Source organism: Providencia sp. PROV175, assembly GCF_032707045.1.
Taxonomy (GTDB): Bacteria; Pseudomonadota; Gammaproteobacteria; order Enterobacterales; family Enterobacteriaceae; genus Providencia; species Providencia hangzhouensis.
Genome location: NZ_CP120533.1, coordinates 1325962 through 1787334 on the forward strand (window position 1 = coordinate 1325962; position 461373 = coordinate 1787334).

419 protein-coding genes, 8 tRNA genes, 2 other RNA genes, 5 pseudogenes and 1 riboswitch (2 of these 435 cut by a window edge) are annotated in these 461373 nt (G+C 39.8%); of the genes and pseudogenes, 274 read left to right on the top strand and 160 right to left on the bottom strand.

The features are described from left to right. From cfa to P3L44_RS05695, 4 genes are all read right to left on the bottom strand, one after another. Positions 1 to 513, bottom strand: partial view of a cyclopropane fatty acyl phospholipid synthase gene (gene cfa, locus P3L44_RS05680; RefSeq protein ID WP_272662079.1) — the start only. 651 nt of this gene lie to the left of the window's left edge; 513 of the gene's 1164 nt are visible here — the first part of the coding sequence; the start codon lies at positions 511 to 513; its stop codon lies beyond the left edge, outside the window. A 471-nt stretch (positions 514 to 984) separates the two neighbouring features. Continuing rightward, complete coding sequence (locus P3L44_RS05685; RefSeq protein ID WP_140171125.1) at positions 985 to 2277, bottom strand: cytosine deaminase; 1293 nt, start codon at positions 2275 to 2277, stop codon at positions 985 to 987. Beyond that, the gene (gene codB / locus P3L44_RS05690) at positions 2270 to 3517 is read right to left on the bottom strand and encodes a cytosine permease (RefSeq protein WP_004262339.1); all 1248 of its coding nucleotides are present in this window, start codon (positions 3515 to 3517) and stop codon (positions 2270 to 2272) included. Before codB ends, P3L44_RS05685 begins: the two co-directional genes overlap by 8 nt. Before the next feature lie 161 nt (positions 3518 to 3678). Further along, entirely contained in the window at positions 3679 to 4563 is an 885-nt protein-coding gene (locus P3L44_RS05695) for a LysR family transcriptional regulator (protein ID WP_112307331.1), read from the bottom strand. 101 nt (positions 4564 to 4664) lie between these two features. Between P3L44_RS05695 and P3L44_RS05700 the strand changes: the two genes are divergently transcribed. Beyond that, entirely contained in the window at positions 4665 to 5108 is a 444-nt protein-coding gene (locus P3L44_RS05700; RefSeq protein ID WP_004262335.1) for a PACE efflux transporter, read from the top strand. 69 nt (positions 5109 to 5177) lie between these two features. On the opposite strand, the gene dbpA is transcribed toward P3L44_RS05700, so the two are convergent. From dbpA to P3L44_RS05715, 3 genes are all read right to left on the bottom strand, one after another. Further along, entirely contained in the window at positions 5178 to 6551 is a 1374-nt protein-coding gene (dbpA, locus tag P3L44_RS05705) for an ATP-dependent RNA helicase DbpA (RefSeq protein ID WP_004262330.1), read from the bottom strand. A gap of 216 nt (positions 6552 to 6767) precedes the next feature. After that, entirely contained in the window at positions 6768 to 8207 is a 1440-nt protein-coding gene (locus P3L44_RS05710) for a YfcC family protein (RefSeq protein ID WP_272662080.1), read from the bottom strand. Positions 8208 to 8230: 23 nt separating this feature from the next. Then, positions 8231 to 9361, bottom strand: coding sequence for a M20 family metallopeptidase (locus tag P3L44_RS05715; protein WP_272662081.1), 1131 nt, complete (start codon positions 9359 to 9361; stop codon positions 8231 to 8233). A 1227-nt stretch (positions 9362 to 10588) separates the two neighbouring features. Between P3L44_RS05715 and P3L44_RS05720 the strand changes: the two genes are divergently transcribed. The 3 genes from P3L44_RS05720 to P3L44_RS05730 all read left to right on the top strand — a co-directional run bounded on the left by P3L44_RS05720 (position 10589) and on the right by P3L44_RS05730 (position 14544). Beyond that, complete coding sequence (locus tag P3L44_RS05720; RefSeq protein ID WP_272662082.1) at positions 10589 to 11734, top strand: trans-sulfuration enzyme family protein; 1146 nt, start codon at positions 10589 to 10591, stop codon at positions 11732 to 11734. A gap of 40 nt (positions 11735 to 11774) precedes the next feature. Beyond that, positions 11775 to 13199, top strand: coding sequence for a Na+/H+ antiporter NhaC family protein (locus P3L44_RS05725; protein ID WP_140171116.1), 1425 nt, complete (start codon positions 11775 to 11777; stop codon positions 13197 to 13199). A gap of 202 nt (positions 13200 to 13401) precedes the next feature. Then, entirely contained in the window at positions 13402 to 14544 is a 1143-nt protein-coding gene (locus tag P3L44_RS05730) for a trans-sulfuration enzyme family protein (protein ID WP_140171115.1), read from the top strand. Between the two features lie 144 nt (positions 14545 to 14688). Here the strand turns inward: P3L44_RS05730 and dmsD are convergent, their stop codons facing one another. The 6 genes from dmsD to P3L44_RS05760 all read right to left on the bottom strand — a co-directional run bounded on the left by dmsD (position 14689) and on the right by P3L44_RS05760 (position 21436). Further along, entirely contained in the window at positions 14689 to 15306 is a 618-nt protein-coding gene (gene dmsD / locus P3L44_RS05735; protein ID WP_165879228.1) for a Tat proofreading chaperone DmsD, read from the bottom strand. A gap of 123 nt (positions 15307 to 15429) precedes the next feature. After that, a complete protein-coding gene (locus P3L44_RS05740; RefSeq protein ID WP_272662083.1) occupies positions 15430 to 16287 on the bottom strand; it encodes a DmsC/YnfH family molybdoenzyme membrane anchor subunit in 858 nt (285 codons plus the stop codon). A 1-nt stretch (position 16288) separates the two neighbouring features. Then, positions 16289 to 16906 carry a DMSO/selenate family reductase complex B subunit gene (locus tag P3L44_RS05745; protein ID WP_096863216.1) on the bottom strand — a complete coding sequence of 206 codons (618 nt, stop codon included), beginning with the start codon at positions 16904 to 16906 and terminating at the stop codon, positions 16289 to 16291. 10 nt (positions 16907 to 16916) lie between these two features. Further along, positions 16917 to 19343: a selenate/tellurate reductase subunit YnfF gene (gene ynfF, locus P3L44_RS05750; RefSeq protein WP_231135931.1), complete on the bottom strand. Its 2427-nt coding sequence runs from the start codon at positions 19341 to 19343 to the stop codon at positions 16917 to 16919. A gap of 475 nt (positions 19344 to 19818) precedes the next feature. Next, positions 19819 to 20562, bottom strand: coding sequence for an energy transducer TonB (locus tag P3L44_RS05755; RefSeq protein WP_272524922.1), 744 nt, complete (start codon positions 20560 to 20562; stop codon positions 19819 to 19821). A gap of 403 nt (positions 20563 to 20965) precedes the next feature. Then, positions 20966 to 21436 (bottom strand): multidrug/biocide efflux PACE transporter, encoded by a 471-nt coding sequence (locus tag P3L44_RS05760; RefSeq protein WP_004262274.1) that lies wholly within the window; start codon positions 21434 to 21436, stop codon positions 20966 to 20968. A gap of 109 nt (positions 21437 to 21545) precedes the next feature. Here P3L44_RS05760 and P3L44_RS05765 point away from each other — a divergent pair, with 109 nt between their 5' ends. Continuing rightward, positions 21546 to 22400 (top strand): LysR family transcriptional regulator, encoded by an 855-nt coding sequence (locus tag P3L44_RS05765; protein ID WP_004262273.1) that lies wholly within the window; start codon positions 21546 to 21548, stop codon positions 22398 to 22400. Positions 22401 to 22585: 185 nt separating this feature from the next. After that, complete coding sequence (locus tag P3L44_RS05770) at positions 22586 to 23065, top strand: DUF4822 domain-containing protein (protein ID WP_004262272.1); 480 nt, start codon at positions 22586 to 22588, stop codon at positions 23063 to 23065. Between the two features lie 68 nt (positions 23066 to 23133). Here P3L44_RS05770 and yegD read toward each other — a convergent pair whose 3' ends face one another. The 8 genes from yegD to nrfA all read right to left on the bottom strand — a co-directional run bounded on the left by yegD (position 23134) and on the right by nrfA (position 32146). Beyond that, positions 23134 to 24486, bottom strand: a complete 1353-nt coding sequence (yegD, locus tag P3L44_RS05775) for a molecular chaperone (RefSeq protein WP_140171105.1) — start codon at positions 24484 to 24486, stop codon at positions 23134 to 23136. A gap of 322 nt (positions 24487 to 24808) precedes the next feature. Beyond that, positions 24809 to 25207: a hypothetical protein gene (locus P3L44_RS05780; RefSeq protein WP_004262270.1), complete on the bottom strand. Its 399-nt coding sequence runs from the start codon at positions 25205 to 25207 to the stop codon at positions 24809 to 24811. Positions 25208 to 25536: 329 nt separating this feature from the next. Further along, complete coding sequence (gene nrfF / locus P3L44_RS05785; protein ID WP_272662084.1) at positions 25537 to 26583, bottom strand: heme lyase NrfEFG subunit NrfF; 1047 nt, start codon at positions 26581 to 26583, stop codon at positions 25537 to 25539. Next, positions 26576 to 28450, bottom strand: coding sequence for a heme lyase CcmF/NrfE family subunit (locus P3L44_RS05790; protein ID WP_272662085.1), 1875 nt, complete (start codon positions 28448 to 28450; stop codon positions 26576 to 26578). The genes nrfF and P3L44_RS05790 overlap by 8 nt, the downstream gene beginning before the upstream one ends. Before the next feature lie 24 nt (positions 28451 to 28474). Further along, the gene (nrfD, locus tag P3L44_RS05795) at positions 28475 to 29431 is read right to left on the bottom strand and encodes a cytochrome c nitrite reductase subunit NrfD (RefSeq protein ID WP_004262263.1); all 957 of its coding nucleotides are present in this window, start codon (positions 29429 to 29431) and stop codon (positions 28475 to 28477) included. After that, positions 29428 to 30099 (bottom strand): cytochrome c nitrite reductase Fe-S protein, encoded by a 672-nt coding sequence (gene nrfC, locus P3L44_RS05800; RefSeq protein WP_272662086.1) that lies wholly within the window; start codon positions 30097 to 30099, stop codon positions 29428 to 29430. Before nrfC ends, nrfD begins: the two co-directional genes overlap by 4 nt. Continuing rightward, the gene (gene nrfB / locus P3L44_RS05805; protein WP_272662087.1) at positions 30096 to 30665 is read right to left on the bottom strand and encodes a cytochrome c nitrite reductase pentaheme subunit; all 570 of its coding nucleotides are present in this window, start codon (positions 30663 to 30665) and stop codon (positions 30096 to 30098) included. Before nrfB ends, nrfC begins: the two co-directional genes overlap by 4 nt. Positions 30666 to 30712: 47 nt before the next feature. After that, positions 30713 to 32146, bottom strand: a complete 1434-nt coding sequence (nrfA, locus tag P3L44_RS05810) for an ammonia-forming nitrite reductase cytochrome c552 subunit (protein ID WP_004262239.1) — start codon at positions 32144 to 32146, stop codon at positions 30713 to 30715. Positions 32147 to 32952: 806 nt separating this feature from the next. Here nrfA and napF point away from each other — a divergent pair. From napF to P3L44_RS05890, 16 genes are all read left to right on the top strand, one after another. Then, entirely contained in the window at positions 32953 to 33444 is a 492-nt protein-coding gene (napF, locus tag P3L44_RS05815) for a ferredoxin-type protein NapF (protein ID WP_004262238.1), read from the top strand. Continuing rightward, positions 33434 to 33712 carry a chaperone NapD gene (napD, locus tag P3L44_RS05820; protein ID WP_172974353.1) on the top strand — a complete coding sequence of 93 codons (279 nt, stop codon included), beginning with the start codon at positions 33434 to 33436 and terminating at the stop codon, positions 33710 to 33712. Before napF ends, napD begins: the two co-directional genes overlap by 11 nt. Beyond that, positions 33693 to 36179, top strand: coding sequence for a nitrate reductase catalytic subunit NapA (gene napA / locus P3L44_RS05825; RefSeq protein ID WP_272662088.1), 2487 nt, complete (start codon positions 33693 to 33695; stop codon positions 36177 to 36179). The genes napD and napA overlap by 20 nt, the downstream gene beginning before the upstream one ends. 6 nt (positions 36180 to 36185) lie before the next feature. Next, the gene (gene napG / locus P3L44_RS05830) at positions 36186 to 36896 is read left to right on the top strand and encodes a ferredoxin-type protein NapG (protein ID WP_004262231.1); all 711 of its coding nucleotides are present in this window, start codon (positions 36186 to 36188) and stop codon (positions 36894 to 36896) included. After that, positions 36883 to 37746 (top strand): quinol dehydrogenase ferredoxin subunit NapH, encoded by an 864-nt coding sequence (napH, locus tag P3L44_RS05835; protein WP_004262229.1) that lies wholly within the window; start codon positions 36883 to 36885, stop codon positions 37744 to 37746. The genes napG and napH overlap by 14 nt, the downstream gene beginning before the upstream one ends. Continuing rightward, on the top strand, positions 37743 to 38192 hold the full coding sequence (gene napB, locus P3L44_RS05840) for a nitrate reductase cytochrome c-type subunit (protein ID WP_004913351.1): 450 nt from the start codon (positions 37743 to 37745) through the stop codon (positions 38190 to 38192). Before napH ends, napB begins: the two co-directional genes overlap by 4 nt. 9 nt (positions 38193 to 38201) lie before the next feature. Continuing rightward, on the top strand, positions 38202 to 38840 hold the full coding sequence (gene napC / locus P3L44_RS05845; protein ID WP_004262224.1) for a cytochrome c-type protein NapC: 639 nt from the start codon (positions 38202 to 38204) through the stop codon (positions 38838 to 38840). A gap of 197 nt (positions 38841 to 39037) precedes the next feature. Beyond that, a complete protein-coding gene (locus P3L44_RS05850; RefSeq protein WP_140171094.1) occupies positions 39038 to 39778 on the top strand; it encodes a heme ABC transporter permease in 741 nt (246 codons plus the stop codon). Next, positions 39775 to 39987: a heme exporter protein CcmD gene (ccmD, locus tag P3L44_RS05855; protein WP_004262214.1), complete on the top strand. Its 213-nt coding sequence runs from the start codon at positions 39775 to 39777 to the stop codon at positions 39985 to 39987. The genes P3L44_RS05850 and ccmD overlap by 4 nt, the downstream gene beginning before the upstream one ends. Beyond that, positions 39984 to 40475, top strand: a complete 492-nt coding sequence (ccmE, locus tag P3L44_RS05860) for a cytochrome c maturation protein CcmE (RefSeq protein WP_004913345.1) — start codon at positions 39984 to 39986, stop codon at positions 40473 to 40475. Before ccmD ends, ccmE begins: the two co-directional genes overlap by 4 nt. Continuing rightward, positions 40472 to 42403: a heme lyase CcmF/NrfE family subunit gene (locus tag P3L44_RS05865; protein WP_272662089.1), complete on the top strand. Its 1932-nt coding sequence runs from the start codon at positions 40472 to 40474 to the stop codon at positions 42401 to 42403. The genes ccmE and P3L44_RS05865 overlap by 4 nt, the downstream gene beginning before the upstream one ends. Continuing rightward, positions 42400 to 42957: a thiol:disulfide interchange protein DsbE gene (dsbE, locus tag P3L44_RS05870; protein WP_004262204.1), complete on the top strand. Its 558-nt coding sequence runs from the start codon at positions 42400 to 42402 to the stop codon at positions 42955 to 42957. The genes P3L44_RS05865 and dsbE overlap by 4 nt, the downstream gene beginning before the upstream one ends. Then, a complete protein-coding gene (locus tag P3L44_RS05875) occupies positions 42954 to 44024 on the top strand; it encodes a cytochrome c-type biogenesis protein CcmH (protein ID WP_272662090.1) in 1071 nt (356 codons plus the stop codon). Before dsbE ends, P3L44_RS05875 begins: the two co-directional genes overlap by 4 nt. 155 nt (positions 44025 to 44179) lie before the next feature. Next, entirely contained in the window at positions 44180 to 44923 is a 744-nt protein-coding gene (locus P3L44_RS05880) for a hypothetical protein (protein WP_272662091.1), read from the top strand. 237 nt (positions 44924 to 45160) lie between these two features. Then, positions 45161 to 45607, top strand: coding sequence for a DUF2946 domain-containing protein (locus tag P3L44_RS05885; RefSeq protein ID WP_140171087.1), 447 nt, complete (start codon positions 45161 to 45163; stop codon positions 45605 to 45607). Positions 45608 to 45789: 182 nt separating this feature from the next. Further along, on the top strand, positions 45790 to 47826 hold the full coding sequence (locus P3L44_RS05890; protein WP_272662092.1) for a TonB-dependent copper receptor: 2037 nt from the start codon (positions 45790 to 45792) through the stop codon (positions 47824 to 47826). Positions 47827 to 47875: 49 nt separating this feature from the next. On the opposite strand, the gene P3L44_RS05895 is transcribed toward P3L44_RS05890, so the two are convergent. After that, a complete protein-coding gene (locus P3L44_RS05895) occupies positions 47876 to 48760 on the bottom strand; it encodes a helix-turn-helix domain-containing protein (RefSeq protein WP_004262166.1) in 885 nt (294 codons plus the stop codon). 898 nt (positions 48761 to 49658) lie between these two features. Here P3L44_RS05895 and P3L44_RS05900 point away from each other — a divergent pair. Beyond that, positions 49659 to 49913, top strand: coding sequence for a helix-turn-helix domain-containing protein (locus P3L44_RS05900; protein WP_272662093.1), 255 nt, complete (start codon positions 49659 to 49661; stop codon positions 49911 to 49913). A 110-nt stretch (positions 49914 to 50023) separates the two neighbouring features. On the opposite strand, the gene P3L44_RS05905 is transcribed toward P3L44_RS05900, so the two are convergent. Both P3L44_RS05905 and P3L44_RS05910 read right to left on the bottom strand, forming a co-directional pair. Beyond that, positions 50024 to 51019, bottom strand: coding sequence for a hypothetical protein (locus P3L44_RS05905; RefSeq protein ID WP_272662094.1), 996 nt, complete (start codon positions 51017 to 51019; stop codon positions 50024 to 50026). 234 nt (positions 51020 to 51253) lie between these two features. Continuing rightward, positions 51254 to 52090: a MurR/RpiR family transcriptional regulator gene (locus tag P3L44_RS05910; RefSeq protein ID WP_036958475.1), complete on the bottom strand. Its 837-nt coding sequence runs from the start codon at positions 52088 to 52090 to the stop codon at positions 51254 to 51256. A 393-nt stretch (positions 52091 to 52483) separates the two neighbouring features. Between P3L44_RS05910 and P3L44_RS05915 the strand changes: the two genes are divergently transcribed. The 9 genes from P3L44_RS05915 (at position 52484) to iolB (ending at position 65070) form a co-directional block, all read left to right on the top strand. Beyond that, positions 52484 to 53995, top strand: coding sequence for a CoA-acylating methylmalonate-semialdehyde dehydrogenase (locus P3L44_RS05915; protein ID WP_272662095.1), 1512 nt, complete (start codon positions 52484 to 52486; stop codon positions 53993 to 53995). A gap of 12 nt (positions 53996 to 54007) precedes the next feature. After that, positions 54008 to 55945 (top strand): 3D-(3,5/4)-trihydroxycyclohexane-1,2-dione acylhydrolase (decyclizing), encoded by a 1938-nt coding sequence (gene iolD / locus P3L44_RS05920; RefSeq protein ID WP_140171083.1) that lies wholly within the window; start codon positions 54008 to 54010, stop codon positions 55943 to 55945. Positions 55946 to 56524: 579 nt separating this feature from the next. Further along, on the top strand, positions 56525 to 57511 hold the full coding sequence (gene iolG, locus P3L44_RS05925) for an inositol 2-dehydrogenase (RefSeq protein WP_004262138.1): 987 nt from the start codon (positions 56525 to 56527) through the stop codon (positions 57509 to 57511). 393 nt (positions 57512 to 57904) lie between these two features. Continuing rightward, positions 57905 to 59311 (top strand): sugar porter family MFS transporter, encoded by a 1407-nt coding sequence (locus tag P3L44_RS05930; RefSeq protein ID WP_004913304.1) that lies wholly within the window; start codon positions 57905 to 57907, stop codon positions 59309 to 59311. Between the two features lie 54 nt (positions 59312 to 59365). Next, complete coding sequence (locus tag P3L44_RS05935; protein WP_004262128.1) at positions 59366 to 59794, top strand: PTS sugar transporter subunit IIA; 429 nt, start codon at positions 59366 to 59368, stop codon at positions 59792 to 59794. 314 nt (positions 59795 to 60108) lie between these two features. Beyond that, positions 60109 to 61242, top strand: coding sequence for a Gfo/Idh/MocA family protein (locus tag P3L44_RS05940; RefSeq protein ID WP_004262126.1), 1134 nt, complete (start codon positions 60109 to 60111; stop codon positions 61240 to 61242). A 25-nt stretch (positions 61243 to 61267) separates the two neighbouring features. Continuing rightward, a complete protein-coding gene (locus tag P3L44_RS05945; protein ID WP_140171078.1) occupies positions 61268 to 63172 on the top strand; it encodes a bifunctional 5-dehydro-2-deoxygluconokinase/5-dehydro-2-deoxyphosphogluconate aldolase in 1905 nt (634 codons plus the stop codon). A 30-nt stretch (positions 63173 to 63202) separates the two neighbouring features. Continuing rightward, positions 63203 to 64096 (top strand): myo-inosose-2 dehydratase, encoded by an 894-nt coding sequence (iolE, locus tag P3L44_RS05950; protein WP_004262122.1) that lies wholly within the window; start codon positions 63203 to 63205, stop codon positions 64094 to 64096. Between the two features lie 143 nt (positions 64097 to 64239). Continuing rightward, on the top strand, positions 64240 to 65070 hold the full coding sequence (gene iolB, locus P3L44_RS05955) for a 5-deoxy-glucuronate isomerase (protein ID WP_272662096.1): 831 nt from the start codon (positions 64240 to 64242) through the stop codon (positions 65068 to 65070). Positions 65071 to 65149: 79 nt separating this feature from the next. Here iolB and P3L44_RS05960 read toward each other — a convergent pair whose 3' ends face one another. Together P3L44_RS05960 and P3L44_RS05965 are read right to left on the bottom strand one after the other, a co-directional pair. Further along, the gene (locus P3L44_RS05960; protein WP_110592173.1) at positions 65150 to 65791 is read right to left on the bottom strand and encodes an NAD(P)-dependent oxidoreductase; all 642 of its coding nucleotides are present in this window, start codon (positions 65789 to 65791) and stop codon (positions 65150 to 65152) included. 139 nt (positions 65792 to 65930) lie between these two features. Continuing rightward, entirely contained in the window at positions 65931 to 66899 is a 969-nt protein-coding gene (locus P3L44_RS05965) for an FUSC family protein (protein WP_110592172.1), read from the bottom strand. A 210-nt stretch (positions 66900 to 67109) separates the two neighbouring features. Here P3L44_RS05965 and P3L44_RS05970 point away from each other — a divergent pair, with 210 nt between their 5' ends. Beyond that, positions 67110 to 67730 (top strand): malonate decarboxylase holo-ACP synthase, encoded by a 621-nt coding sequence (locus tag P3L44_RS05970; RefSeq protein ID WP_110592171.1) that lies wholly within the window; start codon positions 67110 to 67112, stop codon positions 67728 to 67730. Positions 67731 to 67872: 142 nt separating this feature from the next. Here P3L44_RS05970 and P3L44_RS05975 read toward each other — a convergent pair whose 3' ends face one another. Continuing rightward, positions 67873 to 68502, bottom strand: a complete 630-nt coding sequence (locus tag P3L44_RS05975) for a glutathione S-transferase family protein (protein ID WP_140171071.1) — start codon at positions 68500 to 68502, stop codon at positions 67873 to 67875. 381 nt (positions 68503 to 68883) lie between these two features. Here P3L44_RS05975 and P3L44_RS05980 point away from each other — a divergent pair, with 381 nt between their 5' ends. From P3L44_RS05980 to tehB, 5 genes are all read left to right on the top strand, one after another. Beyond that, entirely contained in the window at positions 68884 to 69441 is a 558-nt protein-coding gene (locus tag P3L44_RS05980; protein WP_094961347.1) for a cytochrome b, read from the top strand. Between the two features lie 13 nt (positions 69442 to 69454). After that, entirely contained in the window at positions 69455 to 70033 is a 579-nt protein-coding gene (locus tag P3L44_RS05985; RefSeq protein ID WP_004262112.1) for a YceI family protein, read from the top strand. A 318-nt stretch (positions 70034 to 70351) separates the two neighbouring features. Further along, a complete protein-coding gene (locus P3L44_RS05990) occupies positions 70352 to 71125 on the top strand; it encodes a hypothetical protein (RefSeq protein ID WP_036958473.1) in 774 nt (257 codons plus the stop codon). 174 nt (positions 71126 to 71299) lie between these two features. Further along, positions 71300 to 72379 carry a linear amide C-N hydrolase gene (locus tag P3L44_RS05995; RefSeq protein ID WP_004262105.1) on the top strand — a complete coding sequence of 360 codons (1080 nt, stop codon included), beginning with the start codon at positions 71300 to 71302 and terminating at the stop codon, positions 72377 to 72379. Positions 72380 to 72500: 121 nt separating this feature from the next. Beyond that, positions 72501 to 73388 carry an SAM-dependent methyltransferase TehB gene (gene tehB / locus P3L44_RS06000; protein ID WP_004262097.1) on the top strand — a complete coding sequence of 296 codons (888 nt, stop codon included), beginning with the start codon at positions 72501 to 72503 and terminating at the stop codon, positions 73386 to 73388. Positions 73389 to 73619: 231 nt separating this feature from the next. Here the strand turns inward: tehB and clcA are convergent, their stop codons facing one another. After that, the gene (clcA, locus tag P3L44_RS06005) at positions 73620 to 75017 is read right to left on the bottom strand and encodes a H(+)/Cl(-) exchange transporter ClcA (protein ID WP_094961349.1); all 1398 of its coding nucleotides are present in this window, start codon (positions 75015 to 75017) and stop codon (positions 73620 to 73622) included. 303 nt (positions 75018 to 75320) lie between these two features. On the opposite strand from clcA, the gene hcp reads away from it, so the two are divergent. Together hcp and hcr are read left to right on the top strand one after the other, a co-directional pair. Continuing rightward, entirely contained in the window at positions 75321 to 76973 is a 1653-nt protein-coding gene (hcp, locus tag P3L44_RS06010) for a hydroxylamine reductase (protein ID WP_094961350.1), read from the top strand. A 75-nt stretch (positions 76974 to 77048) separates the two neighbouring features. Beyond that, positions 77049 to 78053 carry an NADH oxidoreductase gene (hcr, locus tag P3L44_RS06015; protein WP_272662097.1) on the top strand — a complete coding sequence of 335 codons (1005 nt, stop codon included), beginning with the start codon at positions 77049 to 77051 and terminating at the stop codon, positions 78051 to 78053. A gap of 103 nt (positions 78054 to 78156) precedes the next feature. Here hcr and P3L44_RS06020 read toward each other — a convergent pair whose 3' ends face one another. Next, positions 78157 to 78393 carry a HEAT repeat domain-containing protein gene (locus P3L44_RS06020; protein ID WP_047756882.1) on the bottom strand — a complete coding sequence of 79 codons (237 nt, stop codon included), beginning with the start codon at positions 78391 to 78393 and terminating at the stop codon, positions 78157 to 78159. Between the two features lie 590 nt (positions 78394 to 78983). Beyond that, positions 78984 to 79155, top strand: a riboswitch (M-box (ykoK) riboswitch). A gap of 73 nt (positions 79156 to 79228) precedes the next feature. On the opposite strand from P3L44_RS06020, the gene P3L44_RS06025 reads away from it, so the two are divergent. Next, a complete protein-coding gene (locus P3L44_RS06025; RefSeq protein ID WP_140171063.1) occupies positions 79229 to 80299 on the top strand; it encodes a magnesium transporter in 1071 nt (356 codons plus the stop codon). Between the two features lie 32 nt (positions 80300 to 80331). Here P3L44_RS06025 and P3L44_RS06030 read toward each other — a convergent pair whose 3' ends face one another. After that, entirely contained in the window at positions 80332 to 80865 is a 534-nt protein-coding gene (locus P3L44_RS06030; RefSeq protein ID WP_140171061.1) for a SprT family zinc-dependent metalloprotease, read from the bottom strand. Positions 80866 to 80971: 106 nt separating this feature from the next. Here P3L44_RS06030 and P3L44_RS06035 point away from each other — a divergent pair, with 106 nt between their 5' ends. From P3L44_RS06035 to P3L44_RS06045, 3 genes are read left to right on the top strand one after another with little or no spacing between them, the layout of a single operon-like run. Next, positions 80972 to 81298, top strand: coding sequence for an ArsR/SmtB family transcription factor (locus P3L44_RS06035; protein ID WP_004262083.1), 327 nt, complete (start codon positions 80972 to 80974; stop codon positions 81296 to 81298). Between the two features lies 1 nt (position 81299). Continuing rightward, complete coding sequence (locus P3L44_RS06040) at positions 81300 to 81737, top strand: YeeE/YedE family protein (RefSeq protein ID WP_272662098.1); 438 nt, start codon at positions 81300 to 81302, stop codon at positions 81735 to 81737. Positions 81738 to 81741: 4 nt separating this feature from the next. Next, positions 81742 to 82152: a DUF6691 family protein gene (locus tag P3L44_RS06045; protein ID WP_004262080.1), complete on the top strand. Its 411-nt coding sequence runs from the start codon at positions 81742 to 81744 to the stop codon at positions 82150 to 82152. Positions 82153 to 82222: 70 nt separating this feature from the next. On the opposite strand, the gene metK is transcribed toward P3L44_RS06045, so the two are convergent. After that, entirely contained in the window at positions 82223 to 83374 is a 1152-nt protein-coding gene (metK, locus tag P3L44_RS06050) for a methionine adenosyltransferase (protein WP_272662099.1), read from the bottom strand. A gap of 718 nt (positions 83375 to 84092) precedes the next feature. Between metK and speA the strand changes: the two genes are divergently transcribed. The 3 genes from speA to P3L44_RS06065 all read left to right on the top strand — a co-directional run bounded on the left by speA (position 84093) and on the right by P3L44_RS06065 (position 88310). Further along, entirely contained in the window at positions 84093 to 85997 is a 1905-nt protein-coding gene (speA, locus tag P3L44_RS06055) for a biosynthetic arginine decarboxylase (protein WP_140171059.1), read from the top strand. Positions 85998 to 86273: 276 nt separating this feature from the next. After that, positions 86274 to 87194, top strand: coding sequence for an agmatinase (gene speB / locus P3L44_RS06060; protein WP_094961355.1), 921 nt, complete (start codon positions 86274 to 86276; stop codon positions 87192 to 87194). Positions 87195 to 87530: 336 nt separating this feature from the next. Then, complete coding sequence (locus P3L44_RS06065; protein ID WP_140171057.1) at positions 87531 to 88310, top strand: acetoin reductase; 780 nt, start codon at positions 87531 to 87533, stop codon at positions 88308 to 88310. Between the two features lie 64 nt (positions 88311 to 88374). On the opposite strand, the gene P3L44_RS06070 is transcribed toward P3L44_RS06065, so the two are convergent. Further along, positions 88375 to 89250 (bottom strand): alpha/beta fold hydrolase, encoded by an 876-nt coding sequence (locus P3L44_RS06070; RefSeq protein WP_140171055.1) that lies wholly within the window; start codon positions 89248 to 89250, stop codon positions 88375 to 88377. 163 nt (positions 89251 to 89413) lie between these two features. On the opposite strand from P3L44_RS06070, the gene P3L44_RS06075 reads away from it, so the two are divergent. After that, positions 89414 to 89662, top strand: coding sequence for a helix-hairpin-helix domain-containing protein (locus tag P3L44_RS06075; protein WP_140171053.1), 249 nt, complete (start codon positions 89414 to 89416; stop codon positions 89660 to 89662). On the opposite strand, the gene P3L44_RS06080 is transcribed toward P3L44_RS06075, so the two are convergent. The 7 genes from P3L44_RS06080 to leuA all read right to left on the bottom strand — a co-directional run bounded on the left by P3L44_RS06080 (position 89659) and on the right by leuA (position 98560). Further along, entirely contained in the window at positions 89659 to 90390 is a 732-nt protein-coding gene (locus tag P3L44_RS06080; RefSeq protein WP_140171052.1) for a TerC family protein, read from the bottom strand. The genes P3L44_RS06075 and P3L44_RS06080 overlap by 4 nt on opposite strands. Positions 90391 to 90466: 76 nt before the next feature. After that, complete coding sequence (gene mutH / locus P3L44_RS06085; protein ID WP_036958529.1) at positions 90467 to 91150, bottom strand: DNA mismatch repair endonuclease MutH; 684 nt, start codon at positions 91148 to 91150, stop codon at positions 90467 to 90469. A gap of 566 nt (positions 91151 to 91716) precedes the next feature. Beyond that, complete coding sequence (sgrR, locus tag P3L44_RS06090; protein ID WP_153673180.1) at positions 91717 to 93393, bottom strand: HTH-type transcriptional regulator SgrR; 1677 nt, start codon at positions 93391 to 93393, stop codon at positions 91717 to 91719. A gap of 480 nt (positions 93394 to 93873) precedes the next feature. Continuing rightward, positions 93874 to 94479, bottom strand: a complete 606-nt coding sequence (leuD, locus tag P3L44_RS06095; protein ID WP_094961358.1) for a 3-isopropylmalate dehydratase small subunit — start codon at positions 94477 to 94479, stop codon at positions 93874 to 93876. A gap of 7 nt (positions 94480 to 94486) precedes the next feature. Further along, complete coding sequence (gene leuC, locus P3L44_RS06100; RefSeq protein WP_094961359.1) at positions 94487 to 95890, bottom strand: 3-isopropylmalate dehydratase large subunit; 1404 nt, start codon at positions 95888 to 95890, stop codon at positions 94487 to 94489. A 1-nt stretch (position 95891) separates the two neighbouring features. Further along, positions 95892 to 96980, bottom strand: a complete 1089-nt coding sequence (gene leuB, locus P3L44_RS06105) for a 3-isopropylmalate dehydrogenase (RefSeq protein WP_140171046.1) — start codon at positions 96978 to 96980, stop codon at positions 95892 to 95894. A gap of 2 nt (positions 96981 to 96982) precedes the next feature. Beyond that, positions 96983 to 98560, bottom strand: coding sequence for a 2-isopropylmalate synthase (gene leuA / locus P3L44_RS06110; protein ID WP_004262054.1), 1578 nt, complete (start codon positions 98558 to 98560; stop codon positions 96983 to 96985). A gap of 893 nt (positions 98561 to 99453) precedes the next feature. Between leuA and leuO the strand changes: the two genes are divergently transcribed. The 21 genes from leuO (at position 99454) to lpxC (ending at position 124777) form a co-directional block, all read left to right on the top strand. Continuing rightward, complete coding sequence (gene leuO / locus P3L44_RS06115; protein WP_140171045.1) at positions 99454 to 100422, top strand: transcriptional regulator LeuO; 969 nt, start codon at positions 99454 to 99456, stop codon at positions 100420 to 100422. Between the two features lie 373 nt (positions 100423 to 100795). Next, on the top strand, positions 100796 to 102607 hold the full coding sequence (locus P3L44_RS06120) for an AMP-dependent synthetase/ligase (protein WP_272662100.1): 1812 nt from the start codon (positions 100796 to 100798) through the stop codon (positions 102605 to 102607). A gap of 371 nt (positions 102608 to 102978) precedes the next feature. Continuing rightward, on the top strand, positions 102979 to 104706 hold the full coding sequence (gene ilvI / locus P3L44_RS06125) for an acetolactate synthase 3 large subunit (protein ID WP_036958468.1): 1728 nt from the start codon (positions 102979 to 102981) through the stop codon (positions 104704 to 104706). A gap of 2 nt (positions 104707 to 104708) precedes the next feature. After that, a complete protein-coding gene (gene ilvN / locus P3L44_RS06130; protein WP_004262045.1) occupies positions 104709 to 105200 on the top strand; it encodes an acetolactate synthase small subunit in 492 nt (163 codons plus the stop codon). A gap of 84 nt (positions 105201 to 105284) precedes the next feature. Next, a complete protein-coding gene (gene cra / locus P3L44_RS06135) occupies positions 105285 to 106295 on the top strand; it encodes a catabolite repressor/activator (RefSeq protein WP_094961381.1) in 1011 nt (336 codons plus the stop codon). 712 nt (positions 106296 to 107007) lie between these two features. Continuing rightward, on the top strand, positions 107008 to 107466 hold the full coding sequence (mraZ, locus tag P3L44_RS06140) for a division/cell wall cluster transcriptional repressor MraZ (RefSeq protein ID WP_004262043.1): 459 nt from the start codon (positions 107008 to 107010) through the stop codon (positions 107464 to 107466). 2 nt (positions 107467 to 107468) lie between these two features. Continuing rightward, entirely contained in the window at positions 107469 to 108422 is a 954-nt protein-coding gene (gene rsmH / locus P3L44_RS06145; RefSeq protein WP_272662101.1) for a 16S rRNA (cytosine(1402)-N(4))-methyltransferase RsmH, read from the top strand. Further along, positions 108422 to 108742, top strand: coding sequence for a cell division protein FtsL (gene ftsL, locus P3L44_RS06150; RefSeq protein ID WP_004262041.1), 321 nt, complete (start codon positions 108422 to 108424; stop codon positions 108740 to 108742). Before rsmH ends, ftsL begins: the two co-directional genes overlap by 1 nt. Positions 108743 to 108753: 11 nt before the next feature. Next, positions 108754 to 110520, top strand: coding sequence for a peptidoglycan glycosyltransferase FtsI (gene ftsI / locus P3L44_RS06155; protein WP_004262040.1), 1767 nt, complete (start codon positions 108754 to 108756; stop codon positions 110518 to 110520). Further along, positions 110507 to 111994 (top strand): UDP-N-acetylmuramoyl-L-alanyl-D-glutamate--2,6-diaminopimelate ligase, encoded by a 1488-nt coding sequence (murE, locus tag P3L44_RS06160; protein WP_140171039.1) that lies wholly within the window; start codon positions 110507 to 110509, stop codon positions 111992 to 111994. The genes ftsI and murE overlap by 14 nt, the downstream gene beginning before the upstream one ends. Next, complete coding sequence (gene murF / locus P3L44_RS06165; protein ID WP_136134543.1) at positions 111991 to 113355, top strand: UDP-N-acetylmuramoyl-tripeptide--D-alanyl-D-alanine ligase; 1365 nt, start codon at positions 111991 to 111993, stop codon at positions 113353 to 113355. Before murE ends, murF begins: the two co-directional genes overlap by 4 nt. Beyond that, positions 113349 to 114431 carry a phospho-N-acetylmuramoyl-pentapeptide-transferase gene (gene mraY / locus P3L44_RS06170; protein ID WP_004262035.1) on the top strand — a complete coding sequence of 361 codons (1083 nt, stop codon included), beginning with the start codon at positions 113349 to 113351 and terminating at the stop codon, positions 114429 to 114431. Before murF ends, mraY begins: the two co-directional genes overlap by 7 nt. Before the next feature lies 1 nt (position 114432). Continuing rightward, positions 114433 to 115743 carry a UDP-N-acetylmuramoyl-L-alanine--D-glutamate ligase gene (gene murD, locus P3L44_RS06175; RefSeq protein WP_140171037.1) on the top strand — a complete coding sequence of 437 codons (1311 nt, stop codon included), beginning with the start codon at positions 114433 to 114435 and terminating at the stop codon, positions 115741 to 115743. Beyond that, entirely contained in the window at positions 115743 to 116936 is a 1194-nt protein-coding gene (gene ftsW, locus P3L44_RS06180) for a cell division protein FtsW (RefSeq protein WP_272662102.1), read from the top strand. The genes murD and ftsW overlap by 1 nt, the downstream gene beginning before the upstream one ends. Continuing rightward, positions 116933 to 118006: an undecaprenyldiphospho-muramoylpentapeptide beta-N-acetylglucosaminyltransferase gene (murG, locus tag P3L44_RS06185; RefSeq protein WP_140171033.1), complete on the top strand. Its 1074-nt coding sequence runs from the start codon at positions 116933 to 116935 to the stop codon at positions 118004 to 118006. Before ftsW ends, murG begins: the two co-directional genes overlap by 4 nt. 46 nt (positions 118007 to 118052) lie before the next feature. Next, a complete protein-coding gene (gene murC, locus P3L44_RS06190; RefSeq protein WP_140171031.1) occupies positions 118053 to 119516 on the top strand; it encodes a UDP-N-acetylmuramate--L-alanine ligase in 1464 nt (487 codons plus the stop codon). 2 nt (positions 119517 to 119518) lie between these two features. After that, on the top strand, positions 119519 to 120439 hold the full coding sequence (locus tag P3L44_RS06195) for a D-alanine--D-alanine ligase (RefSeq protein WP_096863184.1): 921 nt from the start codon (positions 119519 to 119521) through the stop codon (positions 120437 to 120439). 1 nt (position 120440) lies between these two features. Continuing rightward, a complete protein-coding gene (gene ftsQ, locus P3L44_RS06200; RefSeq protein ID WP_094961367.1) occupies positions 120441 to 121250 on the top strand; it encodes a cell division protein FtsQ in 810 nt (269 codons plus the stop codon). A gap of 35 nt (positions 121251 to 121285) precedes the next feature. Next, on the top strand, positions 121286 to 122542 hold the full coding sequence (ftsA, locus tag P3L44_RS06205; RefSeq protein WP_004262024.1) for a cell division protein FtsA: 1257 nt from the start codon (positions 121286 to 121288) through the stop codon (positions 122540 to 122542). A gap of 60 nt (positions 122543 to 122602) precedes the next feature. Beyond that, positions 122603 to 123760, top strand: coding sequence for a cell division protein FtsZ (ftsZ, locus tag P3L44_RS06210; protein WP_004262022.1), 1158 nt, complete (start codon positions 122603 to 122605; stop codon positions 123758 to 123760). 99 nt (positions 123761 to 123859) lie between these two features. After that, the gene (gene lpxC / locus P3L44_RS06215) at positions 123860 to 124777 is read left to right on the top strand and encodes a UDP-3-O-acyl-N-acetylglucosamine deacetylase (protein WP_004913165.1); all 918 of its coding nucleotides are present in this window, start codon (positions 123860 to 123862) and stop codon (positions 124775 to 124777) included. 38 nt (positions 124778 to 124815) lie between these two features. Here lpxC and P3L44_RS06220 read toward each other — a convergent pair whose 3' ends face one another. Continuing rightward, positions 124816 to 125337: a DUF721 domain-containing protein gene (locus tag P3L44_RS06220; protein ID WP_272662103.1), complete on the bottom strand. Its 522-nt coding sequence runs from the start codon at positions 125335 to 125337 to the stop codon at positions 124816 to 124818. A 75-nt stretch (positions 125338 to 125412) separates the two neighbouring features. Here P3L44_RS06220 and secM point away from each other — a divergent pair, with 75 nt between their 5' ends. The 3 genes from secM (at position 125413) to mutT (ending at position 129226) form a co-directional block, all read left to right on the top strand. After that, on the top strand, positions 125413 to 125943 hold the full coding sequence (secM, locus tag P3L44_RS06225; protein ID WP_272662104.1) for a secA translation cis-regulator SecM: 531 nt from the start codon (positions 125413 to 125415) through the stop codon (positions 125941 to 125943). A gap of 96 nt (positions 125944 to 126039) precedes the next feature. Then, positions 126040 to 128751, top strand: a complete 2712-nt coding sequence (gene secA, locus P3L44_RS06230) for a preprotein translocase subunit SecA (protein ID WP_272662105.1) — start codon at positions 126040 to 126042, stop codon at positions 128749 to 128751. Between the two features lie 61 nt (positions 128752 to 128812). Next, on the top strand, positions 128813 to 129226 hold the full coding sequence (mutT, locus tag P3L44_RS06235) for an 8-oxo-dGTP diphosphatase MutT (RefSeq protein WP_004262011.1): 414 nt from the start codon (positions 128813 to 128815) through the stop codon (positions 129224 to 129226). 69 nt (positions 129227 to 129295) lie between these two features. Here the strand turns inward: mutT and yacG are convergent, their stop codons facing one another. The 7 genes from yacG to ampD all read right to left on the bottom strand — a co-directional run bounded on the left by yacG (position 129296) and on the right by ampD (position 134874). Then, positions 129296 to 129493: a DNA gyrase inhibitor YacG gene (gene yacG / locus P3L44_RS06240; protein ID WP_004262008.1), complete on the bottom strand. Its 198-nt coding sequence runs from the start codon at positions 129491 to 129493 to the stop codon at positions 129296 to 129298. Positions 129494 to 129509: 16 nt separating this feature from the next. Beyond that, on the bottom strand, positions 129510 to 130268 hold the full coding sequence (zapD, locus tag P3L44_RS06245) for a cell division protein ZapD (protein ID WP_140171022.1): 759 nt from the start codon (positions 130266 to 130268) through the stop codon (positions 129510 to 129512). An 8-nt stretch (positions 130269 to 130276) separates the two neighbouring features. Next, complete coding sequence (coaE, locus tag P3L44_RS06250; protein ID WP_112307199.1) at positions 130277 to 130882, bottom strand: dephospho-CoA kinase; 606 nt, start codon at positions 130880 to 130882, stop codon at positions 130277 to 130279. Positions 130883 to 131032: 150 nt separating this feature from the next. After that, positions 131033 to 132220 carry a type II secretion system F family protein gene (locus P3L44_RS06255; RefSeq protein ID WP_272662106.1) on the bottom strand — a complete coding sequence of 396 codons (1188 nt, stop codon included), beginning with the start codon at positions 132218 to 132220 and terminating at the stop codon, positions 131033 to 131035. A 1-nt stretch (position 132221) separates the two neighbouring features. Then, positions 132222 to 133622, bottom strand: a complete 1401-nt coding sequence (locus P3L44_RS06260; RefSeq protein WP_272662107.1) for an ATPase, T2SS/T4P/T4SS family — start codon at positions 133620 to 133622, stop codon at positions 132222 to 132224. Positions 133623 to 133636: 14 nt separating this feature from the next. Then, the gene (ppdD, locus tag P3L44_RS06265; protein WP_112307201.1) at positions 133637 to 134062 is read right to left on the bottom strand and encodes a prepilin peptidase-dependent pilin; all 426 of its coding nucleotides are present in this window, start codon (positions 134060 to 134062) and stop codon (positions 133637 to 133639) included. A gap of 266 nt (positions 134063 to 134328) precedes the next feature. After that, positions 134329 to 134874 carry a 1,6-anhydro-N-acetylmuramyl-L-alanine amidase AmpD gene (gene ampD / locus P3L44_RS06270; protein WP_140171349.1) on the bottom strand — a complete coding sequence of 182 codons (546 nt, stop codon included), beginning with the start codon at positions 134872 to 134874 and terminating at the stop codon, positions 134329 to 134331. 105 nt (positions 134875 to 134979) lie between these two features. Between ampD and nadC the strand changes: the two genes are divergently transcribed. From nadC to acnB, 23 genes and pseudogenes are all read left to right on the top strand, one after another. Beyond that, positions 134980 to 135882, top strand: coding sequence for a carboxylating nicotinate-nucleotide diphosphorylase (gene nadC / locus P3L44_RS06275; protein ID WP_140171017.1), 903 nt, complete (start codon positions 134980 to 134982; stop codon positions 135880 to 135882). A 739-nt stretch (positions 135883 to 136621) separates the two neighbouring features. Beyond that, positions 136622 to 137392: a pyruvate dehydrogenase complex transcriptional repressor PdhR gene (gene pdhR / locus P3L44_RS06280; RefSeq protein WP_272662108.1), complete on the top strand. Its 771-nt coding sequence runs from the start codon at positions 136622 to 136624 to the stop codon at positions 137390 to 137392. A 171-nt stretch (positions 137393 to 137563) separates the two neighbouring features. Continuing rightward, positions 137564 to 140230, top strand: coding sequence for a pyruvate dehydrogenase (acetyl-transferring), homodimeric type (aceE, locus tag P3L44_RS06285; protein ID WP_004261984.1), 2667 nt, complete (start codon positions 137564 to 137566; stop codon positions 140228 to 140230). A gap of 13 nt (positions 140231 to 140243) precedes the next feature. Beyond that, complete coding sequence (gene aceF, locus P3L44_RS06290) at positions 140244 to 142103, top strand: pyruvate dehydrogenase complex dihydrolipoyllysine-residue acetyltransferase (protein WP_004261981.1); 1860 nt, start codon at positions 140244 to 140246, stop codon at positions 142101 to 142103. A gap of 204 nt (positions 142104 to 142307) precedes the next feature. Then, positions 142308 to 143735, top strand: coding sequence for a dihydrolipoyl dehydrogenase (gene lpdA, locus P3L44_RS06295; RefSeq protein WP_094961375.1), 1428 nt, complete (start codon positions 142308 to 142310; stop codon positions 143733 to 143735). 298 nt (positions 143736 to 144033) lie between these two features. After that, on the top strand, positions 144034 to 144387 hold the full coding sequence (locus P3L44_RS06300) for a hypothetical protein (protein ID WP_140171013.1): 354 nt from the start codon (positions 144034 to 144036) through the stop codon (positions 144385 to 144387). A 45-nt stretch (positions 144388 to 144432) separates the two neighbouring features. Then, positions 144433 to 145383 carry a hypothetical protein gene (locus P3L44_RS06305; protein ID WP_272662109.1) on the top strand — a complete coding sequence of 317 codons (951 nt, stop codon included), beginning with the start codon at positions 144433 to 144435 and terminating at the stop codon, positions 145381 to 145383. A 1-nt stretch (position 145384) separates the two neighbouring features. Then, entirely contained in the window at positions 145385 to 145639 is a 255-nt protein-coding gene (locus P3L44_RS06310) for a hypothetical protein (protein ID WP_004265621.1), read from the top strand. Between the two features lie 124 nt (positions 145640 to 145763). Then, positions 145764 to 146171 (top strand): hypothetical protein, encoded by a 408-nt coding sequence (locus P3L44_RS06315; protein ID WP_272662110.1) that lies wholly within the window; start codon positions 145764 to 145766, stop codon positions 146169 to 146171. Then, a complete protein-coding gene (locus P3L44_RS06320; protein ID WP_004265618.1) occupies positions 146168 to 146404 on the top strand; it encodes a hypothetical protein in 237 nt (78 codons plus the stop codon). Before P3L44_RS06315 ends, P3L44_RS06320 begins: the two co-directional genes overlap by 4 nt. A 134-nt stretch (positions 146405 to 146538) precedes the next feature. Continuing rightward, positions 146539 to 146610 (top strand): annotated as a pseudogene (locus P3L44_RS22105) (dihydrolipoamide dehydrogenase); the annotation flags it as partial. A gap of 290 nt (positions 146611 to 146900) precedes the next feature. Further along, a complete protein-coding gene (locus P3L44_RS06325) occupies positions 146901 to 147152 on the top strand; it encodes a hypothetical protein (RefSeq protein WP_272662111.1) in 252 nt (83 codons plus the stop codon). Positions 147153 to 147472: 320 nt separating this feature from the next. Beyond that, positions 147473 to 148261 (top strand): hypothetical protein, encoded by a 789-nt coding sequence (locus P3L44_RS06330; protein WP_272662112.1) that lies wholly within the window; start codon positions 147473 to 147475, stop codon positions 148259 to 148261. A gap of 5 nt (positions 148262 to 148266) precedes the next feature. Next, positions 148267 to 148632, top strand: a complete 366-nt coding sequence (locus tag P3L44_RS06335) for a DUF596 domain-containing protein (protein WP_094962980.1) — start codon at positions 148267 to 148269, stop codon at positions 148630 to 148632. 24 nt (positions 148633 to 148656) lie between these two features. Next, on the top strand, positions 148657 to 148788 hold the full coding sequence (locus P3L44_RS06340; RefSeq protein ID WP_255254425.1) for a hypothetical protein: 132 nt from the start codon (positions 148657 to 148659) through the stop codon (positions 148786 to 148788). Positions 148789 to 148822: 34 nt separating this feature from the next. Then, complete coding sequence (locus P3L44_RS06345) at positions 148823 to 149185, top strand: hypothetical protein (RefSeq protein ID WP_094962981.1); 363 nt, start codon at positions 148823 to 148825, stop codon at positions 149183 to 149185. Between the two features lie 119 nt (positions 149186 to 149304). Next, a complete protein-coding gene (locus tag P3L44_RS06350; RefSeq protein ID WP_094962982.1) occupies positions 149305 to 149571 on the top strand; it encodes a hypothetical protein in 267 nt (88 codons plus the stop codon). A 513-nt stretch (positions 149572 to 150084) separates the two neighbouring features. Beyond that, positions 150085 to 150267 (top strand): hypothetical protein, encoded by a 183-nt coding sequence (locus P3L44_RS06355; RefSeq protein WP_272662113.1) that lies wholly within the window; start codon positions 150085 to 150087, stop codon positions 150265 to 150267. Positions 150268 to 150296: 29 nt separating this feature from the next. Continuing rightward, positions 150297 to 150521, top strand: coding sequence for a hypothetical protein (locus P3L44_RS06360; RefSeq protein ID WP_004261965.1), 225 nt, complete (start codon positions 150297 to 150299; stop codon positions 150519 to 150521). 96 nt (positions 150522 to 150617) lie between these two features. After that, positions 150618 to 150965: a DUF3969 family protein gene (locus tag P3L44_RS06365; protein ID WP_102137412.1), complete on the top strand. Its 348-nt coding sequence runs from the start codon at positions 150618 to 150620 to the stop codon at positions 150963 to 150965. Between the two features lie 74 nt (positions 150966 to 151039). Further along, positions 151040 to 151324 carry a hypothetical protein gene (locus tag P3L44_RS06370; RefSeq protein WP_094962985.1) on the top strand — a complete coding sequence of 95 codons (285 nt, stop codon included), beginning with the start codon at positions 151040 to 151042 and terminating at the stop codon, positions 151322 to 151324. A gap of 129 nt (positions 151325 to 151453) precedes the next feature. Further along, positions 151454 to 151807 (top strand): VOC family protein, encoded by a 354-nt coding sequence (locus P3L44_RS06375; protein ID WP_140171007.1) that lies wholly within the window; start codon positions 151454 to 151456, stop codon positions 151805 to 151807. 441 nt (positions 151808 to 152248) lie between these two features. Beyond that, entirely contained in the window at positions 152249 to 154846 is a 2598-nt protein-coding gene (gene acnB / locus P3L44_RS06380; RefSeq protein ID WP_140171005.1) for a bifunctional aconitate hydratase 2/2-methylisocitrate dehydratase, read from the top strand. 61 nt (positions 154847 to 154907) lie between these two features. Here acnB and P3L44_RS06385 read toward each other — a convergent pair whose 3' ends face one another. Beyond that, positions 154908 to 155285, bottom strand: coding sequence for a VOC family protein (locus P3L44_RS06385; protein ID WP_140171003.1), 378 nt, complete (start codon positions 155283 to 155285; stop codon positions 154908 to 154910). A gap of 190 nt (positions 155286 to 155475) precedes the next feature. Between P3L44_RS06385 and P3L44_RS06390 the strand changes: the two genes are divergently transcribed. The 4 genes from P3L44_RS06390 (at position 155476) to P3L44_RS06405 (ending at position 158588) form a co-directional block, all read left to right on the top strand. Further along, a complete protein-coding gene (locus tag P3L44_RS06390; RefSeq protein WP_140171001.1) occupies positions 155476 to 155841 on the top strand; it encodes a YacL family protein in 366 nt (121 codons plus the stop codon). A 141-nt stretch (positions 155842 to 155982) separates the two neighbouring features. Beyond that, on the top strand, positions 155983 to 156855 hold the full coding sequence (gene mscS, locus P3L44_RS06395; protein ID WP_140171000.1) for a small-conductance mechanosensitive channel MscS: 873 nt from the start codon (positions 155983 to 155985) through the stop codon (positions 156853 to 156855). A 210-nt stretch (positions 156856 to 157065) separates the two neighbouring features. Next, entirely contained in the window at positions 157066 to 157701 is a 636-nt protein-coding gene (gene argO, locus P3L44_RS06400; RefSeq protein ID WP_140170998.1) for an arginine exporter ArgO, read from the top strand. Positions 157702 to 157853: 152 nt separating this feature from the next. Beyond that, the gene (locus P3L44_RS06405; protein WP_004261938.1) at positions 157854 to 158588 is read left to right on the top strand and encodes an oxidative stress defense protein; all 735 of its coding nucleotides are present in this window, start codon (positions 157854 to 157856) and stop codon (positions 158586 to 158588) included. On the opposite strand, the gene P3L44_RS06410 is transcribed toward P3L44_RS06405, so the two are convergent. After that, positions 158585 to 159496 (bottom strand): LysR family transcriptional regulator ArgP, encoded by a 912-nt coding sequence (locus tag P3L44_RS06410; RefSeq protein ID WP_004261934.1) that lies wholly within the window; start codon positions 159494 to 159496, stop codon positions 158585 to 158587. The genes P3L44_RS06405 and P3L44_RS06410 overlap by 4 nt on opposite strands. A gap of 203 nt (positions 159497 to 159699) precedes the next feature. On the opposite strand from P3L44_RS06410, the gene rpiA reads away from it, so the two are divergent. After that, positions 159700 to 160362, top strand: a complete 663-nt coding sequence (gene rpiA / locus P3L44_RS06415; RefSeq protein ID WP_140170994.1) for a ribose-5-phosphate isomerase RpiA — start codon at positions 159700 to 159702, stop codon at positions 160360 to 160362. Positions 160363 to 160806: 444 nt separating this feature from the next. Beyond that, the gene (gene serA, locus P3L44_RS06420; RefSeq protein WP_136135326.1) at positions 160807 to 162057 is read left to right on the top strand and encodes a phosphoglycerate dehydrogenase; all 1251 of its coding nucleotides are present in this window, start codon (positions 160807 to 160809) and stop codon (positions 162055 to 162057) included. Between the two features lie 38 nt (positions 162058 to 162095). Here serA and P3L44_RS06425 read toward each other — a convergent pair whose 3' ends face one another. From P3L44_RS06425 to zapA, 3 genes are all read right to left on the bottom strand, one after another. Then, entirely contained in the window at positions 162096 to 162689 is a 594-nt protein-coding gene (locus P3L44_RS06425; protein WP_140170992.1) for a 5-formyltetrahydrofolate cyclo-ligase, read from the bottom strand. 120 nt (positions 162690 to 162809) lie between these two features. After that, positions 162810 to 162991: non-coding RNA, 6S RNA (gene ssrS / locus P3L44_RS06430), on the bottom strand. Between the two features lie 111 nt (positions 162992 to 163102). Further along, positions 163103 to 163432 carry a cell division protein ZapA gene (gene zapA, locus P3L44_RS06435; RefSeq protein ID WP_004913067.1) on the bottom strand — a complete coding sequence of 110 codons (330 nt, stop codon included), beginning with the start codon at positions 163430 to 163432 and terminating at the stop codon, positions 163103 to 163105. A 139-nt stretch (positions 163433 to 163571) separates the two neighbouring features. Between zapA and P3L44_RS06440 the strand changes: the two genes are divergently transcribed. The 8 genes from P3L44_RS06440 to gcvP all read left to right on the top strand — a co-directional run bounded on the left by P3L44_RS06440 (position 163572) and on the right by gcvP (position 173613). Next, entirely contained in the window at positions 163572 to 164156 is a 585-nt protein-coding gene (locus tag P3L44_RS06440) for a YecA family protein (RefSeq protein WP_094962992.1), read from the top strand. A gap of 199 nt (positions 164157 to 164355) precedes the next feature. Further along, positions 164356 to 165678, top strand: a complete 1323-nt coding sequence (gene pepP / locus P3L44_RS06445) for a Xaa-Pro aminopeptidase (RefSeq protein ID WP_004261898.1) — start codon at positions 164356 to 164358, stop codon at positions 165676 to 165678. Positions 165679 to 165712: 34 nt separating this feature from the next. Further along, a complete protein-coding gene (gene ubiH, locus P3L44_RS06450) occupies positions 165713 to 166891 on the top strand; it encodes a 2-octaprenyl-6-methoxyphenyl hydroxylase (RefSeq protein ID WP_094962993.1) in 1179 nt (392 codons plus the stop codon). 26 nt (positions 166892 to 166917) lie between these two features. Next, a complete protein-coding gene (gene ubiI / locus P3L44_RS06455) occupies positions 166918 to 168147 on the top strand; it encodes an FAD-dependent 2-octaprenylphenol hydroxylase (RefSeq protein WP_272536474.1) in 1230 nt (409 codons plus the stop codon). Positions 168148 to 168436: 289 nt separating this feature from the next. Further along, on the top strand, positions 168437 to 168616 hold the full coding sequence (locus tag P3L44_RS06460; RefSeq protein ID WP_112307211.1) for a hypothetical protein: 180 nt from the start codon (positions 168437 to 168439) through the stop codon (positions 168614 to 168616). Positions 168617 to 168670: 54 nt separating this feature from the next. Continuing rightward, positions 168671 to 169765 (top strand): glycine cleavage system aminomethyltransferase GcvT, encoded by a 1095-nt coding sequence (gene gcvT / locus P3L44_RS06465; protein ID WP_096863171.1) that lies wholly within the window; start codon positions 168671 to 168673, stop codon positions 169763 to 169765. Positions 169766 to 169810: 45 nt separating this feature from the next. Beyond that, complete coding sequence (gene gcvH, locus P3L44_RS06470; protein WP_036958523.1) at positions 169811 to 170203, top strand: glycine cleavage system protein GcvH; 393 nt, start codon at positions 169811 to 169813, stop codon at positions 170201 to 170203. Between the two features lie 533 nt (positions 170204 to 170736). Continuing rightward, on the top strand, positions 170737 to 173613 hold the full coding sequence (gcvP, locus tag P3L44_RS06475; protein ID WP_272662114.1) for an aminomethyl-transferring glycine dehydrogenase: 2877 nt from the start codon (positions 170737 to 170739) through the stop codon (positions 173611 to 173613). Positions 173614 to 173714: 101 nt separating this feature from the next. Here gcvP and P3L44_RS06480 read toward each other — a convergent pair whose 3' ends face one another. The 3 genes from P3L44_RS06480 to ygfZ form a co-directional block, all read right to left on the bottom strand. After that, on the bottom strand, positions 173715 to 174611 hold the full coding sequence (locus tag P3L44_RS06480) for a YncE family protein (RefSeq protein ID WP_272662115.1): 897 nt from the start codon (positions 174609 to 174611) through the stop codon (positions 173715 to 173717). Between the two features lie 243 nt (positions 174612 to 174854). Next, positions 174855 to 175475, bottom strand: a complete 621-nt coding sequence (locus P3L44_RS06485) for an HD domain-containing protein (protein ID WP_004261871.1) — start codon at positions 175473 to 175475, stop codon at positions 174855 to 174857. 11 nt (positions 175476 to 175486) lie between these two features. Then, positions 175487 to 176470, bottom strand: a complete 984-nt coding sequence (ygfZ, locus tag P3L44_RS06490) for a tRNA-modifying protein YgfZ (RefSeq protein ID WP_140170983.1) — start codon at positions 176468 to 176470, stop codon at positions 175487 to 175489. A 247-nt stretch (positions 176471 to 176717) separates the two neighbouring features. Between ygfZ and sdhE the strand changes: the two genes are divergently transcribed. Both sdhE and P3L44_RS06500 read left to right on the top strand, forming a co-directional pair. Then, positions 176718 to 176984: an FAD assembly factor SdhE gene (gene sdhE, locus P3L44_RS06495; RefSeq protein ID WP_004261864.1), complete on the top strand. Its 267-nt coding sequence runs from the start codon at positions 176718 to 176720 to the stop codon at positions 176982 to 176984. Beyond that, on the top strand, positions 176965 to 177375 hold the full coding sequence (locus P3L44_RS06500; protein WP_036958456.1) for a protein YgfX: 411 nt from the start codon (positions 176965 to 176967) through the stop codon (positions 177373 to 177375). Before sdhE ends, P3L44_RS06500 begins: the two co-directional genes overlap by 20 nt. Positions 177376 to 177483: 108 nt before the next feature. Here the strand turns inward: P3L44_RS06500 and fldB are convergent, their stop codons facing one another. Continuing rightward, positions 177484 to 178002, bottom strand: a complete 519-nt coding sequence (gene fldB, locus P3L44_RS06505) for a flavodoxin FldB (protein ID WP_272662116.1) — start codon at positions 178000 to 178002, stop codon at positions 177484 to 177486. A gap of 117 nt (positions 178003 to 178119) precedes the next feature. On the opposite strand from fldB, the gene xerD reads away from it, so the two are divergent. From xerD to P3L44_RS06550, 9 genes are all read left to right on the top strand, one after another. After that, positions 178120 to 179022, top strand: a complete 903-nt coding sequence (gene xerD, locus P3L44_RS06510; protein ID WP_004261814.1) for a site-specific tyrosine recombinase XerD — start codon at positions 178120 to 178122, stop codon at positions 179020 to 179022. A 21-nt stretch (positions 179023 to 179043) separates the two neighbouring features. Then, positions 179044 to 179748 (top strand): bifunctional protein-disulfide isomerase/oxidoreductase DsbC, encoded by a 705-nt coding sequence (gene dsbC / locus P3L44_RS06515; RefSeq protein WP_096863312.1) that lies wholly within the window; start codon positions 179044 to 179046, stop codon positions 179746 to 179748. Positions 179749 to 179757: 9 nt separating this feature from the next. Beyond that, positions 179758 to 181491, top strand: a complete 1734-nt coding sequence (recJ, locus tag P3L44_RS06520) for a single-stranded-DNA-specific exonuclease RecJ (RefSeq protein ID WP_140170977.1) — start codon at positions 179758 to 179760, stop codon at positions 181489 to 181491. Between the two features lie 128 nt (positions 181492 to 181619). Next, a protein-coding gene (gene prfB, locus P3L44_RS06525) for a peptide chain release factor 2 (protein ID WP_096863166.1) occupies positions 181620 to 182721 on the top strand; the annotation gives its coding sequence in 2 pieces (ribosomal slippage) (positions 181620 to 181697 and positions 181699 to 182721; 1101 coding nt in all). A 7-nt stretch (positions 182722 to 182728) separates the two neighbouring features. Beyond that, entirely contained in the window at positions 182729 to 184246 is a 1518-nt protein-coding gene (gene lysS / locus P3L44_RS06530; RefSeq protein WP_004261800.1) for a lysine--tRNA ligase, read from the top strand. Between the two features lie 847 nt (positions 184247 to 185093). After that, positions 185094 to 185648, top strand: coding sequence for a hypothetical protein (locus P3L44_RS06535; RefSeq protein WP_096863165.1), 555 nt, complete (start codon positions 185094 to 185096; stop codon positions 185646 to 185648). Positions 185649 to 185668: 20 nt separating this feature from the next. After that, entirely contained in the window at positions 185669 to 187813 is a 2145-nt protein-coding gene (locus tag P3L44_RS06540; protein ID WP_316928269.1) for a hypothetical protein, read from the top strand. Between the two features lie 16 nt (positions 187814 to 187829). Then, complete coding sequence (locus P3L44_RS06545; protein WP_316928270.1) at positions 187830 to 188177, top strand: hypothetical protein; 348 nt, start codon at positions 187830 to 187832, stop codon at positions 188175 to 188177. Next, positions 188120 to 191152 (top strand): hypothetical protein, encoded by a 3033-nt coding sequence (locus P3L44_RS06550; protein ID WP_316928271.1) that lies wholly within the window; start codon positions 188120 to 188122, stop codon positions 191150 to 191152. The genes P3L44_RS06545 and P3L44_RS06550 overlap by 58 nt, the downstream gene beginning before the upstream one ends. A gap of 250 nt (positions 191153 to 191402) precedes the next feature. Here P3L44_RS06550 and P3L44_RS06555 read toward each other — a convergent pair whose 3' ends face one another. The 3 genes from P3L44_RS06555 to P3L44_RS06565 form a co-directional block, all read right to left on the bottom strand. Continuing rightward, positions 191403 to 192221, bottom strand: coding sequence for a helix-turn-helix transcriptional regulator (locus P3L44_RS06555; protein WP_140170973.1), 819 nt, complete (start codon positions 192219 to 192221; stop codon positions 191403 to 191405). 732 nt (positions 192222 to 192953) lie between these two features. Beyond that, the gene (locus P3L44_RS06560; protein WP_096863321.1) at positions 192954 to 193316 is read right to left on the bottom strand and encodes a nitrous oxide-stimulated promoter family protein; all 363 of its coding nucleotides are present in this window, start codon (positions 193314 to 193316) and stop codon (positions 192954 to 192956) included. 275 nt (positions 193317 to 193591) lie between these two features. Next, positions 193592 to 193804: a DUF465 domain-containing protein gene (locus P3L44_RS06565; protein WP_004261774.1), complete on the bottom strand. Its 213-nt coding sequence runs from the start codon at positions 193802 to 193804 to the stop codon at positions 193592 to 193594. Positions 193805 to 194071: 267 nt separating this feature from the next. Between P3L44_RS06565 and eco the strand changes: the two genes are divergently transcribed. Continuing rightward, positions 194072 to 194548: a serine protease inhibitor ecotin gene (gene eco, locus P3L44_RS06570; RefSeq protein ID WP_094962081.1), complete on the top strand. Its 477-nt coding sequence runs from the start codon at positions 194072 to 194074 to the stop codon at positions 194546 to 194548. 48 nt (positions 194549 to 194596) lie between these two features. On the opposite strand, the gene P3L44_RS06575 is transcribed toward eco, so the two are convergent. Beyond that, positions 194597 to 195034: a universal stress protein gene (locus P3L44_RS06575; protein WP_004261767.1), complete on the bottom strand. Its 438-nt coding sequence runs from the start codon at positions 195032 to 195034 to the stop codon at positions 194597 to 194599. Between the two features lie 299 nt (positions 195035 to 195333). Here P3L44_RS06575 and P3L44_RS06580 point away from each other — a divergent pair, with 299 nt between their 5' ends. Both P3L44_RS06580 and P3L44_RS06585 read left to right on the top strand, forming a co-directional pair. Continuing rightward, positions 195334 to 196263: a cation diffusion facilitator family transporter gene (locus P3L44_RS06580; protein WP_004261765.1), complete on the top strand. Its 930-nt coding sequence runs from the start codon at positions 195334 to 195336 to the stop codon at positions 196261 to 196263. A 234-nt stretch (positions 196264 to 196497) separates the two neighbouring features. After that, positions 196498 to 197538: a galactose-1-epimerase gene (locus P3L44_RS06585; protein WP_272662621.1), complete on the top strand. Its 1041-nt coding sequence runs from the start codon at positions 196498 to 196500 to the stop codon at positions 197536 to 197538. A gap of 85 nt (positions 197539 to 197623) precedes the next feature. On the opposite strand, the gene P3L44_RS06590 is transcribed toward P3L44_RS06585, so the two are convergent. From P3L44_RS06590 to prpB, 3 genes are all read right to left on the bottom strand, one after another. Next, positions 197624 to 199078 (bottom strand): bifunctional 2-methylcitrate dehydratase/aconitate hydratase, encoded by a 1455-nt coding sequence (locus P3L44_RS06590; RefSeq protein WP_140170970.1) that lies wholly within the window; start codon positions 199076 to 199078, stop codon positions 197624 to 197626. Between the two features lie 11 nt (positions 199079 to 199089). After that, positions 199090 to 200253 carry a 2-methylcitrate synthase gene (gene prpC / locus P3L44_RS06595; protein WP_094962084.1) on the bottom strand — a complete coding sequence of 388 codons (1164 nt, stop codon included), beginning with the start codon at positions 200251 to 200253 and terminating at the stop codon, positions 199090 to 199092. 61 nt (positions 200254 to 200314) lie between these two features. Then, a complete protein-coding gene (gene prpB / locus P3L44_RS06600; RefSeq protein ID WP_140170967.1) occupies positions 200315 to 201202 on the bottom strand; it encodes a methylisocitrate lyase in 888 nt (295 codons plus the stop codon). A 245-nt stretch (positions 201203 to 201447) separates the two neighbouring features. Between prpB and prpR the strand changes: the two are divergent. After that, a pseudogene (gene prpR / locus P3L44_RS06605) lies at positions 201448 to 203064 on the top strand (propionate catabolism operon regulatory protein PrpR). 559 nt (positions 203065 to 203623) lie between these two features. After that, on the top strand, positions 203624 to 204766 hold the full coding sequence (locus P3L44_RS06610; RefSeq protein ID WP_004261743.1) for an MFS transporter: 1143 nt from the start codon (positions 203624 to 203626) through the stop codon (positions 204764 to 204766). A gap of 71 nt (positions 204767 to 204837) precedes the next feature. Here P3L44_RS06610 and P3L44_RS06615 read toward each other — a convergent pair whose 3' ends face one another. Together P3L44_RS06615 and P3L44_RS06620 are read right to left on the bottom strand one after the other, a co-directional pair. Further along, entirely contained in the window at positions 204838 to 205782 is a 945-nt protein-coding gene (locus P3L44_RS06615) for an ATP-grasp fold amidoligase family protein (RefSeq protein ID WP_140170965.1), read from the bottom strand. Positions 205783 to 206155: 373 nt separating this feature from the next. Then, positions 206156 to 207253 carry a fatty acid desaturase family protein gene (locus tag P3L44_RS06620; RefSeq protein WP_004912978.1) on the bottom strand — a complete coding sequence of 366 codons (1098 nt, stop codon included), beginning with the start codon at positions 207251 to 207253 and terminating at the stop codon, positions 206156 to 206158. 554 nt (positions 207254 to 207807) lie between these two features. Here P3L44_RS06620 and P3L44_RS06625 point away from each other — a divergent pair. From P3L44_RS06625 to fghA, 5 genes are all read left to right on the top strand, one after another. Then, positions 207808 to 208134 (top strand): DUF1090 family protein, encoded by a 327-nt coding sequence (locus P3L44_RS06625; protein ID WP_272662624.1) that lies wholly within the window; start codon positions 207808 to 207810, stop codon positions 208132 to 208134. Positions 208135 to 208319: 185 nt separating this feature from the next. After that, complete coding sequence (locus P3L44_RS06630; protein WP_272662626.1) at positions 208320 to 209237, top strand: bestrophin family protein; 918 nt, start codon at positions 208320 to 208322, stop codon at positions 209235 to 209237. A 168-nt stretch (positions 209238 to 209405) separates the two neighbouring features. Further along, entirely contained in the window at positions 209406 to 209678 is a 273-nt protein-coding gene (gene frmR, locus P3L44_RS06635) for a formaldehyde-responsive transcriptional repressor FrmR (protein WP_109913133.1), read from the top strand. A gap of 17 nt (positions 209679 to 209695) precedes the next feature. Continuing rightward, a complete protein-coding gene (locus P3L44_RS06640; protein ID WP_004261726.1) occupies positions 209696 to 210808 on the top strand; it encodes an S-(hydroxymethyl)glutathione dehydrogenase/class III alcohol dehydrogenase in 1113 nt (370 codons plus the stop codon). A 10-nt stretch (positions 210809 to 210818) separates the two neighbouring features. Next, complete coding sequence (gene fghA, locus P3L44_RS06645; protein ID WP_109913134.1) at positions 210819 to 211655, top strand: S-formylglutathione hydrolase; 837 nt, start codon at positions 210819 to 210821, stop codon at positions 211653 to 211655. A gap of 75 nt (positions 211656 to 211730) precedes the next feature. Here fghA and P3L44_RS06650 read toward each other — a convergent pair whose 3' ends face one another. From P3L44_RS06650 to hemP, 9 genes are all read right to left on the bottom strand, one after another. Continuing rightward, positions 211731 to 211949, bottom strand: coding sequence for a HEAT repeat domain-containing protein (locus tag P3L44_RS06650; RefSeq protein WP_004912961.1), 219 nt, complete (start codon positions 211947 to 211949; stop codon positions 211731 to 211733). A gap of 278 nt (positions 211950 to 212227) precedes the next feature. Beyond that, entirely contained in the window at positions 212228 to 212440 is a 213-nt protein-coding gene (locus P3L44_RS06655) for a HEAT repeat domain-containing protein (RefSeq protein WP_004912957.1), read from the bottom strand. Positions 212441 to 212743: 303 nt separating this feature from the next. Next, complete coding sequence (locus tag P3L44_RS06660) at positions 212744 to 213532, bottom strand: heme ABC transporter ATP-binding protein (protein WP_227528917.1); 789 nt, start codon at positions 213530 to 213532, stop codon at positions 212744 to 212746. A 2-nt stretch (positions 213533 to 213534) separates the two neighbouring features. Continuing rightward, complete coding sequence (locus P3L44_RS06665; RefSeq protein WP_272662628.1) at positions 213535 to 214536, bottom strand: FecCD family ABC transporter permease; 1002 nt, start codon at positions 214534 to 214536, stop codon at positions 213535 to 213537. Continuing rightward, the gene (locus P3L44_RS06670; RefSeq protein WP_210836035.1) at positions 214533 to 215354 is read right to left on the bottom strand and encodes a hemin ABC transporter substrate-binding protein; all 822 of its coding nucleotides are present in this window, start codon (positions 215352 to 215354) and stop codon (positions 214533 to 214535) included. The genes P3L44_RS06665 and P3L44_RS06670 overlap by 4 nt, the downstream gene beginning before the upstream one ends. Positions 215355 to 215370: 16 nt before the next feature. Next, positions 215371 to 216420, bottom strand: a complete 1050-nt coding sequence (locus tag P3L44_RS06675; RefSeq protein ID WP_140170952.1) for a hemin-degrading factor — start codon at positions 216418 to 216420, stop codon at positions 215371 to 215373. 25 nt (positions 216421 to 216445) lie between these two features. Next, positions 216446 to 218464: a TonB-dependent hemoglobin/transferrin/lactoferrin family receptor gene (locus P3L44_RS06680; protein WP_140170951.1), complete on the bottom strand. Its 2019-nt coding sequence runs from the start codon at positions 218462 to 218464 to the stop codon at positions 216446 to 216448. Between the two features lie 52 nt (positions 218465 to 218516). Beyond that, entirely contained in the window at positions 218517 to 218795 is a 279-nt protein-coding gene (locus P3L44_RS06685; RefSeq protein WP_140170949.1) for a hypothetical protein, read from the bottom strand. A gap of 100 nt (positions 218796 to 218895) precedes the next feature. After that, a complete protein-coding gene (gene hemP / locus P3L44_RS06690) occupies positions 218896 to 219069 on the bottom strand; it encodes a hemin uptake protein HemP (RefSeq protein WP_004912942.1) in 174 nt (57 codons plus the stop codon). Positions 219070 to 219278: 209 nt separating this feature from the next. Between hemP and P3L44_RS06695 the strand changes: the two genes are divergently transcribed. Continuing rightward, positions 219279 to 219908: an NAD(P)H-binding protein gene (locus P3L44_RS06695; RefSeq protein WP_140170948.1), complete on the top strand. Its 630-nt coding sequence runs from the start codon at positions 219279 to 219281 to the stop codon at positions 219906 to 219908. 303 nt (positions 219909 to 220211) lie between these two features. Here P3L44_RS06695 and P3L44_RS06700 read toward each other — a convergent pair whose 3' ends face one another. The 5 genes from P3L44_RS06700 to P3L44_RS06720 all read right to left on the bottom strand — a co-directional run bounded on the left by P3L44_RS06700 (position 220212) and on the right by P3L44_RS06720 (position 225502). Continuing rightward, on the bottom strand, positions 220212 to 221156 hold the full coding sequence (locus P3L44_RS06700; protein WP_004261693.1) for a DUF1177 domain-containing protein: 945 nt from the start codon (positions 221154 to 221156) through the stop codon (positions 220212 to 220214). After that, complete coding sequence (gene pepE, locus P3L44_RS06705; RefSeq protein WP_272662632.1) at positions 221156 to 221881, bottom strand: dipeptidase PepE; 726 nt, start codon at positions 221879 to 221881, stop codon at positions 221156 to 221158. Before pepE ends, P3L44_RS06700 begins: the two co-directional genes overlap by 1 nt. Continuing rightward, positions 221874 to 223079, bottom strand: coding sequence for an aminotransferase class V-fold PLP-dependent enzyme (locus P3L44_RS06710; protein ID WP_272662633.1), 1206 nt, complete (start codon positions 223077 to 223079; stop codon positions 221874 to 221876). The genes pepE and P3L44_RS06710 overlap by 8 nt, the downstream gene beginning before the upstream one ends. Before the next feature lie 17 nt (positions 223080 to 223096). Beyond that, the gene (locus P3L44_RS06715; protein WP_140170941.1) at positions 223097 to 224725 is read right to left on the bottom strand and encodes an OPT/YSL family transporter; all 1629 of its coding nucleotides are present in this window, start codon (positions 224723 to 224725) and stop codon (positions 223097 to 223099) included. Positions 224726 to 224788: 63 nt separating this feature from the next. Next, positions 224789 to 225502, bottom strand: coding sequence for an IclR family transcriptional regulator (locus P3L44_RS06720; protein ID WP_004261689.1), 714 nt, complete (start codon positions 225500 to 225502; stop codon positions 224789 to 224791). Between the two features lie 493 nt (positions 225503 to 225995). On the opposite strand from P3L44_RS06720, the gene galE reads away from it, so the two are divergent. The 10 genes from galE (at position 225996) to fhuB (ending at position 239516) form a co-directional block, all read left to right on the top strand. After that, positions 225996 to 227021, top strand: a complete 1026-nt coding sequence (gene galE / locus P3L44_RS06725; protein ID WP_272662636.1) for a UDP-glucose 4-epimerase GalE — start codon at positions 225996 to 225998, stop codon at positions 227019 to 227021. Between the two features lie 12 nt (positions 227022 to 227033). After that, positions 227034 to 228098 carry a UDP-glucose--hexose-1-phosphate uridylyltransferase gene (locus P3L44_RS06730; RefSeq protein ID WP_272662638.1) on the top strand — a complete coding sequence of 355 codons (1065 nt, stop codon included), beginning with the start codon at positions 227034 to 227036 and terminating at the stop codon, positions 228096 to 228098. A 68-nt stretch (positions 228099 to 228166) separates the two neighbouring features. Further along, positions 228167 to 229321, top strand: coding sequence for a galactokinase (galK, locus tag P3L44_RS06735; protein WP_140170937.1), 1155 nt, complete (start codon positions 228167 to 228169; stop codon positions 229319 to 229321). Positions 229322 to 229356: 35 nt separating this feature from the next. Continuing rightward, complete coding sequence (gene galM / locus P3L44_RS06740) at positions 229357 to 230388, top strand: galactose-1-epimerase (RefSeq protein ID WP_140170935.1); 1032 nt, start codon at positions 229357 to 229359, stop codon at positions 230386 to 230388. Positions 230389 to 230541: 153 nt separating this feature from the next. Then, positions 230542 to 231546, top strand: coding sequence for a substrate-binding domain-containing protein (locus tag P3L44_RS06745; protein ID WP_004261677.1), 1005 nt, complete (start codon positions 230542 to 230544; stop codon positions 231544 to 231546). Between the two features lie 263 nt (positions 231547 to 231809). Further along, the gene (locus P3L44_RS06750) at positions 231810 to 233441 is read left to right on the top strand and encodes a sodium/sugar symporter (RefSeq protein WP_094962103.1); all 1632 of its coding nucleotides are present in this window, start codon (positions 231810 to 231812) and stop codon (positions 233439 to 233441) included. A gap of 288 nt (positions 233442 to 233729) precedes the next feature. Then, positions 233730 to 235805, top strand: a complete 2076-nt coding sequence (locus P3L44_RS06755; protein WP_094962104.1) for a TonB-dependent siderophore receptor — start codon at positions 233730 to 233732, stop codon at positions 235803 to 235805. 48 nt (positions 235806 to 235853) lie between these two features. After that, positions 235854 to 236636, top strand: coding sequence for an ABC transporter ATP-binding protein (locus P3L44_RS06760; RefSeq protein WP_004261670.1), 783 nt, complete (start codon positions 235854 to 235856; stop codon positions 236634 to 236636). Continuing rightward, positions 236627 to 237553 (top strand): iron-siderophore ABC transporter substrate-binding protein, encoded by a 927-nt coding sequence (locus P3L44_RS06765; protein ID WP_272662639.1) that lies wholly within the window; start codon positions 236627 to 236629, stop codon positions 237551 to 237553. The genes P3L44_RS06760 and P3L44_RS06765 overlap by 10 nt, the downstream gene beginning before the upstream one ends. Beyond that, on the top strand, positions 237543 to 239516 hold the full coding sequence (gene fhuB / locus P3L44_RS06770) for a Fe(3+)-hydroxamate ABC transporter permease FhuB (protein WP_272662641.1): 1974 nt from the start codon (positions 237543 to 237545) through the stop codon (positions 239514 to 239516). Before P3L44_RS06765 ends, fhuB begins: the two co-directional genes overlap by 11 nt. A 234-nt stretch (positions 239517 to 239750) precedes the next feature. Here the strand turns inward: fhuB and P3L44_RS06775 are convergent, their stop codons facing one another. After that, positions 239751 to 240731, bottom strand: coding sequence for a LacI family DNA-binding transcriptional regulator (locus tag P3L44_RS06775; RefSeq protein ID WP_004261663.1), 981 nt, complete (start codon positions 240729 to 240731; stop codon positions 239751 to 239753). A gap of 269 nt (positions 240732 to 241000) precedes the next feature. On the opposite strand from P3L44_RS06775, the gene P3L44_RS06780 reads away from it, so the two are divergent. From P3L44_RS06780 to P3L44_RS06800, 5 genes are read left to right on the top strand one after another with little or no spacing between them, the layout of a single operon-like run. Continuing rightward, the gene (locus P3L44_RS06780) at positions 241001 to 241918 is read left to right on the top strand and encodes a GNAT family N-acetyltransferase (RefSeq protein WP_140170931.1); all 918 of its coding nucleotides are present in this window, start codon (positions 241001 to 241003) and stop codon (positions 241916 to 241918) included. A 27-nt stretch (positions 241919 to 241945) separates the two neighbouring features. Continuing rightward, a complete protein-coding gene (locus tag P3L44_RS06785; protein ID WP_004261658.1) occupies positions 241946 to 243196 on the top strand; it encodes an MFS transporter in 1251 nt (416 codons plus the stop codon). 1 nt (position 243197) lies between these two features. Beyond that, positions 243198 to 244274: a Gfo/Idh/MocA family protein gene (locus tag P3L44_RS06790; RefSeq protein ID WP_272662643.1), complete on the top strand. Its 1077-nt coding sequence runs from the start codon at positions 243198 to 243200 to the stop codon at positions 244272 to 244274. Continuing rightward, on the top strand, positions 244271 to 245335 hold the full coding sequence (locus P3L44_RS06795; RefSeq protein WP_272662646.1) for a sugar phosphate isomerase/epimerase family protein: 1065 nt from the start codon (positions 244271 to 244273) through the stop codon (positions 245333 to 245335). The genes P3L44_RS06790 and P3L44_RS06795 overlap by 4 nt, the downstream gene beginning before the upstream one ends. Before the next feature lie 11 nt (positions 245336 to 245346). Next, entirely contained in the window at positions 245347 to 246486 is a 1140-nt protein-coding gene (locus tag P3L44_RS06800) for a Gfo/Idh/MocA family protein (RefSeq protein ID WP_140170926.1), read from the top strand. Positions 246487 to 246792: 306 nt separating this feature from the next. On the opposite strand, the gene P3L44_RS06805 is transcribed toward P3L44_RS06800, so the two are convergent. From P3L44_RS06805 to P3L44_RS06825, 5 genes and pseudogenes are all read right to left on the bottom strand, one after another. Beyond that, positions 246793 to 247125, bottom strand: coding sequence for a DMT family transporter (locus tag P3L44_RS06805; RefSeq protein WP_371021498.1), 333 nt, complete (start codon positions 247123 to 247125; stop codon positions 246793 to 246795). 90 nt (positions 247126 to 247215) lie between these two features. Next, positions 247216 to 248517 carry an HdeD family acid-resistance protein gene (locus P3L44_RS06810; protein WP_004912893.1) on the bottom strand — a complete coding sequence of 434 codons (1302 nt, stop codon included), beginning with the start codon at positions 248515 to 248517 and terminating at the stop codon, positions 247216 to 247218. Positions 248518 to 248544: 27 nt separating this feature from the next. Further along, positions 248545 to 249819: an MASE1 domain-containing protein gene (locus P3L44_RS06815; protein ID WP_200129322.1), complete on the bottom strand. Its 1275-nt coding sequence runs from the start codon at positions 249817 to 249819 to the stop codon at positions 248545 to 248547. Positions 249820 to 250235: 416 nt separating this feature from the next. Beyond that, on the bottom strand, positions 250236 to 250922 hold the full coding sequence (locus P3L44_RS06820) for an outer membrane protein (RefSeq protein WP_272662648.1): 687 nt from the start codon (positions 250920 to 250922) through the stop codon (positions 250236 to 250238). Positions 250923 to 251388: 466 nt separating this feature from the next. Next, positions 251389 to 251733 (bottom strand): annotated as a pseudogene (locus tag P3L44_RS06825) (integrase arm-type DNA-binding domain-containing protein); the annotation flags it as partial. 485 nt (positions 251734 to 252218) lie between these two features. Here P3L44_RS06825 and P3L44_RS06830 point away from each other — a divergent pair. From P3L44_RS06830 to P3L44_RS06870, 9 genes are all read left to right on the top strand, one after another. Then, on the top strand, positions 252219 to 252698 hold the full coding sequence (locus P3L44_RS06830) for an Hcp family type VI secretion system effector (RefSeq protein WP_213912563.1): 480 nt from the start codon (positions 252219 to 252221) through the stop codon (positions 252696 to 252698). A gap of 17 nt (positions 252699 to 252715) precedes the next feature. Next, on the top strand, positions 252716 to 253774 hold the full coding sequence (locus P3L44_RS06835; protein WP_316928272.1) for a PAAR domain-containing protein: 1059 nt from the start codon (positions 252716 to 252718) through the stop codon (positions 253772 to 253774). 1309 nt (positions 253775 to 255083) lie between these two features. Further along, positions 255084 to 256631, top strand: a complete 1548-nt coding sequence (locus P3L44_RS06840; RefSeq protein WP_163860992.1) for a type I restriction-modification system subunit M — start codon at positions 255084 to 255086, stop codon at positions 256629 to 256631. Next, a complete protein-coding gene (locus P3L44_RS06845) occupies positions 256628 to 257746 on the top strand; it encodes a restriction endonuclease subunit S (protein WP_163860993.1) in 1119 nt (372 codons plus the stop codon). The genes P3L44_RS06840 and P3L44_RS06845 overlap by 4 nt, the downstream gene beginning before the upstream one ends. 65 nt (positions 257747 to 257811) lie before the next feature. After that, positions 257812 to 261054: a type I restriction endonuclease subunit R gene (locus tag P3L44_RS06850; RefSeq protein WP_219246859.1), complete on the top strand. Its 3243-nt coding sequence runs from the start codon at positions 257812 to 257814 to the stop codon at positions 261052 to 261054. Positions 261055 to 261099: 45 nt separating this feature from the next. Continuing rightward, positions 261100 to 262119 (top strand): restriction endonuclease, encoded by a 1020-nt coding sequence (locus P3L44_RS06855; protein ID WP_163860995.1) that lies wholly within the window; start codon positions 261100 to 261102, stop codon positions 262117 to 262119. 167 nt (positions 262120 to 262286) lie between these two features. Then, positions 262287 to 262901 (top strand): dual OB domain-containing protein, encoded by a 615-nt coding sequence (locus P3L44_RS06860; RefSeq protein WP_069367793.1) that lies wholly within the window; start codon positions 262287 to 262289, stop codon positions 262899 to 262901. Positions 262902 to 262909: 8 nt separating this feature from the next. Then, positions 262910 to 263350 carry a DUF488 family protein gene (locus tag P3L44_RS06865; protein ID WP_069367794.1) on the top strand — a complete coding sequence of 147 codons (441 nt, stop codon included), beginning with the start codon at positions 262910 to 262912 and terminating at the stop codon, positions 263348 to 263350. Beyond that, positions 263350 to 263952 carry a DUF4326 domain-containing protein gene (locus tag P3L44_RS06870; RefSeq protein ID WP_069367795.1) on the top strand — a complete coding sequence of 201 codons (603 nt, stop codon included), beginning with the start codon at positions 263350 to 263352 and terminating at the stop codon, positions 263950 to 263952. Before P3L44_RS06865 ends, P3L44_RS06870 begins: the two co-directional genes overlap by 1 nt. A gap of 121 nt (positions 263953 to 264073) precedes the next feature. On the opposite strand, the gene P3L44_RS06875 is transcribed toward P3L44_RS06870, so the two are convergent. From P3L44_RS06875 to P3L44_RS06900, 6 genes are all read right to left on the bottom strand, one after another. Next, positions 264074 to 264460, bottom strand: a complete 387-nt coding sequence (locus P3L44_RS06875) for a hypothetical protein (protein ID WP_316928273.1) — start codon at positions 264458 to 264460, stop codon at positions 264074 to 264076. A gap of 183 nt (positions 264461 to 264643) precedes the next feature. Further along, positions 264644 to 266167, bottom strand: coding sequence for an IS66 family transposase (gene tnpC / locus P3L44_RS06880; RefSeq protein ID WP_163762158.1), 1524 nt, complete (start codon positions 266165 to 266167; stop codon positions 264644 to 264646). Positions 266168 to 266251: 84 nt separating this feature from the next. Further along, entirely contained in the window at positions 266252 to 266596 is a 345-nt protein-coding gene (gene tnpB / locus P3L44_RS06885) for an IS66 family insertion sequence element accessory protein TnpB (RefSeq protein ID WP_034167512.1), read from the bottom strand. After that, positions 266593 to 266889 (bottom strand): IS66 family insertion sequence element accessory protein TnpA, encoded by a 297-nt coding sequence (gene tnpA, locus P3L44_RS06890; protein ID WP_094961085.1) that lies wholly within the window; start codon positions 266887 to 266889, stop codon positions 266593 to 266595. The genes tnpB and tnpA overlap by 4 nt, the downstream gene beginning before the upstream one ends. Before the next feature lie 69 nt (positions 266890 to 266958). Continuing rightward, positions 266959 to 267228 carry a DNA translocase FtsK gene (locus tag P3L44_RS06895; protein WP_272662257.1) on the bottom strand — a complete coding sequence of 90 codons (270 nt, stop codon included), beginning with the start codon at positions 267226 to 267228 and terminating at the stop codon, positions 266959 to 266961. A 61-nt stretch (positions 267229 to 267289) separates the two neighbouring features. Beyond that, positions 267290 to 267706 (bottom strand): hypothetical protein, encoded by a 417-nt coding sequence (locus P3L44_RS06900; RefSeq protein WP_140171336.1) that lies wholly within the window; start codon positions 267704 to 267706, stop codon positions 267290 to 267292. Between the two features lie 137 nt (positions 267707 to 267843). On the opposite strand from P3L44_RS06900, the gene P3L44_RS06905 reads away from it, so the two are divergent. The 13 genes from P3L44_RS06905 to P3L44_RS22110 all read left to right on the top strand — a co-directional run bounded on the left by P3L44_RS06905 (position 267844) and on the right by P3L44_RS22110 (position 275951). Continuing rightward, entirely contained in the window at positions 267844 to 268128 is a 285-nt protein-coding gene (locus tag P3L44_RS06905) for a transcriptional regulator (protein WP_163860997.1), read from the top strand. A gap of 97 nt (positions 268129 to 268225) precedes the next feature. Continuing rightward, the gene (locus P3L44_RS06910; protein ID WP_163860998.1) at positions 268226 to 268567 is read left to right on the top strand and encodes a hypothetical protein; all 342 of its coding nucleotides are present in this window, start codon (positions 268226 to 268228) and stop codon (positions 268565 to 268567) included. A 9-nt stretch (positions 268568 to 268576) separates the two neighbouring features. Continuing rightward, positions 268577 to 268894 (top strand): hypothetical protein, encoded by a 318-nt coding sequence (locus P3L44_RS06915; RefSeq protein WP_048607090.1) that lies wholly within the window; start codon positions 268577 to 268579, stop codon positions 268892 to 268894. Between the two features lie 280 nt (positions 268895 to 269174). Then, positions 269175 to 269609, top strand: a complete 435-nt coding sequence (locus tag P3L44_RS06920; protein ID WP_163860999.1) for a DUF2787 family protein — start codon at positions 269175 to 269177, stop codon at positions 269607 to 269609. Positions 269610 to 269679: 70 nt separating this feature from the next. After that, positions 269680 to 270195, top strand: a complete 516-nt coding sequence (locus P3L44_RS06925; RefSeq protein ID WP_219246863.1) for a hypothetical protein — start codon at positions 269680 to 269682, stop codon at positions 270193 to 270195. A gap of 102 nt (positions 270196 to 270297) precedes the next feature. Then, on the top strand, positions 270298 to 270972 hold the full coding sequence (locus tag P3L44_RS06930) for a hypothetical protein (protein WP_219246866.1): 675 nt from the start codon (positions 270298 to 270300) through the stop codon (positions 270970 to 270972). 99 nt (positions 270973 to 271071) lie between these two features. After that, positions 271072 to 271260 carry an AlpA family phage regulatory protein gene (locus tag P3L44_RS06935; RefSeq protein WP_181468625.1) on the top strand — a complete coding sequence of 63 codons (189 nt, stop codon included), beginning with the start codon at positions 271072 to 271074 and terminating at the stop codon, positions 271258 to 271260. Between the two features lie 74 nt (positions 271261 to 271334). Beyond that, positions 271335 to 272096: a hypothetical protein gene (locus P3L44_RS06940; protein WP_219246868.1), complete on the top strand. Its 762-nt coding sequence runs from the start codon at positions 271335 to 271337 to the stop codon at positions 272094 to 272096. A gap of 176 nt (positions 272097 to 272272) precedes the next feature. Continuing rightward, positions 272273 to 273898, top strand: coding sequence for a DUF927 domain-containing protein (locus P3L44_RS06945; RefSeq protein WP_272662252.1), 1626 nt, complete (start codon positions 272273 to 272275; stop codon positions 273896 to 273898). Between the two features lie 450 nt (positions 273899 to 274348). Then, entirely contained in the window at positions 274349 to 275122 is a 774-nt protein-coding gene (locus P3L44_RS06950; protein WP_219246872.1) for a hypothetical protein, read from the top strand. A gap of 98 nt (positions 275123 to 275220) precedes the next feature. Continuing rightward, positions 275221 to 275448, top strand: a complete 228-nt coding sequence (locus P3L44_RS06955; protein ID WP_219246875.1) for a hypothetical protein — start codon at positions 275221 to 275223, stop codon at positions 275446 to 275448. Positions 275449 to 275572: 124 nt separating this feature from the next. Continuing rightward, complete coding sequence (locus P3L44_RS06960; RefSeq protein WP_164996111.1) at positions 275573 to 275728, top strand: hypothetical protein; 156 nt, start codon at positions 275573 to 275575, stop codon at positions 275726 to 275728. After that, positions 275721 to 275951 carry an HNH endonuclease gene (locus P3L44_RS22110; protein WP_099073630.1) on the top strand — a complete coding sequence of 77 codons (231 nt, stop codon included), beginning with the start codon at positions 275721 to 275723 and terminating at the stop codon, positions 275949 to 275951. The genes P3L44_RS06960 and P3L44_RS22110 overlap by 8 nt, the downstream gene beginning before the upstream one ends. A gap of 324 nt (positions 275952 to 276275) precedes the next feature. Here P3L44_RS22110 and P3L44_RS06970 read toward each other — a convergent pair whose 3' ends face one another. From P3L44_RS06970 to smpB, 3 genes are all read right to left on the bottom strand, one after another. Next, positions 276276 to 277484: an integrase domain-containing protein gene (locus P3L44_RS06970; RefSeq protein ID WP_219246876.1), complete on the bottom strand. Its 1209-nt coding sequence runs from the start codon at positions 277482 to 277484 to the stop codon at positions 276276 to 276278. A gap of 165 nt (positions 277485 to 277649) precedes the next feature. Continuing rightward, positions 277650 to 278013: a transfer-messenger RNA gene (gene ssrA / locus P3L44_RS06975) on the bottom strand. A 48-nt stretch (positions 278014 to 278061) separates the two neighbouring features. After that, a complete protein-coding gene (gene smpB / locus P3L44_RS06980) occupies positions 278062 to 278544 on the bottom strand; it encodes an SsrA-binding protein SmpB (RefSeq protein WP_004265004.1) in 483 nt (160 codons plus the stop codon). Between the two features lie 153 nt (positions 278545 to 278697). Here smpB and P3L44_RS06985 point away from each other — a divergent pair, with 153 nt between their 5' ends. Both P3L44_RS06985 and P3L44_RS06990 read left to right on the top strand, forming a co-directional pair. Further along, the gene (locus P3L44_RS06985; protein ID WP_036959027.1) at positions 278698 to 279132 is read left to right on the top strand and encodes a type II toxin-antitoxin system RatA family toxin; all 435 of its coding nucleotides are present in this window, start codon (positions 278698 to 278700) and stop codon (positions 279130 to 279132) included. Further along, positions 279116 to 279421 (top strand): RnfH family protein, encoded by a 306-nt coding sequence (locus tag P3L44_RS06990; RefSeq protein WP_004265002.1) that lies wholly within the window; start codon positions 279116 to 279118, stop codon positions 279419 to 279421. The genes P3L44_RS06985 and P3L44_RS06990 overlap by 17 nt, the downstream gene beginning before the upstream one ends. A 173-nt stretch (positions 279422 to 279594) precedes the next feature. On the opposite strand, the gene bamE is transcribed toward P3L44_RS06990, so the two are convergent. The 3 genes from bamE to nadK all read right to left on the bottom strand — a co-directional run bounded on the left by bamE (position 279595) and on the right by nadK (position 282747). Continuing rightward, the gene (gene bamE, locus P3L44_RS06995; RefSeq protein WP_004265001.1) at positions 279595 to 279987 is read right to left on the bottom strand and encodes an outer membrane protein assembly factor BamE; all 393 of its coding nucleotides are present in this window, start codon (positions 279985 to 279987) and stop codon (positions 279595 to 279597) included. A 112-nt stretch (positions 279988 to 280099) separates the two neighbouring features. Beyond that, entirely contained in the window at positions 280100 to 281761 is a 1662-nt protein-coding gene (gene recN / locus P3L44_RS07000) for a DNA repair protein RecN (RefSeq protein ID WP_140172282.1), read from the bottom strand. A gap of 86 nt (positions 281762 to 281847) precedes the next feature. Continuing rightward, positions 281848 to 282747: an NAD(+) kinase gene (gene nadK, locus P3L44_RS07005; protein ID WP_140172283.1), complete on the bottom strand. Its 900-nt coding sequence runs from the start codon at positions 282745 to 282747 to the stop codon at positions 281848 to 281850. Positions 282748 to 282848: 101 nt separating this feature from the next. On the opposite strand from nadK, the gene grpE reads away from it, so the two are divergent. After that, a complete protein-coding gene (gene grpE / locus P3L44_RS07010; protein WP_004264998.1) occupies positions 282849 to 283442 on the top strand; it encodes a nucleotide exchange factor GrpE in 594 nt (197 codons plus the stop codon). Between the two features lie 53 nt (positions 283443 to 283495). Here grpE and ung read toward each other — a convergent pair whose 3' ends face one another. Then, the gene (gene ung, locus P3L44_RS07015) at positions 283496 to 284176 is read right to left on the bottom strand and encodes a uracil-DNA glycosylase (protein WP_140172284.1); all 681 of its coding nucleotides are present in this window, start codon (positions 284174 to 284176) and stop codon (positions 283496 to 283498) included. 380 nt (positions 284177 to 284556) lie between these two features. Between ung and grcA the strand changes: the two genes are divergently transcribed. After that, the gene (gene grcA, locus P3L44_RS07020; RefSeq protein WP_036959024.1) at positions 284557 to 284940 is read left to right on the top strand and encodes an autonomous glycyl radical cofactor GrcA; all 384 of its coding nucleotides are present in this window, start codon (positions 284557 to 284559) and stop codon (positions 284938 to 284940) included. A gap of 158 nt (positions 284941 to 285098) precedes the next feature. After that, positions 285099 to 286544: an ankyrin repeat domain-containing protein gene (locus tag P3L44_RS07025; RefSeq protein ID WP_272662250.1), complete on the top strand. Its 1446-nt coding sequence runs from the start codon at positions 285099 to 285101 to the stop codon at positions 286542 to 286544. Between the two features lie 32 nt (positions 286545 to 286576). Here P3L44_RS07025 and srmB read toward each other — a convergent pair whose 3' ends face one another. The 4 genes from srmB to P3L44_RS07045 all read right to left on the bottom strand — a co-directional run bounded on the left by srmB (position 286577) and on the right by P3L44_RS07045 (position 291610). Continuing rightward, positions 286577 to 287914, bottom strand: a complete 1338-nt coding sequence (srmB, locus tag P3L44_RS07030) for an ATP-dependent RNA helicase SrmB (protein ID WP_272662249.1) — start codon at positions 287912 to 287914, stop codon at positions 286577 to 286579. A gap of 193 nt (positions 287915 to 288107) precedes the next feature. Further along, entirely contained in the window at positions 288108 to 289313 is a 1206-nt protein-coding gene (gene gltS / locus P3L44_RS07035) for a sodium/glutamate symporter (protein ID WP_036959023.1), read from the bottom strand. A gap of 645 nt (positions 289314 to 289958) precedes the next feature. Continuing rightward, positions 289959 to 290876: a formimidoylglutamase gene (gene hutG, locus P3L44_RS07040; RefSeq protein ID WP_272662248.1), complete on the bottom strand. Its 918-nt coding sequence runs from the start codon at positions 290874 to 290876 to the stop codon at positions 289959 to 289961. A 2-nt stretch (positions 290877 to 290878) separates the two neighbouring features. Next, on the bottom strand, positions 290879 to 291610 hold the full coding sequence (locus P3L44_RS07045) for an IclR family transcriptional regulator (RefSeq protein WP_004912819.1): 732 nt from the start codon (positions 291608 to 291610) through the stop codon (positions 290879 to 290881). A 158-nt stretch (positions 291611 to 291768) separates the two neighbouring features. Here P3L44_RS07045 and trmN point away from each other — a divergent pair, with 158 nt between their 5' ends. Beyond that, positions 291769 to 292503 carry a tRNA(1)(Val) (adenine(37)-N(6))-methyltransferase TrmN gene (gene trmN, locus P3L44_RS07050; protein ID WP_140172288.1) on the top strand — a complete coding sequence of 245 codons (735 nt, stop codon included), beginning with the start codon at positions 291769 to 291771 and terminating at the stop codon, positions 292501 to 292503. A gap of 30 nt (positions 292504 to 292533) precedes the next feature. Here trmN and nadB read toward each other — a convergent pair whose 3' ends face one another. After that, the gene (nadB, locus tag P3L44_RS07055) at positions 292534 to 294129 is read right to left on the bottom strand and encodes an L-aspartate oxidase (protein WP_180359531.1); all 1596 of its coding nucleotides are present in this window, start codon (positions 294127 to 294129) and stop codon (positions 292534 to 292536) included. A 394-nt stretch (positions 294130 to 294523) separates the two neighbouring features. On the opposite strand from nadB, the gene rpoE reads away from it, so the two are divergent. From rpoE to acpS, 11 genes are all read left to right on the top strand, one after another. Next, positions 294524 to 295102 carry an RNA polymerase sigma factor RpoE gene (gene rpoE, locus P3L44_RS07060; RefSeq protein WP_004912810.1) on the top strand — a complete coding sequence of 193 codons (579 nt, stop codon included), beginning with the start codon at positions 294524 to 294526 and terminating at the stop codon, positions 295100 to 295102. Positions 295103 to 295160: 58 nt separating this feature from the next. Beyond that, complete coding sequence (gene rseA / locus P3L44_RS07065; RefSeq protein WP_004264983.1) at positions 295161 to 295784, top strand: anti-sigma-E factor RseA; 624 nt, start codon at positions 295161 to 295163, stop codon at positions 295782 to 295784. Then, positions 295784 to 296734: a sigma-E factor regulatory protein RseB gene (rseB, locus tag P3L44_RS07070; protein WP_004264982.1), complete on the top strand. Its 951-nt coding sequence runs from the start codon at positions 295784 to 295786 to the stop codon at positions 296732 to 296734. Before rseA ends, rseB begins: the two co-directional genes overlap by 1 nt. 3 nt (positions 296735 to 296737) lie before the next feature. Further along, positions 296738 to 297202: a SoxR-reducing system protein RseC gene (rseC, locus tag P3L44_RS07075; RefSeq protein WP_004264981.1), complete on the top strand. Its 465-nt coding sequence runs from the start codon at positions 296738 to 296740 to the stop codon at positions 297200 to 297202. A 403-nt stretch (positions 297203 to 297605) separates the two neighbouring features. After that, positions 297606 to 299399, top strand: coding sequence for a translation elongation factor 4 (gene lepA, locus P3L44_RS07080; RefSeq protein WP_036959062.1), 1794 nt, complete (start codon positions 297606 to 297608; stop codon positions 299397 to 299399). Positions 299400 to 299416: 17 nt separating this feature from the next. Next, positions 299417 to 300382 (top strand): signal peptidase I, encoded by a 966-nt coding sequence (gene lepB, locus P3L44_RS07085; RefSeq protein WP_140172290.1) that lies wholly within the window; start codon positions 299417 to 299419, stop codon positions 300380 to 300382. Positions 300383 to 300684: 302 nt separating this feature from the next. Then, positions 300685 to 301365 (top strand): ribonuclease III, encoded by a 681-nt coding sequence (gene rnc / locus P3L44_RS07090; RefSeq protein WP_004264978.1) that lies wholly within the window; start codon positions 300685 to 300687, stop codon positions 301363 to 301365. Further along, positions 301362 to 302270, top strand: coding sequence for a GTPase Era (gene era / locus P3L44_RS07095; protein ID WP_004264976.1), 909 nt, complete (start codon positions 301362 to 301364; stop codon positions 302268 to 302270). Before rnc ends, era begins: the two co-directional genes overlap by 4 nt. 11 nt (positions 302271 to 302281) lie before the next feature. Continuing rightward, entirely contained in the window at positions 302282 to 303010 is a 729-nt protein-coding gene (gene recO / locus P3L44_RS07100; RefSeq protein ID WP_140172291.1) for a DNA repair protein RecO, read from the top strand. Between the two features lie 288 nt (positions 303011 to 303298). Continuing rightward, positions 303299 to 304030 (top strand): pyridoxine 5'-phosphate synthase, encoded by a 732-nt coding sequence (gene pdxJ, locus P3L44_RS07105; protein WP_272662247.1) that lies wholly within the window; start codon positions 303299 to 303301, stop codon positions 304028 to 304030. Continuing rightward, the gene (acpS, locus tag P3L44_RS07110) at positions 304030 to 304416 is read left to right on the top strand and encodes a holo-ACP synthase (RefSeq protein WP_140172293.1); all 387 of its coding nucleotides are present in this window, start codon (positions 304030 to 304032) and stop codon (positions 304414 to 304416) included. Before pdxJ ends, acpS begins: the two co-directional genes overlap by 1 nt. A gap of 87 nt (positions 304417 to 304503) precedes the next feature. Here acpS and P3L44_RS07115 read toward each other — a convergent pair whose 3' ends face one another. Both P3L44_RS07115 and P3L44_RS07120 read right to left on the bottom strand, forming a co-directional pair. Next, positions 304504 to 304764 (bottom strand): YfhL family 4Fe-4S dicluster ferredoxin, encoded by a 261-nt coding sequence (locus P3L44_RS07115; protein ID WP_036959019.1) that lies wholly within the window; start codon positions 304762 to 304764, stop codon positions 304504 to 304506. A gap of 542 nt (positions 304765 to 305306) precedes the next feature. Beyond that, positions 305307 to 305756: a hypothetical protein gene (locus tag P3L44_RS07120; RefSeq protein ID WP_004264971.1), complete on the bottom strand. Its 450-nt coding sequence runs from the start codon at positions 305754 to 305756 to the stop codon at positions 305307 to 305309. Between the two features lie 184 nt (positions 305757 to 305940). On the opposite strand from P3L44_RS07120, the gene leuE reads away from it, so the two are divergent. Next, positions 305941 to 306594 carry a leucine efflux protein LeuE gene (gene leuE, locus P3L44_RS07125; RefSeq protein ID WP_140172294.1) on the top strand — a complete coding sequence of 218 codons (654 nt, stop codon included), beginning with the start codon at positions 305941 to 305943 and terminating at the stop codon, positions 306592 to 306594. 95 nt (positions 306595 to 306689) lie between these two features. Beyond that, positions 306690 to 307172, top strand: coding sequence for a tRNA adenosine(34) deaminase TadA (gene tadA, locus P3L44_RS07130; protein WP_004264969.1), 483 nt, complete (start codon positions 306690 to 306692; stop codon positions 307170 to 307172). A 40-nt stretch (positions 307173 to 307212) separates the two neighbouring features. Here the strand turns inward: tadA and mltF are convergent, their stop codons facing one another. Continuing rightward, positions 307213 to 308820: a membrane-bound lytic murein transglycosylase MltF gene (gene mltF, locus P3L44_RS07135; RefSeq protein ID WP_410480054.1), complete on the bottom strand. Its 1608-nt coding sequence runs from the start codon at positions 308818 to 308820 to the stop codon at positions 307213 to 307215. A gap of 327 nt (positions 308821 to 309147) precedes the next feature. Between mltF and purL the strand changes: the two genes are divergently transcribed. Further along, the gene (gene purL, locus P3L44_RS07140) at positions 309148 to 313035 is read left to right on the top strand and encodes a phosphoribosylformylglycinamidine synthase (protein WP_272662246.1); all 3888 of its coding nucleotides are present in this window, start codon (positions 309148 to 309150) and stop codon (positions 313033 to 313035) included. A 115-nt stretch (positions 313036 to 313150) separates the two neighbouring features. Here purL and P3L44_RS07145 read toward each other — a convergent pair whose 3' ends face one another. The 4 genes from P3L44_RS07145 to P3L44_RS07160 form a co-directional block, all read right to left on the bottom strand. Next, positions 313151 to 313798 carry a 3-keto-L-gulonate-6-phosphate decarboxylase UlaD gene (locus tag P3L44_RS07145; protein ID WP_110591972.1) on the bottom strand — a complete coding sequence of 216 codons (648 nt, stop codon included), beginning with the start codon at positions 313796 to 313798 and terminating at the stop codon, positions 313151 to 313153. Then, on the bottom strand, positions 313795 to 314625 hold the full coding sequence (locus P3L44_RS07150) for a Cof-type HAD-IIB family hydrolase (protein WP_272662245.1): 831 nt from the start codon (positions 314623 to 314625) through the stop codon (positions 313795 to 313797). The genes P3L44_RS07145 and P3L44_RS07150 overlap by 4 nt, the downstream gene beginning before the upstream one ends. A 50-nt stretch (positions 314626 to 314675) precedes the next feature. Further along, the gene (locus tag P3L44_RS07155) at positions 314676 to 315143 is read right to left on the bottom strand and encodes a PTS sugar transporter subunit IIA (RefSeq protein WP_272662254.1); all 468 of its coding nucleotides are present in this window, start codon (positions 315141 to 315143) and stop codon (positions 314676 to 314678) included. A gap of 72 nt (positions 315144 to 315215) precedes the next feature. Then, complete coding sequence (locus tag P3L44_RS07160) at positions 315216 to 316970, bottom strand: PTS ascorbate-specific subunit IIBC (protein ID WP_272662244.1); 1755 nt, start codon at positions 316968 to 316970, stop codon at positions 315216 to 315218. A 402-nt stretch (positions 316971 to 317372) separates the two neighbouring features. Between P3L44_RS07160 and ulaR the strand changes: the two genes are divergently transcribed. From ulaR to P3L44_RS07190, 6 genes are all read left to right on the top strand, one after another. Beyond that, complete coding sequence (gene ulaR / locus P3L44_RS07165; RefSeq protein WP_164455448.1) at positions 317373 to 318128, top strand: HTH-type transcriptional regulator UlaR; 756 nt, start codon at positions 317373 to 317375, stop codon at positions 318126 to 318128. Between the two features lie 113 nt (positions 318129 to 318241). Then, positions 318242 to 319309: an L-ascorbate 6-phosphate lactonase gene (gene ulaG / locus P3L44_RS07170; protein WP_140172300.1), complete on the top strand. Its 1068-nt coding sequence runs from the start codon at positions 318242 to 318244 to the stop codon at positions 319307 to 319309. A 232-nt stretch (positions 319310 to 319541) separates the two neighbouring features. Continuing rightward, entirely contained in the window at positions 319542 to 319646 is a 105-nt protein-coding gene (locus tag P3L44_RS07175) for a pantocin A family RiPP (protein ID WP_112308265.1), read from the top strand. A 49-nt stretch (positions 319647 to 319695) separates the two neighbouring features. Continuing rightward, positions 319696 to 320826 carry a ThiF family adenylyltransferase gene (locus P3L44_RS07180; protein ID WP_272662243.1) on the top strand — a complete coding sequence of 377 codons (1131 nt, stop codon included), beginning with the start codon at positions 319696 to 319698 and terminating at the stop codon, positions 320824 to 320826. Beyond that, positions 320813 to 321484: a 2OG-Fe(II) oxygenase family protein gene (locus P3L44_RS07185; protein ID WP_272662242.1), complete on the top strand. Its 672-nt coding sequence runs from the start codon at positions 320813 to 320815 to the stop codon at positions 321482 to 321484. The genes P3L44_RS07180 and P3L44_RS07185 overlap by 14 nt, the downstream gene beginning before the upstream one ends. After that, entirely contained in the window at positions 321471 to 322343 is an 873-nt protein-coding gene (locus P3L44_RS07190; protein ID WP_196731758.1) for a DMT family transporter, read from the top strand. Before P3L44_RS07185 ends, P3L44_RS07190 begins: the two co-directional genes overlap by 14 nt. Before the next feature lie 153 nt (positions 322344 to 322496). Here the strand turns inward: P3L44_RS07190 and fbpC are convergent, their stop codons facing one another. The 6 genes from fbpC to P3L44_RS07220 form a co-directional block, all read right to left on the bottom strand. Continuing rightward, a complete protein-coding gene (gene fbpC, locus P3L44_RS07195) occupies positions 322497 to 323537 on the bottom strand; it encodes a ferric ABC transporter ATP-binding protein (protein ID WP_140172302.1) in 1041 nt (346 codons plus the stop codon). A gap of 16 nt (positions 323538 to 323553) precedes the next feature. Next, positions 323554 to 325632 carry an ABC transporter permease gene (locus P3L44_RS07200; RefSeq protein WP_094961701.1) on the bottom strand — a complete coding sequence of 693 codons (2079 nt, stop codon included), beginning with the start codon at positions 325630 to 325632 and terminating at the stop codon, positions 323554 to 323556. A 202-nt stretch (positions 325633 to 325834) separates the two neighbouring features. Further along, positions 325835 to 326866 (bottom strand): ABC transporter substrate-binding protein, encoded by a 1032-nt coding sequence (locus tag P3L44_RS07205; protein WP_140172303.1) that lies wholly within the window; start codon positions 326864 to 326866, stop codon positions 325835 to 325837. Positions 326867 to 326880: 14 nt separating this feature from the next. Then, positions 326881 to 328206 (bottom strand): MFS transporter family glucose-6-phosphate receptor UhpC, encoded by a 1326-nt coding sequence (gene uhpC / locus P3L44_RS07210; protein WP_036959008.1) that lies wholly within the window; start codon positions 328204 to 328206, stop codon positions 326881 to 326883. Positions 328207 to 328312: 106 nt separating this feature from the next. After that, entirely contained in the window at positions 328313 to 329839 is a 1527-nt protein-coding gene (locus P3L44_RS07215) for an MASE1 domain-containing protein (protein WP_140172304.1), read from the bottom strand. 7 nt (positions 329840 to 329846) lie between these two features. Beyond that, complete coding sequence (locus P3L44_RS07220) at positions 329847 to 330473, bottom strand: response regulator transcription factor (protein ID WP_272662241.1); 627 nt, start codon at positions 330471 to 330473, stop codon at positions 329847 to 329849. A 1114-nt stretch (positions 330474 to 331587) separates the two neighbouring features. Between P3L44_RS07220 and P3L44_RS07225 the strand changes: the two genes are divergently transcribed. From P3L44_RS07225 to glnB, 5 genes are all read left to right on the top strand, one after another. Continuing rightward, positions 331588 to 333027 carry a sensor histidine kinase gene (locus tag P3L44_RS07225; protein ID WP_036959006.1) on the top strand — a complete coding sequence of 480 codons (1440 nt, stop codon included), beginning with the start codon at positions 331588 to 331590 and terminating at the stop codon, positions 333025 to 333027. Further along, positions 333027 to 333857, top strand: coding sequence for a two-component system QseEF-associated lipoprotein QseG (gene qseG, locus P3L44_RS07230; RefSeq protein WP_140172305.1), 831 nt, complete (start codon positions 333027 to 333029; stop codon positions 333855 to 333857). Before P3L44_RS07225 ends, qseG begins: the two co-directional genes overlap by 1 nt. After that, positions 333854 to 335194 (top strand): two-component system response regulator GlrR, encoded by a 1341-nt coding sequence (glrR, locus tag P3L44_RS07235; RefSeq protein WP_004264938.1) that lies wholly within the window; start codon positions 333854 to 333856, stop codon positions 335192 to 335194. Before qseG ends, glrR begins: the two co-directional genes overlap by 4 nt. A gap of 88 nt (positions 335195 to 335282) precedes the next feature. Then, positions 335283 to 336905: an NAD+ synthase gene (locus P3L44_RS07240; RefSeq protein ID WP_004264936.1), complete on the top strand. Its 1623-nt coding sequence runs from the start codon at positions 335283 to 335285 to the stop codon at positions 336903 to 336905. A gap of 12 nt (positions 336906 to 336917) precedes the next feature. Then, on the top strand, positions 336918 to 337256 hold the full coding sequence (gene glnB, locus P3L44_RS07245) for a nitrogen regulatory protein P-II (protein ID WP_004912721.1): 339 nt from the start codon (positions 336918 to 336920) through the stop codon (positions 337254 to 337256). Positions 337257 to 337443: 187 nt separating this feature from the next. On the opposite strand, the gene hmpA is transcribed toward glnB, so the two are convergent. After that, a complete protein-coding gene (hmpA, locus tag P3L44_RS07250) occupies positions 337444 to 338643 on the bottom strand; it encodes an NO-inducible flavohemoprotein (protein ID WP_004264934.1) in 1200 nt (399 codons plus the stop codon). A 461-nt stretch (positions 338644 to 339104) separates the two neighbouring features. On the opposite strand from hmpA, the gene glyA reads away from it, so the two are divergent. Together glyA and P3L44_RS07260 are read left to right on the top strand one after the other, a co-directional pair. Continuing rightward, the gene (glyA, locus tag P3L44_RS07255; protein ID WP_140172309.1) at positions 339105 to 340358 is read left to right on the top strand and encodes a serine hydroxymethyltransferase; all 1254 of its coding nucleotides are present in this window, start codon (positions 339105 to 339107) and stop codon (positions 340356 to 340358) included. An 81-nt stretch (positions 340359 to 340439) separates the two neighbouring features. Then, positions 340440 to 341591, top strand: coding sequence for a 3-phenylpropionate MFS transporter (locus P3L44_RS07260; protein WP_004264932.1), 1152 nt, complete (start codon positions 340440 to 340442; stop codon positions 341589 to 341591). Positions 341592 to 341630: 39 nt separating this feature from the next. Here the strand turns inward: P3L44_RS07260 and P3L44_RS07265 are convergent, their stop codons facing one another. The 11 genes from P3L44_RS07265 to P3L44_RS07315 all read right to left on the bottom strand — a co-directional run bounded on the left by P3L44_RS07265 (position 341631) and on the right by P3L44_RS07315 (position 353305). Then, on the bottom strand, positions 341631 to 342119 hold the full coding sequence (locus P3L44_RS07265; protein WP_410480055.1) for a molecular chaperone: 489 nt from the start codon (positions 342117 to 342119) through the stop codon (positions 341631 to 341633). Then, complete coding sequence (locus tag P3L44_RS07270) at positions 342005 to 342337, bottom strand: molecular chaperone (RefSeq protein ID WP_272662239.1); 333 nt, start codon at positions 342335 to 342337, stop codon at positions 342005 to 342007. The genes P3L44_RS07265 and P3L44_RS07270 overlap by 115 nt, the downstream gene beginning before the upstream one ends. 13 nt (positions 342338 to 342350) lie before the next feature. After that, positions 342351 to 343430, bottom strand: coding sequence for a fimbrial protein (locus P3L44_RS07275; RefSeq protein WP_316928274.1), 1080 nt, complete (start codon positions 343428 to 343430; stop codon positions 342351 to 342353). An 11-nt stretch (positions 343431 to 343441) separates the two neighbouring features. Continuing rightward, positions 343442 to 345946, bottom strand: coding sequence for a fimbria/pilus outer membrane usher protein (locus tag P3L44_RS07280; RefSeq protein ID WP_272662237.1), 2505 nt, complete (start codon positions 345944 to 345946; stop codon positions 343442 to 343444). Between the two features lie 14 nt (positions 345947 to 345960). Next, positions 345961 to 346650, bottom strand: a complete 690-nt coding sequence (locus tag P3L44_RS07285) for a molecular chaperone (RefSeq protein ID WP_272662236.1) — start codon at positions 346648 to 346650, stop codon at positions 345961 to 345963. 49 nt (positions 346651 to 346699) lie between these two features. Further along, the gene (locus P3L44_RS07290) at positions 346700 to 347290 is read right to left on the bottom strand and encodes a fimbrial protein (RefSeq protein ID WP_096863445.1); all 591 of its coding nucleotides are present in this window, start codon (positions 347288 to 347290) and stop codon (positions 346700 to 346702) included. Between the two features lie 418 nt (positions 347291 to 347708). Beyond that, complete coding sequence (locus tag P3L44_RS07295; protein ID WP_004264925.1) at positions 347709 to 348986, bottom strand: TRAP transporter large permease; 1278 nt, start codon at positions 348984 to 348986, stop codon at positions 347709 to 347711. Beyond that, positions 348977 to 349456, bottom strand: a complete 480-nt coding sequence (locus tag P3L44_RS07300; protein WP_140172313.1) for a TRAP transporter small permease — start codon at positions 349454 to 349456, stop codon at positions 348977 to 348979. The genes P3L44_RS07295 and P3L44_RS07300 overlap by 10 nt, the downstream gene beginning before the upstream one ends. 77 nt (positions 349457 to 349533) lie before the next feature. After that, a complete protein-coding gene (locus P3L44_RS07305) occupies positions 349534 to 350538 on the bottom strand; it encodes a C4-dicarboxylate TRAP transporter substrate-binding protein (protein WP_004264923.1) in 1005 nt (334 codons plus the stop codon). A 51-nt stretch (positions 350539 to 350589) separates the two neighbouring features. Further along, positions 350590 to 352035, bottom strand: a complete 1446-nt coding sequence (locus tag P3L44_RS07310; protein ID WP_272662235.1) for a tagaturonate reductase — start codon at positions 352033 to 352035, stop codon at positions 350590 to 350592. 364 nt (positions 352036 to 352399) lie between these two features. After that, positions 352400 to 353305 carry a GntR family transcriptional regulator gene (locus P3L44_RS07315; RefSeq protein ID WP_004264921.1) on the bottom strand — a complete coding sequence of 302 codons (906 nt, stop codon included), beginning with the start codon at positions 353303 to 353305 and terminating at the stop codon, positions 352400 to 352402. 132 nt (positions 353306 to 353437) lie between these two features. On the opposite strand from P3L44_RS07315, the gene P3L44_RS07320 reads away from it, so the two are divergent. Beyond that, positions 353438 to 354466, top strand: coding sequence for a zinc-binding alcohol dehydrogenase family protein (locus P3L44_RS07320; protein ID WP_004264920.1), 1029 nt, complete (start codon positions 353438 to 353440; stop codon positions 354464 to 354466). 102 nt (positions 354467 to 354568) lie between these two features. Here P3L44_RS07320 and suhB read toward each other — a convergent pair whose 3' ends face one another. Continuing rightward, positions 354569 to 355372, bottom strand: a complete 804-nt coding sequence (suhB, locus tag P3L44_RS07325; RefSeq protein WP_004264919.1) for an inositol-1-monophosphatase — start codon at positions 355370 to 355372, stop codon at positions 354569 to 354571. A gap of 123 nt (positions 355373 to 355495) precedes the next feature. Between suhB and trmJ the strand changes: the two genes are divergently transcribed. The 24 genes from trmJ to rluF all read left to right on the top strand — a co-directional run bounded on the left by trmJ (position 355496) and on the right by rluF (position 385190). Then, positions 355496 to 356227 carry a tRNA (cytosine(32)/uridine(32)-2'-O)-methyltransferase TrmJ gene (gene trmJ, locus P3L44_RS07330; RefSeq protein WP_004264918.1) on the top strand — a complete coding sequence of 244 codons (732 nt, stop codon included), beginning with the start codon at positions 355496 to 355498 and terminating at the stop codon, positions 356225 to 356227. A gap of 119 nt (positions 356228 to 356346) precedes the next feature. Continuing rightward, a complete protein-coding gene (iscR, locus tag P3L44_RS07335) occupies positions 356347 to 356787 on the top strand; it encodes a Fe-S cluster assembly transcriptional regulator IscR (RefSeq protein WP_272662234.1) in 441 nt (146 codons plus the stop codon). 178 nt (positions 356788 to 356965) lie between these two features. Next, entirely contained in the window at positions 356966 to 358180 is a 1215-nt protein-coding gene (locus P3L44_RS07340; RefSeq protein WP_004264915.1) for an IscS subfamily cysteine desulfurase, read from the top strand. Positions 358181 to 358204: 24 nt separating this feature from the next. Then, entirely contained in the window at positions 358205 to 358591 is a 387-nt protein-coding gene (gene iscU / locus P3L44_RS07345) for a Fe-S cluster assembly scaffold IscU (protein ID WP_004264914.1), read from the top strand. Positions 358592 to 358792: 201 nt separating this feature from the next. After that, the gene (iscA, locus tag P3L44_RS07350) at positions 358793 to 359116 is read left to right on the top strand and encodes an iron-sulfur cluster assembly protein IscA (protein WP_004264913.1); all 324 of its coding nucleotides are present in this window, start codon (positions 358793 to 358795) and stop codon (positions 359114 to 359116) included. 88 nt (positions 359117 to 359204) lie between these two features. Beyond that, positions 359205 to 359726 carry a co-chaperone HscB gene (hscB, locus tag P3L44_RS07355; protein ID WP_094961711.1) on the top strand — a complete coding sequence of 174 codons (522 nt, stop codon included), beginning with the start codon at positions 359205 to 359207 and terminating at the stop codon, positions 359724 to 359726. A gap of 12 nt (positions 359727 to 359738) precedes the next feature. Beyond that, complete coding sequence (hscA, locus tag P3L44_RS07360) at positions 359739 to 361589, top strand: Fe-S protein assembly chaperone HscA (protein WP_272662233.1); 1851 nt, start codon at positions 359739 to 359741, stop codon at positions 361587 to 361589. 2 nt (positions 361590 to 361591) lie between these two features. Further along, the gene (gene fdx, locus P3L44_RS07365; RefSeq protein WP_004912660.1) at positions 361592 to 361927 is read left to right on the top strand and encodes an ISC system 2Fe-2S type ferredoxin; all 336 of its coding nucleotides are present in this window, start codon (positions 361592 to 361594) and stop codon (positions 361925 to 361927) included. Between the two features lie 719 nt (positions 361928 to 362646). Then, complete coding sequence (locus tag P3L44_RS07370) at positions 362647 to 363852, top strand: MFS transporter (protein ID WP_272662232.1); 1206 nt, start codon at positions 362647 to 362649, stop codon at positions 363850 to 363852. 19 nt (positions 363853 to 363871) lie between these two features. Then, the gene (locus P3L44_RS07375; RefSeq protein ID WP_140172317.1) at positions 363872 to 364675 is read left to right on the top strand and encodes a helix-turn-helix transcriptional regulator; all 804 of its coding nucleotides are present in this window, start codon (positions 363872 to 363874) and stop codon (positions 364673 to 364675) included. A gap of 70 nt (positions 364676 to 364745) precedes the next feature. Continuing rightward, positions 364746 to 364946 carry a Fe-S cluster assembly protein IscX gene (gene iscX / locus P3L44_RS07380; protein ID WP_004912658.1) on the top strand — a complete coding sequence of 67 codons (201 nt, stop codon included), beginning with the start codon at positions 364746 to 364748 and terminating at the stop codon, positions 364944 to 364946. Positions 364947 to 365119: 173 nt separating this feature from the next. Next, positions 365120 to 366415: an aminopeptidase PepB gene (gene pepB / locus P3L44_RS07385; RefSeq protein WP_036959049.1), complete on the top strand. Its 1296-nt coding sequence runs from the start codon at positions 365120 to 365122 to the stop codon at positions 366413 to 366415. Positions 366416 to 366527: 112 nt separating this feature from the next. Further along, positions 366528 to 366980, top strand: coding sequence for an enhanced serine sensitivity protein SseB C-terminal domain-containing protein (locus P3L44_RS07390; protein WP_004264902.1), 453 nt, complete (start codon positions 366528 to 366530; stop codon positions 366978 to 366980). 316 nt (positions 366981 to 367296) lie between these two features. After that, positions 367297 to 372339, top strand: a complete 5043-nt coding sequence (locus tag P3L44_RS07395; protein WP_272662231.1) for an alpha-2-macroglobulin family protein — start codon at positions 367297 to 367299, stop codon at positions 372337 to 372339. Positions 372340 to 372417: 78 nt separating this feature from the next. Beyond that, positions 372418 to 374739: a peptidoglycan glycosyltransferase PbpC gene (gene pbpC, locus P3L44_RS07400; protein WP_140172319.1), complete on the top strand. Its 2322-nt coding sequence runs from the start codon at positions 372418 to 372420 to the stop codon at positions 374737 to 374739. Positions 374740 to 375016: 277 nt separating this feature from the next. Beyond that, positions 375017 to 375442, top strand: coding sequence for a nucleoside-diphosphate kinase (ndk, locus tag P3L44_RS07405; protein ID WP_004264899.1), 426 nt, complete (start codon positions 375017 to 375019; stop codon positions 375440 to 375442). A gap of 161 nt (positions 375443 to 375603) precedes the next feature. After that, complete coding sequence (locus P3L44_RS07410; protein WP_004912645.1) at positions 375604 to 376785, top strand: bifunctional tRNA (adenosine(37)-C2)-methyltransferase TrmG/ribosomal RNA large subunit methyltransferase RlmN; 1182 nt, start codon at positions 375604 to 375606, stop codon at positions 376783 to 376785. A 202-nt stretch (positions 376786 to 376987) separates the two neighbouring features. Next, positions 376988 to 377932: a cytoskeleton protein RodZ gene (gene rodZ, locus P3L44_RS07415; protein ID WP_140172320.1), complete on the top strand. Its 945-nt coding sequence runs from the start codon at positions 376988 to 376990 to the stop codon at positions 377930 to 377932. Positions 377933 to 378088: 156 nt separating this feature from the next. Continuing rightward, entirely contained in the window at positions 378089 to 379207 is a 1119-nt protein-coding gene (ispG, locus tag P3L44_RS07420; RefSeq protein ID WP_140172321.1) for a flavodoxin-dependent (E)-4-hydroxy-3-methylbut-2-enyl-diphosphate synthase, read from the top strand. A gap of 219 nt (positions 379208 to 379426) precedes the next feature. Beyond that, the gene (gene hisS, locus P3L44_RS07425) at positions 379427 to 380704 is read left to right on the top strand and encodes a histidine--tRNA ligase (RefSeq protein ID WP_272662230.1); all 1278 of its coding nucleotides are present in this window, start codon (positions 379427 to 379429) and stop codon (positions 380702 to 380704) included. 10 nt (positions 380705 to 380714) lie between these two features. Continuing rightward, positions 380715 to 381338 (top strand): YfgM family protein, encoded by a 624-nt coding sequence (locus P3L44_RS07430; RefSeq protein ID WP_004264893.1) that lies wholly within the window; start codon positions 380715 to 380717, stop codon positions 381336 to 381338. Positions 381339 to 381358: 20 nt separating this feature from the next. Next, on the top strand, positions 381359 to 382531 hold the full coding sequence (gene bamB / locus P3L44_RS07435; protein WP_272662229.1) for an outer membrane protein assembly factor BamB: 1173 nt from the start codon (positions 381359 to 381361) through the stop codon (positions 382529 to 382531). A gap of 129 nt (positions 382532 to 382660) precedes the next feature. Continuing rightward, a complete protein-coding gene (der, locus tag P3L44_RS07440; protein WP_094961719.1) occupies positions 382661 to 384139 on the top strand; it encodes a ribosome biogenesis GTPase Der in 1479 nt (492 codons plus the stop codon). 181 nt (positions 384140 to 384320) lie between these two features. Continuing rightward, on the top strand, positions 384321 to 385190 hold the full coding sequence (gene rluF / locus P3L44_RS07445) for a 23S rRNA pseudouridine(2604) synthase RluF (RefSeq protein ID WP_140172323.1): 870 nt from the start codon (positions 384321 to 384323) through the stop codon (positions 385188 to 385190). 121 nt (positions 385191 to 385311) lie between these two features. Here rluF and P3L44_RS07450 read toward each other — a convergent pair whose 3' ends face one another. Then, positions 385312 to 386448, bottom strand: a complete 1137-nt coding sequence (locus P3L44_RS07450) for a M4 family metallopeptidase (protein WP_164455470.1) — start codon at positions 386446 to 386448, stop codon at positions 385312 to 385314. A gap of 158 nt (positions 386449 to 386606) precedes the next feature. Beyond that, a complete protein-coding gene (hemF, locus tag P3L44_RS07455) occupies positions 386607 to 387524 on the bottom strand; it encodes an oxygen-dependent coproporphyrinogen oxidase (protein ID WP_140172324.1) in 918 nt (305 codons plus the stop codon). A 136-nt stretch (positions 387525 to 387660) separates the two neighbouring features. Here hemF and P3L44_RS07460 point away from each other — a divergent pair, with 136 nt between their 5' ends. The 3 genes from P3L44_RS07460 to P3L44_RS07470 all read left to right on the top strand — a co-directional run bounded on the left by P3L44_RS07460 (position 387661) and on the right by P3L44_RS07470 (position 389931). After that, entirely contained in the window at positions 387661 to 388092 is a 432-nt protein-coding gene (locus P3L44_RS07460) for a GNAT family acetyltransferase (protein WP_109911483.1), read from the top strand. 91 nt (positions 388093 to 388183) lie between these two features. Continuing rightward, positions 388184 to 388789 (top strand): RpoE-regulated lipoprotein, encoded by a 606-nt coding sequence (locus tag P3L44_RS07465; RefSeq protein ID WP_272662228.1) that lies wholly within the window; start codon positions 388184 to 388186, stop codon positions 388787 to 388789. Between the two features lie 242 nt (positions 388790 to 389031). Then, positions 389032 to 389931, top strand: a complete 900-nt coding sequence (locus P3L44_RS07470; RefSeq protein ID WP_094961722.1) for a Dyp-type peroxidase — start codon at positions 389032 to 389034, stop codon at positions 389929 to 389931. A gap of 65 nt (positions 389932 to 389996) precedes the next feature. Here the strand turns inward: P3L44_RS07470 and P3L44_RS07475 are convergent, their stop codons facing one another. Both P3L44_RS07475 and P3L44_RS07480 read right to left on the bottom strand, forming a co-directional pair. Then, positions 389997 to 390410, bottom strand: a complete 414-nt coding sequence (locus tag P3L44_RS07475; protein ID WP_094961723.1) for a type II toxin-antitoxin system HicB family antitoxin — start codon at positions 390408 to 390410, stop codon at positions 389997 to 389999. 49 nt (positions 390411 to 390459) lie between these two features. Further along, on the bottom strand, positions 390460 to 390645 hold the full coding sequence (locus P3L44_RS07480) for a type II toxin-antitoxin system HicA family toxin (RefSeq protein WP_094961724.1): 186 nt from the start codon (positions 390643 to 390645) through the stop codon (positions 390460 to 390462). Between the two features lie 322 nt (positions 390646 to 390967). On the opposite strand from P3L44_RS07480, the gene P3L44_RS07485 reads away from it, so the two are divergent. From P3L44_RS07485 to cysM, 5 genes are all read left to right on the top strand, one after another. Further along, complete coding sequence (locus tag P3L44_RS07485; protein WP_272662227.1) at positions 390968 to 391990, top strand: sulfate ABC transporter substrate-binding protein; 1023 nt, start codon at positions 390968 to 390970, stop codon at positions 391988 to 391990. Beyond that, entirely contained in the window at positions 391990 to 392820 is an 831-nt protein-coding gene (cysT, locus tag P3L44_RS07490) for a sulfate/thiosulfate ABC transporter permease CysT (protein WP_004264883.1), read from the top strand. Before P3L44_RS07485 ends, cysT begins: the two co-directional genes overlap by 1 nt. Next, on the top strand, positions 392820 to 393680 hold the full coding sequence (gene cysW, locus P3L44_RS07495) for a sulfate/thiosulfate ABC transporter permease CysW (protein ID WP_004264881.1): 861 nt from the start codon (positions 392820 to 392822) through the stop codon (positions 393678 to 393680). Before cysT ends, cysW begins: the two co-directional genes overlap by 1 nt. A 2-nt stretch (positions 393681 to 393682) precedes the next feature. Next, entirely contained in the window at positions 393683 to 394771 is a 1089-nt protein-coding gene (cysA, locus tag P3L44_RS07500; protein ID WP_094961726.1) for a sulfate/thiosulfate ABC transporter ATP-binding protein CysA, read from the top strand. A 373-nt stretch (positions 394772 to 395144) separates the two neighbouring features. Further along, positions 395145 to 396029, top strand: a complete 885-nt coding sequence (cysM, locus tag P3L44_RS07505) for a cysteine synthase CysM (RefSeq protein WP_140172328.1) — start codon at positions 395145 to 395147, stop codon at positions 396027 to 396029. A 98-nt stretch (positions 396030 to 396127) separates the two neighbouring features. Here cysM and crr read toward each other — a convergent pair whose 3' ends face one another. The 5 genes from crr to cysZ all read right to left on the bottom strand — a co-directional run bounded on the left by crr (position 396128) and on the right by cysZ (position 401108). Beyond that, positions 396128 to 396637, bottom strand: a complete 510-nt coding sequence (gene crr / locus P3L44_RS07510) for a PTS glucose transporter subunit IIA (RefSeq protein WP_004264878.1) — start codon at positions 396635 to 396637, stop codon at positions 396128 to 396130. A gap of 48 nt (positions 396638 to 396685) precedes the next feature. Beyond that, on the bottom strand, positions 396686 to 398413 hold the full coding sequence (gene ptsI / locus P3L44_RS07515) for a phosphoenolpyruvate-protein phosphotransferase PtsI (protein ID WP_004264877.1): 1728 nt from the start codon (positions 398411 to 398413) through the stop codon (positions 396686 to 396688). Positions 398414 to 398553: 140 nt separating this feature from the next. Further along, on the bottom strand, positions 398554 to 398811 hold the full coding sequence (gene ptsH, locus P3L44_RS07520; protein WP_004264876.1) for a phosphocarrier protein Hpr: 258 nt from the start codon (positions 398809 to 398811) through the stop codon (positions 398554 to 398556). Between the two features lie 352 nt (positions 398812 to 399163). Continuing rightward, a complete protein-coding gene (cysK, locus tag P3L44_RS07525) occupies positions 399164 to 400117 on the bottom strand; it encodes a cysteine synthase A (RefSeq protein ID WP_004264875.1) in 954 nt (317 codons plus the stop codon). A 226-nt stretch (positions 400118 to 400343) separates the two neighbouring features. Then, positions 400344 to 401108, bottom strand: a complete 765-nt coding sequence (gene cysZ, locus P3L44_RS07530) for a sulfate transporter CysZ (RefSeq protein ID WP_004264874.1) — start codon at positions 401106 to 401108, stop codon at positions 400344 to 400346. A gap of 218 nt (positions 401109 to 401326) precedes the next feature. Between cysZ and zipA the strand changes: the two genes are divergently transcribed. From zipA to P3L44_RS07550, 4 genes are all read left to right on the top strand, one after another. Continuing rightward, complete coding sequence (gene zipA / locus P3L44_RS07535; RefSeq protein WP_272662226.1) at positions 401327 to 402310, top strand: cell division protein ZipA; 984 nt, start codon at positions 401327 to 401329, stop codon at positions 402308 to 402310. 57 nt (positions 402311 to 402367) lie between these two features. Next, positions 402368 to 404383, top strand: a complete 2016-nt coding sequence (gene ligA, locus P3L44_RS07540; protein WP_272662225.1) for an NAD-dependent DNA ligase LigA — start codon at positions 402368 to 402370, stop codon at positions 404381 to 404383. A gap of 278 nt (positions 404384 to 404661) precedes the next feature. Beyond that, entirely contained in the window at positions 404662 to 405846 is a 1185-nt protein-coding gene (locus P3L44_RS07545; RefSeq protein WP_004264869.1) for a NupC/NupG family nucleoside CNT transporter, read from the top strand. Positions 405847 to 405926: 80 nt separating this feature from the next. Then, a complete protein-coding gene (locus P3L44_RS07550) occupies positions 405927 to 406142 on the top strand; it encodes a DUF3820 family protein (protein ID WP_004264868.1) in 216 nt (71 codons plus the stop codon). On the opposite strand, the gene P3L44_RS07555 is transcribed toward P3L44_RS07550, so the two are convergent. After that, positions 406139 to 406558 carry a MarR family winged helix-turn-helix transcriptional regulator gene (locus tag P3L44_RS07555; protein ID WP_227528922.1) on the bottom strand — a complete coding sequence of 140 codons (420 nt, stop codon included), beginning with the start codon at positions 406556 to 406558 and terminating at the stop codon, positions 406139 to 406141. The genes P3L44_RS07550 and P3L44_RS07555 overlap by 4 nt on opposite strands. Before the next feature lie 120 nt (positions 406559 to 406678). Here P3L44_RS07555 and P3L44_RS07560 point away from each other — a divergent pair, with 120 nt between their 5' ends. Beyond that, positions 406679 to 407431, top strand: a complete 753-nt coding sequence (locus tag P3L44_RS07560; protein ID WP_272662224.1) for an SDR family NAD(P)-dependent oxidoreductase — start codon at positions 406679 to 406681, stop codon at positions 407429 to 407431. A gap of 70 nt (positions 407432 to 407501) precedes the next feature. On the opposite strand, the gene P3L44_RS07565 is transcribed toward P3L44_RS07560, so the two are convergent. The 3 genes from P3L44_RS07565 to gltX all read right to left on the bottom strand — a co-directional run bounded on the left by P3L44_RS07565 (position 407502) and on the right by gltX (position 409293). Continuing rightward, positions 407502 to 407577, bottom strand: a tRNA-Ala gene (locus P3L44_RS07565). Between the two features lie 42 nt (positions 407578 to 407619). Continuing rightward, positions 407620 to 407695 (bottom strand) — tRNA-Ala (locus P3L44_RS07570). 176 nt (positions 407696 to 407871) lie between these two features. Next, a complete protein-coding gene (gene gltX / locus P3L44_RS07575) occupies positions 407872 to 409293 on the bottom strand; it encodes a glutamate--tRNA ligase (protein ID WP_140172332.1) in 1422 nt (473 codons plus the stop codon). 423 nt (positions 409294 to 409716) lie between these two features. Between gltX and P3L44_RS07580 the strand changes: the two genes are divergently transcribed. From P3L44_RS07580 to P3L44_RS07605, 6 genes are all read left to right on the top strand, one after another. Beyond that, positions 409717 to 409792 (top strand) — tRNA-Val (locus tag P3L44_RS07580). Positions 409793 to 409818: 26 nt separating this feature from the next. Beyond that, positions 409819 to 409894 (top strand) — tRNA-Val (locus P3L44_RS07585). 34 nt (positions 409895 to 409928) lie between these two features. Further along, a tRNA-Val gene (locus P3L44_RS07590) sits at positions 409929 to 410004 on the top strand. A gap of 36 nt (positions 410005 to 410040) precedes the next feature. Continuing rightward, positions 410041 to 410116, top strand: a tRNA-Lys gene (locus P3L44_RS07595). 32 nt (positions 410117 to 410148) lie between these two features. Further along, positions 410149 to 410224, top strand: a tRNA-Lys gene (locus P3L44_RS07600). A 1290-nt stretch (positions 410225 to 411514) separates the two neighbouring features. Next, positions 411515 to 411808, top strand: coding sequence for a helix-turn-helix domain-containing protein (locus P3L44_RS07605; RefSeq protein WP_036959042.1), 294 nt, complete (start codon positions 411515 to 411517; stop codon positions 411806 to 411808). A gap of 247 nt (positions 411809 to 412055) precedes the next feature. On the opposite strand, the gene P3L44_RS07610 is transcribed toward P3L44_RS07605, so the two are convergent. The 5 genes from P3L44_RS07610 to P3L44_RS07630 all read right to left on the bottom strand — a co-directional run bounded on the left by P3L44_RS07610 (position 412056) and on the right by P3L44_RS07630 (position 418455). Continuing rightward, positions 412056 to 413822, bottom strand: coding sequence for a potassium/proton antiporter (locus tag P3L44_RS07610; protein WP_227528923.1), 1767 nt, complete (start codon positions 413820 to 413822; stop codon positions 412056 to 412058). A gap of 361 nt (positions 413823 to 414183) precedes the next feature. Beyond that, positions 414184 to 414852 carry a methionine ABC transporter permease gene (locus P3L44_RS07615; protein ID WP_004264861.1) on the bottom strand — a complete coding sequence of 223 codons (669 nt, stop codon included), beginning with the start codon at positions 414850 to 414852 and terminating at the stop codon, positions 414184 to 414186. Continuing rightward, the gene (locus tag P3L44_RS07620) at positions 414849 to 415862 is read right to left on the bottom strand and encodes a methionine ABC transporter ATP-binding protein (RefSeq protein WP_272662223.1); all 1014 of its coding nucleotides are present in this window, start codon (positions 415860 to 415862) and stop codon (positions 414849 to 414851) included. Before P3L44_RS07620 ends, P3L44_RS07615 begins: the two co-directional genes overlap by 4 nt. Positions 415863 to 415865: 3 nt before the next feature. Further along, positions 415866 to 417326 (bottom strand): FAD/NAD(P)-binding protein, encoded by a 1461-nt coding sequence (locus P3L44_RS07625; RefSeq protein ID WP_272662222.1) that lies wholly within the window; start codon positions 417324 to 417326, stop codon positions 415866 to 415868. 4 nt (positions 417327 to 417330) lie between these two features. Further along, the gene (locus tag P3L44_RS07630; RefSeq protein ID WP_004264858.1) at positions 417331 to 418455 is read right to left on the bottom strand and encodes a CMD domain-containing protein; all 1125 of its coding nucleotides are present in this window, start codon (positions 418453 to 418455) and stop codon (positions 417331 to 417333) included. Positions 418456 to 418667: 212 nt separating this feature from the next. Between P3L44_RS07630 and P3L44_RS07635 the strand changes: the two genes are divergently transcribed. Together P3L44_RS07635 and P3L44_RS07640 are read left to right on the top strand one after the other, a co-directional pair. Then, complete coding sequence (locus P3L44_RS07635; RefSeq protein ID WP_094963177.1) at positions 418668 to 419510, top strand: MetQ/NlpA family ABC transporter substrate-binding protein; 843 nt, start codon at positions 418668 to 418670, stop codon at positions 419508 to 419510. A 228-nt stretch (positions 419511 to 419738) separates the two neighbouring features. Next, positions 419739 to 420476: a cyclase family protein gene (locus tag P3L44_RS07640; RefSeq protein WP_004264854.1), complete on the top strand. Its 738-nt coding sequence runs from the start codon at positions 419739 to 419741 to the stop codon at positions 420474 to 420476. Between the two features lie 52 nt (positions 420477 to 420528). On the opposite strand, the gene P3L44_RS07645 is transcribed toward P3L44_RS07640, so the two are convergent. Then, entirely contained in the window at positions 420529 to 421764 is a 1236-nt protein-coding gene (locus P3L44_RS07645) for an SLC13 family permease (protein ID WP_272662221.1), read from the bottom strand. Between the two features lie 546 nt (positions 421765 to 422310). Between P3L44_RS07645 and P3L44_RS07650 the strand changes: the two genes are divergently transcribed. The 6 genes from P3L44_RS07650 (at position 422311) to P3L44_RS07675 (ending at position 427586) form a co-directional block, all read left to right on the top strand. After that, positions 422311 to 424260, top strand: coding sequence for a PTS mannitol transporter subunit IICBA (locus P3L44_RS07650; protein ID WP_140172334.1), 1950 nt, complete (start codon positions 422311 to 422313; stop codon positions 424258 to 424260). Between the two features lie 11 nt (positions 424261 to 424271). Continuing rightward, complete coding sequence (locus P3L44_RS07655) at positions 424272 to 425432, top strand: mannitol-1-phosphate 5-dehydrogenase (RefSeq protein ID WP_272662220.1); 1161 nt, start codon at positions 424272 to 424274, stop codon at positions 425430 to 425432. 101 nt (positions 425433 to 425533) lie between these two features. After that, positions 425534 to 426064 carry an MltR family transcriptional regulator gene (locus tag P3L44_RS07660; protein WP_272662219.1) on the top strand — a complete coding sequence of 177 codons (531 nt, stop codon included), beginning with the start codon at positions 425534 to 425536 and terminating at the stop codon, positions 426062 to 426064. 97 nt (positions 426065 to 426161) lie between these two features. Further along, positions 426162 to 426584, top strand: a complete 423-nt coding sequence (locus P3L44_RS07665) for a GNAT family N-acetyltransferase (protein ID WP_004264848.1) — start codon at positions 426162 to 426164, stop codon at positions 426582 to 426584. Between the two features lie 95 nt (positions 426585 to 426679). Further along, positions 426680 to 427186 (top strand): AAA family ATPase, encoded by a 507-nt coding sequence (locus P3L44_RS07670; RefSeq protein WP_140172337.1) that lies wholly within the window; start codon positions 426680 to 426682, stop codon positions 427184 to 427186. A gap of 229 nt (positions 427187 to 427415) precedes the next feature. Further along, positions 427416 to 427586, top strand: coding sequence for a hypothetical protein (locus tag P3L44_RS07675; RefSeq protein WP_164565101.1), 171 nt, complete (start codon positions 427416 to 427418; stop codon positions 427584 to 427586). Between the two features lie 651 nt (positions 427587 to 428237). Here P3L44_RS07675 and P3L44_RS07680 read toward each other — a convergent pair. The 7 genes from P3L44_RS07680 to P3L44_RS07710 all read right to left on the bottom strand — a co-directional run bounded on the left by P3L44_RS07680 (position 428238) and on the right by P3L44_RS07710 (position 432529). Next, positions 428238 to 428453 (bottom strand): hypothetical protein, encoded by a 216-nt coding sequence (locus tag P3L44_RS07680; RefSeq protein WP_272662218.1) that lies wholly within the window; start codon positions 428451 to 428453, stop codon positions 428238 to 428240. A gap of 60 nt (positions 428454 to 428513) precedes the next feature. Beyond that, entirely contained in the window at positions 428514 to 428930 is a 417-nt protein-coding gene (locus tag P3L44_RS07685) for an antirestriction protein (protein ID WP_272537716.1), read from the bottom strand. A gap of 92 nt (positions 428931 to 429022) precedes the next feature. After that, positions 429023 to 429241 carry a hypothetical protein gene (locus tag P3L44_RS07690; RefSeq protein WP_272662217.1) on the bottom strand — a complete coding sequence of 73 codons (219 nt, stop codon included), beginning with the start codon at positions 429239 to 429241 and terminating at the stop codon, positions 429023 to 429025. Between the two features lie 59 nt (positions 429242 to 429300). Next, positions 429301 to 429747 carry a hypothetical protein gene (locus P3L44_RS07695; protein WP_272662216.1) on the bottom strand — a complete coding sequence of 149 codons (447 nt, stop codon included), beginning with the start codon at positions 429745 to 429747 and terminating at the stop codon, positions 429301 to 429303. A gap of 14 nt (positions 429748 to 429761) precedes the next feature. Beyond that, on the bottom strand, positions 429762 to 430436 hold the full coding sequence (locus P3L44_RS07700; protein WP_272662215.1) for a helix-turn-helix transcriptional regulator: 675 nt from the start codon (positions 430434 to 430436) through the stop codon (positions 429762 to 429764). 56 nt (positions 430437 to 430492) lie between these two features. Then, entirely contained in the window at positions 430493 to 431221 is a 729-nt protein-coding gene (locus tag P3L44_RS07705; protein ID WP_272662214.1) for a DUF3944 domain-containing protein, read from the bottom strand. A 228-nt stretch (positions 431222 to 431449) separates the two neighbouring features. Beyond that, on the bottom strand, positions 431450 to 432529 hold the full coding sequence (locus tag P3L44_RS07710; protein ID WP_272662213.1) for a hypothetical protein: 1080 nt from the start codon (positions 432527 to 432529) through the stop codon (positions 431450 to 431452). A gap of 1630 nt (positions 432530 to 434159) precedes the next feature. Here P3L44_RS07710 and P3L44_RS07715 point away from each other — a divergent pair. From P3L44_RS07715 to P3L44_RS07770, 13 genes are all read left to right on the top strand, one after another. Then, on the top strand, positions 434160 to 435191 hold the full coding sequence (locus P3L44_RS07715) for an inovirus-type Gp2 protein (RefSeq protein WP_272662212.1): 1032 nt from the start codon (positions 434160 to 434162) through the stop codon (positions 435189 to 435191). 113 nt (positions 435192 to 435304) lie between these two features. Beyond that, a complete protein-coding gene (locus P3L44_RS07720) occupies positions 435305 to 435541 on the top strand; it encodes a helix-turn-helix transcriptional regulator (protein ID WP_239354105.1) in 237 nt (78 codons plus the stop codon). A gap of 275 nt (positions 435542 to 435816) precedes the next feature. Continuing rightward, positions 435817 to 436206, top strand: coding sequence for a putative zinc ribbon protein (locus P3L44_RS22115; RefSeq protein ID WP_410480056.1), 390 nt, complete (start codon positions 435817 to 435819; stop codon positions 436204 to 436206). Positions 436207 to 436915: 709 nt separating this feature from the next. Continuing rightward, positions 436916 to 437434: an Hcp family type VI secretion system effector gene (locus P3L44_RS07725; protein ID WP_112307573.1), complete on the top strand. Its 519-nt coding sequence runs from the start codon at positions 436916 to 436918 to the stop codon at positions 437432 to 437434. Between the two features lie 69 nt (positions 437435 to 437503). After that, a complete protein-coding gene (locus tag P3L44_RS07730) occupies positions 437504 to 439612 on the top strand; it encodes a type VI secretion system Vgr family protein (protein WP_272662211.1) in 2109 nt (702 codons plus the stop codon). After that, the gene (locus tag P3L44_RS07735; protein WP_316928275.1) at positions 439605 to 440552 is read left to right on the top strand and encodes a DUF4123 domain-containing protein; all 948 of its coding nucleotides are present in this window, start codon (positions 439605 to 439607) and stop codon (positions 440550 to 440552) included. Before P3L44_RS07730 ends, P3L44_RS07735 begins: the two co-directional genes overlap by 8 nt. Positions 440553 to 440563: 11 nt before the next feature. Then, on the top strand, positions 440564 to 442450 hold the full coding sequence (locus P3L44_RS07740) for a hypothetical protein (protein ID WP_316928276.1): 1887 nt from the start codon (positions 440564 to 440566) through the stop codon (positions 442448 to 442450). Positions 442451 to 442520: 70 nt separating this feature from the next. After that, entirely contained in the window at positions 442521 to 443366 is an 846-nt protein-coding gene (locus tag P3L44_RS07745; RefSeq protein WP_272662852.1) for a hypothetical protein, read from the top strand. Between the two features lie 11 nt (positions 443367 to 443377). Next, positions 443378 to 443647, top strand: coding sequence for a PAAR domain-containing protein (locus tag P3L44_RS07750; protein ID WP_272665495.1), 270 nt, complete (start codon positions 443378 to 443380; stop codon positions 443645 to 443647). A gap of 117 nt (positions 443648 to 443764) precedes the next feature. Then, positions 443765 to 444361: a LemA family protein gene (locus P3L44_RS07755; protein WP_004256874.1), complete on the top strand. Its 597-nt coding sequence runs from the start codon at positions 443765 to 443767 to the stop codon at positions 444359 to 444361. Further along, entirely contained in the window at positions 444358 to 445524 is a 1167-nt protein-coding gene (locus tag P3L44_RS07760; protein ID WP_316928277.1) for a TPM domain-containing protein, read from the top strand. Before P3L44_RS07755 ends, P3L44_RS07760 begins: the two co-directional genes overlap by 4 nt. A 385-nt stretch (positions 445525 to 445909) precedes the next feature. Continuing rightward, positions 445910 to 446392 (top strand): hypothetical protein, encoded by a 483-nt coding sequence (locus P3L44_RS07765; protein ID WP_272662615.1) that lies wholly within the window; start codon positions 445910 to 445912, stop codon positions 446390 to 446392. Between the two features lie 99 nt (positions 446393 to 446491). After that, positions 446492 to 446761: a PAAR domain-containing protein gene (locus P3L44_RS07770; protein WP_272662613.1), complete on the top strand. Its 270-nt coding sequence runs from the start codon at positions 446492 to 446494 to the stop codon at positions 446759 to 446761. A 219-nt stretch (positions 446762 to 446980) separates the two neighbouring features. On the opposite strand, the pseudogene P3L44_RS07775 reads toward P3L44_RS07770, so the two are convergent. Further along, positions 446981 to 448132 (bottom strand): annotated as a pseudogene (locus P3L44_RS07775) (IS3 family transposase). Positions 448133 to 448603: 471 nt separating this feature from the next. Here P3L44_RS07775 and P3L44_RS07780 point away from each other — a divergent pair. The 5 genes and pseudogenes from P3L44_RS07780 to P3L44_RS07800 form a co-directional block, all read left to right on the top strand. Beyond that, positions 448604 to 450472, top strand: a complete 1869-nt coding sequence (locus P3L44_RS07780; RefSeq protein ID WP_272662612.1) for a glycoside hydrolase family 3 protein — start codon at positions 448604 to 448606, stop codon at positions 450470 to 450472. A gap of 31 nt (positions 450473 to 450503) precedes the next feature. After that, the gene (locus tag P3L44_RS07785) at positions 450504 to 451592 is read left to right on the top strand and encodes a hypothetical protein (RefSeq protein WP_272662609.1); all 1089 of its coding nucleotides are present in this window, start codon (positions 450504 to 450506) and stop codon (positions 451590 to 451592) included. Positions 451593 to 451634: 42 nt separating this feature from the next. Next, on the top strand, positions 451635 to 452969 hold the full coding sequence (locus P3L44_RS07790; protein ID WP_272662607.1) for a DUF1343 domain-containing protein: 1335 nt from the start codon (positions 451635 to 451637) through the stop codon (positions 452967 to 452969). A gap of 30 nt (positions 452970 to 452999) precedes the next feature. Beyond that, positions 453000 to 453494, top strand: a complete 495-nt coding sequence (locus P3L44_RS07795) for a nucleoside deaminase (protein WP_272662605.1) — start codon at positions 453000 to 453002, stop codon at positions 453492 to 453494. Between the two features lie 135 nt (positions 453495 to 453629). Then, positions 453630 to 453719, top strand: a pseudogene (locus P3L44_RS07800) (hypothetical protein); the annotation flags it as partial. 226 nt (positions 453720 to 453945) lie between these two features. Here P3L44_RS07800 and P3L44_RS07805 read toward each other — a convergent pair. The 3 genes from P3L44_RS07805 to P3L44_RS07815 form a co-directional block, all read right to left on the bottom strand. Then, a complete protein-coding gene (locus P3L44_RS07805; protein ID WP_272662602.1) occupies positions 453946 to 454530 on the bottom strand; it encodes an antirestriction protein ArdA in 585 nt (194 codons plus the stop codon). A 475-nt stretch (positions 454531 to 455005) separates the two neighbouring features. Continuing rightward, entirely contained in the window at positions 455006 to 456271 is a 1266-nt protein-coding gene (locus P3L44_RS07810; protein ID WP_241544534.1) for a tyrosine-type recombinase/integrase, read from the bottom strand. 195 nt (positions 456272 to 456466) lie between these two features. Further along, positions 456467 to 456541: transfer RNA gene (locus P3L44_RS07815), tRNA-Arg, on the bottom strand. A 355-nt stretch (positions 456542 to 456896) separates the two neighbouring features. Between P3L44_RS07815 and mlaA the strand changes: the two genes are divergently transcribed. Beyond that, complete coding sequence (mlaA, locus tag P3L44_RS07820; RefSeq protein ID WP_140172338.1) at positions 456897 to 457649, top strand: phospholipid-binding lipoprotein MlaA; 753 nt, start codon at positions 456897 to 456899, stop codon at positions 457647 to 457649. A gap of 570 nt (positions 457650 to 458219) precedes the next feature. On the opposite strand, the gene fadL is transcribed toward mlaA, so the two are convergent. Next, on the bottom strand, positions 458220 to 459503 hold the full coding sequence (fadL, locus tag P3L44_RS07825; RefSeq protein WP_110591940.1) for a long-chain fatty acid transporter FadL: 1284 nt from the start codon (positions 459501 to 459503) through the stop codon (positions 458220 to 458222). A 353-nt stretch (positions 459504 to 459856) separates the two neighbouring features. On the opposite strand from fadL, the gene P3L44_RS07830 reads away from it, so the two are divergent. Beyond that, positions 459857 to 460153 (top strand): YfcZ/YiiS family protein, encoded by a 297-nt coding sequence (locus tag P3L44_RS07830; RefSeq protein ID WP_004257173.1) that lies wholly within the window; start codon positions 459857 to 459859, stop codon positions 460151 to 460153. Between the two features lie 272 nt (positions 460154 to 460425). Next, positions 460426 to 461373: the 5' portion of an acetyl-CoA C-acyltransferase FadI gene (gene fadI, locus P3L44_RS07835; protein ID WP_272662599.1), read on the top strand. It continues 372 nt past the right edge of the window; the window shows 948 of its 1320 coding nt (coding positions 1-948); the start codon lies at positions 460426 to 460428; the stop codon falls past the right edge of the window.

The following is a 461373-nucleotide window of genomic DNA, read 5'->3' on the forward strand; positions in this document are numbered from 1 at the left end:
TGGTTTTAATTGCAGTTTTTCGCAGATTAAATTTAATTTTTGTTCTTGAGCAAGAGGGAGGTTTTCAGGAACCGTTTCTAAACCTTTCCAGTAGCCGCAAGAATATTGCATATAAGGGTCGAGCATCAGGGAAAATAAGTCATTCCCGAGGTCGTAATGTTCTTCTCCAACAATGCGAGCTCGTTTTAGGGTTTGTAAATTGCGAACGCGTGCGACAGCAATTTTCAATGTATCACTGAAATTATGAGGTATTTTTTTATCGAGCTTATGGCGTAATACATGTTGGAAAAATATGTCTAAACGTTCGCAATCCCACCAACCATCCATATAGCTTTCACCTAATCCTAATGAGCCTTGTTGTAGTACTCGTTTAAAGAATTGGTGGTTGTGAACTTGAATATCGAAAGGGCGGGAGCCATTAATTTTAATACCAGCTTCACTTAATAATTCAGCAGCAATGCGTTGCCAAGAATCGATAGTATTTTTTTGGTTAACGACTTGTTCAGTACTCATCTGATCTCCAATTTTTTTCAAAGTGGGATTCAGAGAACTTTATTTGTGACGTATTCGCGGTACAGCAAAACAGGAATATTGGCCACCGCTGCATGACAGTCAGTGTATTAGCGTTATTGTTGCTATAAATAAAGCTCAAATCCAGTTTCAGATAACTCTCTAAAAAATATAAAACGTTCGCATTGAATTTCAATAGAAATTGCGCTTAATACTTAGAAATGGCACTTATAACCAAAAAAGGAGTTCTTATAAGACGTTTATTTGCTCACCAAAGCTTTCAAGCTCTGCAATAAGTATTGGATTAAGTCTAGTATATAGGAATGAATTTTGTGTAAGAAATACGTCATTAGTTGCTTTTTATCCGATTAAGATTAGTTCTTCGGGCTGGTTTTATTTAAATTAATGATGAGCTATAAGACAATTGGCTCACCTACTGTTGTAGAGAGCCATTTTGGAATTAAAAATTAATGGTTAGATTTTTGGAGTATATCCATAACGGATTGTTTCCGTTTGTTCTAAATGAATTTGGGTTACCGCAGGTTGGGTATTGGCAATCACCTGACCATCACGAACCGAATAACGTACAGGAACTTGACGGCGCACGGCATCGAAGCCATTTTCTGCAGGTAAAATCAATAAACTAGCGCGTTTTCCTTCATTCACACCATAATCTTGCAAGTTCAACGTACGTGCGCTGTACTCACTAATCAGTTTCAGCCCATCATTGATTTGCTGGTAACCCATTAATTGGCAAACATGTAACCCCATATGCAGGACTTGCAGCATATTAGCTGTACCAAGTGGGTACCAAGGGTCAAAAACATCATCGTGGCCGAAGCAGACATTAATATCTGCGGCTAGCATCTCTTTCACACGCGTAATCCCACGGCGTTTGGGATAAGTATCAAAGCGGCCTTGTAAGTGAATATTCACTAGCGGGTTAGCCACAAAGTTAATCCCAGACATTTTTAGCAGACGAAATAAACGGGAAGTATAAGCGCCATTGTATGAATGCATCGCAGTAGTATGGCTTGCCGTGACGCGAGAACCCATCCCCTGTGCATGTGCTAGCGCTGCGACAGTTTCCACAAAGCGGGATTGTTCATCATCGATTTCATCACAGTGGACATCAATCAAACGGTCATATTTTTGTGCTAAAGCGAACGTTTTATGGAGTGATTCTACACCATACTCACGAGTAAATTCGAAATGTGGAATAGCACCAACGACATCGGCTCCAAGGCGTAGTGCTTCTTCTAACAAGGCTTCGCCATTTGGATAAGACAAAATACCTTCTTGTGGAAAAGCAACAATTTGCACATCAACCCAAGGCGCGATTTCTTGTTTTACTTCTAACATCGCTTTCAGTGCGGTTAATGTTGGGTCTGACACATCCACATGGGTGCGAACATGTTGAATACCATTGGCAATTTGCCATTTAAGGGTTTGCCACGCGCGGTTTTTAACATCCTCGTGGGTAAGCATCGCTTTGCGCTCCGCCCAACGTTCAATGCCTTCAAAGAGTGTTCCAGACTGGTTCCAGCTTGGTTGCCCAGCGGTTTGAGTAGTATCCAAGTGAATGTGTGGCTCAACGAAGGGCGCGGTCACCAAACCACCTTCACCGTCTAAGCTGTTTGGCAATATTTCGCCTTCAGGTTGTGGAAGGATAGCTTGAATTTTTTGGTTGTCGATATCAATACGCCACAGCCCATCACGCTCGGGTAAACGGATATTATGGATATGTTTGATAGTTTGATTAAGCACGGGTCATCTCCGAATCAGTAGTATGGCGGCGATTTAATAATGGGTTAAGGATAGCGTAACATAATGCACCACCCAGCACGGCATTGACAGGGACAATACCTGGTAACCAGTTACCTGCGATAACCCCAGCGGCAACAGCGATTAATGCACTGATGTTGACATCACGCATTTTACTGCGGTCAAAGGTTTCGTAGCGGTGACGGTACATGAGGTAGTCTGCGATGATAATTCCACCAATAGGGGGGATAGCCGCTGATAAGAAAGTTAGCCAGCCGACAAAATTATTATATAACCACAGTGCGCATAACGTTCCTACCAGTCCATTGACAATGGATAAGGTTTTGCTGGATAAGCCGGTGATATTGGCAAACCCCAAGCCTGACGCGTATAGGGCGTTATCATTAGTTGTCCAAATATTTAGACCTAAAACGATAATTGCGGGTAATAGCAAACCTTGAGCAATCATCACATCAGAGATATCTGCCATACCTAATGATGCAGCGCCAGCGGCGCCAAAGATAAACATCAATGAGTTACCAAGGAAAAAGGCAATAATAGCGACAAGTACTGCAATTTTAGGTCTTCGCCCGAAACGCACAAAATCGGCCGTTAATGTTCCTGCACTCACAAAAGAGCCTACAACCATGGCTAACGCAAGGTTAAAATCGATGGGTTTTGCGGGTACGACAGCCTGCAATGCACTCATTCCACCCATATCAGTGATAGCAAGGTAAACGGAGTAACTACCAAGTATCGCAATGGCAGGAACAGCAACGATTGACAGAACTGTAAGAGCAGAAATACCAAAAAACACAGTAACGGTCATTAAGACCCCGGAAATACCAATTAACCAGTTGATATCCCAGCCTGTTGCTTTACCAACAGGAATGGCAAACATCGCAACACCGACACCAAACCAGCCAACTTGTGTGCCGCCTAATAGGAAAGAGGGGAGCCATGAGCCTTTAATACCAAAAGAATAACGAGCAAGAAGGTGAGTGGTTAAGCCTGTTTTAGAACCAATAAAACCAAGAAATGCGGTGTAGATACCAAGAAGAAGATTACCGATAAGAACTGCGAGGAAGAAATCATGAAAATCAAGACCGGTACCGAGAGCGCCTCCGGTCCACATACTGGCGGAAAAGAACGTTAAACCTAGCATCACAAAGGTTAATGCTAGTCCGCCTTTCCGCGCTGATATGGGCACGGGGCCATGGCTATAATTTTTATCGTCAGGCACGATTGTCTCCAGTTATTTTTTTCAGGCCAAAAAAATCCGACGCATTTTATAGCCATCAAAACAAAAAGCAAACGTTTTCGTCAATGATTTAAAATAATTAATGTATTCAAGAATAATTTTATTTATGGAATTAAAAGTAGAAATAATAGATAACTTAGGGTTTAAATTGCCTTATTTTTCAGTAATTCAATGCATTCTTGAGCACCACGTTTAAGCACATGACCTTGCAAACATACCGCGTGAATAGGCAGTTTGAAGCCATTTGGGGTATTTTTAAACTCAAGGGGTTTTAGTGAGCCATCGTTCAATTTATCTTTAATTAGTGACAAAGGGAAATTTCCCCATCCCATACCACTCTCGACTAAACCGAGAGCCAAAGAAAAACTGTCTGTTTTCCAATAATTACTGGAAACTAGAATGCGTATATCACTCAATTCACGTTGGCGGCTCGCAATAATAATTTGCCGGCTTTCAACAAGGTCTTCGATATAGAGCGATGTTTTATTTTGTAAAGAGGGATGTTTAGCCGAAATGGTGGCAATAATTGATTCTTCGCCAATATAATGAAATTGCTCTTGAGAATTAACATTTAAACCGCCAAAGACAATCGCAAGGTGAATTTGTTGTTCATGTAATAACGGTAGAAGATCATCTTGAGGTGCGGTAATCAGTTCAATATGCAGTAAAGGATAACGCTGGCTTAAAATATGTAGAGCATCAAAGAGTAAATTGGCATTGATACCTGCTGCAATACCAATGGTCAATTTACTTTCGACACCTTGGGTCAACTCTAAAGAAAAAGTATTGAGTTGTGATAAATTAGCCACAATATGCCGTGCATAGGGCGCTAATGAAAGCGCTTTTTCAGTGGGTTTAGGCTCTCTAGTGTGTCTATCAAATAGTTCAAATCCAAGTTCAGCTTCTAGATTCGCCACGGCCATACTGACTGCGGATGGCACGCGTTTCAATGCTCTAGCCGCCGCAGAAAATGAGCCTTTATCTAACACGGTGAGAAAAATCGTTAGGTTGTCACTATTAAATGGCATTATTCACCTTTCAATAAAACTGATAGAAGCTGACTTTTATTATCATTGAATTATATTTATTTTACCACCTTGTTGATAATGATATTTTTGGAGGTGGGAAAATGCAGGGGATTAAACGTAAAATTGTTTTTGTCACAGCTTATGAGGTTATTGGTTGGTTAATTTCAGCGTTGGCATTGGCTTTTCTTTCCGGTAATTCAGCGGAAACAACAGGCCCATTAGCTTTAGTCATAACGACTATTGCAGTGAGCTGGAACTTTATTTTCAATACCGCATTTGAATATTGGGAATCAAAACAAAAATCACGCATTAGAACCTTTAGGCGCCGGTTTGTACACGCCATATTATTTCAATTAACGTTGGTGATTTTTTTAATTCCTTTAATTGCATGGTGGTTATCAATTAGTCTTTTACAGGCGTTAATACTCGACTTCGCCTTAATTATTTTTATCCCAATTTATACTTTCTTTTTTAATTGGGCATTTGATAAGATTTTTGGATTACCTAAATCTGCCTTGCCGCAAGAGAATAACGCCACATCATAGAAAAGTAAGAAAATTATCGAGTTTCCTTCCGTACTAACATCGTGCAGAAGGAAACTCGAATCACACATATTATTTTAATAACCTAGCCTTAACGGATTTCCCTTTAATTTTTCCTTGCTGTAAATGCTTCCAAGCTTGTACGGCAACCTCACGTTTGAGTGCGACGTAGGCATGGGTAGGGTGGATCACAATCTTGCCAATATCGGCACCATTGAGGCCAACTTCTCCGGTTAAAGCACCTAAAATATCTCCAGGACGTATTTTGGCTTTTTTACCGCCATCAAGGCATAAGGTCATCATTGTCGCTTCTAACGGAGTGACTCGTAAACCTGTCGGTTCGGTTTGCCAATTAAGCTTCATGTTTAACATTTCTTCTAGAGCATTGGCTCGTTGGGCTTCTTCTGGTGCACATAAACTAATTGCTAAACCGCTTTCACCGGCACGTGCAGTTCGGCCGATGCGGTGAACATGCACTTCAGGGTCCCATGATAATTCATAGTTAATCACCATTTCGAGAGCTTTAATATCTAATCCACGGGATGCGACATCCGTAGCCACTAACACACGGCTACTTCCGTTAGCAAAACGCACTAGAGTTTGGTCACGCTCACGTTGTTCCATGTCACCATGAAGCACTAAGACACTTTGTTTGCTGGCTGTTAAGGCATCATAAACGGCTTGGCAATCTTTCTTAGTATTACAGAAAACGACACAAGAAGCGGGTTGTTCACGGCTTAAGAGCTTTTGTAATAATTCAATTTTTTCGTGACGAGCGACTTCATAAAATTGTTGTTCAACTGCCGGGAGTTCATCAACACTATTGATTTCAATGGTTTGTGGGTTATTTTGAATTTGCTGGCTAATTCGTGCAATTTCTTCTGGCCAAGTGGCTGAAAACAATAATGTTTGTCTATTAATTGGTGCGTAATCAATTATGGTCTCAATATCTGGCATAAAGCCCATATCGAGCATTCTGTCTGCTTCGTCTAAAACTAAAGTTTGCAATGCATCAAGTTGTACTGTTTCACGATTTAAATGATCAAGTAAACGCCCCGGTGTGGCAACAATGATATGTGCTGCATGGGCAAGGGAGTCGCGTTGTACGCTGAAAGGCACACCACCGCAGAGTGTCAAAATTTTGATATTAGGGATCGCGCGAGCTAAACGGCGCAATTCATTGGCGACTTGATCTGCCAGTTCACGAGTTGGACATAAAACTAATGACTGAGTTTTAAATAATTTGGCGTCAATATGTTGTAATAAACCCAGACCAAAAGCCGCAGTTTTGCCGCTGCCCGTTTTAGCTTGTGCTCGGACGTCTTTTCCGGCAAGTATAGGGGGAAGAGCGGCAGCTTGGATCTGTGTCATGTTTAGGTAGCCTAACTCTTGTAAGTTAGTGAGTTGTTCCGCAGAAAGCGCATTTAGGTCAGCAAATGAAGTCACAATACAATCTCAAATAGAATAAAAGGCATAATAGCGCTAATAATACTATTCCTACCTTACTCTGTCTGTTTTTAATTCGGATTGTAATTGGCTACTTTATTTTTTGCTTCTAAGGATACAGCTATTGTACTTATTATTTAATTTGTGATGCCATAATTAAAAAAAGCACCACTAAGAAGCGGTGCTGAGAATATTGAATTGTTCAATATTGATGTCTTAGATAGGGCCTAAATTTGTCATTACAGCATATATTAGAGCGACAATAGAAATGGCTATCCATGTGAAGACTAACGGCCAAATAAATCTCACCCATTGTGTATAAGGAATTTTTGCCGTTGCAAGTACAGCCATTAAAATTCCAGAGGTTGGGTTAATACAGTTAACAACCCCTTCTCCAAGCAATACAGTTTGTACAGTCGTTTGGCGAGTGATTTCTAATAAATCGCCCATTGGCGTGAAAATAGGTACAAGCACTGCTGCTTCACCAGAACCTGATGAAATAAAGAAGTGCATAATTGCCGCGGTTGCGAACATGGAAAGGGCAGATAAGGTCTTCGGTAAGCCATCCATCATTGAAATAATGGCATTAACGATGGTATCTAAAATCATCCCATCAGATAATACGATAGCAATAGCACGTGCCATACCAACGATAAACGCGCCACCTACCATTCCCGCACAACCTTTTAAGAAGCCTGTTGCAATGGTATTAGGAGACATGCGGTTTAAAACACCCACGCCAACGCCTAAGATGATAAACATAGCCATCATCTCTTTTTCTCCCCAGCCCCACTCAACAGCACCGAAAATAAATCCGACTAAGCAGAATGCGCTATAGGAAAGAGTAATGACATGCAAAGCTGAAATTTTAGAGGTTTGGTGTTCGTCGGTATTAATTTCAATCTCAGGACGAATCATGCCTTTATTACGGCATTTCTTGGTATAAATCGTTAAAAATAGAATACCCGCGATAACAAATGCAATATAAATAGCCATTCTAAAACCGAGGCCGGATAACAACGGGACGTCGGCTAAACCTTGAGATAAACCCACTGTCATTGGTGCCATGATTGAGGCATTAAAGCCCGAATAAGCCGCAACATAGACTAAAGCAGCACCAAATTTGTCGTCCATTCCCACGGATTTAGCGACTAAAAGACCGATAGGAACAAATGCAATAATTGAGTTAACGACAATCCCTGTTGTCCCTAAAATAGAAAAAACGACAAAGAATATACTGATTAGTAAAAAGTCATTAAGTTTTTTACTGCGCGAGATATTATTGAGTACTTTTTTGATGGCCCCGGTTTCCTCAAGAAGATGTAAAGCACCTCCAGTGAAAATAATCAAAAAGATAATAGGAGCAGCTTTGATTAGACCATCAGCAATTGAGGTGAAAATTTGCCCTGGCAAAATACCGTGTTGTTCTGGTAAGCGCTCATAACTACCGGGAATGGTATAAGAACTAGATACTTTTGTTTCTATACCATCTTTTACCATGGTGATGACTTTTGTTTCTGATGCATATTGCCCCGCAGGAACGATCCACGTTGCAATACCTGCCAATACTAAGATGAAAAACAAAAGAACATAAGGGTTTAGACCTTCAGAACGTTTTTTAGGTGGTGTTGTTGTGTTTGTTGACATCGTTGTCATAGAGTTTCCTATTGGATTATTATTTATTGTGTAATGCGTTGTAATATATTGAAAAATAACTGTGCACGTTCTGTGAGTGACGGTATTTCTAAGTATTCTTTATCACTGTGCTGGTATCCACCAATCGGGCCTAACCCATCTACAGTGGCCGTTCCGACACCTGCAGTAAAAGAGGCATCAGAGCCACCACCCGTCGAAACATCAAGTAAATCAATGTTTAGTTGCGCAGCTTCTTCTTTAATGATGTTGATAAGAACGGTGCTTTCATCCGTTTTAGCCATAGGTGGGCGATTAATTCCGCCTGTTAAGGTGAGTTTGATGCCGTCTAATACTGGTGTACTACATACTTCCCTGACTTTTTTATCGATCTCAATACCCTGTTCTTCAGACGAAATACGGACATCGATTTCTGCTCTGGCATTCGGAGCTACAGTATTCACAGAGGTTCCACCAGAAATTAGGCCAACGTTAACGGATAGGCCTTTATCATGAGCAGAGAGTGCGTGTAACATTTGGATTTTATATGATAATTCCTGAATTGCACTAATGCCTGCTTCGGGGGCAATACCTGAATGAGAGGCTTTTCCTTCAATATTTAATACATAAGTTCCAACACCGCGGCGAGCGCTCACTATAGCGCCATTGGCACGAGCAGGCTCCATCACAAGTGCGTAGCGCTTTCCTAGTGCACATTGTTCGATGACACCGCGAGATGAAATAGAACCAATTTCTTCATCACAATTGAGGAGAATCTCAATATTTTTGTAGCGAATATCTTGATTATCATAAAGTTGCTTCATGACTTGATATACCATGACATGGCTGCCTTTCATATCAATCACGCCAGGGCCATAAGCTCGATCACCTTCAATGCTAAAAGGACGTTCAGCAACGGTGCCTTTAGGAAAAACGGTATCTAAATGCAATAAAATTAATATATCAGCCTTTATTGAAGGGTGATAAATTCGATAATTATTGCCGAGTGATTCATTTTCAATGATTTCGACTTCGAACCCCATTTCGCGATATTTTTCACACCAGACAGCAGCGTGGTTATCTACACCTTCTTTGTCATAAGAGCCTGATTCGATATTGACTACTTTTTCAAGTAGCTTAAGCATACTGTCTTCATGCGCTAAAAAGTTATTATTCATGGTTGTTTCCTTATATTGTATTTACTACAAAATTAAGTTGTTTTTATTGTGGTAAATTTAATTTTAGGTGATATCAAAACAGGGTGTATATTAAGTTAAGTTTATCTGATTCAGATTTTCACTAAATTAAACGCTGCTTTCATTAAAGGTAAAAAAACAAAAGAAAAAGGCAGTGTTAAAATTTGCTAATAATAATTGCGATTTTTTTTGATTCTCACTGTTTGTATTATGGGAAATAAATACCATAAATTTTTATGCTCTAGTGAGTCGTACCACAGTAAAGGATATAAGAAGTACCAATACTTGATAGTTGAATCATAGGTATTTTTTGACTGTATCATAATAAATAATTTGTATACAAGATGATTATTCACTAAAAATACAAACCCATTTAGAGAGTAATTTTATAGGGATATATAATATGGAATACATTGCTGATATTGTTCGAGCAAGTTTGAGTTTCTAATGAAAAATTCTGTATTAGGCTAAATTGAGATTTTTTAAGAGAGTGTGATTAGAATAATTTATAAAATATATAGTGGTTATACGTTTTTCTAATAATTTAAATAACGATAGCAATTTATTTTTCATAGTTTGTAATATTTAACTGTGTTTTTTTTGAACAAAAAAATCAGAGTGATTAAATTAAAAACAACTTAGTCAAATTTAGTCTCTGTGCTTTTCTTATAAATAGCCTTTGAGCATATTATTGCTTGATAGTCACTCTTTGGCGTATTAATTGTATTTTTATTCATCGACTTTTTCTGTCTTCTAAGCGATATAGTTCATTGCAAGAAATAATGTGAAAGAGAATAAGTTTCTCTTATATGGCTGTTATGCAGTATGAAAAGAAGCCAATTAGGCGTAAATACTAAGGTGTATGTTAAATTAACGACAAAATACCTACCAAATAATTACATTACGTGATGAAAAATTTAACTTGCATAGAACATTTATTGTTTTATTTTAGTGGTTTATGTGGTTTTTACTGGGTAATTGATTGTGAAGAATAAACAAAATAATGATATTGTGACGGCTAGCTCATTTATCAAAACTTAACCAACAGCATGAATTTAAAGGCTATTTATTCTTGAATAGAAAAATTTTCTCTTAATTTGAAAAAAGGCACCAATTTTTAGAAAAAATTTTCTATTTCCCTGTGGCATATTTCTTTTAGCAACAAATATAAAGATATCATTTTTACTTTACTATATTGGGTTTTAGATAATGACTAAGAATATTGCTACAATTTTAATTCATGGTGGAAAGCAGCAAGATACTGTTAATCATGCTATTTTTCCTGCTATTACAACAGCCAGTACTTTCGTTCAACAAAGCTTAACAGAGCATGGTGAATATTGTTATTCACGTTGCAGCAACCCAACACGTTATGCATATGAAACCTTATTAGCTGAAATTGAATGTGGAAGCTATGCAACAGCGACTGCATCCGGTGTGGCTGCTTCAAGTTTAGTTTTAAATTTATTACCAAAAGATTCACATATTATTGCAATGAAGGGTGTTTATGGAGGCACTTTTCGGTTATTTGAACGAGTTTCAACCATTAACAGCGGTCACCAAATAGACTATGTTGATTTGAATAATCTTGATGAAGTTAAAACAAAAATAAAAGATAACACACGCTTAATTTGGATTGAAAGCCCAACTAATCCATTATTAGAATTAGTTGATATTAATGCTATTTGTTCACTTGCCAAAGAGCATAATATTTTAACTTGTGTTGATAATACATTTGCAACACCTTGGAACCAAAAACCATTAGAATTAGGTGCCGATTTAGTGATGTTATCGGCAAGTAAATATATTGGCGGCCATTCCGATTTAATTGGTGGTGCGGTGATCACCCAAAGAGAAGACTTAGCCAGCCGCCTTGATTTTCTAAAAACCACCCTCGGAGCAATTGCTTCTCCTTTTGACGCCTACCTTGCTTTACGTGGATTAAAAACATTAGCATTACGTATGGCAGCACAATGCAGTAATGCCGCACAAGTTGCGAAATATTTATCAACACACCCGAAAGTTGAGCAGGTTTATTACCCTGGATTACCTTCGCATCCTCAATATGAATTATGCAAAAAACAAATGCGTACAGGAGGAGCGGTTGTGACGATTAAATTAGCAGGGGATATTGAAGACACCAAAGCCTTTTTATCTAAAGTTAAATATTTTGTTTTAGCGGAATCATTGGGGGGTGTTGAAAGTATGGTGAATCATTCGGCAACCATGTCACATGGGTCGATGACAAAAGAAGAAAGAGAAAGTATCCAAGTATTTGACACCACATTACGTTTATCCGTAGGTATTGAAGATATCACAGACTTATTAAATGATTTAGAAAACGCACTATCTTAATTTATTAAAATCAAAATAAAATATAATAAGAGAGCATCTAATGAATGATTATGGGATTTGGACCATTGTCACGCCAATGGTGACGATACTTTTAGCCATTTTTACACGACAAGTTATATTATCATTATTACTGGGGATATTAGTTGGTTTTACCGTTATATATGATCACAATATATTATTAGGTATAAACGGAACGCTCGATGGCATTATTAATACGTTTGCATCACCGGGAAACACAAAAACAATTCTATTTATGGTAATGATTGGCGGTATTATGCGGCTCGTCGTTGTTACTGGTGGTGTGCGTTCATTGGTTAAATTATTAACAAATAAAACAAAGTTAATTAAAAATAAAAAAGCTGTTCAATTAATGGCGATGATTATTACATCATTAATTTTTATTGAAAGCTCTATTAACCAATTAATTGCTGGAGCATCAACAAAAACATTAGCGAAGAAATACGGAGTTTCGCCAGAAAAAATGTCCTACATTGTGCAGACTTCCTGTGTATCAGTGTGTTCATCAGCCATGATTAACGGCTGGGGAGCGGCAATGATGGGGGTTATTGGCGTACAAATATCTAAAGGTTTAATTACTGGAGAGCCTTTTGAAATTTTAGCTGGCTCTATGGTATTTAATATCATGGCGTGGTTTTCCCTCGCTTCAGTTCTGTTTTATATTTTCTCCAATGTTTCTTGGGGGCCAATGAAAAAGGCGGATTTACGCGCAGAGCAGCAGGCTTTAACTTTATTATCCGCGGAAGAAGCTGAGCAGGATGATGAAGATATTATTGAGCACCCTAATTGCCATACTTCTCTTAATTTCTTTATCCCAATTTTATCAACGGTATTAATGGTACCTGTTGCGCTTTATATCACCGGTAATGGCGATTTTAGTAAAGGTAGCGGTTCAACATCGGTATATTGGGGAGTCATGTTTGGAACTTTAGTCTCTTTTGTGTGGTTCTTAGCACGTCGTGTACTTAATATTGAGACTTTCTTTAAAGAATTATATATCGGCTATGCCAGCATGGTAAAAATTAGCTCGGTGATGATCCTCGCTTTTTTAATGGGAACCGTTTCTTCAGATTTAAATACCGGTGCCTATATAGCAGAAATCACCTCGGGTGTTATTTCGCCAGCTTTCTCAATAGGCTTTATCTTCTTAATTAGTGCGGTGATGTCATTAGCAACAGGAACATCGTGGGGAACATTTGCCATTATGATCCCAATTGGTGTGCAATTAGGACTTTCAGTCGGAATGCCTGTTGAATATATGATTGGTGCAGCCATTGCAGGTTCAATTTACGGAGACATGACATCACCAATTTCCAGTGATGCAATTGTGGCTTCTATGGCAACAGATTGTGACCATATTGAGCATATTCGTACCCAAATGCCTTATGCAACAGTCACGGCCGCGTTTGCGCTGATGGTTTATCTGTATTTAGGTTTCACATATTAATAAAGTGAATAAAGATTAGGCAAAATTAGCTGCAATAAATAAAATAGATTTATTTCAAGGAGTAGCACCACTAGCAAAACTAAATAATCATTCAGAATATTTAGGTCGTGATATTTACACTGATGGTGCTCTTGTTATTTTTGCTTATTCTGAAATCAATATAGCAACAATTAAAATAGACTTCTGATAATGCGATTTTATTATGAAAATTAATACCAAGGTTATTCATGGATATCCCATGACAGATAAATATACCGGAAGTTCTTCTATCCCGTTATATCAATCATCCACATTTTCACAAGCCAATATTGAGGAAAGTTACGACCATATTTATTCTCGTTTTTCCAATCCAACGAGAGATGCATTAAGTGAGGCTATTTGCGCGATTGAAAATGCAAAATTTGCTGAAGTTTTTTCCTCAGGAATGGCAGCAATAAGTGCCGTATTGCTTAATTTTAGTCAGGGCGACCATATTGTTGCCTGCAAAAATATATATGGTGGCTCTTTCCAATTAATGACTGAATTTTTGCCACGCTACGGTATTTCAGTCACATTTGTTGATGCGACTAATCCAATGAATTATCAGCAAGCAATAATGGAAAACACCAAAGCGTTTTATATTGAAACGCCATCTAATCCAACGTTACAAGTGACGGATTTAAAATCTGTTATTGGGATTGCGCAGCAGCATAATATTATTACTATCTGTGACAATACCTTTATGACGCCGTTGTTATCAGATGTTATTTCTCTTGGAATTGATTTTTCTATTAATAGCGCAACTAAATTTATTAATGGCCATAGTGATGTGATCTTGGGGACGGTAGCAACGAATAACCCTGAATATGCGAGGTGGTTACATAAGTCTGCAGTTGCTATTGGCAGTATTGCTGCACCATTTGACAGCTGGCTGACAATGCGAGGTTTAAAATCAATGGCAATGCGGGTTGAACGAGCCAGTGAAAATGCGCAAAAGCTTGCAGAATATCTGAATGAGCATCCAAAAGTACAACACGTTTTTTATCCTGGGTTAGCTTCGCACCCAAATCATATCATTCATATGCAGCAATCTAAAAATGGCGGAATGGTGGTTTCCTTTGATTTGGGTAGCTATGACAATGTAAAACGATTTTTAGACGCGGTTCGTATTCCACTCGTTGCAGTCAGTTTAGGGGGAATTGAATCAATTATTTCCTACCCTAAAATGATGTCCCATGCTTGTATCCCTGAAGAAGAGAGATTACTGCAAGGCGTAACGGATGGGTTATTGCGTTTCTCACTGGGCTGTGAAGATATTGATGATTTACTTGCTGACGTCGGTTCTGCTTTATCGCAAATACAGTAATTAGGCGATTATCAACGTATTTTAATTCCTCAGTGGCACTAATCACATCCCAAGAAAGTACCAATAATATATTCAAGCCCTCTAAATAATGAGATTATTTAGAGGGCTTTTACTTCACGAAACGGTTATTTGAACGATATAAAACTAAAGACAAAGCTCTTTATTCGCTGGATTTAATTTAGCGGCTTGTTGGATATGTCTTAAAGTTTCAGTGGCCAATAGTGCGGAGGCTTCATAAAATGCATTCCCGCTTTGCAATTGCATTTTCTCTAAATAGCGATAGACCCAAGGTAGAAAATGTAATTCTAGCAATTCGCGTAGTAGTTCTGGTTTATTTTCAATCACCCAGGCGGTGAGAAGAAATAATAACCCTACATGATCTTCTGGCTCTTTTTGGTTTAATTCAATATTGATTTGGTTATTACGGAGCCATGCTCTTAACTCAAGTGTCGAAATACCAAAAATAACATTTTCTTTATCAAGATAAACAGAACCCCAAGGTGGTGCTGGTAATGCATAAGGGCCTATAAATAAGCGCTGATAGGCTTCTTGTAATGTTTCTGATTCAGAAAGACTATCTTGAAAGAGTTTATCAATACGTTGGCAATCATAATCCTGAGTAAATGGCCATTCAGCTAACCATTCGCTCGTCGTAAATAAATCAATTAACTTATTTACGCGTGCATCAGAAGGGTCATAATAAAATAATGCCCCTAAAGTTTGCGCGCAAAGCGAAAAATCTGCCAATAATTTTTGTTCCATATTTGTCCACATTGCTATGTTGATGATGACTCTTTGGTGTGATCGTAGCGAAACATGAGATTGTTGTCGATGATAAGAAAGTCATTAACCTTCTTATCATCGTAAAAAACAATGAATTAGTCGTTAGCCTGCAACAGCCATACCCACCGTCATATGCAGCCCGTAGAAAATGCCTCTACCAATCAATTCACCAAAAATCACCAATAATACGGCGACTAGTAGCCCAATAATTGAAGGGTTTTTCATTTTAACATGCGGGTAAATCCAGAAAGCTAGCCCCAATGTTAAGCAAACAGTACGCCATCCCATCAGTGAGGCATAATCTGGAACAAGCTCTGATGCTTTTTGTACTGAACTTTGGATAGAGCCTAATTCAAATCCTTGTGCCGTTACCAAAATACTGCTCGCAATAACCGCAACAATACTGATTAATGTAAAAAAGCGAATGTTATTGATATCATAACTTGCTATACGCAATAAAAATGCGGCAAGAACAGGCCCCGCAATAAAGCTGGTTAGGATAAATTGCAAACTACCATAGTGATTAAACCAAGTTGGGACGGTATCAATTTGGTAAACGCGAGATATGGCATAAATAAATATTGCCGCACAAATGATAGTGACGATTAACCAAATATTGCCGACAGACTTGGGCATCTTCTTTAATAATGACAATAACCAATATATCCCACCTAAGGCAAAGAATATTGAGCCACTGACTATTTCGTTACTGAGCGCTGAATGCCCAACACGTATCATCGAATTAAAGGCACGCATCGGTGAGCCCATATGTAGCATGGAGAGTAAAAAGCCAACTCCCATTAACACCCATAAACCAAACATGCTCATCACTATTTTATGATGCTGTTCTTGCATGGGTTTCATTAACAATACCAGAGCCATGAGAATAAATGCGCCAGCAACACTTTGACCTATAACGGTGAAGAAGATTAACGGATATTCATGTAAGCCTGCGCCCATTTTAAACTTCCTCCGGATTAGCTAAATAACCTGTGGTGTCGCCCACAGGACGGCAATTTGCATTGAGATTTAATACAATATTGGGTTTGGTATAATGTGCTGCTGGTAGCGGTGCTATTTCATTGATTGTTCCGTATTTCTCACGTAACTCTTCAATGGGCCCAAAATCTAATGCACGTAGCGGGCAAGACTCAACACAAATGGGTTTTTTGCCTTCAGCCACACGTTCATAGCAGCCATCACATTTAGTCATATGCCCTTTGACTGCATCAAACTGCGGTGCACTATAAGGACATGCCATATGGCAATAACGGCAACCAATACAGACACTTTCGTCAACAACGACAAAGCCATCTTCACGTTTATGCATTGCGCCACTTGGGCAAACTTTAACGCAAGCAGGGTCTTCACAATGGTTGCATGAAATAGAGAGGTAATAAGAAAATACATTTTGATGCCATGCGCCATCTTGCTCTGTCCAGTCGCCGCCTGCATATTCATAAATACGACGAAAATGAACATCAGCGGATAAGTTTTTAAAATCTTTACAGGCGAGTTCACACGTTTTGCAGCCCGTACAACGTTGTGTATCAATATAAAAACCATATTGTTGTGACATACCGGGCTCCTTATAGTTTTGCAATTTCAACTAAGTTAGTATGCTGAGGGTTTCCCTTAGCAAGCGGTGAAGGGCGTTGAGTTGTGAGGACATTAATACACCCGCCTTGGTCTACTTTTTTGCCAAACATATCGGCATCTAACCAAGCCCCTTGGCCCATAGCCGTCACCCCAGGCATGATCCGCGGAGTCACTTTAGCTGGAATATGAACTTCACCTCGGTCATTGAAAACTTTGACCATATCACCCTGATTAATACCACGCGCTTTGGCATCTATTGGGTTAATCCATATTTCTTGGCGGCAGGCTTGTTTTAAGATATCAATGTTGCCATAACTTGAGTGTGTTCTGGCTTTATAATGAAACCCTGTCATTTGTAATGGGTATTTTTTATTAAGGCTATCGGTATGGCTTTCAAAGCCTTCTGTGTAAATTGGTAACGGATCAATCACATCATCTGGTGCTAATTGCCATGTTTTCGCTATCTCAGCTAGGCTTTCAGAGTAAATTTCTATTTTTCCTGAAGGCGTTTTCAGTGGATTAGCTTGAGGGTTATCTCGGAAGGCTTTAAATCCAATGACATGCTCATCTGGGCATTTGTGCTTGAAAATACCCACGGTTTTCATTTCTTCATAAGTTGGCATATCAGGGTAGCGTTCGCGACTTTTTTCACATAAATATTTAACCCATTCGTGCTGGCTGCGGCCTTCGGTGAATTTCTGTTCGACATCAGGGCCTAAGCGTTTAGCAATTTCCGACAAAATTTCATAGATGGGTTTACGCTCAAATTTAGCGCTAGTCGCTGGTTGGCCTAAGATCATGTAAGACATGTTTCCTGCGGACTCGCTAGGAATAAGGTCTTCTTGCTCGGTAGGCATTAAATCAGGTAATAAAATATCGCAATATTTTGCTGATGCCGTCATGAAATGGTCGATACCAACAATCATTTCGCATTTGCTGTCATCTTGCAAAATTTCATGGGTACGGGCGATATCACTGTGCTGATTTATCAATGTGTTACTGGCATAGCACCATAAGAACTTAATGGGAACATCTAATTTATCTTTCCCTTTGATGCCATCGTGAATGGCGGTCATTTCTGTGCCGCGTTCAATCGCATCAGTCCATGTGAAAACGGAAATTTGTGTTTTGACTGGGTTATCGAGCATTGGGAACCATTCAACACCTGAATCATAGGTGCCTTCACGACAGCCTGAATTTCCGCCACTGATACCAACATTACCTGTGATAATGGCTAACATGGCAATTGCTCGAACGGTTTGTTCACCATTTGAATGACGTTGAGGGCCCCAACCTTGAACAATATAAGCGGGTTTCGCTTGGCCTATTTCACGAGCTAACTTAATGATTTTATCTGCTGGAATACCTGTAATTTTAGCGGCCCACTGTGGTGTTTTAGCCACACCATCAGCACCTTGGCCTAAAATATAGGCCTTATAGTGACCGTTTTGAGGAGCAGAAGCCGGTAAGGTTTTTTCGTCATAGCCAATACAGTATTTATCCACAAACTCTTGGTCTACCATATCCTCAGTGATAATCACATAAGCTAATGCAGCTGCAAGTGCGCCATCAGTACCAGGGCGAATAGGTAACCATTCATCTTCTCTACCAGAAGCTGTGTCATTATAACGAGGGTCAATAACTATCATGCGCGCATTCGAACGCTCACGTGCTTGTTCGACATAATAAGTCACACCTCCACCACTCATACGAGTTTCGGCTGGGTTATTACCAAACATCACAACTAGTTTTGTATTTGCGATATCGTCGGGGCTATTGGCTTCTTGAGAACCATACAGATAATTCATACCCGCACGAATTTGCGCAGTACTATAACTGCCATAGCGGCTCAGGAAACCACCACATGAATTCATTAAACGATAGGGAACATTCGAATTGGTGATATTACCGCCATCAACGCCAGTGCCATAGAGAACATGCACCGCTTCATTGCCGTAATTTTGCAAAATATCGCGCAAACTATTACCAACGGTATCTAGGGCCTCTTCCCATGAAATTCGGACAAATTTGCCTTCACCACGTTTACCCACACGTTTCATTGGGTACTTTAATCTATCTGGGTGGTTCATTCTTCTACGGATTGAGCGGCCACGCAGGCAAGCTCTTACTTGATGATTGCCATATTCATCTTCTCCCGTGGTATCAGATTCAACCCAATATACTTCATCGTCACGAACATGGAGACGTAATAGGCAACGGCTACCACAGTTAACGGTACATGAGCTCCAAACGGCTTTTTCTTCAGCGGATGTTGAGTTTTGAGTGTTATCGATTGCTTTTGCATTGAAAGGAAGTGATAAACCGCCTACTGCAGCAAATAAACCGCCTGCAGCGCCAGATTTCACGACATTGCGCCTTGAGATAGGGCTATTTAATAATTTATTTTTTGTATTCATTGATATTAGCCTTTATGACCATATTAAATATAGTGTTATTCAGGGCTATCTTACTCTGACATATTTAGTTTTTTTTGCGCCATATCAACGAAGTTATATTTGCAAAACTGGTAACTTTTCTATAATAAATAAATTATATTGATAATTAATATCATCTTAATATCATGAATAAAAAGGATTTTTTATTTTCCTTGCTGGAGATTGAAATTTTAGAAATGTTAATATTTGGTTTTGTAGAGAAAATATTTCTCTAGGTGAGGAGTTTTCGAAAAATAGGGAGAATATTTCTAGCAGTATAGTTGGAAAATAATAATAAATTTCTCTAGAGTCATTAATTGTTCTAAAAAATTAATAAAGATTATCATTATTTTTCGGAATAAAAAGCAAATACGGAATAACTATCTATTAGATGAATATCTAATACCTAATTAAGACGTAGCTTCTTAGTGGGAATAATATTTATTTTCAACAGAGGTTAATTAAATTCAATATTAAGTGTTATAGATTGAGCAAAACCTGCAGGTGGTTTACCTACAGAGCGGCTTTTTTGTACTGCAAGCAAAGCAGCTTGATCTAATAAATCATTTCCTGAGCTACTTGCTAAGCGAATTAAGCTAATTTCCCCGTTTTGGCTTAATTGAAATTGTATTGTTGCAATACCACGGTTTTTCATTTTTTTAGCGCGGCGAGGGTATTGTTTATTTCTCTCAACTTCTTGGCGTAGTTTTTCACGGTAAGCATTAATTAATTGGCTATTAGTATCACTAGTCGCATGTTGGTTTTTGGGGCCTTTTATTCCTGCGGATTGAGACGATACAAGGGCTCCAGCCTTTTGTTGTTGTGCGATTGGCAAATCATTTTTAATTTCTGTATTAGCTGGTTTGTGCGCGTTTTCAGTTCTTTTAGTGAGTTCTTTGGGCTTCACAGGTTCTTTTGGGGTTTTGATCACCTTTTTTTGCTTTTTAGGCGCAACAATGACGGCGTGTTCAACTATTGGGCTGGAAGCAATTTTTACCTCACTAGGTGTGTCTATAGGAAGGGGGAGCTCTTCAGGTTCTGCAACGTTGACAGCTTGAGTCAATGCGATCGATATAATAGGCGCATCCTGTTGTGCTTGGTTTTTTAAGGATAATGATTGAGCCGTAACATAGGTTAAGTACCCAATAACAAGAACATGAAGTGTTATGGATAGCATAAAAGTGATTAATTTTCGACTCATCATAAAACCTCAATATTCTTTCTCGTTGAACCTAAAGAGGGGAGACCAATTCAGGTATTAAGTAGTTATGTTTGAGTTATGACTCATAAGGTAAAATAACGATTCGAATTATATGTTAATAATTATCAATTGCAAATGATAGTTATTATCAACTTTGGTGGGTGCATATTATAATTTGTTAATATTTTGATTTTTAATGAAATATTATTTATAACTAAAAAGGCTTGGTGAGTAGCCAAGCCTTAATGAGGTTAATTGTGTGATAAATTAGTTAAATATCATTCTCTATTTTATTTTTTGCAAAAAAAAGAGGATTATTTCGGCGTGTTTATAGGGGTTTTAATATACAAAGAACACCGTGAAGATAAGCAACACGGTGTTCGAATATTTATTAAGAGTAAAATTAAGAGCGTTTAGCTACCGCTTCAGAGATACTTACAGCGTTCTCTCTATTTGCAAACCAACGGACACGTAAAAGGTCATATCCAAGATTAAACGCATAAGTATAAAATAAGAAAAAGACAAAAAAGCCGATTTCAAGTAAGAATGCATCTAAGAATGACATTTGAAGTAAAAACGCCAGCATTGGGACACCCATGATCACAAAGCTTAATTCAAAACCAACAGCATGAAAAACACGCACTTTGGCTGGGCGAGACCCCTTGGATAAAGGCCAATAACGGTCAAAAGCCATGTTATAAAATAAGTTTAATAGCATTGCCAGCGTCGATAAGACAATAGCTACTGTTCCCATTTGGAAAATTGAGCGTCCTAAAAGCCACGCACTGACCGGTGCAGTTATCGCAATTGCGATGACCTCAAATGAAACTGCATGAAAAATTCGCTCAGTTAATGTTTTTGTATACTTGCTCATAACTACCTCAAAGATATAGAAAATTAATTTTTAGGTAAAAATCGGGTGCAATTATTTGCTATTTTTTATATATATACAAAATGGCAGCCATCGAAAAAAGCGATACCTTATGAACTATTCTATAGAAACATTGCGTACCTTTGTGGAAGCGGCATCCTTAAAGTCATTCTCTGCTGCGGCACGTAAATTAAATAAAAGCCAATCAACTGTCAGTACGACAATCAGTGGTTTTGAAGACGATTTGGGGTTTGCGTTATTTGATAGGCAGGGGCGTGAATCAACATTGACTTTTGCAGGTAGAAAAGTTTTGAGCTTAGTTGAGGATATTTTATCAGCAGATGAGCGTCTTCAAGCGCTTAGAGTTGAGTTGCTCCCTGATATTGAGCCTAGGTTAAGTTGTGCTTTTTCAGATACCTATCAGCCACCTCATGCTGAGCATATTGTAACAACATTAGATAGGCAATTTCCACATCTTGAGTTTGAGTTTTTAATTGCAGAAAATAATGCTGTTATCGAAATGATCCAGAACCAACAAGCCCATGTTGGTATGATGGAGTCCCGTACAGAATATCCTGCGGATATTTCTTTTTCTCGTTTACCTATTCAAGGTGAATTAGGTTTATATGTATTAGATAGTCATCCATTAGCTAAAGAGAAAAAAATAACTTATCAACATTTAACGATGACTCGTCAATTACGGCTAAGCAGTAGCAGCCAAATTATTATTAATAGTGAAAAGAACTGGTTTGCACCTAATTATTTATTATTATTAGAAATGGCAGAACAAGGGGCTGGATGGGCAATATTACCAACATGGTTAGTTAAGCAATTTGGACATAACCGTTTAGTGAGTATTAATTATGATTTATGGCCACGTAAAATTGATGTGGATTTAGTTTGGTCTAAGAATAATCCACCCGGAAAAGCGGGGTACTGGTTGATTAATAAATTGCTTGATAGCTAAAATTAAGAGTATTAATTTTAAAATTCATGAATTTTCGATATATTTTTTATTGTAAAATAGTATTTACTAATTGTAATAAGATATTATCTTGTAAATAAACGTAATATAATTTTCAAAATTGGTTTTATATCGCTAATCTTAACTTAATCAAATTGTTGTTTGAGTTAATTTATTAGAGGATAAAAATGAAAAAATTATTAGTACCTACACTCTTTGCTGTTGTATCTACTATGTCATTTGCTGTTCAAGCAGCTACAACTCCAGCAGCAAGCCAATCACAGAATGCGGAACATAAATTAAATGCTTACGAAGAAATTATGGTAGGCAAAGTATGGACAACGACAGAAGCTTTAGATCAAGATAAAAAAGAAGTTAATGCAGATGATAAACAAGTCGCTAACTTTTTTGGTTTAGCTGAGTATTATCCAGACGGTACATTTAATATGACCACGTTTGATGGAAAACCTAAAATGAAAGGTGACTGGTCATTTGATGAAAATGGCAAAACTCGCTCATTAACAGCGAAAGATGACGAGGGTAAAGTCTTGTTTACTCGTGTTGTTGAAAATGTCACAGTAACCCCAGAAGAATACACATATCGTATTTATCCAGAGCAAGATAATAAAGATAAGTACTTTGATATTGTTCATAAAGTTAAGAAATAATATTTTGTACCAATAGCGCAGTCTAAATATGAATCTTATTTATTCTGCGCTATTAGTGTTTCTGTCGCTTATTTAAAACAAGTCTCAGCCCAACGCGTTAACCCTGCAGTAACGGAACCAAAATCATCCCCACGTACTATCGGAATATTAGGTAATTCTTGGCTAATAGCTTGGTGTAATATTGGGGAGCGAGCACTCCCACCTGTAACGTAAATAGCATCAGGTTTGACCCCGCCTTGGTTGACTGCTTCTTTAACCAATTCAATCATTTTACTTTTTGGTGATTCAATTGATTCCACCATTTGTTCATGGGGAATATTCACTTCTAATTTTTCAGAAATTAATTTAATTTGTGCTAAATAGCTTGAGGCGTCTGATAAAGCAATTTTAGCTTCTTCAGCTTTACGTACTAAGCTATAACCTAATGTTTCATTATAAACTTCTAGTAATCGAGATATTATTTGAGGTTCTTTTGCATCTTGTTTTAAGCGTGTTAACGCTGCCAAGTTTTGTCTTGAATAAAACTCTTTTTGTGCTTCAACATTATTGATAGCAATAGGGTTCCAAAATTGCAGGAATGGCATTTTAATGCCTGATAAAGATTGGCTTTCCATCCCAAAAAGCGGCATCAATTGTTTTAATGCAAGGTAAATATCAAGGTCATTTCCACCCACCCGTTGTCCACTATGAGCAAGTAAGGATTGTGTTCTGTCTTGTGCATTTCTATAAGTGGGCCCCATTTGGATTAATGAACAATCCGTTGTTCCACCACCAATATCAACGACTAGGATAATCTGGTCTTTATTTAATGTTGATTCATATTCAAGCCCTGCGGCTACGGGTTCGAATTGAAAAGTAATATGATTAAATCCTGCGCGTTTTGCCGCGCGATAGAGTATTGATTCTGCTTGTTGGTTCGAGAGTTCCCCTCCACGACCATGAAAGTTAATAGGGCGTCCAATCACAGTATCATCAATAATCTGTTGTAAATTATTTTCTGAGGTATTCTTTATATTTTTCATCATGGCGCAGACAAGGTCTTCAAAAAAACTAATTTGAGTCTCATGTAAGCCAGATGCTCCCAAAAATGATTTAGGGGACTTCACATAATATACATCTCTAGGATCACTTAAATATAAATCTAAAGCGGCTTGCCCAAATACGATGTCTTCAGGCATTAAATCGATCCCTTCATCACGGTTAAATGCGATAGATCTTTTTAAAATTTGCTGCCCGATTTCATTCGAGGGGGCGATTTTACAATGGCGAAATAAATGCTCAGAGACTGATTCTCTTGTCGGTGCGCATAAGGTTGATGGGATATAAACGTTATCGCCTTCTAATGGTAATAATGTGGGGATCCCGTTCTTCATGACCGCAATAGCGCAGTTAGATGTACCGTAATCAAAACCGATAAACATTTCGCCTCCAAGAGTAACTATTTTGAAAAAAGGCTGAGACTTTATATCAAGCAGGGATGAATTACTATTGAAAAATAATTCTATATGAGGGATAGCTCAAAAGGAGATAGTCTGAATTGATCGCATTTTGCCTAGATGCTCTGTTAGTACAGAGTCTCCACGATAAAATGTAATCATCATTAAAGGATTGATTTACGGAATGACAGATATCTAAAGAGAATATAGTTTTTTATGTAATATTTAATTTGAGCCCTTTGATATATTAATGAAATTTTAAAGGGCTCGGAAATATCTTATTTAAACAATTGGGTTTTATATTTACTTAATTATTACAATACTTATTCCAAATAACATTAAAGTCATTATCAGGAAATTCTTTATCATCTCTATCGATTAATGGAATGGAAACAACATTACGGCCATCATTATGAAGATAAGTTTTGACCACAAAACGTTTAAATGAATATGAATTTTGGCTAGTAAAAATAAGTACTTCACCGCATACATAGCCTAGCATACCATGGTCTAAGGTTTCTCTTATCTCATGATATTTAACATTTTTATACTCAGCTGTTTTGGGAAATGCTAAAAAATCTTCAACCGCTTTTTGAGATTTTTCTACAATGTCTAAATCAGGTGTATAGTTACTTACAACGCCTCCTATAAAGGACGCGCCTGCAATTAGGCCAATAACTAAAAATGAAAATATTTTATTTTTCATAGTGTTTATTTCTTATGTTATTATTTTTGAACCTCCCAATGAATGCCAAAATATAAAAGTAAATAAAATTTATCACCATAAGCTAAATTTTAATTGATAATCTCACTTACGGAGATATACTTGGATTATATTTGGGATAATTTACTGTTGCCAATCTAACATAAGATTATTTGAAGTAATATAGGGGGGACACAATGGTAATCAATAAGAAACGAAAAATTACACATTTAAATAAATAGACATTCATAAAAGAATATTTTATCACTACTGTGATAATTTAGTATGTATTAATCCCTAGCGTAATAAAATTAATAATAAAGATAAGATTATTATTTTTTATTCTTCATTATTTTTGCCATATGAATAGCTTCAATGAGCTGAGAGCGATTAATACGAGAGCTATTACTATCTAATAACTTTTGCCAAATATCAATCGCTTGCTCATAATTTGCATTCATAAAGGCATCAGAAGCAACTAGCATTAATGCGGTAATTTCTTGATTATCAAGGCTTAATGCTTTGTTAATTACCGCTCTGACATCTTCGGTTTGCTGTTGACCTGCTTGGTAATATAAAACGGTTGCAATAGCAGAGTATATTTGAGCATTTTCCCCGCCATATTTTAGTGCTCTTTGATAAGCAATCAACGCATTATCATAACTGTTTTGATAAAGATAATATTCACCCAGTATAGCCCAAAGCTCACTATTTTTAGGCGATTGACGAATATCATTTTGTAAGCGTAATAAATCCTTTTGTTCTTGCTGCAATGGTGTGAATGAGAGCAGTGGATCGGATATACGTTGATATTCCTGATAAGCTAATTCAAATCGAGGTGAGAAGAAGTAACCAATAACAACCAACACAATTAATATGGCAAGTAATTTATTAAAATGCCATTGCAGGATAGTCGAGGGTGTTGTTATATCTGGGGGTAATAATTGCTCGGATATTTGTCGATGGCTAAAATTGTTCTCTATAAGTTGCTGTTTTTGTGACCGAGTAAATTTGAAAATGAAATAAAAAATGCCAATCAGAGCAATAGCAGGCAATCCCCAAAGCAGGGCAGTTCCAATCGTTAGCGGTGGGTTATACAGCACGAAATCACCATATCGTTCGGTCATATAGTGCATGATTTGCGCTTTATCTTTTCCTTCTGCAACCATTTTAAAAACTTGGTGGCGCATACTTACTGCTGTGGGGGCATTGGATTCGAGTAAATTTTGGTTTTGGCATTGCGGGCAACGTAACTGTGAGGCGATCTGCAAAGAATACTCTTGTTCTTCAATGGAATTAAATTCCCACACATCAACGATTTGAGCATTGGATATAAAAGAGAAAAATAGGAAAAATAGTGCTAATAGGATTCTAAGCATTTTTTATTCTCCCTTTTACCCAGCTTATTAATAGGCCAAAACACATAACAAACGCACCGCCCCAAATCCATTGAATGCCATCTTGCACGTAAAGGCGCATCGCGTAGCTATTTGTTCCTGTTTTCTCACCTAATACCGCATACCAATTGCGTAACCATCCCCAATATATACCAGGTTCAATCATTAATTGCTGGCGAGCGGTATAAAGGCGGCGCTCGGTGATTAACTGGTGTAATGGCTGGCCAGCTTTGCTAATTTGTATAATAGCCTTTTCGGTCGTGTAATTAGATTTAGCTTCAAGTTGCAGTTCGTTGAATTGGAATTGATAACCGGCGAGTGAAATAGATTGCCCAACAGAAAGATTAACACTCGTTTCGTGGTGGCTACCAATTGACAAGGCAATACCAGCAGCAAAAATTACAACTCCTGTATGAGCGATAAGGGAAGGGAAATGTTGCCGAATAGCATCGATAGGACGTAGCCAAAAGATAAGTAAAATTGCAAATAAAAAGCCACAAGAAAGGGCGATAACAAGTCCTTTAGACCAAAGAAAGAAGCTTAATAACACACTGAGAAGTAGAATTAAAAGAATACGCCATTGGGGTTTAATGCGAGTTTTACTAAGAGGATAAATGGCACTCACAGCCATTATGATTAGCATTAAAATACCAAATGGTAATAACGCTTGGTTAAAATAAGGTGCCCCAACCGATATTTTCCCCCAACCAAATAGCGTGTAAATCATTGGGTAAAGCGTGCCCGTCAGAACAATAAATAATACAGTAGAAAATAGGATTAAAGTGAGTAATAAGTAAAGCTGACGGCGATTCATATTAGTTGGTAAATTATCGATATTTTTAGCTTTCCAACCATATATACATAAAGCCCCGAAACTCAGAAAACTGAACAATAAAAAGAGGGGAGCAGCCCTAACGTTATCCAAAGCAAACGCATGGACAGACATTAAAATCCCTGAGCGTACAATTAATGTGCCTAATAAAGATAAAATAAACGTAAGAATTGCCAGCAATATAGACCAGTGGCGATAGTGCCCAGTTTTGCGTGAGACTGTTAAGCTATGAAATAGGGCAGTTGCACTTAGCCATGGCAATAATGACGCATTTTCAACAGGGTCCCAAAACCACCAACCACCCCAACCAAGTTCACTGTATGCCCACCATGACCCAAGAGTGATACCCAAAGTGAGTATGCACCAACTAGGAACGACAAAGCGCCAACAGAGCCCGGCGATAGTTTGGTTAAATTGCCCGCAAAGTGTAGATGCAAGCGCTAAGGCGGTTACGACCATTAACCCGCTATAGCCTAAATAAAGTAGAGGGGGATGTAATATTAATCCCCAATGTTGCAGCATTGGGTTGAGATCTCTCCCTTCAATAGCGGGAGGAAAAATGCGAACAAAGGGGTCAGAATAAAATACGATAAACAGTAATAATGCCGCACTGATAATGGCAAGAAGCGTTAGTGTGAGAGGAAACACGAGATGAGTTTGCTGGCGATAACGCCATGCAAATAGACAACTCCAAGCTGAGATAAACAGCAGCCAAAGAAATATTGACCCTTCATGGCCTCCCCATACTGCCGCAATTTTAATATATAGCGGCGATAGCCGATGGCTATGTTGCGCCACATATACGACCGAAAAGTCACTTTGAATAAAACTGATAGTTAAACAAATATAAGCAACGAGCAAGAAAAGAAACTGTAAGTAGGTCCAAAGAATATTCCGAGGCATTTGCCTCGGAATATAGCGGAAGAAACCAATAACTCCAAACAATGCTTGGAAACAGGCAATACAGAGTGCCAATGCGAGGCAGAGAAAGCCAATTTCTGGGAGTATGAGTTCCAATGATTACCCTTATTATTTAGTGAGTTATGCGACGGTCAACTGCCCTGCGTATAACACAAAGAAGCGTAAGCAGAAGACACCCAGTAAGCTTGCACCACTGATAATTAATACTCTTGCTGCGCCTTGTCCTTTGTCCATCCATTTCTTGAATAGAAGTGGAATAATAAAACCAAACCCGACAACACCAATCCAAAACCACCAAGTCCAGAAACCACCGCCTAATGCAGCAATTAATGAACGGATTTTCCCATCGTCTCCTAAAGCTAACCCGACAAAAAAGGCCGCTAATAGGAATATCTCCAACCAAATAACAAAGCTTTCGATACGGTGCAAAAATGCGGTTTCGCCGTTATGAATATTTTTGCGGTAGCGCAATGCGATTGCTATGAGTGATACCGCAATACCTGAAGATATTCCTGAAAATAGGAATAAAGCTGGTAATAATGGGTTGTTTAAGAATGGATAAGATTTTAATGCTGAAAGTAAAAAACCGGTATAAGCCCCAAGCAAAACGGCCAATATGAGCATCACAATATCCAGAAAACGCATTGCACGGTTTAGCAGGGTTAATACTCTTGGGATGATGGTAAATTTGGGCAGCCATTTTTGCTGTAAAACAATGAGTTCTTTTTCATAGATTTTAGCTAGCCAAATAACAAGCACTGCCATATACACTTGGAATAACATCACACCCATCGACATAACTGAGGTCGGGCTGTAATGAAACATTAATTTCCAGAACGTCCATGGACGCGTCAAGTGGAGAATTAAGATCAATAACCCAAAGATGATCGTCGTCGGAGCTAAAATCAGTGTTGTGCGCATGAGAGTGCTATCACTGTCAGCCGAAGTGGGATAATACTGGCGCATAAGTACCGCAAGTACCACAAGCCCAGCCGAAATACCAATTAAGAATAAGTAAACCGCAATGGGCCAGTCCCACACTAAGGATTCAAAATGGAAAGCAGAAGCTGTTGTCATTGGCTAACCTCCCCATATTTGAACGGAACCCGATACATTTTGGGGTGAGTACCGAGTGCAATTTTGAATCGATAAGTCGGTTTTTCTTTTAGCATCAACGAAATATCGCTCTTAGGGTCATCTAAATTACCAAAGGTTAATGCTTTGGTCGGGCAAGATTCGACGCAAGCCGGCTGCTTGCCCTTTTTTAGATTCGTTTTACGGCAGAAATCACATTTATCCGCGGTTTTATTGATGGGGTGAATAAACCTGACGCGATAAGGGCAGGCAGCAATACAGTATTGGCAGCCGACACATAAGTCAGGGTTGACATCAACAATCCCTGTCGTTTTATCAATAAAAGAGGCACCAGTAGGGCAAACATCGACACAAGGTGCACTTTCACAATGTTGACAGGAGTGGCGAAAAAAACGGTATTTAACATCAGGAAACTGGCCAATAGGCTCACTACGGATGATAGTTAACCGCGAAACACCTTCTGGGACTTGGTTAACCTCTCGGCATGCATCCATACACGCCGTACAGCCGATGCACAGATTTTCATCGTGCACCATGCCGTAGCGAACGCCATCTATTTTCATGGTGTTAGCTAGCGCATGGCTAGCAACTCCTCCTACCGCCGCCAGTGCTCCTGAGTAGATAATGAATTGACGACGAGAACAACTCATGGCTGCTCCTTACGCAATTTCACCGCTGCTGGGTTGAAATCAGGGTTATTGCGTTGATCTGAGTGGCAGTCGACACATATTTTTACTTTGCCCTTATCAGTCAGCACCTTCATCGTATCTTGTTTCGGATGAAGGTCATGGCAACTCGCGCAGGCTACTTTGGTGACGTGAACATCATGAGGCCAGAACGCTTTTTGCAGCTGCTCCGGTAAGTGACATGATAGACAGACACTGTTTTGTTGCTCAACGGTATACATTGGGTTGTTAAAGCGCATGACATCTTTGACACCTTCACGGTGATCAGGCCCTGGGTTACCGTGGCAGTTGGTACAAGTCACGGGTAAATTATTGTTAGGGTTAACCACTTCTGCGTGAGTGCCATGCATGCCTTCTTGGTCAGGTTTATGGCAGTCTAAGCAGGCTTTGTCAGCGCTGCGTTGCTGCGTGACAACCCAACGGCCTTCTGTATTTTCTTGGGCCATTTGTGGGGTTGCGGATGCGGCTGTTGCCCATAATAAGCCTGTTGCCAGCACCCCAGCAGTTAATAACGAACGTAGTACGCTCATATTCACTCCATTGGTTGTATTGCCCCATTATTTGGGGCAAATCATGGTTATTTGGCTAATAGGTCATTTTTACGAGCTTGGTCATCCCATTGCGGAACCACAGTTTTTAAGAACTCTTGTTTTTCCGCATTGATTTTTTGCATATCTAAACCAATGGCTTGTTGCGCTTTTTCCTTGGTTGAAATATCTGGAATGGCAATTTCATGGGTGATGCCTTTTGAGCCTAACAGGCGAGCGAGCTTGGTTCGTGCATCTGCCGCTTTATCCATCGAACCACCTAACATACGCAGGCCTTCATCCGGTGCGTGCATATGAATACCGTGGGAGGCGATAGCTAAATCCCAACGCCATTGTGCATGACGAATATCAGTCAAAATTGGCTTCATTTCATCTTCTGTTGCGCCTGCATCCCATGCAGCTTTTGCTTCAAAGTGAGCGCGAACCAATTGGTCTTCCGCTTTGATTTTCATCTCTTGGATAGCGACTTTACGTTCAGCAACCACATCTTGCAGTTGTTGTTTGCTTTGGGTATGGCAAGTGCTACAGGTTTGTTCGAAATTGTCGAATGGATTACCAATTTTATGGCTGGTATACAGTTCGCCTTTTTCGTTTTGCAGTTTTGGCATATGGCAATCAATACAGGTCACGTTATTTTTGCCATGAATACCCGCACTCCAAGTTTCATATTCTGGGTGTTGGGCTTTTAGCATAGGCGCTTTCGACAATGAGTTGGTCCAGTCAGAGAAACCAATGTTGTCGTAGTAGACTTCCATATCTTCGACTTTGGTACCGTTATCCCATGGGAATTTCACTGATTTTTTATCGCCAGAGAAATAGTATTCCACGTGACATTGTCCACACACCATGGATTGCTGATCGAACCGACTGGCTTTATCAAACGGTTTGCCAATCGCTTCCATTGCACGCTCTGCATAAGGGCGTGAAAGCGTTAGCTCTGGTTTACCTTTTGCAAAATCCGCAGAGTCTGTTTTATGACAATCTGCACAGCCTAAGACATTAACCACTTCGGGGCCACCTTTTGCCCACTTACCTTCGAAATAGCCATCTTCGCCATGTTCTTGGATTAGCCTCGCCACATCGGGGCTTTTACAGCTCCAACATGCCATCGGAAGTGGACCATCTTGGGCATCTTTAGGAGCACCGGTTCGTAAGGTTTCACGGACGTCGATGACCGCATAGGCGTGACCACGAGGTTTGTTGTAGTCGCGTGAGAATGGGTATCCAGCCCAGAGAACGACTAAGCGAGGGTCTTCCGCTAATGCGTCTTCTCGGTTTGATTGCTCGGATGTTGCTCGCCAAGAGTGGTATTGATCAGGGTGAGCAGCTTCGAAAGTTTCATTTCGAGCGTTGATGGTAGATGTACTATCTTTAGTCGGAGTTTGAGCATGAACAGAGGTAAAGAGAAATATTCCTGCAACCAGACTCAATAAGCATAGTGCATTATTTCTTATGTTTGCCATAAAAAGGGCCTCGAGTAATTTTAGCCAGTCATCCCTTCATTTTTCGAGTTGTTGTTGTAATGTGACCTGTGACTCGAACTATTTTGGGTATCTTTTTGTTATTTAGGTTTGATAGCAAGCTTTCATCTGCTACCAAGACATTGCCAATTTATATGTGTAACAAAAAACCACACTAAAAATATTGTTTTTGATCAAAAGATAATTTGTAATAAGGAAATAGAATGTGAGGAAATAATAAAAAATAGGTATTATTGAAATTGATATAGTTATTTTTCTGTAGTTTTAAACTGTTACTTTTAATAATTAATTAGTAATGATTCTTATTTTGATATTTGGCGTTATCTGATTTTATTTTATTGATTTTAAAATAATTTTTTTATTTTAAATATTTGAGTGCTGTTTTTAAAATAAAGTTAGAAATGAAAGTTGTTTAATATCAAAAAAAATACAGATATTTTTTTGCTAAATGACATTGCACATACCACTTTAGTAGTAGTTTTGAGCTGGAATTATAATTTAAAAAATTAAAACTTGAGTTTAAATTAATAATACATATTAAAAAAATGTTAATAAATAATTAAAAAGGCCTACTTGGTTATCATTTTGGTGCTACTTTTAGCTAATGGTGAGTAAATAACGTAAATGTTGTCATTTCTAGTCGTATACGGGTAATTACCTCTTTTACCCACTTGGTAGTATGTATTTTTATAACCTCTATCGTTAATATTTCTCATAAATACACATATAAAAAATGCGGTTTATCAATACGTTTTAGTTTTTTTGTTGGCAATGTAAAGGAAAAAAACATGGTTGATCTCACCCGTCGGGGAGTATTAACTGGTGCGTGGCGTAGTGCAGCCCCAGTGGTTCGGCCGCCATGGAGTGGTAGTGAAACGCAATTTATCGAATTGTGTACCCGTTGCAATGCCTGTGTTGAAAGTTGCGAAACGGCAATTATCCAACCAGGAGCAGGGGGCTACCCTGTTGTTGATTTTAAGCGTGGTGAATGTACATTTTGCTATGCATGTGCAACAGCATGTCCAGAACCTATTTTCCTTCCAAAACATTCCCAACCTTGGGATATCTCAATTTCGATTGGCCAAAATTGTCTTGCTTATCTTTCGATTGAATGTCGACGTTGCCAAGACAGTTGTGAGCCTGAAGTCATCTCTTTTCGTCCGTCAATGGCCGGTATATACCAGCCAAAAGTAGAAACACCAGGTTGTACAGGCTGTGGTGCTTGTGTCGCAGGTTGCCCAGTTTCAGCCATTACCGTGGAGCATGAACATGCACAGTAACTATCAAGTGTGCAGTTTAATAGTACAAGTAAAAAGTGAACGACTGTCTACTGTGGCCGAAGAAATTAATCAACTTTCTAATTGTGAGGTGGCGTTAAGCGCCCCAGACAACGGAAAACTGATTGTGGTTGTTGAAGGGCAAGGTAGTAGAACGTTGTTAGATACTATTGATTTAGTACGCGATATTGACGGCGTACTAGATGTTTCGCTGGTTTACCATCAGCAGGAAGAGCAAGGTGAGGAAGATTATGAAACTCAGTCGTCGTAGCTTTATGAAAGCCAATGCGATAGCGGCCGCTGCTGCGGCGGCCGGTATTGGCGCACCGAGCATTGCGAAAGCAGTGGTTGGTCAACAAGAAAGTATTAAATGGGACAAAGCCCCTTGTCGTTTTTGTGGTACAGGCTGTGGGGTACTGGTGGGCACTCAAAATGGTCGTATTGTGGCCAGCCAAGGTGACCCAGAAGCCCCTGTAAACCGTGGTCTAAACTGTATCAAAGGGTATTTCTTACCAAAAATTATGTACGGAAAAGACCGTTTAACGCAGCCAATGTTGCGTATGAAAGACGGCGAATATGACAAAAATGGGGAGTTCACACCGATTACGTGGGAGCAAGCCTTTGATGTTATGGAAGAAAAAGTCAAAACCACATTAAAAGAAAAAGGTCCTGAAGGGATTGGTATGTTCGGTTCGGGCCAGTGGACAGTTTGGGAGGGCTATGCGGCATCAAAACTGTTCAAAGGTGGTTTCCGTTCTAATAACTTAGACCCTAATGCACGCCACTGTATGGCTTCTGCGGTAGTGGGCTTCATGCGTACTTTCGGTATGGATGAACCAATGGGTTGTTATGATGACATTGAGCATGCTGACGCGTTTGTCCTTTGGGGTTCAAACATGGCAGAAATGCACCCAATCTTGTGGTCTCGTATCACCAACCGTCGTCTGTCTAACCCTGACGTGCGTGTTGCGGTGTTATCGACTTTCAAACACCGTAGCTTTGAATTAGCGGATAACGGCATCGTCTTTACACCACAATCTGACTTGGTGATCCTGAACTATATTGCAAACTATATCATTCAAAATAACGCAGTTAATCAGGAATTCCTCGATAAACACGTGAATTTACGTCGTGGTGCAACAGATATCGGTTATGGATTACGCCCAACTCACCCACTCGAACAAAATGCGAAAAATGCAGGTTCTGATGCGTCTGAGCCAATGACATGGGACGAGTATAAAGCCTTTGTTGCAGAATATACGTTAGACAAAACCGCAGAAATGACCGGGGTTCCAAAAGATCAGTTAGAAGAAATCGCTAAACTTTACGCAGACCCTAAAACGAAAGTGGTTTCTTATTGGACCATGGGCTTTAACCAGCACACTCGCGGTGTTTGGGCGAATAACTTAGCGTATAACTTGCACTTACTGACAGGAAAAATTTCTCAACCGGGTTGTGGGCCGTTCTCATTAACAGGCCAGCCATCAGCGTGTGGTACTGCTCGTGAAGTCGGTACGTTCTCACACCGTTTACCTGCGGACATGGTGGTTACCAATGAAAAACACCGTGAAAAAGTAGAAGGTGTGTGGGGGTTACCTGCTGGGACGATCCCTGAAAAAGTGGGTTTACACGCCGTTGCCCAAGACCGTGCTTTAAAAGACGGTAAATTGAATTTCTACTGGGTAATGTGTAACAACAACATGCAAGCGGGCCCGAATATCAACCAAGAGCGTATGCCAGGGTGGCGCGACCCACGTAACTTTATCGTGGTATCTGACCCATACCCAACGGTCAGCGCATTGGCTGCCGACTTGATTTTACCAACAGCAATGTGGGTAGAAAAAGAAGGCGCTTACGGTAATGCGGAACGTCGTACTCAGTTTTGGCGTCAGCAAGTTAAAGCACCAGGCGAAGCGAAATCTGACTTAATGCAGATGGTGTTGTTCTCTAAACGCTTTACAACGGATGAAGTGTGGCCTGAAGAGTTACTCGCGAAAAAACCTGAATTACGCGGTAAAACGTTGTATGACGTGTTATTCGCTAACCAAGCGGTAACGAAGTTCCCTGTAAGCGAGTTAGCCGAAGACCAACTTAACGATGAATCACGTGAATTAGGCTTCTACTTACAAAAAGGGCTGTTCGAAGAATACGCTGGCTTTGGTCGTGGTCATGGTCATGACTTGGCTGATTTTGATGACTACCACAAAGCGCGCGGTATCCGTTGGCCAGTGGTTGATGGCAAAGAAACGCAGTGGCGTTATAGCGAAGGAAATGACCCTTACGTTAAGGCTGGCGCGGGTTATCAATTCTACGGTAAACCTGATGGTAAAGCGGTCATTTTTGCACTGCCATTTGAGCCTGCTGCTGAATCGCCAGATAAAGAATATGACTTATGGTTATCAACAGGCCGTGTATTAGAACATTGGCATACCGGTAGTATGACACGCCGTGTTCCTGAACTACACCGTGCTTTCCCTGAATCTCTTGTGTTTATACATCCAATCGATGCGAAAGAGAGAGGTTTACGCCGTGGTGATAAAGTCAAAGTAGTTTCACGCCGTGGTGATGTGACCACGATTGTTGAAACTCGTGGCCGTAATAGACCACCAAAAGGCTTAGTTTACATGGCGTTCTTCGATGCTGCGCAGCTAGTGAATAACTTAACACTGGATGCAACCGATCCGCTTTCAAAAGAAACGGATTACAAAAAATGTGCCGTTAAACTGGAAAAGGTGTAATTGCTCATGCCCCAGAAAGCTAAGTCTCAACAGGCTAAGTCCCAGAACAGTCGTCGTCGCTTTTTACGCGATGTCGCCCGCACTGCGGGTGGGTTGGCGGCTGTTGGTGTGGTGCTGGGGCTTCAGCAACAAACTTCCCGTGCGAGTGGAGTTAAGCTTCGCCCGCCGGGAGCTCTTGATGAAAAAGCATTTGCCAGTGCATGTGTCCGTTGTGGGCAATGCGTTCAAGCCTGTCCGTATGACATGTTGAAATTAGCGACATTGGCATCAGGCTTGGCTTCAGGAACGCCGTACTTCATCGCTCGAGAAAACCCGTGTGAAATGTGTGAGGACATTCCTTGCGCCAAAGTTTGCCCAAGTGGTGCATTGGATAAAGACATTGAGTCGATTAACGATGCACGCATGGGGTTAGCCGTTTTACTCGATCAGGAAAACTGCTTGAACTTTCAAGGGCTAAGGTGTGATGTATGTTACCGCGTATGTCCACTGATTGATGAAGCCATCACATTGGAACTTGAACAAAACCACCGAACAGGTAAGCACGCGCGCTTCTTACCCACAGTCAATAGCAATTACTGCACGGGATGCGGTAAATGTGAACAGGCTTGTGTATTGGAAGAGGCGGCTATCAAGGTATTACCAAGGTCGTTAGCAAAAGGTGAGTTAGGACACCATTACCGCTTTGGTTGGCTGGAGGGTAACAATGGCGAATCGTAAACGTGATGCCGGACGTGAAGCTCAGGCAAAAAAAGGTTGGTGGCAGAGCCACAAGTGGTTGGTATTTAGACGCATAAGCCAATTGCTGGTGTTAGCGATGTTCTTGAGTGGGCCATGGTTTGGGGTGTGGATTTTACATGGTAACTACAGCAGTAGCTTATTGTTAGATACCGTACCTTTGACTGACCCATTAATCACCTTAGAGAGCTTAGCAAGTGGTTACTTACCGGGGATCTCAGCATTAGTTGGGGCTGCTATCGTATTCGGGGTTTATGCACTGTTGGGTAAGCGTATTTTCTGCAGTTGGGTTTGTCCTGTAAACCCAGTGACGGATGCCGCGGCGTGGTTAAGACGTAAGTTTGATTTTAACCAGTCCGCAACGATACCACGCAATATTCGTTATGTATTGCTGGTGGTTATCCTGATTGGTTCTGCTATTACAGGAACCTTACTTTGGGAATGGCTTAATCCAGTTTCATTAATGGGACGCAGTTTAATTTTTGGTTTTGGCAGCGGTGCATTGGTTTTAGTTGCACTGTTTTTATTCGATTTATTAGTTGTGGAACATGGTTGGTGCGGTCACCTTTGCCCATTAGGTGCGCTATATGGCGTGGCAGGGTGTAAGGGCGCACTAGTTGTTACAGCGGAAAATAAAGAAAACTGTAGCCGTTGTATGGACTGTTTCCACATTTGTCCGGAGCCGCAAGTTCTGCGTGCACCGGTCCTAGATAAACAAGCTCCAGCACAAATATCAGATAAAGATTGTATCACTTGCGGTCGTTGCATTGATGTTTGTTCTGAGGATGTTTTTAAAATAACACTAAGATGGAGTTCGGGAGCAAAATCATGAAAAATCCTGTCCTGAAAAAGACGATCAGCCGTTGGGTGGCTGGAATGGCCTTTGTTGTAAGCAGTCTTGTTTGGGCTGCTAATGGTGTAGACCTGACCCAATCACCAGAAGTATCCGGTACGTCAGAAGGAAGCATTCATATTCCGAAAGAGCAAGAAAGAATGGCATTAAACTATGTGAATCAACCGCCAATGATCCCACATAGTGTTGAAGGTTATCAAATTACCACTAATACTAATCGTTGTTTGCAATGCCATGGTGTGGAAAATTATCGCACCACAGGGGCACCAAGAGTTAGCCCAACGCACTTTATGGATGCAACAGGCAAAGTTCTTGGCGAAGTCGCACCAAACCGCTACTTCTGTCTACAGTGCCACGTGCCGCAATCAGACACGGCACCGATTGTTGATAACACATTTACCCCATCCAAAGGTTTTGGGAAATAAGGGGGAATTATGTCAAATAACAATGATAAGCAAATAAATGATGACAAGCCGAAGAAAAAGGGCTTGTTTGGATTAATCGGCCGAGTATGGCGGTGGTGGCGTAGGCCAAGCCGTTTAGCATTAGGAACCTTATTGCTGATTGGTTTTGTGAGTGGTGTTATTTTCTGGGGCGGCTTCAATACGGGTATGGAAATGGCCAATACGGAAGAGTTTTGTATTAGCTGCCATGAAATGCGTGAGAATGTTTATGAAGAATATATGGATACTATTCACTATACTAACCGTAGCGGTGTTCGCGCAACTTGCCCAGATTGTCACGTACCGCATGAGTTTGGCCCAAAAATGGTGCGTAAAATTCAAGCGAGTAAGGAGCTATACGGGAAAATTTTTGGCATCATCGACACACCTCAAAAATTTGAAGACCATCGGTTAGCGATGGCGCAAAGTGAGTGGCGACGGATGAAAAATAACGACTCACAAGAGTGTCGTAACTGCCACAATTTTGAGTATATGGATTTCACGGCACAAAAAGGGGTTGCAGCTAAAATGCATGACCAAGCCATCACTGATGGTAAAACTTGCATTGACTGTCACAAAGGAATTGCCCATAAATTGCCGGACATGCGTGAAGTTGAACCTGGCTTTTAATTTAAGGTAATCATTTTATGATGGGTTATACCGATAAATTATAAGTAATGATCAATAAATAGGCTGGTTATGCGTTTGAGTATGATCAGCCTAAGTTATATTTGTGTTAAATCAATATATTTGCTTTTTTAATGTGTATTGTATGATTCTGTCACGCAGCATTTACTAACAATATAATAAATCAGGGTAATTAAACTATGTGGAAAAAGCTTCATCAACTTGCCATCCCAGTTAACCTTTACCGGTTATGTGGGCGTCTAATACCGTGGTTTATTATATTGAGTGTAATTTGTTTAGCGGTGGGGTGGATTTGGGGATTTGGCTTTGCGCCAACCGATAAAGTCCAAAGCCAAAGTTATCGTATTATGTATATCCACGTTCCTGCCGCGATGTGGTCGATGGGCATTTATGCCACAATGGCAATTACTGCTTTTGTTGGTCTTGTCTGGCAACTGAAAGTCTCTGAATTGGCGATAGCGGCAATGGCACCGATAGGGGCGGTATTTACTTTTATTGCCTTGGTGACAGGTGCGACATGGGGTAAACCAATGTGGGGTGCATGGTGGGTATGGGATGCACGTTTAACCTCTGAACTAATTCTATTTTTTCTTTATGTGGGGATTATTGCTTTATGGCATGCTTTTGATGACCGCCGTACAGCAGGAAAGGCCGCTGCGATTTTAGTATTAATTGGTGTGATTAACTTACCTATTATTCATTATTCAGTTGAATGGTGGCAAACTTTGCATCAACCTTCGACGCGTATGCAAGAAAGTATCAACCCAGCTATGCGTACGCCACTACGTTTAGCTATCCTTGGTTACCTATTTCTCTTTATCTCATTAACGTTAATTCGTTTACGTAGTCAATTATTGTTGTTAGAACGTAACCGTCCATGGGTATTAGATATTGTGAATAAAAAAGGACGTCAATCATGACTAGCGCATTTGCATCTTGGAGTGAATTTTGGGCGATGGGCGGCTATGGTTTTTATGTATGGCTGGCGGTTGCGCTGACATTAATACCTATTTTGTTACTCTGTTTGCATACATACATACAAAGAAAAATGATAATAAATGCAATTATTCAACAGCAAGCTCGTGAAGTAAGACAAAAAGCAGCAAGAGCGCGTAGGGAGGGAGTGTGAATATTCGTCGTCGTAACCGACTTTGGTTGATCTGTTCCATATTGGTTGGCGTGGGGTTAACCCTCGCATTGATTCTCTACGCATTGCGCTCAAGTATTGACTTGTTTTATACCCCCGGTGAAATCATCTATGGTAAGCGAGAAACTCAACAAATCCCTGAAGTTGGGCAACGTTTGCGCGTTGGCGGCATGGTCATGCCAGGTAGTGTAGTACGTGATTCTGACCCAGTCTCTAATGCTGTCAATATCACTTTCACTGTTTATGATGCCGAAGGCGAGGTTAACGTAAGTTATCATGGAATTTTGCCTGACTTATTCAAAGAAGGGCAAGGTGTCGTTGTTCAAGGGGAGTTACAGGAGAATAATCATATTTTAGCGAAAGAAGTGCTTGCTAAACATGATGAAAACTATACGCCACCAGAGGTTGAAAAGGCGATGCAAGAAAACCACCGCAGGCCAGCAGCTGCCTATAAGGACAATGCATCATGATCCCTGAAATTGGTAGCGTTTTACTGTGCTTAGCATTAGGTCTTGCCGTTTTGCTGTCTTTTTACCCGCTATGGGGGGTGGCACGCAATGATGCGCGCTTGATGGCATCATCACGTCCATTAGCATGGTTACTTTTTCTCTGTGTAACAGGGGCATTCCTAGTATTAGTGAATGCCTTTGTTGTTAATGATTTCTCAGTCACGTATGTTGCCAATAACTCAAATACGCAATTACCTATTTGGTATCGTGTTGCGGCGACATGGGGAGCTCACGAAGGCTCATTATTACTTTGGGTATTATTAATGAGCGGCTGGACATTTGCGGTGGCAATTTGCAGTTACCGTATGCCTCTCGACATTGTTGCCCGTGTTTTAGCTGTTATGGGGATGGTTAGCGTTGGTTTTTTGCTGTTTATCATCTTTACTTCAAACCCATTTTCGCGCACGCTGCCTGCCTTTCCGATTGAAGGGCGTGACCTCAACCCATTACTACAAGACCCCGGGCTGATTTTCCACCCACCATTGTTATACATGGGCTATGTCGGCTTCTCTGTGGCATTTGCCTTTGCGATTGCGGCATTGTTAAGTGGCCGGTTAGACAGCTCTTTCACACGTTTTGCTCGCCCTTGGACGATGGCAGCCTGGTTCTTTTTAACGTTAGGGATCATGTTAGGTTCCGCATGGGCTTATTATGAATTAGGCTGGGGGGGCTGGTGGTTCTGGGACCCGGTAGAGAATGCCTCCTTTATGCCATGGTTAGTGGGAACGGCATTGATCCACTCACTTTCCGTTACTGAACAGCGAGCCACTTTTAAAGCATGGTCACTATTATTGTCGATTTTTGCTTTCTCATTGTGTTTACTCGGGACTTTCTTAGTTCGCTCAGGGGTACTGGTTTCGGTACACGCCTTTGCCTCAGACCCATCTCGAGGGTTATTTATCTTAGCCTTCATGGTGATAGTGATTGGCGGCTCTTTACTGGTGTTTGCACTGCGTGGGCACAAGGTACGCTCAAGGGTTAACAATGCCTTATGGTCGCGTGAATCCATGTTATTGGGTAATAACGTTATCCTAACAGCAGCGATGCTAGTTGTGTTACTCGGTACATTGCTACCGTTAGTCCATAAACAAATTGGCCTGGGTACGATTTCCATTGGTGAACCGTTCTTTAATACCATGTTTATAGCATTGATGGTGCCATTTGCCTTGTTACTAGGAATTGGGCCACTTGTGCGTTGGGGACGTGACCGCCCTGCGGCTATCAAAAAGTTATTAATCATTGCAACGGTATTAACCGTTATTCTTTCTTTTGCCCTACCATTACTGATGGAAGATAGGGTAGAAGCGTTGACGGTTGTCGGCTTAATGATGGCGTGCTGGATAGCAATTCTTGCCTTCGCAGAAATGCGAGTCCGCATCAGTAAGAAAATCAAGCTCACGCCAAGTTACTGGGGAATGGTACTGGCGCATTTAGGTTTGGCGGTAACCATCGTCGGTATTGCCTTTAGCCAAAATTACAGTATTGAGCGTGATGTGAAAATGAAGCCGGGTGATAGCATTTCAATTCGTGCTTATACCTTTGTATTTAATGGCGTACGAGAGGCTGATGGCCCTAACTACCAAGGTGTCATTGGCAGTATTTCAGTGAAAGAGAAAGACAAAGTCATCGGTGTTTTAATGCCAGAAAAACGTTTTTATAGCGTTAGCCGAGCTGTTATGACCGAAGCGGCGATTGATGGTGGTTTTACTCGCGATTTATATGCTGCATTGGGTGAGGAAGTCGCTAAAGATACGTGGACTATGCGTTTGTATTATAAACCATTTGTTCGTTGGATCTGGTCTGGTGGCGTATTAATGGCTATTGGTGCGTTATTTTGCTTGTTTGACCCACGTTATCGTCGCCGTAAATTACAAGGGGAAACAGTATGAACCGCAAAGTCTTCTTAATTCCTTTTATTATTTTTGCAGGAATCGCTGCGGTCCTGTTATGGCAATTGATGCGTAATGCAGAAGGGGATGATCCTCGTTTATTAGAATCCGCTTTAATTGGTAAGCCAGTGCCCGTTTTTCGCCTTGAATCGCTAGAAAACCCCGGTCAGCATTACGAATCCGATGTATTAACACAAGGGCAACCTATCTTGTTGAATGTTTGGGCAACATGGTGCCCTACATGCCGTGCAGAACATCAATATTTGAATAAGTTGTCTGCACAGGGTGTTCGTGTGGTTGGGTTGAACTATAAAGATAAACGGGATAAAGCCATTGTGTGGTTGCGTGAGTTAGGCAACCCTTATGCCCTAAGCTTATTTGATGGTGAAGGTATGTTAGGCCTTGATTTAGGGGTATATGGTGCACCTGAAACGTTCTTAATTGATGGTAATGGTGTGATTCGTTATCGTCACGCAGGGGCAATGGATGAGCGCGTCTGGGAAAAAGAATTTAAACCTCTTTGGGAGCGCTATAATCAGGAGGCGAACCAATGAGGTATTTATTGGGTTTATTGATGTTAGCGTTAAGTGCAACGGTGACATATGCATCGACAGAAGTCTTTACTTTCGATAATGAACAGCAAGAGCAGCAATTTCGTAAATTAACCGAAGAGCTACGTTGCCCTAAATGTCAGAACAACAGCATTGCGGATTCTAATTCAATGATTGCACTGGACTTGCGCCAAAAAGTGTATGAGTTAATGAAAGAAGGCAAAAACCGTGATGAAATCGTTGATTACATGGTTGCCCGTTATGGTTACTTCGTCACTTATAACCCACCGCTGACACCGCTAACGGTTATGCTGTGGGGATTACCGTTTGTTGCGATAGCGGTAGGCGGTTGGATCATTTTTGCCCGTTCTAAAAAACGCGTTAGATTAAAACAGGTTGAGCAGGGTGATGAAGAATCATTACCTGAGGCCTCTCGCACTAGCAATTGGGTTTATTTACCCGGTTTTATCATTGCATTAGGTGTTGCGGGTGGTGCTTATTATCAGGTAGGTAGCTACGAGAAAGTGGCGGATTGGAATAATGCCTACCAACAAGCTCCGGCCTTGCTAGATAGAGCGCTAGACCCGTCTGAGCCACCACTCAATAATGCGGAAATGGAACACCTCGCTTTAGGTCTACGTACTCGCCTCCAGGAAGACCCGCAAAATGTAGAAGCGTGGGAAATGCTAGGCCGTATTGGTATGGTGTTGGGGAATGCGACTATGGCAACCGATGCCTATGGCCGTGCTTATCGCCTAGCCCCTAAAAATGAAAATGTAGTGATGGGATATGCGGAGGTTTTGACGCGTTCTTCTGACCCAGAAGATAACCGCCAAGGTGCAGAGCTACTTAAAAAGGTCATTGCTGAAGACCGTACCAATGTAAAAGCATTAAGTATTTTTGCATTCAATGCATTTGAGCAAGAGCGTTATGCAGAGGCCATCTCGGCTTGGCAAATGATGTTAAAACTACTGCCTGAGAATGACCAACGTCGTCCTATTATCGAGCGTAGTGTTGAACAGGCACTGATGATGGTACACGAAAAGAAAGGGCTGCCAGCGGATAAGTAATTTTTTTCTCTAATCGCGTTATACAGGTGTTCTCCTGTATAACGCGACTCTTCAAAATATAAATCTACAGTTTGAATTGCTTCGGTTTATTAAAGAATATTGATACTAATTCTTTTAACATAGTTTGAGTTTATAACTAGATAAAAGGAAGCAATATGTCAACTCAACCAATGCGTAATTCTCATCTAACGAATATCCCTCATCCAATCATTTCAAATTTGAATCGACTTATATTAGATAAGGAAGTTAAAGCTAAGCTTGTGAATCAGCAGCAAAAATTAGGTCGATTTGTTGATAATATTAAACAAAAAAAACAGATTGACCTGACAGGGTCAAAAATTCCCATTCGGCTACCCACGTTAAGGCATGCCTATTCAGAACCTTCAAAGATTCATCAAAAAAATATATCAGGGGCATTGGTATTAAATCGTTCGAATTCGGAACCAAGCAATCTAAATCGCGTCCACAGAATGCCAGTTAAAAAGGGTGCGTTAGCTAGAGCTCAACCAAATTACCAAATAAATCAGACACCAAGAAGTCTACAATATATTCAAAAAGCAAAAGACGACAAAATTGCTGCATATCAATCACTATCCGATACGACTAAAAGTTTTCTCAGAGAAAAACTCAGCTATAAAATTTTGGTAACCTTCAAAAAAGGGCTAGATGGTAAGGAAACAAAACAATTCATGGTCGCCTATGAAGAGTTCAGACAAGGCGTCAGCGATAAAGAAAAGGAGGAATATCAACAGAACAAATTGAGCGGTTTTACACCGGATAACCGATTTCAATTTACCAAAACGGTTTGGATTGAATTGGATAAACTCATATTAATTCCAACTAAAGAAGAGATAACTAAAATAGTGGCTAACACAAAATGGTCTCATCTAAATCGTTAGGTCTAGATGGTTTATAGATAAATAATTAGCTTATTATTTGCTTTAATTTCAGTCTATTGTCGTAAGAGTAGAGATTTAATCAATAGATTGATTTTTATTGGTAATTGTTTGTTTTTTAGTTCATTACATGTAGAGGTAGGTCCTACTTAACATTAATGGTGAAAATTAATAACATCCATCCTCCAAATAAGATACAATTTCGCGCTATAAAATTCGTACTCAGATGACGGAAAAACGTTGCACCTGCACACTTCAATCAGACAATTTGCTGCCTACCTTGCATTATTGGCTGTGGCTATGCTGTTTATTGCTCCATTGTTCTCTAAATCGATGAGGCTGATGGAACACTGCGTGAGCCCTAGCTCTAATAGTGTAGTTGAGCATTTATCAATGGCAGACCAATCGAGGCATTCGCATCATAGTATGCCAATGCCTGAAAATTGTGACGTTTCTACACCAATGAATCATATGTTAATGACGGGGATGGGGCAGTCTCCGATGGAAGACATTGCATGTGGTTACTGTCAGTTATTGGTCCACTTTCCATTTCTTATCTTATTTATTGCTGCGGTTATTCGACAACTCGCCACGCTGACTCTATTTGTTCCTTTTGAGCGCTACGTTCACATTTGGTTATTTAGACCATGGTCATTACATCTCGCTAGAGCCCCGCCTATTTACTGATGTCTTAGCATGATAAATCTTACAAATTAATTTAATTGCTATTCTTGCCTTTATTGTCCAAAGCGTTTTCGTTCATCTTGAATTTCTTTGATTTTTAAGAGGTTCACCCATGGGTGCTGAAAATGTATTTGCAAGCTAAGAGGCGAAAGCAGCGTACCTATATTCTAAGAAACAGGTAAAAAATGAACACACACGTTTTTAAAGTGGCTCCTATTGCAACGCTGGTTATTAGTGCGATTTTTACAGCGCCTACAGTCGCTAAAACTGAAATCAACCAAAGTCCAATCTCAAATAACTCAGTGATGATTGTTACTGCGCCAGTCGATTCACCATTGACTATTACGACATCCCCTAAAACACCAAGGCAGCCCGTCCCTGCGAGTGATGGTTCTGATTACCTTAAAACGATCCCAGGCTTTTCACAGATACGTAACGGTGGAAGAACTAACGGAGATCCGGTTTTTCGTGGCATGTTTGGGTCTCGTTTGCGTATTTTAACCAATGATAGTGAAATGTTGGGTGCATGCCCTTCTCGTATGGATGCACCGACTTCTTATATTTCACCGGAAAACTTTGATGTATTAAATATGATTAAAGGGCCACAAACTGTTTTATGGGGGCCTGGGAATTCAGCAGGAACAATCCGGTTTGAGCGCGAAAAACCGCTATTTACTGAAGCAGGTATTAAAGGCAACGCAAGTGCCTTAACGGCATCTAATGAGCGTTGGGATGGTAATGCTGATATTAGCTTAGGTAATGAAACGGGTTATGTTCGTGTTATTGGTAATAAATCACGTTCAAATGATTATAAAGATGGCAATGGTGATAAGGTTCCCTCTAAATGGGATAAGTGGAACGCTGATATTGCTATCGGCTGGACGCCAGATGAATATACATTATTAGAATTAACCGCTGGTAAAGGCGACGGCGAAGCTCGTTATGCAGGGAGGGGAATGGATGGCTCTCAGTTTAAACGTGAAAGCTTAGGCTTACGCTTTGAAAAGAGTAATATCGGTGATGTTTTAGATAAAGTTGAAGCAAATGTTTACTACAATTACGCCGATCATATTATGGATAATTACTCGCTTCGTACTCCATCAGGCGGTGGAATGGGGGGCGGGCATATGGGGCATGGAGGCCACGGTATGATGAATATGCCAATGAAAATGCGAGTTGACCGTGAAACCATGGGCGGCCGTACCATGGGAACATGGTTATGGAAAGACTATGAACTGCGTGCAGGGGCTGACATGCAGACCAATAAACATCGTAAAAACAATAATAATAGCTGGAAAAAAGATGCACAATTCCAAGATTATGGTGTCTTTAGTGAGCTAACTTGGCATGCGACTGAGCAAGGTAAAGTTGTTAGTGGGGCTCGTTTAGATCGTGTGATAGTTGAAAATAATACAGGCGTAGGCTCTTCAGGGCGTAATACGGTGATGCCAGCGGGCTTTGCGCGTTATGAGCATTCTTTATCTGATACACCTGTTATGGTATATGCCGGTGTCGGCTATACCGAACGTTTTCCTGATTATTGGGAGTTGTTTTCGCCTAAACTCGGACCAGATGGTAGCAATAATGTATTTGATAAGTTAAAAACTGAAAAAACGACTCAGTTAGATATTGGTGCTAAATATAGCCATGAAGACACCAATGCATGGGTTTCTGCGTATGTGGGGCGTGTTGATGATTTTATTCTCTTCCGTTATAGCGCGACAAACCCGCGAATGAGCCAAGTTGAAAATGTTAACGCATTAATTATGGGCGGAGAGCTCGGTATCGCACAGAAACTCAGTGATGAATGGAAAGCCGATGCAAGTCTTGCTTACTCTTGGGGAGAAAATCGTACAGATGGCAAAGCGTTACCGCAAATGCCACCATTGGAAAGCCGATTTGGCTTATCATGGGAAAAAGGTGATTGGACTACGGCAGGTTTAGTACGCGTTGTTAGCCGTCAAAATCGTGTTGCGATTAATGATGGTAATGTGGTGGGGAAAGATTTTAGCAAGAGTGCAGGTTTCACAATATTTTCATTAAATACAGCGTATAAAATTAATGAAAATATGAAATTAAGCGCAGGCGTTGATAACCTTTTTGATAAAACCTATAGCGAGCACCTTAATTTAGCTGGAAATAGCGGTTTTGGTTATTCATCCAATGTACCAGTGAATGAACCAGGGAGAAATTTCTGGGCAAAAATTAATGTGAGTTTTTAATTGTTAGGCCAGCATCCCATACAGTATTCGTATGGGGTGCTGCTAGTCGTTAAATAATAACAGGGATATAGTAATTTAGTTCTTGGATGAAATTGCGTGAATCATTAATGAATGCTTCATAAGTGGGTTTGGATTTTAGGACATATTGCTCTATATCAGGCCCTTTACCACGGACGATATCCATTTCAGCAAGTACCTTCCCATAAGCAGTATAAATAATATCATTGTAATCTATACCATGAAGGCTACTGGTGATCTTGATTTCTAAATAATTTCCTGCGGGTAACTGTAAGTTGGTTGTTTGCGGAAGTGCAATATCAACATCTTGTTCATCTAGAGCCGTGGTATATAGGAAATGGCCTTCTGCATTAGTACTTTGATCAACACCGTGAATGGCGTATAAATGCTGAGTGACATAATGGTTTTTATTGAAAAAATCCATCCAATAGTGTCGGCGTAGCTCATCCGTTTTTAGGTTCCACTCATTAATATCTTTAGTGTAACGATGTTTAGTTCCGAGTAAATTGATGGCTGGCAATTGAGTCAATTTAACTTGAACACTGAGCTCTTTATTCTCTCGTAGAGGTAAGCAAAACCCTTCAATTTTCCAACCCTGTCGTTTTCTGTATTCAGAAGGGGTCAGATTAAATTGTTTTTTAAACGCACGGCAAAAAGTTTGTTGTGAGTCAAAACGGTACCTCAGAGAAATATCCATTATGCTGTCATTTGTTAGCCGTAGTGCGACAGCAGAACAAGAAAGGCGCCTTGCTCGGATATAGGAACCAAGTGCGAGCCCTGTTTGGTTCTTAAACAGGCGCTGAAAGTGCCATTTGGTGTATCCTGATTTATCGGCAACAGTATCTAGGGATAGGCGAGATTCTAAATTTTGTTCTATCCAGAGAATGATTTCCCTGATAACACTTTCTTGTAGCATGATTATCCTTTCAGGTCTCTTTTACTTACCAACAAAAAATAGCAAGCCATATAATATAGCAATGTTATGAATTGCAAGTACTCATAGGTGCTCGTAATAGGATACCATGCCAACTGACAATTTTATTAAAAAGATGTGAAGTTAAGTAAGTATTGGGCGGTGGAAACATAGCTAGATTGCTTGGGTACACCTATTTAGCGTTTACATAATTTGTCTAATTTTTACGTATTGTGGTATAGACTGAAGGTAACGAACATGGCATAAATGCAGTGGAGTGAATTTTTTTACCGAAAATAGCCAGGTGTGATAATTAATTTTAGATATTCAGAATAAGAGCAGGTTAATGTAAGGCACTAATATGAAAAGGTGATTTAGCTTTATAGACTAATATGAAAATTTTTATATTTAATACCTAAATTTAATGTTGTTATTCGACTAATAAATAAAAAAAAGCGCCTTTTTTTATGATTGAAAAAAATTTCTTTATTATAATTATGTTCTGGAAACTTATTGATACGAATGAATACAAATTGTCACGAATTTCTTAAGGTTATAACATTAAATCAGTCAAGATAATTTTATTAAATTGAAAATGTAAGTTAGAATTTTGGTTAAATTGAAAATGTAATTTTGAAGTCGTTGGCTTATTACAGTGTAGTTTTCTATACCTATTAGGTTATAAAAATAACGTGATCAAAATCACAGTTAAAAAGAAAGCGATATGGCCATATATATCAGTATCTTATATGGTTGTTGTTTTTTAATTCATTAATAGATTGTCTTTAAATGACTTGTTTAGTTAGGATTTTATTATTATAAGTCAATTTATAAATTTATGGTTGGTGATAGTTTACGCACCGGTTAATAATATTCATTTTAATATTTAATAGAGGTTATTATGAGGAAGGAAAACATTGCTAAAATGCTAGGGATAAAAATCCGAAAACAACGAGAAAATCATAAGATATCGATAGAACGAATGGCGAGTTTAATTGGTGTAACAGAAGAAGAAATGAGTCGATTTGAGACTGGAGAAAGTTGTATTGATGTCGATTCACTATTTCAATTTGCTTATCTTTTTAATGTTGATCCCGCTTCTTTTTTATATGGCGTTGTCAATGTGAATAGTGGTACATGTAGTTCAATACACTGATTATAAGTAATTTTAGAATGTAACATTAAGCGGTATAGTATTGTTATATCATTCGTGAGTATAATAATATTAACTGTTACTATCAGAATTATCTTTATATTTCGTAATAATCAAATATATCCATAAGTATTTAGCTGTTTTATTACTATATCTGTTAGTTTATTGGCGCGACTCCATTGATTAATTTTGGCTAGTTTTGTGTTGCTACCGAGTCTTAAAACAAATTGGTCGAGTTGCTCTACAATAAAATTATTTTGATTAATCTCTTGATATGTTTCATTAAAAGAGAGTTTTTCCTTTATCTCATATCGGTTATTACATTGTTTTAATGACAGTTTGTCTAAAATCTTCCCCGTATTGAAAAAGATTTCAAATGAAACCAATAAACCGTTTTCTTGGCGTAAATTAATCATCAATACATCGCCATCGGTTCTTTTAGTAAAGGGATGTGAGTATTGAATAGCGGGGGATGAAAGGACAAAATCAGGCATCAAGGATAACAATAATTCTATGTTTTTTGTGATGGTGTTTCGTAGTATATTGAATGGTAATTGATTTTCAGTTTCTATTATTCGGTGCGCTGTGATACGCAATAACCCTGTTTCGGTACCACGTTTAGACATTAAAGACGCTTTTATTTGATTGAACTGGTTATCAAAGCTAAGAGGTTGGTTATAATCAATCAATACATCATGGCGCATTGCTTGCTTTAATACCTCCTTCAATTCGTTTTCACTAAAGTTGGGGATATCATTCAATAGGATATCTTTTCCGGCAGATACCGCAGTCTGAATTGCAAATCTTAGTAACTCATCACTGCAAGTGGATGTCATTATAATACAGTCAACGTCATCATTATTGATCAACTCTTCTATCTTTTTCTTTTGACACATAAAGTAAGTCATAGAAGGTAGAGATGGAGACAAATGGCAAATTGACTTTAGCTCACTATGATGAGCGCAGCATTTTATCGCATTTATATAAAGTTGGTTATAAGGTGCAGTGCCGATTAAACCAATACCAGAGCGATTAAGTGACGTGACAGAATGCTGCTCTTCAAGTAAACGAAGGTGGCCGAGTAAATAAAGAAAGTGTGTATTTAACATGCTTAGTCCTTATTCTTGGTTTTATCTAACACGAGATATAATCCCAACATAGCAGGGTGAAATAATAATTTCATTTCATTGTCTTTTTAGAATTTGTATTTTCTGATGAGACTCACAAATTAAAGAAAAAAATGAAACTTAATTAGTTTTTAATAATGACGTCTACGTTAATTAGAGAAAGGGCTGGAAGAGGCTCTGAATCAATGGAGGTGTTTAATTACAGAGCCATATATCTTAGACTAAGCTGCTGCCCTGACGGTAGGCTAATGCAACGGTCAGTGATTGTGCTAAACATAAGGTGGCTGATTGCGAACGAAATGCATCTACTTGGGCTTCTTTGATAACAAAACAAACATCGCTAAAACTTGCCAAAGGGCTGATTTGGCTGTCAGTAATAACGATTTGCTGCGCACCTGCTTGGGCCGCCTTCTCACTTACCATGACAGTTTCCGAGGCGTAAGGCGTGAAACTGATTGAAATAACGACGTCATTTTCACTGATCCTGCTGATCTGTTCCTTGAACATTCCGCCAAGCCCATCAATAAGTACTGGGCGACATTCCAAATGGCTAAGAGCGTAACTTAAATACGTTGCAACGCTGAATGAGCGACGCAAACCGATAATATAGATATTTTGTGCATTTGCTAATAACGATACGGCTTTTTCGATATCTTCAGCAGGGGTTCTGGCTGCCATTTGTTGTAAAGCTTGGGCGTTAGAATGAGCGAACTCCTTCAAAATTTGGGAAGGGTCATCTCCCAGTTCTTGGGAGCCGTCCATTTCACGAAACATGCGGGCTCTATCTGTGTAGCTGGCCGTTTCTTCCACGAGGTTCATACGAAACAATTGTTTCATTTCATTAAACCCACTGAAATTAAACGCATTTGCAAAGCGGATTAGAGTCGAAGGCGGAACCTTAGCCTCTTTCGCAATGACGGCAACTGTATCAAATGCGACACTATTCGTATTATCTAATACATAGCGTGCTACTTGCTGTAGCCGTTTACTTAATTCGTCATACCTTGAGCGAACTTGCTCTTGAAACTCATTTAAATTTGATGCACTTGACATATAACCTCCAGAATTTGGCTCTAATTGTAGTTGTTTTACGGCGTTAGTCGAATCTTTTTGAAACACTTAGTTCATATTTAAAAATTTTCTTTTTTTAGGATCTTAAAATAATTTGAATTTGGGATAATAAATTGAACAGCTTACATCAATTTTTTCTCTTATTTTCTTGATGGAAAGAAAGCCATGTTTAGCCCAATACAAAGGAAAAATAGCCAATAAATAAGTGATGGACATAAGTTTAAAATAGGTGTTTTTTAGCCGCGATTAAAAATTTCATAAAAACTTTGTCTAGATCACATAAATTGAATGTTATTTCAAATTTAGTTGTAAATGAAACAAATATTTCATATACATTGAGTAACAAGGTAACTCTGTCAGCTAAAGAGAGGCAACATGGAACAGATTCATAATTTCATTGGTGGTGAGATAGTATCCAGCAAAAGTGGGCGTTTTGCACCGGTATTCAACCCAGCAACGGGTGAGCAAATTGCTCAGGTTGTACTTAGCAGTGCCGATGAAACAAAAAAAGCAATTGAGATTGCGAATAAAGCATTCCCTAAGTGGTCAAAACTTTCCCCTTTGAAACGTTCCCGGATCTTATTCAAATTTAAAGCATTGCTGGAAGAGAATATGGATGAACTGGCTCGTTTAATTTCAAGAGAACATGGTAAAGTTTTTTCTGATGCGGTAGGTGAATTAACGCGTGGTTTGGAAGTCGTTGAATTTGCATGTGGTATCCCTCACTTACAAAAAGGTGAGCACTCAGCCAATGTTGCTACCGGTGTTGATAGCCACTCATTAATGCAACCTCTGGGGGTATGTGCGGGAATTACACCATTTAATTTCCCAGCAATGGTACCGATGTGGATGTTCCCAGTGGCTATTGCAACAGGCAATACCTTTGTTTTAAAACCATCAGAAAAAGACCCTTCTTTAGCATTAGGATTAGCTAAATTATTAAAAGGAGCAGGTTTACCTGATGGCGTATTTAACGTTGTTCAAGGGGACAAAGAATCTGTCGATGTGCTCTTAACCGCGCCAGAAGTCCAAGCCGTTAGTTTTGTTGGTTCAACACCTATTGCTGAATATATTTACACGACGGCATCTGCTCATGGCAAACGCTGTCAAGCACTCGGTGGTGCAAAAAACCATTGTATTTTAATGCCGGATGCGGACATGGGGCAGGCGGCTAATGCCATTATGGGCGCGGCATTTGGTGCAGCGGGCGAACGTTGTATGGCATTATCTGTAGTCTTAGCCGTCGGTGATGAAACAGCAGATGCGCTCATTGCTAACCTGAAAGGTCAAATTGCTAAAATGTCCGTCGGGCCAGGTATTACGCAAGGCAAAGAAAATGATATGGGTCCCGTCATTTCAGCACAGCACAAAGCTAAAATCTGTGACTATATTACTAGCGGTGAAAAACAAGGTGCGACGTTATTAGTTGATGGCCGTGATTTTAAAGTGAAAGGCTTCGAAAATGGTTATTTTGTAGGACCAACATTATTTGATAATGTCACTCCTGAGATGGACATTTATAAAGAAGAAATTTTTGGACCTGTCTTAGCCGTAGTGCGTGTTCCAGACTTCGAAACGGGTTTGAAACTAATTAACCAACATGAATATGGAAATGGAACGGCTATTTTCACCCGTGATGGTGAAACGGCTCGTGAATTCCAAGAAAATGTCCAAGCTGGAATGGTTGGGATCAACATACCGATTCCAGTACCGATGGCATTCCACAGTTTTGGTGGTTGGAAACGTTCTATTTTTGGTCCATTAAATGTACATGGAAATGATGGTGTTCGCTTCTATACTCGCATGAAAACAGTCACTAGTCGCTGGCCTGCAAGTGTTCGCTTAGAACACCATGAAAGTAGTTTCACAATGCCAACCATGGAATAAACGGAGACCCGTATGAATAAGCAGAAAATGACGACCGCTCAGGCGTTGGTTAAATTTCTAAACCAACAATATGTTGATGTCGATGGTGAGCAGTATCCGTTTATTCAGGGAGTATTTACGATTTTTGGCCATGGTAATGTTGTAGGTTTAGGTCAGGCGCTCGAAGAGGCGCCTGGGCATCTACGTGTTTATCAAGGTTGCAACGAGCAAGGCATGGCACATATTGCGACAGGCTTTGCCAAACAAAAAAAACGTAAACAAATTTTTGCGGTTACGTCCTCTGTTGGCCCAGGTGCTGCGAATATGATCACAGCTGCCGCAACAGCTACGGCGAATCGCATTCCACTGTTATTACTACCTGGCGATACTTTTGCAACACGTCAGCCCGACCCAGTATTGCAGCAAGTCGAACAATACGGTGATGGGACTATCAGTACTAATGATTGTTTTCGCCCAGTTTCACGTTATTGGGATAGGGTTTCACGGCCTGAACAACTGATGGCGGCGATGGTTAATGCCATGCGGGTGTTAACTGACCCTGCGGATACTGGCGCGGTAACCATTTGCCTACCTCAAGATGTTCAAGGCGAGGCGTGGGATTACCCCGATTATTTTTTCCAAAAACGCATCCATCGTATTGAACGTAGACCACCGACAACGGTGAGTATCGAAGAAGCCGTTCATCTGATCCGCAGTAAGAAAAAACCATTGCTCATCTGTGGCGGTGGCGTACGTTATTCCGAAGCTCACGAGGCATTTTTACAGTTTGCTGAAGATTACCAGATTCCATTTGGTGAAACTCAAGCGGGTAAAAGTGCCGTCGTTGCCAGTCATCCCTTGAATATGGGTGGAATTGGCACTACAGGTGGGTTAGCCGCAAACTTGTTAGCTAAAGAGGCTGATTTAGTTATTGGTGTTGGCACCCGCTTTACTGATTTTACCACCGCATCTAAATCTTTATTTAGTCATCCAAATGTAACCTTCTTAAATATCAATGTTGCGGAATTCGATGCAAGTAAGTTAGATGCTTTGAAAGTTGTTGCAGATGCCAAAGAAGCACTTCAAGCACTGGATATAAAGCTGAAAGATTCTCACTATAAAGCTCAGTGGGGGGATGAAATTCAGCAGTCTAAACAACAGTGGAAAAATGAGCTGGAGCGCTTGTTTAGTATACAGTATCGGCCATTAGATTTTGTCCCTGAAATTGCAGGCCATCTTGATGATAAGCTTGAAGAATACCGTAAAACGCTAGGTACAGAACTGGCACAAACACGGGTACTAGGCTTGATGCAGCAATACATGGAAGACGATGCCATTATTGTGGGGGCAGCAGGTTCATTACCGGGAGATTTACAACGTATTTGGCTACCAAAACAGCGAGATACTTATCATCTTGAATATGGTTATTCATGCATGGGGTACGAAATTGCCGCCGCTGTTGGTGCTAAAATTGCAGCGCCGAAACAACCAGTTTATGCGATGGTCGGAGATGGTTCTTATTTAATGCTACACAGTGAATTACAAACCGCGATTCAAGAGAACATTAAGATCACCATCTTATTGTTTGATAACGCGGGATTTGGTTGTATTAATAACCTGCAGATGAGCCAAGGCATGGGAAGTTTTGGTACAGAGAACCGACATCGAAACCCACAGACGGGGTTGATGGATGGGCCGTTAGTGAAGGTCGATTTTGCTAAAAACGCAGAAAGCTATGGCTGTAAAAGTTATCGGGTACATGATGAGGAACAATTGATTGCCGCACTGAAAGACGCGAAGTCCCATTCGGGCTGTGTATTGATTGATATTAAAGTACTTCCGAAAACAATGACCGATGGTTATGAAGCTTGGTGGCGCACAGGCACGGCACAAGTTTCTAAAAAGCCTCAAATAGTTGCTTCCGCTGAAAAAATTAAACAGATGGTTGAAAATAAAGTTCGTCTTTATTAATCAACGTGTTGGGGTAGTGCTTTGTATTATCGTAATAACTCGACGGTGTTTTTACCGTCGAGGAATGTTCTTCGTTTTCTTAATGAGTCAGATGTAATTAAGTAGGGTAGTTACTGGAAATTTAGCAAGGATTGCTTTGGTGTTAATTTACATAGTGGTTACCACTTGTGGCTCTATATTCGTCATACTTCAAGTTGTATGGGGAATGCTCTGCGCTACCCACCCACGCAACTCGAATCATTTGGATTATATACCCAGCTTAGGCTGGGTTTTTTATGGATTTAATAGTTTAAAAATAATTTAATTGAAATATATGTTTTATTTCGAGAGGAAGGAAGAGCAAAAAAAGAAGTTATGGAGAACTAATGTGCCAGCAAACACAGACTTTATTGTTAAATGTTGTTCGCTTACATTGTCAATTTGTGATCTGAATAACACTAAAAATACACTTTAATATAACATTTGTTATCTAGAGCCCAAAAATATAATTTTCAAAAAATTATAAATTGAAATGAATGTTTTATTTGGTATATTTCGTAATATCCAAATAGTGGATTTAAGGTATCAAGGAGCATTTGAATGTTCAATATAGCACTATTCGGCGCAGGACGTATCGGACAGGTTCATGCTGTTAATATTGCCGGCCATAAAGAAACCAAACTTTACTCTGTTATCGACCCTTACCAACCCAATGCGGTTGCCTTGGCTGAAAAATACCAAGCCAAAGTTCAGACAACAGAAGAAGCAATGCAAGACCCTAATATACAGGGTGTTTTAATCGCTTCAGCCACAGATACTCACGCTGATCTAATCGAACTAGCAGCCAAACATAAAAAAGTGATTTTCTGTGAAAAACCTGTTCACCTCGACCTTGAGCGTGTGAAGCAGTGTTTAAAAAGCGTAAAAGAACATAACGTTCCACTGTTTATTGGTTTTAACCGTCGCTATGATCCTCAATTTCGCCACTTGAAAAATTTATTCCAACAAGGCGCTATTGGTAAAGCAGAATCTTTAATTATCACATCTCGTGACCCGTCACCACCACCTGCAGAATATGTTAAAGTCTCCGGTGGTATGTTCAGAGATATGACTATTCATGACTTTGATATGGCGCGCTTTATGATTGGCGAGGAGCCTTGCTCTGTCTACGCACAAGGCAGCAATGTTGTTGATCCTGCGATCGGCCAAGCTGGTGATATTGATACCGCGTTTATTATCTTAAAATTCCCATCAGGCGCAATGGCGACCATCTCTAACAGCCGTCGTTCAGGTTATGGCTATGACCAACGCATTGAATTACATGGTGAAAAAGGATTATTAACGGCTGGAAATATTAAAGAGAATAGTGTTGCGCTGTTAAGTGAAGTTGGGTGCTTATCGGCCAAGCCAGAGTATTTCTTCTTACAACGTTACCACGAAGCATACCAAGCGGAGTGGCAGCATTTTGTTGATATCTTAGCTGGTCGTGCGGAGTCTGAAACGACAGGGACCGATGGTGAATTGGCTTTATATCTTGCAGACAAAGCACTGGAGTCACTCAAAACAGGTAAAGAAGTTAAATTGTAATTAATGCGGTAATAATATTTAACTTGATTATAGACTTGCGGTTAAAAATTAATTTTTGGCCGCAATAGTAAATATATTCATTTATCAATGAGTATATAAAATACTGACCTTACATTTTATTTAATACTCTTTAGGCTTTCAATATTCCGAGATTAATTGAGGCTTTTTATAATCTTACTTTCTTTAATTTAACTGATGTATTTATCGTTTTAAATTTGCGAAAACTATTTTCAAAGAGTTTATCGAACAGGCCTAAAGCTAGCAAAGTAGCGATTCAAACCAGAGTGCCAGAAACTTATTTCATTATTTAATATTTAACATTAAACATTTATTTAAATATTGAAAAATTGTTTTTTTGGTAAGACATAATGATTCAAATAATAAGGTAATAATATGTCATTAATCATGAATCTCAATCAACAACAGAGAAAAAGGTTGCACCAAATAACCTTGGTTGCAACCTTTGGTGGATTACTATTTGGTTATGATACTGGTGTCATTAACGGTGCATTTTCATCACTGAAAGAAAACATGGGATTAACGCCAACCACGGAAGGGCTGGTAATGAGTGTCCTATTAGTGGGCGCAGCATTAGGTAGTGTTTGTGGCGGACGTGTAGCAGACTTTGTCGGGCGCCGTACTTATTTGCTTTACCTCTCATTTCTGTTTTTATTTGGGGCATTTTTATCTGCGGCAGCCCCAAATATTGAAGTTCTTCTTATTGCTCGGTTTATATTGGGCTTTGCGGTGGGTGGAGCCTCTGTGACGGCACCGACATTTATTTCTGAAGTGGCTCCGACTGAAATGCGGGGGAAACTCACTGGGTTAAATGAAGTTGCTATTGTTATCGGGCAGCTAGCAGCATTTGCTATTAATGCGATTATCGGTTCAATTTGGGGCCATCTTCCTGATGTTTGGCGTTATATGCTGTTAGTACAAGCCGTGCCCGCATTGTGTTTGCTATTTGGTATGTGGAAAGCGCCTGAAAGCCCACGTTGGTTAATGAGTAAAAACCGTCGTGAAGAAGCCTTGAAAATACTGAAGCAAATTCGTCCTGAAAAACGTGCAATTCAAGAATATGAAGATATCGTGACGTTATTAGATGTTGAAGCTGCGGAAGCTAAACGTCATCCGAATGCCAATAAACAAAATTTAGCGTTAATTTTTAATACACCTTGGATTTTTAAATTGGTTTTAATTGGGATGGTGTGGGCGGCATTACAGCAAACAACTGGGGTTAACGTTATTATGTATTATGGCACAGAAATTCTCAAAACAGCGGGTTTTTCTGAGCAAACATCTTTAGTTTTCAACGTATTAAATGGTGTTTTTTCTGTTGGTGGTATGGTGATAGGGGTGTTATTCCTTGTTGACCGATTTAAACGTAAGACACTGATTGTTGGTGGTTTTGCGCTAATGGCATCGTTACACTTATTAATTGCAGCTACAGACTACTTTTTAACCGGGGATGTTAAAGCAACATTAATTTGGTTACTTGGCGCGGTGTTTGTTGGGGTTATGCAAGGAACGATGGGCTTTTTAACGTGGGTGGTACTTGCTGAGCTATTCCCACTTAAAATTCGCGGGTTATCCATGGGGATCTCGGTCTTTTTTATGTGGATTATGAATGCGATTGTGAGTTATTTATTCCCTGTATTACAAGCAGAACTTGGTTTAGGTCCGGTATTCTTAATTTTTGCGGTAATAAACTACTTAGCTATCGTTTTTGTCGTGAAGTTATTGCCAGAAACATCAAACAAATCATTAGAGCAATTAGAAGAAGAGCTCTCATCAATGTAATTATTACTTATTGGTGGTGTGAATATACCTAATTAACTTAATCGAGGGTTGGATATGATAGAACAACTAACCACAAGTAATTTGCATTTAGGTTGTCAGGCAAGAAATAAAGCTGAAGTACTCAAAATGGTTGGTACGGAATTTAAAAATAAAGGTTATGTTGATAGGGATTGTGTACATTTCTTAACGGAAAGGGAGCAACAGATATCAACATTCTTGGGGAATGGCATCACGTTGCCACATCTACCTAAGTCCGCCAATGATATTATCTTGCATACCGGTGTTGAAATTTTTCAATTTCCTGACGGTGTTATTTGGGACAGAACCAATGTGATGTTTATTGCCATAGGCGTGATTGCAAAATCAAGGGAACATATTGATGTACTTAGGGAAATTGCGTTGATTTTTAGTGACGAATTTATTGCCAATGCATTGTCTCTGACCTCAAGTAAAGAAGAGTTTTTAAGTATTCTTCATCGTTAATTTTTAGTTCTGAAGAGAGTATGGGATCTTGCCAGATCCTATACTCAATAAATTTCATTTTTAGTTATTCTATTTCATTTTATTTCATCTTATCACGACTCTATTATTTTTCCTTTCTTTAAATTTAATATTTATTTTCTTATAAATTAATTAATTACACTAAAAATTAACGTTAGATCACATAATGAAATTAATGTTTCTAATAATATTGAAAATGAAACGAATGTTCCGTATAACATCATTATTGAAATAAAATCTGGAACGAATATTGGGCCAGCTATTGCACTACAAGAAATGAGCGAGAGGTAGAACAGATGAAAGAGATCCGTATCGGGATGATAGGTACTGGCTATATAGGACGAGCTCATGCCATTGCTTATGCACAAGCACCAACCGTTTTTCCATTGCAGGGGAAATTGGTTCGCGAAATGATTGCAGAAATTACCCCTGAGCTAGCACAAACCCGAGCTCAGGAAATGGGTTTTAATCGTGCAACCGATGACTGGCGCAAATTAGTTGCAGATCCAAATATTGATGTAGTGGATATTTGCTCGCCTAATTTCCTACATAAAGAAATGGCAATGGAGGCAATTAAGCATGGTAAACATGTTTATTGTGAAAAACCATTAGCACTCAATTCTGAAGATGCCAAAGAAATGGTCGAAGCGGCTAAACAAGCCGGCGTCTTAACGTTAGTGGGTTTTAACTATATGAAAAACCCAACTTCGCAGCTAGCCAAAGAAATCATTGCAAATGGCGAAATCGGGGAAGTTATCCATTTTTATGGCACCCATAATGAAGATTATATGGCTGACCCTAGCGCCCCAATTCACTGGCATTGCTTTAAAGAAAAAGCAGGGTTAGGTGCTTTGGGGGACTTGTCTGCACACATTATCAATATGGCGCAATTCCTAGTAGGGGATATTGAAACCGTCTGTGGTGATATGGAAATTGTGATTAAACAGCGCCCTGAAAAAACGGGATCAACCGTTATGGTTACGGTTGAAAATGAAGACCAAGCGCATGCCATGGTACGTTTTGCTGGTGGCGCAATGGGCGTCATTGAAACTTCACGAATCGCAGCTGGCCGTAAAATGGGGCTAACCTATGTGGTGACCGGCACCAAAGGAACGTTGTCTTTCACTCAAGAAAGAATGGCAGAGCTAAAGCTCTATCGCCATGATGAACCTAGCAACCGCCAAGGTTTTAAAACAATTTTTGTTGGGCCAGAACACCCGGATTATGCACCATTTTGTAATGCTGCAGGTCATGGTATTGGCTTCAATGACCAAAAAACAGTTGAAGTGCGTGATTTAATTGATGGCGTTGCAACAGGGCAGCCAATGTGGCCTGATTTTGAAGAAGGCTGGAAAGTATCACGAATATTAGACGCGATAGCACGTTCATATGACGAACAACGTTGGGTTAACGTTAAAGAAATCAATTAATTCTGTTGTAGTTAAGGGGTAATTAATGGATAAGCAGAAGAAGTTAGATGTTATCTGTATGGGCCGTATTGCCGTTGACCTGTACGGACAACAGATAGGTTCTCGTTTAGAAGATGTGAGCTCGTTTGCCAAATATTTAGGCGGCTCTTCAGGAAACGTTGCATTCGGCACTGCAATACAAGGATTGAAATCATCAATGCTTGCCCGTGTGGGGGATGAACACATGGGGCGCTTTTTACGTGAGGAGTTACAGCGTGTAGGCTGTGATACTAGCCATCTTATTACAGACAAAGACAGATTAACGGCATTAGTTATCTTAGGGATTAAAGATCAGGATACTTTCCCATTAATTTTCTATCGTGATAACTGCGCAGATATGGCGATTACGCCAGACGATTTCTCTGAAGAATATATTGCATCTGCACGCTGCTTGGCAATTACAGGAACGCATTTATCTAACCCGAAAACTCGCGCGGCAGTACTAAAAGCGTTGGAATATGCTAAACGTAATAATGTCAAAACAGCCATTGATATTGATTATCGCCCGGTCTTATGGGGACTGACCTCTTTGGGTGATGGTGAAACGCGTTTTATTGCTTCCGAGAGTGTCACGCAACAACTGCAAGACGTATTATCGATGTTCGATTTGATTGTCGGTACAGAAGAAGAATTTCATATTGCAGGCGGGACGACGGATACCGTACAAGCACTTAAGAACATTCGCCAATTAACGGATGCGGAGCTGGTGTGTAAACGCGGCTCTCTTGGCTGCTCGGTATTTAGTGGTGAGATCCCAGAAACGTTGGACGAAGGGATCACCGTTCATGGTGTGAGAGTTGAAGTTCTCAACGTATTAGGTGCCGGTGATGCATTTATGTCTGGCCTACTTCGCGGTTATCTAAACGGCGATGGTTGGGAAAAAGCCTGCGCTTATGCGAATGCTTGTGGGGCTTTAGTGGTTTCGCGCCATGGCTGTGCGCCTGCAATGCCAACAAAAATCGAGTTGGATAATTACCTTGAGCGTGCAGCTGCAGTTCCACGCCCAGATCTTGACCCGATGCTTAACCATTTGCACCGTGTGACTTCACGTAGCACACAATGGAATGAACTTTGTGTGATGGCATTTGACCACCGCATTCAATTTGTTGATATGGCACGCCTCGCAGGGGTTGATATCTCTTGCATTCCAACCCTGAAAAAATTGATTTACCGCGCTAGTAGTGAAGTGGCCGAAGAGGCAGATCTGCAGGGGAAAGCAGGGTTACTCTGTGATAGTACATTTGGCCAAGACGTATTGAATGATGTAACCGGCCGTGGTTGGTGGATAGGCCGCCCAATTGAGCTACCTGCGTCAAGACCATTATGCTTAGAGCATGGGAATATTGGCTCTCAGCTGATTAGCTGGCCAAAAGAGCATATTGTCAAATGTTTGGTATTTTTTCACCCAGAAGACAACCATCCACTGCGCTTAGAGCAAGAAAAAACGGTTCAAGAAGTGTATAGCGCTTGCTGCCAATCAGGGCATGAATTGTTGCTCGAGGTGATATTGCCTGCAGATATGGAACGCAACGATGAGCTGTATTTACGCGCAATCAAACGCTTCTATAACTTAGGTATAAAACCAGATTGGTGGAAATTACCACCACTACAAGCGCAAAACTGGGATGCAGTTGATCAATTAATTCAAGAACGTGACCCTTATTGCCGCGGTGTCGTGCTCTTAGGACTTGACGCACCACAAGCTGAGCTACAAGCAGGCTTCAACGCAGCCGCTGGGAAATCAATCGTCAAAGGATTTGCTGTTGGCCGCACTTTATTTGGTAAGCCTTCGTTGGAGTGGATGAAAGGTGAAATCAATGACGATGAGCTGGTGCAGAAAATCAAAACCAATTACTTAAACCTGATAGCCTTATGGCGTCAGCGTAAATAATATTACTTTTACCTACACAGGAGCTTCATCATGGCAATCCAACTTGGTATCAACCCGTTGACATGGACGAATGATGATTTACCCACTTTAGGGGCAGAAACGTCTCTAGAAACATGTTTAACTGAAGGTCGTCAAGCGGGTTTCGCTGGTTTTGAACTAGGTAATAAATTTCCACGTAAAGCGGAAATCTTAGGGCCGATCTTAAAGCAGCATGACTTACAATTGGTTTCAGGCTGGTATTCGGGAGAATTATTATCTCGCAGTGTGGAAGAAGAAATTGAAGCGGTACAAGAGCACTTAGCATTGCTACGTGATTTAGGCGCTAAAGTGATGGTTTTCGCGGAAGTGACTCACTGTATTCATGGCGATCAAAACAAACCGGTTCATATGCGCCCATTGTTCCCAGCTGATCAATGGGAAGAATACGGTAAAAAATTGACCGAATTCGCAAAATATACTTTATCTCAAGGGGTTAAGATTGCCTATCATCATCATATGGGGACAGTGATCGAGTCCGCAGAAGATGTGGATAATTTAATGAAACATACAGGGGATGAGGTCGGTTTATTACTGGATACAGGGCATTTAACCTTTGCCGGTGCAGACCCAGTTGAAGTGGCAAAACGCTGGGCAAAACGTATCAATCATGTGCATTGCAAAGATGTCCGTGCAGATGTTCTAAAAGATGTTAAAAACCGTAAAACCAGTTTCTTAAATGCAGTATTAGCAGGGGTGTTCACGGTACCTGGTGATGGCTGCGTTAACTATCCAGAAGTGTTTAAAGTATTGAAAAATAGCCAATATGAAAATGGCTGGTTAGTGGTCGAAGCAGAGCAAGACCCTGCGATCGCACATCCATTGACTTATGCCACATTGGGTTACAACAATTTGTCTAAATTTGCTAAGGATGCGGGTTTGATCTAAATCGTCGTCGTCATATTTCAGTCTGTGGCGTTGTTAGCTTTGTTTGCTGACTCTAGCCACAAACTGAACTGTTTAATTGGTGAAACGGTTAGTAACTGAAAAGAATTACATATCTAGAACCTAAAAAGTGTCAGAGGAAAGTTATGTCAAAATTATTGTCGAAATACCATGCTCCAGATGCACATAAGCGAACTCAGCATATCACTCCGAAAATCGCTAACTGGGGATATGTTCACTTTGATGTTTATGAATTAAAACAAGGCGAGTCTATCTCCTTGCCTGCCTCTGAAAATGAAATGTGCTTAGTGCTGGTGGCAGGTAAAGCGACAATTAAAACACCGAATCAAGCGTTTGAAAATGTTGGTGACCGTATGGATCCTTTCGAGCGTAAAAAGCCGTATGCGGTGTATGTTACAGCGCAAGAGTTTGCTGAGGTCATGGCGGATACCGACCTTGAATTGGCAGTTTGCAGGGCAAAAGGAAAAGGAACTTACCCAACTCGTTTAATTGGCCCTGATGATATTGGTGCGGAACAACGTGGCCATGGTTATAACAAACGCTATGTGCATAATATTTTGCCGGATGATAAAGCCGCTGATAGCTTATTAGTCGTGGAGGTCTTTACAGATGAAGGATGCACTAGCTCTTATCCAAGCCATAAACATGATACCGATAATGAACCCAATGAAACTTATCTAGAAGAAACCTATTATCATCGTTTAAATCCTTCCCAAGGTTTCTGTATGCAGCGCGTTTACACGGATGATCGCGAGCTAGATGAATGTATGGCGGTGTATAACAAAGATGTCGTTATGGTACCAAAAGGGTATCACCCAATGGCGACAGTGGCTGGTTATGATAACTATTACCTTAATGTGATGGCAGGGCCAACCCGTAAGTGGTTATTTACATGGGAAAAAGACCATAACTGGGTGAATAGTGAAATCTATGCAGCGAAACATAGTGAAAAGTAAGTTAAAGCAGAAATATGTGAATTAAGTTCTGTTATCTATCTTTGCCGGTAAATATTTACCGGCTTTTTTTCGATTAAACTTAATATGCTGCAGTAAATTGTTGGCGAATGAACTGCCTATTATTTACCTCATCAAGTATAGCTACCGCAAAATCTTCAACTGATATTTTCGCAGGAACGTTGCCATTCATCAGCAATTGTTCGCCTCCAAGACGGAAGGTTTCTGTTCTTTCTCCTTCCTCGAGTATTGCGGCTGGGGAAATGTAGGTCCAATCCAATGAATCAATGGATTGTAATTGGTTCTTAAATTCCCTCATTGCTTGAGCGCCTGGTTTTATTTCGGCAGGAAAATCGGGGGAATCAATTAAATCAATACCTGAAGCAATTTTTAGGCTTCCTGCACCACCGACCACAATAAATCGTTTTACCATCGATTTTTGTACTGCTTGTAAAATGGCCTGGTTTCCTGCCACGGTATCTTGATACAAATTCGGATTTTGCCAGCCACCATTAAACGCGCTGATGATGACATCCTGTCCTTTAAGCCGAGAGGTTAACCATGGGATATCTGTAATATCACCAGCGGCGGTGATTAAAAGAGCGTGCTGAAATAATTGATTACTATGACGAGAAATAGCCGTCACTTGGTGGTGCCGAAGCAACGCTTCAGCGACTAATGCTCTGCCGACAAAACCCGTTGCGCCAATAATCGATATTTTCATCTTCAGTTCCTCTTTGCTTGAGTGCCTCACTCAAGAATAATGATACTGATAGGGCTAGGCTTTAGGACTAAGACTTGTTTTCCCAATGTGTTCTTTTTGAGTATAGAACAAACGTTCTTATTGGGGAATATGCTTAATTTTATTTCGTTTCTCTAAATAACTTTAAAATAATACTCGTCATAATGGCGATGGTTCCTCCTAAGGCGGTTTCAAGAACGCGGTCAAACAATAATTCATAGGTTGGGTGACGCCAATATATAACGAGCTCAAGAATGGACAAAATTAAGCTTGTCACGACAAACGTCATAAACGTATATCCGTAATGAAAGCTCATCGGCATTAAAAAGGCGAACACCACGACTGCAATTAAACCGATATACGGCATAAAGGGTAAATTGAATAAAAAATACAATAATAAGACAGAAATAAGACTGCCTAAGACCCTCTGCAAAGTAATTTTAACGATACTTTGTGATTTTGGATGCAATACAAAAACGAAGGTCAGTAATGTCCAATAAAAGTGCCCTAGATCTATACTGCGAGGAATAGCGAGCGCGAGTAATAGCCCCAAAGCATAAATCATTGAGCGTGGGATAATATTTTTTCTCAACGTAAACAAATTTTGTTCAACTAAAGCGCTCGTTATTACACTATGGCGTGTCATTTTATGGCTAAGGACATAATACGTAATTAACGTTACTCCACTACCAATAATAAACCCTAACGCTAAGCTTTTGGATATATCAGGTAAAATGGTACCAATTGTCGACATGATAATCATAAATTTCATGGTTAAATCCATAGCAGGATCTGTGCCATACAATTGGTAGTAAATGAACGAAAAAATGGCGAGATAAATATAATATGCGGTACCAAGGCGTAACGTATCACCGATAAAAATAGCGACTAAAATCATTAATAAACAACAAGCGGTATAGGCATAATTCTTATATTCTTTTGCTGCATTGAATAAATTAAAGGAATACAGCGTTGAGAATGTTGCCCACATCGCAGCTTGTGCATCTAAGATCACAAAAGCGGTTGCGGCGCTAAAAAACATACAACTGGTAAAAATAATTCCATCGTGGATAGCAGGAAACGTTCTCATAATCCGATGCTCACAAATAGAGGCTTAACCTATTAATTAATAACGTAATTAAATAATATACGGTATAAAATTTCAAGGTGAGATCTCAGTATTTATGACAAGTTACCATTAAATGGCATGTGTTGAATTGTTGGTTGCGATATTCTGTTTTTATGTGACAAAAAAGGCATAATAGGGGAGAGCAGTTGTAGCAATCATAAAGGTAATAAAATGCAAATAATCAATCCTCATGATTTTGTTTGGGTCGGCAGCAATAATGATGTCGCGATAGAATCGCTTCCTGAATGGGTCGGCTCACAGTGGAACAGTAAGTTACCGTTGACGGTATACCGAAATAAAGCGGATGAGAATAAACTGACTGTTGCAATTAGAGGAATTAAGCCACACCAACGCGTTACAACACAAATTGAAAAATCTGCAATTACGCACATTATGAATGTGGAATCCTTGGTGGCGAATTCGGTGGAACTACAACGTTCAATGTTTATCGCTTTACCACCGGTGCAGGTTTTATGGATCATTTCACAGACTAAATGGCCTTGGCAATGGGGAGTAACAGGGAGTTGTGCTTACACTTTAGCGACAGATATCCAAAGTATGTTGTCAGACTGCGACCTTGATGTGGTCATTCGCTGTCCACATCGTCAAGAAAAAGAAGATTTTGCTGAGTTTGCAATTAAGGCGAACACTCCTTATTGCCCAATTGATATTCATATCGAAACCCCTAAAGGTGGGTTTTCATTAGCTGAGTGGTTTAAAAATGAAAAGGTTACATTACACACACCACTTGGCGATATTATGACCGCAGACCCGTGGAATGAAAAATTATAGCCCGCTGTTTGTCTGTTAAATAACCTAATGTAGCTTGAATGACCGACAAATTGGTTAAATATTAATTTTGATGTTCGAGCAGGTGATTTTTTACTAATCAAATAAAGCTGGAGGCATATAATGCCTCCCGATTAGCCTATTTTTAGTGTTCAATATAGGGTTCTTGTAAACCTGCTTCATGCCATTCTTTCATTGCGGGTAAAACTAAAATTCGGTCAACCCATTGTTTGGCAGCTGGGTTTACAGGTAAGTGATAACTGCGAATTCGGAAGGCAACTGGTGCAAAAAAAGCATCTACAGCCGTAAATTCACTACCTGCAAGCCAAGGGCCACCAAATTGGTTTAACCCATCCTGCCATAATTTCTGCAATCGATTTAAGTCGGTTTGTAATTCAATTGAAATATTGTTAAGTGGTGAATTATGAGTACCATCCATTGGACATTGCTGGCGTAATGCACTAAAACCCGAGTGCATTTCTGCGCTTGCACTACGAGCCCATGCTCTGGCTTTTCGCTCTTTTGGCCAGACTTGAGGGTAGTCTTCTGCAACATATTCACAGATGGCTAATGAATCCCATATTGTTTGGTTTTCATCGATTAAACAAGGGACTAAGCCTGTAGGTGAAAAACGACTGAATTTTTCATGGCTACTTTTACCGTTTTCAAATAAACACAAATTTTCTTCAAACGGGATCTGTAATACCTTTAGTAAAATCCAGGGACGTAGTGACCATGAAGAGTAGTTTTTATTTGCTATCCAAAGTTTATACATAGTATTTAACCTATCAGTCAGTTTGCAATGTTAAAAGAAAGAATACCAATGTATGGGGAAAAAGGCAGACCTACAAATGTTATTTTATGAATAACAGCTTATATCTATTAGGAATAAGCTAGATTTAATTGAAATTAATAAATAAATGAACTAAGTATTTAGTTACGGCCATTTACAAAACTGGAAAAATCTTTATTCAACTTTTCTAATTAAAACTAGACAAAATCAAATAGTAATCTATTTTTCATTATGTTGATCGTATTTGAATGTCTTCAACAAAATATTTGTTTAACTTTGGGATAGGAATAAAATTAATTTCACCTTATGATTATTACGGCTTAGTTAATAAAATATTACCTTCTTCTCTAAATGGTTTTTATCATGCAATGGAAAAATAATGCAAGTCGTTATGGGCATATCTCTTTGCTCATACATTGGCTAGTCGCAATTGTCGTATATGGAATGTTCGCTTTAGGTTTATGGATGGTGACACTAGGCTATTATGATAGTTGGTATCATCAAGCTCCTGAGATACATAAAAGTATAGGAATATTATTATTTATTGTTATGGCATTTCGTGTGATTTGGCGATTTATTTCACCGCCACCGAAGCCATTAGCAAGCTACAGTAAATTAACGAAAGCTAGCTCTATTATTGTTCAAATTCTGATTTATATTATTTTGTTCAGTATTTTGATCAGTGGTTATTTAATCTCAACCGCTGATGGACAGCCTATCAGTGTATTTGATTGGTTTGAGGTTCCTGCACTATTTACTGGTGCTGCAACACAAGCAGATACAGCAGGTGAAGTTCATTTATATTTAGCTTGGGCAGTGGTTCTATTATCAGTGTTGCATGCTTTTGCAGCTTTTAAACATCACTTTTTTGATCGTGATATTACATTAAAAAGAATGTTGGGTTTTAATCCCGATAAGTAACGTGGAGATAATTATGTTGAAGAAAACGGTTCTTGGTCTGGCTACTGGCGCACTTTTTTTAACGGCAGGTTCAGCATTAGCAGAAACTTACCAATTTGATAAGCAAGGCCAACACGCGTTTATTGAATTTCGTATTCAGCATTTAGGTTATAGCTGGGTATATGGTAGTTTTAAAGACTTTGATGGGTCTTTCACTTATGATGCAAAAGACCCATCAAAAGATAAAGTCGAAGTAACTATTAAGACAGGCAGCATTGACACTAACCACGCAGAGCGTGATAAACATTTACGCAGTGGTGATTTCTTAAATGCAGCAAAATTCCCTGAAGCAAAATTCGTTTCAACAGAAGTGAAGAAAGACGGTGAAACATACAAAATCACAGGTGATTTCACTTTAAATGGTGTTACTAAGCCGATTACATTAGATGCTAAATTAATGGGTGAAGGTAAAGATCCTTGGGGTGGATACCGTGCAGGTTTTGAAGCTGAAGGTAATATTAAGCTGAAAGAATTTAACATCAAATCTGATTTGGGTCCTAAATCTCAAGAAGCACAACTGTTGATTTCAGTTGAAGGTGTTCAAGTTAAATAAGATTTTTATCATAATAAACCTTCAAGCTTTCAAGTCTTGAAGGTTTTTTTATATCCAGCGTTTTCTAAATTGTTTATTTATGGCAAATTCTCCCGTCTTAGCCTCGCATTTTCCCTTATTCCTATAGCTTGACGACTTTGATACAAGCTAAAATAAACATTATCACTTTTTATAGGTCAATTCGTGGTATTAATAGTCTAGGTCCGTGATGACTATTGTTTTTAGATGCCATGACATTATATGCGATGGGTTCTACAGTATATAAGTAGCTTGAAAGTGTTTGTGGGAACCGTTTTACCAAGAAAAGGCAGGGTAACTTTGAATACAAATAACTCACGTAAAACCGCATTAATTGTTAGCATTATTTTTATTGCATTCGCATTCGGTTTTTATTGGTTAAGTAAAGATAATAATGTGTTATCTACAGAAAATAATAGTGCAATTCATTCAGAGGCACTTGCCCAAGTTGAAAAAGAACTGCCGATTATCGCGACGGTGAAGAAAATAAGCCCTGAAACCTATCAAAGTTTTGAGCATCTAATCACGCAATACGACCCAGCTAATGAAGATTTACGTCGTCAACTGTTTGATCAGGTTGTTGGCAATGTCATGAAGCTGGTGCTAGAACGTATGGAATATGCTTCTGATGATTCCGTAATTAATTTTACTAGCAGAGTGAATGATTACCTGAAAATCTTATTAGAAGAAGACCCAACAGGAAAAACGTGTTTTTATTCATTGTTTCCGCACTTAAGAGAAACAGCGGAAATTATTCCACCACAAAAAAGCCAAGCTGTTTTGTTGAAACAAATCCAAGCGACCAATGAGCTCTTAATTTCAAGTGAAGCTGGTGTAAAACAGGCGTTGATGTCCCCAAAAGAGTATTCTGAGGAATTAACACAGCTTGCTAGTGGGCTTTCGGCAAAGTATGGTGAAGATACCGCAATCCTTGGAAATTTAGAAGCAGGGAAGAAATCACCTGCATTAGCGTGCCGTATTTCTATTAGTTTCTATAATGAAATATTATCTATGCCTGATAATCAGAAAAAAGCTGCATTACTACGTTCTTTATTTTCATCAGTAAATAATTAATTCTTTCCAGCAAAATGGCACTGGTTAATATGGGTGCCATTTTGTGTCATTATTTATTATATTTCATTGTGTTAATCGCACTTTTTTTAATACATTATTCTTTGAGCATAAATAGTTCGTATTTATGTAGTATGCTTATTATGTAAATTTATTTTTAACTATTTTGGAGATGGCATGCAATTTATTAAGAAAAGTATCGTAGCACTTGCCGCAACTGCTGCGATATCAATGCCGATTACAGTTAGCCAAGCTTGTACTCGAGTTGTTTATTTAGGTGAAAATGAACAAATAATGACCGGAAGAACAATGGATTGGAAATACGATATTGGTACCAATCTATGGATCTTTCCTCGAGGGATGGAGCGTGATGGCATTGCAGGGCCTAACTCTTTAAAATGGAAATCAAAATACGGCAGCGTGATAGCCTCGGGTTATGATATTTCAACAACGGACGGAGTGAACGAGGAAGGTCTGGTTGCCAATTTACTGTGGCTCGCGGAATCAAAATATCCTCAAATAGATAATAAGCAACCTGCGTTGTCGATATCTTTATGGGCGCAATATGTTCTAGATAACTATGCGACAGTGGAAGAAGCCGTTGCTGAGCTAGAAAAGAATCCACTCGTAGTCGCAACAGATAATGTGCCAGGACAAGATAGGTTAGCGACTTTACATTTATCATTATCAGATGCGAGTGGTGATAGCGCGATTATTGAATATATCGATGGTAAGCAGGTAATTCATCACAGTCGCAAGTATCAAGTTATGACTAACTCGCCGACTTATGAGAAGCAATTAGCAATGCAGGAATATTGGCAAGGAATTGGCGGCACTGTAATGTTACCGGGGACTAACCGCTCCGCTGATAGATTTGCTCGCGCGCAGTTTTATATTAATGCAATTCCTCAGAAAACAACGCCTAATAAAGCGGTCGCCAGTGTTTTCAGTGTCGTACGTAATGTGTCTGTCCCTTACGGATTGACGTCTGAAAATTCGCCTGAAATATCGTCAACACGTTGGCGGACATTAGTTGACCATAAACGCCAGCTCTACTTTTTCGAGTCAGCATTAACTCCAAATATTTTTTGGACTGATTTGGCAAAAATTGACTTTTCAGCGGAAACTGGAAAAGTGAAAAAGCTGGACCTCGGTGAAGAGCAGAGCCATATCTATTCAGGGGATGCGACCAACAGTTATGTAGTTACAAAACCTTTTGAATTCTTAGGGTTAAGTGCGGAACAGTTAGGTTATTAACTGAGCCCATGAAGCATTTCAGCCCTCTTAGTCTATAGGGGGTTGATATGAATCAAGCCCGCGATAATTAATTTATGAATGTTTTGCAGATAGCAAACGAACGGTATAAGATGTATTTAAAATGCAACTTATTGGTGATGATATGAATGATCTCGTGTGTTACAAAACTATGCCAGTTTGGAATAAAGCTTCTTTGCCGTTAATGTTCCAAGAGCGCCATAATACAAAAGAGGATACATACGCACAGTTGAAAGTGCTAAAAGGCTCTTTAGATTTTATCATTTTTAATGAAGACGGCAGCGAGCAACACTTTACCTTTGATATTCATAACCAGCCGCCTATTATTGAACCTCAAGTTTGGCATCGTATTTCTGCTTGTAGTGATGACATGGAATGCCAACTGGCATTTTTATGCAAACCAGAACTGAAATTTTATAAAGAGCATGGGTTAACGACTCCACATTCAGAAGTGCGCTATTTGTGTGAGAATCACCTGAGTAAGCCATGTAAAACATTAGATTTAGGTTCGGGAAGAGGGCGTAATAGTTTTTATCTTGCCTTGCAGGGGTATGACGTGACCTCGGTAGATATCAACCCTCAGCATATCCAAGCAATTGACTTCGTTAAAAAACAAGCTGGGGTAGAGAATATTCATACGGCTGTTTATGATATTAATAGTCACCAAATACAAGAGAACTACGAACTTATTATTTCCACTGTCGTGCTAATGTTCTTGCAGCGAGAAAAAATCGCCAATGTTATTACTAATATGCAAGAACATACCCTGCCAGGGGGAGTTAACGTTATTGTGTGTGCCGTTGAAACGCCAGATGCACCGCTGGATTTAGTGCCATTTAAATGCTTCTTAAAACCAGGGGAGCTAGAAGGGTATTATAAAGATTGGGATATTTTAAAATATAACGAAAACCCTGGTCATTTACACCGTACTGATTCACAAGGTAATCGTATTAAATTAAATTTTGCAACACTCATTGCAAGGAAGAAGTAAGTAAGAAATTAGCATAGGTTATCTTAATAAAAGAGTTGCCGCTGTCGGCAACTGAGGTTGTTGACAAAGCGGGATAAAAGCGTGGTTTTTCCTGCTTTGTGTTATCAGCCGAAAATCAATAAATTGATTTTCCTAGTTTATTTTCAAAACCTATTCGACTTGCCGCCAAACATAATATGTTTGTCAGCAGTCTGAGTTGCCGCTGTCGGCAACTCTTTTTGCTTCTACTATTTAAGGTTTGTCAGTGACAGGCGGAGCGGTTTCTTTTTCGCTACGGGCTAAAGTTTTTTCCAGCAATACAGAATATAGCGGTTTGCCACCTAAAAATTGGGCCATCATTGTGGCGCCAATGCAGGTAATAATCATCGGTAAGATTAACTGGTAGTTATTTGTCATTTCTAAAACTAAGACTATCCCAGTTAATGGGGCTCTGACGGTTGCGGCAAATAAAGCTCCCATGCCTGCAATAGCGAAAGTCCCCACTTCAATTTGGTAATTAGGGAATATTTCGAGGGCGGCGTAGCCGAAAACACCACCAAATAATGTCCCAAGGGCGAGTAAAGGAGAGAAAATACCACCTGGAGCCCCAGAGCTAAAGCTAATCGTCGAAGTTAAAAACCGCAAAGCAAAGAATATGAATAACAAAGTGATGGTAAATTGGCCTGCTACCATCTGGTGGATCACGGAATATCCACCACCTACAATTTCAGGCAGGTAAACGCCAATTGCACCACAAGCACCACCAATTAACCCGCCCATCAATACAAAGCGAGAAATTTTATTTTGGTAAAATGCTAAAAATTTACTTTGTAGGTACAATAAAAAACCATTAAAACAGATACCGATAACACCAAACATTAATCCTAAAATTAAATAAAGCCATAAAGTATTCATAGGTGCAGAAGAAAATTGGCCGATATTTAATACAATAGCTTCTCCATTGATTAGCCGATAGACAATGGTGGAGGTAACAACACCGATAAATACCGCTTTAATTGAAATTAAACTGTATTTAAATTGCGGACGCATTTCTTCAATAATAAACAAGATGCCAGCTAAAGGGGCATTAAATGCTGTAGATAAACCTGCCGCCGCACCAGAGGCAAGCAAGGTGTGGCGTGACTCATTATCTTTTAAACGAAATAAATCATAAAACATTTGGCTAAGGTTCGCACCAAGTTGCACGGTTGGTCCTTCACGGCCTAATACCATACCTGAGCCCAATGTTCCTAATCCACCAATAAACTTAACTGGGATGACTCTCCACCATCTTACGGGGCGTAAATCCTGTAATGCACCTTCAATTTCTGGGATCCCAGACCCACCAGATTCAGGAGAGAACCGTTTAACAAGGTAATAGCCTAACATGGCAAGAAGTGCCGAGATAAAAAACATCCCAACAACCATCAGCCATTTTGGGGCAACCCATTCACTCACCGATTGCACGCGATAGTTGCTAATCCAAGTTGTTCCTAATTCAAATAGTGAACCGATAAGACCGACCGCCGCACCAATGAGTGCCGCAAGTAGTAAGATTTTTACAGGTGTTTTATCTGATTCTTTTAGCCGTTTAAAAATCCGCAATCGGGTTTTTATCATAGATTTACTAGCTGAATTTACCTGGCTCATCTTTATTGGATTCTCTTTATACGATGGAATAACAAACACTTATAGGTAAGTATAACAAGAGTTATCGTAAGAGCGTTATCAGGATATAAATAAAATGCAAAATAGTGCATTTAAGCAAGAAAAGTGAAAACAAAACCAACAGCACGAATAGCACACTTTCATTACTGTGAATAGTTCTCATTTGCAATGAATATTAATATAGATCAATAAACCATTAGATAATGAATAATTCCACTTTTTTATTCTAATAAAGAGCGTAGTCTTAATGTTGTATTTGAAATGCAACTTTAAGAGGCGAACAACATGTACTGTGTGCAATGTGAACAAACAATTAGAACTCCAGCTGGTAATGGCTGTGCATACGCGCAGGGTATGTGCGGTAAAACAGCAGAAACTTCTGACCTACAAGATTTATTAGTTGCTGTATTGCAAAGCTTATCTGCAAGTGCAGTCACTGCCCGCTCACTGGGTATTATTGACCATGATATTGATAGTTTTGCTCCGCGCGCATTTTTCTCTACTTTAACCAACGTCAATTTTGATTCAGAGCGTATTATCGGTTACGCCCGTGAAGCTATTTATTTACGTGATAAATTAATAAAACATTGCCAATCCGTGAATAGTGTAGTGGCCTTCAATCATCCATTAATTAATTTGCAATTAAATGGTACTGACATTCCAACCTTACAGGCACAAGCGGCTCAATTTTCATTAGATATTGATAAAGCTGAAGTCGGCGAAGACATTCACGGTTTACGTATGTTATGCCTATATGGCTTAAAAGGGGCGGCAGCCTATATGGAACACGCCCATGTTTTAGGTCAGTATGATAATGAGGTTTATGGCCAATATCATGAAATTATGGCTTGGCTTGGAACATTGCCATCGGATATGAATGAACTGCTTGATAATGCCATGGCAATTGGTCTAATGAATTTCAAGATCATGGAAATTTTGGATGCAGGTGAAACGAGCGAATTTGGTCACCCAACGCCAACGGAAGTCAACGTTCGTCCAGTCGCAGGGAAATGTATTTTAATTTCAGGACATGACCTGAAAGACTTAAAAATGTTGTTAGAACAAACTGAAGGTACGGGTATCAATGTTTATACCCACGGCGAAATGCTGCCAGCACATGGTTACCCAGAACTGAAAAAATACCCTCATTTAGTCGGTAACTATGGTAGCGGTTGGCAAAATCAGCAAGTGGAATTTGCAAAATTCCCTGGGTCTATCTTGATGACCTCTAACTGTATTATTGACCCTGATGTCGGTGATTATAAAGACCGTATCTGGACGCGTAGTATTGTGGGTTGGCCGGGTGCAAAACATTTAGTGGGTGATGATTTTTCTGCAATGATTGCTCAAGCTCAGTCACTTGCCGGTTTCCCGTATACCGAAATCGAGCACAAAATTACGGTTGGTTTCGGTCGTCAAACACTGTTAGGCGCGGCAGACGCGGTGATTGATTTAGTTTCACAGAAAAAACTACGTCACGTATTCCTTGTTGGTGGTTGTGATGGTAGCCGTGGCGAACGTAGCTATTATACGGATTTTGCCCGTAGTGTACCTGAAGATTGCTTAATCCTTACACTCGCATGTGGTAAGTATCGTTTTAATAAATTAGATTTTGGCACATTAGAAGGGCTACCACGCTTACTGGATGTGGGCCAATGTAACGATGCATATTCTGCCATTATGCTTGCGGTGAATCTATCAGAGAAACTTGGTTGTGGTATTAATGACTTGCCATTGAGTCTGATTCTGTCTTGGTTTGAGCAAAAAGCGATTGTCATCCTTTTAACATTATTAGCGTTGGGTGTGAAAAATATTTACACCGGCCCAACAGCACCTGGTTTCTTAACTGAAAACTTATTAAATGTGCTAAATGAGAAGTTTGGCATGCGTAGTATTACGACAGTTGAGCAAGATCTGGCAGAAATTTTACCTGCATGATCAATAAACCGATAGAAAAAGCTTAAAAACGATGTGAAAGATGGGGGTTGCGACCCCCTTTAAAGGAGTAGCGCGATGACCATGCCAAGCAGTTTATGTCCAAATAGAATGCAAGTTCATTCTATTATTCAAGAAACATCAGATGTCTGGACAATCAACCTTATCAATCATGATTTTTATACATATTCACCTGGTCAATATGCTTTGGTCAGCATTAAAAATAGTGATGATGTCATGCGTGCTTATACTCTTTCATCATCACCGGGGCAAAGTCGTTTTATTTCCATTACTGTCAGGCGGTTAGACGATGGTGAAGGGTCAAATTGGTTAACACGTTCGGTTAAAGAAGGTGACTACCTTTGGCTTTCAGAAGCACAAGGGGAATTCACCTGTGCTAGTCTACAAAACTCGCAGTATTTGATGTTAGCTGCTGGGTGTGGGGTGACACCGATTATGTCAATGACACGTTGGCTGATGGTGAATCGCCCAAATTCCCATGTAAAAGTGCTATTCAATGTTCGCGATGATAAGCAAGTTATTTTTGCTGAGGAATGGCAAAAGCTCGTCCGGTTATATCCAGAACGGTTGCAATTGTGTGTCATGGCGGAAACACCAGATAATGGCGATATTGCTCAAGGGCGTTTAACCGAAGAGAAATTGAAAGCGTTAGTACCCGATATTAATTCACGAATTGTGATGACGTGTGGGCCTGTGCCTTACATGAAAAATGCACAGCAATTTGCTGCTAATTTAGGCGTCCCTGCTGAACATTTCTTTATGGAGCGTTTTTCAACTGAACCAGAGGTTGTTGATAGTGAAGATATTCTTACATTAAAAATCCGTCAACGATTGGTCGACTTTAAAGTCCCTGTAGGTACTTCTTTATTATCTGCACTGGAGCAAAATAAACAGCCCGTTATTGCAGCTTGCCGAGCAGGGGTTTGTGGAAGCTGTAAAACAAAAGTGTTATCAGGTAAATACACAACAACAAGCACAATGACATTAACTGAAGCAGAAATAGCTGAGGGCTATGTTTTAGCTTGTAGTTGCCAATTACAGGGTGACACTGAAATAGCGTAAAATTATATAACATGTGCAAACTGTCTCATTAGAGTATTAATGGGACAGTATTATTTAAAATAAATCATAGTAATTATTTACAATACTCAAAATGAGAGTGTAATTAATGTTTCGGTAGTGAGCTATTTAAAAAATAAATAGATAATTTACTTAATGTATTAATCGCTGATACAGCAACCTCTTTGTTTGGGTCCTGACATAAGTCTATGATTCGTATGATGGCATCATTATATTCAATCGTTGCTTTGAAATCACCTAAAGCAGAAATGGCAGCAATTTTGATTTCATCGTTTACGCGAAATGTTAGTTTCGTTAACATTCCAACAATTACTTTATCCATAATAAAACTTTCACTGTTATATAAAATAAAAAATATTCTAAGATAATTCTTGTAATATTTAATACTAAATTGATATCTGCAATTAAATATTAACAATTTAAAAGAATGCTTTTTAATGATAATTTCGAATTAAATAATGCCTTAAGTGTATTTTCTTACTTCATTATTTGTTTGCTGGCTTATTTTTAATATAAAAAATCAACTAATGACTGATATTAGTGATTGCTTGTACTCTAATAAAGTGTTTTAATTATATTAAATTGGGCTTACTCCTTTATATTGTTTTTTTTGTATTGTACGGTAAATAGAGAATTAAGTTTTGATTAATTATCGGTAAGGTTTACTAAATAATATTACAAATGATACTTTGATTTCTCAAAGGGTTGGTTATTGATAAGTAAGTAAATAAATATATTTACTTCAATTCTAATATTCATTCTTATTATTAGTTACATTTTGTTACTTTATAAAGATATATTTAATATAAACTTAAACGGAACCTAAACAATAAGTTTTCCATGCGTAAAAAAACGTAGATATAGGGTGGCAATTAATTCACCAATGGGTATAATTCGCGCCGCATCCAAAGTGCAGTATCTCGTTAGGCGAGGCTCCTATACAAACATAGGTTACTGATCTGACGACGTCGAGAGACGCCCAAGATTAGGACAGGATATATCGACCGAAGGTATATCCCCATGTAACTTCCTGCTAAGTCAGGATACGTTGTATAGTGCTAAAACCGAGACGAAGAGATAGCTTTCGCATTCTCTCATCTGGTTTCGCCCCTATGTGAGTACTGTTTGAGTAACCAACAGTAATAGGGACTAAAAAAATGACATTCACTACCCAGAACAAAGCGGGAGCAGTTGCTATTGCTCAATCCGCAATGAAAGGCGCACGCCTCAAAGACAATAACACACAGCCAGCAAAAGTTGATGATGCAACAGTCAGCGCTTATATGAGTCAATCATATTTGCCAGTATCTATCGCAGACTCAATAGCTTGCGTGAAAAAAAATCTTATTGAACACCTTGATGGCGAGCAAATCCCAACCTATTTATTTGTTGTCGACAATGACAATTATTTAAATGGCATTCTTTCAGTTAAATCATTATTAGCTTCACCTGAAAATTTATTAGTGTCTGATATCATGCGACACAATTATTTTTCTGTTGCCCCAGAACAATCACGTCATGATGTTTATGATCTGATTAATCATAGCGGTTTAGATATGATACCTGTGGTGCAATTTGGCAAATTAATGGGTGTTTTGCGTCCGCAAGATATCGCCGAACTGATTGAAGATGAGAATACACTCGATGCGCAGCTACAAGGCGCTACTACCCCATTAGATGAGCCCTACTTAACGACAAGCCCTGTAACTTTATGGCGTAAACGTGTCGTTTGGTTGTTGATGCTATTTGTGGCCGAAGCGTATACAGGAACTGTATTAAAAGCATTTGAAGAACAGCTCGAAGCCGCAATTTCGTTAGCGTTTTTCATTCCGCTATTGATTGGTACAGGCGGTAATAGTGGAACACAAATTACATCAACATTAGTCCGTGCAATGGCACTGGGCGAGGTGAGTTTACGTAACCTGGGTACCGTACTGAAGAAAGAGGTTTCTACCTCATTTTTAGTGGCGGTGACTATTGGTGGTGCGGCATTAATTCGTGCATGGATTTTAGGTGTTGGCCACGAAGTGACTATTGTGGTTAGCTTAACCATCGTTGCCATTACAATGTGGAGTGCGATTGTTTCTTCAATCATTCCAATGGTATTGAAGAAAATGAAAGTGGACCCAGCAGTTGTTTCTGCCCCGTTCATTGCAACTTTCATTGATGGTACAGGCTTAATTATCTACTTTGAAATCGCAAAATTAGTGATGACGGAGTTTGCCTAAGCGCACATCTCAAACTTGATGCGGCAGAAAGTCTAATTTTCTGCCGCAGCGACAGAAATCCCTTCTTGTTTCAATACTTCTCCACATTTTCGACATAAATATTGGTTTTCACCACGTAGTACTTTGTTGTGGCGGCGTATGGTTAATTCATGGGACGCTTCACAGGCACAACGGTAGAGAAATGTTTTACTTTTTACTGTTGTAACCGCAAAGTTGTGCGTACGTTTCGCCGTGACTTCCAGTACGTGTTGCATCATCCACTTCCATTCTTTGCCATGCGGTGCGATACCTTTGCGGCCAAACACATGAAAAACCAACAAATGCGCTAATTCATGAGGCACAACCTCATCAATAAATTGCTCTGTATTTTCGATAAGTAAACTGGGGTTAAGGCGAATTTCCCATTCTTTTAAGTAAGCACTACCCGCAGTTGTCCCCCGTTGTTTGTAATTAACCGTTGGCTCTGAAAATGACTGTTCGAGTTTGTATTCTGCAAGTGCGAGTTTTTCTCGCAATGTGCGCATGACTTGTTGCTGTAAAAAGAGTGGAACACGGATTGTTTTCATGGGGTAAAGGATACGTGAAGGTAATGGACATAAACAAGCAATAATTGACAAATATTATATCAAAACATATATTGTATTTTTATATAATATTAATTAGAAATAACATATGCCCAATAATACCTCTGAACAGCAACTGTTAGCGATGAAGCAGGCCGCATCAGAAACGGCTTCATTATTGAAAACACTAGGGAATCCAGATCGCTTAATTTTATTATGCCAATTAACACAGGGTGAAGCCTGCGTTAGTGAGTTAGAAGAGCAGTTAGGAATATTACAACCGACACTCTCTCAACAATTAACAGTATTGCGTAATGAAGGCTTAGTGATGACGCGTCGAGAAGGAAAGCGCATTTACTATGCGATAGCAGATGAAAAATTATTTACGTTGCTCAATACGTTATATCAGCTTTATTGCCCTGTGAAGGAGAAATGAAATGACAATAGATTGGGCTAATTTTACGCCACTTTCTGCCGCGATTGGCGGTGTACTGATTGGCTTAGCCGCAGCAATTTTATTAGTATTCAATGGTCGTATAGCAGGTATCAGCGGTATTTTAGGGGGGGTATTGAAACCAACTAAGGGGGATACTGCATGGAAATTGGCATTTATTATTGGTTTGATGAGCGCCCCAACGTTGTTTACTTGGTTGGCGTATACACCAGAAGTTAACATTGCGACCAGCACACCTATTTTAGTATTAGCTGGGTTGTTTGTCGGTTTTGGTTCACGACTGGGAAGTGGCTGTACTAGTGGTCATGGGATCTGCGGCATGGCAAGGTTATCCCGTCGTTCAATTGTTGCAGTATTAGTCTTTATGATTGTTGCTTTTGCGACAGTCGCACTAGCCAACCATTATGGGATAGGGAGATAAAGCAATGCCTATTCTTATCGCATTAATTTCAGGGATACTGTTTGGTTTAGGATTGGTCATTGCCGGGATGGGAAATCCAGCAAAAATTTTGGCATTTTTAGATATTACGGGAACGTGGGATCCTTCTTTATTAATTACGATGGCAGTTGGAATGGTAATCAGTGGTATTGCTTTCTTAGGGGTTAAAAAACGTTCTGTTAGTGTACTTAATTGCCCATTGCAAATTCCTACCAATCAAACGATAGATAAAAAACTAGTCACCGGAAGTGTATTATTTGGTGTGGGGTGGGGGTTAGCAGGGATCTGCCCAGGGCCTGCATTATTGTTAACAGGAATGGGATTGACACAAGGGATAATATTTACATTAGCAATGGTTGCGGGAATGGCTATCTTCCAGTTTACGCAAAAAAATTAATCGTTCATTGTGAGCAATAAAAAACCCATCATTTGATGGGTTTTTGTATGTGACTTATTGACTAAAGAGATTACAAGCCTGCAGCGGCACGCAATGCTTCAGCTTTGTCAGTTTTTTCCCAAGGGAACTGAGAACGACCAAAATGGCCATATGAAGCAGTTTGTTGGTAAATAGGGTGTAATAAATCAAGCATCTTGATTAAGCCGTAAGGGCGTAAGTCAAAGAATTCACGAACTAATTGGATTAACAGCGACCCATCAACTTTACCGGTACCGAACGTTTCTACCATAATCGAGGTAGGTTCCGCGACGCCGATAGCGTAAGAAACTTGGATTTCACAACGGTCTGCAAGGCCTGCTGCGACAATATTTTTTGCCACGTAACGTGCTGCATAGGCTGCTGAACGGTCAACTTTTGATGGGTCTTTACCAGAGAATGCCCCACCACCATGACGAGCCATACCACCGTAGGTATCTACAATGATTTTACGGCCAGTTAATCCACAGTCACCCATCGGCCCACCGATAACAAAACGGCCCGTTGGGTTAATAAAATATTTTGTCTCTTTTGATAACCATTCTGCAGGTAGAACTGGCTTGATGATTTCTTCCATCACGGCTTCATGCAGGTCTTTTTGTTGAATATCTTCAGAATGCTGAGTAGATAAAACAACGGCATCAATACCCACAATTTTATTGTTGTCGTATTGGAATGTAACCTGACTTTTCGCGTCTGGGCGTAACCATGGCAGCGTGCCATTTTTACGAACATCTGCTTGGCGCTGCACTAAGCGGTGTGCATAAGTAATAGGAGCAGGCATTAATACATCAGTTTCGTTGGTTGCATAACCAAACATTAGGCCTTGGTCACCCGCGCCTTGTTCTGATGGGTCAACACGGTCAACACCTTGGTTGATATCGGGCGACTGTTTACCGATCGCACTTAAAACGGCACATGAATTGGCATCGAAGCCCATTTCGGAACTGGTATAGCCAATTTCGCGAACAGTTTTGCGCGTGATTTCTTCAATATCAACCCAAGCGCTGGTGGTGATTTCTCCCCCGACCATTACCATACCTGTTTTGACGTAGGTTTCGCAGGCAACGCGAGCTTTCGGGTCTTGTTCCAGAATAGCATCAAGTACTGCGTCAGAGATTTGATCAGCAATTTTATCTGGATGCCCTTCTGATACAGACTCAGAAGTAAAGAGATGTGTAGCCATGAGATTAATACCTTAAGAATTCGCAAATTTATAATTGGATGTTTTAACATCTAGACGGCTATTTTAGTCTCATACAGTAAAAATTTCTACCTGTATTTATACAAAAAACGAATAGAGACATAAAACAGCAATAGGTAAAGTTTTATCGCAATTTAGTCATTTTGGTTTTGCTTTTTGAGCGTAATAGATGTATAAACTGCGACCGTAACGGATGGTTGTTATTTCCCGTTATATACCAGCAGGATAATATAAAATGACTGCTATCTATCAGGAATGTTTATAAGCTTTTGAATTTCAATGAAAAATAAGGTGATATAGCTTAAATCAACAGGTCAACCTGCCAAAATAGTGCTACCACATTGAAATTTTAAAAGGGTAAACAGTTATATTGGGGGTTAATGGGTAATGATCCATAATCTACTGAATAACAGTATCCAACCGTCATATGCGGACCGCCGCGTGACTTTGGCATTTACTTTCCTGTCATTCTTTACTTCATCACGAAGTTACCGTCACATCTTTAATACACCTTCGAGGCTGAGTCATTAATCTGTCAGCTTAAGGTCGTATATTGTCACTGTTTAGAAGTTCTAAGCACTTTTTATTAAAATCTGAGTATTGCCGTTTCCCCAACATAACTGCCTTGCAGTGTTATGTCTTCACTGACATACATCAGGAAGGAGAACGCGTCACTCACCCCTCCATACAGGAGTTTATTATGAATGATAATATCGCTCGCAAAATGCGTCAGACGTACAACATCGCGTATTGGGGTGGTGGTTACTATCAGGTGAATGAGCGCGGAAATGTCTGTGTTTGCCCGAATCCTGAGAACCCTGACACCTTTGTTGATTTAGCTGACCTTGTTAATCAAGTGAAAGAAGAGCAGGAGCATTTACGCTTACCTGCACTGTTTTGTTTCCCGCAAATCTTACAGCATCGTTTACGTTCAATAAATGCAGCATTTAGACGCGCACGTGAGTCTTATGGCTATAAAGGCGATTACTTTCTGGTTTATCCAATAAAAGTTAACCAGCAACGTCGAGTGATTGAATCGCTAGTGAATTCAGGGGAGCCGTTAGGGCTTGAAGCTGGCTCAAAAGCGGAGTTAATGGCAGTTTTAGCGAACGCAGACAAAACACAAACCGTTATTGTTTGTAATGGATATAAAGACCGTGAATATATCCGATTAGCGTTAATTGGGGAAAAGTTAGGCCACAAGGTTTACCTTGTTATCGAAAAAATGTCTGAAATTGAGATGGTGTTAAAAGAAGCGGAAAGCTTGAATGTCACACCACGCTTAGGGGTTCGCGCCCGTTTGGCTTCTCAAGGTTCAGGCAAGTGGCAAGCCAGTGGTGGTGAAAAATCTAAATTTGGTTTGGCTGCAACCCAAGTATTACAATTAGTGGAAATTTTACGCAATGCAAATCGCCTAGATAGTTTGCAGTTGCTTCATTTCCATTTAGGCTCTCAGATGGCCAATATTCGCGATATCGCCACTGGGGTTCGTGAATCAGCCCGCTTTTATGTGGAATTGCATCGCTTAGGTGTCAATATCCAGTGCTTTGATGTGGGCGGTGGCCTTGGTGTTGACTATGAAGGTACACGTTCTCAATCCGATTGCTCCGTTAACTATGGCTTAAATGAATACGCCAATAACGTCATTTGGGCGATTGGGGATGCGTGTGAGGAGTTTAATTTACCGCACCCAACGGTGATCACGGAGTCAGGCCGAGCATTGACCGCACATCATACGGTTTTAGTCTCCAATGTGATTGGGGTTGAACGCAATGAATTTACCAAAACCACACCACCTCATGAGGATGCACCGCGTTCATTAATTTCCTTATGGGAAACCTGGGAGTCAATGCAGCATCAGGGCAGTAGCCGTTCATTACGCGAATGGTTGCATGATAGCCAATTCGACTTACAAGAAGCGCATACTCAGTATGCACACGGCGTGTTAGATTTGACTCAACGTGCATGGGCAGAAGAGCTATACCTGAATATTTGCCGTCGTATCCAGCAAGATCTCGACCCAAGTAACCGTGCTCATCGTCCAATTATCGACGAACTGCAAGAGCGCATGGCTGATAAGTTTTATGTGAACTTTTCTTTATTCCAATCGCTGCCAGACTCTTGGGGAATCGACCAAGTTTTCCCAGTATTACCGATTGAAGGTTTAGATAAACCATTAGACCGTCGTGCGGTATTGTTAGATATCACCTGTGATTCTGATGGTATTATTGACCATTACGTTGATGGTGATGGTGTTGAAACTACTATGCCAATGCCTGCCTACGACCCTGAAAACCCGCCTATGATAGGTTTCTTTATGATTGGGGCGTATCAGGAAATTTTAGGTAATATGCATAATCTGTTTGGTGATACCGCAGCAATAGATGTCTGGGTTGATAGCCAAGGTAATCTGCGTTACTTGCAAAGTGAAGAGGGCGATTCTGTCGCAGATATGCTGCAATACGTCAAATTAGTCCCAGAAGTCCTATTAGAAAGCTTCACAGAGCAAGTAAAAGGGACAGGCTTGAGTGAGCAGTTACAAAAAGACTTTGTCGCTGAGTTCGAGAATGGTTTGTATGGGTATACTTATTTAGAAGACGAATAAATGCTCAATGCGCGTTATATTTCGCACCGTCGCGTTGTTGGCTGCATTTGCCAACCCTAGTCACATACTTGTGTATGCTCCTAGGGATTGGCTCATTTTGCCGCCTAGCGACAGCACGAACTATTTAGCGCATTAATATACTGAACAGATAATAACTTTGTGCAAATAACATGATTTGTTTATTATTTATACTGTGCGAAGTTGATTTAGGTAAAACGATTCGAATCGAATATTAAAAGGGCTTGCTAATGGGTAGGCCTATTTTGAGGAACAGAAATGATTAATAGTACTTTAGGCAATCAAGTTGATAACTCACTGGTTTCTAACGCATTTGGTTTCTTACGTTTCCCGCTGAATTTTCAGCCTTATAGTTCAGATGCAGAGTGGGTGATCACCGGTGTACCCTTCGATATGGCAACTTCAGGTCGCGCAGGTAGCCGTCATGGGCCAGCCGCAATTCGTCAAGTTTCTACAAATCTTGCATGGGAAAGCCACCGCTGGCCTTGGAATTTCAAGTTAACAGACCGTTTGAATGTTGTTGACTGTGGTGATGTGGTATTTGCTTTTGGTGATGCGCAAGACATGAGTGACAAGCTGCAAGCACACACTGAAAAACTACTTGAATCAGGTAAACGTTGCTTGACCTTTGGTGGTGACCATTTCGTTACACTGCCATTGCTGCGAGCTCATGCGAAACACTTTGGTAAAATGGCCTTAGTTCATTTCGATGCACACACGGACACCTATGGCAATGGTAGCAAATTTGACCACGGAACCATGTTCTATCATGCACCAAAAGAAGGTCTGATCGACCCAAATCATTCAGTACAAATTGGTATTCGTACCGAACATGACAGCGACAATGGCTTTACTGTATTGGATGCAGGTCAGGTGAATGATCGCAGTGTGGATGATATGGTTGCGCAAATCAAAGAGATTGTTGGCGATCTACCCGTTTACCTGACTTTCGATATTGACTGCCTTGATCCAGCGTTTGCGCCGGGGACAGGAACGCCTGTTATTGGTGGTTTAACGTCAGATCGTGCATTGAAATTATTGCGTGGAATACAGTCATTAAACATCGTGGGTATGGATTTAGTCGAAGTGGCTCCGGCTTATGACCAATCTGAAATCACGGCACTCGCCGCAGCGTCTATTGCATTAGAAATGCTGTATATCCAAGCTGCTAAAAAATAAGTTATTTATATTTTACTGTATCAAGAAGCCACCGATTGGTGGCTTTTTTATATCCACAATTTATCTATGTGATTATTATTTATACTGAAAATGAAGGAATCGCACTTTTTGTTTATTGAGTTGAGAATGATTTTTATTAACAATAATCTTGTAATTTACGTATATATGCTTTTTTCTACGGTAAAAAAAATATATTCACCATGTTAATAGTGTAATATTTTTTATAAATATTAAATGTTAGAGTAAAATCATTGCTTTGTAACTTATTGTTATTGTTGCTAACTTAATATTAAAGGTAAACTAGTCAATTTGGCTATTACTCAGTAGGAGATAAGTATGGCGTTAAATAATAAAGTTATTTTAGTTACTGGTGCAGCTCAAGGGATTGGCCGTGGTATCGCACTACGTTTAGCGAAAGAAGGGGCTGATATCGCACTGGTAGATTTGAAAAAAGACAAGCTTCAAGATGTTGCCAAAGAAATTGAAGCTTTAGGCCGTAAAGTAACAACATTTGCCGCAGATATCAGTCAACGTGACCAAGTTTTTGCTGCGGTGGCTCATGCAGAAGCTGAGTTAGGTGGTTTTGATGTAATGATTAATAACGCAGGGATTGCACAAGTTAAGCCAATCGCTGATGTTCGCCAAGAAGATATGGATTTAATCTTCAAAATTAACGTGGATGGCACCATGTGGGGTATTCAAGCAGCGAGCGAGAAATTCCAAGAGCGTAAACATAAAGGGAAAATCATCAATGCGTCCTCAATTGCAGGGCATGATGGTTTTGCGATGTTAGGTGTGTATTCTGCCACGAAATTTGCCGTTCGCGCGTTAACCCAAGCCGCAGCCAAAGAATACGCAAGCTCAGGGATCACCGTAAATGCGTATTGCCCTGGTATTGTTGGTACAGATATGTGGGTGGAGATTGATGAGCGCTTTGCTGAAATTACAGGTGCACCAAAAGGCGAGACTTACAAAAAATATGTTGAAGGGATCGCGCTTGGTCGTGCTCAAACCCCTGATGATGTCGCGAGTCTAGTGGCATTCTTAGCAAGCGATGATTCTGACTATATTACTGGTCAATCTATTTTGACTGACGGTGGAATTGTCTATCGTTAATTCACTTATGTGAATTTAGGGTGTAAATAAATAGCCGCGATGAATAACTCATCGCGGTTTTTGTTTATGCGGCGTGCTGCTGAATATCGGTTAAAATAGCTTCCGCTTGTGTCCACAGTAGGGAGCCTCCCTCATGACTTAACAAATGATGTCGGCAATTGGGAAAACGGCTGGCTAATATTTTGCCAAAATCAGGGGAATGAACAGTGCTCATATCGAGTTCGCCATACCATAAAGAGACAGGCACGCGGGTCGTTTCAGGGGTGAATTCCCAGTTCTGTAATGCAATCAATAAGTCTTGAACATAACCTTGGTTGCCTTGAGCGAAAGCACGTCGCATGCAATGGCTATATGCTTCAAGGAAATGTTCTTCATTGTAGAGTTGTTGGTCGATTTCTGCGCTGCAATTAAGAATAAATGCCAACAGCCACTCGCCGGTGACATTTTTTAATAGCCAATCTGACAGCGTTTCAGGGCTGTTAAGGGCTTGCTCTTGCATGTTCACGATATCAGCACTGAGTATTGCGCGAGTTGCAGGGTATTCAAATTGGTCTTGCCCTGACACGATAGACAGTGAAATAGGTTGGCAATAGTGAGCGATAGCCATGGCAAAAACAGCACCTTGAGAAAAACCGACGACAGAATATTGAGTAATAGATTGCTCATCTAACAGCGCTTGAACATCCAGAGCAAAATTTTTTAATGATTTTTCAGGGTGAAATGTTGAGTCACCAAGCCCCGCACGTTCAGGAACAATCAAACGAATGTTTAGTCGTTCGAGTAAATCCAAACCAAATCCTAATGAACCACTCATGCCCGCACCGGTACAAAAAATAACAGGGAAGCCTGTTTTAGGACCTGATTCAAACCAGCAAAATTGTCGGCTATCAGGTAATTGCATCGTGTGTTGATGTGGGTTAGTCAGTGGTGCGTTATACATGGTGAATTCCTAACACAAAGCAGGTACAGATGGGGTGATAAGATAGGTCAGTTAATAATTATTAAAACTGGCATTGTTATAATTGTAATTTTAAAGTATTAAATAGGTAAAATGCAAAATATTAGCTTAATAAATATAAATTCATTCACAAGAGAATCGTCAAATGGCATTTTCCGAATCAGAAAAAGAGATTTTATTGGCCGTCAAGGGTGTCGGGCCCACGGTAATTAGCCGCTTGGAACAAATGGGTTTTAGCTCACTCGCACAATTGAGTGAAGCCTCCTATGATGAAATTTTGAGCTCTGGTGCCGCATTAACAGGCTCAAGTTGCTGGAAAAATAGCCCACAAGCAAAAAAAGCGGTAGAGGGGGCTATTTTAGCAGCTAAACAAGCGGTTAGATTGCCATCTTAATCGGTTTGGTTTCTGGTTTTCCATTTTTTGCTGCGCAAGATATTGAGAACTTGCACTGCCATAGAAAAAAACATAGCAAAATAAATGTAGCCTTTAGAAACATGGACTTGAACACTTTCAAGCAGCAATGTGAAGCCAACTAAAATCAAAAATGATAAGGCCAAGATTTTGACGGAAGGGTAGCGCTCAACAAAGTCGCCAATGGGTTTGGCCGCAAGCATCATAATGAGTACAGCGATGACTACCGCTGCCATCATGATAAATAAGTGGTCTGATAGCCCCACTGCGGTGATCACGGAATCTAAACTGAAGATAATGTCTAATAAAGCAATTTGCACGATAGCGCCCCAAAATGAACTGACTTTTTTATTTGCTAGATTATTTTCACTTTCCCCTTCAATCGTATCAAAAATTTCTTGGCTTGCTTTCCAAATAAGGAAGATCCCACCTGCGCATAATATGAGATCGCGAGCGGATACAACATGGTCTGCGACAGTGAAAAGCGGCGTGGTAAGGCGTGATAACCAAGCAATCGAAGCCAATAACGCAAGGCGCATCACCATTGCCGCAATAAGGCCTGTCCGTCTGGCACTATTTTGCTGGTGGCTTGGAAGCTTGCTCACCACAATACTGAGGAAAATAATATTATCGATGCCTAGGACAATTTCTAATATGGTTAGTGTGGCGAGTGCCATCCAAGCATTGGGGTCCAGTATCCATTCAAACATCTTAGTACCTTCTAATTAACAAATTAAACAGTGATAATAATTTATCGTCTGCTTTGGTACAGGCGATGGTTAGCGACTAACTTAGATTAAAATGCCGCGCTAACAGGGGCGCGGTAAAATCTTTTTTGAGATAAAAACCACGAGGTAGCGTCATAATCGGTTGACCGAACTCACCAATCGCTTCAGTTAGTGCCTTATTGTTTGCGGCCTTAGGGCGGATCTGTAATACCTGCCCATGGCGTGCAGTGATACTTTCCACTTTGCCTAATACAATGAGGTCCATTAGCTCTTCCCAATCTTGTCTTAGTAACTGTTCTTCAAAGGGAGATGGGCTCCAGATTAACGGGTTTGCGACTCTGCGTTGTGAGAGTGGAATTTGCCTTTCCCCTTCGATAGGAAACCATAAAATGCGGGATAGTTTGCGGCGAACATGGCTATTTTCCCATGTTAAGCCACTATTCCCCGTTAATGGCGCTACAGAAACAAAGGTCGTTTCGAGTGGAGCACCATAACGGTCAATAGGAATGGTTTTTAATTCAATCCCAATATGAGCGAAATCTTGCTCTGCCTTGCTTCCCGCACTCGCACCTAAATAATATTCCAATAGCATACCAACCCAGCCTTTATCTCGTTTGAGGTCAGGAGGGATAGGGATAGCAGCATGTTGGGCGAGCTCACCAAGCGTATAGCCAGCAAGGGCTTGCGCTCGACCCATTAAGGTTGCTTCGTTATCAGGTGGCGGTGGCGCAATAAATGGCATCATGGTTTGAATATTAATGTATAAAAAGTAGCCAGTGAAAATACATAGAACTGAAGAAGTATAACACTTTTTCTTTGATGTTTTTAACTATTTGATATATAGGGATATAATGTTATTTATTCATCCAGGTCATAAATTATAACAGAGGTTATTCAAGTTCATCCCAAGATAATCACAGGATCATGCACTAGGTTATCCACAGGATTTCTGGATAACTGTGAAAAATAGAGATTACTGTGTGTATTTACAGCCTTGACTAAACGGTTTTTATGACGAATATCACAAAATATGAGTAAGTTGAGCACATATCTTGTGGATAAATACAACGTTGTTTGATCTTTGCTCAGTTAAAGTCTTAAGTATTTTAGCTAGAAAAATAGCCAGTGGATAAAACGCTTTTTTGTTATTTACTTCTTTGATTTATCAATGATTATTTGACTATTCTTTTTTTTGATAAAAAAGTGGCTTGGGGATATACCCTGATTACCATGAGGTTGTTCACATGGATATCCACAGAAAAAGTGAATAACATCCTTATTATTCATTTTGTCTGTTTATAACTATCATTATTTTGCTAGGTTATCCTCAGAGGGTTTAAACCATGCAGATTTAAAATCAAACCAGCCAAAGGTATTCATCCGTACGCCGCGCATGGTTTTTTGGCCTTGTAGTTCAAGCCAATGATGAAAAATAGGGTGGAAAATTTGCGAGTCAATTAAGCTTTCACACCAGGCTTCTACATCTAATTGGTTATTACGCCATAGATTAAGTTCATCGCGGAGAGTGTTATTAAGGCATTCGCGCAGTAATGGCATTTCGTACAAGGTAGCAAAGATAGAAAATTCAAGAGGTTTAAAAAAGTTAGCTGTTGCTAACCAAATATCACTTTGCCCATTGCCATTAAACCAATCATCATAATCAATGATATTAATCTTGAGCTCCACGCCTTGTGTCTGTAACACGCGTTTCATAATTTGGCTAATCGCATAGAACTCATGGTGGTTGCGATAAAAAGTAACAGTCAGCTCAGTCAAATCTTCAGGCTTAGGGAACAAGGTTAGCATTTTACTATGATGCCAATGGAGTAATAAGCCATAAGCTGGCGCCCAATGGCGCTGATAAAACGGTTCACAATGGGCAAGTAGGTTGACAGGTGTTAAAAAGCTACATAACCATTTACGGACATCTTCACGCTGAGCAACCGGTGAGCGCTGATCCATTAAGAGGAAATAGCAGCCTTCTTCCATGCGGCTTTCAAGTGAATCATTATGGTGCTTGTCACCATCCATTTTTAATGTCGTACAAACCATTTGTTCTGAAAGTTCAGGAACCACCCAAATGGTCACTTCATCTAGCAGTGCACGATAGCCAAAATAGCGGTCGAAAGCCGTGATAGTCAGCTTTTGTGGCAAGTTTTTTTCTACTTGATAGGGACCAGTGCCGATAGGGCAACGGCTAAAGTTTTCGAGGCTCTCCCACTCTTTCGGTAAAATAGCCGCATGATGACTGCCTAATAACCAAGGTAGCTGTTTATCAGGCTCACTTAACGTGATATCAATCACATAAGGTTGCGGTGAGCTGACGGATTGTATATGTGAAAATAGCGGCCAACAGGTTTTTAAGCGTAAAAGGGAATAGATAATATCGTCGGCAACCATTTCTCTCCCATGGTGGAAATAAATAGCAGGGCGTAAATAGAAACGCCATTGGGTATCACTTATGGGTTGCCAATGGTGGGCAAGGCCATCTTCCACTTCCCCTTTTTCCTCATTTATATGGGTAAGACCATTAAAAATTTGGCTCATCAAGTGAATTTCTGAGCGGCGCATGGGGGCGCCAGGAAGAAGTGTCGGGAAATCTCGATAATAAATAATCCGTAATAAATTCTTACCTTGTCGATAGCTGCGTTCCAGTTCAGACAATACCATTTGGCGAATGGTTTCCTTATCACCCACTAGGGCGACAAGTTTTTCAATACTTTCTTCTTTGAGTAGTTGTTCAGCCTGTGCCTGTTGTAGCTCTAAGCCATTAACATGAAAAATAAGGGCCGAGCGTTTTCCTCGACCAGACTCAGCCTGCCAACTGAGCCAACCTTGTGACTGCATATTATTAAGTAGCGTCCGAACATGACGGCGAGAGCAAAACAGCGTATCAGCGATATCTTGCAGAGTTGTTTCACTGTCTTGGCCCTGAAAGTGTTGCCAGAGACGAATGAACTGGGTTTGTAATCGCGAATTAGACATAAAAGAGGAACTCCGGCAAAAAATACATCAATTTTAATTTCCTAAAATCTCACGATAATAGAAGGCAGTAAGTAGCTCGTTTGGTTTGCATGTTGCAGGCCGACTCCCCCATTTAGAGTAATGGTGTTTATCACCGAGCCGGTTTTTACCGGCTTTTTTTTATTTTTTCGTCATATTTCGCACCGTCGCGTTGTTGGTTTCGTTCAGCTACTTGGGTCACATACTTATGTATGCTCCCCAAGATATCTTCTCTCACCGCCTAGCTACAGTGCGAACTATTTAGAAAAAATCGTTCAGTTAAAGGCAAAAATCTTATTTTGTTATTAATTATACAGGAAGATATTAACGGGGAAGTGATTTTGGATTGTAAACTTTTAATGATGGATGAATTCCGCATTTTTGGTGCGAAGTAGGCGGTTTAGTTGGATAATTAGAGCTAAAAGAGGAACTACGCCCACCAAAGTAGGCGTAGAAAAGGATTTACTGCATAAAGGATGGAATCTTGCTTTCAAAATCGGTGATCTGGTCGACATGCTGCAACGTCAAACCAATACTATCCAAGCCATTCATCATGCAGTGGCGGCGGAAGCTATCAATTTCAAAATGATAGGTTTTATCACCAGCAGTCACGGTTTGAGCTTCTAAGTCTACCGTAAACTGGCAACCTTCATGGCTATTAACATAGTTAAACAGCTCATCCACTTCAGTTTCACTTAATTTGATTGGTAATAATTGGTTGTTGAACGAGTTACCATAAAAAATATCAGCAAAGCTTGGGGCGATAACCACTTGAATACCAAAGTCAGTTAATGCCCAAGGTGCGTGCTCACGGGATGAACCGCAACCAAAGTTTTCGCGAGCTAATAAAATACTGGCCCCTTTAAAAACTGGCTTATTTAAGACGAAATCAGGGTTAGGTTGTTGCCCGTTCTCATCTAAAAAGCGCCAGTCATTAAACAAGTGTTGCCCAAAACCTGTGCGAGTCACTTTTTGCAAAAACTGTTTAGGGATAATGGCATCAGTATCCACATTAGCTGCATCTAAAGGAGCGACAATCCCGACGTGTGTAATAAACTTTTCCATCATTTTCTCCTTAGATTTGAATATCACGTACATCAGCAAAATGGCCATTAATCGCTGCGGCAGCTGCCATTGCTGGGCTAACCAAGTGAGTACGACCTGCGCGACCTTGGCGGCCTTCAAAGTTACGGTTACTGGTTGATGCACAGCGTTCGCCAGGGTTTAAGCGGTCATTATTCATCGCTAAACACATAGAGCAACCCGGTAAACGCCATTCAAAACCCGCTTCAATGAAAATTTTATCTAAACCTTCTTGCTCAGCTTGGGCCTTAACAGGGCCAGATCCCGGAACAACAATAGCTTGTACGCCATTAGCCACTTTTTTACCTTTTGCAATTGCAGCAGCGGCACGTAAATCTTCAATACGTGAATTCGTACATGAACCAATAAATACTTTGTCAATTTTGACATCAGATAATTTAATGCCAGACTCTAACCCCATGTAAGCTAATGCTTTTTCAGCGGAAGCTCGTTCAACAGGGTCTGTAAATGACTCAGGAGCAGGGATCGGCTGGTTGATGGCAATCACCTGCCCAGGGTTGGTTCCCCAAGTGACTTGTGGCGCGATGCTACTTGCTTGAATAGTGATGACTTTATCAAATTGTGCATCATCATCCGTTTTTAATGTTTTCCAATAAGCAACCGCATCGTCCCATTGTTGGCCTTTAGGTGCAAATTGGCGACCTTTCATATAGGCAAAAGTGGTTTCATCCGGTGCGATAATTCCCGCTTTCGCGCCTAATTCAATTGCCATGTTGCATACCGTCATGCGGCCTTCCATGCTTAAGTTTTCGATAGCTTCACCACAAAACTCAACAATATAGCCAGTACCGCCTGCGCTGCCCGTTGTACCGATAATCGCTAAAACGATATCTTTTGCGGTAATACCTGCTGGAGCTTTGCCTACGACTTCAATTTTCATTGTTTTAGCGCGTGCTTGTTTCAGCGTTTGAGTCGCCATCACGTGCTCAACCTCAGATGTTCCGATACCAAAGGCTAATGAGCCAAATGCACCGTGTGTTGCGGTGTGGGAGTCTCCACATACAATGGTCATACCGGGTAAAGTAATACCTTGCTCAGGCCCCATCACATGGACAATACCTTGGTATGGGTGATTCAAATCATATAAAGTTACGCCAAAATCTTTACAGTTTTTCATCAACTCTTGCATTTGAATACGAGCCATATCGCCACACGCATTAATATCTTTGGTTTGCGTTGATACGTTGTGATCCATTGTGGCAAAAGTTTTACTTGGTTGATGTAAAGGACGTTTCTTAGTTCTCAAACCATCAAACGCTTGAGGTGATGTCACTTCATGTACCAAATGGCGATCGATATAAATCAAAGGGATTTCATTTTCGACCTCACGGACAACGTGGGCATCATACAATTTTTGATATAAAGTCTTGGCCATGTTAAACCCCTTCTGCAATATAACGAGCAATAATATCGCCCATTTCACTGGTACTTATTGACTGACCTGCACCTGCTAAGTCGGATGTTCTATAACCTTCTTCTAAGGCCTTATTGACCGCACGCTCGATTGCATCTGCTGCATCGGCTTGGTCTAAGCTAAATCTTAGCAACATGGAAGCAGATAAAATTTGTGCAATTGGGTTGGCAATATTTTTTCCAGCAATATCTGGAGCAGAGCCTCCCGCAGGTTCATACAAACCAAATCCAACTTCATTTAAGCTCGCAGAAGGTAACATGCCCATGGAACCGGTGATCATCGCACATTCATCAGAAATGATATCGCCGAACAAGTTAGAACATAACACCACATCAAACTGAGATGGGGCTTTGATCATTTGCATGGCTGCGTTATCGATATACATATGGCTGACTTCAACATCTGGATATTCTTTTGCGATTTGATTAACCACTTCACGCCATAAGACCGAGCTTTGTAACACGTTTGCTTTGTCGATTGATGTGACTTTGTTATTACGTTTGCGGGCTGATTCAAAAGCAATACGTGCGATACGCTCGATTTCATAGCGGTGATAAACTTCAGTATCAAATGCATATTCTTCTTGGTCTTCACCTTTGCGGCCTTTTGGTTGACCGAAGTAAATCCCACCTGTTAATTCACGCACACAAAGAATATCAAAACCTTGAGCTGCGATGTCTGCACGTAATGGGCAGAATGCTTCTAATGCTTGATATAAGCGAGCAGGGCGTAAATTACTGAATAATTTAAAATGCTTACGTAAAGGCAATAATGCACCGCGTTCAGGCTGGCTATCGGGTGGCAAGTGTTCCCATTTCGGCCCACCGACAGAACCAAATAAGACAGCGTCAGCTTCCTCACAACCTTTTACTGTGGCCTGTGGTAATGGCTCACCGTGCTTGTCGATTGCCGCACCGCCAACATCATATTCAGTGGTGTTGATTGTTATTGCAAAACGTTTGCTGATAGCAGCTAAAACCTTGTGAGCTTGCGCCATCACTTCTGGACCGATGCCATCTCCCGGTAATACGGCAATTTTATAACTAGACATTGTTAAACAGCTTCCTTTGTGTTTGATTGTGATTCTTGATTTATTTTTTGTTTTTCTTTTTCAACTTGCTCTGAGCGCCAAATGCTATTCAAGACATGCACCATGGCTTTCGCTGAAGATTCAACGATATCTGTCGCTAACCCCATCCCGTGGAACTTACGGTTATGGCATTCAACCACGATATCCACTTGGCCTAATGCATTTTCACCGTGGCCTTTAGCTGACAACTGATAAGAGACTAACTTCATAGGGAATTGTGTAATGTTGCTGATAGCTTGGTAAATCGCATCAACGGGGCCATTACCGGTTGCAGCTTCAGATTTCACTTCATCACCACACTGCATTTTGACTGTTGCTGTCGCAACAATACTAGAGCCTGATTGCGTACTGAAATAGTCCATTACGAAGTGGTCAGTTTCATCTTGTTGTTTAGTAAAGAAAGCCAAGGCTTCTAAGTCATAGTCAAACACTTGACCTTTTTTATCGGCTAAATTCAAAAATGCAGTATATAATTCATCCAATTTGAAGTCTTTACCTTCGTGATACCCCATTTCCTCCATACGGTGCTTAACAGCGGCGCGGCCTGAGCGTGAGGTTAAATTCAGTTGTTGTTCTTTTAAGCCAATGGACTCAGGCGTCATGATTTCATAGGTTTCGCGGTTTTTCAGTACGCCATCTTGGTGAATTCCTGATGAGTGAGCAAATGCATTGCTGCCGACAACCGCTTTATTCGCTGGAATTGGTGTATTACATAATTGGCTAACTAATTGGCTGGTCCGGTAAATTTCTTTGTGATTAATATTGGTATGCACATTTAACATTTGCTCGCGCAATTTAATTGCCATAATCACTTCTTCTAATGCCGTGTTGCCAGCGCGTTCACCTAAGCCATTAATTGTCCCTTCTACTTGGCGGGCACCGGCTTGCACGGCACTGATTGAGTTAGCAACCGACATCCCTAAATCATCATGGCAATGAACAGAAATAACGGCTTTATCGATATTTGGCACACGGTTATACAAATCAGTGATAATTCCACCAAATTGGTAAGGCGTTGTATAACCTACAGTATCTGGGATATTAATGGTGGTGGCACCCGCATTTATAGCTGTTTCAACAATGCGGCACAAATTGTCAGGGTCAGTACGGCCGGCGTCTTCACAGGAGAATTCAACGTCGTCGGTATAGCGTCTAGCTCGCTTGATGGAATTGATTGCCATATCCATTACGCCATCAAAGGATTTATTTAATTTTTTCTCCATATGCAAGTTGGAGGTGGCTAAGAAAATATGAATACGAAAGGCTTCAGCGACCTTTAATGACTCGGCTGCAACATCAATATCATTTTCAATACAACGTGCTAATGCACAAATTCGGCTATTTTTGATTTCTCTGGCAATGGTTTGAACGGACTCGAAGTCACCTGGTGAAGAGACTGGGAAACCGGCTTCAATGATATCAACGCCTAAACGTTCTAACGCAAAGGCGATTTGTAATTTTTCTTTGACTGATAAACTAGCCTGTAATGCCTGCTCACCGTCGCGTAAGGTGGTATCAAAGATAATGACTTGGTTGCTCATATTGTGTTCCTCATATCGAATTTTGTTTTTACTGAGTGTTATGTTCTTCCAAAGCCGCAGGCATAAAAAAACCCGCGGTTGCGCGGGTTCTTAATGTTTGTGGACAGTTTGTTTCTATTTTTCGTCCATAAGCATACCGCGCAAATTTAATGCGAGTAGTAGTAGGCTTAGTAGGCGAATAGAAAATGTCATTGCAACCGTCTCTCTTGAGTATCTTAATTAAACTGTATTTATTGATACGTTATCTTAAAGTTAATGTCAATCATAGATTTTTAGCATATTTTTACCAATCATGAATTATGGCTTTTAGTTGGTGGTTGTTGCTATTTTTTTTGGTGTAACTCTTCTGTTTTGTCTGGATTTTTATGTAATTATAAGGGTAAAATTCTTCAATCAGGCATTGTCTAAGTATTGATTGGGTTTAATGTGTTGAATTTTATGGTGTTTTTCTATTTTTCTATGAGTTGAAGTTCAACGCAAGGAATGAATCACCTACACCAATGCTTTTTAATTAAGTTAATTATCTAATAAATGAGTATTTAAAAAATAATCTGATAATGAGGATATTTATTGATTCTAAATACGATTTATTATGATTTCTTGCAAAAATTGCTTTATTATTTTTACGGTGAGTGATTGCAAGTCTAATTAGTAGTTATTACTCATTGTTTTGATGAATATTTACGTTTTATGATGATATTTATACTGCAAGTTTAATTAATAGGTTAAGTAATATAAACGTCGTTTTAATAAATGCAGGGAAAGCGAAATAGCTTATTATCTATAAGTTGTTTTAAGAATAATATTTAATGAATTTATATATTCGTCGGTTTCTTTAGATGAATGACTCTTTTCGTTAATGAAAAATGATAAATATATTAGTGGAGTAAAAAATGACTGATTTTGATACAATTTCAACAGCTAAAAAAGATAGTAGCGATATTCATTTACGTAATGTTGATCTTAACCTATTAACGGTTTTTGACGTGGTTATGCAGATGCAAAATGTGACAAAAGCTGCGCAAGTTCTAGGGATGTCTCAGCCTGCAGTAAGTAATGCAGTTTCACGTTTAAAATCAATGTTTAATGACGAGTTATTTGTGCGATATGGGCGTGGTATTCAGCCGACATCGCGTGCTAAACAATTATTTGGGCCTATTAGGCAAGCATTACAATTAGTTCATAATGAATTACCTAGCGCAGGTTTTAACCCACAAAACAGTGATCGGGTATTTAATTTATCTATCTGTTCACCGTTAGATATTCGCCTAGCTGCTATTATTGTCGAAAAATTTAAGGTAGTTTCGCCTAATATTAATATAATCATTCATTCTTTTATGGGTGATAAAATTGCTCATCAATTAAAATACCAAGAAATGGATTTCTTCCTTGGCTATAATCAATTAGAAAAGACGGAATTTCAACATCAGGTTTTATTTGATGACGAATTGGTATTAGTGGTGGCAAATCATCATCCACGTATTGGTAATTCAATTTCTGAAACTGAACTAAATAATGAACGCCACGCTATTATGTCAATGGATAACATGGGGTCATTTAGTAAACCTTATTATAATAATACTGAGTTATCGCATACGGTTAGTTATCAAGGGACTGACTTAAATAGTGTATTGAGTATTGTTGCTCAAACTGATCTCGTGGCTATTGTGCCAAAATGGTTAGTTAATCATCACTTTGGGCAACTTAAATTACGTACGTTAACGTTACCTTGGCTTAAGGATACACTGCCTTGTTACTTAACTTGGCATGAATCAACGGTTAGGGATAAAGGCCATCAATGGATGAAGTCTCAATTCAATCAATTGATTGAGGAACTCTCTGAACAGCCTGTTGCGGCATAACACGCCTATTTAAAATATTAGAGGTTGTAGGCTATCTCGAACTGATGAGAAAGAAATAGCTCATTTTGTTAAGGGAAAATAACAAATGAAATTGTCCCTTAAGGCCAACAACCTCTATATTTCTGCAAACGTGCTTATAACAAAATATACATGCCAACAAGCTGATTAACTCATTATCGTAGGTGCTATGGTGAGTTTTGTAGCAGACATAACATTTGCAAAAAATTTACATATAAATGCTTTTCACGCATCTCTTTAGTCGATACACTGCGAATATTCAGCTAACACTTGTAAGCTGAAATAATAAGAATGGTTAAGTGCTTGTGAATGTGCCGAGTAGCTTATATCGATAATGACTTATAGGGAATAAACTTTGATTACTGAAAATCTATATCCATACCACTTGGTTAATCGCTTACGTAGCAGGGTTACTGCACAAGAATCAGCGAACCGGATAGCTTTCAGTCAATGGGATAACGGGCAACGTAGCTCATTAACGTGGGGGGAGGTTGGCGATCGCACTTCAGCAATTTCTCGACACCTCTTAGCATTAAACGTTATCGCACAAGAAAATATTGGGTTATTTGCCCACAACAGTATGAATTGGTCATTAGTGGATTTTGCCGCGTTACAAATTAGGGCGGTCACGGTGCCACTTTATGCGACTAGCAGTGTCGAGCAAGCTGCGTATATTATTAACGACGCAAATATTAAAGTGCTATTTGTTGGGGAAGAGGCGCAATATCAAGTTGCATGCCAGTTACCCGCTCTTTGCCCTCAATTAACCACGATTGTTGTGATGAATGACAATGTTAAGTTGGCTGATATTTCAATCAATACCATGCATTTATCCACGTTTATGGCGCAATCACAAACTGCATACCAAGCAGAACTGGATGAACGCATCGCTGCGCATAATCTCAGTGATTTATTTACCATCATCTATACATCAGGTACTACCGGAGAACCCAAAGGCGTTATGTTGGATTACTACAACATGGCTGCGCAGCTGTATCTCCATGACGAACGATTACAACTCACCGCTGATGATGTTTCTTTAAGTTTTTTACCACTTTCACATGTTTTTGAACGTGCGTGGAGCTTTTACGTTATGCACGTTGGAGCACTAAACGTTTATTTAACGGACACCAATCAGGTTCGTGAAGCATTAGCTGAGGTAAAACCGACAGTAATGTGTGCGGTTCCGCGTTTTTATGAAAAAGTTTATTCAGCAATACACAGTAAAGTGGCAAAAGCACCTTTAGTTCGTAGGGCACTATTTCGCTGTGCATTATCCCTTGGCAGAAGCCGAGTGAAAGCCTTAGCAAAAGGTCGCAAACCCTCTTTTATTAACCGCGCTATTTTCCCTATGGTCGACAAACTGGTCCTCAATAAAATTCGTGAAGGGTTAGGGGGGCGAATTCGGTTCATGCCAGCTGCAGGTGCCCGTCTTGATGACGATGTGATTGCATTTTTCCTTTCTGCAGGGGTAAACATTAAATACGGCTATGGTATGTCAGAAACCTGTGCCACGGTATCTTGCTGGGAAGAAGGGAAATACCCATTAGGCTCGATTGGTACACCACTATCTTCTGTTTCAGTGCGTATTGGTAAAGACGATGAAATACAAGTAAAAGGGCCGGTGGTTATGAAAGGCTATTACAACCGCCCGATTGAAACCTTAGATACATTTACAGCGGATGGCTGGTTAAAAACAGGTGATGCAGGGAAAATTGACGAACAAGGTAATTTATATATTACAGATAGACTAAAAGATTTAATGAAAACGTCTAATGGAAAATATATTGCACCGCAGATGATTGAAGGCGTATTAGGGCAAGACAAGTTTATTGAACACATCGCAGTCATTGCCGATGCTCGTAAGTTTGTTTCAGCGCTTATTGTGCCTTGCTATGACAGCTTAGAAGAATATGCCCATTCAATAAACCTGAAATATCGAGATCGTTTAGAACTCTTAAAAGACTCGAATATTGTGGCATTATTCGAAAGTCGCTTAAAAGATTTACAAAAGAATATCGAAAATTTCCATCAAGTTAAGCGTTTTACATTGCTACCAACCACATTTTCAATGGAAAAAGGTGAATTAACGCCGACTTTAAAGCTACGTCGTAAAATCATTTCTGAGCGCTATCAATTAGAAATTGAATTGATGTACAAAGAATAATTTACCATTTAATTATCTGGCTTACCTGTATTATGGGTAAGTCAGGTCTTGTTTTTGTTCTGTTTTTATTTATTCATTCAAATAATAGCTCAATATTAAAAATTGTAACGGTTCCAACTAATTAAAGTTGCACTGTTTTTTCATTCATGCCAGTCATTTTTCCTTCTATTATTTTCATACGCAGTCAATTTATCTATCAAATTCCCATGTTCAAGATGATGTGAAAGTTTCGTGATCCTTGCACTGAAATGGTGTTTGCTTCGTTTCAGCCGGAGAGATATGTTAATAGTACGAATTTCACTATTTAAATGATAAAAATAAAGAGGTAGAGCATACCTCTTCACTTGCAAATAATGTCTGGGGGCAAACTCATGGAGATGTTGTCGGGAGCGGAAATGGTCGTCAAATCGTTGATTGACCAAGGAGTAAAGCACGTGTTTGGTTATCCAGGCGGTGCCGTATTGGATATTTATGATGCACTTCATACTGTTGGCGGGGTAGAACACATATTAGTGCGTCATGAACAGGCTGCGGTGCATATGGCTGATGGTTATGCACGTTCAACAGGAGATGTTGGGGTCGTGTTAGTTACATCGGGGCCAGGGGCAACGAATGCGATTACGGGTATTGCGACAGCTTATATGGATTCAGTACCGATGGTGGTGTTATCGGGGCAGGTTGCCAGTTCGCTAATTGGTAATGATGCGTTTCAGGAATGCGACATGGTTGGGATTTCAAGGCCAATAGTAAAGCACAGTTTTTTAATTAAAAGCGCAGAAGAAATTCCTGAAACCATCAAGAAAGCTTTTTATATTGCGGCAAGTGGGCGTCCTGGGCCTGTAGTCATTGATTTCCCTAAAGACACCGTTAACCCAGCCTTGAAGTTTGCTTATCGTTATCCAGAAAATGTTTCTTTGCGTTCTTATAACCCAACGTTGCAAGGCCACAAAGGTCAAATCAAAAAGGCGTTAACTAAATTGGTTTCGGCAAAAAAACCGGTTTTTTATATTGGCGGGGGAGCGATTAACGCGAATTGCTCTGCTGAACTTATTGAGTTGGCAGAAAAACTACAATTACCAGTAGTATCAACCTTAATGGGGTTAGGAGCTTTCCCAGAAACTCACAAGCAGTCTGTCGGGATGCTTGGAATGCATGGAACCTATGAAGCTAATAAGGTTATGCATAACTCAGATGTGATTTTTGCTGTTGGTGTTCGTTTTGATGATAGAACAACGAACAACTTAGAAAAATACTGCCCAAATGCGACTGTTATCCAAATTGATGTTGATCCAACGTCTATCTCAAAAACGGTTAATGCGGACATCCCAATCGTGGGTGATGCGAAACTTACATTAAAGCAAATGTTAGGTCAGTTAGACCAGGCTTCAGCAAAACAAGATAACCAAGCGCTCACTGCATGGTGGAAAGAAATTGAACAGTGGCGTAGTAAACAATGTTTACGTTATGAAACCAGCCCAACAAAAGTTAAGCCACAACAAGCTATTGAAATGATTTACCGTTTAACGAAAGGTGAAGCGTATGTGACATCTGACGTCGGGCAGCACCAAATGTTTGCCGCATTATATTATCCCTTTGATAAACCTCGTCATTGGATAAATTCTGGAGGTCTTGGCACGATGGGCTTTGGTTTACCTGCTGCATTAGGGGTGAAATTAGCGCATCCAAAATCGACAGTTGTTTGTGTGACCGGAGACGGCAGTATCCAAATGAACATTCAGGAGCTTTCAACAGCCCTGCAATATGGTTTACCGGTTTTAGTACTCAACTTAAACAATGGTTTTTTAGGTATGGTAAAACAGTGGCAAGATATGATTTATCAAGGCCGCCATTCGCAATCCTACATGCAATCATTGCCTGATTTCATCAAGTTAGCGCAAGCTTATGGCCACGTTGGTATTTCGATAACAACACCTGATGAGCTGGAAGAAAAACTAAAACAAGCCCTTGTTGAAGTAAATGAAAATCAGCGATTAGTCTTCGTTGACGTAAATATTGATGAAACTGAGCACGTTTATCCAATGCAGATCCGTGGCGGCGCAATGGATGAAATGTGGTTGAGCAAAACAGAGAGGACCTGATCATGCGTCGTATTTTATCCGTTTTATTAGAAAATGAATCAGGTGCTTTGTCCCGTGTCATAGGTCTGTTCTCTCAGCGTGGTTATAATATTGAAAGTTTGACCGTGGCGCCAACGGACGATCCAACATTGTCACGTATGACTATCCAAACTAAAGGGGATGCAAAAGTTCTTGAGCAAATTGAGAAACAATTGCATAAATTGGTTGATGTGCTGCGTGTCAGTGAGCTGACGGCGTCAGCACATATTGAACGTGAAATCATGTTAGTGAAGCTACAGGCCTCTGGATATGGGCGTGATGAAGTGAAGCGCTGTGCGGATATTTTCCGTGGACAAATTGTTGATGTAACTCCAACGCTTTATACCGTTCAGCTAGCGGGAACAAGCGAAAAACTGGATGCTTTTATCGAATCAGTGCGTGGTGTTGCTGAAATTGTTGAAGTTGTACGCTCAGGGATCGTCGGAGTTTCACGCGGTGATAAAATTATGCGATGAAAAATTTATCTTCCGAAGGTAGAATAATCGCGTTTAAGGCCCCGAATGATTCGAGGCTATTCCCAAAATTGTAAAGAGGTTAACGTGAAACTGGATGAGATAGCCCGTCTAGCGGGTGTTTCCCGCACAACGGCTAGTTATGTGATCAACGGCAAGGCCAAGCAGTATCGAGTCAGCGATAAAACTGTAGAAAAAGTGATGGCAGTCGTCAGAGAGCACAATTACCATCCAAATGCAGTTGCTGCGGGGCTACGAGCAGGGCGTACCCGTTCTATAGGGTTAGTGATCCCAGACTTGGAAAATACCAGCTATACCCGTATAGCAAATTACCTTGAAAGGCAGGCGCGTCAACGTGGTTATCAACTACTAATAGCATGCTCAGAAGACCAACCTGACAATGAAATTCGTTGTGTTGAGCACCTTTTGCAACGACAAGTTGACGCCATTATTGTTTCGACAGCTTTACCGCCGGAACACCCGTTTTATCAGCGTTGGGCGAACCGTTCTTTACCGATTATCGCACTTGATAGAGCCCTTGAAAAAGAGCATTTTATTAGTGTCGTTGGTGATGACCAAGAAGATGCTTTCATGATTTCAGCAGAACTACGCAAGTTTAATGCTGAATCCGTATTGTATTTGGGGGCGTTACCTGAACTGTCTGTCAGCTATTTACGCGAGCAAGGTTTCCGTAAAGCATGGCATGAAGACCCGCGCAAGATTGATTATCTGTATGCAAATAGCTATGAACGCGATTCAGCAGCAGAGGTTTTTGCACATTGGCTTGATAGCGGTAACGAGATGCCTGACGCGTTATTTACAACATCATTTTCCTTACTACAAGGTGTATTAGATGTTGCGTTGAAACGTAGTGGTCGTTTACCTGAACACATGGTCATTGCCACATTTGGTGATAATGAGTTATTAGATTTTCTCGAGTGCCCAGTGCTTTCCCTTGCACAACGCCATAGGGATATCGCTGAACGTATTTTAGAATTAGTACTTGCCAGCCTTGATGAAAAGCAAAAACCAGAACCTGGTATTACTCGTATTCGCCGTGATTTATGCCGTCGTGGAAGTTTAGGTCGTAAGCAGTAGTAAATAAGCAGTAGTAAAATAGACTTAACTTTAATCGAACAGTGAATATTTACACGATAATGAGTGATGTTGGTCACAATAATGAGTAATATAACGGCCCCTATCTTGTAGGGGCTTTTTTTTTATAAGCTAAAAGTAGGTAAATATTTAACTTTAGGATTTATCTTAAGATATTTATTGCTGATTTTAAAATGAAAGCTAAATCGGATGATTAAATTAATATAAATTTATTGTAGATGTATTACTGATTTGTGCGATAAATATTTAAAATTAAATACTGTTTATTAAAACAGTTATTTATTGTGTTGATATTTAATGGTTTTATTTTTCTTTCGGGGTATTTTTACCATTGTTAGATATTAATGATTATTTGGGGACTCAATAAAAGTAAATAACCGGTACAAGATATACTGATTAAAAATGAGACTTAAGTTGAATTTATAATGATTTGTATGATTTTGCAGCAATCTAGAGTGATCTCGCTTATTTAAGTTGCACTTTATAAAATATATTAATTATATCAACTTGTTATTTCACATTTTCTTTCCAAGTCATATTTTACCTACCCTTATTTTTTCTGAATTGTTCTGTAAATAAAGCTAAAGCTGAGTGCGACTGGCTTGACAACGTTTTCATACCATTCGTAAACTTTATATGTGGTGAATTGTGGGGTAAAGTGGGTGGCTTGGAAATAAAAGGGGTTTAATCGGGTATGTTTCGTGGGGCAACACTGGTTAATCTCGACAGCAAAGGGCGTCTAACCGTGCCGACTCGTTATCGAGGAATGCTGAACGAGGAATCGAAAGGGCAAATGGTTTGTACCATTGACCTTCACCAGCCATGTCTGCTGCTTTATACCTTACCTGAGTGGGAGATTATCGAAGAAAAGCTTTCTCGGTTATCGACGATGAACCCTGCTGAACGACGCGTGCAACGGCTGTTATTGGGCCATGCAAGTGAATGCCAAATGGACAACGCGGGGCGTCTTTTGTTAGCCAGTACATTGCGTCAACACGCAGGGCTAACCAAAGAGGTCATGTTGGTTGGCCAGATTAATAAATTTGAACTTTGGGATGAACAAACTTGGTATCAGCAAGTGGAAGATGATATTGCCGCTGAGCGCCTTACCAATGAACCACTTTCAGCCCGCTTACAGGATTTGTCACTTTAATAATGACGCAACAGCAATTTAAACACGTAACAGTATTACTGGATGAAGCCGTTAATGGCTTAAACATTAAACCTAACGGTATCTACATTGATGGCACATTTGGTCGTGGTGGTCATTCAAGGTTGATATTAAGTCAGCTTGGCGAAAATGGTCGTTTAATCGCCATAGACCGTGACCCAGAGGCAATAAAAGCGGCTCAAACTATTGATGACCCTCGTTTTAAGATTAAACATGGCCCATTTTCTGCGATTGCAGAGTATGTGGAAGAAGAAGGGGTAGTCGGGCAAATTGATGGCGTACTGCTGGATTTAGGCGTTTCTTCACCCCAGTTAGATGACCCTGAACGCGGTTTTTCCTTTATGCGTGACGGGCCGTTAGATATGAGGATGGACCCAACCAAAGGGCAATCTGCACAGCAATGGTTGATGGACGCAGAAGCGGATGACATAGCTTGGGTTTTAAAAACTTTTGGTGAAGAGCGTTTTGCGAAACGAATTGCGAGAGCGATTGTTGAGCGTAATCATAACCCGGAAGAAGAACCGTTAACACGCACACGGCATCTTGCTGAATTAATTGCAAAAGTTAGTCCAATGAAAGACCGACATAAGCACCCAGCGACGCGTAGCTTCCAAGCCATTCGAATTTATATCAACAGTGAATTGGAAGAAATAGAAAAAGCGTTAGAAGGCGCAATGAACGTTTTAGCACCACAAGGGCGTTTATCAGTTATCAGTTTCCATTCGTTGGAAGACAGGTTAGTAAAACGGTTTATTCGCAAAAATTGTAAAGGTCCATCGGTGCCAGCAGGTATTCCTCTTACTGAAGCGCAGATTAAAGAGTTAGGTGCAGCGCAGTTACGTGACCTAGGTAAGATGAAACCTTCGGAAAACGAAATTGATGAAAATCCACGCGCACGTAGTTCTGTGTTGCGGTTTGCTGAGAAGGCGGCGGAATAATGGTTCCAGAAAGGCACAGCCTAGCTCGCGTCATTGGGCGTGATTTATTTCGTTATGGCATCGTTCCTTTGATTTTATTAGTGGCAATTATTATCAGTGCTGTTTTTGTGGTAACGACGGCACATGAAACTCGTTTACTAACGGCCGCAAAAGATAAGTTGTATGAAGAAAAAGACTTGTTAGATATCGAATGGCGTAATTTGATCCTTGAAGAAAACGCCCTTGCGAGCCATAGCCGAATAGAACGTTTATCGGTTGAAAAATTACAGATGGTGCAAGTTGAACCATCACAAGAAAAAATTATTGTTTCTAAGCAATAAAAAGGTTCCTAATGAAAGCACCAAAAACAGCGAAAAATAAGAAACAAGAAGAAAGTACCAGCTTTGTCCGCTGGCGCTTTATTTTGCTGTGCGGATGCATTGTCTTAGCGTTAGCAGGGTTGCTAACGCGGGTGGCTTATCTGCAAATTATTGCGCCAGAGAAACTGGTGAAAGAAGGCGATATGCGCTCTTTACGAGTGCAAGAAGTTGCGACATCACGAGGAATGATTAGCGACCGAGAAGGGCGGCAACTTGCCGTGAGTGTGCCAGTCAATGCGATCTGGGCAGACCCCAAAGAGGTGTTTGAAAAAGGGGGAATAAGCAATGACGAACACTGGAAAGCACTGGCAGACGCACTTGAAATTCCATTAGAACAAATTACGAGCAAAATATCGGCCAATCCAAGAGGCCGTTTTGTGTATTTAGCGCGCCAAGTTAACCCATCTATTGGTGATTACGTTAAAAAATTAAAAATACCGGGTATTTACTTACGCAAAGAATCTCGTCGTTATTACCCATCAGGCCCAGTTACCGCTCACTTGTTGGGGGTAACAAACATTGATGGTGAAGGGATTGAAGGCGTCGAAAAAAGCTTTGACCGTTGGTTAAAAGGTGCGCCGGGTGAACGTACAGTCCGTAAAGACCGTAATGGGCGAGTGATTGAAACCATTTCGTCTATTGACAGCCAAGCTGCGCATAATCTGACATTAAGCATTGATGAACGTATTCAATCCATTGTTTACCGTGAATTAACACGTGGCGTGCAGGAAAATAAAGCGGAATCGGGTGTGGCAATTTTAGTTGATGTTCATACCGGTGAAATTTTAGCAATGGCGAATAGCCCATCCTATAACCCAAATAATTTAACGGGTACATCAATGGATGCGATGCGTAACCGCGCCATTACGGATATTTTTGAGCCGGGCTCAACAGTAAAACCTATGGTGGTAATGAGTGCGCTACATAACAAAATTATTAAAGAAAACTCAGTAATTAATACTTATCCGTATCGTATTAGTGGTCATGAGATCAAAGACGTAGCACGATACGCTGAGCTAACTATTACTGGGATTTTACAGAAGTCGAGTAACGTAGGTGTTTCAAAACTTGCGTTAGCGATGCCTGCCACTGAGCTGGTGGATGTGTATAGCCGCTTTGGGTTTGGCAAGCCGACTAATCTGGGGTTAGTCGGGGAAAGTAGTGGCATCTTTCCAAGTAAAAAAACACGGTGGTCTGATTTAGAAAGGGCCACCTTTTCTTTTGGCTACGGGCAAATGGTAACACCGTTACAGTTAGCGCGAGCCTATGCAACGATAGGGAGTTTCGGTATTTACCGGCCTCTATCAATCACTAAAGTTGACCCTCCCGTGCCAGGGACGCGTGTTTTTCCTGAGCCAATTATGCGTACTGTGGTGCATATGATGGAGAGTGTAGCTCTACCCGGCGGCGGGGGAGCTCGAGCAGCCATTAAAGGCTATCGCATTGCCATTAAAACCGGTACAGCAAAAAAAGTGGGCCCTGAAGGGCGCTATGTTAATAAATATTTAGCTTATGCCGCAGGTGTTGCGCCTGCGAGTAATCCACGCTATGCGTTAGTTGTGCTTATCAATGAGCCAAGTGCAGGTAAATACTATGGTGGTGCGGTTTCTGCCCCCGTATTTGGCTCAATCATGGGTGGGGTCTTGCGGTTGATGAACGTTGAACCCGACGCATTGCAACCAAACGAACAAAATGAAATCGTAAATAGTCAAAAAGAGGTTAAAAGTGGCAGATCGTAATCTTTGTGATCTACTCTCACCCTTTGGTGTGAGCACAACTCCAATCTCACTGCGTGAGATGACGCTAGACAGTCGAAAGGCTGCCGCGGGCGATCTGTTTATTGCAATAAAAGGTCATCAATCGGATGGGCGACACTATATTCCTCAAGCGATTGCTCAAGGGGTTTCCGCTGTAATAGCAGAGGCGGAAGGTGAAGCCGTTGAAGGCGAAATTCGTTTCGTTCATGGCGTACCTGTTATTTATTTGAATGACCTGAATAACCGTTTATCTGCACTGGCCGGTGAGTTTTACCACCAACCTTCTGCAAGAATGAAACTCGTTGGTGTGACGGGGACTAACGGTAAAACCACCACCACACAATTAATTGCTCAGTGGGCTCAAGGGCTAGGGGAAACTAGTGCAGTAATGGGAACCGTGGGTAATGGCCTATTAGGCCATGTGTCACCAAGCGAAAATACCACGGGCTCTGCGGTAGATATTCAACTTGAATTGACCCAGTTATTGAACCAAAAAGCAACATTAACAGCGATGGAAGTTTCTTCCCATGGATTAGTACAAGGCCGTGTCGCAGACTTACAGTTCGATGCTGCTGTGTTCACTAATTTAAGCCGTGATCACCTTGATTATCACGGCGATATGGAAAGCTATGAAGCCGCGAAATGGCTATTGTTTTCCACACATAATACAAAATCGCAAATTATCAATGCGGATGATGCGATTGGTTTGAAGTGGCTGCAGCGTTTACCACAAGCGTGCGCGGTGACCATGGAAAACAAAATTCCTCAAGATTGGCAAGGTCCATGGTTAAAAGCAACGGAAGTGGAATACCACGACAAAGGCGCTACTATCCATTTTGATTCCTCATGGGGAAATGGTGACTTTGAAAGCCCATTGATGGGAGCATTTAATGTCAGCAACTTATTAGTGGCAATGGCAACTTTGCTGATGATGGATTATCCGTTAAACAAACTGCTGGCTGCTACATCTTCATTGTCACCAGTTTGCGGCCGTATGGAAGTGTTTAGTGCACCGAATAAACCGACAGTTGTTGTTGATTATGCGCATACTCCTGATGCCTTAGAAAAAGCCTTAGCGGCAGCACGCTTACATTGCAAAGGGCAATTATGGTGTGTATTTGGTTGCGGTGGTGACCGTGACAAAGGTAAGCGCCCTCTGATGGGAGCCGCAGCAGAAGAATATGCAGATAAAATCGTGATCACAGATGACAACCCGCGCAGCGAAGACCCTATCGACATTATTAATGACATCATGGCTGGACTATTAGATTCCAGCCGTGCCTTGGCCATTCCAGGTCGTCCAGAAGCAGTGACAAACACCATTTTGCAGGCATCTCCTGATGATGTGATTGTGATTGCCGGCAAAGGTCATGAAGATTATCAAATTATTGGTCAGCGCAAGCTAGATTACTCCGACCGTTTAACGGTGGCACGTTTGTTGGGGGTAATCGCATGATCTCTTTAACACTCGCTCAGCTGGCACAGATTACCCAAGGGCAGATTGAGTCTGCTCCAGATACCAATGTTTTGATTAGCTCTGTTAGTACCGATAGCCGCAAAATTGCTGAAAATTGCCTATTTATTGCCTTAAAAGGTGAACGCTTTGACGCCCATGATTTCGCACAACAAGTGGTGGTTGCGGGAGCTAAAGCGTTACTTGTTGAGCGCAAGCTGAATGTAGATTGCCCTCAAGTTATCGTGAAAGACTCGCGTATTGCGATGGGCCAATTGGCTGCATGGGTTCGTCAGCAGAGCAGAGCTCGAATCGTTGGCTTGACGGGCTCTTCGGGCAAAACATCTGTTAAAGAAATGACCGCATCCATTTTATCTGAGCGCGGTAAAACCTTATATACCGCCGGTAATTTAAACAACGATATTGGTGTGCCTTTGACACTATTTCGTTTAACAAATGATGATGAATTCGCTGTGATAGAAATGGGTGCTAATCACCCAAATGAAATCGCCTACACAACCAATATTGTTAAACCAGAAGCGGCGTTAGTTAACAATTTATTTGCTGCGCACTTAGCGGGCTTTGGTTCACCGGAAGGGGTTGCGACAGCCAAAGGTGAAATTTACCAAGGTGTTCCAGAAGAAGGAACCGCAATTGTTAACCTTGATAGCTACAGTGAAAAATGGCAGTTTCAGCCACGCCAAACTGTTTGGTATTACTCGCTAACTTCACAAGCAAAAGCGGATTTCTATCCTTCTGATATTCAAGTGAAACAGCTAACAACAGATTTTGTGTTACATACCCCTGTTGGTAGTGTCGATATCACCTTGCCATTACCAGGGCGGCATAACATTGCTAATGTGTTAGCGGCAAGTGCATTGGCGATTTCTGTCGGCGCTAGCCTAGAAGATATCAAAAACGGCATAGCAAAAACGCAAGCGGTACCTGGGCGTTTATACCCTGTGCGCTTGAGTGAACACAAAGTGGTATTAGATGACACTTATAACGCCAATGATGGCTCAATGATCGCAGCAATTCAGGTCCTCGAAAAAATGCCGGGTTACCGCATCTTAGTGGTAGGGGATATGGGGGAACTGGGTGATTATGCCGAAGATTGCCACCAACGTGTAGGTGTTGCCGCTAAGCAGGCGGGTTTAGATAAGGTATTCAGTGTTGGTCAGTTAAGTGAGTTGATCAGCCAATTTAGTGAGTGTGGTGAGCACTTCACAGTGAAAGCAGATTTATTAACCCGACTAATTCCGCTAGCGCAGCAGAAGGACGTTGTTTCTATTTTAGTTAAAGGTTCACGCAGCTCCGCGATGGAAGATGTTGTGAATGCATTGAAGGAGTGCTTCGAATGTTAGTCTGGCTTGCCGAAATGTTAGTCCACAAGTTTTCTGTTCTGAACGTCTTTTCTTATTTGACGTTCAGGGCCATTGTCGGTTTGCTGACGGCACTCGCCATTGCTCTGTGGATGGGGCCTCATTTAATTGCTTACCTGCAGAAAATGCAAATTGGTCAAGTCGTTCGTAACGAAGGCCCTGAGTCTCACTTTAGTAAGCGTGGGACCCCAACTATGGGCGGGTTATTGATCTTATTTTCAATTACCGTTTCAACATTGTTATGGGCTCGATTAGACAACCCTTACGTTTGGTGTGTACTACTCGTGCTAGTTGGGTATGGCATTGTCGGTTTTGTTGACGACTACCGGAAAGTGGTTCGTAAAGACACTCGTGGCTTAATCGCGCGTTGGAAATATTTCTGGCAATCCGTGATTGCGTTAATTGTTGCCTTTTCCATGTACGCGATTGGTAAAGATACCCCAGCAACTCAGTTAGTTGTACCATTTTTTAAAGACGTAATGCCACAACTGGGCATGTTGTATATTTTGCTGACCTATTTTGTGATTGTTGGAACCAGTAACGCAGTAAACCTAACCGATGGCTTGGATGGCTTAGCTATCATGCCAACGGTATTTGTTGCCGCAGGTTTTGCATTAGTGGCATGGGCAACAGGTAACGTCAACTTTGCCAGTTACTTACATATTCCATTTTTACCCCATGCAGGTGAACTGGTGATTGTCTGTACTGCCATTGTGGGGGCAGGGTTAGGCTTCTTATGGTTTAACACATACCCAGCGCAAGTATTTATGGGCGATGTCGGCTCATTGGCGCTTGGCGGTGCACTAGGGACTATTGCGGTATTACTGCGCCAAGAGTTTTTATTAGTGATTATGGGCGGTGTGTTCGTCGTTGAGACGCTGTCAGTTATTTTACAAGTCGGTTCATTTAAATTGCGTGGACAACGTATTTTCCGTATGGCACCAATTCACCACCATTATGAATTGAAGGGTTGGCCAGAACCACGTGTTATCGTGCGTTTCTGGATTATCTCGTTAATGCTAGTCCTGATTGGGCTGGCAACCTTGAAGGTGCGTTAAGATGGTTGATTATCAGGGTAAGAACGTCGTTATTATTGGGCTGGGGATCACCGGCCTATCTTGCGTTCACTTTTTCCTTGAGCGCGGCGTGGTGCCTCGCGTTATGGATACCCGTGCAGTACCGCCTGGTGTAGATAAACTCCCAGAAAATGTAGAGTGCCATAGTGGTAGTTTGAATAATAGCTGGTTACAGGCCGCCGATTTAATTGTTGCTAGTCCAGGAATCGCGTTAGCGACCCCTCAATTACAGCAGGCCGCAGAAAATGGCATCGAAATTGTGGGTGATATCGAATTATTTTGCCGTGAAGCAGATGCACCGATTGTCGCGATTACAGGTTCAAATGGTAAAAGCACTGTCACGTCATTGGTTGGAGAAATGGCTAAAGCAGCGGGTATTTCAGTTGGTGTAGGTGGCAACATTGGTACGCCAGCACTTTCATTACTCAATGCAGGGCATAATCTGTACGTTTTAGAACTTTCCAGCTTCCAATTAGAAACCACCTCAAGCCTAGAAGCGACCGCCGCGACAGTCTTAAATATTAGTGAAGATCATATGGATAGATATCCATTAGGTCTAGAACAGTACCGTGAAGCGAAATTAAAAATTTATCACAATGCTCAAAACTGCATTGTTAACGTACAAGATATACTGACCTTACCCGCTAATCATACTTTGGATGAATGCATTAGCTTTGGCTTAAATAGTGGTGATTATTTCTTTGATACCCAAAAACGGGTGTTAGTGGCTCAAGGAAAAGAGCTATTAGATGTCAATGAAATGCACTTAACCGGCCAACACAATTACCTTAATGCGTTAGCCGCGTTAGCATTGGCGGATGCAGTGGATATTCCTCGCCCAGCTTGCCTTCAAGTATTGAAAGAATATAAGGGGTTAGCACATCGTTTCGAATTAGTGTTATTCAATAACGGTGTTCGCTGGATTAATGACTCTAAAGCCACAAATGTTGGAAGTACAGAAGCGGCGTTAAATGGGTTACATGTGGATGGCAATATCTATTTATTATTAGGTGGGGATGGCAAGTCAGCTGATTTTTCACCATTAAAACAATATATTGCTGCTGATAACTACCGCTTATATTGCTTTGGTCGCGATGGGAAAACATTAGCTTATATGGCACCTGAAAAATCAGTATTGACTGAGACTATGGAACAAAGCTTACGCCAAATTGCGCCACAATTAAAAGCGGGGGACATGGTGCTGTTATCCCCTGCATGTGCCAGTTTGGATCAGTTTAAAAGTTTTGAGCAGCGTGGAACTGTCTTTGCTCAATTAGCCCAGGAGTTAGGTTAATGACGATACCGGGTGCGATGCGTTTAAAAAATTGGGTCATTGGTGAAAAAAATGGCGTGATTTCAGGCTCAACGCTTTACGACCGTACATTAGTGTGGTTGGCATTCGGTTTAGCCGCAGTGGGTTTTATCATGGTCACATCCGCTTCCATGCCAGTTGGCCAACGCTTAACAGAAGACCCGTTCTATTTCGCTAAGCGTGATGTGGTGTATATCGTTATCGCATTTATTTTAGCGTTGGGTGTCATGCGTATCCCGATGGCAGTTTGGGAAAAGTACAATTTCATTTTTTTGATGGTTTCACTTGGCATGCTATTGGTGGTGCTGGTTGCAGGAAGTTCAGTTAACGGGGCATCACGCTGGATAGACATCGGTTTGGTAAAAATTCAACCAGCAGAAATTTCGAAATTTACGTTGTTTTGCTATGTGTCCAGTTACTTGGTGCGTAAATCCGATGAAGTCAGAACCCGTTTTCTTGGCTTTATTAAACCGATGTGTATTTTGATTGTTATGGCGTCATTGCTTTTATTACAGCCTGACTTAGGGACCGTTATCGTATTAGTGGTTACCACTCTGGGATTGTTATTTTTAGCGGGCGCAAGGTTAGCGCCGTTTATTATTGGTATTGCCGCTTGCGCAGTGGGGGTATTGGCTTTGATTTGGTTCGAGCCGTACCGCTTACGTCGTGTTACATCGTTTTTGAACCCGTGGGATGACCCGTTTGGCAGTGGTTATCAGCTAACCCAATCTTTAATGGCTTTTGGTCGTGGTGAAGTGTTTGGGCAAGGGCTTGGTAATTCAGTACAAAAATTAGAGTATTTGCCAGAAGCACACACAGACTTTATTTTCTCGGTTTTAGCTGAGGAGCTCGGGTACTTTGGCGTTGTATTGGTTCTGCTGATGGTCTTTATGTTGGCATTTAGAGCAATGATGATTGGCCGTCGCGCATTGATGTCAAACCAATTATTCGGTGGTTATTTAGCTTGTTCAATTGGTATTTGGTTTACCTTCCAAGCCTTAGTTAACGTTGGGGCTGCATCCGGTATGTTACCGACAAAAGGGTTAACATTGCCATTAATTAGTTATGGTGGTTCGAGTTTACTGGTAATGGCTGCTGCCATTGCGATATTACTGAGAATTGATTTTGAAACACGCCTTGAAAAAGCGCAGGCGTTTGTAAGGAGCACTAAATGAGTCAGGCAAAGAAATTACTCGTCATGGCAGGTGGAACTGGAGGACATGTTTTTCCAGGTTTAGCCGTGGCACATTATTTGCAGGCTCAAGGGTGGGAAATCCGTTGGTTAGGCACGGCTGACCGAATGGAAGCAACATTAGTGCCTAAACACGGTATCGATATTGAATTTATTCAAATTTCTGGCCTCAGGGGTAAAGGCATTGCCGCCCAACTGGGGGCGCCATGGCGTATTTATAAAGCAATTCGCCAAGCAAAAACAATTATCAAGCGTTATCAGCCAGATGCTGTATTAGGCATGGGAGGCTATGTTTCGGGGCCCGGTGGTATTGCGGCATGGCAATGTGGTGTACCCGTGGTGCTTCATGAACAAAATGGTATTGCAGGGTTAACGAATAAATGGCTATCTCGAATTGCCAAAAGAGTATTACAAGCCTTTCCGGGGGCATTTCCTGACGCACCAGTTGTAGGGAATCCAGTACGGGAAGATGTTTTGGCTCTACCTGCACCACAGGAACGTTTAGCAGGCCGAGAAGGCGCTATACGCGTATTGGTTGTCGGTGGTAGCCAAGGGGCACGGATTTTAAATCAAGTGATGCCTCTGGTTGCTGAAAAAGTAGGCAAACAGTTAAATATCTGGCATCAAGCGGGAAAAGGCAGTAAGGAATCGACAGAAGCATTGTATAATGAGCACATGCAAGTTTCAGTCAATTCTGAGTATAAAGTTACTGAATTTATTGATGATATGGCGCAAGCTTACGCATGGGCAGATATTGTTGTTTGTCGGTCTGGCGCACTAACCGTAAGTGAAATTGCAGCCGCAGGTTTACCGGCTATTTTTGTGCCTTTTCAACATAAAGATCGTCAACAATATTGGAATGCATTACCGCTAGAAAAAGCGGGAGCGGCTAAAATTTTAGAACAATCACAATTTACCGCAGATGCTGTGGCGAGCTTATTAGAACAATGGGATAGAAACGAATTACTCTCAATGGCCGAAAAAGCGCATAGCTGTGCAATTACAGACGCAACTGAGCGAGTTGCTACCGTGATTTGCGAAGTGGCTAAATAATATTAGCCATAATTGATATCGAATTAATTAGAAGCGAAGAAATATAGTGAATACACAACAATTAGCGAAATTAAGAACATCAGTGCCAGAAATGAGAAGAGTTAGGCACATCCATTTTGTCGGCATCGGCGGTGCTGGCATGGGTGGTATCGCTGAAGTGTTGGCAAATGAAGGCTATGAAATTAGTGGTTCAGATTTAGCACCGAATGCAGTGACTCAACAATTAACCGCATTAGGGGCAACGATTTACTTTAATCACCGCCCAGAGAACGTTGAAGACGCGAGTGTTGTTGTCGTATCAACGGCTATCTCGAGTGAGAACCCTGAAATTCAAGCCGCCAAAGAATTGCGTATTCCTGTTATTCGTCGTGCGGAAATGTTGGCTGAATTAATGCGTTACCGTCATGGTATTGCCGTTGCAGGTACCCACGGGAAAACGACCACTACAGCAATGATTTCTGGGATTTATGCACAAGCAGGTCTTGACCCCACATTTGTGAATGGGGGGTTAGTTAAATCAGCAGGAACACACGCACGTTTAGGTAGTAGCCGTTACTTGATTGCAGAAGCCGATGAAAGCGATGCATCGTTTTTACATTTGCAACCGTTAGTTGCGGTCGTGACAAATATCGAAGCTGACCATATGGATACTTACCAAGGCGACTTCGATAATTTAACGAATACATTTATTAATTTCTTGCATAATCTGCCGTTCTACGGGCGTGCAGTAATGTGTATTGATGATCCTGTCATTCGTTCGTTGCTACCTAAAATTGGTCGCTACATTACTACTTATGGTTTTAGTGAAGATGCTGATGTGCGTATTACGCAATATGAGCAAAAAGGAAATCAAGGCTTTTTCACCATTGCTCGTGAAAATATGCCAGAGCTGACTGTGGTTCTAAATGCACCGGGACGTCACAATGCGCTCAATGCGACAGCCGCAGTAGCTGTTGCCACAGAAGAAGGTATTGACGATTTACATATTTTATCTGCACTAGTTGAGTTTCAAGGTACGGGGCGCCGCTTTGATTTCTTAGGGAATTTCCCTCTGCGTAATGTGAATGGCAAAGAGGGTGAAGTGATGCTAGTCGATGACTATGGCCACCACCCAACAGAAGTGGATGCAACGATTAAAGCTGCGAGAGCGGGTTGGCCAGATAAACGCATTGTTATGGTATTCCAACCGCATCGTTATACCCGTACTCGTGACTTATACGATGATTTTGTGAATGTTTTGGGGCAGGTTGATGTGCTGCTAATGTTAGACGTATATTCAGCGGGCGAAAAGCATGTGCCGGGTGCGGATAGCCGCTCATTGTGCCGCTCAATTCGTGGTCGTGGTCAGATTGATCCTATTTATGTTGCAGATATTGAACAAATTCCACATATTTTAGCTCAAACTCTTGATGAAAATGATTTAATTTTAGTTCAAGGCGCAGGAAATATTGGTAAAATAGCCAAAAGCCTAGCAGAAGCAAAATTACAGCCACCGATGATTGAGGAATAAAAATGACAGAGAAAGTTGCGGTTCTATTAGGAGGCTCATCTGCTGAACGTGAAGTTTCACTTCAGTCAGGAAATGCTGTGCTGGCAGGGCTACGCCAAGCAGGTATTGATGCACATCCTATCGACCCTCAAGATTTCCCTGTAGAAACATTGAAAGATGCAGGTTTCAATAAAGTTTTTATTGCGTTACATGGCCGCGGTGGTGAAGACGGTACATTACAGGGGCTGTTAGAAACACTAAATCTGCCTTATACCGGCAGTGGTGTTATGGCTTCAGCGCTGAGTATGGATAAGTTGAGAACAAAACAATTATGGCAAGGTGCAGGGTTAAGTGTATCGCCGTATGTTTACTTAACAAAGCAGCAGTATAAGCAGGCTTCTTATGAGCAAATTGTCGCTAAAGTGCAATTTCTCGGATTACCTCTTATCGTGAAGCCAAGCCTTGAAGGCTCCAGTGTTGGTATGAGTAAAGTTGATAACTTAGAGGCATTGCCTGCTGCACTGGATCTTGCGTTTCAATTTGATGAAACGTTGTTAATTGAAAAATGGCTGAGTGGTCCTGAGTTCACGGTCGCGGTGTTAGGAGGCAACACTCTACCGTCAATTCGTATTCAACCACCAGGTATTTTTTATGACTACGAAGCGAAATATTTATCTGATGAAACTCAATATTTTTGCCCGAGTGGTTTAGATGAACAGCTTGAGTCAGAACTCGCAGACTTAGCGCTGAAAGCTTACCAAGTTGTTGGTTGTGAAGGCTGGGGGCGAGTTGATGTAATGCAAGGCAGCGATGGCCAATTTTATCTGTTGGAAGTTAATACATCGCCAGGTATGACAAGCCATAGCCTAGTACCGATGGCTGCTCGTCAGGCAGGTATGAGTTTTTCACAGTTAGTTGTGCAAATTTTGAGATTGGCTCGTTGATATGTCACAAGCAGCACTAAATGTTAGGCATCATAATCAAAAGAACGATGAGGATCCTCGTTCAGGAGGACCTAGTAATGGTGCATTTTTAGGTGGGTTATTTTTCTTCCTATTTGTGGTTGGCACTATCATCTGGAGTGGTTGGATGGTAATGACTTGGATGAAAGATGCGGATCGGCTGCCGATGTCCAAGTTAGTGTTAACGGGTGAGCGCCATTACACCAAAAATGATGATGTTAGAAAGGCTATTTTAGCGCTAGGGCAGCCGGGGACGTTTATGACCGTCGATGTCAACGCTATCCAGAAGCAAATAAGCATGATGCCATGGGTACGCCAAGTGACTGTGCGTAAACAATGGCCAGATGAATTGAAAATTCATATTGTTGAATACCGCCCATTCGCTAGGTGGAACGACCAAAACATGGTGGATGAACAAGGTCGGGTATTTAACTTACCGGTTAGTGAAAATGGTAAAGGCGATTATGTGTTGCTTTATGGGCCACAAGGTAGCCAAAAAGAGGTTCTTAAAGAGTTCGCAGTCTTTAAGAACACATTAGCTGCACATAATCTAAAGCTAAAATCGCTATCGATGACAGCCAGAAATGCATGGCAAATTATTTTAGACAACGATGTTAGAATCGAATTGGGTAAGAAAGATGTGTCAGAGCGGTTAAATAGGTTCCTTGAACTGTATCCGCTTTTGCAGCAAACAACGGATAAACGCGTTGACTATGTTGACTTACGTTATTCCAGTGGTGCTGCGGTGGGCTGGGCGCCACTGTTGGTTGATGCTCCACCGGAGTTACAATAAAGACGATGACTAATAACAAAAATTAGGCAGAAAAAATGATTAAAGCAACGGACAGAAAATTAGTGGTAGGCCTTGAAATTGGAACTTCCAAGGTATCAGCCCTTGTTGGCGAAATTCTGCCCGATGGTATGGTTAATATTATTGGGGTGGGAAGTTGTCCATCTCGTGGAATGGACAAAGGTGGCGTAAACGATCTTGAATCAGTGGTAAAATGTGTACAAAGAGCCATTGATCAGGCAGAACTCATGGCTGACTGCCAAATTTCATCGGTTTACCTTGCGCTATCGGGTAAGCACGTCAGTTGCCAAAATGAGATTGGTATGGTGCCAGTTTCAGAAGAAGAAGTGACGCAAGAAGATGTTGACAGTGTTGTGCATACAGCAAAATCGGTACGTGTTCGCGATGAGCACAGAATTTTGCACGTGATACCGCAAGAATTTGCAATAGATTACCAAGAAGGGATTAAAAACCCGGTTGGTTTATCCGGTGTACGTATGCAAGCCAAAGTCCATTTGATCACCTGCCATAACGATATGGCAAAAAATATTGTTAAAGCCGTTGAACGTTGTGGGTTAAAAGTTGACCAGCTTATTTTTGCCGGTCTCGCTGCAAGTTATAGCGTTTTAACGGAAGATGAGCGTGAATTAGGTGTATGTGTCGTTGATATCGGTGGCGGCACTATGGATATGGCGGTTTACACTGGCGGGGCTTTGCGCCATACAAAAGTCATCCCGTATGCAGGCAATGTGGTGACAAGCGACATCGCTTATGCGTTTGGAACACCACCCAGTGATGCAGAAGCCATCAAAGTGCGTCATGGGTGTGCAGTCGGTTCTATCGTGAGTAAAGACGAGACCGTGGAAGTACCAAGTGTTGGTGGGCGACCACCAAGAAGCTTACAGCGTCAAACCTTAGCAGAAGTGATAGAGCCAAGGTATACTGAGCTGTTAAACTTAGTAAATGAAGAAATTTTAAATTTACAGGAACAGTTACGCCAACAAGGTGTCAAACACCATTTGGCAGCTGGTATCGTGTTGACTGGTGGGGCCGCACAAATTGATGGTCTAGTCGAATGTGCGCAAAAAGTGTTCCATACGCAAGTGCGAATTGGTACACCGCTCAACATCACAGGGTTAACGGATTATGCGCAGGAGCCATATTATTCAACAGCAGTAGGGCTTCTGCATTACGGTAAAGAAAGCCATTTAGGCGATGATACCGAAGTAGAAAAACGTGCATCAGTTAGTGGATGGTTTAGTAAAATCACCAGTTGGCTGAGAAAAGAATTTTAATTTTGATAAAGAAGCATATTATTAGCTTCAAAAGTAGTAAGCACAAAACGGAGAGACATTATGTTTGAACCAATGGAGCTAACCAACGATGCGGTGATTAAAGTCATCGGCGTTGGCGGCGGCGGCGGTAACGCCGTTGAACACATGGTGCGTGAACGTATTGAAGGCGTTGAATTCTTCGCTGTCAATACAGATGCACAAGCGCTGCGTAAAACCGCAGTTGGACAAACTATCCAGATCGGTACCGGTATTACCAAAGGTCTGGGTGCAGGTGCAAACCCTGAAGTTGGCCGTAATGCCGCTGAAGAAGACCGTGAGGCGCTGCGTAATGCTTTAGATGGCGCGGATATGGTCTTTATCGCAGCAGGTATGGGTGGCGGTACAGGGACTGGTGCAGCTCCGGTCGTTGCCGAGGTTGCCAAAGAATTGGGTATTCTGACAGTTGCTGTCGTGACTAAACCTTTTAATTTCGAAGGTAAAAAGCGCATGGCATTTGCAGAGGCAGGTATCACTGAGTTGTCAAAACATGTTGACTCACTGATCACTATCCCAAATGATAAATTATTGAAAGTACTTGGTCGTGGTATCTCATTACTGGATGCTTTTGGTGCGGCAAATGACGTACTAAAAGGTGCAGTACAAGGTATCGCTGAACTGATTACACGCCCAGGTTTAATGAACGTAGACTTTGCTGACGTACGTACTGTGATGTCAGAAATGGGCTACGCAATGATGGGGTCAGGTGTTGCTCGTGGTGAAGATAGAGCAGAAGAAGCGGCAGAAATGGCTATTTCTAGTCCACTTCTTGAAGATATCGACCTGTCTGGTGCACGTGGTGTGTTGGTTAACATTACAGCTGGTTTCGACCTGCGCTTGGATGAGTTTGAAACGGTGGGTAACACTATCCGTGCCTTCGCATCTGATAATGCAACTGTGGTAATCGGTACATCTCTTGACCCAGAAATGCACGAAGAACTGCGTGTCACTGTTGTTGCTACAGGTATTGGTATGGACAAACGTCCAGAAATTACTCTAGTTAGCAACAAGATGTCTCAGCAGGCGTCAATGGAACAGCGCTATCAGCAAATGCAAAATAGCATGTCTTCATTAACAGAAGAGAAGCCAGCGGCTAAAGCGGTCAATGACCAAAATACGCAAACAAATAAAGAACCAGATTATCTTGATATTCCTGCGTTCTTGCGTAAGCAGGCCGATTAATTTTATTTATATTGGTTTCTCCGCTTTTTGTGCTAAAATTTCCTACTGATTATCTTGTATGATGATCAGTAGGACTTATAACATTGCGAGAAAAATACGATGATCAAACAACGGACACTAAAACGTATTATTACAGCGACTGGTGTTGGTTTACATACCGGCAAGAAAGTTACGCTTACATTACGTCCAGCGCCGGCCAATACCGGGGTCATCTACCGTCGTACTGACCTTAATCCACCGGTTGATTTTCCGGCAGATGCGAAATCAGTTCGTGACACCATGTTATGTACTTGCTTAGTTAACGAAGATAACGTGCGTATTTCGACTGTTGAGCATTTGAATGCTGCCTTAGCAGGGTTAGGTATCGATAACATTGTTATTGAAGTCAATGCGCCTGAAATTCCTATTATGGATGGCAGTGCCGCACCATTTGTATTCTTACTGCTTGATGGCGGTATTGAAGAATTAAATTGTGCTAAGAAATTTTTACGTATAAAAGAAACAGTACGTGTTGAAGATGGTGATAAATGGGCTGAAATGCGACCTTATAATGGGTTTAGCCTTGATTTCACAATTGATTTTCAGCACCCAGCGATTGATAGTAGCACACAACGCTACTCACTTGATTTCTCAGCGGAATCATTTGTAAATCAAATTAGCCGTGCGCGTACTTTTGGCTTTATGCGTGATATTGAATATCTGCAATCAAAAGGCTTGTGCTTAGGCGGTAGTTTTGACTGCGCCATCGTTGTTGATGACTATAAAGTTCTTAACGAAGATGGTTTACGTTTTGAAGATGAATTCGTTCGTCACAAAATGTTGGATGCAATTGGTGATTTATTCATGTGTGGACATAACATTATTGGCGCTTTCACCGCGTTTAAATCAGGCCACGCACTGAATAACAAGCTGTTACAAGCAGTTTTAGCGAAAGAATCAGCTTGGGATCTCGTCACATTTGAAGACGAAGCTCAATTGCCTGTCGCATTCAAAGCACCTTCAGCGGTGTTTGCATAAGACGTGATTATGCAGCTATCTTCGAAAGCTAATCGAAGTTAGCCCTTTCTGTTGGTTGCACTAGTACTCTCTCCGGCTAGTGCAGCCAGCCGCTCAAATCTTTCTTTTAATCCCTTCGGGCTATTCTCTGCTAATTTCAAAAGTGCTTGTGCGGTTTGTGTGCTTATCTGGCGTTCGTTCATTTTTTGACTTATTGAGACTGTTTGCTTAGTTACTGAGCTATTTTGCCTCGATTTTCGCATAAGATCGGGATTGATTCTGATGTCGATAGAAGATAAAGATGGTAGAATGGACGTTCTTAATGCAGAAAGAAGATTGAGTTTTTCGTAATTAAGTCGGGTCATCCAACTGGCGTTTGCCACTTCAATGACCATAACATTATTACGATAGTTTGCAACACGGCACATGGGTTTGATTTCAGCCGGCAGTAACCCTTTTACAGCACGATTCAGTTTGATAATCGCTTTTGCATTACGTTGAATAGTTTGTAAAGTGTTCGATGATGTTGCCAATGATCCTTCAAGAACATCAAAAAGTGCTTGTGGATGACTATCTCTCATTTTTAGCTCCGGCTGAGAATGAAACAACGAATTACAAATAATAATTTTGTCACTTATTCATTATATAAGAGTTTGATGGGCATTTTAAATTTTTGGCGACAACTCGGAAGAAAATACTTTTGGTCCCACCTGCTATTAGGTGTGGTTGCCACGGGTGTCGGCTTGCCTACAATTTTAAATGCGTTATCAGAATCTCAACACACACAGGTTAACTCTTCCCCAGTTAATCGCCAAAGCCAAGCTGTGAATGCTTTTGACAATTTATTTGCTCAACAGAATTCCCAACGCTCTTCGTCATCATCGTCATCTTATTCAGTAAATTACTGGCAGCAACATGCGGTAAGAAACGTTATTCGGCAGCTAACTTTTGCTTTTTCGGCGACAGAAGACGATGATGTAAACACTGCAACAGAAGAGACTGAACAGCTTATTGCCCCACAACTGATGTTAGACACGCTGTATGCCATGTTAGCACAGCGTTCACTTCAGTGGGATGAAAGTGTTATTCAATTTAGTCATTATAACTATCCCCATATTATTGCCTATCAACCTGCAATTTGGATTGCTCAAGTACACGGCATTCGTGCCGGCCCGTTAACAGTTTAATCTTCATTCATGGTAAAACAGCTCATCGCTGTGCTGTTTTACGCCATAAAATTTATAAAAATTTAAAGTAATTAATTGATTATTAGAGATTAAAATATGTTAACAAAGATTTTGACCAAAGTTTTTGGTAGCCGTAATGACCGTACGTTGCGCCGTTTACGTAAAGAAGTTGAAAAAATTAACCGTCTTGAACCCGATTTCGAAAAGTTATCTGATGATGAGTTAAAAGCAAAAACGGTGGAATTTCGTGAGCGTTTAACGAAAGGTGAAAGTTTAGAAAGTATCATTCCTGAGGCATTTGCAACTGTTCGTGAAGCAAGTAAACGTGTATTTGGTATGCGCCACTTTGATGTACAGCTTATCGGTGGAATGGTACTAAACGAACGCTGTATCGCAGAGATGCGTACAGGGGAAGGTAAAACTTTAACAGCAACATTACCTGCTTATATCAACGCATTAAGTGGTAAAGGGGTTCACGTAGTTACGGTGAATGATTACTTAGCCAAACGTGATGCTGAAAATAACCGTCCATTATTTGAATTCTTAGGCTTAACTGTGGGTATCAACCTGCCAGGTATGGCCCCGCCTGCAAAACGTGAAGCATATGCGGCAGATATTACTTACGGTACTAATAATGAATTTGGTTTCGACTACCTACGTGATAACATGGCGTTTAGCCCTGAAGAGCGTGTTCAGCGTAAATTGCATTATGCTTTGGTGGATGAGGTTGACTCCATTCTTATCGATGAAGCGCGTACACCACTGATTATTTCAGGTCCTGCAGAAGACAGTTCTGAACTGTACCAAAAAGTTGATAAACTTATTCCATATCTTCAACGTCAAGAGAAAGAAGATTCAGATACTTTCCAAGGGGAAGGCCATTTTTCTGTCGATGAAAAATCGCGTCAAGTGACTATAACTGAACGTGGACTGGTGTTAATCGAAGAGCTTCTAGCAAAAGAAGGTTTAATGGATGAAGGAGAGTCTTTATATTCACCTTCTAACATCATGTTAATGCACCATGTGATGGCGGGCTTACGTGCTCATGCGCTATTTACCTTAGACGTTGATTATATTGTAAAAGACGGTCAAATTGTTATTGTTGATGAACACACTGGCCGTACAATGGAAGGGCGTCGTTGGTCTGACGGCTTACACCAAGCAGTAGAAGCGAAAGAAGGCGTTGAAATTCAAAACGAAAACCAAACCTTGGCTTCAATTACTTTCCAGAACTATTTCCGTTTATATGAAAAACTTGCAGGTATGACGGGGACTGCGGATACCGAAGCTTTTGAATTTAGCTCAATTTATAAACTCGATACAATTGTTATCCCAACTAACCGCCCAATGGTGCGTAAAGATTTACCTGACCTCGTTTATATGAACGAAGCTGATAAGTTTGCAGCAATTATTGAAGATATTCGTGAAAGAACTGCCAATGGGCAACCCGTTCTTGTTGGTACAATTTCAATCGAAAAATCCGAATTGATTTCGAATGCGTTGAAAAAAGCTAAAATTGCTCATAATGTTTTGAATGCAAAATTCCATGCAATGGAAGCTGACATCATTGCGAATGCGGGTCAAGCTGGAGCTGTAACGATCGCAACTAATATGGCCGGTCGTGGTACTGACATCATGCTAGGTGGTAGCTGGCAAACTGAGGTTGCTGCATTAGAAGAGCCAACTCAAGAGCAAATTGATGAAATCAAAGCAAACTGGAAAGTTCGTCATGACGCTGTTTTAGCAGCAGGTGGTTTACATATTATTGGTACAGAACGTCATGAGTCACGTCGTATCGATAACCAGTTACGTGGTCGTGCCGGTCGTCAAGGGGATGCGGGTTCATCTCGTTTTTACTTATCAATGGAAGATGCGCTGATGCGTATTTTTGCTTCAGACCGCGTTACTGGCATGATGAAAAAGTTAGGTATGAAGCCGGGTGAAGCGATTGAACACCCATGGGTGACCAAGGCTATTGCTAATGCGCAACGTAAAGTTGAAAGCCGTAACTTTGATATCCGTAAACAATTACTTGAGTATGATGATGTTGCTAGTGACCAACGTCGTGCGATTTATACTCAGCGTAATGAACTACTGGATGGCGGTGATATTAAAGAAACGGTTGATAGCATTCGTGAAGATGTATTAACCACAACGATGGATGCCTATATTCCACCTCAATCACTTGAAGAAATGTGGGATATCGAAGGGCTACATCAGCGTTTAGTCAATGATTTTGACCTCGATTTACCAATCAAAGAGTGGTTAGATAAAGAGCCAGAGTTACACGAAGAAACATTACGTGAACGTATTATGGCAAAAGCGATTGAAGTTTATGATCATAAAGAAGAAATTGTTGGCGCGGAAGCGATGCGTAATTTCGAAAAAGGTGTCATGTTGCAAACATTAGACACGTTATGGAAAGAGCACTTAGCGTCAATGGATTACTTACGTCAAGGTATTCATTTGCGTGGTTATGCGCAAAAAGATCCTAAGCAAGAATACAAACGTGAATCTTTCAGTATGTTTGCTAACATGCTTGAAGCATTGAAATATGAAGTGATTAGTACTTTATCTAAGGTACAAGTTCGTTTACCTGAAGAGGTTGAAGCATTAGAACAACAGCGTCGTGAAGAAGCTGAGCGTTTAGCGAAGAGGCAACAATTAAGCCATGAAGCGGGCGCTGAATCTTTAATGACTGAAACCGAAGCTAAAATTGCAACCCAAGGTCACAAAATTGGCCGTAATGACCCTTGTCCTTGTGGTTCGGGTAAAAAATACAAGCAATGCCATGGCCGTTTAAATTAATTTACTATTAACTCATTAATATAAAAAAGGCGGGGTAACCCGCCTTTTTGACGAAAAAATTATGGAAAAAAAACATTTGCATATCGCGGCTGGGATTATTCGTAACCCCGAGCAAAAAATTTTTATTACTAAACGACCAGAAGGCACGCATATGGCTGGTTTTTGGGAATTTCCCGGTGGGAAACTTGAAGTTAATGAATCACCTGAAGCCGCTTTAATTCGCGAACTTGAAGAAGAAGTTGGAATTGTAGTGACTAAGAACGAGTTATTTCATCGGGTTGACCATGAGTTTGATGACCGTTTCATTACACTCTATTTTTTTATGGTATCTTCATGGGAAAATGAACCGTATGGTAGAGAAGGGCAGGATTCGCGTTGGGTTTCTCAGCATGAGCTTAAAGCTGAAGAATTTCCCCCAGCAAACCGTATCATTGTTGATTTATTAACACAGAGAAGTGATCAACATAATAGCTGATAATGATATTAAGTGGAAAATACACAATAATATATTTTCCACTTAATTTACGATGTCACGACTTATACATTATTTATCTGGTTGTTCACTCCAGTCATCGCTGTCAGAAATATCCCCTTGACTCGCAATTCGTTTTTCTTCACTAGCCCATTCACCAAGGTCAATAAGTTGACAACGCTTACTACAAAATGGCCGGAACGGGCTATTTTCATTCCAAACAACTATTTTTTTACATGTAGGGCAATTAACTTCAATGATTTCACTCATAAAAATATTTCTCTAGCTAGCAACAGGATAACTCAAAATTAATAATATCGGGGAGTATACCATTCTCACTGTCGATATGTAGAAAACGTAGTGCGAATCGTGTTTTGTGGCCAGAGATTTGTGGGTATACCAAGTGTTCTGCAGTTAACTTGATGCGTAGCAGTTCTTTACCTTCTACGTTGTCTTGATAAAAACCATTATGAGACTCTTTTTGTTCAAAGATTCCATTTTGCCGAATTAGTGTTAGAACAGTTTGCAATGCATCATTGAGTGGGTCGAGGCTTTGCAACCAGCCACTAATGACCTTGTCTCGTTCATTTTGTGGAATATTTAACCAAAGTTGTAAAGTCGGTAGGTCGAAACTACAACAGCCACCAGGAATACTCAAACGTTGCCGTACCATACTAATAATTTTATCTGTACGTAGATGGTGGCCAAAGCGTGCTGCGGACATTAAATTGGATGTTGTTTCTGATAATTGTTTTAGTAATGTAGATATTAATTGGTTATCAGCGTTAGGAGCTTCTGCCCAATTAGATAGCCGAGTTCGTTGTTTTTCTAGTTCTTTTATAAGCTCAGAACGAACCTCTCCTCTATCTAGGATTTCAATTAATTCTGAAACTGAGCGAAAAAAAGCAATACCAGTAGAGTAGGAGGTAATATTACTTAACTCATAAATTTGAGATAAAAGTGTTTCAAGGCGCAACCACGAACGAATTTTTTCATTCATTGGGTATTCATAAGTAATTAAATTTGTTGTAATTAATTCGCCCATTTTAATTCCTATTTTTTTATTCTTGCTAGTGTTAAGTACTGGTTATGAAGAATTGCTACCTTGTCAGAGAGATCCGTGCCATGAGTATGGTTTGTTATTATATCGTTGGCATGATTAAGTCGTTTTTCACGACTAACTTGTGCATTAAGTATATTAGTTACTTGTTCTAAACTGGTCTTATCTCTTTTTAGGGTTCGTTGAATTTGTTCTTCGACAGTAACATCAACAACTAATACCCTATCAGCCAAATGATGAATATTATTTTCAATTAATAAAGGGACTACCCATAATACATAAGGGTAATCTATTTGTTGAAATTGTTTTTGCGTTTCTTGTTGAATCAATGGATGAAGTAGAGCATTCAGCCACTTTTTTTCATCGGGCTTAGAAAAAATAATGTCTCGTAAGCGTTGCCTATCTAGGCACCCGTTGGGAAGAATAATATCTTCACCGAAGTGATATCTAATGCTTTCAAGGGCTGGGCTGTTAGGCTCAACAACCTGTCGTGCAATCACATCGGCATCAACTAGGGGGACTCCAAGTCTAGCAAACTCGTTTGCAACTGTTGTTTTACCACTTCCAATACCACCTGTTAAAGCAACTATATAAGGCATATGATTATTCATTTACTTGTTGAAAAAAAATAGATTACACTGAAATAAATCATTTGTCTTCATCCAAAGTAATATACTGTGAATAGTTTAAAAAAATATTATATAAAGTTGTTAGGATAAAATGTAATATTCATATCCACATGAAATTATTTATAGTTCAGTTATAACATTACCTAAATTAAATATCGGTAGATACATTGCTAACATGATCATACCTACTAGGATGGCAATTAAAAGGAGTAAAATAGGTTCAATATTTTTTAGATTTTTTTCAGTAATAAAAATATATTGCTCTGAATAATATTTGAATAAATACTTTGAAAAGTAGTGTATTTTTCCAGATTCTTCTGCAATAGACATTAGCTGTACAGATAAATCAGGAAAGAACTTGGTTTTCTTCATAGCATGGGACAGTAACTCTCCTTTATGTACCGATATATGCACGTGTTCACAGTCTTTTTTATATTGATGGTTATTGATAGTTTGAATTGTGCATTTTAAACATTCGGATAATGATAACCCTACGTTAATTGTTGAGTGCATCGTTAAAAAATACAAGCTTAAGTTATGGAGTTGTAATGATTTTTTGAATATCGGTAGGTGAATTATTGTGTTTTTTAATAAAGATAATGTTTTTTCTTTGAATTTAAATACGATAGGGAGAGAAAGTAAAAGAAAAGAAAATAAGTAAACTAAGTACTCTCTTAGAAAGCTTGAAATAAAGGTTATGATTTTTGTAACGAGTGGTAATTCGTGTCTGGTATTTTGATAGATGTTTTCAAATTGAGGAACTACATAGACCATCATAATGATTAATAACATTATTGAAAATGAAGAAAGAATTATTGGGTATCGTATCGATTTACTGATGATTAAAGACACTTTATTATTATGTTCCAATATTGAATTGATTGTACTAAAACTTTGTTCGTATTGCCCTGTTTTTTCGGCAATGGTAACAATGCTTATTATAGTATCATTAAATATTGTTGGGTGCTTCTTCAAATACTGTGAAAACTTCTCTCCTTTTTCTATATGAACTATCGAGTTTTCAATAATATCAATCCAAAAAGGAAGTTGGCAGTTGGTATGTAATATTTTTAAGCATTGTACGAGATTAATACCTGATGATGATAATAAAGATAACTGGTGGAAGAAATGAATTCGATAATTAATATTCTTTTTGTCTAATGAAAATAATGTTTTTAACTTTATTTGTACAGGAATTAAATTTCTTTCAGATATGTTGATGAATGCATGTTTTTTGCTTTTTGCTATTAATGTGCTGCATGTTAATTGATTGTTAAAATCAATGGCGATATATGAATAAATAAACATGTTAATTTACTCCATTTCCGATGATAGAATAGATTTCTTGGAGAGTTGTCTCACTCATTTCAACAAGCTCTATTCCTGCATTAAAAAGGTTAACAAAATTACTTTGATTTTCTAATGTATTTTTTGTCAGTATTTCGCTAATATTGCTTTGATCTATATATTCATAAACAGCGGTTCTTCCCATAAAACCAGAAAAACATAGCTCACACCCCTTTGAGGACCATTCATTAATTACACATTTATTGTGTAATTTAGTTTTCTTAGGTGTTTTTTCTTTGCAGTGAGGGCAAAGTTTTCTTACTAATCTTTGTGCAATAACCATTTTCAAACATGATTTAAGTTGACTATTTTCTACTCCTAATTGGTTCATTCTCTCTATTGCACTGAATGTACAATTGGTATGCAATGTCGACAAAACTAGATGGCCAGTTTGCGCTGCTCGAGTCGCGATCTTAGCTGTTTCTTCATCACGAATCTCACCGATCATAATGACATCAGGGTCTTGTCGCAGTAGCGCCCTTAAAATAGAAGAAAAATTAAGTTTATATTTTTCATTGACTTGAGTTTGGTTGATTCCTTGTAATGGAATTTCAATTGGGTCTTCAATGGTTGTTATATTTCTTGAGGATTGATTTAAATATTCTAAGTAGCTATAAAGAGTTACTGTTTTACCGCTTCCTGTCGGCCCTGTGACTAAAATTAATCCTTGTGGACGATTTAAATACTCTTTTAATAACTCTAGAAGGGAAGAGCACATCCCTATGTGCTCTAAAGAATATTTTAATTGTGTATTTAAAATACGTAAGACCAATTTTTCCCCATGAATTGTCGGAATACTCGAAAGACGGATGCTATAGTTTTGTCCATCAAAGTACCAACTCATTTGGCCATCTTGTGGAAGTCTTTTCTCCGCGATATTCATTTTTGCCAATATTTTTATACGAGCAATAATTTCACTATTAATTTCGTAAGGTGGAGAAGGAATAAAATATAACTTTCCATCGACACGTAATCGAATTTTTAACCCTTGCTTAGTCGGCTCAAGGTGTATATCTGATGAGCGTTTATGAACCGCTGTTTTTAATAGCTCCTCAACAAAACTAATCGCAGGAGATGAAGTGCTTAATAGTTCGGGTTCTGGAGATTGATAACTATTTTCTTCCTCCTTTATTTCATGTATTGTATTATTAAAATAATGGTCTATTTTTTCTTTTGGCCAAATATCATAGCATACAGGGACACTAGCAATAAATTTTAATGTGGCGATCAAGTTGTCATCTGGTTTTTTAACAACAGCTATAGATAACCGTTTTTGATTATAATCGATGATTATAATGTAATTTCTATCACATATACTCTTAAGTTCTTTATAAATAAATTGCTCGTTTTTAGTCATGTTCATATAAATACTTCCAGTTAAAACACAAAGGTTTTATTACATAATGACTTCAATTTGGCATTATCTTTGTTTTCGCAAACAACTGTCCAATTAAAGGGGGTGCCTATGCTAGGAAGGGTTGGTGTTAATGTGACTTTTAAGCCTGATAATGATTTGTCAGTAGAAAATGTAATAACTCCAGATTTAACTTCTATTTTACTAATGTATTTTCCAGTTATATTGGTAGGGATATCATCATTACCTCCATTACATTGTGATAAACTCCCTCGATTAAAGCTACATATTTCAACACTGTTTTTATATGGGATAACAGTCTGGAGTACATCAGTAATTGCTGCTTTTTGCATATAGCTTTGATAGCCAGGGATAGCAATAGCACTTAGAATTGATATAATTGCAATTACTACCATAATTTCAATGAGTGAAAATCCTTGTTGATTCATAAATAAAACCTCCGTTGTTAAGTGAGGTTTCATCATAATTGTATTTTTAAGTTAAAATTAGAGTTTAAAAAAGGTAGTGCGAAACGATTTGTGATTTTTTATTGAAATGTGCGTGGGGTTTCATTTTTCTTCGAGCAGCTTCGCAAAAAAATAATAAAGAAAAAATAGAGGCTGGAGTTCAGTTATAAATTAAGAGAAGATAAGTTTATATATTTTTCATTAGCGGGTAAATTGAATAAAGATATTATCCGCTAATAATTATGAAGTTAATAATTGTTTAATTTATTCTTATAATATCCCCAATCAAAAAATGGGCCAGGATCCGTTTTACGACCAGGAGCTATATTACTATGACCAGTAATATTATTTTTAATTAGTGGGTATTCAAGTATAAGTAAATTAGTTAAATAAGTAAGGGATTGATATTGTTCTTCTGTAAATGGTTCAAAATCAGTGCCTTCTAGCTCAATACCAATAGAAAAGTCGTTACATTTTTCTTGGCCTTGGTAGGAAGACTGCCCTGCGTGCCAAGCCCGTAAATGAAAGGGGACATATTGAATGATTGCACCATCACGGCGTATTAGGCAATGAGCTGAAACTCGAAGATGTCTGATTTCATTAAAAAATGGGTGTTCATCAGGGTTTAAAGTCCCTGTAAATAATTGGTTTATATAAGGGCCACCAAATTGTCCTGGAGGAAGGCTGATATTATGAATAATTAGAAGAGAAGGTATGGTATTAGAGGGGCGCTCATCATGATGTGGAGAAGGGATATGAGTCACATTATTTAGCCAACCATTATGTATTTTCATATCGTTATCCATAGTATTCTCTTTTCTTTTTTGTTAACACTCGTTATCTGCGAACGAAAAGATTAGCATAGATGAAACAAAGCGAGTGCATATTTTGGAGTTAAAATGACTATACGGCGATATGATGAACAACAAAGACGTAAAATGCTTCTTGAGCGGTTGCAGGTTGACATTCCTTTTATGGTCAGTGTTGCTTTGAAAGAAGATTTAGGTCAATCTGTTGATTATAAAAAAGATATTACTGGTCAGCTATTAAATGTAGGCACACAAGCGAGTGCTCGAATTATTACTCGTGAACATGGCGTTTTCTGTGGGAAACAATGGTTAGATGAAGTTTTTCTTCAACTTGGTGGGCAAGTCAACATTGATTGGAAAGTTCAAGATGGTGAAACCGTTACCCCTAACCAAGTTCTCTGTGAGATGCATGGCCCATCACAAATTTTATTAACAGGTGAACGCACCTCTTTGAATTTCATTCAAACGCTTTCTTCTGTTTCAAGTATAACTGCCGAATATGTAAAACAAATCACAGGTACAAGAGCGAAGTTACTTGATACCCGTAAAACTATCCCTGGTTTAAGAACCGCTTTAAAATATGCGGTATTGATGGGGGGAGGGTTTAATCATCGTCTAGGTTTATCTGATGCTTACTTAATAAAAGAAAACCATATTATATCCGCAGGTTCAGTCGAGCGAGCTGTTGAATTAGCGCGTAGCGCCCATCCGGATGTCCCAATTGAAATTGAAGTAGAAAGCTTAGATGAGCTATTACGAGCTTTAAAAGCGAATGCTGATATCATTATGTTGGATAATTTTACTCCAGTTATGATGAAAGAAGCGGTAGTGTTAACGGCAGAAAAAGCGGCACTTGAAGTTTCTGGCGATGTCACATTAGAAACGATAAAAGAGTTCGCAGAAACAGGGGTTGATTTTATTTCTGTTGGGGCGCTAACCAAACATATTAAAGCCATGGATTTGTCTATGCGTTTTATTGATAAGAATAGGTAAGTGATCCGGTTAATACACTCAGGGTGCCTTAACTGGGCTCATTAATCTTAGTGTTATTGATGAGACCTATACATTAGTCACCTATTTACGTTAATGCGTTAAATAGGTGACTAACATCTGACTCACTCGTTACCAAATTGTATTTTGGCATTGATTTAACTATTTAATGGGTTACAACGAAATATTTTGTAGCTCCTAGCTAATCGAATCTCGAAACCTTATCGCATTTTCCGTGCCACCTATAAATTGAAACATTACAGTGCTATTTTATTTTCGACATCAATTTTATTCTAAAATAATAGATAGGCTTGAGTGTAATTTAATCAATAAAATTTGAGTTAAATTTAAAATCACTTGCAATTTTAACATTTCATTAACGTTGTTGTGTTCCAAACGAGTAAAGACTGCAATTAATGAGTTGATTTGATTTTAAATGCACTTATTTTAAATTTAAATTCATTATATTGCTTGCTTTAACGGTTCATTTTTTGCATTTTAGCATAAAAAATCGTTTTTAATGTTAAAACATGTCATATCAAATTGCATATTAAGTTATCAATTCATGCTAAATTTTAAAAAAAATTGTTAAGATTTGCAGGATTTTATGATTTAGCGCAAGGTCTTTATGGACAGATAGTGAATACTTTGTTACTTTATTAACCCATAAATAAATTGGTATTACCAATTAACACTGGGTAATACGTAATCAATAATTACTCACTCATGAATATGGCAGATTATGGCTTACGGTAAAATTCGCCAACCAAAGTTATCAGATGTAATAGAGCAGCGTCTCGAACATCTTATTTTCGAAGGGATATTACGCCCTGGCGAAAAGCTGCCTCCTGAACGCGAACTTGCAAAACAGTTTGACGTATCTCGACCATCAGTGCGTGAAGCAATTCAAACATTAGAGGCGAAAGGCCTTTTATCTCGCCGCCAAGGTGGCGGAACATTCGTGCAAAAGAAAATGTGGCAAAGCTTTAGTGACCCTTTAGCTCAGCTACTTGAAGGCAATCCAGAATCTCAATTCGATCTTCTTGAAACTCGTCATGCCCTTGAAGGTATTGCTGCGTATTACGCGGCACTCCGTGGTACAGATGAAGATCTCGAACGGATTCGCCAAAGCTATGAATTAATTAAGACAGCGCAAGAAAATGGCGGATTAGAAGCAGAGTCAGATGCAGTATTACAATATCAATTAATTGTCACTGAAGCTGCTCATAACGTCGTTTTGCTACATCTATTGCGTTGTATGATCCCGATGTTAGAACAAAATATTCGTCAGAACTTTGAGTTCTTATATACCCGTAAAGAAATGTATAAAGCAGTTAGTGAACATCGAGCACAAATTTTTGCCGCTATAATGGCAAGAGAACCAGAAAAAGCACGTGAAGCTTCTCATCGCCATTTAGCCTTTATCGAAGATTTACTGTTGGATATTAGTCGAGAGCAAACTCGCAGAGAACGTTCTTTACGTCGGTTACAGCAACATCCTGATTTGAATTGATAATATAGATCCTGACTGCTGCGTCTATATTATTGTGAATACTCTAATTGAGAGTTAAAGCGGCAGCTACATCAGGGCCTATCTTCCCGCTGTTTTATAGCGACTGGGAAAATAGCAGGAAGATAGGCTCCACATAAACATATAAAATAGATAACAGATAAGGAATACACCATGTCAGATATGTTAAAAAATGACGTGGATCCGATTGAAACTCGCGACTGGCTACAGGCGATTGAATCGGTCATCCGTGAAGAAGGTGTTGATCGTGCTCAGTTTATTATCGAACAGGTATTAAGCGAAGCGCGTAAAGGCGGTGTTAATATTGCCGCTGGTGCATCTGGTCATTCTGATTACATCAACACAATTGCTGTTGAAGATGAGCCGGCATACCCTGGTAACATGGATTTAGAGCGCCGTATTCGCTCTGCAATTCGTTGGAACGCAGTGATGACTGTTTTACGCGCTTCCAAAAAAGACTTAGAACTGGGTGGCCATATGGCTTCTTTCCAGTCATCAGCAACTTTATATGAAGTGTGCTTTAACCACTTCTTCCGTGCGCACAATAACAATGACGGCGGGGACTTAGTCTTCTTCCAAGGCCACATCTCTCCAGGTATTTACGCACGTGCGTTCTTGGAAGGCCGCTTAACTGAAGAGCAAATGAACAACTTCCGTCAAGAAATTGGTGGAAATGGTCTGTCTTCTTATCCACACCCTAAATTAATGCCTGATTTCTGGCAGTTCCCTACGGTATCAATGGGTCTGGGTCCAATTAATGCTATTTATCAAGCGAAATTCCTGAAATACCTTGATAACCGCGGACTGAAAGATACATCAGCTCAGCGCGTATATGCATTCCTTGGTGATGGTGAGATGGATGAGCCAGAGTCTAAAGGTGCAATTACTATCGCAACTCGCGATAAATTAGATAACTTAGTATTTGTTATCAACTGTAACCTGCAACGTTTAGATGGACCAGTTACAGGTAATGGTAAAATTGTTAATGAACTAGAAGGTATCTTTAATGGTGCTGGCTGGCAAGTTATCAAAGTTATGTGGGGCGACCGTTGGGATGAATTACTGCGTAAAGATACAAGTGGTAAACTTGTTCAACTAATGAACGAAACCTTAGACGGCGACTACCAAACCTTTAAATCACGTGACGGTGCATACGTTCGTGAACACTTCTTTAATCGTTACCCAGAAACTGCAGCATTAGTTAAAGATATGACTGATGATGAAATTTGGGCACTGAACCGTGGTGGTCACGATCCGAAGAAAGTGTATGCTGCATTCAAAAAAGCACAAGAAACTAAAGGCAAACCAACTGTTATTTTAGCGCAAACCATCAAAGGTTATGGTATGGGCGAAACTGCAGAAGGTAAAAACATTGCTCACCAAGTGAAGAAAATGAACATGGATGGCGTTCGTCATTTCCGTGATCAATTCAATGTACCCGTTGCTGATGAGCAAATTGAAAAACTGCCATACATTACGTTTGAAAAAGATTCCGAAGAGTACAAATATCTGCATGAGCGCCGTCAAGCGTTAGGTGGTTATTTGCCAGCTCGTCGTTCAACCTTTGACGAAAAACTGGATATCCCTGCACTGGCAGATTTCAGCCAATTATTGGAAGAGCAATCTAAAGAAATTTCAACAACTATCGCGTTCGTTCGTGCGTTGAACGTTATGTTGAAAAACAAATCGATCAAAGAGCGTTTAGTACCAATCATCGCTGATGAAGCACGTACATTTGGTATGGAAGGTCTATTCCGTCAAATCGGTATCTATAGCCCTAAAGGCCAGCAATATACTCCGCAAGACCGTGAGCAAGTTGCTTACTATAAAGAAGACTCTAAAGGTCAAATTCTGCAAGAAGGTATCAATGAGCTGGGAGCAGGTTCTTCTTGGTTAGCGGCTGCGACATCATACAGCACTAACAACTTGCCGATGATCCCATTCTATATCTACTACTCAATGTTTGGTTTCCAACGTATTGGTGACTTGATGTGGGCAGCGGGTGACCAACAAGCACGCGGTTTCTTAATTGGTGGTACTTCCGGCCGTACAACCCTGAATGGTGAAGGTCTACAGCATGAAGATGGCCATAGCCATATTCAATCACTGACTATCCCTAACTGTATTTCTTATGACCCAGCTTTCGCTTACGAAGTTGCGGTGATCATGCAAGACGGCTTAGAGCGTATGTACGGTGAGAAACAAGAAAACGTTTACTACTACATCACGACGCTGAATGAAAACTACCACATGCCAGCAATGCCAGAAGGCGTAGAAGAAGGTATCCGTAAAGGTATCTATAAACTGGCTTCTGTTGAAGGTAGCAAAGGTAAAGTTCAGCTGTTAGGTTCAGGTTCAATGATGCGTCACGTGCGTGAAGCCGCTGACATCTTGTCTGCTGAGTATGGAATCGGTTCTGATGTCTATAGCGTGACTTCATTCACTGAATTGGCACGTGATGGCCAAGATTGTGAGCGTTGGAACATGCTGCACCCATCTGAAGCACCACGTGTTCCATACATTGCTCAAGTTATGAATGATGCACCAGCAGTTGCATCAACTGACTATATGAAACTGTTTGCAGAACAAGTTCGTACTTATGTTCCTGCAAGTGATTACCGTGTTCTGGGTACAGATGGTTTCGGTCGTTCAGACAGTCGTGAAAACCTGCGTCACCACTTTGAAGTGGATACATCCTATGTGATCGTTGCAGCGTTAGGTGAATTAGCTAAACGTGGTGAGATTGATGTAAAAGTCGTTGAAGAAGCGATTAAAAAATACAACATCAACCCAGATAAAGTTAACCCACGTTTGGCATAAGAGGTAAAAATCAATGTCTATTGAAATCCAAGTGCCTGATATCGGTGCTGATGAAGTTGAAGTCACCGAAGTGATGGTTAAAGTTGGCGACAAAGTAGAAGCTGAGCAATCGCTTATTACCGTTGAAGGTGATAAGGCTTCTATGGAAGTCCCATCTCCACAAGCGGGTGTGGTAAAAGAAATTAAAATTGCTGTTGGCGATAAAGTGACAACAGGCAAATTAATCATGGTATTCGAAGCGGAGGCGGGTGCAGCAGCGCCTGCTCCTGCAGAAGCCCCTACAGCTCCAGCGGCAGCGCCAAGCGCAGCTGCATCTAAAGATGTTGCTGTTCCAGATATCGGTGGCGATGAAGTTGAAGTTACTGAAATTATGGTTAAAGTCGGTGACAAAGTAGAAGCTGAGCAATCTTTAATTACTGTTGAAGGTGACAAAGCTTCAATGGAAGTTCCTGCACCATTTGCTGGAACGGTTAAAGAAATCAAAATTGCAACCGGTGATAAAGTTAAAACCGGCTCATTGATTATGGTCTTTGAAGTTGCAGGCGCAGCACCTGCGGCGGCTCCAGCTGCACAAGCTGCTGCACCAGCGGCTCCAGCAGCATCAGCAATTAAAGATGTTAACGTTCCAGATATCGGTGGTGATGAAGTTGAAGTCACTGAAGTCATGGTAAAAGTGGGTGATACCGTTTCTGCTGAGCAATCAATCATTACCGTTGAAGGTGACAAAGCGTCAATGGAAGTTCCTGCGCCATTTGCTGGAACAGTTAAAGAAATCAAGATTGCGACTGGCGATAAAGTGAAAACTGGCTCGCTGATCATGACTTTTGAAGTGGCAGGTGCAGCGCCTGCAGCGGCTCCAGCAGCTCAACCGTCTGCTCCGGCTCCAGCGGCAGCTCCTGCACAAGCAGCGCCAGCGAAAGCAACTGACAGCAAAACTGAATTTGTTGAAAACGACGCATATATCCATGCAACACCGGTTATTCGCCGCTTAGCGCGTGAATTTGGTGTTAACTTAGCGAAAGTTAAAGGTACAGGTCGTAAGGGCCGTATCCTGCGTGAAGACGTTCAAGCTTACGTGAAAGATGCCGTAAAACGTGCGGAAGCTCCTGCAGCTGCGGGTGGTGGTTTACCAGGTATGCTGCCATGGCCGAAAGTGGATTACAGTAAATTCGGTGAAGTTGAAGAAGTTGAACTGGGTCGTATCCAAAAAATCTCTGGTGCTAACCTGAGCCGTAACTGGGTAATGATCCCGCACGTTACGCTGATGGAAGAAGTGGATACCACTGAAGTTGAAGAATTCCGTAAGCAACAAAACAAAGAAGCTGAGAAGAAAAAACTGGATGTGAAAATCACACCATTAGTTTTTGTCATGAAAGCTGTTGCTCGTGCTCTGGAAGAAATGCCACGCTTTAATAGCTCCATTTCTGAAGATGCACAGCGTCTGTTCCTGAAAAAATATATTAACATCGGTATTGCCGTAGATACTCCAAATGGCTTAGTTGTTCCTGTCTTCAAAGACGTTAACAAAAAAGGCATTTTAGAGCTATCTCGCGAACTGATGGAAGTTTCTAAGAAAGCGCGTGCAGGTAAACTGACTGCGTCTGATATGCAAGGTGGTTGCTTCACGATTTCAAGCCTTGGTGGTATCGGAACTACCGGTTTTGCACCTATCGTGAATGCACCAGAAGTTGCAATTATGGGACTGTCACGTTCTTCAATGAAACCTGTTTGGAATGGTAGCGAATTTGTTCCTCGCCTAATCCTGCCAATGTCACTGTCCTTTGACCATCGTGTAATCGATGGTGCTGATGGAGCTCGCTTCATCACCCTAGTAGGGCAATTAATGAGCGATATTCGCCGTTTAGTGATGTAAATAATAAGACCGGCGAATAGGCCGGTCTGTTTTATTTAGGCTGAGGCAGAATTTTTTGCTGCTGCTACGAAAGGTTGGGAGTTACATCACGAAATGAGCCTTTTCAGGGTGTTAACAATTCTGTAAACTGCTCTCGGTGTGTACTTTTCCAGTGGAAGATCGTTTATTCAGCAGTACCGCTGGACAAAACAAAAAGAGGTCATGATGAGTACTGAAATTAAAGCCCAAGTCGTTGTGCTTGGTGCAGGCCCTGCAGGCTATTCTGCGGCTTTCCGTTGCGCTGACTTAGGTTTAGAAACTGTTTTAGTAGAACGTTATTCAACCCTTGGTGGTGTTTGTTTAAACGTTGGTTGTATTCCTTCTAAAGCTTTACTCCATGTTGCAAAAGTGATCGAAGAAGCAAAAGCTTTAGCAGAACACGGCATCGTTTTTGGTGAGCCAAAAACTGACATTTCCAAAGTTCGCTTATGGAAAGAAAAAGTGATTAATCAGCTGACGGGTGGTCTGGCTGGTATGGCTAAAGGCCGTAAAGTTAACGTAGTTAACGGCTTCGGTAAATTCACAGGTGCCAACACGCTGGTTGTTGAAGGTGAAAACGGTAGCACAACTATCAATTTCGATAACGCAATTATTGCTGCGGGTTCCCGTCCAATTCAATTACCATTCATTCCACATGAAGACCCACGTATTTGGGACTCAACCGATGCATTAGAACTGAAAGAAGTTCCTGAGCGTCTGCTGGTTATGGGTGGGGGTATCATCGGTTTAGAAATGGGAACTGTGTATCATGCACTGGGTTCTCAAATCGATGTGGTTGAAATGTTTGACCAAGTCATCCCAGCGGCTGACAAAGATGTGGTTAAAGTATTCACCAAACAAATCAGTAAAAAATTCAATCTTCTGTTAGAAACTAAAGTAACAGCCGTTGAAGCGAAAGAAGACGGTATCTACGTTTCTATGGAAGGCAAAAAAGCTTCCGCAGAGCCGCAACGTTACGATGCTGTATTAGTGGCAATCGGCCGTGTTCCTAATGGTAAAAACTTGGATGCAGGCAAAGCTGGCGTTGAAGTTGATGACCGTGGCTTTATCCATGTCGATAAGCAAATGCGCACTAACGTTCCTCATATCTTCGCTATCGGTGATATCGTTGGCCAGCCAATGTTGGCTCACAAAGGTGTTCACGAGGGGCACGTTGCCGCAGAAGTTATCTCTGGTCTGAAACATTACTTTGACCCGAAAGTGATCCCATCAATCGCTTATACTGAGCCAGAAGTTGCATGGGTTGGTTTAACTGAGAAAGAAGCGAAAGAACAAAATATCAGCTACGAAGTTGCGACTTTCCCATGGGCAGCATCAGGCCGTGCAATTGCATCTGATTGCGCCGAAGGTATGACTAAGCTGATTTTCGACAAACAATCTAACCGTGTTATCGGTGGGGCTGTTGTCGGTGTGAACGGTGGTGAATTACTGGGCGAAATCGGCCTAGCAATTGAAATGGGTTGTGATGCTGAAGATTTAGCATTAACTATCCATGCTCACCCAACACTGTATGAATCAATCGGTATGGCTGCTGAAATTTACGAAGGTAGCATTACTGATTTACCAAACGCAAAAGCGAAAAAGAAAAAATAATTTTCTTTAATCGCACAGATAAACAGTATCTCTAGTATGCTGTTTATCACCAAAGCGAATTGAAGCCAATGTGGAAACACGTTGGCTTTTTTATATTTATTTAAAAATAAAGGGAGAACTTTATTTAATCTACTAATTCTTATTTTTAGTCATTAACTAAGTAATTAAATACTTTTTAATATTATTATTTAATTCTGAGTTTTTGTATTATTTGAATGATACCACTTAGTTGACTATAAAAAAATTAAATTTTATTTTCCTTATTGCAATATTTTAATGCTAATAAGGAAATTAGATTATGACAAATATGAGTCATGTGGATTCAATGACTGTAATAGGAACTCGATTACCTGTTGAGGATAATACCGCTTTATATTTTGGTGATGGATATTATGAAGGATATAATAGTTGTCTTGAAAGTTATAGACATGACGTTTCACCTGAATGGTATCACGCTCTAAATGATTTTATGGATTACATGTCATATTGTGAATACATGGCTACTCCTATAGATATTGAGTCTTTATTAGATAAAAATGGAAAGGTTGATTTATCATCAAAAGAAAATATTGAGACTAAAAAGGAAATAATTAAAGAGCATATCGAGAAACAAAAATTATTTTTGGAAAAAGTTGAAGGATTTAATGAATGAAAGTTTTTAAATAATCCAGAGAAATACCCTTTTGTACAAGAGATAATGATATCTGGCAGATTAATCAGCAAAGAGTATAAAACCTCAGCTGAGCTAGATAGCTTTTTAATTGGGTATAATGAGAATACCTATCTAGACAGTTTGAATGACAATTATAAATATGGAGATGGAGATGAAGAGATACTTGATAAGTCGGCAAGAGAAAGTATTACTTCTGTTAAATATTTACATAGCAGATTAATTAATGCCATTGATGTTAATACAGAGAATTTGAATAAACTCAACTTTACTCAAAGTAGTATATTTGCTATTCCGTCTCCGAATGTTCCTACATTACCTCATGGTGTTGGTTCAAACTCACAAGTAACACAAACAGCAGATAGCAGTATTGCAAAAGGTATCGAAAAGGCATTAGGTAATATTCGTGATGGCCTAGCGGAAACGTTTGATTGCTCTTTTGGCATGAGTTGCTCAAATGATATAGATAAAGCAGCAAATAATTCAAATGTTGAGAAATTTCATACTGGTGGCGACCAAATACCTGAGCAAGGCCGGACGGATACAAGCGGAAACCAAATACCCGAACAAGGAAAAATTGATACGGGTGGAAACCAGCTTCCAGAACCGATCGAAAAACTGCCTGGAACATCTATTCCTGATACTCTATCTTTAGATAACCTCACCTATTTAAACAAGATTACACAAGGTGAACATGCGGGAATCAGAAATAAAGAGGGGCGTCCAGTCAGTTCAGTCATTAATGATGTTCAAAAATCGAGGCCTTCAGATATCTTAATACAAGATGATGGTCGTTGGGTTGTAAAAGGTAATGACGGAAGAATACATCTAATTGAGCCTGATGGAGAAGTGGTCTCGTCATTTAAAAATAGTGATAGAAATACGGCTCAACGTACTAGAGATGGGCGATGGAATAGACCTAGTAATGAAAAACTAGATGAATTTAAAGAAAAATTTTCTGATTATGTGAGGTGGTAGGATGGATATACTAAAAATTAATTACATACCAGAAGCGGATGTAACTTTATTTGATATTCGTTTATCTGAATCGGAAGTTGTAATTTATACAGATTGCTTAAATTACGTTTTAACTCATTTATCTGATGAGCAAATATATGAAAAAACGGAATGTTCAAATAAACAAGAGTTATCACATTACTTGACAGATCTAAAAAATTTAATGAAATCAATGGAACATAGAAAATACCTTCCTGATAGGTACAAAGATCTATAAAAAATAATGGCATAGTGGCTATTTAAAGAGCCACTATGCCAACAAATTTTAGTCTCTTACCTCAATCATTTTACTCGCTCTCAGCCAACCGGATGATCAACTGTCCGGCTTGGTGAGTGAGGGTATGTGGTTACTCACCTTAAACCCAAACTCACTCAATCACTTGCCGCTTAACATGAGTTGTGGGCTGGGGTTTGGTTTACCTCGGTTGGGGGGAACCCATTGTATACTTTCTGGTTTTGACCACTGCTTCTTTAGTACACTACAATCGTGCTTATCCTCAGCTGTGAGAGCATGGGACAAGCATGCAGCTAGACCCAGTGGCGTTTTTGAACCCTTAAATGGTAATCCAGCGCAAAAAAATGCTGCTGCCGAAAATTTCATCCGAGAAATCTTTAAAGATCCTAAAGTAGTTCGAAACGATTTAGGTGGTGGTGCGTTTGAATATCGTTTGCCTAGTGGAAAAGGCGTTAGATATAATGCGGATGGCTCATTTAATACTGTGCTAGACCGAAAGAAGGCAATAAAATGAAAGATAATAAATTAGAACTATTTTTTTCAAGTCCAATGGAATATGAGAATCTAACGTTAGAGGTTCAATTAAATTGGGAGCGGGTTGCAGAAATTAATCAAGATAAAGGTGTAGATAATTTAGAAATTGAACTATTTGGTTCAGATTTATCCCACGGTTTTACAGCTAAAATGCCTTTAGATGATCTAATTTCAATATTGATTGAAGCCAGAGATACATTAAAGAAACAATGAATTTTTACTGAATGAGTAAAAATCCTTGCTCTACACAGGGATCTGAATTAACGGTCTTACTCGCTGTCAGCTAACGGGATGATTAGCTGTCTGGTTTGGAACGTGAGGGGTAGTGGCTACCTTAGGGAATATTCGGTATGGCTGCTGAGATTTACGAAGGTAGCATTACTGATTTACCAAACGCAAAAGCGAAAAAGAAAAAATAATTTTCTTTAATCGCATAGATAAACAGTATCTCTAGTATGCTGTTTATCACTAAAGCGAATTGAAGCCAATGTGGAAACTCATTGGCTTTTTTTGTTTTTGTGAATATAAACAATTAGTCACATGTTTCTGTTCTATTATTGATTAAAATAGATATTAATCATTTTATAAGTAATACGCTTTTAATTTTAAATGGTCGAATCTTTATTAATGATAACGGTTAGTTGACTATAAAAATATTAAATTCTAATTTCTTTATTCTGTTTTTTATAACTAATAAGGAAGTTAGTTTATGGATGGTGTGACAGACCTAGGTACAATAACGGTATGGGGAAGTAACCCTAGACCGCATTTCAATGATTGTTTTAATAATTATGATAATGCTCATGAAGATATTGATTTAACTGGGAGGTATGAAAAATTAAAAAGTATTTTACATGAAAATCTTTATGATAATATAAAACTAGCTGATATCCATGATGATGTTAATAATCACAAAATCGATGCTTTTCAAGATTATCTACTACAATTAAAAATGATTTAAAATCTAAACAAATATCAATTGAAAATAATTTAATTACCTTAAGAAAGGATATTGCGGAGATTGAAAAATCGCCTGGCTGGAAATTTATCATTGATCCACAAAAATATCCTTGTACATACAAATGGCATTTTCAATCTTCAGACTCCTCAAATTTAAAAATTTCAGCAATCTTTAAATTTCGCACAATTGAAGATAGGGACAGGCTCCTCGCAGAGGATTTTGACGATAATATATCCGGTATACCGAGATTTCCTTTTGATAATATAGATCTATATATAGATGCGGTTAATAAGCGAGCTGACCGTGATGCTAGAAATCAATTGCTCGAAATTAAGAGACAACATAAAAGTATCACGGATAAAATTCAGTTTAATTTAAATGAATTAAATAAGCTGAAAATAGCCCAAAGTAGTGTATTTGCCGTTCCCACACCGAATGTTCCTACATTATCTCATGGCGTTGGTTTAAATACGCAAGCTACACAAACGGCAAACAGCAACATAGTCAAAGGTGTCGAAAATACCTTAGGTAATATTCGCGATGGCCTAGCTGAAACGTTTGATTGCTCTTTTGGCATGAACTGCTCAAATGATTTAGATAAAGCAGCAAAAAATCCAAATATGGGAATGGAGTTATCTAATTCAGAAAAAGCAAAATTAGGTGGTAGTACTTCTGGTACACCGGATGGTTGGGAGCCAGAGGATGAGGAACATGCTCGCCATAAGGAACAGCAACAAAAGAATTTTGAAGAATTAGCGAGGGTTTATGATAAAGACTCGCCTTCTCAGACTATAACTATTGACGGTCAAACAATTAAACAAGGTGTAGGAGGAAATCGTTATTCAACGAGGATTTATGATAGTCAAAACTTAACAGGCCAACAGATATATAATTATGCTGAACAATTAGCTGCTCAACCCCTAACTAAGGTAAAAGATGGTATTTATACTGCCAAACTAACTGATGGTACAATGATAACCCTTAGGAGCGTATCTAGTTCGGCAGCACAAACAGGTGCTCGCTGGACAGTCCAAATAAGAAATAATCCAACTTTACGCCAAGTAGAGAACGGTCTTGGAAGAAACGCAGAGATCAAGTTTAGGCAATAAATAAGATGATATCAAATATTGAATATAAAACTATTGCTGAATACGCTGAAACCCAAGCCCTTGATGGGTTATGGGCGTATCTCACGCCAGATATGCTTCCTTCGCTCCATGCTATGTATGATAATTTTCCTTTTCAGGAAAGGAAAAAAATATTTTTTTGGTTCTTAGACAAGTTACTACGTGATGGAAAGTTAAAATTAGCTAAGTATGGTAAATTTTTAAGTGGTTCAATAGATGAACAATTACAGTGCTTCTATACTGCATTTCCAGAAACAGAAGAGCAATTAATTGATCAGTTTTGGTTTTTTGATGAAGAATGCCCTGGCGGAGCCGTTTGGATACTTAAAGATGGGACAGTAGAATGGACGTAGAACCATCAAGGGCAGATTCTATCTATGGAATGTTTAATTCCAGAACGGCTCCAAGCGAGCATTGATGAGTTAATACAGAAAAGCATCACCGTAATTTCACAAAGTGAAACCTTTGGGCGGCTGGTTGATAGAGAAATTAAAGTCGTGGAAGGCTAGTTTTGAGGCTGCAATTAACAGGTTATCCTCTAATATGGAAAAAGTTGTGCATTTTGATGAAATTATTAGTGATGCAAAAGGGCTATGGCTATCAGGGTTGTTTGGTTCAATCGTTGGTTGGAATCCAAACAAATCTTTCTATGAACATAGGATTATATTTTTCTCTATGATAAAAGCGTTATTAGATGAGCAAGTAATTAAATTTTGTTCTCCAGATGACCCTTTAGGTAGAGTTGTTCCGTATTGGAATGCTAATAGTCAAGAAATTGTTAATTATCTTGAACAGCACTGGCCTGAAAATGCTAAAGCAAAAGATGATGACGACTTGAACTTCTATTTTTATGAAATGCCAGCGATTTTATGGAAAGATGAATCCGGAAAATATATGGGATCCTAAATTTTCTATCTGAGCTGGTTTAAGTTCGTTCCTCTCATATACAAAGAATTGCTTAATTATCCAGATAATCAACTGCCTGTAAGGCATCTTTAATTTATTTAAACTGAATAGCCACCGACTTGATAGACACCTTTAAGTTAGACGATATAGCTCTTCTTTCAGAAAAACCACAGGTACCTAAACCGGGAATTAGTGGTAAAGAAGGAGCTAAAGATGTACCTAGTTGGGCTAAAGGAGAAAAACTATTAGTGGGTGAAAATGGCAATAAATTTGCCGAAAGGTTACTAGATGCTAAATACGGAAAAGGTAATTCATTGGAATTTATTCAAGTTTTGAACTTGCTCAAAAGGCTCAAGACAAGGTATCTAATCAACCTGGATTCATAGATTACCCTGATGGGTTTAGTATTAGTGAAGAAGTTCTAGATAGAGATGGTTGGGTTGATGGTTTTGTAGTTTAAAGTAATTAAAGAGAGAGTCCAGTTCTGTGCAGGGATCTCCTTAGCCGCTTTACTCCCCCTCAGCTAGCCGTATAATCAACAGTCTGGAGGGGGAGTGGCTACCTTAGGCAATACGTGATGGCCTAGCGGAAACGTTTGATTGCTCTTTTGGCATGAGCTGCTCAAATGATTTAGATAAAGCAGCAAAAAATCCAAATGTTGGAAAAGAGTTATCAAATTCAGACAAAGTAGAGGTAGGGGCTCTAGGGCAGGAGGACCGGAGGGGTGGGAACCTGATGAGTTCTCTATAAAAAATAATGGTCTTCCTTCTAAAGAAGAACTAAAGCAAGCAGCATCAGAAATCAATCGCAATGGTTTAACAAATGCTGGCAGAACGCTCCAAAAGCATGGGGGTAGGGAAGGATCTGCATACTCATATTCCAACCAAAAAGCTTCAGTATTGAATCAGGAAGCTAGAGCATTAATCGATGAAATATTAGATAATCCAAATGTAATAATAAGACCTAGAACTATTTATGAAAATAGGAAAAGAATTGAAGTGATTGATGCTAAATCACCTGATGGTCGGGTATTAAGATTTAGTATAGATGGTAAGAAATTTATTGGTTTTAGAGAGCCATAATGTTTGCAAATGATTGATGGGGGGATTTTATGTTGGAATACAGTGTTGGAAGTTCTTTAAGCCGAGATGATTTATATGCTGAGCTCTCCTTTAATGATGTTCAGTGGGGGGAAATTTCACTGTCTGAAGATAAGAAAGAGGTAAAAATTATTATTTATCCTGACTCGGATTTTTTAGAATTTAATTACAGTGAATTTTTATTATTGATAGAGAAAGCTAAAGATCATCTTTTACGTTTAGAACCTTTAGTTTAATTTCCGCATAAGCAGGTTGGTTCCTCCATTTTTAGCGTGGGGGAACCAAAGTGGCAGAGTCATTAATGTGAAAATTAAATGTGGTTGGAGTAAGAGGTGACTAGGCTTAATTATAGTATTAGTGATAAACAGACGAGCAAATTTATAAGCTTATTAACTTTAGGTGTATTAACTGCATTAGATAAAAATTTGATATCGATTGATGAGGCAGAAGGATTTGTTTTCAAACCTTATTTGGCTAAACTACTCGAACAAATGGGTTCAGATGAAAAATTAATAGGGATAATTAACCTAGGTTGCGAATTGGACGATGTTGAATGTTTAATTCCAGAACAGCTCCAAGCTAGTATTGAGGAATTAATACAGAAAACCATCACAGTAATTTCACAAAGTGAAGATTTTGGTCGGTTAATTGATAAAGAAATTAATATTATTGATGACTAACTAAATGTTTAGAAATATAAATTAAAACATTTGAAAAGAACATAAATGAAATTAAGAATGGTAAAGGTTAAAATATGAAAATAGAACTGAGTCTACTGGAAGAGGCTATAGTAGCCATTTTCAAAGAGATGAAAGTACAGGGAATGGATAATATAGACTTAGATGCAGATTTTTATTGGAATGTGCCTTCTGAATCTATTTATGATATTTACAATGAGCCTACTCAGTTAGATATTGGGCAGTTAGAAGCTGATTATGAGATGCTATGTAAAGCTAAAGAAAATGAATTACTTATAAAGTATAACTTAAAAAATATATCAGCCATTCTTCGTTATTTATCAGAAAAACACGCAATATGATCTGACTTGATGATACTAAAGGTGTAAGCAAACGCTGGTTTGGCTATTGTTTACACCTTATCTACATCTACTAACTTTCAATCATTCGTGTAGATAAAACAAAATAATACATATCAATAAGAAAGCGCTATGGAACTAAAACCTACTGCAATTTTAATTCATGTACCTGATGTTCAAGCGGGATTGGCTTGGTATCAGCAAGCTTTCCCACAAGCAAAGGCAGAATACTTGCCTGAATTTGATTTTACCTTACTGCATGTCGGAGACTTCACGATAGAAGTGGTGCAAGCGGATAAAAAAGTCAGTGAGGGTAAAAAAGGGACTGTATTGTATTGGCAAGTCGATGATTTTGATTTGGCTTTTGAGCATTTCACTCAACTAGGGGCAAAACTGTATCGCGGGCCAATGTTAATAGATGGTAACAATCGAATGTGCCAACTTGAAGACCCATTTGGCAATTTAATTGGTTTAAAAGGGAAGTAAAATCCATTAAAACATTTAAATAAATTAAAACCAATCGCAATGATTTACCTTATCAATTAGTAATATAAATAAAATTGCGATAAAAAATATAATTTGTGATAGCTGATGAAAAAAGGCACTAATTAGGGTGCTTTAAATTTTAAAATGCATTATAAAACGTATGGTTTTTTCGGCGTTTTACGATGATTAATAGTATCTTAAGCTGAAAAATAGCCAGTAATGAAGTGTTAAGGCGTAAAGTTAGTAGTTAAATGTTGCTTTCTTGTGAATGAATTAACATTACGTTTAAATTCTGCTATGCTGATCGCCCGAAGCTGGGCATAATTTTACCGCCATTGAGATTATGCGAGCAAATTCCTCTGACCTGGCACCGGATGATAATTTTGTCAGTATGGTGCAGAGAGCCGGGTATATAAATAACAAAGAAGCGAGGAGAACGTCGTGCTAGAAGAATACCGTAAGCACGTAGCCGAGCGTGCCGCTCAAGGGATTGTCCCTAAGCCATTAGATGCGTCACAAGTAGCTGCACTGGTAGAGTTACTCAAAAACCCACCCAAAGGTGAAGAAGATTTCCTGTTAGACCTGCTGACCAACCGCGTCCCCCCTGGTGTTGATGAAGCAGCGTACGTAAAAGCTGGATTTTTAGCCGCGATAGCTAAAGGCGAAACTTCCTCTTCTCTTATCTCCCCTGAAAAAGCCATTGAACTGTTAGGTACTATGCAGGGTGGATATAACATTCACGCACTAATTGAAGCGTTGGATGACGAAAAACTGGCGCCAATCGCCGCTAAAGCACTTTCCCACACCTTACTGATGTTTGATAACTTCTACGACGTAGAAGAAAAAGCGAAAGCGGGAAATGTTCACGCTAAACAAGTTATTGAATCATGGGCGGATGCCGAGTGGTTCAAAGAGCGTCCTGCGTTAGCTGAAAAAATGACCGTAACTGTGTTCAAAGTTACGGGTGAAACTAACACAGATGACTTATCGCCAGCGCCTGATGCATGGTCACGTCCAGATATCCCATTACACGCGTTAGCAATGCTGAAAAACGCACGCGATGGTATTGAACCAGACGATGCGGGTAATGTTGGTCCAATCAAGCAAATTGATGCATTAAATAAAAAAGGCTTCCCATTAGCTTACGTGGGTGACGTCGTCGGTACCGGTTCTTCTCGTAAATCAGCCACTAACTCCGTGCTGTGGTTTATGGGTGACGATATCCCATTTGTGCCAAATAAACGTGGCGGTGGGGTGGTATTAGGCGGCAAAATTGCACCAATCTTCTTTAATACGATGGAAGATGCGGGCGCATTACCGATTGAAGTGGATGTTTCTAAACTGAATATGGGCGATGTGATTGATATCTATCCATTTAAAGGTGAAGTTCGTAACCACGAAACGGGCGAACTGCTAGAAACATTTGAATTAAAAACAGATGTGTTGATTGACGAAGTGCGTGCAGGTGGTCGTATTCCGCTGATTATCGGCCGTGGCTTAACCAATAAAGCACGTGAATCACTGGGCTTAGAAGCGACAGATGTATTCCGTCACGCGAAATCCGTTGCACAAAGCAATCGTGGTTTCTCATTAGCACAAAAAATGGTTGGTCGTGCTTGCGGTCGCCCAGGTATTCGCCCTGGCGAATATTGTGAGCCAAAAATGACCTCTGTAGGTTCACAAGATACAACCGGGCCGATGACCCGTGATGAACTGAAAGACCTAGCTTGCCTTGGTTTCTCAGCAGATTTAGTCATGCAGTCATTCTGCCATACAGCAGCGTATCCAAAACCTGTTGATGTGACAACACACCATACCTTACCTGATTTTATCATGAACCGTGGCGGTGTTTCTCTTCGTCCGGGAGATGGTATTATCCACTCATGGTTAAACCGTATGTTACTGCCAGATACCGTTGGTACAGGTGGTGACTCACATACGCGTTTCCCAATTGGTATTTCATTCCCTGCGGGTTCAGGTTTAGTCGCATTTGCTGCGGCGACAGGTGTTATGCCACTGGATATGCCTGAGTCAGTATTGGTTCGCTTTAAAGGTGAAATGCAGCCGGGTATCACTTTACGTGACCTCGTTCATGCAATTCCACTATATGCAATCAAAGACGGCCTATTGACCGTAGAGAAAAAAGGTAAGAAAAACATTTTCTCTGGCCGTATCTTAGAAATTGAAGGCTTACCTGAGCTGAAAGTCGAACAAGCGTTTGAATTAGCGGATGCGTCAGCAGAGCGTTCAGCGGCGGGTTGTACTATCAAATTAGATAAAGCGCCAATTATCGAATACCTGCAATCGAATATCGTTCTATTAAAGTGGATGATAGCCGAAGGTTATGGTGATCGCCGTACTATCGAACGCCGTATCAAAGGAATGGAAAGCTGGTTAGCGGACCCACAACTGCTGGAAGGTGATGCAGATGCGGAATACGCGGCAGTGATTGAAATTAACCTCAATGATATCAAAGAGCCAATTCTGTGTGCACCAAATGACCCAGATGATGCACGTTTATTGTCTGATGTGCAAAACGAGAAAATTGATGAGGTCTTCATCGGTTCTTGTATGACAAACATTGGCCACTTCCGTGCAGCAGGTAAGTTATTGGATTCTCATAAAGGCCAATTACCAACACGTTTATGGGTTGCGCCGCCAACTAAGATGGACGCAGCGCAATTAACCGAAGAAGGTTACTACAGCGTGTTTGGTAAGAGTGGTGCACGTATTGAAGTTCCAGGGTGTTCATTGTGTATGGGTAACCAGGCGCGTGTAGCTGACGGAGCGACGGTCGTTTCCACTTCAACGCGTAACTTCCCTAACCGTTTAGGAACAGGTGCGAATGTTTACCTCGCATCAGCAGAACTGGCAGCGGTAGCTTCTTTGTTAGGTCGTTTACCAACGCCAGCAGAATATCTGCAGTTTATGGATAAGGTCGATGAAACAGCGGCGGATACATACCGTTACCTGAACTTTGACCAGTTATCACAATATACCGAAAAAGCGGATGGCGTGATTTTCCAAACAGCGGTGTAATAAGGTAATATTAATAACGGAGGCTCCTAATGTTAGGGGCCTTTTTAATTGGGTGTATTTGCTAAATATATTCAGAAATTTCGATTAAATTTAAATCGACATCACGTAAGTAAATAGATCTAATTGCTCCAGTTGCACCAGTCCGATTAACTGGCCCTTCGATAATTTTTACACCTTGTTGTTCAATATGCTTTTGCACATCACACAGCGGTATATCGCTAATAAAACATAAATCGAGCGCACCTGGTACAGGCAAGTGGGCTTTGGGTTCAAATTCTTTTCCATATTGGTGGATATTGATTTTTTGCTGTCCAAAACATAACGCATAACGCTGTTCACCAAAGGTAATAACTTCCATTTTTAACACCCGTTGGTAAAAGTCAATGCAGGCATCAAGGTTAGTTGTGGTTAGCACTATATGGTCTAAGCGATTGATCATTAGAGCTCCTATTGTTTTAATTATGAATATTTTAATTATTTTCTTATTTAATATTAAGTGAATTACGTAGCTTATGTGTTGAAATCGGTGCTTTACTCAATTTTATTTTTTCTGTTGGTAATACCTCTCAACAAAGCGGTTTGACTCGCGTTATACTAGGTTCAATAACGCAAGAGTAGAGGGACTGCATATGGACTACCAATTTTTCCAAGATATCACCGGAGCTATCTCCGCTAAATTCTCGATGGATCATGAGGCTATTGGATATTGGCTTAATGAAGAGGTTAAAAACGACCTTAGTCTGTTAGATGCTATTGAAGAAAACTACGAAAAAATTAAAGGTAGTGAAAAACAATGGGAGCTTATTGGCCACGAATATACATTGTTGCTTGATGATGAAGAAGTGATGATCCGCGCCAACCAATTATCATTTGAAACTGAAGGGTTGGAAGAGGGAATGAGTTATTATGATAATGAAAGTGTTGCATTTTGCGGCACTGATGACTTTCTGTTAATGTTAAAAGATTATCGTCTTTTTGTTATAGAAAATAGATAAAATAATTTTATTTAGTGATTTGTTTTGTATTTCAATAAATCACCGCTATTATTTGCAGTGTACGGCCAGCCGTTAAACGCTTAGTTAAAGATTAATTGGCTGGGATTAATTTTGATAATTGGATTTTAAAGGGCAATATATATGAATACTGATGATGTTACAGGCGCGTTGAATGAAGCAACGAATTGGTTTGTGGCAAACCAAGATCTGTTAGTTCAGTATGTTGTAAATATCGTGTCTGCTATCGTTATCTTAATTGTCGGGATGATGATTGCAAAATGGGTCGGACGTGGTTTGCATCGCGTGATGACTATGAAAGGCATTGATTCAACAGTGAGTGACTTTTTATCAGCGATAGCGCGCTATACCATTGTTGCATTCACCTTAATTGCTGTATTAGGGAAAGTTGGCGTACAAACAGCCTCTGTGATTGCGGTAATGGGGGCGGCCGGTTTAGCTGTTGGCTTAGCATTACAAAACTCGCTGGGTAACTTTGCCGCAGGTGTGTTGCTGGTGGTATTTAGGCCACTAAAAGCGGGGGAGTATGTTTCAATTGGTGCCGTTGAAGGTACAGTACAAAATGTACAAATATTTTCAACTACGCTAAGAACCGCAGATGACCGTATTATTGTTATTCCTAATGGAAAGATCATTGCCGATAACATTATTAATACCAGTCGTGAGCCTAACCGTCGTCAAGATATTATTGTAGGTGTTGCTTACGATTCTGATATTGATGTGGTGAAAAAAGTATTAGGTGATATCGTCGCCGCAGATAGCCGTATTCAGCATGCTAAAGGCGTTACTATCCGTTTACATGATATGGCACCATCGTCATTAAATTATTTAGTGCGTTTTTGGACCACCAATGGTGATGCATGGCCTGTGTATTGGGACTTGCTAGAAGAGTTTAAGCGAGCATTGGATAAACATAATATTGGTATCCCATTCCCACAAATGGATGTTCATGTTCATAAACAAAATGCGCCTACCAAGCAAGATTCTGCAGAGTAATATTTAGAAAGTCATATTCAGCAGTTTCACTGAAAATAAGAGCCTGTCTTCGATGGGCTCTTATTCATTTCTCACCCCTATATTTTTCTTACCGAGCCGTTTTTAGTTATAAGTGATACTTATGACCTATTAGACTTAATCATTTCAACTAATGATTTTTTCTCGTTAATATCCATGCATATTAATTGAATAAAAAGTTGGAATTAATGCATGTTTTCGATCTATTTACAGGGTGCACTGTTGGGTGCAGCGATGATATTACCTTTAGGGCCGCAGAATGCTTTTGTCTTACAACAAGGAAGCCGGAAGCAGTTTCATTTAATGAGTGCATTATTATGCGCTTTAAGTGATACCGTTTTAATTATCGCAGGTGTTTTTGGTGGGAGCGCTTTATTAAGCCAGTCTGAAATATTAATGCAATTGATTACATGGGCAGGCGTAGCATTTCTTCTATGGTATGGCTATGGTGCGTTTCGGACAGCACTCAGCCCTGATGAGGTCATACTTCAAACAGAAAGCCGTGCTATCACAAGATGGAAAGTGATTGTCACACTATTTGCCGTCACTTGGCTGAATCCTCATGTTTATTTAGACACTTTCGTTGTATTGGGTAGTGTGGGAGGCCAATTAGAAAGCCAGCTGAGACCTTGGTTTACGGCTGGAGCATTAACGGCTTCTTTTGTATGGTTTTTTGCGTTAGCGATACTTGCAGCTTGGTTTTCACCCGTGTTAAATAAACCGCGTTCACAGCGCATTATTAACATTTTTGTCGGTAGCGTGATGTGGTTTATTGCATTTCAACTCGCTATACAGGGGCTTAAAGGACTAGGTTTGCTTTCTCAATAACAATATATCTTCAACAGACAAGCAATAACGTTTAATTTCTCATTATTCTGACTGTACTTTTTGTTTCATGTGTTACTGTTAAATTGAGCTCAGGGATAGTTTATTACCAATTATCCCTTTTTTAGCGATAAATAATTGCCTTGGGAGGTTCTGTGAAATTAAAATCTTTAGTTTTAGCTGCGATGGTAGCAGGTGCTGCGGTTCCTACCATGTCATTGGCTGACCCGTTACCTAATGGTCCACACATTACGACTTCGGGTAATGCAATAGTGAAAGCGACACCTGATATGGCGACGCTGAATATTCAGGTGGAAGTGACTGCTAAAGATGCGGCGGCTGCGAAAGCCGGGGTCGATAAGCGAGTTGCGGAGTATTTTGAGTTTCTTAAGAAAAACGGTATTGAAAAAGAAGATATTAATGCAGCAAATGTGCGAACTCAGCCTAAATATGATTACAGTAGTGTGAAACAAAAATCAACCATCGAAGGCTACACGGCAACACGTTCTGTTGAAGTGAAAGTGAAGAAATTAGACCAACTTAATGTCTTGTTAGATGGTGCTTTAGCCGCAGGTCTCAATGAAATCAACTCAGTACAGTTTGGTGTGGCTAATCCGCAACAGTATCGTGATGAAGCACGGTCTCAAGCGATTAAAAATGCGACAGAACAAGCTAATCTCTTAGCGAAAGGCTTTAATGTTCAGTTAGGCCCAGTGTATAGCATTAACTATAATGCGCCAGCTGCGGTGCCATATCCAATGGCAACAAGAAATTATGGTGGGGCGATGAAAGCCTCTGTTGCTCAAGACCTCAAGATTGATGAGACTTATGAACAACAGAGTATTGATTTTAATGACCAAGTTGATGTGGTATTTGAATTAAAACGCTAGTTTTTTGCGGGTTCATCTTCTTGTTTTAACATCTGGCGCCCAGTTTTTAATAGGGCGTCAGTCACTTTTTTCATTGTACGGCTTTCAGGTGCGAAGCGGTGCCAATAAAGCATGCGTCGCTGACATAGCCCTGGTGTTAAATCAACTAACTCACCATTCGCTAATTCACTTGCTATCTGCAAATGTGGGATCATACAGCAGGTAGAGCCCTGTTTCGCTAACTGTACAAAGGCCTCTGAGGAGTTCACGATATGGCATGGAACACTGCCGGGCGACAACCCAAAGTTTTGTTGCACAAAGGCTTGGTGCATATCGTCTAAATGGTCGAAAGCAACCGCAGGCGCTTTTAATAACGAAGAGCGAGTCACCCCATCGGGGAAATATTTCGCTGCAAAGCCAGGTGACGCGACAAAAATATAGTCTAGTGCGCCAAGTTTATCGACCAAGCAACCCGGTAATGCTTGGGGTTGAATACTGATAGCGCCTACCACTTCACCACGTCTTAAACGTTCTTGGGTTCGGGTTTCATCTTCTACCTGAATATTTAGCCGAATAGGGCTGTTGCCTAATACAGGGTTTAGGGCTGGAAGAAACCAAGTTGCCAAGCTGTCGGCGTTGACGGCAAGTGAGAGCAATAAAGGGGTGGAACCACTATTTTCATCACCTAACCATTGTTCTTCTAACAATTCGACTTGATGAAGCAATGCTAGCAGTTTTTGCCCTTGTTCAGTTGGGTGTGGCGGAACGGTACGCACAAGTAGTGGCTGCCCAAATAGGTTTTCTAACTGCTTTATACGTTGTGACACAGCAGATTGCGTGATGCAGAGCTTTTGAGCTGCGCGCTCAAAGCCGCGTTCACGGATAACGGCATCCAGTGCTTGTAATGCGCGATAGTCAGGGCGCTTCATCAAAAAGATCTCCTTGTTGTTATTCTACCAAGCACTATGCCATATTTTTACAAATAACACTTAAAAATATTATTGTTGTGGCCTAAATCCCAAGAACCGTGACATAAATACAGCGAACAAAGCTGCAACTTATTGGGTGTCCGGTATATACTAGTTATTAATAACCTTAATCACGACTCAATTAAATCTTAAAAGGCATGAGCATGACTCAGGACGAATTAAAAAAAGCGGTAGGTTGGGCAGCACTTGATTACGTAAAACCGGGCACTATTGTTGGTGTTGGAACGGGCTCGACAGCTTCACACTTCATTGATGCATTAGCAACAATGAAAGGTCAAATAGAAGGTGCGGTATCAAGTTCAGAAGCATCAACTCAAAAATTAAAATCATTGGGTATTACGGTATTTGATTGCAATGAAGTGGATTCCTTAGATGTTTATGTTGATGGCGCTGATGAAGTTGACCACCACATGAATATGATCAAAGGCGGTGGTGCGGCTTTAACACGTGAAAAAATTGTTTCTGCAATTGCAAAAACCTTTGTTTGTATCGTTGACGAATCTAAGTTAGTTGATGTGTTAGGTAAATTCCCTCTGCCTATTGAAGTGATCCCAATGGCGCGTAGCTATGTGGCACGTGAATTGGTTAAACTGGGTGGCACGCCAGAGTACCGTCAAAATGTGATTACAGATAACGGTAATGTGATTTTAGATGTCCATAATTTAAATATTATTGACCCAGTGGCATTAGAAAATACCATTAATGGGATTGCAGGTGTTGTGACCGTTGGGTTATTCGCGAATCGTGGTGCAGACGTCGTCTTGATGGGAACTGCAAACGAAGGCGTTAAAACCATCAAGTTATAATCTATATCGTATTCAATTTTTTAATAAGCCAGTGGAGTTATACCCACTGGTTTTTTTGTCTTACTGGTATTTTGTCATTAGTTTATGATTTGATAGAAGCTAAATTAATTAACCAGTTTTATTAATATCACCAATTTGAAATTTATTTTATTTTTTTTAATATCTAGCTATTTTGGTGATATATCTCACACAAATAGGCATTGTGCAGGAAAAATCCTTATTTTGTGTTATCACCCCTGATTTTCTACCATTTAACTTCTTTTTCTTCGCGCTTTTTAGCATCCATTAAGCAAACGGTTGTATTGCTACTGCGCTATTTTTTGCTATGTTGGTATACGCTTCATAGCTCAAGGTAGATGGATGTCATCTCTCTTGAGCTATGTTAGGTAAACACATATGTTCATCTGTTATAAATCTTAAGTACGTTCACGATAGGGTAGGGAAATGGTTAAGGTATCTTTGCAAAAAGACAAAATTAAATTTTTACTGCTAGAAGGTGTGCACCAAAGTGCGGTTGATAACTTAAAAGCTGCGGGCTACACCAATATTGAATATCACAAAAGTGCGTTATCCGACGAAGAATTAAAAGAAGCGATTAAAGATGCACGTTTTGTAGGTATCCGTTCCCGTACTCATCTTACTGAAGAAATTTTTGCAGCAGCAGAAAAACTTGTTGCAGTGGGTTGCTTTTGTATCGGCACCAACCAAGTTGATTTAGATGCTGCGGCAAAACGCGGTATCCCTGTATTTAACGCACCATTTTCGAATACACGTTCCGTTGCAGAAATGGTATTAGGCCAATTATTACTTTTACTGCGTCGTATTCCTGAAGCGAATATGCAAGCACACCGTGGTGTTTGGGAAAAACAAGCGAAAGGCTGTTTTGAAGCACGCGGTAAGCGTCTTGGTATTGTTGGATATGGCCACATTGGTACTCAGTTAGGGATCTTAGCTGAGGGTATCGGTATGAATGTTTTCTTCTATGATATTGAAAACAAACTACCATTAGGTAATGCAACTCAAGTTCGTTCTTTAACTGAACTTCTGAATATGAGCGATGTGGTTAGCTTACATGTCCCTGAGACCCCAAGTACGAAGAATATGTTTGCTAAAGAACAATTCGACCGTATGAAGCCTGGTTCTATTTTCATTAACGCATCACGTGGAACAGTTGTGGATATTCCTTCACTGGCAGCCGCGTTGGAAAGCAAGCATTTATCAGGTGCTGCGGTGGACGTATTCCCAAGTGAGCCAGCTGCAAATAATGACCCTAATGACCCATTTATCTCTGAATTAATTAAGTTCGATAATGTGATTTTAACGCCGCACATTGGGGGCTCTACAGAAGAAGCTCAAGAAAATATTGGGTTAGAAGTGGCTAGTAAGTTGGCGAAATACTCAGATAATGGTTCAACACTATCTGCGGTTAACTTCCCCGAAGTTTCCCTGCCTGTCCATACTGAAGATACCAACCGTTTCTTGCATATTCATGAAAACCGTCCAGGTATTTTGAACAGCATTAACCAAGTATTCACTGAAAATAACATTAACGTTGTTGGCCAGTATTTACGTACATCAGGCAACGTAGGTTATGTGGTTATTGATGTATTAATGCAAACGCCAAACCAAACAGATGAAGCACTCCAGAAATTAAAAGATTTGCCTGGAACCATTCGTGCGCGTTTACTGTTCTAAGCTACGCTAAAAATTGTGTGAAATGATGGCGCGGGTATTTATGACCAGCGCCATACTTTTTGCGGCGTAATAATTTCGGGTAAAGGAACATCCCAGTGTGCGATGGGGAGTTTTTCTACTTGCTGGCAATTATGGGCAAGGCCAATTGGATAAAAACCGGTTTTTTGCCAATTTGCTAGAGTCCTATCATAGAACCCACCTCCCATACCTAACCGTTGCCCTTGAGTATCAAATGCCACTAATGGGATAAGCATGATATCCAGTTTCTCAAGTGGTAGCACATCTCTAACATCAAGCGGTGGTTCATCAATATTAAATCGGTTTTTAACGAGTTGGCTATCGGGGCGATAGTGAAGAAACAGTAAATGGTGACGACTAAAAGGATGTAAAACAGGGAGATAGACTTGTTTGCCTTCAGCCCAGAGTGCATGAATGAGCGGTTTAGTATCAATTTCGCCATCAAAAGAAAGAAACAAAGCAATCGTGTTGGCTTGTGCTATTTTCGGGTGGTTTAATGCATTATGCATGAGTTGTTCCGCAGCGTCATATTGCTGCTGAGCGCTTAATTGACGACGTGCTTGGCGGATTGTTTGACGTACCTGCTGGCGTTGGGTCGAGAGGGAGTCTTGCATGTGATAACCTGTTATATATGCGATAAAAAACAGTTAACCAAGAAAGTAAATTACTTGAAGTATATCGCAAGATGAAAGGTTATGTAGAAAACAAATGAAAAATAAGCAGGAACTTAATTGAGGGTCTCCAAGATGCCGTTGTAGGCTGTAACCCTTGAACCCTTGGTTCAAGGTGAACGCAGTTTAGCAACCTTTAGGCTTCCTGAGCGAATCAGGCATGCTCACCAGCGCCATAACCACATTCTATTTAGTTGAAATATCGGCTCAGGGGACTCGCCCACTCACGCGCATCTCAGAGAAATTTGGTTTGAGAACTTATCGTTACTCAGTGATTTCATTGTACGAAACTAGATTTAAAATGCAACCTTAATTTTGTATATTTTTTTCTACTAGTGTCTGATTAATAAGCAGATTTACTCTAAGGGCAATACCTGCCTCTCAGTAATTTTCACCTGATCGTGCAACGCTTGTTCGATTGTGTGCTGCAACATTTTTATTTTCTCTTCCATATTATAAGCATAATCACGCGTTTTTGTCTTTTCTTGTGCTAATTCGTGACAGACGTTCAATGCTACGATAAAAATAAGTTGTTCCATATTGGTCACACCGCTTCTATCTTTCAGATTTTGCAAGCGTTGTTCTAATTCTTTAGCCGACTCAAGAAGGGCTTCTTTTTGTTCTGATGGGCAGTTAACTCGCATTGAACGCCCGAAAATCTGGATGTCGACAGGTTGTGCGGACATGATACCTCCATACTGAATAATACTCGCCATAAATACATCATATTTGGCGCAATTAATAGATAAGACAAAAGCATACTGGTCTAGCGGCTATCCTTGATGGTAGCATATCACGAATCATAAGCTAACATGACGAATTCAGATGTCTATACAAAAATCTTTACCAAACTATGAATCACTGGACAAACTACTGCAACAGCACTCAATCGCACTTACTGCCGCGGAGATCCATGGTCTAATAACCGGGTTGATCTGTGGTGGGGGACGTGATCAAAGCTGGCAAACGTTAGTCCATGACCTTGCTAACGATGGTTTAGCTTTTCCACAAACCGTTTCACAGCCACTGCGAGAACTTTTTGATACCACGTTTGAAGCACTTGATGATAGCGAGTTTGCATTTACTATGCTATTTCCTGACGAAGATGCTTCTGTTTTTGACCATGCTGATGCGCTAGCTGGCTGGGTAAATCACTTTTTATTAGGTGTTGGTGTTACACAACCGAAACTGGCTGATAAAAAAGAGATAAGCGAGGTTATCACAGATTTACGCAATATTGGTATGCTTGGTTATGATGAAGACGAAGACCAAGAAGAACTCGAGCAAGCGTTAGAAGAAGTGGTGGAGTATGTCAGGGTGGCGGTGCAATTATGTTACATTGCATTGATTGAGCCAACTAAAGGCCAAGGCCCAACCGCAGTAGAAAATGATAAGCCAGTTCTTCATTAGTTTCTTTTAACGTGTAACGTGAGTTTTCAAAGCCACTTAACTTTATCGGACGATATTATATTATTGATAAAATTAAGTGCTTGAAAACGGGGTGTATCCAGTTTTAAGTCATTTCGCCAGTGTATGTTGTTATGTGATTGGTTAAACACAAGCAATATATTCAGCAATCTAATTATTCTGATAATAAGGCAAAAACGGTATGAATAAACAGGAATTTATTTCTCGTCGCAATGCATTATTGGCTCAAATGCAACCAGGCAGTGCAGCAATTATTTTCTCAGCGCCTCCTGCGCAGCGTAATGCGGATTGCGAATACCCGTACCGTCAACACAGTGATTTCCTTTATTTGACGGGGTTTAGCGAACCTGAAGCCGTATTAGTGTTGATTAAGAGCGATGAAAAACATAGCCATTCTGTTCTTTTTAACCGTGTTCGTGATTTAACTGCTGAAATTTGGTTTGGTCGCCGCCTTGGCCAAGACGCCGCACCTGAAAAGTTAGGTATCGACAAAGCGTTACCTTTCAATGAAATAGAAGAACAACTTTATCAATTACTGAACGGCCTCGATGTGGTTTATCATGCACAGGGGGAGTTTGCCTATGCCGATAAATTGGTATTTGATGCCTTAGATATTTTACGTAAAGGCAGCCGCCGTCACTTACGAGCGCCACAAACATTGGTTGATTGGCGGCCGATTGTCCATGAAATGCGCTTATTTAAGTCAGAAGAAGAAATTAATACCTTGCGTATGGCTGGGCGAATTTCTGCTCTCGCACACGTTAGAGCCATGGAAACTTGCCGACCTAACATGTATGAATACCAACTTTGTGGTGAGTTAGAACACGAATTTACTCGCCATGGTGCACGTTTCCCTTCGTACAACTCCATTGTGGGTAGTGGTGAAAATGCCTGTATTTTGCATTACACCGAAAATGAGAGCCTAATGAAGGATGGCGAATTAGTCTTGATTGATGCGGGGGCAGAATTTGAAGGCTATGCAGGGGATATCACGCGTACTTTCCCAGTAAATGGTAAATTTAGCCAAGCGCAACGTGAAATTTACGATATCGTCCTTAAAGCGTTAAATACCGCGTTAGAGCTATACCGCCCGGGAACCAGTATTCATGAGGTGACTCGTGAAATTGTTCGTATCAAAACAGAAGGTCTTGTCGCACTTGGAATTTTACAAGGCGATGTGGATCAATTGATCGAAAACAAAGCATATCAGCCATTCTTTATGCATGGTTTAAGTCATTGGTTAGGGTTAGATGTACATGATGTAGGTTTTTATGGCACAGACCGCGACCGTACACTTGAAGTGGGGATGGTATTAACTGTTGAGCCTGGTTTATATATTGCTCCAGATGCCGATGTGCCACCACAATATCGCGGTATTGGTGTACGTATCGAAGATGATATTGTTATCACCGAAAACGGAAATGAAAACTTAACAGATTTAGTCGTGAAAGACCCTGATGAAATTGAAGCCCTAATGGCGGCAGCAACGCACAATTTAGGGTAGCTGTCAGTCATCATAGAAAGGTAATAAACAACGCATGAATGTGATCATCGTGGGGGGCGGTATGGCGGGTGCAACATTAGCACTGGCGATATCATCCCTTAGCCAAGGAAAATTATCGGTTTCATTAATCGAGGCAGCTTTGCCTGATGGCAAACATCCGGGGTTCGACGCACGTGCGATTGCGCTAGCCCACGGTACTTGTCAGTCGTTAGCAAAAATAGGCATTTGGCCTGCTTTAGCGGATTGTGTGACCCCCATTAATCATGTTCATGTGTCTGATAGGGGCCATGCTGGTTTTGTGAATATCGTAGCCGATGATTATCATATCGATGCTCTAGGCAATGTTATTGAGCTGCACGAAGCTGGCGCCCGCCTGTTTTCATTGTTACGTAAAGCCCCCGGTGTAACCCTTTATTGCCCTGCAAAAGTAGAAAATGTCCATCGTGAACAAGAGATTGTGACGGTCACCTTGAATAATGGAGATAAGGTGACAGGGGAATTACTGATTGCTGCGGATGGCAGCCATTCCGCGATTGGTAAAGCCTGCCATATGCAATGGCAACAGGACGATTATGGGCAAGTGGCTATTATCGCGAATGTGAAAACCGCCATAGACCCACAAGGCCAAGCCTTTGAACGCTTTACGGAATTTGGCCCATTAGCCTTGTTGCCAATGTCACAAGGCCGTAGTTCATTGGTTTGGTGCCATCAGCAAGAACAAGCTGACACAATTAGGTCTTGGGATGATGAGACATTCAAGGATAAATTACAGCAAGCATTCGGCTGGCGGCTAGGCGAAATCGTCATGGCCGGTAAGCGTCATTGTTATCCATTGGTATTACGTAAGGCGCTTAACCCTGTTAGTCATCGAGTCGTGTTAGTGGGGAACGCTGCTCAGACCCTGCATCCTATTGCGGGGCAAGGCTTTAATTTAGGTATCCGTGATGTGATGCAACTGGCTCACATTGTGGTAGATGCAAACGCGAAAGGGCAAGACATTGGCCGTTATTCATTACTCAGCCAATACCAGCAAGCCAGAGCGTTAGATAGAGACAAAACGGTTACGATAACCGACGGTTTGGTTCGTTTATTTGCGAATCGCTGTTTACCGCTTATTGTCGGGCGTAACTTAGGTTTAATGGCAATGGAAATGTTACCGCCAGCTCGTGATGTTTTGGCTCGCCAAACATTGGGTTGGGTTGCACACCAATAACCACGATATAAAGAGGAATAAAAAATATGCAATCATTTGATGTGGTTATCGCCGGTGGTGGTATGGTTGGGTTAGCAGTCGCTTGTGGGCTTGAAGGGAGTGGGCTTCGTGTTGCGGTAATTGAGACTCATCCACCTAAGCTGCCATTTAGTGTAGCAGAGCCGCATGCATTAAGGGTATCTGCTATTAATGCGGCAAGTGAAAAGTTACTGACCCACTTAGGTGTATGGTCAACTATTAAAGGAATGCGAGCTTCTGCATATAATGGCATGGAAGTTTGGGATAACGATAGCTTTGGGCGTATTTCTTTTACCGCTCAAGAACGTAACCTGACGCATTTAGGGCATATTGTTGAGAATAATGTTGTACGTGATGCACTATGGCAAAAGGCGTCTCAGCTTCGCGATGTGACATTATTGGCCCCCGCAACAATTAAAAAAGTGGTGTGGGGAGAAAATGATGTTTTCATTACGTTAGATGATGAAAACATGTTAACGGCACGGTTGATTGTGGGGGCTGATGGGGCAAACTCGTGGTTGCGTAGCCATGCTGATATCCCATTAACCTTTTGGGATTATGAACATACCGCGTTAGTTGCTACGATCCGAACCGAAAAACCTCACGAAGGCGTTGCTCGACAAGCTTTTGATGGTGAAGGTATTTTGGCGTTTTTACCATTAAGTGACCCACATCTTTGCTCGATTGTCTGGTCTCAATCTGCCACTGAAGCAGCTAGGCGTCAATCTTTAGAACCTGCTGATTTTAATAAAGAACTGGCGGTTGCATTTGATGTTCGTCTGGGTCTTTGCCAAGTGGAAAGTGAGCGATTAACCATTCCTCTCACAGGGCGTTATGCAAGGCAATTTGCAGCTCAACGCTTAGCTCTGTTGGGGGATGCGGCACATACCATTCATCCATTAGCAGGCCAAGGGGTTAACCTTGGGTTTATGGATGTGGCTATGTTGATTGGTGAAATTAAACGTTTGCACCGCGAAGGTAAAGACTTTGGTCAATATTTATACTTGCGTGATTACGAGCGCAGCCGTAAGCACAGTGCAGCGTTGATGTTAGCTGGTATGCAAGGCTTCCGTGAATTGTTTGATGGCAATAACCCTGCGAAGAAATTACTTCGTGATATCGGGCTGGTTTTAGCGGACAGCTTACCGGGTGTTAAACCGCAATTATTGAACCATGCGATGGGGCTGTTTGATATGCCGAAGTGGCTGGAACAGTTACAAGTCGAAGACACTCTCTAAATCCCTTTCTGCAAAGGCACAATCTTATAAATTGTGTCTTTTTCTTTTTTAATTTCAATATACAAAGTGTCATCACTGGTTTCTGTATACGAAATAACCCTGCCGATCTTGTTTTAGTATGAATAGCAGACTTTTCTCTTTTTATCATGACTGAAAAAAACTAATTACATTCATTTTTCGCATTAGTTTTATTTATATTGGTGTGATGAGTTTTATTGGCGAAGCTATCATTTAAATTCTTTAATTGATGATATTTTGAGCTCCTAGACGCTAAATGTAAGGGTTTTGAGTGATCATTCTCAATTATTTAACAAAAAGCACTGGCAAAATCAGAGCGCAATCAGTAATACAGATGGATGGTCGCCCTATTTTTTTTTATAGAATAGAACTGCAAACAGTGGTAGGTTTTTTAAAAGTTATCGTTTGCGTTGGGTTAAAATTATCTCGCGACTTTGTTGCAGATGGATAATTTTCACTACGCAATCACCCTGTCATATTAATTAATAATGTAAAGAGGGTATTCATGGTAAAGCAAACAACGCTATATGATGAACATATAGCCTGCGGTGCAAAAATGGTCGATTTTCATGGTTGGATGATGCCGTTGCATTATGGTTCGCAGATCAATGAACATAATTTTGTCAGAACCGAAGCAGGGATGTTTGATGTTTCCCATATGACTATTGTCGATTTACACGGCGAAGGCTGTCGTGATTTTCTTCGTTATCTTCTCGCCAACGATATCAATAAACTTACAGAGCAAGGTAAAGCCTTATATACAGGCATGCTGAATGCTTCAGGTGGTGTTATTGATGACCTGATTGTGTATTACCTCGCTGATGACTTTTATCGTCTCGTCGTCAACTCAGCAACACGCGATAAAGACCTCGCTTGGATTGAACAACATGCTAAAGGTTATGCCGTTGAAATTCGTGTTCGCGATGACTTAGCGTTATTAGCTGTCCAAGGGCCGCAAGCACCAGAAAAGGTTCATTCATTACTGAGTTCGGAACAAAATAGCGCCATTGAAGGAATGAAACCATTTTATGGTATTCAAACTGGAGATTTGTTCATCGCAACCACGGGCTATACCGGCGAAAAAGGTTATGAAATTGCTATGCCTAAAGAGCAGGTCGTTGAATTTTGGCATAAACTGCTTAAGGCAGGGGTACACCCAGCGGGCTTAGGGGCGCGGGATACTTTGCGCCTTGAAGCCGGTATGAACCTATATGGGCAAGATATGGATGAAACGATTTCACCATTAGCCGCGAATATGGGATGGACGATCTCTTGGAAACCAGAAGATCGCCAATTTATTGGCCGTGAAGCATTGGAAAAATTACGCGAACAAGGTACTGAAAAACTTGTCGGTATTGTGATGCGTGAAAAAGGTATACTGCGTGCAGGGCAAGTTGTTCGCTTTACTGATGAACTGGGGAAACTACAAGAAGGGGTAATAACCAGTGGCTCTTTCTCGCCAACCCTTGGCTTCAGTATTGCGTTAGCGCGTGTCCCGAACGGAATTCAAGACAAAGCAATTGTTGAAATCAGACAAAGAGAAATGCCAGTTGAAGTTGTTAAACCGGGCTTTGTCCGTGAAGGTAACTGCTTAGTGTAATTTGGGCGAATCTGATTAATAAATTTAAAAATTGAGAGGCTAATGATGAGCAATACACCTAAAGAATTAATGTACACCCGTGAACATGAGTGGCTGCGCGATGAAGGTAATGGTGAATTTACAGTTGGTATCACCGAACATGCGCAAGAAACGTTGGGTGACATGGTGTTTGTTGATTTACCCGAGGTGGGAACGGCGGTAAGTGCAGGTGATGACGTTGCAGTCGTCGAATCAGTTAAAGCAGCATCTGATATTTACGCACCACTGAGTGGCGAAATTGTGGCGGTTAATAGTGAGTTAAATGACGCGCCAGAACTCGTAAATGAACAGCCGTATCAAGAAGGTTGGATTTTCCGCATTAAAGCATCCGATACCGCAGAGCTGGCGGATTTGATTGATGCGGCGGGGTATACCTCTATGATCGAAGCCGAAGAATAGTTTATTCGTCATATTTTGTGTTGTGGCGGTGTTGGCTTCGCTCTCTCGCCCTAGTCACATACTTATGTATGCTCCTAGGGTTTCATTTGCTTGCCGCCTAGCCACAACGCAAACTATTTAGAATAAACACTTTTGGTTGCTGTGGCGGTGTTGGCTTCGCTCTCTCGCCCTAGTCACATACTTATGTATGTTCCTAGGATCTCATTGGTTTGCCGCCTAGCCACAACGCAAACTATTTAGAATAAACACTTTTGGTTGCTGTGGCGGTGTTGGCTTCGCTCTCTCGCCCTAGTCACATACTTATGTATGCTCCTAGGGTCTCATTTGCTTGCCGCCTAGCCACAACGCAAACTATTTAGAATAAACACTTTTTAGTGATAGCCATAAGATGAGCTATTTAGAGGATTGATAAAATCTAATTAGTTAGAAATAAGAAACAACCGCAATATTATTGATTTTAAGCGTTATCTCGCAAGTTCCGTAATAACCGCCCTACAACTTATGCATAGCAGACAAAGGATGGGAACACAGATATGTCGATGTCACTGAGTCAATTAGAAAACCGTTCAGAATTCATTTCGCGCCATATTGGTTCATCAGAACAACAATTAAAAACCATGTTAGACACCGTGGGTGCAACGTCATTAGATGCTTTGATGGACAAAATTGTCCCTAAAGCCATTTTGCTTGCAGAGCCACCAAGAGTGGGTGGGGGAGCAACTGAGCAAGAAGCCTTAGCTGAATTAAAAGCGATAGCGTCACTCAATAAGCGCTATAAAAGCTACATTGGTATGGGGTATGCGCCTGCAGTGCTTCCGCCGGTTATTTTGCGTAATTTATTAGAAAACCCGGGTTGGTATACCGCTTATACGCCATACCAACCGGAGGTGTCACAAGGTCGTTTAGAATCATTATTGAATTTTCAACAGGTAACTATCGACCTTACGGGGTTAGACCTTGCCTCTGCGTCGTTATTAGATGAAGCCACTGCTGCGGCTGAAGCTATGGCAATGGCAAAACGGATCAGCAAACTGAAAGATGCAGAACGCTTTTTTGTAGCAGATGATGTTCATCCGCAAACGCTAGATGTCGTTCGCACGCGTGCGGGTACTTTTGGTTTTGAAGTGATTGTGGATAGCGCAGAGAAAGCACTGGAACACGAAGGTGTTTTTGGTGTGTTACTTCAACAGGTTGGCACGACAGGTAATGTCCATGACTACAGTTCGCTATTTGCCCAATTAAAAGAGCGTAAAATTGTCAGTTGCGTTGCAGCAGATATGATGGCGCTAGTATTGCTCACTGCACCGGGTAAGCAAGGGGCGGATATTGTCTTCGGTTCAGCACAGCGTTTTGGCGTCCCGATGGGGTATGGTGGGCCACATGCGGCCTTCTTTGCTTGTCGTGACGAATTTAAACGGGCAATGCCGGGACGTATTATCGGTGTGTCACGGGATGCAGCAGGTAATACCGCACTGCGTATGGCGATGCAAACCCGTGAACAACATATTCGCCGTGAAAAAGCGAACTCGAATATTTGTACATCCCAAGTGCTGTTAGCCAATATCGCAGCCATGTATGCGGTTTATCATGGGCCAAAAGGGCTGAAAATAATTGCAGAGCGCATTCATCGCTTTAGCTCTATTTTTGCCAAGGCATTAGCAGATGCAGGTTTCGTATCACGCCATAAAACTTGGTTTGATACACTTTGCATTGAAGTCGCAGACAAAACAGCAGTGCTAGCGCGTGCTGAAAAAGCCAAATTGAATTTACGTACTGATATTCGTGGTGCAGTTGGCGTGACTTTTAGTGAAATCACGACCCGCCAAGATTTAAATGAATTGTTTGCAGTGATCACCGGCGTCGAAACTAAGCTGGATTTTGAAAAACTAGATCAGTCAGTTTCCGCGACAGAACAAGCAATTCCAAACACGATGAGACGTGATGATGAAATTTTAGTACATCCCAACTTTCATCGTTACCACAGTGAAACCGAAATGATGCGCTACATGCATAGCTTAGAGCGCAAAGATTTAGCATTAAACCAAGCTATGATCCCTCTGGGTTCTTGTACCATGAAGCTTAATGCGGCTGCGGAAATGATCCCAATTACCTGGCCTGAATTTGGCGAGCTACATCCGTTTTGTCCACCTGAGCAGGCGCAAGGTTATCATCAAATGATAGAACAGCTTTCTCATTGGTTAGTACAATTGACCGGTTATGATGCGGTTTGTATGCAACCTAACTCAGGGGCTCAAGGTGAATATGCAGGTTTATTAGCTATTCGTCGTTACCATGAGAGTCGCAATGAAGGGGAGCGAAATATTTGTTTGATCCCGGCTTCTGCTCACGGTACCAATCCTGCCTCTGCGCATATGGCAGGTATGGAAGTGGTGGTAGTGCGTTGTGATGATGAAGGTAATATCGATTTAACGGATTTACGTGAAAAAGCTCAGCAACATAGCGAAGCTCTTTCTTGTGTGATGGTAACTTACCCATCAACCCACGGGGTATATGAAGAAAGTATTCGTGAAGTGTGTGAAATTATTCACCAATATGGTGGTCAAGTATATCTTGATGGTGCAAATATGAATGCTCAAGTTGGGTTAACAACACCGGGCTTTATTGGTGCGGATGTTTCTCACCTGAATTTGCATAAAACATTCTGTATCCCTCACGGCGGTGGCGGACCAGGTATGGGGCCTATCGGTGTGAAAAAACACTTGGCACCGTTCGTACCGGGGCATTCTGTGGTTGAGCAAGAAATGTTAACTGACCAAGGTGCGGTATCTGCAGCCCCATTTGGCAGTGCATCAATTTTGCCAATTAGCTGGATGTATATTCGGATGATGGGCTCTTATGGTCTACGTAAAGCTAGCCAAGTTGCTATTTTAAATGCGAATTATATTGCCAAGCGTCTTTCTGGCCGTTATGACATTTTATATACAGGGCAAGAAGGCTATGTTGCCCATGAATGTATTGTCGATTTACGCCCAATTAAAAGAGATACGGGTATCAGTGAGCTCGATATTGCTAAGCGCTTAATTGATTATGGTTTTCATGCGCCAACCATGTCTTTCCCTGTAGCAGGGACATTAATGATTGAACCGACAGAGTCTGAAAGCATAACTGAAATTGATCGGTTTATTGACGCCATGTTAGCGATACGCGATGAAATTGACCAAGTCGTGAAAGGGCAGTGGACACTAGAAGATAACCCTCTCGTGAATTCGCCTCATGTGCAAACGGAGCTAGCCGGGGAGTGGCCTCATAGTTATAGCCGTGAACTCGCAGCATTCCCAACAGCACAAACGAAAGCGAATAAATACTGGCCAGCAGTAAAACGGCTTGATGATGTGTATGGGGATCGTCATTTACACTGCTCATGTGTGCCGATTGAAGATTATATGTAGGAATATATCGCACACTTCCATTATATAATGTGAATTAAATACTCTTTAGGCTTGATTTCGGTGAGTTACTGAATTCAAGCCTTTATTTATTTAGGATTTATTTAACCTAAATATTGTGAGACACCCGTATAATTTTTACCTTGGTGTAGCTTTTCCACGGCACCTGTTTCTATAATGACTCGGTAAACCCCTCCATTAAGGTCAGCCACATACATCAGTTGTGCAGGCTTATCATATGTGAGTCCAATAGCCTCTTTAAAACCACGGCTTATCACCTTGTAATGGCTTAATCCATCAGCAGAAATATTGGCACAATTTAAGCTATTACCATCGGGCTCAGCGCCTCTATCTGTCCAATATAAAATATGGTTTTCTTTATCAAGCAATAAATCAATAGGTTCGGGGAGGTCTTGAAGGAGTAATTGAATATCAGTTCGTTGATTGGCCGATTGTTGGATTTTAGGCGTTAATGGCACCCTAAAAATACGACCTAAATTACCTTTAGGGGTCCCTTTCTGAGTCCAGTAAATCCAATTATTTGTGACATCAACAGTAATGCCAACACATTGGTCTAATATATCTACTTTATTGTGTTTATCTCGGGGTCTTGCTACATGGACGAATAAATCAGAACCATCAATATTACATGATGAAACCATACCACCTTCACGGTCACACCAATATAATCGTTGATTTACTAAATCAAGATGCAATTGTTTTGGCGTTCTTATCTTTCCGTTGCCCAATAGTATTTTTCTGCCAGTACCATCAAAATTCATCACATTAATGGAGCCATCGTCAGCCTCATAATCTTCACCCATATTACTCCAATAAATTAATCGGTTAGCAGGGTCAACGGCAATACCATCAGGGGTTCCACCGAGTCCTTCGATAATTGGGATTGTTTGATGTGTTGATTTATTGAATTGAATTATAGCGGGTGAATGGACATCTAGAAGTAAAAGGTAAGGATTTGAATATTCATTGAATTTTTCCATTTTAAACCTCTTTGGCAAATGTTCAATGATAAAGATAGGAGCGATATTAATAATTGGCAAGTTATTAATATTGGTATTTCTATATAAGTCGAGATTAATAATTATTAAAAAATATAAAGTGGTTTATTATTTAAATCAAAATAATGAATTAGTGAAAAGTATATCTTGCTGTGGGTAATACACATAGATTAGATGAGTGTAACACGTTAAATAAAGCGGCTTTGTAGCCGCTTCTGACATAAATTACAGTAACCAGCCTTTTTGCTGAGCGAGTTCCAATTGTAATTTAAGTTGTTGATAAAATTCAGGTAGGATCTGCTGAATATAATCACATTTACTGAGAACTTGTTCCAGACGAATGTGGTTTTCGACCCAACTTTGGCCTTGATTATGCAGGTTCATCAGCATCGGCATCGCTCGGTCAATGGCATTCGCATACACAGATTCCGGGGTTTCTAATGCATCATATTCATTCCACAGAGCTAATAGCGTTTCATTTTGCGGGCTAGGCAGTAAGTTAAAAATACGCTTAGCCGCTTTAACTTCTTCTTCATGAATAGCATCACGAGCGGCATTATCAAATACCAATACATCGCCTGCATCAATTTCAACAATGTCATGAACAAGGGCAAGTTTTATCGCATGTTCGATATTAATGCCTTGAACATAAGGTGCAAAACTCATTGCTGCAACGGCAAATTGCCAACTGTGTTCTGCTGTGTTTTCTTGGCGTTCACGGTTCAATAACTTATTTTTACGATAAACACTTTTGAGTTTATCTAATTCCATCAAAAATTGGACGACTTCGGTAAAAGCCCCAAAATTAACCACCTCTACGGGCTTGTTACCTAATGCAGATGACATAAAAACTCCAATTAATTCTCTTCTAATGAATAAGGTAATGATGCGATAGTTAGATGACTTTGCTCATCCCCCATAACACGGAAAACGCTATCCGCTTCCATATCGTTATTCATAATGACTTGCACATAGATTTCGCCGCTACCTAAGCGAATAGCAGCTAAAACAGTTCCTGTACGGCGCCATTTATCACCAAGCTGCCATTCCACACCTTCACCAACGACAGGAATAGTGGTACCTGTACCTTTTAAGGTGTACATCGCACGTTTATTTGCACCACGGAATTTTGCACGGGCAACCATTTCTTGACCGGTATAACAGCCTTTTTTAAAGCTAATACCATCAGGTAGGGCTTGTAAGTTGGTTGCTTGAGGTAAATGTTGGGCACTATTTTGCTGATCGATAACCGCAAAACCGGCTTCGATATCAAGGGCTAACCATTGTTCATCGTTGACCTGAATAGCACCTAAGGTTTGGGCCATTTTTTGTGCCGTTTCTTCGTTCGTGATCACTAAAAAACGCTCTGTGGGTAATGCAAAATGTAATATTGTGGAGGCGTCGTCTGTAACCACTTGGTTTTGAGCGTCAGGTAATGCAGTAAATAATGTTGCCAGTGCTTCTCTAGCGCCTTTACCCGCGACTCCGACTAATTTCAGTTCTGGTTTTTTTTCAAAGGTGACTTTCGAAAAAACAGCATATTTTTTCAGTTCGGCGAGTTGTGAGTCGGCAACGCTGGTTCTTAATAAATATGAGTAGCCATCTAAATGATGGAATAGGCGGAGGTCGCTCCACATCTTACCTTTAGGATCACAATGTGCGGTTAATGCATGTGATTGCTTGAGTGTGGCGATATCTGCGGTTACTTGGCCTTGCAGGTATTTTTCTGCATCGGCGCCGTGAAGGTGAATAAGTTCCCAGTTTTCCAGTGAAATCAAAACGAGTGGTAAAGACTGAGATCCGAGAGGGAATTGCTGTGTACTATCAATTTGGTTAGTCATGATTTCACCTGTTGTTCTTTGATAGATAAAGGTGCCTAATGGTAAAATAGCTAGATAACATTGCAAGTAGTTATTATGATGAAGCTGTATTATCTAATAGTTTTTTATCATCTGTTTGTAGAAAAACGGTATTTTACTACTAAAATTACAACAATGTAGTCTATAACATGTTTTCTTAGCGGATAATCTGTTAGAGTATGGAAAATAATCAATCTAATCAGTTAACTGCAAAAAAGGCCGTAGTAGAATGGATATTGAGAATAAAGCGCGAATTCATTGGGCATGCCGCCGTGGTATGCGTGAATTAGATATTTCAATCATGCCGTTTTTTGAGTATGAATATGATGACCTAACAACTCACGATAAGCAGGTATTTGTCCGTTTATTAGAATGTGCGGACCCTGATTTATTCAATTGGCTAATGAATCACGGTCGTCCAGATGATGACGAACTTTTTCGTATGATTAAACTGATTCAGGAAAAAAATAAAAATCGTGGTCCTGTGGAAATCTAATCTCTCCATTTCATGGAAAACCCAACTGTTCTCAACCTGTGTTCATGGGGTCATTGGGATGTTTTTACTATTGGCTCCATGGTCCCCTGGTAACTCAATGATATGGTTGCCGCTATTAGTGGTTGTCGTTGCGAGTTGGGCAAAGAGCCAGAAAAATATCAGTAAAATAAAAGGGGTTGCTGTGCTGGTTAATGGTAATAAGGTTCAGTGGAAGAAAAATGAATGGAGAATACTGAAAGCACCTTGGCTTACCCGCTATGGTATATTACTGACACTAGAAGCGTTACAAGGTAAACCACAAAAACTCCATTTGTGGGTTGCAAAAGACGCATTGTCGGAAGAGAATTGGCGTAATTTAAACCAATTATTGCTGCAATACCCTGATATTTAGGCTACCAAAATCATAGGTGATAAATCAAATTGGTAGCCTAGTGTAGGGTAGGTAACCCTCACTTTGGGGGGGCGATGAGCAAGTACATCAAGTACATATAAACTTGCATCATAATAGCGTTTCAATTTCCTGAAAAATCTGCACACACCACTGCGCAATACGTTCATCGGTCTGTTCAAACTGGTGGACTTCATCTAATGCCAGCCCAACAAACATATCACCAGTTTCATTGAGTGGTTTAGGGCTATCAAAGGTATAGCCTTCAGTTGGCCAGAAACCGACAAATTTAGCGCCAGTTGGTTTTAGTTGATGATAGAGCATGCCAAGGGCATCAAGAAACCACTCGCCATAATCTATTTGGTCACCCAGTCCATACATCGCAATGATTTTATTTGCAAGGTTAAGATTGGGAAGCGCTTCCCAAATTTCAAGCCAATCTTCCTGTATTTCACCAAAATCCCACGTAGGTATTCCCAAAATAAGAACATCATACTGTTCCATTTCTGCTGGCGGTGTATCGTTAACGTTATGCAATGTGACTAAATCATCGCCGAGAATATCACGTATTTTTTCTGCAACCATTTCGGTATAACAGGTACTAGAACCGTAAAAAAGACCTATTTTCATATATATTATTACTATGTCCAGCTATGGTTTTCATCACAAGAGAGATATTGTAACAGAAGCAGCCACATTCAGGCATAATAGAATCGTGTGGTATTATCTAAAGGAAGCTTATCTGTCGTGGAAACAAAACAACTTAATCCATTAATTGAACAATTTCTTGATACAATTTGGCTTGAACAAGATCTAGCCGAAAATACATTGGCTTCTTATCGTAATGACCTTCAACTATTAGATAAATGGCTTGATGCGCATCAGTTGCATTTAGAAAGTGTTCAATCAATTGACTTACAATCTTTTTTTGCGGAACGTATTGATTGTGGATATAAAGCAACCAGTTCAGCACGTTTATTAAGTGCGATGCGTAGGTTATTTCAATATTTGTATCGGGAGAAAATCCGTCTGGATGACCCTTCTGCGGTGATTGCTGCCCCCAAAATTCCGCAGCGTTTACCCAAAGATTTAAGTGAAAAACAAGTTGAAGATTTATTAAATGCCCCTGCTACCGAAGATGCTTTAGAACTACGTGATAAGGCCATGTTGGAAGTGCTATATGCTTGTGGTTTGCGTGTTTCTGAATTAATCGGCTTAACTTTTTCAGATATTAGCTTGCGGCAGGGGGTTATTCGCGTTGTTGGTAAAGGCGATAAAGAAAGATTGATTCCCTTGGGGGAAGAGGCAATATATTGGCTAGAGAAATATATTGATGAAGGTCGCCCAGATTTATTAAATGGCAAAACTAGCGATATTCTATTCCCGAGTAAGCGTGGCACGAAAATGACTCGGCAAACGTTTTGGCATCGAATAAAATATTATGCAGTACTTGCACATATTGATAGCGAGCTACTCTCACCGCATGTTCTTAGACACGCATTTGCAACCCATTTACTCAATCATGGGGCAGATTTACGCGTGGTACAAATGTTGTTAGGTCATAGTGATCTTTCAACCACCCAAATTTATACTCATGTTGCTACTGAACGGTTACGAGTATTGCATGAGCAGCATCATCCAAGGGGGTGATGCATGATTAAAGGACTATCTATGAAACGCAAATTGTTATTATTGGCTGCTGCATGTATTGCGACTGTGACTTCCACGGTCTATGGGGCAACAGAAGAAAAAGTTATCCGTGATACTTTGGAAAAATACAACATGGTTGTTGAGGTAATTAAACCTTCGCCAATCGTTGGGCTGAATGTTGTTGAAACCACAACAGGGGTTGTTTATATCACTGATGATGGCAAATATTTATTGCAAGGGCCAATTTATGATATGAGCGGTAAAAACCCAGTCAATATCAGTAATCAGCCATTAATGAAAAAAGTAGAAGCGCTCAAAGATGAAATGATTATCTTCAAAGCCCCTCAGGAAAAGCATGTTGTGACAGTTTTTACCGATATTAGTTGTGGTTATTGTAAAAAATTACATGAATCTGTTGGTGAATTAAACAGCCAAGGTGTCACGGTGCGTTATCTGGCTTATCCACGCCAAGGTGCAGATAGCGACGTAGGAAAGAAAATGGCATCTATTTGGTGCAATGGCCTACAACAAAAAGCATTAACTCAAGCGTTTAAAGGTGAAGAAGTTGCCATGATTGAAGATTGCAAAATTGACCTAAGTAAACATATGAGTGTGGGTAATTTATTCAAAGTGACGGGAACACCAGCAATCATCCTACCGGATGGGCAATTACTGCCTGGATACATGAAACCGGATGCCCTTGTTCAATTACTCAACGAAAAATAGTTAATTATTGTGAATGTAGAAACACTCTTACAACAAAGACAGCAGCAAAGTTCTGCCGCTCAACTTCCTGGCTTGCCTGAGCTATTACAACGAATTTACCAGCATCGGGGCATCACGGATATCAATCAGTTAGAGCGCAAAGCAGCTAATTTATTGGATTATCGGACATTATCGGGTGTTGATAAGGCATTGCCCCTACTTTATCGTGCGTTAAATGAACATGAAGCTATTACTATTGTTGGGGATTTCGATGCGGATGGAGCAACCAGTACGGCATTAGCTATTAGAGCTCTAAAATCAATGGGATATAGAAATATCAATTATATCGTTCCGAACCGTTTTGAAAATGGTTATGGATTAACGCCATTGGTTGTCGAAGAAGCTTGTAAACGCGGAACGAATCTCATTATTACCGTTGATAATGGCATCTCATCCCATGAAGGAGTTGCAGTAGCTAATCAATATGGAATGAATGTAATTATTACCGATCACCATCTGCCGGGGGAAACTTTGCCTGCTGCGGATGCGATAATCAACCCGAACTTAAATGAATGTTGCTTTGCATCTAAATCATTAGCCGGGGTTGGTGTCACATTTTATTTAATGTCTGCCTTACGTGCATATCTACGTCAGCAAGGGTGGTTTGTGCAGCAAGGGCTAGCAGAGCCTAATTTAGCCGAGTACCTTGATTTGGTTGCATTAGGAACTGTTGCAGATGTGGTTCCTCTTGATACAAATAACCGCATTTTAGTTCACCAAGGGCTAAATCGTGTTAGAGCTGGGCGCTGTTGCGCGGGTATTAAAGCCCTCATTGAGGTTTCCAAACGTGATTTATCAAGACTAGTGGCAAATGATTTTGGGTTTGCGCTTGGCCCTAGGCTAAATGCGGCAGGCAGATTAGATGATATGTCAGTGAGCATTGAATTATTACTGACAGACGATATGGCGTATGCAAGGGAACTGGCAAATGAGTTAGATGGGCTGAATCAAACTCGCCGTGAGATTGAAGCGGGTATGCAGCAAGAAGCGCTCGTGCTTTTTAATCAATTCGAATACGGTGAAAGCCAGTTACCAAATGGCTTAGCCATTTATCATCCTGAATGGCATCAGGGGGTTGTCGGTATACTCGCCTCAAGGATCAAAGAACAATATCATCGTCCTGTTATCGCTTTTGCTCCTGCGGGTGATGGTTTATTAAAAGGTTCTGGGCGTTCCATTCAGGGTGTCCATATGCGGGATGCATTAGAACGGTTAAATACATTACAACCCGGGATTATGCAAAAATTTGGTGGCCATGCAATGGCAGCAGGCTTAACTTTGCATGTTGATCAATTTGACGCTTTTAAACATCACTTTGAATTATTGATGGGTGAATTAGTTCAACCTGAGCAATTGGCTGGGGTAATCTGGAGTGATGGCGAACTTTCACGCAATGAGTTTTGTTTAGAAACTGCAGAACTTATTCGAGAAAGTGGCCCATGGGGACAAGCATTTCCGGAACCTATATTTGATGGTGAATTCCAATTGTTACAGCAAAGGCTTGTTGGTGAGCGCCATTTGAAACTTATGCTGGAACCCGTGAATGGTGGGCCAATGTTAGATGCAATTATGTTTAATATTGATGTTCGTCGATGGCCAGATAACAGCATCAAAAAAGCGAAAATAGCCTTTAAATTAGATGTGAACGAATATCGTGGACAAAAAAACGTCCAGCTAATGATTGAGCATATTTGGCCTGATTAAGCCTATCATAAACGGCGGAATAACCAGCAAATAGCGTTTGATGGCGCTATAAACATGAGATAAATTCCGCTATACTAAGCGGTTTGTGAATAAAAAATTATTTTTGACTAACCATAAGATATTGAAAAATGACGTTTGAAATAAACCCAGTAAAAAATAAGATTCAGGACCTGTCTGAACGGACAGTGGTTCTGAGGGGGTATCTTTGACTATGATGCCAAGAAAGAACGCTTAGAAGAAGTCAATGCTGAGCTTGAACAGCCTGATGTGTGGAATGAACCCGAAAGAGCGCAAGCCCTTGGTAAAGAACGCTCATCTCTTGAAGCAATTGTTGAAACGATTGACCAGATGACGCAAGGCCTTGAAGATGTTGAAGGTTTATTAGAGCTTGCGGTTGAAGCTGATGACGAAGACACATTCAATGAAGCTGAAGCTGAACTAGAGCAATTAGAAGGCAAATTAGAGCAACTTGAATTTCGTCGTATGTTCTCTGGCGAATACGATAGTGCAGATTGCTACATTGATTTACAAGCGGGTTCTGGCGGTACTGAAGCGCAAGATTGGGCAAGTATGTTATTGCGTATGTACTTGCGTTGGGCCGAGTCAAAGGGCTTTAAAACCGAGATTATCGAAGAGTCTGATGGTGATGTTGCTGGGCTAAAATCGGCAACAGTCAAAATTATTGGTGACTATGCCTACGGGTGGTTAAGAACGGAAACTGGTGTTCACCGTTTGGTTCGTAAGAGTCCGTTTGACTCAGGAGGGCGTCGCCATACTTCTTTTAGTTCTGCGTTTATTTATCCTGAAGTTGATGATGATATTGATATCGAAATCAATCCAGCGGATTTGCGTATTGATGTATACCGTGCATCTGGTGCGGGTGGTCAGCACGTAAACAAAACGGAATCAGCGGTACGTATCACACATATTCCAACCAATATTGTGACGCAATGCCAGAATGACCGTTCGCAGCATAAAAATAAAGACCAAGCTATGCGCCAGTTAAAAGCGAAGCTATACGAACTGGAAATGCAAAAGAAAAATGCAGACAAGCAAGCGATGGAAGAGAACAAATCTGATATTGGCTGGGGAAGCCAGATTCGTTCTTATGTCCTTGATGATGCAAGAATTAAAGATTTACGTACTGGTGTGGAAACGCGTAACACGCAAGCCGTACTGGATGGTGATTTGGATAAATTCATTGAAGCTAGTTTAAAAGCTGGCCTGTGAGGAAAAAATGTCTCAGGAACAACAAGGTGTTGAACAAGCACCTGATTTGAATAACGAACTTAAAGCACGTAAAGAAAAATTAGCGGCACTGCGTGAAAAGGGTATTCCATTTCCAAACGATTTTCGTCGTGAAGATATTTCCGATAAAATTCATGCGCAATATGATGATAAAACCTCAGAAGAGCTTGAAGACCTAAATATTGAAGTGTCGATTGCTGGCCGTATGATGACTCGTCGTATTATGGGTAAAGCTTCGTTTGCAACGTTACAGGACGTTGGCGGACGCATTCAAATTTATGTATCGCGTGATGATTTAGCGGAAGGCATCTATAACGAACAGTTTAAAAAATGGGACTTAGGCGATATTTTAGGTGCTAAAGGCCGTTTATTTAAAACCAAAACGGGTGAGTTAACTGTTCATTGTCATGAAGTTCGTTTATTAACCAAAGCGTTGCGTCCATTGCCTGACAAATTCCACGGTTTATCAGACCAAGAAACACGTTATCGTCAGCGTTACCTTGACTTAATTGCGAATGATGAATCTCGTCATACTTTTATTGTTCGTTCTAAGATCCTAGCTGAAGTACGTAACTTTATGGTTAGCTACGGTTTTATGGAAGTGGAAACACCAATGATGCAGGTCATCCCTGGTGGTGCTTCTGCGCGTCCATTTGTGACTCACCATAATGCATTAGATATCGATATGTACTTACGTATCGCACCTGAATTATACCTGAAACGCTTAGTTGTAGGTGGTTTCGAACGCGTATTTGAAATCAACCGTAACTTCCGTAATGAGGGGTTATCCCCACGTCATAATCCAGAGTTCACAATGATGGAACTCTATATGGCTTATGCTGATTACCGTGATCTAATCGCATTGACAGAAGATTTGTTCCGTACACTGACACAAAAAGTGTTAGGTAATACTGTTGTTCAGTATGGTGAACAAGAGTTCGATTTTGGTAAGCCATTTACTAAAATGACGATGAAAGAAGCTATTTGCAAATATCGTCCAGAAACGAATGTTGCTGATTTGGATGATATGGATAAAGCGGTGGCAATTGCTCAGTCTATCGGTATTAAGATTGAAAAGAGCTGGGGCTTAGGCCGCGTACAGTGTGAAATCTTCGAAGAAGTTGCAGAAAGCCACTTGATTCAGCCAACATTTATTACTGAGTATCCAGCTGAAGTTTCGCCGTTAGCGCGTCGTAATGATGACAACCCATTTATTACCGACCGTTTTGAATTCTTCATTGGTGGTCGTGAAATCGGTAACGGTTTCTCGGAATTAAATGACGCAGAAGATCAAGCTGAGCGTTTTGCTGAGCAAGTACGTCAAAAAGATGAAGGTGATGACGAAGCAATGTTCTATGATGAAGACTATGTCACCGCATTAGAACATGGTTTACCGCCAACAGCAGGTTTAGGCATTGGTATTGACCGTATGGTGATGTTATTCACTAACAGCCATACTATTCGCGATGTTATTTTATTCCCCGCTTTACGTCCTAGCAAAGCTTAAATGCCATTATGCCCGGTTAATTCCGGGCATATATTTACATTTATAAGCAATCAATATTACTTTCCTCATGTTTTATTCAAATGCTTCATTTTAGGTTAAAGATAAAACACCATTTACTAGACGTTAAATGAGTAACATAGAATAAAATCACTGAATAGTGTTTTTTGAGTGATTACGGCTATGTGAACGCTATATTTTTATTAAAAATAAATTTGAGTTACGAATCGTATCAATTTAATATAAGTAATTCCGACAGATAACTGCTATGCTTTATTACGTAGTTGGAAATTATGTAGCTGAAATGCCGATAAATTCACTTTTTTATAACTAACTAATTTTGCTTGTAATTTTTAATTGCTGTTAGTTTTTGGAATTGAATTAAGCAGGTTACCTATATTTTGAATGATGGCGGTTATTGCCATGTCACAGGTTTAAAGTGTGTCAGCAGCTTGATAAATGAAAAGTAGGCGTATTTATTGTTAGTTATCATTTTATTTGTTAACAATTGTTACAGGTGGTAGAACTAAAATGAGAATTTACTTGAAAGGTATATAATTGTTAGCAAGGTTTATCGAGCAACCTAATCGTTATCTGACATAAAATAATAAAAAATTCCGGTAAAGGTGTTAATTTGTCTCTTTATAAGGACTGCTAGCGAAAATTAGCTCATAAATTTAATAGAAATGTAGCAATAAAATAATTTTAAAACTAAAGTTAAGTTAATCTAAATTTATGAGATGACTCTATTTCTACATTCGGGCTTATAGAAAATAGCTAATTTTTAGCTTACACTAAGTTTTTTGGACATCATTATAATAGCGAAGAAAAGTGCTGGTAAGGTAACCATATGTTTTTAAAAAATAAATTTCATGTTGCATTTTTGCTTATAGCAGGTACAGCTCTTCTTTCAGGTTGTACATTTGGTTCAGACACATACAATACAGCAACACCTAATACTCCAAGTAAACAAACAGTCAATACAAGTACCGCTCAGCCGGTAACACAATCGACTGTTGATACCAATCCAGGTCAGGTTGATAACTCTTATCCTGAATCTCAAAAAGTTTTAAACAGCGCAATTAACCGTACACCAGTTGCTTCTACAACTTATGGTGAAGCGGGGGCTGACCAGCAAACATTTGCTCATTTGAATACGTGTGTTAAAGAATTAAACGCGCTCAAAACACTATCACCAAAAGATTACAATCGCTTAGTAGGTTCATTTAAAGAAGTTAGCGAAATCAACCGTCTATATCGACAAGTTGAAGGGACTGCTAGCCCTGACACAATTGAACTATTACAAATGGCAATAGAGTCTAAAACTAAAGTGTTGTGTGCAAAAGTTCGTTATAACTCAGTATTGTCTACCGAATCAACATTGAAGAAAATTAGTGGATTATGAGAATAAACCTTAGGCTTTGTGTGTCACTGGCACTTGTTACGACTTTTTTTAGTCATGCTCCAAAAGCAGAGCGCTTTAACAATGTAATTGATGATTTTGATACCTACCTTCAAATGGAAAAAGAAGGCAAAGTACAAGAGCAAAAACAACAATTGCCAGTTAATACACAAAACCAAGGTTATGATATCTTTTCTTCGCTATCTACCGTTCCTGCGCCAAAAGAGAAGCAAAAATCTGCGGCAGCGAATAAAGGAACTAAAGGCAAAACTACAGGGAAAAGTAAATCTGCTGCTACATCAACGAAGAAAGCAGATGTAGCGAAAGCAGACCCTGTAGAGCCAGAAAAAACGACTTTTCCTGAAGTGTGTGCGGTGGCGACAGAGAATGGCGTAGCGCCTATTTTATTGTCGTCTTACCCTTATTTTTTTCAAAGCAACCAATGGGATCCTGCTTATCTAGCAAAAGATTTTGCAAAGTATCAATTGGTTCTTGACCCACTCGGCTTATATTCATCTAAATTTGCTAAGCCTACAGGTATTAATACCTCTGCTTATCTTGAGCAACTGGCGCAATTAATTGAACGCCAGCAATTAACACATCTATATAAGTTTGGTATTGCTCAAGGAGTAGGCCAGCTTATTGCCTATAATCATTTACTCAATGATGATCAACTCGTTTCTGAACTTATTAATCATAATAAGAGTATCGCGCAATTAACGCAGACAATTACCGAAAAACAATTTGAGATTGATAAACTAAACGACGAAGTTCTGAAGAGTAAAGAGCATATAGCCCAGCTACAGGCGGTTGTAAATTCATCAGATGATCAGTCTTTAATTGACACGTTAAAGGCTAAATTGGCGGATGCCCAAAAAACAATTGAGCAAAAGCAAAATAGTCTTGAACAATTAAGTCAAGAAAATCAGCAAACCCAAGAAACGATTGCCCAGCTTGAGAAACAATTAAATGAAAGTGTTGTCGAACAAGCCCAACTTAAACAGCAATTAGCAGAGAAAGAACAACAATTTGCTACCGCAAATTTGAAAATTGAGCAATTAACCGCTGATATTGCAAAATTGGAGTCAGAGGCTAAAAATCAACTGCAACTTGTTGGTAATACTGATGAACAAATGAAGTCAGTGACAGCTGAACTTTTACAGCAAAAAGAGTTGTTAAAACAGAAAGAAAATGAATTAGCTACGGCTAAAAGTGAAAAAGATGATGTCCAATCTTCTTTGGTCGCTCAGCAAGAGAAAAGTAAATCATTAGAGTCACAAAACCAGCAACTACAAGCCCAGTTAGTCGAAAAAGAACAATTAACGAAAAGCATTCAAGCTTCTTTGGCGGAAAAAACTGAACAAGCTGAGCAAAAAGTTGTATTAGAAAATGCCTTAAAAGTTGCCCAGGAACAGCTGAATTCATATCAAAGTACGCAAAATACGTTAGAAAAACAGTTAGCTCAAAGTGAAAAACAGCAAGCTGAGTTGCAGGCGAAACTCAACCAGCAAGAGCACGATTACGTTACGGCACAGGCGCAACTGAAACAAGCGAACGCAGATCTACAAAAGCTCCAAGGGGAGATGGAAAAACAGACCGCCTTGATGAGCCAAGCCAGCGACCAACAGATTAAAGCGCTGACGGCAGATTTAAACAAACAACTCGCTTTGTTGAAGCAAAAAGAAGACGGGTTGAAGAAAGCTGAAACGGAGAGCCAAACCACCCGTGAGGCGCTCGCCAAACAGCAAGCGGACGCAAAAGCGCTAGCGGAGAAAAACCAGCAGCTTGCTGCCGAATTGCAACAAAAAGCACAACAAGCGGAAAAAATTCAAGCGTCCTTAGCCGAGCAGACGGCGAAGGCTGCCGAGAAGGTGGCGTTAGAAGCCGAACTGGCTGAGGCGAAAAAACAGTTAACCGAGCACCAAACGGCACAAAATGCGTTGTCCAAACAGTTTGCGAACAGTGAAAAACAGCAAGCCGAGTTGCAGGCGAAACTCCGCCAACAAGAGCAAAATTACGTTACGGCACAGGCGCAACTGAAACAAGCGAACGCAGATCTACAAAAGCTCCAAGGGGAGATGGAAAAACAGACCGCCTTGATGAGCCAAGCCAGCGACCAACAGATTAAAGCGCTGACGGCAGATTTAAACAAACAATCGCTTTGTTGAAGCAAAAGAAGACGGGTTGAAGAAAGCTGAAATGGAGAGCCAAACCACCCGTGAGGCGCTCGCCAAACAGCAAGCGGAGGCAAAAGCGCTAGCGGAGAAAAACCAGCAGCTTGCTGCCGAATTGCAACAAAAAGCGCAACAAGCGGAAAAAATTCAAGCGTCCTTAGCCGAGCAGACGGCGAAGGCTGCCGAGAAGGTGGCGTTAGAAGCCGAACTGGCTGAGGCGAAAAAACAGTTAACCGAGCACCAAACGGCACAAAATGCGTTGTCCAAACAGTTTGCGAACAGTGAAAACAGCAAGCCGAGTTGCAGGCGAAACTCCGCCAACAAGAGCAAAATTACGTTACGGCACAGGCGCAACTGAAACAAGCGAACGCAGATCTACAAAAGCTCCAAGGGGAGATGGAAAAACAGACCGCCTTGATGAGCCAAGCCAGCGACCAACAGATTAAAGCGCTGACGGCAGATTTAAACAAACAACTCGCTTTGTTGAAGCAAAAAGAAGACGGGTTGAAGAAAGCTGAAACGGAGAGCCAAACCACCCGTGAGGCGCTCGCCAAACAGCAAGCGGACGCAAAAGCCTTAGCCGAGAAAAACCAGCAGCTTGCTGCCGAATTGCAACAAAAAGCACAACAAGCGGAAAAAATTCAAGCGTCCTTAGCCGAGCAGACGGCGAAGGCTGCCGAGAAGGTGGCGTTAGAAGCCGAACTGGCTGAGGCGAAAAAACAGTTAACCGAGCACCAAACGGCACAAAATGCGTTGTCCAAACAGTTTGCGAACAGTGAAAAACAGCAAGCCGAGTTGCAGGCGAAACTCCGCCAACAAGAGCAAAATTACGTTACGGCACAGGCGCAACTGAAACAAGCGAACGCAGATCTACAAAAGCTCCAAGGGGAGATGGAAAAACAGACCGCCTTGATGAGCCAAGCCAGCGACCAACAGATTAAAGCGCTGACGGCAGATTTAAACAAACAACTCGCTTTGTTGAAGCAAAAAGAAGACGGGTTGAAGAAAGCTGAAATGGAGAGCCAAACCACCCGTGAGGCGCTCGCCAAACAGCAAGCGGAGGCAAAAGCGCTAGCGGAGAAAAACCAGCAGCTTGCTGCCGAATTGCAACAAAAAGCGCAACAAGCGGAAAAAATTCAAGCGTCCTTAGCCGAGCAGACGGCGAAGGCTGCCGAGAAGGTGGCGTTAGAAGCTGAACTGGCTGAGGCGAAAAAACAGTTAACCGAGCACCAAACGGCACAAAATGCGTTGTCCAAACAGTTTGCGAACAGTGAAAAACAGCAAGCCGAGTTGCAGGCGAAACTCCGCCAACAAGAGCAAAATTACGTTACGGCACAGGCGCAACTGAAACAAGCGAACACGGATTTGCAGAAGCTGAAGAATGAAGTTGAAACAAAAACAGCTTTAATGAATCAAGCCAGCGACCAACAGATTAAAGCGCTGACGGCAGATTTAAACAAACAACTCGCTTTGCTGAAGCAAAAAGAAGACGGGTTGAAGAAAGCTGAAACGGAAAGTAAAGTAACTCGTGAGGCGCTCGCCAAACAGCAAGCGGAGGCAAAAGCGCTAGCGGAGAAAAACCAGCAGCTTGCTGCCGAATTGCAACAAAAAGCGCAACAAGCGGAAAAAATTCAAGCGTCCTTAGCCGAGCAGACGGCGAAGGCTGCCGAGAAGGTGGCGTTAGAAGCTGAACTGGCTGAGGCGAAAAAACAGTTAACCGAGCACCAAACGGCACAAAATGCGTTGTCCAAACAGTTTGCGAACAGTGAAAAACAGCAAGCCGAGTTGCAGGCGAAACTCCGCCAACAAGAGCAAAATTACGTTACGGCACAGGCGCAACTGAAACAAGCGAACACGGATTTGCAGAAGCTGAAGAATGAAGTTGAAACAAAAACAGCTTTAATGAATCAAGCCAGCGACCAACAGATTAAAGCGCTGACGGCAGATTTAAACAAACAACTCGCTTTGCTGAAGCAAAAAGAAGACGGGTTGAAGAAAGCTGAAACGGAAAGTAAAGTAACTCGTGAGGCGCTCGCCAAACAGCAAGCAGATGCAAAAGCGTTAGCGGAGAAAAACCAGCAGCTTGTTACGCAACTGAAACAGAAAGCGCAGCAAGCAGATAAGATCCAAGCATCTTTAGCAGAGCAAACTGCCAAATTAGCACAAAAAATTACGTTAGAGTCTGAATTAGCAACAGCAAAAAAACAGTTGGCTGAGCAGCAAGCAGCACAGAATGTTTTATCAAAACAATATGTTGAGAGCCAAAAGCAACAGCAACAATTGCAAGAAAACTTAAAACAAAATGAACAAAATTTTGTTAATGCTCAAAAACAATTGGAACAGGCTAATGCAGAACTGCTGAAATTACAAAAAGATGTTGAAAAACAAACAGCGCTAGTAGGTCAAGCAAGTGACAAGCAAGTTAAAGCATTAACTGCGGACTTAAATAAACAAGTTACATTATTGAAAGAAAAAGAAAGCGCTATTGCCAAGTTAGAATCTGAGAAAAAATCAATTAGTGACGCTCTTGCTGCCCAAGAAAGTGAGAAGAAAAAACTTGACCAGCAAAACCAGCAATTTACTAAGCAGACTAAGGCTCAAGAAGACAAAATCAGCAAACTTGAAAGTGATATTGCGGCTAAAACAAAGAAACAGTCTGAAATTGAGCAAAAACTGACAGACACGAATAAACTTCTTGGTGATTTAAAAGCGAACTCTCAAAAAGAGTTGGCATTAGCACAAGAGAAATTGAAAAAACTACAAACGGAATTGGATTCAAGTAAATCCATTTCGAGTGATGAAGCTTTAAAATCACAAATTATGGCGTTAAATCGACAGATAACTCAATTACAAAATGAAAATGATGCATTAAAAGCAAGAGGTGGTTCGAAATCGAGTACTGGTCTGGCTGGGCGAATTCCTCCTAGCAAAGATGCAAAAGTGATTGCTGCAGAAAATGCGAAGAAAAACCAAAAAATTATTGAGCAAATTACCGCTCAAAAATACAGTAAGCTCGATAGCAATACTTACTATAAAATCATTCAAGTTGGCTCACCGATAAAAGACGTGAAAAATAAAGACGTGACTTTTATTATGAGAGAGCAATTAACTGACGGTAAGGTTACGGTGTTGTATACCGATCAAAACCCTGTCACATTACCTTATAATCAGTTACCTGCACCATTAAACTCCTTTGTCGAACGAGCAGGGGAAGGGGGAATGGTTAAAGTCTATATTAAACCTGAAGGTGGGTATGGCGTTGAAGGCATACCAGGTGAGGTACCACCAAACTCCATGTCAATTATTGATTTAAAAATAATCAAAGCGAAATAGCATAGCTTTTATTTAAGGTTATCTTAAAGGTAATTTGTCACTGAAAGGCAAATTACCTTTTTTTGTGATGTATCAATCTGAAAGAAGTATAAGAAGTATAAGAAGTATAAGGAGTATAAGAAGTATAAGAAGTATAAGAAGTGAATGTGAATATTTAAAGGAAGGATTTGATGTTTGCCTTTCTGCCAGATTATAGTGAAGATTAAACTTCTATAACTGACAGGGCATGAGTTAGAGTCTTACTGAGCGGTTAAGCTGCTATTCTTGACCGACTCGGTGTGTAGCCAAACCGTTTTCGATAAGTTTGGGTGAAGTAAGATTGACTTGAAAAGCCTGCTTCCATAGAAACCTCTACAATACTCATTGTAGTATTAATTAATAACTGGTGTGCATACATAATACGTTTTTCACTTATCCATGCGCGTGGTGACGTTGCATAAACGCTATTGAACAGTTCTTTAAATGTTGTTAATCCCATACCAAAAGTACGTGCGAACTCACTTAATTTCCACTCTTTAAGATAATTATTTTCCATAAACATTTGTAGACGTTCTATTTGGCGACTACTTAGCTGTCTAAAATTAGATAGCAATAAAGCACCTTGTTCACTGTAGCTTAGTAATAACAGTAATTCACTAACTCGGAGTGAGAAAATGACGTCAGGGTATTCGTTATTAACAAATGTATTTAAGCTTGATTTGATTTCTTCAATGAGAGGGGATGAATTAAATTTAATGATATCACAGGGTAAACCTTCATTGCGGTCTATTTCGCTTAACTCAGTGCCATGATTGGCGATGAAACTACGCAAAAAGTTATCATCCAAGGATATCCAAAGTAATTTGCAACTTGTTGTTTCAGTGAGCTGTAGTGAGTAAGCTCCCTGTTTGTGATATAAGATATCGCCTTCATTTAAAGATTGTGAGTTAGCTGGGGTTTCTAGTAACACAGAGCCTTGTTCTATAATTAAAAGCCCTTTAGTTTCTAGGTCAATAATGTTATGGGCCGCGTTACTATCAATGTTTATCTGTTTAATGAAGTGTCGATTTGGTGAGTTTATTGCTTGCATGACTATACCTTTTTAATCGTATTTAAATATAAATTCAAAATAAAATATTCAACTATTCCTATCTGGTGATATAAAGCATGGATGTTATTAGTATGATTGAAATTATATAAATCGATTAATTTTGTGTCACATTATAATTCTAAATATAAATAAATGTTTCTAAATATACTTTTTCCGAGCTATTAGTGCGAATTAATCGGTATTTTTCGTGTAATTAGTGGGGTAATTTAATTATTACACTTATAATTTTAATTAGTTTGGATTTTTAATCTGAATTGGTAAAATTAGTCGTATGTTAATATGTTATCGTTTTTTACACCTAAACCGTGTTTTTTTTCTACTTTCTTCTTACTTATCATTTTTAGCATAGTAATATAAATTTTAGCTATGCTAATGATGATTATAGATTTCGGCAAAACTATCATTTATTAATTTTGCTAATGTAATTAATGGTTATTAATCTAATTTATTTATTTTTTAAATCGATATGATTTATTTAATTTATTAAGATGTGGGGGGATTGCTATTTATTTGTGACTTGAGTCTCGTTTTTTAATTGATAGGTTTCTATGATTGCTTTAATAGGTATTTTAAATATATATTTTTATAAATAGTTCTTTAGCGTTACTACTTATTGCTCGCCATTTTTCAACATCTTTGTGCTTTATTATTTCTCCTCATGTTGTACTTTGCTTTAAATAGAGGGTTAAGCTTGAGCTATAGGCTCACTAATTATGGCTCTTGTTTCTGAGTTGCTCGCTTGTTTACTTTAGCTGGTAAATCAGGGACTGGTTTACGATCATCAAGTAAATGACGTATAGCGAGAATTGGGTGATGGATTAACATCTTCGGGCCAGCCCAGCGCATAACTAGCTTCATCTGCTCTCTCATTTTGGGTTGGTAACAATGGATTGGACATTGTTTACATGCTGGTTTTTCTTCTCCATATCGGCATTTTTCTAATCTATTAACGGCATAGGAAAATAGTTTTTGATAAAAATCAGGTGATTCTGCTGGTGCTGGATAGGCTTTCTCATAGATTTTTATCATTTTTTCAATCGTTTTAATTTCACGGTGTATGCGTTTGCCAACCATAGAAAATTCTCTATAAAAACAAAACATATATTTAATATACAATTTATAGTTGGTTTATGATAATTTTTTTGTATTTTTATTGATGGGACTCAATAAACTGGTGAGTTATTCGGCGTAATAAAAAGAGGGTAATAAAAAATACCCTCTTATATTAGTGTGAAACAACACTAGCTAACGTTAAATGATCGATAGAATATCATTATCTTTTAGGATGTTAGCCCAGTTTTTGAATTTCATTATGTGAGAAAAACAACTAATACTATTATCGTGATAACCTATTGACTCGAGAGCATTATTTTTTGCATTTCATCTTTAAGATGTAATTTTTCTTTTTTTAGCTTGGCGACATGCTCATTGTAACCAGCACCAGAAGGCCCTTCTAATTTGCTGATTTCTTTGTCGAGTTGATGATGTTTTTCATAAAGAGTTTGAAAACGGGGATGTGTAGAGATTAATTTTGAAACTAAATCTTGATCTGCTGATAACATACTACCTCCTCAGAATATATTAAGCCTCAGTTTCAGTATAAACAGTGCATGCATTTTGTACATCCAAATAGCTTGTAATTTACATAATTTTTATTAGTTTTATGATCCTTCTACTAGAATTAAGTAGTATTACATGGCTTTTACCTGAGTTATCTATATTTTTGTAATTAAGAATCATCTATAGTGATAATTACGGTGTAAATGACTTAACATGGATAAAAGACTGGTTTTAAAAATTAGTTTTGTGTTCTTAAATAGGAATAAATAATGAAAAAAGCGATTTTATCTGTAATGGCGGCGGCACTAATTTCATCTTGTGCAGTAGCAACGGAAGATTTGGAAAAGATCGCGCCATACCCAAAAGCAGAATCGGGTATGACTCGTCATGTGATTGAATTAACCAAGCAACAAAATGAAAATGACTTTATGGTTGAGTTAGTTATTGGAAAAACGATCAAAGCAGATTGTAACCGCCAATGGTTTATGGGTGACCTAGACAGAAAGACGTTGGAAGGCTGGGGCTATGATTATTATAAACTCGACGAAGTAAAAGGCCCGGCATCCACTATGATGGGATGCTCTGAGCCTGCAAAAGACCGTTTTGTGACGACTCAATTAGGCGATGATGCATTTGTGCGTTATAACAGCAAATTACCGATTGTGGTTTATGCTCCGAAAGATATGCAAGTAAAATATCGTATCTGGTCTACAGACGATAAATTAATTGATTCAGTTACAAAATAAATATTAAAGAAAATGCCGCATTTAGCGGCATTTTTTATAGAAACCAATTTAGCGAATAACGAAGACAGATGTTTTCGCATGGCGCACGATTGCAGAGGCTGTTGAACCTAATAAATAGGTTGAAGTGCTTGGGTGATGGGAGCCTACAACAATGAGGTCTGCGCTAATTTCTTGCGCATAATCTAAGATTTCATCTTTAGCTGAACCAATACCAATTTTGCAGTTAATCCGTTCATCAGCAACTTTGATATCTTTAATGACTTCTTCTAACGCACGCATTGCAAGGATTGAGCGTTCCGCAGAATCTTTGTTGCTTTCTGGTAATGCGGCAATTTCAATACCAAAAAATAACTCAAGGCTCGGAATAACGGATAGAAAATGAATTTCAGCTGAGCTTAGTTGCGCTAGTGCCTCAACGTGTTTGATGATCTCTTGGTTTAATTCATCTTCTAACAAATCAATAGGGACTAGGATTTTTTTATACATAGCTACCTCATTTTCGTATTATTTAAAATTAATTACAAAAGGTTATCTACAATATACTATAAGTTAAATGAAAAGTAATAAATGCTATAACGTGCGCATTTATAGCGATAATCTAAAAATGACATAGCTTCTTCTTTGAAAAGAAAGAATAATTATTATCAACTCTCAGTGTTATTTACAAATCACACAGAGACTTTTAATAAAATATATGCGAAGATCGCAGTAACTTGCTTAACTAATTGATTTAAATGTGTTATTTGAATGATAATTGTTTTGTTTTTCATTAAAGAACCTATTTTATGACTATGAATAATGCTTCAACACAGAAAAAAAGTGATTTTGAAATCCAACAAATAAAATTTAAAGCCGCAAAAAAAAGTACCTTAGTCAGTGTTGTCGTAAATATTTTCTTATCGATTTGGCAGATAATTGTTGGTATTTTTTCTCATTCATCCGGGTTAGTCGCTGACGGTATTCATACATTATCGGATTTGGTCGCTGATTTTGTGGTGTTGATAGCCAATAAGAAAAGCCACAAGAAGCCAGATGAAGACCATCCATATGGTCATTTTCGTTATGAAAATGGCGCTTCATTAATATTAGGTATTATTTTATTAATTGTGGGCGTGGGAATGGTTTGGTCAGCGATTGAAAAATTACTGAAACCTGAGTTAATTCCTGAAGTTCACTCAATTGCATTGATTGTTGCACTGATTGCTTTAGTCGCAAAAGAGGGGCTGTTTCGCTATATGTTGCATGTCGCGAAAAAAGTAAACTCCAGTATGTTAGTGGCGAATGCATGGCATGCTCGTTCCGATGCTGCTTCCTCCCTAGTGGTGGCCATTGGTATTGTTGGTAGCCTGTGTGGGTTTAAAATTTTTGACCCACTGGCCGCGTTGATTGTAGGGACATTTGTTTTTCGGATGGGGTTTAAATTCACCAATCAATCCATGCAAGATTTAATGGATAAAGGCGCAGACGAAGAAACTTTGCAGGAAATCCGTTCTGTTTTGGATAATATTAGTGAGTTATCGGGATACCATGATTTAAAAACACGTAAATCGGGTGACTTTTTATTGGTGGATGTGCATTTAGAGCTTGATGGAAATATGAGTATTACTGTTGGCCATGAAATTGCGGTAAATGTGCGTAAAAAATTGATGGAAAACCCATTAATTTTGGATGTTATGACCCACCTTGACCCGTATGACAAAGACGCTAAGCATTAATCATACATTTATTTTATTTTTCGATAAAAACCGAGCTTTAAAGTGGCTCGGTTTTTTATTGCAAGCTATTATGTAAAATCAACACATTAATTATTGCACCTGATTGATAACAAGGCGAAAATTAATAAGCAGTTTCAAGATGGCACAATAAGGTATTTGTTTCAAAATATAGGGCAAATGTAGCAAACCCCAAAAAATGCTCTCTATAGTGATTATTGAATGATTGAGGAAAAAATGCGGTTAACTCAAGAACAATGTCAGACATTTCGCGCCCCAAAGGTTATTGCCCTTACTAATCAAAATGGTATGAAGGTTATTCTCAGTAGCCTAGGAGCTAGTTGGGTTAGCTGTATACTTCCGCTAGTAACAGGAAAACGAGATGTTGTTTTAGGTTCACCCAATATGGCTAAACAGATGGAACAGGGGGTATACCTTGGTTCAATCGTTGGGCGAGTTGCTAACCGCATAAACAATTCACAATTCACGCTAAATGAACAGCATTATCAACTTTCGAATAACCAAGGTGTACATTGCTTGAATGGTGGAAAACATAGTTTTAGCCATCGCATATGGGGTATTTTTCAACCAACACCTCAAAAAGCTGTTTTTTCTTTGACGTCGCCTGTTGGTGATCAAGGCTTTCCGGGGCAGTTAGACGTTGAAGTGAGCTATGAACTCACAGAAGATAATCAAGTCGTTATTCACCATACTTATCAATCGACAGAAGCTTGCCCTGTTAACCTTGCGAATCACATCTACTTTAACTTAGCGGGGGAGGACTCGGTCAGAACGGCTTTGGAGCATGATTTATATATTGATGCAGACCAATATTTGCCGACAGATATGGACGGTATCCCAACGGGAGAGTGGTATAACGTTGCAGATACAAATTTTGATTTTCGCCAAAGTAAACGGATTGGCCGAGATTTCTTACAAGATGATGACCAACGTCGAGTTGGGGGGTATGACCATACGTTTATATTAAACAATACATTAACTGATGGTCTGCAAACGGTAGCAACCCTCAGGGCACCAAGTGGTGATGTGCGGCTAAATATCGCAACCACGCAGTCTGCATTACATGTGTACAGTGGAAATAACCTGCTTGCAACGTCGGGGAAAACACGAACGTATGTCCCTTATTCAGGGGTAGTGATAGCAACTCAGTTTCCAGCGGATGCAATCAATCACCCTGAGTGGGGAGAACAATACAGTTCGATTGCATTTCCTCAACAAATGTACCAAAACCAAACGCGTTACCAATTTGTTTTCTAATACAATAGTGAATATTCAGCGCCTCTATATTAAGGCGCTGAATTACTCGCCAGTTAATGCTCGCCAGTTAATAATTTCCTTAGTCTTAAATAACGAATAGATCCATATATTCATTGACGGGCATTTTTTCTAGCATTGGTTTATCGAGAGAGGCTTTTAGAATTCGAATTTGTTGAGCCTCTGGGAATTGCCTTGCTAGATTAATTTTAAATTTATTTAATAACAATGGCATCCCTTCTTTACGGCGGCGTTTATGGCCAACAGGATATTCGATAACAACTTCATCAAGCACTTGTCCATCCTTCAATGTAATGGTTAACCCATTGCTAATCGAACGTTTTTCAGGGTCATGATAGTCTCGGGTAAACTGTGCATCTTCAGTGCAATGCATTTTTGCACGTAATGCATCAATACGCTCATCTTTGGCAATATTATCTTCATAATCAGCAGCCGTTAAACGACCAAAAATTAATGGGATAGCGACCATATATTGAATGCAATGGTCACGATCTGCTGGGTTATGTAATGGGCCTTTTTTATCAATGATACGAATACAAGCTTCATGAGTGCGTATGGCAATAGACTCAATATCTTGAGCCGTTTTTCCTGATTTTTCGAGGGTTTGATGGAGTTGTAACGCTGCCTCTACTGCTGTTTGGGAATGAAACTCAGCAGGGAAAGAAATCTTAAACAACACATTTTCCATAACATAGGAGCCATAAGGGCGTTGAAAACGCAGGGGTTGTCCATTAAATAAAACATCGTAGAAGCCCCAGGTTTTAGCCGTTAGCGCCGTTGGATAGCCCATTTCCCCTTTTTGAGCCATTAAAGCCAGCCGTACAGCACGGGAGGTGGCGTCACCTGCCGCCCATGACTTGCGAGACCCTGTATTGGGGCTATGGCGGTAGGTACGTAAGCTGTGGCCATCAATCCACGCTTGGGAAACAGCATTGAGAATTTGTTCTCTTTCCAGCCCCAATAGATGAGAAACAACCGCAGTTGATGCCACTTTGACTAAAATAACATGGTCGAGCCCGACTTGGTTAAAGGCATTTTCTAGTGCGATGCAGCCTTGAATTTCATGCGCTTTAATTAATGCAGTCAAAACATCTTTAATAACTAGCGGGGGCTTGCCTTTCGCAATATTTTCACGAGAAAGCCAATCTGCAGTGGCTAAAATACCACCAAGGTTATCCGACGGGTGGCCCCATTCGGCAGCCAGCCAAGTGTCATTAAAGTCGAGCCAACGGCACATTGTGCCAAGATTAAATGCGCCTTGCACTGGGTCTAATTGAAATTGGGTGCCTGGGATTTTTGTGCCATTTGGCACAATCGTACCTGGAATGATTGGCCCTAATAATTTTTTACATGCAGGGTATTCAAGGGATTCCATACCGCAACCAAGGGTATCGAGCAGGCAATGATAAGCCGTATCATAGGCGAGGTCAGAAATAATTGGGTAATCCATTACATAATCAACAATATCGCTGATCACTTTATCAAATTCAATTTGTTGCGAACGCACGGTTTGTGTTGTCATTAGGTTACCTTTTAACGCTGTTCTATAGGAGTAAATAATTGATTTTCAGGACCAATATAGTTGGCTGAAGGACGAATAATTTTATTATCTTGTCGTTGCTCAATAATATGTGCTGACCAGCCAGCGGTACGTGCCATAACAAATAATGGGGTAAACATGGCGGTGGGAATGCCCATAAGGTGATAGGCCACAGCAGAAAACCAATCTAAATTTGGAAACATGTTTTTTTCACGTTTCATTACGGATTCAATTCGATCCGCAACGGTATAAAGATGTCGATTTAGGCTCTGTTCTGATAACTGTAAAGCGACAGACTTGATAATAGGGTGGCGGGGGTCTGCGAGGGTATAAACGGGGTGGCCAAACCCAATGATAACCTCACTATTTTTAACGCGCGCTGTAATATCTTGTTCTGCTTCCTCCATTGAGGCATAACGTTGCTGAATTTCTAATGAAACTTCATTTGCCCCCCCGTGTTTTGGGCCACGCAAAGCGGCAATTGCACCTGTCATCGCAGAGTAAAAATCCGTGCCTGTTCCCGCAATAACCCTTGCTGCGAATGTCGATGCGTTAAATTCATGTTCTGCGTATAAAATTGCCGCAATATGCATAAATTTTTCCCATTGAGCAGGGGGCTTTTTACCGTGCAATAGATGCAAGAAATGCGCGCCAATTGAATCATCATCAGTTTGGGTTTCAATACGTCTTCCATGGTGGCTAAAGTGATACCAATACAACAACATCGAACCCAGTGACGCTAATAAGCGATCAGCAATATCCCTAGCACCGGAAAAAGGGTGAGATTCTTTTTCGGGTAACACGCAGCCCATCATTGATACGCCTGTGCGCATGACGTCCATTGGGTGCGCGTTCGCGGGTATGGATTCTAACGTTTGTTTAACACTTGCCGGTAACCCCCGAAGAGATTGCAGCTTTTCTTTATATGCAACGAGTTCGGTTGCTGTCGGCAGCCTTTCATGGATGAGCAAATGCGCGATTTCTTCAAATTCACATTGTGTGGCTAAGTCGTGAATGTCAAACCCGCGATAATGCAGATCATTACCATTACGCCCAACGGTACAAAGTGCGGTATTTCCGGCAGTAATACCTGAAAGTGCAACGGATTTTTTAGGTTTAAATTGAGGTGTTTCAGTACGACTAAGTTGTTCATTCATCATTTATTCCTTGTAGGGGACAGAGGCGATGCAACTTTTAGTAATGATAAGTGCTTAAAAATTAGGATTTATTCTTGGAAAATAACGCATCCAGTTTTTGTTCATAATCGTAATAATGAATACTTTGATACAGCTCTTCTCGAGTCTGCATAAGTGGAATGACACTTTTTTGAGTGCCCTCTTTGCGTAATGTTGTATAAACCTGTTCAGCGGCTTTATTCATGGCTCGAAACGCAGACAGTGGATACAGCGCAATGGCAATGTCAACACTGCGTAGTTCATCAAGAGTAAATAAAGGGGTTTGACCAAATTCAGTTAAATTGGCCAGTACGGGAGCGGAGGTATTACTTGTAAACTGTTGATACATAGAAAGCTCAGTAATTGCCTCTGGAAAAAGCATGTCCGCACCGGCTTCTAAGTAGACTTGTGCACGTTCCAGTGCGGCATCAATGCCTTCGACCGCTAATGCATCGGTTCGAGCCATAATGACAAAGCTGTCATCGGTTCGTGCATCAACAGCCGCCTTGATGCGGTCGACCATCTCTTGTGTCGAAACAATTTCTTTATTAGGGCGATGGCCACAACGTTTTGCACCCACTTGGTCTTCAATATGCAACCCTGCCGCACCGGCTTTACAAAAGGATTTCACCGTGCGGGCGACATTAAAAGCAGAAGGGCCAAAGCCAATATCGGCATCGACCATAAGTGGTAAGTCACATACATCAGTAATGCGTCGAATATCAATTAAAACATCATCTAACGTTGAAATACCTAAGTCCGGCATGCCCAGTGACCCCGCAGCGACGCCACCTCCAGATAAGTAAATAGCTTTATAGCCAGCTTGTTTTGCAAGGAGCGCGTGGTTGGCATTGATAGTTCCAACGAGCTGCAATGGAGATTCTTGCTTGATAGCCTCACGAAATTTTTGTCCTGCACTAAATGACGACATAATAGCCTCATATGATGTTAATTAATTGTAATGAAATTGAGATAACTATAGTCATATAGCAATTGACGTGCCAATCTGGCTCTAAATTACATGGGTATGCAAATGTGTTTAAAATCAAACTGATATTGTTTTTTTTGATTTGTGACGGGAAAAACAATTTTAAAATAATCGGTTGGTGTGTTTCGTTGAAACAAGATATTGTCAATTGAAACATAAATGAAACATGGTAAGAAGGTATGGCGATGATGGAAAAACCGATTATTTGGACTGTTTCAGTGTCTCGGTTATTTACACTATTTCGAGATATCAGCCCTGAATTTAGTGAACAAGCGGAAATCACCCCACTAAACCTTGGTTTTTAGCAGGCGGTAGAGGCCGTGCATCAACGATTACAGGGTGGACATTGTGATGCCATCATTAGTGCAGGTTCAAATGGTGCTTATTTAAAAAGCCATGTTTCAGTTCCTGTTATTATCGTGAAAATTAGCGGGTTCGATGTCATGCAAGCATTGGCCAAAGCCCGAGAGATTAGCGATAAAGTCGGGATCATTAATTATAAAAAAACACTTTCCTCATTAGATGAATTTCAGCAACGTTTTGGTTTGCAAATTGAACAGCGTAGTTATGTCACCGCAGAAGATGCAAGATCTCAGCTTAAAGCATTAAAAGCAATGGGAATTTCCGTTGTTGTAGGGGCTGGGCTCATCATGGATTTAGCTGATGAAATGGGGATGACAGGGGTTTTTGTCTATTCCACACAAACCATACGACAAGCATTCTCAGACGCTATCGAATTAAGCCGAATGTCGAGGCGTGAAAACCATTCGCAAGACAAATATCTCCCTCCTAATCCCGCAAAAGTCCGTTATACCATTAATGACCTGATTGGTTCGTCATTACCGATGGAACGTGTTAGGCAAACTATTATGTTGTACGCACGTTCTGATGCAACAGTATTGGTTCAAGGTGCGAGTGGAACAGGGAAAGAGATGGTGGCACAAGCCATTCATCACGAATATACCTTATTTAATCAACATAAGCGAAGTAAACAACAAATGCCTTTTGTGGCCGTAAACTGCGGAGCAATACCTGAAACATTATTAGAAGCCGAATTATTTGGCTATGAAGAAGGAGCCTTTACTGGCTCTCGCCGGGGTGGCCGAGCAGGGCTATTTGAACTGGCGAATGGGGGAACACTGTTCTTAGATGAAATTGGTGAAATGCCGATTGCATTACAAACAAAATTATTACGAGTACTCGAAGAGCGTTCTGTCGTGCGTGTTGGGGGGTATAAACCGTTAAAAGTCAATGTACGAGTCATTTGTGCGACTCATTGCGATTTAGACCGTTGGGTAAGAGAAGGGCATTTTCGTGCCGATCTATTTTATCGGCTCGGGGTATTGAGAATGCGAGTTCCAGCACTCAATGAACGTGGCGATGATATTTTTGTATTAGCGGAGCGGTTACTTAAGTTAGCCTTTGCAGGCTTAATGCTGCCGTTGCCTTCTTTTCGTGTACAGCAGTTAATTGCGTGTAAATGCTTTTTTGTTGAGTATTCATGGCCCGGTAATGTGCGAGAACTCAGAAACTTAATGGAGCGAGTTGCACTTTATTGCAGCGCATACCCCGAAAAGGCCATTAGTGAGGAAATGTTGGCGAGTCTATCTCCTGAGCGCAAATGGGATGCAACAAGCCATGAGGTTGTTATCGATAAAAGTAAGGAACCGCTTACTGACGTGATGAATAGGTTTGGTGGTGATCGTAAAGCCGTAGCTCAGCACTTAGGTATTAGCAGAACAACCCTGTGGCGACGTCTTTCTTTATTAGAGAAAGCAAATCAGGTAAATCATGATACTAAATAATAATTAATTTGTATTCATTCAGGGGGGGTTGATTAAAAGGTAATGGATTAGTGAGAGTGCCATAAAGGAGATAATTAGGTTGTTTTTATTCATGGAATCATTGAATACTACTTGTTGAATTAAATTCATTCAGTCGTGTTCAGTGACAAATAAATTATTTTGTTATTAAGTGCTTTTAGGATTTTTTCCATATGACTTAAGTTGTATCAAATCGTAACAAAAAACAGTGATGTTTATATTTATCTATTATTTTGATTTTTAAGTATTATTTTTGTTTTTCTTGTTCTTCTTTCACTAAATTCACCATCGTAAAAAACGTGATTTTTCTCACATAAATTATTTTGCTAGTCACCATTAGATTTTCTCATTTTAACTTCATGATTGAACGTTCTATATTGCGCTCAAATTAGTCCTATCTTTGTTTTTTTACTACTGCACTAATCGCCGAAATGTGTTCTTTCTTGAGAACACAATGTTGTCGTATTCAACGATGTAGTTGCAGCGCATATTATTTATTTTGTTAGTTGGAGAGTTGGGCGTGAATCAGTCCACTACTATCATGCGCAAACGCGACAATGCATTCGTTCCTGTTGCAGGGTTAACGATTTTTGCTATTGCATCGGGTTATTTAATGAGCTTAATCCCATTATCGATGGGAAGTTTTGGTATTGATACGCAATATGCGGGTTGGTTAGCGAGTGCGTATTATATTGGTTTATTAATTGGCTCAATGTTAATTGAACCAATTATTGCCAAAATAGGCCATCGTCTTGCCTTTATTGGCTTTTTATTGATGCTTGCCGCGACAGTTATTGTACTGCCGTGGACCCCGACCATTGAAGCTTGGTTGCCAAACCGCTTAGTTGCAGGGGTTGCAGTGGCTGGGATTTTTGTGGTTGTCGAATCTTGGTTATTGATTGGCGATAATCCGAAAGAGCGTGCTAAACGTTTAAGTTTTTATATGACGTCATTGTATGGCGGAACCACTCTTGGCCAGCTTGCTATTGGTGTTATTGGAACCCATGGTGCTTATCCGTTTATGGTGGTATTAGGGTTATTATTATTAGCGGTAATGCCACCGTTATTAGTACGTCAAGGCCAGCCAGAAAGTGGTTCGCATCAAAAACTGTCATTGAAAAAAATTGCTCGTTTAAGTAAACCTGCAATTATCGGTTGTATGGTTTCAGGTATTACCATGGGGACTATCTATGGGTTAATGCCGTTATCATTGAAAAAAGACCAATTCACCACCGACCAAGTCGGTGTGTTGATGGCTTCAATTATTCTTGGTGGGATGTTAATACAGCCAGTTGTTAGCAAATTATCTGTCTTAATGAGTAAAACCTTATTACTTGCGATGGTTTCATTATTAGGTGTTTTTGCTATGGGTGTTATTTATATTTCGAGTGACTACTTAGTTATGATTGTCGCTTTAGCGCTACTCGGTATGTCAACTTTTGCCTTATATCCTGTGGCGATAACGTTGGCGTGTGATAACTTAGATTCCTCCTATATCGTCGCAGCAACACAAGTGATGCTGTTTAGTTACAGTATAGGTTCAGCAATGGGGCCTATCGCAGCAGGGACGTTTTTAGGCCAACATAATGGTTTAGTGAATTTCTTCTTTATTGTGCTGTTAGTGACTGCGATTTATATGTTAATTGCGAGCTTACGTCGTAAAGCCAGTGTGTTAGCAAATTAATTTTATCGACAAATAAAACTGCTAAATAAAAGGCTCTGTGAATTACTTACAGGGCCTTTTTGTCGTTCTAATTATTTCTTTTTATTGACGGTTGAAGGTGACAGTTGTGCTTCAATGGGGGAATGCTTTGTATTACGTACAATGCGTTGCTCCCAAAGCTCCCCTAATTTGAAATCCCATGATAGCGGTGATATTTCTGTTCTACCTGCATTTGGGGCAAATGTAAGTTCGCTGAAATACAAGGTATTTTCATCAGACATCAAAAAATCCGCACGGCAATAATCAAAAGGTGTGACGAGTATTTCCGCTAACCGTAACATTTCTTTGAATAGTGGCGGCTCAGATACGGGTTCCAACATGTTCGGATAACCAAAAGTCACGGGTTGTAACTGCCAGTTGATATCATAAATATTAATAAATTCATTGCTAAATTCGTCTGAGTAATCAATCTCTGCATAGGCAGGCTTACCAGAGAAGCAATGGATCCTGCATGTTTCTGGTACTAACTTCCGGTTTTTATTAGCGAATAAATCAATATATTCTTCACACATAATTTGTGCGGGAATAGTTTTATAATGACGCTCTCGAGTAATATAGTAAAGGTTTTTAGTTAAATGAAAATCTAATTTATTTTTAGCTTTTAGCCAGTCAAAGTGTGCTTTATCGCGACAAATAATGCTACTACCACTGTCGTGATTGCATTTTAAAACGAAACGCTCTGGCAGTTTGTTTAGATCAATTTCATCGACACTTTTATAAGTGGCGATGATAGGTACTAAATATTCATTTCCTATTGTTCGTGAGATATATTCCCTTACCGCGAGTTTATCTGCAAATTGTGAATATAATGGATTTTTATCTCGCAACATTCTAAAATTTACTTTCTCATTAAAGCTTTTTGGGGCTTTAAAATCAGGGCGGTAATTGAGTTTTTTAGTAAATTTATTAGTGAGATATGTTTTGTCACTCATAATGAGCGTACGTAATTTTTTTATAAAATACTCTGCTTTTTTCATGCGAGCACCAACCATTCTAAAATTGTAGTGTGTAAATGAAATCTAATTTTTATTTGATTATATTTTTTATAACTTAAATAAAACATCAATAAATGTAACGGTCAATTTAATAATTTCTTAATAAATAAATAGTAAACAAAAGATAAATAAAGGTCATTTTGTTAATAATAGCCGGGTATCTGTATGCTTTTATATCAATAATTAAATCAATCGTTTTAATTATTCGTCATTAATAATAAGGGTATTGCCTATTTAATGTGTAACATAGGCAAGAAAGATAGACCTTAAGGGTTTATTTAGATAATGACCTCTAAACAAATGGATTTAGAGATGGTATTTTAGAAAGTTGTTATTTTTTAAATTACTAAAATTGTTATTGCAGTGGCGGTTGTCCCATTTGTTTTAAAAATCGTATTTGAGCTGCAACGAGTTGTTTGTAATCAATACAACGGTATGGCATATCGTACTGTTGGGCCAATTTGGCTAAGATGTGTGCTAGAGCAGGGTAATGGCGATGGTGCCAATGAGGGAAAAGATGATGTGTAAGGTGGTAATTTAATCCCCCAGTTAAGCGCCATAAAAAATGGGGGGTTGGTAGCCAGTCACAAGCCGTGACAAAATTATGGTGGTACCAGCCATGCGTGATTTGTTTATCCTCAGGTGCAGTAAAAAACTGTGTCTCTGCCCAATGTGTTCCTAATAATAAATAAATTACAAAAATGGAAGCAACCATCTGGCTCAACAAGTACGTGATAAATATTGCAGTTAAGCTGATCCCATGATGGTGAGCCACTATTACTGGGATACCAAGCATCAATATTAAGTGTCCTATCTTGCTACCTAAAAATAATCCCCAACCTAGTTTACCTTCTAAAACTTTCTGTGTTTTTAAGCGTGTTTTCCCCGTTCGATCAGACCAATCAAACACCAGAGCTATCCATGTGAGTGACAATGATGCGACGAAAGGCCAATAAATATGTTGATATTTCATAAAAGGCCGCCAGCGTTGAAATGGCGTTTGGCGGAATATACCATTTTCTTCAGTGTCTAAATCATAATGTTCGATATTGGCATAATGGTGGTGATAATGAACGTGGCGTGTGCGCCAAAATTCCGGTTCTAATCCTAAGGGTAATGTAACTAAACGCCCAAATAACCGATTTTTCCAGCCGGATTTAAATAAGGTATTATGGCAGGCGTCATGTTGGCCAATCACATTTAATAGCATGATGAGTAAGACAAATACAAAATAGGACAATATGTAAACTGTGGTAGATGTTGTAATGAGAATTGGAAGATAACTCAGAACAGCAACAATAAACAAGACGCCAATTGCAGCAAGGTCAGCTAGGCTGGCATACACGTGATCGTGCTTAGTTTGCAGATATTCCTGACTTGCTTGTTTTAATGCGGTATGAAATTGTTGTTCGTTAGCATTGGCGAACTTGAGTTCGAATTCGGTGTGATGCATGTGATTCTCATTTGAGGTTATCTTCTTTATATTCAAAGAGTATATCTTTACTCAGTAAACCGTCGTAAACAAATATGAAAGGAGGTGGGAGTTTAGGCTTATTCTGAATCAGATATCATCGAAAAAATTAAATCTCGAAAATTTAAATGCGTTTTTTTGATGAAAATAGTAGAAATTAATATTAATGCGGATAAGAAATTAAATACGAGATATGGATTAATTAAATTGATATGTTGTTTTATGAAGCATTTGGTAATAATACGTATTGCTTACCTACTGAGGTACGGAAACTAGCTACATCCTTGTAGAATAATCCTTTAATATTAAAGTATCAGGGGAAAATGTGTCTGTCTGTAATAAATCATGTAAAAAAAACATTTTAACTTAATACTCATCATTAATAATAAATGATTTTTATCATTTTAGGTGGGTTTATTTTAATTACTCGTTACATTTGTTTAGCCTAAGCTAAATTAGGAGCTTACCTATATTAATAATGTGCCAAAATGATGAAGTAGCCACAGATAAATTATTTTTCGAATAAGGAATGTTATATGAAAAAAATACTGTTAATAATTTTATCAACACTGATTATTCCTGTGTCCGCTCAAGCAGGTTATCAATATTATGGTTGTGATAAAAAAATCTATCAATTAGAAAAACAGCTAAAATATGCCAAAATGCACGGTAACCAAAACAGAGTCATGGGGTTAGAGCGTGCTATTTCAAATGTACAAAATAACTGCTATGACCATTATTCCGGAGCCACAGGCCCAACTAAATTAAATCACCGATATAGTTTTACTGAAACGGATCATTTAGAGCAGCAGATAGAAGCGTTACAAGATGAAATTGAGCGTTTAAAAGCCGCAAAAAACTAGCTTAATAAGTAATATTAAAATCAAATATTATTTATAAACGAAAACCGTATTGGATGAATTTAGCGCTATTGCCACTTGTCATCATTATTGTGATATTTACTTTAATTGTTGTTTGGCTATAGCGCATTGAATTAATTAATGAAATAATAAGTTAATGTCGTTATCTTAATACAATATGTCTTCTTATGGTTATTCGTCCTCATCAGCACTGGTTTTTTCGGTTATTCGACTGGCATGGTTCTGTGCTGTCAAAAATAACATTTCGGCTTTCTCTAAATATAATGATATCTATCGTAGCAGTACTCAGTTTTCAATGGTACGAACGATTAGGTATACACTTAACGATTGCCCCTTTTAGCTTACTGGGGATTGCCATCGCAATCTTCCTCGGTTTTCGTAATAATGCCTGTTACAGCCGTTTGATTGAGGCGCGAACGCTTTGGGCTTCGTTATTAATTAATCAAAGAAATATTTTAAGGAATATTAAAGGGTTATTACCTAATGACCAATTAGCCCAAAAGGAGTTTGCGAATCTGTTGATTGCTTTTGGTTGGAGCCTTAAACACGAACTAAGAAAAACCAGTCCAATCATTGACTTGTACCGGTTATTACCTCGAAATATTTTTGATGAGGTTATCCGAAGTCCGTTTCCCACTAGCCGAATATTGTTGCAGATTGGCCTAAAGGTGGGGGAATTACGTGATAAAAAAGTCATCAGCGATGTACTCTTTCAAGCCATTAATAAAGATATTAATGCATTATCGGACGTACTTGGCGGCTGTGAACGTATTTCGAATACGCCGATCCCGTTTGCGTATACGTTAATTTTACAGCGAACAGTCTATCTATTTTGTTCGTTACTTCCTTTTGCATTAGTCGTAGACCTACATTTTATGACGCCATTTGTTTCTGTTTTTATTTCTTATACCTTCCTAGCGTGGGATGCATTAGCAGAAGAACTCGAAGATCCTTTTGGGATTGCTGCAAATGATTTACCGCTTAATGCTATTTGTAATAGTATTGAACGTAATGCATTGGATATGTTAGATATTCAACCACTTCCCCCTAAGTATCAGCCAGATAAATACTTTAACTTGTTGTAGCGTTAATCTATTTCTTATTGAAGACAGTAGAACGTGATATTCACGTTTTACTGTTTAACCTTTATACCTAATATTATTTTGTATTTTGGGGTCATAAAAATAAGCAATTCTGTACAGATAATCCTATAGATACTATACTCCCCCTATGTATATTAAAGAGGCTTAAATATGCCACATTCCCCAAAGGAAAAAAAAGCAGTCCTTACTCGGGTTAGAAAGCTGAAAGGGCAATTGTTTGCCTTGGAGTCGGCCTTGGAGGATGAAGTTGAATGTGCTGCCATTTTACAACAAATTGCTGCTATTCGCGGTGCAGTTAATGGTTTGATGGCAGGGGTATTAGAAAGTCATTTACGAGAAGGGCTTCAAGAGTCTGCGACAACACAGTTGCAAAAAGACTCAGTAGACGATGCTATCTCATTAATTCGTACCTATTTGCGGTAAATAAAGAAGGAATAACGATGAAATCACGTGCAGCAGTCGCATTTGGCCCAGGTGAGCCATTAAAAATTGTCGAAATTGATGTCATGCCACCAAAAGCTGGGGAAGTGTTAGTCAAAATTAGCCATACGGGTGTTTGCCATACTGATGCATTTACCTTGTCAGGTGATGACCCTGAAGGGTTATTTCCTGTGGTATTAGGGCATGAAGGGGCGGGCGTTGTTGTTGAAGTCGGCGAAGGTGTAACTAGCGTTAGCGTTGGTGACCATGTCATCCCACTTTATACGGCAGAATGTGGAAAATGTGTTTTTTGTGAATCAGGTAAAACAAACTTATGTGTCTCTGTTAGGGAAACACAAGGTAAAGGTGTGATGCCTGATGGGACAACACGTTTTTCTTACAATGGCCAGCCTGTTTACCATTATATGGGTTGTTCAACATTCAGTGAATATACTGTTGTTGCCGAAGTCTCTTTGGCTAAAATTAACCCTCAAGCCAACCATGAAGAAGTGTGTTTATTAGGTTGTGGCGTGACCACGGGTATCGGTGCTGTACATAATACGGCTAAAGTACAAGAAGGTGACTCAGTTGCAGTTTTTGGCCTCGGTGGGATTGGTCTTGCGGTTATTCAAGGGGCAAGGCAAGCAAAGGCTGGCCGTATTATTGCCATTGATACTAACCCGTCTAAGTTTGAACTAGCGCGCCAATTTGGTGCGACAGAATGTTTGAATCCTAATGATTTTGATAAGCCGATTCAGCAAGTGTTGATTGAGAAAACCCAGTGGGGAGTTGATCATACCTTTGAATGTATTGGTAATGTTAATGTTATGCGTGCAGCACTTGAAAGTGCACACCGAGGATGGGGCCAATCAATTATCATTGGTGTCGCAGGGGCAGGGCAAGAAATTTCAACTCGTCCATTCCAATTAGTAACAGGGCGGTCATGGCGTGGTACGGCTTTTGGTGGTGTGAAAGGCCGTAGCCAGTTGCCAAAAATGGTTGAAGATGCCATGAAGGGTGATATTGAGCTGTCTCCATTTGTGACGCACACATTGCCATTAGAGCGTATTAATGACGCATTTGATTTAATGCATGAAGGTAAATCAATCCGTACCGTTATTCACTATGATTAAGGAGTCTTTGATGGAGAGAATTGAACGCCATGCGTGTTTTGGGGGCTGGCAGGATGTTTATCAACATCAATCCACTGTGCTCGGCTGTGAAATGAAGTTCGCAGCCTATCTACCACCACAAGCGAAAACAGTCGCCTGCCCGGTGATTTATTGGTTATCAGGATTAACCTGTAATGAGCAAAATTTTATCACTAAGGCGGGAGCCCAACAATTTGCGGCAAAATATGGCGTAATTCTTATTGCACCGGATACCAGCCCTCGCGGTACTGAAGTCGCTGATGACGAGGCCTATGATTTAGGGCAAGGTGCAGGTTTTTATGTGAATGCGCAGCAAGCTCCGTGGCGTAATCATTACAAAATGTATGATTATATTGTGTCTGAGCTACCTGATTTAGTCGAAACACATTTACCTGTATCTGAAAAACGCGCTATTTTTGGCCATTCTATGGGTGGGCACGGCGCTTTAATGATTGGCCTACGTAATACAGGTCGATATTGTAGTTTATCTGCATTTTCTCCGATTGTTGCTCCAACTCAGGTTCCTTGGGGGCAAAAAGCGTTTATGGCTTATTTGGGGGAAGATACGGTTAGTTGGTCTCAATATGACACCGTTGAATTGCTCGAAAAGGCTGAGGCTATTCCACCTATTTTAGTGGATGTCGGTACTGCGGATCCTTTTTACCAAGAGCAACTGAAACCAGAGTTATTTGCGGATATTTGTGATAAAAAACAATTTGAATATTGTTTGAATCTGCGTGATGGGTATGATCACAGTTACTACTTTATTAGTAGTTTCATTGGTGAACATATTGCATTTCATGCACGATATTTAAGCGATAATAACTAAAATATCATAAAGTGAGACCACTAATTGGTTTCACTTTACTATTTCCATTATTTTATCGTAATAATGCTCAAGTCACTATTCGACCACCTCATTGGAGAGCTTGCTAATTGCTTTAATTGCGCTGATTGCGACATCTTTATTTGGGTCATTACATAATTCAAGTAGGCGGTTAATCGTAATATGTTGTTTCAGCTGTATTTTACAATCGCCTAAAGCGGATATAGCGGCTATTTTTACATCATCATTTTTTCTTTTTGTTAAATCAAGTAATGTATTTATGACTTTGTTATCCATTCATTATCCTGCTAATAGGTATTAATAAATGAATTAAAACTCATTTATTTTTTAAGAGGGTAATTTCAATGTTTAAAATGCTACTAGAAGGAGGTATTTATTGATATCAAAAAACACAACTAATTTGAGTGTAGTGTGGCTGAGCTAGCGTATGAATAGGTAGTAGACATTATTACCTATTCATATTTAGTGACTAGAGAGATCGAGAAAGTTAAATAAGTTTAATTAATAAGTTTTAATTTCAAGAAGAGTATTGATAAAAAGATATTGTTTGTATATTAAAAATGGTCGGAGAGTTTACTTAGCGCTTTTATTGCAGACACTGCGACATCTTTATTTGGGTCTTTACAGAGTTCAAGTAAGCGGTTGATTGCATTTTGTTGTTCAACGGTTACTTTATAATCTCCTAAGGCAGAAATAGCTGCAATTTTAACATCATCATTTCCACGATGCGTTAACTCAATTAATGTTTCAATAATATTGTTTTCCATGTAAACCCTTTGAAATACCTGCGCGATGCTTAGGTATTCTAAGTGAAATTACTTGAGATTTATTTTTGAAATTTACGGGTTTATTAACGGATTATATAGATTTTACACTTTTTTGGGTTAATAACTATTTTATTAACTGAAGTGCATCAAGAGAGTAAATACTATTGATGTAAAAACTAACACCATTAAAAGTTATTGATAACATATTAAAATCGGTATGGTTTAATAATTCTTTATTAAGATAAGAATATTAAAGTACTTTACCCTTAAAGTGAGTTGAATAAAGTACTTTTTAGATATTAGTTAATGGCGCAAATAAACATGAGGCGTGTTATTTTCTGGGTGTTGAGTAACACCTAGGTCAGCTTGATACCATTGAGTTAAATTTTCAGTTGTTAAAACTTCAATAGGGGAACCTTGAGCAACAAGTTTCCCATCATGAATTAATAACACTTTATCTGCATATAGCGCGGTTAGGTTCAGGTCATGTAATACACAGCAAACGCCTAACGGTCGTTGACGGGTAAGTTGATGTAGTAGCCGTAAGCTATGTTGTTGGTGGTATAAATCAAGCGCTGAAGTGGGTTCATCAAGAAACAAACAAGCGGGTTGAGCTGTGGGTTGCCATAATTGCGCTAATACTCGAGCCAATTGAACGCGTTGCTGTTCCCCCCCTGAAAGTTGGCGGTAGTCTCGCTGGCGTAGTGATTGGCAACTGGTTTGTGATAAGGCTTCATCGATGGCGGTGTGTTTATGCTCTGAACCGTAGGGGGTTCTCCCCATCGCAACAACATCTTCAACAGTAAAAGCAAATTGTAAGTGGCTATGTTGTTTCATGACGGCACGTTTTCGTGCTAATTCGTTATGATCCCAGTCAACCATCGCTCGGCCTTCAATAAAGCACGTGCCATGAGTTGGGGTGTTATAGCCAGTTAGTAATTTTAATAGGCTGGATTTCCCTGCGCCATTTGGCCCAATGATCGCGACAAATTCACCTTGATCAATAGATAAACTCACATTATCTATCAATGTCTTTTCACTAATTTTATAAGATAAATTTTGTGCTTCTAACAAGAACGGTTTGGTTTGCATATTTAGATCCTCCCTGCAGGCTGTCGCAAAATGAGCCATAAGAAGTAGGGGCCACCAATCAAGCCTGTTAGCAAGCCAACAGGGATTTCAGCAGGTGCAACCGCAGTCCTCGCTACTGTATCAGCGATCAATAATAACCCCGCACCGACGATAGCTGAACCAGGAATGAGCCAACGATGGTCTGGACCGAGTGTCATACGAATAAGATGCGGAACGACGAGACCCACAAAACCAATAACCCCGCTCATCGCAACAGCACAACCGACTAACATAGCGCTGAGGAATAATAAAATAAATTTGGTTCGTTCAACATTAAGCCCAAGGTAATGTGCATCTTCATCCCCTAATTGTAGAATGTTGAGCTTATTTCCCTGCATTAGGCAGATAACACAAATAGGAAGAATAACTGAAGCGGCGATGGCCAATGATGCCCAGTCAACATTACCGAGCGTGCCCATCATCCATAAACTAAATGTTCTTAGCTGTTGATCATTGCTGATATAACTAAGAACACCGATGAATGACATGCACAGTGCATTGATTGCGATACCCGCGAGAAGTAATTTTGCGAGGTTGCCATTTGATGAACGATTTAAGCTAAAAATAATAAAAGAAACGGTTAGGCTACCAATAAAAGCAGCAGCAACATGGCCATAACCTTGCATCACAGTCGGTAATGAAATAGAGAAAACAATAAATGCGGCAACGGATAAAGCCGCGCCACTACTGATACCGAGTAAGCTAGGGTCGGCAAGTGGATTACGAAATAACCCTTGCATAATGGCGCCAGACACTGCCAAGGCAAGGCCAACTAAGATGGCAATTAACACACGAGGAAGGCGAATATTCAGCCATATTTGCCAATCCGAGTCTGTGGCAGAAGCCTGCCACAGTGCTTTTAATGAAAAGTTCATTGCGCCTGCATTCGACGCGATGAGAACTAAACCACCAAGTGCGAACAATAAAACGATAATCACCAAAAATGGGTTTTTAAAGCGACTCATTGGGATTTTTCTAATGCCTCACGTAGTTGTTGCATGACTTTAGGCGTACCTAAACTGAAGGTGAGCATACCGACATCATCAACAACCAAAAGCGCTTTATTTTTCCCTGCGGGGGTCATTGACATTCCTTGTAAGTTCCACACTTTTTCTATCCCGCCTAATGATTTAACCCCTTCCTGAGTAAAAATGATTAAATCAGGCTGGCTTGATAGCAAACCCTCTTGGGATAAAGGACGGTAGCTGTCGAAGCTGCTCATGGCATTTTTTGCACCGATTGCGTTAATCACGCTATCTGCTGCGGTGTGCTTTCCTGCGGCTAATGGTAGAACGCCGCCATGGCTCATAATGAACAGGACTTTTTTATCGATAGGTGCCGTATTTATTTGGCTAAGTTGTTGGTTAAATTGATTAACCAATTGTTTTCCTTGCTCTGTTTTACCAACCACATTAGCGATAGTGGTAATTTTTTCTGGAATGGCTTCTAAACTGGGTTTCCCTGTCACCTTAATAATTTTTACGCCACTTTTTTCGATTTGCGAGAGAGCCATTGAGGGTTTAGCTAACTCACTCGCAAGTACTAAAGTCGGACGCATTGATAACACACCTTCCGCATTAAGCATACGCATATAGCCCACGTCAGGGAGCTTGGTCGCTTGCTCTGGGTGAAGACTGGTGCTGTCACGGGCAACGAGCTGTTCTTGTGCTCCGAGTGCATACACAATTTCAGTCACATCACCACCTAAGGTGACGATACGTTCTGCTGCATAAGAACTAACAGAGATAAACAGCGTTGATAAGATTAGAAGCCATTGTTTCATAATAAGTTACCTAGGTTTAAATGCGTGGTAATGCGGTGACTTGTTGGCGCCATTGCTCTTGCTCTGGAGTCCCTTCCGTACGCTGCCCATACATTTGTGCAATTTGATTTCCTTGGTTATCGAAGACTTCAAGGCTTGTCACATGGCCATCTTGCGTTGGCTTACGTGTAACCCAGCATTCGGCGATACCATTTTCAATCATGTGCAAGGTGAAATCAGGATTGAAAATATTTAGCCACTTTAAGTCTGAACCTTCACTTTGATATGGCATGATTTTTTTGATTTCACCAGTGAAAATTTGCACACATCCGCGGTTGCCCACAAAAATCATAATTTCATTTTGATCTTTGAACGCAGTGTTAATCAGCTGATTGAAGGAATCATTAGGCACTTTCCAAGCCAAATCATCACTGACTGCGGCGAAAACTTGCTGGCGGCTGAGGTTATTTTTCTTCAGGAGAACAAAAAATTGGTGAACATCTGTCATGTTGCGCCATTGTTGTTCTAGCTGTTGTTTTAGCTCTTCACTAACGGGTTGGTTGGTAAATGGAGTGGCTGCTTCATGGATGAGTTCCGGGTTATCTTGGGTGGCATATTTTTCAATCAGTGCTTGCCATGCCGCCATATCCGTTTCATCGGTGGTGTAAACTTTATGTAGTGCATCACCTTGTTTATCAAAGAATTGAATACTATGGCGTTCACCGTGTTTGCTGTCTTCGGTTAACGCAAAAATGGCATCCCAATGACTAAAGAACATCCGTAAATCAAGGGCGCGTGGGTTTAAAATTAAGCCGCCATGTGGGCTAAATGTCGCATTGTCATAACGGCCAACTTGCTCATGAACAACATATTCGTTGCGTGTAATCGCTTTCACTTTTCCAACAGTGGCTAATTCTGTCAATAAAGTGGGGGCGTCGACGTTTAAACGAACAGCTTTGTCGTGACCAACACGACTATGCAGCAGTTGAGCTTCAGATACATTTAAATAGGCGGCGAGATCGCGAGCGTATTTGGCTTTGTTCTCTGTTTTTGCTTGTTGGTAACGCTCGTAAAGTGCTGAATTCACGTTTATCTCCTTAATATTGTGTGAATTACCATTGGAAGCTGACAAGCAGCTTGGCATTACGTCCATCTTGAGGAATGCCTTGTGATGAGTAGTATTCTTTATCAAATGCATTACCTAATACGACACTGGTTCCTAACCCTTTGAGCTGCCCGTCACCTTGGTAGCTGACGTAGAAGTCATGTACGGCATAGCCCGCTTGAGGGGTGGCTTTAGTGGCTTTATTGAAGTCAGTATGGCGCGTAAACTCGCCTAACCAGCCCACTGAAAAACCGCTATTGGCAACAGGAATAGAGAGGTTACTGGTGAATGACTCTGGTTTGATGGAAGTGATTGATTCACCGTTATATTCGTTTTTGCCCGTGGTACGGTTATAGGCTAAGTTCCATCTGAAATAGTCTGTTTTATAATCCAAAGATGCATCTACGCCCCAAATTTTGGCGCGTTTTGTATTGATTGATGTGGTGTAATTGTTTTCTGGATTTCTAAAATCAGGCTCAGGGGTGACATAGGTATTGATATAGTCTTTGGCTTTGGTATCAAAGTAGCTGGCTTTGAATTGCAGGTTGTCTCTTTCCATTAATAAGTCATTGAAACGCAGGCCAAATCCATATTCCGCAGTACGGGTGCTTTCAGGTTTTAAATTTGGATTTGGACGCCATTTATTAAAGATTGGCCCTATTGGGAAATGGACTTCATCGTTGTACATCTCCATCATGGTTGGCGCGCGGAAGGCTTCAGAGTACGATGCAAACAACATTGACCACTCTGTTGGTGTGATGCTGACCGCCCCTTTAGATGACCATTTGCCTTCTTTGGTTTCATCATTACCTTTGGCTTTCGATTTGTAATGGTCATAGCGCGTGCCGACAATAAATGAAACAGGCAAATCTTTTAGGCTAATTTCATCTTGTAAAAATCCAGATGCAAAGGTGATTTCTGCATCAGGGAACTGGGTTGTGTTGGCATAAGGTGTCTGTTTTTGCTGATAAGCTTCACTGCCATACGTTAAGTTATGGGCAGCGAGAGGGAAATCATAGAAATTGGTTTTGTTATCAACCTTCATCCCATAAGTTTTCTGTGTCCTGCCCTCGTAAGGGGTGCCTTGACCTTTAGCCGTAATATTGACCTCAGAATAATAGGGTGTCACTGTCAGGTTAAGCCAATCTTGCGAAGATGGCTTTAAGTTGTAAGTGGCTTGCGCATCGCGTTGACGCGTTGTGCGGTTCACTTTTAAGTTTTTACTGGTACTGGTGATTTGTTGTGGGTTTTTCGGCTCATTGGCATCATTATTATAATAACGCACTTGGCCTGAAAGCTTTTGTGCATCATCGATTTGCCATGTTCCTTTTGCCAGCAGGTTACCAATGGTTTCCTTGTTTTTCATGTCATCGCCATTACTCATGCGGACATTACCGGTTTCTTTCGTGACAAAGCTGAATAGCCCATCAAGGTTATCACTACGGCCAAACGCAGTGCCGCCGAAACCGAAGCTATGATCGCCAGTAGCGGCTTCGGTAAAGACACGGAAACCGTGGTCTTGGCCTTCACGTAATAAGTCTTTGGCATCAACGGTTTCCCAAGCAATCACACCGCCCATGGCACCACTGCCGTAGAGTAGGGCAGAAGGGCCACGGATAATTTCAACTTGCTTAATCAGAGCAGGGTCGATAAAGGTGCCATTGACATGGCCTGTATCTGTGCCTTGGCGAATACCATCCACTAAGGTCAAAATGCCGCGTCGATCAAACCCGCGCATATAAATATCTTGCCCATTTGCACGGCTGGTACCGGTGACACCAATCCCGGGAACTTTACGTAAAATGTCATTGACGGTGCTGGCCGTTTGCGTTTCAGGTGAATTATTTTTGATCACCGTGACCATCATCGGGGTTTCGAAGCTGTCACGTTCGCTACCTGTCGCATAGACAGTCATCACATCATGATGATTTTTTTTTGGTGATGGTTCTGTTGTTTGTGCTTGAGCACTTGCTATCACGCCTAAGATGGCACTGGTTAGGACTGACATTCGCAAAACAGGGGACATAATTGTGATACTCCATATAGTTTTTATCTGTATTAAGCAGAGTGAATTCGTATTAATTGATAGCGATGTATTGGTCTGGAGGACCTGAATTCGGTATGACACAGGAAAAATTGCATGTAAGCGGTGTCTGAACATAGCAAGAGGAGTAAACAACTAATGAAGGTATAAAGCTGAGGTAATAGTCAGTAACTGGTTGGTGTTCAGCAGGACTATTTGGGATGCGGCACATTAACGCTACCGCTGCGCGATAGTCAGGTATCGAGTGGCTATCCTTGCTGATTCGATATTTAGTGGCACAAATGTGAAATACAGACGTCAGTTTAAACTCCATAAGAAACCTTTTCCTATGTTTAGATTAAGCTGGCTGCCTGGATAATTGACCTAGGTGGCTTGCGAATTAAGTTTTGGTGCGACTTACTTTGGGTACGGTTTTACTTAGTTAAGATCAACTTACCTGTACGCGTTTGTCTCAATTGATAAAGTTCGCCATTATGTTGAATTGAGACCTTACCGGCAGGGCCCAATAATTGTTGGCTTTCTATCACGTCAGTTTTAACGGTTTGTTTTGCCGTTTCGACGGTATTTTCTGCAACTGGGGCTGTCATATTATTTACCATACTAAGTTTGTTGATAATCGAAATGATATTGATAATGATTATCTTTAGAATGATTGCTAATATCAAGCAATTTTCACAATCAAACAACAAAAGAGCCACAAACAACTAAGTTAGTACGAAAAAACAGCATGAATCTAGTGGAAGCCCACTGACAAGGCTATAATTGAATTTCTCCATTCATTGCATGGGTGAATAAAATGAAAATATTACTGTTAGGCGCGACAGGGCTTGTGGGAAGTCATGTTTTATCCTTGGCTCTTGCAGACTCTCGTGTGACTCAGGTGATAGCACCAACACGACATGCATTAGCAGAACATGAGAAATTACAAGCACCTATTGTAGATTTTAATCATCTGCCTGATGAGGCTGCATTATGGGAAGTCGATGCTGTGATTTGCGCGCTCGGCTCAACCCTCAAAGCCGCTGGTTCAAAGGCGGCATTTCGTCAAGTGGACTACACCTATCCTTTAACCTGTGCAAGGCTAGCCAAAAAATGGGGCTGCCCGACATTTGTATTGACTTCTGCTTTGGGGTCAAACGCTAAGTCACCTTTTTTCTATAGTCGAGTGAAAGGGCAGCTTGAACAAGATTTAATGTCACTGGGTTTTGATTCTTTAACTTTAGTTCGCCCGAATGTGATTAGTGGTGAGCGTGAGCATACGCGTTTGGGTGAAGTCGTTGTGATCCGTATTATTTCCTGTCTATCATCTATATTGCCCGCGAGCTGCCAAGTTAGCCCCGCAACAAATATTGCGAAAGCATTATTTGAGGCTGCAATAAATCCCACTAAAGGGGTTCATGTTATTTCATCTAAACAGCTTATATAGCACTGGCTAGTTCATTTTTGTTGGTTATGTTGTTTTTTTGTTTCACACACAAAAGCTTCAATTTTATGATGCCTGAAATGCTAACCGATTTAGGAATTACAAAAGTTAATATAGGGTTGGTAAACATACTGATTGATGACAAACATATTATGTTTGGCGGCAAGTCTAATAGTTTATTGAAAATAAACTAGGAAAATCAATTTATTGATTTTTGGCTGATGACACAAAATGGGAAAAACCACGTTTTATCCCGCTTTGTCAACAACCTAAAGCCCACAAATGTGGGCTTTTACTCTTCGAAGGTTACCCCTGAATCTGTGCTAATGAACCGTATAAATCATAAAGTGTTTCATATTCATCTTGCTGATAAAATCGAATTTTATCCCAACAAAATTGCTTAGCGACTTCCACGGTAAAGCGTGTGGCATCGATTAACTCACTTTCATAACTTGCACCTGTTTCACTACCGGGGACAATCGATTTAGCCGTAATGGCAAGGCCAACAACAGGTGCCTGTGTTGCAATATGCGGTTGCATTATAGAATTAAAGTGATAAACACCGTTATCATAAGGAGAAATATCTTGTGTGGTGATAGGAAACGTCTTTGCCACATCTCCTGTTGCATACTCCAGTAAGCGAACTAAATCAGGTGCGACGCGTAAAATATAGCCTTGCATAGCCGTGGGAGAAATCGCAATCCCTCGGTGCTTAATGATGCTGTTTCCCTTTGATGTATCGATGGATAAAATAGCATCCATCTGTTTATCGACTTCATATTGGTTCATGGTATTAGATGAAACTGGCATCCCCATAAAATCGACAGGGTCATGAGGAGTAATCGAAACATGCGTGGCGATATGAGAGCTAATTATTACGTCCCCTTTGAGGCTCTGTCCCTTTGCCGCCATATCCAACAATTTCATCGCGCTGGCAAAAGCGACAATTGACCCATCAGCATCAGAAACTATTCCAATACGATTCGGTTGTGCCTGTTGTGCACCTAAACGACCGATAATGCCTAAAGTCGGGTAAGTGCCTCCACGGTGTTTGCCCTCAGAGCCTGGGATTAATACTTTTATAAAATGGCATAACTGACTTGTATCCTCTGGGGATTCATAAGGAATAGAAGTAACAGTGATGATGGCATCATTTGAGCCAACAGAATGAAGTAGCGCTGCCATTTTTTCGCCATCAACATCAGGGGTGTCTAATAAGTCATAAACTTGGCTTAGATAATTCAAAGACATTATTGCACTCCTTTAATAATATTTAATTTGAATGGCTTGTTGGTAGCAATTTCTTCAATCTTATTAGGTCCTCGTAACCATAGAGCATTTTGCTCACCTAAAATGGTGCCATGGCCGTTTTCAATAAATAATGCAGTTCCTTCATATAGTGCGATCAATTCTTCCATGGGGTTAATCGTTAAAAACTCATTTAATCTCTCTTCACGACTTTCCCCATTATGGCCAATTGGTTTACCAGAAATAAAATGCGGGTTAATTTGAAATGGGCAAATATTCAGCGCACTAAATGTAGGGGGGTGGACAATTGGCATATCATTGGTGGTGCGAATACTCGGTGTTGCAACATTACTGCCTGCACTCCATCCCATATAGGGAATGCTTTCATATTTAACTCGTTGTGAAATCAGCTCCACTATGTTGGCATCATATAGGCGTTTTAATAAGGCAAAGGTATTTCCGCCGCCAATAGCAATCGCTTGTGCTTGTTTAACTGCCGCAACAGGGTCGCTAAAGTGATGAATTGATGTTAATTCATAACCTAAAGCATTAAATACCGGTTTTACAATTGCTTCAAAATCATCAAAACTGAATGTAACTGCGGCATAAGGAATAAATAGAATATTTTGTTTTTTATGTTGTAATAAACGATGGATTTGTTCGCCCGCATGTTGTAAATAATTCATATTCCCCATACGTGAACTACTCATTAATAACGCATTAGTCATTGCTATATTCCTTTTTGATTTTTTTTATTGAATTAATTAATAAATCGATTTCTTTTTCACTATTAAAATAATGAAGTGATAAGCGGGCCATTTTTTCTATTTGATAGAACTTTAAAATAGCGGTTGCCATAAAGTGACCTGATTCAATAATGATATTTTTAGCTTCTAATTTTTGCATTAATACATCAGAGGGGATTCCGTTAATATTAAATGGAATTATTCCTATTCGCTGGTGGCTATTATTAGGGCCATAAATTTCGACACCAGAAAGTTGAGATAATTGCTGCATCGCATATTGAGTGAGTGTTTGGTTGCGAGTCTCAATTTGTTCAATACCGATATTTACAGCATAGTCTAAAGCCGAATCTAAACTAATAATGGCCGGAACATTTGGGCAGCCCGCTTCAAAGCGTTTTGCTGTTTGAGGCAGAATAACGTCTCCTGTTTGTGGGTCAATTGAGCTATTCCACCAACCGACCAGTGTGGGGGTTAATGATGGTACCAATGATTCACGAACAAACAGAATTCCACTGCCTTCTATCGCTCTTAACCCTTTTCGGCCACATGATGACATAAAGTCACATTGCCATTTTTGAACATTAACGTTATACATTCCAATGGCTTGTGAAGCACTAATATGGCTAAGTACACCATGCTTTCTGGCTATATCACAAATAGCCTGCACAGGTTGAATTACCCCAGTTATGTTAGATAGCGCAACGAAACTGATGAGCTTTGTCTTAGAGGTTATCGCTTGCTCGATAGATTCAGGTGAAAGGACACCATAGCTATCCGCACTCACCTTAATAATTTTTATTCCTTTTTCATGCGCTAACAGTTGCCAAATTGCAATATTGCTGAGCATCTCAGTATCCGGAATTATCACTTCATCGCCAGCTTGCCAAGAAATACCTCTAGCAATCAAGCTGATAGATTCTGTGCCATTTTTAGTAAATGCAATTTCACTGGGCTTTGCACCGATAAATGCGGCCAATTTTTGTCGACAAATTTCAACTTGCTCATAGGTTTGCTTGCGGAAGCTCGGTAAATAAGTCCCTTGCTCTGCGGTTTTATCAAGATAGCGCTTTACTGCGTCTATTATCGGTTTTGGCGGTGGCGCAGCGGCTCCCGTATCAAAATAAGCGTAATGTTGTGAAACTAGAGTGTCTTTTTGCACTTGCGACCAGATATTCGTCATTATTATTCCCTATAAAGTTATTTAGCCCAGAAGGAAAGCAGTTTCGCTTTGAGGGTTGGCAGGAATGCTTTAGCCGTGGAGTAAAGAGCATCGCCAGCAATAAGCCCACCAGCGAAAGTTGAAATTTTATCGGAACTGATATTGAAGAAACGCTCAATGATAATTCGAACCGCGAGTGCAGTAAGAACCGTCCAACCTGCAATAGGGTAGTTAATCATCAAGCCAGTTGAGAAGAGTACGCCAATCTGGTTTTTAGCACCGCCAATTAACTGAATGATGGCACCCGGTATGGCCCACAATAACAACATCATTGCCACATTTGAGGAGCTTCCTGCTTGGATCGTAGCAGCATAAAGCCTTGATGCAGGAACGATTTTGTCTTGTTCGAAATAAAAATCGTAGGTAAGTGCAACCACCACCAAGGCGCAGCAAAAACCGATAATAGCGGCAAAATATTGTTGTTTTCTCCCATAATGTTCTGCAGATTGGTTTTTACCATAACCGCGGATCATAAACCCCGTTTTTAGGTCAAAACCCATATCGGCAAAAGCAGGGCCTGTCGCGGCACAAAACCCAACTAAAACGGCCAATGCTTCGGGGGGAAACCCCAGTAAAATACCAATCATCAATGAGATAAGAGCTGCTGCAGTTGCAGGAAACCAGCCAGAATGCATCGCAGCCATACCTACAATCATCTCTTGGATTAAAGCGGCTAAGGTCGCAAAAATGAGGAATCCAATAAGTTGTGGCAATGTCATAGTGACAAATATTTGACTAATAAATGTGAGTGCTAATGCGGTTAAAAAGTAGAACGTTGCCCCTTTGATTAAGGTTGACTTGATACGTTTGCTACTTTGGCGTAATTCATCACTATCTTCGCTTTGTTGCTGACTATCTTTCTTGTTGCGAAATACAATGGCTCCGATTTGGATTAATGCGACGATACCTGCACCAATCATCACACCGTGTGGGACATAGTTTTCATATAAATTATAAGTAATTAGCCCTGACTCAGAAAAACCGCGAATGAGAAGTCCAACAGCAAACATGAATAACGCGAAAATACTGCCAATCAACGCGATCCCTGCGGATGCCATTGGGATACCAAAACCTGCACCGATGGCTCCAGCAGCAAAGCCTGTCAGCAATGCGCCAAGCCGCTTTCCACCTTTATTTCCTGCCCACAAAGTTTCTGCGGTGGCAACACCGGCAGGCCAAGATGCACTGGCAGGATAGGCGCGGGTATTAAACAAGCCATATAAAATCGTGCCATCAATGATAATCGCAACGAAAGCTCCAGCCATCATCGGATAAATTAATTCAGGCATACTCAATACCCAAGGCACACCAATGGCTACTATTAAACCATTTGCTGCAGCAAAGGTTGCTGCAGAGATGCTAGTTTGAATTAAATTTTGCGCATCGATAAATTTAAATGATGCAAAAATAGAAAGTGGGACACGAGATAATAAAATGGCGAGAACAGCACCGATAATTGATGTGTTTGCGGAGATACCTAGTGTGACAATAATCTGAATACCAATAATAGCACCAACAAAAGATAATATAATTATTGCGATGAGTAATGCTGGAGAAAAAATAGATACACGTACCTCAGTATCATTTTTATCATGAGATATATTCATAGAGTTACCTATTTTATTTTAATAATTAATAACTGCTTTTTATCTTATTATTTCACCATGGATTTAAAATATGGTAGATAATTTACTGGCTGTGGATTTTAATAATGGATAATACTCGGTTAAATTTTTACTTTGGCTTGATGCTGCAATGCATAACGAGCCTAATACCCCTTTTTCAAAAGAAAATATAGGAACGGATAACCCTTGTGTTCCTGCTAAATAAGCTTCTTTTGAATATGCATATCCTTCTTCAGCATAGAGACTTAATTGCTTTTTTAATAAGGTGTTATTTTGCAAATTATGTTTAGAAAGATATTCATCAATATATGAAATATCCATTGAGCTTAAAATGATTTGTGTAAATGGGGCTTCATGCAAGCTCAACGCTTCTCCTTCTTTAGATGTAAAGCGGATAAGATGGTCACTTTCTAAAATGAAATTACAAATAGCGATATCATTGTAACGGCGATAAATAAATATGGTTTCATGTGTTTTATCAGCGAGAGGGCGTAAGTAGTCACTCGCTAATTGTGAAAACTGGCGTGTGTTATTGGCTAAATGACCGATTTCAATACACCGCAAGCCTAATAAATATTCTTTATTTTTATTTTTTTGTAAGAAACCTTGCTCTTCTAGAATATTAAAACCCCGCTGTACGACGGAAGGGCTCTTATCAAGATGACGAGCTAACTCACGTACTCCCCATATGGGCTTGTTGATTGAAAAGTAATCTAACAAGGTTAATACGAAACCAGCAGATTGTAGTCGGTTATTCATAGCTTCCCCTGTTTATAATTAGTTGAATTAGCACTATTGTTATATTTTTGTTCCTTATGCGGGAACAGTGTGCCGTTTGGTAATACAAACATATTTAGATGAAACAATATGCAAAGTAAATGATTTGTTGCATCTGTGTTAAGTAGGTCACTAAAACAGTTCTTATCATTTATCTTTTTTTCTTGCTTTCTCTATAACTATTTGAAGTTAATCTATTTTTTTTAGTCTTTAGCTGTTCCTACTAGCGAAACAATCAAAAGGACGGAAATGGATAAATGAGTTATTGGTGAAAACAGGAGAATTTGTTTACCTTGAATGATCTTTTCCTGATGCGATTTATTTATGTGAGAAATAGATTATTTTATATTTTTGTGTAAACGTTTACACTAAGTCGAGGTTGATCACAGAATCTTATCTAAACTCGTTGTTATACTTGGTAGCAATGACAAGTTGGAAGACAGAATGCAATTTAAGCAGTATTGGGGGAAGAGAGATGCAACAGGTTGAAATTCTCGTTACAGGCGGGCTCGGGTATATCGGTAGTCATACTTGTGTTCAATTGATAAAGGCTGGGCTATCACCAGTTATTATTGATAATTTGTGTAATGCAAAGCTAGAAGTGCTTAATCGTATTGAAAGATTAACCGGTATGCGCCCAGTATTTTATCAGTGTGATGTTCGAAATGAGCAACAGCTAGCCCACATTTTTTCTTCTCATCAATTTCATTCAGTTATTCATTTTGCAGGGCTAAAAGCGGTTGGTGAATCAGTAGAAAACCCCCTTAAATACTATGATGTTAATTTCAATGGGACATTGGTATTAATGCGCTGTATGCAGGAAGCGAACGTGAAAAGTTTGATTTTTAGTTCGTCAGCAACAGTATATGGCGAGCCCAGTCGTTTACCTATCACCGAAGAGTTCCCAACGGGTAATACGCAAAGCCCTTATGGCACCAGCAAGTATATGGTTGAGCGTTGTTTATCTGATTTATTTCACTCAGACCCGTTATGGTCATTAACATTATTACGTTATTTCAACCCAGTAGGTGCTCATCCATCGGGTTTGATGGGAGAAGACCCACAAGGGATCCCCAATAATTTAACACCTTATATTACCCAAGTTGCAGTAGGGAAAAGAGAAAAATTGGTGATTTATGGAAACGATTACCCTACGGTGGATGGGACGGGGGTTCGGGATTATATTCATGTCATGGATTTAGCTGATGGCCATGTTGCTGCTCTACAAAAGGTTGGTAATCAAGCAGGGTTACATTGCTACAATTTGGGTACGGGGAACGGCACCAGTGTTTTGCAAATGTTACATGCATTTGAAAAAGCAGTTGGAAAAGCCATTCCTTATGTGATTGAACCACGTCGTGCTGGGGATATTGCGGAATACTGGTCAACACCAGAAAAAGCGCACCATGAACTAGGATGGCAAGCGGAGCGAACTCTTGAGGATATGGCGACTGACAGTTGGCGCTGGCAATCAAATAATCCCAATGGTTATGAAGTTTAGGAGATGCATGAGATGAATATTTTGCCTTTTAACCCTTCGGATTGCCCTCATCGTCGCTATAATCCATTAACGGGCCAATGGGTGTTAGTGTCTCCCCATCGAGCAAAACGCCCGTGGAGCGGTAAAGATGAAAAGTCATCAATAGAAGATTTACCTCAGTATGATGCACACTGCTTTCTTTGCCCAGGTAATACAAGGGTTTCAGGGAAGGTCAATCCTAACTACCAAGGGACTTATGTATTCCAAAATGACCATGGTGCATTATTAGCACAACCCTGTGCCCAACCAGATAATCAATCTGAGTTGTTTCAATCACAATCGGTGAGTGGTGTTAGCCGAGTGATCTGTTTCTCTCCTGATCACAGTAAAACACTGCCAGAGCTGTCTGTGCCTGAACTTGAAGGCGTTATCGAAACATGGCAGCAACAAATCGCCGAATTAAGTGAACACTATGCTTGGATTCAAGTTTTTGAAAATAAAGGAGAAATAATGGGGTGCTCTCAACCTCATCCTCATGGACAAATTTGGGCTAGTGATTTTTTACCCAATGAAATTGCACGTAAGGACCACTTTCTCGCGCAATATTATCAACGTCATGACCGTAATTTATTAATTGATTATATTAAAGCAGAACAACAAGATGGCTCACGGATTGTTGTTGAAACTCAAGAGTGGATTGCACTTGTCCCTTATTGGGCGGCTTGGCCATTTGAGACGCTGTTACTACCAAAACAACATATTCGCCGCATGGATGAAATGAATGAAGTCATTCGCGCAGACCTTGCTATAGCGCTAAAAAAACTCACAAGTCGCTACGATAACCTATTTCATTGCTCTTTCCCTTATTCAATGGGATGGCACTTTGCGCCTTTTATGAATGAAAGCCAAAGTATCGAACATTGGCAATTACATGCTTTATTTTATCCACCATTACTGCGCTCAGCGACGGTGAAAAAATTCATGGTGGGGTATGAAATGTTAGCTGAAACTCAGCGAGACCTGACACCAGAACAGGCCGCACAACGTTTACGTGATGTGAGTGACTGCCATTATAAACAAAGTCAAACTACTAAATAATTCATCAAATTATAATTAACTTAGCTGTTTGCTGGGTTAACCAAATTACGCATTAAGGATAATTAAAAATGGAAACGTTAAAGCAAACTGTTGCCTCGTCGTTTGAAAAAACCTTTGGTTATCAACCTGAAATTTATGTTCAAGCGCCGGGGCGAGTGAATATTATCGGTGAACATACGGATTATAATGATGGCTTTGTTTTGCCTTGTGCGATTGATTACCAAACGATGACCGCAGCGGCTAAACGTGATGATCGTATCATCCGAGTCGTTGCGGCTGACTACCATAATGAATGTGACGAATTCAGTTTGGATAGCGAAATTGCATTTTTGCCTGAAAAAATGTGGGCAAACTATATTCGCGGTGTCGTGAAGTTTCTCTTACAAAAAGGGCTTTTATTCAATGGTTGCGATATTGCAGTCAGTGGTAATGTGCCGCAAGGCGCGGGGTTAAGTTCTTCAGCCTCACTCGAAGTTGTGATTGGACAAACACTTAAGGCTTTGTATCAATTAGATATTAGCCAGCAAGATATCGCGCTTAATGGCCAACAAGCTGAGAACCAATTTGTTGGTTGTAACTGCGGTATTATGGACCAACTGATTTCAGCGTGTGGTGATGAAGGCCATGCTCTATTGATTGATTGCCGCAGTTTGGCCCTATTTCCTATTTCCATACCTGATGATCTGGTTGTGATGATTATCAATTCAAACAAGCAACGAGGCTTAGTTGGGAGTGAATACAATACACGCCGCCAACAATGTGAAGAAGCTGCCAATTTGTTTGGAGTGAAAGCGTTGCGCGATGTCACATTTGATGATTTTTTGCAGCAGCAACACCAGTTATCTCCTGTCGTTGCCAAGCGAGCCAAACACGTGATCAGTGAGAACGAGCGTACTTTGGCGGCAGCAAAAGCATTAACGCAAAATGATTTATTGCAACTAAGCGAATTAATGGCGCAGTCACATATTTCCATGCGTGATGATTTTGAAATCACAGTTAAAGAAATTGATACTTTAGTGGATATCGTTAAGTCCGTTTTAGGTGTTCAAGGTGGGGTACGTATGACCGGAGGGGGCTTTGGCGGCTGTGTGGTTGCACTGATGCAGCAGCAATGTGTTCAACCAGTGATTGACGCGGTAGAAGCGCAATACCAGAAAGCGACAGGTTTACAAGCCGATATTTATGTATGCCAACCTAGCTCAGGTGCGAGTGTGGTAAGTTAAAACCAAATTAATAAATTGAAAAAAGTTGATATAACATGCTGTTTAATCAAGAAAAAAATCAGACGCCCAAAGTCGTAGAGTTAACCAATAAAAATGACATGAAAATTGTCCTGACAAGTTTAGGGGCAAGCTGGGTAAGTTGTATTTTGCCGCTAATACATGGGAGACGAGATGTTGTTCTAGGTTCACCAAATATGGATAAACAAAAGGAACAAGACGTGTATTTGGGCGCGACAGTCGGGCGCGTAGCTAACCGTATAGCGAATGCACGTTTTTCTATTCATGGTGAAAATTATTCAGTGTCAGCCAATCAAGAGCCGCATTGTTTACATGGTGGGCAGGACAATTTTAGTTATCGGATTTGGGCCATATCACAGCCTAGTACTCAACAGGCTATTTTTTCACTCATTTCACCCGACGGTGACCAAGGTTTTCCCGGGGAATTGAAAGTTGAGGTAAGTTATGAATTAACGGATGAAAATCAAGTGATTATCCGTTATAAGCACCAAGCTACAAAGGCCTGTCCTGTAAACCTAACCAACCATACTTATTTTAATTTGGCGGGTGAAGGTAGTGAAAAGACAGCGCTAGATCATGCTCTTACGATTTACAGTGACTGTTATTTACCCACAGATAAAGCAGGGATCCCTAGCGGAGAGTGGCGTAATGTCACTGGTAGTTATTTTGATTTTCGCCAAAGCAAACTCATTGGCCGTGACTTTCTACAAGATCACGACCAAATTTCTGCTGGGGGATATGACCACACTTTTATGCTAGATGCAGCCCGTATTGATGGGCGGCAAACGGTGGCATCGTTGAGTGCTCCTGAGGGAGACGTAAAGATGAATATTTCTACAACGATGCCCTCTATGCAGTTGTATACAGGGAATTATTTAGTTTCAGTTGCGGGTAAAACTAAATCTTATACGCCTTTTTCTGGGGTTGCATTTGAAACACAGTTTCCACCTGATGCTGTTAATCATCCTGAATGGGGAGAACGATACAGCCCGATTTCACAGCCTAATCAAATTTATTGTAGTGAAACCTGCTATCAATTTATTTTCTAAATCTATATATGATTAACACCGCATCTAAGCGGTGTTTTCTTTTTTGCACGATAAACCCATTATTTTACTTTAAATAATTTTAATATGCGTTATGCCATTGTTTTTAATTCTAGCTCATTGTTTAATAAGCCATCCTAATTGTAGAGGTGCACAATGGCGACAATCAAAGATGTGGCAAAAGAAGCCGGTGTTTCGGTTGCAACTGTTTCTCGAGTGATTAACCAATCACCGAAGGCAAGCCAAGCTTCTATTGCATCAGTAAAGAGTGCAATGAATAAGCTAGGTTATCGTCCCAATGCCGCTGCGCGAGCTCTTGTGAACCAAAGTTCAAATACCATTGGGGTGTTAGTTAACGATGTTTCCGACCCTTTTTTTGGCGTTATGGTCAAAGCCGTTGATGCCGTAGCGCATAAAAATGGTAAACATATTCTGATTTGTAATGGTTACCATAATGCCAAGGAAGAGCGCCAATCGATTGAGTTGTTGATTAACAACCGCTGTGATGCTTTGGTTATCCACTCTAAAGCCCTGGATGATGCTGAACTGCTTCAATATGCAAAAGAAGTCCCAAGTATGGTACTGATCAACCGCCATATTGATGAAATTGCAACCCGTTGTATTTCTTTAAATAACTACAAGGGCGCATATTTAGCGACAGAACATCTTATTCGACATGGGCACACTAAAATTGCGTACATTTCATCAAATCACCAAATTGAGGATGCGGTACAGCGTTTACAGGGTTATCGAGATGCGTTAAAAAATAATGGTATTCAACTGTCTGATAGTTATATTGAATATGGCGCTCCTTATGGGGAAGGTGGGGAGCAAGCGATGACTAACTTACTGATAAAATCACTCGAAATCACAGCGGTCGTGGGTTACAACGATTTTATGGCCGCGGGAGCCATCGCGGTATTAGATGAAAATGAAATTCACTCACCAGAACAGGTCTCGGTTATTGGTTTTGATGATGTGTTGATTGCCCGCTACATCCATCCACGCTTAACAACAATTCGTTATCCTATCCAAATGATGGCAGAAAAAGCCACACAACTAGCACTTTCTTTAGCGAGAGGGGAAAAAACGACAGGTGAAAGTTTGATTTACTCTCCGACATTGGTTCAACGTAATTCAGTTAGACCTTTGCACGCCTAAGTATTTTATAGGCCATAGCGTTACGAAAATAAGTGTAAACGTTTTCATTAATATTTGATGAACTTCACGAATTTATTAAAATATAGATTACTTCCTGGTACCTTCTCTTCTATCACCTATGAAAATTTACATTAATTTCTGCTATTTAGTCCATTAAGTTAATTCTTTAGAGGATATTGTGAAAATATGTGATTCATCTAACGGTGATATTTCGTGGTAACGTTTACACTTGCTTTGTTATCACTTGGCGAAGGAATTTGATTATGCAAACTGAAGGGGTTGGGTTAAGCACATTAGATTACGGAATATTCATTCTGTATGTGCTTGTCATTATTAGTGTTGGTCTTTGGGTTTCTCGTGATAAAAAAGGACAAAAGAAAGGTACAAAAGACTATTTTCTAGCAGGAAAAACATTACCTTGGTGGGCTATTGGTTCTTCACTGATTGCGGCAAATATATCAGCAGAGCAATTTATTGGTATGTCGGGCTCTGGTTTTTCAATAGGTTTGGCTATCGCATCCTATGAATGGATGGCAGCACTAACACTGATCATTGTCGCAAAATACTTCATGCCCGTGTTTATTGATAAAGGTATTTTTACCATTCCAGAGTTTGTTGAAAAACGTTTCAATAAAACGTTAAAAACGATCTTAGCCGTGTTCTGGTTGGCATTATTTATCTTTGTTAATTTAACTTCAGTTCTCTATTTAGGGTCGTTAGCATTACAAACAATCCTAGGTATTCCAATGCATTATGCTATTTTCGGCTTAGCATTATTTGCAGTGATTTACTCTCTTTATGGCGGGCTATCTGCGGTTGCGTGGACGGATGTTGTACAAGTTTTCTTCTTAATTTTAGGCGGCTTTTTAACCACGATAATGGCGGTGAGCTATATTGGCGGTGATGCGGGGTTATTCGCAGGTATGAGCCGTATGGCAAGTGAAGCGCCTGCGCATTTTGAAATGATTTTAAGCCAAGACAACCCACAGTTTAGTAATTTACCCGGTATTGCCGTGTTAATTGGCGGTTTATGGGTTGCTAATTTATATTACTGGGGCTTCAACCAATATATTATTCAACGTGCATTAGCCGCTAAGTCTATTAATGAAGCGCAAAAAGGCTTGGTTTTCGCAGCATTTCTCAAACTTATTGTCCCAATCCTTGTTGTCGTACCGGGTATTGCGGCATTTGTGATAGTTTCTGACCCTGCATTACTGGCGGGATTAGGAACGATGGCACAAGAACATATGCCAACATTGGCCCAAGCGGACAAAGCTTACCCATGGTTAACACAATTCTTACCCGTAGGCGCTAAAGGGGTTGTGTTTGCGGCATTAGCTGCGGCTATCGTTTCTTCTTTAGCTTCCATGTTGAACTCAGTGGCAACTATTTTCACCATGGATATCTACAAAGAATACATTGCTCCATCAACCGCGGACCATAAATTAGTGAATGTCGGGCGGATTAGTGCAGTTGTTGCGTTAATCGTCGCATGCTTCATCGCCCCATTACTGGGTAACATTGGACAAGCTTTCCAATATATTCAGGAATATACCGGGTTAGTTAGCCCAGGTATCTTAGCGGTATTCTTATTAGGTCTATTTTGGAAGAAAACCAATGCGAAAGGCGCGATTATCGGTGTGCTGCTCTCAATTCCGTTTGCATTATTCTTAAAACTAATGCCGTTAGGTATGCCATTCCTTGACCAAATGATGTACACCTTCTTCTTTACTGCGGTAGTGATTGGTTTAATTAGCCTGACAACGGCAAAAGAAGATGACTGTGAAGGGGCTATTATCCTAACGTCGGAGACCTTTAAAACATCGACAGGCTTCAATATCGCATCATACGCAATTATGGTTATCTTATGTGTGCTATATGCGTTGTTCTGGTAATCCAAAACTTCTAACAAGCTGATAAGTAAAATGATAGCACGAGGCGGGAAAGGTCATTCCCGCCTTATTTTTTGCGTTTGTTAACTTAAATAATGACCTAATACTCGCATCGAGATCATTTTCGTTATTCTTGACTAATAATCTCCCTTCCTTATGTATGGTTAATTGTGTTTAATTTTATTTTTTTAATAACTATTTGTTATAAGCAAATATGCCAAATTGATTTTAATTTGACTTATTTTTAGGAATAATACTGAGACTTATTATTATTATCATTGGAACTATTTTGTGAAAAATTTAGGTTTATTTCGTTTACATCAGGTTGCCATTTTCACTCTGTTAGCGCTGGCTGTTCAAAACCAATCCATGGCAAATGAACAAAATAGCGACAAAAAAGACTCTTTCGTTGTTAGTGCACAAGCACTCAAAGTGAATACTGCGCTGCAAGAAACGCCAAAATCTGTTTCAATTATTACGGAACAAGATTTGACCATACATGCTCCGCAAAAAATTGATGAAGCACTTCGTTATACCTCGGGGGTTGTTGCACAACCTTATGGGGCTGATAATGATACGGATTGGTTCAAAGTTCGCGGTTTTGATGCCGCAACTTATTTAGATAATAGCCGGTTATATCGAGATGGCTACTACACTTGGCTACTTGAACCTTATGGATTGGAAAGTATTGAAGTCGTGAAGGGGTCATCAGCCGTTCTCTTTGGCGAATCCACTCCTGGAGGCGCTGTTAACTTAGTAACGAAAAAGCCATCTATTAATGCTAAAAATGAAATATTTTTAGAAGCGGGTAATAACGATCATCAAGCGCTAGGCTTTGATCTTTCTACAGCATCAGCCGATGCAGGTGCCCGCTACCGTTTAGTGGGAACGATGAAAAAATCGGATGGGGAACTCAAAGGCACGGATAATAAACGTATTTATCTGGCGCCAAGTGCGGCATTTGACTTGTCTGATCAGACTGTACTTACGTTAATGGGAACGTATCTGCACGATGATGGTACGCCCACGAATCCTTTTTTCCCAGCGGCGGGAACATTAATTCACTCTAATTACGGTAAAATTAAGCCATCAACCAATTTAGGTGAGCCTGATTACGATAAATACAAGCGGACTCAGTTCTCAGTGGGTTATTTATTAGAACATCAATTTAATGATGAGTGGCGTTTTGCGCAGCGTGTAAATTATGGTTACAACGACCTAACACTCAGAAGTGTTTATGCTTTCTTTAATGCAGACCCTACCGTGCAGGAATTGGGGCAAGGTATTGTTTTTCGCGATGGTAAAAACCAAAGTTTTAGTTTTGATAACAATATCGTCGGTGAATGGGATAGTGAGCGGTTCGAAAATACCTTACTTGCGGGTATTGAATTCCAATATCATCAAACCAAAGGCGATGAACAGGATAATTATGCTTTTGGTAAAATTAACCCGTGGAAGCCAGTTTATGGGCACTATACCCCACTTGACCCATCAAATAACATTCATCGCACTATTGATAAAACACAAGCTAGTATTTATTCACAATACCAAACAAAGCTTGATAGCAAATGGATTGGGGTCGTTGGTGCACGTTATGATTGGGTAAAAACTGAAAATAAAGCACATAAAAAAGCAGAAGATGAGTCTAGAAATGATGGGCAGATGAGTTTAAATGCGGGTTTAATGTATATTGCTGACAATGGCATTTCACCTTATTTAAATTACTCTCAATCTTTTGAAGTTCAATCGACAATCGACCCAACAACCCAAAAACTATATAAACCACTTAAAGGTGAGCAATTTGAAGCAGGTATCAAATATACACCTTATTTTATGGATGGTTATTGGAATATTGCTTGGTTCGATATCGAACAAAAAAATGCGTTAGTCACAACTCCTGAACACCCTGTTGCAACACAAACAGGTAAAGTCACTTCACAAGGTATAGAAACAGAACTATTTGCAAGTGTTACTGATAATTGGGATATTAAAGCGACATACACTTATACCAATGCGAAAACAGATCAAACAGGTGGTAAGGGACGTAAACAGGCTGGTATGATCCCCAAACATATGGCGACTGTCTGGACTGACTACGAAATTCCAATCGTGAGTAACCAGTCGTTAAAACTCGGAACTGGTATTCGCTATTATGGTCAATCAAAGGATAACCCAGCAAGCAGCAACCTTTCTGTTCCTAGTGCGACGCTCTGGGATATGGCCGCGATATATCAATTATCGAACAATTGGCAGTTCCAGTTCAATATGAATAACATCCTCAATAAAGAGTATGTTTCATCCTGTGATACCTGGTGCTATTACGGCCAATCGCGCTCATTTGTGTTACAAACAAAGTACACTTGGTAATTTTAAAAAAGGCATGCTAATAATGTTGGCATGCCTTGAGTCCTTTCTATGTTTCGATTAGCAAATATTAATATCGTTCGCGATCATCGTTCTATTTTATCTATAGATTCGTTAAATATACCCACAACAGAACTCACAGTGGTTCTTGGTCATAATGGTTCAGGAAAATCTACACTGGTTAATCTCCTTTCTGGGCAGATGGCACCGGATAGCGGGCAAATTGATTTAAATGGCACGAGTCTTTCTCAATATAAAACGAAAGAATTAGCGCAGAAAATCGCATATTTACCACAAAAACTGCCAGCCTCAGCGGGGCTGTCTGTGAAAGAACTTGTGCGGTTAGGGCGTTTTCCGTGGCGAGGTGCACTTGGTCGCTGGCAAGCTGACGATGAAATTATTATCCAACAAGCGATGGAGAAAGCTGGGGTTGAGGGGTTTTCCGCGAACTTAGCGGACAACTTGTCTGGTGGAGAGCGCCAGCGCGCATGGGTTGCCATGTTACTTGCTCAACAATCACCAGTTTTAATACTGGATGAACCGACTTCTGCATTAGATATTCACCATCAATACCAGTTAATGAATTTATTGAGTGAGCTTAATAAAGTTCATGGGATTGGTGTGATTGTGATCCTTCATGACCTCAACCTTTCTTTACGGTATGCAACACACATCGTGGCATTAAAAAAAGGGAAAATAGAATTTGAGGGAAAAAGCGTTCTTCTCCATGATGAAGCAAGGCTATCGTCACTCTACGATACTCCGATTAAATTAATACCACACCCTAGTTTTCCCGAGTCAGAACATCATAGGGTTGCTATCGTATGCGCTTAAGAATCAATTTGCTTGGCCTTATTTTATTAACAGGTACATTATTATGCTCATTTTATACACGGGCTTATTCTGTTACGGACAGTCGTGGTATTGTCGAGTTCAATTCGCCGCCTCAGCGCGTTGTGGTTTTAGATTGGGATTTGCTGGAACAGCTATTAACGCTTGAAATTACACCTGTTGGGGCCACGGAATTAGAGAGTTACCAGCAATGGGTTGTTGACCCAGCTGTTCCTTCTTCGGTCAAAGAGGTGGGTACGCGAGCTGAGCCTAATTTAGAGCAAATTGCCGCATTGAAACCTGATGTTATTATTGCAAGTAGCGCGCAAGAAGATTTACTGCCTTTATTGGAAAAAATAGCGCCAGTCGTTTATTTATCAAATTTTGCACGTCAAGATGATTCAGGGCTTGTGGCCATTGCTCATTTTAAAACGTTGGCTCGCTTATTTGAGAAGACGTCTTTTGCCGATGAATATTTAGTGAAAATGGATAAACGTTTTGCTGAATTAAGATCACAACTTGAACGTGCTTTTACAACGAAGCCAAGTGTTGCTGTTATCCGGTTTTCAAGTTTAAGCACTATTTTTCTTTATACTGAGAATTCAACACTCAATTATGTTCTTGAACAGCTTGCATTAAAGCCTGCTATTTTAGTCCCCGCACGTCCTTGGGGAATAGAGCAGAGACGAATAAATTCATTGCAGTTTATAAATGATGGGTACGTGTTATACATCAAACCATTTGTAGAAGAAAAAAAACTGAATGATTCCATATTATGGCAGTCGATGCCTTTTGTTAAACAAGGGCGGATAAATAGTGTTCGTCCCGTTTGGAATTATGGTGGTGTCTTTTCCTTGCAATTAATGGCGGAAGCATTAACAGAAAGCTTATTACAGGTTGCTCCTCATAATGACAACTAAACAGCACTCAATACTATTTTTTGTATTAATGGTGGTCGCGCTGATTAACCTTCAGCTCGAACCTGGGGTTACACTCAGTCAGCAATTATTTTTAGTTATCCATCCAGCTTCAGCCGATACATTTGCTGATTATTTTTATTTATATGGCCAATTACCACGCCTTGCTATGGCATTATTAGTGGGAGCAACTTTTGGTTTATTGGGCAGTTTGATGCAGCAATTAACACAAAATAATCTTACTTCACCACTAACGTTAGGTTCATCATCCGGTGCTTGGTTAGCATTAGTGGTCGTCAATATTTGGTTTAGTAACGAGATTGGGTTATATCAAACGCTAGCTGCGATGGTGGGAGCATTACTTGCATTTGGTTTAGTAATATTAATTGCAGGTATTCGTAATATGACAGGCATTCCGTTAGTTGTTTCAGGAATGGTCATAAATATTTTGTTTGGTGCTATAGCGACTGCATTAATTACATTAAATTCGCAATTTGCACAAAATATTTTTATGTGGGGAGCAGGAAATTTAGCGCAAGATGGTTGGCAAAAAGTGGTTGGTTTATTACCTTTATTGTTCCCTGTTATTATTATTATTATCTGTTTCGCCCCACGTATTTTGACATTATTGAAATTAGGCCATGAAGGGGCTAAAGCTCGAGGCTTATCCGTTTTACCAACTTTTTTACTTTTTATTGTTTTAGCATCTTGGTTAGTAGCGGCGACTATTTCAACTGTAGGGGTTATTAGTTTTATTGGTTTATTAGCTCCAAATATAGTACGGCGAATGGGTAATATGAGTACAAGGCAAGAGTTATTAAATAGTGCAGTTGTAGGGGCTATTTTATTGCTTCTTGCAGACAGCGGGGCAATCGCACTAACAAATTATCTTAATATTGTGGTTCCTACGGGTGTAATGACAGCTGCTATTGGTGCTCCTTTATTGATCTGGTTTAGCCGCCGAACAATGACAGCCCAAGATCAATTATCGATAGGGTTATTACCAACAAAAATAATACTTTCTAAAACCACGGTATCTATTCTTATTTTATTGTTAGTAAGTGGAGTTGTATTTTCCCTTTGCTTACAAACGAATGGTGAACAATATTATTGGCAACTGCCGTCAAGTTTTCAATGGGATATTAAATGGCCTCGTTTATTAGCGGCGACATTTGCTGGATTAGCCTTGAGTATTGCGGGGGTTTTATTACAAAGGATTATTTATAACCCGTTGGCCAGCCCAGACATTTTGGGGGTTTCTTCAGGGGCTACAGCGGCACTCGTTCTATTTAGCCTACTATTAGGCACGGCTATTCAAACCTCATTTTGGGGTGTTGCTTTAATCGGGAGCCTGATTGTATTAGGAATATTGTTATATCTAGGTAAACGGCACCAATACGCACCAGCAAGTTTAATTTTGACAGGGATCTGCCTAACGGCAACGTTAGAAGCTTTTGTTCAGTTCTTTTTAGCTCAAGGGACATTGAGTAGCTATCGGATATTATTATGGCTTTCAGGCTCAACTTATCGTGTGGAAGGGCAACAGGCCATTATTTTTTCAATCAGTGTTGTTGTGTTAACTATATTAGCGATCACGTTAAATCGTTGGCTAGTTTTATTATCAATTAGTCGAACATTTGCACAGGGAAGAGGACTAAATTCACAATTAGCGACTATATTGCTATTAATCTTAGTTTCATTATTGTGTGCCTTTGTCACTTCCACTGTTGGCCCCATTGCATTTCTTGGTTTAGTTGCACCCCATATGGCTTTTTTAGTTGGCGCTAAAAAGGTGAAACAACAACTTATTATTAGTGGGTTGATCGGCAGTATATTAATGGTTTGGGCAGATTGGCTAGGCCAAATTATTATTTATCCAACACAGATTGCGGCTGGAATTTTTGTCGCTATTTTAGGTGGTGGATATTTTTTATTGCTGATGGCGATGAATAAAATCAAGTCATAATTTATGGTGTAAATGTGGTTAGTTAAAGCCTTACTCAAGGCGAGCTAACTAACACTAAACAATGAATTTTGGGTAGTGTTGCATTGAAGGTTGTTAACGAAGGTACGACTTCTGTATTGATCAAAATATGGGTTGATACAGGAGACAAAACCGCTTCACTAGAAAAATTATAGCGTCGTTTCTTATCCGTATTATTTCAATATCACAGCCCCAGAATGGAGGTAAAAAAGTGAGTTAAGTTGAGCCGCGTTCAATTAATTGCCATTCGAGGATTTCATGGCTGTCATCGAGTTGCGGGTGCTTAATTTTATTGAGTAGTAGTTGAACGCTACGGATGCCAAATTGATGCATCGGCTGCACAATGGTACTTAATGGCGGTGTGGTTACTTCACCGAAGGGCACACCATCAAACCCTAACACAGCAATATCATTCGGAATATGCAATCCCTGCTGATGCAAAACACTCATTGCACCGCCTGCGATGACATCAGAAATCGCGAATACAGCATCGGGTTTGGGCGCATTTTGCAGTAACTTTTCCATGGCCTTCGCCCCCGCGGTGTAATCTAATTCTTCTACATACTCGATTTTACAATATTCAAAGCCAAGTTCAGCGAGTGCTTTTCGGTACCCTTGTTCCCGTTGTTGCGAATAGAGGTAACGCATATCACTGTTAATTAATGCAATGCGTTGGCGATTTTTCGCTGCTAAATGATAAACGCCTGCGCTAGCGGCTTGTGAATTATCAATAGTAACAGAAGAAGCACGAAATTCTGGATCCCCTTCACCACACTGCACCCACGGAAAATCCCCAATCATATCAGTAAGCCCCGGTAAACAACTCACAGCATCCATAGTGATGACGCCATCAACAACCTTACCTCTGAGTAAACTTAGATAAGCGGATTCACGCGTTGGATTGGATTCAGAATTACATAACAAAATATGATAGCCGTGGCGTTCCGCTTCTTCTTCAATACCACGTACAACCAATGAACAAAAGGGGTTAGTGATATTAGACACCAGTACCAATAGCATGCGACTACGCGAGGTACGTAGCTGGCGCGCTAATAAATTAGGTTGATAATTACACTGAGCGATGGCGGCAAGAACTTTATCTCGAGTTGCGGGTTTTACAATATGTTGATCATTCAATACCCGTGAAACCGTTGCGGCAGAGACTCCTGCAATTTTCGCCACTTTTTCTATCGACATTGTTCACTTTTCCTTTTGTCTATTGCCATGCACAGTATGCAACATCGCGATGAAAAGTACGATTGATACAATCAACTTGTGATGCAGATTGCAAATTTATCTTTTAGATCATTATTGAACCATTCAGCTAGTTGCTGAAAGAAACAATTTGGCTATATTTTATAAATGAAATCGATTTCAGTAAAAATGTAATCGATTTCATTTTTGGATTTAGCTGCCATTTAGTGAAAAGCCTCATTTTATAAACAATAAAACATGAGAGGTAATGAATGGATATACAACTACAGCTTGCGAAATGCGCTGATCGGAGTGAAGTCGCGCATTTGATTTATCACTCAACGAATGTCTGGTATCAACAACATGGTTTAGGCGCAATATTTCAGTCTGCGCCTGAAGAGTGCCATTTATTTGTTGATGTATACCAACAACTTGATCCTGATTACCACTGGGTAGCTCGTGATTCACAACTCAATATTCTTGGCTCGTGTTTTTTTCACCCACGAGAAACACATTTGGGCCTTGGGATTATGAATGTCCATCCCGACGCATTTGGGCAGGGTATTGCAAAGAAATTACTGTCCAAAGCGGATGAATTAGCCGGAAATTTACCCATTCGCTTAATTTCAAGTGCCCTGAATTTAGACTCTTATTCTCTTTATCGCCGCGGCGGTTTTACACCTTATGCAATTTACCAAGACATGGTGATTTCAGTACCAGAGCAAGGCGTGAATCTCCCTCGCTTGACCAAAGGAATTGTGCGAGATGCTCGAACCGAAGACTTACCGGCTATTTTACAATTGGAAGCGGATTCATTAGGTATTAGTCGTCAGCGGGATATTGAATATTTTTTAAATGACACCAGCGGGTTATGGCGAATTGCAGTCTGGGAACATAACCAGCGCATCGAAGGTTATCTTGCCTCTATCGCACACCCCGCATCGAGGATGTTAGGGCCCGGCTGCAGCTATCGTGATGAGATAGCGCTGGATTTACTCGGTTGGATGCTAGACAAACATCATCGTGGTGCGAAGCCAGTCGTTTTAGTTCCCACAGAGCGAAGCGCACTGTGCCAAGCGCTATTGCGATGGGGCGGTCGAATTTGTGAACTGCATCTTGCGCAAGCCAAAGGTTATGCGCAGAAACCAAGCTGCGTGGTTATGCCGTCCTTTTTACCTGAAAGTGGCTAATAAAAAATAGAAATTATTGGGGGTCTTATGGGTACAAATAGTCTTGCTCAAGGCGGTAAAAATACTGCCCATGTATGGGTAGTACCGCGATTGGCGTTAATGATGTTCCTTCAATTTTTTGTGTGGGGGGCATGGTATGTCACGCTAGGGGTTGTCATGGGGAAATATGGTTTATCAGCAATTATTGGTGATGCCTATTCGACAGGGCCCATCGCCTCTATTTTATCTCCTTTTGTACTAGGGATGGTGGTTGACCGTTTTTTTGCATCACAAAAAGTGCTTGGCGTGCTGCATCTCATCGGTGCCGGTTTGTTATGGATGATCCCAAGTTACTTTACGGGGGATCATAGCGGTCTGTTATGGATAATCTTTGGTTATATGCTTTGCTATATGCCAACTATTGCTCTTAGTAACAACGTTGCCTTTTATAGTTTACCGAACAGTGAGAAAGCGTTCCCAGTTGTGCGTGCATTCGGTACATTTGGTTGGATTGTTGCGGGGCTGATTGTCGGTTCAACAGGGTTATCAGATAGTACAGAAATTTTCACCTTGGCGGCAGTAGCTTCGTTGGTACTAGCGATTTACAGCTTTACATTACCACACACGCCAGCACCAGAGCGTGGTAAACCTGTTGCGATGCGCGACTTGTTATGCGCAGATGCGTTTGCCATGCTCAAGCAACGTCATTTCTTAGTTTTCATCATTTGTGCAATGCTGATCTCTATCCCATTGGCGGCTTACTATGCCTATGCGGCGCCATTTGTTGCGGCGACAGGATTTACTAACGTTGGTGGCGTGATGTCTTTAGGGCAGATGTCAGAACTGTTCTTTATGTTATTGATACCATTCTTCTTTGCTCGTCTTGGTATCAAAGTGATGTTGCTGATTGGGATGCTATCTTGGTGCTTACGTTATGTCATGTTTGCCTTAGGGATTGCTGAAGAACTGCGCTGGATGATTTATATCGGTATTTTCTTACATGGTATGTGTTATGACTTCTTCTTTGTTATTGGTTTTATCTATACAGACAAAGTTGCTGGTGAGAAAGTAAAAGGGCAGGCGCAGAGCTTGCTGGTCTTGTTTACCTATGGCGTGGGGATGTTAATTGGTTCACAAATCAGTGGAATGCTGTTCAATAGCATTGTCACAACGGAAGGCGCAGCGGCTCTGCCTCAATGGCAAAGTTTTTGGTGGTACCCAGCGATTGGTGCGTTACTGATTGCCGCATTGTTCTTCTTCACGTTCAACTATAAAGAAAAGCCAGTGGAGGAGAAATAAGATGGCTAATTTACGCGTCTTAGTCGTTGGTTGCGGCAATATGGGAGCCTCTCATGCAGAGGCTTACCACCGAATGGAAGGGGTTGATATCTGCGGGCTGGTGGCTCGTGGTCATTCAAAAGACATTCTCAATGAACATTTAGGTGGTGAATATGCCACGTTTGATAATTACGAACAGGCATTAAAAGCAACGCAACCAGATGCGGTTTGCTTAACGACATACCCTGATACTCATGAAGCTTATGCATTGCTAGCACTCAAGGCAGGCTGTCATGTGTTTATTGAAAAGCCATTAGCCACTACGGTTGAAGGGGCTAAGCGTGTCATTGCTGCGGCTAAACAAGCCCATCGACAAGTGGTGGTCGGTTATATTTTGCGTCATCACCCATCGTGGCAACAATTCATTCATCTAGCGCATGAGCTGGGTAAGCCATTAGTGATGAGAATGAATTTGAATCAACAAAGCCATGGTCAGATGTGGGGTGTACACCGTAACTTGATGCAATCACTATCACCGATAGTTGACTGCGGCGTTCATTATTTAGATGTGATGTGCCAAATGACACAAGCTCAACCAGTGAGTGTCAGCGCTATTGGCGCAAGATTGACCGATGAATTACCAGACAATATGTATAACTACGGTCAATTACAGGTTCGTTTTGATGATGGCTCAGTGGGTTGGTATGAAGCGGGTTGGGGACCAATGATCAGCGAAACGGCGTATTTTATCAAAGATGTTATAGGCCCTCGCGGTGCGGTTTCGATAATGGCTCGGCATGGAGAAGGAAATAGCGACAATGTTGATGGGCACACACGCACTGACTCTTTACGTATTCATTATGCAGAGCTTGATAAAAACAATGCTTTTAAACATCCTGACCATTGGGTTGACTGCCAAGATGAGCCAGACCATTTGGCACTGTGCCTAAGTGAACAACGTTATTTTATTCAATCGATTACGGAACAATTTTCATTAGAACAGCATTTACAAGACGCACTCAATAGCTTGCGAATTGTTCTTGCTGCGGATGAAGCTGTGCGTACACAGCGCACTGTGATTTTAGGGAGTGAGTCATGAAAACAATCCAAGGTCCAGGTATTTTTCTAGCACAATTTATTGGTGAGAAAGCCCCTTTTAACTCATTAGAAAGCCTTGCTGAATGGGCATCAAGCCTAGGTTTTACATATATTCAAGTGCCAACGATCGACCCACGTATCTTTGATTTAGACTTGGCAGCCACAAGCCAAACTTATTGCGATGAGTTGGTTGCCATGTTACAGCAATATGGTATTCAGATCAGTGAGTTATCGACTCATATACAAGGCCAATTGATTGCGGTACATCCAGCGTATGACACTGTTTTTGATGGTTTTGCCCCAGTGAGTGTCAGAGGTAATCCTCAAAAGCGCCAGCAGTGGGCGGTGGAGCAACTCATCAAAGCGGCAAAAGCCTCTCAGCGCCTAGGGCTAGTTACACACGTGACTTTCTCAGGCGCACTGGCGTGGCCTTATTTTTACCCTTGGCCCCCTCACAATGCACAGTTATTTGATGAAGCATTTGCTGAACTTGCGCTGCGTTGGTTACCTATTCTGAATGTGTTTGACGAGTGTGGCGTCGATGTATGTTACGAGTTGCATCCAGGGGAAGACTTACACGACGGCGTGACATTTGAGCGTTTTCTCGGCCTTGTCGATAACCACCCGCGTTGCCATATTCTCTACGATCCAAGTCATTTATTGCTCCAGCAGATGGATTATCTTGCGTTTATTGATTGCTATCATCAACGCATTCGCGCATTTCATGTCAAAGATGCGGAATATTCACCAAATGGCCGTAGCGGTATCTATGGCGGTTATCAATCATGGGTTGAGCGTGCAGGGCGTTTTCGCTCATTAGGGGATGGTCAGATTGATTTTGTATCTATTTTCAGCAAATTAACTCAGTACGGTTTTTCCGGTGTCGCTACAATGGAATGGGAGTGTTGCCTTAAATCCCCAGATGCCGGGGCGAAAGAGGGAGCCGATTTTATCGCCAATCATATTATTCCAGTGGTTGATCATGCCTTTGATGATTTTGCAGTGGTAGATACTAATCTTCAAAAAATCAGAGCATTACTTGGGATCGTAAGTGATAAATAAAGGATAAGGCGATGAGACTAAAGCTGGGAATGGTTGGGGGCGGGGAAGGTGCATTTATTGGTGCCGTGCATCGATTAGCGGCTCGTATGGATGATGAGTTTGAGTTAGTTGCAGGCGCATTTTCCTCGAATGAAGAAAACGGTAAACGCACAGGGGAACGGCTGCACCTTGCGCCTGAACGATGCTACGCCAGCTATCAGCAAATGGTGCAAAGTGAAGTCGCACGTGATGATGGCATTGATGTTGTTGCGATTGTCACGCCTAATCACTTGCATGCCCCTATTGCCGTTGAATTTTTACGCTCAGGTATTGACGTTATCTGTGATAAACCATTGTGTACATCATACTCAGAAGCTTTGCAGCTTGCTGATGTTGTGCGAGAAACGGGTAGGCAACTGATTCTCACGCATAATTACAGTGCTTATCCGTTAATTCGTGAAGCGCGCAGCCGGATATTAGCAGGGGAACTAGGAGAAATTCGTTATATTGAAGTGGAGTATTTGCAGCAATGGCTAGCAACACGATTAGAGGAAACTGAAAACAAGCAAGCAAGTTGGCGTACCGATCCACAAAAAGCGGGAGCGGGCTGTATAGGCGATATCGGTACTCATGCGTGGCAGTTAGCTTCATTTGTCACAGGGATGTTGCCAGAGGCCATTTGTGCGGAACTCACATCAATAATCCCTGGAAGAGTGCTAGATGATGATGTGCGTGTGCAAATGCGTTATCACAACGGAGCAAAAGGGCGTCTATGGGCGAGCCAAGTGGCCTGTGGTGAAGAAAACGGGCTGCGACTACGCATATATGGCAGCCAAGGGAGTCTTTCATTTTCCCAAGAAAATCCTAATCAATTATGGTTAAAGCCGTTTGATTCGCCAATGTATTGTGTGACACGGGGATCAATGTCTCAATGGGAGGAAAACCGTGCGATGTCAAGGGTTCCAGCCGGGCATCCTGAAGGATATTTAGAGGGTTTTGCTCAGGTTTATCGTGAGGCGGCAACTCGTTTACGCAAGGGAAGCGGCGCATCACCGTTATTACCAGGTATTGAAACAGGCCTACAGGGGATGGCATTTATTGATGCCGCAAAACGTAGCCATGATAGCTGCGGTCAATGGATTGATTTTACGCAATATCGTTGCTCATCATAATCTCTGCGATGGATGGTCTGAGGTTAATGAGTTGGTGTAATCTATAACCTTTATGAAATATATTACGGCACAGAGGTTGTAATAATGATTTTTTCTTTGTAATACGGATAGGCAAAAGCGACGAGGGGAGTGAACCGGAAAGCTATACTGCTTGATAGAATCAGTTAAAAGGAGAGGATACCTCTCCTAGTGATGTTACACCACCAGCGTGGTGTAACAAAAAATGTTTCAATGTCGGTATGTATCTTGTTACGTGTGCAACTTAATGTCGTTATTTAATCCATTCTTGTTGAATAATTTCGACACTCAATGAGTAATTGATTTAGAGAACAGCTGGATAATAACAATTCCCAGCGCAATGCATGCTAGACCAATTAATGCTGGAAAATCAAGTTTCTGTTTATAAACAAAAAATGATAATGCTGAAACAAGAAATATTCCCGCTCCAGCCCATATCGCATAGGCGATACCAATATTCATACTTTTTACAACTTGGGATAATCCATAAAAAGAAATGGCATAACCAATAACGACAATAATACTGGGTACTAACTTAGTAAACCCATCAGACGCCTTCATCATGGTTGTCGCGGTTGTTTCAGCTATGATAGACACCATTAAGATTGCGTACACTTTCAGCATAAAAACCTCTTTAACTTATTTAGCAAACATTCCAAAATGACAATTTTAAACTATGTTTGAGATAAAAATGTCTAATGGCTATGAAACTCAACGCCTAAGTAAGCGTTTATACCAAGGGACTGGAACTGGGTGTACAATAGCCCGCAAAGCACGTGCATAATCCATAATTAATCCAGGGGTCCATGCCATCATCAGTGCACGCCGACGAATTTGAGCCGCAATCCATAACTCTGGCATGCAAAGTACATTTAAAATCCCGATAAAATCACTTCTCTTTTGCATAGACAAAACACCATCTAATGCAGCCTCCAAACCATATGCAACACTGCTGGAGCAGTTTTGGTATGTTAGGTTATAAATAGGGTATTGGCGATATTTTTCCCAAAAACTCAATAAAGAAGCATAGTTATAAACATTGAAAACAATCTGTCTGTCAGATTCACACCATTCGGATGCTTCAGTTTGATAATTAGGCAAGAAACGCCCCGGAACATTATTATCAGCGGTTGCTTTTAGTAGCCTGAAAAACTCTGATGGAGAACGATCAATATCTTCTTCAGGGTATAAGCTGATATAGAGGTGCGGGTAGAGTTCTAGGGATGCATGCCCCGTCGAGATTACTCCTTCAGAATCAACAGCCGCAATATAACGATTAATAATTGGCCGTGGTACAGGGCGTTGGTTTGCGGAGCCTTCGGGGGTCCAGATATGAACAGTCAAAATAGTATCTTGTTCAGTTTCTCTACTTATAGTGGAAGATTGTGGGGTCTCTGTTATGGGGCGCATTGCCCCTTTTTTCTTAAACGACACAGGTAAAGGACGCATCAGTTCAAATATGGATGTTCCTCGTTGGATATGACGGGCTCGAAATGCTAACTTCAGGCATCCAAATCCACTTCCTATCATCAAAAAACCGATAAAAAAAGAAATTGTTGCTTGGTGATGGGTAAACAGAAAAAAGGCAAACAGCATTTCAATTACGCCCCATAATAGGATTAATTGCCATCCAGGAAAACGTACGATCCAAGCTGATGCAACAACAAATAATCCGGTAATAAAAAAAACAAAACCGAACATTGCTGACAATAATACATTGCTATATGTTTGATTAATCAAGATAACCAATGCACAGAACAAAAATAGACCACCTTTAAAGAAAAGTATCGTTTTTTGTGTTCCAATTCCGCTTGAAGCGACACTTAATGTGATCAGACTTTCAAGTAACAATAGAATACCAAACAAATGTATTGGAAAAAAAAGAATACCATCAACACCATCGATGAAAATAAATATACCAATAAAACACCAAAGGAGCCCAATCCCCCAGAGGTAATGTGCTTTTCCTCTGATAAATTCGGCACCGAAAAGTAATAATGCAATTTGTAGCATCACTTATCCTTTGTTATTACATCAATTTTAGGATACTTCACCCAAAATAAACCAATTCCCAACAATCATTACTGGTTTGTTATGACTAAAAATAACACTTCCACGATCTTCTATATTCCACCAACGACCTTCTTTATCTTTCAGACAAAAGGTTATTATTGGAAGAGTGGTTTGAGCCTGCTCTTGTTCCCAATGTCGAGCGAGTTTTTCTCGGTCGTCAGGATGAATAGATTCCATAATTTGCCTTAGATCGGAAAGGGTTGTTAAATCAGCCTTCGGATATGAACAATCTGTATTTCCCCATTCTATAGCACCATTATCTAGATTAAGTTGATATACTAGGTGCTGCGGTTTATAAGCCCCTTGTGTGTCATCAATACTATGAGTACTTCGAGCGACAACTCGTAAAAAAACCATTAATAATGATATGACGGTCAAATACCCCTGTATTAACCACAGTGACTCATGGCGAAATAGGCCATGAAGATAAAAAGGCCCGTGCTGATTACGAGTGTAATAGATTGTAATAGTGGCAAGTATTAATAGTGCTATTGATCCCCCTCTGTTTCCCCACAGCATAGACAGGGTAACAGCAAGCAAAATAGGGATACAGAGTAGCGATAATTTAGCAGTATTACGATGATGATGAAAATAGGAATGGTATATCTGTATCGCAGTATCATTGAATATTAATATTGTGCTAATAATAAGAAGAATAAAAACAATACTTCCCCAAATTATATTAATTTTGAAAGAAGGCACCACCCTTTTGAAATGGGTATTAATTAGCCCCATAATCACTGTTGTGGCAAAGATGTTGCCAGTAATATCAGCAATAAAACCATCCCAAAAAATATCATTAAGTGATGTATTATCAAGCCAATACAAACTGATAGAAAATAGAACTGCATCCGCAAAACTGACAATTATTGTTGCCGATAGCCATAACAATATTAGTTGCAGATCATCTCCTCGTTGAGCATACCTACGGACAATCCAAGCAATAGCAATACAAGAAAGTACTGCCAGAGCGGCGTATATAAGTGAAAGGGTGATTTGCTCACTATCAAAGCCATTCAGAATCAAGTTTAATACAACGAAGCCAATCAGTAATGGTAACCATTGGCGCTTGTGCATACATAAAAAAGCGGTTGTTGCGACTCCCGCAGGAAACCAGACAACAGAAATATCTGAATTCTCTGGTGTAAGTATTTCGGAGATTTCACCTGTTACGTAATAAAGTAATAGCCATCCTATTATTACGATTAACGTGGTCTTATTTGATAGTAAAGATGTTTTCATAGTTTATTTCAGGTTATGCATCATAAAGTTATGTTTGGCCTTATCTTAATGCGAAAAGGTCTACATCATTTCTCTTTTCAAAAAATATCAAAATGATATCTTGAGGTATAGCTATTATTATATTTTTTCCTATATTTTTAGACACTTTTTATTTTATTCTGAGTTCGGCGCTGTAGGTACTTCAATGAACATTACGCGTCTAGAAAAAGCCAATAGCGCACCTAATCTGAATTTCTTAAAAAGAAAAACACGGCTTGTTGTTTTCATAGACAGCTATTTGTGAAAGATACCCACGTTATATAAAGCAGTAGCCGAGCAATAATGGCAAAAATTGAGCGTGTCCACCACAATTAAAAATAGCTAACAAGAGTTAGCTATTTTTGAGACAATACCAATGAGATAACACTATAAAAATACTAAAATAAGTATCTGACACCAAATACAACTTCTTGAGATTTAAGGTGTGCTTTCATTTGCTCGTCTTGTAAGCCTCGAGCATTAGCAAATCGGTTCATGCCACTTTCGATTTTACCTAGATCCACATAACGGTAGCCTAAGTCAAAATTGAGTTTATTAATAGGTTCATAGCTGACGCCGCCACCGAGAGAATATACCAAGTTTGTATCAGTGTTACTTGCGTATTGACGTGAAACATTTCCTTGCCATCCAGACGATTTTACTTTTGCGATACCAACACCAACGGTTCCATAAATAGAAACTCCCTGATAAATTTCATAATCACGGTAAGCATTTAGCATTAATCGTTGGGACTCTGTTTTATGGTGATTCAAGCTGGTCGGAAAAGTGGTTGATCCACTTGTATATTCTGCCTTTTTATTGAAAGTATATTCTGCTTCTGTACGCCAACCATTACCAAATTGATAGCCAGCAGCTAAAGAGCCATTATAAAAATCATCTTTATCATCACCAGAGACAAATTGACCAATGCCTGGTCTACTACTGGTGTCCATATTATCTGCTTTTTGCCATACCTTAGAGAGCCGTGCAGCACCATAATAGCCTTCATTATTCGTAGAGGCTAAGGCATTTCCACTTGCACTTCCAAATACAGCAATTACTAATAATAAGTGTAATTTAGTCATGTTATAATTCCATTTGTTTACTATATCGAGATGGGATTATTGCAGGTCGTGGTTATTAGTAAAGGAGGGTTATTTGATTGAAATGTTCAATTTATTTCAACAAGATGTTATAGATGTTACCTGGGTTATCGCATTCTGCATGAAATTAGCATTTCATCTTCTAATTAATGCTTCATATTGCTAAGATTTTTATCCTTAAAAGATATAAAACTTGCCGTTCTTTTTTGCTGGCGGGGTTGAACCCGTGTCCGTAATTTTTTAATTGGTTGATTATTAAAGGGTATCTTTACTAAGCTTCAATCATGTGCACTTGGCGTGCACATGGAGGTCATTGTGTAAGTACTTTGGAGGTATTTTACATTCAGCTTAGACCCCATCAATATAACGGTGGTTTAACACCCAATGAATCAGAACGATTGTATTGGGAAAACTCTAAAACGGTGACCAATTTTTGTTGACCACTACACCACCAACGTTCAGCAACAAGTTGAAAGGTATTTGTCTTAGCTTCTAAGGTATTACGAACTTGTTCTTTATAGTGATCTTGTGGGTCTATCTGTTTAGCGAGCAGTGTTCTTGCTTCAAGGCGGTAACTACGTGCATCAGCAAGGCTGACGGCAGGGTAAGAACCAAGGCTCTTTTTAGCTCGCTTTTTAGTGAGTGGGCGAATGTAGCGAAATGACCACAGCTTACTGCCATTGGATTTAACCAATAACTCTAATCCATCACCATCATAGAGAACATAATCACTCTGTTTCGGCTTTGCTGCATCGATCTCTTTTACTGATAAAGGTTTGGTTTGTCTTGCCATTTTGATGTTCCATTGTTTTTAGGCACCTCAAAAACTATAAAGGTTAACGAGGTGCCTATCAAGGTGCCTAAGATGATTGGATTTAATTAGGTGACATCAGACTGCGCAGGACATAAAAAAGCCCGCAACTCATTGAGTTAGCGGGCTTTTCAGTCTTCTTTGGACGTCCTTAGAAGATAATTTGGTGGAGCTGGCTTGAAGCTCCTCCCCAATGTAACTATTTGATTCTTCTATCTGTGTCGATGAAGTTAATGTCACAATAGTGTGGCACAGTTGGTTTATGGCTGCAAGAATCAGGTATTGAGGTTTGCAGTGAATTCAACTCCCTTTGGGGGAACTGAATTTAAGCTAGAGACTGATTTTGAGTTGGATTCAATAATTTTTATGGGAGTATTACGCTGTTTTTATTAACTATGTTGAATATTCCTATAGAAATAAGGGAAATATAATGCTTAATTATTCTTTTTATATTAAGGATCGTCTCGATGGCAAATCAAATATATTTAGTTATAAAAGGGAAGAAACAAGGGCTTATCTCTGCTGGATGTTCAAGTTACGACTCAATAGGAAATAAATACCAAGAAGGCCATGAAAATGAAATCTTTGTTTATTCAACTAATTATAGTATGAGTCGTCACCAAAACGTCTCACATTCACCCTTTTCATTTACAAAATTAGATGATAAATCGACCCCTCTCTTGATGAATAGCATTAATAATAACGAGTTACTTGATTGTGAATTTAGCTTTTATAGAACCGATAGAAGCGGTAAGTTGATAGTCTATAAAACAATCAAATTGACTAATGCATCAATCGTAAGCATTAGTAATCACCATCCAAATGCCCTAGACAATAATGATGCACAAGCTTATGAAACAGTATCGATGAAGTATGAAAGTATCACCTGTGAACATAAAGCTGCAAATACCTCAAGTTATAGTATTACACAAAACCTAGTTAATTAATTTTATTGAGGTGATTTATGGTGATGTCATTCAAAGTGCTAGAGGGGGATAGGACTACATGCGGTGGAAGAGTATTAGAGGGGAGTGCATTAGCACATCGGGGTGGTATTAATTTTAAGAGACAAGCCGTTCAAGGTAATAAAGTTACATGTGGTGTTCATGCAGGAAGGTATGAAATAGTAGGGGGAGATTTTACTCATTTAATTGGGGGACAACCAGCTGCTGATACCCGCAAAAGTTATTCAACGTGTCCGTGTCACGCCGCTTTTATTCCTTCTAATATCATAGGTGAATGCACGGCATTAGACAATCTCATTCCTGATGGGGTTTATGTGTGGACAGAAAGAGTAGGCTCTGGGCACTCGTATGTTTCATTACATAAAAATAACCAAATAACAGTTTATACTTATGGTAGATTCGGTCGGACTGGTACTCTTGGCATTGTGGGGGATGGTATCTTAATTCGCCTTATAGATGAGGATGCAAGAAATTATTACCGACATGAGCTATACAAAATGAATGCTCGAGTTTTTGCTGTAAATGATGCCAATATACAGCAAGTAGAAGCTCACTTTATGGCATTGTGGAGTGGAGGCTCTTCCCCTGTTGGGTTATCCCCTAATGTGGGCGAGGCAACTAAAAAGTACGGGCACACAATAAACATTTATGATTTATCAACGAGTAATTGTACAACACAAACAGTAAATGCAATAAAAGCAGGAGGCTCAAAGGTTTTTGAAAAGGAATTATCATCTGTTCGTTCGGGTTATTCATTAGCCAGATATATTGTGACGGGTCAGGAATCTTTTGTGGTTCCCGCATCTTTAGAGGATTACATGGTTGGTAAGAAACAAGATTTATCTTCTCTTGTTGTCATCGAAGTAACTGGGTTATTCCAACAGCAGTACTCAAATGTCACAGGTGTTACACCTATGGAAAAAAGTAAATCGAGAACATTGTTTGAAGCCGCATCAGGTGCCGCATCTATGGTTGGATATCATACGGATTTTTCTGGAGAAGAAACAATGGGTATAATTGGACAATTACTTTACGGGGACCAAATTAATGGGAATTAAATTATTCGTAAAGTGGGGATTAACGCTTGGTATTATTGTAGCAAATTACGTTATATTGTTTTCATTGAATGCAGGAATGGCTATTAACCAAAAATACCAAATGGAGCAGCCATGGTCAGATAATATGACTACAATACAATTAAGAGCAGTTATTAATGAGCTGCTAGATACCAGTGTGCTAATTTCATTTGTAACATTGTTTTCGTTTCCTGCTAGTCTATTATTAATAGTGATAATACATAAAGTACTAAAATGAGATTTTGATAATTCAACTAAGGATTGGTGTGGATAATGCTCGTATCTGTGTTAACACATGATGCCTTTTCTAGCGAGTTTGATAAGTGGTACAAATTATTCCTTTATAGTTTTATCTTATCTATTTTCAATAAGTTATGTTAATGGAATCAATAACGTAACTCATCTTATGGTTACAAAGGTGATAACATCGATGTTTACTTTGAGTTCAACTCCCTGTGAGGGAGCTGAATTGATATTTATTGAGTAGTTGCAAGCTATTGGTAATTCCATTAATGATTGAGGTGAAATAGTTTGTAAGCCCCCGTCTGAGTTCATCAATTCTCTTATCAATATTCAGATGAAAACCATCTATTTCACGCTGCCGCCATGCGTTGACTAATAACCTAAGTTGCTGCTGGAAAAAGACAATGTATTCCTTGACCGTTTCCGTGGTTCCTGAATATAGGGCTTGCCAGTGATTATATTGGCTATTGAAGATTAAGGCTAATGGTCGGGATGGTTTTACGAAACTATCATGTATTGGTTCGATAGTAGAGGTAGTGGGAGAGCTTTAATGTCGTCATGCAGTACATCCTACAGCACAATTTCAACATGAAATGGTTTAAAACTCGTTATAAATCAATTAATTAGGCTGGCGTAAGTTGAATCTGATATCTATTTAATTGATTTTTAATTATATTTTATTTTAATGAAATATATGTATAACTAAACGTATAACTACAAGTTTATGCTATAGATATTGAGTGGAAATAAATAGAGTGTAGAGCTATACAGAAAATAGTGTTTTTTGCGTTAAGCTTAGCGTTTATTATTTGAAATAAAACAGATTGACCATAGTAGCTTGATGCAGTTATTGCCTCAAGAAGAATTGAGAAAAAATTATTATCTAATATTTATAATTTGAAAGCAGCGTTGAAGTATGAAATATGACATTTGCTGATAATCCATCCTTTTGATAACTATCACAAGTTATCAGCCTATTCTATTAGATTTCTGGCTATAAATAGGTAACAATAGTTCCATTATTTTTACTGATGTAAGTAATGGAACAATGGCTAAAAAACCGAAAGAAACCAAATCTGAACCGTTAGAAGTTATCCTGTGGAAAGCCGCTGATAAATTGCGTAAGAATATAGATGCAGCAGAATACAAGCATGTTGTACTGGGATTAATATTCTTAAAGTATATTTCTGATTCCTTCGAGTCTCATTATGAGAAGCTTAAAGCAGGTCAAGGCGAGTTTGCAGGGGCAGATCCCGAAGATAGTGATGAGTATCTTGCTTACAATGTGTTCTTTGTGCCTGAAAAAGCACGTTGGACAAATTTACTCAATAATGCAAAACAGCCCAATATCGGTAAATTAGTCGATGATGCTATGGAAGCCATCGAAGAAGATAACCCGCAATTAAAAGGGGTATTACCAAAAGTTTATGCACGTCAAAACCTTGATGCAACGGTACTTGGCGAGTTAATTGACCTTGTAGGAGATATTGCACTAGGTGATGCTAAATCACGCTCTGCGGATGTACTAGGTCATGTTTTTGAATATTTCTTAGGTGAATTTGCGTTAGCAGAAGGTAAACAGGGCGGTCAGTTCTATACGCCAAAGTCAATTGTTTCCTTACTGGTTCACATGCTAGAGCCTTATGAAGGACGTATTTTTGATCCATGCTGTGGCTCTGGCGGTATGTTTGTTCAATCAGAAAAATTTGTTGAATCCCACCAAGGGAATATTGATAACATTTCTATTTATGGTCAAGAGTCTAACCAAACCACATGGCGTTTGGCGAAAATGAACTTGGCTATTCGGGGTATTAACTCTGAGCAAGTAAAATGGAACAATGAAGGCTCGTTTTTAAACGATGCCCATAAAGATTTACGTGCGGATTTTATTATTGCTAATCCACCGTTCAACGTCTCTGATTGGTCTGGTGAACAATTACGTAAAGATGCCCGCTGGCAATACGGTGCGCCACCAGCAGGGAATGCAAACTTTGCATGGATGCAGCACTTTTTATACCACTTGTCACCGAAAGGGCAAGCGGGAGTGGTACTAGCTAAAGGCGCGCTAACCTCGAAAACGTCGGGTGAAGGCGATATCCGTGCTGCATTAGTAAAAGATGCTAACGTGATTGATTGTATTGTTAACTTGCCTGCTAAGTTGTTCCTAAATACGCAGATCCCTGCCGCTCTATGGTTTATGCGCCGTGATCGTAATAACTCTTCGGTTTATCAAGATCGCAGCGGTGAAATTCTGTTCATTGATGCACGAAATCTTGGTCATTTAATTAACCGCCGAACTAAAGTGTTATCTGATGAAGATATTAAACTGATTTCAGATACCTATCATAATTGGCGTAATAAAGGTGGCGAATATGAAGATGTTGCTGGTTTTTGTGCCTCTGTCGCTATCGAAAAAGTGGCTGAGCTGGATTATGTGCTTACACCAGGTCGCTATGTGGGTCTTGCTGATGAAGAAGATGACTTTGACTTTAAAGAGCGTTTTACTGCACTAAAAGCCGAGTTTGAAGCACAATTAGAAGAAGAGGCAAAGCTTAATCAGGCGATTGCTGAGAATTTGGCGAAGGTGATGGTATGAGTGAGTGGCAAAATGTGGCTCTTAAACAGTTAGTCAAATTTGGAAATGGTAAAAGTAGACCAAAAGAAAAAGGGAAAATACCTGTTTATGGTGGTAATGGAATATTAGATTTCACTGATAAGTATAATTATGTTGGTAACACACTGATTATTGGTCGAGTTGGGGCGTATTGTGGGGCGACGTATTTGGAGAAAAGTCCTGTATGGGTTTCTGATAATGCATTATCAGCCAAGGCGTTAGGTAATAATAATTCTAATTATTTATACTATTTATTTAAGTATTTAGATTTAAACCAGTATGCTCAGGGTTCAAGCCACCCTTTGTTAACACAGACATTACTAAATGCAATTGAGGTAGAAACAACGCTTGATTGTATAGAACAAAAAGCCATTGCTTCTGTTCTTTCCTCATTAGACAACAAAATCGACTTACTTCATCGTCAAAATAAAACGTTAGAAGCGATGGCAGAAACACTTTTTCGTCAGTGGTTTGTGGAAGAGGCGCAGGATGATTGGGTTGAGGTTAAAGTTAGTCATTTTGTAACATTAAATAAAAGCTCGATAACTAAAAAATATGATCATCAAAATATTCTATATTTAGATACAAGCTCTCTAACTAAAGGCTATATTAGTGAGTTGAAACCATTAATTTTATCGGAGGCACCTAGTCGAGCTAAAAGATTAGTCCAACATCTTGATATATTAATTTCAACTGTAAGACCTGACCAGTGCCATTATGGTTTTTGCTTTAAACCTGAAGCAAATCTAGTGGTATCAACGGGGTTTTGTACGATAACTTGTGACACTATTACACCATATTTTATCTATTATTTATTAACATCCGAAGATATGACCGAATATTTGCATTCTATAGCTGAAGGTTCTACATCGACTTATCCATCATTGAAACCTGAAGATATTGGAAATGTGTTATTTGCATTACCTCCAAAAGAAAAATTAAATGATTATCATAATGTTGTGGGAGCAATGTGGAATAAAATTAATCAAAATCAAAAGCAAATCCAAACTTTAGAAAACTTTCGCGACACGTTACTCCCTAAATTAATGAGTGGAGAAGTACGCGTTAATTATACACCAGAAGAAATAAAACAATAATCGTATTAGGCAGCGTACCTTCGGCGCTGCTTTTTTATTCCCTTTTGCTAAAGGATGACAAAATAATGTCAAAAATGACAGAATCCGATATCGAAACCATGACCATTGAGCAGTTACAAGCCTTAGGTTATGAATATGTGTATGGTCCAGACATTGAGCCATCGGGTACAAATCCCCTGCGTACTTATCAGCAAGTCATTCTTCAGCAAAAAGTATTAGAAGCGATACAACGCTTAAACCCACATTTAACAGAAGATAAATGTGAGGAAGCCTTAAAACAAGTCACACAAATTAACTCGCCTGATTTAATGGCAAATAACCTGAGTTTTCATCGTTTACTGACAGAAGGGATCAACATTGAGGTCAGTAAAGATGGCAATACTCAAGGCGAATATGTGTGGCTGGTGGATTTTAATCAACCGGATAATAATGAATTTCTAGTAGTCAATCAGGTCACAATTCGAGAAGATCGCAAAGAACGTCGCCCTGATGTGATTATCTATATTAATGGTTTACCACTGGTCGTAATTGAACTAAAAAATGCGATTGATGAAAATGCCACTATTGAAGGGGCATATAATCAAATTAAAACCTATCAACAGCAAATTCCTTCATTATTTACCTACAATGCCTTTAGTGTGATTTCTGATGGATTAGAGGCAAAATCAGGGACTATTTCTGCCGATTTTAGCCGTTTTATGGCATGGAAAACCCATAATGGCATGACTGAGGCTAAAAATACTCAGCCACAGTTAGAAGTGTTAATTCAAGGTTTACTTAACCCTGTTACGCTATTAGATATGATCCGCTATTTTATCGTGTTTGAATCCAGTAAACAGGAAGATAGCAACGGTATCATTTCTATTAAAACTGTCAAAAAAATGGCTGCCTATCACCAATACTATGCAGTGAATGCGGCGGTACTTTCGACCATTCGCGCTTCAAATGTCAATGCGAATTCACCCTCTGCGGAAGTAGCGTTACAGCAACAAGGTAGAAACCAACAACACCTCGTATTAGAACAAAAAGCAGGCGATAGAAAAGCAGGTGTGGTATGGCATACCCAAGGTTCGGGTAAGTCTCTTTCAATGGTGTTTTATACAGGGAAGATTGTTTTAGCCCTCGATAACCCAACGGTTGTGGTGATCACCGACCGTAATGACTTAGACGACCAATTATTTGGCACTTTTTCTTCTGCGGTACAATTGTTACGTCAAACCCCGAAACAAGCTGAAAATAGAGAAGAATTAAAAGAATTACTGAAAGTTGGCTCAGGTGGCGTGATATTTACCACTATTCAAAAGTTCCAACCTGATGATGGTAGTAGTGTTTATGAACTACTGTCTGATCGCAGCAATATCATTGTCATTGCTGACGAGGCACATCGTTCTCAATATGGTTTTTCCGCAAAAGAAGTCGATGTGAAAGATGCGCACGGTAATGTTGTCGGTAAGCGCACTGTTTATGGTTTTGCCAAATATATGCGCGATGCTTTACCAAATGCGACTTACTTAGGCTTTACGGGGACACCCATTGAAAAAACAGATGTAAATACTCCCGCGGTATTTGGTAACTATGTTGATATCTATGATATCGCTCAGGCTGTAGAAGATGGGGCGACAGTGCCTATCTACTATGAAAGTCGTTTAGCAAAAGTCCAAATTAGCGATGAAGGCCGCGAACTGATTGAAGCGTTCGATGAAAGCTTCACCGATGAAGACTTAACACAGACTCAGCAACAACGGGCTAAATGGGCGCGAGTTGAAAGTATTATTGGCAGTAAAGAGCGTATCAAAGCGATCGCTAAAGATTTAGTCTCGCACTTTGAAGAACGGTTAGTGGCGAATGCGGATCACGGTAAAGGCATGGTCGTTGCTATGTCACGTCGGATTGCTGCGGCATTGTATGAGGAAATCGTGGCACTCAAACCTGAATGGCACAGTGATGATCTCAATGATGGTGTGATTAAGGTCGTGATGACGTCTTCCGCATCTGATGGCCCTGATATCGCGAAACACCATACGACTAAGAAAGACAGGCAAGTACTCGCTAATCGCATGAAAGATGAAGATGACAAGCTGAAATTAGTCATTGTGCGCGATATGTGGTTAACGGGGTTTGATGCACCGAGTATGCACACGTTATACATTGATAAACCGATGAAAGGGCACAACCTGATGCAGGCGATTGCCCGTGTTAACCGAGTCTATAAAGATAAATCAGGTGGCTTAGTTGTCGATTATTTGGGAATTGCGGCTGATTTAAAATCGGCACTGTCGTTTTACTCAGATGCGGGTGGTAAAGGTGATCCTGCACTTACTCAAGAAAAAGCCGTTGAGGTCATGAAAGAGAAATTAGACATCCTTGACGGAATGCTCTTTGGTTTTGATTATCGTGAATATTTCACCGCATCCACATCTCGTAAACTAGCCATTATCTTAGAAGCAGAAGATTTTATTTTAGGGATTGATGAAGGTCAGGGGAAAGTGCGTTTTTTAACAGCGGTAACCGCTTTATCTCAAGCCTTTGCATTAGCAACGCCACACCCTGAAGCGATGGAGGCGGCACCTGAAATAGCCTTTTTCCAAGCTGTAAAAGCCAGATTGAACAAGTTTGATTCAACTGGAGGAAGTGGCATTATCGGTGATGACAGCATGGAAGTTCGCGTTAAACAGACTATTGATCAAGCCTTAGTGACTGATACGGTAGTCGATGTATTTGATGCCGCAGGGATTAAAAAACCAGATATATCAATTCTCTCTGATGATTTTTTAATGGAGATGCAGGATTACCAACATAAAAATATCGCGTTGGAAACCTTGAAAAAATTATTAGCAGATGAAATCAATGTGCGAACAAAAATGAGCGTTATTCAAGGTAAAAAGCTGATGGATATGCTCACTGGGGCGATTAAAAGCTATCAAAATAAAATTTTGACGGCAGCTGAAGTCATTGATGAGTTAATTAAATTGGCGAAAGATATCAATAAGGTTGATAGCGAAGCGAATGACCTGAATTTATCACCTTATGAATATGCTTTCTATACGGCTGTGGCTGAAAATGATAGTGCTCAAGAACTAATCGGAAAATCAAAACTAAGGGAATTAGCGGTTGTACTAACTGAAATGATCCGCAATAACGTCACATTAGATTGGACTATCAAAGAGTCTGCAAGAGCAAAAATACGCGTTATTGTTAAACGGTTACTTAACCGTTATGGCTATCCGCCTGATATGTCTGTATTGGCAACGGAAACCGTCTTGGCGCAAGCGGAGTTACTATCGAATGAATTGTTGAAATCAAATTAGTGGGTTTTACTTTAACCGATTTATCTTTAACGCAGGAATAGATTAATGAGTCATAAAATGTGGATGGTTCGTGGTGATTCAGGGAAGTTATATGATGATTTTCGAGAAAAAGAACTGGTTGGTTTAGGCTGGTCTGGCTTAGCTCCATTATTGAAAATTGGGCAATCAAGAAAAGAGATACTGAAATTATACCGTCAAGTAGACCCAGCAACGAAACTCGGTACAGCGCGTTCAGGCGCATCTCAAGTATGGCGTTTTGTTAATGAAATTAAAGTTAGCGATTGGGTAATTACTTATTCACCTGCTAACCGTACCTATTTATTAGGGCAGGTTGTTTCTGAGTTTCAATACCGTGCTGATCTTTGTTCTATGGGGATGGGAATTGCGCGTCAGATTAAATGGAATACTGATGAAATTGATCGGGATACCTTATCAACTAAAACCAAAAATACCCTAGGTTCTACATTGACTGTTTTTAAACTTCCTGATTTTGCAGTGAAAGAATTATTGGGTAATAAACCATTATCTGACAGCGAAAAAAACGCTAATATTTCAAATATAGACGATGAAGAAATTGTATCTGATCCATTAAAGGATATGGAAATTCAAGCGTTAGAACGTATTAAAGATAAAATAATTACCCTTGATGCGGATGAAATGGAATTATTAGTTGCCGGTATTCTGCGTGGGATGGGATATAAAACCCAAGTTTCGCCAAATAGTGGTTCAGATAGAGGCAAAGATATTATCGCATCGCCTGACGGTTTTGGATTTGAAAACCCAAGAATTGTGGTTGAAGTTAAGCATCGTAAAGGGCAAATAGGCAGCCAAGATTTAAGAGGATTTATCGGTGGGCGTCATCATGATGATCGTGGCTTATATGTCAGTACGGGAGGATTTACTAAAGATGCACGCTATGAAGCGGAGCGATCAAAAATCCCGTTATCACTTTGGACATTAGATGACTTAGTGCGCACTTTGATTGAGTATTATGAGCACGTTGATATTGAGACTAAATTGCTTGTGCCACTGAGGAAAGTCTTTTTACCTGCGTTATCTGATTAATTTAGCTAGCCAGTTATTGCTAATAATTGAATATTTGACTTTATCCTAATGAATTTCACTCAAAGAGTGATTGCTTTCAAAGTAAATTTTTATGGATGTGATATAACTTACTGACTAATAAATATTTACTTTATTTTTGAGTAATGTTGTGTTCATTAGGAGATTATATGGCTCAATATGAAATTGTGGTATTAGCTAATTCTATTAAGCATGGCCAACATTGTGTTGCAGGAAAATGTGTTAGTACAGGTAGATGGATAAGACCAGTTTCAAATATACAAGGTGGGGAGTTAAGTCATCAACAAGCTAAAATCAGAAACCCTCACGGTACTTTTAATGTTAAGCCATTTCAAAAAGTGCTTATGGAATTAGAAGAGCACGTCCCTCTTCCTCATCAGCCTGAAAATTATTTGATTAATGACACTGAGTGGATTCAAAATTATTCATTTAATTCTGAGCAATTGCATACTCTACTAGATTCCCCTGTAGATCTTTGGGGGACAACGAATAGAATCGATTTTACTCATATAACAGCTGGTTTGTATCATGTGCCTCAATCGTTGTATCTAGTGCGAGTACAAAACTTAAGGCTTTATTATACCGTGGATGATAAAAGGAGAGCTTCATTCACATATAGAGGGATAGATTATGATTTTGCAGTGACGGATCCTAAATTTGATGAGATTGTAGCGAAAAATTTGCAACTGTCAGGTATTCTATGTCTGAGTTTAGGGGAACAATACTTAGGTTATTGTTATAAACTTGTTGCTACAATTTTCTGAGGGATATTATGCGTATATATACAATAGGATTTACTCAAAAGAAAGCTGAAACATTTTTTGGATACTTGAAAAAATCAAAAGTAAAAACACTAATTGATGTGCGTCTGAATAATGTATCTCAATTGGCTGGTTTTGCAAAAAAAGATGATTTGAAATTCTTTTTGAAGGAGCTATGTGGCTCAGAATATGTTCATATGCCTGAATTGGCACCAACTAAAGAAATACTTAATCCATACAAAAAAGGTGATATATCTTGGGAGATGTATGAAGATAGGTTCTTAAATTTAATGGCAAAGCGTAACATCGAACGCTTTGCAAAACTCCCGCTATTTGATCAAGGCTGTTTACTTTGTAGTGAGCACGAACCTCATTTATGTCACAGGCGTTTAGTGATAGAATACCTAAACGAACATACTGATTTAAACTTTAATGTTAAGCACCTGTACTAATGGCTAAGATATTGATTTTGTACCCTAAGCTTTTTAATTGCTATTCAAAATTTGCAAGGAAAGTGGGTAAGATAACATCGAATTTAGATGATGTGGAATTGCTTTATCCTGAAGATCCAAACAAGCTGATTGAAGTTTTTTGTTCGGAGAATATAGGTACTGTAAGTTCTAATCATTTACCAAAGTGGTCATGTGATGATATAACACATGCGATTGTTTTTGATGATGGAGAGGAATTTGTTTTAGAGTTTGAATTATTGACAAAATCTAAAATCCCTCTGAGATTTATACATATTCAGATAACTAGGGTGATTAATATAAAGTCTGATACAAAGTATAAAGCTGAAAAATGTACTCCTCACTATGAATACATTGGTAGGGGATCATACTGGGGAAATCCCTACTCAATGTTTGAGGATGGAGATCGAGATGAAGTTATCAGAAAATTCAAGTATGACTTCGATTATGATAAATTTTTAAATGTAGATAAATCAAAGGTTTATAGTTTGTCTGGGAAAAGGTTGGGATGCTTTTGTAAGCCACAGGCCTGTCATGGAGATATATTGGCTGATTTTCTGAACTCTTGGGATGATGGTAAGTAGATTTTTAAATTTATGAACTAAAGTCAATGGTGGAGGGAGTATGATTTATGCTTATATAAATCATAGTTTATGATAAACTTTTTTAGAAATTGTGATTATTAATTGATTATATTCGCAATGGTTAAAACTGACTTTTCCAATAAATCAAATACCGTAAATAGTCCCCGCCATCCTCTTGCAGCCCATGCACCAACGGTTTCATGCTTTTATGGGGCAAGTCAGGCCACTCACCAATCCCTCTTGTTTGATGAATGTTTTCCTCACTTAGGCTTTCCCATCCTGCTTCATTCGGTATCCATAAACCTTGCCATTCTTCTTGTGCTATACGGGGCAGCCTCCAGCACGGCTGAAAACTAATTCGTCCATGTTGTCGTAACACTTCCAATGGGGCTTCAGGGCGAAGGGTGGCAAGAAAACGGTAAGAACTGGCGTTGTTGCGGAGTGTATCCTGATAAATGTCATCGCTGTGGGTATCAATCAGGTATTCAAACGGTGAGACAGATTTCAATATATTGGTTGTACCGCTCTCGATCTCGATTTCTTCAACCCAGACTACAATACGCTGCCAGACGATAGCCTGAATCAAGCAACGGTATTCTAAGGATTGTGTATCCAGTGGTAATTCAGCGAATAATGGGGTTTGTGCTGTCTCTATAGGTGCTGCGTAAGCGCTTAATGAACCAGTAAAGCTTTACTCAACCTCACTGATTTCTACGTTCCATGGCATGAGATCCGACACATCATCTTTCGGACTTCGTTTTGGTAACTCGGTAAACAGGTGTTGGAAGTAATAATAAGGGTTCATGTCATTAGCGCGGCAAGTCATCACGAGGCTATACAAGTTTGCACTCGCCTTTGCTCCGCCTACCGACGTTGAGAACATCCAATTTTTGCGACCTGTCGTGAACGGCCTTATATCTCGTTCGGTCACATTGTTGTCGATACTTATATCGCCGTCTTCAAGGTAGGTAAGCAGCTTAGGCCACTGGTTTTGCGTATAAGTGATGGCTTTGCCAAGTAATCCTTTAGGGAGAACGTTTTGACTGTCAAGCCATTGCTTGAACTCATCTAAAATAGGTTTGGCTTCTTCTTGTCGTAGTTGGTGTCGAGATTTTGCGTCAAGCCCTTTGGCTTTCTTTTCAATACCGTATAGTTTGCTAATAAAGTTCAGTGCTTTTTCTGGCTTGCCCGCTTTTTTTGATGGTGAAGCTTTTTGAGCATCAGTGAACTTTCTGCGTACATGCGCCATGCAAGCAGCTTGAGTCACGTCCTCAAGTTTGTCGTATGCACTGTAGCCATCCGATAGCAAGTAACCAGAGTAACTACCTAAAAAGTCTTGTACGCACTCTGCTCTGCGGCTGGCTTGATAGTCGTAGATAACCACTGGGTTATTGACGAACTCACCGCTACGATAGACCCACATATATGACTTAGATTGTGCTTTCTTATCTTCTTCACGTAATACTTGAACAGTGGTTTCGTCCGCGCAGATGAGCTTTTCTTTCAATAACTCACTTTTCATTGCATCAATAATGACTTGCACTTTGCTTCCTAACTGAACGCACCAGTTGGCCAGTGTAGCGCGGCTAATATCTATACCAGAGCGATTGAGAATATCCACTTGGCGATAGAGTGGCAGAGCATCAACGTATTTTGCTGTGACTACAGCGGCGAATGCATCTGCACTCCCTAGGCTTTTAGGGATCATACTTGCGGGTTTTGGGGCTGTGATAATCTTTGTTTCAGTCTGTGTTTTTTCACACTGCCGGCAAGCGTACTTGGTTCGCTCGTGACGTATAACACTAACCTTCTGTGGGATGATTTTCAGCTCTTCAGAAGTTTCAACACCACATTGATGTAAAGGCTCGTCGCAGCAGTCGCAATAAGGGGCATTGAGTTCATGTTTATGAACTTCACGCTCGAGCTCTTTTGGAAAAGGCTTACGGCCTGTTTTTTTCTTGTCGTCGTCGGATTTAGCCGTACTCTTTTGTTGCTCCGCTTCGTTAAACGTACCTTTGGGTATTTTTTCACTTTGTGATGAGAAGCGCTTTGACTTACTTAAATTGAGCTGTTCAATCAACAACTCAATTTTGGTTTTGAGCTCGGCAACCTCCTCTTGCTTTGCCGCAAGGAGTTTATCTTTTGCTTCGTTCTGTTGGTGAAGCTCAAGCAGCATAGCTTTTAGCTGGTCGATATCATCAGGGAGGTCGGTCATGTCTGGGCTCTGGTCATCTCAATGACTTAAGTATGACAGCAAAAAAGGATCGTTCAAGCCCAACGTGACGATCAGTATCAGCGGTCACACTTCTAGATTATGAAGTGGACGATGAGCTTTGGCATGTTCGAGCGTTAACCCCGAAAGAAGCCAACCCAGTTGTTGCTTAGTAATATGAATGGCTCCGTCCTCACTGGGTCTTGGCCACTTGAAGGTCCCTTTTTCTAAGCGACGATAGTACAGCCAGAAGCCATTAGTATCCCAAAACAAGATTTTCAATTTATCTCGGGTACGATTGCAGAAAATGAACCAAGACTCACTAAACGGATCCATCTCAAGAGTCTCCGCGACAATCAACGATAGTCCATCAATGGACTTACGCATGTCCGTGACTCCAGAGATGAGGAAAACCTTACCTGTTGGTATCATTGTAGCGCTTCAAACCAAGTCTTAATTTGTTGCGAGCTAAGCGTTGCCGGCAGTTCTGCTCGAATGCCATTATTGAGAATTAACACAACACAACTTGTGCTCACGGTAGGCTCTGTCACCACGATAGGTTGAACCCTGGTTTCAGGCTCGGATTGCGTGAGCTTTTTCGACCAATAGTGAAAAGTCTGATAGCTTATGTTTTGCTCCGAGCAAAACTGCTTAATGCCTAAATTACTTTGTCGTTGCTGCTCTAGAATTGCAGTCCAGTATTCTCGTTTACTTTGTTGTTCCATAGTCCCTCCAATGAAAAAGCTACTATGGCAAATGACGAGTTTGTTTAGTATGTGTGGTTCATTAACCGCTTACGGTGCTGCAAAGGCTGATGAATCAAAAGAGCGGTCGTGAGTCGGATACCCGAGCACTTCACGATAATCATATTGGTTTAAAGGTGTTATAACACCGAGATACTCAAGTTGATTAATGATTCGTTCAGCGCGATGAAATCCTATCCGAAAATGGCGCTGTAAACGTCTCGGTGACGCTCTGTTAATGAGAATGACATCATAATCAATGGCTTTAGCTGTCAATAGGTCATAGCTGCTGTCTAGCGTGTTGTGATGAGATAACTGCATAGTGCCTCTGAGTCAGTGACGAAAATACAGTTATTAAAATAACAAAAGGTATTAAAAGATACTAATCTAGGTCTTCCTGTTTCATTGTGAGCGCATTCTTTAATAACGCTTTTCTTTTCTCAACTGACAGTGATTTGTAGATTTCAAGTAAAAGGTTAAGATCTGCACTTTCAGAAGATAGCGTGTTTTGCTTGATGAGCTCTTTTTCATCAGTGTTTAGGATCACCTTAAATGCATCAATATGATAGAGGTCGCCACGCTTATTAGGGTTCTTCTTGCGAAAGTGGGGATGAAGAGCTGTGATTGACTCTAGACGGACTCTAACGCCTTTCGCTGTGGTAGGGATATCCATATCTTTATATTCAGGGTAACGTGTTGGATCGTCAGCTTTTTCTTTTCCTATAGCAGCTAGCTCCCCACTGGTAAACCAAAGCTTGGGCGCATTATCCATTTCAGTTAGTTGTTTTTTATCAGTCATGATCTTTATAAATTCCATACATATCAAAAGGATAAAATAACCGCACTAGAAAGATGTTAAAATAATAAAGATATCTATTGATAATTCCCTTTAATTGGTTTTTAATAGACGAGGAATTAAACAGTGGAGTTATTACTATGTCTAACCCTGTAGCATCTCAAAAAAAGTCCCGAAAAGGAAGCACTGCGGATTGGCACCGCGCGGATATTGTGGCGGCTTTGCATAAAAAAGGGGTCACACTAGCACAATTATCTCGTGAGCATGGTCTTTCTGCTCGGACGTTAAATAATGCGCTAGAGCGAGCTTACCCAAGAGCTGAACAGATTATTGCGGATGTGATTGGCACGGCTCCTGAAACAATATGGCCGAGTCGTTACATCAATAAGCCATCCTCTAATAATCATAGAAGGTTATTGAAATAGCCTAAATATTTACCCTTGCCTATCGGTAAGGCATTGCCCCCATTCTAGCGTCAACACCATGGAAAAACCCTTAATTCATTTAATTGAAGGAACAGTCATGTCTATCAAAAATAAATTGCAAAAAATCCGAGAAGAAAACGAAGCGAAAGGCTTAAATGATCCAGCTTTATTTAAACAGCGTTTGTTCAACGGTGGCTTTGGATTAGCTAAAACCTTTTGGCTATTTTGGTTTTTACCGATTTTATTCTTAAATATCGTTGAATTTTTTATCACTAAAAAGGTGACATTGAATAAAATAGAAGCATTGATTCTCATTTGGGATGTTTGCTGCTTTTACTTTATCGTGAAAATACCGAATCGTCGTGCTTGGTATTACGTGGCGTTGGTGGTGATTGCACTGGATATATTAGCAGGAATAACCGTGAATTTTCTGCTGTAAGGTGACAATGTGAAAATGAAACTGAACCAGTGGATGAAATTAAGCATATTAACGGCGATGGTTGGTTTAACAGGATGTAATGAGAGCACCGTTAATTGTAACAGTGATGGTGCAAAAGCATTAGCGTTACAAGTGGTCAATCAACATGTCGGTTGGGCGATGTATGAGCAGCTTGAGAATGTGCGAACGCAACGTCAAAATGCAGAACGAGGCGTTTATCTCTGTGCTGCCGAAGCAACGGGAAAAGCAGGCTCTGTCACCGTAATTTATTCCGTGCAGCTCACGGATGATAAAAAAAGTTTTGTTGTTACGTTACTTAACGGTTAATGGCTATGCCAGCCTATTATTAGGTTGGCATTTTACCTTTTGACGCTTCCATTTTTTCATTCACTTTCCACATCAATATTCCCCCGCCATAAATAAAAATCACGGTAGGTATATCAAAATAGCAATGATGGCTAAATTCATGTAACTATCTGATTATAAACAGTAAAATACTTTACTTTGCTAGTGGTTATGGTAAAATATTAGCATGGCACTATACCCATATATGATTGGGTTGTGCTTAACAGTTTATTTCCACTTTTTTATTTAAAGGCCACTTTATATGACTATTCATCAGTCAGGGCTACGCTTGCCTATCGCACAAGTATTTAGCCAATTGTTATTACATGAACTGAATAATTCAGTGATTAACTCAGCGATTGATTTAACCACTGTTAGGGCGGTTACCTTAAATTTTCGAGACCCATTGTATAGTGCTGAAACAGGAGGTTTCCATCCTGTCGAAATACGTTTGTTACGGCTGCATGAGCAATGGCAGTTTGATTATGTGACAGATTTTTCATACATGGGAAGCTATTATCCTGAGCTTGAAAAGGAACTCGATATTTGTTGGTCGCAGGGTTATATCTATCATTTTTTGATGGGGGATATTGATGAAGAAGAGGGCGGAGCACTGTTTGAATTGTGGCAACGCAATTTTATTCAATACCACAAAATGAAATGTTATGAAGTCAGTATTCAGTGGGAAACCCACTAATTAAGTAAAAAATAATACCAGCGCTGGTGATTCCATTAAGTACAGTACAATCAATAGAAGGTTTGAGTTGATGTTGATACCGTCCAAGCAAGGGGATTTAGATTGCCTCTGTGGGATTTACAGTCTGGTGAATATGAGTACATGGTTCTATGGCGACCGCATTAAGCCCCGCCCATTATTTAATTATCTTTTGCGTGAATACAGCGAATACTGGTCACTGTACAAGTGTTTAACACAAGGTATTGATATTCCTGAAATGGATTACTTGATTAAGCGCCTAACCTTAAAATACCCATCACAAGCCCCTCTATGCGTCACCACGCCATTTCGTTACAAAGATGGACTTACCACACAAAAAATACTGTCTGCTTGTCAGGCGTTCTTAGGTGCTCATACAACGTCACGTCGGCTTATCTTATTGGGTGACCAGTGGCATTGGTCGTTGGTAGAGCGTATGGACAGCGAATATCTCTATTTCTTTGATAGCCACCAGCAAGAGAGAGTGAGCCGCGCCCGTTATGGATTAAGGGGTAACAAGGTACGGCGGTTGTATAGTGAATCTGTTTATTTTGTTGAAGTCACTTAGTTTTCTTATTCGCTTTATTAATTTTATCTGATTGCTAATCATACATTAGCTTATTAATATTCATTATTAAGAGTTATATATGAATGGAAAGGGCTAAATGATATGAATGATCATATTGTCGTACATACAATACCAAATATTATACAAAAAATGAAAAATGAAGGTATTGCATGTACTGAGGATAGCATTATAGGTATATGGAAAAATCATCATATCGAGTTTGTCTTAGATTGGCGAGGAAAAGGGTATAGTAATACTACAGGAAGAAAGAATTACGATGAAATTGTCTACCCAAATAGAAATAATATTTTGTATATACTCGAGTATGGGCTTAAAAGTAGTGATGAAATGATTACGGAAATATTAGTAACACCTTATTCATCAAAACAAACCGAAATAGCATCTTTAGAGCGCACTCACCCACTATATGGTAATTGTGTTAATTTTAATCTATTAGATGAGCTTTCTGTCGAGGATAAATATTTAAAAATAATAAAAAAATCACTCAAAAACTTAAAGATTGTACCCCATGGTAATAAAAAACGCTTCGAACAAGAGAAAGAAAATTTTTTGATAAAAGCTAAGCACGTACTAACTTTTCATACCGAAAAATGTAAAGGCGTTCGAGGAAAAATAACACAAGAAAAAGTAGCGGAGGCGACTTTAAGTAGTTATTGCTCAGCGTGTCCTGATGTGCTAACCAGCAGTATTGATACCGCGAAAAAATATTTAAGAGGCGATTCCCATATCATGAATGAAATAAAAAAGCTAGGTTAGTAAAACAATGAAAAATGCTCCCCTTTTTTAGTCATGTGTTACTTCGTATGCTGTAACCCATTCAGTAACTAATAGACGTATAGCAAAAAGAGGTTACACATGAGTAAGATGATAAAAATTTGTAGCATGGCAGAAGTGATGTTAATCCTTGATGTCCGTTCTCGGAACTCAGTATACAATCTTGAGCGTAAAGCTGGTTTTCCTCCTCGAATTCGCATCGGGATCAGGCGTATTGGCTATGATCTAAATGCTGTTCAAGAATGGCTTAATACTCGCACTGTAAAATAATTAATAACTAACATATTTTAAATATCAGATTATGGATAATTTTATCTTTATTATCTGGAGGAGAGTATTATGTTATGAAAATCTATGCCAATAGGAGAAGTATAAATAGGCGAAGTACTGAAGAAGATAAAGAAAATAATGTTCGCATTAAAATATTGGAGTCTGTTTACAATAAAACAAAAAATAAAATCCATAAGAATTTAGCTAAAAAAATTTATAATTGTGAGGAAAATGATCCATGTAATAGCTTAGCTTGTGCTAAATGTATTAATGTTAAACAGCTAGATATAGTTAATAAATATATTAGCTATGTAAGTGATAATTATATCTTCGTGACTCTTGTTTTTTATAAAGATAAAATTGCAATAAATGAATTGCCAGATTTCAATCCTAATTTATTAAAGGATAAATTAAGAAAGAAGCTTAAATCTATTGGTTTTAATAACTTTATTTTTGGCAGTCTAGAATTAGATCTCCACTTATATGAGAGCATTAATTCTAGTTATTATCAACCTCATTTTCATTTATTAATTCCTAATGAAAGTGAAAAAATCAAATCTCTTAGAGATTACATGAAGTCATCTAAGAATTTAAACTCTCGGCAAGGCATTAAAAATAGGCCTATGGTGGTTGATGAAATTAATGATATTGGCGGGGTTATCAAGTATATAACTAAAATCATGTGGTGCGAAATAGCATTTTTTACTAATAAGGAGGGAAAGCTCAAACACAGCAGTAAACGCCGTATATCAAATAGTCGTATGTTTGCTGATTCACTAGTTAAGCTAGATACACTGAAATTCAGTGACATATTTTTTAAGTGTAATTTCCAGTAACTAAATTCTAGATCTCTGTTTAGACAGCACCAGTATGCCTGTAGATATGGAAGATTGATTAGTCTGGTAGTTTTTGGAATGAACACTAGTTAATTTATCTTTATTAGTATAACGCTAATACATACTGGTGTTGTAAATGGTGATTTGGTGATTTTGTGATTATCAAAGAGGCCTTTATGACTAGAAAGAAAATTGGTTCAAAACATATTAAGCTTGTTGCTTTATCATATCAAGATGAAGGGCAAGAATCTTATCGTTTAGTTGAGTTTTTCAATGTAAATAAAAATAAGGATATTTTTTTATTAATTCCAGCGTCAATAATTGCAGTACCTAATAAACTTAAAAGTCTTCTATTAGAGAATGGATTTAAACCTAAAGTTATCCATGAGAACTTTAATGGAGTTTTTAATATTATTTTAGGTGATTGTGATGAAAGAATTGTACTGTGTAATAAACCGGGTTTTCTTTATGTTGATAATGAACTCTACTATATTAAAAATTCAGGAGAAGTATTAGGTGGACATAATGGCTTGAAGATATTTCCAAATCCTAATGCTAGAACGTTTAATTACTCATGTCAGGCTAAAGGCACATTAGAACAATGGAAAAATAAGGTTGCAGAAACTGCTAAATATAGTCCTTATGTTATGCTTTGCTTATGTTCAGCTTTTGCTGGCATGTGTATTTATTTTACAGAGATAGAATCTGGTGGAAAGCATATTTATGGTGGTAGTTCTTCGGGGAAAAGTACAGTGTTAAAATCAGCAGCTTCTGTATTTGGGGATTCCTCATACATTCTTGATTGGAATATCACCGAAGCTGCATTTGAGCAGCAAGCGGAGTCTCGTAATCATGGATTGCTATTGACTGACGAACTTATTTTAATAGATTCCAATCGTCAAACTGCCGCCCAAAAAATGCAAAAATTTGTGTATATGCTTGGTTCTGGTACTGGAAAGTCAAGAAGTCATACCTATCAAGAACGTTCGGCAAGTTGGCAATTAGTCGCTTTAAGCAACGGAGAAGAAGCTTTAAGCCAACATGCCAGCTCTGGTCTAATGAGTCGTAAGAATGGTGAAATAGCTCGATTCATAGATGTTCCTGTTGATTGTGATAATGATATGGGTATTTTTAGTTCATTACCTGAAGGTGTATCGTCATCTGCTGAATATGCAGAATATTTGAAAGAAAATTGCAATAACTATTATGGCACAGCTGGAGATGCGTTCTTACAGAAGATACTGACACAGGTTAGCAAAAAATCTCCAGAGTATATTACTAATAAGCTCAACGACTATATTACTAAATTCTTGGAGATGAATAATGTAGGTTCTAATGGATTAGATAAACGTATAGCTACTCGTTTTGCTTTAGCTTACGCAAGTGGGATACTCGGTATTAAAAGTAAGGTTCTCCCCTTTACTGAGAAGGAGGTTTTTGATGGAATTACACATTGTTATCTGAAAGCTATTGACCAAAACCCAGTTAAAAAGATGGTTTTTAATCAAAAACTATTAGATGCATTGAAAAAGCCCTGTAAACCGAAAAAGAGCCTAATAGATGAGGATGAGCTAAATAACTTAGATGTTATTGTTTTAAAAATTAAGGGAGAACATTATGCCGCAGTAAACCCATCATTTTTTAATAAAAATATTATTGGGAACAAAAAATCAGTGATTAATCAGTTGGTCTCAGAAGGGAAGTTGCTAACTGATGCCCAAGGCAAAAGCACTCGCCAGTGCAAGGTTAATGGCGTGAAATTGAGCCGCCGTTACTGCTTGAAAGTAGATGTTGTGAGTTAACTGTTCAATCAGTAAGGTATTATATTAAAGGCCTTCTAGTTATTTCTGGAAGGCCTTTGTTACATTGGCTTTAGGTTATTTGAGTGATATTGATTGTATCTGCGTCAAATTTAATTGAACTCACAGCGAGAAGCGGACATACACTAATTCAGTGTCAGCACGACAATACAGGTAATAAGTAGACTGGAAGTTTTCAACCGGTATCGCTTACCAGCACTTGTCATGGTCACTACCTTCGTTTTTTTATACATCTGTAATGTTTGCGATAAAAGAATAGGCCAAGTGAATGTATTCAGGCTCAGCGGCTGGATTTATGTTATTTATTTAAATTAATGTTTGTCGTAGTCTTTGTATGACAGGAGTTGAATTATATGGAAGGCACTATTAACATGTTAGCACAGTATTCCTTATAATCACTATTAACCATCCTAAGGAGTAGTAGTAAAACTAATGAACTTGAAGCTGCGCATGTTTTTTCTCTCCGTATTACTATTCCCTTTTGCTCCTGTGTGGGCTGAGGAGTCTGGTGCAAAGGTCGAATGTGAGTTTTCGCACCCAATGCTGCCTCACAAACCTTTTCAGACTGTTAGGCCTGAAATAAGAATCGTCTGCGGATCAATCACCGTTTTCCAGACCGTCAGCATGCCGCCCATACCAGCCATAACTATAATCCCGAGTTCGAGTGGTAATATGTCCACTGGTTCATCAACTCTTGTCGCGCTGATCTCTGCGGCGGCCGGAATATTCGGTGCACTGGCTGGCGGACTTGCCAGCTACTTGCTTGCCAGACAGAAAGCGAAGACTGACTTGGAACTCGAAACTAAACGCCTGCAAGCGAATCTTGTAGCGACAGAGCGTCTTCGTTGGCTGCAAGATATTCGTGAAAGGTTGTCGAATTTATATAAACAGCTTGACCTGCAGTATAACCTTTTGAAGCGCCCAATGACTTCCGGCTCAAATGCAACTACACAACAACAACTTGATGTGATGTCTTCTGAGATCATGGAGCAATGCAATATGATTACGCTAATGCTGAATCCAGCCAAACCAGATCAAGCGGAGCTTCGCGATACGGTTCAGCAGGTGCTCAAATTCATGCTGACAGCATTTCAGCAAACAGGAGTATTCAATGACACAGAGTACGCTGAGCTTAAGCAAGCTGCATTTGGCGCAATGACACGACTGGGCATAGAGACTTGGCGGCAGGTGAAAACTTTGTCATGAGCTAGCTACGGCTAACCATTCATTCGACCTGATGCCCAGCGGGCGCCAATGAATTCGAATGTTAGCCACTAATTTTTAATTTAGTATTAGGACTTTTTATGAATCTCAACATCAAAATTCTAAAAAAAGGGGACACTGTTGTTAGCGTGTTGCCCTATGAAGGAAGTGTTGCTATTGCAGTCAAGAGAAAATCAGGACATATAGAAATTATATTGATCTCAAAGAATTCAGACGGCTTGCCAGAAATATCGTCAACATGGACTATTGCTGAAGGAGATAATGAAATCGAAGTTCGAGATGGCCACGTAAGAGTTTCAACATTCTAGAGGCCTTAAAATGAAATGTAAAACATGCGGATTAGAAGGACACAATCGTAGGACATGTCCGACCGCTAATAACACAAGCTCGGAAGAAACCAGAGATCGGGCTTTGATTCTTCGTATCGATGGAATGACACGAAGCGAGCAAGATGAAATGCATGCTGAGATTGTTAAGTTAAAGAAGCGCGTCACAGGTGACGAAGTGAAAGCCACATTGGTTGAGGGAAGTAGCCGTGAATTGCCTAGCAAAATACGTGCTCTCATAGAGAAGAAGGAAAATGAATAAACGGCCGTATTCTCACACAAGACAGCAGAAGAGAATCAAAGAATTACAGGATAACCTATGCATTGTTTGTTGGAGAAACGGGAAGAAAGAAGCACGAGGCCATCACTTGATTCCGTTCTCTGAGGACGGGAGCGATAACATCATTAATTTTGTCACCTTGTGCGACGAATGCCACAAAAAGTATCATGCGGGTAAGCTGAACATTGATATCTACAGGTTCTAAACTAATGTCTGCCCCTGCAATTAACCGGAAGGGAAAAAACCAGTTTTCACTTCCGGTTATTTTCACGTTATGTTCAGAGAGTAAGTATTAGAGTTTTGTACTTTGTTAAATAAATAGAATCTTTGCTTAATTTTAGCATCAGATCACACAGACAATCCCGCGTCAAAGCGATAGCAAAGAATCGCCAACAGGAAAATCTGCAAAGCGCGTACTCTGAATCACTTAAACATTTAACTTAGGTTGATTCTTTCCCATATTTTTACTCATCATTGTGTTAACGACGTCCGCTCAGGCACAAAACAGACTGCTAAACTTAATTGTTTATTAGCGCTTGTTGATTGAGTCATCAACAAACTCTCCCCACCAATCCATCATTTCGCGTCTTTGTTCAAGATAAATAGCTCTGTTATAAGCACGTCTTACCTCATTACTATCTATATGGGCTAAAGCTGCTTCAATCACATCAGGTTGAAATCCATGCTCATTTAATGCAGTTGATGCAATTGAACGGAATCCATGTGCTACAAGGCGACCTGCAAAGCCAACACGCTTGATAGCCGCATTAACTGTTTGGCTATTCATTGGTTTAGTGTGTGGTGATTTCATACTAGGAAAAATGTGTTCCCTATGACCGCTTATAGGTTTCATAGTTTCTAATATTGCCAATGCTTGAGGGGAGAGAGGTATGATATGTTCTCTTTTCATCTTCATTCTTGCTGGTGGGATAGTCCAAAGCTTATTATCAAGATCGATCTCACACCATGCCGCTTCGGCTGCTTCGGCTGGGCGGGTCATAGTTAATAATTGCCATTGCAGTAAACAATAAGTTTGTCGCTCAATGTTGACTCCTTGGATTGCAGCCATCAATTCAGGAAGCTGATCAGGTTTTAATGCAGGTAAGTTTTTTACAACTGGATTTTCAAAGGCAGCGGTAATTTTTGCAGCAGGGTTAGCATCAAGAAAGCCAACATTCACAGCATAAAACATCACTTCATTAATGCGTTGTGCTACTCGTTTAACTGATTCTAGTTTGCCTTGTGCTTTTAAGGGTTCTAATGCGCTAATAAAATGGCGAGCTTTTAAATCAGTTATTGCTATATCACCAACATTAGGAAGTACATGCAGCTCAAGAGAACGCCAAATATCTTTCAAAGTTGATTCTTGCAAGCTAGATTTACTTTTGATTTTGAACCACTGCTGAGCTATTTTTTCAAAAGTATTATTTTTTTCTTCAAATAGGCGTTGTTCTTCAGCTTTTTTGTGTTCTTGTGGATCTATATTTTTAGCTAGAAGCTCTCGCGCATTTTCTCGTTTAAGCCGAGCCTCTAAAAGGCTAACTGTAGGATAGCTACCAAAGCTAATAAGTGCTCGTTTCTTGGTTATAGGGCGGTAGTAGTTAAAGCGCCATATTTTTGAACCAGTTGTTTTGATTAGTAGATATAAGCCATTTCCATCTTGCAGCGTATAATCTTTATCTTTGGGTTTTGCTGATTTAAGCTTGGTATCACTGAGTGGTACTGTTGTACGCGCCATATAGTTATACGCCTTTTAGTTATACATAAGGGATATAACTAATGATATAACTAAAAATTTTGCTTGTCACTGAACATAACTGACCATTAATACATATAAAAAAAGCCTCCAACTATGATATTGAAGGCTTTTTTAATCATCACTGAGCATCAATGATACTATATTTGGTGGAGCTGGCGGGAGTTGAACCCGCGTCCGAAATTTCTACATCCTCGGTACTACATGCTTAGTCTAGTCTTTGAATTCATTTGCCAGCTGCGGACAGACACGCCACCAACAAACTATCCTGATTAAGTTTAACGCTTCAACCCCAGGCAAGGCATCCACGCGATCTCTTTTGGGTTTGACCTCTCTTGATCCCCGTCCTAAGAGCGGAGGCTAGGGAGAGAGGGCTCTAAGCAGGTTATTAAGCTGCTAAAGCGTAGTTTTCGTCGTTTGCGACTATTTTTTTGCGGCTTTTTACGAGGCCAACCGCCCCTCGGCATGCACCTTGGGTTTCGCAAATCCCGTCGAATCCAGAATCAGCCCCAAGTTGTTGAGCGCAGTATAACAGAAAAATACTCTATAAAGCTAGAGGTTAGCGATTAGAATGTTTCATTATACGTGCTTTATCGAGTTGCCATTCACGTTCTTTAATATCAGAACGCTTATCGTGAGATTTTTTACCTCTGGCAACGCCGATTTTAACTTTACACCATGCATTTTTCCAGTAGAGAGAAAGTGCAATAACGGTATAACCTTCGCGGTTAACTTTACCGTAGAGTGTATCTAATTCACGTTGATTTAAAAGTAATTTTCGGCTACGAGTTGGGTCGCACACAACGTGCGATGATGCAACAGTCAGCGGTGTGAAGTTTGCACCGAATAAATAAGCTTCGCCGTCCCTTAAAAGAACGTAGCTATCTCCAATGTTGGCTTTGCCTGCACGGAGTGATTTGACTTCCCAACCTTGTAGGGATAGACCCGCCTCGAACTCCTCTTCGATAGAATATTCGTGGCGAGCACGCTTGTTCATAGCAATTGTTGCTGAACCGGGTTTATATGGTTTTTTCTTTGTCATAGTGCAATCATTATACTGTAAGCTGAGTTGAAAGAAATCTTTCTAAGCTGATATTTTTTTGATTGTACAAATCTTGCCCTATGTGGGTTTTGTTTTTTGTTTAACCAATCAAAGATGGTATTATACGCTCAGTTTTTGGGGATAGGAATTGATATGCCACAGATTAGTCGCTCTGCGTTGGTCCCTTTTAGCGCAGAACAAATGTATAAACTCGTTAATGACGTTATTTCATATCCGAGCTTTTTGCCGGGGTGTGTGGGTAGCCGAATTATTAGTCATAGTTCTGAAGAAATGACCGCTTCTGTTGAAGTGTCAAAAGCAGGCATTAGCAAAACTTTTGTCACAAAAAATGTGCTAGAGGATAACAAGTGCATTCATATGCAACTTGTGGAAGGGCCATTTAGTAAATTAGCTGGTGGTTGGAAATTTATTCCTTTAAGCCCTGATGCTTGTAAAATCGAGTTTCACCTTGATTTTGAATTTACAAATAAATTGATAGAACTTGCATTTGGCAAAATTTTTAAGGAATTAGCTAATAATATGGTTCAAGCCTTCACTTTAAGAGCAAAGGATGTATACAGTGTCTGAGCTGAATATTGAAGTGACATATGCGCTTCCTGAAAAGCAATTTTTGCTATCAGTAAAAGTGAAAGAGGGGGCGACAATAGAAGAAGCAATACTAGCTTCTGGTATTTTAGCTCTTAGAGATGATATTGATCTTAAAAAAAATAAGATTGGTATTTATAGTCGCCCTGCTAAATTGACAGATTTAGTGCAAGATGGGGATCGTGTTGAGATTTATCGACCTTTGATTGCAGACCCAAAAGAATTACGTCGCAAACGAGCGGAAAAGTCTAAAGAAGTTAAAAATAAGTAAACCGATTATACGTAGCGAACCGAGCAAAGCTCGGTTTTTGTCTTTAAATTTATTTATACAAGTTGAGTCTAAATAAATTTTTAATAAAGATACTCATAATAACAACCCGCCTGAATAAGTCCTTCATAAAACAGGTTGTTACTATCACACTAGGTGGTTCTTAGTGTTTGTGGTTAGTCAGCTGTTTTAGTTTCTGATGCTTTTGTTTCAGCAGCTTCCATTGATTCCTGCGCGGCAAGATTTTTCTCGTTTTTGATGTCAGTAAGAATACCATTGCGATCAAAAATCAGAGTCAAAGTTTCTTGCTGAACTGGGTCATGCCCTAGTTCTTGGCGGAAAACATAATACCAAGTCTGAGTACCAAACGGGTCAGATAACATTGGCGTGCCCAAAGTATAAGCGACCTGTTGCTGTGTCATTCCTTTTTGGATCTTAGCAACATCTTTCGCTGTGAGGTAATTACCTTGGTTAATGTCCGGGTGATAGACAAGACGTTCCATCATTGAACAGCCCGTAGACATTAATGCGAGTGATAGTGCGGCAGCAGTTAACAATTTATAACGCATGGATATCTCATTCCTTTTGGAGTCAGAACATCAATGATAATCGACATTGATACAATTTAAAACCTTCCTTATCGACTCTAAGACCACATGAGCGTAAAAAAGTTGTCAAAAATTATGCTGCAAGTAACTCTTTTGCGTTGGCTAGTGTATTTTTGGTGACTTCTGAACCTGCCAAAAGGCGCGCAAGCTCTTGTAATCTAGATTTTTTATCTAATAGCTGCATATGAGTTTCAGTTTCAACTCCATTAGTTTCTTTGCTTACATAAAAATGATGATGTCCACAACCTGCAACTTGAGGTAAATGCGTTACACACATGACTTGAGTTGATTCACCTAACTCACGTAATAACTTACCAACAATAGCGGCTGTTGGTCCGCTAATACCCACATCGACCTCATCAAAAATTAACGCTGGAGTATCCATTTTCTTAGCGGTAATAACTTGAATAGCTAGTGCGATACGCGATAGTTCACCACCTGAAGCAACTTTAGCGAGCGCCTGATGTGGCTGGCCTGGGTTCGTTGTAACATTGAACTCTATCTTACATGCACCATCAACCTGCAATTGTTCTGGTATAAATTTCACATCAATAGTAAACAGACCATGAGGCATTGAAAGTTGATGCATACTGTTGGTAATTAGTGTGCTTAACTCTTGGGCATAATGCAGTCGCACATGGTGTAAACGCTCTGCACAAGCTAATGCTTTTTGATGATCGATAGCAACTTGCTCGTTTAAAGTTTCACAATCTTCGTTTTGATTAGCAATTTGTTCTTGCTCAGTCAATAACTGTTGAAATAGTTCAGGTAGTGCCTCGGGGCTAACATGATGTTTTCGAGCTAAGCTAATTTGTTTAGAGATACGTTGCTCAAGTTCAAATAAACGGTTGGGATCAAGTTCGTATTGATCGCAATAATGTTTTATTTCATCACTGACTTCACTGACTTGTATTGATGCTTCTTCAAGCATATCGAGAAGTTCTGAAAATTTCGGATTGAGAGCAACGAGATCAGTCAATTCATTTTTTGCCATATTTAATAAACTAATGACGTTCGCATCATCATTTTCAGATAGCATGTGCGTGGTTGTTTGACCAATAGATAAAAATTGCCCATGATTAGCGAGTTGTTTATATTCTTGGTCTATCTCTTCAAATTCTCCTTGAACAGGAAGGAATTCGTTCAGTTCTTTTAGATGATATTCCAGCAACTGTTGTCGAGATTCACGCTCTTGCATCTCTTTTTGAAATACGGCTAATTGTTGGCAGGAGTCGTGCCATGTTTTCCATGCTTTTTTCATTTGAGCAAGTAGTTCTTGCTGGTTTGAATAGGCATCAAGCAGGGACTTTTGATGAGTGTTATCTAGCAAGAGTTGGTGCGCGTGCTGGCCATGAATTTGGATCAGCAATGTACCGAGTTCTCTAAGTTGTGATAAAGGTACAGAAACGCCGTTAATAAAGCCTCGGGAACGGCCGTCAGGAGAGATAGTCCGACGTAATAAGCACTCATTTTGGTTATCAAGTTGGTGCTCAATAAGCCAATTAGCAGCCATCTCAGCATCAACTAAGGAAAAACGGGCACAAAGATCAGCACGCAGTGCACCAGGGCGTACCATATTGGCTTCCCCCCGATTACCTAAACATAGGCCAAGAGCATCAATAGCAATGGACTTACCCGCACCTGTTTCACCGGTTATGGCTGTCATACCATTACGGAAATCAATTTCTAATTCACGTACGATTGCAAAATTATTGATTGTTAGTTGGGTAAGCATCTGCGCTCTCCTGTAAAAATACACACCTGTGTTTTAATACAGTGTATGACTGTTTTTTTATACAGTAAAGAGGCAGAATGAAAAAATTAAAAAGTTTTTTTAGCCCAGCCTAATTTTGAACTTAATGTATTGAAATAATTGTAATCTTGTGGATGAACTAAATTAAGATTTTTATTACTACGTTTAACAATAACTTCCTCTCCATCCTGAATAGGGAGCATAATTTGGCTGTCACAGCTGACTTCATAATCAATATTTGTTCGTAAAAACTTCAACCGAATACTGCTGTTGCTGCTAATCACCAGTGGTCTGGAGGATAAGGTATGTGGAAACATTGGAACTAATACAATAGCATCCAAGTTTGGGGTTAAAATAGGGCCACCTGCGGAAAGAGAATAAGCTGTAGAACCTGTTGGTGTGGCGATAATCAAACCATCAGAACGTTGAGAAAAGGCAAATTTTTCATCAATGTAAACCTCGAATTCGATCATATGCGCAACTTTGCCTGGGTGCAGAACAATCTCATTAATTGCGGTGCTTTTACGTGCTTTTTGGTTAGCTTTAATGACTTGTGCTTCTAGTAAAAAACGTCTTTCTTCGCGGTATTTTCCTTCAAGAACACTTGAAAGTTGTTGCAATGCATTATCAGGGTCTAAATCAGTAAGAAAACCGAGATTACCACGATTTACACCGATCACTTTATTATTATACCGGGATAAAATACGAGCAGCGCCAAGCATATTGCCATCCCCGCCAACGACGACAACTAAATCAGCCTGTTGGCCTATTTCAGTTAATGTACCAGTGTTGGCATTAGATAATTTTAAATCTTTAGCAACTTGTTTATCGATAATGGCATGATAATTTTTTGAAATTAACCAATGGTATATTAATTCATGAGTTGCCAATGCTTCAGGATGCCTAGGGTGCCCGACAATGCCTATCGTTTTAAAATGTGGTAGTGCTGTATTATTGTCCTTTCGCATACTTTTTTGGCCTCTGATTGTATGACTTCCCTTGAATCCCTGTATTAGATCCCCATAATACTCTCATATATGGGATTAATGCTAAATACGCGGAGATATTCATGAGTAGTAAAGACCAAAACATGCATGATGAGCAAGCTTTTGAACAAAATGAATCACAAAAAGTTCAAGCTGAGCAAGAAGCCAGCGTTCAACAAGCTGATGAGTTACAAGCAGACGAACAAGCGTTAGCCGCGCGTATTGCTGAGCTTGAGCAACAGTTAGAAGCTTCACAAAAAACTGAACGTGAAGCGATGTTACGTGCACACGCAGAAATTGAAAATATTCGTCGTAGGACTGAGCAAGATATCGAAAAGGCACATAAATTTGCACTGGAAAAATTCTCAAATGAATTATTGCCAGTGATTGATAACTTGGAACGTGCAATAGAAGCTGCTGATCACGAAAGTGAAGAGTCTAAAGCGATGTTAGAAGGTTTAAATTTAACGTTAAAAACCTTTTTAGATGCAGTGGCTAAGTTCGGTATTGAGCCTGTCAGTGAAGTGAATGTGCCATTCAACCCTGAAGTTCATCAAGCGATGACGATGATTGAGTCACCTGATCACCAAGCTAATCATGTGATTGATGTGATGCAAAAAGGGTACACGTTAAATAACCGTTTACTCAGACCTGCAATGGTTATTGTGTCTAAATAATCGATGAAATGGGATACGTGAGTATCCCATTTTTTATTGTCCGCAATTTGAAATTATTCGCTAATTACAGGTGTCCAATCTATAGGTTTTTTGCCTTGCTGAGCTAAAATTTCATTTGTTTGTGAAAAATGCCCACAACCTAAAAACCCGCGATGAGCAGAAAGTGGGGAGGGATGTGGGGCTTTCAGAACATGATGGCGTTTAGTATCAATAATTTTACCTTTTTTCTGGGCATGAGAGCCCCAGAGTAAAAAGATCACGCCCTCGGTATTTTCATTAATTGCTTCAATAACTTTATCTGTAAATGTTTCCCAACCTAAATGTGCATGGGAATGGGCATTGCCTTGCTCGACGGTGAGGACGGTGTTAAGGAGTAAAACACCTTGTTGAGCCCAACTGAGCAAGTACCCATGATTAGGCCTTTGAAAGTCACTAATATCTTTTGCTAGCTCTTTATACATATTGACTAATGATGGTGGTGGCTTAATTCCTGGGAGTACGGAAAAAGAGAGGCCGTGAGCTTGCCCTGGCCCATGGTAAGGGTCTTGCCCAAGGATAACAACTTTAATATCAGAAAGCTCGGTATACCTAAATGCATTAAAAACGTCGTCTTGAGCAGGATAGATAATTTTACCATTTTTGCGTTGTTCTGCTACATAAGCCAACGTTTCTTTGAAATAAGGTTTTGATTTTTCAGGGCCAATAACATCGTGCCACGTAATGGAGTTTGACATGAAATATTCCATAACAATGAATTTAAGAAGGAACAATTATATGAACCAGTTGATAGCTATAAGCTTACTGGTTCATGAGGGAGAGATAAAGCCCTGATATTGAGTATTAATCTTTAAAAAAAATTGAAAATATATAAAAATAGTTAAAAAAGTGAATTATGAATTTTGATTTAAATCATAATGTTGGGTTGGTTGAATTAGTTACTAAGCGGAATAATTGATAAATATCAAAGAAAATAGGGGATCTAGCTGGTATAAAATACCTATATACATTGGTTAGACCAAATATCCAATTACAAGTTTTCATAAGATTGATGGTTAATGTAGCTTCGATTTATTAAGCAAATCGAATGCAATCTAGCTCGAACGTGGAGGTCGACATGATTACAGGTATTCAAATTACTAAAACTGATAATGCAGCATTGATGAATTCGTTTTGGTTACTGGATGACGAAAAAAATGAAGCTCGTTGTGTTTGTGCGAAAGCCGATTATAACGAAGGGCAAATCGTTGCTAAAGACGAATTAGGTGCTTTTGAGTATCGTGAAGTTCCTTTAGAAATGAAACCAACTGTACGTGTTGAAGGTGGTCAGCACTTAAATGTTAACGTATTAAGTCGTGAAACATTAGAAGATGCAGTTAAAAACCCAGAAAAATATCCACAATTAACAATCCGTGTTTCTGGTTATGCAGTGCGTTTTAATTCATTAACGCCTGAACAACAACGTGATGTTATTACTCGTACTTTCACTGAAAGCTTGTAATAAATATTAAATGTAATTACATCTAGTAATGCATAATAAATTCTAAAGCCATTGTTACCAATGGCTTTTTATTTGTTCCTAATAAAGTTGATTATTTCCCACCTTGGTTATTTGTATTTCAATATTCTTCCAACAAATACACTTGTTAGGGAGAATTCATGTCACTACCAACACTACAAACATTATCAAAAAGAGATGAATATATTTTTGTTAGAGAAAACTTAAATATTTATTTGCAGCACCAACATCAAGAAATTAAACCTTGTATAACAGATTTATGGCCTAAAGAGATATTAAGAGAAGACTTCTTAGGAGGTCATGCACAACAAAATGACTATATTTTGGCTCTATTAGCGCAAGGTGCTTATCATAAAAATTGGCGGAATATTCAGGGTGTTGAAAGATTAAGTAATAAAGAGATTTTTGATCTCGGAATTAATGCAGAACTATTAAACGACGAGCAAACAGGTTTTCAAGCTAATATCTGTCGATTTAATGATTTATATATTCTTTGTTTTGCTGGTACTAACGATATTATCGATTTTTACAGTAATATTCGTCAAGGCCTTGGTTTTTATGAGTCTCAATATTTTCAAGCTGTTGGTTTGATGAATGTTTTATTCAATGCAGTTAATGGAAACACAATTTGTACAGGGCACTCATTAGGTGGAGGATTGGCATCAATAGCGGCGTTAGCGAGTCAATCACCCTGTATCGCATTCAGTCCTGCAGGGCTGGCAAAAAATACTATTAATAATATTGGGATTGATTATCACGTTGCTGAAAAAATGGCACAAGAAGGGTTGATACGTTATTACACGGTGCAATATGATTGGCTCGATGGATTACAAAACTCTTTACCGATCCCTTCTGCGTTGGGAAATTGTATTAAAATGGCTTATAGCGAACATAGCTCTTGGAAAAATTGGTTACCCACCCGTTTATTAACAAGAAGTTTTATTGCTCATTCAATGCTTAAAATTATTAGGGTTATGTGCAAACATAAGCCATGGAATAATTGGAATGCAATCACAGGTGAATATAATAAGGTACAAGAAATACCACTAGAAATATTTCCAACTAAAGAAGAAAAACAGGAAATGAGTTGGCAGGAATGTTGTGAAAGTGCTATCAAAAAAGGAAATATAACGGAGTTTTCAGCACTTTTATCATTAGACCACAAACCTTGTGACATTAGTTTATTGGCACAACAATCAGTCAGAACAGTTAATGGGCAATTTATGACAGCCCTAATGGAATCTCAATATGGTCAAACAATTAAAATGTTTCAATCCAGAGGCCAAAAAAGTATTTTGCATTTAGCTGCGCAAAATGGCCGTCTTATACAATCGCAACTTTTATTAAAAAATGGATTAACAGTGAATATTAAGGATAGTTTGGGGAACACACCTTTACATGATGCGTTAAATAGCCATGCACTTGATGTTGCTACATTACTATTGGAAAATGGAGCCGATTGGCGAATTAAAAATAATAAAGGCTTAGATTGTAAGGATATACTTGGTAGCCATATTATTAAGTATGATTTGCTAACTCATGAAGGCAAACAAATGCGAGATAAAGTTTTTCAAATGATGGGCTAAATAAAAAACGGGCCTAAACCCGTTTTTAGTGACTAGTTTTTATCGCTAGCTGTTGGTATAGAAGGGCTAGCAGGAGTACGACGTTTACCAATATTTTTCTTATCGCGATGGCGTACTTTTTCTTTTTTCTTAGCTTGTTCTTCTTTTTTCTTTTCTTTACGCTTAGCAAGCACTTTCTTCGACGGTTTTGGCTTATTTAGCATCGCTTCTGAAGGGGCTTTAGTTGTTGGACGTAAAGAATCAACCACACGAATTTTGATAGGTTCTTCAATATAACGAGTAATTTTACCCAATAATGGGAAGTCATGCGCTTCGACTAAGGAAATTGCGGTTCCTTTACGTCCAGCTCGGCCGGTACGGCCAATACGGTGCAAATACACATCTGCAGTTCTAGGTAAGTCAAAGTTAAAAACATGGCTAACGTTTTCGATATCTAAGCCACGGGAAGCAACATCTGTTGCAACGAGTACTTTAACTTGGCCGTCAACTAGGCGACGTACCGCTTCATTACGCTTAGCCTGTGGCATTTCACCTTCAAGATAACAAGGTTCGATACCCGCTTCACGTAACCATTGGACTAATTCGCGCAAACGCTCACGCTTACGCACAAATACGATAGCTTTGGTGACTTCATCCTGTTTTAACAAATGACACAGTAATGCTGTTTTATGCTCTAGAGTGTCAGCACGGTAATGAAATTGCTGAATTTTTTTACGTTCACGGCGTGAAGGGTCGGCGTCAATTTCAATTGGGTCTTCTAATAAGCGCTCAGCAAAGTCACGAATAGCTTCGCCTTCAAGAGTTGCAGAAAATAGCATGGTCTGCTTGCGCCAGCGTGTTTCGCCTGCAATTGTTTCTATGTCATTGGCAAAACCCATGTCGAGCATGCGGTCAGCTTCGTCAAGGATCAAAATCTCAACTGCTCGGCAGTCAAAGTTTTCTTCTTTAATATATTGGAGTAGACGGCCTGTTGTTGCGACGACAATATCTTGATTTTCGCTGAAAACTTCAGCGTGATTCATATAAGCAACACCACCCGTGATTGTTGCAATATCGAGGTGATTATGGGCACATAATTCTTTTGCTTGGTCAGCAACCTGCATGGCTAATTCACGAGTTGGCGTGACAACTAGAACGCGAGGCGGCCCTGATTTCTTTCTAGGGAAATCAAGTAAATGTTGGATCGCAGGTAGTAAAAACGCGGCGGTTTTACCTGTACCTGTCGGGGCTGAACCTAATACATCGCGGCCATCCATTGCAGCAGGAATAGCTGCCGCTTGAATAGCGGTTGGACGTTGATAGCCTTTATCTGAAAGCGCATCAATTAGGCTTTCATCAAGTTCAAGTTCAGTAAAAGTGGATGCAGTCATGATATACCTCTATTTGGGGCGCTGATTATAAACAGGTTAGCAAAATTGTTCACCTGAAAAAATCAGCTTTGCTCAAGTGTAACTGTTTTCACTGTGGACAGGGAGCGATATATCAATGTATGTGAGTGAAATATAGAGAAGATAAATAATTGAAGGAGGAAAGAGCTTTTCCTCCTTTATATGCTTATCTAACTTAGCTAAGTATATTAATTAACCATGTATGATAAGGAATACCAACTAAGTCAATGAGCACGGCACCACTGAGTGGCACAATCATGAAAGCTTTCATTGACACTTGTTTGTAACGTTCACAAACAGAGGACATATTCGCCATTGCATTTGGCGTCGCACCTAAGCCGTGCCCCATTAGGCCTGCACACATTACTGCGGCATCGTAGTTTTTGCCTAATAAGCGGAAAATGACAAAGACAACTAATAGAATTAAAATAATCACTTGCGCCAATAGAATGGTGAATAATGGCAAAGCAACAGCTTTTAGCTCCCATATTTTCAATGACATCATCGCCATAGTCAAAAATAGGCCAAGCGAAACTTCAGAGATAAGGTCAACCGACTTTTGGTTAATACGGAATAATTCTACTTGGTCATTAATATTGCGAATAACAATCGCAATGATCATTGCTCCAACATAGCTCGGCAAAGAAAACCCGGTTGCTTTGGTAAATTGCGCTGAAGCGAATTGACCAATAACCATAATTCCAAGAACAAGTGCTAGCATTTTTAAAAAGGCGTGAGCATCGATGGATTCAATTTTTCCAGCAATGGTTTCAGGAACTTGAACTCGCTCAACATTTTCATCAGCTTTAATCTGCACGTTAAATTTCTTAATTAAGAATGTTGCAATCGGACCACCAAGTAAACTTCCTGTAATTAGGCCGAATGTTGCTGCGGCAATTGCGGCAACCGTTGCGGATTGCACGCCAAGGCCCTCAGCCATGCCACCAAAGGCTGCTGCACCACCATGTCCCCCAGTAAGAGAAACGCCACCAGCCATGATACCAATAACGGGATCAACACCGAGTAAATGAGCAAGGCCTGCACCAAAGGTGTCTTGGAAAATAACCACAAACCAGCAGATAAACAGGTAGATAAAGAGTAACCGACCACCACTTTTTAAAATACGGAAGCTGCCGTCAATACCAATAGTGGTAAAGAAAGCGACCATTAAGAAGGTTTGTAAACTGGTATCAAAATTGATTTCGGCCAGATTAAATGATTTGAGCCCCCAAATAATCAAACTAACCAGAAAGCCGCCAATGACGGGAGAAGGGATACAAAAGCGCTGTAGCCATTCGATACGTTTCTTCAAGTGGATCCCCATGAGTAAGCAGATCACCGTTAGGAAGAGGGTGGAGAGTGTGTCGAGGTGTAGAATCATATTTTTCCCTTTTTAACTGTTGTCTTTCACGCTACAGCGTTGTTGGCCGCGCTCCGTTACCCTAGTCACATACTTTTGTATGCTCCTAGGGATAACGTCACTTGCCGCCTAGCTGTAACGCGAAATTCAATAGTTAAAAACCATTAAGTTATTGCGCTACAGCGTTGTTGGCCGCGCTCCGTTACCCTAGTCACATACTTTTGTATGCTCCTAGGGATAACGTCACTTGCCCTAGCTGTAACGCGAAATTCAATAGTTAAAAACCATTAAGTTATTGCGCTACAGCGTTGTTGGCCGCGCTCCGTTACCCTAGTCACATACTTTTGTATGCTCCTAGGGATAACGTCACTTGCCGCCTAGCTGTAACGCGAAATTCAATAGTTAAAAACCATTAAGTTATTGCGCTACAGCGTTGTTGGCCGCGCTCCGTTACCCTAGTCACATACTTTTGTATGCTCCTAGGGATAACGTCACTTGCTGCCTAGCTGTAACGCGAAATTTAATAGTTAAAAACCATTAAGTTATTGTGTTACGGCTAGTTTGATAATCAACTTCAAAGCTATTTTTATTGTGGTGTTTGAAAATTAATAATCTTAACAGCGTGAGAAACAGTGTATTTATCAGTCGAGTTGTTGTGTTGTTTTATTAGAATAAATATTGGTATATCAAATAAGCCGCGAGTTTGGCGGTATGGTTGTCAATATCAAATTCAGGATTACATTCTGCGATATCAAAAACCGCAATTTTTTGGCTGCTCTTGATAATGGCAAACAATTCATCAAAAATTTCAGTAGAAATGCCTTTTGGTGCTGGTGCACTAACGCCCGGTGCAATAGCGGCAGAAAAGACATCTAAATCAACGGTGACATATAAATAGTCTACTTCGTCAATAAATTTTTTAATTTTTTCAATCGCTTGAGGTAGCTTAGAATAAGCGAGTTCTTTATCGCGGATATATTGGCAACCTAGCGTATCTGCGGTATCGAATAATACTTTTGTATTGCCATGATCTGCGATACCTAGACATAAATATTTGAAAGAGCGTTGGTGTTGCTGGCACAACATGGCAGATTGTAAAAATGGAGTGCCAGAAGTGGCAACAGGGGCTTCACGCAAATCAAAATGTGCATCAAAGTTAATAATACCAATCGTTTTACCCGCTTGATGTTGTTCAACGTAGTCAAACAGGCCCTGGAAGCTCGCAAATGCAACTTCATGACCGCCGCCAAGGACAATCGGTTTTTGGTTATCAGCGAGGAGGACGATAAGTTGGTCGGATAAACGGCGCTGTGCTGCTTCTAAATTGCCATCATCACAGCGAATTGTACCGGCATCTTTGATTGCAATCGGCTGATGAATAGGCAACCCTGCCAGTTGATGACGAATTGCATCAGGGCCTGCTTTTGCACCTTGGCGGCCTTTATTGCGTCGAACGCCCTCATCAGAAGCAAAACCAATTAATGCAAACTTGGCAGGTGTGTGTTTATTAATGACTTGGTGGATGCGCAAATGTTCTTGTGTTTCACCATCTGTGCGCCCTTGCCATTGGAAAGGTTGTGTCATAGTTACTCCAAGTTAATTAATTTAGTGATGTTATGCGCTGTTTGGCAGGTGTGCGTGATAAATTCATCCACGCGATGTGTAGAGCGAAATTCAGGTGCCATAACTGAAACGACAGCTAACACATCATTACCTTTGAAAATCGGTGCAGAAACACCCAGTACGCCTTCATCGATTTCACTCACAGACATGCCGTAACCTTGTTTGCGTATCTGTTGTAAATCTTGTTGTAGCTTTATTTTTTGTTGTTCAGTGGTTAACTGCTTTGTATGAGCTTCAAGTACTTGGTTTTGATAGAGTTCATGACGAAAAGCTAACAATGTTTTCGCACTTGCTCCTTTAACTAAAGTATTGCCCCGGCCAATAATAAAAGAGCAGCGCAGCGCTTGTTCACTCTCAATCATGTCGACACAAATGGTCTCTCGTAAATTTGAGGTGATAATCGCCACGGTTTCTTGGGTTTTTTTCGCTAAAGTTTGCAGTTCTTGTTTAGACGCGCTCATCAATAAACTGTGGTGATAGTATTTTTCTTGATTTTTGATACTCTGCGAGCCAACACAGTATGTTCCATATTGTTTTGCGTGAGATACAAATTCCCAATCTATGAGAATTGTTAGTAAACGATAGACGGTTGATAATGGGATCTCTAACGCTGATGAGATAGACTGTGGCGTCACTGGAGATGCGCAAGTTGTGATGTAAGACAAGATGTCTAAGGTTCTATTTATACTGTTCATGGCATCTCCTTTTTTTCGAACTTATCAGTAAATTTTTTTCGTCTCAAATATAATTCTCATATTATGAGAATTATATTGTAGCAAATAGGTTAAATTATGACTTTTATTTGCTTAGTATGAGAATGTTCGAACAAGTATTAGCCAATTAGAGTGTTTGCATGTGTAAGCAAAAAAAGAATTACCGTAAAGGCGGTTTTACGTTTAAACAGTTTTTTGTGGCTCATGACCGATGTGCGATGAAAGTGGGGACGGATGGTGTGCTATTGGGGGCTTGGGCTCCTGTAGACGGTGTTCAGTCTGTATTGGATATTGGTAGCGGTAGTGGGCTAATAGCATTGATGCTAGCACAAAGAAATGCAATGTTATGTGTTGATGCCGTCGAGTTAGATAGTGACGCGGCAGTGCAAGCACAAGAAAATTTTATTGAATCCCCATGGGCGGATCGTTTACATGTCATCAATCAAGACATTGTGAGTTACAGCCAGTTGTTATCGCTTCAATATGATTTGATTGTTAGTAACCCACCTTACTTTGAACCTGCGGTTGCGTGTCGGGATGAAAAACGAGACCAAGCGAGATATACCGCGACATTAACTCATGATGTATTACTCGAAAGTGCAAAATCCTGTCTTACATCTCATGGACTATTTTGTTTAGTGCTGCCCTATGAAGTTGGTGAAAAAATACAGAAGATGGCTGAGAATTCAGGTTGGTTTACCGCTTTTCGCGTCAATGTTAGTGATAAACCTACAACGGTCTACCATCGCATGCTATTGGGCATTCAACTGCAAGAGATACAAACACAAGTGACATCGCTGGCACTCAAAGATGAAAAGGGTGAGTATACCGATGAATTTCGTAAACTAATTCAGCCATTTTATGTGAAATATTAAAGCCGGCTCAAAGGCCGGCCCTAGCTCACGTTATTCAGGTTTTAAAATAGTGGGGCCTGAATTAGGAAGTGGTTCTGGGTAATCCAAGTTGTAATGTAATCCACGGCTTTCTTTGCGTTCTAATGCACAACGAACCATTAATTCAGCGACTTGAACTAGGTTACGTAATTCAAGTAAGTTATTTGAAATGCGGAAATTTGCATAGTAGTCGTGAATTTCTTGCTGCAATAGATGGATGCGACGCAGTGCGCGCTCAAGCCGTTTTGTGGTTCTCACAATTCCCATGTAATCCCACATAAATAAGCGTAATTCATGCCAGTTATGTTGAATAACAACCTGTTCATCTGAGTTATGTACTCGGCTTTCATCCCATTCAGATAAATAGGGGATTTCGCCGATCTGTTTAATCGTTTTATTAATATTTTCTGCCGCCGCCCAACCATATACCAAGCATTCTAATAGCGAATTGGATGCCATACGGTTTGCACCATGTAAGCCAGTGTAGCTAACTTCGCCAATTGCATAGAGATTCTTGATATCAGTCATACCCGTTTCATCGACAATTACACCACCGCATGTGTAATGGGCCGCTGGGACGATAGGGATGGGCTCTTGAGTGAGGTCTAACCCTAAAGTCATCAATTTCGCATAAATAGTCGGGAAATGGTTTTTAACGAAATCGCTAGGCTTATGGCTAATGTCCAAATACATGCAATCAGCACCAAGGCGTTTCATTTCATGGTCAATAGCTCGTGCAACAACATCGCGAGGGGCAAGTTCACCGCGATCGTCGTGATCTGGCATAAATCGGCTACCATCAGGACGCTTGAGGTAAGCCCCCTCACCACGTAATGCTTCAGTTAATAAGAAATTGCGTGCTTGTGGGTGAAATAAACACGTTGGGTGGAATTGATTAAATTCAAGGTTAGCAACACGGCAGCCAGCCCGCCACGCCATTGCGATACCATCACCAGAAGAAATATCAGGGTTAGTGGTATATTGATAAACTTTAGCCGCGCCGCCCGTTGCTAGAACAATCGTTTTCGCTCGAATGGTTTCAACTTGCTCTTTTTGGCGGTTCCATACGTAAGCGCCTAAAATTCGTGGCGATTCAGCCTCATTAGAAAGGATAAGGTCGACGGCATTATAGCGTTCTTTAATATGAATGTTTGGGTGGGCAAAAGCGAGGTCAACTAGCGTGGTTTCAACTTCTTTTCCTGTGGCATCAGCATGATGGAGGATCCGCCGATGACTATGGCCACCTTCACGGGTTAAATGATACTGTGTTTCACCGCTTTCGGTAATTTCAGTATCGAATAAAACACCTTGGTCAATAAGCCATTGCACGCAATGTTTCGCATTGGAGGCAATAAACTCAACAGCTTCTTTCTGGCAGATACCTGCACCAGCAATTAGGGTATCTTCTACATGGGATTCGATGCTGTCAGTGTCATCAAAAACGGCGGCAATACCACCTTGTGCGTAATATGATGCCCCTTCGCTGAGGCTGCTTTTACTGAGAATGGTCACTTGATGAAAAGGGGCGAGCCGTAAGGCAGCTGAAAGTCCTGCGACACCACTCCCAATGATTAAAATATCAGTGTAATGCTGTGTGGATTCGTTCATAAGTGTTTGCATGTATATAATAGTATGTATTGAGTTTTTTATGTTAGCCTATCGAGTGTCCTATTGCTATGAGTGGATGGTTGTTAAGGCACAGTATATTGACCTAGCGCTATTTACGTATTCAAATGCTTTTAGTGTGATAGCTATCGCATTCGCGCCTAAAATCTGTATGCTGTCTTATAGGCCTGAAAGAATATTATAGGCAGTTGTTTTAATAAGGATCTTTAAGATCATCTCAGTAATTTTTTTATCAGTTTTGTAAATTTTTGACTATTTTTTTAGATTAAATTGAACTTCAACGAGTTCTACTACTCAAAGTAGTGCTTGCTTTAGGAAGGGAGAACATGATCAAGTTAACATATTATCGGCCTGAATTCGGGAGATACTTCCTGGAATGAGCGAGCAACTGACCGACCAGATTTTGGTTGAAAAGGTACAAAAAGGCGATCAACAAGCTTTCAACTTATTGGTGATAAAATATCAGCATAAAGTCGCAAGCCTAGTATCCCGCTATGTACCGCAAGCAGATGTGCCTGACGTTGCGCAGGAGTCATTTATAAAAGCTTATCGCGCCATTGGTTCGTTTCGTGGTGACAGCGCATTTTATACTTGGCTTTATCGGATTGCGGTAAATACAGCTAAAAATTATTTAGTTGCCCAAGATAGACGCCCACCTGCGTCGGACTTGGAAGCGAGTGATGCAGAAAACTTTGAAACCGCGAGTGCCTTAAAAGAAATTTCGAACCCAGAGAACTTAATGTTGTCTGATGAATTAAAGAAAGTTGTTTTCCGGACCATCGAATCGCTGCCAGAAGATCTTAGAATGGCAATTACTCTCCGCGAGTTAGATGGTTTGAGCTATGAAGAAATCGCAGAAATAATGGATTGCCCTGTTGGCACCGTACGTTCTCGTATTTTTAGGGCAAGGGAAGCGATTGATAATAAAGTTCAGCCTCTGATTCAACAGTATTAGTCTGTTAAATCAGTCAATTAAATATAATTGTGATGCAATTAACTGAAGGTAATTGGGCATGCAAAGAGAGAAACTTTCCGCAATGATGGATGGCGAAGTACTAGACTTAGAACTGGTCAACGCTATTTCACGTGATTCAACGTTAAAACAACGTTGGGAGAGCTATCATCTTATTCGTGATACTCTGCGTAACGATACTAATGAAGTCATGCACTTCGATATTGCAAGTAAAGTTGCGGCAGCATTAGAGAATGAAGCTGTGCGTATTAATCCTCAGGTAGTTGTCGAATCGCAGCCAGAGCCTGCGACTTGGGGGGCTTTCCCATTCTGGGGTAAAATTCGTCCTTGGGCGAGCCAGCTGACTCAAATTGGTGTTGCAGCTTGTGTGTCTTTGGCGGTTATTGTTGGGGTTCAACAATACAACCAAAGTAATACCGTTGACTCACCGGTTGATGAGCCAATGTTTAATACTATTCCTGTTGGCAGCGGGGCGCCAGTTAGCTTAAATATCTCAGATAATCAATTATTTGGTAATGAGCAGCAAATTCAACAAGTTGAGCAACAAAATCAACGTATTAATGCGATGCTGCAACAGTATGAAATTGAAAGACGCTCGATGCTTAACCAGCAATATCAAGAGTCTGTAAAACCTGCGTCTTCAGCAGGAGTTAAATTGCAATAATGAACAAATGGTTATCCGTCATCTGCCTGACGGGCAGCCTGATTATTTCTAATCAAGCTTCGGCATCTGAACTAGATGCCGATGTTCTTTTTAAAGAAATGGGAAATGCTGCCCAGAACCTCTCTTACGAAATGTCTTATATGACATTCAGTCCGCAATCAATAACACCTGTACGTTACCGCCATGCCATCATTAATGGTGAACCTGTTTCACAAATGATCCAAATGGATTCATCGCGTCGTGAAATTGTTCAAAAAGGCAATAGCATCAGTTACTTTGAACCTGGTTTTGATGCATTCAGCTTAAATGGTAAATATATAGTTGATAATTTACCATCAGTAGTTTTTGCCAATTATCAACAGATTAAACCTTATTATAATTTTATTGATGCAGGGCGGACCCACATTGGCGATAGGCCAGCATTAGTAATTCGCATAATATCGAAAGACAATTCTCGGTTTAACTATGTAGTATTGATCGATGAAGAAACGAAATTGCCATTACGTATCGACCTTCTCGATAATAATAGCCAAACATTAGAACAATTTCGTGTGATCTCGACGGTGCTAGATAGCCAAACAGTTAAGGATTCATTACTTGCGTTAAGTAAAGTGAATATGCCGCCATTATTGATTTCCCCTAAAAATGGAAATCCTTCCTTTAAGTGGCAAGTTGGCATGTTACCACCTGGTTTTGAAGAAATATCCCGTTCTTCGCGAAAATTAGCTGAAGATGACGTGGTTGAAACCGCAATGTTTAGTGATGGTTTATTTACCTTTTCTGTAAATGTGACAAAATCGACTAAAGGCCCGTTACTCGATCAACCGCTTCAAAATGGGCGTCGAACTATTTACACAATGACGCAAAAGCAAAATGTCATCACTATCATTGGTGAATTACCATTAGCAACAGCACAAGTGGTAGCAGGTAGTATTCAGTTTCGGGAGTAAATTATGGTAAAAGAGTGGGCAACAGTAGTCCGTTGGCAAAACGGTAGGGCTTTATTGCGCTATGGTTCTTCATCCGGCTGTGGTAGTTGCGGTGCTCGTAAAACCTGTGGTTCTTATGCTTTAAGCAAAATTGGGCCAAATACGGAACATGAATTAGAAATCGCAATTGAACAACCACTAGTTGAAGGGCAGAAAATTGAAGTGGGCATCCCTGAGGGGAGTTTAATTCGCTCAGCGCTGTTAGTTTACTTAACACCCATTTTGGGGTTGTTTATTTTTGCTGGCTTAGCGCAGGCGTTTGATTTTGAGCAGTTCTGGATAGCGATTTCAGGTGTAATTGGTGGTATTATTGGTTTTTATGTTGCGCGTAGGCTAGCGTCAAATTTGCGCGATGATGAAGCTTTTCAACCTGTTGTTTTACAGATAGGGTTGCCTCCGAGCGAGCTTTCAGTACAAATTAATTGCTAAATTTCAATATGTTGAGTTAGAAGGTTAATTTGATATTATCAATTGAAAGGGGAACATATGTTTCCCTTTTTTGTGGATTAGAATTAATTAACATACAAATAGTATTATGGCTAATAAAGTCATTAACATATTTTGTCTGTTTTGAGTTAGAAATTACAATAGATTGATTATGGCTATAAGCGTGGTTGATGTGGTTTGTATTAATGATGAATTATGACGACTAACCTATTAACCTGATGCAGGTTTACAGTTGTTTTACATTGAATCTTTGTGTTAGCGGGTTCTTATATGTAAAATGCTGCTAATTAACAATCTTGTGATAATCATAGCATTTTAGTTTTGTCGCGATACTTGCACAAAGCTGATTTTGTAAGGCAATTTAAAAGAAGATATTACCTTGAAAATCAATAATATAAGAAACTTTTCCATCATTGCTCATATCGACCATGGTAAGTCGACCTTGTCAGATCGCATTATTCAAATTTGTGGTGGCTTAACCGACCGCGAAATGGCGGCACAAGTTTTAGACTCGATGGACTTAGAGCGTGAGCGTGGGATCACTATTAAAGCACAGAGCGTGACGCTTGATTATAAGGCGTCAGATGGTGAAACTTACCAATTAAACTTCATTGACACCCCGGGTCACGTAGACTTCTCTTATGAAGTATCTCGTTCATTAGCAGCCTGTGAAGGTGCTTTGCTGGTGGTTGATGCAGGGCAAGGCGTTGAGGCTCAAACCTTGGCAAACTGCTATACCGCTATCGAAATGGATTTAGAAGTGGTTCCGGTTTTAAATAAAATTGATTTACCCGCTGCAGATCCTGAGCGTGTTGCTGATGAAATAGAAGATATTGTTGGTCTTGACGCGCATGATGCAGTTCGCTGCTCTGCAAAAACAGGTATTGGTGTTCAAGATGTGATTGAACGCCTTGTTAAAGAGATCCCACCTCCGATTGGGGATGCGGATGCGCCTTTGCAAGCACTTATTATTGACTCGTGGTTTGATAACTATTTAGGCGTTGTTTCATTGATCCGTATTAAAAACGGAACATTGAGAAAAGGCGATAAAATTAAAGTGATGAGCACCGGGCAAGTATATAATGCAGATCGCCTCGGTATTTTCACACCTAAGCAAATCGACCGTGATGTTTTGAGTTGCGGTGAAGTGGGCTGGTTAGTTTGTGCAATTAAAGACATCACTGGTGCCCCAGTTGGGGATACGCTAACAGGGGCTCGTAATCCAGCGGATAAAGCATTACCTGGTTTTAAAAAGGTTAAACCACAGGTTTACGCTGGTTTATTCCCAGTCAGTTCTGATGACTATGAATCATTCCGTGATGCACTAGGTAAGTTAAGTCTAAATGACGCGTCTTTATTTTATGAGCCAGAAACTTCTACTGCGCTAGGTTTCGGTTTCCGTTGTGGTTTCCTTGGCTTACTGCACATGGAAATCATTCAAGAACGTTTAGAACGTGAATATGACCTTGATTTGATTACCACTGCGCCAACTGTAGTGTATGAAGTGCAGCAGACCAATGGTGATATCGTGTATGTCGATAGCCCATCTAAGCTACCGGCATTGAACAATATTGAAGAATTACGCGAACCAATCGCAGAGTGTCATATGCTGATGCCTAAAGAATATTTAGGTAACGTTATTACACTTTGTATTGAGAAACGTGGCGTTCAGACCAATATGGTCTATCATGGTAATCAAGTATCGTTGACTTATGAAATCCCAATGGCAGAAGTGGTATTGGATTTCTTCGACCGCTTAAAATCAACGTCTCGTGGGTATGCATCTTTAGATTATGCATTTAAACGTTTCCAAGCATCAGACATGGTGCGTGTTGATGTTCTTATCAACAATGAGCGTGTAGATGCTTTGGCCTTGATCACTCACCGTGCGAATTCTCAATATCGCGGCCGTGAACTGGTTGAAAAAATGAAAGAGTTGATCCCGCGTCAGCAGTTCGATATTGCGATTCAAGCTGCGATCGGTAACCACATTATTGCTCGTTCTACAGTTAAACAACTGCGTAAAAACGTACTTGCTAAGTGTTATGGCGGTGACGTTAGCCGTAAGAAAAAACTGTTACAGAAGCAAAAGGATGGTAAGAAACGCATGAAGCAAGTTGGTAACGTTGAGCTACCACAAGAAGCGTTCCTTGCTATATTGCATGTTGGTAAAGACTAAGTTTACAAGGAGTCTCAATGGCTAACACCTTTGCCTTGATCCTAACACTGGCAACATTAATCACTGGGATTATATGGTGTTTAGACAAGTTTAAATTTGCACCTGCGCGTAAAGCAAAACTTAAACAGTTACAGGATGCAACAAATGGCGCAGTGAGTGAGGCGGATATGGCGAATGCTGTCCGCCGTCCATCTTGGCTTGAAACAGGGTCGTCTATTTTCCCTGTGTTAGCGATTGTACTGATTGTGCGTTCATTTATTTATGAGCCATTTCAAATACCTTCAGGGTCAATGATGCCAACGTTGTTAGTTGGCGATTTTATGTTGGTTGAGAAATTTGCTTATGGTTTGAAAGATCCAATCACACAAACGACATTAATCGAAACAGGTAAACCGAAACGTGGTGATATCGCAGTTTTTAAATACCCTAAAGATCCTAATGTTGATTTTGTAAAACGAGTTATTGGAATGCCGGGTGATAAAATTATTTATAACCCAGATGCAAAGGAACTCACAATTTACCCTAATTGTGCAGATAACAAATGTACAGAGACCTTACCTATTGTTTATGGTCCTCTGGCGCCGAGTGAATGGACAATGTTCCTTGATATCGGTTCTGTTGTTGATAACCAAAAGGGCAATTATGAAATTCCATTAGACCAACCTCTACCAAGAAATGCATTGCGTCAATACGAACGTAGTGAAAAATTGGATACGGTTGAGCATCAAATTTTGATTATTCGTCAAGCAATTACGGAAGCAAAATATTTGCAACCAGGTATGCCGAAGAATGAATGGATTGTTCCTGAAAAGCACTACTTTATGATGGGTGACAACAGGGATAATAGCTCTGACAGTCGTATGTGGGGCTTTGTGCCGGAAGAGAATTTAGTTGGTCGCGCGGTATTTATTTGGTTAAGTCTTGATAAGCAAGAAAATGAATGGCCGACAGGTATTCGCTTTAGTCGAATTGGTCCACTATAATTTGGTTAGTGGGTCTAGCTAAATGCTACAAATACGGGTTTTCGTTTGAAAACCCGTATTATCCGAAGCATTATTGTTTTACCCAGTGTACAATATAGATTAATTAATATTATTGGCTCCCCAATTATTAACTCTCCCATTTTAACTTATTGTAACTAATGGATTTTTATAATTAGTTTCACTGAGCTGTAAAATATATGGAAGCATAAGGAGTCAGTGCAAACGCAACAGTTTTGTAAAATGGTGAATTTTACAGGTCTGTTGCGTGTGCTTTTTTATCAAATAAAAATGGTTGGGCGCACATGAACCCCTCTTTAATAGAAAGATTACAACGTAAGCTTGGTTATCAATTCAAACAGAACGAGTTATTAATCCAAGCATTGACACATAGAAGTGCAAGCAGCAAACATAATGAACGCCTAGAATTTTTAGGTGACTCGATTTTGAGTTTTGTGATTGCAAATGACTTATACCACCGTTTTCCAAAGGTAGACGAGGGGGATATGAGTCGTATGCGAGCAACGCTTGTACGCGGAAATACATTAGCAGAAATCGCACGCGAATTTGAACTCGGTGAATGTTTACGTTTAGGACCGGGGGAATTAAAAAGTGGTGGTTTTCGTCGCGAATCTATCCTTGCTGATACTGTTGAAGCACTGATCGGTGGTATTTTTTTAGATAGTGATATCCAAACGATCGAAAGAATTATTTTAGATTGGTATCAAAGTAGACTGGTTGAGATCAGTCCGGGTGATAAGCAAAAAGACCCGAAAACAAGGTTACAAGAATATCTGCAAGGGCGCCATTTACCACTACCTAATTATTTGGTTGTTCAGGTCAAAGGTGAAGCTCACGATCAAGAATTTACGATCCACTGCCAAGTCAGTGGTATTGACCAACCGATTAATGGCGTTGGCTCAAGCCGTCGTAAAGCGGAGCAAGCAGCAGCAGAGCAAGCATTGAAAATTTTGGAGCTTGAATGAGTGAATTACAATCCCACTGTGGTTTTGTTGCCATAGTTGGACGGCCAAATGTCGGTAAATCGACATTATTGAATCAATTACTGGGGCAAAAAGTTTCGATTACTTCGAGAAAGCCACAGACGACTCGCCATCGTATTATGGGGATCCACACAGAAGATAATTACCAAATTATTTATGTTGATACCCCAGGACTTCATATTGAAGAAAAACGTGCAATTAACCGTTTAATGAATCGCGCTGCATCCAGTTCAATTGGTGATGTTGAATTAGTTATTTTTGTTGTTGAAGGAACTAATTGGACCGCTGATGATGAAATGGTACTGACTAAGTTATCTAGCTTGCGTTGCCCTGTTATATTGGCAATTAACAAAATTGATAATGTGACTGATAAAACCATACTGTTGCCACATATCAGTATGATCAGTCAGAAAATGAATTTTTTAGATGTTGTTCCTATCAGTGCAGAAAAAGGTACTGGTGTGGATACAATTGCTAAAATTGTTAAACAACATATACCTGAAGCTATTCATCATTTTCCTGAAGACTATATTACTGACCGTTCTCAGCGTTTTATGGCATCTGAGATTATCCGTGAAAAGCTCATGCGTTTCTTAGGTGATGAGCTACCATATTCGGTGACGGTTGAAATTGAACAATTTAAGGTAACAGAAGCGGGTATTTACCATATCAATGGCTTGATTCTTGTTGAGCGTGAAGGCCAAAAGAAAATGGTTATTGGTAACAAAGGTAGCAAACTGAAAACCATCGGTACCGAAGCGCGTATCGATATGGAAAGAATGTTTGATAACAAGGTACACCTTGAGCTTTGGGTTAAGGTTAAATCTGGCTGGGCTGATGACGAAAGAGCATTACGTAGCCTGGGTTATGTTGACGACCTAAAATAGTAGGTGGCAAAGTGAGTGGTTGGCAGCGTGCGTTTGTACTCCATTCAAGGCCTTACAGTGAAACTAGTTTATTGCTCGATTTTTTTACTGAAGGCGAAGGAAAAATACGCTTACTTGCAAAAGGCGCTCGCCGTAATCGTTCACCATTAAGGGGCTGTTTACAGCCCTTCACACCTTTGTTAATCCGTTGGGGGGGCAAAGGTGAAATCAAAACCTTAATCAATGCCGACCCTGTGTCTTTGGCTCTCCCTTTAACGGGAACCGTTCTATATAGTGGTTTATACCTTAATGAATTAACCGCACGTGTATTAGAATTTGGTACACCATATTCCTCACTATTTTTTGATTACCTTTCATGCTTACAGATCCTTGCCGCAAGTGAGCACACCCCTGAATTTGCATTGCGTCGGTTTGAATTGGCTCTGCTTTCTTACCTTGGTTATGGTGTTGATTTTTTACATTGCGCTGGCAGCGGAGAGCCCGTTTCTGACACAATGACTTACCGGTATAGAGAAGAAAAAGGGTTTATTGGTAGCTTGGTTGTTGACCAGCTTAGTTTTACGGGTAAACAACTTAAGTCATTGGCGAGTCGAGAATTTCCTGACGCAGATACGCTCAAAGCAGCAAAACGTTTTACCCGACTTGCTTTAAAACCATATTTAGGCGGTAAACCTTTAAAAAGCAGAGAATTATTTCGACAGTTTACTTACTCGCCAGTTACACATAACAAACAGAGCTAAAATTGTTTTTCATTTTATTTTTTATCTAGTTTGTTACACCTCGATTACTACAATATATCCTTTTCTCATGTGTCTTTTTAGCGGAACTGGCTCTTTCAGACAATACATTTATTTCACTGGTACAAAATCTTACGAAGCGCTTCGCAAAAATAAAATACAAATACTGAAACAGGATATACAGATTGGAATTTGCTTCGAATGGTGAGAGATTTATTCCCTCAAAGGAGAAAATTACAGTAGGATAGTAGGTAGATGAGTTTGTTAGTGTTTATTAATGGGGAATAAAAAATGGCAGAGCTTTTGTTAGGCGTAAATATCGACCATATTGCAACGGTTAGAAATGCAAGAGGAACTCAATATCCAGATCCTGTACAAGCTGCGTTCGTTGCTGAACAAGCGGGAGCTGATGGTATCACCATTCATTTACGTGAAGACCGCCGTCATATTACAGATAGAGATGTCACATTGCTAAATGAAACCATTCAAACTCGAATGAATCTTGAAATGGCGGTAACGGACGAAATGGTAGAGATTGCTTGTCGTATTAAGCCTGCATTCTGCTGTTTAGTACCTGAAAAACGGGAGGAAGTGACCACGGAAGGCGGTTTAGATGTCGCAGGGCAAAAACAGAAAGTTGCAGATGCTGTTAAACGCCTCACAGAAGCGGGTATTTTAGTTTCATTGTTTATTGATGCAGACCACGCACAAATTGATGCTGCGCAAGAGTGTGGTGCTCCGTTTATTGAAATCCATACAGGAGCCTATGCAGATGCTAAAACAGAACAGGAGCAAGAACTTGAGTTTCGCCGTATTCATGATGGCGTTATATATGCGGCGAGTAAAGGAATTAAAGTCAATGCAGGTCATGGTTTGACATACCATAACGTTCAACGTATTGCACAGTTACCTGAAATTTATGAGCTTAATATTGGCCATGCAATTATTGGCCGTGCTTTGTTTAGTGGGTTAGCTCAAGCGGTTACTGACATGAAAAAAATCTTATTAGAAGCACGTAAATAATGGCCATTGTTGGATTAGGAACGGATATTGTTGAGATTGCTCGAATTGAGTCGGTGCTTGAACGAACCGGTGATAGTCTGGCGAAAAGAATTCTAACTGAGAATGAATTAGCCCAATATCAACAGCAATCAAAGCCAGCTCGTTTTTTAGCAAAACGCTTTGCAGTTAAAGAAGCGGCAGCAAAAGCATTAGGAACAGGGATCCGTAATGGTTTGGCCTTTAACCAATTTGAAGTAACCAATGACAAATTGGGGAAACCATTATTAAGTTTAACTGGGGAGGCATTGGAGCTGGCGAATCGGTTAAAAGTTACGCATTACCATGTTTCTATTACCGATGAACGTCACTATGCATCTGCTACAGTTATCATAGAAAGTATTTCTTGAATCAATGTAATACCGAGCTGCCAGTAAAAATCACTGGCAGCATTTAAGGATAACTAGATAAATAATTGGATATAAGTGAAGTTAAACCTAAATTTTATCGGCGTGATGAATTGCAACAAACTTATCCCAAAGCTGTTCTTCAGTTTCGATATGTTGAGGATCTGTGATGATTGTATTAGTAATTGGGCAAACGGACTGGCAAGTAGGTTTGTCGTAATGGCCTACACATTCAGTACATAGTGTTGAGTCAATTTCGTAAATTTCGTCACCCATAAATATTGCATCATTTGGGCATTCGGGTTCACACATATCGCAATTGATACAGCGTTTTGTAATTAATAAAGACATATCAGTGATTTACATTGTATTAAGTTAAAAACTAGTAACTTATACCTTGCACCTATTCGTTACTTTCGTTTGGTTTTTATATTTTTATGCCATGTATTTTACCTGCAAAGCCTGAAAAAAGTAACAACAAATCATAGTGTAGATGTTTTACATCATTTAAATGATAAATTTGTGTTTTTAGTGTTCAATTTTTTGCTATACCAGAATATTGGTATCCTTTTCTGTTATTGTATTCACATCTGGATCGTTATTTTCTATTTTTAAATAATCAGTAAACTAGAATGTAATAATAAAGTGAATTAAGATAAGAATGTAAATATACCTATGCTAAATAATCGAAACTAGGGTGAAAGATAAGATTATTTATTTAAATAGACCTAATGTTAATAGTGTGGTGAAGTTTTAATGTTGATGATCTTATACCGCTTTTCTTTCTTTATTAAAATATGATTTTAAAGTTGATTATTTAAATAAGGGGCAAATTAATACCCCCTTGTGACTAATTTAAGGTGTCATAAAATATACGTAATATAAGGAAGGTATTATATGATGCTATAGCTATGGGTTTTCCAGCTTTTATCTTTTTCAGCTTGACTGAATATATGGATAAGGCCATTGGCGATAAATAGAGTTGCCGATTGAATTGTACTTCCAACAGTAAATTCATCAACATAGAGTAGTTTTATGCCAGCTTTATCGTCAATTTCATATAATTCGACGATTTTCTCGCTTAAATTATATCCATATAAGTATTGTTTATTATCTACTGTATCATAAAATGCTTGAATATTACCAAGGTAGGATCTTAATTTTCCTTTTTGCGCAGGAGCATTTGGTTCAATTTTACCGTTATCAGCCATGGCATAGACAACGTAAGTTTTATCTTTTGAATGGCCTAAAAAATAATTACGCTTTGCGGCATTGAATGTCATTGTTGTTGGATAAAACTCTTCAAATGAACCGTCTTGTACCAATCTTCTAATGATAGCCATATATTTATTCCTTTTACTATTAATAATGAATAATAATTTGATTGCCTAGTTATCATAAATAAATAAGTTAGATTTAAAATAATCTTTATTATTAGTTCATTTCATATATCTAATTAATTGAATAAATATTCACAAAGATTGAAAGTTGTGATAAAAATAATAAAAAAGATAAAGGGTTGAAAATATGTTCGAAAATCTTGGTGTTCTTAACTTTTGGACTTACCTAGCTGGGCTTGTTTTAATCATTATCGTGCCAGGGCCTAATTCATTATATGTATTAAAAACAAGCACTTCGAGTGGGGCTCGGTTTGGTTATCGGGCTGCTCTAGGGGTATTTACTGGGGATGGGATATTAATTTTCCTGTCATTCATTGGTGTAGCTTCGGTAATCAAAGCTTCTCCAACATTATTTATGATAGTGCGCTATTTAGGGGCTGCTTATTTACTATATTTAGGTTGTAAGATTTTATATAGCACATTTATGCATAAGAAGTCGAATCAAGACGGCACTGACACTATTTCAATTAAAACTAAAACAGAAAACCATTTTACTCGAGCCTTAGTGCTGAGCTTAACAAACCCGAAAGCAATTCTATTTTATATTTCTTTCTTTATACAATTTGTTGATTTTAATTACTCTCATGCATGGGTGCCTTATCTTGTACTCGCGACGATCTTAGAATTAGTCAGTTTTTTATACTTAAGCTTATTGATTTTTAGTGGTTACTTGATAGCTCGTTTTTTACGTGAAAAGCAGCTCCTTGCAAAACTTGGAAATTGTACGGTAGGCGCTTTCTTTATGGGTTTTGCAGCTAAATTAGCGATTTTTAGCAATTAAAATTAGGTTGTTATTATAAAGGCAAAAGCATTTTAATTGCGGTCATTCTAACATTTAAGGATAATCACGTGTAAACGCATTGGTTAGAGGTAAGAGTGACACAAATAGAAATTGATGAGTATTGGATGCAACAAGCCATTGAACTTGCGCTAAAAGCACAAGATCTTGGCGAAATTCCTGTCGGTGCGGTCTTAGTGAAAGATAACCATTTGGTTGCCTCGGGGTGGAATCGTTCTATTATTGACCACAATCCGACTGCACATGCTGAGATTATGGCTTTGCAACAAGCAGGGCAAGAGCTATCAAATTATCGGTTATTAGATACCACCTTATATGTCACGTTAGAGCCTTGTATTATGTGTGCAGGTGCAATGATCCACAGCCGTATTAGCCGTGTAGTTTATGGTGCTAAGGACTTTAAAACTGGAGCTTGTGGTTCTTACCTAGATATCATGGGGCAAGCAGGGTTAAATCATTATGTGGATGTTACTGGTGGTGTTCTAGAACAGCAATGTTCTTCAATGCTGAGTGCTTTTTTTAAGCTGCGTAGAGCCCAAAAAAAAGAACAAAAGCGCTAATATGGTAAATTTTAGCGCTCCCATTTTATTTCAGCATGATTTATAACGGTTTCTCAGGTGCTTTTAGTGGTGTGATGGGCGTTTTATCATCGGTTTCATCGGTATTTTGCGATGGATGTAGTGAAAGCAAATACTTTCCTAATGGTAGTCTTTTTTCTTCAAGTGTTTTAGGTGGTTGCGTTGCAGAACTCATTTTCCCTAAATGTGTAGTACTCACTTTTTCAGGAATAGGGGACTGATTTTGAATCGTTTGAGACTCAGCTGCTGTCAGGTTTTCTGGTGAAATTAAATAAATAAGTGATTTTTGTGCAATATCAAGTGCATGCTGTTTTCTTTCTTGGCTTTGTAAGTAACCAACTAAACTTTGATGATAACGACGAATATTCTCAACGTAACGATAAGCTTCGTGGCCACGTGCATAACCATAAGTGAGTTGTGAGTAATATTTTTTCTGTGTCAATAAAGGCAAGCGGGCTTTCACATCTAACCACCGGTTAGGGTCTCCACCTAACATTTCAGTTAATTTACGGACATCCTGCATATGCCCATACCCCATATTATAGGCGGAAAGGGCAAACCAGATACGGTCATCCTCTTCGATGGTTTCAGGTAAACGCTCCATAATATAAGCAATATAAGCGGCGCCGCCCTTTATGCTTTCTTCCGGGTCTAACCTATCCGCAATACCCATTGTTGTTGCGGTTGGCTTTGTTAGCATCATTAGCCCGCGTACCCCCGTAGGTGAGGTCGCTAAAGGATCCCAATGGGACTCTTGCCATGCAATAGCCGCTAATAATTTCCAGTCAATTACCTGAGCATATTTTTCAAATAGAGGTTGATACTCGGGGAGTTTATTATCAATGGCTTTAATAAATGCCATTGTATCGAAATAATCGAAAGACTCTACATGGCTGAAATATTTTTCATTAAGACGTGCAAGTAATTCGCTTTCATGGCTGATGTTGAAGAAATCAAGCAACGCAGCATCTAAACTGTTTTCTTTACTACGACGCATATACCAAGTAACAGCATGATCATCCAATAAATCAAAAGCAACCGCTAATTGCGGGTGAATACGTTGCTGTAGTGCAACGGCAATAGAGTCTTCTAATGTGTAGTCAACCTCACCATCGGCAACCATTTCAAGGATTTGATTGGTATTGTATTTTGAGGTTTCTTCCCACTTTAGGTTTGGGTATTCCTTGGCGAGTTCCTTCAAGGTACTTGCATGCGCCGTACCCGCTGTTACCAATAATTTACCCGTTATTTCATTGAAGTTTTTGGGGCGATTTGTTCCTTTGCGATAGACAAGTTGTTGAGTGACATTAAGATAACTTGGACCAGTTTTTGTTTTGGCTAAACGGTCTTTGTTATACAGTAAACCCGCAACCGCGATATCGGCATCGCCATTTTCAAGGTCATCGAATATTTGCTCGAATGTTGGGCGGATGGTTATCTTGAGTTTAACTCCTAGGTATGAGGCAAAGCCTTGAGCCAGCTCGTAGTCAAACCCACGCAGCTGTTTTTGCTCATCAATATAGATAAGTGGCGAGCTAACGGCACTAATACGTAATTCACCTTGAGAAATAATTTTATTAATTTGTGAATTCTGCGTATTGGGCCAACGGACGTTAAAACCGATGACCATAGTAGCCAGTAGCGCGATGACCACGACAATTAAATAGTTAACTTTTAAGTTATTCAAATAATAGTTTCTCGTGCATTGACTGGTGCTGTATGTCCATAAAAGAGTATGGCTAAGTAATGGTTATAATTCCAGTAGTCGGCTATTTTGCTCAACATTTAGGAACGGTGCAACCTATATTATCGTATTTAGCACAGAATAATATTTAACTAATCGCTTTATTTTTAATCACGCAAACGGTTTCGTATTGATGAACATTGCTCTATAATGTGTTCCGGTTTCCCTGCTTTCATGTTCAGGGCTGGCGTTTAAAAGAGAGAAATTAAGACGATGGAAATTTTGCGTGGTTCACCTGCTCTATCAGCATTTCGTATTACCCGCCTTTTGGCGCTGTTTGCAGAAAAACAGCTTCCTGTCACGGATATCTATGCTGAGTATATGCACTTTGCTGAATTATCAGCGCCGTTGAGTGATAGTGAGCAAGGCAAACTGAGCAGTTTGTTAAAGTATGGTCCTTCTCTGGCTGAGCACGAGCCATTCGGTAAGCTTATTTTAGTCACTCCTCGTCCGGGAACTATCTCTCCGTGGTCTTCAAAAGCCACCGATATTGCACATAACTGTGGTCTTCGCCAAGTAAAGCGTATCGAACGCGGGATTGCTTATTATGTTCAAGGTGATGCATTGACCCAAGAACAGTGGCATGAAGTGATCGCTATTTTGCATGATCGCATGATGGAAAGCATTTTTTCTTCTTTTGAACAAGCGAGTGCACTGTTTGTGCAGCAACAGCCAGCACCAATGAAGTCCATTGATGTGATTACGGGTGGCCGCCTTGCATTGGAAACAGCAAACAGGGAAATGGGCCTAGCGTTGGCTGATGACGAAATTGATTACCTGTTAGAGGCATTTACTGGGTTAAAACGTAATCCAACGGATGTTGAGCTCTATATGTTTGCGCAAGCAAACTCAGAACATTGCCGCCATAAAATCTTTAATGCAGACTGGGTAATTGATGGTGAAAAACAGCCTAAATCACTGTTTAAAATGATTAAAAATACGTTTGAAAAAACACCTGACCATGTTTTATCTGCTTATAAAGATAATGCCGCCGTTATGGAAGGTTCGTCTGTTGGCCGCTTTTTTCCTGAACCTGAAGGACGTACATACCGCTACCACCAAGAAGATGCTCATATCTTAATGAAGGTGGAAACTCATAACCACCCAACAGCGATTTCACCATGGCCGGGAGCAGCAACAGGCTCTGGCGGTGAAATTCGTGATGAAGGCGCAACAGGGCGCGGCGCGAAGCCAAAAGCTGGTTTAGTCGGTTTTTCTGTTTCTAACTTACGCATTCCCGGTTTTGAACAGCCTTGGGAAGAAGATTTTGGTAAACCAGAGCGCATTGTGACGGCTTTGGATATTATGATGGAAGGGCCATTAGGTGGGGCGGCATTCAATAATGAATTTGGTCGTCCTGCGCTATTAGGTTATTTCAGAACGTATGAAGAAAAAGTTAACAGCCACAATGGTGAAGAATTACGTGGTTACCATAAGCCTATTATGTTAGCGGGTGGTATCGGAAACATCCGTGCAGATCACGTACAAAAAGGCGATATTACGGTTGGTGCAAAACTGATTGTACTCGGTGGCCCTTCAATGAACATTGGGTTAGGTGGCGGGGCTGCATCATCAATGGCATCAGGCCAATCAGACGCAGATCTCGATTTTGCTTCGGTACAACGTGATAACGCCGAAATGGAACGCCGTTGCCAAGAAGTCATCGATAGCTGTTGGCAACTTGGTGATGATAACCCAATTTTATTTATCCATGACGTAGGCGCAGGCGGTTTGTCGAACGCAATGCCAGAATTGGTCAGTGATGGTGGCCGTGGTGGGCGCTTTGAGTTACGTAAGATTCTCAATGATGAGCCAGGAATGAGCCCATTGGAGGTCTGGTGTAACGAATCTCAAGAACGTTATGTAATGGCCGTTTCACCAGAGCAGCTTCCTGTGTTCACCGCAATTTGTGAGCGCGAACGTGCGCCATTTGCCGTGATTGGGGAAGCCACTGAAGAGCGTCATTTAACACTGAATGATGAACACTTTTCTAACCAACCTATAGATATGCCTTTGGATGTTTTACTGGGTAAAACACCAAAAATGCTGCGTGATGTAACAACATTAAAGGCAGAGCCCGATTCATTAGATAGAACAGCGATTAATTTAAATGAAGCGGTGAAGCGTGTTCTACATTTGCCTGCAGTAGCTGAAAAAACATTCTTAATCACCATTGGTGACCGCACAGTGACGGGTATGGTGGCGCGTGATCAGATGGTTGGCCCATGGCAAATTCCTGTTGCTGACTGCGCGGTAACCACTGCTAGCTTAGATAGCTACTATGGGGAATCCATGTCAATTGGTGAAAGAACACCAGTAGCATTGGTGGACTTTGCTGCATCAGCACGAATGGCAGTTGGGGAAGCATTAACTAATATCGCATGTTCTTATGTGCAAGATTTAAAACGCGTTAAATTGTCGGCTAACTGGATGGCAGCAGCTGGGCACCCTGGTGAAGATGCAGGTCTATATGAAGCGGTTAAAGCGGTAGGAGAAGAACTGTGCCCTGCGTTAGGTTTAACTATCCCAGTTGGTAAAGATTCCATGTCAATGAAAACCCGTTGGCAGCAGGATGGTGAAGAACGTGAAATGACGTCGCCACTTTCCTTGGTGATTAGTGCATTTGGCCGTGTTGAAGATGTCCGCTTAACAGTGACACCTGAGTTAAAAACAGGTCATGATAATGCCTTGTTATTAATTGACCTCGGGCAAGGCCATAACGCGCTGGGCGGTTCTGCACTCGCACAGGTATATCGTCAGTTAGGTAATAAAGCCCCTGATGTACGTAGCCCTGAAGTATTGCTTGGCTTCTTTAATACCATTCAGAAGTTATTATCCGAGCAAAAATTATTAGCCTATCATGACCGCTCAGATGGCGGCTTATTCGTCACTTTAGTGGAAATGGCTTTTGCAGGTCATTGCGGTATTAATGTTGATATTAGCTCTTTTGATGAAGACACGCTCGCAGCATTATTCAACGAAGAGTTAGGCGCTGTCATTCAAATTAATGAAGCCGATAGAGAGTATGTGGCAGAATGTTTTGCACAAGCAGGGCTTGCAGGCTGTGTTCATTATTTAGGTTCTGCAATACAAGATGATGCCGTGATCATCAATAGCCGAGATACGGTTGTTTACCGCGAATCTCGCAGTTTATTGCGCCAATGGTGGGCTGAAACGACTTGGCAAATGCAGCGCTTGCGCGATAACGAAGTGTGTGCCGACGAAGAACATACAATGAAACAGGATAACCAAGACCCAGGTTTGAATGTGAAATTGACTTATGACATTGAAGAAGACATTGCTGCGCCATTTATTTTGTCAGGTGTACGTCCTAAAGTAGCTGTTTTACGTGAACAAGGTGTGAACTCACATGTGGAAATGGCGGCAGCCTTTGACCGTGCTGGTTTCGATGCAATTGATGTGCATATGAGTGATTTACTCGCAGGTAACTTGTCTTTGGAACAATTCCAAGCATTAGTGGCTTGTGGCGGTTTCTCTTATGGTGACGTATTAGGTGCGGGTGAAGGTTGGGCAAAATCTATTTTATTCAACAATAAAGTCCGTGATGAATTTGAGACATTCTTTAACCGTGCTGATACTTTATCTCTGGGGGTATGTAATGGTTGCCAGATGATGTCGAACTTACATACGCTTATCCCAGGTGCTGAATTCTGGCCTCGTTTTGTACGTAATCGTTCTGAACGTTTTGAAGCACGCTTTAGCTTAGTTGAAATAGCAAAAAGCCCATCACTGTTACTGCAAGATATGACAGGTTCTCGTATGCCGATAGCGGTTTCTCATGGGGAAGGGCAAGTGGAAACCCGTGCAGCCGCACATTTACAGCAATTAGAAGATAATGGGCTGGTGGCAATGCGCTTCGTGAATAACTACGGTCAGGTAACTGAGCAATATCCAGCTAACCCGAATGGGTCAGTTAATGGTATTACGTCGGTGACCTCGAAAGATGGCCGAGCAACGATCATGATGCCGCACCCTGAGCGTGTTTTCCGCACTGTGAGTAATTCATGGCACCCTGAAAATTGGGGAGAAGATAGCCCGTGGATGCGCATTTTCCGTAACGCACGTAAGCAATTAGGTTAATAAATCACAAGTTCGATAGATTGTTGAAAAGGCCAGCTATTTTGCTGGCCTGAATTTTAATCGAGTGAGTTTTAAACGGAAAGGTCGGTTTTTGAGTCAGAATTATTCCTAATTACTATTTCCAAAAACGGTCAATTTGTTCCCTTAGTGCTTCCGCCGTTTTTTGGCCTTTTTCACCCACTAACGCACGGCCAGCAATAAAGGCTTTTGCATTGATACCATTAAATAAATGCAGGTCTTCTGGAATTATCCCGCCTGTAATTGAGAGTTCTAGTCCTAAATCAGACAGCTTGCGCATTTTTTCGATATCTTCATTGGTCCAGCCAATACCAGCGAGTTCTGCATCACGGGAACGATGGTAAATAGCTTGCGAAATGCCAAGTTCAACCCAATTTTTAGCATCGTCAAAAGTCCAATTACCATAGATTTCAATTTGGATTTCACGATTAAACTCATCGGCAACTTTTTTACAGGCAGCTATAGTGGCAATATGTGCCGCCGCTGATACTGTGATCCAATCTGCTCCCGCTTCAAATGCCATTTTCGATAAAATGGCTCCACCATCCGTGGTTTTCATATCGCAAACTAGAATGTGGTTGGGATATTTTTGACGTAAAGTCGCGACTGCATTCATGCCTTCTGCAAAAGCTAAGATTGTGCCCACTTCAATAATATCAACGAAAGTGTGTACATTTTCAGCCACTTCGAGTGCAGCCGGTAAGTTGGTTTGGTCTAGAGCTATTTGGATCAAAGGCTTTGTCATTGTGATTGTCCTAAAATATTTTCATGTATGAGACGCGCAAGGCCATCACCATTGTTATCGGTAGCACAAACGAAATCCGCATGGGACTTCACGGTGTCATCAGCATTTTTCATTGCAACTCCTAAGCCTGCTAGCTTAATCATGGAGATATCGTTGTGATTATCACCAACAGCAATAACTTGCTTCGAGTCATAACCCAGAGAATGAAGATACTCAGCTAAACGCGTTCCTTTGTTATTGCCTTTAGCAGCAAAATCGAAACGGTTTGACCATGATTTTTCTGCATTAAAAGTTTGTTTTATCCAAGGTGAGTTTAAGAAGCGCTCTAACGTAGCCGGTTCACCTTCGACGACAAATTTCCAAATATAGTCAGCGTGCTGGACTTGTTCTTCAAATGAATCAATGCGATAAATTTTTGGCGGATGGGCCATGGTTGGGACGTTAGCCCATTGCTCCATCGCGCTCATGTAATCGATGGGATCGATTTTTGAATACACCATGGCATCGGTGATATACATCACCATTTTCAGTTTGTCCTGTTGCGCCAGTTCAATAAAAGTGAGCGCGTTCTCTTTGGTGAGAGCATTGTGTGTGAGAACTTTTTCATTTTGGTAATCATAAATATAAGTACCATTGCAACAAATAATTGGCGTGGTTAAACCAAGCTCATCATAATAGGGGCGAGCTGCGGTATGATGGCGACCCGTGACTATCATGACATGGCATTGTTTTGCTGCTTGTTGAATGGCTTGTTTGACTGCAGGGTGGATCGTATGTTCTTGAGTTAAAACCGTTCCATCCAAATCAAGCGCTAATACGTTATACATAGTTGATTACCTCTATCGCTAATTAATGATTTTCTTTTATTTTCATTAAATTAGCATAATGCTTGGTCAATAACCTGATAAACATCATCAATCGTGCGGCAACGGCGTAGTTTTTCAAGATCAACGCCAGTTTCACTGTCTTCATCATCGAGAACGCGAGTCACTTCCATCAAGCCTTCCATATGTTCATCTGATGAGCTACCCGCTAAGGTGATCAGCACATCAACGGGTTCATCCTCGCCATCAAAAATAATGGGTTTGTCTAGAGTGACTAAAGCAAAGGCTGTTTTTAGTACACCATCTTCAGGTCTTGCATGGGGAAGGGCCAAATTAGGCGCGATACAAATATAAGGCCCAAGTTTTTCAATACTGTTGATAATTGCTTCATGATAGCTAGGTTTTATCGCACCTGAAGCGATGAGCAAGTCTGTGCCTATCTTAATGGCATCACGCCAGTTATCAGCGGATGCTTGTAGCTGTATCGAATTATTGTCGATTAATGATTGTTTAAATCCCATCATTGCCTTCCTATTTTTCAACGTTAAGGGGGTAGATACCGTTATGAGCGATATCTATTCCTATGACTTAGGCTATTTATTTCCGATAAAATTAGTATGTATGATATCGAGTAGTTCATCACCGAATGAGTTAGGGTTGAGCATATTTTGTACGCCAAGCACAAATTTCCCATCACCGGGGTCCATTTCTGAGCTTAAATGCTTAGAGGAAACGATAATATCAGTGGCTGTTAATTTTGATTTATAGTCAGATACGGCGCAGGAGTCCATGATGTGTGGGATCCCTTTTTTCTCAAGATACTGGCCAATTTTCATTTTCATCATCATTGACGAGCCTTGTCCATTACCGCAAACTGCTAAGATACGTACAGGTTTAGCGCCGCTATTTTCAAGTGGGGCTGCTTCAGCTTTCTCATTGACCTCACTTTCAGCTTCGGTTGGACTTCGTGCGTCTTCTTCAGCGCGTAATTTTTTTGCGGCAAAGTACATATAGACAAAGGAGAGGGCGACAACCACAAAGAAGAACATTTTAGAGAAAGACAAACCTTGCATAATGACAGGGAAAGCTAATGCCCAGTCGGCCATTCCCATCCAACCGCTAAATTCAGTACCTTGTCGATTGATAAGATCAATGGCCCAAGCGGAACCTAATATCTCGATAACGCCCATGACAAAACAGACTTTCATAACCGCTTTCCAGCCGCCAAAATGGTTTGCAAAGATACCAATAGTGGCGTTGGAGAAAAACATTGGGATAAAACCAGGAATAATCATAATTGGCGAGTTAAATGCCAACATACCCAGAACGGCAACAAATTGCCCAATTGCCCCCCACATAAAGCCAAATACCATCGCATTAGGTGAGAAAGCGTAGATTGCTGCACAATCGATAGCGAGTACAGCGTTGGGAATGACACGTTCGGAGATCCCTTTAAAGGCCTCAGAAAGCTCGGCAACAAACATTCGCACACCCGTTACAATGATTTGGATAGCAACGGCAAATTTTAAACCTGTTTCAATAATATAAATGGTCCAGTGGGTGGTCCCTGCCATGGTTTGCAGATTAGGTATACCAAAGGAAATTAAGATCACACCAAAGAATAAGGTCATCACAATGGCAGTAGCGGAAATACTGTCATGGAAGATATGCAGCCATTTGGGCAGTTTTAAATTATCAACACTGTCTTTTCTATCCCCCAATTTCGGGGAAACTTTGGTTGCTATCCATGAGGCAAACTGCTGCTGGTGGCCGATAGAAAAACCGGCACCGCCAGTGACTTCTTGCGTTGGCTTAAACATAATATTGGAAGAAATTCCCCAATACAGCGCCATTAATACCGCAGAATACAAAATGGTTTCCCACATGCTTGAGCCGAGCACAAAATAGAAAACAGCGATTAGGCCTGCTTGTTGAAACATAATATGCCCTGTCAACATAATGGTACGAATACCCGTGACGCGGCGAAAAAGGACTAAAACAATATTAATTGCGAGAGCTAATAAAACGGTATAGCCCACCCAAGAATAGTTATCACCCATGGCTTCCATTGTCGCCATCATTGACGTATATGGGTCAATAACTGAGCCCGTAAGTCCATGGTATTCAGACATTTTTTCTATTACGGGTTTAAAACTGGAAACTAAAGTACTGGCTCCAACGCCAACTAGCATAAAACCAACAATCGTTTTGATTGTCCCTTTGAGGATTGTCGTGCCATCGCGTTTTAATAGCCAATAACCAATAAATGTGACTAAGCCTAATAATAGAGGCGCTTTTGTCATTACTTGGCTGTAAAAAATATAGAAAGCGTCGTATAAAAAATCCATATTTTTACCTCTAATCAAATTGTATTTGTAATTTATCTGGGTCAGAGATGATTCATATTGATCGTATCTGGTGTTATTGCGATATAATCATTTAAAGGGGTTAAATAATCCTGCAAAAATCAAATGTGATCATATTTAATCATGAATTGCTCTTTTATGATTGTTTGCATTTGTCTGTTTTTTTACCAGTAAAAAAATAAATAAATGGCGACCTGATCACGTAAAATTTAAAATATTCATGTATATCAATGTGATATTTTTACTTGAATCAAATATTGTTTTTTTGCATAAGCAAAGGTTGACAATATTAGATGAGCTAAATAGAATCAAAACTAATCACTAGTAATCATTTTGAGTCATATGTCATCATGGTTGTGATTATTAACTAATAAGGCGATGATTATGAATGAAGTGCAAAGACACAATGAAATATTGTCGTTATTGGAAACGCATCGAGTGATCAATGTTTCTCATATAACCGAACAATTTAGTGTGTCTCCTGCAACTGCTCGTCGTGATATTTCAAAGTTAGATGAGCAAGGTAAATTGCGAAAAGTCCGTAATGGCGCAGAACGTATTGAAAATAAAAAGCGTAAGTGGACACCGTTAAACATCAATAGTACTGAGCACTATGAAGAAAAGTCTGAAATCGCAATTAAAGCGGCAGAACTTTGTCTTCCGGGAGAAAGCGCTGTAATTAACTGTGGTTCAACCGCGTTTATGTTAGGGCAGCAGTTGTGCGGTAAAAACGTGCAAATTGTGACGAATTATTTTCCATTAGCGAGTTATTTGATTGACCAAGACCATGATGACGTCATTTTAATCGGTGGGCAGTATAACAAAGCACAAAACATTTTTTTGAATCCTGCTTTGAACACGTTAATGGGCTATGCCGGTAACTGGATGTTTACTTCAGGTAAAGGATTAACGGAAGCTGGCTTATACAAAGCGGATATGTTAACTGCGGTAGCAGAGCAGCAAATGCTTGATCAAATTGATAAATTAGTCGTTGTTGTAGACAGTTCCAAAGTGGGTCATCGAACGGGAATGTTATTTTGCCCAGCTAATAAGATAGATGTTCTTATCACTGGAAGAAATGCCAATGCTGAGGTTATCAAAGCGATTGCCGAGCAGGGCACGCGAGTGATACTGGTTTAATTCCGTCGAATACCTGATTTTTTAATATAGACAAATTCAGCTGCCATGCCTTAATTTCTCGATTAAGGCATCAGGCTCCCTACATCTAAAATTCTAGAAAAGGTATTGTTACTATGAGCAAAGTAAATGAAATCACACGTGAATCTTGGATTTTAAGTACGTTTCCTGAGTGGGGAACGTGGCTAAATGAAGAAATTGAAAAAACGGTTGTTGAACCCAATACCTTTTCAATGTGGTGGCTGGGGTGCACAGGTATTTGGTTAAAGAGTGAGGGAAATACCAATGTTTGTATCGATTTTTGGTGTGGAACAGGGAAAAAAACGCAAAAAAATCCACTCATGAATAAGCAACACCAAATGATGCGTATGGGCGGTGTTGAAGCGCTACAACCAAACTTACGTACTGCGATTTTCCCTTTAGATCCGTTTGCGATTAAAGAAGTTGATGCGATTTTGGCCTCTCATGACCATGCTGACCATATCGATGTCAATGTCGCTGCTGCGGTAATGCAAAACTGTGGTGACCACGTTAAATTTATTGGCCCTCAAGCTTGTGTGGATTTATGGATAAAATGGGGAGTACCAACCGAACGTTGCGTTGTTGCCAAAGTCGGTGATGTACTGGAAGTGGGGGATATGAAAATCCGTGTGTTAGATTCATTTGACCGCACAGCATTGGTGACATTGCCACAGGGTGTTTCTTCTTATGATAAGCAAATTTTAGATGGCATGGATTCTCGTGCGGTGAACTACTTGATAGAAACAACTGGCGGCTCTATTTATCATTCCGGCGATTCACATTATTCAAACTATTATGCGGCGCATGGTAACCGTTACAATATTGATGTCGCACTGCTTTCTTTTGGCGAAAACCCACGTGGTGTGACGGATAAAATGACGTCATCGGATATTTTACGTGCAGCAGAGTCATTAGATTGTGAGCGTGTTATTCCATTCCACCATGATATTTGGGCAAACTTCCAAAATGATCCGCGGGAAATTGAAGTCTTGTGGAATATGAAAAAAGAGCGTTTGCAATATAAATTTGCCCCGTTCTTCTGGCAAGTGGGTGGGAAATATACTTATCCAACAGATAAAGACCGCATGCATTATCAACATTTCCGCGGCTTTAGTGATATTTTCAAAAATGAACCTGAATTGCCATATAAAGCGTTTTTATAATTAATCCTGCTATTAAAAGCAGCGTTTAAGGAAACTTAGACGCTGTTTTTTTATTTTATTTAAAAAATATATATATTCAAATAATATGTATTGCCAATATATTTATTATCTATGTGGCATTATTTTTTATTAATCTACTGACGTTGACTGTCTTAATTTAATATTTTCTAATGTTAGTGTTATCAATGTAGATAACTTATCTGATTAAATTAAATTTATTTAAGGTTGGAATATGAAAAATGAAATAATATTGCATGACTTAACTGAACGTATCTCTTCAATTAGCGAAGAAATTGCGATGTATAATGAGGATGAAGAGATTGAATTAGAAGAATAAATGTTAAATTAATGCCGCGGTAAGCGGCATTATAAAAGGGGAAGTAAACATGTATAGTTTAGTAACAAAGCCAATTATAAAACGCTCTCATCATATTATTGAATCTGATAATGGAAATATTTGTATTGGTGAAATTCCAGGTAAGGCTAAAATAATCAAGTCTCCCCCAGAATGGGTGAAAGTTGTATTGTCTAAATTAGATGGCGAACATACATTACCGAGAATAATAAAGGAGCTGTTAAATAGAAACTTAAATGTTGAAGAACATGAAGTAATAGATTTTATTAGGAAAATGATATCATGTGGCTTAGTTGAAGATAATATTATTTCATCTGAGCTACTTACTTCTAGAGAAATTGAACTATACGATCGTCAATTGCTACAATTTTCTTTAATCGATAATGATAATTTATCATCGATAAAGTATCAGGAGCGTTTAAAAAAAAGTAGAGTTCTTGTGCTTGGTATGGGGGGATGGGGAACATGGTGCTCATTACAACTTGCATTAATTGGTGTTGGAACATTAAGAATTGTTGATGGTGATGTTGTCGAATTATCAAATCTAAATAGACAGGTCTTATATACAGAAGATGATATCGGAAAAAGTAAAGTTGATTCGGCTGAAAATGGAATATATAGGCATAATAAGTATACTAAAATAGAAAAATATTTTGAATTTTTAACACCAAGTGAAAATAGAGTTAATGATTTACTTGATAGTGTTGATATGATTTTGCTAGCATGGGCAAGTTTAGGCTATTACAAAAAAAATACGGTTGAGGATATAATACATAAAGTTGCTATTGATAAATCGATACCTATCATTGAGCTAGGTGGTGATCCTCATGAAATATCTATAGGTCCTATTTATTTAAATAATAAAATAGGAAAAACATACTTTGATGTTAAACATCAAATTAAAAAAACATTTTATAGTGATGACTCGATAGTAAAAGATTTCCAAGAGGCTAGAATGAAGCAACAGTTTTTAAATGGAGTAAGAAAAGTTAATGCTTGGCAAAGCTCGCCGTCACTAGCTGTAATGTCAGGATTAGTGGTTGACCAAGTAATTAAAGTAATCACTAAGTATGACACTATCTCATTGGAGGGACGAAAAATCAAAATATCGCTTAGGGACTTTAGTTTTGCAGAGGAGAAACTGTTTAATGGGGATAAATAGGCATAAAAAAGAGTTTTTGAGTAATGGGTATACTAGTTTTACAATAAAAGATTTTTTTCCTGACTTTAATATTGACTTGAATTTAATCAATAGTATTGAAGAAGATAAATGGAGTTTCATTATAAAAAATAGACAAAGGGTAAGCGATTTTTATCTTTCTGATACCGATATAAATAGTATTAATGATGAAAAAACAAGTGCATTTGAAGATAGAGATAATGGCGAGTTCTCATTTTCATTTAGAAGAATATGCTTTAATGAAATAAAAATAATTTTTGCTGATTTAATTTCAGTTGTTAATGATGTTAAATTTAAAAACTTTTTAGAAAACCTAACAGGAAGTAAAGTAAATGTTATATCAAACATGTACTTAAGCAAGTTTGATAAAGATGATTTTCTAACTACACATTGTGACTCCGATGATGGGATAGGTATTGTAATTAACCTAACAAAGGAATGGGAAGCAAATTATGGAGGGTTAACGATGATTTTAGATAATGATAAAAAGACAATTTTAGATACTTTTATCCCGTCATATTTAAATATTTTAATTTTTGATACAAAAAAAAGAAAAATCCCACATTTCGTTTCCACAGTGACATCTAATAGAACAAGTAAAAGAATGGCATTAGTTGTGAGGTATAATGAAGCAAATTAAAGTACTTCTTTGTGCTATTTTAATATCATTCATATGGGGGAGTGCATTTCCTATATCAAAACTAGCGATTGACCAAGTAGGTGTTTGGGCTTTTAGAATCTACTCCCTAATTATTTCAGTTATTTTTTTGTGCTTTGTTTTTTTCTTTTTTAGTCGGTGTCGGTTTAATTTTCGAGAGTTTGTAAACAGTATCCCACTTGGTTTTTTAAATGTTTTTTTAGTTCCTATATTAAATAGTTTGGCGTTAAAGTATACAGAAGCGGTAAAGGCATCTGTACTTGTTTATACAATGCCAGTAATGGCAACAGTTGTATTGGGTGTAATAAATAAACATATTGAAACTCGGTCAGTATTTGTATCTTTGTTATGCATTAGTGGTATTTTTATCTTTATATCACCAGTTGGTATAAGTATTGGTGAAATGATAATTTTATTAAGTGCATTTATGTGGGCACTAGGAACTATTTTATCTGAAAAAATTACCATGAAAATAAACCTAACTTCAAAAGTATTTTATCAAAATATAGTATCATTTGTTTTTTTTATTTTATTAATTCCATTTTTAAATGTTGATTTAAACATATTGAGTAATATACATTCTGAATTTTTTATGAGTGTATATATACCAATTATCTATATGGGGATAGCTAATGGCGTGATTGTTTATGTTCTTTGGTATTATATGATAGAGTATGGTGGCGCAAAGCTTTCATCATACTCAATTCTTATTTCACCAATCATTAGTGTGATGATTTCATCCTATCTTTTAGATGAGACAATGACAATTTCGATGATAATCGGTATGTTATTTATTTTGTTAAGTATGTTAATTGTACTTTCAGAAAAAAATAAAAATTGATATTGAAGTCACCGATAATATGCTTTTAGTGATTATTTTCTTATGGGGCACATTCCCCCTCCGCCCTTATGGGTGAAGGGAGAATGTGCTATTCACAATGCTAAGTTTCCCTTGTTACCTAATGACATTTTGTATTATTCAAAGAGTGGGATATTACTCAAGAATAAACATGCCGTATGGGTGGATCTGCAAATACAGGTTTTCCCCGACAGAGGGTTGTAATTGAGTGGCATTAATTTGCAGCAACATTGATTGACCATGCCAATCAACAGTGACTTCATATTGAGGCCCCATATAAGCAACATGAGTCACTGTACAGCGTTGGCTGTCTTCACCTTGTAAACTCAGCGTGATAGCTTCGGGACGAACCCCCACAGTTACCGCGGTTTTATCAGTAACAAACTGTTCTGGGCGTGGTAAGCGATAATTGAAAATATCCACGGAATCCGCACTGAGCGTCGCAGGGAAAATATTGGCATCCCCCATAAAGCTGGCCATAAATTTTGACGCTGGCTGGCGGTAGAGCTCTTGCGGTGAGCCGAGTTGCATGATTTTCCCTTTATTCATGACCAACACCATATCCGAAACCGCAAAGGCCTCGCTTTGGTCATGGGTAACATACAAAGAGGTGATATTAAACTGCTGCTGTAACTCACGGATTTTTTCACGCATGCTACGACGTAAATTTGCATCCAAGTTACTTAATGGCTCATCGAACAACAGCACTTTTGGCTTAAGGATCAATGCGCGAGCTAAGGCAACTCGTTGCTGTTGTCCCCCAGAAATTTGGTCGACAAAGCGGCCAGCAAAACCTGCTAAATCCACTAATTCTAATGCCTCGTCAACTCGTTTTTTTATTTCGGCTTTGGGTAATCCTAACATTTTTAAGCCATAACCCACGTTGTCCCCCAAGGACATATGCGGGAACAGGGCATAAGATTGGAAAACCATACAGATATCGCGTTGTTGAATGGAACGGTCTGTCACATCTTCACCGTCAATAAACATACGGCCTTCAGTCGGTTTTTCTAAGCCAGCCACTAAACGCAATACGGTGGTTTTACCGCAGCCTGATGGGCCGAGTAGGGTCACCATGCTACCTTGCGGAATTGAAAGACTTAAATCATCGATGACGGTATTGTTGCCAAAGCGTTTAGTCACATTTTTTAGTTCAACAAAATGATGTTGTGTCATGTCAGTTACTCCATGATTACTGTGCATTTTTGGCTTTGGAACGTGAAACACGGGCTTCGCCAATCAAATAGTCAAATAAGAAAATAATTGCCAACATTACGACAATCAGGATTGAGCCATAGGCAATGGCAACGCCATATTCACCGTCTTCAACACGGTTCAAAATATAAGCCGTTGCGACGCGAGTATCTGGAGTAACCAAGAATACAATCGCACTGACAGTGGTGATCGCACGGACAAAGCTATAAATCAGCGCCGATAAAATGGCTGGGCGCAACAAGGGTAATAGGATAAAGAAGATGGTACGCATTGAACCCGCTCGTAAGCTGAGTGACGCTTCATCCAATGATTTATCAATTTGCCCTAAACCTGCAATACCAGCACGGATACCCACAGGGACGTTACGCATGGTCATTGAAATAATGACGATGGCAGCCGTTCCCGTTAAATAAAACGGTGAGTCGTTAAAGGCTAAAATGTATGACACACCTGCCACGGTACCTGGAACCGCAAAACACAACATCGTCGTGAATTCGATGGTCTTTTTACCACGGAAGTCTTGGCGAACTACGATATAGGCAATTAGTAAACCAAGGATCGCGGTAATAGGTGCCGCAATACCTGCATACAGAAGCGTATCTAACAGTGACGGCCATGCACCATCACTCATACCCTGACCAAATAATTTAATAAAATTATCTAAGGTTAAGGTGTAATCAACACCCCAGTTCACGGTAAAGCTACCGTAGAAAATGCTACCGTATAACAATATGTTAAATGCAACCCAAATAGCTAAGAAGGCTGTTACAGTGGCAATTAACGATGTTGGTAACGGCTGAACATCACCACGGTAAGATTTCCCGGACACAGTGACATAGGAGCGTTTGCCTATCCACATATACTGAACGCAGAAGACTAAAAGTGAGAACACTAGTAGTGACGCACCCAAGGTACTGGCGGCTTGATAATCTAACTGCGACCCAGTGATATAGAAGTAAATTTGCGTCGCGAGTACGTCGAAGTTACCACCTAAAACTAATGGGTTACTAAAGTCAGCCAATGATTGCACTATGACGATTAAAAATGCGTTTGCCAAAGCAGGTTTCAGTAATGGCATAAATACATTAAAGAAAGTTTGGTAACGGTTGGCACGCAATGTATAAGACGCTTCTTCTAAAGATGGGTGAATGGTTTTAATCGCACCATCTAAAATCATGAATGACATCGGGGTGAATGCTAGCACTTGCGCTAACCAAATTCCCGTAAAGCCATATAGCCAGTTGGTATTTTCAAGGCCCATATAAGTAGCAAGGAATTCGGTAATATACCCTGAACGCCCCATCATCAATGTGACCCCTAGACCGACGACAAATGGGGGAGTGACGATAGGCAAAATAGAAAAAACACGGCCAATGATGGCGGAGCGTTTAGCAATACGCGTCGTATAAATGGCTAAAATTAAACCAAAGAAAGTACAGCCAGCCCCTACTGCTAACGATAAAAATACAGAGTTAATAATAACTTGGACAATATGCGATTGTGTCAAAATTGCCACAAAGGCGAATGGCGCAAAGTCTCCGTTTCCATCAGTAAACATCGGGATAAAAATAGCGACACTTGGGAACACAATAAACAGGGTTATTAAAGCAACAACGGTGATCAGTGAGCCAATAACAAACTGGTCTCCACCGAGCCACTCAAGGCGGGTTAACGCCAATGTCATCACCATTCCCAAGGCGATAAATAGCACAATAGCTGAGTAACCTAACCCTTTTCCTTCAAAGTAGGAGGTTAAGATCACCACGGCGGCGGTGATAACAGCTACGCCAATATCGACGTAATGCCGTGTTTTATGATAACGATCCGCTGGTGTTAACGGGCGAATAAATAAAATAGAAGGTAATAAATACCAAAGCCAACTAATGTTTAGGCTACTCCAACCGTAAGCCGCTATGATCTCGTCTTGTGTTGAATCAAGTACGCCATAGTCTAGGCTCCAAGAAGGTAGTAACGCGAAACCTAGCCATGCAATCAGCAACCAAAAGAATATGCTATCCTTTTTGGTTGGGGTCGATAAGGTTAGGGTTTGAGACATAGTTCCCCCTAAGCTCGTCATATTTTGCGCTGTCACGGTATTGGCTTCACTCCGTTACCCTAGTCACATACTTATGTATGCTCCTAGGGATAACGTCACTTGCCGCCTAGTGACAACACTCATAATTTGAAGCTTAATTAAATTAATTTTTTATTTTAGTTAAGTAAGTGCTCAGTGCGGCGAGTAAACGCCGCACTTAATGCTATTTGCTCATTTTGACTTCAGTAACCCATTTATTGATAAGGTTTTTACGGACGTCAGCATCACCGTATTTATCCATATCGTAATTAATTAGGTTCAAGTCATTGAGTTTTAATGAAATAGGCGAGGATTCTGCCGTTGTGTTGGTTAAGATTTGGTAAGATTTCCCTTCTTTCCAGCTCAGCTCTTGAGCTTCTTTCGATAAGACGAAATCAACGAATAATTTGGCGTTATCCATATTGCGTGCATTTTTCAGGATACTGATCCCGCCAATTTCATAGCCAGTACCTTCGCATGGTGCGATAAGCTCTAATGGCGCGCCATTTTCCACTTCTAATGAATAATCATGTAAAAAGCCAATACCAATGGCGGACTCACCGCGAGCGGCGTTACGTGCTGGGGCAATACCTGACTTAGTATATTGAGAGATATTTGAGTTTAATTTTTTCAGGTAATCAAAGGCTTGCTCATTACCCCATAATTGGTCGAAAGTGGCTAATGCGGTATAAGCAGTTCCTGAACTTTGTGGGTCTGCAATTTGAATTTCGCCTTTATATTCAGGTTTGGTTAAATCTTTCCAGCAAGTTGGGATAGGTAACCCTTTCTCTTTTAGGCGGTCTTTGTTAACGCCAAACCCTAAAATACCGATGTAAACTGCGGAAGAATAGTTACCTTTACGTTTTGCTGGGTCTTGGAACTGCGGCATAATTTCAGACAGATTTGGCGACTTGTATGGCTCAAGTAAATCCATTTCTCCTGCTTGTGAATGAGGGTCTAATGTACCGCCATACCACACGTCAGCTTGTGGGTTACGTTTTTCGGCCTCAATTTTGGCTAAAGTACTGCCAGAACCATTACGTACAAATGTGGTTTTGACATCGTATTTTTTCGCAAAAGCTTGCGTTTCAGTTTCGCACATGGCGTTAGTGGCGCTACAGTAAACAACCAAACGGCCCGCAGCATTTGCAGTGGTAGAAATAGCCGCTAGTGATAAACCAGCAGCGATAAGCGTAGAGAGAGTTTTCAGTTTCATTTTCAGTCCTTTATTCAGGTTTTATTATCAGAGGGTGAAACAGTGCCTGCTAAATGCTCTCGCTTGCTGACATTGGCAATCAATAGAGGCATTAGCAGTAATCCCATCAAAGCCGCGGCACTGGCCAGTAAAGAAAACATTCCTGACCAACCATAATGTGCAATGACTTGAGAGAGCGGCCATCCCGCAATTGCCGCCCCTAAATAGGCGTACAATCCAAGATAGCCCGTTACCGCCCCAGCTGCTTTTTTATGACAATATTCTGTTGCAGCTAAGCCGATTAACATTTGTGGTCCAAACACAAAAAATCCGATAGCAAAGAAACATACAGCCAATAAAGCGTAGTGATGAATTGGCGTTAACCATAAGGCGCTAACTGAGACACAAAGCCCCAAAGAAAACAGTAGGATCATTGGCGCTCGTTGGCCGCGAAATAGGATATCAGAGCCCCAGCCAGAGCAGAGAGCACCTAATAATCCCCCCAATTCAAATAACGATAATGTTGCATTTGCACTGAGTAAATTAGTGCCATGTTTCTCTGTTAACCATAAATTCCCCCAATCGTTTATCGCCATGCGAATGAGATAAACCAAAATATAGGAGAAACCCAGTAACCAAATCATACGGTTAAAAATAATGGCATCTTTTAAAATCGTTAACATCGGCATGGGAGGGGACAAACGCTCTTGGCGTAACTCCAACACATCTTGTCGCCATTGCCCCACGCTTGGAAGCTGTTCTTCTTGTGGTGTGCCACGTAATTGGCGGCACAGCCATAACCCTATGATGACACCAATAACACCTGGAACAATTAACGCCATTTGCCAGCTGTACTGGGTTGCCAATAATGCCGTTAGCAGAGGCAGTAACATTCCCCCTAGGTTGATGGAAATATTCCACAGCCCCCACCAAAACCCACGTTCATTGCGTGAATACCAGTGCGTTAGAATGCGTGCGCAAGGTGGCCAGCCCCAGCCTTGAAAAAAGCCATTTAGTGTCCACACGATTAATAACGCCGGAAACGATAAGCAATAGGCAAAAATAATATTTAGTAGCCCTGTCATCACTAAGCCGACACCCATAAACCAACGGTATCCGGTGATATCGTGGAAAATTCCCGATAAAAACTTAGAAATACCGTAGGTTAAATAAAATGCAGTCGCTATCCAGCCAATATCGCTTTTATCGAGAAACAGCTCGTTTTGCATGACAGGCATCACGAAGTTAAAACTCTTTCGCGTAAGGTAAAAAGTGGCATAACCAATAATCATTGATAGCATTAAGCGGCGACGCCAAAAACGATACGTGTTATCCAGACTCAAGGTGTCTTTACCTGTCATAGGGCGGTTTCTCTTGTTAGGCAAAATGTAATCAAGTTTTTAACAAAAAGGATGAGAGAAGGTATTAGGGGACTAGGAATTATTCCTAGTTTTGCGATATTTTATCTCAAAATGTGGGCAAGTTAACACTTATTTGTGTTCCGTTTTGTGTGGTCAATGTCCAGTCACCACCTAAGGCTCGAACTCGCTCCTCAATACCGCGTAAACCAAAGCCACTCGTGCGTTTGCTAAATGGAATGCCAACGCCATTGTCATCAACAACTAGCTGGATCGAGTCACCTATTTGCTTAAGAGATATGTGAATTTGTGTGGCTTTTGCATGTTTACTGATATTGTTAAGTAATTCTTGGACGAGGCGATAAAGTGTAAATAAAACCGTTTCATTGATCGGCGTTTCTTGTAAGCCATAATGAAAGTGACATTGAATATTATTCTGTGGAAAAGAAAATTCAGTAATTAAGTGCTTAAGTGCATTTTCAAGGGACATTTCATCCAATACGGGAGGGCGCAATTGGCGCAATAATTGCCGCGTAGATTGGTGAATTTGCTGAGCTAGTTCATTTATTTGACTTGCTGCTTGGTGGCTGATGTCGTCAGATGCTGTTTTTTTCACTAGCATTGACTGAATTTGGATGGCAGTAATATTTTGCCCAATTTCATCATGCAACTCGCGAGCAATCGCTTTTTTGATATCTTCCTCGGTATGAACGAGTTGTAACATTAAGTCGCGTCGCGCTTTTAGCTCTTGCTCTAAGCGTTGTCGGTAGCGTTGTAGGTTACTCGCCAGTTGTTTTTGTCGGCTAATTGCTATCCCAAGCCCAATGCCAATTAAGGCTTGGGAACTGAGAAACATTTCTAGCTCTTCTAAATCAACAAAGGCACCGTGAAATTGCCGTGCAAAAGTAATAATTAAACTGCCTAATAATGCAGAAAGTACGCCGCCCTGCCAACCATAGCGATAAGCCATAAAAACATTAGGAATAAAGACGAGTAGGACAATTAACCGCTCAATTTCGGGGGCAAAAAAGACTTGGGCACTCAACCCAACGACACAGAATAGAAAACACCAAACTATTAAAGAGGTTCGTAATTGTTTATCTGGCGTTCCATAATCAAGGAGCATTTGGTAGTGCTGCTCGTGGAGATATTCATAAATAAGGTAAACAAAAGGAGAGAGTAGCATTCCTCCGGTGAATGTTGTTAGGAATAATTGGCTAATGGAATAAGATGATAACCCACTGAATAATAAAGCATGTAATACACTATTTGCGGCGACACCTGCGAGTAATAATAGTAATCGTTGCCAATATAACGTATAGCGCCACCAAATGTTTTGAATGACGAAGGCAACACCGAGACTCAATAATGGAGATAACAGTAAAACAGGTTGGAAGAGCAGTTGCTCTGATGATAACCAAAAATTTAATATCCCTTCGCTGAGTAGTAGTGTTGGCCAGTAACGTCGCCACAGGATAATCATCAATGCTAGGCGCAAGCCTTGCGGAAGAAATAAAGTTGCTTGAAAACTGTTTTGACTTAAATAAAAGCCGATGATCCACAACCCTATCCATAACAGAGAATAGGTAAAAAATAGAAAGATGGACTGCAGTGTTAAACGTAAGCTTTTATTCATGCCGAAATTACCTTGATATTAGGTTATGCTCTAACGCGTAATGAACAAGGTCGATGGTATTTTCGCATTGTAATTTGCCTAATATATTTGCACGATGCACATGCACAGTTTTATGGCTTAATTCAAGTTGCTCTGCGATCACTTTTACACTCAAGCCAGCAACTAATAAATTAAACACTTCCCGTTCCCGAGGCGTGAGTTCTTGTAGACTTTGCTGCTGTTGGGGTGAGTGGCGTAACGCTCTCATGGCATCGGCGCATAGGTAGCAGCCTCCTTGGTGCACTGAGCGAACCGCTTGCACTAATTCTTCAGGGCCACAGCGTTTAGTTAAATACGCACTGGCTCCAGCATCTAAAGCACTTTGCACAAAAGCGGGGGTATCATAAATACTCAAGATAATGGTGCGAAAATCCGGCTTTTTTTGGCGCAACCGTGATAAAAGTTGCAGGCCGTTCTCATCTGGCATTGAAATATCCATGATGGCAACATCAATATCTAAATTAAGCAAATTAGGCCAAGCTTCTTGAGCATTAGCATATTGCCCGACAACCGAAATATCAGGTTCAAGTGTTAATAGTTGTGCGAAGCCAGAACGCACAACCACGTGATCATCAACTAATGCGATTTTTATCATATTTTTTATCAATTTGATGAGTAGGGTGTGGGAAATCTTATATCAATATCGAGAAAGATTAGCTACCAGCAGAATGTAAAATTCTGCTGTTCATCCTTAATGACGAGCAATTTTTTTTTTGTAAAATTTTCACGCAAACTTATTTATATTGAATAATAAATGACCAAAAAACAAGGTGTATAAAAATAGCGACAGACGCCACTTTGGGGTGTCGCCAAAAGGAGACATTTATCTTATTGATAAATATATATTTATAAATTTGATGTTTAGGGTGTCTTAAATTAGCGACAATATTGAGAAAGAGATAAACCGTTTCAGTGTATCCAGAATCACTGAATAGACGGTAAAAAATAAATTGTCTTATTTTTTAATGTGTTAAAAAATAAATTGAAAAGTTGGCACGGCATGTGCATAATAATATTCAGTTGCTCATTCAACTTCTTATGTAGGTCCAAAATTAGTTGGGTACATACCACATAAACCAAGAATGACGCCAAAGTAAGGTGCCTACCGTCCAACAGCATAGATATTCGCCTTCGGGCCTTATCAAACACAGGGCGACACGTGGAGTGAGGCACCACCTATATAATTATCTTTAATGTAAAGACATAATTATATAAAATCAGTAACCATCAGAATCAGAGTCGTTGTTATCGCTGGCGGGGTAAAGGTAAGTCCTTTATCCCGCCTTCCTATTTTATGCCCACCATAATGCCCGCCATACTTTGTACCACAGCGTTGTTGGCTGCTCTCGTCTACCCGAATCACATACTTATAGAAATATCTTCACTTGGCGCCTAGCTGCAATCCGAATTATTTAGGGCATAGCTTAGTGTTTTATTTTTAAAGAAAAAACTAAAGAAAAGACGAAAGAATTCATTTAGTAAGACCTATCGATTCTTTTATGCTTTCGTTTATGCGAAAAAGTAACATCCGGAGCGATGAACATACCTATCTGAAAATTATCATTTTTTACCAATAAACTTGGCACGTTCATTGCTATTTCACTGTTATACTTAGTCTGATTTTAACGCTATGGGACACAGAATTTGGATTGTGCTTTTCGCATTACAGGGAGTTCTGCTACCATTGCAATACGTTTAATGGGTATGAGATGAATGTATTGAGTAAATGGCGTTTTTTTCCTCGCTCCTTGCGTCAACTAGTTGTGATGGCATTCTGGCTTGTATTACTTCCTTTATTAGTATTAGCCTATCAGGCATATCAAAGCCTAGAGCAACTGAGTAACCAAGCTGCCAATATCAATAAAACCACGTTGCTTGACGCACGGCGTAGTGAAGTGATGAGTAGCCTCGCCTTAGAAATGGAACGGAGCTATCGTCAATATTGTGTTTTGCAAGATGCTACATTGCATACTCAATATCAGAAACAGTTTGCAGACTACCAGCAAATGTTTGAACGTCAGCGAACGATCTTACCTACCTCGACAGACACTTCTGCATTGACTAAGACTTTGGATGTACTTAAAACGGTTGCGTGTGAAAACAATGAACCGACAGAAAAAATCACACGGGCTTTAGAACAATTTTCTGCCGAAAATGCCTCATTAGTGCAAGAAACTCGTGATGTGATTTTTAGCCGTGGGGAACAGCTGCAAAAAGCGATTGCGAATAAAGGCCAACTATTTGGTTGGCAAAGCTTAATTTTATTCTTATTAAGCGCATTGCTAGTGGCATTATTCACTCGGATGATTATTGGCCCAGTTAAAGCTATCGAACGAATGATTAACCGTCTCGGTACTGGGCGTACAATTGCGAATAATATTGAACGCTTTAAAGGCCCTAGGGAGCTACGGACAATCGCACAGCGGATTATTTGGTTAAGTGAACGACTCGCATGGCTTGAATCACAGCGCCACGAATTTCTACGCCATATTTCACATGAATTAAAAACACCTCTTGCAAGCATGCGTGAAGGAACAGAATTACTCGCTGATGAGGTGGCAGGGCCATTAACTGTGTCTCAAAAAGAAGTTGTAGAAATTCTTGATCACAGCAGTAAGCATCTTCAGCAACTTATTGAGCAATTACTTGACTATAATCGTAAGCTTGTCGATGACCCACCAGAAGCACAAATTGTTGATTTACAAAAACTCATTGAAGATATTGTTAAAGCACATAATTTACCGGCACGGGCTAAAAATATTAAAACAGAAGTGCGTTTAAAAGTGGACAGCTGTTTAGCCGAACCCTCACTTTTAGGACGAGTTATTGATAATATCTACTCCAATGCGGTGCACTATGGTGGCGAATCAGGTAATATTTGGATCTCTAGTCGCCAAACAGGTAATAAGCTTCTGATTGAAGTTGCGAATACGGGGACGCCAATTCCTGAGTCTGAGCAAAGTATGATTTTTGAGCCGTTCTATCAAGGTTCACTACAAAGAAAAGGTGCTGTCAAAGGAAGTGGGCTAGGGCTGAGTATTGCGCAAGATTGTATTAAACAAATGGGGGGAGAACTTTCTCTCGTTCCCAACAAATCAGCAGATGTCTGTTTTAGAATTGAACTGCCTCTAACCGCAGAGAATGAATAATGGTAAATCGGTCTACAGGTGTTTGGGCGGTACTTTACCGTAACGCATCGTTAAGTAAAAATAATCGAAGAGTACCTTATGTGATGAGACGTACAGGGCTCAATTTTGGGGCGGTCTTATTTTCCCTAATCTTAAGTGGATGTGTCGCTAAAAATGGCCAGTCACCGCTCGAAACTCTAGCGCAAGTCGTTGTGCCTGAAGTTAAAGTCACAGACTACCGTTATACATCATGTGAATCTATTTGGAACAATGACCAGCCAACTGCACGGGAAAATGCATTATTTTGGTTACGAATGATGGACTGCGCAGATCGCACGGAAACCAGTCAAGCACGTGAAGATGCAGGTAAAATAGACGTAACAAATTGGTCGAGTGCATTTCAACAAAATATTTTGTTGAATTCTGCTGACCCGTCTATTGCAGAGCGCCGTAAAATGCTTGATAGCATAAATACGTACAGTTTGAATTTTCCCACTGCGGTACGTCCATTATTACAATTATGGCGTGAGCAACAAGTACAAATTATCAATCTGTCAGACGCGGGGGCTCGTTATAAACGCCTACAGCAAGAAATGGATACAAAACTCGACCGTCTAAAGGAAGATAATGCTAAATTGGCTTTTGAACTGAATACGACCTCCCGTAAGCTTGAAAATTTAACAGATATTGAACGCCAGCTTTCTTCTCGTAAGAAAAGCACCAACGAAACCGAAAAAGATGTAGAGAATGGGGTTGAAGGAGATAAGCCTATTTCCTCAGAAGAGCCAAAGCCTGATAGCAGCGCATCTTCTCCAGTAGAGCAAAATTCATCGGAGAATGAACAAAAATGACGAATCGTAAGTCAGCAAATTTGTTACTAGTTGACGATGACCCAAGTCTTCTGAAACTGTTAGGTATGCGTTTGAGTAGTGAAGGTTTTAAAGTCACTACAGCAGAAAGCGGCCCTGAAGCACTAAAAATCTTACAAAAAGAAAAATTAGATTTAGTGATCAGCGATTTACGCATGGATGAAATGGATGGTATGGCGCTTTTCGATGAGATACAAAAAGCCCATCCAAACATGCCAGTTATCATACTAACTGCTCATGGTTCTATCCCTGATGCCGTCGCGGCAACACAACGAGGCGTATTTAGTTTTTTAACTAAGCCAGTAGATAAAGACGCATTATATAAAGCAATCGATGAAGCTCTCGCGCTCTCTTCGACACCGATTAGCGATGAGGAGTGGAGCGCTGGTATAGTCACGCGTAGCCCCTTAATGATTCGGTTATTAGAACAAGCGCATATGGTGGCACAATCTGATGTTAGCGTGCTAATTAATGGGCAAAGTGGTACAGGTAAAGAAGTTTTAGCGCAAGCGATTCATAAAGCTAGCCCTAGGGCGCGTAAGCCGTTTATTGCCATTAACTGTGGTGCACTACCTGAACAATTATTAGAGTCTGAATTATTTGGTCATGCTAAAGGGGCTTTTACCGGCGCAGTAAGTAACCGCGAAGGGTTATTCTTTGCAGCCAGCGGTGGTACGTTATTTTTAGATGAGATTGGCGATATGCCAATGCCATTGCAGGTTAAATTATTGCGAGTATTGCAAGAACGTAAAGTTCGCCCTTTAGGTAGTAACCGCGATTTAGATATTGACGTGCGAATTCTCTCCGCAACTCACCGTAATTTGCCTAAAGCGATGGAAAAAAATGAGTTTCGTGAGGACCTCTACTATCGCTTAAATGTGGTTAATCTGCGTATTCCTGCGTTAAATGAACGTTCTGAAGATATTCCATTATTAGCAAATCATCTATTGCGTGAATCTGCATCACGGCATAAACCTTTCGTGCGTAGTTTTTCCAGTGACGCCATGAAGTGCTTAATAACAGCGAGTTGGCCGGGCAATGTTCGTCAATTAGTTAATGTTATTGAACAATGTGTTGCATTAACAACGTCTCCTGTTATCAGTGAAGCACTCGTCAGCCAAGCACTTCAAGGTGAAAATACGGCCTTGCCGACATTTGTTGAAGCTCGTAATCAATTTGAATTGAATTATTTACGTAAGTTATTACAAATGACAAAAGGGAATGTCACCCAAGCTGCCCGAATGGCAGGGCGAAACCGCACAGAATTTTACAAATTACTTGGTCGACACGATTTAGAAGCCAATGATTTTAAAGAATAAATAAGAATTATTTACCACATAGTTGTTATCGATTACATTATGTGGAATAAGGCAATTCATATTCACGCTCCGGGAGAAAAAACACCTTATGAGCCGTAAGCTTAATATTTCACTAGCACAACTTAATTGGTTAGTCGGTGACATCGAAGGCAACTGCGATCGCATGTTGCAAGTTGTGAGTGAACAAGCACCAAACACAGATATTGTCATGTTTTCAGAGCTGTCTTTGACAGGGTACCCACCAGAGGATTTAATTTTCCGAGCTGATTTTGAGGACCGCTGTTTAGTACAACTCGACCGTCTGCAAAAAGCCAGCCAAGAAACGGCAATTATTGTTGGTCATCCATGGTATGAAGGGGATGATATCTATAATGCATTGTCTTTTTTCTATCAAGGCAAATTGCATGCACGTTATTTTAAACAAGAATTACCAAATTATGGCGTGTTTGATGAGCCTCGTTATTTCACCGCAGATGAAAAAACCTGTGTTGTTGAATTTAAAGGTTATCAGCTCGGCTTATTGATTTGCGAAGATATTTGGTATGACGAACCGGTTGATGCAGTAAAAGGGGCTGGCGCAGAAATATTACTGACAATCAATGCATCTCCTTATGATATTAATAAAGAACATATTCGAACTGATTTATTAGTCGATCATTGTAAACGCACTCATATGCCAATTGTGTATCTCAATCAAGTTGGCGGACAAGACGAATTGGTGTTTGATGGTGGCTCAAAAATCATTGCAAACAAAGGCAAGCAAACCTTTAAATTGGAAGAATTTAAAGAGCAGGTTATCACAGTGCAATTTGATGAACTTGCATTGGTGAGCGAAGGTAGTGTATTTATTGAGAATGACCCTGTGGCGCAGGTATACCAAGCTTTAGTCATGTCTACTCGCGACTACATCAATAAAAATGGTTTTAATGGGGCTATTTTAGGGCTATCAGGCGGGATTGATTCAGGGTTAACAGTGGCTATTGCCGTTGATGCAATAGGGAAAGAGCACGTGCAAGCGGTCATGATGCCATTCCGCTATACTTCTGAGATGAGCATCCACGACGCTAAAGAACAAGCTGATTTGCTTGGTGTTGAATTCGATATCGTATCTATCGAACCGATGTTTGATGCTTTTATGGCACAGTTAACGCCTATGTTTGAAGGAACCGCGGTTGATACAACTGAGGAAAACTTACAAGCGCGTTGCCGAGCCGTTATTTTAATGGCGATGTCAAATAAACGTCGTCGCTTAGTTTTGACTACCAGTAATAAAAGTGAGTCAGCGGTTGGCTACTCGACATTGTATGGTGATATGGCGGGTGGTTTTGATGTGTTAAAAGATGTGCCTAAAACCCTTGTCTTTGAGTTGGCTAAATACCGTAATACTATCTCTCCAGCAATCCCACAACGTGTGATTGATAGGCCGCCATCAGCAGAACTTGCGCCAGGGCAATTAGATCAAGACAGTTTGCCACCTTATGATGTGTTAGATGCATTATTAGAAGGCTATGTGGAAAAAGACTTGTCAGTTAATGACCTAATCAAACTTGGTTTTGATAAAGACGTGGTACGCAAAGTTGTGCGCCTTGTTGATATTAATGAATATAAACGTCGTCAGGCGCCTGTTGGGCCACGTATTACGATGCGTAATTTTGGCAAAGACCGCCGTTATCCGATCACCTCAGGTTTTGGCCGTAAAAACTGGTCATAACAGGAATTATTTATGAAAAAAATTGATGCAATTATAAAGCCATTCAAACTTGATGATGTTCGTGAAGCGCTGGCAGAAGTGGGCATTACTGGAATGACAGTGACTGAAGTGAAAGGTTTTGGACGTCAAAAAGGGCATACTGAACTTTACCGTGGCGCAGAGTATATGGTTGATTTTTTACCTAAGGTAAAAATTGAAATTGTTGTACCAGATGACATCGTTGAAAACTGCGTCGAAACCATTATGCAAACTGCGCAAACTGGCAAAATTGGTGATGGAAAGATCTTTGTTTATGATGTCGCTCGAGTGATCCGTATTCGAACCGGTGAGCAAGACGAAGAAGCAATTTAATAAATTAAGTTTGTATGAAAATGCGGTAACGGAAAATACACAGGAATGGGATTAGAATTGTGTATTTATTATGCGAGCCCGTTACCGCTAAATTAGAAAACTACGAACATTTAACTAGTTAACCCATTTTCTTCAGTTAATATGTTTCATAGAATGCTCTTCTAAACAGAAGAGCATTTTTTGTGAATTAATTGAGGGGTAATACCTTGTGTGGTCCAAAACATTCATAGTGAATAGCACTGGTATCGACACCCATTGCAATTAGCTGCTTACCTACGTGCTGCATAAACCCAACAGGGCCACAGAAATAGAATTGCATATTCGGTTGCTCAATCCATTCACGTACCAATTCTAAATTCATTAAACCTTCATATTGGTAATCAAACCCGAGACGATCTTCCTCTCTTGGTTGATTAAACCAAATCGCGGATTGGCTGGTTTGCTGTTTTGCTAATAGTTGTTGAATTTCGTGCCTAAAGGCATGAACAGCACCATTTTCAGCGGCATGGAACCAATTAACTTGTGCGTTGTGACCTTGTTCTGTTAGATGATTTAACATGCTCAGCATTGGAGTTAAACCAACGCCTGCAGAGATCAAGGTAACAGGTGTCTGACCATCAACATCAATAAAGAAATCACCACATGGAGGGGCGAGCAGTACACTATCACCTTCATTTAATTGTTGATGTAAGAAATTAGAAACGGAGCCTTGTTCTTCACGTTTTACCGCAATACGGTAGCTACGGCCATTAGGTGCAGTGGTCAGAGAGTATTGGCGGATTTCTTGGTTTTCAAATCCCTGGTTGTTGACATAAATAGTGATATATTGGCCTGGGCGGTAATCAGCGACAGGTTGCCCATCGACAGGAACAAATTCAAAACTTGTAATCACATCACTTTGTGGTTGTTTTTGCGCTAATTTAAACTCACGTAAGCCTTCCCAACCCCCATTTTTATCCGCATTTTCTTGGTAAATTGCAGCTTCTCTACCAATAAAAATATCGGCTAAAACACCGTAAGCTCTACCCCATGCATCAAGAACCTCTTGGCCTGGGTTGAGGAGTTCATCAATAGCCGCGAGTAAGTTTTCCCCGACGATTGGATAGTGCTCAGGTTTAATATTTAAGCTTACATGTTTTTGGGCGATTTTTTCGACAGCTGAAATAAGAGCCTCAGGAGTTTCAATATGCACAGCATATGCGCAGATAGCGTTGAAAAGGGCTTCTCGTTGGTCCCCATTCACTTGGTGAGTCATGTTGAAAATATCTTTTAATTCAGGATGCTGTTTAAACATCCGATCATAAAAATGCGCGGTCAGTTTTGGCCCTGTTTCAGCAATGGCAGGAATGGTTGATTTAACAATGGCAATGGTTTGGCTATCTAGCATACAGGTGCTCCTGAATTATTTTCATGTTCTCATTATAGTTATGGCAAAAGGCAAATTTTTGCGATCTAAAAATATTCCTTTGTAGATTAGTTAGATAAATTTATTTCATCTTAGCTAATCCCTATTTTTTGCGAACGATGAAGGTGATTTATAAAGATGCATTTTAAATACAACTTATAATATTTACGTGTTTATGTAAAGACTCAAAACAGAAAAATAGGGTGGATTTAGGCACATAATGAGAAGGGAATAGCAAATCTGGATGTTTGTCCGTTAAAAATTAAAATTTGAGCTATTTTATAATGAAGCCTTCAGAAGCAAATGAAGTGAAAAAAATTAATGCAATCGTTTGCGTATATTTTTTCTTTAGGGCTATCTCAAGAGAGAAAAAGAGTTTACACTGTGTGTCATTCCGATGAATCGATTTTCAACCTATTGAATTGCTGAGGCAGGAGAAGCGAATGTTAAAGCGTGAAATGAATATTGCTGACTACGATCCGAAATTATGGGAAGCAATGGAGCAAGAAGTACAACGTCAAGAAGAACACATTGAATTAATTGCTTCTGAAAACTATACCAGTCCACGAGTCATGCAGGCTCAAGGTTCTCAGCTAACCAATAAATATGCAGAAGGATACCCAGGCAAACGCTACTATGGCGGTTGTGAGTATGTTGACGTGGTAGAGCAATTAGCGATTGACCGTGCGAAAGAACTATTTGGTGCTGACTATGCGAACGTGCAGCCGCACTCAGGTTCACAAGCTAACGCTGCAGTTTACATGGCGTTATTACAGCCTGGTGATACCGTTCTGGGAATGAACCTAGCACATGGTGGCCACTTAACTCACGGTTCACCGGTTAACTTCTCAGGTAAACTGTACAACATCGTGCCTTACGGTATTGATGAAAGCGGTAAAATTGACTACGACGATATCAAAGCGCAAGCGGAAAAACACAAACCAAAAATGATTATCGGTGGTTTCTCTGCGTACTCAGGTGTCGTTGATTGGGCAAAAATGCGTGAAATCGCAGATGGTATTGGCGCTTACCTGTTTGTTGATATGGCTCACGTTGCAGGTTTGATTGCTGCGGGTGTTTATCCAAACCCAGTTCCTCATGCACACGTTGTGACAACAACAACGCATAAAACTTTAGCGGGTCCACGTGGTGGGTTAATTTTAGCTAAAGGTGGTGACGAAGAGTTGTACAAAAAAATCAACTCAGCGGTATTCCCTGGATCTCAAGGTGGCCCTTTAATGCATGTTATTGCAGGTAAAGCGGTTGCTCTAAAAGAAGCGATGGAACCTGAATTCAAAGTTTATCAACAGCAAGTTGCTAAGAATGCGAAGGCAATGGTCGATGTTTTCCAAAAACGTGGCTACAAAGTGGTATCTGGCGGAACTGAAAACCACTTATTCTTAGTTGATTTGGTTGATAAAGACATTACAGGTAAAGATGCAGATGCTGCACTTGGCCGTGCAAATATCACTGTTAACAAAAACAGTGTACCGAACGACCCTAAGAGCCCATTTGTAACGTCTGGTGTACGTATTGGTTCTCCTGCGATTACGCGTCGTGGCTTCAAAGAAGCAGAAGCGGGTGAGCTAGCTAGCTGGATGTGTGATATTCTAGACAACCTCAATGACGAAGCGACCATTGAGAGCGTGAAGCAAAAAGTATTAGCAATTTGCAAAAAATACCCAGTTTACGCATAACATAACGTATTATTAATTACTGAAACCCGCTTCTACATGTATGTATGAGCGGGTTTTTTGCATTGAAAAAACGGAGGAGTGATGGTCATTCCATCAACGCGTTGGCTAGCTATTGATTATTTTACCTACTTTTTTGCCTACAGTATTTTCTTGCCATTTTGGTCAGTTTGGTTACAAGGTGAGGGAATTGATGCAGAAATGATTGGTGTTTTGTTAGGGGTAGGGCTAGCAGCCCGTTTCCTTGGTGCGATGTTTATTACTCCTTTAGTTAAAGAGCCCTCGAAACTTATTACTGCTCTACGCTTACTCGCAGGACTTTCACTTATTTTTTCTGTCGGTTTTGCTCTGGGTTCTCACTGGGCATGGCTGTTGTTTGTAATGATTGGGTTTAACTTATTTTTTGCACCAATGGTTCCACTGGGTGATTCACTGGCGGGGACATGGCAAAAACAATTTACCTTTGACTACGGCAAAATTCGCGTTTGGGGTTCGATAGCTTTTATTATAGGTTCCTCACTGATGGGGTATTTAGCCGGTGTTTGGGGAAATAAAGCCATCATGGTGGCCTTGATAGTAAGCTGTTTAGCATTATTACTAGGCGCAATGCTGAAACCAGCAATTATGCCAATGGGGGCAGCGAAAGCGGATGGTGGTAATAAGGTTACGTTTAAACAATTGATTGCGGATAAAAACGTCGTTAGGTTTCTTATCTGTGTTACGTTACTGCAAGGGGCTCATGCGGCTTATTATGGTTTTGCTTCCCTATTTTGGAAAGAAGCCGGCTATTCAGATTTAGTGATCGGTAATTTATGGTCGCTCGGTGTGGTTGCTGAAGTCATTGTATTTATGTTAAGCCACCGTTTATTTAGGCGTTGGAGCGCTCGAAATTTACTGTTGTTATCTGCTTTCTGTGGAATTATTCGTTGGGGCTTGATGGGAGCGTTTACTGCATTACCTGTGTTAATTGTAGTGCAAATTCTTCACAGTGGGACTTTTACGATTTGTCATCTAGCGGCAATGCGCTTTATCAGCGCAAGAAAAGAAAATGAAATTATCCCATTACAAGGTGTTTACTCTGCCCTCGCAACCGGTGGTGGGTTAGCCGTCCTGACTATTATTGTGGGGTATATTTATGAGCGAGTGCCTGCTCATCATGGTGTAGTTTTCTATTTAATGGCGCTTCTTGCTATTCCTGCCGTGTTTATCCGCCCTAAAGTTGTAGCTCAATCCTAGTATTTATCAATCAAGCTATAAAAGGGGTTAAACCTATTTTTATAGCTTGGTTTGGTACTGAATTTGTTTCCCTGTATCGTCAATATAAATCATTGTTATATTTTCTCCGTGATTAATGGTGGTGGTTGAAGGGAAGATTTGTGATGAAAATGGCGCAATCATCGAACTTTTTGTAATAGAACGGCTTTCATTATTAGCTAGATAGATATTGGCAATACTTAAAAAATAAGGGGTTGGGTTGTTGACGATAATGCCATCTTTAGCTAAATGGAATTTAATGTTATTGATTAAATCATCTGGTTTATTTATAAGCGCAATTGGTCGATAAAAAACTTTAATCCGTGTTTGAATGGCGAACTGCAGCATATTTGCACTATTTATTTGTTTTGGCTTTGGCGCAATGTCTAATACATTTAAATAAAATACAGACTCTTTATTCGTAGGGAGTTTGTCGCCAATAAAGCGTATTTGTAATTGAGCCCCGTCATTTGCCGCGATTTTAGTAACGGGGGGGGGGTCACAATAAATGGCGCGTTCGTCGTTTCTGGTGTTGAATCGAGGTTACCTTCATCCACCCAACTTTGAGTCAATGTGGCTTGTTCACTGTAATTAGTCAGTTGAATCCCGACGGCCTTTTTATCGCTAGGAAAAATAATTCGTGTTCCTTGTAAAACAAGGCTCGCACATGCTTGGACGCTAAAAAATAGTAACGTAGCGAACCCTGTGATTTTAATTATTCCGTCCATAATATTTTCCTTTCTAATTGTATGACATCACCACGGTTGCAGTACTTGAGACTTGTCCTTGAGTGACACTACTTGGGTTGTATGCATGGTAATAAGCACCTAAGTTTACTGAAAAAGAAGGGGAAATCGGATTTCCTTTAAGGACAGTAAAAATATTTGTCGCGCCATTTTTAGCTGCTACGCTATCCGAAAGTACTAATGGTGTATTGAGATTGCTTGCGCTAACTAATCGGAAACCAACGCCTTTAGCACCTTGGCTAATGGTATTATTCAAGGTTGTTTTATCATTTGAGAGTAAATTACTACTGGATAAAAAAATAGATACATCACGAGAAGCATTACCACCTGCTAAAAAGTCTTGGCAGGTAAAGTTAAGCGTGAATGGCGTGTAGCCTGCTCTGGTTACAGTTTTCACCGCATTGATACTTACTGGGGGTAGCGCAACGACTAAACCTTGGTTAACAAAATTACAGGTAGTGAGAATGGGATTATAAGTTAAGGTCATTGGTTGTAAGTAGATGTCATCGGCACTGGTTGGCCATTGTAGCGTTAACAGAAAAGTGACTAATTTGACTACAATATCTAATAACCACTGTAGAATTCCCAAGCTGGATGCATCAGAGGCGAGTACAATAGGGGTAACTGTAGCGGTACTTCCTGATACTTCGACATAGTTGGTTCCGGGTTTGGCTGTGAGCAAATTAAATTGAACGGTAAAATTTGTATCGAGCTCACTACCTTGATGTATACCTTCCGTAAGGCCGACAACTCTATCTTTTTCTAATGCAGTGACTGTAATTGAGACAAACTGCTTTCCACCATTAAAACCAATAGTGGCTGTTCTGCCTTGGAAGGGGGATGCAATACCGATAGAGTTAGGAAAAAGCAATCCTCTTGCAGTACAGGTAAAAGTTCCAGGGTAGATGGTTCTGCTATTTTTACTAACTTGAGTCGATGTACTGGTAAGTTCTGTCGATAAATCAAAAGCAAGAGCGGGAGCCGTCACTGTAGATGTTTGTCTACAATGTGCTGAGGAATACTGGCTATAAGCCAATATACTGGAAAACATCAGTGCTAAAGTGATTTTTTTCATCATATTTTCCTTTATCGACAGAGGTTTTTGTTCTTATCCATCGTGTTGAGTAGCGGCTCAATAACACATGTCTGTTTCCCTTTAAGCTTTATGTGCAATGCCATCGGTAATTGCTCACTTTTGATATACATCACGCCAGATTGGCCGACATAACCAATACTCTGTTGTTTAGCATCTGTGATTTCTGTTCCAAAAGGTAAGCTATCTCCATTAGCAAGAGCGCCACGGATGATATAAGTTTGTCGAGTATCGGTTTCGAGTTTGATGTAATTTACCGCCCCTTGATATGGACTTACATTTGCCATATTACCGAGCACCTCGGCGCCTGCGGTTTTCTCTGTATCTGTCAAGGTATAGGTATTGGTTCTATAGGGTGTGGAGTTAGCGACTAAAACAACACCTTGTTGATTAGTTAAAGTGGTTTTATCGGCATTGACCATCATGTCACTGGCCATTGGAGCATCAATGATGGTGTAGGTCTGTCCTGTTTCCCCTGAAAAAACAATATGTCCAGGAATAGCAACCAGAGTTCCTTTGGCACCTAAACCCGTTTGGCGGTAATTATTGGCCTCTGTGTAAGATCCTGAAAGCGTGCTAGAGGGAAGCTGATAGCTGACGTTCCCACCAACTAAGTTATTACCACCGCTTTGGTTCGTTGCAGTTAGCGTATAATTGACTTGGTCATTTTTACCTGCAATACCACTGACACTCAGCGTAGTTTGTTGATAACGAGAGTCGGTGAAATAGCTTCCCATACTAATATTGGCGCGTTTTTCAAATAAAGAAAAAGGAACACTAAAGTTGGCATAAATACGAGTTTCTTCTTCGCTGTCGTAATTGCGAACACGTGAAACAGACACACTATAGGAAATATCGTTATAATTGTTTGCATAACCGGCTTGATATTCACGGCTATTACCGTTTGCATTCCAATAATCACGGTGTGTACCCGATATGAATACCGAACCATAACCATCAGCTAATTGTTGGTTTAAATTCAACGTAAATGTGTTTTTAGCACGTGAACCGCGTAAGGCGTCATAATTAGTGAGTGAAAGTTCAGGTGGAATATTATTGCCGAGTTTTTCTGATAGCTGGTCTTGATAAACTTTCCAAGCGCGATAATTGTCTTGGGAATAAATGGCATCAATAAAACTATAGTAGCCACTAGTCGAATAACGATATGACGCCAAGGTTAAATTGGTCGACGTTGCGTTAATATATTTGTTATAAGTCAAGCGATAGCTTTGACCACTATGATCGCCTGAATCTAATTTAGTATTTGCTTGCGTAATATCAGCTGAAATGGCCCCAAAACTAAAATTCCAACCACTCCCTATAACGCCAGAATAGTATTTTTCGCTAAATAGCATTCCTGCATAAAGTGTCACTAAATTATTTAATCCATAGTGAAACTCACCTTGAGTAAATTTGGGTTGATAATGGGTATTGTCGATTTTAGTTTGCCCAGCAATAAGGCTGTAATTATAAACGCCCTGTTTGAGCATGTCAGGTACAGCAGAATAGGGCACAGTAAAGGTTTCTTGCCTTCCATCAGCTTCTTGGACAACGACGAATAAGTCACCTCCACCAGCACTAGGCTGAAGGTCATTAAATGCAAACTCACCAGGGGGAACGCTTTCTTGATAAACCAGATTATTATTTTGGTACACGCTGACTAAGGCATTTGTTTGAGCGACACCGCGTATAATAGGTACAAAATTTTGACTTGAATTTGGCAACATACTAGCTTCTGTTGCCAATGCAATCCCTCGAACTCGAATACTATTAAATAGGGCTGCGGGTGTATAAAAATCACCTAATTTCAACCCGGATTTGATTGTACTAAGAGGACGATAAATATAACGGGTATTGTTTTTCCATTTTTGGCTACTATGAGAGCTATGTCGATAGCTGGATTCATCTCTAAATTGCCAAGCGCCTAAATTAACGCCTGAATTTAAGGTAGCAAAAAAATTGTCACTGCTGGTTTTAGAGTTTTTTTTCTCTTTGTAACTATAATAATTTGTATTATAAGAAAAAATAATTGCAGGTTCGCCATAATTCCAGAGACTGGGGTCAACATAGTTAGCTTCGAGTTGTTTCAGAGCGACTTGAGGAACGGTAATATCGAGTCGTAGGTCGTTGATATTGAATTTATATTTTATATTGGCCGCTAAATCATCAATAGGAATAAATGGCTGTTGTTTGGTTTGTTCAATCACCTCAGAAGATAAATTCAGGTTTAATTTCTGCACATCATCAGCAGCAAGGCTAATCAGTTTACCATCATTATTGATATCAATTTCAAATTGGCCTTTCCAATTATTATTTACATAAAGATCGGCTAATTGTTTACCTGATGGAATTTTATTGTCGGTATAGAATCGTGAAATATCTCCTTGTGCAGATTTGCCTACCAATAGGGACGTCTCAAACTCGTCCGCTATTGAGTTCTTTAGATAACTTTGTAGTCCTATTAAGATTAGGAGGTAGAGATAGTTTTCTTTTTTCACGATGATTTCTTCTATTAAAGTTTAATGTTTTTAGATTTGAAAACACCATAGTCATCCACATACATTAGAATAAGATCGTGGCTTTTCATTGTTCCTTTAATAGGTAATTCTTTTTCAGACATAGGGGCAATCATCGCAGAATCAATTAATGAATTATTTTTATCGTCCGATGGTGTGATAGCTGCAATAGTTAAATGGTATTGCGAGTTATTTTTAACTAATATGTTATTATTTTTAATCTGGTAGTTCGCATGATTAATGACTTCATCGGAGGATTCGGTTAGACCAATAGGACGATAAAAAATTTTAATTCTTGAGCGTGTGGCTAGCTGAATTGCATTTTTGCCTTTAGCAGATTCTGGAGTTTTAGGAATATCTAAAACATTTAAGAAAAATACACTTTCAACATTGTCAGAAAGTTTTCCGGGTATTTTTTTTATTTTTAATTGCTGACCTTGTAAACCTTCAATTTTAACAATAGGAGGGGACAAATAAAAAGGCGCTTCAGAATTCTCAGGTGTGGAATTTTCATCACCGTTATCAATCCATGACTGAACAAGAGACGATGTTTTACTATTATTGGTTAATTGTACGGTAATACTATCAGCGTCAGCAGGATATATAATTCGAGTGCCTGTAATAATAACATTAGATAATGTTGAGCTCGAAAATAAAATAGTGAGTAATAAAACTAGAGTTTTCATAATAGTATCCATTTAAAGCCAGGCTAATAAAAGCCTGGCTAAGTCATAATTATAAATAGGAAACTGTATATATTACATTTGATTGCAAAAGACCGACTTTGGCAGCAGTTGCATTAGTTTTATAATAACTGGCTATTAAATTGAGTGTAGCGCCTGTCGCGCCACCAGTGTCAGCCCCTGTAAGGTTAGTATCAAAGGCCACATTGAGTGGAATTGCGGTTGTTGGAGTGCTGGTTTTAGATAAACTAAATCCAACATTTTTAGCAACGGAAGCATCATTTTCATTGACGGAAGTATTCACTAAATACAAACCGGAAGGGGAAATATTACTTGACGAATAAAAGTGTAATTTCAGATTACTTACAGGAGTGCTCGCAGGTGCACAATCAGAGAAAGTTAAAGAAAATTGTTTTTGATTTTTAGAAATAACCGTCGCGGCAGTGGTCCCTGCATCTGTTACGGTTATTGGGTCAAGAACAACAGTCATATCGGCACTATTTCCGCCATTAATAGTACAAGTTGTATCGCTTATTGCTCCAGAAATTGAAATAATTCCTCCAGCACTGTTAGTTATTGCAAATGCTGAACTTGATATAACAGATAACGAAAGCAAAGACAGAGGTAGTATATATCTAGACATAATTAACCCCATAAGGTCAAAGTAAAATAAAGTGATAAAACTTTGATTAACAGCTGAATGTAAATTAGCTGTGTTATTTTATGCTAGATATAAAATATATTTTTTTCAAATTAAAAATCAAAAAAATATTTAATGAGATTAATGTCTTTTTTATATATATGAATTTAATGTGATATTGTTTTTCTAATTACTTTATGTTGACTCGTAATAAGTGTAATTTTTGATGGTTGGTAGTTTATCTTTTTGATTATTTCTTGTTGTGCATGTTATTGTGACAAGGATAAAGATCAATTAACTTAACAATAAAAAAAAGTAATATTAATTTGTGAAATTAAATAAAATTTAATTTATAAGAAATTAATTGATAATAAAATGGCAAGTCATAGTTAATGACTTGCCATTGAGATATAATTTTATCTTATAAGCTAGGTAGGAAAGTCGTAAATACAGGCATAAAAGTGACTAAGAGTAATACGATAATTAATGCAAAGAATAGTGGCATGACCTCACGAATAAAGTCTGAAATACGTACACCAGTAATCGATGTGGCAACAAACATTACCGTTCCCATAGGGGGTGTTAAACATCCGATAGCTAAATTAAGGATCATGACAATGCCAAAATGGATAGGGTCAATTCCTAAAAGTTTTACTGTAGGCATTAATAATGGAACAAGGACAATAATTGCTGCATTACCTTCAATAAACATACCTAGAATTAAAAGCACCGCATTGACAATCATTAAGAAGACATATGGATTATCAGAGAAACTTGTCATCATTTTGGCAACATCTTGTGCCACTTGCTCGTTCGTCAATACCCATGCTAACGCAGAACAAGTCATAATAATGAGCATTATGCTTGCTGTTGAACGAGCTGTTTCTAAAAATGAGGCCGCAATGTCTTTTAACTTCATTTCACGATAAAAGAAGGTACCAATTACAATAACGTAAAGTACAGCAATAGCACCAGCTTCTGTCGGTGTAAAAATACCAAAGCGAATTCCGCCAATAATAACGAGGACTAAGAGGAAAGCTGACATTGCTCCTTTACCTGTTTGGTAAACTTCAGCAAATGTAGGCGCTTTGTCTCTAGCAGGTTTGTATCCACGTTTTTTGGCAATAAGATAAATTGTAACCATTAAAGCAACGCAGCACATTAAACCAGGAATGATTGCAGCCATAAACATCTTACCAATAGAGACATCGGCAACAAATCCATAGATGATTAATGCAATACCCGGTGGAATTATAGGTGTTATTAATGATCCTGCAGCAGTGACAGCGGCAGAGAAGCTTTTCCCATAACCTAATTTGGTCATTTCGGGTACTAACATTTTAGATAACATGGCACAGTCAGCAAGGTTAGATGCAGAGAGCCCACCCATCATTGTACTTAATAATACGTTAGATTGGGCAAGTCCCCCTGGGTAGTGCCCAGACAGTGTGCCAGTAAATTTTAACATTCGGCTAGTGATACCCGTGTAATTCAAAAGGTTACCTAACAGAATGAAAAAAGGAATAGCAAGTAACGTGACATTTTCTCCTGCACCAATAATGCGCTGAACTGCAATAAGAGGAGATATATCACCAGCAGAAAAGAAATAAGTGAGTAATGCAATTAGCACACTTAAAAAAATGGGAACATTAATTAAAAAGCAGAATATTAATACAATACAGGCGATAATTACTGACATGGTTTATCTCCTTTTATTAATTTACTCATGTCTTCCAGTAAATGTTGGATAGAAAATAACACCATGATGGATGCGCCAATGGGAACAGAAAGGTCGATATAGTAATAAGAAACACCAATAATTGGTGTTATTTTATCTTCTGCAATAATCGAGAGTTCATATCCAAGATACCCAAAAATTGATAAAGCAATAATGGCCATAATGTGGGTAATGACCGCGATACCTAATTGTACTTTTTCAGGAAATAAAGAGGTAATAGCATCAATACTGACATGCATTCTTTTACCCGCAGCGGATGCTGCTCCAATCATAACCAACCATATGTAGCAAATAATTAAAACTTCCTCACTCCACATTAAAGGGTCATTAAGAAGCCAACGCATGAATACAGCAAGAATGGTAATAATGACGATAGCGGCAACGGCAAGCGATGCCACTATATCACTTAATTTCCCCAGAAATTTAAACATAAAAGATCCTTGCGAGAATAATAGTCAACCATTTGTATTGTAAAAATATTGGCGGTGTTAACCGCCAAGTTATAGGGTTAATTATTAATAATATCTTGAGTTTGTTGATATAAATTCGCAGACCACTCAGGGAATTCATTATAGAAAGGCTTAGATTTTTCTTTGAAGAGCGCTCTGTCTACTTCAACAACAGTAACACCTTCACTTTTCATTTTCTCAATGATCTCTTTCTCTTGCTGTAAGACTAAATCTGTTAAGAATTGCCCAGCTTCATTTCCTGATTCAACTAAAGCCTGCTGAATATTTTCAGGTAATTTAGCGTAGGTTTTGCTGCCCATGACTAAGTTGGTTACGTTTTCTACATGGCCCGTTAGAATTAAGAATTTGGCAGCTTCATGGTGTTTTTGCCCATATAGCACTGGAATTGGGTTTTCTGCACCATCAATAATTTTAAGATTAAGTGCAGTATAAACTTCAGCTAAAGGTAATGGTGTTGGTGTGGCACCCATTGCCTCTAAACCTTTAATTTGAATTTTATTGTTGGGGACGCGAATTTTTAAACCTTTTAGGTCATCTGGGGTTTGGATCATTTTATTGGCTAAGATATGGCGTGAACCATATAACCAATCTTTAGAAACTACATGAAGGCCTTTTTTATCTAACTGTTGTTCTAAGGAACCATACCAAGGTGAGGCATTTAATTTAAAAATATCTTTATAAGATAGCCCTAAGTACGGCCCAAACATAATACCGTAATCAGGTACATAATCAGAAAAGAAGGCACCATCTGCTAAGGTAATTAATGGACTACCTAACTTCATTTGTTCGATGACATCTTTTTTAGAACCTAATTGTGAGCTTGGGTAAGGAATTAACTCACCTTCACCATTAGTTTTTTCATTGAATTTCTTTGCCCATTCGTGGATAGCTAAGTCAAAAGGCTCTCCGGGGTTATTTTCATAAGCGACTTTTAGCTTATATTTAGCATCGGCGAATGCGGCACCTGTCATGCTGCCCATTAATAGCATTGTGCTGAGTGTTAAGCTAAGAAATGTCTTTCCGTTTAATGTGCTCAGTTTCATAAAGGTATCTCCTGTAGGGGATTTATTGTTTTAAGTATTTAGTTTCTTTTTCTAACCAATGTATTTTTTGCGTAGCATTGCTTCTGTGCCACAATTCAGAATATCTGTGATTTTTTGGCTCACATCATCCTGTAATTGTGGTATTTCGTTGAGGTTTAATCCCCATAAATCAGACATTGCTAGCACATTTTCAGTCAGTTGTTTTACATTTGAGTCATAGAGCTCATTCCAAGCTTTAAAGCGTTCAAGTAAATAATCATCATCATTTAAAGGAATGAGTTGTTCACCCTGTTTTCCTCGATAGAAAACAATAAGCGCAGCAAGTGAAAATGAAATGCAATAAGGAATTTTATTGTATTGCTTAACATAAGAGATTAATTGAGGTAATAAACGAGTTTTAAATTTAGTTAGCGAGTTTAGAGAAATTGAAAGTAACTCATGCTCTATATATGGGTTATTAAAACGGTCAATTACTGCGGAGGCAAAAGCCATGAGCTCCGAAGGGCTTTGAGATAAAACAGGAATAACCTCATTATCAATTAAATCTTTGATGAAAGATAAAAAGATTGGGTTGGTAGTGACATCACGAACAGTTCGAACCCCTGCTAAATAAGCAACGGGAACCATCGCAGTGTGTGCACCATTTAAGATTGCAACTTTACGTTCTTTATAGGGTTTTATGTCATCTACTACTTTGATATTTAATGGCAATTCATTTAACTTTAGCTTCTGTTCTAGTATTTTTGGCCCTTGAATAACAAATAAATAGAAATATTCAGCAGTGACGAGAAAATCGTCTTTATAACCTAATTCTTTTTCCAGTTTTTCAATTTCATTTTTCGGGTAGCCAGTAACGATTCTATCGACTAGCGTAGAACAAAACATATTACTGCTATTTAGCCAAGCAATAAAATCTGTGGGAAGTTGCCAGTCTTGTGCATGTTGATTTACAAACTCTTGTAACTTATCGCCATTATAGTCAATTAACTCACAGGGGATGATGAACAACCCTTTGCTACTATCGCCATTAAAATGTTGAAAGCGGTGAAATAAAAATTGAGTAAGTTTCGCAGGGAAACTACTTGCTGGTGTATCTTCTAAGCGTACGTCGTGCTTATATACGATCCCTGCTTCCGTAGTGTTAGAGAAAATCCATTGTAATTCGGGATTTTCTGCACACTTTAAAAATTTATCATATTCTGAATAGATAAGTATTTCACGGTTAACCGAATTAATAATCCTTATATTAGAAACGCTTTGTTTTTGTTCATTAATTCCCCTGGTGACGGCAGTATAAAGCCCATTTTGTTGATTAATTGAGGGATGGGATGAGTCAATTGGCCTGACAAGCGTAATGCCACTATTGAAATCTGTCTTTTCATTCAGTTGGTCAACCATCCAGTCGATAAAAGCACGTAAAAAATTACCTTCTCCGAATTGCAAAATTCTCTCTGGGTATTGCTTATTAGCCATTGACTGTCTATTTAAGTAATCCATGACCATTCCTCTAGTTATTATGTGTATTAATCATCTGGTGTTGATTCAGACTAGAAGTATTTTTTTCTATGGACTATTAATTGCATCAATTTTGTGGAATGAATGGCTTTTTGATGTTTTTAATGTGTTTTTTATCAGTTAAAAACAGATGAATTATTGATAGATTAAATCTGTTCAATAAATATGTCTTTTAATTAATTGAAATATAGTGATAATTTTATTTTCTATAATTTTTGATAATAATAATTTTATAATTAAGCTGTTTTTTTACTGAAAAATTCAGATTTTGTTTGATGTGTACCATTATCGACCCAAAGAAATAATTCGTCATTGGCCATCCATTGGCCTTGTAAACTAATGTTATTTATTCATAAGTTTGCTGTATGGAGTTGATCATAGTTCGTTTAGCGGTATCTAAATGATGTCTAAGTTCATTCATCGCGACAATATCATTACGGCTAATTAACGCACTTAAAATGGTCATGTGTTCTTCAATTGCCAGTACATTTCTTTCTTTTAAATCTGATTCATCCCATTGATATTGAAAATGAAATATCACAGTGATGATTTCAAGAGATTGATTAAAAAATGGGTTGTTGGCACCCGATAAAATAAGGCTATGTAGTTCATAATCTAGTTGAGAAAAGTCGCGGTAATTGATAGTAACGGTTTCACGCAGTGTTCTATGCTTGAGTAATAGCTCTTTCGCTAAAATCCAACGATGGTCATCTGGTGGTAAATTTAAAAAATGAGTCAATGCATTGGTTTCTAGTAACTCCCTAAACTCAAAAAGTTTTTCTGCGTATTCACGTGAAAACTTCATCATATGCCAATTTCCTCGGTGGGTGTTTTTAATTAACCCATAACGGGAAAACTCCACTAAGAACTCCCGAACAACACTAGAACTTACATGACTTTTTTTTGCTAATTGTAATTCAGTAAAAGTATCTCCGGGCATCAATTCTTTGCGTTTAATCATTTGATAAAACGCTTTTTCGAATAAGACGATTTGTTGATCAGGGAGACTTGATTCAACAGGAAAGAAATCAGTTTTATTGGGATAGCGAATGACATGATATTCATTCCCTTGTTTTTCAATGATTTTCTTTTCTAATAAATATTCGAGGGTATGTCTCACGGTGGTTCGACTGATATTAAACATCTCTGCTAAAGAAGATTGTGAGGGGAAGGGGGATGTTAATAAATTTTTATGTATGGCATCTAAGAATTCATTAATTGACCCATAGCGTATATTTTTACTCCTCACCATTTAAATACTCCTTGAATCTGATTTTTATTCTTTAAAGACCGATTTAAAACCGATTTAAAAACATTTAATCACAAAATTCGGTTGTTAATTATCTAGTCTATGTTTTTTAAATTAAAAAAGACAGATAAATTGATGGAGGGAAATATGAAACAATTGATTTGCCAAGAACCTAAACAATTAGTCTATCAACAAGTTGTTGAACCTACAGTTCAAACTGGGCACGTAAAAATAAAAATTCATGCGGTTGGTATATGTGGAACTGATATTCATGCATGGGGAGGAAACCAGCCATTTTTTCAATATCCACGAGTATTAGGACATGAAATTTCTGGAACTATTTGTGAGGTTGCATCAGATATCACGCAGTGGAAAGTCGGGCAACGTGTTGCGGTGATGCCTTATGTCGCATGTTACGAATGTGGTGCATGCAAGGAAGGAAAAACAAATTGTTGCGAAAAAATATCAGTTATTGGCGTTCACGAAGACGGGGGTTTTTGTGAATATTTAAATGTTCCAGAGAAAAATGTATTAGCGATTGAAGACACTGTCACAGATATTGATGGCGCCTTGATCGAACCATTTTCAATCAGTGCTCATGCCGTCAGGCGTGCGCAAGTTAAAGCGCAAGATACTGTTTTAGTCGTAGGGGCTGGGCCGATAGGGCTTGGCGTTGCTGCAATTGCCAAAGCGGATGGTGCTAACGTATTAGTGGCTGATACCAGTGAGGCACGTCGCCAACATGTTGAAAAGGTCTTAGGCTTAAAAACGTGTGACCCAGCGGCTGAAAATTACTTATCAAGCATTGAAGGCCATTTTTCAGGCATGCTTGCTGAGAAAGTCATTGATGCTACGGGGAATCAACACGCAATGAACACCGCGGTGAATTTAATTCGTCATGGTGGTTTAATTGTATTTGTTGGCCTATTTAAAGGTAATTTATCGTTTCCAGACCCCGATTTCCATAAAAAAGAGACAACAATGATGGGGAGTCGTAATGCAACGCCTGAAGACTTCAATAAAGTTGCAAGATTAATGGCTGAAGGTAAGTTATCTAGTGGGATGATGCTAACACACCAATTTGACTTTGATACCATTGGTGATGTTTATGAAAGTGATGTCATTAATAATCGTGAATTAATTAAAGGTGTTATTTTGTTTTAAATAGCAATTTATTTTAAACAAACATTTATTTTAAATAACAACAAAAACCCACAATAAGAGTGGGTTTTTGTTTGGCGCTAATTTATTTCTAGTCTGAATGAATTAGCGTTTTAATGCTTCCGATAACTCATCTTTCATGACGGACAGTATGTCTCTAACAACACGTGGGCTACCAGCGACTAAGTTACCAGATGCGATATAATTATGGCCGCCAATAAAGTCAGTCATGATACCGCCAGCTTCACGCATGATTAGCTCGCCGCCTAAGAAATCCCATGGTTTTAAGCCGATTTCAAAGAATGCATCAACACGACCAGAAGCAACATAACACAGGTCTAACGCCGCAGAACCCGTACGACGGAAATCAGCGCATTTGTCGAACATTGCGGTCATGATATTCATATATACCGCAGCGTGCTGTTTTTGTTTGAAAGGGAAACCTGTCGCAACGATAGCGCCATCAAGGTCACGCTTTTCATCAATGCGAATACGATAACCGTTAAGCTGAGCGCCTTGTCCACGTACTGCGCTAAATAATTCATTACGCATTGGGTCGTAGACAACAGCAACTTCTGTACGGCCTTTAACGCGTACAGCGATAGAAACAGAAAAATGAGGGAGGCGTTTTGTGAAGTTGGTGGTGCCATCCAGTGGATCGATTACCCATTGAATATCATCATCTTTACCAATTAATTCACCGCTTTCTTCAGTGATAATAGTGTGGTCTGGATATGACTTGCGGATGATTTCAATGATCAGTTGCTCAGATTCTTGATCAACGTTAGTAACGAAATCGTTAGTGCCTTTCTGAGTGACTTTAATATTGCTAGGCATTTCATAGTTTTTAGCTATGTGATTACCGGCCTTACGTGCTGCACGTATGGCGATGTTAAGCATCGGATGCATGGGCTTTTTCCACTGGAATGTTAAAGAACGAAAAACTTGAGTGCCGAAGTATATAGATGTTCGTCACAATAAGCAATTTTGTGTTAAGCTATTGCGATAATTTTTTTATGAAACGTATAAACCATGTTAGATAATATCCGTATTGTTCTTGTTGAGACCTCACACACTGGTAATATGGGCTCAACGGCCCGTGCAATGAAAACCATGGGGCTTTCTAATCTCTATCTTGTTAACCCTCTTGTTGAACCAGACTCACACTCTATTGCGCTTTCTGCAGGAGCAAGTGATGTTATTGGTAATGCGACAATCGTTAAAACTCTCGATGAAGCTTTAGAAGGCTGTAAACTAGTGATCGGCACTAGTGCGCGTTCTCGTACTTTATCTTGGCCGATGGTTGAGCCACGTGAATGTGGCGTTAAATCTGTTGAGCAATCCAAAGAATCGCCAGTTGCGATTGTTTTTGGTCGTGAGCGAGTAGGATTGACCAACGAAGAATTACAAAAATGTCAGTATCATTTATATATCCCAACGAATCCTGAATACGGTTCTTTGAATTTAGCGATGGCGGTTCAGTTGGTGAGTTATGAGATACGTATGGCGTATCTTTCAATGAATGAAAAAAATACGGTAATTTCCGCAGATGATGAGGTAGAATACCCGCCGTCAGAAGATGTTGAGCGGTTTTATGTCCATCTTGAAAGCGTATTGAATGAATCCGGTTTTATACGTAAAGCCCACCCTGGCTTAATTATGAATAAATTACGCCGTTTATTCACTCGAGCGCATATCGAAACCCAAGAGTTACATATCCTGCGGGGTATTTTAACGTCAATGGAAAAATGGGCGAAAAAGTGAGGCGAAATCCGTGGTAAAAGCAGGTGAATAATACTTGAGTAAATTAGTCAGGTAAATAGTTGACTAAATTACTCAGGAATGTCACAATCTGACCATAATTTACCACGGAGTAATATGTTATGAGACTCACTTCCAAAGGGCGTTACGCAGTAACTGCGATGTTAGATGTCGCATTACACTCTCAGTCAGGTCCAGTGCCTTTAGCTGACATTTCTGAACGTCAGGGAATTTCCCTCTCTTATCTTGAGCAACTTTTCTCTCGTTTACGCAAAAACGAGTTGGTTTCGAGTGTGCGCGGTCCAGGCGGCGGTTATTTGCTTGGTAGAGACGCAGACCAAATCTTTGTTGCTGAAGTAATCGCTGCGGTAGATGAATCTGTTGACGCCACCCGTTGCCAGGGTAATAAAGAAGGTTGCCAAAATGGCGATCGCTGCTTAACTCACGCACTATGGCGCGATTTAAGCGATAGAATTACAAGTTTCCTTAGCAGCATTAGCCTTGATGAGCTGGTTAAAAACCAAGAAGTCATGGTTGTTGCTGATAGACAAGATAACGAATAGCGTAAAACCATGCCAAATGGGATTACACCTGAATCGATTATCAATGTACGTGCTTAAAAATATTAAAAAAATTGCAGTCGGTACATCTTGGTGAGTTGTTAGACGAAGAGCTAATTTCCGCTATTTGTATCTTTAAAAATTAAAGGCAAGTTACCTTGTCCTTTGGAGTAAGTGAGCAATGAAATTACCAATTTATCTTGATTATTCAGCAACAACACCGGTTGACCCGCGTGTGGCTGAAAAAATGATGCAATGTTTAACAATGGATGGGAACTTTGGTAACCCAGCGTCCCGTTCTCATCGTTTCGGCTGGCAAGCGGAAGAAGCGGTAGATATTGCTCGCAATCAAATCGCCGAATTAGTGGGCGCTGACCCACGTGAAATCGTGTTTACTTCAGGCGCAACTGAGTCTGATAACTTAGCGATTAAAGGCGCTGCTAATTTCTATAAAAAGAAAGGCAACCACATTATTACCTGTAAAACGGAACACAAAGCCGTTTTAGATACCTGCCGCCAATTAGAGCGTGAAGGTTTTGAAGTGACTTATCTGTCACCGCAAAGCAATGGTTTAATTGCTATGCAAGACCTACAAGACGCTATCCGTGAAGACACTATTTTAATTTCTATTATGCATGTTAATAATGAAATTGGTGTAGTGCAGGATATCGAAGCTATTGGTGAATTATGCCGTAGCAAAGGGATTATTTTCCACGTCGATGCAACTCAAAGCGTGGGCAAATTGCCCATCGACCTGAATGCGTTAAAAGTTGATTTAATGTCGTTCTCTGCGCACAAACTTTATGGCCCAATGGGTATTGGTGCACTGTATGTCCGCCGTAAACCACGTGTTCGCCTTGAAGCGCAACAGCACGGTGGTGGCCATGAGCGCGGTATGCGTTCTGGGACATTACCTGTACACCAAATCGTTGGTATGGGCGAAGCTTACCGTATTGCCAAAGAAGAAATGGCTGCGGAATCTGAGCGTTTACGCGGTTTACGGTTACGTTTGTGGAACGGTATTAAAGATATCGAAGAAGTTTACCTCAATGGTGATTTAGAACACGGTGCGCCGCACATTCTGAACGTCAGCTTCAACTATGTTGAAGGTGAATCACTGATGATGTCATTAAAAGATTTGGCTGTATCTTCAGGTTCTGCATGTACTTCTGCAAGCCTAGAACCTTCTTATGTACTGCGCGCTTTAGGGATGAATGATGAGCTGGCACATAGCTCAATCCGTTTCTCTTTAGGTCGTTTCACGACAGAAGAAGAAATTGACTATGCAATCAAAATGATTCATGGCGCAATTGGCCACTTACGCGAGCTGTCTCCTTTATGGGAAATGTTTAAAGACGGCGTAGATCTTAACAGCATCGAATGGTCTCACCATTAATCAGACGGTTTCAGGAGTTTAAAAATGGCTTACAGTGAAAAAGTTATCGATCATTATGAAAACCCACGCAACGTTGGTTCGTTTGACAACAGCGACCCAAGCGTCGGTAGCGGTATGGTAGGCGCACCTGCCTGTGGTGACGTCATGAAATTACAGATTAAAGTAAATGATGACGGCATTATTGAAGATGCACGCTTTAAAACTTATGGTTGCGGTTCAGCAATTGCATCAAGTTCACTCGTGACTGAGTGGATGAAAGGCAAAAGCTTGGACGAAGCGGAGTCAATCAAAAATACAGCCATTGCAGAAGAGTTAGAACTACCACCAGTGAAAATTCACTGTTCAATTCTAGCGGAAGACGCAATCAAAGCTGCTATTGCTGATTACAAAAGCAAACGCCAAAGCAAATAAGTTTTTAATCAGTTTATAGGACAAGCCATATTAATAAATAACAACAAGTTATCGTCCTATAACTGGAACAATACTCATGCCTTCTAGGCTAAACATCGCTGAGTTTCTTAGCTTAGAAATAGGGTGGGTATAAAATAATTTGAAGGCGGATGCGACTCTTGAGTAGCATCTGCCTTGTTTGTTTCTAAAGTGAGGTTTGCAATGTCTATTTCTCTTACAGAAAGTGCTGCGCAGCGTATTCAATCCTTTCTGCAAAATCGTGGAAAAGGCGAGGGCTTGCGTTTAGGTGTAAGAACTTCAGGTTGTTCAGGGATGGCTTATGTTCTTGAATTCGCTGATATAATCAATGAAGAAGACACGGTTTTTGAAGATAAAGGCGTGAAGGTCATCGTCGATGGCAAGAGCATTGTTTATCTTGATGGTACTGAGCTGGATTTCGTTAAAGAAGGCTTAAACGAAGGGTTTAAATTTAATAACCCTAACGTCAATAGTGAATGCGGATGCGGTGAAAGTTTTCACGTATAATGCGTTCAATTAAGCCTAATTTTCGGCCAATCTCACTAATATTAACTTGTTAGTGGCATTGGTAACCGGTTCGAGAAACTGAGCACTTATGGATTACTTTACTCTTTTTGGGTTGACCCCAACTTATGCCATCGATAGCGAACAACTGACGTTACGTTTTCAAGACTTACAGCGTCAATACCATCCTGACCGGTTTGCAACCTGTTCTGAACAGGAAAAAATGCAAGCACTGCAAAAAGCAGCAACCATTAATGCTGCCTATCAAGCCCTTCGTCATCCGCTAAAACGCGCGGAATATATGCTTTCATTACATGGTTTTGATATTAATAACGAACAACATACCATGCATGATACGGCATTTTTAATGGAGCAGCTTGAGCTACGTGAAGAGTTAGACAATATTGAAAACAGTGATGATGCACTTGATTTATTGGCTAAATTTATGCAAAACGTCAAACAAATGCAGCAAGCACGAAGCGCACTGATGGTGACAGAGTTAGATGCCATGCAGTGGGAAAAAGCCGCTGATACTGTACGTAAACTACGTTTTCTCGATAAGCTTCAGCAGCAAGCTGAGCAACTCGAAGAACGGTTACTAGATGAATTTTAAGAGAAAACGATTATGGCGTTACTACAAATCAGCGAACCCGGTATGACAGCAGCTCCGCATCAACGCAAATTGGCTGCTGGCATTGATTTAGGTACCACCCACTCTTTGATTGCGACAGTGCGCAGTGGTGAAGCTGCGGCTTTGCCTGACAATCAAGGGCGTTTTTTATTACCATCGATTGTTAATTATCAGCCTGAAAGCAAACTAGTGGGATGGGATGCAAAGCAACTTGCAGAGCAAGACCCAGTCAATACCATTATTTCAGTGAAACGCATGATGGGGCGTTCATTGGTCGATATTCAAAAACGCTACCCTGACTTACCTTATCAACTAAGTGCCAGTGAAAATGGTTTGCCATTTATTCAAACTGCGGCTGGCCAAGTCGATCCAATCCAAGTGTCTTCTGACATTCTAAGAACATTAGCAAAACGTGCGGAAGAAACCTTAGGTGGCGAAATGGATGGCGTAGTGATTACGGTGCCGGCTTATTTTGATGATGCACAACGCCAAGGTACAAAAGATGCGGCGCGCCTTGCAGGCTTACATGTATTACGTTTACTGAATGAACCGACTGCCGCTGCGATTGCTTACGGGTTGGACTCTGGGCAAGAAGGCGTGATTGCTGTTTATGACCTTGGTGGTGGTACTTTTGATGTTTCTATTTTGCGTTTAAGCCGCGGTGTATTCGAGGTGTTGGCAACGGGCGGCGATACTGCACTTGGGGGCGATGATTTCGACCAAGTACTGGCACAGTGGATTGCTGAGCAAGCAGGCGTTTCATTACAAGGCGATCATCATTTAAATCGTCAACTATTAAATGTGGCAACAGAAACGAAAGTTGCGCTCAGTGACGCAGATGCCGTGGCTATTCAGCTTGCCAATTGGCAAGGGGAAATTCGTCGTGAGCAGTTTGAAACGTTAATTGAAACTTACGTGAAACGTACACTGATGGCTTGTCGTCGTGCATTGAAAGATGCAGGTGTTGAGGCACAAGAGGTGCTGAACGTTGTTATGGTTGGCGGTTCGACTCGCGTACCCTTAGTACGTCAAAAAGTTGGGGAGTTTTTTGGTAAATCACCACTGACATCCATCGACCCAGATAAAGTAGTGGCAATTGGCGCCGCAATTCAAGCCGATATTTTAGTAGGGAACAAGCCCGACAGCGAAATGTTGTTATTGGACGTGATCCCGTTATCCCTTGGTCTAGAGACCATGGGGGGATTGGTTGAAAAAGTGATCCCGCGCAATACGACGATTCCAGTTGCTCGAGCTCAAGAGTTTACCACATTTAAAGACGGCCAAACGGCAATGAGTGTGCATGTGGTGCAAGGTGAACGTGAAATGGTGGCAGATTGCCGCTCGTTAGCGCGCTTTACCTTACGTGATATTCCAGCAATGGCAGCTGGTGGGGCTCATATTCGCGTCACTTTCCAAGTCGATGCTGATGGGCTGTTGAGTGTCAGTGCTATGGAAAAATCCACTGGTGTAGAAGCCTCGATTCAAGTTAAGCCATCGTATGGGTTAACGGACAACGAAATTTCAAACATGATTAAGGATTCAATGACTAACGCGCAAGATGACTTAAATGCGCGCCGCTTAGCGGAGCAAAAAGTTGAAGCTGCAAGAGTGCTTGAAAGTTTAACGAGCGCATTAGCCCAAGATGGCAATTTACTGACGCCAGAAGAAGAGTCAGAAATTGATAATGCGGTCAATGAGTTAATTAAAGCGATTGAGGGCATTGACCCAATCGTAATTGAAAATGCCATTAAACAACTGGATAAGCAATCGCAGGAGTTTGCAGCGCGTCGTATGGATACCTCCATTCGACAAGCGTTGTCAGGCCATTCTGTGGATGAGATATAATTATGCCGAAAATAGTTTTTTTACCTCATAGTGATTTATGTCCAGACGGTGCTGTTGTTGAAGCACAAGAAGGCGAGTCTATTTTAAATGTTGCATTACGTAGCGGTATTGAGCTTGAGCACGCCTGTGAAAAATCCTGTGCTTGTACAACCTGTCATTGCATCGTTCGCGAAGGCTTTGACTCACTAGAAGAAAGTAGTGAACTCGAAGATGACATGTTAGACAAAGCATGGGGGTTAGAACCAGAAAGTCGTTTAAGTTGCCAGGCGTTGGTGACGGATGAGGATTTAGTGGTGGAGATACCACGTTATACTATCAATCACGCCCGCGAACACTAATGCTCGTTATATTTCGCGTTGTAGGGGTGTTGGCTTCTTTCGAGTACTTGGGTCACATACTTTTGTATGCTCCCCAAGATACTCTCAATTGCCGCCTACCTACAACACGAACTATTTAGAGCATTGAATAGTTTGTTATATTTCGCGTTGTAGGGGGCTTCTTTCGCTAACCCTAGTCACATACTTGTGTATGCTTTCCAAGCTACTCTCAATCGCCGCCTAGCTACAACGTGAATTATTTAAAAAATCAAAATACATGTCATGCTTCACGCTGTAGCGTTGTTGGCTTCTTTCGCTAACCCTAGTCACATACTTTTGTATGCTCTCCAAAATACTCTCATTTGCCGTCTAGCTACAATGTGAATTATTTAAAAAATAACAGTAAATCGTCCTTAATATTTATTCATATATGTAATAAGAGTGATTTTTTGTATTTTAATATTTTCCTTATTATTTTCTTTTGTTTTTTTTGAAAGTAAAATGCAATCCTTAATATTTTATTTAATTTTAATAAATTAATTATTTATATATCATGAAATTTTTTTGTTTTATTTAATTGCTGATTTAAAGTTAGTAATTAAATTATCACTTTGTGCGCTTTGTTTTTTATGTTATAGATAATATCGATATTGAGTAGTTACCTTTGGATTAAAATACAATGATTCAATGTTTATATAAATGCTAATTAAATAAAGTTGGAGATAAAAAGAAATTCTATCATGAAATGGAAATATCGATTTGGCGCAGTGGCTGGTAATACACTTGAATATTATGATATTGCTGTTTTTGCGGCAATATCGAGTTATCTCAGCGCAGAATTAGAGCGGCTAGGCTATAACCAAGCGACAGAGATGGTATGGGGTATATTTGCTTTGCGTTTTATTATTCGGCCTGTTGGCGCTTATATTATAGGGAGGTATGCCGACAGTGTTGGTAAAAAGTCCGCATTGGTTTTAACAAGTTTTATAACAGGGACAGCTACACTATGCATGGCATTATTACCTATTAATTTATTAGGGAATTACACTCCTATTGCCATTTTAATTTTGCAAATGGCACTATCATTTAGTTTTGCAGGAGAATATCCATCATTAATTACTTACCTTTTTAATAACTCTAAGAATAATGAAAACTCAAGGTTATCAGCCATAATCAATGGCAGTACAGCATTCGGTATTATTATTTCACTTACAGTTGTATTTGCTTTGGAATTTTTTTTAGAACCAGAGATGATGCAAAGTATTGGATGGCGAGTTCCCCTGTTTTTAGGAGTGCTTAATATTGCTATTAGCTTTTGGTTTAGAATGAAATTGCCTAATAATTCAAGTGAAAAAATAAAATCAGTACCTATTAGTTATATGGATATGTTTTTTGTTTTTTTATTAACCATACCTGGAAATGTGCTCTTCTTTGTGCAGCATGTTTCAACAGCTATGTTTCTTGAAAAAATGCAAATGATAGAAGATAGGACTGTATGGGCACTGTTATTGTCAATTTTACTTCTATCTTTTATGTTAATTTGTGGCTGGCTTACCGACAAATATAATATTTTGGAAAAGGTATATAACCTCGGTGTGATAGGAATGGTGTTTTTATCAATTCCTATGTTTTTATTAATTAGCAGCCAATCTATAATATTAACTATTATTTCTCAATTAATTATCAATATATATGCAGCAATGATTTTAGCAACGACCCCCTTTATGTTGTTTAAAGCGGCAAAAGGAAAGGTTGTTACACTTGCGTTAGGTTTTAACTTTACAGCAATGCTTTTTGGTGGTGTCTCACCTTTGATTACAACTTATCTTGCTAATATTAATATAGCCTATGTGGGGCTATTTTTAACACTGTGTGGTGCACTTCGATTTTTAATTTATAAAAAGCCACCTAAAGATTTTGAAATAGAGAAAAAAATGGGAAGTTAAATTTTATTAAGGAATTGATATGAATGCTGAAAGCCAAGTTTTTGAAGATATATGTGGTAATTTTAAAAATGAATTTATAAATATTTTTGATTGGCATGATGTTGATGTTACCTATTTCTGTGTTGATTTAAAAAATAAAACAATGCATATAGCATCTAATAATTATGAATGGCAATTAATAAGTTTAAACAGTGGGTTGGATCTTTTGGTGGAAGAAAGATTAAAATCGAGCATCCAATATTGGAATAATTACCCGGAAGTTTTCATGAAGATTCTAGCTAAATCGAAAAAAAGTAAATTTAAAGTTGATTTTTGTAATAGATATGGGAGTACATTTGAAATTACTACTGTAAATTCAAATAAGCAGCTCACATTATCTGAAATGTTATCTATTTATAAGCATCGTCCCATGATTTCTGAGTATGCCCACCAGCTTTGGAAAAAAAATCCTGACGTTACTTTACCGATGAGAGCGAATATTCCTATAAAGGCGCAATTATTAGGGCAAACAAAGAATGTTGCACCGGAACTATTAAATCCTCAAAAATATATGCGTTTTGGCCATATTCGTTTTACACGAAAAGAGATGATAACCATACGCCTACTGCTTTCGCACTGTAAGGTAAAAGAAATCAGTTATATTCAAGGTTGTTCAGAAGCCAGTGAAAATAGACGAATTCAAAATATCAAAGAAAAATTGGGTTGCCCTTATGTATCATCAAGTGGTTTGTTTACCGCATTAAAAGAGCAAGGCATTACATTGGCTTGTCTGGAAACACTTATCGATTTACCTCTCACAAACAGTATAATGAAGAATAGATGAAAAAGATCCGTTGATATGATTCAAAGGACTATAATTTGAAAAATAGTTGTTCATATAATGAGAGAAAATGATGAGTTTAAAATGGTCAAATAGCCGTGAAATCGGTGAAGCACTGTATGACGCATTTCCAGATGTTGATCCAAAAACGGTGCGCTTTACCGATATGCACCAGTGGATTTGCGATTTAGAAGAATTTGATGATGATCCGCAAAAATCGAACGAGAAAATCCTAGAAGCGATTTTGTTAGTTTGGCTGGATGAATTCGAATAAGTAGGGTTTTCCCCTAAAAACCGAGTGACTGTCAGAAATAGTGCTCGGTTTTTTATTTTATATCAGCACTATAATGATATCCCTGTTGGCATTTATCAGTTAAGGTAATGCCATCTGCTGACAGAATAAATGGGCTTTTACTGTCTGCAAAAATAGACAAAGTGAGAAAAACGATGACAAAACAAATTATGCCAGTAATGATTTCTTGTGAGCCTGCTGCACCTTGTTGGGGCGAAGGCGCATTGTTAAGCTCTAGCGATAAAGGGATGACAATCCACCTGAAACATGCAGGTAAATTATGTGCAGTACAAAGCGCTGGCCGTAAATTAGATGGCCAAGGGATCCGCAATGTAGCTTTGGCTGGCGAAGGCTGGGATTTAGAAAAAAGCTGGGCATTTTGGCAAGGTTTTCGTGCGCCAAAAGGGGCTAGAACGATTGAATGGCCAGTACTGCCAGAAGCGGATCGCAAAGAGTTAGAAAACCGTATTCGTACCATTGATTGGGTACGTGATGTGATTAACGCACCGGCAGAAGAGTTAGGCCCAGAGCAACTCGCACAACGCGCCATCGATTTACTCTGCACTGTCGGCGCACAAGACATTAGCTACCGTATTATTAAAGGTGATGATTTATTAGAACAAGGTTATACCGGTATTCATACGGTTGGTCGTGGTTCAAGTCGTCCACCTGTATTTTTGGCGTTGGATTACAACCCAGGAGCCAACCCAAATGCCCCTGTATTTGCTGCGTTAGTGGGTAAAGGAATTACTTTCGATTCAGGCGGTTATAGCATCAAACCATCATCCTCAATGAATTCAATGAAAGCCGATATGGGTGGTGCAGCAACATTAGCAGGTTCATTGGCATTGGCGATTTCACGTGGCTTACAAAAACGTGTGAAAATGTTCTTGTGCATTGCTGACAATATGGTTAGCGGCAATGCATTCAAATTGGGTGATATTATTCGTTACCGCAATGGTAAATCCGTTGAAATAATGAATACAGATGCTGAGGGTCGTTTAGTCCTAGCCGATGGCCTGATTGATGCGAGCAAAGAAAAACCAACGTTAATTATTGATGCAGCAACCTTGACGGGCGCAGCGAAAACTGCCGTGGGTAATGACTACCATTCTGTATTGAGTTTCGATGACAAGTTAGTTGCTGATTTAATGAGCGCTTCAGACGCTGAGTTTGAACTGTTCTGGCGTTTACCACTGGCAGAGTTCCATCGCCAGCAATTACCGTCTGGTTTTGCGGATTTGAACAATATTGCGGCACCATCGCACACAGCAGGCGCAAGCACCGCTGCGGCATTTTTATCGCATTTTGTCGAAAATTATCGTCAAAATTGGGTGCATATTGACTGCTCAGCGACTTACCGTAAATCTGCAGTTAGCTTATGGGCAGAAGGCGCAACGGGTACAGGTGTAAGAACATTAGCTAACTTATTAATCAGTAAATCAAAGTAGCGAATGTTTGATTGATAACAGGCACGGGAAGGTGACTTTTCGTGCCTATTTTTTTACCTTGACGTATTTGCGAGTATAATAAGCGATTCTTTTTAATAACAGGGGATTGGCAATGTCGCAGCAATCGAATAATAACAGTTCTAACCAAGAAACTGAGATCCAATTTACTGAATTAACAGTGCCGAAAGGTTCATCACTTAAATTAAGTGTGTTAGAAGATCAGCCACAAGCCATTGTTGACGCGCTTACTGAATTTTTTAAACAACACAAAGTGGTCAGACGCGGTTTCATGGTCTCCGCAACAGAGAGCGATTCTGCTAAAGAAGCGCCTATCTTAATGATAGCGTTGGAGTTTACCACAGGAGCAGAAAATATTGATTCAATTATCCATGGGGCTGGGACGCTTGCTTGTGAGTTTTTAGCTGATGACGAGTCTATTGATTTTTGTGTGGTGAATGAAAATGAACAAGGTGTTAGCCATTTTATTACTCAACACGTTCAGCCTTTTTACCAGCGTCGTCTTGGTAGCTTCTTGCGGGACACAATCCCAGTGAAAAACACCTAATAATTCCATGTATAGAGTGAGGGAAATATTTTTTCTCACTCATAAAATGCATATTGCTCATTTATTAAATATATATTCTGCTTACTATTTAAAAAATATTATTTCATTTCTCTGTTTTTCTCTCCCATCATTTTTTCCGTTTTGTCTGATAGGTGTTCTAATCACATTCTGTTAAATTGTTTCGATAATTGAAATAATATCAGCAGTATTTATCTGTGTGTGTTTTTAAACATTTCTAAGTATGTAGAGGGTTTTAATCTCCTGTTAAAACCTTAAAAAACAGAATCAATTTTAACTAATTAAAGGGCGGGCGGTAATGAAACAACAATCAAGTTGGGCTTCATTGGCGGGTCTCAAAACCAAAAAGCGTTATTTAGCACTTGCGTTGGCATCGGTAGTGGCATTGGCTGGTTGTGATAATACAGATGAAACAACCAAAAATGAGCCAAATGTTTCAACCACAGCGCCAGAAAATCAAACCAAAACAGCGCCAGTTGCAGAACAGAAAAAAGCAGCACCGAAACTTTCCACTGAAGAAATGATAAAAAAATATGCAGGGAAAGATTTAACTATTTTGGATGCGTCTGAATTACAGCTTGATGGTGCGAGTGCCATGGTGGTGACATTCTCGGTTCCACTACAAGCAAACCAAGACTTTAGCCAGTACATTAACCTCATTGATGTTAAAGCGGGTAAGTTAGATGGCGCTTGGGAACTGTCTGATAACCAAATGGAACTCCGTTTTCGCCATCTTCCGCCATCTAAAGAGTTAAACTTAACCATTAACCCGGGTATTAAAGCGGTTAATGAGCGTACAACGACCGAAAGTTTTGAGAAAAAACTCACCACGGCGCAAATCATCCCAACCGTTGGTTTTGCAAGTAAAGGCTCTTTATTACCGAGTAAAGTCGCACAGGGTTTACCTGTGATTGCGCTGAATGTTGATAAGGTTGATGTTAATTTCTTCCGTGTGGATGAAAAGCAGCTGCCACAATTTTTAGCGCAGTGGCAGTATCGTAGTAATTATGAGTATTGGTATTCAGAAGAGTTTCTCGACAAAGTGGAGCTGGCTTATACCGGCCGCTTTGACTTAAATCCAGATAAAAATACCCGCCAAACCATTTTACTGCCGTTGAAAGATGTCAAAGAGTTACAGCAAGATGGCGTGTATTTGGCCATCATGCAAAAAGCAGGCAGCTATAGTTATCAATTCCCTGCAACTGTCTTCACATTGAGTGATATTGGTGTATCACTACACAGTTACCAAGACCGTGTCGATATTTTCACTCAATCCTTAGCGAAAGGCTCTGCAATTAAAGGCGTTGAGCTGCGTATTTTGGATGAAAAAGGCCAGTTAGTAACAAAAGGTACGACAGATGGCGATGGCCATGCTCAGCTAGATAAATTAGCGGGTGGAAAATTATTGCTGGCAACCCATGAAGGGCAAACCAGTATGATTGACCTCACTCAGCCAGCGCTTGATTTATCTGAATTCGATATTTCAGGGCCAGAAGGCTACGCAAAACAATTTTTCACCTTCGGTCCTCGCGATTTATATCGCCCAGGTGAATTATTGCTAGTAAATGGTCTATTGCGTGATGGCGATGGTAACCCAGTCAAAACTCAGCCAGTTAAAGTTGATGTATTAAAAACTGATGGGCAAGTGGTTCGCAGTTTTGTTTGGCAGCCAGAAGAAAACCAAAATGGCTTATATCAATATCAATTTGAAATTCCTAAAAATGCAGAAACGGGTGGTTGGTCGCTTCGCTTTGATTTAGGTGATGGTTCACCACTGCGTTACTACAAATTTAATGTTGAAGATTTTATGCCAGAACGTATGGCTCTGGAAATTGAGGGCAGCGATGTCCCTCGTTTAACAAGTCAATCTGTCGATTTTGATATTCAAGGTCGTTATTTATACGGTGCGCCAGCGGCTGATAACCAGCTACAAGGGCAAATTGTCTTAAAAGCAGCTCGGGAAGCGGTCGCAAAATTACCTGGTTTTGAATTTGGTGCTGTCAATGAAGAAGGTTTACCACGTAAGTTGGACGAGTTTGACTTGACGCTGGACAGCAATGGTGAAACCGTGATTTCAATTCCAAATAGCAATTGGAGTTCAACACGTTCACCTATTTCGGCTGTTTTACAAGCAAGTTTGCTTGAGGCTGGCGGACGTCCTGTGACGCGCCGTGCCGAGCAAGCCATTTGGCCTGCGGAAAAACTGGTCGGTATTCGCCCATTATTTGCGAAAAAAGAAATTTATGATTACCGCACTGACCGTTATGTAAAACGTCACAATGTGGATGAAAATTCACTCGCAGAATTTGAATTAGTCATGGCTGATGCCGCAGGTAACAAACTGGCAGCAGAAAACTTAACCGTGCGTTTAGTGTATGAGCGTCGTGATTATTACTGGAGTTGGTCTGAAAGTGGTGGTTGGTCTTCAAATTATGACCAAAAAGACCTCGTTATGGCGAATGAAAATATTGCTATTGCCAAAGACGGAACGGCGAAAGTGTCTTTCCCTGTGGATTGGGGGGCATTCCGCCTAGAAGTTGTTAACCCAGAAAATCAGCTAGTGTCGAGCGTCCAGTTTTGGGCAGGGTATTCATGGCAAGATAACACAGGGGGAAGTGGCTCAGTTCGTCCTGACCAAGTGAAACTCAGCCTGAATAAGCCTGCGTACTTACCGGGTGAAAAAGCTAAAGTTCGCATTGAATCTCCTAAAGCCGGTAAAGGGTATATATTGCTCGAATCGAGCAATGGTCCATTGTGGTGGGAAGAAATTGATGTGCCAGAAAAAGGCTTAGACGTTGAAATCCCAGTCAATAAAGAGTGGGCTCGTCATGACTTGTACGTCTCAGCAGTTGTGGTGCGCCCAGGAGACGATTCTAAAGAAGCAACGGTAAAACGTGCGGTGGGTGTGTTGCATTTACCAATCGCAGATGAAAACCGTAAGATTGCTTTAGCACTCTCCGCGCCAGATAAAATGCGTCCAAACCAAGACTTAACGGTAAAAATTAAAGCGACAGCACAAGATGGCAAACCGTTACCTGAAAAAGTGAATGTGTTGTTATCTGCGGTTGACACTGGCGTATTGAATATCACAGATTTCAAAACCCCAGACCCGTATGATGCCTTTTTTGGCCGTAAGCGTTATAGCGTTGACCAATATGACGTTTATGGTCATTTAATTGAAGGACAAGGTAAGGTTGCTAACTTGCGCTTTGGTGGTGACAGCGAGGATGCCGCATTAGAGCGTGGTGGTATGAAGCCACTCACTGAAGTGCAAATTATTGCAGAGCAAGCCAAACCTGTCACATTAAATAAAGACGGTGAGGGTGAAATTAGCCTTGCTATCCCTGATTTTAACGGGGAATTACGTGTGATGGCTCAAGCATGGAATGAAAAAGAGTTCGGCCATGCGGATAGCAAAGTAATTGTCGCAGCACCATTAGTGACACAAATGTCGATGCCACGCTTTATGGCTGGCGGTGATAAGTCTTACTTTGCGCTTGATTTGACCAATATGACGGACAACACACAAAATGTGACGGTTAACTTCAAGGCATCAGGAATGGTGAAACTTGATGGTGTCAGCAGCCGTGAGTTGGAGTTACCAAAAGGCAAACGTACCACGATTAATCTACCTGTCAGAGCAGACTACGGCTTCGGTGAAGGTGAAGTGTCAATGACCATTAATGGTGTGAAAATTCAAGGCGAAGCCAATAAAGATTACAGTAATAGTTGGAAAGTCGGGGTTCGTCCGGCACAACCAGCAGAAACTGTTTCTTTTGCAACTGCTATTGAGCCAGGTACCTCATGGGCGTTGCCGACTAACCAAATTGCCGGGTTACAACCCGATACCCTAGAAGGGCAAGTGCTATTAACTAGCCGTCCACCGTTAGATATTTCTCGTTATATTAGAGAGCTATTTGCTTACCCATACGGTTGTTTAGAGCAAACTATCAGCGGGTTATATCCATCATTATTCTCAACTCAAGCTGAGCTGAATAAGATAGGGATTAAAACGCAAACGGATGCAGACCGCCATAAAGCGATTGAAATTGGTATTCCGCATTTGTTAAGTATGCAACGTAATGATGGCGGTTTCTCGTTATGGGATAGAAACGGCCGTGAAGAGTATTGGTTAACCGCATATGCAGCGGATTTCTTGAATAAAGCGAATCAGCGTGGGTTTACGGTTCCGCAAGACGCTATCAGTAACGCGAACACGCGCTTATTGAGCTATTTACAAGATGGCAACCAAATCAATTATCCTTATACGGAAAATCAGGCAGGTGCGCGTTTCGCAACTCAAGCATACGCTGGCTTAGTGTTGGCATCACAGCAAAAAGCACCTCTAGGTGCATTACGTCAACTTTATAACCAAAGAGATCATGCCGCTAGTGGTTTACCGCTCGTTCAGCTTGGTGTTGCATTGAACTTGATGGGGGATAAATCACGTGGTGAGAGCGCGGTGATTGACGGACTGAAAAAACAACGTAACCGCTACAGCTATGTAGGGGATTACGGTTCGGTGATCCGTGATGACGCGATGATTGTTGCGCTATTAAATGAATATAATTTAATGCCAAAATCCCGTGACCAAAAACTACAAACTTTGTCTAATAACTTGACTTCTCAACGTTATTTCTCGACACAAGAGAGCAATGCGTTGTACTTAGCGGGTCGTTTCTACTTAAATGAAAGTGAAGCTCCATGGAAAGCAACGATTAATGGCCAAGAACCTCCGATGGTTTCAGATAAACCCGTGAGTGAGTTCTTGAGTAAAGCACAATTAGAAACAGGTTATAGCATCGAAAACACGGGAACCAATACGCTATACACACGCCTAAACGTGGTGGGTTATCCACAACATTCGCCGAAACCAAGTTCGAATGTGCTGGGTATCACTCGTAGTTACTATGATATGAAAAAAGGTAACCGCATTTCGTTAGATAGGCTAAGAAGCGGTGAAATGGTGGTGGTTAAATTGGAAGTTCAAGCATCCCAAAGCGTACCAGATGCGCTAGTGGTTGACTTACTACCAGCGGGCTTAGAACTGGAAAACCAGAATTTAGCGAACAGTAGCGCTAATTTGAGTGAGTCTGCGCCGAACCTGCAAGAACTGATTGATGACATGCAGCAATCACAAATTCGCCATATGGAATACCGTGATGACCGTTTTGTGGCTGCCGTTGAAGTTCAGCAGTATCGCCCAACTACCTTAGTCTACTTAGCACGTGCAGTGACACCGGGTGTGTATAGCATTCCAGTACCACAAGTTGAATCAATGTATGTCCCTGATTGGCGCGCGACGGGCTATTCTGATGGCCAATTAGAAATCGTTCGTTAATCACCGCTAAACTGAGCCCTTATATATTGATATATAAAGTATAAGGGCTCTTTTAATTTATTTTCGGTACTCCCATCAATGAAAAAATGGTTACGCCGCACAGGCATTGCACTGGTTCTGTTGGTCATTATTTTGCCACTGGCTTTTCTAGCGGCTGATAAAATATGGCCGTTGCCGATTAAGCAAATTGAAATGGCTCGAACTGTGGTTGCTGCGGATGGCACACCATTGTGGCGCTTTGCAGACAAAGAAGGTATTTGGCGCTTTCCGGTTACACTCGATGAGGTTTCTCCTGATTTTATTGAAGCGTTATTAACGTATGAAGACCGCCATTTTTATCGCCATCCGGGGGTAAACCCGTTTTCGCTAGTTAGGGCCGCGGGGCAGTTTGTGAGTTCAGGGCGTATTGTGTCGGGCGGTAGTACCATTTCGATGCAAGTTGCACGGTTAATTGATCCCCATGAAAGAACATTGGGCGGTAAGCTGAAACAGCTTTGGCGTACGGCTCAGCTTGAGTATCACTACTCAAAAGATGAAATTTTAGAAATGTATTTAAACCGCGCTCCGTATGGTGGAACCATTGAAGGTATTGGAGCCGCTAGCTGGGTATATTTGAATAAGTCACCAGCAAAATTGACGGCGAGTGAAGCGGCTCTCTTTGCTGTTCTACCTCAAGCTCCTAGCCGTTTAAGGCCAGACCGTTATCCACAAAGGGCACAAGCCGCTCGTGATAAGGTGTTAGACAGGTTAGAGGAATACCAAGTTTGGAGCCCTGAAAAAGTTGCCGATATAAAACAAGAACAAATTTGGCTAGCACCGCGGAAGAATCCGCATTCTGCTCCTTTGCTTGCAAGGCGTGTGACTAAAAATACGCAAGACCCCATCATTGAAACCACTATCGACGCCAGTTTGCAAAGGCAACTGGAAGACATGGCAATGAATTGGAAAAACCAACTACCAAAACAAACTTCACTGGGGATTTTGGTGGTTGATCATACGGATATGGCAGTAAAAGCTTATATTGGCTCAATTGATTTCCAAGATGATAGCCGTTTTGGTCATGTGGACATGATTAGCGCTTGGCGCTCTCCAGGCTCAACGTTAAAACCTTTTTTATATGCATTAGCGATGGATGACGGGCTCATCCATGCGGAGTCGTTATTACAAGATGTACCGAGGCGCTTTAATGATTACCGTCCGGGGAACTTTGACAGTGGTTTTAATGGGCCAGTGAGTGTTAGTGATGCACTCGTTCGTTCATTAAATTTACCCGTAGTTCAGTTATTAGATGTGTATGGTAGTAAACGATTTACGGCTCAACTGCGTAATGTTGGGACTGAGCTGCGCTTTCCGTTAGGGAGTGAACCAAACTTGTCGCTGATTTTAGGCGGCACAGCCACACGGATGGAAGATTTGGTTTCCGCTTACAGCGCATTTGCGAGAAAAGGTAATGTGTCGCCGCTACGTTTTAAACCAACCGATAAAATTCGCGATAGAGCGCTGATGTCACCGGGAGCCGCGTGGATAGTGCGCCGTATTATGGGCGGGGAAGCACGCCCTGTTCCTGAGGCTAATTTATCAGGGCAACTTAATTTAGCATGGAAAACGGGAACCAGTTATGGTTATCGAGATGCGTGGGCGATTGGTGTTAATCCGCGTTATACCATCGGCGTTTGGGTCGGACGACCGGATGCAACGCCTGTTGCAGGGCAGCTAGGCTTTGCCACTGCTATCCCGATTATGAATCAAATCAATGGAATGTTACTGAGCAAAATTTACCTATCTCATGAACCGTTACCGAAAGATGTGAAGCCTGCCAGTGTTAGCCAAGCAGTGATTTGCTGGCCGGGAGGAACGGCATTACTGAAAGATGATAATAATTGCCGCCAAAGGCGCCTAAGTTGGATCTTGGATAATACGATCCCACCCACTTTAATGGCACGAGACCAAGAGTCACTCTTAGGGTTAAGACAAAAAATCTGGGTAAATAACAAAGGGCTACAAGTGGCGGCAGATTGCCCGAATGCACAGGAAAAAGAGGTACATTTATGGCCGATTACGGTGGAGTCATGGTTACCGAGTAGTGAAAAACGAGAAAATCGGTTACCTAAAGCAGATTTAGCTTGCCCTCCATTGAAATTAGAAACACCGCCATTATTGATTTCCGGTATACGTGATGGTGAAGTATTACAGCGCTTGCCAGGAAAAATCAGTTTAGATTTGCGTTTAGTCACACAGGGTGGGCAGGGTCAGAAATGGTGGTTCTTAAATGGAGAACAGGTGAACACAACAGAGCAAAATGGTTCTATTTTGCTGACACTCGATAAAAGTGGAAACTACCAAATTTCGGTATTGGATTTAAGCGGCCAAGTGACGGCAATGAGTTTTAGAGTGAAGTAATAGATGAAAAACGTGACTTACCCGAAAAAATAGTGTTTTTTGCTATAAAAAGTTTAACAAAATGTTGTTGTGACTGTAGGAAATTGTAATCAGAGCCCCTATAATCATCGCCTTATTTTTCTTTTTCCTAGACATGGTTGCTTTTGAAGTTTAAAAGCCTAACAATAGAATTAGAAATAATATAAAAAACTACAACATGCCTATTTTAAGTTCTTGCATCCTAAGTTACAGGGAAGAATAAAGAATAAAGGCCTAATGAATCGCTAAGAGGTTATTTATGACTGTTCAACGTACATTTTCTATTATTAAACCAAACGCTGTGAAGAAAAACGTTATTGGTGCAATCTACAACCGTTTTGAAAGCGCGGGTTTCACAATCATCGCCGCTAAAATGATGCATTTAACTCGTGAGCAAGCTGAAGGCTTCTACGCTGAACACAAAGGCCGTCCTTTCTTTGAAGGTCTGGTTGAATTCATGACTTCAGGCCCTATCATGCTGCAAGTGTTAGAAGGTGAAAATGCAATCCAACGTCATCGTGACCTGATGGGCGCAACTAACCCAGATAACGCGTTAGCAGGTACTTTACGTGCAGACTACGCAGACAGCTTCACTGAAAACGCAACTCACGGTTCAGACTCTGAAGAATCTGCTGCTCGTGAAATCGCGTATTTCTTCACTGCTGATGAAATCTGCCCACGCTAAGACTTCTTTAACTAATGCATTAGCATTATTGTTATAAAGTTTGTACAATGCGACGCCCTGCTATGATTAGCGGGGCGATTATATTTTTAAGACCGCAAAAATTACGTCGTGCTATACTCACCACTAGCACTGCCGAAAGTGTAACAACGAGGCAATACACCATGTCTGATATGACAACAGATGCACAATGTGCAACTTCTTCTGCTATTTCTGTCACGCCAGAAAAAACGAATCAAAAAACCAATTTACTTGATTTAAACCGCAAGCAAATGCGTGAGTTCTTTGCTCAAATGGGTGAAAAACCGTTCCGCGCGGATCAGGTCATGAAATGGATCTATCATTATTGCTATGATGATTTTGACCAAATGACCGATATTAATAAAGTTCTTAGAGCAAAACTAAAAGAAGTCGCGGAAATCCGTGCACCGGAAGTCGCTGACGAACAGCGCTCATCAGATGGTACCATTAAGTGGGCTATCAAAGTGGGTGACCAACTGGTTGAAACTGTATATATCCCAGAAGCAGATCGTGCAACATTGTGTGTCTCTTCACAGGTTGGTTGTGCGCTGGAGTGTAAATTCTGTTCCACGGCGCAACAAGGCTTCAACCGTAACTTACGTGTTTCGGAAATCATTGGTCAGGTTTGGCGAGCTGCAAAAATTATTGGTTCACTGAAATCCAGTGGACGCCGTCCAATTACCAACGTCGTAATGATGGGTATGGGCGAACCATTGCTGAATTTGAATAACGTCGTTCCTGCGATGGAAATTATGTTAGATGACTTCGGTTTTGGGTTATCTAAGCGTCGCGTAACGATTTCAACATCGGGTGTTGTACCTGCACTGGATAAGCTAGGCGATATGATTGATGTTGCGTTAGCGATTTCGTTGCATGCGCCAACAGACGATATTCGCGACGATATTGTTCCAATTAATAAAAAATACAATATTGAAACCTTCCTCAACAGTGTGAATCGTTATTTAACAAAATCGAATGCCAATGCAGGACGAGTAACCGTTGAATATGTGATGTTAGATCACGTTAACGACAGTGTTGAGCAAGCACATCAATTAGCGGAATGTTTAAAAAACACACCGAGCAAAATCAACTTGATCCCATGGAATCCGTTCCCAGGAGCGCCATACGGTAGAAGTTCGAATAGCCGTATTGACCGTTTTTGTAAAGTGTTGATGGGATATGGTTTTACCACAATAGTGCGCAAAACACGCGGTGATGATATCGATGCTGCCTGTGGGCAACTTGCTGGCGACGTGATCGACAGAACAAAACGAACGTTGAAAAAACGCTTAGCAGGGGAACCTATCAAGGTAAAAACAGTCTGATTTATAAATAGGCTTGAATCAGTGAATTAGGTGATGATTTAGGGCGTTTTAGAGTTAGGCAAAACGCCTTTGTTCACCTACAATAGTTGAAGCAATAAGAAAAATTTAATTGTTGTTTCAACATGATGATAAATTATTGACGAATAAAGCTGCTCAATGTTTGCTTTATATCTTTTAAACTTGGAAATAGTGTTGCCAGCAAATGACTATCGAAAATAATACCGAACAGACTACGACGACAGTCGGACAATTATTGATGCAAGCACGTGAGCGCATGGGGCTAACCCAAGATGTTGTTGCAGAACGATTATGCCTTAAAATCAGTACGGTAAAAGAGATAGAACAAGACATTGCACCCGCTGGTGTCGAACCGACATTTTTACGTGGTTATATTCGCCTTTATGCACGCATGGTAGGCATATCAGAAAGCGAATTAAAAACGTATATGAAAACGGAAGAGCCCGTCACATTAGCCAAAGTTTCTCCTATGCAAAGCTATTCTTTAGGGAAAAAGCGTAAAAAGCGCGAAGGTTGGTTAATGAAACTGACTTGGTTGATTGTGATCGTCCTCATTGCAATGGTTGGTGTATGGTGGTGGCAAGATCATAACGCACAAAAAGATGAATTAGTTTCAATGGCAAATCAAAATGATTTGATTTTGTCTCAGCAAGATAACAGCACAACCCCCGTTGAATTGCCGGCTTCAACAGAGATAGTCTCAACGGATACAGCGCCTGTTACACAGGAAAATACACTTGAATTACAAGGCCAAGAGCCCGTATTAACGGCTGACTCTGTTACAGAGCCAGTTAGAACAATTCCATTACCGAATGCACCACAATCTTCAGTTGCATTAGATAGAACACAAAATACAGAAACGACTGAACCTGTTGCAGTGAGTAGCCAAGCTCTGGTCTTGAATTTTACTGGGCAGTGTTGGTTAGAAATTCGTGATGCGAATAATAAAATTTTATTCAGTGGTACCAAAAATAATGGGGATAAGCTGGAACTTGATGGTCCGCAACCTTATCGTCTGAACATTGGTGCGCCGGCGAATGTGACGGTACAGTTCCAAGGTAACGCTGTTGATTTAAGCCGTTTTATTAAAGCGAAACGTCCAGCAAAATTGAAGTTACCTGAAGCCTAAAAACAAATAGGCAAAAAAAAGCAAACTATATCCGAAAACATCTTTTATGATAGGCTATGGTTTGCTTTCTTGTGTATAGTTGAGCGTATAAAAATAATCGTTAAAACTATACCACGGTAACAAAGAGCACATGGACGTTCGGAGAATTAAACCAAAATGCATAATGAATCACCGATAAAAAGACGTAAATCCACCCGTATTAATGTAGGTAGCGTACCTGTAGGCGATGGTGCTCCTATCGCTGTCCAGTCAATGACCAATACTCGTACAACTGATGTCGAAGCCACAGTTCGCCAAATAAAATCCCTTGAGCGCGTGGGTGTTGATATTGTGCGTGTTTCTGTTCCTACCATGGATGCCGCTGAAGCATTTAAACTGATTAAACAACAAGTTAATGTTCCATTGGTGGCGGATATCCATTTTGACTATCGTATTGCATTAAAAGTAGCGGAATACGGCGTTGATTGCTTGCGTATTAACCCAGGTAATATTGGTAGCGAAGAACGTATTCGCCAAGTTGTTGATTGCGCACGCCACTACAATATTCCCATTCGTATTGGGGTTAATGGTGGTTCCCTTGAAAAAGATATTCAAGAGAAGTACGGCGAGCCAACACCTGAAGCCTTAGTTGAGTCGGCAATGCGCCATGTGGACATCTTAGATAGGCTGAATTTCGACCAATTCAAAGTCAGTGTAAAAGCTTCTGATGTATTTTTAGCTGTCGGCTCTTACCGTTTATTAGCGAATAAAATTGATCAACCTCTGCATTTAGGTATTACCGAGGCGGGTGGCGCACGTGCAGGATCCGTAAAATCAGCGATTGGCTTAGGAATGTTACTGTCTGAAGGTATCGGTGATACTCTGCGTATTTCTTTGGCTGCAGACCCTGTTGAAGAAGTTAAAGTCGGTTTTGATATTTTAAAATCACTGCGTATTCGTTCGCGTGGCATTAATTTTATTGCTTGTCCAACCTGCTCACGGCAAGAATTTGATGTGATAGGCACGGTGAATGAGTTAGAACAGCGCTTAGAAGATATCATTACGCCAATGGATGTGTCGATTATTGGTTGTGTGGTCAATGGCCCCGGTGAAGCGGAAGTTTCTACGCTAGGTGTTGCAGGCGCAAAAACCAAGAGTGGTTTCTATGAAGACGGTAAACGTCAAAAAGAGCGCTTTGATAATGACAACATCATCGACCAATTAGAGGCTAAAATTCGAGCAAAAGCGGCGATGATGGATGAAAGCAAGCGGATTGAAGTCAACTTAAAAGATTAATTTTGTGTATTCTAATGCCAAGCGACTCATAGAGTCGTTTGGCGTATTTAGAACAAACGCTATATCAATTATCCGCATTTTTTTCTAAAATCGGTCGCTCACCGTACAAATTAACAGATAAATCCCGATTAGTATCAGTAATTGGTGTTTGTTGATTGAACCAGATGATATTTCGCTCTTATAATCAAACTAATGTAATTCTGAAAATAGAGAAATAAAGTGGGAAAAAATATCCAAGCCATTCGCGGCATGAATGATTACTTGCCAGCTGACACGCGTGTATGGCAGAAAATCGAGGCAACATTAAAAAATATTTTACAGGGTTATGGTTTTAGTGAAATTCGTACCCCGATTGTAGAGCAGACCCCGCTATTTCGCAGAGCGATAGGTGAAGTGACGGATGTCGTTGAAAAAGAAATGTACACTTTCAATGACCGTAACGATGAAAGTCTGACATTACGCCCTGAAAATACCGCAGGTTGTGTGCGTGCAGGTATTGAGCATGGTTTGCTGTACAATCAGGAACAGCGTTTGTGGTATTTAGGCCCAATGTTCCGTTATGAGCGCCCACAAAAAGGCCGTTATCGTCAATTTCACCAGTTAGGGGCTGAAGTTTTTGGTCTTGCGGGTCCTGATATCGATGCTGAAGTTATTTTAATGACAGCGCGCTGGTGGAAAGCGTTAGGCATTAGTGAGCATGTAACATTAGAGCTGAACTCGATTGGTTCATTAGAAGCGCGAGCTAATTACCGTGAGGCTTTAGTTGCTTTCTTAGAACAGCATAAAGATAAGCTGGATGAAGACTGCAAACGCCGGATGTACACAAATCCTTTACGTGTTTTGGACTCCAAAAATCAAGAGATTCAAGCTTTATTGAATGATGCACCTGAACTGTTTGATTACCTTGATGTCGAATCACGTGAGCACTTTGATGGTTTATGCAAATTGTTAGAAGCTGCTGGGGTTCAATACCGCGTAAATCAACGTTTAGTTCGTGGTCTTGACTACTATAACCGCACTGTTTTTGAGTGGGTAACCACGGCGCTGGGTTCACAAGGCACTGTTTGTGCGGGTGGCCGTTATGATGGCCTAGTTGAACAATTAGGCGGTCGTGCAACACCTGCGGTTGGTTTTGCCATGGGTATGGAACGCATGGTGTTATTAGTCCAAGAAGTGAACCCTGAATTTACAGCGGATGCTTCAGTCGCTGACGTTTATCTCTCTTCTTTTGGCGAAAATAGCCAACAAGCAGCGATATTAGTGGCTGAAAAAGTCCGTGATGCACTACCAACACTACGGTTAATGACTAACCACGGTGGTGGTAACTTCAAGAAACAGTTAGCAAGAGCGGACAAACAAGGCGCTAAAATTGCACTGATCTTGGGGGAAGATGAAATTAAAAATAACCAAGTCACAGTGAAAGACTTACGTACTGGCGTACAAGAAACTATTTCGCAGCAACTTATGGCGTCACGCATCGCCGAATTATTAGGTTAAGGAGAGACAAGTGGAAGTCTATACAAACGAAAATGATCAAGTCGATGCGATTAAACGCTTTTTTGCGAATAATGGCGTGGCATTAGTTATTGGTCTCGTCATTGGCGTTGGTGGTGTATTTGGTTGGAACTACTGGCAGTCCCATAAAACCAATGTACTGCAAGAAAGTGCACAAAAATTTGAAACAGTAAACGCCCAATTACGTTCGGGTTCAGATCAGGCTATTGCTGCGGCGCAAAAATTTGCGGCTGAAACTGACGATGTATACAGTGCGATGATGGGTTTAGAGCTTGCGCAAATTGCAGTGGATAAAGGTGATTTAGCTAACGCACAAACTGCATTGACCAATGCATTAGCCAAAGCAAAAACTGTGGATATGCAAGATTTAATTAACTTGCGTTTAGCGCGAGTGCAATTAGCCCAAGGTAATGCTGATGGCGCGATAGCGTCAGTGGCAAATATTAAAAGTAAGTCATGGCAAGCAACGGCACAGGATGTCCGTGGCGATGCCTTACTCCACAAGGGTGATAAAGCAGGCGCAAAAGCCGCTTACACTCAGGGGTTAGAAAGTGAAGGCTCTCAATCTATTAGAGGTATTTTGACTCTGAAATTGAACAACGTATCTAATTCATAAGAAGAAAGGAAACGACAAACATGCAGTTGCGCAAAACACTTTTAGTTGGCCTAGTCGCTTCAGCTTTACTTGCCGGTTGTTCCAGCGAAACTGATTCTATTATCATGGCGCCACTTCCACAGGTTGAAAATCAATTCACCCCATCAATTGTTTGGGATAAATCTGTTGGAAATGGTGTTGAACAATTTTATTCTGAATTATCAACGGTTTGGGATGGCTCAGCCGTTTATGCAGCAGACCGAAAAGGTTTAGTTAAAGCCTTTGAACTCGACAGTGGTAAAGAACTATGGTCAGTCGATTTATCTAAACGAACGGGTTTTCTTTCTGCTAATTTATCTGCATTATTATCCGGTGGTTTAACCGTTGATGGCGACAAAATCTTTGTGGGTACTGAGCGTGGAACAGTTATCGCTCTTAACAAAGAAGATGGTCAAGTCGCTTGGGATGTCGAAGTTGCAGGTGAAGCCCTTTCTAAACCTGTAGTGAGTAATGACCTTGTTGTTATTCATACCAGTAATGGTCAACTGCAAGCTTTAGACGTCAATAGCGGGGAAATCAAGTGGACTGTTAACATGGATACCCCATCGTTGTCATTACGTGGTGAATCTGCTCCAGCAGTTGCCTTTGGTGCTGCGATTGTGGGGGGGGATAACGGTCGTGTCAGTGCAGTGTTATTGTCTCAAGGCCAATTAATTTGGCAGCAACGCATTTCGCAAGTGACCAGTTCTACAGAAATCGGCCGCTTAAATGATGTCGATATGACACCAATTATTGATGACGGCAAAGTGTATGCGATTGCTTATAATGGCACATTGGCAGCACTGGATATGCGTTCAGGTCAAATCCTATGGAAACGTGAACTGGGCTCAATCAATGATATGGTAATGTCAGGTGAAAACCTGTACCTCGTTGACCAAAGTGACCGCGTATTGTCTGTTCGTAAAAGCGATGGTGTGACACTGTGGACACAGGAAGACTTACTAAACCGCGGGTTATCTGCACCAGAAATGTATAATGGCTATCTTGTTGTCGGTGACAAAGAGGGTTATCTGCATTGGTTAGACATGAGTACGGGTGGGTTTGTTGCACAAAACAAACTAAACAGCTCTGGTATTCACAGTCGCCCAGTGGTTGCAAGTGATAAACTAATGGTTCAGACAAAAAACGGAACAGTTTACCTGTTAACACGTTAATTTTCTGACAAACCGCCAATTTATCGATAAAATCAACGGTTCCTGAACACAGGAGCCGTTTCGTTTTTTGTTTTCTGAGTTAAAGCCTCAGAATTCCTTTAGTTAATAAAAGTTGTGAGGCATCTAAGAATGATACCCGTCGTAGCGCTGGTAGGGCGTCCAAACGTAGGAAAATCCACGTTATTTAACCGTTTAACCCGTACCCGTGACGCATTAGTAGCGGACTTTCCCGGTCTGACTCGTGATCGCAAATATGGTCGTGCAGAAGTTGAAGGTCACGAATTCATTATTATCGACACGGGTGGTATCGATGGGACTGAGGAAGGCGTAGAAACGCACATGGCCGCACAGTCCTTGCAAGCAATTGAAGAGGCAGATATTGTTCTGTTTATGGTCGATGCAAGAGCAGGACTAATGCCTGCGGATGAAGGCATTGCCAAACATCTTCGTAGCCGCAAGAAAAAAACTTATTTAGTGGCAAACAAAACAGATGGTATTGATGTCACAACAGCAATCGGGGATTTTTACTCTCTTGGTTTAGGGGAAATTCATCCTATCGCTGCATCACATGGCCGCGGTGTCACTCAGTTAATAGAACAATCGTTAAAACCTTTTGTTGCTGAAGATGAAGAAGAAGTCGAACTGACCGAAGAAGAAGAAAATGCGGCATATTGGGCAGAGTTAGAAGCTCAAGGTGAGCTTGATGAAGACGAAGAAGATGACTTCGATCCAACAACATTACCGATTAAATTAGCCATCGTTGGCCGTCCGAATGTCGGTAAATCGACATTAACCAACCGTATTTTAGGTGAAGAGCGTGTTGTGGTGTTTGATATGCCAGGAACCACACGTGACAGCATTTACATCCCAATGGAACGCGATGAGCGTGAGTATATTTTAATCGATACCGCCGGTGTGCGTAAGCGTGGAAAAGTTACAGAAACAGTGGAAAAATTCTCTGTTATCAAAACATTGCAAGCGATTGAAGACGCGAACGTCGTACTCTTAGTTATCGATGCAAGGGAAGGTATTTCAGACCAAGATTTATCTTTACTTGGCTTTATCCTCAATGCGGGGCGCTCATTGGTGATTGCAGTCAATAAATGGGATGGTATGAAGCCAGAAGACCGCGAGCACGTAAAAGACATGCTTGAACTGCGTCTTGGTTTTGTTGATTTCGCACGAATTCACTTTATTTCTGCATTGCATGGCAGTGGCGTGGGTAACCTATTTGAATCAGTGCAAGAAGCTTATGAATCTGCAACTCGTCGAGTGGGAACGGCATTATTAACGCGCATCATGAAGATGGCAGAAGATGAGCACCAACCACCGCTTATTCGTGGTCGTCGTGTTAAAATGAAGTATGCCCATGCTGGGGGACACAATCCACCAATTGTGGTGATCCACGGTAACCAAGTTTCTGATTTACCAGATAGCTATAAGCGTTATTTGATGAATTACTTCCGCCGTTCATTGCAAGTGATGGGAACGCCAATTCGAATTCTGTTTAAAGAGGGAGAAAACCCTTATGCAGATAAGAAAAATAAGTTAACGCCAACCCAGTTGCGTAAGCGTAAGCGTTTAATGCAGCATTTGAAAAAACGCTAGTCAATAAGGCGCTGATGAAAGCTTAATTAGCCCTATTGAACGCATAAAAGCCGTAACAAAGTCATTATGTTACGGCTTTTTAATATTATCTGGATAATACTTTAAGAATGAATATCGCCCTTACGTTACTAGCATATATCATGATGAACGTAAGGGTAAGAATCAAAGATTGAGGAAAATTATGGACACTCGTTCTTCTACACGTTTAAACAAATATATTAGTGAAAGTGGTATTTGCTCAAGGCGTGAAGCTGACCGTTATATTGAACAAGGTAATGTATTTATTAATGGTAAGCGTGCAGGAATTGGCGACCAAGTTTTTGCTGGTGACGTGGTAAAAGTTAATGGGCAATTAATCGAACCGCGCAATGAAGAAGATTTAGTGTTAATCGCACTCAATAAGCCAGTCGGTATTGTCAGTACGACAGAGAGTGGTGAAAAAGATAATATTGTTGATTATGTTAACCACAGTACCCGAATTTTCCCAATTGGCCGCTTAGATAAAGACTCTCAAGGGCTAATTTTTCTCACCAACCATGGGGATTTGGTGAATAAAATTTTACGGGCAGGCAATTCTCATGAAAAAGAGTATTTAGTCACGGTCAATAAACCCGTAACGGATGAATTTATCCGTGGAATGGGTGCTGGAGTACCCATTCTTGGAACAATGACGAAAAAATGTAAGGTTAAGAAAGAGGCTCCTTTTGTTTTTAGAATTACGCTTGTGCAGGGACTAAACCGTCAAATTCGTCGTATGTGTGAGCATTTTGGCTTTGAGGTCACCAAACTTGAACGCGTTCGCATCATGAATGTTAAATTGACAGGCATTCCTGTCGGGGAGTGGCGTGATTTAACCGATGATGAATTGATTGAATTATTTGATATGATGGAAAAATCTGAATCAGACGTAAAATCGAAAAAGCCACAGAAGTCAGCTTCTGCTAACAAAAGTAATACAAAGCAGACTTCGCCAAGTAAACCCAAAGTAAAACCAGAAAACCCGACACGCAAAAAGTTTACACAACCAGGCAGAAAAAAGAAAAAACGTTAACGTGCAGGTTTAATGAATAAGGCTGAATAAAAGAGTTGATTAATGCTCTTTAGTATCGGCCTTTGTATTTTACAGAAAAATTAATTTCAAATGGTTTAATGCTATCTAGCAATATATTTTTTTACAGGTTTACTATCAGCCCAACATCTAACCAACTTTGTTGTGTTTTTTGCGCAATATTATCATCAAACAGTTTCTTAGCTGCACGGATCGTGGCATCAGCAAATTCGATAAATGTCGCTTTTTTTGTCACTCTATTGTCAGACACTGCTTCCAGCCAAATTTTACCGGCGATATCCCACGTATAGCCACCAAGGCTCTTAGCTAATAGGTAAAAGGCTCTATTTGGAATGCCTGAATTAATATGTACGCCGCCATTATCAACAAAAATAGGTAAATCTTGATATTGAGACATATGGCCAACTTGTGGATCTCTGACCTCATCAGAAAGATAATAAGCGTCGCCTGGATTTATCATCGAACGTAGGGCAGGTGCATTTATTTGGTCAATAAATAAATTTTCCCCAAGTAGCCAATTAGAGGTATTGGCTGTTTCATTATTTAAATATTGCTTGACCATAATCCCAAGTACATCTGCGACAGACTCATTAAGAGCACCAGACTGGAAAGAATATCTAAAATTAGCTTTTGAACTAATAAAACCATGAGCAAGTTCGTGAGCAATTATATCAATGTCGTTATAGAATGGGCCAAAAACGATTCCATCCCCGTCACCAAAGAAAATAGCTTGAGAATTCCAAAATGCGTTAGCGTAGTTTGTTCCATAATGAATAACCGCATTAATATCAGCAGAACAGCCAAAAATTTGGTCAATATTTAATTTTTCCTTGAAAAAGGTACGAATAACACCAATTGAATTAAATACTTGCCCAGCGGGTTTTGATGGTGCTTGAGTGTCTTCTTCGCACATAATTACCGCATAGTCATCATGTGGCATATGACTATCTGGAGAAAGCCCTGAACGTTCACAAATTGGCAGGTCAGAATGCCAGTGATGTTTATGTGGAATAGGGCGCTGAGCATCACGAATAAAACGGTTATAGCGCTTTCCTGTCGTATCTATAGGGCAAGATGAAAGATTATTGCGATGAAATAATGCATCTTCATGTGAATAGGTTCGGCTCATAATATCATTGATATGAGTGAGCGTTGATTTTAAGTCAGTATGACCTGCTTTAGTCACTAAATTGGCTAATAAGCAAGGTGAGAGTAAAGAACGGCCTAAAATTTGATTCATATTATAACTCCATTCAGTTGGGTGAAATGGAATCATAATCTGTTGTGATAATTTTGTAACTAGTTGATATATAAGCTTTAAAATCAATTGCTGTTATTTTATATTAGAAAGGTAGAACGGTTATCTTTCTACCTTAATTTATAAACTAATGTTATTAATTATGGCGAAACCCACTCTTTATTTAGAATTAAAAATTCAGTATAGAGAGCAGCTTCTTGGCTATTAGGTTCAGGATGATAGTCGTATTCCCAGCGGACAAGTGGTGGCATTGACATTAAAATTGATTCTGTTCGGCCTCCACTTTGTAAGCCAAATAATGTACCTCTGTCCCATACCAAATTGAATTCGACATAACGACCACGACGATATAATTGGAATTGACGCTCTCGTTCACCCCATGAATGATCTTTGCGTTTTTCAACAATCGGCACATAGGCATCTAAAAAGCCATTACCAACGGCTTGAGTGAAGTTAAAACAGGATTCAAAACCCCCTTGGTTAAGGTCATCATAAAATAGCCCACCCACACCACGAGGTTCATTTCTATGCTTCAGGAAAAAGTATTCATCACACCAATTTTTATATTTAGGATAAACATCAGTACCATAAGGGCGGCATAAATCACGAGCAACAGTGTGCCAGTGGATGACATCTTCATGAAAGCCATAAAAAGGGGTTAAATCAAAACCGCCACCAAACCACCAAACAGGCTCGCAACCTTCTTTTTCAGCGATAAAGAAACGAACATTAGCATGGGTAGTTGGAATGTAAGGATTCAGAGGGTGAATAACAAGAGAGACGCCCATTGCTTGGTAGCTACGGCCAGCAAGCTCGGGCCGATGTGCAGAGGCTGATGCTGGCAACTTTTCTCCTTTAATATGTGAGAAGTTAACCCCAGCTTGTTCAAATAGTGCCCCTTTGGTTAGTACTCGGCTACGACCGCCACCACCTTCAGTTCGTTCCCATGTTTGTTCTAGAAAAGTTTGCTTACCATCTAGCTCAGTAATTTTTTGGCAAATAGTCTCTTGTAAGTTCTGCAAATAGGCTTTTACGCGATCAATATCTGGGTAATTCATTGTTTTATAATAGAACCATAGCAAAAAAATAATGGTTAAAGTATACCCTTTTACTCGAAGAAAGGCATATTGAATATTGATTGTGTTGCAAAAGCAGAGATAATGGCAGAAAGATTAGCTTAAGTAGGCAAATGAGATGGAAATACGAGTCTTTCGGCAAAGTGATTATGAAGACGTCCTGACCTTATGGGAGCGTTGTGCTCTCAATGAATTTTCAGGTGATCCTGAACTCGATATTGAACGCAAATTACAGTGTGGGGCCGACTTATTTTTAGTGGCTGAAGTTGCCGGTGAAATTGTCGGTACTATTATGGGGGGCTACGATGGCATTCGTGGCACAGCTGTTTATCTTGCTGTTCACCCTGAATACCGTGGCCGTGGTATTGCTAATGCATTAGTGAGTCGACTAGAAAAAAAACTGATAGCCAGAGGCTGCGGAAGAATAGAGTTATTAGTGAGTGAAGAGTCTGATGCGGCTATTTGTATGTTTGAAAAAATGTTGTATGAAGAAGAACAACCTGAACGTTTAATTTATTCGAAAAAATTAACGCACGAAACGGATTTTTAAGTTAATTGACTATTTATTTAACTTTCTATGGGAATGTTTTAGTAAATAGATTGTCACAATATGCATTATGCGACTCATAAAAGAGGATGATATGTCCCAACATGCAAAGTTGAACAGTAATAATGGATTATCGCCGTTGTTGAAGGCTTCTCTACTCTGTGGAACAGTTCTGTTATCAGGGTGTGCGGGTGTGAAATTCTTTTCGCCATCGACTTGGTTTAGCGGCCCACTGGTGGTTTCTAGCTCAGGACTTGGTCAAGTGACTAGTTTTACACCAATGCAAGCGGATATCATTAAGAAACAACTTGATGACCGCTATACATTACGCAGCGGTATGCAAATGGAAAATGGGGATGTGGTCACAATTTTCCAAGGAATGGATGATAATGAAGTAAAATTAGAAATAGTTGGCCCAGAGCACGGCTATGTATCACGAATTATAGTGAGTGACCCGGATATTGCAACTGAATGGGGGCCGACAGTGGGTACTGAATTTAGTGAAATTTATCAAAAAGCATTCGGTATTTGCGGTCTAGGCGAGCGAGTCAATGACGTTCCAACCATTGAATGTAATTCACCGCAATCAAGTAAAGTGGTTTACCGTTTTACAGGTAAGTGGCAAGGGTCAGAAGATTTAATGCCTTCAGATGATGACCTGAAAACATGGAAAATCTCGCAAATTATTTGGCATAAATAATCTCATTTCGTTAATAATATCGTCAGGGCTATCTATACTGGCGATATCTTTCCATTAGTGTTTCTTTTTCCTTGTTTTCAAAGAAATTTACCCTTTCTTAAATTTTCTTTCTTATAATAGACCGGAAACCTATATTCCCTTGCGTTAAAACAAGGTGAACATCATAGCGATAAGATAAGATATTAAAATCGCTTATATAAAAAATAGGTTATATAACATATTAATTTTACGAGGTTTACCGTATGTCTCATTCTCAAAGTGGTATTTTGAAAGAACATAGCCGTTTTGGTATTTTTATTGAAGCGCAAGTGCAAGAGGGATCTCTGGATGAAGTTAAGTCTGGATGTAAAAGCTTTGTCGAGGCTTTAACCAAATTACAAGCGCAATACCCAGATGATCGCCTTGGTGCAGTTATCGCGTTTGGCTCTGATATCTGGAAACAGCTCGGTAAGGCAAATACTGCTCCTGAATTGAAACCATTTCGCACTCTGGGTAAAGGGCTTGCTCCCGCCACTCAACGGGATATGTTTATTCATATTCAATCACTGCGCCACGATATTAATTTTTCTTTAGCACAAGCTGCTTTAAAAGCATTTGGTAAATCTATCTCTGTGGTTGAAGAAATTCATGGATTTCGTTGGGTAGATGACAGAGATTTAAGTGGTTTTATTGATGGAACAGAGAACCCGCAAGGGGAAGAAATTGCAGAGGTCACATTAATCGAAGACGGTGAAGATAAAGGCGGAAGCTATGTTTTAGTCCAACGCTATGAACACGATTTACGAAAATGGGATCGTTTTTCGGAACATGAACAAGAAAAAATGATTGGCCGTACTAAAAAAGATAGCGTTGAATTAGATGAAGATGCGCGCAATGTCACCTCTCATGTCTCACGCGTGGTGATAGAAGAAGAGGGAGAAGAGCTTTCAGTCATGCGTCACAGCTTGCCATATGGTACAGCAAGCGGCAAACATGGCTTATTCTTTATCGCTTATTGTGCAAGGTTACACAATATTGAACAGCAGTTACTCAGCATGTTTGGTGAAAAAGACGGCAAATACGATGATTTGCTGCGTATGACGAAAGCCGTTTCGGGGAGTTATTACTATGCTCCGTCGATTGAGACATTGACGTCTCTTTGATCAATAAGTTGCCGCAAGGATGCGGCGATTGATAATTATTTATGTAATCTATTATTTTCAATGTATTAATCGGTTTTTTTTAATTCTTTACGAGCTGCAGCAGCAATAAAACCACTACGGCTACCATATTCAGGATTAACCTTCACTAAAGCATCAATACGATGTAATAAACGATGCGGCAAGGTGATATTAATACGCTCAGTACGGCCATCGTATTTATCCATATCGACATCCACAAATAACCATATCCCATGCGCATATTCAGGTTGTATTGGGTTCAATAGCGTTTGCTGAGATTTCGATAATGGGATCTCAAAGCCTTTTTCACTCAATAATTCAAAATGAGCATCAATTGCTGATTTTGCTTCTGCGTAAGCCTCTTCTATATTGCTGCCCGCGAATGTACATCCTTCAATATCAGGAAACCAGCCACTTGCGCTGCCATCATTATCAATTTCAATAAAGGCGGTATAAAGCATTAGGTTATCTCCATTAAAGATAGCGCTCATGCGTGAACGCTTTTCTTATTTAATGTTTTAGTTTCGCAGCCTTCAAAATGTGATTTAGTGTGCCTATCTTTAAATCTTTTTGTGGATGCGGAACAGTAATTACAATTGAAAAATGTGGGTGGGAAAACTGATGGTGACTTCCTTTTATTCTTTCAAGTTTCCAACCGTTTTTTTGCAGTATGTTTATCAGTTCCGAACTTTGCACGATCCCTCCATTTCGTTAACTGATATACACATAATACACACTCTGAAGAGCGCTTACAATATTTAAAGTGTGTGTTATGTGTATAAAAAAGAGAGAGGGGGAAAATGTTTAAGGTGTCTTTGCTTCGCTAAACTTAAAAATGAAACGCATTCATATCACTAACTAATTAAAAAATCAGTTAATTTTCCTGCTTATGACGTTCGTTTCTTTGTTATTCTAATTTGATATATAAAAAGGTGATTGATAGCTACACAGTTATAACCAAAACATATACAGTGGTTCCAATGTCAGCCATTTGGGTTTAGTTACGAATAGGTGTGGAATGAAAAAATCATTTTTGAAAAAAACAGCACTAGCGAGTTTGGCAACGGTATCATTACTCGGAAGCTCACCATTAGTTGCAGCTGAACTGCTTAATAGCTCTTATGATATTGCCCGTGAATTATTTGTGGCGTTGAACCCTTCATTTGAAAAACAATGGAATGAAGCCCACCCTGACGACAAACTCACAATTAAACAATCACACGCCGGCTCATCAAAGCAAGCTATGGCTATTTTACAAGGGCTGAAAGCGGATGTGGTGACCTATAACCAAGTCACGGACGTGCAAATTTTGCATGACAAAGGGAATTTGATCCCTGCAGACTGGCAAGCTCGCTTACCAAATAATAGCTCGCCTTATTATTCAACAATGGCGTTTTTAGTTCGTAAAGGAAACCCTAAAGGGATTAAAACGTGGGATGATTTAGTCCGTGAAGATGTTAAATTAATCTTCCCGAACCCAAAAACTTCAGGAAATGGCCGTTATACCTACCTTGCGGCATGGGGCGCTTTTAATCAAGAAAATAAAGATGATAAAGCACAAACCCGTGAGCAAATGAAACAGTTTCTGAAAAATGTAGAAGTATTTGATACCGGTGGGCGTGGCGCGACGACGTCATTTATTGAACGGGGGCTCGGTGACGTCCTTATTAGTTTTGAATCAGAAGTGAATAATATTCGCTCTCAGTATGGTGAATCAGACTACGAAGTTATTGTACCGCCGGTGGATATCTTAGCGGAGTTTCCCGTCGCTTGGGTCGATAAAAATGTACAAAAAAATGGTACTGAAGATGTCGCTAAAGCTTACTTAAATTATCTCTATAGCCCACAGGCCCAAGAAATCATCACTCAGTACAATTACCGAGTGAATGACAAAGCGGTGATGAGTGCGAATAAGGAAAAATTCCCAGAAACTCAGTTATTTACGGTTGAATCACAATTTGAGAGCTGGCCAAAAGTAATGGACGTTCATTTTGCCACCGGTGGGGAATTTGACCAATTAATGGCTGAAGGGCGCCGTTAATGAATCGTTCAGGAAAGCGTTTTTTGCCAGGCTTTGGGCTAACGCTAGGTAGCAGCCTTTTTTATACCTGCTTGATTTTGCTATTACCCATGAGCGCTTTGGTGATCCAATTATCGGAAATGACATGGCAGCAATATTGGGCTGTCATTAGTTACCCGCAAGTGGTTGCCGCGTACAAAGTGACGTTACTGTCTGCATTAGTCGCAAGTTTGTTTAATGCGGTGTTTGGCATGTTATTAGCGTGGATTTTAACGCGTTATCGCTTTCCTGGGCGTTTGTTTTTAGATGGTTTAGTAGATTTACCCTTTGCATTACCTACTGCGGTAGCGGGGCTGACATTGGCAACCCTGTTTGCAACCTCGGGCTGGTATGGGCAATATCTGCACCAGTTTGACATTAAAGTTGTTAATACTTGGCTGGGAATTGCGGTTGCGATGGCTTTTACCAGTATTCCGTTTGTTGTGCGTACGGTTCAACCTGTGTTGGAAGAGCTAGGCCCTGAATACGAAGAAGCTGCTCAAACCCTAGGTGCGAGCCGTTGGCAAACTTTTCGTCGAGTGATACTGCCAGAGCTTTCACCGGCCTTATTAGCCGGAACGGTTTTGTCCTTTACGCGGAGTTTAGGCGAGTTTGGTGCCATTATATTTATTGCGGGTAATATTGCGTGGCAAACCGAAGTTGTCTCATTAATGATTTTTAGTCAGCTACAGCAATTTGATTACCCGGCAGCCAGTGCTGTAGCCTCAGTTATTTTAGCGGTTTCATTGTTACTTCTATTTAGTGTTAATTTAGTACAAAGCCGCTTTGGTAAACGGTTGGGGGGCAAGTAATGGCGCAAATTACACCAATTCACACTACTAGCCGTACCCAAATTAACTGGGGGAAATGGCTACTAATTGCGATAGGTTTATTGTTTTCGTTTTTACTATTAGTGATTCCAATTGTTTGGATATTTATTACTGCATTTCAAAAAGGGTTAGATGCCGTTTTACTGAATTTGGCAGACCCAGATATGCTACACGCTATTGGTTTAACAGTATTAATTGCTTTAATTACCGTTCCTGTAAATTTAGTTTTTGGCACCATGATGGCGTGGTTAGTGACACGATTTCAATTTCCTGGTCGCCAATTATTACTCACCTTGGTAGATATCCCGTTTGCGGTTTCACCTGTTGTTGCGGGTTTGCTGTACTTACTTTTTTATGGCTCGAACAGCTGGTTTGGTGGGTGGCTTGAAGGTTTTGATATCCAGCTAATGTTTTCATGGCCAGGTATGGCGTTAGTGACCATTTTTGTAACGTGTCCATTTGTCGTACGTGAGTTAGTGCCCTTGATGTTAAGCCAAGGTAGCCAAGAAGATGAAGCCGCGGTGTTACTGGGAGCGTCAGGATGGAAGATGTTTTGGCGTGTGACATTGCCCAATATCCGCTGGGCATTATTGTATGGCGTGGTTTTAACTAACGCCCGTGCAATCGGTGAATTTGGTGCGGTTTCGGTGGTTTCAGGAGCTATTCGTGGTGAAACATACACCTTACCGTTGCAAGTTGAATTATTGCATCAGGATTATAATACAGTAGGGGCGTTTACGGCCGCAGGGATCTTAGCACTGCTGGCAATTATCACCTTAATACTTAAAAGCGCATTGCAGTGGCATTTAAGTCGCCAGCAATCTGAATCAGGAGTCCATTAATCATGAGTATTGAAATTGAAAAAATCGGTAAGTTATTTGGTAAAACCCAAGTACTCAGCGATATTTCACTGGATATTGCATCGGGTGAAATGGTTGCCTTATTAGGGCCTTCCGGTTCAGGAAAAACAACCTTATTGCGGATTATTGCTGGGCTTGAACAACAAAGTCAGGGGTTATTGCGCTTTCATGGTCACGATGTTAGTAAAATCCATGCGAAAGATAGGCATGTTGGCTTTGTATTTCAACACTATGCACTATTTCGCCACATGACAGTGTTTGATAATGTGGCATTTGGTTTAACGGTTTTACCCAGAAAGCAGCGCCCATCAGCTCAGGCTATTAAAGATAAAGTAACAAAATTGTTGGAAATGGTTCAACTCGCCCATCTGGCTTCACGTTACCCCGCGCAACTTTCAGGGGGGCAAAAACAGCGTGTGGCACTGGCAAGGGCTTTAGCCGTTGATCCACAAATTTTATTATTAGATGAACCTTTTGGTGCGCTTGACGCACAAGTGCGTATTGAATTACGCCGTTGGTTACGTCAATTACATGATGAATTAAAATTTACCAGTGTTTTTGTGACTCATGACCAAGAAGAAGCCATGGAAGTTGCAGACAGAGTGGTGGTGATGAGCCAAGGTCATATTGAGCAAGTTGGCACACCGAGCGATATTTGGCAGCGCCCAGAAACCCGTTTTGTGCTTGAATTTATGGGGGAAGTGAACCAAATTTCTGCCCACATCAAAGGTTCAACATTAAATATAGATGGCTATGAATTCCCCCTTAACCATACCAGTGTTCAACAAGGTGAAGTCGACGTATTTTTACGTCCTTGGGATATCTCATTACAAGCTGAAGTGGATGAACAGCACCGTTTACCTGTTAGAATTACGGAATCGGGGCCAAGAGGGCATTTTTGGCAATTAACCGTTCAACCATTAGGTTGGGGGAAAGAGCCTTTGTCAGTGATTTGGCAGTCCGAAAAAACGATACCAACGCGAGGTGAACGTTACTTTTTAGGTAGCCAGCAGGCAAAGATCTATCAAGGAGATCAGGCGTTAATTTTCCCACAACTTGCTGAAAGTGCATGAATATAAAACTCAATAACTTATAACACTAATAAATATATTATTGGTGTTATCTTTTCTATTACTTTCTAGGTATATGACCGATGATTAGACTTTATATTAAAAATATTTAGTCTATTTCCCATTATGATTAAATTCATCATAACCAATTGATATAAAAGATTTATTTTTCATATTTTTATATGAAATATAACTGGTAATTCTATAAACTTATTGTAATATAATATATCAATTAGCTATATCAGAAATAGTAATTAAGATAATCTATTTTTCTAATATTAATGTGAAGAGATTTCAATTTTCACATATCAATATTGGGGTAATATCTTATCTCTATTATTTCTTATTTATATATAAAAATTATAAGGATGGTAAAGTGTCGGCTCTGGAACAATTTATCGGTAATACCCCATTAGTAAAGCTTCAGCGTTTAACACAAGGGATTGAAGCTGAAATTTGGGTGAAACTTGAAGGTAATAACCCCGCAGGTTCAGTGAAAGATCGCGCGGCATTTTCAATGATTAATGAAGCGCAATTACGGGGTGAAATTAAGCCAGGTGATACGCTAATTGAAGCAACTAGTGGAAATACAGGTATCGCGCTCGCGATGATAGCCGCAGTAAAAGGCTACAAACTGAAATTACTCATGCCAGATAACATGAGCAAAGAGCGGCAAGCTTCAATGCAAGCCTATGGTGCAGAACTCATTTTAGTGAGTACTGCTGTTGGTATGGAAGGTGCCCGTGATTTGGCTAAGGAAATGGAACAAAGAGGTGAGGGGAAAGTTTTAGACCAATTTAACAACCCTGATAACCCATTAGCTCATTTTAAAACAACAGGCCCTGAAATATGGCAGCAAACCAATGGTCGCATTACCCATTTTGTATCGAGTATGGGAACCACGGGGACCATTACCGGGGTAAGCCGCTATTTAAAATCCCAGTCAGATGATGTCCATATTGTTGGGTTACAACCTGCGGAAAAAAGCCAAATTCCGGGTATTAGGCGTTGGTCACCAGGTTACTTACCCGGTATTTTTGATGACTCATTAGTTGATAGTGTACTGGATATAAACCAGCAAGAAGCTGAAGAGACTATGAGAGCTTTAGCTAAAGTTGAAGGTATCTTTTGTGGAGTGAGCTCGGGTGGGGCGGTTGCTGGTGCGTTAAAAGTGGCGAAAGCTAACCCGGGAGCGGTCATTGTGGCAGTAATTTGTGACCGAGGAGACCGTTATTTATCAACAGGTGTATTTAATGAGTGAGATAATTTAATGACAAATCTGTGCTCAATAAAAAATCCCCATAAATGAAAAACCATCAGGCAAGGCCTGATGGTTTTAACTAAATATTGGCAGTTAAGTTATTTCTTAATACGCATGATGACAGTTTCACCGACTGTCACTGAGCCTGTCAGTTTGTTTAGTTCTTTGATTTCGTCCATATTAGAAATGACAACTGGCGTTAGAACAGATTTTGCTTTCTCTTCTAACAGCGCTAAATCAAACTCGATGATTAAGTCGCCTTTCTTCACAGTTTGGCCTTCTTCAGCGATGCGTTTAAAGCCTTCACCTTTAAGTTCAACGGTATCAATACCGAAGTGAACAAATAGTTCTATACCATCATCTGATTCAATAGAAAACGCATGGTTAGTTTCAAATATTTTACCAATTGTACCGTCTACAGGGGCAACGATTTTGTTACCTGCGGGTTTAATCGCAATACCATCACCAACAATTTTTTCTGCGAACACAACGTCTGGAACATCTTCAATATTGACAATCTCACCCGATAAAGGTGCGATAATTTCAATACTGCCACTGCTACTTTTGTCTTCCGAAACGAGTGATTTCAGTTTGTCAAACAGACCCATGGACCTTCTCCTAATCGTTTTATATGGGACCGAACTAATGTGCTGTTCTTAGCATAACGTTTTTTCTTGGATAAAGGTATCTACAAGTTTCATCAATTCATCCGCTGTGGGTTGAGCAAGTGCTTGTTCAGCCAAAGCTTGGGTATCAGTAAAGCTCGCATTGCGAATTAACTTTTTGATACGCGGAATTGAAATCGCGCTCATACTAAATTCATCCAGCCCCATGCCAAGTAGCAATAAGGTTGCACGCTCATCTCCAGCTAACTCCCCACACATCCCAGTCCATTTACCTTCAGCGTGTGATGCATCGATCACTTGCTTAATTAAGTTTAGGACAGCAGGTGACATCGGGTTGTAAAGATGAGAAATCAGTTCATTACCACGGTCGACCGCTAAAGTGTATTGAGTGAGATCGTTCGTCCCAATACTAAAGAAATCAACTTCTTTTGCCAAGTGGCGAGCAATAACAGCTGCGGCTGGTGTTTCAACCATCACACCGACTTCAATTGACTCGTCAAAAGCTTTACCTTCTTCACGTAACTGAGCTTTAAGCATTTCTAGCTCTGCTTTTAGTTCACGAACTTCTTCAACGGAAATAACCATTGGGAACATAATACGCAGTTTACCAAATTTAGAGGCTCTTAAAATAGCTCTTAATTGTGAGTGTAAGATTTCTTTGCGATCAAGACAAATACGAATTGCACGCCAGCCGAGAAATGGGTTCTCTTCTTTTGGTAAATTCATATATGGCAGGTCTTTATCACCGCCGATATCCATTGTACGGACAATAACGGCTTGGCTGCCCATTGCTTCTGCAACAGCTTTATAAGCTTGAAACTGTTCTTCTTCGGTAGGAAGAGAGTCTCTATCCATGAATAAAAACTCAGTACGATAGAGCCCAACGCCTTCTGCGCCATTGCGCTCTGCACCAGCGACATCACGTACAGTACCGATATTCGCACAAACTTCAACTTGATGACCATCAAGGGTGATGGCAGGCAAATCTTTTAATTTTGCGAGCTCTTCTTTTTCTTGTAGATATTCATCACGGAAAGCTTTCAGTTTGTCGATTTCGGCTTCAGATGGGTTCAAGTGGATGGTGTTGTTGACACCATCTAATACAATGAAATCGCCATTTTTAATTTTGCTGGTGGCATCACTAGTTCCAACAATGGCAGGTAACTCAAGAGAACGCGCCATAATTGAGGTATGTGATGTACGGCCACCTAAATCAGTAATAAACCCTAATACTTTATCTAAATTTAGCTGTGCGGTTTCTGAAGGGGTTAAATCCGCAGCCACTAAAATAACTTCTTCGCTGATTGCACTTAAATCAACGATAGGAATATTTAATATGTTTTTTAATAGACGTTTGCCAATATCACGCACGTCAGCGGCGCGTTCTTTAAGATATTCATCATCAAGGGATTCAAGCGCTTGAGCTTGATCTTCAATAACCGAATACGCAGCGGCATCTGCCGTTTTTTTATCGCCTTTGATTAAAGAGACAATTTCTTGTTCCAGCTCTTCATCTTCTAGCAGCATGATATGACCTTCAAAAATCTCAGCTTTTTCAGCTCCAAGATTTTTTTCGGCTTTCTCTTTAATCAAATTGAGTTGTTCGGCTGATTTGTTACGACCCTCAATAAAGCGAGCAATTTCTTTATCAACCTGATCGTCAGCAATTTTTTTTGTGCTAACAACGATAGGATCTTCTTTGAGGATTAAAGCCTGACCAAAAGCAAAACCCGGGGATACTAAAATTCCTGAAATCATAATATTACCTTACTGCTGCTAGTGCTGGGAGTTCTGATGTTGCAGAGACGACAATGAATATAGCCGATTATACAAATGTCCCCGAATGACATCACTCAGGGACATTGAATGAAATCAGTAAATGCTATTTTCGTGCGAAATTATTCTAATTCGCCCATCAGTTTAACTAAATGCTCAACGGCTTCTTTTTCGTCTTCGCCTTCAGCAGAAATTGTCACAACTGTGCCTTGCGTTAGGCCTAAGGTTTGTAATTTAAACAAACTTTTTGCGCTAGCGGATTTGCCGCCAGAAATTAAAGAAATGTCGGAAGAGAATGCTTTTGCTTCTTTTACGAATTGAGCTGCAGGACGAGTATGTAGACCATTTGGTGCCGTAATAGTAACTTCTTGCTGAAACATAGTATTTCCTCAATAACTTTCGTTTTTTTAATTACCCAGCCAATTGTAGATGAAATAGACTAGGTTTGCGTATAAGTTAGATTATTAACTTGAAAAAAGGTTTCCTACTTTGTGCGGTATCAACCCTTTTTCTGTTTTTCTTGCGAACTCGATACTTTTTTCTCATTGGCAAATTATTTTACTCGCCCTAGAGGTTGGCTAAAAAGTGATTAATTTCGAGGTGCAAAATAATTACTATGTTTAATACTAAACCCCGAATTATAAATCATCTCCATCCGTGCTAAAGTTTGATCTATGCCACAAAAAAAGCACCATTTAGGTGCTTTTTTAACGATATTGTAACGAAGTTATGCTACTCAGCCGAGATGTCAGCAAACAGGGCTGTAGACAAATAACGCTCACCTGAAGAAGGTAAAATAACGACGATATTTTTACCTTTATAGGCAGGGTCTGCGGCAATTTTAGTGGCAGCAGCAATAGCAGCGCCTGATGAGATACCCGCAAGAATACCTTCTTTTTCCATCAGCTCACGAGCCGTTTTGATGGCTTCGTCATCGCTGATTTGAATGACCTTATCGAGTAATTTTAAATCTAAGTTACCCGGAATAAAACCAGCGCCGATCCCTTGTATTTTGTGAGGACCCGGTTTAATTTCTTCGCCCGCTAAAGCTTGGGTAATGACAGGGGATGTTTCTGGTTCAACAGCCACGATAGTCACATCTTTGCCTTTGGTGTTTTTCAGGTATTTTGCAATCCCTGTAATCGTCCCGCCCGTACCAACACCTGCGACTACAACATCGACATTGCCGTCAGTATCTTCCCAAATTTCAGGCCCAGTGGTTTTTTCATGGATTTCAGGGTTTGCTGGGTTATTAAACTGTTGAAGTAATAAGTATTTTTTAGGGTTGCTATTCACTATTTCTTCAGCTTTAGCTATTGCACCTTTCATGCCTTTTGCCCCCTCAGTTAAAACGAGGTTGGCACCTAATGCTTTGAGTAGTTTACGGCGCTCAATACTCATGGTTTCAGGCATGGTTAACGTCAATTTATAACCTCTCGCCGCAGCGACATAGGCTAAAGCGATACCCGTATTTCCACTAGTTGGTTCAACTAATTCTTTGTCTTTGTTTAGGATACCTTTTTTCTCTGCATCCCAAATCATGTTAGCACCAATACGGCACTTAACACTGAAGCTTGGGTTGCGAGATTCCACTTTTGCTAAAATATTGCCATTACCAAAATGTTTTAGGCGAACAAGTGGGGTGTGGCCAATGGTCAACGAGTTATCATCATAAATTTTGCTCATGGGATATCCTTAAAAATCGGTTAGCCAGTAATGTAATCGGTATTAATTAAAAATAATGAGATGGATTCAACATACGTTAAGAACAAATTAATGCAAATATGATTTGAGCATAAGCTTATAACGAAATGTTATTTTAGATCTAATAGTTCTAAGGAATAATTATAGTGTAACAATAATAAGTAAATAAAAGAGCGCAGGCGATAAACCTGCGCAATGATTTAATAGATTAGTAGCGTGCGTAACGCTCACGATACCTGTCAACCCACATCAATGTTGCACCACAAACTGCAACAGGCATGATCACTAAGTTGACAAAAGGCACCATCATTAACAAGCTAATGACGCCACCAAATTGAACGTTTCTCATCCGCTCTTTGGCAAGCGCCTGCTTCATTTCGTTAAAGCCAACACGGTGGTTATCAAACGGGTAATCGCAATATTGGATTGACATCATCCAAGCACCAAATAAAAACCATAGTACGGGGGCGACTGTTTGGCCAATACCGGGTATGAAAAATAGGATTAATAACCCAATAGCGCGAGGTAAGTAGTAACCGATTCGGACAAACTCGCGCTTTATCATACGAGGAACATCTTTTAATAACTCAGCAACACCGGTATCTGGTGATGGTTTACCCGTTAACTCGGCTTCGAGTTTTTCTGATAACCAACCGTTAAAAGGTGCAGCGATAATATTAGCAACCGTACTAAAAAAATAGGTAAACACGAGCAAAATAGAGATAACAGCGATTGGCCAAATAACATAATCGAGCCATTGTAGCCAGTCAGGAACGTAACTCATCACTTGGGCTATCCAGCCGCCAAGCTTTGTATATAACCACCAAAATGCGCCGCCTAAGAATAAAATATTGGCTAATAGGGGCAAAATAACAAAACGTTTAATACCGGGCCGAGTGATTAATCTCCAGCCTTGTGTAAAATAATAAAAACCAGAATGGTCTTTTTGTGTCGAAAATGTCGATTGGGTCATACTTCTTGTTCTCTCCTTTTCGGTTGACCATGTATCATATAGATATGAAATTAGGCTGACTAGCCATTATTCGCTTAAAAAAGCAGCAAATGAAAGCGGAATATTCTCTTTCTTGTAAGAAAATCGTTCTGGGGGTTGCACTTAGAGCAATTGAGAAATAATCTTAAGGAAGTTTCCGCCGTGTTGGCATTATCATTCATCAACTAGAGATAGCAGCGATGCAGGATTTGCGTCTGATATTAGTGGTCGTAGGTGCGATAGCGATTGTCGCTTTATTACTGCATGGTTTATGGACCAGCCGTAAAGAGCGCTCAAAGTTATTTCGCGACATACCCGTAAAACGTAGAAAAAACAATATGCAGGAAAATTCATCAGAATATGATGATTCTGCATTATTTACTGAAAATCAACCGACTCAGCAGGCGCCTGTTCATCCCGCTGCGACTGAGCCTGTATATCCGGTAAAAAATGAGTCTCCAGTTGAGCCTAATATACAGCCAAAAGCATCGGTTGAACCTGACATTATTATGAACAAGGAGCCTGAGGCTAAATCGCCGGTTCATAATGAGCCTACGATGCATCAACGTACTGAACCCGTTCATGTACCCGAACAACTCACCATTAATATGAGTGAGGAAGTGATTGTTGAGCCAGCCACTGAAACTGTCGCTGAACCACATATTGATTCAACCAAATTGAGAGAAGAGCCTCAGCCGAGCACCTATGAACAAGAGACGCAGCATATTGAGAAGAAAGCTGAGCCGCAGGAAAATTCTGCTACAACAAGTAGCAAGGAGACAGTCCTGGTACTTCACGTAGCCGCTTTGCAAGGGCAGGAACTTCAAGGTGAATTATTACTGCAAAGTATTTTACAAGCCGGTTTCCAATTTGGGGAAATGAAAATATTCCACCGCCATGTAAACCCGTCTGGTACGGGGCCTGTTTTGTTTAGCTTAGCCAACATGGTGAAGCCTGGCTCATTCGACCCAGAAACAATGGCTGATTTTACCACCCCAGGGGTTTCCATGTTTATGATGGTCCCGTCTTACGGTGATGCAGGGCAAAACTTCAAATTGATGTTGCAAGCTGCTCAACGTATCGCATCAGATGCGGGAGGGGTTGTTCTTGATGACGAACGCAAAATGCTGACACCTCAAAAAATAGAGGTGTATCATGCTCGAATTAGAAACACATTAAGTTAAATAAACGTTGAACAAAACCCCCATTAATTGGGGGTTTTTTATCTGTATGAGTGAATCATGACTACCAAACAAGAAATAGACGAATTAAAAAAACAGTTACGTCATCATGAATATCAATACCATGTATTAGATGCTCCCGAAATTCCAGACGTAGAATATGACAAGTTAATGCAACGTCTAAAAGAGATAGAGGCACAGCATCCTGAACTTGTCACAAGTGATTCACCGACTCAACGTGTTGGTGCCGCACCATTGGCTGCGTTTGATACCGTACGCCATGAAATACCTATGTTATCCCTAGATAATGTTTTTGATGAAGAAAGTTACCTTGCGTTTGATAAGCGGGTAAGAGATCGTTTGAAAAATCATCAAGAACTGACTTTCTGTTGTGAGCTCAAGCTCGATGGGTTAGCGGTAAGTTTGTTGTATGAAAATGGTGAATTAGTACAAGCGGCGACTCGTGGTGATGGGACCGTAGGTGAGAATATTACCGCGAATGTACGAACCATCCGCGCTATCCCATTGCGTTTAAGGGGAAGAAATATTCCTGATCGCGTTGAGATCCGTGGCGAAGTCTTCATGCCCCAAAAAGGTTTTGAAGCACTCAATGAGCAGGCACGTAAAACGGATGGCAAAGTCTTTGCAAACCCGCGTAATGCGGCTGCGGGTTCGTTGCGTCAATTAGACCCACGTATTACCGCTAAAAGGCCACTCACTTTTTATTGTTATGGTGTTGGGCTTGTGGAAGGTGGCTCGTTACCGGACACTCATTATGACCGTTTGATGCAATTTAAAGCATGGGGTTTACCGGTTAGTGATTATGTTCAATTACGTGTTGGTCATCAGGCCGTATTAGATTTTTACCATGAAATTGAGCAAGTTCGACCTGATCTTGGCTTTGATATCGATGGGGTAGTCATTAAAGTTAACTCAATCGCGATTCAAGAAGAATTAGGTTTTGTTTCTCGAGCACCTCGCTGGGCGACAGCGTTTAAATTCCCAGCTCAAGAACAAGTCACATTATTAAAAGATGTTGAATTTCAAGTTGGGCGTACAGGTGCTATCACGCCTGTGGCGCGTTTAGAACCCGTGCAAGTCGCAGGTGTGGTGGTCAGTAATGCGACGTTACACAATGCAGATGAAATTGAACGCCTTGGCGTGCATATCGGTGATACGGTCATTATTCGTCGAGCAGGGGATGTTATTCCACAAATCGTCAGTGTTGTGGTTGACAAGCGACCAACAGATAGCCGTGAAATTGTCTTCCCGACCCATTGCCCTGTATGCGGTTCTGATATCGAACGAGTTGAAGGTGAAGCGGTGGCACGCTGTACTGGTGGGCTTATTTGTGAGGCACAACGCAAAGAAGCACTGAAACATTTTGTCTCACGCCGAGCAATGGATGTGGATGGCATGGGCGATAAAATTATCGACCAGTTAGTCGAAAAAGAGTATGTCAAAACGCCGGCAGATTTATATCAATTAAGTGCGGGTATCTTAACAGGCTTGGATAGAATGGGGCCGAAGTCGGCACAGAATCTGGTTGATGCACTCAATAAGTCTAAGCAAACAACATTGGCTCGCTTTATTTATGCCCTTGGAATTCGTGAGGTTGGCGAAGCAACGGCGGCAAACTTAGCAGCGCATTACACCACACTTGAGGCTGTGATGGCGGCGGATGAAGAGTCACTAAAAACCGTTCAAGATATTGGTCATGTAGTTGCGAAACATGTGGTCAATTTTTTCCGTGAACCTCATAACCAAGCGGTGATTGAAGATTTACTGACGAAGGCAAATATTCATTGGCCTGAAGTAAAAGTCGTTAATAGTGCAGAAATCGATAGCCCATTTGCAGGTAAAACAGTGGTACTAACAGGGTCAATGAGCGTATTGACGCGTGATGAAGCCAAAGACAAGTTAGTGGCTTTAGGTGCAAAAGTCTCAGGAAGTGTCTCGAAGAAAACGGATTTAGTCATTGCAGGTGAGGCCTCTGGTTCTAAATTAGCCAAAGCAAATGAACTTGGCATACGCGTTATTGATGAAAATGAATTGGTTCGTTTGCTGAATATTTAATAGTGAACTATATTCAATTTGACTTAGTTGCCTACGATCTCTGTAGGCAACAATTTTATACGCAGGTTGTTGTAAGTCTTAACTTAAATTCTCAGTAAAATTTCTGTGCAAAAAAAGCGAATGCTAGGAATTGTTATGGTTGAAACGTGATCCCCTTCTTCTTTTTGCAAAATACACCTAGTAAGCTTTCATATTAATGTGACACCCGTCTCATTTAAATGTTGTCTATTACATAGAATATGCACATAGACTGATTCTTAAATTTGTTGGAGTCGCATATGACCTCGATCCTGCATTTCGTTTTATCTTTAGTAGTAATTGCCGCTCTTGCCATTTTAGCCAGTAGTAACCGTAGAGGGATCCGTCCTCGCTATGTTGTTCAACTACTGGTTATTCAAATTGCATTAGCTTATTTGTTCTTAAAATCGAATATTGGCGAATCTTTTGTTCTTGGTGTGGCAGGGGTATTTACTCACTTGCTAGGCTATGCAGCAGAAGGAACCAAATTTATTTTTGGTGGCATGATTGAAGGGAACTTAGCATTCTTCTTCTTACAAGTGTTATGCCCAATCATCTTTATTTCTGCGTTGATCGGGATCTTACAGCACGTCAAAATTCTCCCTATCGTGATCCGTATCATCGGTACCGTGTTATCGAAAGTGAATGGTATGGGTAAGTTAGAGTCTTTTAACGCAGTCAGTTCATTGTTACTGGGTCAGTCAGAAAACTTTATTGCGTATAAAGACCAATTGAACCGGATGTCAGACCGCAGAATGTACACCATGGCGGCAACTGCCATGTCAACGGTATCTATGTCTATCGTTGGGGCATACATGACCATGTTAGAGCCGCGTTTTGTGGTCGCTGCATTGGTTCTAAATATGTTTGGTACTTTCGTCGTACTATCACTGATTAACCCGTATCCACCTGAAGGCGAAGAAGATATTCAAATGAGCAACCTGCACGAAGGGCAAAGCTTCTTTGAAATGTTAGGTGAATATATTCTTGCAGGGTTTAAAGTAGCGATTATTGTTTCAGCGATGTTGATTGGTTTTATTGCCCTCATTGCGATGATTAACGGTATTTTCTCAGCTGTATTCGGTATCGACTTCCAAACCATGCTAGGTTACGTATTCTATCCATTTGCATGGATGCTCGGCATTCCTGCCGATGAAGCCTTACAGGTTGGCGGAATTATGGCAGTGAAAATGGTAACGAATGAATTCGTTGCGATGGATGGCTTACAAGCGATTGCTGGTGGGTTATCTGAGCGTTCTGTTGGTATCTTGTCCGTATTCTTAGTTTCTTTCGCTAACTTCTCATCCATCGGTATTATTGCAGGTGCGATTAAAGGTTTAGATGAGAAACAAGGTAATACCGTGGCTCGCTTCGGTTTAAAATTACTGTACGGTTCAACCTTAGTTAGTTTCTTATCCGCAGCGGTTGTTGGGTTAGTTTTGTAATCCACTAAAACATGTTAGATTAAGAAACGGCGTTCAAATGAGCGCCGTTTTTTATGCTTTGATATGAAAGAGAAATAATAATGGAAAAACAAGATCTCATTGATATGGCCAATACGTATATGCCATTTGGTAAATATAAAGGCTGTGTCTTAATTGATTTACCCGAAGAATATTTATTATGGTTCTATAAGAAAGGAGAGTTCCCTGCTGGACGCTTAGGGCAGTTAATGGAAATGACCCTAGGAATAAAAATAGAAGGCTTAGAAGGGCTGGTAAAGCCTTTAAAACGGGGTTAATCGTGGCCTAGTGCGTGAGTAATTTTCTGACTTAAAGTAATAAATAGTTTTTGTTCTTGGGGCGTTAATGCTGCTTTGACCTTAGCTGCATTTTCAGCACGTCCTGTGGCTGCACGCTGCAAAAAATGATGCCCTTTGTCGGTTAAACGGGTGATCAGTTCCCGTCCATCTTCTTCAGATTGATATTGCTCGACAAATTCATAAGATTTCAGAGCTCGAAGAAATTTCGATAAATTTTGGCGAGAGAGGCCAAGTGATTGGCTTAACTGGCTTGGTGTTAAATCCCCTTTTAATCTCAATATCTCTAGCACATCATATTGACCCCAAGTTATTTGCTCTGGGGTAAAGCTAACTCTGCGCGCAACTAGCGTACATTGCAGCAGGGAAAGCGCATCTTCAAGAGAATTTGGCATCATGAAAACTCCGTAACATTCAATCTATTGAGTATATATTGATTTTAATAATAAGACGACCAGTTGATTAACTTTGGTTAATTAATTATAGTTAACTAAAGTTAATCATAATTGAGGTGAGCTATGGGGAAGTTTAATCAGCGAGTGGCATTGGTTACAGGGGCATCGACAGGTGTCGGTTTTACTATTGCACAAAAGCTGTATTCACTTGGCGTGATAACGGTAATTACGGGGCGCAATGAGGTCGCTTTACAACAAGCTGCTAGAGAGATAGACCCAACAGGACAACGTGTCTATGCTATAAAAATGAATGTCGCAAATGCACAAGACTTTAAAACAACAGTCGAAAAAATTGAGCAACAATACGGTGTTTTGCACTATTTGGTGAATAATGCGGGGATCACTGGACCTCATGGCGTCAATATTGAGGATTATCCTTTAGAGGCTTGGCATGAGGTGATTGAAACCGATATAACAGGGACATTTCACGGTATGAAGTACAGTATTCCTATGATTTTGCGTAGTGGTGGGGGAGCTATCGTAAATTTATCAGCTTGCAATGGGGTAACAGGGATAGCGGGTATAGCACCTTACACTGCAGCAAAGCATGCGGTACTTGGATTAACACGTTCCGCTGCCTTAGAAAACGCTCAAAAAGGTATCCGTATCAATGCTGTTGGCCCTGGCTATATAGAAACACCGAATATTAGTGCATTACCACAGGAAACGCAGCAATGGATGGCTTCTACTCACCCAATGGGCAGAATGGCTACTCGGCTAGAAATTGCTAATGTGGTGGCCTTTTTGTTATCAGAAGAAAGTAGCTTTATAACCGGTGCATTTATTCCTATTGATGGTGGTTATACCGCGCAGTAATTCATAATCTAAAAGATATTATTGATTTAAAATGGAAGAGGTGAATAGTGACTTTTAGTATTTAAATAATTGGTGGAGCTAAGCGGGATCGAACCGCTGACCTCTTGCATGCCATGCAAGCGCTCTCCCAGCTGAGCTATAGCCCCAATCGAAATGTTTTGTATTGTGCCACCTAACAGGGAATTAGATGGTGGAGCTAAGCGGGATCGAACCGCTGACCTCTTGCATGCCATGCAAGCGCTCTCCCAGCTGAGCTATAGCCCCAAACAAAATCTTTTGGACGGGATGCATCATATTCAAGCTAAGTTAGAGTGTCAATAAAATAATAGGGTTTTAGGTTTAATTGCTGAAATATAGAACATTTTGCAATCAGTTGAGTGGAGAAGGGAGGATGAATCAGAGAATTGGCCCCCAATAAATTGAGGGCCAATAATATTAAATTATTGAGCAGAAGCTTCACGTTCAGCGATAAACGCTAAGGCTTTCTCAATACGAGTGATAGAGCGAGCTTGACCGATAGCGTGAACGGTCACATCAAGGCCTGGAGACTGGCCAGCACCTGTCACAGCAACACGTAAAGGCATACCCACTTTACCCATACCCACTTCTAATTCAGCGGCAGTTGCTTCGATGGCTTGGTGTACATTTTCAGCCGTCCAATCAGTTATCGCAGCTAATTTATCTTTTACGACTTCTAAAGGCTGACGAGCAACTGGTCGCAAGTGTTTTTTCGCCGCATCAGCGTCAAATTCTTCGAAATCTTGGTAGAAATAGTGGCAAGATTCCGCCATTTCTTTCAATGTTTTACAACGTTCACCAAGTAATTTGATTAGATCAACTAATTGAGGCCCTGTGCTGGTATCAATATTCTGTTGTTCAATATGCCATGCAAGATAGGTTGCAACTTCTTCTGCTGGTAATGTATTGATATAGTGGTGGTTTAACCACTGCAGTTTTTCAGTATTAAATGCGCTTGCTGATTTACTGATAGCGTCGAGGCTGAAATATTCTTTCATTTCGTCAACAGTGAAAATCTCTTGGTCGCCATGAGACCAACCTAAACGCACAAGGTAGTTAAGAAGTGCTTGCGGCAAATAACCGTCATCACGATATTGCATAACACTAACCGCACCATGACGTTTTGATAGTTTTTTACCGTCATCACCTAGGATCATCGAAACGTGAGCATACACAGGTACTGGTGCCCCTAATGCTTTTAGAATGTTGATTTGGCGAGGCGTGTTGTTGATATGGTCTTCACCACGGATAACGTGGGTAATTTCCATATCCCAGTCATCAATAACCACACAGAAGTTGTAAGTTGGTGAACCATCAGTACGACGAATAATTAAATCGTCCAGCTCTTGGTTACTAAATTCAATTGGCCCACGAATTTTGTCGTCAAAAATAACGGAACCTTCTTGTGGGTTACGGAAACGAACAACGTGCGGCTCATCAGGTGTATGGTTGTGTGCATGGTCACGGCAGCAGCCATCATAACGAGGCTTTTCATTATTTGCCATTTGCTCTTCACGTAACGCCTCTAAGCGCTCTTTCGAACAATAACAACGATAAGCGGTACCCGCATCTAACATTTGGTCAATGACATCATTATAACGGTCAAAGCGTTTAGTTTGATAGTAAGGGCCTTCATCCCAATTTAAATTCAACCAGTTCATACCGTCCATAATGGCGTCGATAGCTTCCTGAGTTGAGCGTTCTAAGTCAGTATCTTCAATACGCAGGACAAATTCGCCCTGATTGTGGCGACTAAATAACCAGGAATACAGAGCGGTACGTGCACCACCAACGTGTAAATAGCCAGTTGGGCTTGGTGCAAAACGGGTTTTGATTTTACTCATCGAGATTGCCTTAATTGCAAAACATGTTTTTGAAGCGCTTATCTGTTTACTGTTTAGAAGACTAAAAACAGGCACAATTAACTTGATGGCGAGTTTGATGTTCTAAGCAGTGAAATGTCTAAGCATTGCTAAAATGTATATCTATTCTATCATCCTACAATGATTCCTCAATCAAGTTATCAGGATAGAAGACAAGAAATTAGTTTGTTTCGCCAAATTTGACATAAATAAATGCGCTTTAAAAATAGTTTCTGTTTTTTTCTTAAAAGAATAAAGAGAAAATGATAGGTAATTGATTAAAAAGGCAGCTTTTCTGGTGAATATTGAAACATCTTGATTATTTTTGCAACGAACGAAAAAAATCTATTGAAAAAGCGTTGACTCAGAACTCAGTATCCCTATAATGCACCTCCATCGACGACGGGGCGATTAGCTCAGTTGGTAGAGCACCTCCCTTACAAGGAGGGGGTCAGTGGTTCGAGCCCGCTATCGCCCACCACCGTTGACGATGAAAAATAAATAATTGGGCGATTAGCTCAGTTGGTAGAGCACCTCCCTTACAAGGAGGGGGGCAGTGGTTCGAGCCCGCTATCGCCCACCAATTATTTATTATAATGTAGTATAAGTCATGAAGTGGGCGATTAGCTCAGTTGGTAGAGCACCTCCCTTACAAGGAGGGGGTCAGTGGTTCGAGCCCGCTATCGCCCACCACTTCATCAATTATTTGCATTGAAACACAATTTAGATGGGTCGTTAGCTCAGTCGGTAGAGCAGTTGACTTTTAATCAATTGGTCGCAGGTTCGAATCCTGCACGACCCACCATCTAAGCAGTAAAAAATCAGATCTTCCAAGATGGGTCGTTAGCTCAGTCGGTAGAGCAGTTGACTTTTAATCAATTGGTCGCAGGTTCGAATCCTGCACGACCCACCATCTCAAGCCATTCCTAAGCAAATAATCCAATTTAACAATCACCTAAGTAAACACTCAGTCGTTAAGCCATACCTCGACAAGCTGGTTGCAGGTTCAGCCCGTAGGGTAAATCCGAAGGATTTCAATCCTGCACGACCCACCATCTCAAGCCATTATCAAGCAAATAATCCAAACTAATACTTAGCTCAGTAAACACTTACTCACTAAATAATACACCTATTTTGTAAGTTGCATTTTCTAAGTAATATGATAAGAACTTAGAGAATTATCGGCTACACAGCCCGCCTAATATGTAAAATAATTCAAGATGTACTTTGAAAACCACTTAGTTTTTATGTCTATATTCCAATATGGCATTAGCAGGATATATTTTAAAATATAATGACGTCATTTAAGCATAAATGAATGGCTAATTACTCTTCCATAGAATGGACGAGTAATTATCATTTTTTATAAATAGCTTTCATTATATCGTAAATATAAAAATCTGTAATTTAGCTATAAATGCTTAAATTGTGTTTATTTTTAAAATTTTGTATTATCTTTCATCCTAAAAAAACAGAAACAAGGGGAATCAAAAACAGACTGTCGATGAAAGTTATTTTTCATAATTTTGTGATATTCATCTAGTAAAATGAATAATAAGCTTTCTTAACGTTATGGTTTTGTTATGTTTGGTACTTGTAGATAATAAATCCATTTCTTGCTACTTTAAAAATTTAGTAATTTACTAATTGTAACAGTTTAACTGGCTTTTTAACGTACTGATATTTTGTCGAATTAGAGAGTTTTAGAGATAAAATTGACTGTTTTTACCATTTTTTACATAAAAGTATCATTTATACTGGGTTTATCACTTTTCATCGAGTTTAATTGTATCAATAACATTAATATTGTTACAGTGTTAAATAATTCTATTTATTTCCTTTATTTTTAGGTTATGCATCGGCTATATAGGTCTTTTTTAGATGAATATTCCAAGAGTTTAGGCATATCCTTTGGGATATTACTATGCAGTGATACACACGTTGCGTGTAACTTTGTGATATTAAAGTATTATTTTGATTTTAATACGGAAATGTATAGCGTGAAATACTTTGTTACATAGTTGCAATGTCAATTTAGGACTAGTTGAAACTAATTATAAGGGTAGTATATCATTCTGTTAGATATATGCTGAATCGTCTGTAGCATTATCAATGTTATACACATAAATATAAAAAATAAAATATGTAGATAATTATCTGCTAATTTTTATTTCCTTAAATATAAATTGAAGCGAGAATGTTTATGAACACGAAATATCCTGTCGCTTGTGCAGTTGGACAAAAAATAAAAGCCCTTAGAAGAGCTCAAGGCTTTACTGTTTTTCAGTTAGCTAAAGAGATAGATATAAGTGAACAGCAACTATTTCGTTACGAGCGTGGTGTGAATCGTATCGATATAGATTGTCTAGTTCGAGTATTAAAAGTTTTAGACGTTAACATGGGTGAGTTTTTTAGTGAAGTCCTGCAAGAGGATACTCAAGTAGATGAGAGCACGGGTAATAAGGGGTTTGAAAGCTCTGCATATACTCTGGTGTAACTAAATATCTATATTGTTTTAGAATGAAACGTAATTCGCTTTAATTCTTAATTGTTTCAATTAGGAACATAAATTAAATATACCTGCTATTTATAGCTTAAAATGACAATAGCTGTTTTTATCTTATGTTTCATTAAAGAACAAATAAAAGCCCGAAAGGGCTTTTATTTTTGTATCTTAAAATAATTATTACTTAAGATTTTACTCAATATCTAAGAAAAATATTGGGTAAGATATTTATGCTCAGTTAACCTTCCTGCTCTTTGATTGGCTCTAATATTACGGTTACGATACGTGTGCCTATCATCTCTCCAATTCTTAATTGCAGTTGATCTAATTTTATGATGGTATCTTGCAAAGGTTCCGATATAGAAGCGTAAATAAATTGGTTAAGAGTCCTTTCATCACTATTATCAATTTGGATACCATAAGATGAGTAGATCTCATTTAATCGAGTCGTTCCTTTTAGACTTAGCCCTGTATCGGGAAGTTCAATAGGAGTGTGTTCAGAGATGTTTTTTTCTGAAAAAAGGCGTTCAAGAAAAATACGATTTTCAGGTTTAAGAACAACGAATAAATGGTCTTCAGCATGAAAGGTAGTTGAACCTCTTGGAGGTAAAACACTTTTTTCACGCGTGATCATTGCAATGACAGTTTGGTCAGGTAATGCAAGCTGCGATAATCGGCGACCCACTGCAGAGCAATCCTCTCCTAATGTATATTCCACTAAATCTGCGTCTATTTGTTCTACTGCGGTAATATCTAAAGTGGCCGCAGGGATCAATGGAGGTGGCTGCATTAAATTTAATTTACGTGCAACGTAAGGCAAGGTTGAGCCTTGTAAGGTTGCTGAAATTAATACCACAAAGAAAACCACGTCAAAAATTAAATGGGCATTAGGTAGCCCGTAGATAAACGGGAAAATAGCAAGAATAATAGGAACAGAGCCACGTAACCCTACCCAAGAAATTAATGTTATTTCAGGTTTAGGGAAACCAAATAATTTTAGAACAGGAATTACAGCCAATGGCCTCGCGATAAACGTTAAGACCAGAGCAATAATTAAGCCTTCAAGCCAGACTTCAATAAGAGAACTTGGGTTGACAAGTAACCCTAGCATAACGAACATGATAATTTGGCTTAGCCATGCTAATCCATCATGGAACAAAAATGTATTGCGTTGAAAAACAAACCGATGATTACCAATCACAACACCAGTGACAAAAATAGATAAAAACCCACTGCCTTCTAAATTACTGGCGAGACCGAAAGATAGTAGTCCACATGCAGCGACAAGCACAGGATACAAACCAGTAGCTAATAGCTTAATCTTATTGATAATTTTGACTGAAACCCAGCCAACGCTCAAGCCAACAACAGTACCTATTCCCATTTGGCTAAAAAACAGCAGAATTAATTCACTACCTGAAGCTTGTGGGTTCATTAAAAGTTGTAATAAACCAACAGTTAAAAATATGGCCGTAGGGTCATTTGTTGCACTTTCTATTTCTAAAGTGGATTGCAATCGTTCATTTAAATAGATCCCCGCGTTGCGTAGTAAGGAAAAAACGGCGGCGGCATCGGTAGAACCTACTATAGCGCCTAGTAATAGCCCTTCAAGCAGAGGAACGCCGAGAATATAGGCAGCAGCGAGACCTGTCACACCTGCGGTGACAAGAACGCCTAATGTTGCTAGTGTAAAAGATGGTTTCCAAACTAGACGAATTGATTTTACTGATGTTTGTAGACCCCCATCAAATAAAATTAAAGCAAGGGCGAGAGAACCAACGGCATAGGAAACATTCACGTTATCAAATGTAATCTTACCTATCCCGTCTTCGCCTGCTAACATGCCAATAAACAAAAACATGACTAGCATAGGTAAACCGAGCCTAGCAGACAATTTGCTAGAGAAAATTCCCAAAAGAATGAGTATAGAAATCAATAAAATGAGTTGTTCAATAGTTGGCATAATCAGTTTAATCTGTAAGTGAATAAAACGCTGACGATGCATCGTAAAGCGCGCGTAGAAAGCAAAAAACGAAAAAACAGCAAGACGACTAAATATACATAGAGAATAGATTATTTTAGCGAAAAGCTGATAATATCCATTAAAAAGTATATCTACATGATTATAATATAAATAAATTTAAATAATTTGATTATTTATCGCATTTTTTATTATTAAAGTGAGTTAAATCACGTAAAAAAACGATAAATTTGAATAAGTAGGCACCGTAGTCCACTTTATTTTTAATTTTTTAATTAAAGGTAATTTTGAAATGGGGGACATAAGCATTGAGGGGGAAAATAGGCACTTATAAAGTAAGGTAAAAGAGAGAAGGCCGAATATTCTTTCGACCTTCACCATCTAATTAATGGTAGCGCGCTTTTTTAGCTAAATAGTCACCAATAAATTGCATGCCTTGTACTATAATTACCAATGTAACAACGGTAATAGCCATTGCGACATTATCAAAACGTTGGTAGCCGTAGTTTAGAGCTAAGTCACCAACGCCACCACCACCAACGGCTCCTGCCATCGCGGTTGCACCGACTAAAGTAATACTTGCAGCGGTTAAACTTAAAATTAATGATGACTTTGCTTCTGGTAAAATAAAATGCCAAACAATTTGCCAATTAGTCGCTCCCATAGAATCAGCCGCTTCAATAATACCCGAATGTACACTGAGTAATGAATTTTCAACTAAGCGTGCGGTATAGGGCGCAATAAAAATGACTAATGGCACTATTGCTGCAGTTGTTCCTATTGAAGTTCCCACCATAAAGCGTGTGAGAGGGATCATAGCAACTAATAAGATGATAAAAGGCAGTGAGCGAATAATATTAATAATCGGGTTCACTATACGATAAATACATTTATTTTCCCAAATACCGTCTGGTCTAGTTACAACAAGTACGATACCTAATAAGATCCCAAATATAGAACCTAATACGAGCGCAACGCTAACCATCGTAAAAGTTTCTGACATCGCTAATAAAAACTGTTTAGTTGTTAAAGCGGTTTCGAATAATTGTGTCATAGTGCCCCCTTATTAACTGCAACTCCACGTTGGCGAAGAAAAGAAACTGCATCTTCAATTTTTTCTTTATCACCAATAAATTGGACAAACATACTGCCTAGCACGACACCACTAATTTCTTTCATATTGGCAAACAAAATATTTATTTTGACAATTTCTTTCAGTATTAACTCATTAACAACAGGTTGTTGCGCAGAGGACCCTAAAAATTCAAGACGATAAACATCTTGTTGGTGTTCTAAATTATGTAGAACGCGTTCTGGAATTTCTTCATTTAACACTGTTCCTACAAATTTTCTGGTTGTGTCTTGATGTGGATTTGCAAAAATATCAAGTACAGTTCCCTCTTCGACAATTTTTCCTGATTCCATAACGGCTACACGGTTACAGATTTCTTCAATGACTTCCATTTCATGAGTTACGAGCAAGATAGTAATATTTTGCTCTTGATTGATTTTTTTTAATAATTGCAAAATTGAGCGAGTTGTTTGCGGGTCAAGGGCTGAAGTGGCTTCATCACATAACAAAATTTGTGGGTTATTGATCAAAGCACGAGCAATACCAACACGCTGCTTTTGCCCACCGGATAGCTGCCGAGGGTATTGGTGTTTTTTATCGCTAAGTTCGACATATTCAAGAATGCTATCAACTCGCCGAGTGATTTCTTGTTTATCGACACCTGAAAGTAATAAAGGCATCGCAATATTTTGAGCAACAGTTTTAGTTTCTAGCAAATTGAAATGCTGGAAAATCATACCAATGCTTTTTTTATGTGAACGAGTTTCTGCAGGGGTATGTTCAGCAATATTTTGGCCATTAATAATAACTGCCCCACTGGTTGGTTTTTCTAATTGATTCACTAAGCGGATAAGTGAACTTTTACCCGCTCCGCTATAACCAATAAATCCAAAGATATCACCTTTATTGATATGCAAATTAATGTCTTGCAATGCAACTAAAGACTGCCCATCTTTTTCATAGACTTTTTGAATATTTTGAAAGGTAATCATAATTTACTCTACATTATCAGTTAATTGCACGCGTTCTGAAGGTGGTGCAGCGGGTTGCCACTCATCACCTAATAATTCAGCTTCTTGGCTATTTTTGACTTGCTCAAGGTGTTGTTCTTGATGACTCAAGTACAATTGAGCTGCAATATGGTCAGCCAATCGTTCTGCCCCAACATTAGTTCCGGGGATTAACCCTATAACAGGCCCCATACTGAGCGATGCACTTAAGTTAAAACAATATAACTGATTGATTTTTAGTGTATCTTGCTTGTGTTTCGCTTGAAATTCAAAGTGATTACCTAAATAAGGATGTGAAGCTAACTCTGTATTTTCTTCATGAATGGATGGCGTGTATGCATCTCCCCATGTTTTAACTAGCGGTGATAACCGATGAAAGGCGCTGTGCTTGGCCCAATTAATCTGATAACCAGTTGCCAAGATCAAATAATCTAATATAAATTTACCTGTCGTTGTCGTGACATGTAACTTTTTGTTTTTTAATTCAATAAATTTAACTTGAGTATTGAAATTGAAATAAGCATTCTCATGACGAGATACTCTTAGTGTGCTTCCGTGGGGCGCTGGTGTTTTGGCTTTGGCTACATAGTCCGTGTAATGCCATTTTTGAGCATCGGTAAAATAGGCATATGCATTGGTAAAACCTGCGCTTCCAGCAACTTTCCCTCGGTTTACACGAGGCATATCGCTAGCACGAATTAAAATTTCAACCGAATTAGCACCATTTTCTAATGCCGTTGCTGAACTATCCATAGCACCTGCACTATAGCCAACAACACCAATGTCTAAACCTTTAAAGCGACGATAGTCAGTACCTGCATATGAATGTTCCCAATAATTCGTTGGGATGTCATTCATAAAGCTAGGGATATTAGCTTCACTAAAAGACTCCATACCAGTCGCTAAAATTACATGTTGCGCTTGATAACTGACCGTTCCTTCTGGGGTATCAAAAATTAATTCACGGTAGTTATCATTTAATTGCACATCCACTAACCGATATTGATTAAGCACATAGGGTTCTGTCATGGTTTTATACCATTGCAGATATTCTCCCCACTGCAAACGTGGAATTTTATCGAGTTCATCCCATTTTTGAATGCCAAACTGGGCTTTAAACCAAGCTTGAAAAGTTAAAGAGGGGGATGCAAGCGCAGGGCCAACCACATGTTTTGGGGAACGCAATGTTTCCATTAATGCAGGGCTTTGCCATGGGCCTTCTTTGCCAGCAGGGGCTTGGTCGAAAACAATTGCATTGATACCACGTAATTTCAGAGCGAATGCGGCTGTAATACCTGACATACCCGCACCAATGATAGCGACATCAATAATTTGGTTTTCAGGGTTATTTTTTGATAATGACCAAGACGTTATTGGTAAATTTAAATACTGCAAATCTTGTTTTATTTGCGCTTCTAATGCCTCTAAACCCATAATCAGTTCCATTGAATTACTCCTTATCCTCTACTATTTCAAAGGGCTCACCCAGCGATAACATTAAGCGGTTCGCCCATGAAAAGAAGGCCGTTGATTGAACTAAATCAAGTAATTCAAGTTCAGATAAACCCAAGTTTTGTAACTCTTCAATTTGTGATGGTGTGGCTTGGATGGGGGTTGCAGATAAAGAGGCGACTAAATCTGTGATGGCTAGGAGTCTGTCATCAAAACCTTCAGCAAGTACTGAACCCGTCGCAGTTGCTAGTAATTTATCAACATCAGCACGTCGTTCTTTTGCATACTGACTGGCTTTTCTAGCATGTACAGAAGCGCAGTATATGCAGCCATTAACTTTACTCGTTACCGCCGCAGCAAATTCACGTTCCCAGCGGGGTAACCCTTCTGAGGTATAAAACACGCCTCGGTCAACTAAAGTTCGTAATTCTAAAATTTTGCTTTGATGTGCGAGTAGTAAAAAATATTCAGAGTTTAATTGGCCAAATTTTTTCATAACCTGAGCTTCTTCAACAGACAATGTCTTCGCATCCCTTGCTGAAATCCAAGCTTCCCATCCTAAGTTATCTTGTGTAAAAGAGGTTGGAGAAGAGTTCCCTTTTCGGGTTAATAGTTGATGGTTCCATTTACCAGCCACAACTTTGGACGAATTACTTGTAAGGCTGCTATTATCTGTCAGTAAAAGGATCCCTTCGATTAGCCGAGCTTGATAGGTGACATAAGTTATTAATTGGGCAAGTAAAATGATGTCACTCTCTTGCCAACCTTGTTCAGTTAATGCAGCAATTAATTGGTAATGGGTGTCTTTAGGTGATTGCGTTAAAATTTGCAGATATTCTTTTGCTGTGGAAAGTGGTTGGGTAAGAGGTTCATCAGGAATTGAGTCTATTAATTGCAAATAAAATTCAGCGAGACGGGGACTTCCCGTTATTTTCGCGACTTCATGAGCAAAATAATATTTCACATCATTTGTGAGAAGTGTCGATGGCGTAGAAAAAATAGCTTCAAATACGGCTTGAGTATTTTCAGTCGCGACTGAGCGTTCATGGCGAATTTTAGCTAGATTGGAATCTGGTGTTAAATTAGTTAAATAATTAATTACATCATTATAGGAAATAGTCATAAAGCAACTCACTTTTTTTAAACGTTTTTATCTCCTTCATTACATATCAATCACATCACTAATCGAACGATCTATTTGTTATATATTTATAACCAAAAAGAATTACAAGTGACTCTTATATTACTTTTGTATTAAGTTATAACGATATAGTCTAAGTTGTGCTCTTTAATTATGATTATACTGCCCAAAATATCTTTACAGGGTTGTTACATATGTTAAAACAAAAAATAATAGGTTTATCTTTAATTACTACTGCTTTAGTTGTGTTGGCAGGGTGTGGCGATAATAGTGAAAAAGATAATCCTAATAAAAAACAAATTACAATAGGCTTTGGTGTTGGCAATTATATTGACCAAGTGGATAAAGGTATTGTACCGATTTTAGAAAAAAAAGGTTATACCGTTAATTTGCGCCAATTTTCACAGAATAGGCAAATAAATCCTGCTTTTGAAGAAGGTTCTATTGATGCTTCTGTAAATCAAAGCCGTGCCTATATGGAGGCTTATAACAAAAAAAATAATATTAACATGGTGGCATTGACAGACTCACCGAGTGCGCCTCAAAGCCTGCGGTCAAATAAACATAAAACGCTGGATGATGTGAAAGATGGTATGATTGTTGCATTATCTAATGACCCCGTTAATGCAGAGCGTGGCGCTAGGATCCTGGAAAAGTTAGGTTGGATTACAATTAAGCCTGATGTGAGTACATTAAGTTTTAGTGTTAATGATATCTCCCCAAATGAATATAACTTAGATATTCGAGAAACCGATGCGGCTCAAGGGTTGCGATTATTAGATGATGTTGATTTTGTCGTTGTGAATGGTAACTATGTGGCAAGTGCCGGCCAACGTATTGCAGATGGTTTAGTTGTAGAAAACTCACCGCTAGAGCATCGCGTTATTGTGACTGTCATGCAAAAAGACCTAGATGCTCAGTGGGCAAAAGATTTGAAAGAAGCTTTTGAATCTAAAGAGTATGCAGATTATATTCGTTCTCAGCGTATTTATGATGGTTTTATTGAACCTGACAGCTGGAACAAATACCCTAAATAAAATCCTAGTCTATTTTTTTATTATTAATATTATGTTAACCACTAATTTTTATTAATTAGTGGTTTTTTGCTATAAAAGATAAATATCTTACTGATTTAATATGAAAAAGATTCGTGTTGAATTTGTAGACAACAGGATGTTTTTTCGTTATTTAATAGGTTAGGAAAGGCATTATAAAAATAGTCTGTAGATAATTTTATTTAGAAAATAGAACTGACAGGGGAAAATATGAGCAATGAATTAATTGATGCATTTAATGTAATAAAATCTAAAAAATGGGTTGATTTGACACATAGCTTCGATAAAGACTCACCGCATTTTTTTATGTTTGACTCTGCTGAGTTTAAAACATTATTTGGCTATCCAGAAGGTTTCTTTGCACAGCAATTTACATTTCCAGGACAATATGGCACCCATATTGATGCTCCCTGTCATTTCGTTGAAGGGAAACGTTATTTACATGAGCTTGAATTAAAAGAACTTGTTCTGCCATTGATTGTTATTGACCAGTCTGAAAGGGCAAAAGAAGATCCTAATTTTGCATTTTCTCTTGATGATGTCCTTAATTTTGAAGCGAAAAATGGCCGAATTGAATCAGGGAGTTTTGTTGCATTACGTACTGACTGGAGTAAACGTTGGCCATCACAAGAGCTGATGGATAATAAAGATGACGAGGGCAATAACCAAATACCGGGTTGGGGAATGGATGCACTTAAATTTTTATTTGAAGAACGCGGAATAAAAGCGATTGGCCATGAAACATTTGATACTGATGCAGCAAAAGATTTTCGAAAAAATAATGCGTTACTTGGTGAGTATTATGTATTAGAACAAGATACATACCAAGTTGAATTACTTGCTAATTTGGACCAAGTCCCCACGCGTGGTGCTGTAATTTTTAATATTGTTGCTAAACCAAACAATGCTAGTGGTTTTCCTGTTCGTTCTTTTGCAATACTGCCATAGGATTTATAATTATAGCCAATCTGCTTATGTAATAGCAGATTGGCTAAAAAGCCTATAAAGCAAATAAAATCCATGCAGCAGCTAATAACATGCACAATAGTGCTACAACTCCCCCTGATTTAGAAAACTCACCAAAAGAAATTTTCACGCCATATGCCGCTGATTGTTCGACCACAATAATGCCAGCAAGACTACCGAAAACCAGTAAGTTGCTTGAAAAACCAGAACCCAAAACGAGAGCTGCGCCTAACGAATCGGCATTACCTTCAGGTGTTAAGAAGGGAACGAGTAACATGACTGAAGGGTTGTTTCCAACGATAGTACTTAGAACACCAGTAACTAAAAATAGGGCTAATGGATTGTTGAGATCCACACCATAGCTTCGCAAATCAGTTAATAATTGCTGAGGAAGACCTGTGGCGGCAAAAGCGGCATTGACGACAAATAATCCCATGATGAGTAATAAAAGATTGCCATCGACGAGTTTAAGCATATCACTCGAGGCAATGGATCTATTTAATAATAAAAATCCAGCAGCCGTTAACGCTATAAGTTCTTTAGGAATATCTGTCACAATAAAGCTAATGATAACTGCGAAAGTAATAACGCCAGCTTTTGCTGTTTCCCATACATTTAATGTTTCTTGGGTGGTTTTAGGGGGCGTTGCTAATGTATTTTCTTTAGTCAAATACCAACGATTACGATATAACCAAACAAGTACCAACCATGTTAATGGTAAGGAAAGCAGGGCTGGTATTGCAGACGCCTGTAATAAGCCAACAAACGAGATATCGAGTCCTTGCGCTGCGATCATATTCTGTGGGCTACCAATTAATGAGCCCGCCGCTCCGTTATTAGCTGCGAAACAAAAGCCAAGCAAAAAAGGAATTGGGTTTAAACCGCGAGATAAACTAATTGATACTAATAATGGTGTCATGGCGACAACAACAACATCATTCGTGAGCAATGCAGAAAGAAAGCCGCCGACAAGAATTAAAACAGCCAGTAATATTGGTGGTGAAACTTTTAGCATCGCCACCCGGTTTGCGGTCCAGCTATAAAAACCAGAAACAACAAAAGAAGCAGAAACGACCATAAGCCCAAATAACATACCAATAGTTCGGTAATCAATAGCATTCCATGCATGGGGAGGGGTAATACTATCGATAGCCATCATAGCTAAGGCACCAATAACCGCAGCGCCAGTTCTATCAACTTTGAAGCCAGGTAGCTTACCAAAGCCCATCGCAATATAAACCAAAAGAAAAACAATAACGGTTAACGTCATGATGTTCACATTTTAATTAAGAAAATTAGAGGTAATTTATCGGTGAACACCTGACGAAGCAAGGCTAAATAATGTATTGATAATAATGCGTTGCTGTTGATTCTATTTAAGACTATCTCAAAAAGACAGTGGCTATAATGAAATAGAAAATACGTTTGGTAATTTTATTACAAAATTGAGAAATGATCTGTGCAGATGAAAAAATGTTGGCAGTTCACTGGGTAGAAAAAGATAAATAGAAAATAAATTGTGATTATTGTCACTAATTTAAGATAAATTGCGATTTTTATTTTGTGATTTAAATCACGAAAAATAGTTTTTTAGTGCAAAAAAAGAGCAATGTAATTTAGTGACACGATTTTTTTGTGATCTTTGTCAATATAAAGATGGGGTAAGTAGGGGTTGGATGGTGATGATGGTCACAAAAAGGCCCGCGTGGTGCGAATCTGATCAAGCTCATGCTAGAGTGAATGTGTTGAAAAAATCACAGACGTTATTTGGCGATAACGTTACAACTTTATCATTTTCGTACCACGGGGTTCTGTCATGGTAACATCAAATATCAAATTAAAGGTACAGAATTTTGGGCGTTTCCTCAGTAATATGGTTATGCCTAATATCGGTGCCTTTATCGCTTGGGGATTAATAACGGCGTTATTCATCCCAACTGGCTGGTGGCCTAATGAGACATTAGCTCAACTTGTTGGCCCTATGATCACTTATTTATTACCACTATTAATCGGTTATACTGGTGGCCGTTTAGTTGGTGGAGAGCGGGGCGGAATAGTCGGCGCAATAACAACAATGGGGGTAATTGTTGGTGCTGACATGCCAATGTTTATGGGGGCAATGATTGCTGGCCCATTAGGCGGATATGCAATAAAACGTTTTGATTTGTGGATAGAAGGCAAAGTTAAAACAGGTTTTGAAATGTTGGTGAATAATTTTTCCTCCGGCATTATCGGCATGTTATTAGCCATTTTGGCTTATTTAGCTATTGGGCCTCTTGTTGCAGGGCTATCCAAAATATTGGCAGCAGGCGTGAATGTGATGGTGGAGAATAATTTACTTCCACTCACGTCTATTTTTGTTGAGCCCGCCAAGATATTATTTCTAAATAACGCGATTAACCACGGTATTTTCTCACCCTTAGGTATTCAACAAGCGACTGAAACTGGCGCATCTATTTTCTTTCTTATTGAAGCCAACCCTGGACCGGGTTTAGGTGTTTTACTTGCTTACATGTTTTTTGGTAAAGGAAATGCGAAGCAATCTGCACCAGGAGCCGCAATTATTCACTTTTTTGGTGGGATACATGAGATTTATTTCCCCTATGTCTTAATGAACCCTCGGTTAATTCTTGCAGTTATTCTGGGTGGGATGACAGGAGTGTTTGTTATGAACCTTTTTCATGCTGGGTTAGTCTCTCCTGCATCACCGGGTTCAATATTTGCAGTTCTGTTGATGACGCCTAAGTCATCATTGGTCGGTGTGATTTTATCAGTCACCAGTGCGACGTTAGTTTCCTTTATTGTTTCCGCGATTTTATTAAAGAAAACTCGCATAGGTGATGATGATGAGCTCGAAAATGCTACGAAAAAAATGCGTAATATGAAATCGCAATCAAAATCATCGGCAGCAGTAGAAATCAATCAAAATACCTCTGTTAATTTAGCCGAAGTACGCAACATTATTGTAGCTTGTGATGCAGGAATGGGTTCTAGTGCCATGGGAGCAGGAGTATTAGCTAAAAAGGTGCGTGATGCGGGCTTATTAGGAATTTCTGTTTCGAACATGGCAATTAACGACCTGCCGGATAACGTTGATATTGTGATAACGCATAAAGATTTAACACAAAGAGCGAAAACATTTGCACCAAATGCAATGCATATATCGTTGACTAATTTCCTAGATAGCCAAACGTATAATGATCTTGTAACAAACTTAATAGCTAAAAAAAATCCTAAAGCAGCAAATGATGGACGACTGATTAAACAAACGATTATTGCAGCAAATGATGAATCCTATGAAATGGAAGATCATGATGATGCGATATTTACATTGAGTGCAAAGCATATTCATTTAAACCTATCTGCACAGAATAAAATGCAAGCCATTCAATTTGCGGGGCAAAAATTAGTTGAGGGTGGCTATGTTGAGCCTGACTATATTGAGGCGATGTTAGCTCGCGAAAAACTGACTTCAACCTATCTAGGTGAATCTATTGCTGTTCCTCATGGCACCATAGAAGCAAAAGATCGAGTATTAAAAACCGGCATTGTTGTTTGCCAATACCCTGAAGGCGTACAATTTGGTGAAGAACCTGATGAAATTGCCCGCTTAGTTATTGGTATTGCAGCACAAAATAATGAGCACATTGAAGTTATCACACGAATTACTTCCGCTTTAGATGAAGATGGGGTTATTGAGCGTTTATGTGAAACCCAAGATGTTCAGGAAGTACTCGAAATTTTAGCGTCTCAAAGTGCAGCATGAGGAGAATAATAATGAAAGTCATTCATTTTGGTGCAGGAAATATAGGCCGCGGTTTTATTGGTAAATTATTAGCAGATGCAAATTCACAAGTAACTTTTACTGATGTCAATCAGCCATTAATTGACCAATTAGCACATCAACAATCTTATAATGTTCATGTTGTTGGTCAGGAAAATCGTATTGAGAAAGTCCAACACATTCACGCTGTTAATAGTAATGACCCTAAAACGATAGAGTTTATTGCAACAGCAGATATGCTTACAACAGCAGTCGGGCCACAGGTGCTGGAAAAAATTGCCTCAACGATAGCTAAAGGCATTATTCATAGAAAATCGTTGGGAAATAACCAGCCGCTCAATATTATTGCATGTGAAAATATGGTAAGAGGAACTAGCCAACTAAAGCAACATGTATTGGCTCAATTGCCTGAAGAGTTGCATCAATGGGTTGAGCAGCATATTGGCTTTGTAGACTCCGCAGTTGACCGTATTGTTCCTCCAATGGATGCAGCGAATGATGACCCGCTTGACGTTACTGTCGAATCCTTTAGTGAGTGGATTGTTGATCAGACACAATTTGTTGGTGATATTCCTATTATCAATGGAATGGAATTAACGGATAACCTAATGGCATTTGTTGAACGCAAACTATTTACGTTAAATACAGGCCATGCGATGACAGCGTATTTGGGACAATTATATGGATACCAAACAATTAGTGAGTCAATTGGGGATTTGAGGATCCATACTGTTGTTAAATCGGCTATGCAAGAAAGTGGACAAGTTTTAATTCAACGTTATGGCTTTGATTCACAAATACATAATCAATACATAGATAAAATACTAAGTCGCTTTGCAAACCCATATTTAAAAGATGATGTTAGTCGAGTAGGGCGACAGCCTATTAGAAAGTTAAGTTCTAATGATCGCTTAATTAAGCCGTTGTTAGGCACATTTGAATACCAATTACCAAATGAAAATCTGATCATAGGAATTGCTGCCGCATTGCATTTCAGATGTGAAGCTGATCCTCAAGCAAATGAAATGGCAAAGTTAATTGCTGACAAAGGTATATATCAAGCGGTTGTTGAGCTTTGTGGGTTAGAGCAATATCCCGAGGTTGTTGATAGAATCTGTTCCCAATACCAGTTATTGATATTGAGTAACAAGTAATATTACGGATAATAGATTGATTAATTGAGGTTCAGTCACTTTATGGCTATCTACAGTATGATAGTAAGTAGTATAGCTATAAAGTGATAAAAGAAGCTAATATGGAAAATAAACAAAACATTGAAAATCAGATTCTTGAGCGGTTAAATCAACGGCCGGAAGTAAATTTATTTGTTCAAGAGGTCGTTCTTTTAATTTCACAAGCTATTGATAAATTAATGTTAAAAGTTTTTAGAAAGGATGATTATGCGGTAAAATATGCAGTTGAACCACTTTTAACTGGAAATGGGCCATTAGGAGAATTATCGGTTCGTTTGAAACTTCTATTTGCATTAGGGGCGATTTCTCGTGAAACCTATGAAGATATAGAATTATTTCTTGCTTTGAATGAATCGTTATCAGCAGAAAATTTAAATATAAATTTTACGGGTGATGAAATTTTAGGCAGTATTAAAATGCTTCATTGTATGGAACCTTTACCAGAAATGATGAGATTCAATCAACCAGAGGATCTTGTCGATAACCAATTAATTGAATTGCAAAAACACCGTTTTCAACAAATGATAAAATCATCGTTAGTATTATCTGTAACTGCTTTAATTACCCAAATTATAGAAACCGATGTATTTTAAAATTGTAAACTCAATTCTCTGATATTTTATTGTTTACTTATCAAAGTAAATATGTATGAAATAATGCTTTATTATCCGACTATCAATAGAATATAGAATGAATATTATTGTTGCACATGAAATCACCACTGAAGATAAAGAAGAACTACTTGCAGGGTTACGTAGTTTTAATATCCAATATTTGAATGCAGAACGTTTTAGTGAGTTAGGCGTTTATTTTAAAAATGACTCTGGTGTTATGCTTGGTGGATTACTGGCTTCTGTAAAGGCAAATTGGCTTTGTATCGATTTTTTATGGGTAAGTGAGGACGCCAGAAAAATGGGGTTAGGCAGTAAATTGATGTATACCGCTGAACGAGAAGCAATAAAATTAGGGTGTATTCATAGTTTAGTAGATACATTCAGTTTTCAAGCCTTACCCTTTTATGAAAAATTAGGATATGTAAAACAAATGTCCTTGCCTGATTTCCCAGAGACAGGCATGGAAAGGCATTATCTCACTAAAACTGAATTATCATAATCATATTTACTGCATTTAATCTGCTGTAAGTTGACATTGTTGTTATCATTTAAATTTATTTTGTGCGGCTAGCATTTGATACACGAAGAGAAGATATGAAAGTTTGTATTATAGGAACATCTGGAGCAGGGAAGACGACGTTATCTGCCAAGTTATCTGATGAATTTAACACGCCCGTGTATGGTTATGATGAGATTTATTGGGATAAAACTCAGCAGGAATATATCAAAAATCCTCAACCTATTATTAACGCCTTAGTTTCAGCGATAACGTCTAAAACGGAATGGATAGTTGAAGGTGCTTACGATAGGCGTTTAATACCATTTTTTAACGATTGTACGCTGATTATTCGCTTAATTATACCTTATCGTATTTGTGTCTTTAGAATTGTAAAACGATACCTTTCATCGAAATTTACAACAATGGGGCCTAAAGAAACTCTTTTTAATATGATTGAGCTGCTACGCTTTACAAAGCAATTTGATAAGAGACTTGATGATTTCTTTGCTAAAAATCCTTTATTTGCATCTAAAGTTATCATCATAGATAACTCCGAACAATGTATTGATACGATAAAAAAACATTTAGAGAAAATAAAATAAATAGAGTTGGTTTACTACCAAGCACCTACCTTTATAACTAATCTTTGCGATAATTTTATTTAAGATGATTAAGTTTGGGTTACTACCAACAGAGGCTTATGCGAACACAGCGTTTGCGTCTATGGTACTTCTTATTTTCTTAATGTTTAGATATTGTTTAATTGCTGATCTGAACTTACAAACTTATATAGGTCTAAAACTTAATATAAGTGTAAATATGAGGTATGACATGAGGCTGTTTATAATAGTTTTTGCAGTAATGCTTTCCGCTTGTGCATCTTCTGGGCATGAGTTAAGTAAAGAAAATCCTAAAGATGCCCCTTACGTTGATAGCACATTAAACAGTATTAAAGCTGGTCAGAATATTCAAATAGAGCGGAAAATGCGACGAGGATATTAATCTAGCAATAGAATAATTAATAATAAATTAGGAAGTTTGCCTATGAAGTGCCTTCTACTAATCGTTGGGTAACTAATTACAGGGAGGCATTTCATCGTTATAAATTTTTCTTTTTGGCGATTTAGTATTTTAAAAGCCAAGACATAGGGCCGTTGTTGACATATGAAGATACAAACCTTAAGTATCGGTTAATTCGTATGCTTTTTTGTATCTTGCTGTTTCGATTTGGTTTGTATTTCGCTTTATAGGGGGGATTGAGTATGAGTAGTAGACATGATTGGCTTGATGAGATTTTTATTTAGGTGGGAATAGCTGGATTTAGCTTGCTGTGGTGTCCCCTGCAGGAATCGATATTTCACTATATATTATTGATATTTAACGATTGGTGCTAATTTGATTTCTGTTTGTACCCTTTTTTATACCCTCATTCTTGATTGATACTTTAATTGCAATGAATCTAAGTTTGCTTAATTAAAATTGAGATGTATGCAACTTTCGTAGTTGCATTGGCGATTTGTATTCGAACTCTATCATGGGATTCGAATATGTTAAAGAATCTCTTAATGAATAACAGTTTTGCCAATTTAGCAAGAATGTTATCCATTAAGTTTTGTATGTAGTATCAGAACAGCATTATTAAATCATTATTACTTATATTCCTATTATTTTATTTTTAAAAGCCAGCTGAGTTAAGAACCAATGCTCTGCTTCATTTAAATAGATTAATCCCTTTCTCTCAAGGGATCTTAAGCTAGCTTTGTTACAGAGTTGACCATAACCTAACTGAATATTTCTCATTGTTTGTTTTTGCCGTTCTGATAATTTCATGATATTCGACACACCAAAGAGGGAGGCTAAACGAGTCATAATAAATTTCCTTAAATATAAATAAGATAGGTAAAATTTAAAGAATGAATCAAGTGAGATTTAATCGATAAGATGGAAAATGGCTGAACTTTCAGGATGTTGAATGGCGTAGTCACGAAGCTGGTAGAAACGCTCGACCAATACTTCACTTTCCGTTTGAAATGACCATAAGCTGTACATTATCAAACATACAGCAATGCCCGCTGCTTCACAGCTAACGTCCGCCTCATTGCCATTGTGCATATTGAACAGTGTTAATTTTTCGGAGCCCAAATCAGGATAAATAAATGCGCCACCATTGGGTAAGGTGCAGTATTCCCAATACCCGCCGTGGTAATTCTCACAAAACTGCCCCATGATGGTAAAGATAACAACTTCAAAGGTGGGGAAGCCTTTAACGGCGCCAAAGTGGGTTTGCCAAAAATGCGTGCGCTGGTGGTTGGAAACGGGTGTTGCGATGATGGGGTCAAGTGTCATAAGAAAGCCCTTGTGTGGATAGGATGAAATAAAAAAGGCAGACCTGTTGGCCTGCCTTTATGGTTTATTACCGAAAAATAAATCGTTAATGCTTAGTTATTGCTAAATAACCCATTAAGTAGTCGTTCAATCGCTCCCCCTAATAACGTGGTGCACGCTAGCGTTGCCCCAAGTCGAGCCGCTTGAATTTCAGTGTCAGAATACTCACCTTTAAGCGTAAGTTGTTCGTTGACCGTCTTCTGGGCGTAGTAGGTGATAGACACCAGTGTCACAACACTCACAGAGGTGGCGATAAGTTTAAAAATCGACATGATGAATTCCTAGGAAGTAAGCCTGTGTGAGAACAGTCTCAAGTAAGGGTGAGCGTAACTTATTGAGGACCAGACCAGTTATCACTATCCAAAACTAAAAAAGAGTCACAGCCTGATTGACCTACAATGCAAACTCGCTTGGCTATTGATTTAGGTGGCCATTTTTTATCGGCTGAATAAGATAAACCATTATTATCGACGCAGGCGACTTTTAACCAATTAGCCTCTGCACCACGATTATAGTAAACACTGCTAATACAAGTCATCGCGGTAGGGGCAGGAAAACCTTTTGCTTGCCGAATTGGGGTATAACCTGTCAATTCACCATGTGGTACACCTAGGATAGGTCGTTCATTACTCTCATTTTTCTCTTTTAATTTTTGACCATACTCTGGTGTTAAATAGTAGGTATAGCGTGTCGGCTGAATTTCTCCGGGTAAGCGAAGTGCTAATGCTTGTGTACAAACCGTTAGCGAAATTAAGGCCGTAAACAGTACATTTTTCATAAAGATGAACTCCATTATTTTATTAAGGATTGGATATATTGGTAATGTGGCAAAGCTTGAATAAACGCATCTTCACATAGCCGCTGGTTTAGGTCTTCACGATAACGAAAACCTCGTGCAGTCATGACCACATCTTGCAGGGCCATCACATCAAAGACGTGGATGTGCTGCGCGATATCGGCGGCGAGATACCAATGACCGTGGTAATAAATCAATTTATACGGGGCAACGTTCGTGATGTTTTTTCCTTGGTGGGCAAATTGCAGTAAACGCCGTTTTACAATGGCTTGTGTGAGAATATAAAAGCCCCCGAATAGCGAAGGACGTTGCTCAGGTGGCGTGTGGTAAACAATAAACGGTGAATCAATTGTTGGGTCGAGCAGAACCGCCAGCAGCTTCCTGTCTAAAGCCGGAAACAGTGAGGTGATATGTGTAATAGCCGCAAAGCGTAGTATGTCCTTATCGGTACGAAAAGGGCGCTGTGATGCCGCCAATCGATAGCCACCTTGGTGATACTCCAAATCCAAATACTGAAGGCGCTCATTAAAATCACGCCGCAGGGTACGAGTCGAGACATTGAGCTCTTCTGACAGCGCCGATAAATAAACGGTTTCTCCTCGAAATAATTGACTGATAATAAACGCCAACCGAGACGCAAGCCGGTCATGGCGAGACACAGATGTCGACATGATATTGTCCTTGTTAAAATAGCTCCGGCAAGCGGATAGAATGGGAGTGATAAACCTTATTGTGATAAGGCCTTTTGTCGTAAGTACGCCACAATGATGCAGGCAGGAACGGTAACCCGATAAGCAGGGCCCGCTAGGTTAGCGACAAGCCATGCCGAGCTCACTGCAAGACCAATCGGACCCGCAATCAAGGAAAGTGCTCGGTGTGCGGCAAAGAGTGTACCAATGGTGGCAATTCCGCCGAGCGCATTAATCACGCCAATGGCTGAGAGTGTGGCCACTTCCAGTGCGGCAATGCCAGAGGTACGGATAGCCGCTTGAACCGCAATCAAAATCAGTTGAGGTGTGGGGTTGGTGAGGTTAAGTTGCATATCACGAGAGAAGGCTTGTAGCTCTTCTGTGGTCAGCTCATTTAAGCTTTTTTCTAATACTTTCAATAACAAATTTAATTCCAAGGTTTCGGTATTACCCTCCTTTGGATAATTGACATCAAGGTGGTCACAGACATCTTGTAAAATTTCACGGTACAACACGCCTTTATTGCCTCGAACGAGACTCATCAAGCTGTTAGCCCCAAAGGCTTGCAGCTCTGCCGCAATCGACATCCAATATTGTTGGTGCTCAGGGTGGTAGAGTTGATATTCAGGTGAGCTGGTTAAGGTTTCAGTCCAACGCTTTTGCCCATCCTTACTGTCGTGAGTCAGTACAGACACAAGCAAACCCAGTTCTTCATTACTGCATTTACGTAAAAACGCTAAATCGGTATCTAATCGGTAAGTTGCCATCGGTGTTATTCCTCAGTTTGAAAAAGAGAACACTACGATAACAACCTCACCGGACAGGTTATGTCCGGCTATTTGACTTTTTTTCGGGGGAAAATGGAGGGGAAATGACAGGATATGTCCTTGAAAAACATTAAGTGATTGATATTTAAATTATTTCAATATCACAATAATACTGTATATCTGATTATTTTTTGATTGTGAACGATACAAAAGAAAGAGTACGTAACTTTATTTTTTCTTATGGCGTTTTGCTTTCATTGAATTTATACAGGCAACCCCGATACTGCGAGCTTTAGGCTGCTGATATGTTTGTTTCGCTAATCTAAACAAATACCCTTTAAATTGGATGGCATTCATTTCATTTGTAAAATGATGGAATATCGTGTCGTCATTCCAGTCAGGATATAATATATGCAACATTGAAGTTTTATCTCGCTGCACACTTCTGACATATTTTTCCGTTTTTTGTTCATCAGAAGGCTCATTATTAATAGGTGTTAGATTATTTCTACTTCTCCGTTTATTGGCATCTTTAGTCCAAAAGAGCAAGCTTTCATACCCACCTTTATACGAATCTTTTGTTTGTGTTAAAAAAAGGATTTTCCCTTCTAATTGGTTTTTAAATAGAATAGAATTCCAAACCGATTTTATCTCATCAGTCATTCTATTATTGAACTTTCCATTTGAAATATATAAGTGAATACGAATGTATTTTTCATCAGAGGCGCTCACTTTTAGTGAAGTCCAAAAGTAACCTAATATATGTTCATTTAGCATAACTCGCGAACGAATATGGTTAAAAAAATCCGTCACACATTGCATTAAAGCGTTATCTTGCTTATCCTTATTATCCTTATTATCCTTATTATCCTTATTATCCTTATTATCCTTATTATCCTTATTATCCTTATTATCCTTATTATCCTTATTATCCTTATTATCTACTTTAATTGAAAAAATAAGATGCCCCGCCTTTTTATTCCTTTTCATCATCGTTTGATGGTATTCATAAAGCCTATTAAAGATATTGTTTTTTTGATTCAAAGACCTTTTCAGTAAGGTTATAAATTTAGCACCACCTAGGATTTTAATCTCACCATCGATGACACCTTCGAAGTTTGCATCAATAAAATCAATTAGATTTATTGATGTATTTGAGCCGGTGGGAAATCCACCATAGAGGACATATTCATCCGCCAACGCAACGATTTGTTCGTTGATTTTCTTGGTCCTTTCAATATTAATTCCATCATCTTTTTTGTCTAACAGTAAAAAATCAAAGTCGTTATGCATCGATTTGAGTGACATTCTTATCTCCCTAGTCTGCTCAATTACATACTGCCTCATCATACAAGTTAATCTGCCATTATAATACAAGTTAGTATTACATATAGATACAAGTTAATTTACCTCTACTGCCGCATGGTTTTCAGCGGATAAGTTTGTATCATTAAAGCCAGGATAGTTTGAATCAATAAACTAGGCGTTTCGCATGCAAGTAGCGTCGTTTTTATATTATTAGATGTGAGATATGTTAGTAAAGCAGTAGCGATTATAGCTCTAGACTAAATCTAATACTTATCGCCCCCTCAGCAATCATCATACACTTTGACTAAAAAGTCATCAATAGGAGGCAATAGAAGCTCGTTTAATGATAAAAAAGATCGTTCATTAGCATTATTAATAATTACATGTGGTACATAAAAACTGCTTCACTGTGAATGTTTCGCCAAGTTTAAACACCATTTGCATTATTTATTCGAATAGGCCCCTAAGTTTCATGTTTATATCTAAATAATATGGCCTAAGTTAAATTATCCCATCTACCTCATTTTTATTTCGTGGAGACGAGTAGTACCATTCTTTTTTATTTTACATCGAAATATGAACAAACATTCGGATTGCATAGCTTTTTAATTTAGTTCATTATAGCCATGAATTCCCACTATAGGTGATAGTAGATAAAAAAACAGACTGAGCACCGAGTTTAATATCAAAGCAGCATACCCAAAACAACCAAAACTGGCATATAAAAATTAGTGCGTGTCTTACGTCTATATTGGTGAATAGAAATGATTGTCTAGATGTTAAAGTTAACAATACCTAACTTGATTTATTCATTGAGTTAAAGATTGTATTGTTATCACAAAAATAACGTGAATTCCTTATTAAAAAAAGACTAACTTTCACCTCTGATAACTAAGTGATTAAGCCATTATTTTGTGTGTAGGGTGCACTTTCGTGTTTAACTGGTCTTAAAATAATGGGGATTAATCTAGGATTGTTTATTATTATAACAACATCAATTATAACAACATCAATTATAACAACATCAATTATAACAACATCAATTATAACAACATCAATTATAACAACATCACAATTACAGAGTCATTACAATAATAATTAACTATTGCGATTAAATATAACTAATCATTCTATTTATAAATAAGCCACATGAAAACGAGAGTGATTAAATACACAACAACTCCGGTATTGAGACGCTGTATTATAATGCTTAATTGCAATATGAAACGAAAGGGTAAGAATCTCCTATCCAGTTAATCTCTGACTCTCTTGTTCGATTACAAGGTAATTAGGTTCGTCACCTAATGACGCAATATCATCGCGTGGCTGACATAACCCGAGTCGAAGATATAATGTCACCTTGCTACTATTGCTCCTTAAGACAAAATTATCTACAGGCTCTAACCTTACCCAGCTTACAGAACGCCATGCTATCTTAGTATGCTGTGTTTTATTGTTTATAAACATATTGGGTTATGCTATCAGTCCCTATTGACTGCCAAAGTCAATGTAATCGCTCCAAAGCAAAGCCCCTTTGCTGATGATCGCTCTCCAACCATTTGCAATCAAAAATTAAAAATAACTCCCCTGCCTGATGATACGAACCTTTATTCGAACACAGGCAAATAAAATGACAAATCGTGCACTACACTTAAATCAAGTTGTTCTCTCAACCACGTTTGAACATGACCGTCTAACGCTCACTCGAGACCACTCATTGCGTGAGTTGGTGTCTCTACTTATGGATAACCTAAATCGACTCACAAAACGGTTAAATCATAAATTAAATTTATATCAAGGCATTCCTTTGTCGCCTAATAACCCACGCTTAAAACTCATCTCGACATCTCCCAAAGGTGAGCTCTTTTTAGAAACGCTCAAGTTCATCCGTTACATTCAATCAATGAAAATATCGCAAATACAGCACTTGCATCCCACTCTTGCGCTCTTGGTCTCTATTTTTAACAAATACCGCCTAAGCGATATTCTGATAGAAGGCGATAAATACTGGATGGTGGATAGCCCTAAACACGTTCAGTGGCTTAACGAGGTCTTCCGTGAGTTCCAAAGCACGTTAAAGAGCCCTGACTATAAAAAGCAAGTTCGTGCCTTCGAGCAAGGCGCTCAGAAGAATTACAGACGGGCTCAGCAATACATTGACTCGTTGTATCAACGTTACTCCAAACTGTTAGTTGTACGAGTAGACCTGTCTTACAAAAGTGGTATTTGCCACAGAGTCAAAGCTCATCACCTTCGTCAGCATCGCCAAGCCCTGTACAAAGCCATTAACCGCGACCGACTCTTTTCATGCTGTGTCGGGTATATCTTGAAATTGGAATTCGGTATGGAAAAAGGATTTCATTACCACGCTTTGTTTTTCTTTGATGGACAAAAAGTGAGGCGGGACATCACGCTGGGAAAACACATTGGTGAACTCTGGCAAGAACGTATTACAGAGTGGGCTGGTTTGTACTTTAACTGCAATTACCAAAAAGAAAGATATCGTGAACTGGGATTACCTCGAGGTAATGCTTATCTGAAGAAAGGATTGTTCAATGCGGTAAGGTATTTATGTAAAGCTGATGCATGGATCCGTCTGGCTGTGCCTGAACTCAAACGCACCTTTTGGCGAGGCGAAATCAAACCGAGAAAACGCCAGTAGTTAACAGCACAATTATTTTTTACACATCCGGTTAATGATGTGGAGTGATATCCACATCCCATTTTTCGATATCGCTCCTGCTTTTTACCCACATTAAAAACAGGAGTTTTACCATGAGTATATTAACTGAAGATGTTGCATTACTTGATGACCAATTCATTGACATGAAATTTATCACCGCACTAACGGGGTTAACGGATAAGTGGTTCTATAAGCTTATTCAAGAGGGTGCGTTCCCAAAACCCATCAAGTTTGGTCGTATGTCACGCTGGTTAAAGAGCGAAGTCGTGCAATGGTTACAAGCACGCATTGATGAATCGAGAGGAACTAACTCAACCCTTGAATCCTAAGGCGCTAACACGAGTCGCCGTGCATTTTCCATAGCCATACCGCCCATAACTTACCAACTCAATTTCAACCACACCTGGTGCGATTGAATGCGCTCTAGGCAAAGCTACGCCCTAAACATACGAACCTGACTCGATACGCATGCAGCCTATGCTCAGTGGTCTTCTAAGTTTCAAGGTGGGTTGCCGAGTGTGGATCCTGAATGTTGGGTACTCAGCACGTTTAGTTTAAATTTTACAGAAGGAGCACAACCATGCTTAAATTACATGAAGTCAAAATGTCGCTAGCCTTAACGCAGAACAATCGTTTCGCGGGAGCCAATCAGGAACCGAGTTATTCACGAGAAAACTATTACTGTGCTCACTGCGGTGAGCCCGTCACACTGCACAAGACGCCAACGGAGTCATGGTTTACCCATTTTGATCCTCAGACCGCAGAGCACTGTCCGCGGGTCATCAGTAAGCTCAAGAGCTTAGAAGACAAGGCACGACTGAGCACACAGGTTCGATCAGTGTCCCCTATTTTAAAGATCACGGATTGGTTTTGTGTGCAGTGTCGTGAGTATTTTACAAACAATCAAAAATACTGTCCTAACTGTAATGACGGGATCTGGTGCATTCCTGCGGAGAATATTACAGAGGAACATCAGCCTAAAACAAAGAGGTAATTTCCAGATAAGCGATTTAAATATTAATGGATTTTAATAATTATACCGCTATTTATTTTATAATCTAACTCGCACCTATAGCCACCATCAACTGATGGCCGTATAAGCATTCCAGATACTTACAGGTGTACCCGCACCAGATATTTTTTGAAATTGATATACGGTATTACTTGTGAGGTTATTATTAACATTATAAAAAAGCGGGTTACAACAGAGTTAAATAAAACAAAGCTTAATCTTACTTGGTTTTAATATTGCTAAGTGCAACCTTGATAGGTGAATACACTAACAAAATGAACATGTAAATGTCGGACTTATGATAGTTGCATGGTGATATTGCTATTAATCTAATAAAATAAATAAGTTACAACTGATTCTTTGACTGAAATATTTGGTTACATAGTTTATTTCTATGTACATTAGAACTTACTGGGCTTATCGCGTTTCGGTCTATTTTTTGTTCGATGATTATTCTGATTTTATTTGTTTAAGGTGTTTTTATCAGCATTATATAGCGATATTTCAACCAGTTTACGCTAAGTCACTTATCCTAGAGAGATACAAACCAGCCCTCAGGTTTACATATCATTCATCAGATTTTATTATCCTTCAAGTAAATCTTACCGTGCGCACTGGCTGAGATGACGGAAATTAATCGATAATTATGTCGACTTAACTCAACTTGTTATTCTGGATAAAGGATATCGCTATGCCAACTCCATGTTATATTTCCATTGAAGGGAAAACCCAAGGCAACATCACTGCTGGTGCATTTACTGCGGATTCTGTGGGTAACATCTATGTACAAGGTCATGAAGACCAAATGTTAGTGCAACAATTTTCTCATGTTGTGACTGTACCGACTGACCCACAATCGGGACAACCTTCTGGCCAACGTGCGCACAAGCCGTTCCGTTTTACAGTGGCATTAAATAAAGCGGTTCCACTGCTATATAACGCATTAGCCTCGGGTGAAATGCTGCCGAAAGTCGAACTGAAATGGTACCGCACGTCAGTGGAAGGCAAGCAAGAGCATTTCTTCACCACCACGTTAACCGATGCGACGATTGTCAATATTGATTGCCAAATGCCACATTGCCAAGATCCCGCGAAAGCCGATTTCACGCAGTTAATTGAAGTGTCACTGTCTTACCGTAAAATCGATTGGGAGCACACCGTTGCAGGCACATCCGGTGCCGATGACTGGCGTGCGCCGCTCGAAGCGTAAGTTCAAATTTAGCGAGCCTTTCGAGGCTCGTTTGCGTTTTTAGCTTTTTCTCCCGTAGAGGAAATTCCCATGTCTTGGACAGACCCCAATAAAAACAAACGACTCGGTAGCCCCGAAAATAACCCGCTTATTCACGGTGGTGGGTATGCGGGTGGCAGAACCTATGCACAGGACCAAGCCTTGCAAGAAGCCCATGGTCAACTGCTAGACCGTATTATGAATGGCGAAATGGGGACGGGATTAGTATTCAGTTGCACGATTGGTGGGCTACCTGAAAACACCTTTCAAGTCACTCAGTTTGATTTACAAGAAGGGCTTTCCCAACTCTTTTCACTGTCGATTCAGGCGGTCAGTCCGTTACCCGAGATTGATTTTCAAACGGTATTAGGTGCGGCCTCTTCGTTGACCGTAAAGCGAGATGGAAAAATTCTTCGCACGGTGCAAGGGATTTTAGCAGGGGCAGAGCAAGGGAACACGGATGGTGTAAAAACGTGGTATCACTTTGTGATACGCCCTGAAATGTGGGTAATGACGCTTAAGCAGGATAGCCGAATTTTCCAAAATATGACGGTACCGAACATTCTTGAGACGCTATTGAGCGAATCTCATATCAAGTTTGATAAGCAGTTTTACCACCCTGAAGAACATCTGAAACGCGAATATATTACTCAAAAGCGCGAAACCATGTATGAATTCTGGTGTCGCCTTGCTGCCGAAGAAGGGATTACGTTCTGGTTCGAAGAAGGCCCGCAACTGTTTTACAGTGACCGGCATTTAGGCATGAAAGCGGGGATATCCCTGACCTATAATCCGCAATCTGAGACCGACATTACCGACAGTACGGCCACCACATGGCGCTATGCTGAGCAGTTGTGCAGCGATATTCGCGTGGATAAGGATTACAATCAACTCCGACCGTCTTATCCACTGAGTCACCAAGTGACTGGTGAAGTTCATCAGCAACATGAAATCTTTGAAAGCTATGGGCGCTTTCAAGAGGATGCTCAGGGGCAACCTTTTAACCAAATTCGCTACGAACAATCACAAAACCAACGTCAAGTGGGTTCAGCAACCACAAACTGTATTGAATTAGCACCGGGGCGTATTTTTACCTTGTCTAACCACCCGAGTGCGCGCATGAACACCACATGGCAGGTGATAAGTATCTCTCATCACGGCGTGCAACCGCTTGCCGACAACGGTGGCGGTGAAGGGACTCAGATGAGTAACCAGCTTTCCTTTATTCCCAGTACGCAAGAGTGGCGCCCTCCTTATCGTTTTAAACCTACGGCGGATGGGGATGAGTTGGCTACCGTTGTCGGCCCGCCGGGTGAAGAAATTTATACCAATGCACAAGGTGCTGTGACCGTCTATTTTCACTGGGATAGGCGTGGTAAGCCAGACCACAGCGCATCTTGTTGGGTGCGAGTAGCCCACGGTTGGAATGGGGATGGCTTTGGGTTTATGTCCATTCCAAGAGTTGGGCTGGAAGTCATTATTTCCTATCTTAACAATGATATAGATAAGCCGATTATTACGGGCTGTACCTATAATGGGCGAAATCGACCGCCGATTGATTTACCGAAACACAAAACACGCACGACATTTCGCACCAAAACCCACAAAGGGGATGGCTTTAATGAGTTGCGCTTTGAAGATGAAGCTGGCCAAGAAGAAATCTATGTGCATGCGCAAAAGAATTTGGCCATCAATGTGCTTAACTCCCGGGGGGAGCGGATTAATTACGACCGGACAACCAGCATTGGCCATAATGATGAACTAGTTGTTGCCAGTAATCGGACCGTGACGGTTGAAGGTAATCAAGCGCACAAAACAACCGGTAACTATCAAGACAAAGTTGAGGGAGACCAACACCTTTCGGTTGAGGGGGATTTGGTTAAGGCAATACAAGGTGTGGTCAGCGTGAATGCACAGGGGGATATCACCTTACAAAGCAGCAGTAAAATTACGTTAAAGGTAGGCGGAAGCTTTGTTGTCGTGCACAGTGGTGGCGTTGATATTAAAGGTCCTGCGATTAATCTTAATACGGGGGGAAGTCCCGGTGATATCCTGCAAGCGACTAACCCTGCGGTACTCAAAGCCGCTGCGAGCAGTGGCGCGGCCTTTGTGGCGCATTGTCCTATGAAAGAAGGGCAAGAGGAGGCTGAAAATGGTTAAACCTGAAACGTGCTATGCCATTATCGATGCGGCTTCCGAGCCTGATATTTTTAATTTGCTTGCAGAACATGAACCGCCGGCAAGTTGTCTATACAGTGAGCCGATTCAACCTGAGATTGTGTCATTAGCGCCCTATTTAGTGGAAGTCACCGAAGAGGTGCAACGCTGGTTAAGCACACGAGAGACGCCTTGGGGAATTTATGTTTATACGCACGCAACCATGCGTGAATTACGTCAGCATCTGCGCAAATATTTGATGGTGATGATACCGGGGCAAGAAAAACCGGTATTTTGGCGTTTCTATGACCCCCGCAATGTTTGGGATGTGCTTGGAACCTTTGATAATTGGCGATTGCATGTGTTTTTAGGGCCTATCACGCAACTGAAGACGTTGTTATGGGGAGAGGAAACTGCTTCCCGTTTTGAACGTGAGCGCCGCGGATTTCCGGATAATGCGAAGCTTGGGGGCAAGCTGATGCGTTTTACTGATGCAGAAATGAAATTATTATCTCAACAAAAAATAGCGTTATTAACAGCGAAAATGGCACTTTTTTTTGTTCGAGCAACTGAAAAATATCAGACCCAAAAAGAACATGAAACGATTGAAAGTTTAATCTTGCAAACTATCTGTAATCCCAAAATACGTTCATTAAAATATTTTACGTCAGATTTGTGTCATGAAAAAACATGGGCATTTTACTTTGAGTATGCAAAAAGGATCGTAGATATTTGTTATGAACACGATATCAATCACGAAAAATCAATAAGTCTATTTTGTTATCTTCTTGTCTATTACGAAATATATGATGCGGATTCTCTTCCTTCGGAATGGCGTGTCATTTTATCAATACCGGATGCAATGGACTTTTATAAAATTGAAAAGTTATCGATGATGTTAATAAATACCATTCCAGATTTTTATCGGCAGCACAGTGCGTAAGGAGATTGCCAGTGTCTAAAGAATATCCAGAGGTCGTTTGTGATTGTAAATTACCCGATGATTGCACACTTGAAGTCGAGATTGAATTTGGTAAACAAAAAGAAACTTATCGCCAAAATGGGATTAAAAAAGATTTTTTTCATATCATCGAATTTAAAGGTAAAAATAGTTTTCTAGCGGCAGAGCTTTCTGATTTTAATAATATTTTCAACATTGAAAAAAATCCTGAATCGTTTTTACCTGAAATCTCAGTGCCTTTTAAGGTAAAGACCTGTTCGAAGGTATGTGTCTCTAATAATCCTGAGTGCCCCATTGGAAATGTCTATGGTGATGTTGCCTATGACTTTGGGCAATCAACATCTTATAACAATAAAGTGGCACAAGTACCTCAAGGTGTAAAACCGATTGGGGAAGTAAAGAATACGTTTGTGGGTAAAGTCACGCCAGCTAAGGCATTAGATATTCCGTTAGTTTACACAAAACAATTTCGTCAATTTGGTGCAGAGGTGATGAATCCGTTTACGGTGTTGGCTGATTTATTCGTTGATTTATGGAATGATTTGGATGATGAATACGCCGTTAGTAGATTGAAGCATACCCAAGAATATCGATTATCGATTGCAGAATGTGGGCACAAACCGTTTGAGCCCAAAATGTATAATGCCTCAATCAACAATAATATTTTCTTAAATGCAGGGGCTTTCGTGTATCAAAAATTTGGTTCGAGGTCGGTTTTTGATACAAAGTTCTATTTAATTTTACAGCAAAAAACCAAAATTGATTTAACGATTGCGTTCAATGAAAAAACAACAGGTCAAAATGATGTTGCGAGAAAAAAATTAACTGCACAAAAGAACCAAGCGTTGGGCCATAACGGCTCAAAACCTCACAGTGGCTGGACAAAATCAGGTACAGAACTGACAACCTCAAGTATTAAATTTGAAGGCTCGATTTCAAAAATATTGGGGATGGACAGTAAAAAATGGAGTGCTGAACTGAAACATGAATACTCACAATTAAAAAAGAAAAAAGAGCTTTCTTTGCTTGAAAAAGTAAATAAAGGCGTCGATAGTTTTAATCGATTATTATCGACCGCTCCAGATAAAAGCCCAAGTAAGTACAAACAACAAGAATATGAATTGGCAAAATTTGAGCTTATTTATCCGACAATCAAAGTCAGTGGTAGCCGAGAAATTGCATTAACAAAAAATAATCAAGTCATGCCTAAATACGATGTGTATTTACGTGGCGACCCGTTTTTTGGTTTCAAATTCACATTTGACATGATACAGGCTTTCGCGGCTTATTTTGGTATCAACACTATTGTCACCGTTATTCGAGAAAGGGGGACACAGAGTGAAGGGAAGGTCAATAGAGGGGAAGATGGGGCATTTATTGGTGTCCAGCTTGATTTAACCTTTAACCTGTCTTTAAACTGCGGCGTAAAATATAAGACAGAGAGTGATGGCATTACAAAATTTGATGAAAAAAGTAGTGATGTCCACTTATCGTTCACAATGAGCTGTGTAACGAACATCCGCGGAGGCTTTCGTTATTATGGTATCTCAGGCTTTTTTAAAGCGGAAGCGAAAGTAACCGCAGTTGTAAAAGCGGCTTGGGTTCCAAATGGAAATGGTGAGATTGTTTTTTATCATGAGGGGATAAAGGCTTATGCGAGTGTTGAATATGGTGTAGGGATCGGAAAAAAAGAAACAGAAGAGAATAATGACGCTGGTAAATTTGGTCATTCAAAAAAGAATATCAAAGTCGAAGAATCAACCAAGCCACTAGATAAGGAGTGGATTATTCATGAACCGTTATCCAAAGAAAAATCAGAGTATCGTTGGTCTATTTTCTCACCATCTAACGAAAGCTATGGGGCATCAGAGATCTGGTAAGCGTCTTTCGTTGAAAAACGTATTGCATATAACGAGTATTATAATGGTATTAGGTTTTAGTGGAGTCAGTATGGCAAAAAATACAATGGATGAAATTTATTTGATTAATTTATCCTCTAATAATGCAGGCTGTGGTATAAAAATTAATGATATGCTTATTATGGATAATGAAAATGCTACTGAAGGGATGTATTCTGCAGGCCAAAATATATCGAGTATGCTAACCAATGAACTAAATACATTAAGTTTAATTATGTATAATGATTCTGTTCTAGCAGAAGAAGAAAAACTAACACCGGAAATGTGGTGTGAGGTGGAACTAAATAAGTTATCCGAAAATGGTAATAGCACATTTATATCAGGTATTAAATTAGCTGGAAATAACGATGGAAAAATAATTATTTCCGATAAATATAAACATAATATGGATCAAGTTTATTTCGGTGACTCCAATAGAAAAAGTGAAGGAAGTATGCTAGAAGCAAAAAACCAATTTAATTTACAAGGGCTCCCCAAATGGCAATGGGAAAAAGCAACGCCTGTAACGGAATCCGATATTCCTAAGGTTCAAGCGTTTTATTTAGAGCTACAGCAAGCCTTTGCTGATAAAAATCTCAACAAATTAAAAGCAATGGGTAAAATATCATGGGATGAGTTTGCTTATGCAGATAATAGTTCCCCTGATCTATTTTGGAACTCTCTAGAATTTAAAGAAATGTTAGATGAAGGATATAAGCCAGCTAAAATAGATTGGAGTCGCTATATATTCAGTACTTATGAAGATAAACGAATATTCCGGTATGAAATTGGTTTTAGCCGACTGTCACCAATAAAATTAGTTAGCCCTGAAGGTCGAACATTTCACTACAATCCCTATTTATCCATTATTGATGGAAAAGTCACGATTGTTCGATAAGGAATTAATTTATGCCAAACATTATTCTTATTGGTGATTCTGATACAGGCCATGGAAAACATGGCCCTACCCATGTGATTACAGGTTCACCAACGGTAAAAGTCGATGGTAAAGCGGTTGCTCGGCAAGGAGATGCGTTAGCGCCTCACGGTGGGCATTCAAGAACTATCGTTGGTGGATCAAGTAGTGTATTTATTGATGGCAAGCCTGCGGCCAGAACAGATGATACAGTAAGTTGCGGTGGCGTATTAATTGGTAATTCAACGGTAAAAATTGGTTAGAAAATACGATGTTCTGACAGATAATAATTGAGTTCGCTAGGATTGATGATAGTAAAGAAATTAGTGTTACACCAGATAGTCAATATTAACATTAAGTGGTTAATATAAGGATATTTAATGCGCAAGTTAGCGATAGGTTTGGTATTAGTGATGGTTGTAATTTTTACTCTGTTAGTTAATTCTTACAATACAATCCAAAAAAATGATGAGTTAGTCTCTGCGGCAGCGTCAGAATTATTAAACCAATATCAGCGTCGATTTGATTTGATCCCTAATCTGGTCAGTACAGTTAAGGGATATTCAAGTCATGAAAGCAATGTGTTACAAGAAATTGTAAAGGCGAGAGCGTCTGTCGGGAAAATTAATGTGGATGGTCGCGTGTTTGATGATCCTGAAATTTCTGCGAGCTATCAAAAAGCTCAAGATAATTTAGGGCAATCTCTATCACGTCTGTTAGTCATTTCAGAAAATTACCCTGAATTGAAAGCAAATTCACTCTATCAAGACCTGATGGTACAGTTGGAGGGAGCTGAAAATCGTATTTCAGTTGCGAGAGGGCGGTATATAGAGGCGGTACGCCATTATAATACTCAAATTAGGCAATTCCCCTATAACTTAATTGCGGAATCTATGGGGTATGATAAAAAAATTAATTTTAACGTTGAGAATGGGCATGAAATCAAAAGAACACCAATGGTGGATTTTAACTCATGATACGTAATATTTTATTTTTATTTTCCTTGCTTTTATTTAGTGCTATTGCGAGCGCATCAGTGAATAATACACCCCCATTAAAAATAGATAGGGTCATTGATCGTGCAAATTTATTAACGGCGCAGCAATTCAAAACGCTAAATAATTTATTGATTAACTTTGAAAATAATCGGAATGATGGTTCACAATTTGTTGTTTATATCGTTCCGACTACTGGGAGTGAAAATATCGAAACTTTCGCAAATCGTGTTTTTAATCAATGGGGGATAGGTAAAAAGGGGCTTGATAATGGATTACTGCTTGTTGTGGCAATAAATGACCGCAGTGTTCGCTTTGAAGTCGGGTACGGCTATGAGGGGACATTTACCGATGTTCTTGCTGGGAGAATTATTCGAAAAAATATGTTGCCGTATTTTAGAGCAGAAAACTATTATACGGGTATTGAGCAAGGGATTATAAATGCCATTCATGTAGCTAATGATAGACCAATAAGCTCAACGAATTCTTTGACAGATCTTATTCCTCTTAAAATATTACAAACACATTTTATTTTAATTTATGTGATAATATTAGGGCTAATTTATTGTTTTCAGCTTGTATTTTCAACGAAAAAATTAAAAAGAAAAATTAATCAAGTGATAGCGCAGTCAGGTAAAAAAAAGAAAAATTCAGAAAAGCGAGGATATAAGATAGGTGCAAATCAGCTAAAACGGTTAAAAAATTATCTGAATTACTCATTCTATTTTCCAACATCATTTTCGCTGTATTTCCCTGTAGTGTTTTGTTCAGTCGTTGTCATTTTTTATACACAAATAATTCTTAGTGGTATTGTTAACCCTTTTATCTTATTACTGATGGTGGTGTTATCATTATTCTTTAACCTTATTTCATTAACTGTGTTGTTTATTGGCATCAATATCTTATTTCCGATTTATCGACAGCAGAGAAAAGAATGGAAAGCGATTTGTGAGTTTAGTCGATTTGGTTCACCTTTTTATCAACCTGCATATTCAGTAAATACATCCCATAAACATGCTTCTAATTTTACTTCCAGTCACGATTTCAGTTCATCGAGTTCATCGAGTTCGTCGAGTTCATCGAGTTCATCAAGTGGTGGAGGAGGTGGTTCTAGCGGTGGTGGCGGTGCTTCTGGGCATTGGTAAAGGGGATAAAAGGTTATAATAAGTTTTAGCTAGAATTTTAAGATAAAGCGAGTTCTTATATAAAAGCCAATTGCTTTTTGGAAAGCTAACTTTTTATTTTATTAGCGACAGAAATTACTCGTTTTACGAAAAATAAGTTTATGTAATTTAAAATAAAAAATACATTGTTTAGGAGTGATTGCTGTAATATATTGTTATTATTAAATGATATAAAGAGCAATATCCCATTAAATACTTAACCTTGCTAAACAATTTATTAAGTACTTAGAAAAATATTTTTTCCCTTTGAATCATCACTCATAAAGCTGACTGCTATAAACTAGCAATAAATAATTATTTTTTAAATGTTATATTGGGATTACTTTACTAGGAAATATTAATAACTATGTCTATGGTTCATAATCGATTCAGTTTAATTGCTATCATCATCGGAGCTTTTAGCATTCTTGTAATACTTGCTAACCAAAGCCTTGAGCGTGAGTATGTTCAATCCAAACCTAAGTTAGAGCAAATTGTTCATGAAAAGATAAGTAGTATAAAAAAAGCGACAATGGATGCAATTAAAGGAAAAGCGTATCAAGCTCCTAGCGGAGATCCTGCCAATGAACAGCGACAGCTTTTATTAGATAAAATTGAATTATCAAAACAAATCAGTATAACGCTCGGTGTATTTGGTATTATTTTTGCTGCTATTTCATTTATTCGCCATGAAAACAAAAACTCAGCCAGAATAGCATTAGCGCTAAATGGGAGTGTTCTCGCTATTTCTCTTCTATTGTATGCTGCCGCAGGTATAGCCAGCATTGTTGCTGTTTTACTTGTCATTTGGTTTATAGGTAACTTTTTTGACATTTTTAGTATTTGTTAACGTCTTCAGAAAAACACCCTAATTTTTTACGTAAAACAGGTTATTTTAAGTATCAGCTTGAACAGCTTTTAGCAACACTTGATCAGGAGAAAAAACGCAGTGCGTAGTCTTGTGAATGGCAAAAAAATTATATTAAAAAATGATACAACTAATACGGGTGGCACAGTTCTGACGGCTTCTTCTCTTGCTAAGCAAACTCAAGGCGTGGCTTGTGTGGGCGACTCTGTTTATTGTCCTTCATGTAAAAAAACAGGGACTATCGTTGAAGGCGATAGCTTAATGAAAATTAATGGTATCCCTGTTGCGCTAGAAGGTCACAAAGTCGCTTGTGGATGTTCAGGCGGTTGTGTACTTGTCGCAGTGGGTTAAATTATGGGGCGACATCAATGTTCTGAGTAAAAAATAAAGCCTAAATAATGACCACCTTTACGGATATCCATATGAGGTGGCTAAATGAATGTTGTTTCGTTTGATTTGTGTTCTAACTCCATATTGGGATCTCCCTTAGCTATTCACTCGATCCTCAGCCTGCTGGATAATCAACTGTCCGGCTTGGCGAGTGAGGATAAAGTGTTCTGCACAACAAAATTAGGACACTTTTCTTAAGGAATTTTGTTCATACTCAATGGGTGGCAGATCATCGTTGGCAGTATGAAGCCTTTCTAGGTTGTAATAGCGCATATACGCGGTAACATCTTCTTTCATCTGTTTCCGAGTCGGCTGTGGGATTTTCAGTACCCAATCGTGCTTTAAGCTACCAAAAAATCGTTCAACAACGGCGTTATCCCAACAAGCTCCGACATCGCTCATACTTGCTCGAATACCATAACTTGTCAGTAAGTGACGATAGTGCTTACTCGTATATTGTGCTCCTCTATCACTATGAAAGACTAAGCCTTTCTCTGGCTGGCGTAAGTTATACGCTTTCATCAAGGCTTTACTGACTAAATTTGCCGTCATTCGTTTATCGATGTGCCAACCCACAATACGGCGTGAGTATAAGTCCATCACGATGGCTAAATACATCCAGCCTTCCCCTGTTTTTAAATAGGTCACATCACCCGCCCATACTTCGTTAGGCGCGTGAGGATTAAAATTTTGATTGAGCAAATTATCGGCCACGGCATCACTGTGTTTGCATTTTGTGGTGACTTTGTAAGCAATGCGCTGAGTGACCCACTAGACCAAGCTGAGCCATTAGCTTTTGAACGCCATAAGCACTCACGCTAAAGCCCTCTTTGCATAACCGTTTACGTAACGTTCTATAACCTAAGCTATTTCGACTCTGTTCAAAGATAACTTTGGCTCTGCGGTACAGGCTAAGTTGTTCTGTGGTGATCAATTTTGCAGGGCGTTTGAGCCAAGCGTAATAGGCAGAACGACTTATTTTCATTAACTTACAGAGCTTAAGCACGGGAAACTGTGAAGATAATTGCTTAATCGTTTTAAACGCTACTTGGTTTCCTTTAGCAGGAGGGCGCTGGCTTTTTTTAGGATCTCTTTCTCCATCCTAAGTTCTTTATTTTCCTTTCGAAGCCTTAATAACTCAGCTCTCTCATCAGAATTCAAGCTGCTACCTGATTGCTCAGCGTCGAATTTTGCTTTCCAGTTATAAAGTAATTTGTCAGTGATCCCTAAGGAAGCTGCCGCTTTTGGCACGCTATAACCTTGCTCGGTGACTAATGCGACCGCTTCTTGCTTAAACTCAGTGGTATAAATTCTGTTTGTACGTTTTTTCATTTAACACCTCAATAATTGGATTATATTCCATTATTAAAGTGTCCTATTTGATTAAAGCAGATCACTTCACACTGCAAGCATATCTTCCGGGTTACAGCAGGGAGCTGCTTCCCCAATGTCAGAAAATATAATCGCAGCTATGAATAAGTAAGCTGTTAGAAATATGATTAAACTCATCTGTATGGTACTCCTTCATGGGGTATATTTTTAATCTTTTAGTTAGATAATCATATTTTAATTATTTTGTAATATATTTTTACAATTGATTTATTCCTTTCTATTTTTTTATATTCCTGAGTAAGTACGTCTATTTGTATGTTATTTCATTGGAAATGTTATTTTTTTTGAGTTAATTATTCCTTTCTTATTGTAAAGTGGAATAGTTCTAAGTGAGAGTAATATCACAGCTATATTAATTAAAAAAACTTAATTTATAAGGAGAAATAAGTAAATAATAAATAGGTACATTAAATGAAAAAAGTATTGGTTTCGCTATCGTTGATAATTTCTACATCCCTATCCTATGCTGAAATTATTCCTGATGAAAAATTAAAGGCATATTGGAGTGACCCTGAGGTTTCCACAAATACTATTGTGGATTCAATGACGCTAGAAGAACAAATTGGACAGCTATTGATGCCAGATTTTCGATATTGGGGTGTTGATAATGAGGGAAATAAAAAACCATTTATTCAATCAAATGAACAAATTGAAAATATCATTAAGAAATATCATTTAGGCTCAATCATCCTATTTAGAGAAAATTTAATTGATACGCCTCAAACAGTTAATTTGATTAATGCGCTGCAAAAGTCCAGAAGTAATCTTCCACTATTTATTAGTACTGACCAAGAAGGTGGATATGTGACTCGTTTGCGCGAAGGTACAGAGATGCCGGGAAATATGGCGTTAGGGGCGACGCGTTCTCAAGGCTTAGCTGAACTAACAGGGATGCTCCACGGATATGAATTATCTCATTTAGGTTTTAATTTTAATTTTGGTCCTGTTGTTGATGTTAATAATAATCAAAATAATCCTGTAATTGGCGTGCGCTCATATTCAGACAATCCCCAATTGGTAAGTGAACTCGCTAATAGTTATATAATGGGTATACATAAATATCCTGTTCTTACAGCGATAAAACACTTTCCAGGACATGGTAATGTCTCATCAGATACCCATTTCTCACTCCCTATCATTCCTATTGATGCAGCAACTTGGCGAAGTGTTGAGTTAGTCCCATTTAAAAATACAATCAACCACAGTGATGCAGTAATGACCGCGCATATTGTTGTTCCTTCCTTAGACAATAATACAATAACGGCGTTGAATGGAGAAAAAATTGGAACCCCTGCCACTTTATCTAAAACAATTTTAACGGATATTTTACGTGATGAATTGAGTTTTAATGGATTAATTATAACGGATGCTATGGATATGGGAGCAATTTCTAAAAATTTTGATGGCAATTGGGCTGTCAAACAAGCCATCTTAGCGGGTAATGATATTATTTTAATGCCATTAGAGCTTTCTAACCCTGAACATGTCACAAAACTTGATGGGCTTTATGGCTATTTAAAGAAAGAAGCACAAACAAATAAAGAGCTGGAAAAGCGTATTAATGAATCAGCAAAACGTGTCGTTTTGACGAAATTAAAAAATAAAATTAGTGCGGATGAGAAAGATATAGCGCAGGCTAAACAGATCGTTGCCTCGCCTTTTAATAAAAATCTTGAAGATATGGTGACTGAAAATACGATTACTTTAATTAAGAACGAAGGGGTTTTACCGTACTCACTTAAGGGTGATAACAGCCTCGTTATTTTTTCAGATGAAAAACCAAGAAATGAATTAATTAAGAAACATCTTGCGAATATTGCTAACCAGTCTGATATCAAAATTACCACCCAAGATCATGTCGTGAAAATGATGGCAGATGACCTTAGTGAAAATGAAATAGAAAATATCATTAAGGGACAAGATTTCGTTCTTCTAGCGACGTATAACCTTGCATTACAACCTAAAAATGCACAAAAAATAATTAATATTGCTAATAAAAATAATGTTCCACTTGTCGTCATTTCAACGCGAAATCCTTATGATATTGCGTACCTAGAAAACGTAAATGCAAATATTGCCATTTATGGTATCACTGGCTTCGATGTCACAAATAATGTGAGAAATAGTTTAGAGACGAATATTCGTAGTGGGTTAAATTCCTTATTTTCAACACCAACGCAAGGCGTTATCAATACTCCAAAAGGTAAGTTACCTGTCAATATAAAATCACCTGAGGGCACTGATATTCTTTACCCTTATGGCCATGGTTTATCTTATTAAGATTAGTCCTTAATTTGAATGGAGAGGTATTATGTTTAAAAAGAGCTATTTATATATTGGACTAATGATGATCTTTACTTCCTCACAGGCAATAGCCGATGAGTTTGAAATAGATTATGACCAACAAATTATAAAATTGAACCAAAGAATTAATGAATTAGAAAAAAAGAAAAGTGATTTAGAGAAAAAAAATAAAGAGAAAATATGGAACGTAGAATCTTACCTTGGCACTGAGCAAGAAATTGATAGTGATGATAATTGGAAGTTTCTTAAAGGGAGTGTAGCGACATCTCCTTATTTTGGTGCTTTTATTTATCAAAATAACTCACTTTGGATGTATGATATTCAGATTTTAAAAACGTATTTTGATAATAATTCTGAGTATGATAGAACTCGCTGGCAAGTTGGTGCTACTCGAACTTTTCCATTTACGTTTCATGATAAGCCTGGAAACTTTAAATTACGTCTTGGTTATCGTAATGATAATTGGCATTACGCATCCATCAGTAATCCGGCATTAGCCGCACCTCAATATAAAGGGGATATTCGAAAAGGCGAAGAACGCCATGAAATATGGGTGAGGCCTCAATTCAATTACAAATATTCAGACAATGTGAGTTTTAATGGTAGCCTGTCATTCCGCTTTATTGACCGAAAACTCGATTATGCACGTGCAAAAGGTGAATACGGTGTTTATAAGCGCGATTGGAGCTCGATAAATGAGCATTTTGTTGGCGGTACGTATACCTTTAATAAGAAAAATTCTTTGTGGGTGAATTACCTCTATATTGATGAAAATTTAATTAATACATTACATAATAAAGAGCATTTTTTATGGGCGGTATATCGTTATCGATTTGATAATGGGCTTATGGTTATGCCTTATACTCGTTATGCACTAACAAAAGGAAAGCAAAGTTTCCGAGATTCCAACAATCAGGAATTTCTTTTTAAAGAAAAAGACAGAAGCCGCTATGGCTTTCAATTGCTCTATCCTATTACGAATAAAACATCAATATTCTGGGATACGTATTATCGTCCCGAGGTTACATGGACGAAGGGAACCAAAGAAAATAATAATTTTTGGTTCTGGGCAATCGAATTACGTCATACTTTCTAGTGTGTAACGTACAGTTGATTATTGTGTATAGCGAGTTTTATTATGAAACGTTTTTTTTATTTTTTAACTTTTTTCCTGACAAGTGCATATAGTATATTTGTGTTAGCAAATAATGATCTAAATCAAGATATTGTACTTGGCGTAGATAGAGAGGCCATTTATGGCCCACTCCTGAAAGGTAAAAAAGTCGCTTTAATGGTCAATCAGAGTTCTGTTAACAAAGATGAAAGGCATACCATAGATAAGTTGTTATCGGAACAAGAAAAATACACTTTTAAAGTGACTAAGTTATTTTCTGTTGAACACGGCATTCGAGGAAACGAAGATGCTGGTTTTGGTGATAGTGACCATATTGATAGCCAAAGTGGGTTACCTATCGTTTCCCTATATGGGCGAGATGATAAGGGGCGTTCACGAGCACACCCAACAGAAGAACAGTTACAAGATGTTGATATCGTTGTTTATGATCTACAGGATGTGGGAGTTCGTTTTTTCACCTATACAATTTCTATGCACCATCTACTCGAAAGCCTCCAAAAACATCATAAAGAATTTATGGTATTTGATAGACCAAACCCACTTGGTGATATCGTTTATGGTCCCCTACTTGAAGAAAAATTCATTTCAGGTATTGGTATGCATCCCATCCCTATGGTTCATGGCTTAACATCGGCTGAGTTTGCATTGATGGTAGTAAATGAGGGGTGGTTAACGGGAGGTGAAGATACTAATTGGAAAGCCCATGGCCAAGCCCAATATCAATTTCCTGCGGATAAACTTCATGTGATCCCGATGGATAATTATCGTCACGATATGCCATATCATCTACCTAGAGTTCCATCTCCAAATCTGAGAACAGATTTATCAATAAAGCTCTATCCTTCATTAGCCTTATTTGAAGCGACGAGTGTTAATATGGGACGTGGCTCTGATTATCCATTTGAACAACTGGGCTTTTCATCGGATAAATTTTATGAAAATACACAATATACTGTTGATATAAGCCAAAAAAAGTATGGATGGCCACAAGCAGGTAAACAGGTTTATGGCGAGTCATTGACTACTCTTGATAAGGAAAATCTTAAACCAACAATCAGTTATTTTGTAAAATGGTGGTTTAAATTTCATGAAAAAGGCTACCCCCTTGCCATCGATAGTGACAAAGAAGCCCAGTATTTAAACTATCAGGATGAGTATTTTGTTATTCGCCCTCTCTGGTTAGCTAAATTGGTTGGTAACCAAAAGCTTTTAACAATGCTGAATGAAGCAACCGAAAAAGGGCTTACTCAGGAGCAAACTATTGCCTGGATTGAACAAAGCTGGCGTGAAAAAAATCAAGCTTATTTAAAATTACGTGATAAATACAAACTATATTAATACTTGACAAGGTAATAAGGAGCTACTCAGATGGGTAATGATTTGGGGCACATAGAGCAACAACGCCAACTAGATATTAAATTTATGGCACAAGCTTTGGAACTTGCAACGAGTGCAGCTAAAAAGGGGAACGAACCTTTCGGTGCACTGTTAGTAAAAGATGGGCAAGTGATCATGACGGGTGAAAATCACATACATACCGAAAGTGACCCGACTTATCATGCTGAGCTAGGGCTTATACGTCAGTTTTGTTCTGAGCAAAAAGTTACGGATTTATCGCATTATACGCTTTATACCAGTTGTGAACCTTGTTGTATGTGCTCAGGCGCAATGGTCTGGAGTCAATTAGGTCGAATGGTTTATAGCCTTTCTCATGATGAATTAGCTGAAATTGCAGGGTTTAATATCATGCTTGGAAGTGATGAAATTTTTGCTAAAAGCCCTTTTCGCCCCGAAGTGACTAAAGGCATTTTAAAAGAACAGGCAGCATCAATTTATACACAATACTTTAGGCCTAAGGGTTGATATTCGAAGAGCAACGCTTTTGCTGAAACAAAAGTATAAAATTGCGTTTATCATTTTTAACTGATTGTGGTGTCGATAATAAAAAGCAGGACAAAAATGTATTCATTTCTTACCCTGCTTTGTCTGTTGTTCTTTAATCTAATGATGGATAATGAGATAGGCGCTAGCTCACAATTTATTAAGCTTATTAAGCTCCCAAAGCTGGATATGGATTATTTTGAGTAACTGTATTAAACATACAGAGTTTGTCACTCTTTAATAGCTTGCATTAAATAAAAAAATAACACCATAATAGCCATCTTTACGGATATCAGTAAAGATGGCTTAAAGTAAAGTAGAGTTTAGTTTGATTGACGTTCTAGCTTATGGATGTCATTGTGATACCACAGCATCATTTCACGTCTTCCCTTTAAGGGATGAAAGCGGTTTGACCCTTATTCGGTTCCCTTATCTACCCACCCGTATGATAAACATATCCCCCACTGAAAAAAACGCCCCCTTGCTCAAGACAAACATCACGTCCATAGCGTTCATAATCAAAGTAGTGTGATAAATGACCTAGTTGTGCTAAATCATAACAACCACTTTCTTCTATCCAGTAATAACCTAAATCATATTCATCATTGACCCCCGCTAATTGCTGGAAAGAATCTAAATTATCCGCTAAATGAATTAAATCATGAATTGAACTCGCTGAAGAACAGATTTCAATAGCTGCCTGATAAAGGTCAATTTCATCAGGCGATAACATGGCTAATTGCGTGGCTAACTCGTTCAACTCATCTAAAAGGCTGTATTCTGAAATGTAGGACAAAAGGCCATCAATTGAGGACTCATAGTCCGTCAAAAAATACTCTTCATAGTGAATACCATCAATGCCAATCTGCACTAAACAGTCTTCGATCTCTTTTGAGGTTGCCGGAAGCTCAAGCCACTCACCGACCAGTTCGCCTTCATTATATTTTCCTAAATTCGTTATAAAAACAGAAATTACCTCTGATTTTAGGCATGGGGAAGCCGTCGCTGTTATGTGCATATTCATGTCCTATTATTGATGTATTGTGATTTAATTAATGGCGATATTTTGAGAAAGGGAGCTATTTCCCTTTAGAAGATGATATTGATATAAAGTCCTCATCAGCTGAAAACAGAAAATCAGCTTTAAAAATGATTAATGACGTTTTAGAGCAGGATAATGAGTTGCCTTACAGTCCTGATAACATGTTATGCTTTCTATCATGATTTCATTTTGCGCGGGTGAAAACGAAAAAAGCCCCTGTCCAATAAACTAGGGTCAGTTCATTAGGACAGAGGCTCTTGCTTTGGTGGAATATGGGTTACAAACTAAAATGCATTATAATAAAACTGTGATCATGATTACGTTTTTAGGTATAAGCTATTCCGAAATTACTTTATTTTGGCTTTCCAAAGAATCCATGTAGTCGGCATACTACCGCATTATTTCACTTCTCGTATTGCAAATGGATCTTCTATATGACATGGTTAAAGTCTTAGTGATTCATGGGATTATTCAATTTAGCAAAATCGAAAGGTGATATTGTTTTCTCCCGATTAGCATCCAAATAATCAGCCCACCACTGCACCATAAGCCTCCGTTCCTCAATATGCTCAGCTTTATGAATGTAAGCTGCCCTCACTGAATTACGTTCTTGGTGGCTCATTTGCCTTTCTACTGCATCCTTCGACCATAACCCTGATTCAATCAACGAGCTACATGCCATTGTTCTGAAGCCGTGCCCGCACACTTCTGTTTTTGTGTCATAGCCCATGACTCGTAAGGCTTTATTGACGGTATTTTCACTCATTGGTTTAAAGGGGTTATGAGCGCCTGTTAAAATAAGTTCATGTTGACCAGTCCAAGCGTGTAATATTTTAAATAATTCTATTGATTGTTTGCTAAGGGGAACTAAATGAGTTGTACGCATTTTAGCTCCACGATGAGAGTATTTTACCCCGGGAATTGGTTCTCTTTTTGGAGGAATAGTCCAAAGAGCCTTTTCTAGATCAATCTCTGACCATCTAGCATAGCGTAGTTCACTTGAGCGAGTGAAAACAAGAAGACTAAGATTGACAGCTATTTTAGTCATAGGATGTCCCTTGTAGTTATCAATTCGAGTGAGTAGTTCAGATAATTGTTCCAGTTCAAGTGCAGGGCGATGTTGAGATTTCGCAGTAGTAATTGCACCAGCTGTATCAATAGCTGGATTATAGTTAATTATCCCGGATTGGATAGCGTAACGCATAATAGCGCCTATACGCTGCTGTAGCCTAACAGCGGTTTCAAATGCTTCTTTACTTTCAACTGCCCTAATGGGGAGTAAAAGATCAGGAGTATTTAAAGATGAAATATCTCGTGAACCAATAAAAGGGAATATATAAGTTTCTAAGCTTCTAATAACTCTCAAGCTGTGGGACTCTGACCATTTCTTATTTGAAGAGTGCCATTGCCTAGCTATAGATTCAAATGACAAGTTTGTATTTGAGATAATCTTGTTTACTCTTTTTTGTTCACAGGGGTCTATACCATTTGCAATTAGTTTTCTAGCATCATCCCGTTTGGTTCGGGCTTCAGATAATGAAATTGTGGGATATAAGCCCAATGCAAGGGTATTCTCTTTGCCTTGATGGCGGTAACGCATTCTCCAATATCGTGAACCATTAGGATGGACAAGTAGGTGTAGACCTAATCCATCTGTAAGTTTATATGGCTTAGTATCGGGTTTCGCTGCCCGAATTTTTGCATCAGTTAGAGGCATAACTAGATTCCAAAATAAAAATTGAGGGTATAATATATATCGAACTATTTTATACCCATAATTGTACCCTCACAAGAGGCTTGATGTAGGGAGAGTTAAGTTGAATTCGGTTGAGTTAAAAATGAAGAATTGGACTGGTATAATAGGTTATTTAAGAGGTTAGGAGAGTTATGTGGACTTCTGTTGAATAAAGGATGGTGCCCCCTGCAGGAATCGAACCTGCAACTAGCCCTTAGGAGGGGCTCGTTATATCCATTTAACTAAGGGGACTTTTGGAGTCATAATTATGACAGCGAAGGCATTTTACTGTTCAGGTCTAATTGAATCAAGTTGTTACGGGCAAATAATCTAATTTATCTTCCATAAATGTTTTTTTGACTATTTTTTACTCTAAAATAGGGTGATTATCATTTCCATAATTAAGGGAAGCGAGCATTTCTGCTTTGTACTAATTGTTCAATTTTCTTATAATAAGAATATGATTAAATGGCGTATAATTAATCCTTAAGGTAATTAAATAACTCAAAAGGATTAACATAATTCTTTTTTTAGCCTTACTATAAGCAAAACAGTTATTACAGTGGAAAGTACCGTAGTGGAACGGTGCAGGGAATGGAGAAATGTTATGAAGTTTCGCATGACGGGCGTTTTTCTGGCAGGGGTGCTAATTGCAGGTTGTGCAAGTAGCATTGATCCAGAAACACATGAGCGTTCAGACCCCTTAGAAGGGTTCAACCGAGCAATGTTTAATTTCAACTATAACGTCCTCGACCCTTATGTGTTAAGGCCAGTCGCTGTTGCTTGGAATGATTATGTCCCGATGCCTGCCCGTAATGGATTAACCAATTTTTTTGTTAACCTTGAAGAACCTGCAAGTATGTTGAATAGCTTTTTGCGGGGTGAAGTCACTCAAGGTTTCAAACATTTTAACCGCTTTTTCCTTAATACCGTCTTTGGTATGGGGGGACTCATTGATGTTGCATCAATGGCTAATCCTCAGCTAGTTAAAGAAGAACCTAAACGCTTTGGTAATACATTGGGTTATTACGATGTGGGCTATGGTCCTTATGTGGTGTTACCGGGGTATGGCAGTGCAACACCGAGGGAACAAGGGGGGGACTTAGTTGATGATTTATATCCAATGCTAAGTTATCTCACATTTTGGATGTCAGCAGGTAAGTGGGCACTAGAAGGGATTGAAACCCGAGCAAGGTTATTAGATTCAGATGGATTATTGAAGAACTCTTCAGACCCGTATTTAATGATGCGAGAAGCTTATTTTCAACGTAATGATTTCTTATCAAGTGGTGGTGCGTTAAAAGCCATGGAAAACCCAAATGCAGCAGCAATTGAAGACCAGCTTGATTCGATAGATTAGTAAATTGAATTGTTTTGGAAGGTTTATCACTCTCTTGTATACGAATGATACTAGAGAGTGATAAATAAAAAGCTAATCATTGTCTCGCTTTCCTCGTTGAGAGACGGTGTCAATTAAGGCTATTACCCCTAATACACCAATAAAACCGACAGTAAACAGTGTTCCCATAAAGCCTCCTAAGTTTTAGTCATTGTAGCCTCTTTTACATGCCTTTCGGCTTTAGCCAATAATAGAATATAGCGTGATTAATACAGTTTGATGAAAAAGCCATACATATTAGTGGATATCATCAGTATAAAATATGCTATTAGGTTGTACTTGCAAATAAGAACATTCAGAGAATGAATGGTAATCTAATGAAATATAAAGCGATTTATCTTAAAAATGCGATAGTGTGTATTTTATAAAGAAATGATGAGGTGAACTCATGTGCTTAACATTTAATTTACATATGATGCGGATTAGGGTCAAGAAAATTTATGTTAAGTTTTGAAAATTAGTGAGATGAGATAGTTGAAGTTGAAAATAGTATCAGGGAGTGAACTCCCTGATACTTAAAAATTCAATTAATTAGAATGTATAGTTGAAGTTTACGCCGTATAACCAAGCAGAACCTTCAGATTTGAAGCGAGTTGTTGTGCTTGGGTCACCTTCTTTTAACATTTCATTGATATTAACCTTCTTGCCATGCATATAAGCAATACCCACATCAACAGAAGTGTTTTCATTGAATGCGTAAGTTGAGCCCGCACTTAACCAGTAGCGATCTTGGTCAGGTATAGAAATTGAACGGTATTCTGCACGAACAGGCGTTTGGTCGTAGGCGATACCGGTACGGAATGTCCAGTTGTCGTCATAGAAATAAGTGGTACCCAAAGCTAAACGCCAAGCATCTTTGAAATGCTCAGGTTTATGGAATAGCTCTTTGCCATTACTTTTTTGATAAGCGGTTAACTCTTTAAATTCACTCCAGCCAGTATAGGCAACACTGTAGTGTAGAGCCCACTTAGGTGCAACTTTATGGTACCCGGAAAATTCCCAGATATCAGGTAAATTAAGGTCAAGTTTACCTTTAACACTGCCACCATTTAACCCACCAACCATGGCAGGAAGGTCGTTTGAAAATTTACCATCTTCAAATTTAACTTTAACTTTTGAGCGATACGTTAAGCTTAAACGGTTGTCTTGATTAAACTCATACAATATACCTGTATTCCAACCATAGCCCCAGTCATCACCTTTGAGTTTAGCGGCTGTTGTACTTGATGTGACGCCAAGCGCAGGAGGAAGTTGAGATGCCCCTATTCCCATATGACGTGTGATTTCGGCATCAGCATAGACTGCATTAACGCCTAAACCAAAGCTAAAATTGTCATTTAAACGATAGGCGCCGCTTAGATTTAAGTTAACCGTTTTTAAATCTGTTTTCCCACCAACAGGTCCACCTGCATAATCTTTAGGAAAATCGGTAGCTAAACCAAAGTTGGTGGTCATTGAGGTACCAACAGCCCACTTGTCATTAATTGGGAAAATGAAATGGGCATTGGGCACAACGGCACTTGGTGCTATATCATTGGCAGTAAAAGCACTGCTATCACGCCCTTTAATATCAACACTTGGGTCAATATAAACAGCACCAATAGAAAGAGAAGGGCGATCAAACAACATCATGGCAGCAGGGTTTCGGCTTCCCTCACTTGCGTTGTCGCCCATCGCACCAGCCCCCGAAAACGCGCGTCCCAGTGCGGATGTAGAATATTCATTAAGCAAAAAACCAGCCGCGCCTGCGTTGGATGATACAATTGCCACTGCTATTGCTAAAGCTGATCTAGAGAACAGGTTTTTCTGGTTCATGACCAAAACCCTCTTATGTTTTATTTTGAATAAAGCGACTTCTATCGCAAGAAGCGCAGAATTGTAGGGTCCCTTGCCGCTATGACAAATCAGACCAGTTACTAGAGTATAGGTCTGACCACCTGATATGTTGCAAGCTTGTTTTGCAGTTATTGTGACTTTGTTTTCAAAAATGCGACATATTTAACAAAATGGCAACATAAACTGACGAATTGGGAGCAATAAGTATACGAATACGGGGTAAGATCAAACTTATGTTTAATTATTAGCGATATATTTTGATACACACTAGTTTTTAGCACTTTTTCAGCGTTATGATAGCAGCTTAACAGTTTGTTTATTTGGAGAGTAAGATGACTGATGCGATTAACCGTTGTAGCGCGGATGAAACCGCAGCCTGCTGCTGTGTAGATGTGGGAACAGTATTGGATAATAAAGACTGTACTGCTTCGTATCAGCATGTTTTTGCTACACAAGGTGAAGCAGAAACCATGTTGAAAACACTCACAGAGAAAGCAAAATCTGTTGAGTCAGACCCTTGTGTAATAACTCATTCTATCAAGTCTGTAGAGGGTGGAGTTGAGCTGACGGCTGAGTTTAGTTTTAGCTGTGAAGCTGAAAGCCTGATTTTTCAATTAGGCCTTCGTTAATCAAACGATTGAATTTACTCTAATTTGCCTTTTATCACTAAAACGATGGTGTGATTAACGTTCAGTGGTAAAAGGCTTCCTTTATCTTTTCACTTTCTTCTATTGCAAATCGCTGTGTTTTTACTCTAAGTTGCGTACCTGCTCGCATTTTTTATTAATACCCATTGATAATTGTGAATTTTATGTTAACAATCATTACAGGTCAGACCTCTTTGTCCGCTTAGTGAGTTAGTTAACTATAATTTTCATTTTTGCTTTTAGCAGGAGCGACCATGAATCAATATCTCCACCATGGTGAAAATACAGATAAAACAAAAGAAAGGATCGCCATTGTCAGTGGTCTACGCTTGCCTTTTGCAAAGCAATCTACGGCATATGCAGGAATTCCAGCCGTCGATTTAGGTAAAGCAGTCGTTGCTGAATTATTAGCCCGCAGTGATTTAGACAAAAACCTTATTGAGCAACTGGTATTTGGGCAAGTAGTACAAATGCCTGAAGCGCCGAATATTGCGCGGGAAATTGTTCTTGGAACAGGTATGAGTGTCTCAACAGATGCCTATAGTGTATCAAGAGCCTGTGCGACAAGTTTTCAAGCAATTGTTAACGTTGCTCAAAGTATGATGGTAGGTGATATTTCTATCGGTATTGCTGGCGGGGCCGATTCATCTTCTGTGCTTCCTATTGGCGTATCAAAAAAATTGGCCGAGACGTTATTAGCATTAAGCAAAGCAAAGTCTGTTGGGCAAAAATTATCATTGTTAGCGAAATTACGTTTGAAGGATTTAGCGCCAGTTGCACCCGGTGTTGCGGAATATTCTACAGGGCTGCGTATGGGAGATACCGCGGAGCAAATGGCGAAAAGTTATCAAATTAGCCGAGCCCAGCAAGATGAGCTTGCTCATCGTTCGCATATATTAGCGACAAAAGCGTGGGAAAATGGTGCTTTAAATAATGAAGTTATGACTGCGTATATGCCTCCCTTTAAGCTAGCATTTTCCCAAGATAACAATGTACGAACAAACTCAGTATTATCATCTTATGCGAAATTAAAACCTGCCTTTGACCGTAAACACGGTAGTGTTACCGCCGCAAACAGTACTCCGCTGACCGATGGCGCCGCAGCAGTGTTGATGATGACAGAATCTCGTGCGAAATCGTTGGGTTATACACCGTTAGGCTACATTCGAAGCTATGCGTTTTCAGCGATAGACGTATGGGAA

Excerpts from the sequence above, each read along its gene's own strand:
- ispG (WP_140172321.1), top strand. The coding sequence starts at position 378,089 with ATGCATAATGAATCACCGATAAAAAGACGTAAATCCACCCGTATTAAT.
- P3L44_RS06955 (WP_219246875.1), top strand. The coding sequence starts at position 275,221 with ATGAATCTCAACATCAAAATTCTAAAAAAAGGGGACACTGTTGTTAGC.
- coaE (WP_112307199.1), bottom strand. The coding sequence starts at position 130,882 with ATGCCTTATATAGTTGCTTTAACAGGTGGTATTGGAAGTGGTAAAACA.
- P3L44_RS06780 (WP_140170931.1), top strand. The coding sequence starts at position 241,001 with ATGGATATACAACTACAGCTTGCGAAATGCGCTGATCGGAGTGAAGTC.
- P3L44_RS07220 (WP_272662241.1), bottom strand. The coding sequence starts at position 330,473 with ATGATAAAAATCGCATTAGTTGATGATCACGTGGTTGTGCGTTCTGGC.
- gltS (WP_036959023.1), bottom strand. The coding sequence starts at position 289,313 with ATGATTCTACACCTCGACACACTCTCCACCCTCTTCCTAACGGTGATC.
- P3L44_RS07830 (WP_004257173.1), top strand. The coding sequence starts at position 459,857 with ATGACTGATGCGATTAACCGTTGTAGCGCGGATGAAACCGCAGCCTGC.
- P3L44_RS07275 (WP_316928274.1), bottom strand. The coding sequence starts at position 343,430 with ATGAAAAAAATCACTTTAGCACTGATGTTTTCCAGTATATTGGCTTAT.
- P3L44_RS06425 (WP_140170992.1), bottom strand. The coding sequence starts at position 162,689 with ATGCAAGACTCCCTCTCGACCCAACGCCAGCAGGTACGTCAAACAATC.
- P3L44_RS06360 (WP_004261965.1), top strand. The coding sequence starts at position 150,297 with ATGTTGGAATACAGTGTTGGAAGTTCTTTAAGCCGAGATGATTTATAT.
- hscA (WP_272662233.1), top strand. The coding sequence starts at position 359,739 with ATGGCGTTACTACAAATCAGCGAACCCGGTATGACAGCAGCTCCGCAT.
- P3L44_RS07450 (WP_164455470.1), bottom strand. The coding sequence starts at position 386,448 with ATGAATCAAATTTTAGGCCGTTCTTTACTCTCACCTTGCTTATTAGCC.
- gltX (WP_140172332.1), bottom strand. The coding sequence starts at position 409,293 with ATGAGTAAAATCAAAACCCGTTTTGCACCAAGCCCAACTGGCTATTTA.
- fghA (WP_109913134.1), top strand. The coding sequence starts at position 210,819 with ATGGAGAGAATTGAACGCCATGCGTGTTTTGGGGGCTGGCAGGATGTT.
- P3L44_RS06730 (WP_272662638.1), top strand. The coding sequence starts at position 227,034 with ATGAATATTTTGCCTTTTAACCCTTCGGATTGCCCTCATCGTCGCTAT.
- lysS (WP_004261800.1), top strand. The coding sequence starts at position 182,729 with ATGTCTCAGGAACAACAAGGTGTTGAACAAGCACCTGATTTGAATAAC.
- iscR (WP_272662234.1), top strand. The coding sequence starts at position 356,347 with ATGAGACTCACTTCCAAAGGGCGTTACGCAGTAACTGCGATGTTAGAT.
- nrfB (WP_272662087.1), bottom strand. The coding sequence starts at position 30,665 with ATGAGCGTACTACGTTCGTTATTAACTGCTGGGGTGCTGGCAACAGGC.
- P3L44_RS06630 (WP_272662626.1), top strand. The coding sequence starts at position 208,320 with ATGGTTATTCGTCCTCATCAGCACTGGTTTTTTCGGTTATTCGACTGG.
- dsbC (WP_096863312.1), top strand. The coding sequence starts at position 179,044 with ATGAAACGCAAATTGTTATTATTGGCTGCTGCATGTATTGCGACTGTG.
- trmJ (WP_004264918.1), top strand. The coding sequence starts at position 355,496 with ATGTTAGATAATATCCGTATTGTTCTTGTTGAGACCTCACACACTGGT.
- P3L44_RS06810 (WP_004912893.1), bottom strand. The coding sequence starts at position 248,517 with ATGCTACAAATTGCATTATTACTTTTCGGTGCCGAATTTATCAGAGGA.
- P3L44_RS06785 (WP_004261658.1), top strand. The coding sequence starts at position 241,946 with ATGGGTACAAATAGTCTTGCTCAAGGCGGTAAAAATACTGCCCATGTA.
- ynfF (WP_231135931.1), bottom strand. The coding sequence starts at position 19,343 with ATGAATACAAAAAATAAATTATTAAATAGCCCTATCTCAAGGCGCAAT.
- P3L44_RS06985 (WP_036959027.1), top strand. The coding sequence starts at position 278,698 with ATGCCACAGATTAGTCGCTCTGCGTTGGTCCCTTTTAGCGCAGAACAA.
- P3L44_RS05965 (WP_110592172.1), bottom strand. The coding sequence starts at position 66,899 with ATGAGAACGTTTCCTGCTATCCACGATGGAATTATTTTTACCAGTTGT.
- P3L44_RS07285 (WP_272662236.1), bottom strand. The coding sequence starts at position 346,650 with ATGAAAACTCTAGTTTTATTACTCACTATTTTATTTTCGAGCTCAACA.
- P3L44_RS06300 (WP_140171013.1), top strand. The coding sequence starts at position 144,034 with ATGACAAATATGAGTCATGTGGATTCAATGACTGTAATAGGAACTCGA.
- ilvN (WP_004262045.1), top strand. The coding sequence starts at position 104,709 with ATGCGTCGTATTTTATCCGTTTTATTAGAAAATGAATCAGGTGCTTTG.
- ampD (WP_140171349.1), bottom strand. The coding sequence starts at position 134,874 with ATGAAAATACATAATGGTTGGCTAAATAATGTGACTCATATCCCTTCT.
- zapD (WP_140171022.1), bottom strand. The coding sequence starts at position 130,268 with ATGGGCGAATTAATTACAACAAATTTAATTACTTATGAATACCCAATG.
- P3L44_RS06590 (WP_140170970.1), bottom strand. The coding sequence starts at position 199,078 with ATGACAACACAAACCGTGCGTTCGCAACAAATTGAATTTGATAAAGTG.
- P3L44_RS07395 (WP_272662231.1), top strand. The coding sequence starts at position 367,297 with ATGAAACAACAATCAAGTTGGGCTTCATTGGCGGGTCTCAAAACCAAA.
- P3L44_RS06790 (WP_272662643.1), top strand. The coding sequence starts at position 243,198 with ATGGCTAATTTACGCGTCTTAGTCGTTGGTTGCGGCAATATGGGAGCC.
- P3L44_RS06930 (WP_219246866.1), top strand. The coding sequence starts at position 270,298 with ATGAATGATCATATTGTCGTACATACAATACCAAATATTATACAAAAA.
- mraZ (WP_004262043.1), top strand. The coding sequence starts at position 107,008 with ATGTTTCGTGGGGCAACACTGGTTAATCTCGACAGCAAAGGGCGTCTA.
- P3L44_RS22115 (WP_410480056.1), top strand. The coding sequence starts at position 435,817 with ATGTCGCTAGCCTTAACGCAGAACAATCGTTTCGCGGGAGCCAATCAG.
- leuD (WP_094961358.1), bottom strand. The coding sequence starts at position 94,479 with ATGATGGAAAAGTTTATTACACACGTCGGGATTGTCGCTCCTTTAGAT.
- P3L44_RS06480 (WP_272662115.1), bottom strand. The coding sequence starts at position 174,611 with ATGGAAAAATTCAATGAATATTCAAATCCTTACCTTTTACTTCTAGAT.
- P3L44_RS07715 (WP_272662212.1), top strand. The coding sequence starts at position 434,160 with ATGACAAATCGTGCACTACACTTAAATCAAGTTGTTCTCTCAACCACG.
- fbpC (WP_140172302.1), bottom strand. The coding sequence starts at position 323,537 with ATGACACAACATCATTTTGTTGAACTAAAAAATGTGACTAAACGCTTT.
- P3L44_RS06990 (WP_004265002.1), top strand. The coding sequence starts at position 279,116 with ATGTATACAGTGTCTGAGCTGAATATTGAAGTGACATATGCGCTTCCT.
- P3L44_RS06865 (WP_069367794.1), top strand. The coding sequence starts at position 262,910 with ATGCGTATATATACAATAGGATTTACTCAAAAGAAAGCTGAAACATTT.
- P3L44_RS07160 (WP_272662244.1), bottom strand. The coding sequence starts at position 316,970 with ATGGATTTTTTATACGACGCTTTCTATATTTTTTACAGCCAAGTAATG.
- P3L44_RS07790 (WP_272662607.1), top strand. The coding sequence starts at position 451,635 with ATGAAACGTTTTTTTTATTTTTTAACTTTTTTCCTGACAAGTGCATAT.
- P3L44_RS07240 (WP_004264936.1), top strand. The coding sequence starts at position 335,283 with ATGAGCCGTAAGCTTAATATTTCACTAGCACAACTTAATTGGTTAGTC.
- eco (WP_094962081.1), top strand. The coding sequence starts at position 194,072 with ATGAAAAAAGCGATTTTATCTGTAATGGCGGCGGCACTAATTTCATCT.
- sdhE (WP_004261864.1), top strand. The coding sequence starts at position 176,718 with ATGGATATTGAGAATAAAGCGCGAATTCATTGGGCATGCCGCCGTGGT.
- P3L44_RS07695 (WP_272662216.1), bottom strand. The coding sequence starts at position 429,747 with ATGAAAAATGTACTGTTTACGGCCTTAATTTCGCTAACGGTTTGTACA.
- P3L44_RS06195 (WP_096863184.1), top strand. The coding sequence starts at position 119,519 with ATGACAGAGAAAGTTGCGGTTCTATTAGGAGGCTCATCTGCTGAACGT.
- P3L44_RS06650 (WP_004912961.1), bottom strand. The coding sequence starts at position 211,949 with ATGGATAACAAAGTCATAAATACATTACTTGATTTAACAAAAAGAAAA.
- bamE (WP_004265001.1), bottom strand. The coding sequence starts at position 279,987 with ATGCGTTATAAATTGTTAACTGCTGCCGCACTATCACTCGCATTAATG.
- rnc (WP_004264978.1), top strand. The coding sequence starts at position 300,685 with ATGAACCCCTCTTTAATAGAAAGATTACAACGTAAGCTTGGTTATCAA.
- galM (WP_140170935.1), top strand. The coding sequence starts at position 229,357 with ATGCTGTTTAATCAAGAAAAAAATCAGACGCCCAAAGTCGTAGAGTTA.
- tnpC (WP_163762158.1), bottom strand. The coding sequence starts at position 266,167 with ATGACCGACCTCCCTGATGATATCGACCAGCTAAAAGCTATGCTGCTT.
- P3L44_RS06610 (WP_004261743.1), top strand. The coding sequence starts at position 203,624 with ATGCGCAAACGCGACAATGCATTCGTTCCTGTTGCAGGGTTAACGATT.
- glrR (WP_004264938.1), top strand. The coding sequence starts at position 333,854 with ATGACGAATCGTAAGTCAGCAAATTTGTTACTAGTTGACGATGACCCA.
- ubiH (WP_094962993.1), top strand. The coding sequence starts at position 165,713 with ATGAATGTGATCATCGTGGGGGGCGGTATGGCGGGTGCAACATTAGCA.
- fldB (WP_272662116.1), bottom strand. The coding sequence starts at position 178,002 with ATGAAAATAGGTCTTTTTTACGGTTCTAGTACCTGTTATACCGAAATG.
- P3L44_RS05970 (WP_110592171.1), top strand. The coding sequence starts at position 67,110 with ATGCAAATAATCAATCCTCATGATTTTGTTTGGGTCGGCAGCAATAAT.
- P3L44_RS06410 (WP_004261934.1), bottom strand. The coding sequence starts at position 159,496 with ATGAAGCGCCCTGACTATCGCGCATTACAAGCACTGGATGCCGTTATC.
- clcA (WP_094961349.1), bottom strand. The coding sequence starts at position 75,017 with ATGAGCCAGGTAAATTCAGCTAGTAAATCTATGATAAAAACCCGATTG.
- P3L44_RS06535 (WP_096863165.1), top strand. The coding sequence starts at position 185,094 with ATGTTTTTAAAAAATAAATTTCATGTTGCATTTTTGCTTATAGCAGGT.
- murG (WP_140171033.1), top strand. The coding sequence starts at position 116,933 with ATGAGTCAGGCAAAGAAATTACTCGTCATGGCAGGTGGAACTGGAGGA.
- qseG (WP_140172305.1), top strand. The coding sequence starts at position 333,027 with ATGGTAAATCGGTCTACAGGTGTTTGGGCGGTACTTTACCGTAACGCA.
- P3L44_RS06375 (WP_140171007.1), top strand. The coding sequence starts at position 151,454 with ATGGAACTAAAACCTACTGCAATTTTAATTCATGTACCTGATGTTCAA.
- nrfA (WP_004262239.1), bottom strand. The coding sequence starts at position 32,146 with ATGGCAAACATAAGAAATAATGCACTATGCTTATTGAGTCTGGTTGCA.
- P3L44_RS06715 (WP_140170941.1), bottom strand. The coding sequence starts at position 224,725 with ATGAATATATCTCATGATAAAAATGATACTGAGGTACGTGTATCTATT.
- P3L44_RS06855 (WP_163860995.1), top strand. The coding sequence starts at position 261,100 with ATGAGTCATAAAATGTGGATGGTTCGTGGTGATTCAGGGAAGTTATAT.
- P3L44_RS07675 (WP_164565101.1), top strand. The coding sequence starts at position 427,416 with ATGAGGCTGTTTATAATAGTTTTTGCAGTAATGCTTTCCGCTTGTGCA.
- P3L44_RS06700 (WP_004261693.1), bottom strand. The coding sequence starts at position 221,156 with ATGTCTTTGAATTATCTAAGCCAAGTTTATGACTTATTAGACACCCCT.
- lpdA (WP_094961375.1), top strand. The coding sequence starts at position 142,308 with ATGAGTACTGAAATTAAAGCCCAAGTCGTTGTGCTTGGTGCAGGCCCT.
- P3L44_RS07260 (WP_004264932.1), top strand. The coding sequence starts at position 340,440 with ATGGTCATTCCATCAACGCGTTGGCTAGCTATTGATTATTTTACCTAC.
- P3L44_RS06870 (WP_069367795.1), top strand. The coding sequence starts at position 263,350 with ATGGCTAAGATATTGATTTTGTACCCTAAGCTTTTTAATTGCTATTCA.
- P3L44_RS06760 (WP_004261670.1), top strand. The coding sequence starts at position 235,854 with ATGTTTCGATTAGCAAATATTAATATCGTTCGCGATCATCGTTCTATT.
- P3L44_RS05890 (WP_272662092.1), top strand. The coding sequence starts at position 45,790 with ATGAACACACACGTTTTTAAAGTGGCTCCTATTGCAACGCTGGTTATT.
- cysK (WP_004264875.1), bottom strand. The coding sequence starts at position 400,117 with ATGAGCAAAATTTATGATGATAACTCGTTGACCATTGGCCACACCCCA.
- ftsZ (WP_004262022.1), top strand. The coding sequence starts at position 122,603 with ATGTTTGAACCAATGGAGCTAACCAACGATGCGGTGATTAAAGTCATC.
- fadL (WP_110591940.1), bottom strand. The coding sequence starts at position 459,503 with ATGAACCAGAAAAACCTGTTCTCTAGATCAGCTTTAGCAATAGCAGTG.
- grpE (WP_004264998.1), top strand. The coding sequence starts at position 282,849 with ATGAGTAGTAAAGACCAAAACATGCATGATGAGCAAGCTTTTGAACAA.
- P3L44_RS06935 (WP_181468625.1), top strand. The coding sequence starts at position 271,072 with ATGAGTAAGATGATAAAAATTTGTAGCATGGCAGAAGTGATGTTAATC.
- secA (WP_272662105.1), top strand. The coding sequence starts at position 126,040 with ATGTTAACAAAGATTTTGACCAAAGTTTTTGGTAGCCGTAATGACCGT.
- leuB (WP_140171046.1), bottom strand. The coding sequence starts at position 96,980 with ATGTCTAGTTATAAAATTGCCGTATTACCGGGAGATGGCATCGGTCCA.
- P3L44_RS06765 (WP_272662639.1), top strand. The coding sequence starts at position 236,627 with ATGCGCTTAAGAATCAATTTGCTTGGCCTTATTTTATTAACAGGTACA.
- P3L44_RS06335 (WP_094962980.1), top strand. The coding sequence starts at position 148,267 with ATGATATCAAATATTGAATATAAAACTATTGCTGAATACGCTGAAACC.
- napF (WP_004262238.1), top strand. The coding sequence starts at position 32,953 with ATGGTTGATCTCACCCGTCGGGGAGTATTAACTGGTGCGTGGCGTAGT.
- frmR (WP_109913133.1), top strand. The coding sequence starts at position 209,406 with ATGCCACATTCCCCAAAGGAAAAAAAAGCAGTCCTTACTCGGGTTAGA.
- P3L44_RS07115 (WP_036959019.1), bottom strand. The coding sequence starts at position 304,764 with ATGTCTTTATTAATTACAAAACGCTGTATCAATTGCGATATGTGTGAA.
- P3L44_RS05945 (WP_140171078.1), top strand. The coding sequence starts at position 61,268 with ATGGATAAGCAGAAGAAGTTAGATGTTATCTGTATGGGCCGTATTGCC.
- P3L44_RS07765 (WP_272662615.1), top strand. The coding sequence starts at position 445,910 with ATGTCTATGGTTCATAATCGATTCAGTTTAATTGCTATCATCATCGGA.
- P3L44_RS06620 (WP_004912978.1), bottom strand. The coding sequence starts at position 207,253 with ATGCATCACACCGAATTCGAACTCAAGTTCGCCAATGCTAACGAACAA.
- P3L44_RS06820 (WP_272662648.1), bottom strand. The coding sequence starts at position 250,922 with ATGACTAAATTACACTTATTATTAGTAATTGCTGTATTTGGAAGTGCA.
- era (WP_004264976.1), top strand. The coding sequence starts at position 301,362 with ATGAGTGAATTACAATCCCACTGTGGTTTTGTTGCCATAGTTGGACGG.
- ftsI (WP_004262040.1), top strand. The coding sequence starts at position 108,754 with ATGAAAGCACCAAAAACAGCGAAAAATAAGAAACAAGAAGAAAGTACC.
- zapA (WP_004913067.1), bottom strand. The coding sequence starts at position 163,432 with ATGTCCGCACAACCTGTCGACATCCAGATTTTCGGGCGTTCAATGCGA.
- P3L44_RS06320 (WP_004265618.1), top strand. The coding sequence starts at position 146,168 with ATGAAAGATAATAAATTAGAACTATTTTTTTCAAGTCCAATGGAATAT.
- P3L44_RS07745 (WP_272662852.1), top strand. The coding sequence starts at position 442,521 with ATGGCAAAAAATACAATGGATGAAATTTATTTGATTAATTTATCCTCT.
- P3L44_RS05975 (WP_140171071.1), bottom strand. The coding sequence starts at position 68,502 with ATGTATAAACTTTGGATAGCAAATAAAAACTACTCTTCATGGTCACTA.
- P3L44_RS07630 (WP_004264858.1), bottom strand. The coding sequence starts at position 418,455 with ATGACTATTTCCTATAATGATGTAATTAATTATTTAACTAATTTAACA.
- P3L44_RS06775 (WP_004261663.1), bottom strand. The coding sequence starts at position 240,731 with ATGTCGATAGAAAAAGTGGCGAAAATTGCAGGAGTCTCTGCCGCAACG.
- P3L44_RS06850 (WP_219246859.1), top strand. The coding sequence starts at position 257,812 with ATGTCAAAAATGACAGAATCCGATATCGAAACCATGACCATTGAGCAG.
- P3L44_RS05915 (WP_272662095.1), top strand. The coding sequence starts at position 52,484 with ATGGAACAGATTCATAATTTCATTGGTGGTGAGATAGTATCCAGCAAA.
- P3L44_RS07780 (WP_272662612.1), top strand. The coding sequence starts at position 448,604 with ATGAAAAAAGTATTGGTTTCGCTATCGTTGATAATTTCTACATCCCTA.
- P3L44_RS05935 (WP_004262128.1), top strand. The coding sequence starts at position 59,366 with ATGATAGAACAACTAACCACAAGTAATTTGCATTTAGGTTGTCAGGCA.
- P3L44_RS06745 (WP_004261677.1), top strand. The coding sequence starts at position 230,542 with ATGGCGACAATCAAAGATGTGGCAAAAGAAGCCGGTGTTTCGGTTGCA.
- ppdD (WP_112307201.1), bottom strand. The coding sequence starts at position 134,062 with ATGAATCAACAAGGATTTTCACTCATTGAAATTATGGTAGTAATTGCA.
- P3L44_RS05960 (WP_110592173.1), bottom strand. The coding sequence starts at position 65,791 with ATGAAAATATCGATTATTGGCGCAACGGGTTTTGTCGGCAGAGCATTA.
- P3L44_RS07190 (WP_196731758.1), top strand. The coding sequence starts at position 321,471 with ATGAAGCAAATTAAAGTACTTCTTTGTGCTATTTTAATATCATTCATA.
- ftsA (WP_004262024.1), top strand. The coding sequence starts at position 121,286 with ATGATTAAAGCAACGGACAGAAAATTAGTGGTAGGCCTTGAAATTGGA.
- P3L44_RS07615 (WP_004264861.1), bottom strand. The coding sequence starts at position 414,852 with ATGACACAATTATTCGAAACCGCTTTAACAACTAAACAGTTTTTATTA.
- nrfF (WP_272662084.1), bottom strand. The coding sequence starts at position 26,583 with ATGCTTAGAATCCTATTAGCACTATTTTTCCTATTTTTCTCTTTTATA.
- P3L44_RS07475 (WP_094961723.1), bottom strand. The coding sequence starts at position 390,410 with ATGCTTTATACCGCCTTTATTGAAATTGATAATGATGGCAGCGCAAGT.
- P3L44_RS05770 (WP_004262272.1), top strand. The coding sequence starts at position 22,586 with ATGAAAAAATTATTAGTACCTACACTCTTTGCTGTTGTATCTACTATG.
- P3L44_RS07785 (WP_272662609.1), top strand. The coding sequence starts at position 450,504 with ATGTTTAAAAAGAGCTATTTATATATTGGACTAATGATGATCTTTACT.
- galK (WP_140170937.1), top strand. The coding sequence starts at position 228,167 with ATGGAAACGTTAAAGCAAACTGTTGCCTCGTCGTTTGAAAAAACCTTT.
- P3L44_RS06575 (WP_004261767.1), bottom strand. The coding sequence starts at position 195,034 with ATGTATAAAAAAATCCTAGTCCCTATTGATTTGTTAGAAGATGAATTA.
- P3L44_RS07315 (WP_004264921.1), bottom strand. The coding sequence starts at position 353,305 with ATGGTGAGGAGTAAAAATATACGCTATGGGTCAATTAATGAATTCTTA.
- P3L44_RS06710 (WP_272662633.1), bottom strand. The coding sequence starts at position 223,079 with ATGACGAATATCTGGTCGCAAGTGCAAAAAGACACTCTAGTTTCACAA.
- P3L44_RS06260 (WP_272662107.1), bottom strand. The coding sequence starts at position 133,622 with ATGAACATGACTAAAAACGAGCAATTTATTTATAAAGAACTTAAGAGT.
- gcvP (WP_272662114.1), top strand. The coding sequence starts at position 170,737 with ATGTCGATGTCACTGAGTCAATTAGAAAACCGTTCAGAATTCATTTCG.
- ligA (WP_272662225.1), top strand. The coding sequence starts at position 402,368 with ATGACTACCAAACAAGAAATAGACGAATTAAAAAAACAGTTACGTCAT.
- P3L44_RS05765 (WP_004262273.1), top strand. The coding sequence starts at position 21,546 with ATGAACTATTCTATAGAAACATTGCGTACCTTTGTGGAAGCGGCATCC.
- mutH (WP_036958529.1), bottom strand. The coding sequence starts at position 91,150 with ATGCCATTTATTGCGCCACCGCCACCTGATAACGAAGCAACCTTAATG.
- P3L44_RS05725 (WP_140171116.1), top strand. The coding sequence starts at position 11,775 with ATGAATGATTATGGGATTTGGACCATTGTCACGCCAATGGTGACGATA.
- hemP (WP_004912942.1), bottom strand. The coding sequence starts at position 219,069 with ATGACAGCCCCAGTTGCAGAAAATACCGTCGAAACGGCAAAACAAACC.
- napA (WP_272662088.1), top strand. The coding sequence starts at position 33,693 with ATGAAACTCAGTCGTCGTAGCTTTATGAAAGCCAATGCGATAGCGGCC.
- P3L44_RS06345 (WP_094962981.1), top strand. The coding sequence starts at position 148,823 with ATGGAAAAAGTTGTGCATTTTGATGAAATTATTAGTGATGCAAAAGGG.
- P3L44_RS06720 (WP_004261689.1), bottom strand. The coding sequence starts at position 225,502 with ATGAATAACCGACTACAATCTGCTGGTTTCGTATTAACCTTGTTAGAT.
- P3L44_RS07560 (WP_272662224.1), top strand. The coding sequence starts at position 406,679 with ATGGGGAAGTTTAATCAGCGAGTGGCATTGGTTACAGGGGCATCGACA.
- P3L44_RS06905 (WP_163860997.1), top strand. The coding sequence starts at position 267,844 with ATGTCTAACCCTGTAGCATCTCAAAAAAAGTCCCGAAAAGGAAGCACT.
- P3L44_RS07200 (WP_094961701.1), bottom strand. The coding sequence starts at position 325,632 with ATGTCTCAAACCCTAACCTTATCGACCCCAACCAAAAAGGATAGCATA.
- metK (WP_272662099.1), bottom strand. The coding sequence starts at position 83,374 with ATGGCTACACATCTCTTTACTTCTGAGTCTGTATCAGAAGGGCATCCA.
- P3L44_RS07545 (WP_004264869.1), top strand. The coding sequence starts at position 404,662 with ATGACCTCGATCCTGCATTTCGTTTTATCTTTAGTAGTAATTGCCGCT.
- prpB (WP_140170967.1), bottom strand. The coding sequence starts at position 201,202 with ATGTCGTCATTTAGTGCAGGACAAAAATTTCGTGAGGCTATCAAGCAA.
- P3L44_RS06695 (WP_140170948.1), top strand. The coding sequence starts at position 219,279 with ATGAAAATATTACTGTTAGGCGCGACAGGGCTTGTGGGAAGTCATGTT.
- sgrR (WP_153673180.1), bottom strand. The coding sequence starts at position 93,393 with ATGTCTAATTCGCGATTACAAACCCAGTTCATTCGTCTCTGGCAACAC.
- napC (WP_004262224.1), top strand. The coding sequence starts at position 38,202 with ATGTCAAATAACAATGATAAGCAAATAAATGATGACAAGCCGAAGAAA.
- P3L44_RS06625 (WP_272662624.1), top strand. The coding sequence starts at position 207,808 with ATGAAAAAAATACTGTTAATAATTTTATCAACACTGATTATTCCTGTG.
- P3L44_RS07720 (WP_239354105.1), top strand. The coding sequence starts at position 435,305 with ATGAGTATATTAACTGAAGATGTTGCATTACTTGATGACCAATTCATT.
- P3L44_RS07605 (WP_036959042.1), top strand. The coding sequence starts at position 411,515 with ATGAACACGAAATATCCTGTCGCTTGTGCAGTTGGACAAAAAATAAAA.
- nadK (WP_140172283.1), bottom strand. The coding sequence starts at position 282,747 with ATGCGAAAGGACAATAATACAGCACTACCACATTTTAAAACGATAGGC.
- P3L44_RS06840 (WP_163860992.1), top strand. The coding sequence starts at position 255,084 with ATGGCTAAAAAACCGAAAGAAACCAAATCTGAACCGTTAGAAGTTATC.
- tehB (WP_004262097.1), top strand. The coding sequence starts at position 72,501 with ATGCAACTTATTGGTGATGATATGAATGATCTCGTGTGTTACAAAACT.
- suhB (WP_004264919.1), bottom strand. The coding sequence starts at position 355,372 with ATGCATCCGATGCTTAACATCGCCATACGTGCAGCACGTAAGGCCGGT.
- iscU (WP_004264914.1), top strand. The coding sequence starts at position 358,205 with ATGGCTTACAGTGAAAAAGTTATCGATCATTATGAAAACCCACGCAAC.
- P3L44_RS07300 (WP_140172313.1), bottom strand. The coding sequence starts at position 349,456 with ATGTTTAAATTTCTGGGGAAATTAAGTGATATAGTGGCATCGCTTGCC.
- P3L44_RS07660 (WP_272662219.1), top strand. The coding sequence starts at position 425,534 with ATGGAAAATAAACAAAACATTGAAAATCAGATTCTTGAGCGGTTAAAT.
- mlaA (WP_140172338.1), top strand. The coding sequence starts at position 456,897 with ATGAAGTTTCGCATGACGGGCGTTTTTCTGGCAGGGGTGCTAATTGCA.
- mscS (WP_140171000.1), top strand. The coding sequence starts at position 155,983 with ATGAATACTGATGATGTTACAGGCGCGTTGAATGAAGCAACGAATTGG.
- ung (WP_140172284.1), bottom strand. The coding sequence starts at position 284,176 with ATGTCAAACTCCATTACGTGGCACGATGTTATTGGCCCTGAAAAATCA.
- speA (WP_140171059.1), top strand. The coding sequence starts at position 84,093 with ATGAATGATAATATCGCTCGCAAAATGCGTCAGACGTACAACATCGCG.
- P3L44_RS07290 (WP_096863445.1), bottom strand. The coding sequence starts at position 347,290 with ATGTCTAGATATATACTACCTCTGTCTTTGCTTTCGTTATCTGTTATA.
- zipA (WP_272662226.1), top strand. The coding sequence starts at position 401,327 with ATGCAGGATTTGCGTCTGATATTAGTGGTCGTAGGTGCGATAGCGATT.
- yegD (WP_140171105.1), bottom strand. The coding sequence starts at position 24,486 with ATGTTTATCGGTTTTGATTACGGTACATCTAACTGCGCTATTGCGGTC.
- rseA (WP_004264983.1), top strand. The coding sequence starts at position 295,161 with ATGCAAAGAGAGAAACTTTCCGCAATGATGGATGGCGAAGTACTAGAC.
- pdxJ (WP_272662247.1), top strand. The coding sequence starts at position 303,299 with ATGGCAGAGCTTTTGTTAGGCGTAAATATCGACCATATTGCAACGGTT.
- hcp (WP_094961350.1), top strand. The coding sequence starts at position 75,321 with ATGTACTGTGTGCAATGTGAACAAACAATTAGAACTCCAGCTGGTAAT.
- ftsQ (WP_094961367.1), top strand. The coding sequence starts at position 120,441 with ATGTCACAAGCAGCACTAAATGTTAGGCATCATAATCAAAAGAACGAT.
- P3L44_RS05895 (WP_004262166.1), bottom strand. The coding sequence starts at position 48,760 with ATGCTACAAGAAAGTGTTATCAGGGAAATCATTCTCTGGATAGAACAA.
- P3L44_RS07205 (WP_140172303.1), bottom strand. The coding sequence starts at position 326,866 with ATGAAACTGAAAACTCTCTCTACGCTTATCGCTGCTGGTTTATCACTA.
- P3L44_RS07760 (WP_316928277.1), top strand. The coding sequence starts at position 444,358 with ATGATACGTAATATTTTATTTTTATTTTCCTTGCTTTTATTTAGTGCT.
- P3L44_RS06065 (WP_140171057.1), top strand. The coding sequence starts at position 87,531 with ATGGCGTTAAATAATAAAGTTATTTTAGTTACTGGTGCAGCTCAAGGG.
- P3L44_RS06895 (WP_272662257.1), bottom strand. The coding sequence starts at position 267,228 with ATGCAGTTATCTCATCACAACACGCTAGACAGCAGCTATGACCTATTG.
- P3L44_RS05760 (WP_004262274.1), bottom strand. The coding sequence starts at position 21,436 with ATGAGCAAGTATACAAAAACATTAACTGAGCGAATTTTTCATGCAGTT.
- nrfD (WP_004262263.1), bottom strand. The coding sequence starts at position 29,431 with ATGACAACAGCTTCTGCTTTCCATTTTGAATCCTTAGTGTGGGACTGG.
- P3L44_RS22110 (WP_099073630.1), top strand. The coding sequence starts at position 275,721 with ATGAATAAACGGCCGTATTCTCACACAAGACAGCAGAAGAGAATCAAA.
- napB (WP_004913351.1), top strand. The coding sequence starts at position 37,743 with ATGAAAAATCCTGTCCTGAAAAAGACGATCAGCCGTTGGGTGGCTGGA.
- P3L44_RS06305 (WP_272662109.1), top strand. The coding sequence starts at position 144,433 with ATGATATCTGGCAGATTAATCAGCAAAGAGTATAAAACCTCAGCTGAG.
- P3L44_RS07810 (WP_241544534.1), bottom strand. The coding sequence starts at position 456,271 with ATGCCTCTAACTGATGCAAAAATTCGGGCAGCGAAACCCGATACTAAG.
- pepP (WP_004261898.1), top strand. The coding sequence starts at position 164,356 with ATGAATAAACAGGAATTTATTTCTCGTCGCAATGCATTATTGGCTCAA.
- P3L44_RS06970 (WP_219246876.1), bottom strand. The coding sequence starts at position 277,484 with ATGGCGCGTACAACAGTACCACTCAGTGATACCAAGCTTAAATCAGCA.
- P3L44_RS05755 (WP_272524922.1), bottom strand. The coding sequence starts at position 20,562 with ATGAGTCGAAAATTAATCACTTTTATGCTATCCATAACACTTCATGTT.
- P3L44_RS05900 (WP_272662093.1), top strand. The coding sequence starts at position 49,659 with ATGAGGAAGGAAAACATTGCTAAAATGCTAGGGATAAAAATCCGAAAA.
- P3L44_RS05875 (WP_272662090.1), top strand. The coding sequence starts at position 42,954 with ATGAGGTATTTATTGGGTTTATTGATGTTAGCGTTAAGTGCAACGGTG.
- pepE (WP_272662632.1), bottom strand. The coding sequence starts at position 221,881 with ATGACTAATGCGTTATTAATGAGTAGTTCACGTATGGGGAATATGAAT.
- nadC (WP_140171017.1), top strand. The coding sequence starts at position 134,980 with ATGACTATACGGCGATATGATGAACAACAAAGACGTAAAATGCTTCTT.
- P3L44_RS05850 (WP_140171094.1), top strand. The coding sequence starts at position 39,038 with ATGTGGAAAAAGCTTCATCAACTTGCCATCCCAGTTAACCTTTACCGG.
- P3L44_RS06660 (WP_227528917.1), bottom strand. The coding sequence starts at position 213,532 with ATGCAAACCAAACCGTTCTTGTTAGAAGCACAAAATTTATCTTATAAA.
- P3L44_RS06925 (WP_219246863.1), top strand. The coding sequence starts at position 269,680 with ATGTTGATACCGTCCAAGCAAGGGGATTTAGATTGCCTCTGTGGGATT.
- P3L44_RS07685 (WP_272537716.1), bottom strand. The coding sequence starts at position 428,930 with ATGACACTTGACCCCATCATCGCAACACCCGTTTCCAACCACCAGCGC.
- P3L44_RS07120 (WP_004264971.1), bottom strand. The coding sequence starts at position 305,756 with ATGGCTATCATTAGAAGATTGGTACAAGACGGTTCATTTGAAGAGTTT.
- recN (WP_140172282.1), bottom strand. The coding sequence starts at position 281,761 with ATGCTTACCCAACTAACAATCAATAATTTTGCAATCGTACGTGAATTA.
- ftsL (WP_004262041.1), top strand. The coding sequence starts at position 108,422 with ATGGTTCCAGAAAGGCACAGCCTAGCTCGCGTCATTGGGCGTGATTTA.
- P3L44_RS06080 (WP_140171052.1), bottom strand. The coding sequence starts at position 90,390 with ATGTTTGAATGGATACTGGACCCCAATGCTTGGATGGCACTCGCCACA.
- P3L44_RS06385 (WP_140171003.1), bottom strand. The coding sequence starts at position 155,285 with ATGATCAATCGCTTAGACCATATAGTGCTAACCACAACTAACCTTGAT.
- cysW (WP_004264881.1), top strand. The coding sequence starts at position 392,820 with ATGGCGCAAATTACACCAATTCACACTACTAGCCGTACCCAAATTAAC.
- cysT (WP_004264883.1), top strand. The coding sequence starts at position 391,990 with ATGAATCGTTCAGGAAAGCGTTTTTTGCCAGGCTTTGGGCTAACGCTA.
- tnpA (WP_094961085.1), bottom strand. The coding sequence starts at position 266,889 with ATGGAACAACAAAGTAAACGAGAATACTGGACTGCAATTCTAGAGCAG.
- rpiA (WP_140170994.1), top strand. The coding sequence starts at position 159,700 with ATGACTCAGGACGAATTAAAAAAAGCGGTAGGTTGGGCAGCACTTGAT.
- P3L44_RS07640 (WP_004264854.1), top strand. The coding sequence starts at position 419,739 with ATGAGCAATGAATTAATTGATGCATTTAATGTAATAAAATCTAAAAAA.
- P3L44_RS06960 (WP_164996111.1), top strand. The coding sequence starts at position 275,573 with ATGACACGAAGCGAGCAAGATGAAATGCATGCTGAGATTGTTAAGTTA.
- rodZ (WP_140172320.1), top strand. The coding sequence starts at position 376,988 with ATGACTATCGAAAATAATACCGAACAGACTACGACGACAGTCGGACAA.
- P3L44_RS07730 (WP_272662211.1), top strand. The coding sequence starts at position 437,504 with ATGTCTTGGACAGACCCCAATAAAAACAAACGACTCGGTAGCCCCGAA.
- P3L44_RS06910 (WP_163860998.1), top strand. The coding sequence starts at position 268,226 with ATGTCTATCAAAAATAAATTGCAAAAAATCCGAGAAGAAAACGAAGCG.
- iolG (WP_004262138.1), top strand. The coding sequence starts at position 56,525 with ATGTTCAATATAGCACTATTCGGCGCAGGACGTATCGGACAGGTTCAT.
- iolB (WP_272662096.1), top strand. The coding sequence starts at position 64,240 with ATGTCAAAATTATTGTCGAAATACCATGCTCCAGATGCACATAAGCGA.
- P3L44_RS07485 (WP_272662227.1), top strand. The coding sequence starts at position 390,968 with ATGAAAAAATCATTTTTGAAAAAAACAGCACTAGCGAGTTTGGCAACG.
- ulaR (WP_164455448.1), top strand. The coding sequence starts at position 317,373 with ATGAATGAAGTGCAAAGACACAATGAAATATTGTCGTTATTGGAAACG.
- hmpA (WP_004264934.1), bottom strand. The coding sequence starts at position 338,643 with ATGCTAGATAGCCAAACCATTGCCATTGTTAAATCAACCATTCCTGCC.
- P3L44_RS07690 (WP_272662217.1), bottom strand. The coding sequence starts at position 429,241 with ATGTCGATTTTTAAACTTATCGCCACCTCTGTGAGTGTTGTGACACTG.
- grcA (WP_036959024.1), top strand. The coding sequence starts at position 284,557 with ATGATTACAGGTATTCAAATTACTAAAACTGATAATGCAGCATTGATG.
- hutG (WP_272662248.1), bottom strand. The coding sequence starts at position 290,876 with ATGACACAACCTTTCCAATGGCAAGGGCGCACAGATGGTGAAACACAA.
- P3L44_RS06680 (WP_140170951.1), bottom strand. The coding sequence starts at position 218,464 with ATGTCCCCTGTTTTGCGAATGTCAGTCCTAACCAGTGCCATCTTAGGC.
- P3L44_RS06900 (WP_140171336.1), bottom strand. The coding sequence starts at position 267,706 with ATGACTGATAAAAAACAACTAACTGAAATGGATAATGCGCCCAAGCTT.
- P3L44_RS07635 (WP_094963177.1), top strand. The coding sequence starts at position 418,668 with ATGTTAAAACAAAAAATAATAGGTTTATCTTTAATTACTACTGCTTTA.
- P3L44_RS06555 (WP_140170973.1), bottom strand. The coding sequence starts at position 192,221 with ATGCAAGCAATAAACTCACCAAATCGACACTTCATTAAACAGATAAAC.
- P3L44_RS07625 (WP_272662222.1), bottom strand. The coding sequence starts at position 417,326 with ATGGAACTGATTATGGGTTTAGAGGCATTAGAAGCGCAAATAAAACAA.
- der (WP_094961719.1), top strand. The coding sequence starts at position 382,661 with ATGATACCCGTCGTAGCGCTGGTAGGGCGTCCAAACGTAGGAAAATCC.
- gcvH (WP_036958523.1), top strand. The coding sequence starts at position 169,811 with ATGAGCAATACACCTAAAGAATTAATGTACACCCGTGAACATGAGTGG.
- nrfC (WP_272662086.1), bottom strand. The coding sequence starts at position 30,099 with ATGAGTTGTTCTCGTCGTCAATTCATTATCTACTCAGGAGCACTGGCG.
- P3L44_RS06800 (WP_140170926.1), top strand. The coding sequence starts at position 245,347 with ATGAGACTAAAGCTGGGAATGGTTGGGGGCGGGGAAGGTGCATTTATT.
- P3L44_RS07150 (WP_272662245.1), bottom strand. The coding sequence starts at position 314,625 with ATGTATAACGTATTAGCGCTTGATTTGGATGGAACGGTTTTAACTCAA.
- P3L44_RS07610 (WP_227528923.1), bottom strand. The coding sequence starts at position 413,822 with ATGCATCGTCAGCGTTTTATTCACTTACAGATTAAACTGATTATGCCA.
- P3L44_RS07795 (WP_272662605.1), top strand. The coding sequence starts at position 453,000 with ATGGGTAATGATTTGGGGCACATAGAGCAACAACGCCAACTAGATATT.
- P3L44_RS06615 (WP_140170965.1), bottom strand. The coding sequence starts at position 205,782 with ATGAAAAAAGCAGAGTATTTTATAAAAAAATTACGTACGCTCATTATG.
- P3L44_RS06685 (WP_140170949.1), bottom strand. The coding sequence starts at position 218,795 with ATGGAGTTTAAACTGACGTCTGTATTTCACATTTGTGCCACTAAATAT.
- P3L44_RS07215 (WP_140172304.1), bottom strand. The coding sequence starts at position 329,839 with ATGAATAAAAGCTTACGTTTAACACTGCAGTCCATCTTTCTATTTTTT.
- P3L44_RS06795 (WP_272662646.1), top strand. The coding sequence starts at position 244,271 with ATGAAAACAATCCAAGGTCCAGGTATTTTTCTAGCACAATTTATTGGT.
- iscA (WP_004264913.1), top strand. The coding sequence starts at position 358,793 with ATGTCTATTTCTCTTACAGAAAGTGCTGCGCAGCGTATTCAATCCTTT.
- P3L44_RS07295 (WP_004264925.1), bottom strand. The coding sequence starts at position 348,986 with ATGTCAGTAATTATCGCCTGTATTGTATTAATATTCTGCTTTTTAATT.
- P3L44_RS06390 (WP_140171001.1), top strand. The coding sequence starts at position 155,476 with ATGGACTACCAATTTTTCCAAGATATCACCGGAGCTATCTCCGCTAAA.
- P3L44_RS05980 (WP_094961347.1), top strand. The coding sequence starts at position 68,884 with ATGCAATGGAAAAATAATGCAAGTCGTTATGGGCATATCTCTTTGCTC.
- P3L44_RS07805 (WP_272662602.1), bottom strand. The coding sequence starts at position 454,530 with ATGCACATAACAGCGACGGCTTCCCCATGCCTAAAATCAGAGGTAATT.
- argO (WP_140170998.1), top strand. The coding sequence starts at position 157,066 with ATGTTTTCGATCTATTTACAGGGTGCACTGTTGGGTGCAGCGATGATA.
- rsmH (WP_272662101.1), top strand. The coding sequence starts at position 107,469 with ATGACGCAACAGCAATTTAAACACGTAACAGTATTACTGGATGAAGCC.
- ftsW (WP_272662102.1), top strand. The coding sequence starts at position 115,743 with ATGACGATACCGGGTGCGATGCGTTTAAAAAATTGGGTCATTGGTGAA.
- P3L44_RS07750 (WP_272665495.1), top strand. The coding sequence starts at position 443,378 with ATGCCAAACATTATTCTTATTGGTGATTCTGATACAGGCCATGGAAAA.
- P3L44_RS07470 (WP_094961722.1), top strand. The coding sequence starts at position 389,032 with ATGTCTCATTCTCAAAGTGGTATTTTGAAAGAACATAGCCGTTTTGGT.
- rseC (WP_004264981.1), top strand. The coding sequence starts at position 296,738 with ATGGTAAAAGAGTGGGCAACAGTAGTCCGTTGGCAAAACGGTAGGGCT.
- P3L44_RS06035 (WP_004262083.1), top strand. The coding sequence starts at position 80,972 with ATGCCCAATAATACCTCTGAACAGCAACTGTTAGCGATGAAGCAGGCC.
- ptsI (WP_004264877.1), bottom strand. The coding sequence starts at position 398,413 with ATGATTTCAGGAATTTTAGTATCCCCGGGTTTTGCTTTTGGTCAGGCT.
- speB (WP_094961355.1), top strand. The coding sequence starts at position 86,274 with ATGATTAATAGTACTTTAGGCAATCAAGTTGATAACTCACTGGTTTCT.
- P3L44_RS07225 (WP_036959006.1), top strand. The coding sequence starts at position 331,588 with ATGAATGTATTGAGTAAATGGCGTTTTTTTCCTCGCTCCTTGCGTCAA.
- P3L44_RS06835 (WP_316928272.1), top strand. The coding sequence starts at position 252,716 with ATGGTGATGTCATTCAAAGTGCTAGAGGGGGATAGGACTACATGCGGT.
- P3L44_RS05730 (WP_140171115.1), top strand. The coding sequence starts at position 13,402 with ATGAAAATTAATACCAAGGTTATTCATGGATATCCCATGACAGATAAA.
- P3L44_RS06750 (WP_094962103.1), top strand. The coding sequence starts at position 231,810 with ATGCAAACTGAAGGGGTTGGGTTAAGCACATTAGATTACGGAATATTC.
- P3L44_RS06655 (WP_004912957.1), bottom strand. The coding sequence starts at position 212,440 with ATGGAAAACAATATTATTGAAACATTAATTGAGTTAACGCATCGTGGA.
- P3L44_RS06560 (WP_096863321.1), bottom strand. The coding sequence starts at position 193,316 with ATGGTTGGCAAACGCATACACCGTGAAATTAAAACGATTGAAAAAATG.
- P3L44_RS06585 (WP_272662621.1), top strand. The coding sequence starts at position 196,498 with ATGCGGTTAACTCAAGAACAATGTCAGACATTTCGCGCCCCAAAGGTT.
- P3L44_RS06040 (WP_272662098.1), top strand. The coding sequence starts at position 81,300 with ATGACAATAGATTGGGCTAATTTTACGCCACTTTCTGCCGCGATTGGC.
- P3L44_RS07410 (WP_004912645.1), top strand. The coding sequence starts at position 375,604 with ATGTCTGATATGACAACAGATGCACAATGTGCAACTTCTTCTGCTATT.
- leuO (WP_140171045.1), top strand. The coding sequence starts at position 99,454 with ATGACTGATTTTGATACAATTTCAACAGCTAAAAAAGATAGTAGCGAT.
- P3L44_RS06640 (WP_004261726.1), top strand. The coding sequence starts at position 209,696 with ATGAAATCACGTGCAGCAGTCGCATTTGGCCCAGGTGAGCCATTAAAA.
- smpB (WP_004265004.1), bottom strand. The coding sequence starts at position 278,544 with ATGACAAAGAAAAAACCATATAAACCCGGTTCAGCAACAATTGCTATG.
- P3L44_RS07045 (WP_004912819.1), bottom strand. The coding sequence starts at position 291,610 with ATGAACAGTATAAATAGAACCTTAGACATCTTGTCTTACATCACAACT.
- pepB (WP_036959049.1), top strand. The coding sequence starts at position 365,120 with ATGACAAAACAAATTATGCCAGTAATGATTTCTTGTGAGCCTGCTGCA.
- mraY (WP_004262035.1), top strand. The coding sequence starts at position 113,349 with ATGTTAGTCTGGCTTGCCGAAATGTTAGTCCACAAGTTTTCTGTTCTG.
- P3L44_RS05910 (WP_036958475.1), bottom strand. The coding sequence starts at position 52,090 with ATGTCAAGTGCATCAAATTTAAATGAGTTTCAAGAGCAAGTTCGCTCA.
- hscB (WP_094961711.1), top strand. The coding sequence starts at position 359,205 with ATGGATTACTTTACTCTTTTTGGGTTGACCCCAACTTATGCCATCGAT.
- P3L44_RS05985 (WP_004262112.1), top strand. The coding sequence starts at position 69,455 with ATGTTGAAGAAAACGGTTCTTGGTCTGGCTACTGGCGCACTTTTTTTA.
- P3L44_RS06945 (WP_272662252.1), top strand. The coding sequence starts at position 272,273 with ATGACTAGAAAGAAAATTGGTTCAAAACATATTAAGCTTGTTGCTTTA.
- P3L44_RS05700 (WP_004262335.1), top strand. The coding sequence starts at position 4,665 with ATGCAGGGGATTAAACGTAAAATTGTTTTTGTCACAGCTTATGAGGTT.
- P3L44_RS06220 (WP_272662103.1), bottom strand. The coding sequence starts at position 125,337 with ATGAGAGATAGTCATCCACAAGCACTTTTTGATGTTCTTGAAGGATCA.
- srmB (WP_272662249.1), bottom strand. The coding sequence starts at position 287,914 with ATGACTGCATCCACTTTTACTGAACTTGAACTTGATGAAAGCCTAATT.
- hcr (WP_272662097.1), top strand. The coding sequence starts at position 77,049 with ATGACCATGCCAAGCAGTTTATGTCCAAATAGAATGCAAGTTCATTCT.
- P3L44_RS06920 (WP_163860999.1), top strand. The coding sequence starts at position 269,175 with ATGACTATTCATCAGTCAGGGCTACGCTTGCCTATCGCACAAGTATTT.
- P3L44_RS05930 (WP_004913304.1), top strand. The coding sequence starts at position 57,905 with ATGTCATTAATCATGAATCTCAATCAACAACAGAGAAAAAGGTTGCAC.
- P3L44_RS05740 (WP_272662083.1), bottom strand. The coding sequence starts at position 16,287 with ATGGGCGCAGGCTTACATGAATATCCGTTAATCTTCTTCACCGTTATA.
- leuE (WP_140172294.1), top strand. The coding sequence starts at position 305,941 with ATGTTCGAAAATCTTGGTGTTCTTAACTTTTGGACTTACCTAGCTGGG.
- P3L44_RS07175 (WP_112308265.1), top strand. The coding sequence starts at position 319,542 with ATGAAAAATGAAATAATATTGCATGACTTAACTGAACGTATCTCTTCA.
- P3L44_RS07375 (WP_140172317.1), top strand. The coding sequence starts at position 363,872 with ATGAATGCTGAAAGCCAAGTTTTTGAAGATATATGTGGTAATTTTAAA.
- P3L44_RS06670 (WP_210836035.1), bottom strand. The coding sequence starts at position 215,354 with ATGAAACAATGGCTTCTAATCTTATCAACGCTGTTTATCTCTGTTAGT.
- P3L44_RS06860 (WP_069367793.1), top strand. The coding sequence starts at position 262,287 with ATGGCTCAATATGAAATTGTGGTATTAGCTAATTCTATTAAGCATGGC.
- P3L44_RS05865 (WP_272662089.1), top strand. The coding sequence starts at position 40,472 with ATGATCCCTGAAATTGGTAGCGTTTTACTGTGCTTAGCATTAGGTCTT.
- aceE (WP_004261984.1), top strand. The coding sequence starts at position 137,564 with ATGTCAGATATGTTAAAAAATGACGTGGATCCGATTGAAACTCGCGAC.
- P3L44_RS07370 (WP_272662232.1), top strand. The coding sequence starts at position 362,647 with ATGAAATGGAAATATCGATTTGGCGCAGTGGCTGGTAATACACTTGAA.
- P3L44_RS07270 (WP_272662239.1), bottom strand. The coding sequence starts at position 342,337 with ATGGACGGAATAATTAAAATCACAGGGTTCGCTACGTTACTATTTTTT.
- P3L44_RS06255 (WP_272662106.1), bottom strand. The coding sequence starts at position 132,220 with ATGTTTATTTATTCATATATCGCCATTGATTTTAACAATCAATTAACA.
- leuA (WP_004262054.1), bottom strand. The coding sequence starts at position 98,560 with ATGAGCAACCAAGTCATTATCTTTGATACCACCTTACGCGACGGTGAG.
- P3L44_RS07180 (WP_272662243.1), top strand. The coding sequence starts at position 319,696 with ATGTATAGTTTAGTAACAAAGCCAATTATAAAACGCTCTCATCATATT.
- dmsD (WP_165879228.1), bottom strand. The coding sequence starts at position 15,306 with ATGGAACAAAAATTATTGGCAGATTTTTCGCTTTGCGCGCAAACTTTA.
- lepB (WP_140172290.1), top strand. The coding sequence starts at position 299,417 with ATGGCTAACACCTTTGCCTTGATCCTAACACTGGCAACATTAATCACT.
- napH (WP_004262229.1), top strand. The coding sequence starts at position 36,883 with ATGGCGAATCGTAAACGTGATGCCGGACGTGAAGCTCAGGCAAAAAAA.
- P3L44_RS06070 (WP_140171055.1), bottom strand. The coding sequence starts at position 89,250 with ATGTATAACGCACCACTGACTAACCCACATCAACACACGATGCAATTA.
- P3L44_RS07145 (WP_110591972.1), bottom strand. The coding sequence starts at position 313,798 with ATGACAAAGCCTTTGATCCAAATAGCTCTAGACCAAACCAACTTACCG.
- P3L44_RS06815 (WP_200129322.1), bottom strand. The coding sequence starts at position 249,819 with ATGAAAACATCTTTACTATCAAATAAGACCACGTTAATCGTAATAATA.
- P3L44_RS06325 (WP_272662111.1), top strand. The coding sequence starts at position 146,901 with ATGGATGGTGTGACAGACCTAGGTACAATAACGGTATGGGGAAGTAAC.
- rluF (WP_140172323.1), top strand. The coding sequence starts at position 384,321 with ATGGACACTCGTTCTTCTACACGTTTAAACAAATATATTAGTGAAAGT.
- P3L44_RS07460 (WP_109911483.1), top strand. The coding sequence starts at position 387,661 with ATGGAAATACGAGTCTTTCGGCAAAGTGATTATGAAGACGTCCTGACC.
- pbpC (WP_140172319.1), top strand. The coding sequence starts at position 372,418 with ATGAAAAAATGGTTACGCCGCACAGGCATTGCACTGGTTCTGTTGGTC.
- ubiI (WP_272536474.1), top strand. The coding sequence starts at position 166,918 with ATGCAATCATTTGATGTGGTTATCGCCGGTGGTGGTATGGTTGGGTTA.
- P3L44_RS07705 (WP_272662214.1), bottom strand. The coding sequence starts at position 431,221 with ATGGCAACTTACCGATTAGATACCGATTTAGCGTTTTTACGTAAATGC.
- murD (WP_140171037.1), top strand. The coding sequence starts at position 114,433 with ATGGTTGATTATCAGGGTAAGAACGTCGTTATTATTGGGCTGGGGATC.
- P3L44_RS07310 (WP_272662235.1), bottom strand. The coding sequence starts at position 352,035 with ATGGATTACTTAAATAGACAGTCAATGGCTAATAAGCAATACCCAGAG.
- yacG (WP_004262008.1), bottom strand. The coding sequence starts at position 129,493 with ATGAGTGAAATCATTGAAGTTAATTGCCCTACATGTAAAAAAATAGTT.
- P3L44_RS06580 (WP_004261765.1), top strand. The coding sequence starts at position 195,334 with ATGACTATGAATAATGCTTCAACACAGAAAAAAAGTGATTTTGAAATC.
- P3L44_RS07185 (WP_272662242.1), top strand. The coding sequence starts at position 320,813 with ATGGGGATAAATAGGCATAAAAAAGAGTTTTTGAGTAATGGGTATACT.
- trmN (WP_140172288.1), top strand. The coding sequence starts at position 291,769 with ATGTGTAAGCAAAAAAAGAATTACCGTAAAGGCGGTTTTACGTTTAAA.
- leuC (WP_094961359.1), bottom strand. The coding sequence starts at position 95,890 with ATGGCCAAGACTTTATATCAAAAATTGTATGATGCCCACGTTGTCCGT.
- P3L44_RS07550 (WP_004264868.1), top strand. The coding sequence starts at position 405,927 with ATGGAAAAACAAGATCTCATTGATATGGCCAATACGTATATGCCATTT.
- acpS (WP_140172293.1), top strand. The coding sequence starts at position 304,030 with ATGGCCATTGTTGGATTAGGAACGGATATTGTTGAGATTGCTCGAATT.
- ptsH (WP_004264876.1), bottom strand. The coding sequence starts at position 398,811 with ATGTTTCAGCAAGAAGTTACTATTACGGCACCAAATGGTCTACATACT.
- fhuB (WP_272662641.1), top strand. The coding sequence starts at position 237,543 with ATGACAACTAAACAGCACTCAATACTATTTTTTGTATTAATGGTGGTC.
- ilvI (WP_036958468.1), top strand. The coding sequence starts at position 102,979 with ATGGAGATGTTGTCGGGAGCGGAAATGGTCGTCAAATCGTTGATTGAC.
- murF (WP_136134543.1), top strand. The coding sequence starts at position 111,991 with ATGATCTCTTTAACACTCGCTCAGCTGGCACAGATTACCCAAGGGCAG.
- P3L44_RS05710 (WP_272662080.1), bottom strand. The coding sequence starts at position 8,207 with ATGACAACGATGTCAACAAACACAACAACACCACCTAAAAAACGTTCT.
- P3L44_RS05880 (WP_272662091.1), top strand. The coding sequence starts at position 44,180 with ATGTCAACTCAACCAATGCGTAATTCTCATCTAACGAATATCCCTCAT.
- napD (WP_172974353.1), top strand. The coding sequence starts at position 33,434 with ATGCACAGTAACTATCAAGTGTGCAGTTTAATAGTACAAGTAAAAAGT.
- crr (WP_004264878.1), bottom strand. The coding sequence starts at position 396,637 with ATGGGTCTGTTTGACAAACTGAAATCACTCGTTTCGGAAGACAAAAGT.
- P3L44_RS06310 (WP_004265621.1), top strand. The coding sequence starts at position 145,385 with ATGGATATACTAAAAATTAATTACATACCAGAAGCGGATGTAACTTTA.
- P3L44_RS06045 (WP_004262080.1), top strand. The coding sequence starts at position 81,742 with ATGCCTATTCTTATCGCATTAATTTCAGGGATACTGTTTGGTTTAGGA.
- P3L44_RS07155 (WP_272662254.1), bottom strand. The coding sequence starts at position 315,143 with ATGGGATTTAAACAATCATTAATCGACAATAATTCGATACAGCTACAA.
- ulaG (WP_140172300.1), top strand. The coding sequence starts at position 318,242 with ATGAGCAAAGTAAATGAAATCACACGTGAATCTTGGATTTTAAGTACG.
- P3L44_RS07700 (WP_272662215.1), bottom strand. The coding sequence starts at position 430,436 with ATGTCGACATCTGTGTCTCGCCATGACCGGCTTGCGTCTCGGTTGGCG.
- P3L44_RS07725 (WP_112307573.1), top strand. The coding sequence starts at position 436,916 with ATGCCAACTCCATGTTATATTTCCATTGAAGGGAAAACCCAAGGCAAC.
- P3L44_RS07305 (WP_004264923.1), bottom strand. The coding sequence starts at position 350,538 with ATGAAACTGAGCACATTAAACGGAAAGACATTTCTTAGCTTAACACTC.
- ndk (WP_004264899.1), top strand. The coding sequence starts at position 375,017 with ATGACTGTTCAACGTACATTTTCTATTATTAAACCAAACGCTGTGAAG.
- purL (WP_272662246.1), top strand. The coding sequence starts at position 309,148 with ATGGAAATTTTGCGTGGTTCACCTGCTCTATCAGCATTTCGTATTACC.
- P3L44_RS05715 (WP_272662081.1), bottom strand. The coding sequence starts at position 9,361 with ATGAATAATAACTTTTTAGCGCATGAAGACAGTATGCTTAAGCTACTT.
- serA (WP_136135326.1), top strand. The coding sequence starts at position 160,807 with ATGGTTAAGGTATCTTTGCAAAAAGACAAAATTAAATTTTTACTGCTA.
- ygfZ (WP_140170983.1), bottom strand. The coding sequence starts at position 176,470 with ATGACTAACCAAATTGATAGTACACAGCAATTCCCTCTCGGATCTCAG.
- aceF (WP_004261981.1), top strand. The coding sequence starts at position 140,244 with ATGTCTATTGAAATCCAAGTGCCTGATATCGGTGCTGATGAAGTTGAA.
- galE (WP_272662636.1), top strand. The coding sequence starts at position 225,996 with ATGCAACAGGTTGAAATTCTCGTTACAGGCGGGCTCGGGTATATCGGT.
- P3L44_RS06845 (WP_163860993.1), top strand. The coding sequence starts at position 256,628 with ATGAGTGAGTGGCAAAATGTGGCTCTTAAACAGTTAGTCAAATTTGGA.
- glyA (WP_140172309.1), top strand. The coding sequence starts at position 339,105 with ATGTTAAAGCGTGAAATGAATATTGCTGACTACGATCCGAAATTATGG.
- P3L44_RS07655 (WP_272662220.1), top strand. The coding sequence starts at position 424,272 with ATGAAAGTCATTCATTTTGGTGCAGGAAATATAGGCCGCGGTTTTATT.
- P3L44_RS05720 (WP_272662082.1), top strand. The coding sequence starts at position 10,589 with ATGACTAAGAATATTGCTACAATTTTAATTCATGGTGGAAAGCAGCAA.
- lpxC (WP_004913165.1), top strand. The coding sequence starts at position 123,860 with ATGATCAAACAACGGACACTAAAACGTATTATTACAGCGACTGGTGTT.
- P3L44_RS06665 (WP_272662628.1), bottom strand. The coding sequence starts at position 214,536 with ATGAGTCGCTTTAAAAACCCATTTTTGGTGATTATCGTTTTATTGTTC.
- cysZ (WP_004264874.1), bottom strand. The coding sequence starts at position 401,108 with ATGACCCAATCGACATTTTCGACACAAAAAGACCATTCTGGTTTTTAT.
- P3L44_RS06075 (WP_140171053.1), top strand. The coding sequence starts at position 89,414 with ATGGCATTTTCCGAATCAGAAAAAGAGATTTTATTGGCCGTCAAGGGT.
- P3L44_RS07755 (WP_004256874.1), top strand. The coding sequence starts at position 443,765 with ATGCGCAAGTTAGCGATAGGTTTGGTATTAGTGATGGTTGTAATTTTT.
- P3L44_RS07680 (WP_272662218.1), bottom strand. The coding sequence starts at position 428,453 with ATGACTCGTTTAGCCTCCCTCTTTGGTGTGTCGAATATCATGAAATTA.
- P3L44_RS07555 (WP_227528922.1), bottom strand. The coding sequence starts at position 406,558 with ATGATGCCAAATTCTCTTGAAGATGCGCTTTCCCTGCTGCAATGTACG.
- iscX (WP_004912658.1), top strand. The coding sequence starts at position 364,746 with ATGAGTTTAAAATGGTCAAATAGCCGTGAAATCGGTGAAGCACTGTAT.
- P3L44_RS07620 (WP_272662223.1), bottom strand. The coding sequence starts at position 415,862 with ATGATTACCTTTCAAAATATTCAAAAAGTCTATGAAAAAGATGGGCAG.
- P3L44_RS06030 (WP_140171061.1), bottom strand. The coding sequence starts at position 80,865 with ATGAAAACAATCCGTGTTCCACTCTTTTTACAGCAACAAGTCATGCGC.
- P3L44_RS07670 (WP_140172337.1), top strand. The coding sequence starts at position 426,680 with ATGAAAGTTTGTATTATAGGAACATCTGGAGCAGGGAAGACGACGTTA.
- iolE (WP_004262122.1), top strand. The coding sequence starts at position 63,203 with ATGGCAATCCAACTTGGTATCAACCCGTTGACATGGACGAATGATGAT.
- secM (WP_272662104.1), top strand. The coding sequence starts at position 125,413 with ATGGGCATTTTAAATTTTTGGCGACAACTCGGAAGAAAATACTTTTGG.
- P3L44_RS05780 (WP_004262270.1), bottom strand. The coding sequence starts at position 25,207 with ATGAAAAATAAAATATTTTCATTTTTAGTTATTGGCCTAATTGCAGGC.
- napG (WP_004262231.1), top strand. The coding sequence starts at position 36,186 with ATGCCCCAGAAAGCTAAGTCTCAACAGGCTAAGTCCCAGAACAGTCGT.
- P3L44_RS06315 (WP_272662110.1), top strand. The coding sequence starts at position 145,764 with ATGTGGTTACTCACCTTAAACCCAAACTCACTCAATCACTTGCCGCTT.
- P3L44_RS06370 (WP_094962985.1), top strand. The coding sequence starts at position 151,040 with ATGAAAATAGAACTGAGTCTACTGGAAGAGGCTATAGTAGCCATTTTC.
- P3L44_RS06830 (WP_213912563.1), top strand. The coding sequence starts at position 252,219 with ATGGCAAATCAAATATATTTAGTTATAAAAGGGAAGAAACAAGGGCTT.
- P3L44_RS06565 (WP_004261774.1), bottom strand. The coding sequence starts at position 193,804 with ATGTTATCAGCAGATCAAGATTTAGTTTCAAAATTAATCTCTACACAT.
- gcvT (WP_096863171.1), top strand. The coding sequence starts at position 168,671 with ATGGTAAAGCAAACAACGCTATATGATGAACATATAGCCTGCGGTGCA.
- mltF (WP_410480054.1), bottom strand. The coding sequence starts at position 308,820 with ATGGTCATCGGTTTTAACGTCCGTTGGCCCAATACGCAGAATTCACAA.
- P3L44_RS06020 (WP_047756882.1), bottom strand. The coding sequence starts at position 78,393 with ATGGATAAAGTAATTGTTGGAATGTTAACGAAACTAACATTTCGCGTA.
- rseB (WP_004264982.1), top strand. The coding sequence starts at position 295,784 with ATGAACAAATGGTTATCCGTCATCTGCCTGACGGGCAGCCTGATTATT.
- P3L44_RS07710 (WP_272662213.1), bottom strand. The coding sequence starts at position 432,529 with ATGTCACTCAAATCGATGCATAACGACTTTGATTTTTTACTGTTAGAC.
- P3L44_RS07645 (WP_272662221.1), bottom strand. The coding sequence starts at position 421,764 with ATGACGTTAACCGTTATTGTTTTTCTTTTGGTTTATATTGCGATGGGC.
- uhpC (WP_036959008.1), bottom strand. The coding sequence starts at position 328,206 with ATGACAGGTAAAGACACCTTGAGTCTGGATAACACGTATCGTTTTTGG.
- P3L44_RS07390 (WP_004264902.1), top strand. The coding sequence starts at position 366,528 with ATGTCGCAGCAATCGAATAATAACAGTTCTAACCAAGAAACTGAGATC.
- P3L44_RS05995 (WP_004262105.1), top strand. The coding sequence starts at position 71,300 with ATGCAATTTATTAAGAAAAGTATCGTAGCACTTGCCGCAACTGCTGCG.
- pdhR (WP_272662108.1), top strand. The coding sequence starts at position 136,622 with ATGGCTTACGGTAAAATTCGCCAACCAAAGTTATCAGATGTAATAGAG.
- P3L44_RS07665 (WP_004264848.1), top strand. The coding sequence starts at position 426,162 with ATGAATATTATTGTTGCACATGAAATCACCACTGAAGATAAAGAAGAA.
- P3L44_RS05940 (WP_004262126.1), top strand. The coding sequence starts at position 60,109 with ATGAAAGAGATCCGTATCGGGATGATAGGTACTGGCTATATAGGACGA.
- P3L44_RS07735 (WP_316928275.1), top strand. The coding sequence starts at position 439,605 with ATGGTTAAACCTGAAACGTGCTATGCCATTATCGATGCGGCTTCCGAG.
- P3L44_RS05745 (WP_096863216.1), bottom strand. The coding sequence starts at position 16,906 with ATGTCACAACAATATGGTTTTTATATTGATACACAACGTTGTACGGGC.
- P3L44_RS07025 (WP_272662250.1), top strand. The coding sequence starts at position 285,099 with ATGTCACTACCAACACTACAAACATTATCAAAAAGAGATGAATATATT.
- P3L44_RS06485 (WP_004261871.1), bottom strand. The coding sequence starts at position 175,475 with ATGTCATCTGCATTAGGTAACAAGCCCGTAGAGGTGGTTAATTTTGGG.
- P3L44_RS06940 (WP_219246868.1), top strand. The coding sequence starts at position 271,335 with ATGAAAATCTATGCCAATAGGAGAAGTATAAATAGGCGAAGTACTGAA.
- P3L44_RS05905 (WP_272662094.1), bottom strand. The coding sequence starts at position 51,019 with ATGTTAAATACACACTTTCTTTATTTACTCGGCCACCTTCGTTTACTT.
- P3L44_RS05695 (WP_112307331.1), bottom strand. The coding sequence starts at position 4,563 with ATGCCATTTAATAGTGACAACCTAACGATTTTTCTCACCGTGTTAGAT.
- P3L44_RS06025 (WP_140171063.1), top strand. The coding sequence starts at position 79,229 with ATGACATTCACTACCCAGAACAAAGCGGGAGCAGTTGCTATTGCTCAA.
- P3L44_RS06440 (WP_094962992.1), top strand. The coding sequence starts at position 163,572 with ATGTCTATACAAAAATCTTTACCAAACTATGAATCACTGGACAAACTA.
- tnpB (WP_034167512.1), bottom strand. The coding sequence starts at position 266,596 with ATGATACCAACAGGTAAGGTTTTCCTCATCTCTGGAGTCACGGACATG.
- P3L44_RS06340 (WP_255254425.1), top strand. The coding sequence starts at position 148,657 with ATGGAATGTTTAATTCCAGAACGGCTCCAAGCGAGCATTGATGAGTTA.
- dsbE (WP_004262204.1), top strand. The coding sequence starts at position 42,400 with ATGAACCGCAAAGTCTTCTTAATTCCTTTTATTATTTTTGCAGGAATC.
- fdx (WP_004912660.1), top strand. The coding sequence starts at position 361,592 with ATGCCGAAAATAGTTTTTTTACCTCATAGTGATTTATGTCCAGACGGT.
- P3L44_RS06950 (WP_219246872.1), top strand. The coding sequence starts at position 274,349 with ATGAACTTGAAGCTGCGCATGTTTTTTCTCTCCGTATTACTATTCCCT.
- P3L44_RS07650 (WP_140172334.1), top strand. The coding sequence starts at position 422,311 with ATGGTAACATCAAATATCAAATTAAAGGTACAGAATTTTGGGCGTTTC.
- prpC (WP_094962084.1), bottom strand. The coding sequence starts at position 200,253 with ATGAATGAACAACTTAGTCGTACTGAAACACCTCAATTTAAACCTAAA.
- ccmD (WP_004262214.1), top strand. The coding sequence starts at position 39,775 with ATGACTAGCGCATTTGCATCTTGGAGTGAATTTTGGGCGATGGGCGGC.
- iolD (WP_140171083.1), top strand. The coding sequence starts at position 54,008 with ATGAATAAGCAGAAAATGACGACCGCTCAGGCGTTGGTTAAATTTCTA.
- hemF (WP_140172324.1), bottom strand. The coding sequence starts at position 387,524 with ATGAATTACCCAGATATTGATCGCGTAAAAGCCTATTTGCAGAACTTA.
- P3L44_RS07465 (WP_272662228.1), top strand. The coding sequence starts at position 388,184 with ATGTCCCAACATGCAAAGTTGAACAGTAATAATGGATTATCGCCGTTG.
- cysA (WP_094961726.1), top strand. The coding sequence starts at position 393,683 with ATGAGTATTGAAATTGAAAAAATCGGTAAGTTATTTGGTAAAACCCAA.
- P3L44_RS07340 (WP_004264915.1), top strand. The coding sequence starts at position 356,966 with ATGAAATTACCAATTTATCTTGATTATTCAGCAACAACACCGGTTGAC.
- P3L44_RS07320 (WP_004264920.1), top strand. The coding sequence starts at position 353,438 with ATGGAGGGAAATATGAAACAATTGATTTGCCAAGAACCTAAACAATTA.
- nadB (WP_180359531.1), bottom strand. The coding sequence starts at position 294,129 with ATGAACGAATCCACACAGCATTACACTGATATTTTAATCATTGGGAGT.
- glnB (WP_004912721.1), top strand. The coding sequence starts at position 336,918 with ATGAAAAAAATTGATGCAATTATAAAGCCATTCAAACTTGATGATGTT.
- mutT (WP_004262011.1), top strand. The coding sequence starts at position 128,813 with ATGGAAAAAAAACATTTGCATATCGCGGCTGGGATTATTCGTAACCCC.
- bamB (WP_272662229.1), top strand. The coding sequence starts at position 381,359 with ATGCAGTTGCGCAAAACACTTTTAGTTGGCCTAGTCGCTTCAGCTTTA.
- rpoE (WP_004912810.1), top strand. The coding sequence starts at position 294,524 with ATGAGCGAGCAACTGACCGACCAGATTTTGGTTGAAAAGGTACAAAAA.